The 461,373-nt window shown below is 67.3% G+C and carries 408 protein-coding genes, 2 tRNA genes, 5 pseudogenes and 1 riboswitch (2 of these 416 only partly in view); of the genes and pseudogenes, 178 read left to right on the forward strand and 237 right to left on the reverse strand.

Features of this window, described 5'->3' with window-relative positions; all coding sequences use genetic code 11:
• A protein-coding gene (locus ACFK0J_RS28570; RefSeq protein ID WP_378732526.1) for a TetR/AcrR family transcriptional regulator crosses the window boundary here: on the reverse strand, nucleotides 1-553 show its 5' portion. Its footprint begins 158 nt before the window's first position; 553 of the gene's 711 nt are visible here — the first part of the coding sequence; the start codon lies at nucleotides 551-553; its stop codon lies beyond the left edge, outside the window.
• A 54-nt stretch (nucleotides 554-607) separates the two neighbouring features.
• On the opposite strand from ACFK0J_RS28570, the gene ACFK0J_RS28575 reads away from it, so the two are divergent.
• On the forward strand, nucleotides 608-2,080 hold the full coding sequence (locus ACFK0J_RS28575; RefSeq protein ID WP_378732528.1) for an MFS transporter: 1,473 nt from the start codon (nucleotides 608-610) through the stop codon (nucleotides 2,078-2,080).
• Nucleotides 2,081-2,335: 255 nt separating this feature from the next.
• Here ACFK0J_RS28575 and ACFK0J_RS28580 read toward each other — a convergent pair whose 3' ends face one another.
• The 11 genes from ACFK0J_RS28580 to ACFK0J_RS28630 all read right to left on the reverse strand — a co-directional run bounded on the left by ACFK0J_RS28580 (nucleotide 2,336) and on the right by ACFK0J_RS28630 (nucleotide 12,761).
• A complete protein-coding gene (locus ACFK0J_RS28580; RefSeq protein ID WP_378732530.1) occupies nucleotides 2,336-3,259 on the reverse strand; it encodes a tyrosine recombinase XerC in 924 nt (307 codons plus the stop codon).
• A gap of 1,082 nt (nucleotides 3,260-4,341) precedes the next feature.
• Entirely contained in the window at nucleotides 4,342-5,478 is a 1,137-nt protein-coding gene (gene dprA / locus ACFK0J_RS28585) for a DNA-processing protein DprA (RefSeq protein ID WP_378743105.1), read from the reverse strand.
• A gap of 149 nt (nucleotides 5,479-5,627) precedes the next feature.
• Entirely contained in the window at nucleotides 5,628-7,136 is a 1,509-nt protein-coding gene (locus ACFK0J_RS28590) for a YifB family Mg chelatase-like AAA ATPase (protein ID WP_378732533.1), read from the reverse strand.
• Nucleotides 7,136-7,492: a YraN family protein gene (locus ACFK0J_RS28595; RefSeq protein WP_378732535.1), complete on the reverse strand. Its 357-nt coding sequence runs from the start codon at nucleotides 7,490-7,492 to the stop codon at nucleotides 7,136-7,138. The genes ACFK0J_RS28590 and ACFK0J_RS28595 overlap by 1 nt, the downstream gene beginning before the upstream one ends.
• A 140-nt stretch (nucleotides 7,493-7,632) precedes the next feature.
• The gene (locus ACFK0J_RS28600) at nucleotides 7,633-7,938 is read right to left on the reverse strand and encodes a DUF2469 domain-containing protein (RefSeq protein WP_011210678.1); all 306 of its coding nucleotides are present in this window, start codon (nucleotides 7,936-7,938) and stop codon (nucleotides 7,633-7,635) included.
• Between the two features lie 46 nt (nucleotides 7,939-7,984).
• Entirely contained in the window at nucleotides 7,985-8,776 is a 792-nt protein-coding gene (locus ACFK0J_RS28605) for a ribonuclease HII (RefSeq protein WP_378743107.1), read from the reverse strand.
• A gap of 43 nt (nucleotides 8,777-8,819) precedes the next feature.
• The gene (lepB, locus tag ACFK0J_RS28610) at nucleotides 8,820-9,581 is read right to left on the reverse strand and encodes a signal peptidase I (protein ID WP_378743109.1); all 762 of its coding nucleotides are present in this window, start codon (nucleotides 9,579-9,581) and stop codon (nucleotides 8,820-8,822) included.
• Nucleotides 9,582-9,661: 80 nt separating this feature from the next.
• Nucleotides 9,662-10,393 (reverse strand): signal peptidase I, encoded by a 732-nt coding sequence (gene lepB / locus ACFK0J_RS28615; RefSeq protein ID WP_378743111.1) that lies wholly within the window; start codon nucleotides 10,391-10,393, stop codon nucleotides 9,662-9,664.
• A gap of 104 nt (nucleotides 10,394-10,497) precedes the next feature.
• The gene (rplS, locus tag ACFK0J_RS28620; protein WP_029893064.1) at nucleotides 10,498-10,839 is read right to left on the reverse strand and encodes a 50S ribosomal protein L19; all 342 of its coding nucleotides are present in this window, start codon (nucleotides 10,837-10,839) and stop codon (nucleotides 10,498-10,500) included.
• 319 nt (nucleotides 10,840-11,158) lie between these two features.
• The gene (locus tag ACFK0J_RS28625; protein ID WP_378732537.1) at nucleotides 11,159-12,319 is read right to left on the reverse strand and encodes a serine hydrolase domain-containing protein; all 1,161 of its coding nucleotides are present in this window, start codon (nucleotides 12,317-12,319) and stop codon (nucleotides 11,159-11,161) included.
• A 22-nt stretch (nucleotides 12,320-12,341) separates the two neighbouring features.
• Nucleotides 12,342-12,761, reverse strand: coding sequence for a DoxX family protein (locus tag ACFK0J_RS28630; protein WP_378732539.1), 420 nt, complete (start codon nucleotides 12,759-12,761; stop codon nucleotides 12,342-12,344).
• A gap of 130 nt (nucleotides 12,762-12,891) precedes the next feature.
• On the opposite strand from ACFK0J_RS28630, the gene ACFK0J_RS28635 reads away from it, so the two are divergent.
• Entirely contained in the window at nucleotides 12,892-13,773 is an 882-nt protein-coding gene (locus ACFK0J_RS28635; protein WP_378732541.1) for a sigma-70 family RNA polymerase sigma factor, read from the forward strand.
• A 69-nt stretch (nucleotides 13,774-13,842) separates the two neighbouring features.
• Here ACFK0J_RS28635 and ACFK0J_RS28640 read toward each other — a convergent pair whose 3' ends face one another.
• From ACFK0J_RS28640 to ACFK0J_RS28660, 5 genes are all read right to left on the reverse strand, one after another.
• Nucleotides 13,843-14,772, reverse strand: a complete 930-nt coding sequence (locus ACFK0J_RS28640) for a hypothetical protein (protein WP_378732543.1) — start codon at nucleotides 14,770-14,772, stop codon at nucleotides 13,843-13,845.
• Between the two features lie 24 nt (nucleotides 14,773-14,796).
• Nucleotides 14,797-17,196, reverse strand: a complete 2,400-nt coding sequence (locus ACFK0J_RS28645; RefSeq protein WP_378743113.1) for a Tex-like N-terminal domain-containing protein — start codon at nucleotides 17,194-17,196, stop codon at nucleotides 14,797-14,799.
• A gap of 201 nt (nucleotides 17,197-17,397) precedes the next feature.
• Nucleotides 17,398-17,865, reverse strand: coding sequence for a hypothetical protein (locus tag ACFK0J_RS28650; protein ID WP_378732545.1), 468 nt, complete (start codon nucleotides 17,863-17,865; stop codon nucleotides 17,398-17,400).
• 136 nt (nucleotides 17,866-18,001) lie between these two features.
• Nucleotides 18,002-19,627, reverse strand: a complete 1,626-nt coding sequence (locus ACFK0J_RS28655; RefSeq protein WP_378732547.1) for an AMP-binding protein — start codon at nucleotides 19,625-19,627, stop codon at nucleotides 18,002-18,004.
• Nucleotides 19,627-21,252, reverse strand: coding sequence for an AMP-binding protein (locus ACFK0J_RS28660; protein WP_378732549.1), 1,626 nt, complete (start codon nucleotides 21,250-21,252; stop codon nucleotides 19,627-19,629). The genes ACFK0J_RS28655 and ACFK0J_RS28660 overlap by 1 nt, the downstream gene beginning before the upstream one ends.
• A 153-nt stretch (nucleotides 21,253-21,405) precedes the next feature.
• Between ACFK0J_RS28660 and ACFK0J_RS28665 the strand changes: the two genes are divergently transcribed.
• Nucleotides 21,406-22,257: a LuxR C-terminal-related transcriptional regulator gene (locus tag ACFK0J_RS28665; protein WP_378732551.1), complete on the forward strand. Its 852-nt coding sequence runs from the start codon at nucleotides 21,406-21,408 to the stop codon at nucleotides 22,255-22,257.
• Between the two features lie 11 nt (nucleotides 22,258-22,268).
• Here ACFK0J_RS28665 and trmD read toward each other — a convergent pair whose 3' ends face one another.
• The 8 genes and pseudogenes from trmD to ACFK0J_RS28705 form a co-directional block, all read right to left on the reverse strand.
• Entirely contained in the window at nucleotides 22,269-22,958 is a 690-nt protein-coding gene (trmD, locus tag ACFK0J_RS28670; protein ID WP_378732553.1) for a tRNA (guanosine(37)-N1)-methyltransferase TrmD, read from the reverse strand.
• A 7-nt stretch (nucleotides 22,959-22,965) separates the two neighbouring features.
• Nucleotides 22,966-23,490, reverse strand: a complete 525-nt coding sequence (rimM, locus tag ACFK0J_RS28675; protein ID WP_378732555.1) for a ribosome maturation factor RimM — start codon at nucleotides 23,488-23,490, stop codon at nucleotides 22,966-22,968.
• The gene (locus tag ACFK0J_RS28680; RefSeq protein ID WP_011210690.1) at nucleotides 23,491-23,733 is read right to left on the reverse strand and encodes an RNA-binding protein; all 243 of its coding nucleotides are present in this window, start codon (nucleotides 23,731-23,733) and stop codon (nucleotides 23,491-23,493) included.
• Nucleotides 23,733-24,200, reverse strand: coding sequence for a 30S ribosomal protein S16 (rpsP, locus tag ACFK0J_RS28685; protein ID WP_378732557.1), 468 nt, complete (start codon nucleotides 24,198-24,200; stop codon nucleotides 23,733-23,735). Before rpsP ends, ACFK0J_RS28680 begins: the two co-directional genes overlap by 1 nt.
• Nucleotides 24,201-24,421: 221 nt before the next feature.
• A complete protein-coding gene (locus ACFK0J_RS28690) occupies nucleotides 24,422-24,970 on the reverse strand; it encodes a dihydrofolate reductase family protein (RefSeq protein ID WP_378732559.1) in 549 nt (182 codons plus the stop codon).
• Between the two features lie 87 nt (nucleotides 24,971-25,057).
• A pseudogene (locus ACFK0J_RS28695) lies at nucleotides 25,058-25,219 on the reverse strand (LLM class F420-dependent oxidoreductase); the annotation flags it as partial.
• A gap of 49 nt (nucleotides 25,220-25,268) precedes the next feature.
• The gene (locus ACFK0J_RS28700; protein WP_378732561.1) at nucleotides 25,269-25,847 is read right to left on the reverse strand and encodes a Uma2 family endonuclease; all 579 of its coding nucleotides are present in this window, start codon (nucleotides 25,845-25,847) and stop codon (nucleotides 25,269-25,271) included.
• A gap of 282 nt (nucleotides 25,848-26,129) precedes the next feature.
• Nucleotides 26,130-27,266 (reverse strand): questin oxidase family protein, encoded by a 1,137-nt coding sequence (locus tag ACFK0J_RS28705; protein ID WP_378732563.1) that lies wholly within the window; start codon nucleotides 27,264-27,266, stop codon nucleotides 26,130-26,132.
• Nucleotides 27,267-27,326: 60 nt separating this feature from the next.
• Here ACFK0J_RS28705 and ACFK0J_RS28710 point away from each other — a divergent pair, with 60 nt between their 5' ends.
• Complete coding sequence (locus ACFK0J_RS28710; protein WP_378732564.1) at nucleotides 27,327-27,815, forward strand: MarR family winged helix-turn-helix transcriptional regulator; 489 nt, start codon at nucleotides 27,327-27,329, stop codon at nucleotides 27,813-27,815.
• A 477-nt stretch (nucleotides 27,816-28,292) separates the two neighbouring features.
• Here ACFK0J_RS28710 and ACFK0J_RS28715 read toward each other — a convergent pair whose 3' ends face one another.
• The 7 genes from ACFK0J_RS28715 to ftsY all read right to left on the reverse strand — a co-directional run bounded on the left by ACFK0J_RS28715 (nucleotide 28,293) and on the right by ftsY (nucleotide 37,873).
• Entirely contained in the window at nucleotides 28,293-29,387 is a 1,095-nt protein-coding gene (locus tag ACFK0J_RS28715; RefSeq protein WP_378732566.1) for an amidohydrolase family protein, read from the reverse strand.
• Nucleotides 29,388-29,542: 155 nt separating this feature from the next.
• Nucleotides 29,543-31,108, reverse strand: coding sequence for a signal recognition particle protein (gene ffh, locus ACFK0J_RS28720; RefSeq protein WP_378732568.1), 1,566 nt, complete (start codon nucleotides 31,106-31,108; stop codon nucleotides 29,543-29,545).
• A 205-nt stretch (nucleotides 31,109-31,313) separates the two neighbouring features.
• Entirely contained in the window at nucleotides 31,314-31,628 is a 315-nt protein-coding gene (locus ACFK0J_RS28725; RefSeq protein WP_378732570.1) for a hypothetical protein, read from the reverse strand.
• A gap of 117 nt (nucleotides 31,629-31,745) precedes the next feature.
• Nucleotides 31,746-34,238, reverse strand: coding sequence for a [protein-PII] uridylyltransferase (locus ACFK0J_RS28730; protein ID WP_378732572.1), 2,493 nt, complete (start codon nucleotides 34,236-34,238; stop codon nucleotides 31,746-31,748).
• 66 nt (nucleotides 34,239-34,304) lie between these two features.
• A complete protein-coding gene (locus tag ACFK0J_RS28735; RefSeq protein ID WP_378743115.1) occupies nucleotides 34,305-34,643 on the reverse strand; it encodes a P-II family nitrogen regulator in 339 nt (112 codons plus the stop codon).
• A 5-nt stretch (nucleotides 34,644-34,648) separates the two neighbouring features.
• Nucleotides 34,649-36,028, reverse strand: a complete 1,380-nt coding sequence (locus ACFK0J_RS28740; RefSeq protein WP_378732574.1) for an ammonium transporter — start codon at nucleotides 36,026-36,028, stop codon at nucleotides 34,649-34,651.
• A gap of 267 nt (nucleotides 36,029-36,295) precedes the next feature.
• On the reverse strand, nucleotides 36,296-37,873 hold the full coding sequence (gene ftsY, locus ACFK0J_RS28745; RefSeq protein ID WP_378732575.1) for a signal recognition particle-docking protein FtsY: 1,578 nt from the start codon (nucleotides 37,871-37,873) through the stop codon (nucleotides 36,296-36,298).
• A gap of 111 nt (nucleotides 37,874-37,984) precedes the next feature.
• Between ftsY and ACFK0J_RS28750 the strand changes: the two genes are divergently transcribed.
• Nucleotides 37,985-38,374: a DUF2237 family protein gene (locus ACFK0J_RS28750; RefSeq protein WP_019048221.1), complete on the forward strand. Its 390-nt coding sequence runs from the start codon at nucleotides 37,985-37,987 to the stop codon at nucleotides 38,372-38,374.
• 205 nt (nucleotides 38,375-38,579) lie between these two features.
• Here the strand turns inward: ACFK0J_RS28750 and ACFK0J_RS28755 are convergent, their stop codons facing one another.
• Nucleotides 38,580-39,353 (reverse strand): TetR/AcrR family transcriptional regulator, encoded by a 774-nt coding sequence (locus tag ACFK0J_RS28755; RefSeq protein ID WP_378732577.1) that lies wholly within the window; start codon nucleotides 39,351-39,353, stop codon nucleotides 38,580-38,582.
• A gap of 104 nt (nucleotides 39,354-39,457) precedes the next feature.
• Here ACFK0J_RS28755 and ACFK0J_RS28760 point away from each other — a divergent pair, with 104 nt between their 5' ends.
• Together ACFK0J_RS28760 and ACFK0J_RS28765 are read left to right on the forward strand one after the other, a co-directional pair.
• Nucleotides 39,458-40,375, forward strand: coding sequence for an NmrA family NAD(P)-binding protein (locus ACFK0J_RS28760; RefSeq protein WP_378732579.1), 918 nt, complete (start codon nucleotides 39,458-39,460; stop codon nucleotides 40,373-40,375).
• 53 nt (nucleotides 40,376-40,428) lie between these two features.
• Nucleotides 40,429-40,650 carry a hypothetical protein gene (locus ACFK0J_RS28765; protein ID WP_378732581.1) on the forward strand — a complete coding sequence of 74 codons (222 nt, stop codon included), beginning with the start codon at nucleotides 40,429-40,431 and terminating at the stop codon, nucleotides 40,648-40,650.
• Between the two features lie 72 nt (nucleotides 40,651-40,722).
• On the opposite strand, the gene smc is transcribed toward ACFK0J_RS28765, so the two are convergent.
• Entirely contained in the window at nucleotides 40,723-44,337 is a 3,615-nt protein-coding gene (gene smc, locus ACFK0J_RS28770; RefSeq protein ID WP_378732583.1) for a chromosome segregation protein SMC, read from the reverse strand.
• Between the two features lie 504 nt (nucleotides 44,338-44,841).
• Between smc and ACFK0J_RS28775 the strand changes: the two genes are divergently transcribed.
• A complete protein-coding gene (locus tag ACFK0J_RS28775) occupies nucleotides 44,842-46,167 on the forward strand; it encodes a hypothetical protein (RefSeq protein WP_378732585.1) in 1,326 nt (441 codons plus the stop codon).
• Between the two features lie 6 nt (nucleotides 46,168-46,173).
• Here ACFK0J_RS28775 and ACFK0J_RS28780 read toward each other — a convergent pair whose 3' ends face one another.
• Entirely contained in the window at nucleotides 46,174-46,599 is a 426-nt protein-coding gene (locus ACFK0J_RS28780) for a DUF1707 domain-containing protein (protein WP_378732587.1), read from the reverse strand.
• Between the two features lie 197 nt (nucleotides 46,600-46,796).
• On the opposite strand from ACFK0J_RS28780, the gene ACFK0J_RS28785 reads away from it, so the two are divergent.
• Nucleotides 46,797-47,882: an S-(hydroxymethyl)mycothiol dehydrogenase gene (locus ACFK0J_RS28785; RefSeq protein WP_378732589.1), complete on the forward strand. Its 1,086-nt coding sequence runs from the start codon at nucleotides 46,797-46,799 to the stop codon at nucleotides 47,880-47,882.
• A complete protein-coding gene (locus ACFK0J_RS28790; RefSeq protein ID WP_378732591.1) occupies nucleotides 47,879-48,496 on the forward strand; it encodes an MBL fold metallo-hydrolase in 618 nt (205 codons plus the stop codon). The genes ACFK0J_RS28785 and ACFK0J_RS28790 overlap by 4 nt, the downstream gene beginning before the upstream one ends.
• A 2-nt stretch (nucleotides 48,497-48,498) precedes the next feature.
• On the opposite strand, the gene ACFK0J_RS28795 is transcribed toward ACFK0J_RS28790, so the two are convergent.
• The 10 genes from ACFK0J_RS28795 to ACFK0J_RS28840 form a co-directional block, all read right to left on the reverse strand.
• On the reverse strand, nucleotides 48,499-49,062 hold the full coding sequence (locus ACFK0J_RS28795) for a DUF6817 domain-containing protein (RefSeq protein WP_378732593.1): 564 nt from the start codon (nucleotides 49,060-49,062) through the stop codon (nucleotides 48,499-48,501).
• Nucleotides 49,063-49,122: 60 nt separating this feature from the next.
• Nucleotides 49,123-49,443: a helix-turn-helix domain-containing protein gene (locus tag ACFK0J_RS28800; protein WP_378732595.1), complete on the reverse strand. Its 321-nt coding sequence runs from the start codon at nucleotides 49,441-49,443 to the stop codon at nucleotides 49,123-49,125.
• Nucleotides 49,444-49,710: 267 nt separating this feature from the next.
• A complete protein-coding gene (locus ACFK0J_RS28805) occupies nucleotides 49,711-50,166 on the reverse strand; it encodes a DUF350 domain-containing protein (protein ID WP_378743117.1) in 456 nt (151 codons plus the stop codon).
• A 42-nt stretch (nucleotides 50,167-50,208) separates the two neighbouring features.
• The gene (locus ACFK0J_RS28810; RefSeq protein ID WP_378732597.1) at nucleotides 50,209-51,375 is read right to left on the reverse strand and encodes a glutathionylspermidine synthase family protein; all 1,167 of its coding nucleotides are present in this window, start codon (nucleotides 51,373-51,375) and stop codon (nucleotides 50,209-50,211) included.
• Entirely contained in the window at nucleotides 51,375-52,145 is a 771-nt protein-coding gene (locus ACFK0J_RS28815; RefSeq protein WP_378732599.1) for a hypothetical protein, read from the reverse strand. Before ACFK0J_RS28815 ends, ACFK0J_RS28810 begins: the two co-directional genes overlap by 1 nt.
• Before the next feature lie 31 nt (nucleotides 52,146-52,176).
• Complete coding sequence (locus ACFK0J_RS28820) at nucleotides 52,177-52,464, reverse strand: acylphosphatase (RefSeq protein WP_378732601.1); 288 nt, start codon at nucleotides 52,462-52,464, stop codon at nucleotides 52,177-52,179.
• The gene (locus ACFK0J_RS28825; RefSeq protein WP_378732603.1) at nucleotides 52,464-52,910 is read right to left on the reverse strand and encodes an OsmC family protein; all 447 of its coding nucleotides are present in this window, start codon (nucleotides 52,908-52,910) and stop codon (nucleotides 52,464-52,466) included. The genes ACFK0J_RS28820 and ACFK0J_RS28825 overlap by 1 nt, the downstream gene beginning before the upstream one ends.
• Nucleotides 52,911-53,058: 148 nt before the next feature.
• Nucleotides 53,059-53,766 (reverse strand): response regulator, encoded by a 708-nt coding sequence (locus tag ACFK0J_RS28830; protein WP_218470600.1) that lies wholly within the window; start codon nucleotides 53,764-53,766, stop codon nucleotides 53,059-53,061.
• Between the two features lie 56 nt (nucleotides 53,767-53,822).
• Nucleotides 53,823-56,366: a DUF4118 domain-containing protein gene (locus ACFK0J_RS28835; RefSeq protein ID WP_378732605.1), complete on the reverse strand. Its 2,544-nt coding sequence runs from the start codon at nucleotides 56,364-56,366 to the stop codon at nucleotides 53,823-53,825.
• A gap of 72 nt (nucleotides 56,367-56,438) precedes the next feature.
• Nucleotides 56,439-56,597: a hypothetical protein gene (locus ACFK0J_RS28840; protein ID WP_378732607.1), complete on the reverse strand. Its 159-nt coding sequence runs from the start codon at nucleotides 56,595-56,597 to the stop codon at nucleotides 56,439-56,441.
• A gap of 465 nt (nucleotides 56,598-57,062) precedes the next feature.
• On the opposite strand from ACFK0J_RS28840, the gene kdpA reads away from it, so the two are divergent.
• From kdpA to ACFK0J_RS28855, 3 genes are read left to right on the forward strand one after another with little or no spacing between them, the layout of a single operon-like run.
• Nucleotides 57,063-58,733 carry a potassium-transporting ATPase subunit KdpA gene (gene kdpA / locus ACFK0J_RS28845; RefSeq protein WP_378732609.1) on the forward strand — a complete coding sequence of 557 codons (1,671 nt, stop codon included), beginning with the start codon at nucleotides 57,063-57,065 and terminating at the stop codon, nucleotides 58,731-58,733.
• Nucleotide 58,734: 1 nt separating this feature from the next.
• Nucleotides 58,735-60,882, forward strand: a complete 2,148-nt coding sequence (kdpB, locus tag ACFK0J_RS28850) for a potassium-transporting ATPase subunit KdpB (protein ID WP_378732611.1) — start codon at nucleotides 58,735-58,737, stop codon at nucleotides 60,880-60,882.
• A 1-nt stretch (nucleotide 60,883) separates the two neighbouring features.
• Nucleotides 60,884-61,756: a potassium-transporting ATPase subunit C gene (locus ACFK0J_RS28855; protein ID WP_378732613.1), complete on the forward strand. Its 873-nt coding sequence runs from the start codon at nucleotides 60,884-60,886 to the stop codon at nucleotides 61,754-61,756.
• 33 nt (nucleotides 61,757-61,789) lie between these two features.
• Here the strand turns inward: ACFK0J_RS28855 and ACFK0J_RS28860 are convergent, their stop codons facing one another.
• The 6 genes from ACFK0J_RS28860 to ACFK0J_RS28885 all read right to left on the reverse strand — a co-directional run bounded on the left by ACFK0J_RS28860 (nucleotide 61,790) and on the right by ACFK0J_RS28885 (nucleotide 67,780).
• On the reverse strand, nucleotides 61,790-62,200 hold the full coding sequence (locus ACFK0J_RS28860; RefSeq protein WP_378732615.1) for a VOC family protein: 411 nt from the start codon (nucleotides 62,198-62,200) through the stop codon (nucleotides 61,790-61,792).
• Nucleotides 62,201-62,388: 188 nt separating this feature from the next.
• Nucleotides 62,389-62,736, reverse strand: a complete 348-nt coding sequence (locus ACFK0J_RS28865) for a DUF427 domain-containing protein (protein WP_378732617.1) — start codon at nucleotides 62,734-62,736, stop codon at nucleotides 62,389-62,391.
• A gap of 52 nt (nucleotides 62,737-62,788) precedes the next feature.
• Entirely contained in the window at nucleotides 62,789-62,974 is a 186-nt protein-coding gene (locus tag ACFK0J_RS28870; RefSeq protein WP_218479548.1) for a hypothetical protein, read from the reverse strand.
• Nucleotides 62,975-63,072: 98 nt separating this feature from the next.
• Entirely contained in the window at nucleotides 63,073-65,199 is a 2,127-nt protein-coding gene (locus ACFK0J_RS28875) for a glycogen debranching N-terminal domain-containing protein (RefSeq protein WP_378732619.1), read from the reverse strand.
• 8 nt (nucleotides 65,200-65,207) lie between these two features.
• A complete protein-coding gene (locus ACFK0J_RS28880) occupies nucleotides 65,208-66,308 on the reverse strand; it encodes a glycosyltransferase family 4 protein (RefSeq protein ID WP_378743119.1) in 1,101 nt (366 codons plus the stop codon).
• 383 nt (nucleotides 66,309-66,691) lie between these two features.
• Entirely contained in the window at nucleotides 66,692-67,780 is a 1,089-nt protein-coding gene (locus ACFK0J_RS28885; RefSeq protein WP_378732621.1) for a winged helix DNA-binding domain-containing protein, read from the reverse strand.
• 83 nt (nucleotides 67,781-67,863) lie between these two features.
• Between ACFK0J_RS28885 and ACFK0J_RS28890 the strand changes: the two genes are divergently transcribed.
• The gene (locus ACFK0J_RS28890; protein WP_378732623.1) at nucleotides 67,864-68,160 is read left to right on the forward strand and encodes a hypothetical protein; all 297 of its coding nucleotides are present in this window, start codon (nucleotides 67,864-67,866) and stop codon (nucleotides 68,158-68,160) included.
• 22 nt (nucleotides 68,161-68,182) lie between these two features.
• Here the strand turns inward: ACFK0J_RS28890 and ACFK0J_RS28895 are convergent, their stop codons facing one another.
• The 8 genes from ACFK0J_RS28895 to ACFK0J_RS28930 all read right to left on the reverse strand — a co-directional run bounded on the left by ACFK0J_RS28895 (nucleotide 68,183) and on the right by ACFK0J_RS28930 (nucleotide 73,955).
• Nucleotides 68,183-68,623 (reverse strand): carboxymuconolactone decarboxylase family protein, encoded by a 441-nt coding sequence (locus tag ACFK0J_RS28895; RefSeq protein WP_378732625.1) that lies wholly within the window; start codon nucleotides 68,621-68,623, stop codon nucleotides 68,183-68,185.
• Nucleotides 68,624-68,920: 297 nt separating this feature from the next.
• Nucleotides 68,921-69,979 (reverse strand): PHP domain-containing protein, encoded by a 1,059-nt coding sequence (locus ACFK0J_RS28900; RefSeq protein WP_378732627.1) that lies wholly within the window; start codon nucleotides 69,977-69,979, stop codon nucleotides 68,921-68,923.
• Between the two features lie 5 nt (nucleotides 69,980-69,984).
• The gene (locus ACFK0J_RS28905) at nucleotides 69,985-70,566 is read right to left on the reverse strand and encodes a dihydrofolate reductase family protein (protein WP_218470615.1); all 582 of its coding nucleotides are present in this window, start codon (nucleotides 70,564-70,566) and stop codon (nucleotides 69,985-69,987) included.
• Between the two features lie 64 nt (nucleotides 70,567-70,630).
• A complete protein-coding gene (gene mutM / locus ACFK0J_RS28910; protein ID WP_378732628.1) occupies nucleotides 70,631-71,491 on the reverse strand; it encodes a bifunctional DNA-formamidopyrimidine glycosylase/DNA-(apurinic or apyrimidinic site) lyase in 861 nt (286 codons plus the stop codon).
• A 2-nt stretch (nucleotides 71,492-71,493) separates the two neighbouring features.
• Nucleotides 71,494-72,207, reverse strand: coding sequence for a ribonuclease III (gene rnc / locus ACFK0J_RS28915; protein WP_378732630.1), 714 nt, complete (start codon nucleotides 72,205-72,207; stop codon nucleotides 71,494-71,496).
• Nucleotides 72,208-72,229: 22 nt separating this feature from the next.
• Nucleotides 72,230-72,412 carry a 50S ribosomal protein L32 gene (gene rpmF / locus ACFK0J_RS28920; protein ID WP_218470618.1) on the reverse strand — a complete coding sequence of 61 codons (183 nt, stop codon included), beginning with the start codon at nucleotides 72,410-72,412 and terminating at the stop codon, nucleotides 72,230-72,232.
• A gap of 2 nt (nucleotides 72,413-72,414) precedes the next feature.
• Nucleotides 72,415-73,083 (reverse strand): YceD family protein, encoded by a 669-nt coding sequence (locus ACFK0J_RS28925; RefSeq protein ID WP_378743121.1) that lies wholly within the window; start codon nucleotides 73,081-73,083, stop codon nucleotides 72,415-72,417.
• A 125-nt stretch (nucleotides 73,084-73,208) separates the two neighbouring features.
• The gene (locus ACFK0J_RS28930) at nucleotides 73,209-73,955 is read right to left on the reverse strand and encodes a DivIVA domain-containing protein (RefSeq protein ID WP_378732632.1); all 747 of its coding nucleotides are present in this window, start codon (nucleotides 73,953-73,955) and stop codon (nucleotides 73,209-73,211) included.
• Between the two features lie 391 nt (nucleotides 73,956-74,346).
• On the opposite strand from ACFK0J_RS28930, the gene ACFK0J_RS28935 reads away from it, so the two are divergent.
• Nucleotides 74,347-74,865, forward strand: a complete 519-nt coding sequence (locus ACFK0J_RS28935; protein WP_378732634.1) for a GtrA family protein — start codon at nucleotides 74,347-74,349, stop codon at nucleotides 74,863-74,865.
• A gap of 75 nt (nucleotides 74,866-74,940) precedes the next feature.
• On the opposite strand, the gene coaD is transcribed toward ACFK0J_RS28935, so the two are convergent.
• From coaD to ACFK0J_RS28955, 4 genes are all read right to left on the reverse strand, one after another.
• Nucleotides 74,941-75,426 carry a pantetheine-phosphate adenylyltransferase gene (gene coaD / locus ACFK0J_RS28940; RefSeq protein WP_378732636.1) on the reverse strand — a complete coding sequence of 162 codons (486 nt, stop codon included), beginning with the start codon at nucleotides 75,424-75,426 and terminating at the stop codon, nucleotides 74,941-74,943.
• Between the two features lie 59 nt (nucleotides 75,427-75,485).
• On the reverse strand, nucleotides 75,486-76,037 hold the full coding sequence (gene rsmD / locus ACFK0J_RS28945) for a 16S rRNA (guanine(966)-N(2))-methyltransferase RsmD (RefSeq protein ID WP_378732638.1): 552 nt from the start codon (nucleotides 76,035-76,037) through the stop codon (nucleotides 75,486-75,488).
• The gene (locus ACFK0J_RS28950) at nucleotides 76,034-79,438 is read right to left on the reverse strand and encodes a pyruvate carboxylase (protein ID WP_378732640.1); all 3,405 of its coding nucleotides are present in this window, start codon (nucleotides 79,436-79,438) and stop codon (nucleotides 76,034-76,036) included. The genes rsmD and ACFK0J_RS28950 overlap by 4 nt, the downstream gene beginning before the upstream one ends.
• A 206-nt stretch (nucleotides 79,439-79,644) precedes the next feature.
• Entirely contained in the window at nucleotides 79,645-80,520 is an 876-nt protein-coding gene (locus ACFK0J_RS28955; RefSeq protein ID WP_378732642.1) for a glycosyltransferase, read from the reverse strand.
• 258 nt (nucleotides 80,521-80,778) lie between these two features.
• A riboswitch (cobalamin riboswitch) is annotated at nucleotides 80,779-81,003 on the forward strand.
• A 150-nt stretch (nucleotides 81,004-81,153) separates the two neighbouring features.
• Here ACFK0J_RS28955 and metE point away from each other — a divergent pair.
• The 3 genes from metE to ACFK0J_RS28970 all read left to right on the forward strand — a co-directional run bounded on the left by metE (nucleotide 81,154) and on the right by ACFK0J_RS28970 (nucleotide 84,631).
• A complete protein-coding gene (gene metE / locus ACFK0J_RS28960) occupies nucleotides 81,154-83,424 on the forward strand; it encodes a 5-methyltetrahydropteroyltriglutamate--homocysteine S-methyltransferase (protein ID WP_378743123.1) in 2,271 nt (756 codons plus the stop codon).
• Nucleotides 83,425-83,534: 110 nt separating this feature from the next.
• Nucleotides 83,535-84,104, forward strand: coding sequence for a TetR/AcrR family transcriptional regulator (locus ACFK0J_RS28965; RefSeq protein WP_378732644.1), 570 nt, complete (start codon nucleotides 83,535-83,537; stop codon nucleotides 84,102-84,104).
• Nucleotides 84,101-84,631 carry a hypothetical protein gene (locus ACFK0J_RS28970; protein ID WP_378732646.1) on the forward strand — a complete coding sequence of 177 codons (531 nt, stop codon included), beginning with the start codon at nucleotides 84,101-84,103 and terminating at the stop codon, nucleotides 84,629-84,631. The genes ACFK0J_RS28965 and ACFK0J_RS28970 overlap by 4 nt, the downstream gene beginning before the upstream one ends.
• 317 nt (nucleotides 84,632-84,948) lie before the next feature.
• Here ACFK0J_RS28970 and ACFK0J_RS28975 read toward each other — a convergent pair whose 3' ends face one another.
• From ACFK0J_RS28975 to prpB, 3 genes are all read right to left on the reverse strand, one after another.
• Complete coding sequence (locus ACFK0J_RS28975; protein ID WP_378743125.1) at nucleotides 84,949-85,320, reverse strand: SgcJ/EcaC family oxidoreductase; 372 nt, start codon at nucleotides 85,318-85,320, stop codon at nucleotides 84,949-84,951.
• A 97-nt stretch (nucleotides 85,321-85,417) separates the two neighbouring features.
• Nucleotides 85,418-86,542, reverse strand: a complete 1,125-nt coding sequence (locus ACFK0J_RS28980) for a bifunctional 2-methylcitrate synthase/citrate synthase (protein WP_378732648.1) — start codon at nucleotides 86,540-86,542, stop codon at nucleotides 85,418-85,420.
• A 5-nt stretch (nucleotides 86,543-86,547) separates the two neighbouring features.
• A complete protein-coding gene (prpB, locus tag ACFK0J_RS28985) occupies nucleotides 86,548-87,534 on the reverse strand; it encodes a methylisocitrate lyase (RefSeq protein ID WP_378743127.1) in 987 nt (328 codons plus the stop codon).
• A gap of 26 nt (nucleotides 87,535-87,560) precedes the next feature.
• Between prpB and ACFK0J_RS28990 the strand changes: the two genes are divergently transcribed.
• Nucleotides 87,561-87,734 (forward strand): DUF1737 domain-containing protein, encoded by a 174-nt coding sequence (locus tag ACFK0J_RS28990; protein WP_218470630.1) that lies wholly within the window; start codon nucleotides 87,561-87,563, stop codon nucleotides 87,732-87,734.
• Nucleotides 87,735-87,742: 8 nt separating this feature from the next.
• On the opposite strand, the gene prpD is transcribed toward ACFK0J_RS28990, so the two are convergent.
• Nucleotides 87,743-89,266, reverse strand: coding sequence for a 2-methylcitrate dehydratase PrpD (gene prpD, locus ACFK0J_RS28995; RefSeq protein ID WP_378732650.1), 1,524 nt, complete (start codon nucleotides 89,264-89,266; stop codon nucleotides 87,743-87,745).
• Nucleotides 89,267-89,413: 147 nt separating this feature from the next.
• Between prpD and ACFK0J_RS29000 the strand changes: the two genes are divergently transcribed.
• The gene (locus ACFK0J_RS29000) at nucleotides 89,414-90,835 is read left to right on the forward strand and encodes a short-chain fatty acyl-CoA regulator family protein (RefSeq protein WP_218470632.1); all 1,422 of its coding nucleotides are present in this window, start codon (nucleotides 89,414-89,416) and stop codon (nucleotides 90,833-90,835) included.
• Here ACFK0J_RS29000 and sigJ read toward each other — a convergent pair.
• Nucleotides 90,814-91,749, reverse strand: a complete 936-nt coding sequence (sigJ, locus tag ACFK0J_RS29005; protein WP_378732653.1) for an RNA polymerase sigma factor SigJ — start codon at nucleotides 91,747-91,749, stop codon at nucleotides 90,814-90,816. The genes ACFK0J_RS29000 and sigJ overlap by 22 nt on opposite strands.
• A 167-nt stretch (nucleotides 91,750-91,916) precedes the next feature.
• On the opposite strand from sigJ, the gene ACFK0J_RS29010 reads away from it, so the two are divergent.
• Nucleotides 91,917-93,386: an MFS transporter gene (locus ACFK0J_RS29010; protein WP_378732655.1), complete on the forward strand. Its 1,470-nt coding sequence runs from the start codon at nucleotides 91,917-91,919 to the stop codon at nucleotides 93,384-93,386.
• Between the two features lie 109 nt (nucleotides 93,387-93,495).
• A complete protein-coding gene (locus tag ACFK0J_RS29015) occupies nucleotides 93,496-93,900 on the forward strand; it encodes a nuclear transport factor 2 family protein (protein WP_378732657.1) in 405 nt (134 codons plus the stop codon).
• 21 nt (nucleotides 93,901-93,921) lie between these two features.
• On the opposite strand, the gene recG is transcribed toward ACFK0J_RS29015, so the two are convergent.
• Both recG and ACFK0J_RS29025 read right to left on the reverse strand, forming a co-directional pair.
• On the reverse strand, nucleotides 93,922-96,204 hold the full coding sequence (recG, locus tag ACFK0J_RS29020; RefSeq protein WP_378732659.1) for an ATP-dependent DNA helicase RecG: 2,283 nt from the start codon (nucleotides 96,202-96,204) through the stop codon (nucleotides 93,922-93,924).
• Nucleotides 96,205-97,842: a DAK2 domain-containing protein gene (locus ACFK0J_RS29025; RefSeq protein WP_378743129.1), complete on the reverse strand. Its 1,638-nt coding sequence runs from the start codon at nucleotides 97,840-97,842 to the stop codon at nucleotides 96,205-96,207.
• 357 nt (nucleotides 97,843-98,199) lie between these two features.
• On the opposite strand from ACFK0J_RS29025, the gene rpmB reads away from it, so the two are divergent.
• From rpmB to ACFK0J_RS29040, 3 genes are all read left to right on the forward strand, one after another.
• Entirely contained in the window at nucleotides 98,200-98,391 is a 192-nt protein-coding gene (gene rpmB, locus ACFK0J_RS29030; protein ID WP_039799620.1) for a 50S ribosomal protein L28, read from the forward strand.
• 94 nt (nucleotides 98,392-98,485) lie between these two features.
• Entirely contained in the window at nucleotides 98,486-98,989 is a 504-nt protein-coding gene (locus ACFK0J_RS29035) for a GNAT family N-acetyltransferase (RefSeq protein WP_378732661.1), read from the forward strand.
• 118 nt (nucleotides 98,990-99,107) lie between these two features.
• Nucleotides 99,108-99,887: an enoyl-CoA hydratase/isomerase family protein gene (locus ACFK0J_RS29040; protein ID WP_378732663.1), complete on the forward strand. Its 780-nt coding sequence runs from the start codon at nucleotides 99,108-99,110 to the stop codon at nucleotides 99,885-99,887.
• Here the strand turns inward: ACFK0J_RS29040 and ACFK0J_RS29045 are convergent.
• The 4 genes from ACFK0J_RS29045 to thiL are packed head-to-tail and all read right to left on the reverse strand — an operon-like array spanning nucleotide 99,878 to nucleotide 102,960.
• Nucleotides 99,878-100,801, reverse strand: a complete 924-nt coding sequence (locus ACFK0J_RS29045) for an alpha/beta fold hydrolase (protein ID WP_378732665.1) — start codon at nucleotides 100,799-100,801, stop codon at nucleotides 99,878-99,880. The genes ACFK0J_RS29040 and ACFK0J_RS29045 overlap by 10 nt on opposite strands.
• A gap of 59 nt (nucleotides 100,802-100,860) precedes the next feature.
• Nucleotides 100,861-101,136 (reverse strand): hypothetical protein, encoded by a 276-nt coding sequence (locus tag ACFK0J_RS29050; protein WP_218470640.1) that lies wholly within the window; start codon nucleotides 101,134-101,136, stop codon nucleotides 100,861-100,863.
• 52 nt (nucleotides 101,137-101,188) lie between these two features.
• On the reverse strand, nucleotides 101,189-101,872 hold the full coding sequence (locus tag ACFK0J_RS29055; protein WP_378732667.1) for a uracil-DNA glycosylase: 684 nt from the start codon (nucleotides 101,870-101,872) through the stop codon (nucleotides 101,189-101,191).
• 11 nt (nucleotides 101,873-101,883) lie between these two features.
• The gene (gene thiL, locus ACFK0J_RS29060) at nucleotides 101,884-102,960 is read right to left on the reverse strand and encodes a thiamine-phosphate kinase (protein ID WP_378732669.1); all 1,077 of its coding nucleotides are present in this window, start codon (nucleotides 102,958-102,960) and stop codon (nucleotides 101,884-101,886) included.
• Between the two features lie 174 nt (nucleotides 102,961-103,134).
• On the opposite strand from thiL, the gene ACFK0J_RS29065 reads away from it, so the two are divergent.
• Entirely contained in the window at nucleotides 103,135-103,980 is an 846-nt protein-coding gene (locus ACFK0J_RS29065) for a DUF3515 domain-containing protein (RefSeq protein ID WP_378732671.1), read from the forward strand.
• A 75-nt stretch (nucleotides 103,981-104,055) separates the two neighbouring features.
• Here ACFK0J_RS29065 and ACFK0J_RS29070 read toward each other — a convergent pair whose 3' ends face one another.
• On the reverse strand, nucleotides 104,056-105,159 hold the full coding sequence (locus ACFK0J_RS29070; RefSeq protein ID WP_378732673.1) for a D-alanine--D-alanine ligase family protein: 1,104 nt from the start codon (nucleotides 105,157-105,159) through the stop codon (nucleotides 104,056-104,058).
• A gap of 77 nt (nucleotides 105,160-105,236) precedes the next feature.
• The gene (locus ACFK0J_RS29075; RefSeq protein WP_378732674.1) at nucleotides 105,237-106,232 is read right to left on the reverse strand and encodes an NAD(P)H-dependent glycerol-3-phosphate dehydrogenase; all 996 of its coding nucleotides are present in this window, start codon (nucleotides 106,230-106,232) and stop codon (nucleotides 105,237-105,239) included.
• A gap of 31 nt (nucleotides 106,233-106,263) precedes the next feature.
• Here ACFK0J_RS29075 and cofC point away from each other — a divergent pair, with 31 nt between their 5' ends.
• The 3 genes from cofC (at nucleotide 106,264) to ACFK0J_RS29090 (ending at nucleotide 110,225) form a co-directional block, all read left to right on the forward strand.
• Nucleotides 106,264-106,947, forward strand: coding sequence for a 2-phospho-L-lactate guanylyltransferase (gene cofC / locus ACFK0J_RS29080; RefSeq protein WP_378732676.1), 684 nt, complete (start codon nucleotides 106,264-106,266; stop codon nucleotides 106,945-106,947).
• Between the two features lie 159 nt (nucleotides 106,948-107,106).
• The gene (locus tag ACFK0J_RS29085) at nucleotides 107,107-109,266 is read left to right on the forward strand and encodes an RNA degradosome polyphosphate kinase (RefSeq protein ID WP_378732678.1); all 2,160 of its coding nucleotides are present in this window, start codon (nucleotides 107,107-107,109) and stop codon (nucleotides 109,264-109,266) included.
• Between the two features lie 20 nt (nucleotides 109,267-109,286).
• On the forward strand, nucleotides 109,287-110,225 hold the full coding sequence (locus ACFK0J_RS29090) for an NUDIX domain-containing protein (protein WP_378732680.1): 939 nt from the start codon (nucleotides 109,287-109,289) through the stop codon (nucleotides 110,223-110,225).
• Between the two features lie 255 nt (nucleotides 110,226-110,480).
• On the opposite strand, the gene ACFK0J_RS29095 is transcribed toward ACFK0J_RS29090, so the two are convergent.
• From ACFK0J_RS29095 to leuC, 3 genes are all read right to left on the reverse strand, one after another.
• Complete coding sequence (locus ACFK0J_RS29095; RefSeq protein WP_218470651.1) at nucleotides 110,481-111,149, reverse strand: HU family DNA-binding protein; 669 nt, start codon at nucleotides 111,147-111,149, stop codon at nucleotides 110,481-110,483.
• Nucleotides 111,150-111,305: 156 nt separating this feature from the next.
• Nucleotides 111,306-111,914 carry a 3-isopropylmalate dehydratase small subunit gene (leuD, locus tag ACFK0J_RS29100; RefSeq protein WP_218470652.1) on the reverse strand — a complete coding sequence of 203 codons (609 nt, stop codon included), beginning with the start codon at nucleotides 111,912-111,914 and terminating at the stop codon, nucleotides 111,306-111,308.
• A gap of 35 nt (nucleotides 111,915-111,949) precedes the next feature.
• Nucleotides 111,950-113,371, reverse strand: a complete 1,422-nt coding sequence (gene leuC / locus ACFK0J_RS29105) for a 3-isopropylmalate dehydratase large subunit (RefSeq protein ID WP_378732683.1) — start codon at nucleotides 113,369-113,371, stop codon at nucleotides 111,950-111,952.
• Nucleotides 113,372-113,536: 165 nt separating this feature from the next.
• Here leuC and ACFK0J_RS29110 point away from each other — a divergent pair, with 165 nt between their 5' ends.
• From ACFK0J_RS29110 to ACFK0J_RS29120, 3 genes are all read left to right on the forward strand, one after another.
• Nucleotides 113,537-114,238, forward strand: coding sequence for an IclR family transcriptional regulator (locus ACFK0J_RS29110; protein WP_218470654.1), 702 nt, complete (start codon nucleotides 113,537-113,539; stop codon nucleotides 114,236-114,238).
• Between the two features lie 33 nt (nucleotides 114,239-114,271).
• Nucleotides 114,272-114,772 carry a PPOX class F420-dependent oxidoreductase gene (locus ACFK0J_RS29115; protein ID WP_378732685.1) on the forward strand — a complete coding sequence of 167 codons (501 nt, stop codon included), beginning with the start codon at nucleotides 114,272-114,274 and terminating at the stop codon, nucleotides 114,770-114,772.
• Between the two features lie 156 nt (nucleotides 114,773-114,928).
• Nucleotides 114,929-115,135, forward strand: coding sequence for a DUF5302 domain-containing protein (locus ACFK0J_RS29120; RefSeq protein ID WP_218470656.1), 207 nt, complete (start codon nucleotides 114,929-114,931; stop codon nucleotides 115,133-115,135).
• Between the two features lie 397 nt (nucleotides 115,136-115,532).
• Here ACFK0J_RS29120 and ACFK0J_RS29125 read toward each other — a convergent pair.
• From ACFK0J_RS29125 to ACFK0J_RS29140, 4 genes are all read right to left on the reverse strand, one after another.
• A tRNA-Glu gene (locus ACFK0J_RS29125) sits at nucleotides 115,533-115,605 on the reverse strand.
• A 149-nt stretch (nucleotides 115,606-115,754) separates the two neighbouring features.
• Nucleotides 115,755-115,826: transfer RNA gene (locus ACFK0J_RS29130), tRNA-Gln, on the reverse strand.
• Nucleotides 115,827-115,960: 134 nt separating this feature from the next.
• On the reverse strand, nucleotides 115,961-117,433 hold the full coding sequence (gene gltX, locus ACFK0J_RS29135; RefSeq protein WP_378732687.1) for a glutamate--tRNA ligase: 1,473 nt from the start codon (nucleotides 117,431-117,433) through the stop codon (nucleotides 115,961-115,963).
• Between the two features lie 16 nt (nucleotides 117,434-117,449).
• On the reverse strand, nucleotides 117,450-118,226 hold the full coding sequence (locus ACFK0J_RS29140; RefSeq protein ID WP_378732689.1) for a fumarylacetoacetate hydrolase family protein: 777 nt from the start codon (nucleotides 118,224-118,226) through the stop codon (nucleotides 117,450-117,452).
• A gap of 204 nt (nucleotides 118,227-118,430) precedes the next feature.
• On the opposite strand from ACFK0J_RS29140, the gene ACFK0J_RS29145 reads away from it, so the two are divergent.
• Together ACFK0J_RS29145 and ACFK0J_RS29150 are read left to right on the forward strand one after the other, a co-directional pair.
• Entirely contained in the window at nucleotides 118,431-119,618 is a 1,188-nt protein-coding gene (locus ACFK0J_RS29145) for an MFS transporter (RefSeq protein ID WP_378732691.1), read from the forward strand.
• A 441-nt stretch (nucleotides 119,619-120,059) separates the two neighbouring features.
• A complete protein-coding gene (locus tag ACFK0J_RS29150; protein ID WP_378732693.1) occupies nucleotides 120,060-120,668 on the forward strand; it encodes a TetR/AcrR family transcriptional regulator in 609 nt (202 codons plus the stop codon).
• 13 nt (nucleotides 120,669-120,681) lie between these two features.
• On the opposite strand, the gene ACFK0J_RS29155 is transcribed toward ACFK0J_RS29150, so the two are convergent.
• The 3 genes from ACFK0J_RS29155 to serA all read right to left on the reverse strand — a co-directional run bounded on the left by ACFK0J_RS29155 (nucleotide 120,682) and on the right by serA (nucleotide 124,163).
• A complete protein-coding gene (locus tag ACFK0J_RS29155) occupies nucleotides 120,682-121,284 on the reverse strand; it encodes a Uma2 family endonuclease (protein WP_378732695.1) in 603 nt (200 codons plus the stop codon).
• Nucleotides 121,285-121,412: 128 nt separating this feature from the next.
• Nucleotides 121,413-122,420 (reverse strand): 3-isopropylmalate dehydrogenase, encoded by a 1,008-nt coding sequence (locus ACFK0J_RS29160; RefSeq protein WP_378732696.1) that lies wholly within the window; start codon nucleotides 122,418-122,420, stop codon nucleotides 121,413-121,415.
• A 144-nt stretch (nucleotides 122,421-122,564) separates the two neighbouring features.
• Nucleotides 122,565-124,163 (reverse strand): phosphoglycerate dehydrogenase, encoded by a 1,599-nt coding sequence (serA, locus tag ACFK0J_RS29165; protein WP_378732698.1) that lies wholly within the window; start codon nucleotides 124,161-124,163, stop codon nucleotides 122,565-122,567.
• Between the two features lie 145 nt (nucleotides 124,164-124,308).
• Here serA and ACFK0J_RS29170 point away from each other — a divergent pair, with 145 nt between their 5' ends.
• Both ACFK0J_RS29170 and ACFK0J_RS29175 read left to right on the forward strand, forming a co-directional pair.
• Nucleotides 124,309-124,863, forward strand: coding sequence for a TetR/AcrR family transcriptional regulator (locus ACFK0J_RS29170; RefSeq protein ID WP_378732700.1), 555 nt, complete (start codon nucleotides 124,309-124,311; stop codon nucleotides 124,861-124,863).
• Nucleotides 124,864-124,938: 75 nt separating this feature from the next.
• On the forward strand, nucleotides 124,939-126,657 hold the full coding sequence (locus ACFK0J_RS29175; protein ID WP_378732702.1) for an alpha/beta fold hydrolase: 1,719 nt from the start codon (nucleotides 124,939-124,941) through the stop codon (nucleotides 126,655-126,657).
• Between the two features lie 697 nt (nucleotides 126,658-127,354).
• Here ACFK0J_RS29175 and ACFK0J_RS29180 read toward each other — a convergent pair.
• On the reverse strand, nucleotides 127,355-128,257 hold the full coding sequence (locus ACFK0J_RS29180; protein WP_378732704.1) for a LysR family transcriptional regulator: 903 nt from the start codon (nucleotides 128,255-128,257) through the stop codon (nucleotides 127,355-127,357).
• A 77-nt stretch (nucleotides 128,258-128,334) separates the two neighbouring features.
• On the opposite strand from ACFK0J_RS29180, the gene ACFK0J_RS29185 reads away from it, so the two are divergent.
• Nucleotides 128,335-129,609, forward strand: a complete 1,275-nt coding sequence (locus ACFK0J_RS29185) for an MFS transporter (protein WP_378732706.1) — start codon at nucleotides 128,335-128,337, stop codon at nucleotides 129,607-129,609.
• Nucleotides 129,610-129,646: 37 nt separating this feature from the next.
• Complete coding sequence (locus ACFK0J_RS29190; protein ID WP_378732708.1) at nucleotides 129,647-129,964, forward strand: DNA polymerase beta superfamily protein; 318 nt, start codon at nucleotides 129,647-129,649, stop codon at nucleotides 129,962-129,964.
• 8 nt (nucleotides 129,965-129,972) lie between these two features.
• Here ACFK0J_RS29190 and ACFK0J_RS29195 read toward each other — a convergent pair whose 3' ends face one another.
• The 11 genes from ACFK0J_RS29195 to ACFK0J_RS29245 all read right to left on the reverse strand — a co-directional run bounded on the left by ACFK0J_RS29195 (nucleotide 129,973) and on the right by ACFK0J_RS29245 (nucleotide 139,639).
• Nucleotides 129,973-130,242, reverse strand: coding sequence for a hypothetical protein (locus tag ACFK0J_RS29195; protein ID WP_378732710.1), 270 nt, complete (start codon nucleotides 130,240-130,242; stop codon nucleotides 129,973-129,975).
• 95 nt (nucleotides 130,243-130,337) lie between these two features.
• Entirely contained in the window at nucleotides 130,338-130,541 is a 204-nt protein-coding gene (locus tag ACFK0J_RS29200; RefSeq protein ID WP_054814460.1) for a cold-shock protein, read from the reverse strand.
• A 144-nt stretch (nucleotides 130,542-130,685) separates the two neighbouring features.
• Nucleotides 130,686-131,114, reverse strand: a complete 429-nt coding sequence (locus tag ACFK0J_RS29205) for a putative immunity protein (RefSeq protein ID WP_378732712.1) — start codon at nucleotides 131,112-131,114, stop codon at nucleotides 130,686-130,688.
• Nucleotides 131,115-131,293: 179 nt separating this feature from the next.
• Nucleotides 131,294-133,135 carry a 3D-(3,5/4)-trihydroxycyclohexane-1,2-dione acylhydrolase (decyclizing) gene (gene iolD / locus ACFK0J_RS29210; protein ID WP_378732714.1) on the reverse strand — a complete coding sequence of 614 codons (1,842 nt, stop codon included), beginning with the start codon at nucleotides 133,133-133,135 and terminating at the stop codon, nucleotides 131,294-131,296.
• A complete protein-coding gene (gene iolB, locus ACFK0J_RS29215; protein ID WP_378732716.1) occupies nucleotides 133,132-134,031 on the reverse strand; it encodes a 5-deoxy-glucuronate isomerase in 900 nt (299 codons plus the stop codon). The genes iolD and iolB overlap by 4 nt, the downstream gene beginning before the upstream one ends.
• Nucleotides 134,028-134,921: an aldolase gene (locus ACFK0J_RS29220; protein WP_378732718.1), complete on the reverse strand. Its 894-nt coding sequence runs from the start codon at nucleotides 134,919-134,921 to the stop codon at nucleotides 134,028-134,030. Before ACFK0J_RS29220 ends, iolB begins: the two co-directional genes overlap by 4 nt.
• A 34-nt stretch (nucleotides 134,922-134,955) precedes the next feature.
• Nucleotides 134,956-135,894, reverse strand: a complete 939-nt coding sequence (iolC, locus tag ACFK0J_RS29225) for a 5-dehydro-2-deoxygluconokinase (RefSeq protein ID WP_378732719.1) — start codon at nucleotides 135,892-135,894, stop codon at nucleotides 134,956-134,958.
• A complete protein-coding gene (locus tag ACFK0J_RS29230; RefSeq protein ID WP_378732721.1) occupies nucleotides 135,891-136,667 on the reverse strand; it encodes an ATP-binding cassette domain-containing protein in 777 nt (258 codons plus the stop codon). The genes iolC and ACFK0J_RS29230 overlap by 4 nt, the downstream gene beginning before the upstream one ends.
• The gene (locus ACFK0J_RS29235) at nucleotides 136,664-137,716 is read right to left on the reverse strand and encodes an ABC transporter permease (RefSeq protein WP_378732723.1); all 1,053 of its coding nucleotides are present in this window, start codon (nucleotides 137,714-137,716) and stop codon (nucleotides 136,664-136,666) included. Before ACFK0J_RS29235 ends, ACFK0J_RS29230 begins: the two co-directional genes overlap by 4 nt.
• Nucleotides 137,717-137,733: 17 nt before the next feature.
• The gene (locus ACFK0J_RS29240) at nucleotides 137,734-138,729 is read right to left on the reverse strand and encodes a sugar ABC transporter substrate-binding protein (protein ID WP_378732725.1); all 996 of its coding nucleotides are present in this window, start codon (nucleotides 138,727-138,729) and stop codon (nucleotides 137,734-137,736) included.
• A 19-nt stretch (nucleotides 138,730-138,748) separates the two neighbouring features.
• The gene (locus ACFK0J_RS29245) at nucleotides 138,749-139,639 is read right to left on the reverse strand and encodes a TIM barrel protein (RefSeq protein WP_378732726.1); all 891 of its coding nucleotides are present in this window, start codon (nucleotides 139,637-139,639) and stop codon (nucleotides 138,749-138,751) included.
• 263 nt (nucleotides 139,640-139,902) lie between these two features.
• On the opposite strand from ACFK0J_RS29245, the gene ACFK0J_RS29250 reads away from it, so the two are divergent.
• The 3 genes from ACFK0J_RS29250 to ACFK0J_RS29260 all read left to right on the forward strand — a co-directional run bounded on the left by ACFK0J_RS29250 (nucleotide 139,903) and on the right by ACFK0J_RS29260 (nucleotide 143,117).
• Nucleotides 139,903-140,907: a LacI family DNA-binding transcriptional regulator gene (locus ACFK0J_RS29250; RefSeq protein WP_378732728.1), complete on the forward strand. Its 1,005-nt coding sequence runs from the start codon at nucleotides 139,903-139,905 to the stop codon at nucleotides 140,905-140,907.
• A 61-nt stretch (nucleotides 140,908-140,968) separates the two neighbouring features.
• Entirely contained in the window at nucleotides 140,969-141,985 is a 1,017-nt protein-coding gene (locus ACFK0J_RS29255; RefSeq protein ID WP_378732730.1) for a Gfo/Idh/MocA family oxidoreductase, read from the forward strand.
• Nucleotides 141,986-142,229: 244 nt separating this feature from the next.
• A complete protein-coding gene (locus tag ACFK0J_RS29260; RefSeq protein WP_378732732.1) occupies nucleotides 142,230-143,117 on the forward strand; it encodes an HNH endonuclease in 888 nt (295 codons plus the stop codon).
• Between the two features lie 45 nt (nucleotides 143,118-143,162).
• Here the strand turns inward: ACFK0J_RS29260 and ACFK0J_RS29265 are convergent, their stop codons facing one another.
• From ACFK0J_RS29265 to ACFK0J_RS29280, 4 genes are all read right to left on the reverse strand, one after another.
• Nucleotides 143,163-144,341 carry an McrC family protein gene (locus tag ACFK0J_RS29265; protein ID WP_378732733.1) on the reverse strand — a complete coding sequence of 393 codons (1,179 nt, stop codon included), beginning with the start codon at nucleotides 144,339-144,341 and terminating at the stop codon, nucleotides 143,163-143,165.
• Nucleotide 144,342: 1 nt separating this feature from the next.
• Nucleotides 144,343-145,506 carry an McrB family protein gene (locus ACFK0J_RS29270; RefSeq protein WP_378732735.1) on the reverse strand — a complete coding sequence of 388 codons (1,164 nt, stop codon included), beginning with the start codon at nucleotides 145,504-145,506 and terminating at the stop codon, nucleotides 144,343-144,345.
• A gap of 130 nt (nucleotides 145,507-145,636) precedes the next feature.
• On the reverse strand, nucleotides 145,637-147,061 hold the full coding sequence (locus ACFK0J_RS29275) for a VWA domain-containing protein (RefSeq protein WP_378732737.1): 1,425 nt from the start codon (nucleotides 147,059-147,061) through the stop codon (nucleotides 145,637-145,639).
• A 328-nt stretch (nucleotides 147,062-147,389) separates the two neighbouring features.
• Nucleotides 147,390-148,286: an AAA family ATPase gene (locus ACFK0J_RS29280; RefSeq protein WP_378732739.1), complete on the reverse strand. Its 897-nt coding sequence runs from the start codon at nucleotides 148,284-148,286 to the stop codon at nucleotides 147,390-147,392.
• A gap of 104 nt (nucleotides 148,287-148,390) precedes the next feature.
• On the opposite strand from ACFK0J_RS29280, the gene ACFK0J_RS29285 reads away from it, so the two are divergent.
• Entirely contained in the window at nucleotides 148,391-148,807 is a 417-nt protein-coding gene (locus ACFK0J_RS29285; protein ID WP_378732741.1) for a PPOX class F420-dependent oxidoreductase, read from the forward strand.
• An 18-nt stretch (nucleotides 148,808-148,825) separates the two neighbouring features.
• Here ACFK0J_RS29285 and ACFK0J_RS29290 read toward each other — a convergent pair whose 3' ends face one another.
• Nucleotides 148,826-149,278, reverse strand: a complete 453-nt coding sequence (locus ACFK0J_RS29290) for an SRPBCC family protein (RefSeq protein WP_378732743.1) — start codon at nucleotides 149,276-149,278, stop codon at nucleotides 148,826-148,828.
• Nucleotides 149,279-149,656: 378 nt separating this feature from the next.
• Between ACFK0J_RS29290 and ACFK0J_RS29295 the strand changes: the two genes are divergently transcribed.
• From ACFK0J_RS29295 to ACFK0J_RS29310, 4 genes are all read left to right on the forward strand, one after another.
• Nucleotides 149,657-150,883: a cation:proton antiporter gene (locus ACFK0J_RS29295; protein WP_378732745.1), complete on the forward strand. Its 1,227-nt coding sequence runs from the start codon at nucleotides 149,657-149,659 to the stop codon at nucleotides 150,881-150,883.
• A 390-nt stretch (nucleotides 150,884-151,273) separates the two neighbouring features.
• Nucleotides 151,274-151,573 carry a hypothetical protein gene (locus ACFK0J_RS29300; protein ID WP_378732747.1) on the forward strand — a complete coding sequence of 100 codons (300 nt, stop codon included), beginning with the start codon at nucleotides 151,274-151,276 and terminating at the stop codon, nucleotides 151,571-151,573.
• A gap of 367 nt (nucleotides 151,574-151,940) precedes the next feature.
• Nucleotides 151,941-152,108, forward strand: a complete 168-nt coding sequence (locus ACFK0J_RS29305; RefSeq protein ID WP_378732748.1) for a hypothetical protein — start codon at nucleotides 151,941-151,943, stop codon at nucleotides 152,106-152,108.
• A 151-nt stretch (nucleotides 152,109-152,259) separates the two neighbouring features.
• Entirely contained in the window at nucleotides 152,260-153,009 is a 750-nt protein-coding gene (locus ACFK0J_RS29310; protein WP_378732750.1) for a toll/interleukin-1 receptor domain-containing protein, read from the forward strand.
• 76 nt (nucleotides 153,010-153,085) lie between these two features.
• On the opposite strand, the gene ilvC is transcribed toward ACFK0J_RS29310, so the two are convergent.
• From ilvC to ACFK0J_RS29325, 3 genes are all read right to left on the reverse strand, one after another.
• Nucleotides 153,086-154,087 carry a ketol-acid reductoisomerase gene (gene ilvC / locus ACFK0J_RS29315; RefSeq protein WP_218479118.1) on the reverse strand — a complete coding sequence of 334 codons (1,002 nt, stop codon included), beginning with the start codon at nucleotides 154,085-154,087 and terminating at the stop codon, nucleotides 153,086-153,088.
• A 145-nt stretch (nucleotides 154,088-154,232) separates the two neighbouring features.
• On the reverse strand, nucleotides 154,233-154,736 hold the full coding sequence (gene ilvN, locus ACFK0J_RS29320; protein WP_107658505.1) for an acetolactate synthase small subunit: 504 nt from the start codon (nucleotides 154,734-154,736) through the stop codon (nucleotides 154,233-154,235).
• Nucleotides 154,733-156,664, reverse strand: coding sequence for an acetolactate synthase large subunit (locus ACFK0J_RS29325; protein WP_378732753.1), 1,932 nt, complete (start codon nucleotides 156,662-156,664; stop codon nucleotides 154,733-154,735). The genes ilvN and ACFK0J_RS29325 overlap by 4 nt, the downstream gene beginning before the upstream one ends.
• 340 nt (nucleotides 156,665-157,004) lie before the next feature.
• Between ACFK0J_RS29325 and ACFK0J_RS29330 the strand changes: the two genes are divergently transcribed.
• The gene (locus ACFK0J_RS29330; RefSeq protein WP_378732755.1) at nucleotides 157,005-157,742 is read left to right on the forward strand and encodes a PH domain-containing protein; all 738 of its coding nucleotides are present in this window, start codon (nucleotides 157,005-157,007) and stop codon (nucleotides 157,740-157,742) included.
• Between the two features lie 565 nt (nucleotides 157,743-158,307).
• Complete coding sequence (gene ilvD, locus ACFK0J_RS29335) at nucleotides 158,308-160,149, forward strand: dihydroxy-acid dehydratase (protein ID WP_378732757.1); 1,842 nt, start codon at nucleotides 158,308-158,310, stop codon at nucleotides 160,147-160,149.
• 624 nt (nucleotides 160,150-160,773) lie between these two features.
• On the opposite strand, the gene ACFK0J_RS29340 is transcribed toward ilvD, so the two are convergent.
• Complete coding sequence (locus ACFK0J_RS29340) at nucleotides 160,774-161,631, reverse strand: DoxX family protein (protein WP_378732759.1); 858 nt, start codon at nucleotides 161,629-161,631, stop codon at nucleotides 160,774-160,776.
• Between the two features lie 197 nt (nucleotides 161,632-161,828).
• On the opposite strand from ACFK0J_RS29340, the gene ACFK0J_RS29345 reads away from it, so the two are divergent.
• Nucleotides 161,829-162,929: a PQQ-dependent sugar dehydrogenase gene (locus tag ACFK0J_RS29345; protein WP_378732761.1), complete on the forward strand. Its 1,101-nt coding sequence runs from the start codon at nucleotides 161,829-161,831 to the stop codon at nucleotides 162,927-162,929.
• 1,947 nt (nucleotides 162,930-164,876) lie between these two features.
• Here the strand turns inward: ACFK0J_RS29345 and gatB are convergent.
• The 9 genes from gatB to ACFK0J_RS29390 all read right to left on the reverse strand — a co-directional run bounded on the left by gatB (nucleotide 164,877) and on the right by ACFK0J_RS29390 (nucleotide 177,829).
• Nucleotides 164,877-166,382: an Asp-tRNA(Asn)/Glu-tRNA(Gln) amidotransferase subunit GatB gene (gatB, locus tag ACFK0J_RS29350; RefSeq protein WP_378732763.1), complete on the reverse strand. Its 1,506-nt coding sequence runs from the start codon at nucleotides 166,380-166,382 to the stop codon at nucleotides 164,877-164,879.
• Between the two features lie 130 nt (nucleotides 166,383-166,512).
• Nucleotides 166,513-167,898, reverse strand: a complete 1,386-nt coding sequence (locus ACFK0J_RS29355) for an alpha/beta hydrolase family protein (protein WP_378732765.1) — start codon at nucleotides 167,896-167,898, stop codon at nucleotides 166,513-166,515.
• Nucleotides 167,899-168,229: 331 nt separating this feature from the next.
• Nucleotides 168,230-168,673 carry a hypothetical protein gene (locus tag ACFK0J_RS29360; protein ID WP_378732767.1) on the reverse strand — a complete coding sequence of 148 codons (444 nt, stop codon included), beginning with the start codon at nucleotides 168,671-168,673 and terminating at the stop codon, nucleotides 168,230-168,232.
• 75 nt (nucleotides 168,674-168,748) lie between these two features.
• Entirely contained in the window at nucleotides 168,749-169,783 is a 1,035-nt protein-coding gene (locus tag ACFK0J_RS29365; RefSeq protein WP_378732769.1) for an ATP-dependent 6-phosphofructokinase, read from the reverse strand.
• A 71-nt stretch (nucleotides 169,784-169,854) separates the two neighbouring features.
• Nucleotides 169,855-172,362, reverse strand: a complete 2,508-nt coding sequence (locus tag ACFK0J_RS29370) for a protein kinase (RefSeq protein ID WP_378732771.1) — start codon at nucleotides 172,360-172,362, stop codon at nucleotides 169,855-169,857.
• A 111-nt stretch (nucleotides 172,363-172,473) separates the two neighbouring features.
• Nucleotides 172,474-173,343 carry a hypothetical protein gene (locus ACFK0J_RS29375; protein ID WP_378732773.1) on the reverse strand — a complete coding sequence of 290 codons (870 nt, stop codon included), beginning with the start codon at nucleotides 173,341-173,343 and terminating at the stop codon, nucleotides 172,474-172,476.
• A 10-nt stretch (nucleotides 173,344-173,353) separates the two neighbouring features.
• The gene (locus ACFK0J_RS29380; RefSeq protein WP_378732775.1) at nucleotides 173,354-175,765 is read right to left on the reverse strand and encodes a protein kinase; all 2,412 of its coding nucleotides are present in this window, start codon (nucleotides 175,763-175,765) and stop codon (nucleotides 173,354-173,356) included.
• A 43-nt stretch (nucleotides 175,766-175,808) separates the two neighbouring features.
• Nucleotides 175,809-176,504 carry a response regulator gene (locus ACFK0J_RS29385; protein ID WP_378732777.1) on the reverse strand — a complete coding sequence of 232 codons (696 nt, stop codon included), beginning with the start codon at nucleotides 176,502-176,504 and terminating at the stop codon, nucleotides 175,809-175,811.
• The gene (locus ACFK0J_RS29390) at nucleotides 176,501-177,829 is read right to left on the reverse strand and encodes a sensor histidine kinase (protein WP_378732779.1); all 1,329 of its coding nucleotides are present in this window, start codon (nucleotides 177,827-177,829) and stop codon (nucleotides 176,501-176,503) included. The genes ACFK0J_RS29385 and ACFK0J_RS29390 overlap by 4 nt, the downstream gene beginning before the upstream one ends.
• A 159-nt stretch (nucleotides 177,830-177,988) precedes the next feature.
• Between ACFK0J_RS29390 and ACFK0J_RS29395 the strand changes: the two genes are divergently transcribed.
• The 3 genes from ACFK0J_RS29395 to ACFK0J_RS29405 all read left to right on the forward strand — a co-directional run bounded on the left by ACFK0J_RS29395 (nucleotide 177,989) and on the right by ACFK0J_RS29405 (nucleotide 181,560).
• A complete protein-coding gene (locus ACFK0J_RS29395; RefSeq protein ID WP_378732781.1) occupies nucleotides 177,989-178,309 on the forward strand; it encodes a hypothetical protein in 321 nt (106 codons plus the stop codon).
• Nucleotides 178,310-178,378: 69 nt separating this feature from the next.
• A complete protein-coding gene (locus tag ACFK0J_RS29400) occupies nucleotides 178,379-179,071 on the forward strand; it encodes an ABC transporter ATP-binding protein (protein ID WP_378732783.1) in 693 nt (230 codons plus the stop codon).
• Entirely contained in the window at nucleotides 179,068-181,560 is a 2,493-nt protein-coding gene (locus tag ACFK0J_RS29405; RefSeq protein WP_378732785.1) for an FtsX-like permease family protein, read from the forward strand. Before ACFK0J_RS29400 ends, ACFK0J_RS29405 begins: the two co-directional genes overlap by 4 nt.
• A 10-nt stretch (nucleotides 181,561-181,570) precedes the next feature.
• On the opposite strand, the gene ACFK0J_RS29410 is transcribed toward ACFK0J_RS29405, so the two are convergent.
• Nucleotides 181,571-183,448, reverse strand: coding sequence for a protein kinase (locus tag ACFK0J_RS29410; protein ID WP_378732787.1), 1,878 nt, complete (start codon nucleotides 183,446-183,448; stop codon nucleotides 181,571-181,573).
• A 297-nt stretch (nucleotides 183,449-183,745) separates the two neighbouring features.
• Between ACFK0J_RS29410 and ACFK0J_RS29415 the strand changes: the two genes are divergently transcribed.
• Nucleotides 183,746-184,618 carry a hypothetical protein gene (locus ACFK0J_RS29415; RefSeq protein ID WP_378732789.1) on the forward strand — a complete coding sequence of 291 codons (873 nt, stop codon included), beginning with the start codon at nucleotides 183,746-183,748 and terminating at the stop codon, nucleotides 184,616-184,618.
• Nucleotides 184,619-184,635: 17 nt separating this feature from the next.
• Here the strand turns inward: ACFK0J_RS29415 and ACFK0J_RS29420 are convergent, their stop codons facing one another.
• Nucleotides 184,636-185,301, reverse strand: coding sequence for a response regulator transcription factor (locus ACFK0J_RS29420; protein ID WP_218470705.1), 666 nt, complete (start codon nucleotides 185,299-185,301; stop codon nucleotides 184,636-184,638).
• A 42-nt stretch (nucleotides 185,302-185,343) separates the two neighbouring features.
• Nucleotides 185,344-186,552 (reverse strand): sensor histidine kinase, encoded by a 1,209-nt coding sequence (locus ACFK0J_RS29425; RefSeq protein WP_378732791.1) that lies wholly within the window; start codon nucleotides 186,550-186,552, stop codon nucleotides 185,344-185,346.
• Between the two features lie 167 nt (nucleotides 186,553-186,719).
• On the opposite strand from ACFK0J_RS29425, the gene ACFK0J_RS29430 reads away from it, so the two are divergent.
• The 3 genes from ACFK0J_RS29430 to ACFK0J_RS29440 are packed head-to-tail and all read left to right on the forward strand — an operon-like array spanning nucleotide 186,720 to nucleotide 189,457.
• Complete coding sequence (locus ACFK0J_RS29430) at nucleotides 186,720-187,526, forward strand: hypothetical protein (protein WP_378732793.1); 807 nt, start codon at nucleotides 186,720-186,722, stop codon at nucleotides 187,524-187,526.
• The gene (locus tag ACFK0J_RS29435) at nucleotides 187,523-188,989 is read left to right on the forward strand and encodes an alpha/beta-hydrolase family protein (protein ID WP_378732795.1); all 1,467 of its coding nucleotides are present in this window, start codon (nucleotides 187,523-187,525) and stop codon (nucleotides 188,987-188,989) included. Before ACFK0J_RS29430 ends, ACFK0J_RS29435 begins: the two co-directional genes overlap by 4 nt.
• A gap of 24 nt (nucleotides 188,990-189,013) precedes the next feature.
• A complete protein-coding gene (locus tag ACFK0J_RS29440) occupies nucleotides 189,014-189,457 on the forward strand; it encodes an SRPBCC family protein (RefSeq protein ID WP_378732797.1) in 444 nt (147 codons plus the stop codon).
• Nucleotides 189,458-189,528: 71 nt separating this feature from the next.
• On the opposite strand, the gene ACFK0J_RS29445 is transcribed toward ACFK0J_RS29440, so the two are convergent.
• Complete coding sequence (locus tag ACFK0J_RS29445) at nucleotides 189,529-190,116, reverse strand: TetR/AcrR family transcriptional regulator (RefSeq protein ID WP_378732799.1); 588 nt, start codon at nucleotides 190,114-190,116, stop codon at nucleotides 189,529-189,531.
• Nucleotides 190,117-190,224: 108 nt separating this feature from the next.
• On the opposite strand from ACFK0J_RS29445, the gene ACFK0J_RS29450 reads away from it, so the two are divergent.
• Nucleotides 190,225-191,070 (forward strand): SDR family NAD(P)-dependent oxidoreductase, encoded by an 846-nt coding sequence (locus ACFK0J_RS29450; RefSeq protein ID WP_378732801.1) that lies wholly within the window; start codon nucleotides 190,225-190,227, stop codon nucleotides 191,068-191,070.
• Nucleotides 191,071-191,152: 82 nt separating this feature from the next.
• Here the strand turns inward: ACFK0J_RS29450 and gatA are convergent, their stop codons facing one another.
• Entirely contained in the window at nucleotides 191,153-192,625 is a 1,473-nt protein-coding gene (gatA, locus tag ACFK0J_RS29455; RefSeq protein ID WP_378732803.1) for an Asp-tRNA(Asn)/Glu-tRNA(Gln) amidotransferase subunit GatA, read from the reverse strand.
• Complete coding sequence (gene gatC / locus ACFK0J_RS29460) at nucleotides 192,622-192,921, reverse strand: Asp-tRNA(Asn)/Glu-tRNA(Gln) amidotransferase subunit GatC (RefSeq protein WP_218470712.1); 300 nt, start codon at nucleotides 192,919-192,921, stop codon at nucleotides 192,622-192,624. Before gatC ends, gatA begins: the two co-directional genes overlap by 4 nt.
• A gap of 395 nt (nucleotides 192,922-193,316) precedes the next feature.
• On the opposite strand from gatC, the gene ACFK0J_RS29465 reads away from it, so the two are divergent.
• Complete coding sequence (locus ACFK0J_RS29465) at nucleotides 193,317-193,967, forward strand: amino acid-binding protein (RefSeq protein ID WP_378732805.1); 651 nt, start codon at nucleotides 193,317-193,319, stop codon at nucleotides 193,965-193,967.
• A gap of 95 nt (nucleotides 193,968-194,062) precedes the next feature.
• On the opposite strand, the gene ACFK0J_RS29470 is transcribed toward ACFK0J_RS29465, so the two are convergent.
• The 3 genes from ACFK0J_RS29470 to ACFK0J_RS29480 form a co-directional block, all read right to left on the reverse strand.
• Entirely contained in the window at nucleotides 194,063-194,572 is a 510-nt protein-coding gene (locus ACFK0J_RS29470) for a GNAT family N-acetyltransferase (protein ID WP_378732807.1), read from the reverse strand.
• Nucleotides 194,573-194,636: 64 nt separating this feature from the next.
• Nucleotides 194,637-194,981 (reverse strand): hypothetical protein, encoded by a 345-nt coding sequence (locus ACFK0J_RS29475; protein ID WP_378732809.1) that lies wholly within the window; start codon nucleotides 194,979-194,981, stop codon nucleotides 194,637-194,639.
• Nucleotides 194,982-195,014: 33 nt separating this feature from the next.
• Entirely contained in the window at nucleotides 195,015-196,259 is a 1,245-nt protein-coding gene (locus tag ACFK0J_RS29480) for an ATP/GTP-binding protein (protein WP_378732811.1), read from the reverse strand.
• Between the two features lie 325 nt (nucleotides 196,260-196,584).
• On the opposite strand from ACFK0J_RS29480, the gene ACFK0J_RS29485 reads away from it, so the two are divergent.
• Entirely contained in the window at nucleotides 196,585-196,869 is a 285-nt protein-coding gene (locus ACFK0J_RS29485) for a hypothetical protein (RefSeq protein ID WP_378732813.1), read from the forward strand.
• A gap of 46 nt (nucleotides 196,870-196,915) precedes the next feature.
• Here the strand turns inward: ACFK0J_RS29485 and ACFK0J_RS29490 are convergent, their stop codons facing one another.
• The 7 genes from ACFK0J_RS29490 to ACFK0J_RS29520 all read right to left on the reverse strand — a co-directional run bounded on the left by ACFK0J_RS29490 (nucleotide 196,916) and on the right by ACFK0J_RS29520 (nucleotide 205,738).
• Nucleotides 196,916-197,950 carry an S-adenosylmethionine:tRNA ribosyltransferase-isomerase gene (locus tag ACFK0J_RS29490; RefSeq protein ID WP_378732815.1) on the reverse strand — a complete coding sequence of 345 codons (1,035 nt, stop codon included), beginning with the start codon at nucleotides 197,948-197,950 and terminating at the stop codon, nucleotides 196,916-196,918.
• On the reverse strand, nucleotides 197,947-198,642 hold the full coding sequence (locus ACFK0J_RS29495; RefSeq protein WP_378732817.1) for an SDR family oxidoreductase: 696 nt from the start codon (nucleotides 198,640-198,642) through the stop codon (nucleotides 197,947-197,949). The genes ACFK0J_RS29490 and ACFK0J_RS29495 overlap by 4 nt, the downstream gene beginning before the upstream one ends.
• Before the next feature lie 118 nt (nucleotides 198,643-198,760).
• The gene (gene ligA / locus ACFK0J_RS29500; RefSeq protein ID WP_378743131.1) at nucleotides 198,761-200,875 is read right to left on the reverse strand and encodes an NAD-dependent DNA ligase LigA; all 2,115 of its coding nucleotides are present in this window, start codon (nucleotides 200,873-200,875) and stop codon (nucleotides 198,761-198,763) included.
• Between the two features lie 128 nt (nucleotides 200,876-201,003).
• Nucleotides 201,004-202,137, reverse strand: coding sequence for a methionine synthase (locus ACFK0J_RS29505; protein WP_378732819.1), 1,134 nt, complete (start codon nucleotides 202,135-202,137; stop codon nucleotides 201,004-201,006).
• Nucleotides 202,138-202,248: 111 nt separating this feature from the next.
• Nucleotides 202,249-203,370 (reverse strand): tRNA 2-thiouridine(34) synthase MnmA, encoded by a 1,122-nt coding sequence (mnmA, locus tag ACFK0J_RS29510; RefSeq protein ID WP_378732821.1) that lies wholly within the window; start codon nucleotides 203,368-203,370, stop codon nucleotides 202,249-202,251.
• Nucleotides 203,370-204,599: a cysteine desulfurase family protein gene (locus ACFK0J_RS29515; RefSeq protein WP_378732823.1), complete on the reverse strand. Its 1,230-nt coding sequence runs from the start codon at nucleotides 204,597-204,599 to the stop codon at nucleotides 203,370-203,372. The genes mnmA and ACFK0J_RS29515 overlap by 1 nt, the downstream gene beginning before the upstream one ends.
• Before the next feature lie 248 nt (nucleotides 204,600-204,847).
• A complete protein-coding gene (locus tag ACFK0J_RS29520) occupies nucleotides 204,848-205,738 on the reverse strand; it encodes an RNA polymerase sigma-70 factor (RefSeq protein WP_378732824.1) in 891 nt (296 codons plus the stop codon).
• Between the two features lie 171 nt (nucleotides 205,739-205,909).
• Here ACFK0J_RS29520 and ACFK0J_RS29525 point away from each other — a divergent pair, with 171 nt between their 5' ends.
• Nucleotides 205,910-206,395, forward strand: coding sequence for a carboxymuconolactone decarboxylase family protein (locus ACFK0J_RS29525; protein ID WP_378732826.1), 486 nt, complete (start codon nucleotides 205,910-205,912; stop codon nucleotides 206,393-206,395).
• Between the two features lie 138 nt (nucleotides 206,396-206,533).
• A complete protein-coding gene (locus ACFK0J_RS29530) occupies nucleotides 206,534-208,066 on the forward strand; it encodes an alpha/beta hydrolase (protein ID WP_378732828.1) in 1,533 nt (510 codons plus the stop codon).
• Nucleotides 208,067-208,196: 130 nt separating this feature from the next.
• Here ACFK0J_RS29530 and ACFK0J_RS29535 read toward each other — a convergent pair whose 3' ends face one another.
• From ACFK0J_RS29535 to ACFK0J_RS29545, 3 genes are all read right to left on the reverse strand, one after another.
• The gene (locus ACFK0J_RS29535) at nucleotides 208,197-209,237 is read right to left on the reverse strand and encodes a lysophospholipid acyltransferase family protein (RefSeq protein ID WP_378732830.1); all 1,041 of its coding nucleotides are present in this window, start codon (nucleotides 209,235-209,237) and stop codon (nucleotides 208,197-208,199) included.
• Nucleotides 209,234-210,061 carry a GNAT family N-acetyltransferase gene (locus ACFK0J_RS29540; RefSeq protein ID WP_378732832.1) on the reverse strand — a complete coding sequence of 276 codons (828 nt, stop codon included), beginning with the start codon at nucleotides 210,059-210,061 and terminating at the stop codon, nucleotides 209,234-209,236. Before ACFK0J_RS29540 ends, ACFK0J_RS29535 begins: the two co-directional genes overlap by 4 nt.
• 250 nt (nucleotides 210,062-210,311) lie before the next feature.
• Entirely contained in the window at nucleotides 210,312-211,604 is a 1,293-nt protein-coding gene (locus ACFK0J_RS29545) for an NAD(P)/FAD-dependent oxidoreductase (RefSeq protein ID WP_378732834.1), read from the reverse strand.
• Nucleotides 211,605-211,716: 112 nt separating this feature from the next.
• Between ACFK0J_RS29545 and ACFK0J_RS29550 the strand changes: the two genes are divergently transcribed.
• Nucleotides 211,717-212,574 (forward strand): LysR family transcriptional regulator, encoded by an 858-nt coding sequence (locus ACFK0J_RS29550; protein ID WP_378732835.1) that lies wholly within the window; start codon nucleotides 211,717-211,719, stop codon nucleotides 212,572-212,574.
• A gap of 294 nt (nucleotides 212,575-212,868) precedes the next feature.
• Here ACFK0J_RS29550 and ACFK0J_RS29555 read toward each other — a convergent pair whose 3' ends face one another.
• The 6 genes from ACFK0J_RS29555 to ACFK0J_RS29580 all read right to left on the reverse strand — a co-directional run bounded on the left by ACFK0J_RS29555 (nucleotide 212,869) and on the right by ACFK0J_RS29580 (nucleotide 217,395).
• Entirely contained in the window at nucleotides 212,869-213,156 is a 288-nt protein-coding gene (locus ACFK0J_RS29555; protein WP_378732837.1) for a hypothetical protein, read from the reverse strand.
• Nucleotides 213,157-213,167: 11 nt separating this feature from the next.
• On the reverse strand, nucleotides 213,168-214,631 hold the full coding sequence (locus ACFK0J_RS29560; RefSeq protein ID WP_378732839.1) for a hypothetical protein: 1,464 nt from the start codon (nucleotides 214,629-214,631) through the stop codon (nucleotides 213,168-213,170).
• Nucleotides 214,628-214,939: a WXG100 family type VII secretion target gene (locus ACFK0J_RS29565; RefSeq protein ID WP_378732841.1), complete on the reverse strand. Its 312-nt coding sequence runs from the start codon at nucleotides 214,937-214,939 to the stop codon at nucleotides 214,628-214,630. Before ACFK0J_RS29565 ends, ACFK0J_RS29560 begins: the two co-directional genes overlap by 4 nt.
• 57 nt (nucleotides 214,940-214,996) lie before the next feature.
• Nucleotides 214,997-215,326, reverse strand: a complete 330-nt coding sequence (locus tag ACFK0J_RS29570) for a WXG100 family type VII secretion target (protein WP_378732843.1) — start codon at nucleotides 215,324-215,326, stop codon at nucleotides 214,997-214,999.
• Nucleotides 215,327-215,618: 292 nt separating this feature from the next.
• Nucleotides 215,619-216,575, reverse strand: a complete 957-nt coding sequence (locus ACFK0J_RS29575; protein ID WP_378732845.1) for an electron transfer flavoprotein subunit alpha/FixB family protein — start codon at nucleotides 216,573-216,575, stop codon at nucleotides 215,619-215,621.
• A 34-nt stretch (nucleotides 216,576-216,609) separates the two neighbouring features.
• Entirely contained in the window at nucleotides 216,610-217,395 is a 786-nt protein-coding gene (locus ACFK0J_RS29580) for an electron transfer flavoprotein subunit beta/FixA family protein (RefSeq protein WP_378732847.1), read from the reverse strand.
• Nucleotides 217,396-217,674: 279 nt separating this feature from the next.
• Between ACFK0J_RS29580 and ACFK0J_RS29585 the strand changes: the two genes are divergently transcribed.
• From ACFK0J_RS29585 to ACFK0J_RS29595, 3 genes are read left to right on the forward strand one after another with little or no spacing between them, the layout of a single operon-like run.
• Nucleotides 217,675-218,493, forward strand: coding sequence for a class I SAM-dependent methyltransferase (locus ACFK0J_RS29585; protein WP_378732849.1), 819 nt, complete (start codon nucleotides 217,675-217,677; stop codon nucleotides 218,491-218,493).
• The gene (locus tag ACFK0J_RS29590) at nucleotides 218,490-220,088 is read left to right on the forward strand and encodes a 1,4-alpha-glucan branching protein domain-containing protein (RefSeq protein ID WP_378732851.1); all 1,599 of its coding nucleotides are present in this window, start codon (nucleotides 218,490-218,492) and stop codon (nucleotides 220,086-220,088) included. The genes ACFK0J_RS29585 and ACFK0J_RS29590 overlap by 4 nt, the downstream gene beginning before the upstream one ends.
• Nucleotides 220,085-221,338, forward strand: coding sequence for a glycosyltransferase family 4 protein (locus ACFK0J_RS29595; RefSeq protein ID WP_378732853.1), 1,254 nt, complete (start codon nucleotides 220,085-220,087; stop codon nucleotides 221,336-221,338). Before ACFK0J_RS29590 ends, ACFK0J_RS29595 begins: the two co-directional genes overlap by 4 nt.
• A gap of 283 nt (nucleotides 221,339-221,621) precedes the next feature.
• Here ACFK0J_RS29595 and ACFK0J_RS29600 read toward each other — a convergent pair whose 3' ends face one another.
• Nucleotides 221,622-222,962 carry a PQQ-binding-like beta-propeller repeat protein gene (locus ACFK0J_RS29600; RefSeq protein ID WP_378732855.1) on the reverse strand — a complete coding sequence of 447 codons (1,341 nt, stop codon included), beginning with the start codon at nucleotides 222,960-222,962 and terminating at the stop codon, nucleotides 221,622-221,624.
• A gap of 331 nt (nucleotides 222,963-223,293) precedes the next feature.
• Here ACFK0J_RS29600 and ACFK0J_RS29605 point away from each other — a divergent pair, with 331 nt between their 5' ends.
• Both ACFK0J_RS29605 and ACFK0J_RS29610 read left to right on the forward strand, forming a co-directional pair.
• On the forward strand, nucleotides 223,294-224,046 hold the full coding sequence (locus tag ACFK0J_RS29605) for an acyltransferase (RefSeq protein ID WP_378732857.1): 753 nt from the start codon (nucleotides 223,294-223,296) through the stop codon (nucleotides 224,044-224,046).
• On the forward strand, nucleotides 224,043-224,588 hold the full coding sequence (locus tag ACFK0J_RS29610; protein WP_378732859.1) for a DUF1697 domain-containing protein: 546 nt from the start codon (nucleotides 224,043-224,045) through the stop codon (nucleotides 224,586-224,588). The genes ACFK0J_RS29605 and ACFK0J_RS29610 overlap by 4 nt, the downstream gene beginning before the upstream one ends.
• A 92-nt stretch (nucleotides 224,589-224,680) precedes the next feature.
• Here ACFK0J_RS29610 and ACFK0J_RS29615 read toward each other — a convergent pair whose 3' ends face one another.
• The 10 genes from ACFK0J_RS29615 to ctaD all read right to left on the reverse strand — a co-directional run bounded on the left by ACFK0J_RS29615 (nucleotide 224,681) and on the right by ctaD (nucleotide 234,365).
• Nucleotides 224,681-225,859: a class I SAM-dependent methyltransferase gene (locus tag ACFK0J_RS29615; RefSeq protein WP_378732861.1), complete on the reverse strand. Its 1,179-nt coding sequence runs from the start codon at nucleotides 225,857-225,859 to the stop codon at nucleotides 224,681-224,683.
• A complete protein-coding gene (locus tag ACFK0J_RS29620) occupies nucleotides 225,859-226,836 on the reverse strand; it encodes a class I SAM-dependent methyltransferase (RefSeq protein WP_378732863.1) in 978 nt (325 codons plus the stop codon). The genes ACFK0J_RS29615 and ACFK0J_RS29620 overlap by 1 nt, the downstream gene beginning before the upstream one ends.
• 130 nt (nucleotides 226,837-226,966) lie before the next feature.
• Entirely contained in the window at nucleotides 226,967-227,743 is a 777-nt protein-coding gene (locus ACFK0J_RS29625; RefSeq protein WP_378732865.1) for an enoyl-CoA hydratase-related protein, read from the reverse strand.
• Nucleotides 227,744-227,801: 58 nt separating this feature from the next.
• On the reverse strand, nucleotides 227,802-228,572 hold the full coding sequence (locus tag ACFK0J_RS29630) for an NUDIX hydrolase (protein WP_378743133.1): 771 nt from the start codon (nucleotides 228,570-228,572) through the stop codon (nucleotides 227,802-227,804).
• A gap of 118 nt (nucleotides 228,573-228,690) precedes the next feature.
• Entirely contained in the window at nucleotides 228,691-229,524 is an 834-nt protein-coding gene (locus tag ACFK0J_RS29635) for an ABC transporter ATP-binding protein (RefSeq protein WP_378732867.1), read from the reverse strand.
• 62 nt (nucleotides 229,525-229,586) lie between these two features.
• Nucleotides 229,587-229,754, reverse strand: a complete 168-nt coding sequence (locus ACFK0J_RS29640) for a hypothetical protein (protein ID WP_378732869.1) — start codon at nucleotides 229,752-229,754, stop codon at nucleotides 229,587-229,589.
• 165 nt (nucleotides 229,755-229,919) lie between these two features.
• On the reverse strand, nucleotides 229,920-230,672 hold the full coding sequence (locus ACFK0J_RS29645; protein WP_378743135.1) for an aminoacyl-tRNA hydrolase: 753 nt from the start codon (nucleotides 230,670-230,672) through the stop codon (nucleotides 229,920-229,922).
• A 53-nt stretch (nucleotides 230,673-230,725) separates the two neighbouring features.
• Complete coding sequence (locus ACFK0J_RS29650; RefSeq protein WP_378732870.1) at nucleotides 230,726-231,172, reverse strand: protease inhibitor I42 family protein; 447 nt, start codon at nucleotides 231,170-231,172, stop codon at nucleotides 230,726-230,728.
• 92 nt (nucleotides 231,173-231,264) lie between these two features.
• Nucleotides 231,265-232,482, reverse strand: coding sequence for a phosphoserine phosphatase SerB (gene serB / locus ACFK0J_RS29655; RefSeq protein WP_378732872.1), 1,218 nt, complete (start codon nucleotides 232,480-232,482; stop codon nucleotides 231,265-231,267).
• A 140-nt stretch (nucleotides 232,483-232,622) separates the two neighbouring features.
• Complete coding sequence (gene ctaD / locus ACFK0J_RS29660; protein ID WP_378732874.1) at nucleotides 232,623-234,365, reverse strand: cytochrome c oxidase subunit I; 1,743 nt, start codon at nucleotides 234,363-234,365, stop codon at nucleotides 232,623-232,625.
• Between the two features lie 330 nt (nucleotides 234,366-234,695).
• Between ctaD and ACFK0J_RS29665 the strand changes: the two genes are divergently transcribed.
• The 8 genes from ACFK0J_RS29665 (at nucleotide 234,696) to ACFK0J_RS29700 (ending at nucleotide 254,354) form a co-directional block, all read left to right on the forward strand.
• Nucleotides 234,696-235,499 (forward strand): VOC family protein, encoded by an 804-nt coding sequence (locus ACFK0J_RS29665; protein ID WP_378732876.1) that lies wholly within the window; start codon nucleotides 234,696-234,698, stop codon nucleotides 235,497-235,499.
• A gap of 142 nt (nucleotides 235,500-235,641) precedes the next feature.
• Nucleotides 235,642-236,739 (forward strand): ABC transporter substrate-binding protein, encoded by a 1,098-nt coding sequence (locus tag ACFK0J_RS29670; RefSeq protein WP_378732878.1) that lies wholly within the window; start codon nucleotides 235,642-235,644, stop codon nucleotides 236,737-236,739.
• A gap of 142 nt (nucleotides 236,740-236,881) precedes the next feature.
• Nucleotides 236,882-237,340 carry an AMP-binding protein gene (locus ACFK0J_RS29675; protein ID WP_378732880.1) on the forward strand — a complete coding sequence of 153 codons (459 nt, stop codon included), beginning with the start codon at nucleotides 236,882-236,884 and terminating at the stop codon, nucleotides 237,338-237,340.
• Between the two features lie 196 nt (nucleotides 237,341-237,536).
• Nucleotides 237,537-251,120 carry an amino acid adenylation domain-containing protein gene (locus ACFK0J_RS29680; protein ID WP_378732882.1) on the forward strand — a complete coding sequence of 4,528 codons (13,584 nt, stop codon included), beginning with the start codon at nucleotides 237,537-237,539 and terminating at the stop codon, nucleotides 251,118-251,120.
• Complete coding sequence (locus tag ACFK0J_RS29685; protein WP_378732884.1) at nucleotides 251,117-252,118, forward strand: ATP-binding cassette domain-containing protein; 1,002 nt, start codon at nucleotides 251,117-251,119, stop codon at nucleotides 252,116-252,118. Before ACFK0J_RS29680 ends, ACFK0J_RS29685 begins: the two co-directional genes overlap by 4 nt.
• Nucleotides 252,115-252,933, forward strand: a complete 819-nt coding sequence (locus tag ACFK0J_RS29690; RefSeq protein ID WP_378732886.1) for an antibiotic transporter — start codon at nucleotides 252,115-252,117, stop codon at nucleotides 252,931-252,933. Before ACFK0J_RS29685 ends, ACFK0J_RS29690 begins: the two co-directional genes overlap by 4 nt.
• A complete protein-coding gene (locus tag ACFK0J_RS29695; protein ID WP_378732887.1) occupies nucleotides 252,933-253,751 on the forward strand; it encodes an ABC transporter permease in 819 nt (272 codons plus the stop codon). The genes ACFK0J_RS29690 and ACFK0J_RS29695 overlap by 1 nt, the downstream gene beginning before the upstream one ends.
• Nucleotides 253,752-253,895: 144 nt before the next feature.
• Complete coding sequence (locus ACFK0J_RS29700; protein WP_378732889.1) at nucleotides 253,896-254,354, forward strand: GNAT family N-acetyltransferase; 459 nt, start codon at nucleotides 253,896-253,898, stop codon at nucleotides 254,352-254,354.
• Nucleotides 254,355-254,462: 108 nt separating this feature from the next.
• On the opposite strand, the gene ACFK0J_RS29705 is transcribed toward ACFK0J_RS29700, so the two are convergent.
• Nucleotides 254,463-254,861 carry a hypothetical protein gene (locus tag ACFK0J_RS29705; protein ID WP_378732891.1) on the reverse strand — a complete coding sequence of 133 codons (399 nt, stop codon included), beginning with the start codon at nucleotides 254,859-254,861 and terminating at the stop codon, nucleotides 254,463-254,465.
• A gap of 342 nt (nucleotides 254,862-255,203) precedes the next feature.
• Here ACFK0J_RS29705 and nrdF point away from each other — a divergent pair, with 342 nt between their 5' ends.
• The 4 genes from nrdF to ACFK0J_RS29725 all read left to right on the forward strand — a co-directional run bounded on the left by nrdF (nucleotide 255,204) and on the right by ACFK0J_RS29725 (nucleotide 258,087).
• Nucleotides 255,204-256,166, forward strand: coding sequence for a class 1b ribonucleoside-diphosphate reductase subunit beta (gene nrdF / locus ACFK0J_RS29710; protein WP_218470757.1), 963 nt, complete (start codon nucleotides 255,204-255,206; stop codon nucleotides 256,164-256,166).
• A gap of 204 nt (nucleotides 256,167-256,370) precedes the next feature.
• Nucleotides 256,371-256,700, forward strand: a complete 330-nt coding sequence (locus ACFK0J_RS29715; RefSeq protein ID WP_378732892.1) for an LLM class flavin-dependent oxidoreductase — start codon at nucleotides 256,371-256,373, stop codon at nucleotides 256,698-256,700.
• A gap of 306 nt (nucleotides 256,701-257,006) precedes the next feature.
• Entirely contained in the window at nucleotides 257,007-257,891 is an 885-nt protein-coding gene (locus tag ACFK0J_RS29720; RefSeq protein WP_378732894.1) for a helix-turn-helix domain-containing protein, read from the forward strand.
• Nucleotides 257,881-258,087, forward strand: coding sequence for a DUF397 domain-containing protein (locus ACFK0J_RS29725; RefSeq protein ID WP_378732896.1), 207 nt, complete (start codon nucleotides 257,881-257,883; stop codon nucleotides 258,085-258,087). Before ACFK0J_RS29720 ends, ACFK0J_RS29725 begins: the two co-directional genes overlap by 11 nt.
• Nucleotides 258,088-258,177: 90 nt before the next feature.
• Here ACFK0J_RS29725 and ACFK0J_RS29730 read toward each other — a convergent pair whose 3' ends face one another.
• From ACFK0J_RS29730 to ACFK0J_RS29745, 4 genes are all read right to left on the reverse strand, one after another.
• Nucleotides 258,178-258,612, reverse strand: a complete 435-nt coding sequence (locus ACFK0J_RS29730) for a VOC family protein (protein ID WP_378732897.1) — start codon at nucleotides 258,610-258,612, stop codon at nucleotides 258,178-258,180.
• A 39-nt stretch (nucleotides 258,613-258,651) separates the two neighbouring features.
• On the reverse strand, nucleotides 258,652-259,557 hold the full coding sequence (locus tag ACFK0J_RS29735; protein ID WP_378732899.1) for a DUF2268 domain-containing protein: 906 nt from the start codon (nucleotides 259,555-259,557) through the stop codon (nucleotides 258,652-258,654).
• Nucleotides 259,558-259,633: 76 nt separating this feature from the next.
• Entirely contained in the window at nucleotides 259,634-260,245 is a 612-nt protein-coding gene (locus ACFK0J_RS29740) for a dihydrofolate reductase family protein (RefSeq protein ID WP_378732901.1), read from the reverse strand.
• 65 nt (nucleotides 260,246-260,310) lie between these two features.
• The gene (locus ACFK0J_RS29745; RefSeq protein WP_378732903.1) at nucleotides 260,311-261,516 is read right to left on the reverse strand and encodes an FAD-dependent oxidoreductase; all 1,206 of its coding nucleotides are present in this window, start codon (nucleotides 261,514-261,516) and stop codon (nucleotides 260,311-260,313) included.
• A 290-nt stretch (nucleotides 261,517-261,806) separates the two neighbouring features.
• Between ACFK0J_RS29745 and ACFK0J_RS29750 the strand changes: the two genes are divergently transcribed.
• Nucleotides 261,807-262,160 carry a hypothetical protein gene (locus ACFK0J_RS29750; protein WP_378732904.1) on the forward strand — a complete coding sequence of 118 codons (354 nt, stop codon included), beginning with the start codon at nucleotides 261,807-261,809 and terminating at the stop codon, nucleotides 262,158-262,160.
• Nucleotides 262,161-262,221: 61 nt separating this feature from the next.
• On the opposite strand, the gene ACFK0J_RS29755 is transcribed toward ACFK0J_RS29750, so the two are convergent.
• On the reverse strand, nucleotides 262,222-263,139 hold the full coding sequence (locus tag ACFK0J_RS29755; protein WP_378732906.1) for a D-alanyl-D-alanine carboxypeptidase family protein: 918 nt from the start codon (nucleotides 263,137-263,139) through the stop codon (nucleotides 262,222-262,224).
• Nucleotides 263,140-263,391: 252 nt separating this feature from the next.
• On the opposite strand from ACFK0J_RS29755, the gene ACFK0J_RS29760 reads away from it, so the two are divergent.
• A complete protein-coding gene (locus ACFK0J_RS29760) occupies nucleotides 263,392-264,333 on the forward strand; it encodes an MBL fold metallo-hydrolase (protein WP_378732908.1) in 942 nt (313 codons plus the stop codon).
• Between the two features lie 53 nt (nucleotides 264,334-264,386).
• On the opposite strand, the gene ACFK0J_RS29765 is transcribed toward ACFK0J_RS29760, so the two are convergent.
• From ACFK0J_RS29765 to mgtE, 4 genes are all read right to left on the reverse strand, one after another.
• Nucleotides 264,387-265,595, reverse strand: a complete 1,209-nt coding sequence (locus ACFK0J_RS29765) for a cytochrome P450 (RefSeq protein ID WP_378732910.1) — start codon at nucleotides 265,593-265,595, stop codon at nucleotides 264,387-264,389.
• Between the two features lie 200 nt (nucleotides 265,596-265,795).
• Nucleotides 265,796-266,143, reverse strand: a complete 348-nt coding sequence (locus ACFK0J_RS29770; RefSeq protein ID WP_378732912.1) for a hypothetical protein — start codon at nucleotides 266,141-266,143, stop codon at nucleotides 265,796-265,798.
• A gap of 120 nt (nucleotides 266,144-266,263) precedes the next feature.
• Nucleotides 266,264-267,340, reverse strand: coding sequence for a phospho-N-acetylmuramoyl-pentapeptide-transferase (mraY, locus tag ACFK0J_RS29775; protein ID WP_378732914.1), 1,077 nt, complete (start codon nucleotides 267,338-267,340; stop codon nucleotides 266,264-266,266).
• A gap of 224 nt (nucleotides 267,341-267,564) precedes the next feature.
• Nucleotides 267,565-268,929 (reverse strand): magnesium transporter, encoded by a 1,365-nt coding sequence (gene mgtE / locus ACFK0J_RS29780; protein WP_218470773.1) that lies wholly within the window; start codon nucleotides 268,927-268,929, stop codon nucleotides 267,565-267,567.
• A 454-nt stretch (nucleotides 268,930-269,383) separates the two neighbouring features.
• Here mgtE and ACFK0J_RS29785 point away from each other — a divergent pair, with 454 nt between their 5' ends.
• On the forward strand, nucleotides 269,384-270,157 hold the full coding sequence (locus tag ACFK0J_RS29785) for a hypothetical protein (protein ID WP_378732917.1): 774 nt from the start codon (nucleotides 269,384-269,386) through the stop codon (nucleotides 270,155-270,157).
• Here ACFK0J_RS29785 and ACFK0J_RS29790 read toward each other — a convergent pair.
• Complete coding sequence (locus ACFK0J_RS29790; RefSeq protein ID WP_378732919.1) at nucleotides 270,093-270,683, reverse strand: DJ-1/PfpI family protein; 591 nt, start codon at nucleotides 270,681-270,683, stop codon at nucleotides 270,093-270,095. The two genes, ACFK0J_RS29785 and ACFK0J_RS29790, sit on opposite strands and share 65 nt — an antisense overlap.
• A gap of 363 nt (nucleotides 270,684-271,046) precedes the next feature.
• Here ACFK0J_RS29790 and ACFK0J_RS29795 point away from each other — a divergent pair, with 363 nt between their 5' ends.
• On the forward strand, nucleotides 271,047-272,447 hold the full coding sequence (locus tag ACFK0J_RS29795) for a glycosyltransferase (protein WP_378732921.1): 1,401 nt from the start codon (nucleotides 271,047-271,049) through the stop codon (nucleotides 272,445-272,447).
• Between the two features lie 73 nt (nucleotides 272,448-272,520).
• A complete protein-coding gene (locus ACFK0J_RS29800; RefSeq protein ID WP_378732923.1) occupies nucleotides 272,521-273,513 on the forward strand; it encodes an LLM class F420-dependent oxidoreductase in 993 nt (330 codons plus the stop codon).
• 99 nt (nucleotides 273,514-273,612) lie between these two features.
• On the opposite strand, the gene nrdE is transcribed toward ACFK0J_RS29800, so the two are convergent.
• The 4 genes from nrdE to ACFK0J_RS29820 form a co-directional block, all read right to left on the reverse strand.
• Nucleotides 273,613-275,718 carry a class 1b ribonucleoside-diphosphate reductase subunit alpha gene (gene nrdE, locus ACFK0J_RS29805; RefSeq protein ID WP_378732925.1) on the reverse strand — a complete coding sequence of 702 codons (2,106 nt, stop codon included), beginning with the start codon at nucleotides 275,716-275,718 and terminating at the stop codon, nucleotides 273,613-273,615.
• A 38-nt stretch (nucleotides 275,719-275,756) separates the two neighbouring features.
• A complete protein-coding gene (gene nrdI / locus ACFK0J_RS29810) occupies nucleotides 275,757-276,236 on the reverse strand; it encodes a class Ib ribonucleoside-diphosphate reductase assembly flavoprotein NrdI (RefSeq protein ID WP_218470779.1) in 480 nt (159 codons plus the stop codon).
• A gap of 41 nt (nucleotides 276,237-276,277) precedes the next feature.
• Nucleotides 276,278-276,511, reverse strand: coding sequence for a redoxin NrdH (locus tag ACFK0J_RS29815; protein WP_069163300.1), 234 nt, complete (start codon nucleotides 276,509-276,511; stop codon nucleotides 276,278-276,280).
• 391 nt (nucleotides 276,512-276,902) lie between these two features.
• Entirely contained in the window at nucleotides 276,903-277,472 is a 570-nt protein-coding gene (locus ACFK0J_RS29820; RefSeq protein ID WP_378732928.1) for an NAD(P)H-dependent oxidoreductase, read from the reverse strand.
• A gap of 141 nt (nucleotides 277,473-277,613) precedes the next feature.
• Between ACFK0J_RS29820 and ACFK0J_RS29825 the strand changes: the two genes are divergently transcribed.
• Both ACFK0J_RS29825 and nadE read left to right on the forward strand, forming a co-directional pair.
• Nucleotides 277,614-278,219, forward strand: coding sequence for a TetR/AcrR family transcriptional regulator (locus tag ACFK0J_RS29825; RefSeq protein WP_378743137.1), 606 nt, complete (start codon nucleotides 277,614-277,616; stop codon nucleotides 278,217-278,219).
• Nucleotides 278,220-278,248: 29 nt separating this feature from the next.
• Complete coding sequence (nadE, locus tag ACFK0J_RS29830) at nucleotides 278,249-279,076, forward strand: ammonia-dependent NAD(+) synthetase (protein WP_378732930.1); 828 nt, start codon at nucleotides 278,249-278,251, stop codon at nucleotides 279,074-279,076.
• An 84-nt stretch (nucleotides 279,077-279,160) separates the two neighbouring features.
• Here nadE and ACFK0J_RS29835 read toward each other — a convergent pair whose 3' ends face one another.
• From ACFK0J_RS29835 to moaA, 6 genes are all read right to left on the reverse strand, one after another.
• Nucleotides 279,161-279,877 (reverse strand): glyoxalase, encoded by a 717-nt coding sequence (locus ACFK0J_RS29835; protein ID WP_378732933.1) that lies wholly within the window; start codon nucleotides 279,875-279,877, stop codon nucleotides 279,161-279,163.
• 167 nt (nucleotides 279,878-280,044) lie between these two features.
• Complete coding sequence (locus tag ACFK0J_RS29840; RefSeq protein ID WP_378732935.1) at nucleotides 280,045-280,659, reverse strand: methyltransferase family protein; 615 nt, start codon at nucleotides 280,657-280,659, stop codon at nucleotides 280,045-280,047.
• A 53-nt stretch (nucleotides 280,660-280,712) separates the two neighbouring features.
• Nucleotides 280,713-281,963, reverse strand: coding sequence for an RNA polymerase sigma factor (locus tag ACFK0J_RS29845; protein ID WP_378732937.1), 1,251 nt, complete (start codon nucleotides 281,961-281,963; stop codon nucleotides 280,713-280,715).
• Between the two features lie 8 nt (nucleotides 281,964-281,971).
• Complete coding sequence (locus ACFK0J_RS29850; RefSeq protein ID WP_378743139.1) at nucleotides 281,972-282,685, reverse strand: YciI family protein; 714 nt, start codon at nucleotides 282,683-282,685, stop codon at nucleotides 281,972-281,974.
• 190 nt (nucleotides 282,686-282,875) lie between these two features.
• Entirely contained in the window at nucleotides 282,876-283,118 is a 243-nt protein-coding gene (locus ACFK0J_RS29855; RefSeq protein WP_378732939.1) for a MoaD/ThiS family protein, read from the reverse strand.
• Nucleotides 283,111-284,169 (reverse strand): GTP 3',8-cyclase MoaA, encoded by a 1,059-nt coding sequence (moaA, locus tag ACFK0J_RS29860; RefSeq protein ID WP_378732941.1) that lies wholly within the window; start codon nucleotides 284,167-284,169, stop codon nucleotides 283,111-283,113. Before moaA ends, ACFK0J_RS29855 begins: the two co-directional genes overlap by 8 nt.
• A 139-nt stretch (nucleotides 284,170-284,308) precedes the next feature.
• Between moaA and glp the strand changes: the two genes are divergently transcribed.
• The 4 genes from glp (at nucleotide 284,309) to ACFK0J_RS29880 (ending at nucleotide 288,208) form a co-directional block, all read left to right on the forward strand.
• Nucleotides 284,309-285,556, forward strand: coding sequence for a gephyrin-like molybdotransferase Glp (gene glp, locus ACFK0J_RS29865; protein WP_378732943.1), 1,248 nt, complete (start codon nucleotides 284,309-284,311; stop codon nucleotides 285,554-285,556).
• 39 nt (nucleotides 285,557-285,595) lie between these two features.
• Complete coding sequence (gene moaCB, locus ACFK0J_RS29870; protein ID WP_378732945.1) at nucleotides 285,596-286,690, forward strand: bifunctional molybdenum cofactor biosynthesis protein MoaC/MoaB; 1,095 nt, start codon at nucleotides 285,596-285,598, stop codon at nucleotides 286,688-286,690.
• Nucleotides 286,677-287,111 (forward strand): molybdenum cofactor biosynthesis protein MoaE, encoded by a 435-nt coding sequence (locus ACFK0J_RS29875; protein ID WP_218470791.1) that lies wholly within the window; start codon nucleotides 286,677-286,679, stop codon nucleotides 287,109-287,111. Before moaCB ends, ACFK0J_RS29875 begins: the two co-directional genes overlap by 14 nt.
• Before the next feature lie 89 nt (nucleotides 287,112-287,200).
• Nucleotides 287,201-288,208, forward strand: coding sequence for an AraC family transcriptional regulator ligand-binding domain-containing protein (locus tag ACFK0J_RS29880; RefSeq protein ID WP_378732947.1), 1,008 nt, complete (start codon nucleotides 287,201-287,203; stop codon nucleotides 288,206-288,208).
• A 24-nt stretch (nucleotides 288,209-288,232) separates the two neighbouring features.
• On the opposite strand, the gene ACFK0J_RS29885 is transcribed toward ACFK0J_RS29880, so the two are convergent.
• The 4 genes from ACFK0J_RS29885 to ACFK0J_RS29900 all read right to left on the reverse strand — a co-directional run bounded on the left by ACFK0J_RS29885 (nucleotide 288,233) and on the right by ACFK0J_RS29900 (nucleotide 291,852).
• Nucleotides 288,233-288,424, reverse strand: coding sequence for a hypothetical protein (locus ACFK0J_RS29885; protein ID WP_378732949.1), 192 nt, complete (start codon nucleotides 288,422-288,424; stop codon nucleotides 288,233-288,235).
• Nucleotides 288,425-288,612: 188 nt separating this feature from the next.
• The gene (locus ACFK0J_RS29890) at nucleotides 288,613-289,659 is read right to left on the reverse strand and encodes a CobW family GTP-binding protein (RefSeq protein WP_378732951.1); all 1,047 of its coding nucleotides are present in this window, start codon (nucleotides 289,657-289,659) and stop codon (nucleotides 288,613-288,615) included.
• Between the two features lie 83 nt (nucleotides 289,660-289,742).
• Nucleotides 289,743-291,161 carry an N-acetylmuramoyl-L-alanine amidase gene (locus ACFK0J_RS29895; protein ID WP_378732953.1) on the reverse strand — a complete coding sequence of 473 codons (1,419 nt, stop codon included), beginning with the start codon at nucleotides 291,159-291,161 and terminating at the stop codon, nucleotides 289,743-289,745.
• A 145-nt stretch (nucleotides 291,162-291,306) separates the two neighbouring features.
• The gene (locus tag ACFK0J_RS29900; protein WP_378732955.1) at nucleotides 291,307-291,852 is read right to left on the reverse strand and encodes a sigma-70 family RNA polymerase sigma factor; all 546 of its coding nucleotides are present in this window, start codon (nucleotides 291,850-291,852) and stop codon (nucleotides 291,307-291,309) included.
• Between the two features lie 220 nt (nucleotides 291,853-292,072).
• Here ACFK0J_RS29900 and ACFK0J_RS29905 point away from each other — a divergent pair, with 220 nt between their 5' ends.
• From ACFK0J_RS29905 to ACFK0J_RS29930, 6 genes and pseudogenes are all read left to right on the forward strand, one after another.
• The gene (locus ACFK0J_RS29905) at nucleotides 292,073-292,444 is read left to right on the forward strand and encodes a hypothetical protein (RefSeq protein WP_218470796.1); all 372 of its coding nucleotides are present in this window, start codon (nucleotides 292,073-292,075) and stop codon (nucleotides 292,442-292,444) included.
• 25 nt (nucleotides 292,445-292,469) lie between these two features.
• A complete protein-coding gene (locus ACFK0J_RS29910; protein ID WP_378732957.1) occupies nucleotides 292,470-293,219 on the forward strand; it encodes an SDR family oxidoreductase in 750 nt (249 codons plus the stop codon).
• Between the two features lie 270 nt (nucleotides 293,220-293,489).
• Nucleotides 293,490-294,182 (forward strand): hypothetical protein, encoded by a 693-nt coding sequence (locus ACFK0J_RS29915; RefSeq protein ID WP_378743141.1) that lies wholly within the window; start codon nucleotides 293,490-293,492, stop codon nucleotides 294,180-294,182.
• Nucleotides 294,183-294,705: 523 nt separating this feature from the next.
• A pseudogene (locus ACFK0J_RS29920) lies at nucleotides 294,706-295,848 on the forward strand (transcription termination factor Rho, short form); the annotation flags it as partial.
• Between the two features lie 75 nt (nucleotides 295,849-295,923).
• Nucleotides 295,924-297,126 carry an MFS transporter gene (locus ACFK0J_RS29925; RefSeq protein WP_378732958.1) on the forward strand — a complete coding sequence of 401 codons (1,203 nt, stop codon included), beginning with the start codon at nucleotides 295,924-295,926 and terminating at the stop codon, nucleotides 297,124-297,126.
• 54 nt (nucleotides 297,127-297,180) lie between these two features.
• Nucleotides 297,181-297,582, forward strand: a complete 402-nt coding sequence (locus ACFK0J_RS29930) for a PaaI family thioesterase (protein WP_378732960.1) — start codon at nucleotides 297,181-297,183, stop codon at nucleotides 297,580-297,582.
• A gap of 53 nt (nucleotides 297,583-297,635) precedes the next feature.
• Here ACFK0J_RS29930 and ACFK0J_RS29935 read toward each other — a convergent pair whose 3' ends face one another.
• Entirely contained in the window at nucleotides 297,636-298,373 is a 738-nt protein-coding gene (locus ACFK0J_RS29935) for an MAB_1171c family putative transporter (RefSeq protein WP_378732962.1), read from the reverse strand.
• A gap of 727 nt (nucleotides 298,374-299,100) precedes the next feature.
• Between ACFK0J_RS29935 and ACFK0J_RS29940 the strand changes: the two genes are divergently transcribed.
• Nucleotides 299,101-300,609: an MFS transporter gene (locus ACFK0J_RS29940; protein WP_378732964.1), complete on the forward strand. Its 1,509-nt coding sequence runs from the start codon at nucleotides 299,101-299,103 to the stop codon at nucleotides 300,607-300,609.
• A gap of 26 nt (nucleotides 300,610-300,635) precedes the next feature.
• The gene (locus ACFK0J_RS29945; protein ID WP_378732966.1) at nucleotides 300,636-301,394 is read left to right on the forward strand and encodes a TetR/AcrR family transcriptional regulator; all 759 of its coding nucleotides are present in this window, start codon (nucleotides 300,636-300,638) and stop codon (nucleotides 301,392-301,394) included.
• A 93-nt stretch (nucleotides 301,395-301,487) separates the two neighbouring features.
• On the opposite strand, the gene ACFK0J_RS29950 is transcribed toward ACFK0J_RS29945, so the two are convergent.
• Nucleotides 301,488-302,036 (reverse strand): ester cyclase, encoded by a 549-nt coding sequence (locus ACFK0J_RS29950; protein ID WP_378732968.1) that lies wholly within the window; start codon nucleotides 302,034-302,036, stop codon nucleotides 301,488-301,490.
• A gap of 458 nt (nucleotides 302,037-302,494) precedes the next feature.
• On the opposite strand from ACFK0J_RS29950, the gene ACFK0J_RS29955 reads away from it, so the two are divergent.
• From ACFK0J_RS29955 to ACFK0J_RS29985, 7 genes are read left to right on the forward strand one after another with little or no spacing between them, the layout of a single operon-like run.
• Nucleotides 302,495-308,836, forward strand: a complete 6,342-nt coding sequence (locus tag ACFK0J_RS29955; RefSeq protein WP_378732971.1) for an SDR family NAD(P)-dependent oxidoreductase — start codon at nucleotides 302,495-302,497, stop codon at nucleotides 308,834-308,836.
• Nucleotides 308,833-310,266, forward strand: coding sequence for an aminotransferase class I/II-fold pyridoxal phosphate-dependent enzyme (locus ACFK0J_RS29960; RefSeq protein WP_378732973.1), 1,434 nt, complete (start codon nucleotides 308,833-308,835; stop codon nucleotides 310,264-310,266). Before ACFK0J_RS29955 ends, ACFK0J_RS29960 begins: the two co-directional genes overlap by 4 nt.
• On the forward strand, nucleotides 310,263-312,263 hold the full coding sequence (locus ACFK0J_RS29965) for a CRTAC1 family protein (protein ID WP_378732976.1): 2,001 nt from the start codon (nucleotides 310,263-310,265) through the stop codon (nucleotides 312,261-312,263). The genes ACFK0J_RS29960 and ACFK0J_RS29965 overlap by 4 nt, the downstream gene beginning before the upstream one ends.
• The gene (locus ACFK0J_RS29970; RefSeq protein WP_378732977.1) at nucleotides 312,263-313,468 is read left to right on the forward strand and encodes an enediyne biosynthesis protein; all 1,206 of its coding nucleotides are present in this window, start codon (nucleotides 312,263-312,265) and stop codon (nucleotides 313,466-313,468) included. The genes ACFK0J_RS29965 and ACFK0J_RS29970 overlap by 1 nt, the downstream gene beginning before the upstream one ends.
• Nucleotides 313,465-313,959 carry a flavin reductase family protein gene (locus tag ACFK0J_RS29975; RefSeq protein ID WP_378732979.1) on the forward strand — a complete coding sequence of 165 codons (495 nt, stop codon included), beginning with the start codon at nucleotides 313,465-313,467 and terminating at the stop codon, nucleotides 313,957-313,959. Before ACFK0J_RS29970 ends, ACFK0J_RS29975 begins: the two co-directional genes overlap by 4 nt.
• Nucleotides 313,960-313,977: 18 nt before the next feature.
• Nucleotides 313,978-314,943, forward strand: a complete 966-nt coding sequence (locus ACFK0J_RS29980) for a DUF1702 family protein (RefSeq protein WP_378732981.1) — start codon at nucleotides 313,978-313,980, stop codon at nucleotides 314,941-314,943.
• A gap of 11 nt (nucleotides 314,944-314,954) precedes the next feature.
• Nucleotides 314,955-315,764 carry an SDR family NAD(P)-dependent oxidoreductase gene (locus ACFK0J_RS29985; RefSeq protein WP_378732983.1) on the forward strand — a complete coding sequence of 270 codons (810 nt, stop codon included), beginning with the start codon at nucleotides 314,955-314,957 and terminating at the stop codon, nucleotides 315,762-315,764.
• Nucleotides 315,765-315,827: 63 nt separating this feature from the next.
• Here the strand turns inward: ACFK0J_RS29985 and ACFK0J_RS29990 are convergent, their stop codons facing one another.
• Entirely contained in the window at nucleotides 315,828-316,265 is a 438-nt protein-coding gene (locus tag ACFK0J_RS29990; RefSeq protein ID WP_378732986.1) for a DoxX family protein, read from the reverse strand.
• Between the two features lie 99 nt (nucleotides 316,266-316,364).
• Here ACFK0J_RS29990 and ACFK0J_RS29995 point away from each other — a divergent pair, with 99 nt between their 5' ends.
• The 7 genes from ACFK0J_RS29995 to ACFK0J_RS30025 all read left to right on the forward strand — a co-directional run bounded on the left by ACFK0J_RS29995 (nucleotide 316,365) and on the right by ACFK0J_RS30025 (nucleotide 322,303).
• Nucleotides 316,365-316,931, forward strand: a complete 567-nt coding sequence (locus tag ACFK0J_RS29995) for a TetR/AcrR family transcriptional regulator (protein ID WP_378732988.1) — start codon at nucleotides 316,365-316,367, stop codon at nucleotides 316,929-316,931.
• Between the two features lie 111 nt (nucleotides 316,932-317,042).
• Nucleotides 317,043-317,420 carry a hypothetical protein gene (locus ACFK0J_RS30000; protein ID WP_378732990.1) on the forward strand — a complete coding sequence of 126 codons (378 nt, stop codon included), beginning with the start codon at nucleotides 317,043-317,045 and terminating at the stop codon, nucleotides 317,418-317,420.
• 193 nt (nucleotides 317,421-317,613) lie between these two features.
• Nucleotides 317,614-318,375: an SDR family oxidoreductase gene (locus ACFK0J_RS30005; protein ID WP_378732993.1), complete on the forward strand. Its 762-nt coding sequence runs from the start codon at nucleotides 317,614-317,616 to the stop codon at nucleotides 318,373-318,375.
• Nucleotides 318,376-318,477: 102 nt separating this feature from the next.
• Nucleotides 318,478-318,945, forward strand: coding sequence for a response regulator transcription factor (locus ACFK0J_RS30010; protein ID WP_378732995.1), 468 nt, complete (start codon nucleotides 318,478-318,480; stop codon nucleotides 318,943-318,945).
• Between the two features lie 308 nt (nucleotides 318,946-319,253).
• Nucleotides 319,254-320,540: an MFS transporter gene (locus ACFK0J_RS30015; protein ID WP_378743143.1), complete on the forward strand. Its 1,287-nt coding sequence runs from the start codon at nucleotides 319,254-319,256 to the stop codon at nucleotides 320,538-320,540.
• 268 nt (nucleotides 320,541-320,808) lie between these two features.
• Nucleotides 320,809-321,462 carry a hypothetical protein gene (locus tag ACFK0J_RS30020; protein ID WP_378732997.1) on the forward strand — a complete coding sequence of 218 codons (654 nt, stop codon included), beginning with the start codon at nucleotides 320,809-320,811 and terminating at the stop codon, nucleotides 321,460-321,462.
• A gap of 421 nt (nucleotides 321,463-321,883) precedes the next feature.
• The gene (locus ACFK0J_RS30025) at nucleotides 321,884-322,303 is read left to right on the forward strand and encodes a hypothetical protein (RefSeq protein ID WP_378732999.1); all 420 of its coding nucleotides are present in this window, start codon (nucleotides 321,884-321,886) and stop codon (nucleotides 322,301-322,303) included.
• 244 nt (nucleotides 322,304-322,547) lie between these two features.
• Here ACFK0J_RS30025 and ACFK0J_RS30030 read toward each other — a convergent pair whose 3' ends face one another.
• From ACFK0J_RS30030 to ACFK0J_RS30055, 6 genes are all read right to left on the reverse strand, one after another.
• The gene (locus ACFK0J_RS30030; RefSeq protein WP_378733001.1) at nucleotides 322,548-323,312 is read right to left on the reverse strand and encodes a 3-oxoacyl-ACP reductase; all 765 of its coding nucleotides are present in this window, start codon (nucleotides 323,310-323,312) and stop codon (nucleotides 322,548-322,550) included.
• 28 nt (nucleotides 323,313-323,340) lie between these two features.
• Complete coding sequence (locus tag ACFK0J_RS30035; RefSeq protein ID WP_378733004.1) at nucleotides 323,341-324,702, reverse strand: aldehyde dehydrogenase family protein; 1,362 nt, start codon at nucleotides 324,700-324,702, stop codon at nucleotides 323,341-323,343.
• Entirely contained in the window at nucleotides 324,699-325,442 is a 744-nt protein-coding gene (locus ACFK0J_RS30040; RefSeq protein WP_378733006.1) for a gamma-glutamyl-gamma-aminobutyrate hydrolase family protein, read from the reverse strand. The genes ACFK0J_RS30035 and ACFK0J_RS30040 overlap by 4 nt, the downstream gene beginning before the upstream one ends.
• Before the next feature lie 19 nt (nucleotides 325,443-325,461).
• On the reverse strand, nucleotides 325,462-326,826 hold the full coding sequence (locus ACFK0J_RS30045) for a glutamine synthetase family protein (protein WP_378733008.1): 1,365 nt from the start codon (nucleotides 326,824-326,826) through the stop codon (nucleotides 325,462-325,464).
• A gap of 74 nt (nucleotides 326,827-326,900) precedes the next feature.
• Nucleotides 326,901-328,493, reverse strand: a complete 1,593-nt coding sequence (locus ACFK0J_RS30050; RefSeq protein ID WP_378733010.1) for an ABC transporter substrate-binding protein — start codon at nucleotides 328,491-328,493, stop codon at nucleotides 326,901-326,903.
• 26 nt (nucleotides 328,494-328,519) lie between these two features.
• Complete coding sequence (locus ACFK0J_RS30055; protein ID WP_378733012.1) at nucleotides 328,520-330,454, reverse strand: hypothetical protein; 1,935 nt, start codon at nucleotides 330,452-330,454, stop codon at nucleotides 328,520-328,522.
• A gap of 277 nt (nucleotides 330,455-330,731) precedes the next feature.
• On the opposite strand from ACFK0J_RS30055, the gene ACFK0J_RS30060 reads away from it, so the two are divergent.
• Nucleotides 330,732-331,700: an Acg family FMN-binding oxidoreductase gene (locus tag ACFK0J_RS30060; protein ID WP_378733014.1), complete on the forward strand. Its 969-nt coding sequence runs from the start codon at nucleotides 330,732-330,734 to the stop codon at nucleotides 331,698-331,700.
• A 6-nt stretch (nucleotides 331,701-331,706) separates the two neighbouring features.
• Here the strand turns inward: ACFK0J_RS30060 and ACFK0J_RS30065 are convergent, their stop codons facing one another.
• From ACFK0J_RS30065 to ACFK0J_RS30075, 3 genes and pseudogenes are all read right to left on the reverse strand, one after another.
• On the reverse strand, nucleotides 331,707-332,357 hold the full coding sequence (locus ACFK0J_RS30065) for a response regulator (protein ID WP_378733016.1): 651 nt from the start codon (nucleotides 332,355-332,357) through the stop codon (nucleotides 331,707-331,709).
• Nucleotides 332,358-332,470: 113 nt separating this feature from the next.
• Nucleotides 332,471-333,802 (reverse strand): lipase family protein, encoded by a 1,332-nt coding sequence (locus ACFK0J_RS30070; RefSeq protein ID WP_378733018.1) that lies wholly within the window; start codon nucleotides 333,800-333,802, stop codon nucleotides 332,471-332,473.
• A 153-nt stretch (nucleotides 333,803-333,955) separates the two neighbouring features.
• A pseudogene (locus ACFK0J_RS30075) lies at nucleotides 333,956-334,895 on the reverse strand (lipase).
• A 260-nt stretch (nucleotides 334,896-335,155) separates the two neighbouring features.
• On the opposite strand from ACFK0J_RS30075, the gene ACFK0J_RS30080 reads away from it, so the two are divergent.
• The 12 genes from ACFK0J_RS30080 to ACFK0J_RS30135 all read left to right on the forward strand — a co-directional run bounded on the left by ACFK0J_RS30080 (nucleotide 335,156) and on the right by ACFK0J_RS30135 (nucleotide 344,393).
• On the forward strand, nucleotides 335,156-335,410 hold the full coding sequence (locus ACFK0J_RS30080; protein WP_378733020.1) for a hypothetical protein: 255 nt from the start codon (nucleotides 335,156-335,158) through the stop codon (nucleotides 335,408-335,410).
• Nucleotides 335,411-335,460: 50 nt separating this feature from the next.
• Nucleotides 335,461-336,402 carry a PucR family transcriptional regulator gene (locus ACFK0J_RS30085; protein ID WP_378733022.1) on the forward strand — a complete coding sequence of 314 codons (942 nt, stop codon included), beginning with the start codon at nucleotides 335,461-335,463 and terminating at the stop codon, nucleotides 336,400-336,402.
• 524 nt (nucleotides 336,403-336,926) lie between these two features.
• The gene (locus ACFK0J_RS30090) at nucleotides 336,927-337,325 is read left to right on the forward strand and encodes a molybdopterin-binding protein (protein ID WP_218470835.1); all 399 of its coding nucleotides are present in this window, start codon (nucleotides 336,927-336,929) and stop codon (nucleotides 337,323-337,325) included.
• 10 nt (nucleotides 337,326-337,335) lie between these two features.
• Nucleotides 337,336-338,115 (forward strand): molybdate ABC transporter substrate-binding protein, encoded by a 780-nt coding sequence (gene modA, locus ACFK0J_RS30095; RefSeq protein ID WP_378733024.1) that lies wholly within the window; start codon nucleotides 337,336-337,338, stop codon nucleotides 338,113-338,115.
• Nucleotides 338,112-338,915: a molybdate ABC transporter permease subunit gene (gene modB, locus ACFK0J_RS30100; protein ID WP_378733027.1), complete on the forward strand. Its 804-nt coding sequence runs from the start codon at nucleotides 338,112-338,114 to the stop codon at nucleotides 338,913-338,915. Before modA ends, modB begins: the two co-directional genes overlap by 4 nt.
• Nucleotides 338,912-339,961, forward strand: coding sequence for an ABC transporter ATP-binding protein (locus ACFK0J_RS30105; protein ID WP_378733029.1), 1,050 nt, complete (start codon nucleotides 338,912-338,914; stop codon nucleotides 339,959-339,961). Before modB ends, ACFK0J_RS30105 begins: the two co-directional genes overlap by 4 nt.
• A 136-nt stretch (nucleotides 339,962-340,097) precedes the next feature.
• On the forward strand, nucleotides 340,098-340,952 hold the full coding sequence (locus ACFK0J_RS30110; RefSeq protein WP_378733031.1) for a hypothetical protein: 855 nt from the start codon (nucleotides 340,098-340,100) through the stop codon (nucleotides 340,950-340,952).
• Nucleotides 340,953-340,978: 26 nt separating this feature from the next.
• Nucleotides 340,979-341,215 carry a hypothetical protein gene (locus ACFK0J_RS30115; protein ID WP_378733033.1) on the forward strand — a complete coding sequence of 79 codons (237 nt, stop codon included), beginning with the start codon at nucleotides 340,979-340,981 and terminating at the stop codon, nucleotides 341,213-341,215.
• Between the two features lie 100 nt (nucleotides 341,216-341,315).
• On the forward strand, nucleotides 341,316-342,482 hold the full coding sequence (locus ACFK0J_RS30120) for a thiolase family protein (protein WP_378733035.1): 1,167 nt from the start codon (nucleotides 341,316-341,318) through the stop codon (nucleotides 342,480-342,482).
• 58 nt (nucleotides 342,483-342,540) lie between these two features.
• Nucleotides 342,541-343,560 carry a phosphotransferase family protein gene (locus tag ACFK0J_RS30125; protein ID WP_378733037.1) on the forward strand — a complete coding sequence of 340 codons (1,020 nt, stop codon included), beginning with the start codon at nucleotides 342,541-342,543 and terminating at the stop codon, nucleotides 343,558-343,560.
• The gene (locus tag ACFK0J_RS30130) at nucleotides 343,557-343,721 is read left to right on the forward strand and encodes an SDR family NAD(P)-dependent oxidoreductase (RefSeq protein ID WP_378733039.1); all 165 of its coding nucleotides are present in this window, start codon (nucleotides 343,557-343,559) and stop codon (nucleotides 343,719-343,721) included. The genes ACFK0J_RS30125 and ACFK0J_RS30130 overlap by 4 nt, the downstream gene beginning before the upstream one ends.
• A 93-nt stretch (nucleotides 343,722-343,814) precedes the next feature.
• Nucleotides 343,815-344,393 carry a pyridoxamine 5'-phosphate oxidase family protein gene (locus ACFK0J_RS30135; RefSeq protein WP_378733041.1) on the forward strand — a complete coding sequence of 193 codons (579 nt, stop codon included), beginning with the start codon at nucleotides 343,815-343,817 and terminating at the stop codon, nucleotides 344,391-344,393.
• A gap of 202 nt (nucleotides 344,394-344,595) precedes the next feature.
• On the opposite strand, the pseudogene ACFK0J_RS30140 reads toward ACFK0J_RS30135, so the two are convergent.
• A pseudogene (locus ACFK0J_RS30140) lies at nucleotides 344,596-344,922 on the reverse strand (transglycosylase family protein); the annotation flags it as partial.
• A gap of 347 nt (nucleotides 344,923-345,269) precedes the next feature.
• Nucleotides 345,270-345,737 carry a PaaI family thioesterase gene (locus ACFK0J_RS30145; protein WP_378733043.1) on the reverse strand — a complete coding sequence of 156 codons (468 nt, stop codon included), beginning with the start codon at nucleotides 345,735-345,737 and terminating at the stop codon, nucleotides 345,270-345,272.
• Between the two features lie 272 nt (nucleotides 345,738-346,009).
• Between ACFK0J_RS30145 and ACFK0J_RS30150 the strand changes: the two genes are divergently transcribed.
• Together ACFK0J_RS30150 and ACFK0J_RS30155 are read left to right on the forward strand one after the other, a co-directional pair.
• Nucleotides 346,010-346,948, forward strand: a complete 939-nt coding sequence (locus tag ACFK0J_RS30150) for an SMP-30/gluconolactonase/LRE family protein (protein WP_378743145.1) — start codon at nucleotides 346,010-346,012, stop codon at nucleotides 346,946-346,948.
• A 162-nt stretch (nucleotides 346,949-347,110) separates the two neighbouring features.
• The gene (locus ACFK0J_RS30155; RefSeq protein WP_378733045.1) at nucleotides 347,111-349,816 is read left to right on the forward strand and encodes a discoidin domain-containing protein; all 2,706 of its coding nucleotides are present in this window, start codon (nucleotides 347,111-347,113) and stop codon (nucleotides 349,814-349,816) included.
• A gap of 24 nt (nucleotides 349,817-349,840) precedes the next feature.
• Here the strand turns inward: ACFK0J_RS30155 and ACFK0J_RS30160 are convergent, their stop codons facing one another.
• Nucleotides 349,841-351,607, reverse strand: a complete 1,767-nt coding sequence (locus ACFK0J_RS30160; RefSeq protein ID WP_378733047.1) for a gamma-glutamyltransferase family protein — start codon at nucleotides 351,605-351,607, stop codon at nucleotides 349,841-349,843.
• 154 nt (nucleotides 351,608-351,761) lie between these two features.
• On the opposite strand from ACFK0J_RS30160, the gene ACFK0J_RS30165 reads away from it, so the two are divergent.
• Nucleotides 351,762-353,411: a BCCT family transporter gene (locus tag ACFK0J_RS30165; RefSeq protein ID WP_378733049.1), complete on the forward strand. Its 1,650-nt coding sequence runs from the start codon at nucleotides 351,762-351,764 to the stop codon at nucleotides 353,409-353,411.
• Between the two features lie 9 nt (nucleotides 353,412-353,420).
• Here the strand turns inward: ACFK0J_RS30165 and ACFK0J_RS30170 are convergent, their stop codons facing one another.
• Complete coding sequence (locus ACFK0J_RS30170) at nucleotides 353,421-354,176, reverse strand: NYN domain-containing protein (RefSeq protein WP_378733051.1); 756 nt, start codon at nucleotides 354,174-354,176, stop codon at nucleotides 353,421-353,423.
• Between the two features lie 209 nt (nucleotides 354,177-354,385).
• Between ACFK0J_RS30170 and ACFK0J_RS30175 the strand changes: the two genes are divergently transcribed.
• A complete protein-coding gene (locus tag ACFK0J_RS30175; RefSeq protein ID WP_378733052.1) occupies nucleotides 354,386-354,589 on the forward strand; it encodes a hypothetical protein in 204 nt (67 codons plus the stop codon).
• Here ACFK0J_RS30175 and ACFK0J_RS30180 read toward each other — a convergent pair.
• From ACFK0J_RS30180 to ACFK0J_RS30190, 3 genes are all read right to left on the reverse strand, one after another.
• Complete coding sequence (locus ACFK0J_RS30180; protein WP_218470848.1) at nucleotides 354,578-355,393, reverse strand: RNA polymerase sigma factor SigF; 816 nt, start codon at nucleotides 355,391-355,393, stop codon at nucleotides 354,578-354,580. The two genes, ACFK0J_RS30175 and ACFK0J_RS30180, sit on opposite strands and share 12 nt — an antisense overlap.
• A complete protein-coding gene (locus ACFK0J_RS30185) occupies nucleotides 355,383-355,814 on the reverse strand; it encodes an ATP-binding protein (RefSeq protein ID WP_378733054.1) in 432 nt (143 codons plus the stop codon). The genes ACFK0J_RS30180 and ACFK0J_RS30185 overlap by 11 nt, the downstream gene beginning before the upstream one ends.
• A 127-nt stretch (nucleotides 355,815-355,941) precedes the next feature.
• Complete coding sequence (locus ACFK0J_RS30190) at nucleotides 355,942-357,549, reverse strand: ABC transporter substrate-binding protein (RefSeq protein WP_378733056.1); 1,608 nt, start codon at nucleotides 357,547-357,549, stop codon at nucleotides 355,942-355,944.
• A gap of 341 nt (nucleotides 357,550-357,890) precedes the next feature.
• Between ACFK0J_RS30190 and ACFK0J_RS30195 the strand changes: the two genes are divergently transcribed.
• A complete protein-coding gene (locus ACFK0J_RS30195) occupies nucleotides 357,891-358,409 on the forward strand; it encodes a hypothetical protein (protein ID WP_378733058.1) in 519 nt (172 codons plus the stop codon).
• A gap of 43 nt (nucleotides 358,410-358,452) precedes the next feature.
• Here ACFK0J_RS30195 and ACFK0J_RS30200 read toward each other — a convergent pair whose 3' ends face one another.
• Complete coding sequence (locus tag ACFK0J_RS30200) at nucleotides 358,453-359,244, reverse strand: helix-turn-helix domain-containing protein (protein WP_378733060.1); 792 nt, start codon at nucleotides 359,242-359,244, stop codon at nucleotides 358,453-358,455.
• 81 nt (nucleotides 359,245-359,325) lie between these two features.
• Between ACFK0J_RS30200 and ACFK0J_RS30205 the strand changes: the two genes are divergently transcribed.
• The 6 genes from ACFK0J_RS30205 (at nucleotide 359,326) to ACFK0J_RS30230 (ending at nucleotide 365,477) form a co-directional block, all read left to right on the forward strand.
• A complete protein-coding gene (locus ACFK0J_RS30205; protein ID WP_378733062.1) occupies nucleotides 359,326-360,252 on the forward strand; it encodes a BadF/BadG/BcrA/BcrD ATPase family protein in 927 nt (308 codons plus the stop codon).
• 73 nt (nucleotides 360,253-360,325) lie between these two features.
• On the forward strand, nucleotides 360,326-361,855 hold the full coding sequence (locus ACFK0J_RS30210; protein ID WP_378733064.1) for a sodium:solute symporter: 1,530 nt from the start codon (nucleotides 360,326-360,328) through the stop codon (nucleotides 361,853-361,855).
• Between the two features lie 5 nt (nucleotides 361,856-361,860).
• Complete coding sequence (locus ACFK0J_RS30215; protein ID WP_378743147.1) at nucleotides 361,861-363,027, forward strand: anhydro-N-acetylmuramic acid kinase; 1,167 nt, start codon at nucleotides 361,861-361,863, stop codon at nucleotides 363,025-363,027.
• Nucleotides 363,014-363,889, forward strand: coding sequence for a MurR/RpiR family transcriptional regulator (locus tag ACFK0J_RS30220; RefSeq protein WP_378733066.1), 876 nt, complete (start codon nucleotides 363,014-363,016; stop codon nucleotides 363,887-363,889). The genes ACFK0J_RS30215 and ACFK0J_RS30220 overlap by 14 nt, the downstream gene beginning before the upstream one ends.
• A 46-nt stretch (nucleotides 363,890-363,935) precedes the next feature.
• Nucleotides 363,936-364,838: an N-acetylmuramic acid 6-phosphate etherase gene (gene murQ, locus ACFK0J_RS30225; protein WP_378733067.1), complete on the forward strand. Its 903-nt coding sequence runs from the start codon at nucleotides 363,936-363,938 to the stop codon at nucleotides 364,836-364,838.
• A gap of 75 nt (nucleotides 364,839-364,913) precedes the next feature.
• Nucleotides 364,914-365,477, forward strand: coding sequence for a phospholipase D-like domain-containing protein (locus ACFK0J_RS30230; RefSeq protein ID WP_378733069.1), 564 nt, complete (start codon nucleotides 364,914-364,916; stop codon nucleotides 365,475-365,477).
• 9 nt (nucleotides 365,478-365,486) lie between these two features.
• Here ACFK0J_RS30230 and ligD read toward each other — a convergent pair whose 3' ends face one another.
• The 3 genes from ligD to ACFK0J_RS30245 all read right to left on the reverse strand — a co-directional run bounded on the left by ligD (nucleotide 365,487) and on the right by ACFK0J_RS30245 (nucleotide 368,333).
• A complete protein-coding gene (gene ligD / locus ACFK0J_RS30235) occupies nucleotides 365,487-366,455 on the reverse strand; it encodes a non-homologous end-joining DNA ligase (RefSeq protein WP_378733071.1) in 969 nt (322 codons plus the stop codon).
• Nucleotides 366,456-366,486: 31 nt separating this feature from the next.
• Entirely contained in the window at nucleotides 366,487-367,092 is a 606-nt protein-coding gene (locus ACFK0J_RS30240) for a M23 family metallopeptidase (protein ID WP_378733073.1), read from the reverse strand.
• Between the two features lie 62 nt (nucleotides 367,093-367,154).
• Nucleotides 367,155-368,333 (reverse strand): cytochrome P450, encoded by a 1,179-nt coding sequence (locus tag ACFK0J_RS30245; RefSeq protein ID WP_378733075.1) that lies wholly within the window; start codon nucleotides 368,331-368,333, stop codon nucleotides 367,155-367,157.
• 94 nt (nucleotides 368,334-368,427) lie between these two features.
• Between ACFK0J_RS30245 and ACFK0J_RS30250 the strand changes: the two genes are divergently transcribed.
• The gene (locus ACFK0J_RS30250; RefSeq protein WP_378733076.1) at nucleotides 368,428-369,234 is read left to right on the forward strand and encodes an SAM-dependent methyltransferase; all 807 of its coding nucleotides are present in this window, start codon (nucleotides 368,428-368,430) and stop codon (nucleotides 369,232-369,234) included.
• 13 nt (nucleotides 369,235-369,247) lie between these two features.
• Here the strand turns inward: ACFK0J_RS30250 and ACFK0J_RS30255 are convergent, their stop codons facing one another.
• Together ACFK0J_RS30255 and ACFK0J_RS30260 are read right to left on the reverse strand one after the other, a co-directional pair.
• On the reverse strand, nucleotides 369,248-369,739 hold the full coding sequence (locus ACFK0J_RS30255) for a DUF5994 family protein (protein WP_378733078.1): 492 nt from the start codon (nucleotides 369,737-369,739) through the stop codon (nucleotides 369,248-369,250).
• Nucleotides 369,736-371,028 carry a fatty acid desaturase family protein gene (locus ACFK0J_RS30260; RefSeq protein WP_378733080.1) on the reverse strand — a complete coding sequence of 431 codons (1,293 nt, stop codon included), beginning with the start codon at nucleotides 371,026-371,028 and terminating at the stop codon, nucleotides 369,736-369,738. The genes ACFK0J_RS30255 and ACFK0J_RS30260 overlap by 4 nt, the downstream gene beginning before the upstream one ends.
• 182 nt (nucleotides 371,029-371,210) lie before the next feature.
• Between ACFK0J_RS30260 and ACFK0J_RS30265 the strand changes: the two genes are divergently transcribed.
• Nucleotides 371,211-371,867, forward strand: coding sequence for a TetR/AcrR family transcriptional regulator C-terminal domain-containing protein (locus ACFK0J_RS30265; protein WP_378743148.1), 657 nt, complete (start codon nucleotides 371,211-371,213; stop codon nucleotides 371,865-371,867).
• A gap of 31 nt (nucleotides 371,868-371,898) precedes the next feature.
• Here the strand turns inward: ACFK0J_RS30265 and ACFK0J_RS30270 are convergent, their stop codons facing one another.
• A complete protein-coding gene (locus tag ACFK0J_RS30270) occupies nucleotides 371,899-372,630 on the reverse strand; it encodes a TetR/AcrR family transcriptional regulator C-terminal domain-containing protein (RefSeq protein WP_378733081.1) in 732 nt (243 codons plus the stop codon).
• A 59-nt stretch (nucleotides 372,631-372,689) separates the two neighbouring features.
• Here ACFK0J_RS30270 and ACFK0J_RS30275 point away from each other — a divergent pair, with 59 nt between their 5' ends.
• A complete protein-coding gene (locus tag ACFK0J_RS30275) occupies nucleotides 372,690-372,938 on the forward strand; it encodes a DUF3040 domain-containing protein (protein WP_378733083.1) in 249 nt (82 codons plus the stop codon).
• A gap of 144 nt (nucleotides 372,939-373,082) precedes the next feature.
• Nucleotides 373,083-374,003, forward strand: a complete 921-nt coding sequence (locus ACFK0J_RS30280) for an aldose 1-epimerase family protein (RefSeq protein ID WP_378733085.1) — start codon at nucleotides 373,083-373,085, stop codon at nucleotides 374,001-374,003.
• A gap of 10 nt (nucleotides 374,004-374,013) precedes the next feature.
• Here ACFK0J_RS30280 and ACFK0J_RS30285 read toward each other — a convergent pair whose 3' ends face one another.
• Together ACFK0J_RS30285 and ACFK0J_RS30290 are read right to left on the reverse strand one after the other, a co-directional pair.
• On the reverse strand, nucleotides 374,014-374,637 hold the full coding sequence (locus ACFK0J_RS30285) for an LGFP repeat-containing protein (RefSeq protein WP_378733087.1): 624 nt from the start codon (nucleotides 374,635-374,637) through the stop codon (nucleotides 374,014-374,016).
• A gap of 11 nt (nucleotides 374,638-374,648) precedes the next feature.
• A complete protein-coding gene (locus tag ACFK0J_RS30290; protein ID WP_378733089.1) occupies nucleotides 374,649-375,656 on the reverse strand; it encodes a hypothetical protein in 1,008 nt (335 codons plus the stop codon).
• A gap of 749 nt (nucleotides 375,657-376,405) precedes the next feature.
• Between ACFK0J_RS30290 and ACFK0J_RS30295 the strand changes: the two genes are divergently transcribed.
• The 6 genes from ACFK0J_RS30295 to ACFK0J_RS30320 all read left to right on the forward strand — a co-directional run bounded on the left by ACFK0J_RS30295 (nucleotide 376,406) and on the right by ACFK0J_RS30320 (nucleotide 383,563).
• On the forward strand, nucleotides 376,406-377,116 hold the full coding sequence (locus ACFK0J_RS30295) for a hypothetical protein (protein WP_378733091.1): 711 nt from the start codon (nucleotides 376,406-376,408) through the stop codon (nucleotides 377,114-377,116).
• A gap of 146 nt (nucleotides 377,117-377,262) precedes the next feature.
• Nucleotides 377,263-378,405, forward strand: a complete 1,143-nt coding sequence (locus ACFK0J_RS30300) for a metallophosphoesterase (RefSeq protein WP_378733093.1) — start codon at nucleotides 377,263-377,265, stop codon at nucleotides 378,403-378,405.
• A 135-nt stretch (nucleotides 378,406-378,540) separates the two neighbouring features.
• Nucleotides 378,541-379,635, forward strand: a complete 1,095-nt coding sequence (locus ACFK0J_RS30305) for a BMP family protein (RefSeq protein WP_378733095.1) — start codon at nucleotides 378,541-378,543, stop codon at nucleotides 379,633-379,635.
• Between the two features lie 12 nt (nucleotides 379,636-379,647).
• On the forward strand, nucleotides 379,648-381,159 hold the full coding sequence (locus tag ACFK0J_RS30310) for an ABC transporter ATP-binding protein (RefSeq protein WP_378733097.1): 1,512 nt from the start codon (nucleotides 379,648-379,650) through the stop codon (nucleotides 381,157-381,159).
• On the forward strand, nucleotides 381,156-382,286 hold the full coding sequence (locus tag ACFK0J_RS30315) for an ABC transporter permease (RefSeq protein WP_378733099.1): 1,131 nt from the start codon (nucleotides 381,156-381,158) through the stop codon (nucleotides 382,284-382,286). Before ACFK0J_RS30310 ends, ACFK0J_RS30315 begins: the two co-directional genes overlap by 4 nt.
• Entirely contained in the window at nucleotides 382,286-383,563 is a 1,278-nt protein-coding gene (locus tag ACFK0J_RS30320) for an ABC transporter permease (protein ID WP_378733102.1), read from the forward strand. The genes ACFK0J_RS30315 and ACFK0J_RS30320 overlap by 1 nt, the downstream gene beginning before the upstream one ends.
• On the opposite strand, the gene ACFK0J_RS30325 is transcribed toward ACFK0J_RS30320, so the two are convergent.
• The 4 genes from ACFK0J_RS30325 to ACFK0J_RS30340 are packed head-to-tail and all read right to left on the reverse strand — an operon-like array spanning nucleotide 383,564 to nucleotide 387,322.
• Nucleotides 383,564-384,904 (reverse strand): hypothetical protein, encoded by a 1,341-nt coding sequence (locus tag ACFK0J_RS30325; protein WP_378733104.1) that lies wholly within the window; start codon nucleotides 384,902-384,904, stop codon nucleotides 383,564-383,566. It lies immediately after the preceding gene.
• Nucleotides 384,901-385,281 (reverse strand): hypothetical protein, encoded by a 381-nt coding sequence (locus ACFK0J_RS30330; RefSeq protein ID WP_378733107.1) that lies wholly within the window; start codon nucleotides 385,279-385,281, stop codon nucleotides 384,901-384,903. The genes ACFK0J_RS30325 and ACFK0J_RS30330 overlap by 4 nt, the downstream gene beginning before the upstream one ends.
• A complete protein-coding gene (locus tag ACFK0J_RS30335) occupies nucleotides 385,281-385,478 on the reverse strand; it encodes a hypothetical protein (RefSeq protein ID WP_378733109.1) in 198 nt (65 codons plus the stop codon). Before ACFK0J_RS30335 ends, ACFK0J_RS30330 begins: the two co-directional genes overlap by 1 nt.
• Nucleotides 385,475-387,322, reverse strand: a complete 1,848-nt coding sequence (locus tag ACFK0J_RS30340; RefSeq protein ID WP_378733111.1) for a hypothetical protein — start codon at nucleotides 387,320-387,322, stop codon at nucleotides 385,475-385,477. The genes ACFK0J_RS30335 and ACFK0J_RS30340 overlap by 4 nt, the downstream gene beginning before the upstream one ends.
• 270 nt (nucleotides 387,323-387,592) lie before the next feature.
• Between ACFK0J_RS30340 and ACFK0J_RS30345 the strand changes: the two genes are divergently transcribed.
• The 7 genes from ACFK0J_RS30345 (at nucleotide 387,593) to ACFK0J_RS30375 (ending at nucleotide 391,729) form a co-directional block, all read left to right on the forward strand.
• Complete coding sequence (locus ACFK0J_RS30345) at nucleotides 387,593-388,129, forward strand: DUF2165 domain-containing protein (RefSeq protein WP_378733113.1); 537 nt, start codon at nucleotides 387,593-387,595, stop codon at nucleotides 388,127-388,129.
• Between the two features lie 415 nt (nucleotides 388,130-388,544).
• A complete protein-coding gene (locus ACFK0J_RS30350; RefSeq protein ID WP_218470878.1) occupies nucleotides 388,545-388,946 on the forward strand; it encodes a hypothetical protein in 402 nt (133 codons plus the stop codon).
• Complete coding sequence (gene atpB / locus ACFK0J_RS30355; RefSeq protein ID WP_378733115.1) at nucleotides 388,943-389,740, forward strand: F0F1 ATP synthase subunit A; 798 nt, start codon at nucleotides 388,943-388,945, stop codon at nucleotides 389,738-389,740. Before ACFK0J_RS30350 ends, atpB begins: the two co-directional genes overlap by 4 nt.
• 46 nt (nucleotides 389,741-389,786) lie before the next feature.
• A complete protein-coding gene (locus ACFK0J_RS30360) occupies nucleotides 389,787-390,044 on the forward strand; it encodes a F0F1 ATP synthase subunit C (RefSeq protein ID WP_040742384.1) in 258 nt (85 codons plus the stop codon).
• 7 nt (nucleotides 390,045-390,051) lie between these two features.
• The gene (locus ACFK0J_RS30365; RefSeq protein ID WP_378733117.1) at nucleotides 390,052-390,561 is read left to right on the forward strand and encodes a F0F1 ATP synthase subunit B; all 510 of its coding nucleotides are present in this window, start codon (nucleotides 390,052-390,054) and stop codon (nucleotides 390,559-390,561) included.
• Complete coding sequence (locus ACFK0J_RS30370) at nucleotides 390,558-391,133, forward strand: hypothetical protein (protein ID WP_378733119.1); 576 nt, start codon at nucleotides 390,558-390,560, stop codon at nucleotides 391,131-391,133. The genes ACFK0J_RS30365 and ACFK0J_RS30370 overlap by 4 nt, the downstream gene beginning before the upstream one ends.
• A 95-nt stretch (nucleotides 391,134-391,228) precedes the next feature.
• On the forward strand, nucleotides 391,229-391,729 hold the full coding sequence (locus tag ACFK0J_RS30375) for a group II truncated hemoglobin (protein ID WP_378733121.1): 501 nt from the start codon (nucleotides 391,229-391,231) through the stop codon (nucleotides 391,727-391,729).
• On the opposite strand, the gene ACFK0J_RS30380 is transcribed toward ACFK0J_RS30375, so the two are convergent.
• Nucleotides 391,711-392,601 carry a tat pathway signal sequence gene (locus ACFK0J_RS30380; protein ID WP_378733123.1) on the reverse strand — a complete coding sequence of 297 codons (891 nt, stop codon included), beginning with the start codon at nucleotides 392,599-392,601 and terminating at the stop codon, nucleotides 391,711-391,713. The two genes, ACFK0J_RS30375 and ACFK0J_RS30380, sit on opposite strands and share 19 nt — an antisense overlap.
• Nucleotides 392,602-392,947: 346 nt before the next feature.
• Between ACFK0J_RS30380 and ACFK0J_RS30385 the strand changes: the two genes are divergently transcribed.
• Nucleotides 392,948-393,673: an LppP/LprE family lipoprotein gene (locus ACFK0J_RS30385; RefSeq protein WP_378733125.1), complete on the forward strand. Its 726-nt coding sequence runs from the start codon at nucleotides 392,948-392,950 to the stop codon at nucleotides 393,671-393,673.
• A gap of 1,326 nt (nucleotides 393,674-394,999) precedes the next feature.
• Here ACFK0J_RS30385 and ACFK0J_RS30390 read toward each other — a convergent pair.
• From ACFK0J_RS30390 to ACFK0J_RS30410, 5 genes are all read right to left on the reverse strand, one after another.
• Nucleotides 395,000-395,680: a hypothetical protein gene (locus ACFK0J_RS30390; protein ID WP_378733127.1), complete on the reverse strand. Its 681-nt coding sequence runs from the start codon at nucleotides 395,678-395,680 to the stop codon at nucleotides 395,000-395,002.
• Between the two features lie 406 nt (nucleotides 395,681-396,086).
• Complete coding sequence (locus tag ACFK0J_RS30395) at nucleotides 396,087-396,728, reverse strand: vancomycin high temperature exclusion protein (protein WP_378733129.1); 642 nt, start codon at nucleotides 396,726-396,728, stop codon at nucleotides 396,087-396,089.
• Between the two features lie 627 nt (nucleotides 396,729-397,355).
• Complete coding sequence (locus tag ACFK0J_RS30400) at nucleotides 397,356-398,279, reverse strand: DMT family transporter (protein ID WP_378733130.1); 924 nt, start codon at nucleotides 398,277-398,279, stop codon at nucleotides 397,356-397,358.
• A gap of 66 nt (nucleotides 398,280-398,345) precedes the next feature.
• Nucleotides 398,346-399,368 carry a winged helix-turn-helix domain-containing protein gene (locus ACFK0J_RS30405; protein ID WP_378733132.1) on the reverse strand — a complete coding sequence of 341 codons (1,023 nt, stop codon included), beginning with the start codon at nucleotides 399,366-399,368 and terminating at the stop codon, nucleotides 398,346-398,348.
• 49 nt (nucleotides 399,369-399,417) lie between these two features.
• Nucleotides 399,418-399,645 (reverse strand): hypothetical protein, encoded by a 228-nt coding sequence (locus tag ACFK0J_RS30410; protein ID WP_378733134.1) that lies wholly within the window; start codon nucleotides 399,643-399,645, stop codon nucleotides 399,418-399,420.
• A gap of 130 nt (nucleotides 399,646-399,775) precedes the next feature.
• Between ACFK0J_RS30410 and ACFK0J_RS30415 the strand changes: the two genes are divergently transcribed.
• Nucleotides 399,776-401,080: a class I SAM-dependent methyltransferase gene (locus tag ACFK0J_RS30415; protein ID WP_378733136.1), complete on the forward strand. Its 1,305-nt coding sequence runs from the start codon at nucleotides 399,776-399,778 to the stop codon at nucleotides 401,078-401,080.
• Between the two features lie 19 nt (nucleotides 401,081-401,099).
• On the opposite strand, the gene ACFK0J_RS30420 is transcribed toward ACFK0J_RS30415, so the two are convergent.
• Complete coding sequence (locus tag ACFK0J_RS30420; protein WP_218470886.1) at nucleotides 401,100-402,086, reverse strand: diiron oxygenase; 987 nt, start codon at nucleotides 402,084-402,086, stop codon at nucleotides 401,100-401,102.
• 124 nt (nucleotides 402,087-402,210) lie between these two features.
• Here ACFK0J_RS30420 and ACFK0J_RS30425 point away from each other — a divergent pair, with 124 nt between their 5' ends.
• A complete protein-coding gene (locus ACFK0J_RS30425; RefSeq protein ID WP_378733138.1) occupies nucleotides 402,211-403,002 on the forward strand; it encodes a class I SAM-dependent methyltransferase in 792 nt (263 codons plus the stop codon).
• Between the two features lie 174 nt (nucleotides 403,003-403,176).
• Here the strand turns inward: ACFK0J_RS30425 and ACFK0J_RS30430 are convergent, their stop codons facing one another.
• Complete coding sequence (locus ACFK0J_RS30430) at nucleotides 403,177-404,337, reverse strand: lipase family protein (protein ID WP_378733140.1); 1,161 nt, start codon at nucleotides 404,335-404,337, stop codon at nucleotides 403,177-403,179.
• Nucleotides 404,338-404,973: 636 nt separating this feature from the next.
• Between ACFK0J_RS30430 and ACFK0J_RS30435 the strand changes: the two genes are divergently transcribed.
• From ACFK0J_RS30435 to ACFK0J_RS30445, 3 genes are all read left to right on the forward strand, one after another.
• Nucleotides 404,974-405,486 carry a DUF664 domain-containing protein gene (locus tag ACFK0J_RS30435; protein ID WP_378733142.1) on the forward strand — a complete coding sequence of 171 codons (513 nt, stop codon included), beginning with the start codon at nucleotides 404,974-404,976 and terminating at the stop codon, nucleotides 405,484-405,486.
• A 120-nt stretch (nucleotides 405,487-405,606) separates the two neighbouring features.
• Nucleotides 405,607-407,430, forward strand: a complete 1,824-nt coding sequence (locus ACFK0J_RS30440; RefSeq protein WP_378733144.1) for a 2Fe-2S iron-sulfur cluster-binding protein — start codon at nucleotides 405,607-405,609, stop codon at nucleotides 407,428-407,430.
• An 18-nt stretch (nucleotides 407,431-407,448) separates the two neighbouring features.
• Nucleotides 407,449-408,042, forward strand: coding sequence for a PadR family transcriptional regulator (locus ACFK0J_RS30445; RefSeq protein WP_378733146.1), 594 nt, complete (start codon nucleotides 407,449-407,451; stop codon nucleotides 408,040-408,042).
• Here ACFK0J_RS30445 and ACFK0J_RS30450 read toward each other — a convergent pair.
• On the reverse strand, nucleotides 408,039-408,614 hold the full coding sequence (locus ACFK0J_RS30450; protein WP_378733148.1) for a TetR/AcrR family transcriptional regulator: 576 nt from the start codon (nucleotides 408,612-408,614) through the stop codon (nucleotides 408,039-408,041). The genes ACFK0J_RS30445 and ACFK0J_RS30450 overlap by 4 nt on opposite strands.
• A 71-nt stretch (nucleotides 408,615-408,685) precedes the next feature.
• Here ACFK0J_RS30450 and ACFK0J_RS30455 point away from each other — a divergent pair, with 71 nt between their 5' ends.
• The 4 genes and pseudogenes from ACFK0J_RS30455 to ACFK0J_RS30470 all read left to right on the forward strand — a co-directional run bounded on the left by ACFK0J_RS30455 (nucleotide 408,686) and on the right by ACFK0J_RS30470 (nucleotide 412,472).
• Nucleotides 408,686-409,789 (forward strand): amidohydrolase family protein, encoded by a 1,104-nt coding sequence (locus ACFK0J_RS30455; protein ID WP_378733150.1) that lies wholly within the window; start codon nucleotides 408,686-408,688, stop codon nucleotides 409,787-409,789.
• 29 nt (nucleotides 409,790-409,818) lie between these two features.
• Entirely contained in the window at nucleotides 409,819-410,985 is a 1,167-nt protein-coding gene (locus tag ACFK0J_RS30460) for a GDSL-type esterase/lipase family protein (RefSeq protein WP_378733151.1), read from the forward strand.
• A gap of 6 nt (nucleotides 410,986-410,991) precedes the next feature.
• Nucleotides 410,992-411,328, forward strand: a pseudogene (locus ACFK0J_RS30465) (thioesterase family protein); the annotation flags it as partial.
• Nucleotides 411,329-411,533: 205 nt separating this feature from the next.
• Nucleotides 411,534-412,472 (forward strand): lipase family alpha/beta hydrolase, encoded by a 939-nt coding sequence (locus ACFK0J_RS30470; protein WP_378733153.1) that lies wholly within the window; start codon nucleotides 411,534-411,536, stop codon nucleotides 412,470-412,472.
• A 114-nt stretch (nucleotides 412,473-412,586) separates the two neighbouring features.
• On the opposite strand, the gene ACFK0J_RS30475 is transcribed toward ACFK0J_RS30470, so the two are convergent.
• Both ACFK0J_RS30475 and ACFK0J_RS30480 read right to left on the reverse strand, forming a co-directional pair.
• A complete protein-coding gene (locus ACFK0J_RS30475; RefSeq protein ID WP_378733155.1) occupies nucleotides 412,587-413,591 on the reverse strand; it encodes a CAP domain-containing protein in 1,005 nt (334 codons plus the stop codon).
• A 60-nt stretch (nucleotides 413,592-413,651) separates the two neighbouring features.
• Nucleotides 413,652-414,290, reverse strand: a complete 639-nt coding sequence (locus tag ACFK0J_RS30480) for a hypothetical protein (protein WP_378733157.1) — start codon at nucleotides 414,288-414,290, stop codon at nucleotides 413,652-413,654.
• A gap of 891 nt (nucleotides 414,291-415,181) precedes the next feature.
• Here ACFK0J_RS30480 and ACFK0J_RS30485 point away from each other — a divergent pair.
• Nucleotides 415,182-416,162, forward strand: coding sequence for a LysR family transcriptional regulator (locus ACFK0J_RS30485; protein ID WP_378733159.1), 981 nt, complete (start codon nucleotides 415,182-415,184; stop codon nucleotides 416,160-416,162).
• A gap of 120 nt (nucleotides 416,163-416,282) precedes the next feature.
• Here the strand turns inward: ACFK0J_RS30485 and ACFK0J_RS30490 are convergent, their stop codons facing one another.
• The 5 genes from ACFK0J_RS30490 to ACFK0J_RS30510 form a co-directional block, all read right to left on the reverse strand.
• Nucleotides 416,283-416,987, reverse strand: coding sequence for a hypothetical protein (locus ACFK0J_RS30490; RefSeq protein ID WP_378733161.1), 705 nt, complete (start codon nucleotides 416,985-416,987; stop codon nucleotides 416,283-416,285).
• Between the two features lie 184 nt (nucleotides 416,988-417,171).
• Entirely contained in the window at nucleotides 417,172-418,473 is a 1,302-nt protein-coding gene (locus ACFK0J_RS30495) for a lysine N(6)-hydroxylase/L-ornithine N(5)-oxygenase family protein (RefSeq protein ID WP_378733163.1), read from the reverse strand.
• Nucleotides 418,470-418,718, reverse strand: a complete 249-nt coding sequence (locus ACFK0J_RS30500) for a phosphopantetheine-binding protein (protein WP_378733165.1) — start codon at nucleotides 418,716-418,718, stop codon at nucleotides 418,470-418,472. The genes ACFK0J_RS30495 and ACFK0J_RS30500 overlap by 4 nt, the downstream gene beginning before the upstream one ends.
• A gap of 31 nt (nucleotides 418,719-418,749) precedes the next feature.
• A complete protein-coding gene (locus ACFK0J_RS30505) occupies nucleotides 418,750-419,397 on the reverse strand; it encodes an isochorismatase family protein (protein WP_378733167.1) in 648 nt (215 codons plus the stop codon).
• Between the two features lie 35 nt (nucleotides 419,398-419,432).
• Nucleotides 419,433-420,242: an SDR family oxidoreductase gene (locus tag ACFK0J_RS30510; RefSeq protein WP_378733169.1), complete on the reverse strand. Its 810-nt coding sequence runs from the start codon at nucleotides 420,240-420,242 to the stop codon at nucleotides 419,433-419,435.
• A gap of 161 nt (nucleotides 420,243-420,403) precedes the next feature.
• On the opposite strand from ACFK0J_RS30510, the gene ACFK0J_RS30515 reads away from it, so the two are divergent.
• Nucleotides 420,404-421,954: a (2,3-dihydroxybenzoyl)adenylate synthase gene (locus ACFK0J_RS30515; RefSeq protein ID WP_378743150.1), complete on the forward strand. Its 1,551-nt coding sequence runs from the start codon at nucleotides 420,404-420,406 to the stop codon at nucleotides 421,952-421,954.
• A gap of 18 nt (nucleotides 421,955-421,972) precedes the next feature.
• On the opposite strand, the gene entS is transcribed toward ACFK0J_RS30515, so the two are convergent.
• The 7 genes from entS to ACFK0J_RS30550 form a co-directional block, all read right to left on the reverse strand.
• On the reverse strand, nucleotides 421,973-423,226 hold the full coding sequence (entS, locus tag ACFK0J_RS30520) for an enterobactin transporter EntS (protein WP_378733171.1): 1,254 nt from the start codon (nucleotides 423,224-423,226) through the stop codon (nucleotides 421,973-421,975).
• 2 nt (nucleotides 423,227-423,228) lie between these two features.
• Entirely contained in the window at nucleotides 423,229-424,236 is a 1,008-nt protein-coding gene (locus tag ACFK0J_RS30525) for a Fe2+-enterobactin ABC transporter substrate-binding protein (protein ID WP_378733172.1), read from the reverse strand.
• Nucleotides 424,233-437,771 (reverse strand): amino acid adenylation domain-containing protein, encoded by a 13,539-nt coding sequence (locus ACFK0J_RS30530; RefSeq protein ID WP_378733174.1) that lies wholly within the window; start codon nucleotides 437,769-437,771, stop codon nucleotides 424,233-424,235. Before ACFK0J_RS30530 ends, ACFK0J_RS30525 begins: the two co-directional genes overlap by 4 nt.
• Nucleotides 437,772-437,862: 91 nt before the next feature.
• On the reverse strand, nucleotides 437,863-438,750 hold the full coding sequence (locus tag ACFK0J_RS30535; protein WP_378733176.1) for a siderophore-interacting protein: 888 nt from the start codon (nucleotides 438,748-438,750) through the stop codon (nucleotides 437,863-437,865).
• 195 nt (nucleotides 438,751-438,945) lie between these two features.
• Nucleotides 438,946-439,641 (reverse strand): DUF998 domain-containing protein, encoded by a 696-nt coding sequence (locus ACFK0J_RS30540; protein ID WP_378733178.1) that lies wholly within the window; start codon nucleotides 439,639-439,641, stop codon nucleotides 438,946-438,948.
• Between the two features lie 54 nt (nucleotides 439,642-439,695).
• Complete coding sequence (locus ACFK0J_RS30545) at nucleotides 439,696-440,550, reverse strand: DUF6597 domain-containing transcriptional factor (RefSeq protein WP_378733180.1); 855 nt, start codon at nucleotides 440,548-440,550, stop codon at nucleotides 439,696-439,698.
• 74 nt (nucleotides 440,551-440,624) lie between these two features.
• Nucleotides 440,625-441,554: a purine-nucleoside phosphorylase gene (locus tag ACFK0J_RS30550; RefSeq protein WP_378743152.1), complete on the reverse strand. Its 930-nt coding sequence runs from the start codon at nucleotides 441,552-441,554 to the stop codon at nucleotides 440,625-440,627.
• A gap of 305 nt (nucleotides 441,555-441,859) precedes the next feature.
• On the opposite strand from ACFK0J_RS30550, the gene gndA reads away from it, so the two are divergent.
• Complete coding sequence (gene gndA, locus ACFK0J_RS30555) at nucleotides 441,860-443,314, forward strand: NADP-dependent phosphogluconate dehydrogenase (protein WP_378733181.1); 1,455 nt, start codon at nucleotides 441,860-441,862, stop codon at nucleotides 443,312-443,314.
• A 102-nt stretch (nucleotides 443,315-443,416) separates the two neighbouring features.
• Here the strand turns inward: gndA and ACFK0J_RS30560 are convergent, their stop codons facing one another.
• Both ACFK0J_RS30560 and ACFK0J_RS30565 read right to left on the reverse strand, forming a co-directional pair.
• A complete protein-coding gene (locus ACFK0J_RS30560; RefSeq protein ID WP_378733182.1) occupies nucleotides 443,417-444,460 on the reverse strand; it encodes a hypothetical protein in 1,044 nt (347 codons plus the stop codon).
• Between the two features lie 222 nt (nucleotides 444,461-444,682).
• Complete coding sequence (locus tag ACFK0J_RS30565; RefSeq protein WP_378733183.1) at nucleotides 444,683-445,006, reverse strand: hypothetical protein; 324 nt, start codon at nucleotides 445,004-445,006, stop codon at nucleotides 444,683-444,685.
• Nucleotides 445,007-445,466: 460 nt separating this feature from the next.
• Between ACFK0J_RS30565 and ACFK0J_RS30570 the strand changes: the two genes are divergently transcribed.
• The gene (locus ACFK0J_RS30570; RefSeq protein ID WP_378733185.1) at nucleotides 445,467-446,801 is read left to right on the forward strand and encodes a S8 family serine peptidase; all 1,335 of its coding nucleotides are present in this window, start codon (nucleotides 445,467-445,469) and stop codon (nucleotides 446,799-446,801) included.
• 9 nt (nucleotides 446,802-446,810) lie between these two features.
• Nucleotides 446,811-447,062, forward strand: coding sequence for a hypothetical protein (locus tag ACFK0J_RS30575; RefSeq protein ID WP_378733186.1), 252 nt, complete (start codon nucleotides 446,811-446,813; stop codon nucleotides 447,060-447,062).
• A gap of 25 nt (nucleotides 447,063-447,087) precedes the next feature.
• On the opposite strand, the gene ACFK0J_RS30580 is transcribed toward ACFK0J_RS30575, so the two are convergent.
• The gene (locus tag ACFK0J_RS30580) at nucleotides 447,088-448,251 is read right to left on the reverse strand and encodes an alpha/beta hydrolase (RefSeq protein ID WP_378733187.1); all 1,164 of its coding nucleotides are present in this window, start codon (nucleotides 448,249-448,251) and stop codon (nucleotides 447,088-447,090) included.
• A 290-nt stretch (nucleotides 448,252-448,541) separates the two neighbouring features.
• On the opposite strand from ACFK0J_RS30580, the gene ACFK0J_RS30585 reads away from it, so the two are divergent.
• The gene (locus ACFK0J_RS30585; protein ID WP_378733188.1) at nucleotides 448,542-449,522 is read left to right on the forward strand and encodes a hypothetical protein; all 981 of its coding nucleotides are present in this window, start codon (nucleotides 448,542-448,544) and stop codon (nucleotides 449,520-449,522) included.
• Nucleotides 449,523-449,641: 119 nt separating this feature from the next.
• Complete coding sequence (locus tag ACFK0J_RS30590) at nucleotides 449,642-450,418, forward strand: SAM-dependent methyltransferase (protein ID WP_378733189.1); 777 nt, start codon at nucleotides 449,642-449,644, stop codon at nucleotides 450,416-450,418.
• 12 nt (nucleotides 450,419-450,430) lie between these two features.
• Here ACFK0J_RS30590 and ACFK0J_RS30595 read toward each other — a convergent pair whose 3' ends face one another.
• The gene (locus ACFK0J_RS30595; RefSeq protein WP_378733190.1) at nucleotides 450,431-451,756 is read right to left on the reverse strand and encodes an ATP-binding protein; all 1,326 of its coding nucleotides are present in this window, start codon (nucleotides 451,754-451,756) and stop codon (nucleotides 450,431-450,433) included.
• Complete coding sequence (locus tag ACFK0J_RS30600; protein WP_378733191.1) at nucleotides 451,756-452,451, reverse strand: response regulator transcription factor; 696 nt, start codon at nucleotides 452,449-452,451, stop codon at nucleotides 451,756-451,758. Before ACFK0J_RS30600 ends, ACFK0J_RS30595 begins: the two co-directional genes overlap by 1 nt.
• 222 nt (nucleotides 452,452-452,673) lie before the next feature.
• Here ACFK0J_RS30600 and ACFK0J_RS30605 point away from each other — a divergent pair, with 222 nt between their 5' ends.
• The 8 genes from ACFK0J_RS30605 to ACFK0J_RS30640 form a co-directional block, all read left to right on the forward strand.
• Nucleotides 452,674-454,164: an alpha/beta fold hydrolase gene (locus ACFK0J_RS30605; RefSeq protein ID WP_378733192.1), complete on the forward strand. Its 1,491-nt coding sequence runs from the start codon at nucleotides 452,674-452,676 to the stop codon at nucleotides 454,162-454,164.
• A 269-nt stretch (nucleotides 454,165-454,433) separates the two neighbouring features.
• Nucleotides 454,434-455,345, forward strand: a complete 912-nt coding sequence (locus ACFK0J_RS30610) for a dihydrodipicolinate synthase family protein (protein WP_378733193.1) — start codon at nucleotides 454,434-454,436, stop codon at nucleotides 455,343-455,345.
• Nucleotides 455,346-455,409: 64 nt separating this feature from the next.
• A complete protein-coding gene (locus ACFK0J_RS30615) occupies nucleotides 455,410-456,882 on the forward strand; it encodes an aldehyde dehydrogenase (NADP(+)) (RefSeq protein WP_378733194.1) in 1,473 nt (490 codons plus the stop codon).
• Nucleotides 456,879-458,111, forward strand: a complete 1,233-nt coding sequence (locus ACFK0J_RS30620) for an NAD(P)/FAD-dependent oxidoreductase (protein WP_378733195.1) — start codon at nucleotides 456,879-456,881, stop codon at nucleotides 458,109-458,111. Before ACFK0J_RS30615 ends, ACFK0J_RS30620 begins: the two co-directional genes overlap by 4 nt.
• Before the next feature lie 93 nt (nucleotides 458,112-458,204).
• On the forward strand, nucleotides 458,205-458,519 hold the full coding sequence (locus ACFK0J_RS30625; protein ID WP_378733196.1) for a (2Fe-2S)-binding protein: 315 nt from the start codon (nucleotides 458,205-458,207) through the stop codon (nucleotides 458,517-458,519).
• Nucleotides 458,516-459,952 (forward strand): FAD-dependent oxidoreductase, encoded by a 1,437-nt coding sequence (locus tag ACFK0J_RS30630; RefSeq protein WP_378733197.1) that lies wholly within the window; start codon nucleotides 458,516-458,518, stop codon nucleotides 459,950-459,952. The genes ACFK0J_RS30625 and ACFK0J_RS30630 overlap by 4 nt, the downstream gene beginning before the upstream one ends.
• Nucleotides 459,952-460,953: a proline racemase family protein gene (locus ACFK0J_RS30635; RefSeq protein ID WP_378733198.1), complete on the forward strand. Its 1,002-nt coding sequence runs from the start codon at nucleotides 459,952-459,954 to the stop codon at nucleotides 460,951-460,953. Before ACFK0J_RS30630 ends, ACFK0J_RS30635 begins: the two co-directional genes overlap by 1 nt.
• Before the next feature lie 43 nt (nucleotides 460,954-460,996).
• Nucleotides 460,997-461,373, forward strand: partial view of an amino acid permease gene (locus ACFK0J_RS30640; protein ID WP_378733199.1) — the 5' portion only. Its footprint extends 1,057 nt past the window's final position; the window shows 377 of its 1,434 coding nt (coding positions 1-377); the start codon lies at nucleotides 460,997-460,999; its stop codon lies beyond the right edge, outside the window.

A 461,373-nucleotide genomic window follows, 5' to 3' on the forward strand; every position in this document is an offset into this window, starting at 1 on the left:
TCAGCTGCACAATGGCGTCCCTGTCCACACCGACGTCGCCGTATGCCTTCGCCCAGGCGATCTCTGGAACCACGACTCCGAGTACGTACGACATGACCGTGCCACTGGCGAGGTAAAGGTCCACACCGCGGAAGCCCGCGCCGACATATGCGCGACGGAGACGATCGGTGAGTCGCAGCGCGTTCGGACCGATGCTCGGCAACTGACCGATCAGGGTGGCCGCCCACGGGTGCGCGCGGAGCTCGGCCCGGAAGTTGTAGGCGAAGGTCGACAGCACTTCGCGCCACGGCGACTGCTCGGGTTCGGGGACCTCCACCATGCCCCAGAACTCGTCGAGGACACATTCCAGCAATTCGTCCTTGTTGGCGACATACCAGTAGAGGCTGGTGGCGCCCGCGCCGAGTTTGGCGCCGAGCTTGCGCATGCTCAACGACTCGAGGCCGTCGGCGTCGAGGAGTTCGACCGCGGCGCCGACGATCTGGTCGAGGCGTAACCCCGCCGTCTTCGGCTGACGGGGTTCGCGGGTCCATACCGAGGTGAACTGCTTTGTCACCAGCCAATCCTATATTCACTGGCACACTGTTCGAGTTTCTCGTACGCTGTGCGAGTGGAATCGAACGTTGTACGAGACCCTCGTCGTTGGTGGATTCTGGGGGTCCTCTGCCTGTCCTTGCTGGTGCTGATGATCGACGGCACTGTGCTCAATCTCGCTATCCCGTCGCTGATTCGGGAACTGAACGCCACGCCATCGGATGTGCAATGGATCTTGGACGGATACGTCCTGGTCTTCGCCGGACTGCTGCTCACCGCGGGCAGCCTGTCCGACCGATTCGGCAGGCGGCGGATGCTCATCATCGGTCTTGCCGTCTTCGGCGTGGCCTCCCTGGCCGCGGTACTCGCCACCGAACCGTGGCAGGTCGTTGCCGCCCGGGTGGCCATGGGTGTCGGCGGATCGCTGCTGATGCCGTCGACCCTGTCGATTCTGATGACCACCTTCGCCGAGGACGAACGACGCAAGGCGATGGCCGCATGGTCCACCGTCTCGATGGTCGGCATCGTCGCCGGGCCGACGTTGGGCGGCTTTCTGCTGCAGCACTATTGGTGGGGCTCGGTGTTCCTGCTCAACATTCCGGTTGCGGTGCTCGCGATCGGCGCGGCGCTCGTGTTGATGCCGGAGTCCACCGGTCAGCAGCGGCCGGTCGACCTGGTCGGAGTGCTGCTGTCCATCGTGGCCCTCGTCTCGACGGTTTACGTGATCATCGAGCGCGAGTGGAATATCGGCATGATCGTGCTTGCCGCGGTGACGGCAATCGGCTTCGTCGTGTGGGAGGGCCGGTCGGAGCATCCGATGCTGCCGCTGGCGGTCTTCCGCAACCGCGACTTCACCGGCACCGCCTTGACACTGTTGCTGATGGTGTTCGGCATGGGCGCGGTGATGCTGATGCTCACCCAGTATCTGCAGTTCGTGCTCGGATACGGACCGATGAAGGCCGGTTTGGCGCTGCTGCCCTATGCCGTGGCCGCTGCCGTGTGCAATGGGCTCGGCGCGACATTGGGCAAGAAGCTCAGCAACAAGACGCTCATCGTCTCGGGGCTGCTGGTCATGGGGGCCGCGTTCGCGATCCTCGCCGTCGGCGCCGTCGGCACGGGGTACCTGTGGGTTCTGGTCAGCATGCTGGTGATGGGAATCGGCGGCGGTTTGGCCGGTCCCGCCGCCTACGCCGCCATCATGAGCGCCATTCCGCTCGAACACGCAGGCGTCGGCTCCGCCATGAACGACACCCTGCAGCAGGTCGGCATGGCCATCAGCATCGCCATCCTCGGCAGCGTGCTCGCCGGTGTATTCACCGAACACATGCCCGCCGACACCCCCGAAGCCGCCCGCGAATCCATCGGCGCCGCCTTCCAACTCGGCTTCGACGAGCCTGCCAAGGAAGCATTCACCGCCGCCATGTCAACCGGCTCCTGGATCAGCGCAGGCTTCTGTGTCGCAGCCGCGCTGCTCGGCCTGACCCTCCTCCGCCGCCGCAGCACATTGGCCGCCGCCCAACCACAGGCAGCGCCGGTGGAGATCGGATAGTCCGGTAAAGGAACCTGTCGGCCGCCCCCGCCTCGCCTGCTCAGGGGCGGCCGACTCGGTCCAAACGCGCTGCACCATCGACAGATTGCGGCACGTCCGGCCCGGGGATGAGACTCTTCGGAGCCAGCAGACGGCGGTTGAGTTGGGTGAAACCGCTGGTCCATCGCCTGCCGATGGTCAGCCACCGGGGCGCGTCAGCTCGCTACAGCAGACGCGATTGCGGCAGGCGAAAACGCTGCCCTTCGACGCCAGGTGTCAGGCGCGGGGGTGGGCTTGGTCGTGGACCTTTTTGAGGCGTTCGATGGAGACGTGGGTGTAGAGCTGGGTGGTGGCCATGCTGGCGTGGCCTAGGAGTTCTTGGACTACTCGGAGGTCGGCGCCGCCTTCCAGGAGGTGGGTGGCGGCGGTGTGGCGTAGGCCGTGGGGGCCCATGTCGGGGGCGCCGGGGATGGACGAGACTACTTCGTGGACAACGGTTCTGGCTTGGCGTTGATCGAGGCGTTTGCCGCGGCGGCCCAGTAGCAGTGCTCGGCCGGAATCGGGTGTTGCGAAGGCGGCGCGGCCGTACTGGAGCCAGTTACCTATCGCCTCGTCGGCGGGGGTGCCGAAGGGGGCCGAGCGTTCCTTGTTTCCCTTGCCGAGTACCCGGACCACTCGACGTTCGCGGTCGACGTCATCGATGTCCAGACCGCACAGCTCACTGACTCGAATTCCGGTGGAGTACAACAGCTCCACGATCAGCCGGTCCCGCAAGGCCATCGGGTCATGCTGTGCGGCACCGGATTCCGCGGCGTCCATGGCGCCGAGTGCCTGCTGGCGGCCGAGTACGGCAGGCAACACGCGATGCGCCTTGGGTGCGCCGAGCCGCAATCCGGGATCGACGGCCAGCCGCCCGGTCTTGGTGAGCCACGCAGTGAAAGTCCGCGCGGATGATGCTCGCCGAGCCATGGTGGTACGAGCCGCCCCCGCCGACGCTTGCTGCGCGAGCCAGGATCGCAGCAGCAGCAGATCCAATTCGCGCACCGCCGAATCCGCCGACCGGGCGTACAGGTGCGCAAGCAGCGAACGCGCGTCCCCCAAGTACGCACGCACCGTATGCGCCGACCGGTTCCGTCCGAGCCGCAGATGCCTGCCGTACTCCACCAGCAGCGCTTCCAAGTCCTCCGGCAGCTCATCCATCACACCACCGTCCCGACAGTTGCCCCGGTTGGCAAGCCACCGCGCCGAACCCGCAGCGGCACAGACTTGGCGGAACTCACCGGACAGCACCGCTCGACATCCGACCGGCCGGTACCGGCATCCGCACCGTCGCATGCGCAGGGCGGCATCCAAGTCTCCGGCACCCGATAGGGGAATCACCTCGGCGCACGCACAGGACGACATCCAGGTCTTCGGCACCCGATAGGGGCGTCACGCTGGCGCACGCACAGTGCGGTATCCGATTGCCAACATCGGATGCCCGAATCACACCGGCCCACGCACAGTGCGGTATTCGGTCGCCAACACCCGATACTCGCACCATCCCGGCGCACGCACACGCTCGGCACCCGGCCGCCAACACCCCGATACTCGCACCACCCCGGCGCATACCCAGGTCGACATCCGGTCCCCGGCACCGATACTCGCATCACTCCGGCATGCACACGGCGCCACCCGGCCGCCAACACCCGGTATCGGCATCACACCAGCGAACCCACAGGCCGCAGCTGGTTTCCGGCACCCGATAGTGGCGTCACGCCAGTGCACGCACAGCGCGGCATCCGGTCGCCAACAACCTGCTTCCGGCACTCACACCGGCGCATGCACAAGTCGACATCCGGTCGCCAACACCCGACACCCCGCACCCACTCCGCGGTGACCCACGCCGAGGCCACCCACAGCGGCCAGCCGCATGACCCAGGCGCACGCAGCGTGGCACCCGGCTGCCAGCCACTCGGTACCGGCATCCGCACCGTCGCATGCACAGGGCGGAATCCGGTCTCCGGCACCCGTAAGGGCCTCACGCTGGCGCACGCACAGTGCGGTATTAGGTCGCCCACACCCGACACCCGCATCACCCCGACGCATGCCCAGGTCGACATCCGGTCCCCGGCACCGATACTCGCATCACTCCGGCATGCACACGGCGGCACCCGGTTGCCAACACTCGGTAGCGCATCACACCAGCGCACCCACAGGCCGCATCTGGTTTCCGGTACCCGATAGGGCGACACCTTGGGCGCAGTCGTGTCGTGTCGATGACCATCGCGGGGTTGCACCGGTCATTTGCCCTCCGGGTGGCGGCGGGCGGTCGCTTTTCGGTACCAACCACCTTCTCCCACGCCGACGAGTTCCGCGAGTTCGAGGGCGGGCAATGCCGCCCGGACAGTGGGGAGGGGCAGGCCGGATTGCTCGGCCAGTTCGCGGGGGGAGCGGGAGCCGACCGCGGGGAGGGTGGAGTAGACGAGAGATTCGTCGTCGGAGAGGGATTCGTTGGGGTCGGTCGGCGCGCTCGTGGAGCCTGGTAGCGACAACCGGAGTGGACCCGCTTCGTCGATAACCTCTTCGGCGCGGGTGACCAGGAGTGCTTCGCCTTCGCGGATCATGCGGTGGCAGCCGACGGAGGCGGCCGAGGTGACCGGGCCAGGGACAGCCAAGGCGGGGCGACCGAGGCGGCGAGCCCATTTCACCGTGTTGCGAGCACCGCTCCGCAAGCCCGCCTCCACGACCAACACACCATCGGCCAGTGCGGCGACGAGCCGGTTTCGGGCGAGGAATTGGTGTTTGTGCGCGGTGGTTCCCGGCGGATATTCGCTGACCACCAAACCCGTCTCGGCGATCTCGGCCAGGAGCCGAGCATGTTGTGCCGGATACGGACGGTCGATACCGCAGGCGAGGACCGCGATAGTGGGTCCCCCGACGGCCAGTGCCGCGCGATGCGCCATCCCGTCGATCCCGAAGGCGGCACCCGACACGATCGTCCAACCTTTGGCTGCGAGATCGCCCGCGATCTCGCCGGTGACCTGGTTTCCGTACCCGCTGCTGCAGCGCGCGCCGACGACCGCGAGGGCGCGTTCGCTCGACTCCAGCAACGAACGCGGTCCGCGCACCCACAGCACGAGCGGCACCGCACCGTCGCGGTCCCGACTGGAATCGAGTTGGGTGAGGCCGAGTAGACGCCAGGCGGGCCACTCCGGATCGTCGGGTGTCACAACGCGCCCGCCGATCCGCTCCATAAACTCCAGATCCTGTGCGGCCGAGTCCGTTCCGCGTCGCTGCTCGGTCGGACCGCGCAGCGACTCCGGCAGCTCGCACTCGCGCACGGCCCGCGCGGCCTCCACCACCCCGACGGACTCGATCAGCGCCGACAAGGCCGCGCACGGTCCCGCAACCACCCGGGACAGGTACACCCAGGCCAGCCGCCGCGCATAACCGTCGATGTCGAACGGAGCGGCGTCCACCCCCGCGTGCTCGACGCCGTCGAACATTCCAGCGCCCCTACCATCGCCCACCCGGATCGACGCCGGTCCGCTCGCCGCCTCCTCCGCCGCAACGATCCACCCCGTTCTCATTGCGCACCCCGTTGCCGAAAGTTCAACGCCGCCAGCACATCCTGAGCAGTCGGCAGTTCCGCACCACGAAGGTCGGAGATAGTCCACGCGACCCGGATGGCACGGTCGGCACCGCGGGCGGACATGCGACCGAGGCGGAGGGCGGTTTCGACCGGCGCAATCGCCTCACTAGGCAGCCGGAACCGCTGGCGCAGAACATGTCCGGGCACTTCGGCATTCGTCAACCACCCGAACTCCTGCCACCGTCGCACCGCCGCCTGCCTCGCCACCGCGACCCGTTCCCGCACCACCGCACTACTTTCGGCCTCATCGGTGCTGAACGCGGCCCCGGACTGGCCGCGCATCTGCACCCAGATATCGATGCGATCCATCAGCGGCCCGGACAACTTCCCGAGATAGCGGCGACGTGCGAGCGGCGCGCAGATGCAGTCGACGTCGCGAGCCGGTGCGCACGGGCAAGGATTGGCCGCCAGCACGAGTTGAAATCGCGCCGGATACCGCGCCACACCATCGCGGCGAGCGATGCGAACTTCGCCCTCCTCCAACGGAGTTCGCATCGCCTCCAAGACTTTGTTACCGATCTCGGCACATTCATCGAGGAAGAGCACGCCACGATGTGCCCGGCTCACCGCACCCGGCCGGGCGGTACCCGAACCGCCGCCGACCATCGCGGTCACCGATGTCGAATGATGGGGCGCGACGAACGGCGGCATCGTGATCAGCGGATGATCGCCGGACAACGCACCGGCCATCGAGTGGATGGCGGTCACCTCGAGCGACTCGGCCTCCGAAAGCGGCGGCAACAGGCCCGGAAGGCGTTGCGCCAGCATCGTTTTCCCGATGCCGGGCGGCCCGGTCAGCAACAAGTGGTGTCCACCGGCCGCAGCCACCTCCAACGCCCACCGCGCTTCGTCCTGCCCGACCACCTCGCTCAGGTCACCACCCGAGCGCACCGGGTCGGGCAGCTGCCCGCTGGGTTCGGGCAGCGTGCCTTCACCGCGCAACCAAGCGACCACCATGCGCAGGCTCGCGGCTCCGAAAACTTCTACCCCGTCGACCAATCCGGCTTCGGCCATGGCCGCTTCCGGCACCACCACCGCAGGCCACCCGGCATTCCGCGCCGCGATCACCGCGGGCAGGATGCCACGCACCCGCCGCACCCGTCCGTCCAGTGCGAGTTCACCGAGCAACACCGTCTTCGCGAGCCGCTCCGACGGAACGGCTCCCGACGCATCGAGCACGGCAATGGCCAGGGCAAGGTCATAAACACTGCCGATCTTCGGCAACGTCGCAGGCGAGAGGGCCAGGATCACCCGCCCGTCGGGCCACTTCTCCCCCGAGTTCGCCACCGCCGACCGCACCCGGTCTCGTGACTCCTGCAACGCCGTATCCGGCAACCCGACCAGGTGCACCGAGGGCAGACCCTGCCCGATATCGGCCTCGATCTCGACCAGCAGGCCGTCGACGCCGGTGACCGCGACCGAATGGGCGCGGCCCAGCGCCATCAGAACACCGCCTTCAGGTGGTCGATGATCGGCTTGTGTCCACGGGTCAGCAGCACGGAGACGACATCGAACCGGATGTGCCGCCACGGCCCGTCCTGCTCGGCCAGCCACAGCAGGGCGAGCCGCCGGATGCGCTGGCGTTTGGTGAAGGTGACCGCCTCGGCCGGTATTCCGAATCCGAGCCCCGACCTGGTCTTCACCTCGACGAATGCGGTGACTTCGGCGTCCCGGGCGATCAGGTCCAGTTCACCGTATCTGCATCGCCAGTTTCTGCTGACGATCTCCATCCCGGCGGCCTGCAGGAACTGTGCCGCCAGCTCTTCCCCTTGCGCGCCGAGCGCCTGTTTGTCAGTCACTCGGCCAGCGTGCCCGGCACCGCACTGCGGCTTCGGGCGCTGACCTGGGAAAACACAAAGCCTGTTGATAACCGACACCCTGTGGACAACTCGCGGTGCTCGGGCACCGGAAGTCACCGGATTGTCGGTATGCCGTGCTACTACTCCGGCAGGCGCAGGTCCGGCTTCTCGAGCTCTTCGATGTTGACGTCCTTGAAGGTGATCACCCGGACGTGCTTGACGAAGCGGGCCGGGCGGTACATATCCCACACCCAGGCATCGCTCATCCGAACCTCGAAGTACACCTCACCGTCGGCGTTCTGCGGGCGCAACTCCACAGAGTTGGCCAGGTAGAAGCGGCGCTCGGTCTCCACCACGTACGAGAACTGACCGACGATGTCTTTGTACTCTCGGTATAGCGAGAGCTCCATCTCGGTTTCGTACTTCTCGAGGTCCTCGGCACTCATCGGGTGGGACGTCCTCCTTCTCGCCGCGCTGCGTCGTGTGCTGACATCATCGCGCATGGGTAGCGCCGGTAGCCACTCGGCTATCCGGACGCACGACTTCGAACTCATCGGACAGCATCGCGTCGACCTCGCCCGCGAGCATGGCGTCGGCCTCCTCGGCCGCCGCGGTGACCGGCCGCAGGCCCGCCAGCTCACGCACCGGACGCCAGGAGCGCCGGTGCTCGGCACTGGGGCCGAGGCGACGCAAGGCGGCCATGTGGTCGGGCGTGTTGTAGCCCTTGTGGGAGGCGAAACCGTAGCCGGGGAACCGTTCGTCCAACTCGACCATCATCCGGTCCCTGGTGACCTTCGCCAGGATGCTGGCGGCGGCGATGCAGGCCGCGGCCGCGTCACCGCCGATCACCGGCAGCGACGGCACCGGGATGCCCGGCACCCGGAATCCGTCGGTCAGCACGTACCCGGGCGGCTGTCCGAGCCCGGCGACCGCACGGCGCATACCCTCGATATTGGCGACATGGATGCCGATCGAATCGATTTCCCAGGCCGGGATGACCACCACTTTCCAGGCCAGTGACAGCCGCGTGATGATCGGATACAGCTCTTCGCGGACGGCTTCGGTGAGCTTTTTGGAGTCGTCGAGCCCGGCCAGCTTGTCGTAGGCCCTCGGCGCCAGCAGACAGGCCGCCACCACCAGCGGTCCCGCGCACGGCCCGCGTCCCGCCTCGTCGACACCGGCGACGGGGCCTAGACCGCTGCGGATCAACGCCGCTTCGAGCGTGCGCAACCCACCCGCCTTGCGCATCACCACGCGCGGCGGCCACCCATTGCTCTGTACCACTCGACCTTGCCCCACCGTCCAATTATGCTGCGGCCGCTGACGATCAGTTCTCTTGGGCGTTCTGCGAACGCACCGGACCGATCCGACTCGGCGGCCAGATCTTGAACACCGCCTTGCCGCGGACGTTGTCCACCGGAACGGTGCCCTGGAGTTCGTCGCTGATGTGCGCGCGCGAATCGGCGGACTCGTTGCGGTTGTCGCCCATCACCCACAGATGCCCCTCGGGCACCTTCACCGGCTTGAACTCGCGTCCACCGCTGGGACCGTAAGGCTGGCCGGGGACGTACGGGAAGATGTAGCGCGCGTACGGCTCGTCCAGCGGTTTGCCGTCGACCAGCACCCGGCCCTGGGTGTCACAGCACTCCACGGTCTGACCGCCGACCGCGATCACCCGCTTCACCAGATCGTTCTCGTCCGGCGGCACCAGACCGAAGAAGGAGAAGAAGTTCTGCACGCCGCGCACGACGGCGTTGTCCGAGCGGATCGACTGGTAGTGCGTGTTCCAGGACGGCGGGCCGACGAAGACCACCACGTCGCCGGGCTCGGGATCGCCCCAGTAGTAGCTCAGTTTCTGCACGTAGATGCGGTCGCCGGTGCAACCGGCACAGCCGTGCAGCGTAGTTTCCATCGACTGCGATGGAATCACGTACGGGCGCCCCACGAAAGTGACCATCAGCGCGGCGATCACCGCCGCGATCACGATGAGGATCGGCAGCTCCTGCCAGAACGGGCGCTGCTTCTTCTCGCTACGTCGGCGTCCCCGACGTCGCTTGACCCCCTCGTCGTCCGAATCGGACACCGACACCGACCCACTTTCGTCTGCCACGCCGAACAGATTAGCCCGGCAGCCTGAGTCTCGTCCGATGCCGGGCGTTCCGCGTCACACTAATTCGACTGCGGATCCTGCGAGCGCACCGGCCCCATCCGCCCCGGCGGCCAGATCTTGAACACCGCTTTGCCACGAACGTTGTCGACAGGGACGGTCCCGTGGAGTTCGTCGCTGGTATGCGCGCGGGAATCCCGCGACTCGTTGCGGTTGTCCCCCATCACCCAGAGATGGCCCGCAGGCACCTTGATCGGGGCGAAGACCCGGCCGCGGGGGTAGGAGGCGTGCTGGCCCGCCACCCATGGGTAGTCCTTCTGCACATACGGCTCGTCCAGGGGCTGGCCGTCCACCAGGATCCGGCCCTGCGCATCACAGCACTCCACGGTCTGACCGCCGACCGCGATCACCCGCTTCACCAGATCGTTCTCGTCCGGCGGCACCAAACCGAAGTAGGAGAAGAAGTTCTGCACGCCGCGCACGACAGCACTGCTCGACCGATTCGATCGGTAGGTGTCGTTCCAGGAGGGCGGGCCGACGAACACCACCACGTCACCCGGCTTCGGATCGCCCCAGTAGTAGCTCAGCTTCTGCACATAGATGCGGTCACCCGTGCAGCCGGTACAACCGTGCAGGGTCGGCTCCATCGACTGCGACGGAATCACATACGGGCGGCCGATGACATTGACCATCAGTGCGGCGATCACCGCCGCGATCACGATGAGGACGGGCAGTTCCTGCCAGAACGGCCGCTGCTTCTTCCGCCGACGCTCTGCCCCCTCGTCACCCGACATGGTCGGCGACGCGCTCTGTTCTGTCACACCGAAAACAGTAGCCCGGCACCGGAACTGAGTTCCGATACCGGGCTACGGGCGCGCTGTCGCGCCGAAAAGCTAGGTCAGCGCTTTTCCTTGATCTTGGCGGCCTTGCCACGCAGATCGCGGAGGTAGTACAGCTTGGCGCGGCGGACGTCACCACGGGTGACGACCTCGATGTGGTCGATGTTCGGGGTGTGCACCGGGAAGGTGCGCTCCACGCCGACACCGAACGACACCTTGCGGACCGTGAAGGTCTCGCGGATGCCGCCGCCCTGGCGTCGGATGACGACGCCCTTGAAGACCTGGATGCGCTCCTTCGAGCCTTCGATGACCTTTACGTGCACATTGAGGGTGTCGCCCGGCCGGAAGTCGGGGACGTCGCTGCGCAGCGACTTCTCGTCGACGAAGTCAAGGGTGTTCATTTCCATCCTTATGGGTTCGCGCGAACAGAGGACCCTGGCGGCACGTCACGTGCTCGGCCGGTTCATGCTCCGATTCAAGGGGATGCGCCTGGTCCACGAGCACCCAGGGCAACCTGAGTATTGTGCCAGATCAGCAAGGCGCGGGAAAAATCGGCCCCCGCATCAGGACAGAGCCGCCGGTACCGCAAACAGCCGGACGCTGACCTACCCGACCTCTTCCAGTGAGTTCTCCCGCCGCCGAACGGGACTTCACGGCGCGAAAACCCGCGTGTCGCCGCAGCCCCGTCCCGTTCGCCGCTCTAGCCGGGGTTTGAACTGTCTAGCCCTGGGTGCTTTGGGTTGCGTGGTGTAGGGCGCGGGCCAGCTGTTCGTTTTCCGAGCTGTTGAAAGCGAAGGCGGCGCGGCGGCGGGTGTAGCCGTAGGCCAGTCCGCTGTGCGGGTCGGCGAATCCGTCGGAGCCGGCGGCGCCGGTGTGACCGAAGGCATTGGCGCCGAGGAACGGGTATTGCCGGCCCTTGGCTTCGAAACCGACCAGGTAGGGGGTCTGATCGCCGCGGACCAGGTCATGACCGGCGGTCTGGATGGTGGTGAAGGCGGCGAGGGTGTCGGGTTTCAGCAGGGGCGCCCGACCGTCGATTTCGGAAATGGCGGCCGCGTACATAGCCGCCAGGGCACGCGCACTGCCCACCCCGCCCATCGAGGCGGGACCGTTGGCGCGCAACTCCGCGTTGTTCGATAGGGCGAGCACGTCGGCTGGCGTGAATCCGGCAGCGTTGAGGTTGTAGGCGATACCCGGAAAACTTTGCCGACCAGGCGAATTCGCCTCGAACGCGGCCTGCATCTCCGGTGTCGCCGACCACGGCAGCACCGTCAGGTATCGATCCTCCAGTGCCGCAGGCAATCCGAGATAGAGATCCAAACCGTATGGGGCCCTTATACGTTCCTCGAACAGCTCTTGGATCGAACTACCCAGGAGGCGGCGGACCACCTCGCCGAGGATGGCGAAGGTGACGAATCCGCCGTAACCCTGCAGCACGCCCGGCCGGAAGAACGGGCGTTGACCTGCGACTCGTTGCGCGATCAACCGGTCGTCGGTGAGTTCGGCGCGGGTGAAACCGCCGTCGACCCCGATCACGCCGGATGTATTGGTGAGCACCTGGCGCAAGGTGATCGTGACCTTGTCCGCGTCGGCGAACTCCGGCCAGTAGGCGGCAACGGGGCGGTCCAGGTCGAGCATCCCGTCCTGCACCAGCAGGGCCACGACCAGCGTCGCGGCGCCCTTGGTCGACGAGAGCAGGCCGGTCAGCGTATCGCCGGTCACCTGCGCGCCGGCCCAGAGGTCGACCACCGGTCTGCCGTGTACGAAAGCGGCCAGCTGAGAACCTGATTCGCCGTTCGCCGCGGCTACCACTTCGGCGAATTCCGCACGCACCGCCTCGAATCCCGGTGCGACCGTGCCCTGTACTTCGATGTTGCTCATGGTTGTTCTCCTTTGCGGGATGTCAGGCGTGCGCTGAACGACGCAGCAGGGTCAGCGGATTGCGCCGACGGGCGGGCGGGCGCAGCCCCCAGGACGCCAGGCTGAGACCGGCGAACACCAGCGGCGAGATCCACGTTTTCGGCTCGTCCCCGACCGCCATGTGCGATACCGCCGCGCCGCCGTAGACGAAAGTCAGTCCGGCATAGGCCCATTCCTCGGCTCGCGGATGACCGGGCACGACGATCGCGGCCACCGCCGCTGCCTTGGCGACACCGAGCATCGTCGCGAAATACATCGGATATTCGAGCCGATCGAAAACTTCACGGACATAAGGGATCCGGGCGACATCCCAGTAGGAGCCGACCACCGATTCGGTGAGCACGAGCCCGGTGGCGCCCAAATAGGCGGCGCGCAGCGCGAGGTCCTTGGTGCTGGTGTTCATGATTTCGTCCTTCCGTCGGTGTTGCTGTCTGTCTGACGGATGGCGGCGGGCGAAGGTAACAAGCGACGAGTTGTCACGATCCACGCCCGCGCATCGTCATCACTGTGGACGACGACGCGGAGGAGCCCACATGGACGAATACCTGGCCGACCGGTTCGAGGCGCATCGCGCGCACCTCGTCGCGGTGGCCTACCGGATGCTCGGGTCGTTGGTCGAAGCCGAGGACGCCGTGCAGGAGGCCTGGCTGCGACTGGCGCGGGTCGATCAGGACAGCATCGACAATCTCGGCGGGTGGCTGACCACCGCCGTGAGCCGGGTGTGCCTGGATCTGTTGCGCTCGCGCCGATCGCGACGCGAGGACTCGTTCGAGGAACACCTGCCCGACCCGGTGGTCCGGCCGGACGACGGCACCGATCCGGAACAGCAAGCGGTGCTGGCGGATTCGGTCGGAATGGCGCTGCTCGTGGTGCTCGACTCGCTGAATCCGGCGGAACGGCTGGCCTTCGTGCTGCACGACATGTTCGCCATGCCGTTCGACCAGATCGCCCCGATCCTCGGCAAGTCGCCCGCCGCGACCAAAATGATCGCCAGCCGCGCGCGCCGCCGCGTCCAAGGCGGTACACCGCGCCTAGACGCGGACCTGCCCCGCCAGCGCCGCGCCGTCGCCGCCTTCCTCGCCGCCGCCCGCGACGGCAGTTTCGACGCCCTGCTGTCCCTGCTGGACCCCGACGTGGTGCTGCGCGCCGACAGCGGCGTCGGCGGCATCCAGATCATGCGGGGCGCACCGGTCGTGGCCGGACTGCTGGACACCTTCCACCAGTTCGCCAACCGGTACGACATCATGCCCGCCTTGGTCAATGGCGTTGCGGGCCTGCTGAGTACCGCCGACGGCATCCCGATGTCGGTCATCGCCTTCACCGTCGCCGACGACCGGATCACCGGCATCGACCTACTCGCCGACCCCACCCGCCTAGCCGCCCTCCCCCTGCCGACCACGCGCCCAAACCCCTGACCATCCCTGCGCACAAAGCACCGCGCCGCGCACAGATCCGCTGCCGAACTTCGGTTCGGGGCCGGGTGGTTAGTGGGGGTCGCGGTCGGGTGCGTGCACCACTGGCTCGGCGTCAGGCGCGCGCGCCACCGGCTCCGACTCGTGGTCCGAGGAGAACAGGGAGAGATGGTGGCGGTGGGGTGCCGGTGGGGCGGGCACGACAGTGCGGGTGAGCTCGGCCTCGGCCGCGGAGCGGACGTGTTCGACGTCGGGTTTGCCGGCGACCAGGTCCTGCACGAAGATTTTGGCGCGGATGACCGGCCGCCGGTAGCGCCGTTCGCGGACGATGGCGCGGTACATGAGACGGCGGCGGTCGGCGTAGCGCCAGCGGGCCCACGGTGCGCCCGGCCTGCTCAACCGCAGCGCACCGACCACGAGCAGCGGCAGAAAGAACATGCCGAACAGGCCGGTCCAGATCTTTCCCTTGGCGATGACCATTGCCGCGAGCCCGAGGTTCACCACCGCGAAGGCGACCACGAAGATTCGGACTTCGATACTCGGATCGCTACGGAAGTCGTTGATGTCCAGCAACCACAGCGGATGAAATCCCAGCAGCAGCAACCCGGTGACCGCGAGGGCGACGAACACCGCGTCCACCGAGGTGCGCCCCTGCTCCTCCCAGTACACGTCGCGTAGGTAGAAGATCAGCGCGAATTCGTCGAGGGTGAGCGCGGCACCGACACCGAAGGCGGCGGCGAGCACGGCGGCCGTTGTAGTGTCGGCGGTTTGGTACAGGGTGACCATGCCGACGCCGGACGCCAGTACCAGGATCACTCCGAACACCATGTGGTGGATGTGCACCCCGCCGGACCGCAGGTTGCCCGGCCACCACCGCACCTGTTTCCGGATCAGCCGGACGCTGAGCCGGATCAACAGGAAGCCGACGATGAACCCGAGAAGGAAGCACAGCAGCGGGAGCCTGCCCTGCGCGATCACATCCTCACTGAGCCATCGTCGCATGGCCGCCTGAAACCTCCGTCCGACCTACTGTCCGAAACCTGCCCGGCGCAGGGCATCCGCCATCGAACCGCTCGGCGCGGGCGCGTTGCGGCGCTGATTGCCGCCGCCGCGGGCCTGGCCCTGATTCCGTTGTCCTTGATTGCGGCCCTGCTGGTTCTTGCCCTGTCCATTCTGCCGCTCGGGCGCACCACCCTTGCGATCCCCTTGCCCACGCTGCCGGTTCTCGCCTCGTTCACCCTTGGCCACGACTCCCGGCTCGTCGTCCAGCCGCAGCGACAATCCGATGCGCTGCCGGGCGACGTCGACCTCGAGCACCTTCACCTTGACCACGTCACCGGTGTTCACCACCTCGCGCGGATCCTTGACGAAGTTGTGCGACATCGCCGACACGTGCACCAGCCCGTCCTGGTGCACACCGACGTCGACGAACGCGCCGAACGCCGCGACATTCGTGACGACCCCTTCGAGCACCATGCCGGGCTCGAGATCGGCGACCTTCTCCACGCCCGCGGCGAATTCCGCGGTCTTGAACTCGGGTCGCGGGTCGCGGCCCGGCTTTTCGAGCTCGCTGATGATGTCGGTGACGGTCGGCAGACCGAAGCGTTCGTCGGTGAACTCGTCGGCGCGCAGCGAGCGCAGCACGGTCGTGTTGCCGATGACCTCGGTGATGTCGCGCCCGGTCTTTTCCATGATCCGCCGGACCACCGGGTAGGCCTCGGGGTGCACCGCCGAGGTATCCAGCGGATCGTCGCCGCCGCGGATCCGCAAGAAGCCCGCGCACTGCTCGAACGCCTTCGGGCCGAGCCGCGGCACCTCGAGCAACGCGGTCCGACTGCGGAACGGCCCGTTCTGATCCCGGTGCGCGACAATGCTTTCCGCCACCGAACCAGCGATACCGGACACCCGCGACAGCAGCGGCACGGAGGCGGTGTTGACGTCGACGCCGACCGCGTTCACCGCGTCCTCGACCACCGCGCCCAGCGAACGCGCCAGCAGCGTCTCGGATACGTCGTGCTGGTACTGACCGACGCCGATCGACTTCGGATCGATCTTCACCAACTCGGCGAGCGGATCCTGCAACCGCCGCGCGATGGACACCGCGCCGCGCAGCGACACGTCCATATCGGGCAGTTCCTGGGTGGCGTAGGCCGAGGCGGAGTACACCGAGGCACCCGCCTCGGACACCACGATCTTGGTCGGCTTGTTCTCCGGGATCCGCGAGATCAGCTCGGCGGCAAGGGCATCGGTCTCGCGTGAGGCGGTGCCGTTGCCGATGGCGATGAGCTCCACACCGAACCGGGCGACCAGCGCGCCGAGCACGGCCAGCGACTTCTCGGTCTGTCCCTGCGGCTTGTGCGGATAGATCACCTCGGTGGCAACCGCCTTGCCGGTGGCGTCGACGACAGCCACCTTCACCCCGGTCCGGTAGCCGGGGTCGAGGCCCATCGTGGTGCGGGTGCCCGCGGGCGCGGCGAGCAGCAGGTCGCGCAGATTCGCCGCGAACACCTCGACGGCGTCCTTCTCGGCCGCCTGCCGCAGCCGCATCCTGGTGTCGATGCCGAGGCTGACTTGCAGTTTGGTCCGCCACGCCCAGCGCACGGTGTCCAGCAGCCAGGGGTCGGCGGCGCGGCCCCTGTCGGCGATGCCGAACTTGATGGCGATGCGGCCTTCGTAAATAGACCGTTCGCCCGGCTCGAGTTCTTCCGTATCCGGCTCGAGATGCAGCGACAGCACCTCCTCCTTCTCACCGCGCAGCAGCGCGAGGATGCGGTGCGAGGGGAGTTTGGTGAACGGCTCGCTGAACTCGAAGTAGTCGGCGAACTTGGCGCCGGCCTCCTCCTTGCCCGCCCGCACGGTCGACTTGATCTGCCCGCGGTTCCACATCAGTTCGCGCAGCTCACCGACCAGGTCGGCGTCCTCGGCGAACCGCTCGACCAGGATCGACCGCGCGCCGTCGAGCTGCTCGGCGTTGTACTGCGCGGGATCGGTGGTGGGATCGTTGATGAGCGCGTCGGCGACCGGCTCGTGGCCTGCCTCGCGCGCGATCTGCGCCTTGGTGCGCCGCTTCGGCTTGTACGGCAGGTAGATGTCCTCGAGCCGCGCCTTGGTCTCGGCGAGCATGATCTGCCGGTGCAGCGCGTCGTCGAGTTTGCCCTGACCACGGATTGATTCGAGGATCGCGCCACGGCGCTCGTCGAGTTCACGGAGGTAGTGCAGACGCTCGTCGAGCAGGCGCAGCTGCGCGTCGTCGAGACCGCCGGTGACCTCCTTGCGGTACCGCGCGACGAACGGCACGGTCGAGCCCGCGTCGAGCAGCTCGACGGTCGCGCGTACCTGACTCTCCCGCACCCCGAGCTCGTCGGCGATGCGGCGGTTCACGCTGGCCTGGCTCGCGACGCCGGGGGATGTCGCGGGTGGGAGCACGGCGGGCTGGGACTCTGCACTTGTCTCGGGCGCTGTCGTCACGTCCGCAGACACTACCGGGACCGCCCGACAAGGGGCTCACACCCAGTCGAACCGGGTCGCACGTGCCGCATCACCGCTGGTCCGGCCTCCGGTACGACGCACCGGACCAAGCCGAGCGTGCTCGGCTTGGTCCGGTGGTTCGACGCATATGCCAGTTACCTACTGCAAGACCAGTTCCGGGCTGTACATCCGGATGATCCCGTTGCCGTCCTTGGTGACCTCGGTGAAACTGACATACCGGTGCCCGGGCTTGGCCAGTGCCTTGTCCACGGTCAACGGCGGGGAGGGGTATCTGCCGTTCGTGCAAGGGAAGGGGCCGCTGGTCGCGACGTGTTCGTCGGTTCCGCCGTCGGCATACGCGTCTTTATCCACGACAGTCACGACCATGGTGCAGTTCTTTTCATTGATGGAATCGTTTTTGAACGTGATCCCGCCGAATGCTCTGGGCACCCCGTCCTCGGTGTAAATGCAGGACTCCACTTCCGCGGAGCCATCGCTCGTCAGATAGATACCCGAGCAGCTATACGGGCTGTCCGGTGCGGCGCCGGCGGCCGGTGCGACCAAGAGCAGCGGTGCGGCGCTGACGAAAACACAAGACAGGACACGTGATAACGAACCGATGGACATGTAAGACCTCTCGATATCAGATTTGTCAATCCCCGAAAATGACCTTGTTCCACCATATGTGGATCGCCGACAGGTCACATGACCGCAGTAGTCGGGGCAACCGCTGGCGTTAACATCTCCCCCCGGCAGCGCGATGTCAGGTTTCGTCCACCGAACCCAGTAACGGCCGTGATAACTCGCGCATCTCCGCCTTGCGAATCTTGCCGGTGACCGTCATCGGGAACTCCGCCACCACGTGCACGTAGCGCGGGATCTTGAAGTGCGCCAGCTTGCCGGTGCAGTACTCACGGACGGCGGCGGCGTCCAAAGGCGTTGCGCCGTCCCGCATCCGAATCCACGCCATCAGTTCCTCCCCGTATTTCGGGTCGGGTACGCCGATCACCTGGGCGTCCAGGATGTCGGGGTGGGTGTAGAGGAACTCCTCGATCTCACGCGGGTAGATGTTCTCGCCGCCGCGGATGACCATGTCCTTGATGCGGCCGGTGATCGCCAGGTAGCCGTCGTCGTCCATCACGCCGATGTCGCCGGTGTGCATCCAGCGGGCGGTGTCGATGGCCTCGGTGGTCTTGGCCGGGTCGTTCCAGTAGCCGAGCATCACCGAGTAGCCGCGGGTGCACAGTTCGCCCGGCTCGCCGCGCGGCACCGTGAGACCCGTTGCGGGGTCGACGATTTTGACTTCCAGATGCGGACCTACCCGGCCGACCGTGCCGGTGCGCCGGTCGATGCCGTCGTCGCGGCGGGTCTGGGTGGATACCGGCGAGGTTTCGGTCATGCCGTAGCAGATGCACACTTCGTGCATCCCCATCCGGTCGATCACCCGCTTCATGACCTCGACGGGGCACGGTGAGCCCGCCATGATTCCCGTCCGCAAGCTGGACAGATCCGGTGTGGCGGAATCCAATTCGGTCAGCAGCGCGATGAACATGGTCGGCACACCGTAGAGCGACGTACAGCGTTCGCTCTCGACGGCGGCCAGCGTCGCCGAAGGATCGAACGACGGTGCCGGAATCACCACCGCCGCACCGTGACTCGTGCTCGCCAGGTTGCCCATGACCATCCCGAAGCAGTGGTAGAACGGCACCGGCACGCAGATTCGGTCCTGTTCGGTGTAGCCGCACAGCTCGCCGACGAAGAACCCGTTGTTCAGGATGTTGTGATGGCTCAGCGTGGCACCTTTGGGGAAACCCGTTGTGCCCGAGGTGTACTGGACGTTGATCGGATCGTCGATGGACAGTTCCGCCGCGAGCGCGGCCAACCGATCCGGGTCGATCGCCGTGCGCGCCAGCTCGTCCCATTCCGGCGTGCCGAGCACCAGCACCTGTTCGAGGGACGGACAGTTCCCCCTGACCTGTTCGATCATCGCGATGTAGTTCGAGGTCTTGAACTCCGGCGCTGAGACCAGCATCCGCACACCCGCTTGGCGCAGTACATATTCCAGCTCGCTGGTGCGGTATGCCGGGTTGATATTGACCAGGATCGCGCCGATCTTGGCCGTCGCGTACTGCACGAAGAACCATTCGGCGCAGTTCGGCGCCCAGACGCCGACCCGGTCACCCTTTCCGATGCCGCGGGCGGCCAGGCCGGTGGCCAGCGCATCGATCGCGGCGCCGAGCTCGCGATAAGTCCAGCGTCGACCGGAGGGCTTGTCCACCAACGCTTCCCGGTCCGGGAAGGTGGCGACGGTACGGTCTAGGTTGCCGCCGATGGTGTCACCGAGCAAGGGGGTGTCCGAGGTGCCGGACGCGTAACTCGGGCTCGGCATCACCTGTTCCCCCGCTGGCGCAGCAGGTAGCGCTGCACCTTCCCGCTCGGCGTCTTCGGCAGCCGTGGCACGAAATGCACCGTGCGCGGGTAGGCGTGCGCGGCGAACTTCTTCTTCACCAGGTCCTGCAGCTCGGCGGCGAGCTCGGCACTGCCGACATACCCGTTGCGCAACACCACGAATGCCTCCAAGACCTCGCCGCGCAGTGCGTCGGGCATGCCGACGACAGCCGCGTCGGCGACCTGCTCGTGCAGCACGAGCACGCTTTCCACCTCGAACGGGCCGATGCGGTAGCCGGCCATGATGATCACGTCGTCGTCACGGGAGGAGAAGTGGAAGAAGCCGCCCTCGTCCTGGGAGCCCGCATCGCCGGTGATATACCAACGCCCGTCCGGGGTGTAGCGCTGGGCGGTGCGTTCAGGGGCGTCGAGGTAACCGAGGAACCACAGCAGCGGACTGTTCTCGGTATCGATGGCGACGCGACCGAGCTCACCGGCGGGGGCGACGACATCGGCGTCGTCCGACAACACCGCGCACGACCAGCCGGGCAGCGACCGCCCCATCGAGCCCGCGGGCACCTCGGTGTCCAGCGCCTCGTGCCAGGAATGGCAGATGACCATGCCGTGTTCGGTCTGACCATAGTGGTCGCGGACCGCGACACCGAGATGCTCCAGCGACCACGCGACGACCTCGGGGGTCAACGGCTCCCCGGCCGACGAGGCGCGCCGCAGCGTGGCATGCACCGGCGGCGCGATGGTGTCGGTGCGCAGCGCGCGGTACACGGTCGGGGCGGCGGCCAAGTTGGTGACGCTGAAGCGGTCCAGCACGTGCCAGATGAGGGCGGGCGAGAACCCCGCGTTCGCCAGAATGCTGCGCACACCGGCGGCCAGTGGGGCGAGGATCGCGTAGTACAGGCCGTACGCCCAGCCGGGGTCCGCGACATTCCAAAAGACATCGTCCTCGCGGACATCCAGCGCGAATTCCTGATATGCGTGGAAGGAGGCCAGCGCGCGCAACGGAATCGGCACGCCCTTCGGAGTTCCGGTGGTGCCACTGGTGAACAGCTGCACCAGTAGTCCGTCGCCGCCGACCGCCACGGGCTCCGGCAGCTGGTTCGAGCTGTCGCCGAGCAGGTCCGCCATGCCGAGGGTGCCCGCGGGCGCGTCACCGCTGACGATGATCTGCCACGGTGCGTCGGCGGGTATGTCGGGCCCCGGCGCCAGCTTCGCCGCCTGGTCGGCATCGGCGATGACGATCGAGGTGCCGCTCGCCTTCAGCCGGAACGCGATGGCGGGCGGCGCGAACGCGGTGAACAACGGAACATGCACCGCCCCGCGACGCCAGATCCCGAGCAACGCCACTACCAGGTCCGTCGACTTCGTCATCAACGTCGCGACCCGATCACCTTGCTGGACGCCGAGTTCCGCCAGCCCCGCGGCGAATCGCGTCGAGCGCTCCCGCAGTTCACCGTAGGTGAGATCGGTCGAGGACAGATCGCTCTCGACGATGGTGAACGCGATTCCGTCCGCCGGATGCCGATCGCACAGCAGGTCCGCGGCGGAAGCGTCGGTCCGGTCGTACATGTCCAGCAGCTCGCGCACCCGCGTGTTCAGGTCGATGCCCATCTCGCCACTCCTCATCGTGATCCAGCACACCCAATAGAGGTACCGCACTCGCTCCGGTCGTGCGCGAGTGAAGAAGGCCTCCGTCCGGGCTCTAGTTCAATAGGATGTGGGTCACACCGAGTCCGCTACTACCCCCGAAAAGGGGTGAGTCCCATGTCAAACACCGCCCTGCTGCGCCCGCGGGACGCCGATGCGTTGCGCGCCGAAATCCGTTGGGTGGCAAGCGCGGCCGAGGTTCCGGTGGCGTTCGGCGGCGAGGTGCACGGCGACGCGCTGCTGCTGTCGGAATTCGTCGGCACCCTCACCAACGGGCTGCGCGGGCTGTCCGTGCTGCGTAATTCGGGGCTCGGCGGCCGTGTTATGGACTCCGGCCGTCCCGCCTCGGTGGCCGACTACGTCAACACCTCCACCATCACCCATCACTACGACGGGCCGGTGTCCGGTGAAGGGCTCCGTTCGATCGTGGCCGTGCCGGTTGTGGTCGACAAACGCTCGCGCGCCGTCCTCTACGCCGCCAGCCGCAGCGCCAGCCCGCTCGGTGACCGCACCGCCGACCTGGTCGTCCGGGCCGGTCGCCGCCTCGCCACCGAAATCACCCTCCGCGACGAGGTGGACCGCCGCCTGCGTCTGCTCGAGACGACCACCCCCTCCCCCGACACCGCGCCCGCCGTCGCCGAGGAACTCCGCGACATCCACGCCGAACTCCGCGGGATGGCGCGCTCCGCCGACGACGAGGAGCTTCGCGGCCGCTTGCACACCGTGTGTGAACGCCTCACTCGCGTCATGGTCGGCGACTCACCCCCGGACGCACCGCGGCTGTCCCGCCGCGAACTGGACGTCCTGTCCCAAATAGCCCTGGGCTGCACGAATCAGGAAGCCGCCCAACGCCTCTCGCTACGCCCCGAGACGGTCAAGAGCTATCTCCGCAACGCCATGACCAAACTCGACGCCCACTCTCGACACGAAGCCGTCGTCACCGCGCGACGCCACGGGCTACTCCCCTAGACCCGGCGTTGTCAGTCCCTGGAGTCCGGCAACAGGTCCGGGCGGCGGGCGCGGGTACGAGCGAGGGACTGCTCGCGGCGCCAGGCGGCCACCTCGGCGTGGTCGCCGGAGCGGAGGACCGGGGGGACTTCGAGGTCACGCCAGACGACGGGGCGGGTGTAGCTGGGGCCTTCCAGCAGGCCGTCGGAGAACGAATCCTCTTGGTGGGACTGCTGATTGCCGAGAACACCGGGAAGCAGGCGGACGACGGCTTCGGTCATCACCAGGACGGCCGCCTCGCCGCCGATCAGCACGTAGTCGCCGATGCTGACCTCTTCGACGCGGACCCGACGGGCCGCGTCGTCGAAGACGCGTTGATCGATGCCTTCGTAGCGGCCGCACGCGAAGACGAGATGTTTCTCGGTGGCCCAGCGTTGCGCGGTTTCCTGGGTGAACGGGACGCCCGCGGGCGTCGGGACGACGAGCAGCGCGTCATCGGGGCAGACCTCGTCGAGCGCGTCGCCCCACACCGTCGGCTTCATGACCATGCCCGGTCCGCCGCCGTACGGCGCGTCATCGACGGACTTGTGCACGTCGTGGGTCCAGTTACGCAGGTCGTGCACGGCGAGCGAGATCAGGCCCTTGTCGATTGCCTTGCCCAGCAACGCCGTTCGCAGGGGCTCGAGATACTCCGGAAAGATCGTGACGACATCGAGCTGCACGTCTACCTCATTCCGGATCGAGGAGCCCTTCGGGCGGGTCGATGACAACGAGCCGATCGGCGAGCGAGACCGTGGGCACGATGGCGGTGACGAACGGGATCAGGATCTCCCGGCCGTCCTCGGCGGCCCGCACCGAAAGCAGTTCTCCCGCAGCCGAATGCAGCACCTCGCGCACGGTGCCGACCACGGTTCCGTCGGTGAGCTGAACGGTCAGCCCCTCGAGTTCGTGGTCGTAGTACTCGTCCGGGTCGTCGGACGGCGGCAGGTCCTCGCTGTCCACCACGAACAGCGTGCCGCGCAACGCGTCGGCCGCGTCGCGGTCGGCGACGCCTGCGAGAAAGACCAGAAGTCGGCCCGAGTGCTCTCGGGCCGACTCCACGGTGAAGTCGCGGACCTCCTTGGATCGCGCCAGCCGTCCGCGCAGCGTGTTGCCCGGCGCGAACCGGGCCTCCGGCTCGTCGGTTCGTATCTCGACGACCAGTTCGCCGCGCACGCCGTGCGACTTGGCGACCCGTCCTACGACTAGTTCCATCTACTGATCGGTGTCGACCACGTCGACCCGGATGCCCCGGCCGCCGATGCCGGCGACGAGGGTGCGCAGCGCGGTCGCGGTACGACCGCCGCGACCGATCACCTTGCCCAGGTCGTCGGGGTGCACGTGCACCTCGACGGTGCGTCCGCGGCGGCCGGTGATCAGCTCGACGCGCACGTCATCGGGATTGGCGACGATGCCGCGAACCAAATGTTCGACGGCATCGGCGACGACAGCACTCATTACTCAGCAGCCTCGGCAGCGGCGGGCGCCTCGGCGGACTCGTCCTTCTTGGGCTCGTCCTTCTTGGCCTCGTCCTTCTTGGCGGCCTTCTTCTTCGGGGTGACGGCCTCGGCGGTGGGCGCGCTGTCGGCAGCGGCCAGCGCGGCGTTGAACAGGTCCAGCTTGGACGTCTTCTCGGCCTTGGTCTTCAGGGTGCCCTCGGCGCCCGGCAGGCCCTTGAACTTCTGCCAGTCACCGGTGATCTCCAGCAGCCGCTGCACGGGCTCGGTCGGCTGCGCGCCGACACTCAGCCAGTACTGAACGCGCTCGGAATCGATCTCGATGAGCGACGGCTCTTCCTTCGGGTGGTACAGGCCGATGGACTCGATGGACCGGCCGTCCCGGCGGGTGCGGGCGTCGGCGACGACGATGCGGTACTGCGGGTTGCGGATCTTGCCCAGACGGGTGAGCTTGATGCGAACAGCCATGCTTGTTCTGCCTCTTTCGTAGGTTGGTCACGGCGCAATTCAGCGACCCGCATGGTCTGCGAGCCCGGTTTAGCGCTTGGAGTGTGTGACCGCCGCGCGGTACGTAACCGGAGACGGGCTGACACTTGTCCGGAAGGACGGTGGTCCATTCTGCCAGACGGCACACCCGGGCCAGAAATCGCATGGATGATCCGCTTCGCTAGCCCGCCTCACCGGTAGTCCTACCGGCGGTAGCGCAGCAGTACCACTCCGGAGCTGAACGGCCGGGTTTCGACTAGTTGCAGGACCGGGATCTCGGTGGCGCCTTCGAACAGGCGTCTGCCGGCGCCCCGGACGACCGGGTAGACGAACAGGCGGTACTCGTCGACCAGGTCGGCGGCGATGAGCGCGTGGACCAGCTGGATGCTGCCGGTGGCCACGATGTCCTTGCCCGGTTGGTCCTTGATGGCGCGGATCTCGTCGATGCCACGCAGGATGACCGTGTTCTCCCACGCCGGATCCTCGAGGGTGCTGGACACGACGTATTTCGTGGCCTTGTTCAGGTGCTCGGTGACCCCGGACGTGTCATCGGTCTGCTTCGGCCAATATCCGCGCATCTCCTCGAAGGAGATCCGCCCGAGCAACACCGCGTCCGAGGTCGCCATGTGCGAGCTCAAGGTCGCGACGAGGTCGGACTGGTCCACCCCCTCGGCATTGGCCACGCTGAACCACTCCGCCGCTTCGATCACCCCGTCCAGCGTGATGTTCTCGGTAATCACCAGCTCGCGCATCGCTGCTCCTCCCGTCGGGAAATACGTCTCCTACTGAAGACGTGCCGCGCCAACCGAATTCATCGGTGTAGTCGCCGCTTTTCCGGACTAGCGGACCAATGGAGCGAGGGTGCGCCCGGCGAGTTCGACCGCGCCCGGCTCATGACCGTTGGTGACCATGTTGACGATGATGCCCTGCACACCGTGGTCGAGCACCCTGGTCTGGAGTTGTTCGGCGACCTCGTCGGGATTGCCGACGAACTGGCGGTCGGCGTTGGACCCGCTGCCGAACTCAGGAGAGATGGACCCGCTGTCGAACTCAGGAGAGCCGAGAAGTGTCGACCACAACCGGCACGGGGCCCGGCGCGGAGATGGTTTCTCCGGCATCGACGTACACATCTTGGCGGTATCCCATCTCGCCGAGACGGTAGCCCCAGAAACGAGCACATTTGTCTTCCGGCAGTTCCACTACCCACAGATATGGGACGCGCGCGGCCGCATAGCCAGCGATCTTCGTATCGCGTTCCGCACGGGTATTTCCCCGCGACCACACCTCGACCGCAAGGATCAAGTCATCTGGCGCGAAGCTGACGTGGTTGACATCGACATTGACCACGGAGACATCGGGAATCACGCCGGTCCGAAACGCGGTGCTGATGCGGACCGCCACCGCGGGTAGCACATGCAGATCTGAACGCCCCGCGGCGGCGATCGCGTCGTCCAACAAACGCGCAAGTTGGAACGAGACATGCTGATGCGTACCGCCAGGCGCAGGTGTCACGTGCAAGTACCCCAGGATGAGTTCGAGTCGAGATCCATCAGACGGCTGCTCTTCGGCGAGCCAGTCTTCCACAGTCGTAGATCCCAAGGGATGGATCATCGCAACCTCGGCACTCACTGTCATTCCCGTCCGATCTCCCGTCGCGTCTAGCCGCCCAGCGCTCGATACGAACATTGCCCACCTGGTGTGATGCTCGAAATCGAGCATCACACCAGGTCCACTGTATAGCGGTTGTCCGGCGGTAGACAGCTCTTCTCTACCAACGCACGCCTCGGTAGAGAACCGGGCTTCATGCGAGACCTACGAGTCGATATTCGGCAACGACGGTGACACGGTGCGAACTGGTCGCACACCGGGAATCCGAGCGAACGCGCAGGGAGAGTTGCTGCGCCGACACCTTCAGCTCGCCGGGCGGCCGAAGCGGACGGTGATCGCCGAGCCGCCCTCGGCGTCGGGGCGCTCGATCTGCTGCTGGGCGATGTCGACCGCCCAGGCGTAGCGCGGGTCGGGGCGTAAGGCGTGTTCCCGCAGGCAGGCTTCGGTGAACTTGATGACGTGCTCGTCGCGGTGTTCGACGGCGCGACCGATCAACTCGTCCCATGCCGGTACCTCGGCTCGTTGTGCCCGAGTCAAGGCCGATTCCTCGCCGTCGTTGCCGGTGGTGATCATCATCAGCAGGGTCACCTGGGCTTGCCACAGCGCGGCCACGGTGGGTTCGTGCAGTTGTTGCGGCAGCTGCGGCAGCACCAGGCGGGCAGCCGCGGGCGCGGTGACGCCGTGCAAGAGGGGAATCGGGAAGCCGTGGGCCGAGTGTGCGACGCACACGCCCGCGAAGTTCGCGGTCAGGTCGGAGAGCAGCCGGTCGATGTGATCGGGGGCCAGTATCCCTAGGGCATCGTCGTAGCCCGGCATCGAGTGCGGATTACGCGTGCGCGCCAATCCCTCTTGCGGGCTGCTCGGCGGCTCGGTGAGCCGAGGGATGGCCGCCAGTGCCGCTGCCACGTCCGATCCGCCGGTCAACCGGCCGGGCCCGGGCGCTGCTATGAAGCGGGCGGCCCAGTAGCCGAGTCCGCGGGCGAGTTCGCGCAGCTGGGACGGCGTGGGTTGGGCGGTGGCGGCCAGGCCGCGCACGGCGTGTGCGGTGCGGATCAGGCCGTGTGTCAGTCCGGTCATCGGCCCCGGCAGCAGTCGTGGCCACCAGCGAACCAGCACGGCCTGCCAGCCTTCCTCGGCCATCTCGCGGAGGAAGAGTTCCTCGAAATCACCGGCGCGGCCGATATCGCCGAGCGCGGCCCGCCAATCCGCTTCGTCGGAGCCATCGAGCCGCTGGTAGGGCACGGGTGGCTCATGGTGGGGCGCGGCCTTGCGGTACGTCTCGATCCAGCTGGGCACCGCGTCACCGTGCCCGAGAACGGCCAGCGCTTCGGCGCCCATGGGGCCGTGATTGGCCAGGTCACCGCCCCCGAGATTGCGTTCGTACCCCAGGTCGTCGAGGCGTTCGAGTGCGTCGTTGACTGCGTCGAGATAGGTGGACACCGCAACCCCTATATTCGTACATCCAAACTGTTTGTAAATCCGAATATATAAGATGTGTGCATGCCCGACAAGCCCAGCGCACCAAGACTTCCGACCCGCGCGGAGATCACCGAGATCATCGGCTTCATGCCGCTGATCGCGAACTTCTTCGACAAGGCCCGCGCCGATATGCCTGCCGAGCACAGCGCGTCCTTCACCGAGCACAACCTGACCTCGCGGCACGGCGCGGTATGCGTTCAACTCGTACCGGCGGAGTCGTTGAGCGTCGGCGAGCTGGCCAGTCGGATGGGGCTGGCGTTGTCGACGGTCAGCGAGCTCGTCGGCGACCTCGACCGGGCCGGCTGGGTGAGCAGGCAACCCGATCCGGCCAACCGGCGGCGCACTCTTGTTGCCCTGCAACCGAAGTGGCGCGAGCACATGGAGACCTTCGTCGCCCGCCGGGCCGAACCGCTGCTGGCCGCGATGGCAACCCTGACCCCCGAGCAGCGGGCCGGATTCGCGGCTGGGCTACAGGCATGGGCGCACGAAATCCGGCACTGGAGGGACTGATCCACCGGAAGGCGCAGTCGCCCTCGAAAAGCATGCCTACCTGCACTAGAGCTAACGGTGGCAAGCCATAGGACACTCGAACCAACAGCGGCGGGTGACGAACTCGCGGCCACTGATCGGCAAGCGGTGGCCAGTGACGAGCAAGCGGAGGCCAGTGACGGGCAAGCGGTGGCCAGTGATGGGCTAACGGTGGCCAGTGACGAGCAAGCGGAGGCCAGTGACGGGCAAGCAGTGGCCAGTGACGGGCAAGCGGTGGCCAGTGACGGGCAAGCGGTGGCCAGTGACGGGCAAGCAGTGGCCAGTGACGGGCAAGCGGTGGCCAGTGACGGGCAAGCAGTGGCCAGTGACGGGCAAGCAGTGGCCAGTGACGGGCAAGCGGAGGCCAGTGACGGGCAAGCGGAGGCCAGTGACGGGCAAGCAGTGGCCAGTGACGGGCAAGCGGAGGCCAGTGACGGGCAAGCGGAGGCCAGTGATGGGCTAACGGTGGCCGGTGACGGGGCCGTGGTCGGAGTACAGACGCCCGCGCAGGATCACGGCGTAGGGCACGGTCAGTGTCTCCGGGTTGGTGCGTGGGTCTTCCTGGTACACAACGAAATCGGCGGACGCCCCGTGCTCGATGCCGGGGCGGCCGAGCCAGGTCCGGGCATTCCAGGAGGCGGCACCCAGGGCGTCGTGCTCGGTCAGGCCCGCTCCGCCGAGGGCGGTGATCTCGTCGGCGATGCGGCCGTGGCGGATGGAGCCGCCCGCGTCGGTACCCGCGAAGATGGGGATGCCCGCGTCGTGCGCGTTGGCCACGGTGGTGCGGACGCGGCGGTGCAGGTCCCGCATGTGGGCGGCATAGGTGGGGAATTTGCCTGCGCTGTCGGCGATTTCGGGGAACGTGTCGATATTGACCAGGGTCGGCACCAGGGCGGTGCCGTGTTCGACCATCATCTCGATGGTGTCGTCGGTGAGGCCGGTGCCGTGTTCGATGCAGTCGATGCCCGCGTCGATCAGGCCGGGTAGCGCGTCCTCGCCGAACACGTGCGCGGTGACCCGGGCGCCGTTGGCGTGGGCGGCGTCGATGGCCTCCTTGAGGATCGCGTCGCTCCAGAGCGGGCGCAGGTCGCCGACGGAGCGGTCGATCCAGTCGCCGACGATCTTCACCCAGCCGTCACCGAAGCGGGCCTGCTCGGCGACGATCTCCGGGAGGTCGCGTTCGTCGTCCAGTTCGATGCCGAGTTCGCGAATGTAGCGGCGGGGACGGGCGATATGGCGGCCCGCGCGGATGATCCGGGGCAGTTCCTCGTGGTCGTCGATGAAGCGGGTATCGATGGGTGAGCCCGCATCGCGCAACAGCAGCGCACCCGCATCGCGTTCGGTCTCGGCCTGCGCGATGGCCCCTTCGCGATCCTCGTCTCCCCCGCCGTACCGGATCCCGACGTGACAGTGCGCGTCGACCAGTCCCGGCACGATCCAGCCTGTGCGGCACAGTGTTTCGGCACCCGGCACCGGCTCGAACGACACCAGCCCATCCCGCACCCAGAGATCCCGGACTTCCGCACCGGGGAGAACCACACCTCGCAGATGCACAGCAAACCTCCCGGACTAGTCGGCTGCCTCCCAACTTACTGTCCACGCCCCATGACAGTCACGTACTCGCGGCGGCCACCCCGCGCACCGGTTTGCACGCCACGCACGAAATTGCTAGTCAACTCGTGCGCGGCGCAACAACTTCTGCGCGGGGTCTACTTCTTGGGGAACTTCAGCTTGGACAAGTCGAAGCCTTCGAGACCGGGGGGAAGCTGGTCGAGACCTGCGGGCATGTTGGAGATGTCCGGCATGCCCGCGGGCAGACCGGGCATTCCGGCGGGCATGCCGGGGAGGCCGCCGCGCACCTTGGGCGGGGTGGGGCCGCGGCCGCCCTTCTTGCCCTTCTTGCCTTTTTTGTTGTTGCCGCGGCGGGCGCCGGGCATGCCCATCTGGCGACCCATCATCGCCATCATCTTCTTGGCTTCGAAGAAGCGGTCGACGAGCTGGTTGACCTCGGAGACCTGGACGCCAGAGCCGTTGGCGATGCGCAGCCGGCGGGAAGCGTTGATGATCTTCGGGTTTTCCCGTTCGGCGGGGGTCATGCCGCGAATGATCGCCTGCACCCGGTCGAGCTGCTTGTCGTCGACCGCGGCAAGAGCGTCCTTCATCTGACCCGCGCCGGGCAGCATGCCGAGCAGATTGCCGATCGGGCCCATCTTGCGGATGGCGAGCATCTGGTCGAGGAAGTCCTCGAGCGTCATCTCGCCGCTGCCGATCTTGCGGGCGGCTTCCTCGGCTTGTTCCTGGTCGTAGATCTGTTCGGCGTGCTCGATCAGGCTGAGCACGTCGCCCATGCCGAGGATGCGGCTGGCCATCCGGTCCGGGTGGAAGACGTCGAAGTCCTCGAGCTTCTCACCGGTGGACGCGAACATGATCGGCGCGCCGGTCACTTCGCGCACCGACAGCGCGGCACCACCGCGGGCGTCGCCGTCGAGCTTGGTGAGCACGACACCGGTGAAGCCGACGCCGTCGCGGAAGGCTTCCGCGGTGGTGACGGCGTCCTGACCGATCATGGCGTCGAGCACGAACAACGTCTCGTCCGGCTGCACGGCGTCGCGGATGCTCGCGGCCTGGCGCATCAGCTCTTCGTCGATGCCGAGGCGACCGGCGGTGTCGACGATGACCACGTCGTACTGCTTGGCGCGGGCCTCGGCGATGCCGCCGCGGGCGACCTCGACCGGGTCGGCCGCGGTGACGCCGAGCGCGTTGTCGCCGCCGCCGATGGAGGTGCCACCGTGCGGTGCGAACACCGGCACGCCCGCCCGCTCACCGACCACCTGCAGCTGAGTGACGGCGCCGGGCCGCTGCAGGTCACAGGCCACCAGCAACGGCTGGTGTCCTTGCCCCTTCAGCCATTTCGCGAGCTTGCCGGCGAGGGTCGTCTTACCGGCACCCTGCAGACCGGCGAGCATGACCACGGTGGGCGGGTTCTTGGCCAGCGTCAGCCTGCGCGTCTCGCCGCCGAGAATGCCGACGAGCTCCTCGTTGACGATCTTGACGACCTGCTGCGCGGGGTTCAGCGCCGCGGAGACCTCGGCACCCTTGGCGCGCTCCTTGATCCGAGCGATGAAACCGCGCACCACCGGCAGCGCGACGTCGGCTTCGAGCAGGGCTAGCCGGATCTCCCGACAGGTGGCGTCGATGTCGGCCGGTGACAGACGCCCCTTACCGCGCAGATCCTTGAGGGCACCGGTAAGCCGGTCGGACAGGGATTCGAACACCGATCGCGCTCCTGATCTCGGGGGACGTCAATTGCCTCCCAGGGTAATGGGATCGGCCCGCGGCGCGAGCGACGGCCCCGAAGGCGGCAGCGCGGCGTGACCGTGCGGCGCCACGGGAGCACGGCGAATCAGGCCCAGCGTACGTGCGGGCCGAGGTGTCCTTCGAGAGCGAACGGGTCTGTTGTTCAGTCGAGTGAGCGGCGGCTTACTCGAGTGAACGGCGGCGCGGTTTGGCCGTCTTGCGGTAGTCGTGGTTCTCCTTGGCCACCATGAAGACCGCCTCGCGGGCGGTCAATCCCAGCTCCAATGCCAGGTCATCGAGAATGGCCCATTCCGTGGTGGTGGGGATCCGCGAGCTGGCGACCGTCGAGGCGATGGTCATGGCGGTCACGGCCTGTTGTCCGGTCAATGTGCGACCCGGTAGCCAGGAAACCACCCAGCGATCCCCGCCGACGCACCGCGCCATGTGCGTGGTCTCGTCGCTCGTCATCATCGACGCCGAAACAACTTCAATTGCCACCGACGTACTCCCCTCATGCTAGCGATAGCCAGACGCTCTGATACTAGGGCGGGAGTGACCGCCAACATAAGAGTTCCAGCAAATCACGTGCAACAGATTGGTTACTGGTGGCGTGGGTCAGGAACCGAGGATCTCCGGCCCCGGCATGCCGTCCTCGGGTTTCTTCGGCGCGGGCCGCGGAACGACGGCCAGAATCGCCTTTTCGATGGCCGTCCTGCGGTCCGGGCCGTCCTCGGCGCCGAGGTCTAGGCAGAAGGTGTCGACCACCGCGGAACCCATGGTCACCACCTTTGCCCAGCGCACGTCGGCACCGCAGCCTTCGAGCGCGGCCGCGAGCCGGCTCAGCACACCGATCCGGTCCTCGGCACGCAGTTCCAGCAAGACCTGCCCCGGCACCGAGGTACCGGACCACAGCACCCGCGGCTGGGCCTGCGCGTACTGACCCGGTCCGACACCGCCCGCCTCCCGCTCGCGCTTCGCGAGCACCGCCGGAACATCCAGGTCGCCCGCGATGGCGCGGATGAGTTCCTGGCGCAACAGCCCGGCATCCGGCGGGTCACCGAACTTGGGGGAAACCACGAAAGTGTCGATGGCGGAATCACCTTCGACGCCGAGTGCGGCCGAAAGCACCCGCAGCGAGTGCAGGGCGAGCACCCCGGCGGCATCGGAGAGCAGGCCGGTGCTGTCCGGGGCGATCACGGTGACCGTGTAGGTGTACTTGCTCTCCCCCGGCTTCAATTCGACGTGCACACCGCCCGCCTTGGCCTTGGCGACCAGATCCGGCGCGATCGGTTCCGGCGTCGGCAGCTCGCCACCCGCCATGACCAGGCGGCAGCGGCGGACGAGGTCGCCGATGAGCGAGGCCTTCCAGTCACCCCAGACGCCGGGTCCGGTGGCCAGCGAGTCCGCTTCGGCCAGGGTGTGCAGCAATTCCAGCAGTTCCGGATCGCCGTCGAGCGCGTCGACCACGAACTGCACGGTGGCGGGGTCGGACAGGTCGCGGCGGGTCGCGGTGTCCGGGAGCAGTAGGTGGTGGCGCACCAGGGCGCTGAGGGTGCGCACGTCCGATGGCCAGAGGCCGAGCCGACGGCCGATGTGCGTGGCCAGTTCGGCCCCGACGACGCTGTGGTCGCCAGCGCGCCCCTTGCCGATGTCGTGCAGCAACGCGCCGAGCGCGAGCAGGTCCGGCCGGGCCACCCGCGTGCTCATCGCGCTCGCGTAGGACACCGTCTCCATCAGATGCCGATCGACGGTCCAGGTGTGCAGGGCGTCCCGCGGCGGCAGGTCACGAACGGCACCCCATTCCGGAAGTAGCCTGCCCCACAAGCCCGTTCGATCGAGGGCCTCGATCGCATCGATGGCGCCGCGGCCCGCGCCCAGCAGTACCAGGAGGTCGTTGAGGGCGTCCTTCGGCCACGGCTCGCGTAGCTCGGGCGCGTCTTCGGACAACCGGTTCAGCGTGGTCGCCGACATCGGCAGGCCGGTCTGCGCCGAGGCGGCGGCGACTCGCAGAATGAGCCCCGGATCACGCTGCGGCCGCGCGTCCCTGGCCAGCACCACCTCGCCCGCGTGCTCGACCACTCCTTCGTCGATCGGCCGACGCACCGGCATGCGGCGCAGGCGGGCCAGACCGCGGCGCGGCAGCGCGTTGGCGGCCGTGCGCAATCCGACGTCGACGGAGTAACTCACCGTCCGCGCCGAATCGCTCAGCGTGCGAGCGAGATCGAACCGATCGCCGATCCGCAGCGCCGCGCCGATCTCGTCGGCATCCTGCGCCCGCAGCTGGTCACGGGCTCGCCCCGCGACTCGATGTAGCTCAGTGCGAACATCCAGCAAACGACGGTGGGCGTGTTTCAGACCACCGCCGGGCACCTCGGGACCGAGTCCTGGCATGGCATCGGTCAATTGGGCGATGGCGAGGGCATCGAGCAGTTGGATGTCGCGCAGGCCGCCGCGTCCGTTCTTCAGATCGGGTTCGGCGCGGTGCGCGATCTCGCCGCTGCGCTGCCAGCGCGCCTCGGCCTGGGCGATCAGTTCGTCGAATCGGGAACGGATTCCGGTCCGCCACTCCCGGCGCACCCCGCCGATCAGCAGATTGCTCAGGTCCTGATCGCCGACGATGTGCCTGGCCTCGAGCAGGCCGAGCGCGGCGATCAGATCGTCGGACGCCACCCGCAGCGCCTGCGGCACGGTCCGCACGCTGTGGTCGAGCTTGATGTGGGCGTCCCACAGCGGATACCAGAGCTGGTCGGCGACCTCGGCGACCCGGGCCGGGTCGACGTCGTCGTGCAGCAGCACCAGGTCCAGATCGGAGTACGGCAGCATTTCGCCGCGGCCGAGCCCGCCGACCGCGACCACGGCCAGGCCGCTGTCCCTGGTGATGCCGAGTTCGGTGCCCTTGCTGGTGAGCCACAACTCGTAGAGGTCGACCAGGGCTTGCCGCAGCGACTCGGCATCGAGCCGGGGATTGCGCGGCACGCCGCCGTCGAGCAGTTGGGTTCGAGCGCGGACCAGATCGGCCGCGCCATTGGATACCTTGCCGCCGTTGGCTTCTCCGGTCACCGTCCGGTCACCGTCGTGCTGACTATCCACAACCCACCGCCCATCCATGCAGTGCGGCCCCGCCCCGACCGGTGCTCCGGTGGGAGGCGAGGCCGCCGCTCGATCAGATATTCGTTACAGCGCGTCGGTACCGCGTTCGCCGGTCCGCACCCTGATGATCGTGTCGACCGGGGTCACCCAGACCTTGCCGTCACCGATCTTGCCGGTGCGCGCGGCCTCGACGATCACCTCGACGACCTTGTCCACCGACGCGTCGTCGACGACCACCTCGACCCGAACCTTGGGCACGAAATCCACGGAGTACTCGGCACCGCGATAGACCTCGGTGTGACCCTTCTGGCGGCCGTAACCCTGCACCTCGCTGACGGTCATGCCGAGCACGCCCGCCTGCTCGAGTCCGGTCTTGACATCCTCGAGCGTGAACGGTTTGACGATTGCGGTGATCAGTTTCATGTTCGTCATGCCTCCTTGACGGCCGAACGTGCCGTGTTGCCCACAGCGGCGAAGTCGTAGGCGGTTTCCGCGTGCTCGGACTCATCCAAGCCCACCGACTCGGCTTCGTCGCTCGCGCGCAGCCCAATGGTGAACTTCACGATATAGGCAATGATCAGGCTGGCGATGAAGGAGAAGGCAAGTACCGCACCGGCACCGACGGCCTGACGCCACAGCTGATCGAGGCCGCCACCGTAGAACAGACCGGTCTTGGCGGCGCCCGTCTCCGGCGCGGCGACCAGGCCGACCATCAGGGTGCCGACGATGCCGCCGACCAGGTGCACACCGACCACGTCGAGCGAGTCGTCGAAGCCGAACTTGAACTTCAGACCCACCGCGAGGGCGCAGAGCGCGCCGGCCACGACGCCGATGGCGAGCGCGCCGAGCACGTTCACCGAGGAACAGGACGGCGTGATGGCGACAAGACCCGCCACGATGCCGGACGCCGCGCCCAGCGAGGTGGGCTTGCCGTCCCGGAACTTCTCCACCAGCAGCCAGGCCAGCATGGCGGCCGCGGTCGCGATGGCGGTGATGACGAAGGTGGAGCCGGCCAGACCGCCGGAGGTGAGTGCGGAGCCCGCGTTGAAACCGAACCAGCCGAACCACAGCAGACCGGCGCCGAGCATGACGAACGGCAGGTTGTGCGGCCGGAACGGAGTGGTCGGCCAACCACGGCGCTTGCCGAGGACGAGCACCAGCGCGAGCGCGGCCGCACCGGCGTTGATGTGCACGGCGGTGCCACCGGCGAAGTCGACCGCGAGCAGCTTGTTGGCGATCCAGCCGCCTTCGTGGATGACGTTGCCGTCGGCGTCCTTGGCGTCGAAGTCGAAGACCCAGTGCGCGACCGGGAAGTAGACGACGGTGACCCAGATGCCGGCGAACAGCAGCCAGGAGCCGAACTTCAAACGGTCGGCGACCGCGCCCGAGATGAGGGCGACCGTGATGATGGCGAACATCAGCTGGAACGCGACGAACACGCTCATCGGAATCGTGCCCATGAGCGGGATGTCGGTAGCCGCCGTGGTGACGGCACCGCTGGCGTCCTTGACCTCGGCGACCGCGTTACCGCCGATCAGCCCCTTCAGGCCGAAGAACTGCGCGGGATCGCCGATCACGTTGAACTTGTTGTCGCCGAATGCCATCGAGTATCCGTACAGCGACCACAGCACACCGACCAGTCCCATGGCGCTGATGCTCATCATGATCATGTTCAGCACGTTCTTCGAGCGGACCATGCCGCCGTAGAAAAATGCCAGACCTGGCGTCATCAACAACACGAGCGCTGAACTCACCAGCATCCATGCGGTGTCACCGGTGTCCGGTGCGCCGGTAAGGGGAAATGCCACCTTGAAGTCCTCCTCATCTCGGGCCCTGCCGACTCCGGCAAATGGACCTGCACAGAAGGGTCCTCACTCGGTGTTTCATCCACAGAGCTGTGGTGTTTCACCTGCGTGAACGGATAGGCCAGTTGTGTTGCGACCAGGTTTCGTGATTTACACCGCGAGTTTGCCGACCGCTGTGAGACGAGTTTCGGACAAAAGGGAAATTTGGTTACCGCCGAGTAGAAGCAGCAAACACCCGGTAGCCACGCGGCCCGACGCTGGTGTCGTTGCTCAGCCGAGGAGGGCGTCCACGAAGGCGCCGGGTTCGAAGGGGGCCAGGTCGTCGGCGCCCTCGCCGAGGCCGACCAGTTTCACCGGGACCCCGAGCTCGTGCTGGACCTGGAAGACGATGCCGCCCTTCGCGGTGCCATCGAGCTTGGTGAGCACCACCCCACTGATGTCCACCACCTCGGCGAAAACCCGCGCCTGCATCAGGCCGTTCTGGCCGACCGTGGCGTCGAGCACAAGCAGCACCTCATCGACGGCGGCCTTCTTCTCCACGACCCGCTTGACCTTGCCCAGCTCGTCCATCAGGCCGGTTTTGGTGTGCAGACGGCCCGCGGTGTCGATGAGCACGGCGTCGACGCCACGTTCGATGCCCGCGGTCACGGCGTCGAAGGCGACGGCGGCCGGGTCGGCGGATTCCTTGCCCCGGATGGTGTCGGCGCCGACCCGCTCACCCCAGGTCTGCAGCTGGTCGGCGGCGGCGGCCCGGAAGGTGTCGGCCGCGCCGAGCAGCACGCGGCGGCCGTCGGCGACGAGTACGCGGGCGAGTTTGCCGGTGGTGGTGGTCTTTCCGGTGCCGTTGACGCCGACGACGAGCAGGATCGCCGGGTGATCGGGGTGCGGCAGGGCCCGGATCGACCGGTCGAGGTCCGGGCGCAGCGCCTCGATCAGCACGTCACGCAGGACGGCGCGGGCCGCGTCGGTGGTGCGGACGCTGCGGGCGGCCATTTCCTCGCGCAGGCGCGCCACCACGGCGGCGGTGCTCGCGGTGCCGAGGTCGGCGAGCACCAGCGTGTCCTCGACCTCCTCCCACGATTCGTCGTCCAGGTCGCCACCGCCGAGCAGGCCGAGCAGGCTCTTGCCGACGGCGTTCTGCGAGCGGGCCAGGCGGCCGCGCAGGCGGATCAGACGGCCCGCGGTGGGGTCGATCTCTTCGAGGGCGGCCGGGGCTTCGGCACCGGCGGGGGTGTCGGGGGTGGCGGGTTCGACGGTTTCGGCGGGGGCCGGAACGGATTCAGCCGGGGCCGTGTCCGTTGGGGTCGTGGCCGTGCCGGTAGGGGTCGTGGCCGTGTGAGTTGGGGTCGTGGCCGTGTCGGTGCCAGCCGGAGCCGTAGCCGACTCGGCCGTGTCCGCAGCGCCTGTTTCCTCCGGCGCGGTCTCCACGTCAGCGGCAGCCGCGCCGGATGCGGCACGGACCGCCGCGTCTCGGGATTCAGCGGCAGGCGCCTCGGTGTCCGGCGCCGCGGCGATGTCGGCCTCGGGGAGCTGGACATTCGTGATGCCCCGCTTCGGCGCGTCGCGCGGGATGGCCGCGTCGTCGCCGACGTGCGGCTGGCCGTCGGTGTCGGTCCGCTCGACCGGTTGCGGTTCGGGCTTGGTCGCGGTGCCGCCCCGGCTGAAGTTGAAGCCACCCGAGGCCGCGTAACCACCCGACTTGTCGGTCAGTGCTTTGTCGGCGGTCTGCGGTGGCGTCAGCGAGACCCGAGAGCGCTTGTACCGGACAAATCCGACAACAAGCACCACGAGCAGCAGGGCGGCGGCCACGGCGATCAGGATCCAGGCTTCGGAACTCACGCGCCCCATCCTTGCAGAACGCGATGACCTGCTTTACCACGCCGTCCCGGCGCCGAGACACAACCCCCGAGATTTCTTGTCCTGCGGAACTTCTCGCGACGTGCCAATAGGATCGGCGACGTGACCGATCGAAACGTGCTTGGGGGGCCGCTGGAAGAGTGCGGCACCGATCCTCTCACCGGCTTCTACCGGGACGGCTGCTGCAGCACCGGGCCGGAGGATCTCGGTAGCCACACCGTGTGCACCGTCGTCACGGCCGAGTTCCTGGAGCATCAGGCGTCCATCGGCAACGATCTGAGTACGCCGCGGCCGGAGAACAACTTCCCCGGCTTACAGCCGGGAGACCGTTGGTGCGTGGTGGCCGTGCGCTGGTTGCACGCACACGAGGACGGTGTCGCCGCACCCGTAGTACTGGCGGCAACGCACGAAAACGCCCTGGAAGTGATCTCGATGGACATCCTGCGCAAATACGCCGTAGACGTCCCCGACGACGTCAGCGACCTCTTGTAAACCCTCGCCCCCGGACGGCAGCCCGAACCACCCTCCGGCCGCCCCCACCGCACTACCGCTACCCAATCCGGCCACCCAGCCGCCGCCCATGTCCCTTTTACGCCACCCACCCCCACCCGCCCCCAATGCGATTCAAATCACTTTCATGATCAACGGGACATAGTGGTGGGCCTTCTCGGCCAATAGCACCGCTAGGTCCCGTTGATCACGGTCGCCTTGCGGCGGTGCGCTGACGGTGTGCCTTTTGGCGGCATGCGGACGAGCAGTAGCGGGGACGGCGCCCGGTTCCGGTGTGGCGCAGGGCGGTATCGCATATCGGGCAGCGGTGCTGTGGGGTTTCGTTACGCCTCGTTGATTCGTTACGGATGTTGGGTTCAGCCGGATGATTCGTTACGTCCGACGGGGGCCGCATGGCATCGAGAACGATCGCGGCAGTGCGATCGATGCGCCCGGTGGTCTGCTGAAGCCGTTGGATGGCAACGCAACCGGTGAAGATGGCCAGCACATCGGATACGGCGATATCGGCACGCACCGCACCCTGACGTTGCGCGGCCAGCAGCAAGGCCTCCAGCGCTCGATGGAATCGGGCTCCCGCGCTCATCAGCAGGGCACGCGGCCAGCCGTCATCGGATTGCACCAGATCGCACAGCGCCTGATTGCCCGGCGTCGAGGCGACGACCTCGGTACAGAATTCGAAGAAGGCCACGCCCGGATCCGGCGAGCCGAGGTGGTGGGCCGCCAGCTTCGCCAGCCGATCGATGCGCTGCTGCAAAACCGCTTCCAGCAGATCGGATTTCGTCGGAAAGTGCCGGTAGACGGTACCCGCGCCGACCCCGGCCCGGCGCGCCACTTCGGCCAGCGACACCGTCGGTCCACGCTCGGCGAATGCGCGCTGCGCCGCGGCCAGCACCAGCGCGCGGTTGCGCCTGGCGTCGGCCCGCGCCGCGGTGCTCGGCGCGGCGTCGATCGAAGCTGTCATTTCGTTACGGCCTTCCTTGCCGGACCTGGCGAAGCGGGTCAACTCACCCGTATGTTCCGAAATGCGGGTTGACCGACCCGATTCTATCGACAGAGAAGGCACGCATGTCCCCTCAGCACAACCTCGTTCTGGTCACCGGAGCGACCGGCAAGCAGGGCGGTGCCACCGCTCGCAGGCTGTTGGCCGACGGCACGGCGGTGCGCGCACTGGTACGCGACCCGCACGCACCCGCCGCCCGCGAGCTGGCCGCCGCCGGTGCCGAACTCGCCATCGGCGATTTCGACAACCCCGAATCCCTACCGCCCGCCCTCGCCGGTGCCACAGCACTTTTCGTGGTGCCGCCCGCCGCCTACGGACCGCACGGCTGGGACGTCGAACTGGAAGGCCAGCGCGGCGAGGCACTGGTCACCGCGGCACGCCGGGCGAGGGTCGAACAGATCGTCTTTACCGGCATTGCCTCCTTCAGCGACGACACCTCATGGGGTACCGCGGGCAAGAACCGCATCGAAGCGGCCATCGCGGCCAGCGGCGCGCACTACACGTTGCTCCGTCCGGTCCGCTTCATGGAGAACTACCTGATGCGCGGCTATCCGTTCGACGGCATCGTCGACGGCGTCCACCGGCATCTCTTCGTCGCCGACAAACCATTGCAGATGATCGCCGTCGCCGACATCGCCGACATCGCCGCCCTGGCCTTCGCCGACCCCGACCGCTTCCATGCCCACACCCTCGAACTCGCGGGCGATGCGATCACCCCACTGGCCGCGGCTGAGGCCATCACCCGCGCCACCGGCCACCCGATTCGCTACCAGGAACTCGCCGAATCCGAAGTGGCCCACCTCGGCGAGTCGATTGTGCGCACCTGGCAGTTGGTGCGCGAGACCGGCGGCTGGCGCGCCGACATCCCGGCCCTCCGCGAAATCCACCCCGGCCTCCGCACATTCGACACCTGGCTCGCCGAAACCGGTGCAGCCCAAATCAAATCCCTCCTGGACAACGATCGCGTGGGTTCGGCACAGTGATCAACTGAACGGCATCGCGTACCGTCGATGCGGTGAGGTGGATACTGCGACGGATGAAACCCAGATCACGGAGTCCGATCGGCGCAGAGGTGGACGAGATCTTCGGGCCGTCTCGCAAGCACATTCACGAGCGCAAGGAATGGGTCGCCGTCGCCAAGGTCGACGATCGTGAATCCGGCGACGGCCCCTTGATCGACTTGAACTCGGGTGTCGCGATCCTCTCCGGGGCCGGACAGCCCGGCAGCGTTCATCCGCCCCAGGCACCCTCCGACTAACCGCCGAGCGGGACCACACAGAGAACTCACCCGCGTTTTTCCTCAGTGATGTCCCGCTCGGCGCGCGCCGGGTCAGCTGGCGGCGCCGACGGGGGCGAGGTTTTGGCCGCGGAGGCGTTGGGAGATGACCTGGGTGATGCCGTCGCCGCGCATGCTGACGCCGTAGAGGGCGTCAGCGATCTCCATGGTCGGCTTCTGGTGGGTGATGACGATGAGCTGGCTCTTCTCGCGCAGCTGCTCGAACAGGCCGATCAGGCGGCGCAGGTTGGTGTCGTCGAGGGCGGCTTCGACCTCGTCCATCACGTAGAACGGTGACGGGCGGGCGCGGAAGATGGCCACCAGCAGCGCCACCGCGGTGAGCGATTTCTCGCCACCGGAGAGCAGCGACAGCCGCTTGACCTTCTTGCCCGGCGGCCGCGCCTCCACCTCGATGCCGGTGCTGAGCATGTCGGACGGGTCGGTGAGCAGCAGCCTGCCCTCACCGCCGGGGAAAAGTTTCGCGAACACGCCGACGAACTCGCGCTCGACGTCCTCCCACGCCTCGGTGAACACCTGCAGGATCCGCGCATCCACCTCGGCGACGACGTCGAGCAGGTCCTTGCGCGCGTTCTTGACGTCTTCGAGCTGGGTGGCCAGGAAGTTGTAGCGCTCCTCGAGCGCCGCGAACTCCTCCAGCGCAAGCGGATTCACCTTGCCGAGGGTGGCGAGATCCTTCTCGGCGCGCTTGGCGCGACGTTCCTGGGTCGGCCGGTCATAGGGCATCGGCGCGGGCGGGGTCACCTGCTCGCCGCGTTCCTTGGCCTGCTCGTACTCTTGCCATTCCAGATCCGACGGCGGCAGCGGCACATCGGGGCCGTACTCCGCGATCAGATCGCTGAGCGCGATGCCGAACTGTTCGGAGATGGTCGTTTCGAGCTGCTCGATGCGCAGCGCCGCTTGGGCTTTCGCCACTTCGTCGCGGTGCACCGCGTCGGTGAGCTGGGCCAGCTGGGTGGACAGCGCGCGAACCCGCTCCTTGACCTGTTCGACCTGCGCGGCCGCTTCGCGGCGCCGACGGACCAGGTCGTCGCGCCGGGCAGCCGCCTCGGCCACCACCTTTTCCAGCTCCGCCGCGACCTTGGCACCCGATTCGGCGACCGCCGCGGCGACTTCGGCCGCCTTCTTGCGCGAGGCCTGGGCACGTTCGGCCCTGGCCCTGGTCTCCCGCTCCGCCCGCGCGGCCCGGCGCAGCGAATCCGCTTTGCCGCGCACCGATTCCGCGCGTTCCTCGGCGGTGCGCACCGAAAGGCGCGCCTCCACCTCCATCGAGCGTGCCTCGGCCAGCGCGGCGGCGGCCTCTTCGCGTTCGCGGCCCGCGATCTCGGTACCCGCCGAGTGAGCGTCGGAGTCGACCTCGGTTTCCAGCTCGGCATTGCGCAGCCGGTCTTCGAGTTCGGCGAGCGACGCGAGCGATTCCTCGCGGCTGGCTTCGGTTTCGGCGCGCTGGGCGATCAGGCGCTCGTTGTCGGCCTGCGCGGTGCGGGCCGCGTGGCCGAGCCGGCCGAGCCGGTCGTAGATGGCGACCAGCGACTGGTCGGATTCGTGCAGCGCGAGCAGCGCCTGGTCCACCGCGTCCTTGCGATCGGCCTGTTCGGCGAGCGCGCCGGACAGCGCCGCCTCCAGTTCCTCGGCCCGCCGCTGCGCCGCGACGAGGTCGGCTTTGGCCGCGTCGATATCGGCCTGGATCTCCAGCTGGCTCGGCGCCCGATCGGATCCGCCGAGCAGCCAACCGGTTCCGGTGAGATCGCCGTCGCGAGTGACCACCCGCACGTCCGGCCGGGCCGCCACCACCTGCCTGGCGGTCGCCAAGTCGTCGACCACCGCGATACCGGCGGTCAGCGCGGTTATCGCGGCCCGCACGCTGTCCGGGCAGTCCACCACGTCGGACAGCCAGCGCGCCGCCCCGGGCAGCGCACCGAGCTGCGGATTGCTGCCACCGTCCGCACCGAAGACCACTGCGGCACGCCCACCGTCGGCGTCCTTCAACGCGCGGATGGCATCGTGTGCCGACTCGCCGGTGTCGGCGGCGACGGCGTCGGCGAGCGGCCCGAGTGCGGCGGCGACCGCGGCCTCGAACCCACCGTGCACGCGCAGCAACCCCGACAACGGTCCGAGCAGGCCCTGCGACCGATGCTCGACCAGCCAGGCGGCGCCGTCCCGGCGGGCCAGGCCCATGCCGAGCGCCTCGATGCGCGCGGTCAGCGACGCGACCCGCTTGCTCGCCTCTCGATCCTGTTCGCGCAGTTCGGTCACCCGCTGATCGGCCAATGCGAGCGCCTGCACCGCGTGCTCGTGCTGCGCGTCCAGCCCCGCTTCACCGGCATCCAGCTCGCTGAGTTCGGCTTGTACCGTGTCGAATTCGGCCTGCGCCGCCTCGCCGCGTTGCCGTGCGTCGGCGATCGCCGTCGTCAGCCGGGCGATCTCGGCATCCACCGACTGCGCCCTGGTCCGCAGGGTGTCGACCTTGCCCGCCAGCCGCGCCACGCCTTCGCGGCGGTCCGCGATCGCCCGCACGGCGGCCAGGTGCGCCTGCTCGGCGGCCTTGGCGGAATGTTCGCGTTCGGCCAGCGCATCGCGCGCCGCTTCGAGCGTTTCGGTCGCGATCTCGACCGCCTCGCGCAGCTCGGCCTCCTCGGCCTCCACCCGCTCGGCTTCGGCCTCCAGCTGATCCGGGTCGCGGCCGGTGCCGACCGGGGTTTCGGTGTCCAGGTGCCGGGCGCGGTCCTCGGCGATCCGGATGGTCGCGTTGACCCGCTCGGTCAGCGCGGAGAGCTGAAACCAGATCTGCGCGGCGGCCTCGGCACTCGGCGTCAGCCGCGACAGCTGGAATTCCTGCTGGGCCAGTGCGGCATTGGCGGCGTCGAGTTCGCTTTGCACATTGATGTGCTGCTCGCGGGCGTAGGCTTCCTTGCTCTGCTGGCTCTCCAGTTCGCCGCGGCGGGTCACCAGGTCGTCGGCGGCCAGGCGCAGGCGGGCGTCGCGCAGGTCGGCCTGCACGGTCTGTGCCCGGCGGGCCACCTCGGCCTGTCGGCCGAGCGGTTTGAGCTGCCGGCGCAGTTCGGTGGTGAGGTCGGTGAGGCGGGCCAGGTTGGCCTGCATGGCCTCCAGCTTGCGGACCGCCTTCTCTTTGCGCTTGCGGTGCTTGAGCACGCCCGCGGCCTCTTCGATGAACGCGCGCCGGTCCTCGGGGCGCGATTCCAGAATGGCCGAGAGCTGGCCCTGCCCGACGATGACGTGCATCTCGCGCCCGATGCCGGAGTCGCTGAGCAGTTCCTGCACATCCATCAACCGGCAGGAGTTGCCATTGATCTCGTACTCGCCCGCGCCGTCGCGGAACATCCGCCGGGTGATGGACACCTCGGCGTAATCGATCGGCAGCGCGCCGTCGGAGTTGTCGATGGTGAGGGTGACCTCGGCGCGGCCGAGCGGGGCCCGGCCCGCGGTGCCCGCGAAGATCACGTCCTGCATCTTGCCGCCGCGCAGCGCCTTCGCCCCCTGCTCACCCATGACCCAGGTGAGCGCGTCGACGACGTTGGACTTGCCGGACCCGTTCGGACCGACCACACAGGTGATACCCGGCTCCAACCGCAGCGTCGTCGCGGACGCGAAGGACTTGAAGCCCTTCAACGTCAGGCTCTTGAGATGCAAGTTCCGACGACCTTTCCGTGTTCGATTGGCGGCCTTCGCCGTCCCTCCGTGGCCACGCGAGCTACCGGCTCCGGGCCGAACGCTCACGCTGCCGCGTTCTCTCCCTGATCACTGCGGCGGGGCGACCAGTCATGGTATCCGTCGAGTGCCGCGTACCCCGGACGCCCAGGTGACCGACCGGTGGTTCGGCGATACACGTAGGTTATCGAGTCGTCCCGCGATCTCGCGTATTTCGATGTGCCCGAGGTTTGCCGGACGCGTCGTCCCTAGTCTCTACCCCGGCCGATCCGGTGGTGCGACGACGCGCCCACCGCATTCAGGACGATAGCGCGCCCGGCCCGGATGCGCATGTCCCGGAGGTAACGAACGTGGGCCTCTTGCTCGACCTCAGCGGAACCTTTACACCAATAGACCGACCGACTCGCCGCACGCCCTGCCGCACGGCGACGTCGCCGCATACGATCCAGTCTGATTCGCCAGCGGGAATGTTTGGAGCGCCACAGGATGCCAGCCCCAGCCGGGACCAATACGGCGTTCCGGCTTGCCCGCATCGCGGCCATGGTGCTCGGCAGCCTGTTGTTTCTGTATGCGTGTGAGAACAGCAAGAGCGCGCTGCTCGCCGACCGGTGGGTCGAGGTCGCCATCGCGGGCGCACTGTTGGCCGCCGGACTGGGTGCGGCCTGGTTCGAGATCAAGCTGACCGACTACGACGATTACGACGACGACGAAGACGACCGCACGGGCCACCCCGCCCGGGCCGGAACTCGGGAATTCCTGGTCGAATCCGAGGGTTGGTCGATGCGCGCCAAGATCGCCCGCTCCGGCGACCTCGTCTTCCACGGCCACGACCGAGGCGGCACCTACCCGGCGTACGAATGGATGTGGATCTTCGATCCCGACACCTTCCCCGCGATCCGGACGGCTCTCGGCGATGCCGACGGTGACCTGCTCGATCTCCTCGAAGAGGTTGTCCCGCAACTGGATCGGCACGGCAGGCACGACCCCGGCGCCTGGCTGCGTGCGCACGACATCCCGGCCACCTACCGGGAGAAGGGCGTCAGCGCCACCCAGGAGACCCGAGAACTTCCGCTGCTCCGCCCCGGCCTGCCCCGTCGACCACCGCGGCGCGACGAGCCGACTCCCCAGCGGGCGTACCGAGACAAGTTGCCGCCCAGCCCCTCCCACCGCGCGGACCGGAATCCCGTACCGCCCCTTGACGAAGACTCAGCGGCCATCCCCGCTAGGCGGGAACACTCCATTCCCGCTCGCTCGCGGCGAGAGCCCATCGCCCCCGCCAGGTTTCGGCAAGCGGACGCCGAACCCGCCTGGCCCGCACGGGTGGATCGGGCGGCGGCGCATGCGAAGTGGGAGGACGATCGGCCTCAACCGCCCTACGAGGAATCCGAACCTCGATGGATCGCCCGCGACGAGAATCTCCGGTCCCCGCGTGCGCGACCGGAACCCAGACCGTCCCGTCACGCGCCTCCGGCACGGGACCAGCCCCGCCATGACGATTTCGCGCCCGCACCGTCCTACCGCAGGGAAACTGAACAGCCGCAGCATGATTCACGCCGCAGCGGGCCGCCCCGGTCACAGCCTGACGAATTCACCCCGTACCGCCGCGAGCAACCGTGGCCGGGCCAGGAACCACCCGCGCGACGCGATGAACCCGCCTGGCAGCGTGACGAATACCCCGCCGCCTGGACCGAACAGCCCGCGGCGTATGACGATCCGCCGCCCGCGCGCCGTCATAGGTCGTCCTCGCCGCCGAATTCCGCGGGCACCGGCCGACATGCGGCATCGCACAGCGCCAACCCGCCCTGGCCGTAAGCGCACTCAGCTGGTGTGGCGCGAGTACCGACCGGATTCGAACCCGGTCAGCATCCGGAACACGAGGACCGCGCCCCAGGGTCCGATCACCCAGATCGGCCAGGGGTAGGTGAATTCGCCGACGCTCACCGAGATCGCACCCCAGATCAGCAAGACGAGCGCGCTCACGCCGAGCCAGCTGCTGCCTTCGATCTTCTGCCAGATCGGGATGCGGGATCGCGAATCCGACTTTTCGGCAGGCTCTTTCGACAGCTTGGGCAGATCCGACAGCACCAGCTGTAGATCGTCCCTGGTGGCGGTCGCGTAGACCTGGGCGGTGCGCTGGTCGTATTCGGCGAGGTCGATCCGTCCGTCCTCCAAATGCCTGGCGAGCAGACGCACCACCTTGTCGCGTTCGGCGTTCGAGGCACGGGTACCGGGCGTGATGTCCATGTGAAGTTCCTTTTCCACGGTTCCACCCTCCACAGTGGAATATGAGTACAGCATGAACCCTCCACTGTGGAATGTCAACCCTTTGTCCGGCCGACCGCCCCGGCGGTGGTGTCGGGCTCGCGAGCGCGGCAGTATGGACGGTGCTCAGCTCGCGGGCGCCAAGGGTCCGCGTCGACGAAATCTCCCAGGAGGCATAGGTGTCGGAAACCGTGCGCGGTGTCATCGCCCGTAGCAAAGGCGCGCCGGTCGAGATCGTCGACGTGGTGATTCCCGATCCGGGGCCCCACGATGTGGTCGTCCGGGTGCAGGCCTGCGGCGTCTGCCACACCGACCTGCACTACCGCGAGGGCGGCATCAACGACGAGTTCCCGTTCCTGCTCGGGCACGAGGCCGCGGGCATCGTGGAAACCGTCGGCACTGCGGTCACGCACGTCGAGGTAGGCGACTTCGTGGTCCTGAACTGGCGTGCCGTGTGCGGCGAATGCCGAGCCTGCAAGCGCGGCCGCCCCTGGTACTGCTTCGCGAGCAACAACGCGAGCAAGAAGATGACCCTCACCGACGGCACCGAACTGAGCTCGGCGCTCGGCATCGGCGCCTTCGTCGACAAGACGCTCGTGCACGAGGGACAGTGCACCAAGGTCGATCCCGCGGCCGACCCCGCGGTGGCCGGGTTGCTCGGCTGCGGCGTGATGGCGGGCATCGGCGCGGCGATGAATACCGGCAATGTGTCGCGCGGCGACACCGTCGCGGTGATCGGCTGCGGCGGGGTCGGCGACGCCGCCATCGCTGGCGCGCGGCTGGCCGGCGCGAAGACCATCATCGCGGTGGATCGCGACGCGCGAAAGTTGAGCTGGGCTAGAGACTTCGGCGCGACCCACAGCGTCGACGCGAGCAGCGAGGACGTGGTCGAGAAGATCCAGGAATACACCGAGGGTTTCGGCGCCGATGTGGTGATCGAGGCGGTCGGCCGCCCGGAAACCTGGAAGCAGGCGTTCTACGCGCGTGATCTGGCGGGCACCGTGGTCCTGGTCGGCGTGCCGACGCCGGACATGACGATCGACCTGCCGCTGATCGACCTGTTCTCCCGCGGCGGCGCACTGAAGTCCTCCTGGTACGGCGACTGTCTGCCCGAACGCGACTTCCCGACCCTGATCGACCTGCATCTCCAGGGCCGCCTGCCATTGGAACGCTTTGTCACCGAACGCATTTCACTCGACCAGGTGGAGGCGGCGTTCAGCGCGATGCATACCGGCGACGTGCTCCGCTCGGTGGTGGTCTGGTGATCGAGCGCGTCGTCACCTCCGGCACCTTCTCCCTCGACGGCGGCACCTGGGACGTCGACAACAACGTCTGGCTCATCGGCGACGACCACGACGTCCTCGTCGTCGACGCCGCGCACAATGCGGACGCGATCGCCGAGGCCGTCGGCACCCGCAACGTGGTCGCCATCCTGTGCACACACGGTCACAACGACCACGTCACCGTCGCACCGGAATTGAGCAAGCGGCTCGACGCCCCCATCCTGTTGCATCCCGGCGACGATCCGCTGTGGCGGATGACCCACCCCGACGTCGCCTACCGCTCCCTCGCCGATACCGCCCGAATCACCGTGGCCGACATAGACATCGACATCCTGCACACGCCGGGCCACTCCCCCGGCTCGGTCTCCCTGCACCTCCCGGAGGCAGCCGCCCTCTGCACCGGCGACACCCTGTTCTCCGGCGGCCCCGGCGCCACCGGCCGCTCCTACTCCGACTTCGACACCATCATCGCCTCGATCCGGGACCGCCTACTGACCCTCCCCGACGAAACCACGGTGCACACCGGTCACGGCGACAGCACCACCATCGGCGCAGAAAAACCTTCCCTCGCCGACTGGATCGCCCGCGGTCACTAGAACTACGAAGTGGCCGAGGCGAGTTGGGTTCGGCAGGCCTGCCAGGCCCGTGGCGACAGGCGACTGCTGGACCGGGCGAACAGCTGGTAGAGCGCCGCGCCGTGCTTGTCGGCGAGCTCGGCATTGTGCGCCAGCACATCGAGTTCGTTGGCAACGGTGATCTCCATAAACGCCCGAAGGTCGGTATCGGTCGGCTCGTATTCGAGTCCGGTGAACCGATCACGGAAAATCACCGGCGATGTGTCGAGCCGTGGGTAGACCGTCGCCCGGTCGCAGCTGCCATATAGGTACACGAGCGCTTCGGCACGCTCGCCGACGAGCGTCGCCACCGTCGGTCGCTCGGACAGCTCGACCAGGGCACGGTCGAACCCGTCGGTGCCGTACATCGCATGACACAGTCCGGCGAACTGAATGTCCTCGTCGGCGTCCCATTCGGCCAACACGTCGGCGACCCGGACGAGATGCGCCAGCAACGTACCGCCGGGATGCGCTATCGCCGCCGCCCCACATTCATCCAGGAACCGCTCGACCCGATCCCGCCGCGACAAATCCTCACCGGTATTCATCACTCCAGTCTCACCCACTGGCCGACCAGAACGGGCCACAACCCTTTCAGGGTAAGGCCGTCAACCCACGCGCAGTTGCTCGTCACCGAAGTCGGCGACGAGCTTCAGGACGCCGCCGAGGGCGGACACGTACCGATCCAATACGTCCCGGGTGGAAACCTCGCCCTGCTCGATCTGCGACACTCGTGCGACAGAGATGCCCATCTTCTCCGCCACATGCTTCTGACTGAGTCCACGGCGCTTGCGAAGTTCCGCCAGCCGCCAGCCGCGGGCGCGGTCCTCCAACTGGTCGACGCCCTCGGCGAATTCTTCAGGCCCGCCTGCCGTCTCGATCGCGCGGTCGAGATGCCCGCTGTCACGCCAGCGACGATTAGTACTCATTGGTGCGACTCCTCGCCCCGCTCGATCAGATAAGCGTCGTACAGTCTTTCGGCTCGCGGTATCGCCTCCCGATCTCCCATAGAACGTCGAGGAACTGCTCTACCTCATCGGTTATGAAGATCTCCCACTCGTCCACTGACGGTACCTCCCCCACGTCCGCTATTCAAGGATTTCCTTAACCGGATTGATCGAGCGAATGCGGTCGAGGTTAGGACATGGGTCCGACAAGGTGGGCGGGAGCAGCAATGATGAATCCGCCAGCAGCACCTAGAGAATGGCGAAGGCGACGACCAGGCCGAGGGCGAAGTGCGCGGCGGCCACGACCAGGACTTCGGTGGTGTAGGTGTCGGAATGCAGGGCGGCGCCGATGTCGATGCCGAGGGCCTTTTCGATGACGCGGACCGAGATGACCTGGGCGATGATGCCGACCAGGCCGAAGACGAGGGCGGCGATGAGGCCCTCGGAGAGTTTGCCGCCGCTGCCGACCGCCAGGATCGCGAGCACGACGATGAACGCCATGCTGATCATGCCCGCGGCGGTGACGATGATGGCGTTGGGCTTGCCCGCGACGACCAACCCGCGCAGCCTGCCCGGCGTGGTCAGGTCGATCGCGTAGAAGCCGACGAGCATCAGCACCAGACCGACGAGGGCGTAGAGGATGATCGCTCCGACGCCCTCGCCGAGCGAGCTCCAGTACCCCGATTCGAGGGCGACTGCGGTCATCATGGATCCTTCCGGAAGGTGTTGCGGGTGAGGTGGATTCGACTACTGGGTGGCGATGCGGTGCGGGACGAAGGCGGAGCCGTCGTCGGTGATCAGTCCGGCGGTCTCCCGAATGCCGAGGCCCGCGGCGGTATCGCCGACGATCCAGGCGCCGAGCACCGGGCGCATGTCGTCGAATTCCGGTAGCGGATCCAGCAATTGGTAGACGTAGCCCTCTTCGCCGTAGACGCCGCCGGTGGCGGTTTCCAGTCCGGCGCCGACAATGGTCATGTTGGCGCCTTCCCGGCCGAGCTTCGGCTTGCGGATGTATTCGGTGAGCTCGTTGGGCTGGTCCAGGTAGGCGGGCAACAGGTTCGGGTGCCCGGGGTACATCTCCCACAGCACCGCGAGGATCGCCTTGTTGCTGAGCAGCGTCTTCCACAGCGGTTCGATCCACATGGTCTGCGGCAGGCTGGCCACCACCCGCTTGCCGAAGTCGTCGTCCAGCGCCCACTCCCACGGGTAGAGCTTGAAGATCGCCTCGATCGGCGCCTCGGCCAGATCTACGAAACGTTCGAGCTCGGTATCGAATCCGACCTCTTCGATCGGCAGCGCGATGGTGTCGAACCCCGCTTCGGCCGCGGTCTCCTGCATATACGCGGTGGTGACATTGTCCTCACCGGTGGCGTCCGCACCCGACCAGCTGAAGTGCAACTGGGCGGTCGGCAATATGTCGCGCAACTCGGTCCAGCGCTCGACCAGCTTCTCGTGCAACGAATTCCATTGATCACCGGCCGGGTACAGCGCGGTCAGCCAGTGCCACTGCACAATCGCCGCCTCCAGCAGCGATGTCGGCGTATCGGCGTTGTATTCCAGCAGTTTCGCCGGGCGGCGCGCGTCGTAGCGCAGGTCGAACCGCCCGTACACGTGCGGGTCACTGCGCCGCCAGGATTCGGTGATGGGAGCCCAACTCCATTCGGGCAGACCGAAATCCTTGAACCGCTCGGTGAGCACCACGTGCTCGACGGCATTGAGGCACATCGAGTGCAGCAGCTCGACATCGGCTTCCAGCGCGAGAATCTCGGCCATCTCGAACTCGTAGTACACCGATTCGTCCCAGTACGGCCGCGGCTGGCCGCTGGCATCGCGGCCGGGCGAACCGTAGACCAGGCCCTGACTTTCGGTGATCTGCTGCCATCCCGGCCGGGGCGTACTGCGCACGCGTCGCACTACGACCCTCCGCCGGTGCTCTTGCTGCCGAGTCCACCGCGCTGAATGGTGGTGCCGCTCTTCGTCTTTATCTCGGCACTCTTGGGTTTCACGGTGGTGCCACCCGTCGGCGGTTTGCCGATGGTGGGGGTGCCGCCGTAGTAGTAGCGGTATTGCGGCCCGCCGCCGAGGATGATCAGACCAGGCCCGATGCCGCCGTCGCCGACGAAGCCGGGACGTCCGTCGCCGCAGTAACGGTCCTCGACCACGACCTCCTGGCCGTTCTCGACCTTCACACACGATGCGGTGACCTGGTCGGGTGCGCTGATCGCCCGGTAGGCGAGGTAACCGCCGCCGACCAGCGCGGCGACGCCGACGATCGCGACGCCGCCGATCATCACCCGCTTGCGGGTGCGCTTCTTGGCCTCGCCCGCCGCGACCGCGGCCTGTCGCGCTTCCTCGGCACGCTTGCGCGCCTTGTCCCTGGCCCGCGCCTCGGCCACGGTGGGCGGGCGCGGCTGCGTGATGCCCGGCTCTTGCCGCTGCACACTGCCCTGCCGGGGCGGGAGCTGTTGCGGTGCAGTGGATTCCGGGGGTTGCGCGGGCGCGGTGCCGAGACCAGCGAGATTCGGAGCTTCCGTGGTGGATTCGGCCGTATCGCCCGGCGCGGGAGCAGGCAATTCGGTGGTCGGGTCGGCGGCCCCGGAGCCGCCCGCCGCCCCGGCCGACGAGTCGGCGTTGTCGTTCGGCTTGTTTTCCGGCCGCTCGTCCTCGGGATTGTGCGTGCTCAACGCCGAGTCCTCGTTCCAGCCCGACCCACCACTACCGCTCCTCGAATCCGGTCATATCACCCCGCGCGGGCTCCCAGCTTTCCACAACCAAGGTCACCCGACCAGGTGTATCCCCGGAACGTAGCAGTTCGAGCAACCGCCCGCAGTCGTCGCGCGGCCCCTCCGCGACGACGTGCACCCGCCCGTCGCTCGCATTGGTCGCATGCCCGGTCAACCCGAGTTCCAACGCGCGCGACCGCGTCCACCAGCGAAATCCCACACCCTGGACGCGGCCGTGCACCCACGCACTCAGCCGGACGATCTCGCCGGATGCACCCATCAGGCCTCGATATCGAAGGACAAGGTCACCTTCGTCCCCGCCTGCAACGTCCGGCCCACCGTGCACGCCTTGTCGATGGCGCGCTGCACGGTGACCAGCAACCGTTCGCGCGCCTGCTCGTCCAGCTCGCTGAGGTCGAGCTGGAACGTCTCTTCCAGCTGCGGGTACAACTCGTTCTCGCGATCGGCGTCACCCGAGACGCGGATGGTCGCGTCGAAGGAATCACCGAGCTTGCGCGCCAGCGAGAAGTCCGCGCTCAACCCCGAGCAGCCGGCCAGCGCGATCTTCAGCAACTCGCCGGGGGTGAAGGCGCCGGGCACGCCCTGCGAGGCGATGAGCACCTCGGCGCCGCGGGAGCTGCGGCCGGTGTAGGCCCGCGTCCCGGTGCGCTCGACCCATAGTTCGGTCGGTTCCGGTGTAGCGAGTGCGGAGATCTGTTCAGCCATGATGCGATCCTGCCATTGTCGTCGGAATCAGCCCACGCCTGGCAACGCGGCGAGGGCGGTCGGCCATTCCGGCGGGCGGGGCGAGGTAGACCACTCACGGGCGCAGCCGGGGCGAGCCGTCATCGACCGCGCCCGGCCGCAGGTGGGCCTACTCCTGGAAACGGTAGCCCATCCCCGCCTCGGTCAGCAGGTGCTTGGGGTGCGAAGGATCGTCTTCCAACTTGCGCCGCAACTGCGCCAAATACACCCGCAGGTAATGGGTTTCGGTCGCGTACGACGGGCCCCACACCTCGCGCAGCAATTCCTTGCGGCCGACCAGCTTGCCCTTGTTGCGCACCAGCATCTCGAGCATGCCCCATTCGGTCGGCGTGAGATGCACGGTCTCGTCGTTCTTGGTCACCTTCTTGGCGGCCAGGTCGACGGTGAACGACGAGGTCACCACCACCGGATCGGACGCGTCGGTGTCGGCGGCGCCGCGCCGGACCGCGGCGCGCAGCCGGGCCAGCAGTTCGTCCATCCCGAACGGCTTGGTGACGTAGTCGTCGGCGCCCGCGTCCAGCGCCTCCACCTTGTCGGTCGAGTCGGTTCGTGCGGAAAGCACGATCACCGGCGCTGAGGTCCAGCCGCGCAATCCGGCCAGCACCTCGATGCCGTCGATGTCGGGCAGGCCGAGATCGAGGATCACCACGTCGGGGTGTTTGTCGGCGGCCGCACGCAGCGCGGCGCCACCGGTCGCCGCGGTGATCACCTCGTAGCCGCGGACCGAAAGATTGATCCGCAGCGCGCGCACGATCTGCGGTTCGTCGTCGACCACCAGCACCTTGATCGCCGGGGCATCCTGCTTCTTGTCGGTCATCACGGCTTCCTGTGTGGTCCGGGGCTCCGTTGCTCCCACTGTCGATGTACCCATCATCAGCTGCTCGCTTCCGTTTCGTCGGCAGGCAGGTCCACGATCATCGTCAATCCTCCGCCCGGTGTCGGTTCGGCGTGCACCGAGCCGCCCATCGCCTCCACAAAACCGCGCACCACCGACAGGCCGAGCCCGACCCCGGTGGTGTTGTCCCGGTCGCCGAGCCGCTGGAACGGCTCGAACAATTGTTCCTCGGACCCCGGCGGCACACCGGGACCGACATCCACCACCGCGATTGATACGCGATCGCCTTCGCGTTCGGCGGTAACCCGCACCACTGGGGGACGGTAGTCGGCGGAGCCGAAGGGGTGCGTGGACGCAGTGTCGCGCGGCGCGTGTCGCAGTGCGTTATCGATCAGGTTGGCCAGCACCCGTTCCAGCAGCCCGGCGTCGGCGCACACCGAGACGTCGCCGACCTCCACCTTCACCCGATCCATCGCGGCGCGCCGCAGCCCACGCGCGCCCATACCTACGCTCACCAGGGCCCGATGCACCACCTCGTCCATGTACACCCGCCGCAGCTGTGGTTTCACCACGCCGACGGCCAGCCGGGACGAGTCGAGCAGGTTGCCGACCAGCGCGGTCAGCTGGTCCACCGATTCCTCGATGGTTTCCAGCAGTTCGGCGGTGTCCTCGGCGGAGAACTCGATGTCGTCACTGCGCAGGCTGGACACCGCGGCCTTGGCACCGGCCAGCGGGGTGCGCAGATCGTGGCTCACCGCGGAGAGCAGCGCCCGGCGCAACCGATCGGCCTCGAGCAGGGCCGCAGCGGCGCTCGCCTCTTCGGCGAGCCGGGATTGGCGGACGAGTCCGGCCGCTTGGTTGGCGACGGCGTTGAGCACCGGCCGGTCGGCCGAGGCGAGCGGCCGTCCGGCCAGCAGCAGCCAGCTCGACGCGTCGCCTGCCTGGATGGCGGTTTCGGCGTCGGCGGGGCGCTGCGGCGCGTCCGTGCCCACCGCGGCGATCACCTGGTCGCCGCAGACCATGCTGACCGCACGCAGCCCATAGGTTTCCCGGACCTGTTCCAGCAGCTTGGGCAGATCCGCGCCGTGCAGCACGGCACCGGCGAACAGGGTCAGCAACTCGGCCTCCTGGGAGGCCCGGCGCGCCTGCCGCGTCTGCTTCGCGGCCGCATCGACCAGGGCCGCCACCGCGACCGCGACGAACAGCAACACCACCACCGTGACGAAGCTGTCCGGCTCCGCGATGGTCAGGCTGTAGCGCGGCTCGGCGAAGAACCAGTTCAGCAGCAGTCCCGACAGCAGCGCCGAAAAGGCCGCGGGGACAACGCCACCGAGCAGGGCGACGGCCACGACGCCGATGAAGAACACCGCGCTGAGACCGCCGAGCTGAAGGTAGCCGTCCAGGAACGCGGCGCTGATGCCGCATACCGCCATGGGCACGAGCACCGCGGCGAGCCAGGCCCGGATCGGCTGGCGCGGCATGAGCGAGCCCCGCCGCAGCCCACGGTGCGCCTCCTCGTGCGTGACCATGTGCACGTCGATCTTGCCCGACTGCTGCACCACCGTGGAGCCGATGCCCTCGTCGACCATCCGCGCCCACCGGGAGCGGCGCGAGGTGCCGAGCACCAGCTGGGTCGCGTTCACCTCGCGGGCGAATTCCAGCAGCGTGCTCGGCACATTGTCACCGGTGATGGTGTGCAGCGAGGCGTCCAGGCTGGCGGCCAGTTCCCGCAGTCTGGCCAGCCGTTCGGTGGAGACACCGGCCAGTCCGTCGCCGCGCACGACGTGCACGAGCACGAGTTCGGCGCTCGCCTTGGTCGCGATGCGACTGGCCCGGCGCACCACGGTCTCCGACTCCGGGCCGCCGGTCACCGCGACCACCACCCGCTCGCGTGCCTCCCACAGATCGGTGATCTTGTGGTCGGCGCGATACTTCGCGAGCGCGGCATCGACCTGGTCTGCGAGCCACAGCAGCGCCAATTCGCGCAGGGCGGTGAGGTTTCCGGGGCGGAAGTAGTTGCGCAGTGCCGCATCGACCTTGTCCGCAGCGTAAACATTGCCGTGGGAGAGCCTGCGGCGCAACGCTTCCGGGGTGATGTCGACGAGCTCGACCTGATCCGCGCCGCGCACCACCGCGTCCGGCACGGTCTCCTGCTGCTGGATGCCGGTGATCTGCTCGACGACGTCGTTGAGGCTTTCCAGGTGCTGCACATTGACCGTGGAGACCACGTCGATGCCCGCGGCGAGCAGCTCTTCGACGTCCTGCCAACGCTTTTCGTGTTTGCTGCCGGGCACGTTGGTGTGCGCGAGCTCATCCACCAAGGCCACCGCGGGCGCGCGCCGCAGCACCGCTTCCAGATCGAGTTCGGGCAGCGTGGTGCCGCGGTACTCGAGCATCTTGGGCGGTATCCGCTCGACGCCCTTCAGCAATTCGGCGGTTTTTTCCCGGCCGTGTGTTTCGACCACCGCAGCCACCACGTCACGGCCGCGTTCGAGCCGCCGGTGTGCCTCGCCGAGCATGGCGTAGGTCTTACCGACACCCGGCGCGGCGCCGAGGTAGATGCGCAGTTGGCCGCGTTTCACCTGTCCATCATTGCGTGTCGCGGGTCGGCAGCGGCGTAGCCGTCGGCCGGATCGGCGCGCTGCGTCCGATGCTCAGGCATCGAAGGCCCCGGGATCGGCGGCGCGCCGGATTCGGTCGCCGTCTTCGAGCAGAGCCTGCGCCTGCCCCTCGGCGCGCCGTTCGCCCAGCGCCCGAATGAACAGCGCGCAGCACACGAACCCCACGATGAGGGCGACGGTGACAGCCGACATGACGATCCTCCCTAGCCGAAGCGAAACACCGGTCGCGCTGGATTGGTCCGCCTGGCCGGCCCTCAACTACTACCCCTGTATATCGAGCTCGGGCGGATTTTTACGGTGTGTTGACGGTATCGCCGGCCACTTTGACGGCATCCTTTCAGCTATCCCGGCCCGGGGTGTAAACGAAGCGCAAAGGCAAGCGTTTGTCGCGTCAAGGAGTCGTAAGGAACCTCGGCAGCGGCCGGATCGAAGACTTGACTCGCCCTGGCGCGCTCCACAACACGAGCGCTGTGATGGAGGTTGGTTATACATGTCTGTCGTGGTGTTCACGGTTCTCACCGTGGGGATCTTCGCCCTGCTGGGTCTGATCCAGCGAGGGGTGGAAAAGCTGTGATCGCGAACCTGATCGGGCTGGTTCTCGCCATCCTCGTCGCGGTCTTCATGGTCGCGGCGCTGCTTTTCCCCGAGAGGTTCTAGGTGAACACGACAACGGCGGGGATAGCCTTCGCGGCCGCCCTGATCATCGCGCTCGCCCTGGTCCATGTTCCGCTCGGCGACTACATGTACCGGGTATACAGCAGTAAGAAGCACTCACGCGCCGAACGGATCATCTACCGGGCCATCGGCGCGCAGCCCGAGGTCGAGCAGACCTGGGGTGTGTATGCCCGCAGTGTGCTGGCCTTCTCGGCGGTCAGCATCCTGTTCCTCTTCTTCTTGCAACTGGTCCAGGGCAAGCTGCCGCTGCACCTGAACGACCCGGCCACCGAGATGACCCCCGCGCTGGCCTGGAACACCGCGGTCAGCTTCGTGACGAACACGAACTGGCAGAACTACTCCGGCGAGTCGACCCAGGGGCATCTGGTGCAGATGGCCGGTCTCGCGGTGCAGAACTTCGTGTCGTCGGCGGTGGGTATCGCGGTGGCGATCGCGCTGGTGCGCGGTTTCGCGCGCAGGCACACCGGCGATCTCGGCAATTTCTGGGTGGACCTGGTGCGCGGCACCATTCGCATCCTGCTGCCGATCGCGTTCGTCTTCGCGATCGTGCTGGTGGCCGGTGGCGCGATCCAGAACTTCCACCTGCACGATCAGGTAGCGCAGACGCTGAACGGCACCGAACAGACCATCCCCGGCGGCCCGGTGGCCAGCCAGGAGGTCATCAAGGAACTCGGCACCAACGGCGGTGGCTTCTACAACGCCAACTCCGCGCACCCGTTCGAGAACCCGACCACCTGGACCAACGGGATCGAGATCTTCCTGCTACTGGTGATCAGCTTCTCGCTACCCCGCACATTCGGCCGGATGGTCGGCAGCCGCAAGCAGGGCTACGCGATCGTCGCGGTGATGGGCACGATCGCCCTGATCAGCCTCAGCTTGCAGAATCTGTTCCAGCTACAGCACCACGGCACCGTGCCGACCGCGATCGGCGCCTCCCTGGAGGGCGTCGAAACCCGGTTCGGCGTCTCGGATTCGGCGACCTTCGCGACCGCGACCACACTCACCTCGACCGGCGCCGTCGACTCGTTCCACGACTCCTACACCAGCCTCGGCGGCATGATGACGATGTTCAACATGCAGCTCGGCGAGGTGGCACCGGGCGGCACCGGCTCCGGCCTGTACGGCATGCTCATCCTCGCGGTGATCACCGTCTTCGTGGCGGGCCTGATGGTCGGGCGCACGCCGGAATACCTCGGCAAGAAGATCACGCCGCGCGAAATCAAGCTCGCCGCTTCGTATTTCCTGATCAGCCCGCTGATCGTGCTGGTGGGCACCGCAACGGCGATGGCGATGCCGGGTCAGCGCGCCGGAATGCTGAACACCGGGCCGCACGGGCTCTCGGAGGTGTTGTACGCCTTCACATCCGCGGCGAACAACAACGGTTCCGCGTTCGCGGGCTTGACCGGAAATACCGAGTGGTACAACACCGCACTGGGTTTGGCCATGGTGTTCGGCCGGTTCCTGCCGATCATCTTCGTGCTCGCGCTCGCCGGTTCGCTGGCTCAGCAGGGCACCACTCCCGAGTCGATCGGCACGCTGCCGACGCACCGGCCACAGTTCGTCGGCATGGTCGTCGGCGTGACGGTGATCCTGGTCGCGCTCACCTTCCTGCCCGCCCTCGCGCTCGGGCCGCTCGCCGAAGGAATCCACTGAAATGACCAGTACCGCAACTGAACTACCCGCCCCCGCAGAGCAGAAGAGTGAACACAAGGGCGTCCGGAAAGGTGCCCTCGATCCCAAGATGCTGCTGACGTCGCTGCCGGACGCGGTGCGCAAGCTCGACCCGCGCGACCTGTGGCGCAACCCGGTGATGCTGATCGTCGAGCTCGGCGCCGTCTGGTCCACCGTGCTCGCCCTCACCAAGCCCTCGTTCTTCGCCTGGGCGATCGTGGTGTGGCTGTGGCTCACCGTGATCTTCGCCAATCTCGCGGAAGCAGTGGCCGAAGGACGCGGCAAGGCGCAGGCCGACACGCTGCGGAAAGCCAAGACCGACACGGTGGCTCGGCGACTGGTCGAGTGGACACCCGGCGGCCGGGTGGTCGAGGAACGGGTGGGTGCGGCGGATCTGCAACGTGGCGATCACGTGGTGGTCGAGGCCGGTCAGGTCATCCCCGGCGATGGCGATGTCGTGGAAGGCATTGCCTCCGTGGACGAGTCGGCCATCACCGGCGAATCCGCGCCGGTGATCCGGGAATCCGGCGGGGACCGTTCGGCGGTCACCGGCGGCACCACGGTGCTGTCCGACCGGATCGTCGTCAAGATCACTCAGGAGCCCGGCCAGAGCTTCATCGACAAGATGATCGCCCTGGTCGAGGGCGCGAGCAGGCAGAAGACGCCGAACGAGATCGCGCTGAACATCTTGCTCGCCGCGTTGACCATCATTTTCGTCTTCGCGGTGGTCACGCTGCAGCCGATGGCCATCTTCGCGAAGTCGAACAACCCAGGGGTGCCGGACAGTTCGGCACTCGACGGCAACGGCGTCACCGGCATCGTGATGGTCTCGCTGCTGGTGTGTCTCATCCCGACCACCATCGGTGCGCTGCTGTCGGCCATCGGCATCGCGGGCATGGACCGGCTGGTGCAGCGCAATGTGCTGGCCATGTCCGGTCGCGCGGTCGAGGCCGCGGGCGATGTGAATACGCTGCTGCTCGACAAGACCGGCACCATCACCCTCGGTAATCGGCAGGCCTCGGAATTCGTTCCGGTGCCGGGTATTTCGGATGACGAGCTGGCCGATGCCGCGCAGCTGTCCAGCCTCGCCGATGAGACGCCGGAGGGCCGCTCCATCGTGGTCTACGCCAAGCAGGCGTTCAACAAGCGCGAACGCACGCCGGGTGAGCTCACCGGCGCGACCTGGGTGGAATTCACCGCGCAGACCCGGATGTCGGGTGTCGACCTGGCTGACGGGCACCAGTTGCGCAAGGGCGCGGCCAGCGCGGTCACCGACTGGGTGCGCACGCAGGGCGGCATCGTGCCGGACGCGGTCGGCGTGATCGTCGACGGCGTCTCCGCTTCCGGTGGCACGCCGCTGGTCGTCGGCGAGGTCAACAACGGCACCGCCAGGGTGCTCGGCGTCATCCACCTCAAGGACGTGGTCAAGCAGGGTATGCGCGAGCGGTTCGACGAGATGCGCCGGATGGGCATTCGCACCGTGATGATCACCGGCGACAATCCGTTGACCGCCAAGGCGATTGCCGACGAGGCCGGTGTCGACGACTTCCTCGCCGAAGCGACGCCGGAGGACAAGCTGGCGCTGATCAAGCAGGAGCAGGACGGCGGCAGGCTGGTCGCGATGACCGGCGACGGCACCAATGACGCTCCGGCGCTGGCCCAGGCCGACGTCGGTGTCGCCATGAACACCGGCACCTCGGCGGCCAAAGAGGCGGGCAATATGGTCGATCTGGATTCCGATCCGACCAAGCTCATCGAGATCGTGGAGATCGGCAAGCAGCTGCTCATCACCCGCGGCGCGCTGACCACGTTCTCGATCGCCAATGACATCGCCAAGTACTTCGCGATCATTCCCGCGTTGTTCGTCGCGGTGTTCCCCGGCCTCGACCTGCTGAACATCATGCGGCTGGCCAGCCCGCAATCGGCGATCCTTTCGGCGGTGATCTTCAACGCCATCGTCATCGTCGCGCTGATCCCGCTCGCCCTGCGCGGCGTGAACTACCGGCCGTCCAACGCGTCGAAGTTGTTGAGCCGCAACCTGACGATCTACGGCCTCGGCGGCATCATCGCGCCGTTCATCGGCATCAAGCTCATCGACCTAGTCGTCCAACTCCTCCCCGGGATGTCCTGACATGCGCTTTTCAACCTGGATCCGGCAGCATCTGGCCGCGTTGCGTGCGCTGCTCGTGCTCACCGTGATCACCGGAATCGTCTATCCCGTCGCGGTTTTCGCGGTGGCGCAGCTGCCGGGGCTGCACGACAAGTCGGACGGGTCGCTGATCGAGGTCGACGGCACGGTCGTCGGCTCCCGGCTGATCGGCCAGTCGTTCACCGACCCCGACGGTAAGGCGCTGGTGCAGTACTTCCAGAGCCGCCCGTCCATTGCGGGCGCGAACGGCTACGACCCGATGTCCACCTCGGCGTCCAACCTGGGCCCGGAGAGCATCGTCGACGCGCCGGACACACCGAGCCTGCTCACCACCGTCTGCGCCCGCAGCAAGGAGGTCGGCGACCGTGAGGGGGTCGACGGCGCCCGCCCGTTTTGCACCAAAGATGGTGTAGGAGCGGTACTTTCGGTGATCGGTCCGCGCGACTCCGACGGGGAGGTATCGCACCCGGTGCAGGTCGTCAGCGTGAACGAGGCGTGCCCGGCGACGCCGTTCCTGTCCACCTACCTGGGGGTGCGGGTCGAGTGCGCGAAGGCGGGCGAAGACTACGCCGTCGGCCGGATCGTCCCGATCTTCGGTGATGCCTCGGTCGACACCCCGGTGCCATCGGACGCCGTCACTGCCAGTGGCAGCGGGCTGGACCCACACATCTCCCCGGCCTACGCGGCACTTCAGGTCGCGCGAATCGCCAAAGCCCGCAATGTTTCCGAGGACCAGGTGCGTGAGCTGGTCGACGCCAACACCAGCGGTCGCACGCTGGGCTTCCTCGGTGAACCACGGGTCAACGTCGTCGAGCTGAACCTCGACCTCGACCGCCGCTACCCGTTCCGCGGCTGACTTTCGGCATCCACGAGGGCCGGTGGCATCATGTCACCGGCCCTCGTCGCGTTCTGCTGGCCGAGAAGCCAACGGCAGTAATGGAAGGTGCGTCGTCAGGCAGAACGGATGCCCTGCGGGATCGAGCAATACCCGCCACCGATCCGGCGCCGGCTGGACCTCGGCCCGTCGCGCACCCACCCGAACCGCCTCCGCCTCACCCGTATCCAGATCGTCCACCACCAGATCGAGATGCATGTGATTCGGCGACGCACCGCCCGGCCAGGTCGGTGGCTCGTACCCCGGCACCCGAAGCGCGCACAGCGCACCACGTTCGGTCTGCACTACCGCGACTTCCTCTGTGCGGTGCACGATTTCACCCCCGAGCAACTCGGCCCAGAACGCCGCCAAGGCCTCCTGGTCCGCGCAATGCAGCGTGATCAAACTCAACCGCGCGTTAGTCACGTCCCAATCGTACGACCGCGCCCCGCGACGGTGATCGATCTTCCGGGATCACGACCCCTTGTCCAGCCTGTCCGGCGGCAACACCCCAGCAGTACCCGCCATCCAGACCGGCCCTTAGCAACGCATCCGGAACCAACTCGCGCGAGTGGCACATCGTGTGCCATTCGGCATTACGGCAGGGCTCGGGTTCAGCGCTTGCCGCCCAGCCAGGTCGGCAGGGTGGCGAGCAGGCGCGAACGCGGGGCATCGGATTGGCCTGCTATCTGGACGCCGTTCCAGAACGCTACGTGGTTCTTGATTTTTCGCGCGAGCGGACTCGGCTTCGGGTAGTACCAGGCTGCGTCCGGGTTCTTCTCGTCGTCGACGACCACGGTGTAGTAGTGCGCGACGCCCTTCCACGGGCATACCGACGTTGTGGGGCTGTCGGTGAAGAATTCTCGGTTCAGCGAATCCGGGGGGAAGTAATGGTTGCCTTCGACCCGAACCGTATGTGGCGTCTCGGCCAGTACCGCACCGTTCCAGACTGCGCGAATCATGGTGACCTCCTCGGCAGTAGTGGTCAGACTACTGCCGGGAAAGCCGGTGTCGTCAACTGGCTTCGGCGTGGCCGAAGCAGTAGGCCGAGGCTGCCAGGTATTGGCAGCAGTCGGGGCCGTGACCCGCGTGGGTGCTGCGGATGAATTGAGCGAGGTCCATGTCCAGATCCATGGGCTCGATCGTGCAGTCGCGGTGCTGTGAGCTCCACAGGTCCCGCATGTCCAGCGACGTCTGCATCGTGCACCTCCAGCTGTCTTTCGATCCGAAGAGCATGCCCAAAGTGCTTATGCTGGAGGAGTACCCGATTTTGGATTATTCATACCAAGATCGCATATTCATCGGGTGACCAGTTGCCAGTCGTCCGGTAGCCGGGCGGCGGTGACCTGAGCACCTTCCACCTCGAGGTCGACGGTGATCGGCCCGAGGCGCAACGCGGACAACGTGATTCGGCCCCACTGCGGCGGCACCACCGGACACACGGTGATGGTCCGGTTGGGCACGTCGGGGTCGAGGCCGAGGAACGAGCGCACCAGCAGCAGCGGGGCGGCGCTCGCCCATGCCTGTGGTGAACAGGACGTCGGATACGGCACCGGCGTCGCGAACCGCGCACGCGGAAAGCCGCAGAACAACTCGGGTAGTCTGCCGTCGAAAGCCGTTGCGGCATCGAGCAATCCGGTCGCCAGCCGACTCGCCAGATCGACCGCGCCCGGCACGTGCCGGTAGCGCAGCAGACCGGCCACCGCGATGGCCGTGTCATGCGGCCAGACCGAACCGCAGTGGTAGCTCATCGGGTTGTAGGCGCCCATCTTCGAGGAGAGGGTGCGCAGCCCGAAGCCGCTGTCCATCGCCGGGCTCGACAGATGCCGCACGAGCTCGGCGGCGTGCTCGTCAGTGGCGATCCCGGACCAAAGACAATGCGCCGCATTGCTTGTCAGCGCGTCGACGCGACGCTTGCCGCGATCGAGCGCGATGGCGTACCACCCCTGCTCCGGCAGCCAGAACTGCTCGGCGAACTTGCCGCGCAACTCGGCGGCTTGATCACGCAGCGTCGCCGCCATGCCGGGATCGTCGAACGCGTCGGCCAGCTCGGCGCGGGCGAGCAGGGCCGAATACACGTAACCCTGGACCTCACACAGCGCGATGGGCGCCTCGGCAATATGGCCCTGCCGGTCGTTGACGCCGTCGAAGCTGTCCTTCCAGCCCTGGTTGACCAGGCCACGGTCGGTGGCCCGCCGGTATTCGACGAACCCGTCGCCGTCGCGGTCGCCGTAGTCCTCGATCCAATTCAGTGCCGCGTCGGCGGCGGGCAGCAGATCCCTGATCGCTTCCGGATCCGCGCCCCAGCGGTGGCATTGGGCCAGCAGCATCACGAAAAGCGGTGTGGCATCGACAGTTCCGTAGTAGATGTTGCCGCCGAGCACCAGGCCGCCCGCGGGACCACGGCGCATCTCGTGCATGATCCGCCCCGGCTCCTCCTCGGTCAGCGGATTCACCGACTGCCCTTGCAGTTCGGCCAACTGCTGCAGCGTGCCGAGCGCCAGGTCGACCTCCAGCGGCAGCGCCATCCAGGCGGTCAGCAGGCTGTCGCGGCCGAACAGGGTCATGAACCACGGCGCGCCCGCCGCCACGAATGGTCGGCTCTCGTCGGAGTCGTCGTGAATCTGCAAGGCGCCCAGGTCGCTTTCGGTGCGTCGCAGCACCTGAGTGAGTTCCGGGTGGGACGCGGCGATGTCGGTCGCGGTGTGCCGCCACGCGGCGATCTTGCGGCCGGGCGCGCTGACTCCGTAGTGCTCGCCGGGGGCGAGCGGCGCCTGGAACCGCTGGTTGCCGAGAGTGGGCTGGGCGGTGATTTCGGTCTGCCAGCTCGCGCCCACCGGTACGACGACCCGCCACAGCAACGTGCCCGGCAACACCGTCGGCTCCACGGTCGCGGAGACCGAGAGCCCGCGCATGCGGTCGGCCCGGTCGTGGAACAGCAACTCGCCCTCGGCCACCGTCACCTCGGCCCGGCTGTGCCCGGCACGCCCCTCCTTCACCGCGAACAGGTCGACGAAATCGGCGTCGACATGCAATTCGAGGGTGACGGCGGTGGGCTCGCGGCCCATGTTCTCCAACGTGAGCACCTCGTGCATGCCGTCGGCGATGACCCGCTCCCGCACCACGAGCAAGGTGCTGTCGGCCAGCCCTGCCGTCGGCGGTCTTCGCAACACGAACCGAGCCGCGAAGGCTTCCGGACTCAGCACCGAAAGCGGTTCGGGCAGATGGCCGTCCACCAGCAGCTCCCAGCGGGAAACCACGCGAGCGTCCCGGAAGAACAGCCCGTGCGGGCGGCCCGGTTCGACGTCGCCGAGCCGGTTCGACAAACAGAAGGTGCCGCCTTCGACGAGCGTTACCGAACCCGCTCCACCGAAACCCGTCGGTTCACCGGAGTTCAGTGGAGCGGGGCTGAGAGCTGCGGTCATATCCGCCGTCACGCGAGTCCGCTCGCCGCGACGGGCACCGGCACGCTTTCTTCCTTGTGCCATCGGTAGCCGGTCCGTTTCCGCGGCCGCATGAGCTTGCGGTAGACCTGCTCGTAGCCGCGCCCGAGCGTATCGGCACCGAAATTCGCCTCGACGTGCGCACGGCACGCCGCCGGATCCATCGTCTGGACTTCGGCGATCGCGGCCGTGAGCTCGGCCGGATCATCGCAGACACGTCCGGTCACGCCATCGACGATCACCTCGGATACCGCGCCGCCACGCAACGCGACCACCGGTGTGCCACACACCATGGATTCGATCATCACCATGCCGAAGGGTTCCTCCCACCGGATCGGGAAAAGCAGACACTTCGCACCCGCCAACAGCTTCCGCTTGGCGGTGGCGTCGGCGAGTCCGAACACGTGATCCTGGTCCGTCAACAACGGGCGTACCTGCTCTTCGAAGTATTTCAGCTCGGGCGGCTCGCTGCACTTGCCCGCGAGCACGAGTGGGATGCCGGCGGCGTGCGCGGCCTCCAACGCCAGATGCGGCGCCTTGCACTCGTTGAAGCGGCCGAGGAACAGCGCGTAGTCGTCCTTGTCGGCACGGAACGGCCACTCCTCGGGATGCAGAGCATTATGCACCCGCCCAGCCCAATTCAAATCGGGGGCCAGTGCGCGCTGCCGGTCGCTGATCGCCACGAGCGAGACGTCGTCGCCCATTTCCCGGTAGTACTCATAGCATTCGTCCTGCACGGGTCCGTGCACGGTCAACACCGTCGGCAAGTCAAGGCCCCGATACGCCGGTGCGTTCAGCGGACCCGCGAAGGTGTGCTCGTGCACGAGGTCGATGCTGTCAGTGGCGGCGAGCCGCTCGATCGCCCTGCGCACCCGCAGTGCGTGCAGCACTTCGGGGAAGGGGGTGCCGAGGCGCTCGGGGCAGGTGCGGTCCCACAGCGAGATGAACTTCGCCTTGGTACCCGGCTCACCCGCGCCGAGCAGGGTCACGTCGTGGCCTCTGGCCACCAGCGAGTCGACCAGATCGGCGACGACTGCTTCGACGCCGCCATAGGCCTTCGGCGGCACATCGAAGTACGGTGGCACAACCATCGCAATGCGGAATCGGGTGCCGATGTGGTCGATGGACCGGAGATCGGATGGTGCAGTCTGCACCCGAACCGGCATGGACAACTCGCTCATGACCCTCCTTCCAGGGGCACAACCGTTAGCTCTCGCCTCACCCAGCGCTTCGGAGCGCAGGGCGCCGAACTGGTGGCCACCGCGGCGGGGGTGAAGCTCGGCAACACCGCCGTCCATGGGGCTGGTTGGCCTGGTCGCTGGTTGCTCGATCAGGGGGGCCGAGAGTGATGTACCTCTCGTCAGATATCTCAAACCAAGAAGTTGGACGCGCAACTGCTTGGCTACCTCAGATCAGCAGGTAGCAGCGGCATTTGCCGTCGCAACGAATCATGTCGAGTGGGCTGAACGGGCGATCAGCCTTCGATGACGATCTTTCCGTCCTGCCCGGAGACGACGAAGGTGAGCAGCCGCTCCGCCTCGGCCCGCACGGCCGCCTCGTCGGCGGCGGACAGCGGGTGCCACGGGGTGACCCGAATAGTGCTGTCGTCCAAGGTCCACCGGCCGTGCACGAAACCGTCGACCAGATACATCGGGACGCCCCCTGACGCCTCCTTGGCAATCCGCTGGCGATCTTCCTCGCTGATGATCCTGCGGCGGTCCTTGTGGCCGAGCAGGGCATTGTCGAAGGCGGGCAGGAAGCGCACCGGCACCGGCAGATTGGGATCGGCCAGCGGGGCGTCCGGCAGATCGAACAGCACCCGATGCTGATCGTCGGTGAAAACGCGCAAGCGGGTACGCATCTCGTCGACCACCTCGGCGAGCCGGGTGACACCGGCCCACGCCTGCATGTCGGCGACGGTGGCGGGCCCGAACGCGGCCAAGTAACGCAGGATCAGAGTTTCCGCGTGCGGCCTCGTCTCCATCGGCGCGCCGATCCATTCGTCAGCGAGCGCGACGGTAACTGAACGGTTGCGCCACTTGCCCCATGCCCCGGTGACCGGGCTGTGCACCATGGGGACAAGGAGCTCCGCCGCCTCGGCGAGCCTGCGGATGTGCCGGTCCGGAAAGCGCTCGGCGAGTAGCTTTCCGAGGTCGGTGCGCGACAGGATGCGACCGGACAGCAGTTCCCGGCCCGCGGCGGCGAGCTCGTCCGGGTCGATTCCGTCGATCTCGTCGCGGTAGTACGGCGCCTGTAGCGCGGCGTGCACGATCGGGCGCACCGTCGGGCGCAGCCAGCGGAAGTCGTGCGCGTCGGCGAGGTGGACGGTACGACGGATCATGGTGGAGCGCACCAGCTTTCGCTCCCGCAGCAGAGCGGCCAAATCGTCGTGCCGGAAATCCGTCAGCCGGGCCCACAGCCCCACATAGGGCCAGTTCGGTTCCTGTCCTTGCACCGCGACCAGATGCCGCACCAACTCCAACGGTGTCATCGCGACCCGCTGCGCCAACATCTGACGCACCAGCAGGGTTCGGTTCAGCTCACGCAGCGATAGTTCCGTCATGCCTGCCATCTTCGCCGATGCCACCGACAAATCGGGGGGACTTCCCGCAGCCGCCAGCGCATACGTATACGTACAATGGGTCCATGTTCGATCCCATCACCCTGGCCGTCGGAGCCGGAATCCTAGGCGTCGGCTGGGCGGTCGGACGGTACGGCCACCGCGGCGCGCTCGGCAGCAAGGCGTCGCGCAGCATGGCGCAGTGCGGATGCGGCCACGACCTCGCCGTACACGATCCGGAAGCCGGCGATTGCCATGCCGAGACACGGCGTTCCGTCGCGCCGTCGGTGTGGGAGTGGGTGCGCTGCCCGTGCCGCCGCTACACGGGCCCGCTGCCGGTCGAGGACTATTTCACGCGTCCGATACTGCCGCCGACCGAGTGACGCGAGTACGCGCCGACGGGGGTCAGTCGATGTCCGGCTGCATCCGCAGCGGCACCCCGATCCGGTTCCACAGATTGATCATCGCGGTGATCGCGACCAACCCCGCCGTCTCGCCCTCGTCGAAATGCCTTTCCACATCGGCCCACACCTCGTCGCTCACCCCGTGGTCGCCGAGCTTCGTCACCGCCTCGGCGTAGGCGAGGGCGGCGCGTTCGGCGTCGGTGTAGAGCGCGGACTCGCGCCAGGCGTCGAGCTGGAAGATGCGCTTTTCAGTTTCCCCGGCCAGCCGGGCATCGGTGGTGTGCAGGTCGATGCAGTACACGCAGCCGTTGATCTGCGAGACGCGGATCTTGACCAGCTCCCGGACGACCGGGCTCAGCGGACCGCGCCTGATCGCCGCCTCGGCCGCGAACCATGCCTGGTAGACCTCCGGGAAAACCTTCGCGAGCTTCATCCGTGACATGTTGTCGTCCTTTCCTCGGTTTCTCGTACACCCATTGGACGGAACAGAGACCGAGAGTGTGACGCTCAGCGGCTGTGGGCTCGTTCACCCATCGGGCAGGCACCGCACCGGATCGGGCAACTCGGCGTCAGCTTCCTCAGAGGCACAATCCAGCGGCGTCGGCTCCGGCTTCACCGCGGGTGACGATGAGGTGGACTACGATTACCAGCACCAGAAAAATCGTCAGCCCCAACATCATTCGGGGACGGTAATGACCGAATCGGCGGAACTATTCGCCAATCGTTGACGCGGCGGCCATCAGGCGCCGGACGACTTGGTCCACGCCAGCAGGTCGGGCAACGGCCAGGTATTGATCACTCGTTCGGCCGCAACACCATTCGCGACGGCGCGTTCGCAACCGTAGCCCTGCCAGTCCAGTTGGCCCGGAGCGTGCGCGTCGGTGTCGATGGCGAAGTGGCAGCCCATCTCGACCGCCAATTGCATGAGGCGCGACGGCGGATCGCGCCGCTCCGGCCGGCAATTGATCTCGACGGCGGTGCCGTAGGTACGGCACGCCTCGAACACCATCTCCGCGTCGAAACTCGATTCGGGACGGGTGCCACGGCCGCCGGTGACGAGCCGCCCTGTGCAGTGACCGAGCACGTCGACGTTGGGGTTGGCCACCGCGTAGACCATCCGCTTGGTCATCGTCGCGCTGTCGGCGCGCAGGTGCGAATGCACGCTCGCCACCACGATATCCAGTTCGGCGAGCAGATCGGCCTGCTGATCGAGGGTGCCGTCGTCGAGGATGTCGACCTCGATACCGGTGAGAATGCGGAACGGCGCCATCCGGTCGTTGAGTTCGGCGACCACGTCGAGCTGCTTGCGCAGCCGGGCGGCGGACAGTCCATTGGCGATGGTCAGCCGTGGCGAATGATCGGTCAGCGCGCAATATTCGTGCCCGAGGGCGGCCGCGACACCCATCATCTCCGCGATCGGACTCCCCCCGTCGGACCAGTCCGAATGGGTGTGCAGGTCGCCGCGCAGCTGGGTGCGCAGCGGTTTGCCCGGCGCCCCTATCGGTTTCGCGGCATTGCGCAGGTCTAGCAGGTACTGCGGCACCACACCGGAGTACACCTGCTCGATGACGGCGGCGGTCTTCGGGCCGATTCCGGCGATATCGCGCCAGCTGTTCGCGGCCCGATGCGCCGCGCGTTCCTCGTCCGACAGTTCGGCGACGATGTCGGCGGCGCGACGATATGCCTTGACTCGATAGGTCTCGGCCCGCGAGCGTTCCAGCCAGAAACCGATCTCGCGCAGCACCTCCACCGGACCCGGCGTCGCCGAGTCCGATGCGGTCGAATCGTCTTCCGCCACAGCGGTCAGCGAATCCTGCTGTATTTCATGAAGGCCACTCCGTCCTCGAACACCCGACTGGTGATCACTCGGAACTTGGCCGCCTCAGGCAGCCGGGGACCGGCTCCGAACAGCGATCGTCCGCTGCCAAGCAGGACCGGGTACAGCTTGAGGAATATCTGGTCGATTTCCGGTAGCAATTCCTGCGCCAGTTCGCCGCCGCCGCACAGCCAGATCCCGAGGCCGTTCTCGCGCTTGAGTTCTCGCACCTTCGTCAGCGGGTCGGCGGCGATCAGCTCGACGTCGGGGTCGGGATTCTCCGGCAGCGTCGTCGAGACCACGTACTGTTTCAGATGCGCGTACGGGCTCGACGTGCCGGTCCGCACCCCGAAATCGTGCGTCTTGCGTCCCATCAGCACCGTGTCGAAGTAGCGGTTGCGCTTGTCGATACCCATCGCCTCGCGCACCTTCGTCGGCAACGTCTCCGGATATTGCGCGGTGATCGCCGGCCCGTGGTCGCCGCCGACCGGGAAGAAATCGACCGATCCGTCATCGGTGGCGATGTACCCATCGATGGTCGACGCTACGTAGTACGTGAGCTTGCGCATGTGTCCTTCCTCTACGGCCGGACCGACTTCCCGAACCGCCTATAAGAAAGGTAGCTCGCGCCGCCTAACGACGGCGAGGCTTCGGTTGGCACCGCGGGCAAGAAAACGAGGAACGATTCATGAACTTTTCCCGCTGGATCGCGGCGCCGCAGCGCGGGCACGGCTCGTTCTCGCGGCCGTAGACGGCGAGGGACCGTTCGAAGTAGCCGGATTGGCCGTTGACGTTCACATACAGCGCGTCGAACGAGGTGCCGCCCGCGGCCAGCGCCTCCCCCATCACCGCGCCGACGTCGGCCAGCAACGCGCGCACGGCGGGCCGGGACAGTCCCGAGGAGAGGCGGCCGCCATGAATCTTGGCGCGCCACAGGGATTCGTCGGCGTAGATGTTGCCGATGCCGGAGATGACGCTCTGATCGAGCAGCACCCGCTTGATCTCGGTCTGTTTGGCGCGCACCGCCGTCACCACGGATTCGGCGTCGAAGAGCGGATCCAGTGGGTCGCGGGCGATGTGCGCGACCGGTTCCGGCACTCGGGTGCCGTCCACGTCGACGAGCGGCGCGAGGGCCCAGCCGCCGAAGGTGCGCTGGTCGACGAAGCGCAGCTGGGTGCCGTCGCCGAGGGTGGCGCGGATGTGCGCGTGCTTCTCCAGCGGGGCGTCGGCGGGTTGCACCAGCAGCTGGCCGCTCATGCCGAGATGCACGACGAGGGCGAGGTCCGGCTCGTCGAAGGTGAGCCAGAGATACTTGCCGCGCCGCTCGGCGGACTGGACCTTCAGGCCGGTCAGCCGGGCGGCGAGATCGGCGGCGCCTTCCAGGTGGCGGCGCACCGAACGGGGATGGGTGATCGCCACCGATTCGATGACGCGACCGACCACGTGTTCGGCGACGCCGCGCCGGACGACCTCTACCTCGGGGAGTTCGGGCACGATCAGGATTCGGCGGTCAGTGCCTGATAGGCGGTGCCCGCGGCCTTCTGCTCGGCTTCCTTCTTGGAGCGGCCGACGCCCTGCCCGTAGGCCCGGCCACCGATCACCGTGGTCGCGGTGAATTCCTTGTCGTGGTCCGGGCCGGTCGAGGTGATCTCGTAGCTCGGCACGCCGAGGCCGCGCTCGGCGGTGAGTTCCTGCAGGCTGGTCTTCCAGTCGAGGCCGGCCCCCATCCGGGGTCCGCGCTCGAGCAGGTCGGCGAACAGCCGCAGCACCACCTTGCGCGCGACATCGATGCCGTGCTCCAGGTGCACCGCACCGAGCAGCGACTCCATGCCGTCGGCGAGGATGCTCGGCTTGTCCCGGCCGCCGGTGAGCTCTTCGCCCTTGCCGAGCAGCAGGTGCACGCCGAGGCCGCCCTCACCGAGCTGACGCGCCACCTCGGCGAGCGCGTGCATGTTCACCACGCTCGCGCGCAGCTTCGCCAGCTCGCCCTCGGACTTGTCCGGGTGCTCGTGGTAAAGCCGTTCGGTGATGCTCAGTCCGAGGACGGAATCGCCGAGAAATTCCAGGCGCTCGTTGGTCGGCAGCCCGCCGTTCTCATATGCGTATGACCGGTGCGTCAGCGCCAGGCGCAGCAGATCCGGCTGCACCTCGACGCCGAGCGCCGCGAGCAGGCTCGCGTGGTCTCCGGACGAGTTGGGTTCGTCGGTCACGTCGATACGACAGGTTGAACTGTTAGACAGCTGCTGTTACCTGGCGGCCCTTGTACGTGCCGCAGGACGGGCACGCGATGTGCGGCAGGGTCTTCTCACCGCAGGAGCGGTTGGGGCAGGTGATCAGGGTCGGCGCGGTGGCCTTCCACTGGCTGCGCCGCGACCTGGTGTTGGAACGAGACATCCGGCGCTTGGGAACGGCCACGACTACTTCTCCTCTGTCCTATTGCTTGCCAGTTCGGCTGATTGGTCTGCTGCTGTGGCCGCACCCTCGTCGGGGCTGCCGCTGCCGGGCGATGCGGTGGCAAATTTCGCCAGCCCGGCCCAGCGAGGGTCAAGTATCTCATGCGAGTGATCAGAACCCGCAATCGCCATCCGCACGCCACATTCCGCGCACAGTCCCGCGCAGTCGGGAGTGCACAGCGGCTGCAACGGCAGCTCGATGCCGATGACGTCGATGATCACCGGTTCCAGGTCGATGGTGTCGTCGACCATGCGGTAGGAATCGTCGTCATCGGTGGTTTGCTCGGTGGTGCTGTCCGGGTAGGCGAACAGCTCGGTGATCCGAACGTTCACTTCGTCGGTGAACGGCTCGAGGCAGCGCGAGCACTCCCCCTCGATCGGCGCGGTCACCGTTCCGGTGACGAGCACACCTTCGGACACCGCCTGCTGCTGCAGGTCGAGCACGACGTCGGCACCCACCGGGACGCCGACCAGGTCGAGTCCGATCCGGGTGACAGTGCGGACCGTGCGATGCACCTCGCGCATCGTCCCCGGCCGGCGACCGAGACTGCGGACGTCCAGCACGAAGGCCGCGTCGGGTTCTCGGCGCGTGGCCGAGCCCTGACGCGGGGCGGAACCGGAACCGGCGGGCATCACGAAACTCACTTCACATATCGGGGGAATGGGCAACCACACCACGATACGCGAGGTTTCGCGTCGGCCCAAACGCGGCGGCCACACCCCCTGATGCGACCAGCGGCCGCACTCCGATGCGGCCCCTAGCGCCGGTAGTCGGCGGCGTAGTCGGGTGCGCCCGCGCCGGAGCGGAGCTGGTGGCGGCCGCGGCCGACGGTGCGCAGGGTGCTGGTCAGAGTTTCCTCGAAGTCGGCGAGCTTGGCGTCGACGTAGACGTCGCATTCTTCGCGCATCCGGTCGGCCTCGGCGTGCGCCGCGTCGATCACCCGCGCGGATTCGGCGTGCGCGGCCCGCACCACTTCGGTCTGCGCGACCAACCGGTCCCGCTCGGCCTCGCCCTCGGCGACGGAGCGGTCGTAGGAAGCCTTGCCCGCCTCGATCATCCGCTCGGATTCCAGCCGGGCCCGGCTGGTGACGGCCTCGAATTCGGCATTGCCGTCGGCGACGACGCGGTCCGCCTCGGCCTGGGCGGTGTTGACGAGGTGATCGGCGTGCGCGCTGGCCTCGGCGACCATCCGGTCGGCGTGCGCCTTGGCATCGGCGAGGATGCGGTCGGCTTCCTCGCGGGCCGCGCCGATGGTGTGGGCGGCCTGCTCGTTGGCACTGGTCACCGTGACGTCGGCGGCCGCACGGGCGTCCGAGACGATCTTGTCCCGGATGTCGAGCACGTCCTGGGCGTCGTCGAGCTCGCCCGGCAGTGCGTCACGCACGTCGTCGAGCAGTTCGAGGACGTCGCCGCGCGGCACGATGCAGCTGCGGGTCGGCGGGATGCCACGCGCCTCCTCGACGATGGCGACCAGCTCGTCGAGGGCTTCGAATACGCGATACATGCTGACTGACCCCACTCTCCTACGACTCTTGGCGAACTCTCCGCCGAGACCAAGTGTGCCCCTCGTCACGACATGTGCCGAGTCATCGTCCGGTGTGTCGTCGCAGTGTCTCGAACGCCACACAAATCAAGTGGAGGATCTGTCTCCGCTTGGTGTTATCTTTATCAGGAAGATCGACAAGGTCTTCAGACCGAGCGCAGCCCCACCGGGACTGCGGGATTGAGGAAGCCGGAGGGAAGGGCCTACCAGGTCCGCCGAGTGTTGACAGTTTCCGACTGTTCAGTACATGCTGAACACATCGTACGAACGGAACCTATCAAGAGTCGGCGGGAAGGAAGCGATCACCGTCGCTGTTGTCCCCATCGAAGGCTCATGTTCGATCGGAAAGACCATGACTGTTCTGGATCTACAGCAACCCACGGGGATGAGCGCACCCAGCTTCTTCGTCCCGTGGGCCGGGCCGTACCCGGCGCTGAAGATGGCCCCCGCGGCGGCCCGCTGCCAGCAGCTGATGGCCTACCTGCGCGGCGACCGGGCATTCGCCCAGTTGATCCGGTTCGCACTGGTCGGCGGCTCCAGCAACGTCGCCTACGTGCTGTTGTTCTTCGCGATGTACGGTATCGGCCCGCTGATCGCCAATGTGGTCGGTTCGATCGTCAGCACGGTGATCGCCAACGAACTGCACCGCCAGCTCACCTTCCACGCGAGCGGCCGGGTCGGCTGGTTCACCGCACAGTGGGAAGGCGGCGGTCTGGCACTGGTCGGCCTCGCCATCACCACCGCGGGATTGGCGGCGCTGGACGTGTGGGCGCCGAGCATCGGCGGCGCGGCGGAGGCAACAGCCATCCTCGGCATCACCGCGGCGGTCGGCGGAATGCGCTTCCTCGCCTTGCGCGGATTGGTCTTCTGAAACTTCCTACCGCAGCCCCACCCGAATCAGCCCCGGCTCCACAGCACGTGGACCGGGGCTGATTCATGTCCAGAGCTATCCGCGGCGCTCGGCGAGACGATCCAGGAGGCGCTTGTGCACCGAAGGCGGAAGCATGTCGGTGACTTCGCCGCCGAAGGCCGCCACCTCCTTGACCAGTGAACTGGACAGGAAGCTCAAAGAGGGGTTGGTCGGCATGAAGAAGGTGTCCACGCCGGAAAGCTTCTTGTTCATCTGGGCCATCTGCAGCTCGTAGCCGAAGTCGAACGCGTCGCGCAGGCCCTTCACGATCGCGGTGACGCCCTGCTGCTTGGCGAAGTCGACGAGCAGGCCGTACCACGACTCCACCCGGACATTGGGCAGGTGGGCCGTGGCCTCGCGCAGCATCTCCATGCGTTCGTCGACGCTGAACATGCCCTGCTTGTTCTTGTTGATCATGACGGTGACGACGACCTCGTCGAACTGGGCCGCCGCCCGGGTGAAGACGTCGATGTGACCGTTGGTCACGGGGTCGAAGGACCCGGGGCACAGTGCTCCTGCCATGATCAGACGCTATCGTGCGGGACCGGTCGCGCACCACGGAGGGTGCGCGAACTCACCGACTATTCGAAAGTCGCCATTTCGAGGCGCGTTTCGCCGTACTTGCGCGGCTTCATCGCCGAATAGCCCGCAGGCCATTCGATTTCCGGTGACCGGCTGGACCGCTCCACCACGATGAGGGCGCCGGGCCGCAACCATCCGTCGGCCAGCGCGCGCAGATCGGCGAGCACGGCGTCGGTGTCGACCGCGTAGGGCGGGTCGGACAGGACCACGTCGAATTCGCCTGCGCCACCCAGTTCCAGCACGCTGGCCACCGTTGCGAGGCGCAGTTCCGCACCGGGCAGCCCCAGATCGGCAATATTGCCGCGCACGATCGCGGCGGCTTTGCGATCGGATTCGACCAGCAGCGCGTACGCCGCGCCGCGGGACAACGCCTCCAGCCCGAGCGCGCCCGACCCGGCGTACAGGTCGAGCACCCGGATGCCGTCGAAATCGATCCGCGCGTCGAGCGCGCTGAACAGCGCCTCCCGAACCCGGTCGGAGGTCGGACGGGTGCCCGCGGGCGGCACCCGCAGCCGCCGCCCGCCCGCCGTTCCGGCGACGATCCGGGTCATTCGGCTGCGGACTCGCGAACGGCCAGCTCGATCAGCAGATCGCCGCCCTCCACCTGCTGCACCGAGCCGATCGCGACCCGGCCGACGATGCCCGCCCGCGGCGCGGTGATCGCGGCCTCCATCTTCATCGCCTCGATGGTGCCGACGGTGTCGCCCGCCGCGATCGAATCGCCTTCCGACACAGCCAATGTCACGACACCGGCGAACGGCGCCGCGATGTGCCCCGCGTTGCCCTTGTCCGCCTTCTCCGCCGCCGGGATGTCGCTGGCGATGGAGCGGTCACGGACGGCGACGGGACGCAGTTGACCGTTGAGAATGCACATGACCGTGCGCATGCCGCGCTCGTCGGGCTCGGAGATGGCCTCCAGGCCGATGAGCAGGGTGACGCCCTTCTCCAATTGCACTCGGTGTTCCTCACCGTGGCGCAGGCCGTAGAAGAACTGGTTCGCCGACAGACCCATGGTGTCGCCGTATTTCTCGCGGTGCGCATTGAATTCGGCGGTGGGCGCGGGGAACAGCAACCGATTGAGCGTCGCGCGGCGCTCCTGCGACGTGCCCGCGAGTCCCGCCTCGTCCGCCGCCGTGAGCGGGGTCTCCGGCTTTGCCGGACCGCGCCCGGCCAGCGCGCGGCTGCGGAACGGTTCGGGCCAGCCACCGGCGGGGGTGCCGAGTTCGCCACGCAGGAAGCCGATCACCGAGTCGGGAATGTCGTAGCGGCCGGGATCGGCGGCGAAATCCTCGATGTCGACGCCGGTACCGACCAGCGCGAGCGCCAGGTCGCCGACCACCTTGGACGACGGGGTCACCTTCACCAGGCGGCCCAGGAGCCGGTCCGCCGCAGCGTATTTCGCCTCCACCTCCTCGAACCGGTCGCCGAGGCCGAGCGCGATGGCCTGCTGACGCAGGTTCGACAGCTGGCCGCCGGGGATTTCGTGGGTGTAGACCCGGCCGGTCGGTGCGGGCAACCCGGATTCGAAGGGCGCGTACACCTTTCGCAGGGCCTCCCAGTACGGCTCCAGGTCGCACACGTGCTGCAGGTTCAGGCCGGTGTCGTATTCGCTGTGCGCCGCCGCCGCGACGATCGCGGAAAGCGCAGGCTGACTGGTGGTTCCGGCCATCGCGGCGCTGGCGCCGTCCACCGCGTCCGCGCCCGCCTGCCAGGCGGCCAGGTAGGTGGCCAACTGACCGCCCGGGGTGTCGTGCGTGTGCACATGCACGGGCAGGTCGAAGTTGCTGCGCAACGCGGTCACCAGGGTGGCGGCCGCGGGGGCGCGGAGCAGCCCGGCCATGTCCTTGATGGCGAGCACGTGCGCGCCCGCGTCGACGATCTGCTCGGCCAGTTTGAGGTAATAGTCGAGGGTGTAGAGCGTTTCGTCCGGATTGGACAGGTCGCCGGTGTAGCTCATCGCGACTTCCGCGATGGCCGTGCCGGTTTCGCGCACCGCATCGATGGCCGGACGCATCTGGTCGACATTGTTGAGCGCGTCGAAGATGCGGAAGATATCGATGCCGGTGGCGGTCGCCTCGGCGACGAACGCGCGGGTCACCTGTTCCGGGTAGGGCGTGTAGCCGACGGTGTTCCGGCCGCGCAGCAGCATCTGCAGGCAGATGTTCGGGATCGCTTCGCGCAACGCGGCCAGCCGCTCCCACGGGTCCTCGTACAGAAAGCGCAGCGCCACATCGTAAGTCGCGCCACCCCAGGCCTCGATGGACAGCAACTCCGGCGTCAGCCGCGCCACGTGCCCGGCGACGCCGAGCAGACCGTTGGTGCGCACCCGGGTGGCCAGCAGGGACTGGTGCGCGTCACGGAAGGTGGTGTCGGTGACGCCGACCGCCTTCTGTGCGCGCAGCGCCTGCGCGAAACCCTCCGGGCCGAGGCTGAGCAGCCGCTGCCGGGAACCGGCCGGCGGCGGCACCGTCAGGTCGATGGCGGGCAGCTTGTCGTGCGGATAGACCTTGGTCGGCCGCTCGCCGTGCGGCTTGTTGACGGTGACGTCGGCCAGGTAGGTGAGGATCTTGGTGCCGCGGTCGGCCGAACCGCGCTGGTTGAGCAGCTCCGGGCGCTCATCGATGAAGGACGTGGTGACCCGGCCCGCCTTGAAGTCCGGGTCGTCGAGCACCGCGAGCAGGAACGGAATGTTGGTGGTAACGCCGCGAATTCGGAACTCGGCGAGGGCGCGCTGGGCGCGCGACACCGCGGTGCCGAAGTCGCGGCCGCGGCAGGTGAGCTTCACCAGCATCGAGTCGAAGTAGGCGCCGATCTCCGCGCCGAGGTTGGCGCCGCCGTCCAGTCGGATGCCCGCGCCGCCCGGCGTGCGGTAGGCGGTGATGCGGCCGGTGTCCGGTCGGAAGCCGTTGTTCGGATCCTCGGTGGTGATCCGGCACTGCATCGCCGCGCCGCGGATGGTGACGGTGTCCTGGCTCAGGCCGAGCTGTTCGAGGGTCTCCCCCGCCGCGATGCGCAGCTGCGACTGCACCAGATCCACGTCGGTGATCTCCTCGGTCACCGTGTGCTCGACCTGGATGCGCGGGTTCATCTCGATGAAGACGTGGTTGCCGCGCTCGTCGAGCAGGAACTCGACGGTGCCGGCACAGCTGTAGCCGATCTCCTTGGCGAAGGCTACGGCGTCGGCGCAAATGCGTTCGCGCAGTGCCGGATCCAGGTTCGGCGCGGGCGCCAGCTCGATCACCTTCTGGTGCCTGCGCTGCACCGAACAGTCGCGCTCGAACAGGTGCATCACGTTGCCCTGCTGGTCGGCCAGGATCTGCACCTCGATGTGGCGCGGATTCACCACGGCCTGTTCGAGGAACACCGTCGGATCGCCGAACGCCGACTCGGCCTCGCGCGACGCGGCCTCGATGGACTCGCGCAGCTGCCCGGCATCGGCGACCCGGCGCATGCCGCGCCCGCCGCCACCCGCGACCGCCTTGACGAAGATCGGGTAGTCCAGGTCCTGCGACGCGGCGACCAACTCGTCCACGTCCGCGGACGGCTCGCTGGAACGCAGCACCGGCAGCCCGGCAGCCTTGGCCGCCGCGATGGCCCGCGCCTTGTTGCCCGCGAGCTCGAGCACCGCCGCGGACGGGCCGATGAAGGTGATGCCCTCGCGGGCACAGGCGGCCGCCAGGTCCGGGTTCTCGGACAGGAAGCCGTAGCCGGGGTAGACGGCGTCGGCGCCGGCCGACTTGGCGGCGTCGATGATCGCGTCGATCGACAGGTAGGCCCGGACGGGATGTCCCGGTTCACCGATCTGGTAGGACTCGGCCGCCTTCATCCGATGGACAGAGTTGCGGTCCTCGTACGGGAAAACGGCCACCGTCCCGATGCCGAGTTCGTAGGCCGCACGGAAGGCCCTGATGGCGATCTCACCGCGGTTGGCAACCAAGACTTTCGTGAACATTGGCCTAAGGTACCCGGCCGAGCCCGCCGCACAGACACGGAAGGGCCCTTCGCAAGCATCTTCACAACGACCGCTAGCAGCGTTGCGAAGATGCGTTCATCGGCGCGTCACATGCGGGTGGGGTGGGGCCGCGGCGACGGAGGTGCGCATAACGGGCAGCCCCGGCCGTGCGTCACGCATGGCCGGGGCGACGGTGCAGGGACCTCTTACACCCAGTGCAGCGTGCGATGCCGGAGCCCGCCGCGGAACTGGCCGACGGCAAGGCCGATCATCAGGCCGCGTTCCTCACCGACCAATCCACGCGCGAATGGCAGGCGAATCATGCGCAGCAAAACCTCGGGCAGATGAATTTCCGGCAAACCATTGTTCGGGAATTCGGCATTCAGGCGCGCCAAGCCGATACCACGGCTGCGGCCTTGCCGATAGCCGGGGCGGAAACCCTGGCGGTATCGGTAGGCGACGAGTGCCTCGGCCAGATACCCGAGGCGATATCCCTCGCGGTGCGCGCGCCAGCCGAATTCGAGGTCCTCGTTGGCGGCGTAGCTGACGTCCTGCCCGCCGAGCTTCCGGTAGACCTCCGCGCGGCACGCCATGCTCGTCCCGACGATCACGGGGGCGTAAACGCCCACCGGCTGGAATTTGTCCGGAGCGGGGATGTTCGCGACGTGTCGCGGATTGTCGGCATTGAGTGAATCACCTTCGACGGCAGAGCAAATCAGATCGTAGCCCTCATCGAGGAAGGCGACCATGCGGCTGATCCAATGGGGGTACACGCGGTCGTCGTGATCGCAGAACAGCAAAATCTCGCCCGTCGCGTTGTCCGCGCCGACGTTTCGCGCGAACGCGGCACCGGAGGTCCCGGACGCGTCGACATAATGGAGGGTCAGGCGATCTCGCAGCGGATGATTCTCGATATGGCTTTTCACCTCGATGGGAGAACCGTTGTCGGCAATGACGACATCGAATTCGCCCGAATAATCTTGACGCGTCAACGCGTCGAGTTGCACATCGAGCAGATCCCGGCCTTCGGCCGTCCCGATGTACGTTGGAATGACGATCGAGACCGACCGTTCAGTTACCACAAGCTCTCCTGCAATCGATCCCCACGCGGGAGCCCTCCCCCCGAGGGCACAACCTTAAGCGAAACTGAGAAATTTGGGGAACACCCCACTTCCGTGGGCTTCCTCACAGACCTGGACGAATGATCAACCGCTGATCGAAAAATGATGGCAGCCAACGGCACGCCCGCCCGGTCGCACCGGTCCGGCGCCTGGCGTCCTATGCTCGTAGGTGCAGCTGGTTCACCGGTGCGCGTACGAGATGGAGCCCCGTCGTCGCGCAGCGGAGTCGAGTTCGTCGGCCCCGAAAGGGCGGACGAACGAGAGGGAACCCGGTGGGAATCCGGGACTGTCCCGCAGCGGTGAGCAGGAACGACCGCCGTCACACGCACTGGGCGCAACACCCGGGAAGCGACGGCCAGTAGGAAAGCTCCGGCCCGTGCCGGAGCAGGCCGCCAAGGCCGGTGCCTGTGAGTCCGAAGACCTGCCAGCCGTGTCGGATACGCCGTATCCGGCGGCCACCGCCTCGTGGATCTGGGCGCGCGGTTCTACCAGTACTGATATGTCGGGGCTCCTTGGCAGGATGCTCCGACGTCTCATCCGGTAGCCCGCGAAAGCCCGTAAGGCGAGGGCTCACGACCCCAGCACTGGAGAGACATCGTGACTGTTGTACATCAGACACCGTTCACCGCAACGGTTCTCGGGCTACCTAGAGTCGGACCGCGGCGCGAGCTCAAGCGGGCCACCGAGGCCTACTGGGCAGGCAAGATCGGCGCCGAACAGCTGCACGCCGTGGCGCGCGACCTGCGGCACGCCCAATTCGCCGAACTGCGAGCGGCGGGCCTGGATTCGATACCCGTTGGCACCTTCTCGTACTACGACCAGGTGCTCGACACTGCCCTGCTGCTCGGCGCACTGCCGCAGCGGGTGGCCGGTATCGCCGATCCACTGGACCGGTACTTCGCCGCCGCCCGCGGTACCGACACCGTGGAACCACTGGAGATGACCAAGTGGTTCGACACCAACTATCACTACCTGGTACCGGAAATCGGCGCGGACACCGAGTTCTCGCTGCATCCGGAGAAGCTGCTGCACGAGGTACGCGAGGCGCTCGCGCTCGGCGTGCCCGCCCGGCCGGTGGTGGTCGGTCCGATCACCTTCCTGAAACTCGCCAAGGCCACCGGTGGTGCGGCGCTGGACCGGCTCGCCGAGTTGGTGCCGCTGTATCGGGAGTTGCTCCGGCTGCTGGCCGAGACCGGGATCGAATGGGTGCAGATCGATGAGCCGGTGCTGGTCACCGATCTCACCGACGCCGAAATCGACCTGGTACGAAGCACTTACACCGAGCTGTCCGCCGCATCGGAGCGCCCGGCGATCCTGGTCGCGACCTACTTCGGCCATCCCGACGCCGCACTGACCGCGCTGGCGAGCACCGACGTCGAGGGCGTGGCGCTCGACTTCACCTCCGGCGCCGGCGTTTCCGATGTCGCCGCCGTACCGGCGCTGGCGGGCAAGCTGCTGGTGGCCGGTGTGGTCGACGGACGCAATGTGTGGCGCGCCGACCTCGATCGCGTGCTGTCCACGCTGGGCACGCTGCTGGGTTGCGCCGCGTCGGTAGCGGTTTCGACCTCCTGCTCGCTGCTGCACGTGCCGTACACGCTGGCCGCGGAGACCGGGCTGGACGAGCGGCTGCGATCGTGGCTGGCGTTCGGCACCGAGAAGGTGGCCGAGGTCCGGCTGCTGGCAACCGGACTGACCGCGGGACCGGAGGCGATCAATGCCGAATTGGCCGAGGTGCGTGCCGCCTTGGCGGCACGGCAGGCCGATCCTCGGCTCAATGATGCGCAGGTGCGGGCCAGGCTGGCCACGCTCGGTCCGGACGCGTTCCGGCGCGCGCCCGCCGAGCAACGCCGGGTGCTGCAACAGGATCGGCTGCACTTGCCGCCGCTGCCGACCACGACCATCGGCTCGTATCCGCAGACCTCGGCGATCCGGCTGGCCAGGGCGGCGCTGCGCAAGGGCGAGATCGACCAGGCCGAATACGTCCGCCGGATGCGCGCGGAAGTCGCCGATGTCATTGCGCTGCAGGAGAAGCTGGGCTTGGACGTGCTCGTGCACGGCGAGCCGGAGCGCAACGACATGGTGCAGTATTTCGCCGAACAGCTCGACGGCTTCGCCGCCACCGAGCAGGGCTGGGTGCAGTCCTACGGCACCCGTTGCGTGCGACCGCCGATCCTGTTCGGCGATGTGGCGCGGCGGACGCCGATGACCGTCGATTGGATCAGCTACGCCCAGTCGCTCACCGACAAGCCGGTCAAGGGCATGCTCACCGGACCGGTGACCATCCTGGCCTGGTCGTTCGTTCGCGACGACCAGCCGCTCGGCGATTCGGCGCGGCAGGTGGCGCTGGCGATCCGGGACGAGACGGTCGACCTGCAGGCCGCGGGCATCCGGATCATCCAGGTCGACGAACCGGCACTGCGTGAACTGCTGCCGCTGCGCAAGACCGATCAGCAGGCCTACCTCGACTGGTCGGTGCAGGCGTTCCGGCTCGCCACCTCGGGCGTCTCGGACGCCACCCAGGTGCACACCCACCTGTGCTACTCGGAGTTCGGCGAGGTGATCGACGCGATCGCCGGGCTGGACGCCGACGTGACGTCGATCGAGGCGGCGCGCTCGCGGATGGAGGTGCTCGACGACCTCAATGCGGCGGGCTTCGACCTCGGCGTCGGACCGGGTGTCTACGACATCCACTCGCCCCGGGTGCCCAGCGTGGAGGAGATCACCACTTCGCTGCGCGCGGCACTGAAAGCCGTTCCCGCCGAACGGTTGTGGGTCAACCCCGACTGCGGGCTGAAGACGCGCGGGCGGGCCGAGGTGGAAGCGTCATTGCGCAACATGGTTGCCGCGGCGGCCGCTGTGCGCTGACCTCACGCTGATCATCAACGTTCAGCGCCCCCTCCGTATCCACGGAGGGGGTGCTGACGTTCGACGGGCAGGCCATTGATTATGACTGACCGGTCATTCATAATCGGATCGTGCCGAAGAGAGTGGACCGGGCCGCCCGCCGCGAAGAAATCCTGGCTGCCGCGGTGCGGGTGTTCGCGCGTAAGGGCTTCTCCGCCACCCGCGTCGAGGATGTCGCCGCCGAGGCGGGCATCGCCAAGGGCAGTGTGTATCTGTATTTCGACAGCCGGGATGCGTTGCTGGCGGGCGCTTTCGAGAGCTACCTCGCCCGCTCGGGACAGGTGCTGGCCGAGTTGGGTACCGGAACAGCGCTGGATCGCTTGACCAGACTGGTGCACGCGACGATCGGGCTACTGGCCGACCACCCCGACCACGCCCGCGTCCTGCTGGACGTGTGGGCGGCCGATCCGCCATTCGATATGGCGGCGGTGTATCGCGAATATCGCTCGGCCATAGCGGATCTGCTGCGGCAGGCGCAGGCCGATGGCGAGCTTCGTTCCGGCATCGATGAGCGGCATGCCGCGGTGATCATCGGCGCGATCGAGGGTTGCCTCGTCCAAGCGTTGGTCGACCCGCAGGTGTCGCTGCGGGAGCTGGCCGGTCCAGTGGCACAGGTCTGTGTGGAAGGAATCCGCCGATGAACCTCACCGATCGATTGATTGCCCCGCACGCCACGCGCGGGGAAGTGACGGCGAGTTTCGCCACGGCATTCATCGGTGCCGCACTGGCTTTCGGCCTCGCGCTCGATGCGGAGTGGTCCTGGCTGTGCGTCGCCGTCGTCACGTTCGTCGCCTTCGACCTCTTCGGCGGCGCGGTCGTCAATGCGACCACCGCGGCGAAACGCTGGTTTCATCGACCGGGGCGAACCGCCAGGCACCACCTCGGATTCGTCGCCATCCACGTCCAACCGTTCCTGCTCGCCTGGGTCACCCCCGGTTTCGGCTGGTTCACGGCCGCCGTCATCTACATCCTGGCCCTGTCCGGTGCCGTACTCGTCACCGTCGCTCCGCGAGAGCTACGCCGCGCCATCGCCTTCGGCACCACAGCCGTAGCACTTACCGTCGCCACCAGCATCCTCACTATTCCCCACGCACTGACCTGGTTGGCCCCCGTCCTGCTGATCAAACTCCTTCTCGCACATCTACTTGCAGAAGACACCGACCACTGAAGACGGTGCCCCCACGCCAGCCGGAGGCACCGTCACCACCTCACTCCGATTCAGGCTCCGGCCGAATCGCCTGCCGTCGCCGCGACGTGTACCGCTCGCAGGGTTCCGCAGCCCGCATAACCGGCTGCTTCCGCGATTTCGAGCTCATCCCCCGCCGCCACGCCGTATGACACCCCGGACAACGATCCATACCAACCCCTCCTCGACGTCCTGAATCACTCCATAAATCGCCCCTATCCACCTTCGACGCGCGGAGCCCGGATTCGGTTCCCCTCTGATACCCGCCAATCCGGTCCGACGCCGAGTTCGGTGGGCGGTCAGAGGTTGAAGGCTCGGTTGATCACGCCCATGTCGAAATAGTCGCGCCAGGCGAGGATGGTGTCACCCGCTACTTCGAAGACGCCGGTGACGGGGAGGGGGATGGTGTGACCCGCGCCGCGGAGGGTGTCGGTGCGTTCGTTCATGACCAGGTTGCCGGAGGTGATCTGGTGATGAATGTCGAAGTCGACGGCCTCGAAGGTGGTCAGGAAGCCTGCGATGAAGTCGCGGATGGCGGTGCGGCCGACCACGGGTTCGGTCGGAATGTTGTGGTAGACGGCGTCTTCGGCGAAGAAGGCGGCGATTCGGTCGGGATCGGGATCGGACCAGCTGCGGCACATGTCGCGGACCAGTTCGTCGGGGCTTGGCATGGGCATCGCCTCACTTTCCTGGTGGCGGGCGAACCGCATCGTCCGCACCGCCATCCCGATTCAACCAAGCAATTGCTCGGTTTTAAAGCCTTGACATTCAGCGGCTGGCAGTCAACTCCCGCTGCGGCACTCCGACATACTCCGACAGCGGGCGGATCAGCGCATTCGAGGCGGACTGCTCGACAATGTGCGCGGTCCAGCCGGTGATCCGACTCATCACGAAGATCGGCGTGAACATCTCGATGTCGAAGCCCATCAGGTAGTAGGCCGGGCCCGCCGGGAAGTCGAGATTCGGCTTGATGCCGGTCGCCTCGGCCATCGCCCGCTCCAGTTCGGTGTACATGCGCACCCACCGCTGTCCGCCGGTCACCGCGGCGACCTGCTCCAGCGCGTCCCGCATGGTCGGCACCCTGGAGTCACCGTTCTTGTAGACCCGGTGCCCGAAACCCATCACCTTCTGTTTGCGAGCGAGCTTGGCGCGCAACCATTCCGCGGCCAGTTCCGGCGCACCGATCTCCAGCATCGTGTGCATGACGGCTTCATTGGCACCGCCGTGCAGCGGGCCCTTCAACGCGCCGATGGCGGCGGTGATCGCGCTGTACACGTCCGACTGCGTCGAGGTGACCACCCGCGCCGCGAAGGTCGAGGCGTTGAAACTGTGCTCCGCGTACAGGATCAGCGAGACCTCGAAGGCACGCACGATACGCGGGTCGGGCACCGACCCGAAGCACATGTTCAGGAAGTTTTCCGCGAAGCCCAGATGTGAGTGCGGCGCAATGGGATCGAGGCCGCGCCGACGACGCATATCCGCCGCGATGACCGTCGGCAGCACCGCGGTCAGCCGTAACGCCTTGGCCAACAGCGCACGCTGCGCGGGGGCGCCACCCAGATCCTCCTCGGGGTCCTCGGCACCGAGATAGCTGACGATCGTGCGGACCACATCCATCGGATGGCAGGAGGTAGGCATCTTTTCGACGAGCGAAAGGACGGATCGGTCGACGCGGCGTTGCGCGCGTTCCCGCTGGCACAGCAGGGCCAGTTGCGCCGCGTCGGGCAGTTCGCCGTACCAGAGCAGGTAGGCGACCTCCTCGAACGTGCAGTGCCGCGCGAGATCCTGCACCGCGTACCCGCGATAGGTCAGTGAATTGGTCTCGGGCACCACCTTCGAGATGGTCGTCGTGTCGACCACCACCCCCGCCAGCCCTTTCTTGATTTCGGTCATGTCGCTCACTCGCTCCCGTCTACGCCTCGCTGGCGCTCGGCTCCGCCGTACGCGAATCGCGCTGTGTCATTGGTTCGCTCGCTACGCTCGCTCACGGTGTAAGTGAAGATTCCGGAATCGAAGTCGTTGTACTGCTGGTACTGCAGGAGCTCGTACAGCCGAGAGCGATGCTGCATCGCCGGAACCAACCCGGATTGCGTTCCGGTCGCGGCGATTTCACGCAGTCCGTGCTCCACGGCGTACATCGCCAGCCGCAGCGTTGTCACCGGATAGATCACGGCGTTGTAGCCGAGGTCCTGCAGTGTCCGCGCCGAAAGCAGCTCGGATTTACCGAACTCGGTCATGTTGGCGAGCAACGGAACATCGACGGCGGCACGGAATTTCGCGAACTCGGCGGCGTCGGCCAGCGCCTCGGTGAAGATGAGATCGGCTCCTGCGTCGGCGTACGCCTTGGCCCGGTCGATGGCCGCGGCCAACCCTTCGGTACCCCGAGCGTCAGTTCTGGCGCACAGCACGAAGTTCGGGTCCCGCCGCGCCGACACCGCGGCGCGCAGCCGACGGACCATCTCACCGACGGGCACCACCGCCTTGCCGTCGAGATGGCCGCAACGTTTCGGGTTCACCTGATCTTCGAGATGACAACCGGCCAGTCCCGCGTCCTCCAGCAACGTCACCGTGCGCGCGGCATTCATCGGCTCGCCGAACCCGGTGTCGGCGTCGATCAGTACCGGCAGCTCGGTGACCCGCGCGATCTGCTGACCCCGCGCGGTGATCTCGCTCAGCGTGGTCAGCCCGATATCGGGCAGGGCGAGCTCGGCCGACATCACCGCACCCGAAACATAGACGCCCTCGAAACCGATCTCCTGAACCAGCTTGGCCACCAGCGGATTGAACGCACCCGGCAATCGCTGGAGCTGCCCCGAGGTCAGTCCCGCGCGAAATGCCGCGCGCTTGTCGGCCGCACTCGTCGCGGCGGCCAGCAAACCCGTCACCGGTGCCACCGCCCTAGGCTGGAGCCATGAACGACCGCCCCCTGCGCTACCGGTTGATCACCGGCGTCGACGACGCTTCCTTCTGCGAGCGGATCAGCGCTCTGCTCGATCAGGGCTATCGGCTGCACGGCTCCCCAGCGGTGACCTTCAACGGCACCGAGGTGATCGCGGCACAGGCGGTGATCTGGGACGGCGAGTAGCGGGGACATCAGAAAATCCCTTCCGGCGTCCGCGGCGCCCGGTCCAGCACGGCACTCGACACGGTGAATGTCAGCTGATCCAGTTCGCCCGCGGCGAGTTCCGGCGTGCGCTGGGCCGCGTCCAGGAAGCGATCCTGTTCGGCGGCGTCGAGTACGCCTTCGGCGAGCGTGCGGAACTTGGCGATGTACTGCTCCCTGGCGAACGGGCGCGCGCCGAGTGGATGCGCGTCGGCAACGGCGAGCTCGTCGACGATGGTCTCGCCGCTCTTCAGCGTCACCACCGCCCGTGCCCCGAACGCCTTTTCGTTCGGGTCGGTGGCGTGATAGCGGCGCGTCCACTCCGGGTCCTCGGTGGTGGAGATTTTGCGCCACAGCGCGACGGTGTCCGGCCGCTGCGCGCGTTCGGGGGCGTAGGACCGCTCGTGATGCCAAGTTCCGTCTTGCAACGCGACCGCGAAGATGTAAGGCACCGAATGGTCGAGGGTTTCCCGGCTGGCGTGCGGGTCGAACTTCTGCGGGTCGCCCGAGCCGGTGCCGATCACTACATGGGTGTGCTGGCTGGTGTGCAGCACGACCGAGGCGATCTGGTCGAGATCGCCGATGCGCGTACGCATCCGGCGGGCCAGGTCGATCGGCGCCTGGCTCTGATACTCGGCCGAATGCTCTTTGGTGTAGCTGTCCAGAATCGCGCGCTTCGCCTCGCCCGGACCGGGCAGCGGCACCCGGTATTCGGCGGCCGATCCGCCGAGCAGCCAGGCGATCACGCCGTCGGCGCCTTCCCAGATCGGCGCGGGCGCGCCCTCGCCGCGCATCGCCCGGTCCACCGCCTCGACCGCCATTTTCCCGGCGAACGCGGGCGCGTAGGCCTTCCAACTGGAGATCTCGCCCTTGCGCGATTGGCGGGTCGCGGTGGTGGTGTGCAGCGCCTGGCCGATCGCCTGGTAGATCGTCTCGGTGTCGAGCCCGAGCAGCGTGCCGATCCCCGCGGCGGCGGACGGCCCGAGATGCGCGACGTGGTCGATCTTGTGCTCGTGCAAGCAGATTCCGCGCGCCAGGTCGATCTGGATCTCGTAACCCGTTGCCAGGCCGCGGATCAGGTCAGCGCCGCTCCGACCGAGGTGCTGCGCCACCGCGAGGATGGGCGGGATGTTGTCGCCGGGGTGCGAATACTCCGCCGCCAGGAAGGTGTCGTGAAAGTCGAGCTCGCGCACCGCGACTCCGTTGGCCCAGGCCGCCCACTCCGGCGACACCCAGTGTCGCGCGGGCAGCCCGAACACCGTCGCGCCCGATCGCCCCGGTCCCGGTCGATACGGCTGCGCGAGTGCCTGGGCGCGGGCGCTGGTCACCGGGCGGCGGGTCAATGCCGCCGCCGCGACGGCCGCGTTGTCGATGATCCGATTCACGATCATCTCGGCGACCTCGGCGGTGACCTCGACGGGGTCGGCGGCGACTTCGGCAATCTTGGTGGCCAGGTGTTCCGAGCGCGGGAAATCGGCGGCGGCGGGGCGGGCGCGTACGATGTGTGTCTTCATGCGTCCTCCAGATCAGCGGTGAAAGAACCTCTCTTCGCACGCTACGCAGCTGGGATCTCGCGCAAAATACCTCGCAGCGGCATATTTCTGCGGGAAAGAAGTCCGGATATTGCGATGATTGCGAAGATCCGGGGCTACGATCTTGCCGTGCGGAAGATGTACGCGGGAGCTCGCCTTCGCCGATTACGCGAAGAGCGCAGGCTCACCCAGGCGGCTCTGGCGAAGTCGCTGGATCTGTCGCCCAGCTATCTCAACCAACTGGAGCGCGACCAGCGACCGCTCACCATCCCGGTACTGCTGAAGCTCAACTCCACCTTCGATCTGGACGTCCAGTTCTTCGCCGCGGATTCGGACGCCCGCCTCGTGTCGGACCTGCACGAGGTGCTGATCGACGCCGCGGGCGGCCACACCGCGCCGCTGACCGAGGTGGAGGAACTGGCCACCAGACAACCCGAGGTCGCCAGGATCGTCGTCGCGATGCACCGCAGGCTGCGCGCCGCCACCGACCAGCTCGATCTGCTCTCCGCTCGGGTGTCCGCACCGACCGGCGCCCCCGGCATGCCGATGCCCTACGAAGATGTGCGGGACTTCTTCTACGACCACCACAATCACATTCCGCAGCTCGACATCGCCGCCGAGCAGCTGTTCGAGCAGTCCGGCCTGACCATCGGCTCGCTGGATCGCCAGCTCGCCAGGGTGGCCGAGGAACGCGCCGGGGTCACCGTGCTGGTGCGCGGCGACGGCGCGGATCCGTCCATCCCCAAACGGCAATACGATCCCGACAGCCGAACCCTGACCCTGGCCAGGCGATTACGGCCGGGGCAGCGCGCCTTCCAGATCGCGACCACTCTCGCGTTCCTGCTGTACGGCACCGAGTTGGACGGCGTCCTCGCCGAAACCCCCTCGCTCACCGGTGAATCCCGCACGCTGGCGCGGATCGGGCTGGCCAACTACTTCGCCGGCGCGCTGGTGCTGCCGTATGGGCGTTTTCTGCGCTCGGCCGAGGACCTGCACTACGACATCGACCTGCTCGGCCTGCGCTTCGAGGTCGGTTTCGAAACCATCTGCCACCGGCTCAGCACCCTGCAACGGCAGGGTCAGCGCGGGGTGCCGTTCTTCTTCGTCCGCACCGACCGCGCGGGCAATATCTCGAAACGCCAGTCCGCCACGGCTTTCCACTTTTCCCGGGTCGGCGGCAGCTGCCCGCTGTGGGTGGTGCACGAGGCCTTCGCGTATCCAGGTCGCATCCTCACCCAGATCGCCGAAATGCCGGACGGGCGACGCTATCTGTGGGTCGCGCGCACCGCGATGACCGCGCCGCACGGATTCGGCACCGCGACAAAGAACTTCGCGATCGGACTCGGCTGCGACATCGAATACGCCGAGCGGCTGGTGTATTCGGCCGGTCTGCAGCTCGACGACCCGGCGACGGCGGTGCAGATCGGCGCGGGATGCAAGGTCTGCGAACGGCCGTCGTGCCCACAGCGCGCGTTCCCGCATATCGGCAGCCCGCTCGCGGTCTCCGAGCACACCAGCACCGACCTGCCCTATCCGCGCGTCGGGCGCTGATCCCCCGCGATCCCGGTGAGCTTGTCCGGATTGGCCACCGCGTAGATCCCCCGGACCTGCTCGGAGACCGGATCGATGTCGAGCACGACGACCGCGAACGGCGCGTCACCGGAGAACACCACCGCCGACGGGTCGCCGTTCACCCATCGGTACTCGACGCCGATGTCCGGAACATGGCTCAGCACAATGGGACTGGTGATCAGCCTGGCGACCTTGTCGATGCCGTGGATCGGTCGCAGCGCCGCCCGTTGCTTGCCGCCGCCGTCGGACCAGAACGTCACATCCGGTGCCAGCAACGCCATCAATCCCGCCAGGTCGCCGCCGAGCTGAGCCGCCAGGAACTTCTCCGTCACCTCCCGCTGTACCCGTGGGTCGGCTTGGTGGCGCGGCCTGCGGGCATGGACGTGTTCGCGCGCCCGATGCGCGAGCTGCCGGATCGCGGTGGTGCGGCGACCGAGCATCTCGGCGATCTCGGCGTGCGGGTAGCCGAACACCTCGTGCAGCACGAACACCGCGCGCTCCAGCGGCGTCAGCGTCTCCAGCACGACGAGCATCGCCATCGAGACCGATTCCGCGCGCAACGCGGGCTCGGCGGCGTCGACGGTGTCGCGGGCCTCCGGTTCGTCGGCGACCAGCGGCTCGGGCAGCCAGGGACCGACGTAGGTTTCCCGCCTGCGGTTGATGGCGGCCCGCCGGTCCAGCGCGTGGTTGACCGCGAGGCGCACCAGATAGGCACGCGGATGCTCGATCTCCGGACCTGCCGCCCGATTGCGCGATACCCAGGACAACCACGCGTCCTGCAGCACGTCTTCGGTGTCGGCGACGCTGCCGAGCATGTTGTAGACCACCGAGAACATCAGCTCCCGATGGTCGGCGAACACCCGCGTCGCCTCCGTGTCCACGATCTCGATCATCACTCCTCCTCTATCCGATCTTGCTTCCTTAGAGCCGGGCGAGGCCGCAAAAGGTGACACGTGCCCGCGAAATGTGATCCGGCTCTCCCACTGTCACGTCTCGCGCGGACCGGCGGTCTCAGGGTGGCAACGGATGAGATCTCGTCCGGACCGAGAGAGGACATCGAGTGCGTACACCCACCGAAACACCGTCGTTTCTGACCACCCGCCGCGGCAAGCTCACGCTGGCGCTGCTGTGTCTGGTCGCCTTCCTCGACTTCGTCGACAGTTCGATCGTCAATGTCGCGCTGCCCACCATTCAGCACGAACTGGGACTGTCGGTGTCGACGCTGCAATGGGTCACCAGCGGCTACCTGTTGACCTACGGCGGGCTCATGCTGCTCGGCGGCCGGCTGGCCGATCTGCTCGGCCGGCGCCGGGTGCTGATCGCCGGGACGATCCTGGTCGGCACCGCGTCGGCCATCGGCGGCCTCGCCGAGACCAGCGGGTTGCTGATCGGCGCGCGCTTCGCCCAGGGCGTCGGCGCCGCGCTGATGCTGCCCGCGGCCCTGTCGATCCTCACCACCAGTTTCCGCGAGGGCGCCGACCGCACCACCGCACTGAGCGTGTGGGGCGGAACGGCCGGACTCGCCTCTGCCGCAGGGGTTTTCCTCGGCGGCGTGCTGACCGAAGGGCCGGGGTGGCGCTGGGTCTTCTACGTCAACACCCCGGTGAGCGTGCTCGTGCTGGCCGCCATTCCGTTCCTGGTGCCCAACGACCGGCGCAACGAGATTCGTGGCGGCTTCGATGTTTTCGGTACGGCGCTGGCGACCGGCGGTCTGATGCTGCTGGTCTACGGCTTGGTGAAGGCTCCGGAACATGGGTGGGGCGACGCGCGCACCATTGTCCAACTCGGTGTGGCCGCGGCACTGCTGGTCGGCTTCCTGATCAATGAGCGGTTGACCAAGGACCCGCTCGTCCCGCTGTCGATCTTCCGCATAAGGGGTCTCGCGGCGGCCAATCTGACCCACCTGACGCTGGCCGCGGGCATGCTCGCGATGTTCTTCTTCGTCACCCTCTATATGCAGGAGGTGCTGGGGTACGGGGAATTCCAGGCGGGCAACGCCTATCTGCCGGTCAGCCTCACCATCGGCGCTGTCGCCGGAGTGACAGCGAAGTTCATCGCCAAGACCGGCACCCGGCCGCTCATCGTCGCCGGTTCGGTGATTTCCGGGCTCGGCCTCATCTGGCTGTCGCGGATACCCACCGATGGCTCCTACCTGGTCGATCTGCTGCCCGCCATGGTGGTCATGTCGATCGGAATGGGCGTGGTGTTCGTCGCCAACACCACCGCGGCGAACGCGGGCGTGCCCGCCGAGCAAGCCGGACTGGCCGCGGCACTGCTCAATACCGGCCAGCAGATCGGCGGAGCGCTCGGTCTGGCCGTGCTGACCGCGGTGGCCACTTCACGCACCGCGGCGCAGTTGACCGTCGGTCACGCACCCGTGGAGGCGATGACTTCCGGTTTCCGGCTCGCGCTGTTGATCGGCGGGCTCATCACGATCGGCGCTGCCTTCATCGGCTGGCGGACCGTCAACTCGCGTGGCGAGGACGTGTCGCTGCCTACCGCGGCACCTGCTGAAACAGTCGTCGCCTGAGGCAAACGAAGGCCGGGTATCGAAAGTCGGTACCCGGCCTTTTGGTCCGTCGCACCTCGTGTTCCATTCATCCAAGCCCACGATGGTGCGCAGGTCTACCGTGCGAAGTATGGCAACGACACACTCTTCCACCGCGGACAGCTCGCTTCGGGAACAGCTCGTGCGTCTCCTCGACGACTGGATGGCGGCCATCGTCGCCAATGACGCGACCAGGATCGCCGACTACATGACCGAGGACTGGGTGATGGTCTCCGAGAAAGGCGTGGGGACGGCCGAGCAGTTCCTGAGCCTCGTCGCCTCAGGTGAGCTGACGCATTCGGCGATGCAGCGGGTCGGCGACGCCAGGATCGAGCGCTACGGGAACGTCGCGGTGCTGACGGTGCGGGCCACCAATACCGCGCACTACCAAGGCAAGCGGTTCGACGCCGACGAATGGACGACGGACGTCTACGTCGAGACCGAGCGAGGGTGGCGGTGCGCGCTCACCCAGATCACCACGGTCGCGACCGACTGATCCGGTTGCCGGGCAACTGATTCAGGACTTGGCGAGGTACTCCAGGCGCTCGGAGTCGACCGCGGCGTGCATCATGCTCGCCAAGCCGGGGTGCTTCTTCAGGCCCGGATCGGCTTCGACCACCTCGCGAGCGAGTTCCTGTGCGGCGGTGATGACTTCGAGGTCGTCGAGCAGCGAGAGCAGGCGCAGCGAGCGCGCCGTTCCGGACTGGGCCGCGCCGAGCACGTCGCCCTCGCGGCGGGTGCGCAGATCGAGCACGGCGAGTTCGAAGCCGTCGGTGGTGGCGGCGACCGCGTCCAGCCGCGCCATCGCCGAGCCGCCCGGCGCGGCATCGGTGATCAACAGGCACAGTCCTGGATGCTTGCCGCGGCCGATCCGGCCGCGCAGCTGATGCAGCTGGCTGACGCCGAAGCGGTCCGCGTCGACGATCACCATGACGGTCGCGTTCGGCACGTCCACGCCGACCTCGACCACGGTGGTGCACACCAGCACGTCGACCGAGCCGTCGTTGAACGCGCGCATCACCTGATCTTTTTCGTCCGCGGGCAGCCTGCCGTGCAGCAGGCCGACCCGCACTTCGGACAGCGGCCCGTTACGCAACATCTCGAAGACGTCGAGCGCGGCCTGCGTTGTCGGGCCTTCCTTTTCGGGTTCGGCGGCCTTCGCCTTGCCGTTGCGGGGCTTGCCGGAGCCCTCCTCGTCGTCACCGATCCGGGAGCACACCACGTAGGCCTGCCGACCGGCCTTGACCTCTTCCACGATGCGCTCCCAGGCGCGGTCGACCCAATTCGGATGCTGCCTGCGCGGAACGACTTTGGAGGTGATCGGGGAACGGCCTCGCGGCAGTTCGGTGAGCGTGGAGGTCTCCAGATCGCCGAGGGTGGTCATCGCGATGGTGCGCGGGATCGGTGTCGCGGTCATCACCAGCAGATGCGGGCTGGTCCCGGCTTTCGCCTTGGCACGCAGCGCATCCCGCTGTTCGACACCGAAGCGGTGCTGTTCGTCGACGACCACCATGCCGAGGTCGAAGAACTCGACATTGTCCTGGATCAACGCGTGCGTGCCGATCACGATGCCCGCCTCGCCGGTCATCGCCGCCAGCAGCGCGGCCTTCTTGGTCGCGGCCGACATCGAACCGGTGACCAGCACGACCTTCGTCGCGTGTTCGGCGGCGCCGAGCTCCCCGCCGCTACCGAGATCACCGAGCATGCCGCGCAGCGACCGATAGTGCTGGGCGGCAAGCACTTCGGTCGGCGCGAGCAAGGCGCACTGCTGGCCCGCGTCGACGATCTGCAACATCGCCTGCAACGCGACGATGGTCTTGCCCGAGCCCACTTCGCCCTGCAACAACCGGTGCATCGGATGGCTGCGCGACATGTCCGCGGAGATCTCCGCGATCACCTGCTGTTGGCCGGCGGTCAGCTCGAACGGCAGCCGCTGTTGGAACTCGGCGGCAATGCCGTCCGGGCGCGGCGGACACGGACGGGCGGCGCGACCGGACACTTCGTGGCGGCGTTCGGCGAGCACGAGCTGCAAGGCCAGTGCCTCGTCGAAACGCAGCCGCTCGCTGGCCTGGTCGATGTCGGACTTGCGCTCCGGCAGGTGGATCAGGCGCAACGCGTCGGAGATCTTCATCAGGGCCCGGTCGTTCCGGATCTCGTCCGGCAGCGGGTCGTCGATCGGATCAAGCTGATCGAGCACCTGTCGGACGCAGGCGAGTACGTCCCAGCTCTGCACCTTCGCGGTGGCCGGGTACACCGGGATGAACTCGCGTTCCATGAACGAAGTGTCCACTCCCCCGGCACCTTTGGCGCTCTGCGCCAAGCCGCGCAGGTCACCGCCGCCGCGCACGGTGGTCATCGTGCCGACCGACTCGTCGTCGGCTTCGGGCAGGATCAGATAGCCCGGATGGCTCAGGTTCCATTGGCCGGGCCGCCAGTAGTTCACCGTGCCCGACATCATCGCCCGAAGCCCCTCGCGGACAACGTATTTCACCTTGTCGCCATTGAAGAAGGTGACGTCGACGCCGCGCCCGGAGCCGGAACCGGTATCCAGCACCACCTTCAGCAGCGAACCGCGGCGGTTGCGCATCGGCCGCAGCTCGGCCTTGGTGATCCGGCCGATCACGGTGATGTGCGAACCGTCTTCCGGCTCCTCCTCGGTGAGCGGCTGCCCCTGGGTCGCGTAGCGCAACGGATAGTGCCGGAGCAGGTCCTCCACCGTGTGCATGTCGAACGCGTCGACCAGCGAGCCCGCCGCCTTCACACCGAGAACATGGTCGAGCCGATCACTCAGGGTCGCCATCTACTCCACTCCGATCTGCACCAGATCACCGTGCTGCCCACCGGAATACACGGTGACCTCCACGCCGGGAAAGCTTTCGCCGATGTGCGCGGCGAGGTCGTCGGCCAGGCCGTCCGGGGCCGCCGCACCCATCAGTAGGGTGACCAGCTCACCGCCGAAGGCGAGCATCCGATCGAGCAGCGTCAAACCCGCCGCGCGCACATCATGGTCGATCACCACCACATCGTGGCCGACCAAGCCGAGCCCATCGCCCGCTTCGCATGTTCCCACCATGGTGAGCGCGCGCTCTTGCGCGGCGCGCAGCGAACCCCACCGGGTGGTCGCGGCCGCCTCCGACATGGCGAAGGCGTCGTCGACGGCGATCCGGCCGCGATCGTGCACGGCGAGCGCCGCGAGCCCCTGCACCATGGACGCGCTCGGCAGCAGCAGCACGTCGCGGTGCGCGTCACGCGCGGCCACACCGACCGCGACCAGGTCGTGCGCGGGCAGCGCGCCGTTGGGTAGGACCAGTACCTCGCGATTCGGCATCGCGCGAATCGCGGCGAGCAGCGCGGCGGCCGTCACGGCGCCGTCACCGCCGAGCACCACCGCCCCGGCGTCCTCGAACAGCGCGGCAGCACCGTCACCGGCCGCCACCGCCAGGATCCCGCGATCGGCGGGTCCATTGGTTTCCTTCGCCGAGTCCATGGTCGTGTGGGTGACAAGATGCCCCGATGACATGTCGTGCAGGGTTGTCGCGAAGCTCTCGATGCGGATTCCACTGAGCTGCCCCGCGGCGATTCCGGCTTCCACAGCCGCGCCCGCGTCCGCGCAATGCACGTGGGCCGACCAGGAACCGTTCCCGTCGCCGACCACCACTACCGAGTCGCCGAGCTCGGTGAGGCGGGCGCGCAACCGCGTCAGCTGCTCGAGGTCGGTCTCGGCGAGCAGGTACATCACCTCGTATTGCGGTGCTGCCGAATCGGTTTCACCGTCGCTGGGCTCCGCGGCGCGCACGGTGACCGGTTCGCTCGGGGCGTATTCCGGTCTGGCCGGAATCTCGCCGAGCGTCACCGAGACCAGGCTGTCCAGGAGCACGACGAGTCCGCGCGCACCCGCGTCGACGACACCCGCGTCGCGCAGCACGCCCAGCTGGGACGGGGTGTCACCGAGCGCCTTGGCGGCACCGTCGGCCGCGGCGAGCGCCACGTCGGCGAGCGAAGTATCCGGGCAGGCGTCGGCGCTGGCGGCCGCACAGTCGAGGACGGTGAGGATGGTGCCCTCGATCGGCACGCTCAATGCCTCGCGGACCAGCACCGAGGCCCGGTTCAGGGCATCACGCAGGGTGACGGCCGACAGCGGTTCGGTCCGGACCGCCTCGGCGATGCCGCGCAGGACCTGGGACAGGATGATGCCGGAGTTGCCCCGGGCGCCGACGGTCGCACCGTGCGCCATCGCGGCGGCGACGTCGTGCGCCGACACCGTGGCGCTCGCTTTCGCGTCGGCGGCGTCCATCGCGGCGCGCATCGTGGCCAGCAGGTTGGTGCCGGTATCCGCGTCCGGGATGGGGAAGACGTTGAGTGCGTTGATCTCCTCGCGCCGGTTTTCCAGGCCGTCGAGGCAGGTTCGGCCCCAGCGCAGCAGCGCAGTGCCGTCCATCACATCCCGCACTCCGGGCACCGTCACCCCTTCTCTGTAGTTCACTTGCGGCGTTCCCGGTCCCGCCGTGGTTACGCAAGCTGCCGCCCGCGGGTCATCGCCGTGGCACCCGCCGCCCGCAAGATTAGCGGGCGATACCGACATACAGTGGGTACCCACCACGTGTTCCGGCAACGTCCGAACCCACCCGGTTTGGTGGATCCGGGGCCGTCCAGCTACCCTTGCAGGGTTGCCTCGCGTGGCCGTTGCCGGTTTGCGCTGGCCGATGTCAGTCGGCAGGGGTACGTCAATACATTGTTTCCGGACATGCTGCCCGCGGGCGGCGGTCCTCCACATGACATGAAGGAGTTCGCGACTATGGCTGCCGTCTGCGACGTCTGCGCCAAGGGCCCCGGCTTCGGGAAGTCGGTCTCGCACTCGCACCGGCGCACCAACCGTCGCTGGAACCCGAACATCCAGACCGTTCGCGCCCAGGTTGCGCCGGGTAACACCCGCCGCATGAACGTGTGCACCTCCTGCCTCAAGGCAGGCAAGGTCGCCCGCGGCTGATTCAGCCCCGGCTGACCGGTACGAGACCGACGCACGCCCCGGCACCCTCACGGGTGGTCCGGGGCGTAGTCGTCGATGGGCGAAAATCGTGGGTATGACCGAGCCCGGGTGGCGCATCGCCCCACTTGCCGCCGAGCACACCCACCGCCTTGCCGAGTGCCACATCGACTGCTGGCGTGAGGCCTATCGCGAGTTGGTGCCCGCGCACGTGCTCGACGCCTTCGATGTCGAGCGGCGTGCGGCGCAATACGAGCGCAACCGTGTCGAGTACCCGGGCCGGATACAGGTGGCGCTCGTCGGCGACGAGGTGATCGGCTTCGCCGGAGCGGGCCCGACCCTCGACGACCCACCGGTGCCACCGCTGCAGTTGTATGCGCTGTACGTCCGTTCGCCCTGGTATGGCACAGGCCTCGCGCACGATCTGCTGCGCGCCGCGCTCGATCCGACGGTGGCGTACTCGCTGTGGGTCTTCGAGGAGAATCCGCGCGCCCTGGCCTTCTACCGCAAACATGGGTTCGCATTGGACGGCACCCGAAGGGTCGAGGCGTTCACGCCGTCGATCGAGGTTCGGATGGTGCGGGAGCCAGGCGACTGGTGAGATCCGAGGCCACCCTGCACTGGAGGGCTCTCGCCGAGGACGAAGAACCGGCCGCAACGAACCCCCAGATGCGCACTCCCCTGGATCAGCAGTATCCGTAGGCCATAAAGTGCTGATCATGACCTCCACCGAGCAAGCCGGGTACGTCAGCACTGTCGACGGCGTTCTACAGATCACCATCGCGACCGCCGCCAACGGCACGTCCATGGATTTCGGCGGGATCGTCGCGGGCACAGCCGCGCTGCGCTCGCTCAGCTCCGAGGTCGGCGCCGTGCTGTTGCGGGGAACCGGCACGAACTTCTGCGCGGGCGGCAATGTGCGCGGCTTCGCTGCGGCCTCGGATCGCGCCGCCCACATCTACAGCCTGGCAACAGATCTGCACCATTTCGTGCGCGCACTCGACGCGACCACCGTTCCGGTCGTGGTCGGCGTACACGGCTGGGCGGCGGGCGCCGGGATGAGCCTGGTCTGTGCCGCCGACATCGCGATCGGCGGGCCCAGCACCAAGCTGCGCCCGGCCTATCCGGGCATCGGCTTGAGCCCCGACGGCGGCATGTCCTGGACGCTGCCACGCATCGTCGGACTCGGCCGAGCCCGCGAAATCCTGCTCACCGACGCTGTTTTGGACGCCGAGGAGGCGGTGCGGCTGGGCATCCTCAGTCGGCTGGTGGCCGACGAAGAGGTGCGGGCCGAGGCGCTGAAGCTGGCCCGAACCCTGGCCACCGGACCGCGTTCCACCTACGCCGGCATCAAAACGCTACTGGCGCAATCGGCTTCGTCATCGCTCGGCGATCAGCTCGACCGCGAACGAGACGCCATCGCCGCCGCGGCCAACAGCCCGACCGGCCGCGAGGGCGTCGACGCATTCGTCGAGAAGCGAAAGCCGAATTACGCGTAATGCCGACCGTCGGCCGCCAACGCCACAGTCGCGGCACCTGATCTGGCCTGAATACGCGGAGAGGCGGAACAGAACTTCGCCACCGCGTCGGTGAAGGAGTCGTTGTCGTCCCCGGCCGCGGTGTGCGCCGCACCGCCGATCTCGACCAGCTGCACGTGCGGGACCAACTCCTGAAACGCCGCCGCGCCTTCGGAACTCACCACATCCGAGCGCATCCCGCGCACCAGCAGCACCGGGATCGTCAATTTCCGCGCGGCCGCTTCCATCTGTTCGGTCATCGCCGACGGGTCCTCGGCGCGGTGGGCCAGCATGTCCGGGTCCCAATGCCAGTACCAGCGGCCGTCGCGCTGCCGCAGATTGCGCAACAGACCGTCGGTGTTGGCCGGACGCGGCCGGTGCGGCAGGTACTCGGCGACGGCATCGGCCACCTGCTCCAGATTGTCGAAACCGTTGCGGTGCTTGCCGAGAAAGTCGATCACCCGCTCGATACCGGCCCGCTCCGGCCTGGTGACGATGTCGACGAGTACCAGCGCGCTGATCGCCGCGCCGCCGGGGGCGGCGGTGGCGAGCAGGCCGGTGATGCCGCCCATGCTCGCCCCGACCACGACGGCGGGCGCACCGAGCTGTTCGAGCACGAGCAGCAGGTCCGCCACCATGGTGTCGCGCCGGTAGTCGCCGTCTTCGGACCACGCGCTGTCGCCGTGCCCGCGGGCGTCCAGGGTGACCACCCGCATGCCGGACGCGGCCAGCTTCGCACCGGTCTGTTTCCACGAGTGCCTGGTCTGCCCGCCGCCATGCAAAAAGACGACGAGCGGACCGTCGGCCGGGCCGAACTGGTCTGCGGCCAGCTCGATCCCACCCGAACCGCGCAGCCGAAGTGGTGCGGGCTCGAGAAGTTTGTTCGCATTACTCACGAACCGAGGATCGCATAGAACCGGTTATGGTTCGCGGGCGAGCCTCCCGAACGGCTGGGTCAGCAGTCCCACTTGCCCGAAGCGCTGAGGGTGCGCTGCAGCAGGCAGGCGACCTTGGCGTTGACCGAGGAGGAGATGGTGGAGGAACCGTTGGAGGTGAACTCCTCGCCGATCGGCGTCGAGGCGGTGTCGGCGGCCTGCGCCGTGGTGTCCGTGGCCTGCTCCAGCGGCAGACCCGCCGCACTCGCGGTCGCGGCGCCGCCGGCCAGGGCAGCGCAGAAGGCCAGGGTGGCGGTGGTGCTGCGCAGCGCGCCTCGAACGGTGGTGTTGGGCATGGAAAAGCTCCTCACTCGATTCAATCTCGGTAGATCACACACAGACGCCTGCTCAGGGCAGGCGCCAGTCAACGGGTTCGGCGCCCAGTTCGTCGAGCAGTTCGTTCACTCGGGAGAACGGACGGGAACCGAAGAAGCCGCGCGACGCCGACAGCGGCGAGGGATGCGCGGACTCGATGTAGGGCACCTCGGCCGCGACCAAGGTGGGTTTGAGGGTCGCCGCGTCGCGGCCCCAGAGGATCGCGACCAGCGGCTCGTCCCGCGCCACCAGCGCGCGAATCGCCTGCTCGGTCACCGCCTCCCAGCCCTTGCCGCGGTGCGAGGCGGGCTGTCCGGGCGTTACCGTCAACACCCTGTTCAGCATCAGCACGCCCTGATCGGACCACGGGGTCAGGTCGCCGCAGGACGGCGTCGGATGACCGAGATCCTTGGTGTATTCGGCGAAGATGTTCGCCAGACTGCGCGGAACCGGCGAAACATCCGGTGCGACAGAGAAACTCAGGCCCATTGCGTGGCCGGGGGTCGGGTAGGGGTCCTGGCCGACGACCAGCACGCGGACCGCGTCGAAGGGGCGCTGGAAGGCGCGCAGCACGTTCTCTCCGGCCGGTAGGTACCCGCGGCCCGCCGCGTTCTCTTCCCGCAGGAACTCACCCATGGCGGAAATCCGATCCGCCACCGACTCGAGTGCCTTCGCCCATCCCGGATCCATGATTTCCGACAGTGGTTTCGCGCCCATGACCGCACAACTTAGCGTGGTTCGCCCGCAACCGCCGAGTCCACCCCACCGAACGATTCCCAGCCGGCGCTGCCCGGCCGCGGCGCGCCGTCGACCGTGACGCCGTGACCGGCCGACACGCGCCCGATCGGCACCCAGCCCGCGGGCAGCGCACATCCGGGCGACCAGGTACCGACGAACGCGTGATCCTCGCCACCGGTCAGAATCCATTGCGTCGCATCGGCATCCAGGCGTGCGGCGATTCGGTCGAGGGCGTTGTCACGGAGCGCGGCCGAATCCAGATCGATGGCGACCTCGGAGGACGCGGCGATATGGCCGAGGTCGGCGAGCAGGCCGTCGGACACGTCCGTCAGTGCGTTCGGTCCGAAATCGTCTTGCGCCCGATCGGACGCACCGACAGAACTCGGCCGCTGGTGAGGCGCGTTGCCATCGGCATCCGCCACTGTGGAATCCGGTGTCTCGGCCGCTGTTGTGCCACTCAGCGCATTGAGCACCGCCGCGTAGGGCGGCTGCGGGACACGGTGCGCGGCAAGCGCTTCGGCGAAGTCGTCGGATTCGGCACCGGCGGTCAGGATGGCAAGACCGGCGGCCGACCAGCCGAGACGGCCCGCGACGGCGACCGTATCCCCCACCCGCGCACCGGCTCTGGTGATGGCGGCGCGGCCACGCAGGTCACCGAAGGCGGTCACCGAGATGACGATGTCGCGGCTGCGGACCAGGTCACCACCCGCGATGGAAGCTCCGGCGCGGGCCGCTTCGGCCCACATCCCGTCGGCCAACCCGTCGACCACGTCGAGCGGGGTGTCGGCCGGGCAGCCGAGCGCCACCACGAAGGCGGACGGTACCGCGCCCATCGCGACCACGTCGGCCGCGTTCTGCGCGATCGCCTTGCGGCCGATGTCCTGGGGGCTGGACCAGTCCAGACGGAAATGCCGGTCCTGCACCAGCATGTCGGTGGTGACCACGAATCGGCCGTCGGGCGCGGCGACCAGCGCGGCGTCGTCGCCCGGGCCGAGCAACACGCCGGGTGTTTGCACCCGGCCGCTGTTGATCCGATCGATCAGCGCGAACTCCCCCAGCTCACGCACCGTCCTCGGCCCCGTGCTCTCGCTGATGACCGGTCCTTTCAGGCGCGCTGCTAGCTGGAATCGCCCCGAAGGTACCCTTTCCAGGGCACTCGAGTACCACCGGGCCGGTCACGGCGCCGCCGCACCCGCGGCCCGCCGACCGGCCATCCAGCGCAACAGGAAGGATCGGTGAGCATGGCGGCGGAATCGTCGGACCGCGATTCGGCGAAGGAGAAGGCCGGGAAACCCGCGGCGGACGCGCCTGCCGTCGACACCCGACCTGATACCGAAGCCGCGCCGAACGCCGTCGGCGCTGAAGCTGCCGCCACTTCGGACGCCGCCGGAGACGCCGGGCCTGCCGCCACTCGATCTGAAACCGTCGCGCCGGACACCGCCGACGGACGCGCGAAGACTGCCTCCGAAAGCGCCGCATCAGACGCCGACACCGCAGCGCGAGCCGAATCCGGAGCCGAATCCACCCACAACGGCGCCCAGGCCGCAAGCACTCGCCAGTACTCGCCCGCCCTCATCGCGACCGCTGTCGCGTTGCCCGTCGTACTCGTGGTCGCGGTACTCGTTGCGGCGATCCTCGCCCGCCGCGCACCCGTCGAACGCGAGCCCCTGGTCCTCGGCCCGGTCCCCGCCCCCGCCGCGACCGGCCCCGCCTGCACCACCCTGCTCCCCGCACTACCCACCGAACTCGGCGAGTTCACCAAATCCACCCTGGTCGAACCCTCCCCACCGGCCACCCGCGCCTGGCAGCGTGCCGACGGCGGCGACCCGATCGTGCTGCGCTGCGGCCTGGACCGCCCCCTCGAATTCAACCGCGCCTCCGCACTACAGATAGTCAACGGCGTCCAATGGTTCGAGGCCCGTGACCAGGCCGCCAAGGCCAGCACCTGGTTCGCCGTAGACCGCGAAACCTACATCGCCCTCACCGTCCCCGACGGCTCCGGCCCCACCCCCCTCCAAGCGGTCTCCGACACCATCACCGCCAACCTCCCCGCCACCCCCCTAGACCCAGCCCCCCTCCCCAACTAACCCGCTCAACGGGACACCCCCGCACCCCCACTCGCACAACCCCGCAGCCACGCCCGGTTGACCGTGCGTCAGGCGCTAGCGGAGGCCGGTGCCGCGGGCGAGCGCGGTTTCGATCAGGGTGGACACCAGGGCTCGGTAGTCGACGCCGGTGGCCTCCCACATTCGGGGGTACATGGAGATCGGGGTGAAACCGGGCATGGTGTTGATCTCGTTGATCACCGGGCCGTCGGCAGTAAGGAAGAAGTCGACGCGGGCCAGACCCTGACAGTCCAGTGCGCGGAACGCTTTGACCGCGAGTTCCCGGACGTTGTCGGAGACGTCGTCGTCCAGCTTCGCCGGGACGTCGAATTCGCAGACGTCATCGAGGTATTTGGTTTCGAAGTCGTAGAACTCGGGTCCCGCCGCGGTCTTACCGTCTTCCGGCATCCGGATCTCCGCCACCACACTTGCTTCCACCCGGCCGTCCGGGAATTCCAGTACGCCGCACTCGACTTCGCGTCCCACGATGCCCGCCTCCACGATCACCTTGGGGTCGTGCGCCCGGGCCGCGGCGATGGCCGTGTCCAACCCGGACCAGTCGGTGACCTTCGTGATGCCGATCGACGAGCCGCCGCGCGCGGGCTTCACGAACACCGGCAGGCCGAGCCGGTCCCGGTCTTCCTCGCTCAGCGTCGTACTGCCGGGCCGCAGCACCACCTGGTAGCCGACCGGCAAGCCTTCGGCCGCAAGGAGTTTCTTGGTGAACTCCTTGTCCATGCCCGCCGCGCTGGCCAGCACACCCGGCCCCACGTAGGGCACCCCGGCGAGTTCCAACATGCCTTGCAGGGTCCCGTCCTCCCCGAACGGCCCATGCAGCACGGGGAACACCACATCGACCGAGCCGAGGGTGGCACCGGGATCGTCGAGCGCGACCAGCGCGCCCGAATCACTCGGGCCCGCGGCCAGGGTCAACGCTGTGCCGGCGCCGTCGACCGACGGTAGCGCGCGATCGTGGAAGCCCAGCGCCCCGATCTCCGAATCGGCAAGCACCCAGGTGCCTTCGGTGCTGATGCCGATCGGCACGACTTCGTACTTCTCCAGATCCAGGTTGCGCAGCACACTGCCAGCCGATACACAGGACACGGCGTGCTCATTGCTCCGCCCGCCGAAAACCACAGCCACCCGGATCCGGTTCGTCATGCCCCGAACCGTACCTGTCTGCGCGCGTGGCTCGCACTGCTACCCATCGCGGTGACGTCGGCGCAATCCCACGTCGGCTACTCCGGCTTGATGCGCCGCCCGAGCAAATTGCCGACGGCTTCGCCTACTGAAACCCCCTCGTGGCACACCTGGTGCACCGCGGTGGTGAGCGGCATGTCGACGTCGTGTTTTACGGCCAGTGCCCGGATGGAGGTGCACGACTTCACGCCCTCGGCCACTTGGCCGTGGGTCGCCTCCTGTGCGGTCTCCATGGAACCGCCGGTGCCGAGTGCGTGGCCGAACGAGCGATTGCGCGACAGTGGTGAGGTGCAGGTGGCGACGAGATCGCCCACTCCGGCGAGGCCCGCCAGGGTGGCCGGTTCGGCGCCGAGGGCGACGCCGAGTCGGATGATCTCGGCCAGTCCTCGGGTGATGATGCTGGCAACGGTGTTGTCCCCCAAGCCCATTCCGGAGGCGATGCCGCAGGCGAGGGCGATCACGTTCTTGGCCGCGCCGCCGATCTCGCAGCCGATCACGTCGGTGTTGGTGTAGGGCCGGAAGTATCCGGTGGCGCTGGCATGCTGCAGCGCGACCGCGCGGTCGGCGTCCGAACAGGCGATCACGGTGGCCGCGGGTTGACCGACGGCGATCTCGTGCGCCAGGTTCGGGCCGGACAGCACCGCGATACGCCCCTCGTCGGCCCCGGTGACCTCGGCGATCACCTGACTCATCCGCAGCAGCGTGCCGATCTCGATGCCCTTGGCCAGGCTCAGGAAAGACGCGTCCGCCCCGATCAGCCCTTTCCACTTCTCCAGATTCACCCGCAGCGATTGGGACGGCACCGCGAGCACCACGATGTCCGCGCCGTCGAGGGCAACGGCGGGATCGTGGGTGGCCGCCATGGGGGGTAGCGGAATATCGGTGAGGTAAGAGGGATTGCGATGTTCGGTGTGGAGTATCTCGGCGACCTCGGGGCGCCGCGCCCAGATCGTGACCTCGGTTCCCGCGTCCGCCAAGACCTTTGCGAACGCGGTGCCCCAAGATCCCGCGCCCAGTACTGCCGCCCTCGTCATCAGCCCAATATGCCATGGAAGGATTGGACGCATGCGCCCGCACGCCGTGCATGCCGTGATCGCGGTCAAGAGCCTCGATCAGGCCAAGAGTCGACTGGCCGACCGGCTGCGCCCGGAACACCGGGCGCGGCTGGTTCTCGCCATGCTCGCCGACACCATGACCGCCACCGCGGCCGTCCAGGAGATCGTCTCGGTCACCGTGGTCACCCCGGACCCGGTGGTGGCCGACCTCGCCCTTTCACTGGGTGCCGAGGTGCATCCGGAACCACGCCCCGCCGGCCTGGACGGCCTGAACAGCGCGCTCGCCGACGCCGCGACGACGCTGCGGCACCGGCACGGACCGGTCGATCTGCTCGCCTTGCAGGCCGATCTGCCCGCCCTGCGGCCCGAGGAGCTGGCCGACGTGCTGACGGTGGCGCCCCGCGGCCTCCGGTCGATCGTGGTCGACCATGCGGGCACCGGCACGGCCGCGCTACTTGTCCGCGACCCGATCGCCGCCCTCGAGCCGCGTTTCGGCCCCGGCTCGGCGAGCAAACACATTGCCGCGGGGGCGGTCGATCTGACCGGCGACTGGCCCGGTCTCCGGCTCGACGTCGACACGGCCGACGACCTCGACCTGGCCATTGACCTCGGAGCGGGCTGCGCGACCAGGGCGGCGCTGCACGACATCGGCTGGCCCGCCCGTATTCACCAACCGGTGCGCCGAGTGTGCTAGGAGATCGCCAGAGTGCGGTGATACACACTTCAATCACAGTGTCGGGCTCCACACCACCCGGTTTGTAGGGGATGATCGTTGGCGTGAGTGAGCGCAGCGAACGAGCCATGTACCAGCGTGCATCGGGCATGCCGGCGCCGAGCGGCAGCGAGGCAAGGTATGAGTGATACGGAAATCGTCAAACAGCAATTGCTTCCTACGCCACCGCCCGCGGCGACACCGATCGCGACCGACGCGTCATTAGTGCAGTTGCCACGTGATCGCTACCTCAATCGCGAGATGAGCTGGCTCGACTTCAACGCCCGGGTGCTCGCCCTCGCCGAGGACGCGTCGCTGCCGCTGCTGGAGCGCGCCAAGTTCCTCGCCATCTTCGCGTCGAATCTCGACGAGTTCTACATGGTGCGCGTCGCCGGGCTCAAGCGCCGAGCCGAGACCGGTCTGCTGGTGCGTTCCGCGGACGGCCGCTCGCCCGGCGAACAACTGGAGTTGATCGCCGCCCGCGCTCAGGAGATCGCCGTGCGGCACGCGCGCGTTTTCCTCGACGACGTGCTGCCCGCGCTCACCGCCGAAGGCATCGCGATCATCGACTGGGCCGACCTGAACGACGATGAGCGCCAACGCCTCTCGGGCCACTTTCAGGATCAGGTGTTTCCGGTACTCACCCCGCTGGCGGTGGATCCGGCGCACCCGTTCCCCTATATCAGCGGCCTGAGCCTGAATCTCGCGGTGACGGTGAAGGATTACTCCACCGGTGGCGAGCACTTCGCCCGAGTCAAGGTGCCGGACAACGTCGATCGGTTCGTCCGGGTGCGCCGCACCGACGCCGGTTCGACCATCGCCGCTTTCCTGCCGATGGAGGCATTGATCGCGGCACACCTGGATCTGCTGTTCCCCGGCATGGAAGTGGTTGAGCAGCACTCGTTCCGGATCACCCGCAACGCCGATTTCGAGGTCGACGAGGACCGCGACGAGGACCTGCTGCAGGCACTGGAACGCGAACTCGCGCGGCGGCGCTTCGGCTCGCCGGTGCGGCTCGAGGTCTCCGACGACATGACCGAGCACATGCTCGAATTGCTGTTGCGCGAACTCGATGTCGACCCCGGCGACGTCATCCAGGTGCCCGGCCTGCTCGACCTGTCCTGCCTATGGCAGGTGTACGGAGTGGACCGGCCGAACCTCAAAGACACGCCGTACGTGCCTGCCACCCCGCCCGCGTTCGGTGAGCGGGAGACGCCGCGCAATGTGTTCGCGGCGCTGCGCGAGGGCGACGTGCTCGTGCACCACCCCTACGACTCGTTCTCCACCAGCGTGCAGCGGTTCATCGAACAGGCCGCCGCCGACCCGCAGGTGCTCGCCATCAAGCAGACGCTCTACCGCACCTCCGGTGATTCCCCGATCGTCAACGCGCTCATCGACGCGGCCGAGGCGGGCAAGCAGGTCGTCGCGCTCGTCGAGATCAAGGCCCGGTTCGACGAGCAGGCCAACATCAAATGGGCACGCGCGCTGGAACAGGCCGGTGTGCACGTGGTCTACGGCCTCATCGGACTGAAGACGCACTGCAAGACCTGCCTGGTGGTCCGCCGGGAAGGCGCGACCATCCGTCGCTACTGCCACATCGGCACCGGCAACTACAACCCGAAGACCGCGCGTCTCTACGAGGACGTCGGATTGCTCACCGCCGCACCGGAAATCGGTGCCGATCTGACCGATTTGTTCAATTCGCTGACCGGCTACTCGCGAAAAGAGAAATACCGCAACCTGCTTGTCGCGCCGCACGGGGTGCGCGCCGGGATCATCGAGCGGATCCAGCAGGAGACGGCGCTGGCGGCACAGGGCAAGGATGCCCGAATCCGGTTGAAGGCCAACGCGATCGTCGACGAGGAGATCATCGACGCGCTGTATCGGGCCTCGCTGGCGGGCGTGCCGGTGCAGATCGTGGTGCGTGGCATCTGCGGGCTGCGCCCCGGGGTGCCGGGGATGAGCGAGAACATCGAAGTCCGCTCGATCCTCGGTCGCTTCCTCGAGCATTCGCGGGTGATGCACTTCCAGGCCCAGGATCAGTACTGGATCGGCAGCGCCGACATGATGCATCGCAACCTCGACCGTCGGGTGGAAGTGATGGCGCAGGTGAAGGATCCGCGGCTGACCGAGCAACTCGGCTCGGTATTCGACTCCGCGTTGCATCCCAACACCCGCTGCTGGGTACTCCGTTCGGATGGCAACTGGCTCGCCCAGCCCGAGCACGCGGGCGACGACGACGTCAAAGTGCGTGACCACCAAGAATTCCTCATGCGGCTGCGGAGACCGGAACAACAGTGAGTGGTGCTACGGGGTACGAGATGGAAGGGGGTCCCTTCTGGGATCCCCGCATTACCGCCAACATTCATGCCGCGGGCGCGGTGCTGTGGCGGCGGACGGCGGACGGCGCCGTCGAGATCGCGGTCGTGCATCGACCGAAGTATCAGGATTGGTCGCTGCCCAAGGGCAAGCTCGATCCCGGTGAGACGCCGGTGCTCGCGGCGGTCCGGGAGGTCCGGGAGGAGACCGGCCTGGACTGCAAGCTCGGCCGCTACCTGGGGCACGTCACGTATCCCGTTCCAGGACACCGCAAGCTGAAGCGGGTCGATTACTGGGCGGCCGAGGTGGCGGGTGGCGAGTTCACCGCCAATTCCGAAGTGGACGTGCTGAGTTGGTATTCGTTGGATCGGGTGATGGAACAGCTGTCCTATCCGATGGACCGGCAGGTGCTGCGCGCGTTCACCCGGCTACCCGCCGACACTCGCACGATGCTGTTGGTCCGGCACGCGAAAGCCGGTCGGCGAGACCGCTTCTCCGGTCCCGACCCGCTGCGCCCACTGGACCGGTCCGGACACGCGCAAGCGCGGGCACTGGTGTCGAATCTGCTGGCGTTCGGGGCATCCGAGATCCATTCGGCCGATCCGGTGCGCTGCGTGCAAACCGTGACGCCGTTGGCCGAGAAGCTCGGCGTCGAGATCATCCTGGAACCGCTGCTATCCGAAATCGGTTATGCCGCAGCGCACGACGAGGCACGCCAACGGATCGTCTCGTTGGTGTCGGATACCGAGGTGCCCGTTGTGTGCAGTCAGGGCAAGGTGATTCCGGATCTGCTGCGGTGGTGGGCGCACCGCGACGGCATCACCTTGCCGTCCGCGCGTAACCGCAAGGGCAGTGTCTGGGTGCTGTCCTTCGCGGGCGGCCGACTGGTCGCCGCCGACCATCTCGACCGGTCGCTGTCGTCGGAGGTCGTGAAGTCCTGACCGTGCCGTCTTGAAAGACGGGTACGGGCACCCCAAACGGCCCCCAGAAGGCTCCTACACCGCTCATAGAGACGGGACCGGACAACGAACACGGCCCCAAAGGCTCCAGCCCACCGGGCGAAAGCTTCCGCACGGCAGACCATGGACGACGAAACGGCCCCGGAGGCATGCCTCCGGGGCCGTTTTTGATCGGTAAGGGCGGGCGATGCGGCCTTACGGCCGATCACCGGGTGCCAATACCGTACTGCCGCAGTATTAGCGACGGCCGCGAGCCGGTGCCTTCTTGGCAGTCGACTTCTTGGCGGGCGCCTTCTTGGCGACGGTCCTCTTTGCCGCCGTGGTCTTCTTGGCCGCCGTGGTCTTCTTGGCGGCCGTGGTCTTCTTGGCCGCCGTGGTCTTCTTGGCGGCGGTCTTCTTCGCCGGCGCCTTCTTGGCGGCGGTCTTGGTGGCAGTCGCCTTGCGAGCGACGGTCTTTGCGGGTGCCTTCTTGGCAGCCTTCTTCGCCGTCGTCTTGGCGGGGCCCTTGGTCGGGGTCGCCTTCTTGGCGGCGGTCTTCTTCGCCGCCGTCTTCTTGGCGGCCGCCTTCTTCGCCGCCACCGGGGCATTCACGCCACGCTTGACGGCGGGACCGCTCTGGGCGAGCTTCTGCTTACCCGCGATCACGGCCTTGAACTGAGCGCCCGGACGGAACGCGGGCACCGAAGTGGGCTTCACCTTGACGGTTTCGCCGGTGCGCGGGTTCCTGGCAACTCGAGCCGCACGCTTACGCTGTTCGAACACACCGAATCCGGTGATTGTGACGCTCTGACCCTTGTGCACCGCGCGCACGATGGTGTCGACCACATGCTCGACTGCCGCGGTGGCCGTGCGCCTGTCCGTACCCAACTTTTCGGTCAGAACGTCGATCAGTTCCGCCTTGTTCATTGAATCCTCCGCAGACTAATGGCCCGTCGTCGGACCGACTAGGTACCACGGTAAACCCACTTTGGGCAAGAGTCTATGTGCCACGCCAAAATTCATGTGGTTTAGCACACGTCCAGCTACCGGCCCCCTGGCGATCCAGCTAACACCCCGGGGTGTTTAGTGCTGCGAAATATGTGCCGGGAGGGTAGTGGGTTTCCATGCTGGCCTTGCGTTTTCATACTCGGCGATGGCGTCGCTGCGGCGCAGCGTGAGCCCGATGTCGTCCAATCCTTCGAGCAGACGCCACCGTGTGTAGTCATCAATATCGAACGGCAACACGGCGGTTCCAGCGGTCACCGTGCGTGCCTCGAGGTCGACAACCAATTCGAGTCCGGGCTGTTCCTCGAGCAACTTCCAGAGCATTTCGACATCGTTCTGTGACATCTGAGCGGCCAAGATCCCGCCCTTACCGGCATTGCCGCGGAAGATGTCGGCGAACCGGGACGAGATCACCACCCGAAAGCCGTAGTCCGACAGCGCCCAAACGGCGTGCTCACGAGAGGATCCGGTACCGAAATCCGGGCCCGCCACCAGCACGCTGCCCCGCTTGTACGGCTCAGTGTTCAGAATGAAGTCCGGATCGTTGCGCCACGCGGCGAAGAGTCCGTCCTCGAATCCCGTGCGCGTCACGCGCTTCAAGTACACAGCTGGGATGATCTGATCAGTATCGACATTGGAACGGCGGAACGGCACGCCGATCCCCTTGTGCACGGTGAAGGCTTCCATTGATTCTCCTGAGTCGGTAGGGGTATCGCGTCCGGTCAGACCAGATCCGCAGGCGAGGACAGGGTTCCGCGGACCGCCGTCGCGGCCGCTACGAGCGGGGAAACCAGGTGCGTACGGCCACCTTTGCCCTGTCGGCCCTCGAAGTTACGGTTCGACGTCGAGGCGCACCGCTGGCCCGGCTGGAGCTGATCCGGATTCATTCCCAAGCACATTGAGCAGCCCGCCTGCCGCCATTCAGCGCCCGCCGCAGTGAAAATCTCGCCGAGTCCTTCTAATTCGGCCTGCGCGCGAACCCGCATCGACCCCGGTACAACCAACATTCGCACTCCGTCAGCGACCTTGCGTCCCTTTAAAATCCCGGCGACAGCACGCAAATCCTCGATGCGCCCGTTGGTGCACGAACCGACGAATACCGTGTCGACCGACACCTCGCGAAGCGGAGTGCCCGGCTCCAAATCCATGTACCGCAGCGCCTTCTGCGCCGACTCCCGCGCCGTCTCATCGGCGATCTGGGCGGGGTCTGGCACCGATTCGCCAAGGGGCGCGCCCTGTCCCGGGTTGGTGCCCCAGGTGACGAACGGGGTCAGCTCGCTCGCGTCGATGTGCACCTCGGCATCGAAAACCGCGCCCTCGTCGGTCTTCAGTGCCTCCCAGGCGGCCACTGCGGCCGTCCAGTCGGCTCCCTGCGGGGCGTGCGGGCGTCCCCGGAGGAATTCATAGGTTGTTTCGTCCGGGGCGATCATGCCCGCTCTGGCGCCCGCTTCGATGGACATGTTGCAGATGGTCATTCGGGCCTCCATCGACATGGCGCGGATCGCCTCGCCGCGGTACTCGAGCACGTAGCCCTGGCCGCCGCCGGTGCCGATTTTCGCGATGACCGCCAAAATCAGGTCCTTGCTCGTCACACCGGGCGACAAGGTGCCGTCCACGGTGATCGCCATCGTCTTGAACGGGCGCAGCGAGAGTGTCTGGGTGGCAAGGACATGTTCGACCTCCGAAGTGCCGATACCCATCGCCAGCGCGCCGAACGCGCCGTGCGTCGAGGTGTGACTGTCCCCGCACACCACCGTCATTCCCGGCTGGGTCAGGCCCAGTTGCGGGCCGACGACGTGCACGATGCCCTGATCCAGATCGCCCATCGGGTGCAGTCGCACACCGAATTCCGCGCAATTGCGGCGGAGTGTGTCCACCTGGGTGCGCGAAATCGGGTCGGCGATCGGCTTATCGATGTCGGCGGTCGGGACATTGTGGTCCTCGGTCGCGATGGTGAGATCGGGCCGTCGCACCGGCCTGCCCGCCGCGCGGAGGCCGTCGAAGGCCTGCGGGCTGGTCACCTCGTGCACGAGATGCAGGTCGATGTAGATCAGGTCGGGCTCGCGCCCGGCGCCCTCGCCGGTACCGCGGGCGACGACGTGCTGCTCCCACACCTTTTCGGCCATGGTGCGTGGCTGTGCCATTCTCGGTCACCTTTCGACAAGCATCCGGTCCGCGATCCGGGCTGGGAGCGCGGCGGCGGCTGCACAAGTTTTCGGATATGCGAGGTCGGATGCGCCGTGGGACATTCCGCGCCGGTGGGTACCCAGCAGTGGATTTCCCAACATCCGAGACGCTAGTATCGTTCTATGAGACAGCATAGCGGCATCGGCGTCCTCGACAAAGCAGTGGCGGTGTTGTACGCCGTCGCCGAGCATCCCTGTGGTCTCAACGAGCTGTGCGCCCGCACCGGCCTGCCCCGCGCCACCGCACATCGCCTGGCCGTTGGCCTGGAAGTGCACCGCCTGCTGGCCCGTGACAACACCGGAATGTGGCGGCCCGGCCCCGCCCTCGCCGAGCTCGCCGCCGGCGCCACCGATCCGCTGCTGGAGGCCGCGTCGGCCATCCTGCCCCGGCTGCGCGAGATCACCGGCGAAAGCGTCCAGCTCTATCGCCTGGACGGCAATGCGCGGATCTGCGTCGCGGCGCTGGAACCACCCGTCGGGCTGCGCGACACCGTCCCCGTCGGCGCGCGCCTGCCGCTGACCGCGGGTTCCGCGGCGAAAGTGCTGCTCGCCTGGGCCGACCCCGACCTGCAGCGCACCATCCTCGCCGACGCCGTCTTCGGCGAGCGGGCGCTGACCGAGGTGCGCAAGCGCGGCTGGGCGCAGAGTGCGGCCGAACGCGCCTCCGGCGTGGCCAGCGTTTCCGCGCCGGTGCGCGATGCCGCCGGTGTCGTGATCGCGGCCGTCTCGGTGTCCGGCCCGATCGACCGAATGGGCCGCAGGCCCGGCGCGCGCTGGGCGGCCGACCTGGTCGCCGCCGCGGAGGCACTACACAAGCGGCTATAACACGTTTCAGAAATGACCTTCTAGAGTGAGCCCATGGGAGTCAACCAACGGGCGCAGATCGTCATGTCCGATACCGAGATCACCGAGTTCCTGGAGCGCAGCCGCATCGCCACGCTGGCGACCATCGGCCCCAAGGGCAGGCCACACCTGACCGCCATGTGGTACGCGCTCATCGGCGGCGAGCTCTGGTTCGAGACGAAAACGAAATCCCAAAAGGCGGTCAACTTGCGCCGCGACCCGCGCATCACCTGCATGGTCGAGGCCGGCCAGACCTACGACCAGCTGCGCGGTGTGTCCATCGAGGGCCACGCCGAGCTCATCGGCGACCCCGACAAGCTCTACGCCGTCGGGGTGAGCGTGTGGGAGCGCTATACCGGCCCATACAGCGAGGAGGTCCGTCCCATGGTCGAGACCATGCTGCACAAGCGCACCGCCATCCGCGTCATCCCCGACCGCATTCGCAGCTGGGATCACCGCAAGCTCGGCCTCCCCCGGCTCCCCCTAGGTGGCACCACCGCCCAACCCCTGGACTGACCTGCCTATGCGGTGCGACACAGCACCCGAACGCGCACCGATATCGACCTGACATCGCGCCCCCCGGCGACTAACGTCGAACCGTTCGACACGAATCGGCCGGGCACCGACGCCCGCACGGGTGCGGCGCGCGGCCGCCACGACGAGGAGACGGCGATGGCGGAATCGGATAGTTCCAACCCCTCAGGCAGTGCCGAGGGCACAAGCGCCGACGAGGTAAAGCGCAAGTTCAAAGAGGCGCTGGACCGCAAAAACCAGCACAACGCCCGAACCGCCGACCACCTGGACGGCCGTTCCAAAGGCGCCTCCGCAACCCACGGCAACGCCAGCCACAAGCGAGAATTCCGCCGCAAGAGCGGATAACCCCGCAGACGAGAAAGGCCCCCCGGTCCACCAACTGGGGGGCCTTCGCTTTGCGCCGCACACCCGACGGCGGTCAGCATCAGGCCGCGCCGACAACGCTGGAGCCCAACCTTCGAGACGAAACATGCGCCGCCGACCTACCCACACACGCCGAGGCCGAAGCCCCCCCGACCAGGGGATCCGGGAGCACAGCCCACCGGACGAGACGTTCGCCAAACCCGCGGAAACGAGACATCCCCCGCCCACCTACCCACATGCGCGCCGAGGGCGAAGCCCCTCGGCCAGGGGGCCCGGGGGCGCAGCCCGCCGGGCGGGGCGTGGGGGTTGCACCCCCACAAAAACACGCGAAAACCAGAAAAGGCCCATGCTCTCCATGAGCATGAGCCTGCACTGGTTGTAGCCCCGACGGGATTCGAACCCGCGCTACCGCCTTGAGAGGGCGGCGTCCTAGGCCGCTAGACGACGGGGCCAGGACTGCTTCTCATTCGCATGAGGAGCACCTTTGGTTGATCTTTCGATCAGGAGGCTCGGCTAGCTTAGCTGGCCGGAGCTCGGCGACCAAATCGCCTGCTGCTGTACTGATTTCGGCCGCGCACCGTCCTCGACAACAATCTCTCCGCTGGGGTACCAGGACTCGAACCTAGAATGGCTGAACCAGAATCAGCTGTGTTGCCAATTACACCATACCCCAATGACCTGGTGATTCCGCCTCGCGTCTGGCTGACTGCGAGGCCGCGTTCCGGGCCGAGAAGAAGAGTACCAAACGGCTACCGGTTTACTACAAATCGCCTGGTCCAAGCCATTTTTTCGGCCTAAACGACCGATTCAGGACGTCGCCGACCACTCCTGTGCCGAGCGCAACCGGTCCAGGCTGAGGTCGCGGCCGAGCAGTTCCAGCGACTCGTACAGCGGCGGGCTGATGTGCGACCCGGTCACCGCGACGCGCACCGGAGCGAATGCCTTGCGTGGCTTGAGCCCCAGATCATCGATCAGCGCGGTTTTCAGCGCCTCTTCGATAGCGGGGGTGGACCAGTGTGTCAGCGGCTCCAGCGCGGCAATAGCGGATTGCAATACAGGAGTTGCGTCAGAGCCGAGATTCTTGGCTCCGGCGGCGGGGTCGATCGCAAATTGTTCGGCGGGCGCCAACAGGAAACGCAACAGTTCCCAAGCATCGGACAGAACGACGATCCGGGTCTGCACCAGTTCGGCCGCGGCGGCGAACATCTTCTCGTCGATTTCGGCGCCGATATGACCGTGCCGGGTGAGGTACTCGCGCAGTCGGTTGCTGAAATCACCCGGTTCCAGCAATCGGATGTGCTCGGCGTTGAGCGCGTCCGCCTTCTTCTGATCGAATCGTGCCGGATTCGAATTTACTTTCGATATGTCGAACGCGGCAACCATCTCCGCCATCGTGAACACGTCGTGGTCATCGGCGATGCTCCAACCGAGTAGTGCCAGGTAATTCAGCAAACCCTCGGGGATGAATCCGCGATCGCGGTGGACGAACAGATTCGACTCCGGATCACGCTTGGACAACTTCTTGTTGCCCTGCCCCATGACGAACGGCAGGTGGCCGAACTCCGGCGTGAAGTCGGCCACGCCGATACGGCGCAAGGCGCCATAGAGGGCGAGCTGACGCGGGGTCGAGGAAAGCAAATCCTCGCCGCGCAACACGTGCGTGATCTTCATCAATGCGTCGTCCACCGGGTTGACCAGCGTGTACAGCGGATCACCGGTACCGCGGGTAAGCGCGAAGTCGGGCACCGTGCCCGCCTTGAAGGTGGTCTCGCCGCGCACCAGGTCGTGCCAGGTGAGGTCTTCGTCGGGCATCCGCAGCCGAATCACGGCGGGGCGCCCGGCATCTCGATACGCCTCGATCTGCTGCGCGGTGAGCTCGCGATCGTAGTTGTCGTACCCGAGCTTCGGGTCGCGACCGGCGGCGCGGTGGCGTGCCTCGACTTCCTCAGGCGTGGAGAAGGATTCATAGGCCTCGCCCGCTGCCAGCAGCCGCTGGACCACATCCAGATGCAAGTCCTTGCGCAGCGACTGGCGGTACGGCTCGTAGGGGCCGCCGACCTCCGGTCCCTCGTCCCAGGTGAGGCCGAGCCAGCGCAGCGCGTCGAGCAGCGCGCGGTAGGAGTCCTCGGAATCCCGTGCCGCATCGGTGTCTTCGATGCGGAAGACGAACTTTCCACCGTGGTGCCGGGCGTAGGCCCAATTGAACAGCGCCGTCCGGATCAGGCCGACGTGCGGCGTTCCGGTCGGTGACGGGCAGAAGCGGACCCGTACTTCAGTCATGGCTCTCTTTCGATCGCTAGCGCTGCTTGGCGGCAACGGGATTGATGAGGGTTCCGATACCCTCGACGGTCACGGACACCTGCTGTCCGGCCTGTACCGGGCCGACGCCCTCGGGCGTTCCGGTGAGGATGACGTCACCGGGCAGCAGCGTCATCACCGTGCTGATCCATTCGATGAGCTTCGGAATGTCGTGCAGTAGAAGCGAAGTCCGACTGCGCTGGCGGACTTCACCGTCGAGCTCGGTAACGATCTCCAGATCCGAAGGATCCAAGGACGTTTCGATCCATGGTCCGAGCGGACAGAAGGTGTCGTAGCCCTTGCCCCTGGTCCATTGTCCGTCGTGGCGCTGTTGATCGCGCGCGGTGACGTCGTTGGCGACGGTGTATCCGAGCACCACATCCAGCGCGCGAGCCGCGGACACGTCCTTGCAGGGACGGCCGATGACGACCGCCAGCTCACCCTCGTAGTCGACCTGAGAGGAGCTGGGCGGCATGATGATCGGAGCGTTCGGCCCGATGATCGAGGTATTGGGCTTGAGGAAGATCACCGGGTCTTCCGGTGCGGGCCCGCCCATTTCGGCCGCGTGCGCCGCGTAGTTCTTGCCGATGCAGACCACCTTGCTGGCCAGAATCGGCGCGAGCAGACGCACATCGGCCAGCGCCCAGCTCCGCCCGGTGAACGTCGGCGTACCGAACGGGTGTTCCGCGATTTCCTTCGCGATGCTGTCGCTTCCGTTCCCCTCGATGCTGACGAACGCGACCCCATCGGGACTGGCTACTCGACCTAGACGCATGCCAGGCAGTCTATCGACCGGCTTCCACCTGCCCGAACGCGCCCAACCGAGCAGTCAGCCACCGGTGACCAGCCGAATTCCGGCAATTGTGAGCAGTTCGACAATCCACTCCGGAAATCTGATCGCACGCAGGGTGTAACGTGAGCAACGTTGCTCACTGAATGGGAATTGGTTCCCAAATAATGAGATACAGAGGTGAAGGCGATGACTACCGTGCCACCGATCCAGTCGGCTCGACGGTGGTCCATGCTCGGCCTCGGCGTCTTCGCCCAAGCGGCCAGTGCGGTCTTCGTGCACGGCGTCGCCTTCCTCTTGCCCGCACTCACCGATCGCGGCATGCCGCTGCCCACCGCGGGACTACTGGTGGCCATGCCCACAGTCGGACTGGTCTGCACATTGATCGCGTGGGGGTATGTGGTCGATCGGATCGGTGAACGCAAGGTACTGATCGGCGGCCCGCTGCTGATGCTGCTCGCCGGCGGCGCCGCGGCCACCGTGACGAGCGACATCGCCTTGGGCGCACTGCTGTTGCTCGGCGGCGTCGGCGCGGCCAGCACCAATGGGGCGAGCGGCCGAGTGATCGTCGGCTGGTTTCCACCGCATCGGCGCGGGTTGGCCATGGGAATCCGACAGACCGCCCAGCCGCTCGGTGTCGCCGTCGGCGCGCTGGCCGTGCCCGCCGTCGCAGCGACACACGGTGTGCCCGCGGCGATTCTGGTTCCCGCGGCGATGGCGGGCATCGCCGCGGTGGGTTGCCTGATCGGCATCATCGATCCGCCGCGGCCCGAGGGTGCCGCCACCGATGCGGCATTGCGCGCCAACCCTTATCGCGGCGACACGACTCTGTGGCGCATCCATGCCGTCTCCATTCTGCTGGTCATACCGCAGGGAACGGTATGGACGTTCGCCCTGCTGTGGCTGCACCGGGACGCGGGCTGGTCGTTGGCCGCCTCCGGGATCCTGGTCACCGCCACCCAAATCCTGGGTGCCGCAGGCCGAATCGGGGCGGGCGCCTGGTCCGACCGCGTCGGAAGTCGGCTCGGCCCGTTGCGCGTCGTCGCCATCGCCGCCGTGCTGTCGATGGCCGCGCTGGCACTGGCGGCGTGGGCCCACATGTGGTGGGCCGCAATTCCGTTGCTGGTCGCTGCCTCGGTGATCACCGTCTCGGACAACGGGCTCGCCTTCACCGCGGTCGCCGAGATCGCGGGGCCGTACTGGAGTGGTCGCGGGCTCGGCATCCAGAACACCGGCCAGAATCTCGCGATGGCCGCCGTCCCGCCGGCCTTCGGCGCACTCATCGCCGCAAGCGGTTTCGCCGCCGCCTACCTTCTGGCGGCAGCGCTGGCGGTGGCCGCCGTCCCCTTGGTGCCGGCCGATCGTCGCCCCCAATAGCCGCTCAGCGCCGCAAGATCGAGTCCGCTTCACATCCCGGATCGGGCGCGATGTATTGAAGGCTCAACCCGCGATCACTACTAGGGGCGGCCAAATCGGCTGCCGCCCTCTACAACACGACAACCGACTGATTCGAAACGTCAGCATGTAGAAGGCGCGAATGCTGGTGACCGTCCTAGGAACGTGAGCGAGGCACACACGCGAAACGGCGGGAACGCTGTCATGGCAATAACTTTGACACGATCGATCTGTTCAGCCCGCTGGACAACCTTCGCGATCGGGACGAACTCCCCACGCCGCCAGTAGCATCCATCGCGCTGCGAGTGATCCGGCAGCAGCACGCTCACCCCCCAATACACGTCCGCTATGTCGCATTTAGCGGCACAATGTCGCTAAGTGTTACGATAGAAACATTCCGTCGCTATCACCATCAGGAGTGCGATGCCGAGGATCGACGCACCAACCGTCGCCGAACACCGGGCGAACCAAGAGCGCGCGTTGCTCGACGCCGCGCGGATGGTGTTGTTACAGAACGGCCCGCAGGCGGTGACACCCGCGATGGTCGGCGCGGCCGCCGGACTCGCGCGCAGCAGTGTCTATAAATACTTTCGGTCCGGCGACGAAATCCTGTCCCGGATCGTGGCCGACGCGCTGGCGGAGTGGGGTGAGCGCGTGCGCGATACGGTCGAACGCGCCGAAACGCCCGCAGGTCAGGTCGAGGCATATGTACGAACCACCCTGGCACTGGCCGCCTCCGGCGCCCACCGCATCGCCGTCCTCGGCAGCACACTCCCCCGGGACGAGGCCGCCCGGCGCGATCTCGCCGACGCCCACCACGATCTCGCCGCCCCATTGCGCGCGGCGCTCACCGGCCTCGGCAACCTCAACCCCGACCTGACCGCCGATCTCATCGACGGCGCACTCAGTCGCGCCGTCGAACGCATCGACGCGGGCCGCTGCCACGACGAGATCGCCCCGGAGACAGTCGCGTTCGTCCGCCGTGCGGTCGGTATCAGCCACCGTCAGAGCCGCCACCGCGGCAAGAGCTGAGCCCGGTTCCGGGTCAAACGGCAAGCAGCGCAGCGGGATCGAACGCGACGCGGAACGGCTTGTCCGCGTCGACCACGGCCTCGAAGACAGCGCCCGCGCCGACCACCGGATCGGCGCCATAACCGCCGTCGCCCAGCACCATTCGATGCACCAGCACCTCGGGTTGATGTTCGATGATCCAGTACTGCGGAATCCCGATCGCCGCGTACTCGCGCACTTTTCGCACCCGATCGGTGCGTTCGGTCCCGCTACCCGGCGCGATGACCTCCACGGCGAGTCGCACTTCCGTGCCGGGAACCCGTTTGGGAACGTCCGCGACGACCGCGGCCCTGGCGACCTCACGGGGCACCACGATGATGTCGGGCTTGCGCACCCCGCTCCGGGTGGAGACCTCCCAACCACTGCCGACGCAGAGATGCACGGCGGCACCGACGGCCGCGGCATCGATGAGCCGGCCGAGGCGCTGCGTCACGTGATTGTGCCTGGCACCGGCGGCCACCTCGACCAGCCAGCCGTCCTCTAGTTCGAAACCCTTGCCGCCACCGGGCACATCACGCAGATCCAACCCGGCATAGGGACCGACGTCGGCCCTTCGATTGCCTCGCCGTCCGTTCACCGAACCTCCGTTTCACCAGGTAGGTCCGCATATCCGCCGAGTGAGCTGTAATCCAGCACACATCATGGACCCAATCCATGGTTTACCACGCCACGTCCGGTTCACACGTGACCTTGTTCGGCTTTGCCTCAGACGATGGCGGCGATGCGGTCGCCGATCTCGACCGTCGACGCCGCGCCCGCACGGGCAGCGAGATCCTTGGCGACGGCGGATTCGATCCGGGCGGCGGCTTCGGTGTTGCCGAGATGGTTGAGCAGCAACGAAACCGAGAGGATCGCGGCGGTGGGGTCCGCCTTGGACTGGCCCGCGATATCGGGGGCACTGCCGTGCACCGGCTCGAACATGCTCGGATTGGTCCCGGAGGCATCGATATTGCCGCTGGCGGCCAGGCCGATGCCGCCGCTGACGGCGGCCGCGAGGTCGGTGATGATGTCGCCGAACAGGTTGTCGGTGACGATCACGTCGAACCGGCCCGGATCGTTCACCAGATGAATGGTCGCGGCGTCGATGTGCTGGTAAGCCGTTGCGACATCAGGGAATTCGGCGGCCACCTCGTCCACGGTGCGCTGCCACAGCGAACCGGCGAAGGTGAGCACGTTGGTCTTGTGCACCAGGGTGAGATGCTTGCGGCGGGCCTGCGCCTTCGCGAACGCGTAGCGCACGACGCGCTCGATGCCGAAGCGGGTGTTGGTACTGACCTCGGTCGCCACCTCGTGCGGCGTCTCGACGCGGATCGCACCACCGGTGCCGGTGTACGGACCCTCGGTCCCTTCCCGGACCACCACGAAATCGATATCAGGGCTGCCGGCCAGCGGGCTGGTCACGCCGGGGAACAGCTTGGACGGCCGCAGGTTCACGTGATGGTCCAGCGCGAACCGGGTGCGCAGCAGCAGCCCGCGCTCGAGCACACCGCTCGGTACCGACGGATCACCGATCGCACCGAGCAGGATCGCGTCGTGCTGCTTCAACTCCGGCAGCACCGATTCCGGCAGGATCTCACCGGTCGCGTGGTACCGCTTGGCGCCGAGGTCGTACTCGGTCTTCTCGACACCCGGCACGACCACGTCGAGCACTTTCAGTGCCTGAGCAATGACTTCCGGACCGATGCCGTCGCCGGGGATCACAGCAAGCTTCATGACAACAATGCTCCGTTCGGTATTGCTAGGCGCAGGGTCGGCGACCAGGCACCGCATTGTCAGCGCCGCGCACGCTTCCGATGCCCGCGCGCGAAATCGCTGACGATTTCGCGCGCGGGGCGTCAATGCGTGCGCGACATCGGATCAGAACAGGTCGACGACGACGACCTTTGCGGCACCTACGGATTCGGCGATCGCGGATTCGACGTCGGCGGGGACCTCGCGGTTGACCCGCAGGATCACCGTCGCGCCTTCCTTGTCGACGTCCTGGCTCAGCTGGGCGGCGAGGATGTCGATCCCGGCCTCACCGAGCTTGGTGCCGATCTTGCCGAGTGCGCCCGGCTTGTCCTCGTAGTTCAGCACGGCGACGTTCAGGCCCTCGGCGCGCATGTCGTAGTTGCGGCCGTTGATGTTGACGATCTTCTGCACCTGCTGCGGCTCGGTCAGCGTGCCCGCCACGTTCAGGGTGCGGCCGTCGCCGAACACGGCACGCAGGTCGACGACGCTGCGGTGGCTCGGGCTCTCCGAAGCGGTGGTCACCTGCGCGGTGATGCCGCGCTCCTTGGCCAGGGCCGGCGCGTTGACGAAGGTGACCTGGTCTTCGACCAGCGCGGAGAAGATTCCCCGTAGCGCCGAAAGTTCCAGCACCGCAACGTCTTGCGCGGCAAGCTCGCCACGCACCTGCACCTCGACACTGACCGGCAGTTCGTCGGACAGCGCACCGAGCAGCGCACCCTGCTTTCGCACGATGTCCAGCCACGGCGAGACCTCTTCGCCGACGCTGCCGCCGGTGACATTCACGGCGCCGGGCACGAATTCACCGGCCAGCGCGAGCAGTACCGACTTGGCGACGTCGGTGCCCGCGCGGTCCTGCGCCTCCGAGGTGGACGCGCCGAGGTGCGGGGTCACCACGACCTGCGGCAGCTCGAACAGCGGGCTGTCGGTGCAGGGCTCGGTCTCGAACACGTCCAGGCCCGCGGCCCGCACATGGCCGGACTTGATGGCATCGGCGAGCGCCTGCTCGTCGACGAGTCCGCCGCGCGCGGCATTGACGATGATGACGCCCGGCTTGGTCTTCGCGATGGCTTCCTTGCCGATGATGCCCTTGGTCTCCGGGGTCTTCGGCAGGTGCACCGAGATCAGGTCGGCACGCTCGAGCAGCTCGTCCAGGCTCAGCAGCTCGATGCCGAGCTGGGCGGCACGGGCGGGCGAGACGTAGGGGTCGTACGCGACGATCTTGGTCTCGAAGGCGGCGAGACGCGCGGCGAACAGCTGGCCGATGCGGCCGAGGCCGACCACGCCGACGGTCTTGTCGAAGATCTCGACACCGTTGAACTTGCTGCGCTGCCAGGTGTGTTCGCGCAGCGTGGCATCGGCCGCCGGGATCTGGCGCGCGGCGGCGAGCAGCAACGTGACGGCGTGCTCGGCGGCGGTGTGGATGTTCGAGGTGGGCGCGTTGACCACCATGACACCGCGTTCGGTGGCCGCGGGCACGTCGACATTGTCGAGGCCGACGCCGGCCCGGGCGACGATCTTGAGGTTCTTGCCTGCCTCCAGGACCTCGGCGTCCACCGTGGTCGCGGAGCGCACGAGTAGCGCGTCGGCGTCGGGCACGGCGGCGAGTAGAGCCGGGCGGTCGGGGCCGTCGACCCACCGAACCTCGACTCCGTCACCGAGCGCGTCGACGGTCGACTGGGCAAGCTTGTCGGCGATCAGGACAACAGGACGGCCTGCTTGGCTCACTGTGGAGTACTCCTGGGGAAGGGGTCGGCAATTACCGCCGATCAGCTTAGTGGGCGTGGTTTCGGCGCCTGCTACCCCCTGGTAAGGCGGCCGTCGTCAGTAGGGCCGATTGGCAAAAATATGAAGACCGGTCTACTGTTATGGCATGGGCGCCAAAGGAACCGAGACACGCTGCAAACTCCTCGGCGCCACCCGGGCACTGGTGGAGAAGCACGGATATTTCGGCGCGGGACTCAACCAGATCATCGAGACCAGCGGCGCACCGCGTGGCTCGCTGTACTTCCACTTTCCGGGCGGCAAAGACCAACTCGTCGCCGAGGCGGTAGCCCAGGCGGGCGCCGAAATCGCGGCGCTGATCGATCAGGCCGAACCCGGCGACACCGCCACGGCCGTGACCAGCCTGCTCACCACGTTCGGCGATCGACTGGAAGCCTCCGATTGGCATCACGGCTGCCCGGTCGCCACCGTCACCCTCGACGTTTCGGCCGCGAATGACGCGATCCAGGCCGAATGCGCCGCCGCGTACGCGACATGGGAAGGGGCACTACGCATTCGGCTACAGGCCGACGGACGGTCCGATGCGGCGGACTTGGCCGCGGCGATTCTCGCCATGATCGAAGGCGCCCTGCTCTTGGCCCGCGCCCAGCGCGACCGCGAGCCGCTCGAGCGGGTGGCGCGCACCATTCACGCCATGCTCTGAGCTCTGATCAGCCTTTCCGGCAACAGCTTTCGCATATTCTCAGAATATGTAGACCGGTCTATTAAGGAGAACAGCATGTCCGACAGCATCGTGCTCGGCGCCGCCGGGTTCATCGGCCGCGCCGTGGTAGCCCACCTGCTCACGCAGGGCGGTACCGTCATCGCGGCCGTCCGTCCCGGCGGCGAACAACGACTCACCGCCTGGCTGCACGCACAGGCTGTCGACCCGACCAGGCTCAGCATCGTTTCCTGTGACGTGACCACGAAGGATCTCGGCCTGCCCGCCGACCTCGACGTCGCCACCGTCCGTGACGTCTATAACTGCGCGGCCCGCTTCGCTTTCGGCCTCGGCAAGGACGACGCCTACGCGGTGAACGTGACCGGCGCACTCAACGTGCTCGACTGGGCCGCCGCGCTGCCCGGGTTGCGGCGGGTCGTGCACATCACCGGCTATCGCATCACCGTCGAGGATTCCGACGAACAGAACTATGCGACAGGCGCTTACGGCGCCTCGAAGTTCGAGTCGGATCCGCTGCTGCGCCGGCGGGCGGCCGAGCGTGGCATTCCCTTGACGATCGCCAACCCGAGCAGCGTGCTCGGCCCCGGCCAATACGTCGGGCTCGCAAGCATTGTCGATGATCTGTGGCACGGCAGGCTCGCCGCGATCCCCGGCGGCCGGGAAACCTTCGTCCCGATAGTCGATCTGGACTACTTCGCGGCGTTCCTGACCGAACTGCCGGAGCAGGCCGACACCGCGGGACGATCTTTCACCGTCCTCGACCCGCGAACCCCGGTGCTGCCGGAACTGATTCGGCTCCTGGCCGGGCATATGGGCGTGCGCGCCCCGCGCTTCTCGATTCCGGTCGGCGTCATCGAGAAGCTGCCGCGGGCGTTGACCGGCGCCGATCCCGAAACTCTCCCGTTCATCGCCGACGACCGGTACGACACGGCCGCCGCGGACGAGGTCGCGCACAAAGCCGGACTCGCCATGCCGGACACCGAGACCGTGCTGCGCGCCTGGGCCGATCATCTGGTGTCGAGCCGGTTCGGTGCCGCCGAGGCGGACCCGATCGCCGGATTCGTGGACGGCACTTGGGTTTCCGGGGACCGTGAGCAACCGGCCTATGTACTACTGCATGGGCTACCGGTCGACAGTGACTCTTGGACCGAGGTGCGCAAGCACCTCGAAGGGTCGAGCCTGGTTGCCGATCTGCCCGGGCTGGGACGTTCCGCACCGGGCGAAATCGATGAAGTACTACCGCGATTGATGAGCACCGTGCGCAATCGCCCCGTGCTGGTCGGTCATTCGCTCGGCTGCGGCCCCGTATTGAAATATGCCGCCGCGCACCCGGACCGCATCTCCGGTGTCGTCCTGGTGTCGCCCGCGTTTCTGCAACGGCGGGCCAGTCGAGTCCTGGGTTCACCGCTGGCGGCGGTGGCGTTGCGGCGGATGTCGACAGCCGCGCTGGCGACCCGGCTCGGCATCTCGGCGGGCCCGGCAGTGGACAGTGCGGCCGCGAACTTGCGCAGGCCCGGCGTGGCGGGCCGCACGGTCGCCGCGCTGCGTCGTGCGAGTGCACCCGCACGACGAAACGAGCTGGCCGAGTTGCTTGTCGGTATCGACGTGCCGGTCCGGATCGTTGTCGGCGCGGAAGATCCACTCGCCGTGGCCCTACCGCTAGACGTCGCCGTGATCGAGGGCACCGGACACTACCCGCAGCTGACCCCTCCCGCACAGGTAGCAGCCGAGATCGCACAAGTCGGCGTCCGAGCGGTCGGCGCACCCGCGCGCTAGCGCCCGCGCAACGAGGAGGGCCCCGCACCACTGGGGTGCGGGGCCCTCTCCGGAATCGCGCTCAGGTGGCGCGAGACCCGGTCGATCAATCGACCATTACGTTAATTCAGCGGCCGCCGAAGGATCCCGTCCACAGGGTGTTGACGATTCCGTGGAGAGCGGCACCGAAGGTGTCCAGGAAACCGCCCAGGGCAGCGCTACCGGTGTCGATGATAACGGGGATCATTTAAATACCTCTTCGTTGAAAGACAATCCAGTCGTACTGGCTGACACAAGGCACATCGGCGGCCGGACAAAGTGGGTTACGAAATTCTCTCATTTAGTGATGCAGGTTACAGTCACATCACGAAGAACACCTGGTCAGGTGACCATTTGGTGTCCATGCCCGGAGAACCATGGGCTTGACCACGGCGTATGCGTATCGGCCGTAGCTCGGCCGCAGACCCGTCCGGTAAACATAAAGATCTCTTAAGAAAGCGATGGGAGCCACCTAAGAGAAAGCGGACCGCCCTGGTATGACTCGGACATTTACACCAAGTCGGACATAGTGGTGACGCGCAGTAAATTCCTCGATGACGTCCGCTCAAGGGAGTCATCTGTATGTCGCTGAAACTCCCACGCAGTAACCGCATATGTCGGCTGTATCGACACTGGTTAAACCGGCCCCCCTATTGTTCGCCAGCTTCGCAATGTGGGTTCAGCCCACCGCCGCGACCGCCTGCGAGAAGGCACGCACCCGCGCGGTCTCCCGGTTGCGATGCCAGATCAGCCCGAGTCGTGAGGGGGCCAACCCGGTCACCGGGACGAACGTGACAGAGGGCCGACCGTGGTACGCGGCCGTCGGGTGACACAGCAGCATCGCGCCCAGGTCCGCCGCCACCAGCGCGAGCCCTTCCTCCAGCGTGCCGACCTCGGGTCCCGCCGAGATCACCCGCCCGCCCGGCGTGACATCCAAGGCCTGCGCGCGCCGCCAATAGCGGGGCGCTGGGCCACGGACACCGATCAACGAGAACCCCGCCAGGTCCTCGGCCGATAGTGCGGGCCGCCTGGCCAGCGGATGCCCGCTGCATACGGCCAAAGTCTGCGGTTGCTCGGAAAAAACCTGTCCCAGAACGAGATCGCTCTCCCCCATCGGCAAAAGCACCACGGCCGTGTCGACTTCATGGCGCTGCACCGGGCCGAATGGATCGGCCAGCGAGATCTCTACCAGCTCGGTCGAGCAGTCCGGGAATCTGCGGTGGAACAGCGCGATCGCATCCATCAGGTGCTGGTTGGAGGAACCTTGAAAACCTATGCGCAGCAGTCCATCCACCCCACGCGCGGCCGCACGGGCGTCGTCCACCGTCGCCCGTAGCGCGGCGTAGGCGGGCTGTAGATCCGCCAGGAAGTCCTTGCCGAGCGGTGTGAGCTCGACCTTACGGCTGGTGCGTTCGACCAACCTGGCGCCGACCCGTTGCTCCAGCGCCCGCAACAGCTGGCTCACCCGGCTCTGCGACACGTACAGCCGTTCACCGGCGCGGCCGAAGTGCAGTTCCTCGGCCAGTACGAGGAAGGCCTCCAACTCGCGGACTTCCAGGCCGCCCATTCGCTTCCTCTCCACGGTCGATGAGTACAGCTCATAGAACTATGAGACCTTCGCCGTTGTTTCCGAGCTCCGCGCGCACTTGGCTCGGTGTCATGACAGAGGTTCAGGAAGTCGCGAGCGGTACGGCCGCCCAGCGCAGCTCGACAGCCCAGCGCAGCTCGACGGCCCAGCGCAGCTCGACGACCCAGCGCAGCTCGACCGTGCGCGGATGGCTCGGTGTCGGCGCCGTGACCGCGGGCACATTCACGGTGGTGACCTCGGAGATGCTGCCGGTCGGCCTGCTCACTCCGATCGGCGACGCACTGCGGGTGTCCGAGGGCGTAGCCGGGCTTTCGCTGACGGTCACCGGTCTGGTCGCCGCCGTTTCCGCACCCGTGCTCACCGCCGTCCTCGGTCGCTTCGATCGCAGGTTCGTGATGTGCGTGCTGATGGCGGTGTTGGTACTCGGCAATCTTGGGGCGGCGTGGTCGCCGAACTTCGGTGTCATGCTCGGCGCCCGGGTGCTGGTCGGCATCGGCATGGGCGGCGTGTGGGCGATCGCGGCGAGCCTGGCCACCCGACTGGTGCCCGCTCGGTCGGTCGGTGCGGCGACATCGTTGGTGTTCAGCGGCGTTGCCGTGGCATCGGTGCTCGGCATTCCCGCGGGAACCTACCTGGGCGCGCTCGCCGGATGGCGCGTCGCCTTCCTCGCCGCCGCCGGTCTCGCGGCGCTGGTGTTGATCGCGATGGCGGTGCTGCTGCCGCGCCTGCCCGCGGCGCAGGTGGTTCCGCTCGGCGGTGTGTTCCGACTGCTTCGACAGCCGCGGTTGCGCACGGGTTTGCTTGTTGTCGCGTTTCTGGTGACCGGGCATTTCGCCGCCTACACCTACATTCGGCCGGTGCTCGAGCAAGTGACCGGGGTTGGTGCGGCGACCATCGGGACGCTGCTGCTGGTGTACGGAATCGCCGGTGTGATAGGCAATTTCGGCTCCGGCGCGGCTGCGGCTCGGACACCACGCACGACCCTTATCGCACTCAGCGTGACCTTGGCGGCGACGGTGTTCCTGGTGCCCGCCCTCGGCGGTTCGCTAGCCCTCGCCGCACTGTTGATGGTCGTGTGGGGGCTGTCCTACGGCGGGGTGTCGGTGAGCACGCAGAGCTGGATCTTCGCTGCGTCGCCCGACGCCAAAGAGGGCGCGTCCTCGCTCTTCGCCGGGGTGTTCAACGCCGCCATCGCGCTCGGCTCGCTGGCGGGCGGGCTGGCCGCGGACGCCCTCGGGGTGACCTCGGTGATGTGGCTCGGCGGTGCGCTCGCCCTCGCCGCGCTGTCGACCGCCGCCTTCGGCAGCGCGCCCGGCAGGCCCCAACTGGGCGTTAGCGGAAAATAAGCTGCACTCACGATCGTCGGACACATAGCATCACCGCATGTCCTTGCGCGCGATCCCGGCCTCGATGGACCCGGTGGCACCGATGCATCTACCGACGCTGATGGACCAGTGCGACCTGCCCGCCGAACTGGTTGCGGCGGTGGCCGAGCTGACCGAGCTCAAGTCACGGACCCGCGAAATAAGCAGCGGCACAGTGCCGATGCCGATCGCCGCGTTCATCGAGTCCGAATTCGAGCTGGCCGTAACCGCTTTCCCGAAGACAGCCGACCCGGATCTGGAGCGCGCCCGAACCCGCACGGCGGAGTTCTTCCGCCATGAGGCGCAGTCGGAACCCGTGCTCCCTCGAGGTATCTGAGCGCCCGCCTACGCTTCGGCGACGGCATCCGCGTAGGCCTGCGCCAGCCGCTGCGTGGCGGTCGGCCGGTCCTGGTCCGGGCGGGGAATTCCGAGGTGGGACTCCCGTAGTTCGCCCATGAACTCCGCCCACAGTTCGGGGCCGCCCGACTCCAACAGCTCGGCTCGCACCCGCAGCTGCTTGGTCGTCGGCCGGTGCCACAATCCCCACGCACCGAGTTGCGCCATCACCGGCACCAGCTGGATAGGCGGCTCGCGGTCGAGGGCCGCCGACGGCATTCACCCGCACGGCATAGCGAAAGTCTCCGGAAACGGTGAAAGGCCCCGCACCATGCCGGTGTGGGGCCTTTCAAGAAAGCTTAGGAGCGATCAGATCAGAGAACGCGAACGTCCTGCGCCTGCGGGCCCTTCTGGCCCTGGCCGATCTCGAACTCCACGCGCTGCCCCTCATCGAGGGACCGGAAACCCGCGCCGCTAACGGCCGAGTAATGCACGAAGACGTCGGGGCCTCCGCCGTCTTGCGCGATGAAGCCGAAGCCCTTCTCGCTGTTGAACCACTTCACAATGCCCTGAGCCATTTCATACTTTCTGTAGACGAGCCAGATTCTGGCAAATGGAATGCCCTGGTCTCGTAGATCAACGATGCCATGATCCGACGAATTTCTCCACATGTTGCCCGGCCGACTGTGAGCAAAACAACGCTTGCCGACGGGCTGTTGCCTTCACCTCCCACGCTCTGACAGGCCCCGATCCGGGAACACCAGCCGGATCAGTCGTACAGGTACCTGCGCTTCTTGCCAGGCGCGTTCGTCGTTCCCCGCCGACGAATCGGCCTGTACCGCCTTCACCGCATAGTTCGCCGCATGCATGGCGTGGCCGGCGACATGCGCGGTGGCCGCCGCGTGTCCGGCCGATCGCGCCGCATAGGCGGCCGCGTCGTTGGTTTCTCGGGCCGCGTCGTGCGCGGCGAAGGCGGCATCGCGGGCCTCCGGCATCGTCAGCTCGCCGCGCGCCCACGCCCTGGCGGCGGCGACGGCCGCTGCCGGTCGCACATCATCCGGTCGATCGCGCTCGAACAGCGGCAGCACGTGTTCGGCGCAAGCCGCGGCCCACAACGCCAACGCCGTGTGGTCGCCGCTGTCGAGGGTCACCGACCCGCTCTGATCGCCTCGGTCCGCACGGCCTTCTCCTTCTCGACGCACTTGCTCGCCGATGCTCGGCAACGTCTACTTCCGTTGTGCCGCAAAGGCCATCGTTCTCGGCGCACCATCGCGCCGCTAAGTCATCCTACGACTTTCTACCGCGTCGCGCAGCTCACCTGCCCGCTTGTTCACGAGCGCAGGTAGCGCACCTGGCGCGGTTTGGCTTCGGTGTAGGCGGTGCGTCCGGACAGGTGTTCGGGGACGCCGACCTCCCACCACGCGCCCGCTTCGGTCCAGCTCGACGGTTGGGTGCGGATCACCAGCACGGCCGGACGGGACTCGCCGACGGCGGCATCCCGCGCATCGGCGTAAGCGTCGCGAAACTCGTTCAGGTCAGTGGCGGTGAAGACGGCGCAGCCCAGCGCGCGGGCATGCGCGGCGAAGTCCACCCGCGGCGGCTCGTCGTGGATGGTGCGGCAGTCGGCGTAGAAATTGTTGAACGCCGCGCCGCCTTGTCCCTCCTGCAGGCGGGCGATCACCGCGTAGCCGTCGTTGTCGCAGACGACCGCGACGAACGCGTGGCCCGCGAAGGCCGCCGAGGACAGTTCGGAGTTCAGCATCAGGTAGGAACCGTCGCCGAGCATGGTGGTGACCAGGCCGTCCGTGTGTGCCATGGCCGCGCCCCAGGCTCCGGCGAGCTCGTAGCCCATGCAGGAGAAGCCGTATTCCACGTCCATGGCCGGGGTGCCGCCGCAGGCGCGCCAACCGCCGATGAGTTCGCCGGGCAAGCCGCCCGAAGCGGTCATGACGTAGTCGTTGGGTCCGCTGAGTTCGTTGACGACGCCCACCACCTGGGCGTAGCTCGGCGTGCCCGGCGTGGGGGCGCGCAACTTTTCGATGTGGGCGTCCCAGCTACCGCGCTGAGCTGCGGCGCAGGCGGTCCAGGTGGGATCGACGCGCCATTCGCGCAGGTGCCCCGCCAGGTCACGGACCGTTGCCTCGGCATCGCCGACTATGGCGAGGGCACCGTGCTTGACCGCGTCGAACCGTGCCGTATTGATGGTGACGAGGCGGACTTCTCGCGCGAAGACCGTCCACGAGGCGGTGGTGAAGTCCTGCAACCGGGTGCCGATGGCGAGGACCAGGTCGGCTTCGGCGGCCAGGGTATTCGCCGAGGTCGAGCCGGTGACACCGAGTGGACCGGCGTAGAGCGGATGCTCATGCGACACCAGTGTGCGCCCGGCTGTCGTCTCGACGACCGGAATGCCGTGGCGCTCAGCGAATTCGAGTACGGTGCGGCCCGCGCCCGAATAGCGGACACCGCCGCCGAGCACCAGCAGCGGCCTTGCCGAGTTGCGCAGGGCCTCGGCGGCATCCGCCAGCGCACGCTCGTCGGGCCGGGGACGTAGGACGCGATGAACGACCGGCTCGAACAGCGCGTCCGGGAAGTCGTAGGTCTCGGCCTGCACGTCCTGGGGCAGCGCGAGGGTCACCGGCCCCGCCTCGGCCGGATCGGTGAGCACCCGGACCGCTTGGGGCAGTGTGGAAATCAGCTGCTCCGGCCGGGTGATCCGATCGAAATAGCGGCTCACCGCACGGAAGGCGTCGTTCACCGTCGCGGTCGCGTCGCCGAAGTGCTCGACCTGCTGGAGCACGGGATCGGGTGCGCGGGTAGTGAAGGTGTCGCCCGGAAGCAGCAGCAGCGGAAGACGATTCGCGTGCGCGACACCGGCGGCGGTCACCATGTTCAACGCACCGGGGCCGATCGAGGAGGTGGCCACGCCGACCTGCCGTCGATGGGTCGCCTTGGCGTAGCCGACGGCGGCCAGGGCCATGCCCTGTTCGGTGTGCCCACGCCAGACCGGGATTTCGTCCCGCCGCTCCTGCAAGGCGGTGCCGAGGCCGAGCACATTGCCATGTCCGAAGATGCCGAAAACGGCGGGAAACAACGGCACTTCGCGGCCGTCCAAGGTTTCCGATTGTTGGGCGACCAGCCAGGCCACCAATGCCTGCGCCGCGGTCAGTTTCATCCGATCCGTCCTTCGTGATTGGTGACCGGGCAGCGGGAATCGCGAGACTGTACGTCCCAGCTACCACGTACCCAGCTGTGTGCCGGGTCGTCGCAGAAGGCCATCGAACGCTCCTCGGCGGGGCCCGCCAGCACGTTGAGGTAGTACATCGGATAGCCCGGTGCGGCGATGCACGGCCCGTGATAGCCACGCGGGACCAGGAAGACATCACCGTCGCGCACGGCGACGTTTTCATCGATCGCGCCGTCGGCGGTGTAGGTGCGGTGTATCCCGAATCCCTCGCGTGACGGCGTGGTTCCGTCGCGTCCGGCAATCCGGAAGTAGTAGATCTCCTCGTTGACGACCTCGCAGTCGCTCGCCTCATCGTGCTTGTGCGGCGGATAGGAGGACCAGTTGCCGTCCGGGGTGATCAGCTCGCAGGCATTGAGTTTGTCGGCGTGGTCCCACGCCCCGGGGACGCCGAAGTTGGTGACCTGGCGGGTGGCTCGGCCCGCGCCGCGGATATCGACCGGGACCTCCTCGGCCGGGCCGTATTTGGGCTCCAAGCGGTTGGTACAGCGTGCCATGGGGAGGGCGAGCTCGATGTCACCGTCAGCGGTGAGCTCGACCTCGGCGTCGCGCGGGACGTAGACGAAGTCCGTCACCCGGGTGAACACCGAAGCCCGGCCGGACAATTCGAACGTCATGCCGTCCACGCGCACGGTGCACGCTCCGGCGAGCGGCAGGACGAACGCTTCGTACTCGCCGGTCTCGATTCTCCGCGTTTCACCGGCACGCAGCTTCAGCACCCGCAAGCCGGTGTAGGTCCATCCGGCTTCCTCGGGCGTGAGCAGGATGGGATCGCCACCCTCGCTGAGCGTTCCGGCGGGCCGGTGCAGTTTCATCGCAGGCTTCATCGAGCCTCCTTCAACATCTTGGCCGCCGCGTCGACGGCCGCGCCGACGTCACCGTCGGGTGGGTAGAGCAGGGTGCGGCCGACGACAAGCCCGCGCACCACATCGTGACCGAGGGCACCGTCCCAGAACGCGAGGTCGGCCACCGGATCGCCGGAGGGGGCGCCGCCCAGGACGACCACGGGCAAGGTCGTCGCGTCCAGGACGGAAACGTCTTGCGGCGCAGGGATCTTCAGCCAGGTGTAAGCCGAGGTGACGCCGAGGCCGGACGCCACGGTGATGGCCCGGGACAGCGACGGGGCGTCCTTGCTCATCACCAGGGCACCGGACTGGTCGCGGTGGTACGGCAACGGCTCGACCATGGCCATGAGGCCGTTCGCCGCGAGTTCGGAGACCGCCTGCGCGCACGCCTGCAATGTCGGTACCGTGCCCGCGTCGGAATCGACCAGCCGGAGCAGCATTTTGCCGCCGTCCAGACGGAACCGCGCCAGCGAGTCGGCGTCGTATCCGGTGAAGCGGTCATCGATCTCCCACTCGGCACCGGCCAGACCGCCACGGTTCATCGAGCCGATGACGACCTTGTCGTCCAACGCCCCCAACAGCAGCAGCTCCTCGACCACGTCCGGCGAGCCGAGCACGCCGTCCACGTCCGGGTGGGACAGCGCGATCAGCAGCCGCCCCAGCAGCGCGCGCCGGTCCGCCATGGCGGTCAGGTCCGAGCCGACGCCGAGCGCACCGCGGGCCGGGTGGTCCGCGGCGATCAGGAACAGTGTCTCCTTGCCCGCCAACAGGTTCGGGCGGCGGACCCGTTTCGCATAAGCCCGTTCGACCGCCGCCGGGTCCGTCGCGCGGACGCGCAGCAGTTCACGCCAGCGTTCGTCGGTCAACTGCACGGTAGGTTCTCCCATTCTGTCTTTGCGGTATGCCTCAGCGGCATAACAGTTCCTCGATCTCGGAGTTCGTCGGCATGGCGTCCGCGCACGCCAGCCGGGACGCCACCAGGGCGCCCGCGGCGTTGGCGTAGGTGGCGATGCGGTGCGGGTCCCAGTCCGAGAGCAGGCCGTGGATCAGCGCACCGCCGAATCCGTCGCCCGCACCGAGTCCGCAGACCACCTCGACGCGGCACGGCGGCACCGTCCAACGTTCGTATTCGGTGGCGACGAGCACGCCCTCGGCGCCACGCTTGATCACCGCGAGGCGGACGCCGCGAGCCAGCAGCCGGTCGGCGGCCTCGTCGGGATCGGCTGTCCCGACGGCGACTTGGACCTCGGTGCGGTTACCGACGACGACGCTCACATGATCGACCAGCCAACCGATCTCGGCCCGGGCGGTGTCGACATCCGGCCAGAACATCGGCCGGTAGTCGAGATCCAGCACGGTGTGCCCGTGGCGAGCCCGGCGTTCGAGAATCCGGCGCTGGGTGGTGCGGCCCGGCTCCGCGCTCACCCCGGTGCCGGTAACCCACAGCAGCGGAACCGAATCCACCACCTCCCACGGCACCTCGTCGTCGGTGAGGGTGAGATCCGGTGCAATAGGCGCCCGATAGAACAGCAGCGGCGGATCGGCGGGCGGTTTCAGCTCGCAGAAGACCACCGGCGTCAACAGATCCGGCGCGGTCGACACATAGTCGGCCGATACGCCGAAGTCCGCCAATGCCGTTCGGACGTAGTCGCCGAAGCCGTCCGGACCCACCTTCGTCAGCACCGCACTGCGGCGGCCCAGTCGCGCGGCGGCGACCGCGACGTTGGTCGCGGTGCCGCCCAAGAACTTCGCGAAGGAGTCGACCTCGGCGAGTCCGACACCGCTCTGCTGCGGGTAGAGGTCGACGCCGACCCGGCCGATCGTCAACGCTTCCAGGCCGGTCACGATACGGCCCGCTGCAGTTCGTGCTGCAACGCGTCCAGTTCAGCCCCGCCCGCCATCTGCCGCGTGAGCTCCGACAGATCGATCTCGGTTTTCTCGTACGAGCCGAGCATCGTGCCGCGTTTCAGCAGCAGGAACCGGTCGCCGACCGGGAAGGCGTGGTGCGGGTTGTGGGTGATCAGGATGACCCCGAGCCCCCGATCACGCGCCTGGACAACGTACTTCAGCACCACCCCCGCCTGCTTGACGCCGAGCGCGGCGGTCGGTTCGTCGAGGATCAGCACCTTGGCGCCGTAGTGCACGGCTCGCGCGATGGCGACGCACTGCCGCTGGCCGCCGGAGAGCGTACCGACCGGCTGCTCCATGTCCCGGAGCTCGATACCCATGTCGGCCAACCCTTGTCGGGCGATCTCCCGGCCCTTCTTGCGGTCGAGCAGGCGGAAGGGGCCGGTGGTCGGCTCCGAGCCGAGCACGAAGTTGCGCCAGACACTCATCAACGGCACCACCGCCAGGTCCTGATAGACGGTGGCGATGCCGTGATCCAACGCCGCACGCGGCGAGGACAGTCGGACCGGCTGTCCGTCGATCCGCAGTTCGCCGCGGTCGTGCTGGTGCACGCCCGCCAGGATTTTGATGAGCGTCGACTTGCCCGCGCCGTTGTCACCGAGGATGCAGGTGACCTGGCCCGCGTTCACCACGGTGGACACGTCCTGCAGCGCGACGACGCCGCCGTAGCTCTTGCCGATATCAACGGCCTCGATCAGTGGAGGTGTCATCGGCGTACCCTTTCGGCTCGCTTCTGGAATCTGTTGTTGACCAACACCGCCGCCAGCAGCAGCACGCCGAGGAACAGCATGAACCAGTCACTGTCCCAGCGCGCGAACACAATTCCCTGCCGCGCCATGCCGAAGATCAGCGCACCGATCGCGGCGCCGATGGCCGAACCGAAACCGCCTGTCAGCAGACAGCCGCCGACAACCGCGGCAATGATGTAGTGCAATTCGAGTCCGACTCCCTGATTGGCCTGCACGCTGGTGAAACGCAGGATGCCGCAGGAGCCGACCACCCAACCGGCGAACGCGGTGGTCATGAAGAGCACGATTTTCGTCCGATCCGCGGGCACACCGACGGCACGCGCGTTCGTCAACGAACCGCCCACCGCGAAGATCCAGTTGCCGAATTTGGTGCGCACCAGCACGATCGCGGCGATCGCGGTCAACACGATCCACCAGACGACCGAGGCCTGGATGCGAGCATCACCGATGTTCAACGTCGAGGCGAATACCCAGCCTGCTGAGTTGTAGCCGTCCGCGCTCCGAATTCCCGACACCTGTACGGTTCCGGTGACCAGCCGCGTGACGCCGAGGTTCAGGCCCTGTAGCGCAAGGAAAGTGCCGAGCGTGACGATGAAGCTCGGCAACCCCGTGCGCATCACGAGCCAGCCGTTGAACGCGCCGACGAGCAAAGCCAGTACCAGTGAGGCCAGCAGCGCGAACCAGACGTTCCAGCCCGCGTGCACCGCGAGCAGTGCGGTGACCAACGCGGTCGACGCGGTCATCACACCGGCCGACAGATCGAACTCACCACCGATCATCAACAGCGCCACCGCGACCGCCATGATGCCGAGCGTGGACGAATCGTCCAGCCAGGTCGCGATGCCCAGCGGACTCAGGAAGCGATCGGTGATGATCGAGAAGAACACGAACACCAGCAGCGCGCCGAGCGCGGCACCGATCTCCGGCCGGACGACCAACCGCTGCATCAGCGTCGGCCCCTTCGGTTGCGAGCCCGGCGCGGCCTCGGATGCTTTTGTGGCAACAGTCATTTCATCCACTCCTGACCTCAGCGCGTGCCCTGTGCCACGAGCGCGGCGACGGCATCGACGTTGTTCTTGTCGACGAAGGCCGGACCCGTCTGCACCGGTGCGCCACCACCGACGGTGTTCAGGTTCGTCCGGTAGGCCTGCAGCAACACCACCGGCAGATAGCCCTGCTCGTACTGCTGCTGGTCGACGGCGAACAGCAGTTTGCCCGCGCGGATGGCCTCGACCACATCGGTGTTGAGGTCGAAGGTCGCGACGGTCGCGGCGGACTGCGACTCCTTCACCCCGTCCACCGCACGCGCGGCGACCTGCGAATTCAGCGTCAGTACGGCGTCGATGGACCGGTCGGCCTCCAGTGCGCCCTTGATGCGGGACTGGGCGTCGGTCGGGTTGTTGATGTCGACCTGCAGCGTCGTGCCGTTGCCGAAAGCTTTGGTCGCGCCCTCGCACCGCTGGTTGGCGCCGATATTGCCCGCCTCATGGATCACGCAGAGCAGTTTCTTGCGCCCGGAATCGGCGAGGCGCTTGCCCGCCGCCTGCCCGGCCAGCGACTCGCTTTGTCCCACATGGCCGATGGCGCCGTACTTGCTGCTCTCGCTCTCGCCCGAGTTGATGGTCACCACCGGGATGCCCGCGGCTACCGCCTTTTCGAGCGAGGGCCGCAGCGCGTCGGGGTTGGCCATCGAGACGACCAGCCCGTCCACTCCCTGCGCGACCGCGTTGTCTATGAGCTTCGCCTGCTGACCTGGGTCGCCTGCGGAGTTGTATTCGACCCGGACGCCGAGATCTTTGCCCGCCGCCTCCGCGCCGTTTTTGACGACGTTCCAGAAGGCGTCACCGGGACTACCGTGGGTGACCACCGCTACGGAGTTCAATTTGCCTGCGGCCACCGGGGATTGGGTCGGTGCGGGCACGTCGGCGCCGGGTCCGCTGCAGGCGGTGAGTACCGCCGCGGCGGCGAGCCAGGGCAGTAGGCGGCGCGAGCGCTGCCACCCTCGGCGAACTCGAAGAGACATCGTTGTCATCACTTCCCCACTAGATTCGTGCGGTGGCGAGGCCCGCGAGGTGGCGCAGGCTGCGTTCGGTATCCCGAGTCGGCAGCGCTGCCGAGTCGGTCGGCTGCAGGGCGGTGTCCTGCTCCATCACGTACCAGCCTCGGTAACCGGCGGCCTGCATGCCGTGCACCAGAGCGGCGATGTCGACGTCACCCTCGCCCAGCGGAACATAAAGGCCTCGCCGGACTGCCTCGCTGTATTCCATTGCGCCACCGCGTACTTCGTCGGCCACCGCGCTGCGGACGTCCTTCAGGTGAATGTGCCCGATGCGCCCGGCATGTCGGCGCGCGAGCAGCACCGGGTCGGTGCCGCCGATCAGCAGGTGGCCGGTATCGAGACAGATGTCGAGGTCGGAATCGGCAAGGAAGCGTTCGACTTCGGGTTCGGTCTCCACATGCGTGCCGACATGTGGGTGCAGCACCGTGCGCAGGCCGTGCTCGGCGGCGATGTCACGGATCGCGGCGGCGGTGTCGATGAGCGTGCGCCACTCCGTTTCGCTCAGCCGCGGGCGCGCGTCGTAGCCGCCGAGACCGGTCGCCGCGGCGAGCACGAGCACATCTGCGCCGGTCGCGGCGAACAACGCGGCGGTGTCCTTCGCCTCCGCGATCGCGCGCTCCGGTCCGTCGTGCAGGACCAGCGCCAGGAACCCGCCCACCGAGGAGATGCCGAAGGTGCCGAGCAGCGACCGTAGCTCGTCCGGGTCGCGCGGGAGATAGCCCGGTGGGCCGAGTTCGGTCGCGGACAGGCCGAGCGCGGCCATTTCCGCGAGGACAGTGCGCGCGTCGAGCACATGCCCCCAACCGGGAACTTCGCAGACTCCCCAGGAGATTGGCGCGGCAGCGATGCGCAGCGGGTAGAGCGGTTCGGTCATCAGGACTTCTCCGACCTTCGATGTCGAGTTGGAGCGCTCCAAGCAATTGGAGCGCTCCAACTATGTAACGTGGGTCATAGTGTGTCAAGAGGTTCATCGTTGTCCAGAATATCGCTACTACCAGGTAATATCTGAATTTCCAGGCGAAATGCCAGGAAACTCGAAGCGGGAGAAAGTCCGATTAGAGCGCTCTATTGATTAGCGCTCATCGACCTTGTAACGTCCGACACGGCACGAATCACCGAACCCGGAACGGAGGCGACATGGCGCGCCCGACCATGGAAGACGTCGCCGAGCGCGCCGGCGTCTCCCGCGCCCTCGTCTCGCTCGTCATGCGCAACTCCCCGAAGGTGAGCGAGCATCGGCGCCGCGCCGTACTGGAAGCCGCCAAAGACCTCGGCTATCAGCCGCACATCATGGCGCGCTCACTGGCCAGCCGGACCTCGAACATCGTCGGCGTCATGGTCTCCGACCTGCGCAATGCCTTCTTCGCCGATGTCGTCGAGGGAATGGACACGGCCGCACAGGAATCCGGCCTCGAGCTGATCCTCAACACCGGCCGCCGCAGCGCCGCCCGTGAGCGCGCCGCGTTGGAGAGCCTGCTCGCGTTCCGCCCCGGCGGCATCATCCTGCTCTCCCCGATCCTGCCCGCCGCCGCCATTCGCGATGCGGCGCAACAAGCTCCGGTCGTTCTCGTGTCCCGAGGTTCGGCAATCGCCGACGTCGATACGGTCAACGATGACGGCGAGATGGGCGCCGGGCTGGCCGTGGATCACCTTGCGTCCCTTGGGCACCGGCGCATCGTGCACCTCGACGGCGGCAGCGCGTTCACCGCGCCGCCCCGCCGCAAGGGTTACCGCGCCGCCATGGAGCGGCACGGACTCGAGCCGATGGTCATACCGAGCGAACACACCGACTCCGCGGGCATGGCCGCCGTACAGAAGCTTCTGAACATCTTCTCCCGCGACAACTTCCCCACCGCCCTGGTCTGCGGCAACGACTTCAACGCCGTCGGCGCCATGTCCGCACTGGAAGAGGCCGGTCTACGCGTCCCCGACGACGTCTCCATCGTCGGCTACGACAACACCTCCCTCGCCGCACTCCGCCACGTCTCCCTGACGACCATCGACCAGCCACGCGTCCAAATGGGCCGCCTCGCCATCGAAGCGCTCGTCGAACGCCTCCGCGCCGACCGCACCGCCCCGGTCCGTCGCCGCCTACAACCTTCCCTGGTCGTCCGCTCGACCACGAGTACCCCGAGCAACTGAGCTGCGCCTGCTTTCGAGCAGGTCCCCACCGCACGTCCGAATTTCACCAGGAGGAAAGTCGATGACATCCCACAAAGCCGTCACCCTCGGCCTCGCCGGCACCGGCCGCATCGGCACCTCCCACGCCGAAACCCTCAAAAACCTCCCCGACGTGGCCAACGTTGTCGTCGCCGACGCCGACCCCGCCCGTGCCCGCACCACCGCCACCAAACTAGGCGTCGAATTCACCCCCGACCTCGACACCCTCTTCGCCGCCGACCTCGACGGCCTCATCATCGCCACCGCCACCGACTCGCACCCCGAATTGATCACCAGGGCCGTCGACCAAGGCATTCCGGTCTTCTGCGAAAAGCCCGTCGCGGCCGACATCGAAGGCACCCTAGCCGTCCTCAACCACATTCAAAACTCCACCGTCCCAGTACAAATCGGCTTCCAACGCCGCTTCGACGCCGGCTACCGAGCCGCCCGAGCCGCCATCACCTCCGGCTCCCTCGGCTGGCTCCACACCCTCCGAGCCACCACCCTCGACCCCACCCCACCCCCTGCCGACTACATCCCCCGCTCCGGCGGCATCTTCCGGGACTGCGGCGTCCACGACTTCGACATCATCCGCTGGGTAACCGGCCGAGAGATCGTCGAAGTCTACGCCACCGGATCCAACCAGGGCGATTCCTTCTTCACCGAAGCAGGCGACGTCGACACCGCCGCGGTGCTCCTCCGCCTCGACAACGACACCCTCGCCACCGTCTCCCTAACCCGCTACAACGGAGCAGGCTACGACGTCCGCCTAGAAGCCCTCGGCTCCAAGGGAAACGCCATCGTCGGCCTAGACGACCGCTCCCCCCTCACCTCCGTCGAACCCGACTACCCCGCCTCCCCCTACCCCGCCTACCCAGGCTTCATGGACCGCTTCCGCCGCGCCTACACCGACGAACTCGCCGCCTTCGTCTCCGTGGTCAACGGCGACCTCGAAAACCCGTGCAGCCCAGCCGATGCGCTCGAAGCCTTCTATGTAGCCGAAGCATGCGAACTCTCTCGCCGCGAAGGTCGCCTTGTCGCAACATCCGAGGTTCGCTGACATTCGGGTGGGGTCCTGCACGTTTGTAGAGACCCACGGCACCACAACAGTTTTCGCGGGCCGGGAGGCAGCGGTGGCTTAAACCGATGGCCGATCGAACTCGCCATCAACCGCCAGGGAAGTGAAGGCATCCCACTAACGAACGCAACCTCCGCGCAGTCGGCTTTGTCGTCACTGCGGCTGCACTTGAACCACTCGGCCCCGGACAGGTGGATCACAGACACTCCCATGGGATACTCCACTCGTGGATAGTGGGGCGGAGCGAGCGCTACGACTGATGATATGCGAGCACCTGTCGGAGGTGCTCGAGGAGCAGGGGGCGCTGACCCGGACCGAGCTCACCAACTTCTCGGTCAAGGGTGAAGTCTATAAGCTCATTGATCGCAACAAAGGCATCTGGAATCCAAAGCAGCTGCTGGCCACCCTGTCGATCATGTCCACACCGAATAGTGGATATCCCGATGAGGAAGTAGGCGAATCGCTGTTTGCCTACGCGTACCGGGAAGGGAACATAAACGGCGACAATACCAAGCTGAGACGGGCGTATCAGTTAGATCTACCGATCATCCTTCTTCGATGGATCCGGGATGGCGTCTACATCCCCGTGTGTCCGGTGTATGTGGTCGCGGACGACATGCCGAATAGACGATTCATCCTCGCCCTGGATGAAAGCCTGCGGACTGTTGCCAACCCGCTGGACCTGAAACCAATCGAGCGCGTATACGCCCAACGCGTGACACGGCAACGTCTGCACCAGCCCGAATTCAGAGCACGTGTCCTTCTCGCGTACGAGAGCCGATGCGCAGTATGCGGTGTGGGACACACACAGCTGCTGGAAGCGGCGCACATCATTGCCGACGGCAAGGAACACGGCGCCGCCGATATCAGCAACGGTCTGTGTCTCTGCAAGATTCATCACGCCGCCTACGACGCGAACCTTCTCGGCATAACCCCCGGATACGAAGTCCGTATCGGAGCCAAGCTGATGCAGGACCTGCGAGGCGGGTCGATGTTGAAGCATGGCCTACAGGCAATGAACGGCAACCCGTTGGCACTGCCACGCTCGAAGAAGAACCACCCCTCGACCGAGCGACTAGCAGAACGGTTCACGGAATTTCAGGCTGCCAGCTGAGATGGGCTCTACACAAGCGATGCCGATGGAAGGCTCTCTGGCCGCTCACCTGTGAAGGATTGTGCAGGCGAGGGAATCTATCTCGGCCAATAGCTGCTTCGGCCGCAATGAGAGGTCGAGGGCGTGACAGTGGATGGTTATGCCGCAGTTTCTGATCTCGTGGGTTCTCGCCGGCTCGTTGCCCTTGGCATAGACCAGGTGTCCCTCCGACAAGTTCAATACTGCGCAGTAGGCCAGCATTTGGTAGAGGTCGGCTTCGGGGAAGCCTTTGGGCTTCTCCGCTTTGTACTTGGCGTCGACTACGGCGACCGGGACATCGTTGTCGTCGCACCAGACGAGGTCCGGGATGAACTTGATCCGGGATGCTTTGTCCAAGTGGCGCCCGAACTGGACCTTCGGGTGGCCACCGAACTGGCGCATAGCCATGCCGATCGCGCCGGTGACGAAGTCCTCGTAGATGCGCCACATGTCGAACATGAAGCCGGATACCGCGAGCGATCCATTGTGTTGGTCGAAGGAGCTGTTGTCGAGGATTACTTCGGACAGCCTGAGTAGGTCGTGATAGCGGGCGTTGACTCGATCGAGGTGGCATCTGGGTGCACGACCTCGGTTGGGCAACATGGTGATTTCGTCGAGCAGCCAACGGAGGCGGCTGAGTTGCTGCCGCGCTTCTGTCCCGATGTCCGGGATACTGAGCAGACGTAACGTCGCCAACAGGACGATCTGGTTCTCGAGAATGTCTGCCGTGAAGTCGTCGTACTCGACGGCAATCGGTAGTGGCAGACCGTAGTTGCGCATCACCTGCTCCCGGAACTGGACTCGACCGCGGACAACGGCCAGTGAATCCGACCTCGCCTGGTAGCCCTGCAGCAGACCGCCTTCGATTGCGCGGGACGCCAGCCGCGCAAATGACTCGGCGACTGCGGGGTACAACCCGGGAGCCTGATCCAAATGCACGAACTCGTCACGCCAGATGGCTGGGTTGGAGCAGTACCCGACGAAGAACAGCAGCCTGTTCAGCTCGGTGATCTTCGGGCGCACGTTGATCTGGACGTCGCCATACGTTACCGACCCCACCTTGCCGCTCGGCTTGATGGCGTACTGACCTGTCGAACTCGGTGTCAACTTTGCGATCCCGAGCCGAGACAATGCCTCGTACTCGGTTACCGAAAGGTCGGCCTTCTTCGATGGGCCGAACTCGATCAAATCTATCAGCGGCCGCACATCATGCTCCCGTTGCGGCGCCTCGGCTGCTCACCCGTTCTCGGATCCGCTGCAAGGAGTAGCGCTCGTGCACGTCAATGCCGGGATCGCGGAAGTGGAACTCCTCGAGCAGCGGCATCACCGACGTGGTCCAAGCTCGGTCAATGCCTTCTCGCGTTGCCGCGGCCGGCCTCATGAAATACGAGGGACCGACCTTGAAGTCTTTGCCTTCGATCGCGTTGTTCAGTTCGTCCAAGAGCTCGGCGGCCTCCGGCGGAAGACCCTTGTCTGCCAGCCACCGACGGAGTATCCCGCTGGTCGGCTCTTCCGATGGGTGCAGGTGCACGAACGAAAACCGCCGTCGCATAGCCGAATCCATCGATGCTATCGAGCGATCGACCGTGTTCATGGTTCCGATGATGACCACGTTCTTCGGCAGGTAAAACGTCTCGACCTTCTCGGAATACAGCAGGTTGATGCTTTCGTCCCGATACTCCAGCAGGTAGTAGAGCTCTCCGAAGATCTTCGACAGATTGCCGCGATTGATCTCATCGATGATCAAGGGGTACAACACGTCCGGATTCTGTCGCGCGTCCTCGGCGATCAATCGCAAGGGTCCTCGGTGCAGGTGGTAGGACACCTGACCGTTGCTCGACCTACCCGGTCGAAAGCCCTCGAAGAAATCTTCGTATGAATACGAGGGGTGGAACTGGACGACCTTCACCTTTTCCGCACTCGATAGATGCTCGGCAAGCGCCTTGGCGAGATATGTCTTCCCCGTACCCGGCGGACCGTAGAAGATCAGTTGCGGCCGATCCCTCAGCAGCTCGATGCACTGCTGCAGCCACTCCCTCGACATGTACAGCTTCTCAGCGAGTTCATCTGTGGCATCAGGAAATTCGGGCTCGACGTCATCCGCAGAGGACTGCCGGCCCTTGCGTCCCCAGGTGATACCGAACGCATCCCTGAAAATGTCCATCAAGTCAGCAGCGTTCTCCAGTGTCAACTGCAGCGATTGACTGCTCTTCGGCTGCGATTCTCGCTGGTTCGAACCGAACGTGGACAGATGAACCAGGGGGCTACCGTCGGTATCCTCGATCACCTTGTACTGACAGCTGACCTCGTCCTCCGCCTTGTGCGGTCGGATCTTCTGCGTACTCGGTACGACCTCACGAATCCGTGCCATCTACGACTCCCCTATCGCCACCATGCGCTCGACGCTGACCCCATAGATGTCAACCTGACCGGGACGCTCCAGCGGAGACCACGATAGCGTCGACCTCAGACAATCTTCGGTAGGCACGACTTCGTTTGCTTCAAGTTGGAAGCAGTCGCCCGACGACTTCGGCCAGCTGGCGCACATTCCGACACTCGTGCATGGTGATGTGTTCGGCGTAGACGTCGGCGGCGGAGTCGCCGGTGGACCAGGAGCGGGAGGGTTCTGGGTTCAGCCAGTAGGCGTGTTTGGCTTTGGCGCACATTAGTTGCAGGGCAGGGAGGTTGGGGGTGGTTCGGTTGGTGCGGGCGTCGCCGAGGATCAGGAGGGAGGTTCGGGGGCCTAGGGCGTCGAGGTAGTTGTCGGTGAAGCCTTGGAGGGCTTCGCCGTAGTTGGAGCTGCCGTAGCGGGCGACGTTGGAGTCGCGGACGATTCGGGCGGCGGTGCCTGGGGAGGGGGGTTCGCCTGGGGTGAAGAAGTCGGTTATTTCGTCGCAGGTGTCTATGAAGCCGAAGCTGCGGACCTTGGTGAGTTGGTCTTGGAGGGCCTGGATCAGATGGAGGGTGAATTCGGCGAAGCCGGTTACCGAGCCGGAGAGGTCGGCCAGGACTACGAGGTCGGGGCGGCCGTGTTTGCGGGCTCGGAGGACGGGGTCGATGGGGACGCCGCCGGTGGACATGGAGCGGCGGAGGGTGCGGCGCATGTCGATGTGGCCGCGGACGGATTTGCGGCGGCGGGTGGCTAGGCGGGTGGCCAGTTTGCGTGCCAAAGGCTGGACCAGGCGGCGCATTTCGGCGAGGTCTTGCTCGCGGGCGCCGAGGAAGTCGACCTGATCGGAGCTGGATTCGACGCCGCGGCGGGCGATGTATTCGGTGCCGCGGAGTTGGGCGGAGCGCAGGCGGGCTTCGGTTTGGACGGCGGTGCGGAATTCGGTGAGACGGCGGTTGGCTTCGATGGTGCGGACGGCGGTGTCGAGCTGACTCGCTTCGCTCATGCCCGCGACGATGCGGTCCATAAGGTCTTCTGTGCGTAGGGCTCTCATGGTCAGGTAGGAGGACCAGCCCGCGCCGGAGGCAGTAGTGACGGGAGCGGAGGTTTGGCCGGTGCCCGCTCCGCCGTAGGCGCCGAGTTCGGTAAGGGCTTGGCGGGCTAGGTCTGCTGCGGCACCTGGATCGTCCTCGGCGAGCACTGCCGCCAATCGATCACGAAGCGATTCAATGGATTCCGGTGTTGGGGGTGATGCCTGCCGTGGCTGTTCGGTGGTCAGGAAGTAGAGGTCGAAGAGTTGGTCGAAGACGGCGCGTTGGCCGTTTCGGCGCAGCAGACAGGCGGCCATTCCGGAGCGCAGCCGGTTTCGGTCGGACAAGCCGAGGGCGAGCATTGCTTCTGCGGCATCGATGGTTTCGCTGGGGCCCGCGGTGATTCCGTGGTCGCGTAGCAGTCCGACGAACTCGACGAGGCGGTCGGTCATCGCCTCGGCGGGCTGGTCCGCACTCCGCCGGTCGCGGCGAGACGCGGGCGTCATGCTGCCTCTTCTCGACGCACCGCAGACCTGCTCGGTTCCTTTGACAGGCGGCGCCCGGCTGCCAGATGCGCGGAGCGCCAACCAGATGAGTGAAGGACGGACTCGGCGGTAAGCGAGAAGGCGTTCGCTCGGCCCGATGGCCGGTCCTCGGTGTACAACGGCGCGAATTGTGGGGCCGTATAGTTCGCCGCGCTCCCGTGGCCGCCAATGGTTGTGCACGGAGCAGCCATCTGTAGCGGCGAAGCACGTTGGTCGGCAGCAAAAGACCCGTAACTTCCAGACTCGCTACGACCAGCCTTGAACTGCCGCAACGTAACGCGGCGCACATTCATTGCGCCGCCTCGTCACCGGTCCCGGCACCCGGCTCCCGCAGCGACAGCCGTTCGGCCGCAATACGGTGGTCCGCTTGATATTTCAGCAGCACCCCAAGGGTAGAACGGACGACGCCCCCAGTCAGACTGCGAGTGCCGAGCGCTACGAGAGTTCTTGCCCAGTCGACGGTTTCGGCGATGGACGGCGGTTTACGAAGAGACAGTTCACGCAACGCACCAACGACGCGCACTACCGGTTCACCCAAAGCTTCATCGAGTTCAGGAACCTTCATGCGGACGATCGCTCGTTCCAATTCCGCTGTGGGGTAGTCGATATGAAGGTAGAGGCACCGCCGCTTCAACGCCTCGGACAGATCACGGTTGGCGTTAGAGGTGACAACGACGAATGGTTTACGCACCGCCGTGATGGCGCCCAGTTCGGGGATGCTCACCTGATAGTCGCCGAGCACCTCCAGCAACAAACCTTCGAGCTCCACGTCGGCCTTGTCGAGTTCATCGATGAGCAGCACGGTGGGGCGCGGGTTGCGGATGGCGGCCAGCAGCGGGCGGGCGAGCAGGAACTCCTCGGTGAAAACGTGGTCGCGGGTGCTGTCCCAGGCCTCGTTGTCGGTGGCGGTGATGCGGAGCAGCTGTTTGGCGTGATTCCACTCGTAGAGGGCGCGGGCTTCGTCGATGCCTTCGTAACACTGCAGGCGGACGAGGTCGGCGGTCGACGCGGCGGTGACGGCCTTGGCTAGTTCGGTCTTGCCCACACCTGCGGGCCCCTCGATCAGGAGGGGCTTGCCGAGGTGGTCGGCGAGGAAAACGGCGGTGGCGATGTCGATGGACGGGAGGTACCCGGCATCGGTGAGCCGCCGGGTCACCTCGTCGACGGAGCCGAAGAACTTACTCATCAGTAGCAGTCTAGAACGTCCGAATCCTGCGACTTCGCGCCCAGATCATCTGCCACTCGTGGCGCGCTTGATCTGAACAGCACTCGAGGTTCTACGGTCACAGCATGATCTTCACCGACGCCGAACGCGCGTACCTCGCCACCCAGCGACTGGCCCGCCTCGCCACGGTCTCTCCGAGCGGCGCCCCACAGGTCAGCCCGCTGGGCTTCCGGCTGAACCCGGACGACACGATCGACATCGGCGGGCCGAATCACGCTGCGACACAGCGCTATCGAAACGTCCTCGCCAACCCGCGGGTCAGCCTGCTGATCGACGACATGACCCCGGACGAACCCGGCGCGGTGAAACCGGGCTGGGGACGCGGCATCGAGATCCGCGGCGAAGCGGAGACCATGACGGTGGACGAACCGCCGATCGCGGAATGGTTCTCCAACGACGTCCTGCGCATCCACCCCCGCCGCGTGAAGAGCTGGCACATCGACCCGGCGAACCCCGATGGCGGCGCCCGCAACGTCGAGTAGACAGCCAGCCGCGATCGGTTAGGACGGCGACTTGGCGAGTGCGGTTTCGGCGGCGTCCAGGATGGTCCCAAAGGTGTAGGAGATTATCGGGCGCGCGACGCTGCGGGTGAGGAACGCTCCGACAAGTGGGATCTGGATTCCAGCGCGCGTCGTCCACTCCACGCGCGTGCCGTCGCCGACCTTCGTGAACGTCATGCGGCCGAGCTCGTGCCGGGCGGGCGGGAATGCGCGCTCGACCACGTACTCGGTCGCGTGCGGCGGGTCGTAGTGGGTGATCCGCTCGCGAAACCACCCGATCACCCAAAGGTGGACACGCACCGCCCCGACGCCATAGGCAGCGCCGGAGCCGGGCCGATCGAGCCGACAGCGCAGCACCAGCCAGGACTTGGTGTAGTTGGTGGTCGTGGTGAGCCACTCGAATACGTCGTCGATCGGTGCGTGCACCACGCGTTCGACTGTCATGGTCTCCATGGGTTTGCCCTCCTCGAGTTGGATGCGCCGGCTCGGCGCGATGCAGCTTGTCGGGAGTGTGGATGCCGGAGCGGTCCCGATAACACCAAGACAAGCCGCGCGGCCGGAGCGTGACAGTTCCCCGGTGTGAACCAGCACACATCTGGAACGCTCCATGCGAACGGACGATCGGCCCCGCGCGGTCGGCCGAGATCGGAACCATCCCTGGGGCAATGATTCGAGTAAGCTCCACGTTTGCTATTAGCTGCGAGGTAGCGGAACCTGGGCATGGCCGCCGTTCACGAACCGTCGGCTCGCAGTACCCAGCCCGACCGACAAAGTCGACACAAATGCGGTCCCAGCCGACTCATCCTGTGCCCCTGACGAATCGGGAGACTCATGTTCATTGCGATCGCCGCCACAATGACAGTCATCCTGATGTGGTCGTGCCTGTCACGATCGATGGCCCGCTGGAAGGTGACCGCGCCGTTGGCCATGGTGGTGGTCGGCGCGCTCGTGAGCTGGAGCAGTGATCACTGGCTGGCCACGGCGATCAATACCGACACGGCGCAGCGGATTGTCGAGTTCATCTTGGCGCTGTTTCTTTTCACCGATGCGACGGAGGTGCGCGACGGTCTGTCCGGTCGTAGGCACACCGGGATCTTCCGGCTGCTGTTCATCGCCTTCCCGCTCAGTTTGGCGGCCGCCTATCTTCTGGGATTCGCTCTCCTGCCGGGCGTTTCGTGGACGGTATTGCTGCTGATCGCGTGCATCGTGATCCCGATCGATCTGGTGCCGGCCCAGGCGATTGTGCGGGATCTGCGTGTGCCGGAACGGGTTCGGCACGCGCTGAACGTGGAGAGCGGATTCAACGACGGACTCGTCGCGCCGATCTTCCTGTTCGCCCTCGCCGCCGCGGAAGCCAGCGTGGAGTCGGATCAGGCGATGCACGCGCTCGGCCAGGCGGTGCCCGCGGTGGTGAAGTCGGTGCTCATCGGCCTTTCGATCGGTGCGGTGGCCGGGTATTGCATGTCCGTCGCCGTGCGCAAACGCTGGACAGACGCTCGGGCCGTGCGCATCGGAACGATCGCGATACCCGTGCTGACCTACAGCGTTTCCGTGTGGTTGGACGGAAACGGCTTCGTGGCAGCCTTTCTGGCCGGTATCGCCTACAGCACGACGCGGCGCGAGCTACCGGGCGAGCCACTGCAGTCGACCGAGGATGTCGCCGAATTCTGCGGTCTGGCAATGTGGTTCGTGGTCGGGAATGTCGCGGCCGCCAGTTTCACCTGGCTGAGCTGGCAAGTGATCGTGTACGGCCTGCTCGCGTTGACGGTGGTGCGGTGCGTCCCGGTCGCTATCTCGTTACTCGGCTCCCCCTTCACGCAGCGTGAACGGCTCATGCTCGGTTTGCTCGGGCCGCGCGGTGTGGCCTCGATCGTGTTCGCGCTACTCGCCTTCAACGGATTATCCCAGGACGACGACGCCTACCTCGTGATCGGTGTGACCTTGGTGGTAGTCGTCGGCAGCGTCGTCCTGCACGGGATCGGCGCGCCCGTCGTCGCGGAACAGTTAGGAAAACGACGACGCGACAAAGCCATCGGCGATAAGCCGTATTCCCCATGAGTGGCCCATGGCGGTAGCAAACGTCGAGAAGGCCACACCGTAATGTGCCACTCGACGCCGAGTTCGAGCCGGGCACCTACCCCCGAGATCCTTTGCCACCAGTATTCGGGGCCCGTTGCGGCAGTGGGGGTTTACCCCTAGTACTAAGGATTGAAATATCCCGCTACCGTGCCAACACCCGTGACCTTTCCGGCGAAATGCGCGAGAGTGTAGCCGTGCAGTCGATGCTGCGCCGGGTATGCCGGGGGGGCGCCCGCAAAGCAGCGGCGACACAATTGATCCCGACCTGCCGCGGGGTGCGCGCCAGCGATCGCTGTACGCCACGACGTGGGCAGACCGTAGCCGGGGGATGGTGAGCGAGCAGTTCACCGCTGAGTGAAAGGATCCACGTTGTTCTCCACAACCAAGTCCACTTCTTCGCGCCGCATGCTGGCCCGAGTGGCTGTCGCCGGTGCGATCGTCGCGGTTCCGTTGACCGCGTTGGCCGTTCCCGCCTCGGCCAATGCGAATATCGGCGTGCCAGGCGTTTCCGAGGTTCGGCACCCGCACCACGATCGCAATTGCGACTTCGGCCCGTTCAAGAACTGGAGCTGCAACAACGGCCCGTTCTCCGACCGAGGCCACCACGATCACGACCCGTTCTGGCACTTCCGCGACAACAGGCCGCGCGGCCTGTTCGGCAGCAGCTAGGACACGGCGGCCCGGCACCACACAGGTGCCGGGCCGTTCGATAGCTTCCCGAAGTCTCGGCCCGGCTGTCGATCCTGTGCGGGACAGCATGTTCGGCGTCGGTAAGCAAGGTAATCGGCGGGCACCCGTATGCGCGATGATCAGACCGTCGAGCTGATCCATTCCGTCGTACCGGAGGATTCAACAACTTACTCGCGTCGAGTTCGACGACGACACCTTCGATTCGTGAACCGCCACTGCCAACGGAGCCGGGGTCAAGCGCAACACTGACTTCGCCACCAAACTGGTTGCTAACGAAGATCGTTCGTCCCTGACGCAACTTGCAGTCGTGCTGCGGATATTTCACCGCAGACAGAAGGGCTCCCAGATGACGACGAATTCACACCGGATGCTGGCCATAGTGGTCCTCGCAGGCACAATCGCCGCTGGTTCCCTGGTCGCCCTCATGGTTCCGGCCTCGACGGTCGCCGCGACCGAGATACCTCAGGTCCAGCTCCCCCAGTCCGACGATCCCGACAACCGCAACGCCAACTGACGACAACGGCCCGGCACATCGCCATTACCGAGCCAGTGCCCTATTGGACTGACACTCATGTGGTTCGGTCATCGACCGGCCCGACTCCTCTGCGGCGTAAGCTGACGTCGCACCTCGGCCGAAGTCAGAAGATACGAGGGGATGTTTCGTCGTGATCGAATCCATCGGCTACGGCCCTGTCGTAGTCAAGAAGCCCAAGCGTGGCATGCGAATCGGCTACTACGACGACGACCACCACACGGGCAGAGGTGAACGTGCGATCGTCTACTACTGCGAGCCTCCGCTGGTATTCACGAACAAGTACGAGATCGTGCATCCCAAATACCTCGCACCGATAGACACTGACTCCCTCTGGACCCGCCGCGAAGCCCTGCAGAGTGTGATGGCCCAAGCTGCCTACTCCGGCGTCGCGGACCATCGTGAGCTCTACGACTTGTCGCTGGAATATTCACTGGTCAACGCGCTTCTGGTAGGCCGACTGGCGCAGGCACGCGCGAACGAAGGGAACCCCGGCGGCCGCCACGTTTTCATTTCGCATTCTTCCCAAGACAAACAACTCGCCGTCTGGCTGTCCGTCGATCTCTCCGCCGCTGGACACGTGCCGTGGCTCGACGAATGGCGGATCAGAGCGGGTGATTCGATACCCGCCAAGATCGCACACGGCATCGATGAATGCGAATTCCTGCTGCTTCTGCTGAGCCCCAACTCGGTTCGCTCCGGCTGGGTCGAACGCGAGTGGTCCACGAAATACTGGTCGGAGGTCGAGCACGGAAAGGTGGTGGTGATCCCTGTGCTGCTTGCAGACTGCGAGATCCCGACGCTGCTTCGCACCAAGAAGTACGCGGACCTTCGAAACGACTATCGAGACGGCCTGGACCAGGTACTCGACGTACTCCGTTAACCGTCGAAGGTCCCGTCCATCGCGGAGACGGACGGGACCTTCGAAACAAACGATTCCGGGGCGAACCGGACGCAGACTAAGCAGTTTCGGTGATCGGGCGATCAACCCAGCTCATCAGCCCACGCAGCTTGGCGCCGGTGACCTCGATCGGGTGCTCGGCGTTGGCCTTGCGCAGCGCCTCGAGCTCCTTGTTGCCACCCTCGACATTGGCGACGAGACGCTTGACGAAGGAACCGTCCTGGATGTCCTTCAGGATGTCCTGCATGCGCTTTTTGGTGTCGGCGTCGATGACCCGCGGGCCCGACAGGTAGCCACCGAATTCGGCGGTGTCGGAAACCGAGTAGTTCATCCGGGCGATGCCACCCTCGTACATCAGGTCGACGATGAGCTTGAGCTCGTGCAGCACCTCGAAATAGGCCATCTCGGGCGCGTAGCCGGCCTCGACCATGACCTCGAAACCGGTCTTCACCAGCTCTTCGGTACCACCACAGAGCACGGCCTGCTCACCGAACAGGTCAGTCTCGGTCTCTTCCTTGAAGGTGGTCTTGATGACGCCCGCGCGGGCACCACCGATCGCCTTCGCATAGGACAGGGCAAGCGCCTGGCCCTCACCCTTCGGGTCCTGATCGACGGCGATCAGGGCGGGCACGCCCTTGCCGTCGACGAACTGACGGCGCACCAGGTGGCCGGGGCCCTTCGGCGCGACCATCGCGACGGTGATGAACTCCGGCGCCTTGATCAGGCCGAAGTGGATGTTGAGGCCGTGGCCGAAGAACAGCGCGTCGCCGTCCTTCAGGTTGGGCTCGATGTCGTTGGTGAAGATCGACGCCTGCGCGGTGTCGGGGGCGAGCACCATGATCACGTCGGCCCATGCCGAAACCTCGGCCGGGGTACCGACGGTCAGGCCCGCCTCTTCGGCCTTCGGCCGCGACTTCGAACCCTCCGCGAGGCCGACCCGGACCTCGACACCGGAGTCGCGCAGGCTCAGCGAGTGCGCGTGGCCCTGGCTGCCGTAGCCGATGACAGCGACCTTGCGGCCCTGGATGATCGACAGGTCGGCGTCGTCGTCGTAGAACATCTCGACTGCCACTGGTTGGTTCCCTTCTGGATTCTTCTGTATAGGTCTGAAAGTTGCGCCCCGGTCCCGGCTTTCGCCGGAGCTACCTGGCGCACTGTGCGCGTCGGGCCCACATCGGTTGTGGGAGCACGCTATTCAACTGTTGTCAGCGAGTCGCGGTGATCGACTTGGGACCACGACCCACCGCGACCACACCGGACTGCACGATCTCCCGAATTCCGTACGGTTCCAGCATGCGCAGCAGCGCGTCGAGCTTGGACCGGGTTCCGGTCGCCTCGACGGTGAGGGCATCCGGGGAGACGTCGATCACTTTCGCCCGGAAGAGCGTAACCGCCTCGATCACCTGAGTCCGCACGCTGGCGTCGGCGCGGACCTTCACCAGGATCAGTTCGCGGGCCACCGAGGTGTCGGAATCCTGCTCCACGATCTTGATGACGTTCACCAGCTTGTTGAGCTGCTTGGTGACCTGCTCGAGCGGCAGGTCCTCGACGGTGACGACGATGGTCATCCGGGAGATCTCCGGGATCTCGGTGCCACCGACCGCGAGCGATTCGATATTGAAACCGCGGCGGGAGAACAGCGCCGCGACCCGCGCCAGCACGCCCGGCTTGTCCTCGACGAGCACGCTGAGGGTATGAGTGGTGCTCATCCTTCGTTCACCTTGTTCTTCTCGTGCGACATGGCCTCGTGGATGACCGCAGGTTCCGCCGCCTGCTCGTCGTCGTCGAACAGCGGGCGGATGCCGTGGGCGGCCATGATCTCGTCGTTGCTGGTGCCCGCGGCGACCATCGGCCACACCTGGGCGTCCTTGCCGACGATGAAGTCGATCACCACGGGGCGGTCGTTGATGGCCTGCGCCTCGCGGATCGCGGCCTCCACGTCCTCCTCGCGCTCGACCCGGATGCCGTGGCAGCCAAGGGCTTCCGCGAGCTTCACGAAGTCGGGGATGCGCAGGGTGTGCGTGCCGAGATCGGTGTTGGAGTACCGCTCCTGGTAGAACAGCGTCTGCCACTGGCGGACCATGCCCAGGTTGCCATTGTTGATCAGCGCGACCTTGATCGGCACGCCCTCGACGGCGCAGGTGGCCAGCTCCTGGTTGGTCATCTGGAAGCAGCCGTCACCGTCGACCGCCCACACCTCTTTATCCGGTGCGCCCATCTTGGCGCCCATGGCGGCCGGGACGGCGTAGCCCATGGTGCCGAGACCACCGGAATTCAGCCAGGTACGCGGCTTTTCGTACTTGATGAACTGGGCAGCCCACATCTGGTGCTGGCCGACGCCGGCACAGTAGATGGCGTCCGGTCCGGCCAGGCGGCCGAGCGCGTCGATGACGAACTCGGGCGACAGCGAACCGTCACTCGGCGCGGTCCAGCCGAGCGGGTAGCTTTTGCGGACGCCGTCGAGGTACTTCCACCAGTCGGTGAGGTCGAGTAGCGGGGACTTGGCTGCCGGATCGGCTTTCAGGGTTTCGATCAGCTCGATGATCACCTCGCGGCAGTCGCCGACGATCGGGACGTCCGCGTGCCGGTTCTTGCCGATCTCGGCCGGGTCGATGTCGGCGTGGATCACCTTGGCATCCGGCGCGAACGAATCGAGCTGGCCGGTCACCCGGTCGTCGAAACGGGCGCCGAGGGTGATCAGCAGATCCGAGCGTTGCAGTGCCGCAACGGCTCCCACGGTGCCGTGCATGCCGGGCATGCCCATGTTGAGCTGGTGGCTGTCCGGGAACGCGCCGCGCGCCATCAACGTGGTGACCACGGGGATGCCGGTCATCTCGGCCAGCTCGAGCAGCTCGGGCGAGGCGTCGGCCTTGATCACGCCGCCGCCGACGTAGAGCACGGGCGACTTGGCTTCCAAGATCATTCGCGCGGCCTCGCGCACCTGCTTGCCGTGCGGCTTGGTCACCGGACGGTAGCCGGGCAGGCGCATTTCCGGCGGCCAGCTGAAGGTCGTCTGCATCTGCAGGACGTCCTTCGGGATGTCGACGAGCACCGCGCCCGGGCGACCGCTGGCGGCCAGGTAGAAGGCCTCGGCGATGATGCGCGGGATGTCGATGCCCTCGGTGATGAGGAAGTTGTGCTTGGTGATCGGCATGGTGATGCCGGAGATATCCGCCTCTTGGAAGGCGTCCGTGCCGATCAGGCCACGGCCGACCTGGCCGGTGATGGCAACGATCGGCACCGAGTCCATCTGCGCGTCGGCGATCGGGGTGACCAGGTTGGTCGCGCCGGGACCCGACGTCGCCATGCAGACGCCGACCTTGCCGGTTGCCTGCGCGTAGCCGGTCGCGGCGTGACCCGCGCCCTGCTCGTGGCGGACCAGCACATGACGCACCTTGGTCGAGTCGAACAGCGGGTCGTACACCGGAAGAATCGCGCCACCGGGAATGCCGAATACGGTGTCGACGCCGAGCTCCTCGAGCGATCGGACGACCGACTGCGCGCCGGTGACCCGCTCGGGCGGGACCTGGCGGCGGTTGGCCGACATCGTCGAACTGCCAGCGGGCGCGGTCGGCTGATTAGCCGAGGGCGCTGGCCTGCGGGCCGAGGGCCCGGGCCGTGCGGTTGGTGCACTCACCGTCTTCGTTCCTAACTGCTTGTCGTTCTGACCCCGGATTTGTGTCTGACATGCGGTGTCTTGCGACCCGCCACGGGCGGACATTTGTCCGAACACAAAAAAGCCCCCGACAGCGCATGGCTGTTCGAGGGTGGCGCGTCGCAACGCGAGCTGACGTATTCGACTCAGGTAGTCAGGCTCAACGCTGGACGCGCCGGCCGATTACGAGCATCTCGTTTCGATTCACGCGCACGACGTTAAGCGGGCGTGAACTCATGAGTCAAACAGCTGACTCGTGGCGTCCCATTATGTGGGACAGTGCGGTTGCTTGTGTCCTTCACCAGGATGCGAGGATGGTGGTGTGTCATCACCGCATCAGTCCGTGCCACCGGGTAAATCGTCCCACACCGCTGCCGCGGGATCGGATACGGGTAGTGCCTCGGCCGCCCGTGTGATCCGCATCCCACGCCTAGCCTTCCTCGGCGTGTTCATCCTGCTGATGTGCGTGTTCTTCATGTTCGTCGGCTGGCCCGCCGGGCTGTGGTGGTTGTTGTTCATCCCGGTGGTGGTGGGCGTCTGGGTATGGCGGACGCAGACGACGGTCTCCGAAGCGGGACTGGATTTGCGGACGATGTTCGGGTCTCGGCATCTGGACTGGTCTCAGCTGAAGGGGGTGCGTATCCCGAAGCGTGGATACGTGCGCGCCGATTTGGTCGACGGGACCGAGGTGAAATTGCCTGCGGTGAGTTATGACCGGGTGCGTGATTTGGCGGTGGCGTCGCGGGGGAGGATTCCGGACCCGTATGCGGTGCCGCCGACGGGTGTGGCGTCGGATGATGGGGGCGCGGCGGTGGACGGTGGCGATGGCGCTGTTGGTGGCGCTGTTGGTGGCAAGGCTGGAGCCGATAGAGGCAAGGCTGGAACTGGCAGCGGCAAGGCCAGACCTGAGAGTGGCGAGGCCGGAGGCAGCGGCGAGCTCGGAGTCGACAGCGGCAAGCCCGGAGTCGACAGCGGCAAGGCCGAAGCTGACAGTGGACGAAGTGGAGTCGACGACGGCGACGGCGGCGGCGGCGGGGACGGCGGCGGCGGGGACGGCTGATGTCGACGGCAGCAAGGCTGAATCCGACGTTGACGTCGCCCGCGGCAAAAACGGCGCGCAGTAGCGGCCAACCAGCCACGCGGTCAGGCATGGCCGACATCTCCTGCACGGGCAGCCAACAGCCCGCACCGGTCAGGCGAAGAGGCTGATGGCGCGGAGCCGTTGGACAACCGCAACGACACCTCGGCAAGCACAGCGCTGACCGCTAGCTCAGCTCACGCGCATTCGCGGCATCCGCGGAGGTACTGTCGCCATACGGAACAATTGCCGACGGTAAGGTGTTGTCGGCTATGCGGTCAGCGTGTCGGGCGGAACCGATCCCCGGCTCGCACACCGCAGCCCGACGGTCGGGTACCTCCGGCGACACCGTCAGCGTCGACGAACACCACTCGCGGCGACACGATTACGCAGCACGGACTGACAGCGAGAACGGCCCAGGACGACGGCCACGAGCCGCCCTGACCGGCATGTAGTCCCCTACCCACGCGGGAGTACCGTGGAGCGGCCGCCGAGCTGACTCTGCGCAGTCGCACCCCAGCCCCCGCGACCCGACCGAGGACCATCAATGCCACCGCTTCGTTCACGCACCACCACCATCGGCCGCAATGCCGCAGGCGCCCGCGCACTCTGGCGCGCCACCGGCATGACCGATTCCGACTTCGGCAAGCCGATCGTCGCCATCTCGAACTCCTACACGCAGTTCGTGCCGGGCCACGTGCACTTGAAGAATGTCGGCGACATCGTTGCCGAGGCGGTGCGCGCCGCGGGCGGCGTGCCACGGGAATTCCACACCATCGCCGTCGACGACGGCATCGCGATGGGTCATGGTGGCATGCTCTACTCGCTGCCGTCGCGCGAAATCATCGCCGACTCAGTGGAATACATGGTGAACGCGCACACCGCGGACGCGTTGGTGTGCATCTCCAACTGCGACAAGATCACCCCCGGCATGTTGAATGCCGCTATGCGGCTGAACATTCCGACGGTGTTCGTTTCCGGCGGGCCGATGGAGGCCGGTAAGGCCGTGGTCGTGGGTGGTGTCGCGCAGGCACCGACCGACCTGGTGACCGCGATCTCGGCGAGCGCGAATCAGGCTGTGTCCGACGAGGGTTTGAGCGAGATCGAGCGATCCGCCTGCCCGACCTGTGGATCGTGCTCCGGCATGTTCACCGCGAACTCGATGAACTGTCTCACCGAGGCACTGGGACTCGCGTTGCCGGGCAACGGGTCCACGCTGGCCACCCATGCCGCGCGCCGTGCGCTGTTCGAGCGGGCGGGCACCGTGGTCGTCGACATCGCCAACCGCTGGTACCGCGAAGACGATGCGTCCGTGCTGCCGCGAAATGTGGCCAACGCCAAGGCTTTCCGCAACGCGATGGCTCTCGATGTGGCAATGGGCGGTTCGACCAACACCGTGCTGCACACGTTGGCCGCCGCGCAGGAGGGTGAGGTCGACTTCGACCTGCACACCATCGAGGAGACCAGTCGCCGGGTGCCGACGCTGTCGAAGGTGTCCCCCAACTCCGACTACCACATGGAAGACGTGCACCGAGCCGGTGGCATCCCCGCCATCCTCGGCGAACTGCGCCGCGCCGGTCTGCTGGAAACCGATGTGAGCACCGTGCACACGCGCAGCTTCGACGAGTGGCTCGACACCTGGGATATCCGCTCCGGCAAGGCATCCGAGGAAGCCATCGAGTTGTTCCATGCCGCGCCAGGCGGGGTGCGCACGGTCGAGCCGTTCTCCACCGAGAACCGCTGGTCCTCGCTCGACACCGATGCCGAGGGCGGCTGCATCCGCGATGTCGAGCACGCGTACACCCGGGAGGGCGGGCTGGTCGTCTTGCGCGGCAACATCGCTCCCGACGGCGCCGTGCTCAAGACCGCGGGCATCGATGAAGAACTGTTCACCTTCCAGGGACCCGCGCTCGTCGTGGAATCCCAGGAGGAAGCGGTCTCGGCCATCCTCAACAAGCAGATCAAGCCGGGCGACGTGCTCGTCGTCCGCTACGAGGGCCCTGCGGGCGGCCCCGGCATGCAGGAAATGCTGCACCCCACCGCCTTCCTGAAGGGCGCTGGCCTCGGCAAGCAGTGCGCACTGATCACCGACGGCCGCTTCTCTGGCGGCACCTCGGGCCTGTCCATCGGCCACATCTCCCCCGAAGCAGCCAGCGGCGGCACCATCGGCCTGATCGAAAACGGCGACCAGATCCGCATCGACGTCAGCACCCGAACCCTCGAGGTCCTAGTCGACGACGCCATCCTCGCCGAACGCCGAGCCAAAATGGAAGCCTCCGAACGCCCCTGGCAACCCATCAACCGCGACCGCCCCGTAACCACCGCCCTCCGCGCCTACGCCGCCCTAGCCACCTCCGCCGACAAGGGCGCCGTCCGCCACGTCCCCTAACCCCCGGCGCCCCTCCCCGAGGGGCGCCACTCTCGTCCTCCGACCGCAACCGGCTGCGCACCCCCGAACGGGACATCACCAAGCCCCTACTCGGCAATTCCCGCAACCAAGTCCCACCCACCCCACCACCCCACCCCGGGCTGGCCGCGAACGGGACACTCGACGTTTGGCTCAGCCAGGTCCCACTCGGCATCACGTCAAGCGGTGGCGGTTGGCGAGCGGGACATGACGGAGCCTCCACTCAACCTTTGGCTCAGCCAGGTCCCACTCGCGCCGGTTCTGCGGCAGTGGGGGCTGCCGGGCGATGAATAGGCGGCCGGTAGCCCTCGGACGGGACCCGCTAGCGCTGCGGCCCTGCCCCATCCGAGGCAAAGCCTGGCCTGGCGGGCGAGCGGTGGCTTGATGGCGAGCGGGACATGGCGGAGCCGCCACTCGACATTTGCCTCAACCAGGTCCCACTCGCCACCACCTCGAGCGGTGGCGGCTAGCGAGCGGGACATGACGGAGCCGCCACTCGACCTTTGCCTCAACCAGGTCCCGTTCAAGCCGGTTCCGTGGCTTTGGGCTGGGGCGGGTGAACGAACGGCGCCCCTCGGGGTGCGAGGGGCGTCGGTGGGTGGGGGGTTAGTTGAAGGGGCCTATGCCGGTTAAGGGGTTGCCGCCGTGGAGGTACCAGTAGGTGAGGGCGGCGGCTGCTATGGCCAGGAGGAGGACGGCGACGGAGCCGGCGAAGGGGCGGGTGGCCCAGCCGCGGTTGCGGTCGAAGGCCCAGCGGCCGGGGCCGGTGAGGATGATGACGGCGGCGGTGCCTGCGAGGATGCTTTCGAGTTCGACGCCGCTCGGGACGGACGCCTTGTATTGGAAGCCGGGGTTCATGCCTTGCTTCCAGGCCCACGCGTCGAGGATGACCGCGAGGATTGCGCCCGAGGCGAGCGGCGTGGCCAGGCCGAGGACCAGGAGTGCCCCGCCGCCGACCTCGCCGACGGTGACCAGGATGGCCGACAGCGTCGGGTGGTCCCAGCCGCCCTTTTCCATCATGTCGCGGGTGCCGTCGAGGCCGGGGCCGTGGAACCAGCCGGTCAACTTCTGCAGGCCGTGGTAGATGAAGGTTCCGCCGACGATCAGGCGCAGCAGGAACAGGCCGAAATCCAGTGTGCCGCGGCGATCGTCGCCGTTGCGGCGGCGCAGCCTGCCCGTGTCGGTCGGCGTGTTCGCGGCAGGTGGGATGCTCGCGTAGGCATAGGCGGGGGCCGCGTCCGGCGACGTGCCGCTGGCACCGACCGGGGGGACGTCGGGGTCGAGGCCGAGTTCGTCGTCCGTGCGCGGGACGTCCTTGGTCAGCTTGGGGAACTGCTCGGTCGGCGAATCGTACGGACTGGTCACGCCTCGGCCGGTGGACGACACCGCCGACTGCTCGGCCGTGGACGGCACCGAACGCTGGGCCGCCGAGGGGTCGGATGTGTCTTTCGGCTTCTCGGTCACGGCCAATACCCTATGCTGCGCCACGCAACAGCGGGCCGCAAACACGTCGAGGGGGGTCCACGGTGTTTTGCCGACCGGAGCCAGTTCGCCGAACTCGTGTGCTTCGGGCGGAAACTCTGCACAGCGCGGGAAAACTTGCGCGGCTCATCGGTGGGCCGGAGGGGCGCTGCGGGACGGTTTTCCGTAACGTCTGAGCTATGAGGTTGGTTGTTGGTCGAGTTGCGGTGAGCTTGGTGCTCGGGTCCGTGCTGGTGGGCGGATGCGCGCGGTTCGATGATTCGGCGTCGAGCCCGTTCACGCCGGAGCCGACGCTGCATGGAGCGAACATCGACCCGAAGAAGCCGTCGCAGCCACCGACGTCGACCACCCGGCCGAGCGGGCCGTGCATCGACCCGGACCCGGCTGTGGTGGCTACCTGTCTGGACACCACCGGGGGTCTTGTCGCGTTGGGCGACGGCGCGCTGGTTGCCGAGCGGCGCACCGGGCGCATCCTCAAAGTGGCGCCGGAGACCCCGCCCTCCGAGGTCGCCCGGGTGGACGTGGACGGCTCGAGCGACGGCGGCCTCAGCGACATCGTGCTCTCCCCGACCTTCCACGAAGACGGGCTGATGTACGCCTACATCACCACGGCCAGCGACAACCGCGTGGTGCGCATCGCCGAGGGCGGCGGCCCACCCAAGGACATCCTGACCGGAATCCCGAAGGGCCCCAGCGGAAATCACGGTGCCATCGACTTCGCCACACCCACCCAGATGTTGGTGCTGACCGGTGACGCGGGCAATCCCGGCGCCGCGAACAATCCGTCCTCGCTGGCGGGCAAGCTGCTGCGGGTGAACTCCCCGGCGCCCGGTGCTACCGCGGAGGTCGCGGTATCGGGCATCGGTACCGCGGGTGATGTCTGCCGGGACAGCAAGGACAGCATCTGGATCACCGACCGCACCGCCGTCGAGGACCGGCTGCAACGGCTCGGCGGCGACGGAGTCGTCACCACCGCGTGGACCTGGCCCGACCGTCCCGGCGTCGCGGGCTGCGCCGCCGCGACCGACGGCGTCGCGATCGCACTGACCAAGGCGAAGGCCCTCGCCATCGCGGCGGCCGACGAGAACACCCACGCCGTCACCTCGGCCCCGACCCTGCTCGCGCAGGACAAGTACGGGCAGCTCGGCGGCGCGGCCGTTGGCGCGGACGGCTCCATCTGGGTGGGCACAGTCAACAAGACCGACGGTCAGCCTGGACCGTATGACGATCGGGTAGTGCGCATTCCGCCGCCGCAGGCTGGTGGAAACGGCCCCGACTAGGCCGCGCGAACATCAAAGGGCCGACTCTACGGAGTCGGCCCTTTGGCGTCGCAGTATCAACGCAGTCGAAAGCGATTGCGCGAACGCGGTTCCCGCATACAGCCGAACCGCCCAGCAGACCGAGCTTGCTGCACCGCGCCGGGTACGCATCGCCGCCACAACCACCTAAGGGGGGCAACCGCTCCACGTTCGACCAACTGAACCCATTGCGGGCCAACTGAACCCATTGCGGGCCAACTGAACCCACCACCCCGCCATGCCCCGTTCGCCACCGTCTCCCGGGTCCGGCGCACGTCGAGTGGTACATGGCTGCGGCAAACGTCGAGTAGGTCCCTCCGTCATGCACCACTCGCCGAGGGTGCGAGCAGTGGTTGCTACGCCGAGGCGTAGTGGCACTTGCCCGCCGAACGGGACTTAACCGCTGTGTCCATCGAATTGGCGCTCTGCCATGTCCCGCTCGCCACCAAGTCACCACTTGGCGTAATGCCGAGTGGGACCTAGTCGAGGCAAATGCCGAGTGGGGGCTCCCCCATGTCCCGCTCGCTGCCAAGCCAGCCTTTGGCGTGCCGAGTGGGACCTGGTCGAGGCAAATGTCGAGTAGAGGCCTCCCTCATGCCCCGCTCGCCGCCGAGCCAGCCTCTGGCGTGCCGAGTGGGACCTGGTCGAGGCAAATGTCGAGTGGAGACTCCCTCATGTCCCGCTCGCTGCCAAGCCAGCCTTTGGCGTGCCGAGGTGGGACCTAGCCGAGGCAAATGTCGAGGTGGGGGCTCCCCCATGTCCCGCTCGCTGCCGAGCCAGCGTTTGGCGTGCCGAGTGGGACCTGGTCGAGGCAAATGTCGAGTGGGGGCTCCCTCATGTCCCGCTCGCTATCAATCCACCGCTTGACGTGATGCCGAACGGGACCTGGCCGCGGTGTTTGTCGAGGGGACCGCTGTGCCATGTCCCGTTCGTGACTGCCTCCGCGCGCGGGGCAGCTTGGCTGAGGCGAACGTCGAGTACGGGCTCGCAAGCCCGGTTCCACAATCGACTCTCCGTCGAAGGTCAACTGAACCCGCTGCGGGTAACCATGGTCACCAACCGAACCGCTACGGGGCCAACCGAACCGCTACAGGCAAGCACCGCACACGCCGCGCGAACACGTCGCAGGCGATCGAACCTCGGCGGGCGAGCACAGCCAGCCTCCCTAGCGAACCGGGCGCGGTACATAAACCGCCACCGGCAAGCACCGCCCAGCCGCTAATCCGCTACAGGCCAACCGAACCCACCACCGGCAAATCGCTAGGGCGGAAGTTCCCGCGGGCGTCACGGTGATCAGTCGGTGCCGGAGTAGGCCGAGACCGGCTACGCGGGTCGTCGGTCTCGGATTCAGCCGGGCAGCCGCAGCATGACGATCAGGCGTAATCCACACCGACTTCCCAGGCGGGTTCATCACTCAGCACCACGGTGCCGTTGAAGAACCGACCGGCGGCCTCGTGCCATCGACGCGGACACGGTCGATTACCCACCGAGCCGCCGCGTCTCAACAACCGAGGCTCGGTGGGCACGCACGTCAACCAAACTCGCTGCAGGCCAGCCGAGCCTGCGGCCGCCAGGCCGCATCACTCACCAACTGAGCCGCTACGGGCCGACTGGCTGCGGGCAAGCACCGACCGCCGCCGAGCACCTCTCAGCCGACCAAACCGCCACCGGCAAGCACCGGCCACTGACGAGCATGTTTCAGCCGACCAAACCGCCACCGGCAACCACCGAGCATGTTTCAGCCGACCAAACCGCCACCGGTAAGCACCGGCCACTGCCGAGCATGTTTCAGCCGACCAAACGCCACCGGCAAGCACCGGCCACTGCCGAGCATGTTTCAGCCAGCCGAACCCCGGAGGGCAGGGATGGCCGAGCACCTACCGAGCGAACACGTCGCAGACCACGAAAACCCGCTGCGCGCAGTCACTCTCAGCTACAAGCGGCGATGACCAGTTCGCGTACGCGCGCCGCATCCGCTTGGCCGCGGGTCGCCTTCATGACGTCACCGACGATCTTGCCTGCGGCCTGGACTTTGCCGGAGCGGATCTTGTCGGCGATGTCCGGGTTTGCGGCGAGCGCCTTTTCGACCTCGGCCTGGAGGGCGCTGTCGTCGCTGACCATGCCGAGGCCCTTGGCTTCGACGATCTGGGCGGGCTCGCCTTCGCCGGCGAGCACGAAGTCGACGACCTGCTTGGCGACCTTGTTGTTCACCGTCTTCGCCTCGACGAGGTTGATCACCTCGGCGACCTGGGCGGGGGTGATCGGCAGGTCTTCCAGCGAAACCTCGCGCTCCTTGGCCTTTTCGGTGAGGTAGGCGACCCACCAGGAGCGGGCCTCGTTCGCGGGGGCGCCCGCGTCGACGGTGGCGATGATGAGGTCGAGTGCGCCCGCGTTGACGAGGTCGCGCATGACCTCGTCGGACAGACCCCAGTCGGACTGGATGCGCGAGCGACGCAGCCACGGGTATTCCGGAATGGTGCCGCGCAGCTCGTCCACCCACTCCGGTGCGGGCGCAACGGGTTCCAGGTCCGGCTCGGGGAAGTAGCGGTAGTCCTCGGAGGTCTCCTTGACGCGACCGGGCGAGGTGGTGCCGTCGGTCTCGTGGAAGTGCCTGGTCTCCTGGACGATGGTGCCGCCGTTCGCCAGCACCGCGGCCTGGCGGCGCATCTCGAAGCGGACGGCGACCTCGACGCTCCTGAGCGAGTTCACGTTCTTGGTCTCGGTGCGGGTGCCGAATTCCCTTGCGCCGAGCGGCATCAGCGACACGTTGGCGTCGCAGCGCAGCGAACCCTGCTCCATCTTGACGTCGGACACACCGAGCGACTTGAGCACCTCACGCAACGCGGTCACGTACGCGCGAGCGACCTCGGGGGCCCGCTCGCCCGCACCGGTGATCGGCTTGGTGACGATCTCGACCAGCGGCACACCTGCCCGGTTGTAGTCGAGCAGCGAGTGGCTGGCGCCGTGGATGCGGCCGGTCGCACCGCCGACGTGGGTCGACTTGCCGGTGTCCTCCTCCATGTGCGCGCGCTCGATCTCCACCCGGAAGGTGCTGCCGTCGTCGAGCAGCACGTCGAGGTGGCCGTTGGTGGCGATCGGCTCGTCGTACTGGCTGATCTGGTAGTTCTTCGGCTGATCCGGGTAGAAGTAGTTCTTGCGCGCGAACCGGCCCCACGGGGTGATCGAACAGTTCAGCGCGAGGCCGATCCGGATCGCTGACTCCACGGCCTTCTCGTTCACCACCGGCAGCGAGCCGGGCAGGCCGAGGCACACCGGGCACACCTGGGTGTTGGCGTCGGCGCCGAACTCGGTCGGGCAACCGCAGAACATCTTGGTTGCGGTGGACAGCTCGACGTGGACCTCCATGCCAAGCACCGGCTCGAACCGGGCGATGACATCCGAATAATCCATCAAGTCGACTGTGGGTGCACTCATGGCCAACAGTCTATGTAAGCCCTCGAGCGGGAACGCAGGGGCTTACGCCTCCACCTCGCTGGCGCTCGTTTCCGCCGTACGCCCACGGCGCCGCACATCAGTTCACTCGCTACGCTCGCTCACGACTCACCTACTTCGGCGGGATCCGCTGCGTCAACCACCCCGTCACGTAGCTGAGCACGTCCGGCGAGACAGTCGTCTCGATGGTGCTGTACTCGCCGGGGAACCCGGTCTCGGTGGGCTGCATCAGATGGTTGAGGCCGGGGAAGACATGGACCGTGGCATCGGGGTTCGCGGCGAGGGCGGTGCGCATCGCGGGCTCGCTCTGACTCGGCGGTACCTGGAGATCTTTCCCGCCGAAGAAGGCGAGCACCGGAACCCGGAGGGCCGACAGGGCCGGTGCCGGTTCGTAGGCGACAAGGGCGGCCAGGTACGGCGTGATCCCCGCCGTGACGTCGGATTCCGGGGCCCGCCGATCGGCAGGCTCGGCCTCATTCTGCTTGCGCGCCAATTCCTTCGCGCCAGCCAGGTCACCCGCCTTCAACAGTGCCGCGAGCTCGGCGGTCTGCCGCACCTGGTTCTCGATGGCGTCGGCGGGGGCGCCGCCTGCCGCGGCAATCAACCGGGTCTGCTCGACGAGCACATCATGGCCCGACACGCCCGGTCCGGCCATCAGGATCAGGAAGGCGACACCACTATCGGGACGCGCGGCGACCAGTGGCGCGAGGTAGCCGCCTTCGCTGTGCCCGAACAGGCCGACGCGGGCCGGATCGATGTCCGAGCGTCCACGCAGGAACCCGACACCGGCCGCGACATCGTTGGACAGGTCGGTGTAGTTCGCGTCGTCCAGCTTTCCGCCGGTGCCGCCGACACCCCGGTCGTCGGTGCGCAGGACCGCGTAACCGGCTTTGGTCAGTGTGTCCGAGATCAGCAGGAAGGGCTTGTGGCCCATCAAACCTTCGTTGCGGTCCTGCGGGCCGCTGCCGGTGATCAACAGAACCGCCGGGAACGGGCCTTTGCCCTCGGGTTTTGTCAGGGTGCCCGCGATGGTGATGTCACCATTGCGGAAGGTGACGTCCTCGGACTGGTACGGGAACGGCGGCTTCGGCTCCTGCGGGCGGGCGAGCGGGGCGACCTTGCCGCGTTGCAGTGCGAGCTTGAACGTCTGCCCGCCCTGCACGAAGTCGCCGGTGATGCGGTCACTGCCCTGGTCGTAGACGCCGCGGAACTTCGGATCGCCGGGGATGTCGGCGATCGCGAAAGACACCTCGTTCCGGTCGGACTTCACGTCCTTCAATTCCACCGCCGTCACCCCTTGCGTCGGGATGTCGATGGTGGCCGTGCCCTTGTCGGTGAACGTCACCCCAACCTCGGTCGGCCGCCCCGGCACCTCGATCGCCCCGTGCCAATCACCGGTCGTCGGCTCCGGCGGATTCGAGTCCGCCCCCGACGAACATCCCGCGACCAACACGGCAATCATGAACAGAGCCAACGCAATCGCTCGACCAGTGCGCATGAAATCCACAGTACAGACGAGCCCTCGTACACCAGACGGTCAGCTGGACGACGGACCAACATCACAATCGGCACCCTGCGAGGTACCGCAGATTCCCGCGCGATAACGCGGGCAGGTCAGACGGCGACAACCGTCAGTACTGCTTCGAGTCCTTCGAAATCCCTGGCATTGCGGGCATACAACGGCAACTGGTGCTCCGCGATCATCAGATCGAACTTGCGGGGCTCAGGGCTACGTCCACCGCTGGTGACGAGACCCGCCAGCAGGGTGAAGCGACGCGCCGCCGATGAATCGACCGCAGCTCGCCGACACCACACAGAGCGACATCGCGCTACTCGCCGCGGGCGTAGCGGGCCGAGGCGGCGACGGCCTTCATGTCGAGGTTCAGGCTCGGGTCTCGCTGTTGGGCTTCGTGGAATTCCAGCATCACGTCGTCGAAGGTGCTGCGACGGGCCGAGGTGATCAGGGCCTGGCGGACGTAGTCGCCGAGGGGTACGCCGGTGGCGTAGGCGCGGCGGCTGAAGGTGCCGAGGGCGTCGGCGGGCAGGTCGTAGGTGTCGATGAGAGCCACGGCGTCCATCTCGATTTCCGGGATGAGATCCCGACCCTCGGACTCCAGGAATTCCACGACCGTGTCGTCGGCGGTGCGGCGGCGGGCCAGCGCGACCAGCTCTTCGCGCACGTACTTCAGCAGCGGGAGCCCGGCGGCATCGGCCCGACGGCGCAGCACGGCGACGTCGGTGTCCGGCAGGTCGTTCACGAGTAAGTCGGCCATGGCCGCCAGCGTAACCCGGCGGCCGAAGCCCGCGACCGCCCATGTGCCGATCGATTGTGCCGCTGCGGAATTCGCTCAGCCGAAGAACGCCTCGGCCTCCCGATAGCGCTCGTCCGGCACCCGCTTGAGCTGCTTGGTGGCCTCCGCCAGCGGGACAAGATCGATAGTGCTGCCGTGCAACGCGACCATCTGCCCGAACTGACCGGCATGCACCGCCTCGGCGGCGTGCAGACCGAAACGAGTGGCCAGGACGCGGTCGTACGGCGTGGGGCTGCCGCCGCGCTGCACATGACCGAGCACCGTGGTGCGCACCTCTTTGCCGATGCGGCGTTCGATCTCCGCGCCGAGCTGCTGGGCGACACCGGTGAACCGCTCGTGCCCGAATTCGTCGATACCGCCCGCGCGCAAGGTGAATCCGGAATTCTCGGCCGGATGCGAACCTTCGGCGACGACGCAGATGAAGTGCTTGTCGCCGCGCTGGAAGCGGCGCTTGATCATGGCGCACACCTCGTCCACGTCGAAAGGAACCTCGGGCACCAGGGTCAGGTGCGCACCCGACGCCATGCCCGCGTTCACCGCGATCCAGCCCGCGTGCCGCCCCATCACCTCGACCAGCATCACCCGCTGATGCGATTCCGCGGTGGTGTGCAGCCGGTCGATCGCCTCGCTGGCGATGCTCAGCGCCGTGTCGTGGCCGAAAGTGACGTCGGTGCAGTCGATGTCGTTATCGATGGTCTTCGGCACGCCGACCACCGGAACACCTTCGTCCGACAGCCAGCTCGCCGCGGTGAGCGTGCCCTCGCCGCCGATCGGAATCAGTGCGTCGATGCCGTTGTCGTCCAGGGTCCGTTTGATCCGGCCGAGCCCGGCGCGCAACACGTCGGGGTTGGTGCGTGCGGTGCCGAGGATGGTGCCGCCCTTGGCGAGCAGCCGGTCGGTGCGGTCATCGTTGTGCAGGTGGATCTTGCGATCCTCCAATAGACCGCGCCAGCCATCCTCGAACCCGACGATCGCGTCGCCGTAGCGGCCGTTCGCGGTGCGAACGACGGCACGGATCACCGCGTTCAGTCCAGGGCAGTCTCCGCCTCCGGTCAAGACTCCGATGCGCATGGCCGCTATCTTGCCCCGCCCGGCCACGCTTGGCAGGCCGACCCCCGTGAAGCCTGGATATCAGCGATCTTTCAGTAGATGTAGACGATCGCGTTCTCGCCGCCGGTGCAGGTGACCAGGCCGTCCCGAGTGGTGCAGTCCATGGTGTATTCCCGCTGCGTGGTGGGGCTGAACGCGGTGAGCCGGCGGGTGCCGTCGGTGTCGGGTCCCGCGCTGTAGGCCTTGCGGAGTTCCTCGGCGAATTCGCATGAGGTGACGCCGTTACCGATCGCGGAATAGGTGAAGCGGCCCGCGGGTGGATATTTGGTGGCGCATCCGGTGGCGGTGGCGGGTACCGGCGCGAGCGTCGGGGCGGCGGGCCGATGGGTGAACGCATCCCGATTCAGCCAGCCGAAGACGCCCGCGAGTGCAATCGCGACGACGATGAGTGCACCGATCATTCGGAACCGCTTGGCTCGGGAACGACGCTCGGGTAGGGCTTTTTCGGACGGAGTCACCGATGCTACCGACACCGAAAGTTGATCGGCCTCTGCGCGTTCGACACGATCATGGCTCGGCGGCTGGACTCGATGCTGCTCCCGCCGAGCCGATTCGATGCGGTGGTCCGGCTCTCGGCTTAGTTCCAGCCGCTGGTCCGGCGGGTGGCTCGGTTCCGGCCCTCGGTCCGGCTCGCGACTCGGTGCCAACCGTTGGCCCGGCGCGCGACTCGACTCCACCTCCCGCCCCTGCTCGCGACTCGACTCCGGCCGCTGGCCCGGCTCGCGACTCGACTCCAGCCGCCGGTCCGGCCCGTGGCTCGACTCCGGCCGCCGGTCCGGCGGGTGGCTCGGTGCCAACCCCCTCCCCGGCGGGTGGCTCGGTTCCGGCCTCCAGCCCGGCGCACGGCTCGCCTCCGGCCCTCGGTCCGGTTCGCTGGCTGGTTTCGGTCGCTGGTCCGGCCCGTGCTTCGGGTGCGGCCCTCGGCCCGGCTCACGGCTCGAGTCGAGCCACTGGCCTGGCCCGTGGCTCGACTCCGGTCCTCGGTCCAACTCGCGGTTCGATGCCAGCCGCTGGTCCGGCCCGCGGCTCGATTCCGAACCTCGGTCCGGCTCGCGGTTCGGGACCGGCCGCTGGTCCGGCTCGCGGATCGACTCCGAACCTCGGTCCGGCTCGCGGCTCGACGCGAGCCGCTGGTCCGGCCCGCGACTCGACTCCGAACCTCGGTCCGGCTCGCGGCTCGACGCGAGCCGCTGGTCCGGCCCGCGACTCGACTCCGAACCTCGGTCCGGCTCGCGGCTCGACGCGAGCCGCTGGTCCGGTCCGCGGCTCAACTCCGGCCGCCAATCCGGCTCGCGGCTCAACTCCCGCCCCCGGTCCGGCTCGCGGCTCAACTCCCGCCCCCGGTCCGGCTCGCGGCTCGACTCCGGCCGCCAGTCCGGCCCGCGGCTCGACTCCGAACCTCGGTCCGGCTCGCGGCTCGACTCCGGCCGCCGGTCCGGCTCGCGGTCCGGCGGCAGCGGCTGGCCCGGCTCGCGGCTCGGTGCCAGCCCCCGCCCCGGCTCGCGGCTCGACTCCGGCCCCCGCACGATCCGGCTCGACCCACGCTGTCCCTGTTCCGGGGCCGACTGGCGCGGAATCGCGTCCGTCGGAAGAGCATTCGCGAGGAGTGCGGATCCGACGTTCGGGAACACCACCGTGGGTGGCGCTTTGGGTGGCACGGCACCCATGCGGTCGGTCGGCAATTCGGTGACCGCGACGATCGGGCGGCCGGTGAGTGCCGATTTCGCCGCCGATGCCAGCCCACCGGCGGTCGAGTAGCGGTCCGTGGGTCGCTTCGCCATTCCCCGCGCGATCACCTCGTCCAGGGCGGCGGGCACGCCTGCCCGGACGGCACTGGGTCGCGGCGGCGGCGCCGAAATGTGCGCGCGGATCAGCACACTCATCGCGTCGGCCCGGAAAGGCTGTGCGCCGGTAAGGCATTCGTACAGGACGCAGGCCAGCGAGTAGACATCGGTCGTGCCGGTGACCGGACCGTTCTCGAACCGTTCCGGCGCGATGTAACTGTAGGAACCGACCGCGGCGGCACCGGTGTCGGTCATATCGGGATCCTGCGCCGACCTGGCGATGCCGAAGTCGGCCAGGTAGGCGAAGTCCGACGCGGTAACGAGGATGTTGGCGGGCTTGACGTCGCGGTGCACCAGCCCCTCCGCGTGCGCGGCGTCCAGGGCGGCGGCGATCTGCTCGACGACGCCGATCGCGCGGGCCGGTGTCAGCGGACCCTCGCCGCGCAGCACCGAGCGCAGGTCGTGGCCGCGGACCAGCCGCATATCGATGTAGAGCACGCCGTCGATCTCGCCCCAGTCGTGAATCGGGATGACGTGCGGTTCGGCCAGCCGCGCGGCCGCCTGCGATTCCCGCCGGAAGCGCTGCTGGAACATCGGGTCTTTCGCGAGGTCGGTCGGCAACAGTTTGACCGCGACCACCCGGTCCTTCACGGTGTCGTAGGCCTCGTACACCTCGCCCATGCCACCACGACCGAGCAGCGAGCGCAGCTCGTATGGACCGAATCGAGTCCCGATCCTCGTCCGCGGTCCGTCCACCCCGTCACCTCCACCTCACGTGCGCGACCCGGCGCACCGCAGGCCAGGTGGCCTACATCCGATACGTCGGGATTCTCAGGGCTCGCCGTTACCCGGTCAAATCGCGGCGGATCAGGCGGGACACCGACCGCCGGGCAGCTCGTCCAGGTGCTGGGAGATAGCGGTGGCCAGCTTGTCCAGAATCGTCATCCCGTCGGAGAACGCGCCGGAATCCGCCTGTGCGGCGAACGCGATCGCGATCTCTCCCGACGGCGTCGAGAGCAACCCGAACTGCCGGACCAGATACGCGCCCGCGGCATTCGGGCCCCAACCACCCTTGAATTCGGCACCGGTGAAGGCGCCGAGCCCCCACCGCTGAGCGGGCTGGACCTGTTCCATCAGATCGATGACGGCATCGGACTGCGGCAGGCAAGGCAGCCGCGAGGCGAACCGGACCTGTTCGGCGAGTGACCATTCCGCCTGACCGAACGCGGAATGGTCGGGCCTGGTTCGGCTGGCGGGCACGGTGGTTTTGGTGTCACCGCCCTCGCGGAGCACCGACTGCACGGCCTGGGCCGCCTCCGGACCGGTGCCGAGCGATTGCCACAGCGTCTCGGCGGCGGCATTGTCGGACGCGGTGATAGCCGCCGACGCGGCATAGGTGGCGGTGCCCGCGTTGCGGCGCAGTGCGGCAATCGTCAACGGCACCTTCATGGTCGACCAGGCGGGCCCGGTGGTCCAGTCACCGAAGCTGACCACCTGATCACCGCCGACCGGCATGATCGCCATGCCGAGACGTCCGCGCACACCGGCCTGCAACTCGGCGACGCTCGCCGCCAAGGTGCCGGGGACGGTGATGGACAGACCCTTTTGGTCCGCGTGCGACGCGGCCTCGGTAATGCTGGTCTCGTCCGACGTCGAATGATCGGTTCCGGAACCGCATCCGGCCACCAGGAATACGGCTAATGCCGCACAGCTCAATGCTTTTCGCACCCGAGCCACGCGGAATCGATCAATATACATACACCACCGCGTTTTCGCCGCCACTGCACGTGACGAGCTGGCCTTCGCTGAGGCAATTCATCGTGTAGGTCCGGCCGGTGACCGGGCTGGTGGCCACCACAGTGCGCGGTGCCTCTCGCGAAACATTCTGCGAGGTACTGGTCTGGGCATACACCCGGCGGACTTCCTCGGCGAACGCGCAGGTCGTCGCGGCCGAGCCGGTGGCGGCCTTGCTGAACCCGTCGGATGCCGAATTGCCTTGGCTGCACGGCTTCGCACCGGCGGGCAGGGTGACCGTGGTCGGCTTGGCCGGGGTGGCGGTGACGGGTGGCGCCGATGACGTGCCTGGCGTCGTGGCCTGCGGGGCAGCCGTCGGCGCGGGAGCGCCCGCTTGCTGGTCGGACGTCGGCGCGACCTTCGTGGTGCCGAATACTTGCCAGCCGACCGCACCGACCACGGCGATCACGACAATCGTGGCGACCGCGACCAGGATGGGCAGCACGATGGATCGCCGCTTGCCCGTGTCGTCGTACGGATCTTCCTCGGGTCCGTAGTCGTCCACGTAGCCCTGGTCTTGGTATTCACCTCTGCTCGCGTAGTTGCTCTGCGGCGGATAGTCGGCACGCGCGTGGCCGCCGTGTTCGGAATACGCTGCTGGGCCGGAATACTCGTCCGGTGCGGAATACGCTTCCGGCGGAGAGTATGCGGCGGGGGCCGAATAGGCCTGGGTTGCCAGGTAATCGGCCGGATAGTCGTCGTGGGCCGGTGGCGGTTGGTAGCCCGGCGCGTCCGGGAACCGCCGGGTCTCGTACTCCTGGGCCTCGGAATACGCTTGCCCGTCCGGGTAGGGCTGCTCCGCCGAATACGCCTGCGCACCGGGATGTTCCGGATACCCCTCACTCGGTGGGTGCTCCGAATACCCGGGTGATTCTGGATAACCGTAGGCCCCGGGCTGTTCCGAGTACGCCTGCGCGTTGGGGTGCTCCGGGTACGGCTGCGCCCCGAACCCTTCGGAGTGGTCTTGCGCCCCTAGCTGATCCGGGTGGGCCTGTGCTCGGGTCTGCTCCGGGTACGACTCAGCCCCAGGCCGGTCCGAATATGCCTGCGCCCCAGACTGCTCCGGGTACGGTTGACCCCCAGACTGCTCCGAGTACACCTGCGTCTCGTACTGATCCGAGTACGGCTGCGCACCGCTCTCCGAATACGGCGGTCCCCCCGGCTGTTCCGAGTATGCCTGTCCCCCGGATTGCTCCGAGTACAGATGCGCATCAGGAAACGGCCGTACCGGCGGCAGCGCTTGGTCCGGTGTCCACCGGGCGGGCGGCGCGAACGGCGGTACCGGCTCCTGCTGCGACGACAGCGGCGTGAACTGGGTTTCGGTCGGTCGCACCACGGTGGGCCCGCTGGGCAGGATCACGGCGGAGATCTCCCCCGTCGACTCCGGCGGCACCACCCCCGACCCGGCGGATGCGGGCGCGCGGACCACCAGCATCGGTCCGGTCTGCGGCGGCACGTTGGCCGCGGGCACGCCTGCCGGAGCCGCGCTCACCGGCGGCAGGTTGGTCGAGGGCGCACTCGACAGCGCGTCGCGCGCGGCCATCGCCAACGCGGCCGCGGTCGGCCATCGATCGGCCGGATCCTTGGCCATGCCCCGGCTGATCACCGCGTCCAGCCCGGCCGGAATACCTGCCTGCTGCGCGCTCGGCCGCGGTGGCGGATCGGAAAGATGCGATTTGATCAGCACATTCATGCTGGCCGCCGGGAAGGGTGAGGCTCCGGTCAGACACTCGTGCAGCACGCAGGACAGCGAATAGATGTCCGCGCGTCCGGTGACCTGGCCGACGTCGAATCGTTCCGGCGCCATGTAGATGTAGGAACCGACGGCCATGCCGACCACCGTGACGGCGCTGTCGCCCTCGGTATGTGCGATGCCGAAGTCGGCGAGATAGGCGAAATCCGCTGCCGTGACCAGGATATTCGCCGGTTTCACGTCGCGGTGGATCAGGCCGCCCGCGTGTGCGGCGTCCAGTGCCGAGGCGATCTGTTCGATGATGCCCACCGCGCGAACGGGACTCAGCGGCCCTTCCTTGCGCAGCAGGGTGCGCAGATCGACGCCGGGCACCAGCATCATGTCGATGAACAGCACACCGTCGATGACGCCCCAGTCGTGGATGGGGATGATGTGCGGTTCGGCAACGCGCGCGGCCGCTTGCGATTCCCGTCGGAACCGCAACTGGTAGGTCGGGTCACCGGCGAGTTCCTCGTGCAGCAGCTTGACCGCCACCACCCGGCCCTTCACCGTGTCATAAGCCTCGTAGACCTCGCCCATGCCCCCCTTGCCCAGCAGCGATCGCAATTCGTACGGCCCGAACCGTGTACCGGTTCTCGGCCCAGGTGCCTCCACCCCGTCAATCCTCCACATCCCGGGCCAGGAGTGCACGCATAACTCTCGCGACGCCTGCCCGTCAAAGAGTGGATTCTCCGGGTGTCACCACCCCGTGGTCAAACGCAAACACGATCGCCGCGGCCCGATCGCGCAGCTCCAGCTTGCCGAATATGTGTCCGACATGGCTTTTCACGGTCACTTCCGAGATCCCCAGTTCGCGGGCGATCTCCGCGTTCACCCGGCCGCGGCCGATCAATTCGAGCACTTCGTACTCGCGCGCGGTCAGGTCGGAGAGCCTGGCGTTGGTCCGGATCGGGCTCGGCCGCACGGTGCGGTAGGCCGTCAGCACGCGTTCGGTGACCGAGGGGTCCAGCCAGGCGCCGCCGCCCGCGACCATCCGCACCGCGCGGATGAGGTCCTCGGCGGGCGAATCCTTGAGGATGAACCCGGCCGCACCCGCGCGCAACGCACCGGACAGCAGCTGATCGTCGTCGAAGGTGGTCAGCACCAGCACCGGCGGCGCGCCGTCGCGGGCGCGCAGGATGCGGGTGGCGTCGATGCCGCCGACCCGTTTCATCCGTAGATCCATCAGCACCACGTCGGGCCGGTCGGCCGCCACCGCGTCGAGCACTTCGTCGCCGTCGGCGCACTCGCTGACGACGAACCCGTCGCGGCGGCGCAGGATGCGGCGTAGCCCACCGCGCACCAGTTCCTGATCGTCGACCACCAGGACGGTGACCGCGTCCTCGGCGCCCGCGGGCGATGCGGCTGTCACAGAGCCTCCCGTGTCATCGACGCGCCGCCGTGCGGCACACCGGGCCAAGATGTGCAAGAGAATCCGCCGCGGCCGGGAGCCAGCGGGATGGACGCGCGGACCGACCAGCCGCCGTCGTCCTGGCCCGCGATCAATCGGCCGCCCAGCAGTTCGGCGCGCTGCGCCATCCCCGAGATCCCCATCCCCTTGCCCGGCGGCGCGGGCACACCGGCGGGCAACGTGTTGTCGACGGTCAAGGTCACCGCCGCGGCATCCACCGCCACCTGGACGGCCGCGGACGCACCCGGCGCGTGTTTGACGACATTGGCCAGCGACTCCTGACCTATTCGATACAGCGCGAGCCCGACCGCGGGCGAGACCGCGCGCAGGTCGTCGGTGCACACATAACGCACATCGAGTCCGGCCCGCACGAAATCACCGACCAGGCCCTCGATGTCCTCGACGCCCGGCTCCGGCGCCTGTTTGGACGGCCGCGCGTCGAGCAGGCCGACGGTGCGCCGGATGTCGGCCATCGCCTGGCGGCCGAGCTGCTCGGCCTCGGTGAGCGAATCCACCGCCTCGTCGACATCGCGATCGGTTTGCAGCGCGCGCCGCGCCGCGGTCAGGTGCAGCAGGGTGATGCTCAGCGAATGCGCGATCACGTCGTGCACCTCGCGGGCGATCCGCCTGCGCTCCTCGTCGGCCGCTTGCGCCGCCCGGATGTTCTGGAACCCGCGCTCCTGATACAAAAACCGGCGCTGGTATTGCAGCATCACCCCGGCCATCCAGCCGAAGGCGATGCTGACCAGATAGCTCGGCAGGCCTTGCAGATGCCCGTTCGCCTCGAAAACCACCAATTCCAGCATCATCGCCACGGTGGTCGGCACGCTGATCCGCTTCGGCGCGATCGCCGACACCTCACCGGCCGCGGCCACCAGAATGAACGGCGCTAGGTCCGGCGAGACGGGCTGGGCCAGGAACAGCGCCTCGGCCGCCATCGCGAACAGCCCGAGCGTCACCGGCCGTGGCATCACTCCCAGGAACGCGTACATCGGTCCGAAGGCGGAGGTCAACAGCACGGCGAAAATCGGCAGAGCGGTCGGAAAGTAGCTGTGCCGCTGGACCGCCGCCGCGATGGCGACGATGAGCAGTGCCAGATCCACCGTGATGATCACCGACGGCGGGTAGTCGAAGGGCAGTTCCTCGACCCGGCGCTGGAACGAGGCCACCGGCTGCCGCGCGAATTCGACGATGCGATCCCGCGACTGCCGCAGGTAGACCAGCACGCGCCGGAACCCGCGGGACACCGGCCCGCCGGCCGGGGCGGAGACGCCGATCACACCCATGGCGTAAAGGCTAACCGCCCGATACCGGCCGGTGCATCGTTCCGGAAGCGGTCTGCTTCTCCTACCGTGGGTGGAGATCAATTCGGGTCCCTGGCACGACGACAGCCCGACCGGACCGTCCGTAACGTGAGTCATAGCGTCACACGAAAGGCAAGGGTCATGTCCTGGGAAGAACAGCACGCCCGTACCGAAGTTGTGCACACTGTCCTCGCCCGCGCCGCCGTCGATCCGGCCGATCCGCACCTGTTCGCCGACCTCCCGGAGCTGGAGCGGCTGTTCGGTGACGCGGACGGGTTGTTGCTCGCCTTGCGCTATCGCTGGAATATTCACCTCGACGCGAAGCTGGATCAGGCGCTGGCCCAAGGACAGTCGGTGCTCGAGGCGTATCTCGAGCTGGCCGCCGAGCAGCCGGTGCTGCGCGCGGTGCTCGATGCCCAGTATCGTCGCCGCCACCACGCGCCGGAAGTCATGGCACGGTAGCGCGCTACGAGAGACGAACAACTGGTGACTGATCGAACAGAGTGGGGGCCAACGATGTCCAATCCGGCAATGCTCGAACTAACCGGGGTGACCAAGGAATACCGGGTCGGTGGGCAGACGGTTCGCGCGCTCGACGACATCAGTCTGCGCATCGAACCGGGCGAATTCACCTCGATCATCGGGCCTTCCGGTTCCGGTAAGAGCACACTGCTCCATCTGCTCGGCGCACTGGATACCCCGGATTCGGGATCGATCCGATTCCAGGGCAACGAGATCGCCAGCCTGGACGACGAGAGCCAGTCCGAATTCCGGCGGCACCGCGTGGGGTTCATCTTCCAGTTCTTCAACCTGCTGCCCACTCTGTCGGCGTGGGAGAATGTCGCGATCCCGAAGTTGCTGGACGGCACCGGGTTACGTAAGGCCAAGCCGCGCGCGCTGGAACTGCTCGACCGGGTCGGGCTGAGCGATCGGGCGAACCATCGTCCGGCCGAGCTGTCCGGCGGCCAGATGCAGCGGGTCGCGGTGGCCCGGGCGATGATCATGGATCCGCCGCTGATCCTGGCCGACGAGCCCACCGGCAACCTGGATTCCAAGACCGGGGCCGCCATCCTCGAATTGCTCGGCGAGATAGCCGGTTCCGGCAATTCGGTGGTGATGGTGACCCATGACATGGGCGCGGTGGCCTACTGCGACCGGGCGGTCACCTTGCGCGACGGCCGGATCGGCTCCAACGACTCGGTCGAGCGATCGGTCAACGCATGATCGGCGCCGCTTGGGATCGGCTGCGGCTGTTCAATATCGGCGAACTGCTCGTGCACCGCGCGCGGACCATGATGTCCCTGGTGGTGATGGGGGTGTCGGCGGGCTTGCTGGTGGCGGTGTTGAGCATCTCCGGCTCGGTCACCGGATCGGTGGACCGGCTCACCCAGAGCCTCGGCGGACGCGCCGCACTAGAGGTCACCGGCGTGACCGACGCGGGCTTCGATCAGCAACTGCTGCAACGGATCGCGACCACACCGGGGGTCGACAAGGCCGTACCGATGCTGCGTTCGCAGATCGGCGTCGGCGACGACCGGGCGCTGCTGATCGGCGCCGACGCGAATATCAGCGCGCTGGGCAGCGCACTGGCCGGGCCGGTCACCGCGCAGGCGGGCAAGCTGCTCACCGTGCCCAACGGCGTCCTGGTCGGCACCGGAATGGGCTACGCGGAGGGTGAGCAGTTCCCGCTCGGTTCCGGAACCGTCACCGTCGCGGGCGTTCTCGACAAGGACACCTCGAAACAGCTCAACGACGGCCACCTCATCGCGGCGCCGCTCGGGCTGGCTCAAAAGGTCACCGGGCGGATCGGCCGACTGGATTCCATTCAGGTGATTCCCGCGCAAGGCACCGCGGTCGAGACGTTGCGTGCGGACCTGACCAGGGTCGTCGACGGTCGCGCGGTGGTCGCCGAGCCCAGTCTGCGCACCGCGCAAGCCGGTAGCGCGATCCAACTCGTGCGCTATTCGACAACGATGGCTTCGGCTGCGGCACTGATCGTTTCGGCGTTCCTCATCTACAACGCGATGAGCATGGCGATCGCCCAGCGCAGACCCATGCTTTCGCTGCTGCGCGCCATCGGCGGCAAGCGCGGGCCGATGGTGCGTGACCTGCTGGCCGAGGCGGCGCTGCTCGGCGTGCTCGGCGGCGCGGTGGGCGCGGTGATCGGGATCTTCATGGGACGCATCGCGATCGGTCAATTACCCGCCGCCGTCATGTCATCCGTGGAGGCCCGCACCGAATACATGGTGCCCGGTTACGCGGTTCCGGCCGCGATCTTCGCCTGTGTAGTCGCCAGCGTGACCGCCGCCGGGCTCGCCGCGCGTCAGGTGTACCGGGTGGAGCCCATCGAGGCGCTGGTCCCGGTCGGCGTCGGCCGGGTCGACACGGCGAGCCCGCTGCTGCGGTGGGCGGCGATCGTGGCGGGGCTCGGGCTTGCGGCGCTATCGATCGCGATCGCCGAGCTCGACCTCGGCCGTTATTCGCTGGCCGCCATTTCCACCTCGTTCGTCGCGGCCGTGATGATCTGTTTCGCCGCGACCGGGCCACTCGTCCGGGCCGCCGCGGCGACCGCGCGCTTATTCGGTGCGCCGGGCGCCCTCGGCGCGACCACCCTCGAACGGGCGCCGCGCCGGGTGTGGGCGACCGCGATGACGGTGATGATCGGCGTGGCCGCGACGGTCGCGATGAGCGGAGCGTCGCGCAATATGGTCGATTCCGCCACCACGACCTTCACCGACCTCGCCCGGAGCGACGTCTACGTCAGTCCGGCCTCGCTGGCGCAGTTCCCGACCGGTCCGCTACTGCCCGCCGGGCTGGCCGACCGGATAGCCGAGGTGCCCGGGGTCGCCGAGACGAGTCCGGCGCAGATGGCGTTCTCCACCCTCGGCAGCGGACGAGTGATGCTGCAAGGCTTTCCGCCCAACGCGCGCGAAACCCGGATGCGAATGCTGGACGACACCGTGGTCGCGCGATTGTCCGCCGGTCAGGGAGTGGCGATCTCGCGTGACGTGGCCCGGTCGCTGAACGTGGACGTCGGCGCCCAGTTGACCTTGCCGACGCCGACCGGCGAGCACACCGTGACTGTGCTGCAGGTGATTCCGTACTTCTCCGCGATCGCGGGCGTCGTCATGATGGACCTCGACCTGATGCGGCACTGGTACGAACGGCCCGGCGAAACGATCGTCTCGGTCAATATCGAGGACGGCGCGGACCACGCCGCCGTGCTGGCGGCGATCCGGCAGCTGGTTCCGCCGGAGATCCACGTGGACACCGGCCCGAACACCGTCGTCTCGGCCGCCTCCAGCATCCGGCAGGGCTCGGCGATGAGCAACGCCATCCTCTGGATCGTGGTGCTGGTGGCCACGGTCGCGCTGTTGAACACCTTGATGCTGTCGGTGCTCGAACGCCGCAGAGAGCTCGGCGTGTTGCGGGCCATGGGAACCAGCCGCAAGTTCCTGATGCGGTCGGTGCTCGCCGAAGCGGCCGGGATCGGATTGACCGGCGCGGCACTGGGTCTGGTCGTCGGCATCGCCGTGCAGTATCTGGCCACCGTCGCCATCGCGCACGCGCTGACCATCGACGTCGTCTACCAGCCGAGCCCGATGCTGCTGGTCTACGGCTCGGTCGCGCTCGGGTTGGCGCTGCTCGGCTCGATCCCGCCCGCATTGCGCGCGGGCCGGATGCCGATCGTGGAGGCGCTGGCCGTCGACTGAATCACACTGCCTACAACGGCAAGTCGGCAAACCACGCCTTGAACTTCTGCTGGGTCAGTCCGAAGCCGGAGTCGGGCTGACTGTCGGTGAGCGTCACCTTGGCGAAGAACAGGTAATGCGAGCGCGCCGGATCGGATTCGAAACTCACCACCAGGAAGCCATCCGGGAAGCCGCCGCCCGCTTGCTCCCACCGATAGGTGGTGTACGACTTGCCGCCGTTGCGTTCGGTCGCCTTGGTGTTCGGCGGCAGGTCGCGCACCGCCGCCTTGGCGTCCTCGGGCGACTTGAAGGCGACCGCGATGAAGTCGGGTTCGTTGATCGGCACACCCCAGCAGTTCCAGGCCGTCTGCCATTTCGGGAAGGCGGGCACGTCGTTGTCGCTGGAGATCTTGTCGCCCGCCTTGACGGTGTCCAGGAAGCAGGTCTTGTCGTGATAGCCCGCGCCGCTGCCGATTCCGTATGTTGTGTCGACGCCCTGCGGGAGCACCTTCGGGAACGCCTTGGCGAGGGTCGTCGGGTCCTCGGGTGTGCCGGTGCTCGCGGCCGAGGTCTTGCCCGTATCCGACGGTGACGACGAATCCGAACCGTCCGCTGTCGCCAGCACGATCCCCACGACGACGAGCACGACCACGACGATCAGGCTGATCACCACGATCAAGCCGGTGTTCGAGCGCCGGGCCGGGCCGGGCTGGACCGGGTAGCCCGGCCCGGGGTGCTGCGGTCCGTAACCCATCGGCGGCGGACCCTGCGGTGGGAACGACTGTCCGGCACCGGAGTTCGGCGACGAGTAGGCACCGACTTGATTGCTCGACGAAAACGACTGTCCGCCGACGGAGTTCGCCGGTGGGTAACCGCCGCCGGAAGACGGGAACTGTTGCCCGACAGCGGGGCTCGACCCGTACTGGGGAGACGCCGCGTATCCGGAGACGGCGAGCGGCGTCGCGTACGCGGGCGACGACCCCGGGTACGTACCCTGCGCCATCGGTGGTTGGGCGAGCACCGTCGGGGCGGGCTGCGGGGTGTACTGCGGCACGACGGGCAACGGTGGCAGCTGTCCGGTGAGCGCTTGCCGTGCGGCACTGGCGAATTCGGCGCAGGACGAGAACCGGTGGTCGGGCCGCTTCGCCATCGCCGCCGCGATCACCGCGTCCATGGCGGGTGCCAGACCGGGCCGCCGCGCGGCCGCCGAGGGCGGCTGTAGCTGGAGGTGGCCGCGGATGATGTCGGCCGGGGCGGGCGCGTCGAACGGCGCCACCCCGGTCAGCAGCCAGTACAGCGCGCAGGCCAGCGAGTACTGATCGGAGCGGTGATCGAGATGCGCACCGGTCATCTGCTCCGGCGAGGCGTAGGCCAGCGTCGCGGTGAACATGCCGGTTTGCGTCAGATGCGTGGAGTCCTCACGCAGCCTGGCGATTCCGAAGTCGGTGAGAAAGACCCGCTCGCGTTGCCCGCCGCTCGCGCGGGCCAGCATGATGTTCGCGGGCTTCACATCACGATGCAGCACACCCATGCCGTGCGCGTAATCCAGTGCCGCGGCGACACCTTCGATGATCTGCACGGCCCGCTCCGGCGGCATGTTCTGTGGGTTCACCGTCGCCGCATCGACACCGTCGACGTACTGCATGGAAATCCACAGCTGATCGTCCTCGGTGCCGCGGTCGTATACCGTGACGATATTCGGATGATCGAGTTGCGCGGCCAGATCGGCCTCCCGCTCGAACCGCGCCCGCACCTCGGTATCGGTGAACAGCTCGCGGTTGAGTAGCTTGAGCGCGGTTTGCCGTGGCAATCTGGGATGGCGGGCCAGGTATACCGATCCCATGCCACCTTGCCCGAGCAATTTCTCGATGGTGAACCCGGCGAATACCTCACCGCTGGTCAGCAACACGTCCCCTTCAGGTAGACCGCGGCGTCCGGATGTCACCTCCGAGCGCGTCATACAGAGCTTGGAGCATAACCGGTAACCCCGTAGCCACGCGGTTTCGAATTCTTCGGGAAGATCGGCAAAACTATGGTGGAGACATCACCGTCACGTCAACGTTCCATGGCGCGTTCATGATGTCCTCACGCCCGATTACCGATCGGGTCGATCCGACGAGCTAAATTTTGCACCGCCGACAAACAGCGATCACACGCATGGTGGTGGGGAGGACGCGTGGTGAAGTCGACGGGAAGAGGTGCTGCGTTGCGCTCGGTACTACGCGGCACCGCCGTGGTCACACTGATCGGGCTCACCTCCTGCTCGCTGCTCCCCGGCGACCGGCACCCCGCCGAGCGGCCCGCCGTCATCGTCGACACCGCAGGATCTTTCCGTCCGGGACTTTCGGTGTCCATCCCCGATTCGCTGGCCGCCGACTTCACCCAGTTGCAGCCCAAACTCGGCGGTCAAGTCGGCTTGGCGGTGATGCCGGTCGGCGGCGGCCGGATGACCATTTTCGGCGACTGGACCAGCGGCATCGCCTGGTCGACCATCAAGGTCCCGCTGGCGATCGCGGCGCTGCGGCACGACCAGGATCCCGGCATCTTCGATGTCGCCGAGGCCGCCATCACCGTCTCCGACAACGGCGCGGCCGAGACGCTGTGGGAATCGCTCGGCGACGGCCTGGAAGCCGCCCAGGCGGTGCAGGACGTACTCGACGAGGGTGGCGACTCCACCACCGGCGTGGCCGGGCCACGAACCAGGTTGGACTACACGGCATTCGGGCAGACCGAATGGACGCTGGCCAACCAGGTGCGGTTCGCTTCGCGGCTGCCGTGCCTGCCGGACACGTTCCGGGTGACCGAGCTCATGTCCGAGATCATCCCCGACCAGGCCTGGGGACTCGGCACCTTGCCGGGTGCGGCGTTCAAGGGCGGGTGGGGCCCGGATGACGACACCGGGATCTACACGGTGCGCCAGTTCGGTGTAGTGCCGACCCCCTCCGGGATGGTCGCCGTCGCCCTTGCGGCGCAGGCCGATTCGGGGACCTACGACGATGCCACCGCCATCCTGAGTCGCCTGGCCGGGCTGCTCGGCAGGCATCTGACCGAGTTGCGCGGCGGTACCTGCTCGCACTGAGCGCCCGGTCGGCGATGTCAGCCGGGAGTTACCAGCCCGGATTCGTAGGCCAGAACCACCGCTTGCGCGCGGTCGCGCAGGTTCAGCTTCGAGAAGACCTTGGAGACATGCGTTTTCACGGTCTGCTCGGCGACGAACAGGGATTCGGCGATCTCGGTGTTGGACATGCCCTTGGCGATCAACTCCAGCACCTCCCGCTCCCGCGGCGTCAGCGAGGCCAACGCGGGCGTCGGCTTCGCGCGGGTGGCGGAGCGGCGGCGGGTGACGTCGGCGATGAGCCGGCGGGTGACCGTCGGCGCCAGCAAGGCCTGGCCGTCGGCGACCACGCGGACCGCGCGGACGAGTTCTTCGGCGGGCGCGTCCTTGAGCAGGAAGCCGCTCGCGCCGAGGCTCAGCGCCTCGTAGACGTAGTCGTCGATGTCGAAGGTGGTGAGCATCAGTACCCGCACCGGCGGCTCGAACCCGGCGGCCAGGATGTGGCGGGCCGCGTCGAGGCCGTTCATTTCCGGCATCCGGACGTCCATCAGGACCACGTCGGGGCGCAGCCGCTTGGCCTCGGCCACCGCGATCTTTCCGTCCGGAGCGTCGCCCACCACGCTGATGTCGGGCTGGGCGGCGAGCAGGGCACCGAAACCCTGCCGCACCATTGCCTGGTCATCGGCGATCAACACGGTTATCGGCACCGCCATACCCTAGTGGGACGAGCGGTCAGGGGGCCAGACGGCTCAGTTTGCGGCTTGACCGAGCAGAACCGGGTCCAGTGTTGTGGTCTGACTCAGCGGGAGCCTGGCGTGTACCTCGAAACCGCCATCGGGACTTGGGCCCGCGGTGAGGTCGCCGCCCGCGGCAAGGGCGCGGGCCTGCATGCCCGCGATGCCGTGGCCGCCGTTGCCGACCGGGCGGGCGACGGTGGCGGTGGGACCGTTGCGCACGATGAGCTCCACCAAGGGGCCGACCCGCAGATGCACCTGGACGGACGCTTCCGGGGCATGCCGGGACGCATTGGACAGCGACTCCTGGGTGATCCGATACAACGCGAGACCCGCGGTGTCGGGGACGGTCTCCAGCAAGCCGTCGATCGTCCAGGCGATCCGCACGCCCGCACGCAGCGCGCCCTCGAACAGGGCCGGCACATCCGTGGCCTTGGGCTGCGGCGTGTGCTCGGGGGCCTGCCCGTCGCTGCGCAGCACGCCGAGCATGCCGCGGATCTCGTTCAACGCCTCGCGGGCGGTGGCACCGATGGATTCGAATTCGGCCCTGGCGGCCGGGGTTACGTCCGCGACCCGGTAGGGCGCGGTCTGTGCCTGCACCACTACCAGCGACATGTGATGCGCCACCACGTCGTGCAGGTCGCGCGCGATGCGGGCCTTCTCCTCCAGGATGGCCCGGCGCGCCCGCTCGACCTCGTTCTCCTCTTCCTGGCGCACCAACTGCTGACGCGACAGCACGAGCCACCGCACGAGCAGCCCGAACAGCACCACCGCGCCCAGTGCGATGGGCCAGCCCCATGCCGAACTCCCCAGGTCGCCGCTGGACATCGTGGTGCCGAGCAGCAGCGATGTCGCTACCCAGGCCACGCCGATGATCGGCACCGTCGCCCGCACCGCCACCGCGAACAGCAGCGCGAACAGGCACAGGATGTGCACCACCTGGATCGGCAACTCGTTGTTCGGCTGGTTCGGAATCGCCAGCGAGATGAGCATCCCCGAGCCCGCCGAGATCGCCCAGCCGAGCGAGGGGTTGATCCGGATGAGCAGGATCGGGAACGCGGCGAGCGCCGCGATGAACGGCTGCACCGCCAGCGGGACCGCATGGGTGAGATGCAGCGTCGGCCACGCCACCGCGTAGAAGATGAGGGCGACGAGCACCGTGACGACGTCGAACCACATCCGACCGCTGAACTGCTTGATCCGGGCACGGATCTGCTGCTTCATACCTACGACACTAGAAAGTCCAGCGTGCTGCCACGTCATACCCCCGGGTGATTTCGCACCCCGTACCCAGGTGCGAGGCGGCGACCGGACTCACCCGGCGGCACCGCCCCGGAAACCGGTCCTCGGCGTGAGGTCCGCGAGGGGGGTGCGTTCCTAGCGTCTAGATCATGAGCACACCGACCAACGCAGGGCCCGCAACGGCGCGGCCCGCACAGGCCGCAGGCGCCTCCCCTTCTCCTTCCGCCACAACCGGTTCCGCGACTCGGCGGGCCGCCGCACTGACCGCGGCGGCATTGACCACCATGGCGGCCACCGTATTCCTGGCGCCCGCGCCACAGGCCGTCGCCGCGAGTGCGTCCGCGCCGGTCGAGAGTGCCGAGGCAAGAATCGCGGTCACGGAGCTGACCTCGGGCGGCCCCGGATCGCTCACCGCCATTCCGGACGACTTCCCCGCCCAGTTCGGCTACCGGCCGAGCACCGTCGGCGGACTTGTGGTGAATCCGCAGGGTGACTGCTCCTCCCCGGTGACGCTGCCCGTCGAGTTCGAGACCGCGTGCAAGGCGCACGACCTGGGCTACGACCTGCTGCGCTACGCCGAGCAGCGCGGCGAACCGCTCGGCCCGTGGGCACGCCAAGCACTCGACAGCACCCTCGATCGGCACATGCACGAATCGTGCGACACGCGTACCGATCCGTTCTCCCGGGCTCGCTGCAACGCCATGGCCGCCATCGCGAGCACCTTCGTGGATCTGAACTCGCGCCGCCAGGGCTACGGCGCGCCGGTCGCCGAATCGGTGCTCGGCGCGGCCGACACCGATTCGGCCACCAGTTGGCAGTTGCTGGGGGTCCTCGGTGCGGGGGTGGCCGGACTCGGTGCGGCGCTCACCATGCGAAACAAGTGGCGGGCGGCGCAGCCGGTCGCCGGTTCGACCCCGACGATGAACAGCTCTGCGGTACTGGGGGTTCAGGGATGACCAGCACACTGGCACCAGCTCGATCAATGGACACGGCCTTCGACAGCAACGGCACGCGGAACCGTAACTCGATGCGCCGCCGCGACATCCGTCGACGCCGACTGCTCGCCGCGACATCGACTGCGGTGCGGCGTTTCTCGCGTCCACGCATCGGGACGACGCTGGCGATCGGGGTGGGCACCCTGATGTCGCTTGCGCCGGGACTATTGCCGCGGACGCCGGGTGCGCAAGCGATACTGACCGGGCTACTCGTCGCTCTCGCATTGGGGATTGCGGGAATCGTTCGATTCGCGCTGCGGCGCTGGGACTTCGACATCAATCACCGCCTGCCGCGGGTCCGGCTGCCGTTGCTGATCGCGACCTCGACGGTGATTGCCGGTGCGGCGGTGCTGGCCGAGCAGTGGCAGAACCGGCTGCGGGCAGCCATGAGCACCCCGCCGATCGGGGCGGACTATTGGGTGCGGTGGGCGGTCGAGGCGGTGCTGATCGTCGGTGTGCTCGCCGGAATCACTCGGACAGTGGGCTGGGTGCTGCGCAAATTGGGTTGGGCGCGTGGGGCTTCCCTGGGTGTGGCCGCGGCGGCGCTGATGTACTTCGTCGCGGCGCCCACGGTGGTGGGATGGCGGCAGTCCTCGTATGCGGGGGCCAATGCGGTGCTGGATCCGGCTCTGGTGCAGCCGGTCTCGGAGACCAGGTCGGGTAGTGCGGAGTCGGCGGTGAGCTGGTCCTCGCTCGGCGCGGAGGGACGCAAGTTCGTCAGCGGCGCTCCGGCGGGCCCGGTCCGCGTCTACGTCGGCGTCGAATCGGCGCCGAATCTGGAATCGCGTGTCGCGCTGGCCGTTCGGGAGCTGGAGCGCTCCGGCGCCTTCGATCGGTCGAACCTGGTGGTGATGGTGCCGACCGGTTCGGGTTGGATCGACGGCAATGCGGTGCGCGGCTTCGACCAACGGTTCGGCGGCGATGTCGCCCTCGTCGGCCTGCAGTACTCGTACGCACCCAGCTGGGTGACCTTCGTCTTCGGCCGCGACGAGGCGGTCGATGCCGCGCGGGCACTGTTCACCGCCGTCGAAGCTCGGATCCGCACGCTCGACCACAAACCCGAGCTCTACCTCTATGGTCAGAGCCTCGGCGCCCTCGGCGGCAGTTCGGTCTTCGCCGACGACACGGACCAGGATCGCCGCACCTGCGCCGCGCTGTGGGCCGGACCGCCCGCCGGACAGGTGCATCGCGCAGGCGCGACCGTGCTGGCCAATAGCTCCGACCCGGTGATCCACTGGTCCCCCGCACTGCTGTGGCGCGCACCCGACCTGACCGGTGCCCGCCTGGATGCGCCACTGCCGCAGTGGCTTCCGGTGGTCAGCTTCGTGCAGACGACGGCCGACCTGCTCGCCGCCCTGAACGCACCCGCCGGGCACGGTCACCGTTACGGCACCGACCAGGGCACTGCGATGGGCACCTGCTGACGTAGAACATGTTCTAATTGCGGCATGGCCTTTGTCATCGACGCCACCGTGGAGATCGACGCGCCCGCCGAACTCGTGTGGCAGGTGATCACCGACTTCCCGCGCTACGGCGAATGGAATCCCTTCGTCAGCGAATGCCGCAGCTCACTGGTGCCCGGCGAGCCGATCGACATGCTGGTGCACCTCGGCCCCCGCCCGCGCCGCCAACGCGAATGGATTCGCTCGCACACGCCGGGCCGCGAGCTCAGCTACGCGATGAAGCCGGTCCCCCTCGGCGCCCTGCACAGCCTGCGCTCACACACGGTTACCCCCCTCGGAGACGGTCGCGCCCGCTACGAATCCCACTTCGAACTGGCCGGTTGGCTGGGCCCAGTGGTAGTGGCCCTGCTCGGCAAGCGCCTCCAGCGCGGCTTCGCCAGCATGACCGCGGGCATCAAGGAGCAAGCCGAGTCCCGACGCGGGGGCTGATCCACCCGGCGCGCCAGCTGACCACCCGGCGCACGACTGCAGCGCCGACGGCACCTGCGATCGCGGAATACTCAGGCCCTGAGGTAGGCGACAGCGGCGTCGAGCGCGGCGTCGGCATAGGTCTCGGTGAGCCCGCCCAGACCGAGGGACCAGCGGCTTTGGATGGGGCCCAGTAGGAGATCTGTCGCCAGTTCGACATCCAGGTCGGGGCGAAGCTCGCCGGATTGCACGCCCGCGACCAGGCGGTCGGCGATGGCGGCCCGCTGAGGGAGCAGGAGGCGTTCCCGGTAGGCGGCGCCGATTTCGGGGTCCTGCTGGATCTCGATGTACATCGCGCGGAGGAAGGATTCGAAGCCGGGGTCGGTGAGGGCGGCGACCGATCCGCGCAGCAGTTCGCGCAGGTCGGCGGCGATATCGCCGGTGTTCGGGAGCGCGAGACCGTCTGGGCCCGAATCGATTTCGAGCATCGCGTCGAACACCACCGCACCTTTGGACGGCCACCAGCGGTAGATGGTCTGCTTGCCGACACCGGCACGGGCGGCGATCGCCTCGATGCTCAGTTTCGCGTAGGGCAGTTCGCGGGTGAGCTCGGCGGCGGCCGCGAGGATCGCGGCGCGGGCGCGTTCGCTGCGGCGGGTGGCGCTGGGGGCGGCGGGCATGTGGCCAGAGTAGCAGCCGACGAGACGAAACGTCTCGTCTTGACATGAGCCGATTCGCTTGGCATCCTCTTCGAACGAGACGGAGCGTCTCGCGACGAAAGGATCGACATGACCAGAACTTGGTTCATCACCGGCGCCAACCGCGGACTCGGCCGGGCCTTCACCGTGGCCGCGCTCGCCGAGGGTGACCGCGTCGTCGCGACCGCTCGCGACCCGCGCACCATGGCCGACCTCGCCCAGGACCGACTCACCGTGCTGCCGTTGGACGTTCGGGACCGCGACGGCGTAATCGCCGCCGTGGACAAAGCTTTCACACTGATGGGCACGATCGATGTCATCGTGAACAACGCGGGCTACGGACTGGTCGGCGCGATCGAGGAACTCACCGAGGCGCAGATCCGAGACCAGATGGACACCAATTTCTATGGCGCCCTGTGGGTCTCCCAGGCGGCCGTGCCTCACCTGCGCGCACAGGGCTCCGGTCACATCGTGCAGATCTCGACCGTCGGCGCGGTCGGCAGCCTCCCGCTGTTCGGCCTGTACAACGCCAGCAAGTGGGCACTGGAAGGATTCAGCGCCTCACTCGCCGACGAGCTGCGGCCGTTCGGCATCGCCGTCACCCTCGCCCAGATGGGTGGCTTCGACACCGACTGGGCCAAGACGAGCATGAAGTTCGGCACCGGACAGCCCGCCTACGAAGGGCTGCGCAGCATGATTCTCGGCATGCCGAACTATCCGGACCCGAGTGCACCGCCACCGGCGACCGACTACGAGTCCGAATGGAAGGAGGCCGCCCCAGAGGTCGGCGCGGCCGGGCTGATCGCCCTGGTGAACATGCCCAACCCGCCGGTCCGCAAAGTCATCGGTCCCGGCGCTCATCAGATGGTCTCGATGGCCCTGGACCAGCGCCGCCAGGACTACCTGACCGATCCGGAATTCATCTGGCCGGTCTAGCTGCGCAAGCCCACTCGGCCCGCCGTGCACCTGGTGCACGGCGGGCCGAACAGGCTAGGAGACAACGGGTTCGAGAGAGCAGTCAGGCGATGTCGCCGCGCGCTGCCTCGTAGGCCGCGCCGACGCGGTACAGCCGGTCGTCGGCGAGGGCCGGAGCCATGATCTGGAAGCCGACCGGCAGGCCGTCGTCCTTGCTCAGGCCGGACGGGACCGACATGGCCGGGTGGCCTGCCAGGTTGGTGGGCAGGGTGCACAGGTCGGACAGGTACATGGCCAGCGGGTCATCGACCTTCTCGCCGAGCTTCCACGGGGTGAACGGGCTCGTCGGCGAGACGAGCACGTCGACCTGCTCGTAGGCCTTGTCGAAGTCGCGCGCGATGAGCGTGCGGACCTTGAGCGCTTGGCCGTAGTAGGCGTCGTAGTAACCGGCCGACAGCGCGTAGGTGCCGATCATGATGCGGCGCTTGACTTCCGGGCCGAATCCCGCCGCGCGGGTGGCCGCCATGACCTGCTCGGCACTGTGCTGCCCGTCGTCGCCGACGCGCAGGCCGTAGCGCATCGCGTCGAAGCGCGCCAGGTTCGAGGACACCTCCGAGGGCATCACCAGGTAGTAGGCGGGCAGCCCGTATTCGAAGTGCGGACAAGACACTTCGATCACCTCGGCGCCGAGTTCCTTCAGCACCGCGACGGCGGCGTCGAAGGATTCGAGCACACCCGGCTGGTAGCTGTCGGAGTGGAGTTCCTTCACCACACCGACTTTCACGCCGCTCAGGTCACCCTTGGCGCCTTCGCGGGCCGCGGCGACGACCGGCGGCACCGGCACGTTGCGCGAGGTGGAATCGCGCGGGTCGTAACCGGCGATCACCTCGTGCAGCAGCGCGGTGTCCAGCACCGTGCGCCCGCATGGACCGCCCTGGTCCAGCGAGGACGCGCAGGCGACCAGGCCGTAGCGCGACACGGTGCCGTAGGTCGGCTTGGTGCCGACGGTCGCCGTCACCGCGGCGGGCTGGCGAATGGAACCACCGGTGTCGGTGCCGATGGCCAGCGGCGCCTGGTTCGAGGCGAGCGCGGCGGCGGAACCACCGCCGGAGCCGCCCGGAATGCGGGTGGTGTCCCACGGGTTGCGGGTCGGGCCGTAGGCGGAGTTCTCGGTGGACGAACCCATCGCGAACTCGTCCATGTTGGTCTTGCCGAGAATCGGGATGCCCGCCGCGCGCAGCCGTGTGGTCAGCGTCGCGTCGTACGGCGAGACCCAGCCTTCGAGGATCTTCGACCCGCAGGTGGTCGGCATGTCGGTGGTGGTGAATACGTCCTTGAGCGCCAACGGAACTCCGGCCAGCGGTGACGCGGGCGCGGCGCCGGAGCCGAGCGCGGCATCCACCGCGGCGGCCGCCTCGAGCGCCTGCTCCCCCGACACGTGCAGGAACGCGTGGTACTCACCGTCGACCTCGGCGATCCGATCCAGGTGGGCCCTGGTGACCGCTACCGAGGACACCTCTCCGCTGTGGATCTTGTCGGCCAGTTCGGCCGCCGACAACGCGGTCAGGTCACTCATTCGGCCTCTCCCAGAATCTGCGGAACCACGAACTTCTGCTCCTCCGCGGCCGGGGCGCCGGACAGCGCCTGCTCCGGGGTCAGGCAGGGCACGACCTCGTCGGGACGGGTCACATTGGTCGTCGGGTTCGGCGACGCGGTGGCCGGGACATCGGCGGCGGCGACCTCGGAAATGGTCCGCACGTGGCTCAGGATCGAATCCAGCTGACCGGCGAACTGATCCAGTTCGGCTTCGGACAGCGCGAGCCGGGACAGCCGGGCGAGGTGTGCTACCTCGTCACGGGAGATGGCGGGCACCGCGGAACCCCTTTCGGCTTCGGTTTCAATAGTTCACATCGCCGCACACGTCGGGCGGCGCAACCTATACAGCTTAGAGGGCGCTGCCGGACGGAGTCCGCCCGCAGTCCGCAGAGCGGCGGTGGAAGCGTGCCCGGCCACCGAAACGGCGTCGCACCAACCGCCCACCCTCGACCGGGCACCGCGGCCGACAACGCGCCCGAATGTCCGACTCGGCGGGCAGACTTCGGCGACACGGTTTCCCAACTAGCTCGACACGCCGTATTGTCACGAAATCGCCGCGTGGCGTACATCACTGGCCCTACTTCGAGTCGATAACCGGGGCCTTGGGGTGTAAGTATTGCGTGACCCGGGTATCCGTTCAGAGCCTCGGCCGCCCTAGGAAAGGAACGCACGTGTCGTATCTGCTCCGCGTGCAACTTCCGGATCGACCGGGAAGCCTCGGTGCACTCGCGCTCGCGCTCGGCTCCGTCGGCGCCGACATTCTCTCGCTGGACGTGGTCGAACGCGGCGCCGGTTTCGCCGTCGACGACCTCGTCGTCGAGGTGCCGCAGGGCGCGCTACCCGACACCTTGATCACCGCCGCCGAGTCGATCGGCGATGTGCGGGTGGACTCCATCCGCCCCTACTCCGGCGTGCTGGACACCCACCGCGAACTCGAACTCATCGACCAGGTCGCCAGCGCCCGCGACGACCGATTACAGGTGCTCGTCGACGGCGTGCCCCGGGTGCTGCGCGTCGGCTGGAGCACGATCATCGACATGGGCCCGCAGGGCGCCTACCGCGTGGTCGGCAGCCCGAGTGCGCCGGAAACACAAGCGGGTTCGGCTCCGTGGATGCCGCTGGAGAAGCCCGCCATTCTCGACCCCGATGCCGACTGGGTCCCCGAGATCTGGCGCGACATGGACACCAAACTCGCCGCCGCGCCCCTCGGCAACACCGGCAAGGTCCTGCTCCTCGGCCGCCCCGGCGGCCCCGACTTCCGCCCCTCCGAAGTAGCCCGCCTCGGCTACCTGGCCGGAATCGTCGCCACCGTCCTGGGCTAGCGCCCCGAGTGGCACACTCACGCCTAGCGGAGCGCGCGAAGGGGACGTGACTGCGTGGAAGTGCGAGTAGCGGCTCGGTGAGGTCCCGTTCGTCGCTACGCCTGGAGGTTCAGGTGGAGGACGGTCAGGAGTTCGCCTCGTTCGGTGTACCAGTCGCGGTCGGGGGCGGGGACGAAGCCGAAGCGGTTGTAGACGCGGCGGGCGTCGGCCATGGCGGGCATGGTGGTGATGGCGACGGCGTGGAAGCCTTCGTCCTTCGCCATCTCGATTACCTTGCGTACCAACGCGGTTCCCGCGCCGAGGCCGCGTGCGGACTTGGCGACGGCGAGCATGCGGAACTCGAGTTCGCCGGGGCGGGCGATCTCCGCGTACGGGGTGCCGGGACGGGCGACGGTGAGCGATCCGACGATGCGGTCGTTGTGCGTCGCCACCAGAATCTGCGCCGAGGCGCCGCGATGGGCGGTGTCGGCCAGATCGGCCACGTACGGACTGCCCTCTTGGACAAAGCCTTCGCCGACGTAGACATCCACGGTCAGCGCACCGATGGCCTCGTATTCGTCCGGCCGAGCCGTCCGGATGACCAATCCCGTGTCCTTCGAATCCATACCCGGCATCGTGCCATTCGCCGTAGAACGGTCTACGTCACACATGCCTCGGCGGCGCGGACGGTCAGGAGCCGAGACTCGGGCGAGCGCCGGGATGAGCGATCTGCCAGCGTTCCGGCTTGCCCGACGGGTACACGACGGTGATCAGATCACCGATCGACGGCCAGGCGTCGACGTCCCAAGCGAACCGGCCGTAGACGACGGTGCCCGGCTCCGTGGGCCCGGTCAGATTGCCGGTGATGGTCACATATTGCTCGCCCGTGGCGTCCGGCCGCGGGCTCACGCCCGTGACGTAGAGCGTGCCGGTTTCGGCCTGTGCGGGCGCGACCTTGCCGCGGCCACGCAGATAGATCATGACCATCCCGACCACGGCCAGGGTCATGATCAGCAGCATTCCGAATTCGAGCATGCCCCCATGGTATTGCGCCGCAGGCCCGCGGGCTCACACCGTGGCGAGCTCGCTGGTGCCGTGTTCGGTACGGCGGACCTGCCAGACCACGCTGCGGGTGCGCGCCGAGCGGCCATTGCTCCGGTCGATCAAGGCGCGGTTATTGGTGGTGTAGATCAGTTGGGCGCCATGGGAATTGGTTTCCGGATTCTGGAACAGCTGGATCAAGCGGTCGGTCTCCTCGGCGGGCAGGTGCGCGCCGATATCGTCGACGGCGAGGACACGGCCGGAGTCGAGGGCGTCCAGCATGGTCGGTAGGACGCGCAACAGCGACAGTGTCGCGGTGGATTCGTCGGTGATGTCGAACGGGTTGTCGATGCCGTCGTGGACCAGCCGGAGGCCGACACCGCGCCGGGCCACCATCCGCGCGTACAGCGCGTCCCTGGCGGCTTTCAGGTTGGTCAGCTCGCGTTCGAGCAGCACGACGGTGACGCCGTTGTCCTGCAGCAGCCGATCGGCGTGGTCGGGCGAGGTGGCGCACAGTTCGATCTGCTTGCCGATCCCGGCGATGTCGGCGTCCAGATCGCGCAGGTAGTCGGCGTACATCGGGTCGTTCTCGGCAATGAGCAGATCGGTGATGCCGAGGTCGGCGGTGCGGAGCAGCAAAAGCAGCCGCGCGGCATTCTCCGGGGACCGGGAGATGTGCCCGCCGAGGCGGTGCGCGATGGCGGCCGGGTCCGCCGGACCCAGCTGCACCTCGAGCATCGACTCGAACCAGCGATAGGCGGGCACCAGTGCGTCGGCGTACATCTGCCCGGCGAGGCTGAGCAGCAACGCATTCGGCCGCACCAGCGGCACCAGCGCGGCGATCCCGTAGCGGGCCGCCTCGAACATCGGGCCGATCTTGATCTGTGCTCCGTTGCGCTCGAACACGATTCGCTTGCGCGAGCGCGGGTGGGTGTACAGCCACTCGGCCGTCACATCAGCGTTGTCGAGCCGGAAGCCGTAGGTGTAGGGCACCCCCTCCGCGACGAAGCTCGCCACGAATTCGGAAGGGCGGTCCGGGAATCCGAGATGCGGCGCGCGGGCAGGCCCGGCGTACGGATCCCATCCGGTGACCGAATGCAGCACCGCGTCACGCATCTGACCGAGCGCATCGATCAGGTTCGTCTTTCCCGCCGCGGCGGCACCGTGGATCGCGGTCACCGGCACCGCCACCGGCCCGCTTCCCTTGGTCAACCGCAATTCTTGCCCCTCGGCCAGCGATCTGTGATTCGTCACCTGAAAACTGCGCAGCATCCCGCCATCCTTTCGCCCCGGCCGCCGCGCCGCGACACCAGGGCGTGCTCGTCGGCTGGCGCTATGCATGATGAAAGGGCAATATCCCATAGCGAATACGCATCACACGAGTACACGCGGGTGGCGAGCGCTTGCCCCCGCACTGGGGCGGCGTCGATCCTGGCGACAAAGCCGCTGGTTACGGGTTAGCATGCTGAGCGCCACGACTTATTCGTGTGCCGTTATTGCTGGAAACGCTAGAAACTGATGGGTAACGATGAGTATGACGGTTCGTCGTCTTGTAGTCCGAAGCTCCGTCGCCGCCGCCATCGCTTTGGGATCGATAGTGGCTGTCGCGCCGCAGGCGGTCGCCGAGGGCCTGTGTGACGACGGCTCCGCGACCGTTTTCCTGGTCGGCAGCGAGCCCGTGTGCCAAGGCCGCGGCACCGTGAGCTACGGCGAGCAGACGGTCTCCAAAGTGTGCTCGGTGGGACCGGTCGAGGTCACTGCCGAGGCCACCTACCTGGACCGCCGAAAGAAGACCATCACCGACCGGCTGGACCTGCGCAACGGTACCTGCGGGCGATTCGTCATCCCGGGCCAGACCAGCGCCACCGTCAGCGTGCACTGACCACGGCCCTTTCGCCACGACTCATCGGTCTTGGCGAGGATGGGTCTCACCGGGCGCCGAGTAGCAAAGCGCTGTCGCCGAATTCGTGCCACAGGTATCCGGTTTCCAAGGCCGCCGAGTAAGCCTCGTGGACGGTGCGCTCGCCCGCTACGGCCACGAGCAGGTCCAGGTGGGAAGCGCCGGGTGCGTGCCAGCCGGTGATCAAGCCGTCGACCACGCGAGCCGGGCGGCCGTCGCCCAGGACCAGCTCGGTCCAGCCTCGCGCCGGATGGACGCGGCCCGACGAGTCTGCGACGGTTTCCAGGGCTCGGGTCACCGTGGTGCCGACGGCGATTACCCGACCGCCCGCCGCCTTCGTGTCGTTCACTACGCGCGCAGTCGAATCCGAGACGGCGAACCGCTCCGGGCTAGGTGGTTCACCCGTTTCCGGCGAAGACACTCCGGTGTGCAAGGTGATCGGCGCGATCCCGATGCCGGCGGCAACGAGGTCCAGGACCAGCCGCTCCGTGAATGGCCTTGCCGCGCTCGGCATTTCCGCGCTGCCCGGAATACGCCCGAAGACCGTCGAGTAGTAGGACGCGGACCACCGCTGCGGTACATAGGAATAGGTGATCGCGTAGCCGTACCCGTCCATCAGGTGGCGCGGATCGGTGGTGACGTCGGCGATCCACAGGCGACGCGCACCGGCCAGCCAAGGCTCGCGAAGCGTCGCTCGCGTCCCGTCGGGCAACTGGATGACCTTTCCTGCCGAAAGCTCCGCTGCGGGAAAAGGGTTGCGCGCGGTGGTGCGGACCTCGACCACCCAGCCGCCGTCGTCCAGCCAGGTCGCGAAGTGCAGGGCGATCGGCGCGCCATCCAGCATGCCGTCGACGGCCGCGGCCAGCGTTGCCGAATTGTTCACCACCACAAGGTCACCCGGGCTCAGCTGCGGTGGCAGCTCGCGGAATCGCGCGTGCGTGAGGCGATCTCCGGCGACGAGCAGGCGGACTTCGTCTCGCGCCAGTCCGCGCGCCTCCGGCGGGGCGATGGCATTGCGATCGGGTGGCAGGACGAAGGAACGCTGGGCAGGCACGACCGTCATGACGCGTGCCCCACCGCGAAATCGGCGGCGGCATAACGCCCATTCTCGGGTTTCTCGTCCAGCATCCGCAGCAGCGCGGGTACGACGGTATCCGGTTCGGGCCGGTCGGAGATGTCGTCGCCGGGGAACGCCGCCTGGTGCATCTCGGTCCGCATGTCGCCGGGGTCGAACGCGTAGATGGACAGGTCCGGATGTTCGGCACCGAGAATCGCGGTGAGCTGATCGAGGGCGGCCTTCGACGAACCGTAGCCGCCCCATTCTGGATACCGCTCGACCGCGGCGTCGGAACTGATGTTCACCACGCTCCCGCCGACCCGTAGCAGCGGCAGTGCGAATTGCAGAATCGCCAGCGGGCCGAAAACATTGGTCCGATAGACCAATTCGAGTTCATCGAGCGGGTAGTCGGCGAGCCGGACGAGCGGACTCGGTCCGAGCCTGCTCGCGTTGTTCACGATCAGCGCGAGTTCTCCGGCGCTGTTTGCCGTTTCGGCCAGCAGCGCCCGATGGGCCGGGTCGGTCACATCGCCGGGAACGGCGATGAAGGCCGCGCCGAGTTCCTCGGCTACCCGCGCCAGCCGCTCGGCGCGCCGGGCGGTTCCGATCACCCGCCAATCCTGCTGGACGAGCGCGTGAGCCAGCGCCAGCCCGAATCCGGCGGATGCGCCGGTGATCAGTGCGGTGCGACGAGCCATGAGGACCTCCTGGTAGTTGCCTACCGATCAATCCTCATACCTGAAGTGAGGTTCAGGTCAAGGGCTCTTCGCCGTCAGCGCACGTTCGCGAGAACCGCACAGAATTCCGTTGGCGCGCTTACTCTTCCGCTTCGGAATCCTCGCTCGCGGCTGCCGGTGACACGGCTTCCGGCCCGGCCTCCAGCAACAATCGGAACCCGGCTTCGTCGAGGATCGGCACACCGAGTTCCTCGGCCTTGGCGGCCTTCGTCCCCGGCGAATCACCGACCACCACGAACGCGGTCTTTTTCGAAACCGAACCCGCGGCCTTTCCGCCGCGCTCCAGGATCGCCTCTTTGGCGCCGTCGCGGGAGAACCCTTCGAGCGAGCCGGTCACCACGATCGACAGGCCTTCCAGGGTGCGCTGGATGGATTCGTCCCGTTCGTCGGCCATCCGCACGCCCGCGGCACGCCACTTGTCGACGATCGCGCGGTGCCAGTCGACGGTGAACCATTCCGCGACCGCCGCGGCGATGGTGGGGCCGACACCGTCGGCGGCGGCCAGTTCCTCGGCCGAGGCATCCTGGATCCGGTCGATGCTGCCGAATTCGCGGGCGAGCACTCGGGCGGCGGTGGGGCCGACGTGCCGGATGGACAGGCCGACCAGCACCCGCCACAGCGGTCGATTCTTCGCCGCGCGCAAGTTGTCCAGCAACCGTTTGCCATTGGCGGACAGTCCGCCGTCCTTGTTGGCGAACAGCGTGGTGGTGAGCAGGGTCGCCTCGTCGAGGTCGAACAGATCGCCCTCGTCGGTGATCGCGCCCGACTTCAGCAGGTCGTTCGCGGCCTCGTAACCGAGCGATTCGATGTCGAAGGCACCACGACCGGCCACATGGAACACCCGCTCGCGCAGTTGGGCCGGGCAGAACTGCGAGTTGGGGCAGCGGATGTCGGCGTCGCCCTCCTTCTGCGGCGCCAATTCGGTGCCGCATTCCGGGCAGTGCGTCGGCATCACGAATTCGCGCTCGTCGCCGGTGCGTGCGTCGACCACCGGGCCGAGCACCTCCGGGATCACGTCGCCCGCCTTGCGGATGGTGACCGTGTCGCCGATCAGCACGCCCTTGCGTTTGACCTCCGAGGCATTGTGCAGCGTGGCCATCGACACCGTAGAGCCCGCGATGGAGACCGGTTCCATCACCGCGAACGGGGTGACCCGGCCGGTGCGGCCGACGTTCACCTCGATGTTCAACAGCTTGGTGGTCGCCTCCTCCGGCGGGTACTTGTAGGCGATCGCCCAACGCGGGGCCCGCGAGGTGGAGCCGAGCCTGCGCTGTAGCGCCATCTCGTCGACCTTGATCACCTGGCCGTCGATCTCGTGCTCGATATCGTGGCGGTGCTCGCCCCAGTATTCGACGCGTTCGATGACGGCGTCGATGCCCTGCACGAGTTTGGTGTGTTCGGAGACCGGCAGGCCCCAGGCGGCGAGCGCGCGGTAGGCCTCGTGCTGCGAGGACGGTGTGTAGCCCGCCATGCGGCCGAATCCGTGGCAGATCATCCGCAACCTGCGCCGGGCGGTGATCGAGGGGTCCTTCTGCCGTAGCGAGCCCGCGGCGGTGTTGCGCGGGTTGGCGTACGGCGGTTTGCCTTCGGCCACGATCGCCGCGTTGAGCGTCTCGAAGTCTTCCAGCCGCATGTACGCCTCGCCGCGCACCTCGAGCAGCGCGGGGATCGGAAATTCGTCGGAGGGCGTGAGCTCACCGGGGATGTCGTCGATGGTGCGGGCATTGAGGGTGACGTCCTCGCCGGTGCGCCCGTCGCCGCGGGTGGCGCCGCGCACCAGCCGCCCGTTCTCGTAGACCAGGTTCAGCGCGACACCGTCGATCTTCACCTCGCACAGATAATGCAGGTTGGGGCCGGCCTCGGCCTCCACTCGGCTGGCCCAGGTGCGCAGCTCGTCGAAGTCGAACACGTTGTCCAGCGACAGCATCCGCTCGAGGTGGTCGACCGCGGTGAAGTCGGTCGCGAACCCGCCGCCGACCAGCTGGGTCGGCGAGTCGGGGGTGAGCAGATCGGGATGCTCCTCCTCCATCGCCTGCAGCCGCCGCAGCAGCGCGTCGAACTCGCCATCGGAAATGATCGGCGCGTCGCGCACGTAGTAGCGGAACTGATGCTCGCGCACCTCGTCCGCCAGCCGCTGCCACTCCACCCGCTGCTCGGCTGTCGCCGGCGCCGCCGCGCTCGCGTCGTTCTCCACCGCACCGCTGTCACTCACCCAACGCACATTAGCGGAGCCCACCGACATCTCACGGCACTGTTACCGCACGTCGCCGCACTGGATGAGAGGTCAGGGCGACGCCTACCAGGCGAGCGGCGAGAAGGCGGTCAAGCGATACCGGACGTCTCCTCGAAGGTGAGCGATTCGGGGTCCTCGGCGTACGCGCGGGCGACTTCGGTGGCCAGGCTCAGGGACTTGCGGGCCCAGGTGAGCGCGGCGTTGCCCAGGCCGCAGGCGGGGCTGACCAGGACTCGGTTGGCCAGGGTGGTGCGGGGGAAGCCGAGGCGGTCGACCAGGCGGACGCCCGGTTCGGCGATGTCACGCCAAGTGGGCGGGGTGGGTGGAGCGGTGGTCGGGACCAGACCGAGTACCAGGTGTTTGCCGGAGTCGAGGATTTCGCCGATCGTGTCGAGATCGCGGGTACCGATCGTGGTGATGTCGAAGCCGATCGCGGCGGCGGCGCTGCCGCGCAGGAAGGCGAGGGCGGGCGGTTCGGCGCAGCTGTGGATCAGCACCGGCGCGGATTGGGTCGCGATGACCGTGTTCAGGACGGCGAGCGCTTCGGGTTCGGGCAGGGCGCGGACGGTGTCCAGCATGCTGACACCGCTCAGCGAGCCGTCGAGCACCGTGGTCAGCGACGGTTCGTCCAGTTGCAGCAGCACTTGCGCGCCGAGCCGTTTGCGAACCTCGGCAACGTGATTCACCAAGCCTTCGGCGAGGGATTCCGAAAGGTCGCGCAGCGCACCGGGATCAGTGAGCGCCAGGTGCCCGCTGGGCAGTTCGACCTGTGCCGCGAGCGTCAGCGGACCGGCCACCTGCAGCTTGATCGGACGGCCCGATCCGGCGGAACCCGCTGTCTCCCATGCCTCTTCGAGTGCATCGAGGTCGGCGCGGAGCAGATCGCGGGCACGTCGGGACAGCGCACCCGGACGCGGCGCCAATCGATATCCCCGGGTGGTGGTGTCGAATCGCATGTCGACCAGCAGCGCCGACATGCGGCCGATCAGATCCGCACCCGGACCGCGCCCGGGCAACTCCACCAGGTGCGGCAGCTCGGGCAGTTCACCGAGGATCGTGGTCGCGGCTTCCCGCGGGTCGGTTCCCGGCCAGGAGCCGACGCCGGTGACCGTCCCGCCGCGCAATGCGGGCGCTGCGCCGACCTTGCCGCCGTCGGTGATGTTGTCGCGCACTACGTCTTTGTCGTCCTGATACACCGTCGTCCGATTCTGTTGGTCGATCATCGTGCGCGCACGGCTATCGATGCGGCTTGATCATTGTGCGCGCCAGGCGGATTCCTCGATCCGCCGAAATCAGCCGGTATCACGATTCGGCGGAGCGGGCCGCAGCCGGAGTTACCGCGTCGCGGAACCCGCGTCACTGCCCACCCTCGCGCTGTCCACGCCACCGGTGTCGGAGATGGTTCCGCTGCCGATCACCCGGTCCCCCAACGGATCCTGGCGATACAGCACGACCGCCTGGCCGCGCGCGACACCGGTCAGCGGCTCGCGCAGCCGAACCGACAGCCCGTCGCCGACCGCCTCGGCAATCGCCGCGGCGGTGCCGCCGTGCGCACGCACCTGCGCCACACACTCGATCGGCCCGTCCGGCGTGGCGCCGGAGGTCCAGATCGCGCGCTCCGCCTCGATGGTCCACACCTGTAGGTCCTCGGCCGAGCCGACGCGGACGGTGCCGGAGTCGGGATCGATACCGGTCACGTAGCGCGGCTTGCCGTCGGCGGCCGGACCGGGCAGCCCGAGGCCCTTGCGCTGGCCGATCGTGAACCCGTGCACGCCTTCGTGTTCCGCCAGCACCCGGCCGTCGGCGTCGACCACGGCGCCGGGCCGGATGCCGATCTTCGCGCCGAGGAAGGCGCGGGTGTCGCCGGACGGGATGAAGCAGATGTCGTGGCTGTCCGGCTTGTTCGCGACGGCCAGCCCACGCTCGGCGGCCTCCTCGCGGATCCGCGGCTTCGGGGTGTCGCCGACCGGGAACATAGCGCGCGACAGCTGCTGCGCGTTCAGCACCGCGAGCACGTAGGACTGGTCCTTGTCGGCGTCGACGGCACGGCGCAGCACACCGTCGTCGAGCCGTGCGTAGTGACCGGTGACCACGGCGTCGAAGCCGAGCGCGAGCGCGCGGTCGGCCAGCGCGGAGAACTTGATCTTCTCGTTGCAGCGCAGGCACGGGTTCGGCGTCTCGCCCGCCGCGTAGGCGGCGACGAAATCGTCGATCACGTCTCCCTTGAAGCGATCGGCGAAATCCCAGACGTAGAACGGGATTCCGAGCACGTCGGCGGCGCGCCTGGCGTCGCCTGCGTCCTCCTTCGAGCAGCAGCCACGCGATCCGGTGCGCAGTGTGCCCGGCGACGCGGACAGCGCGAGGTGCACGCCGACCACCTCGTGACCAGCGTCGACAGCACGTGCCGCCGCTACCGCCGAATCAACACCACCGCTCATCGCGGCAAGTACCCGCATCAAACACCTCCCTTCGCACCGGCCAGACCCGCGGCCCTGGCCCGTTCCACCACCTGGGGCAGCACATCCAGCAACGCGTCCACATCGGCGCGAGTGGAGGTGTGTCCCAACGAAAATCGCAATGACCCGCGCGCCTGCCACGGTTCGACACCCATCGCGATGAGCACGTGACTCGGCGACGCCACCCCGGCGGTACAGGCCGACCCGGTCGAGCACTCGATGCCCGCCGCGTCCAGCAGCATCAGCAGCGAATCTCCTTCGCAGCCGGGGAAGGTGAAGTGCACGTTGCCGGGCAGTCGCCGCTCGCCGGGCGCGCCGTTCAACACCGCCTCCGGCACGATGGCCTGGATGCCGTCGATCAGCGCGTCCCGCAGCGCGGTCAATTCCACTGTGCGGTTAGCCAATTCGGTCGCCGTCTGATGCAGCGCGGTGGCCAGGCCGACCGCCGCCGCGGTGTCCGAGGTGCCGGAACGCAGGTCGCGCTCGTGTCCGCCGCCGTGCAGCAGCGGCACACACGGCACCTGCCTACCGAGCAGCAGCAGGCCGACGCCGTGTGGCCCACCGACCTTGTGCCCGGCGAAACTCGCGGCCGACAAACCGGTGGCGGCGAAGTCGATCGGCAGCTGGGCCGCCGCCTGCACCGCGTCGCTGTGCATGGGTACGCCGAATTCCTGTGCCACGGCGGCCAATTCACCGATCGGCTGGATGGTGCCGACCTCGTTGTTGGCCCACATGATGGTCACCAGGGCGACGTCGTCGGGGCTCGCGGACAGCGCGGCCCGCAGCGTGCGCGGGGAGACGACGCCCTCGGCGTCCACCGGCAGCCAGGTCGCCCGCGCGCCCTCGTGCCGTTCCAGCCACTCGACCGCGTCGATCACCGCGTGATGCTCGATCGAGCTGGCGATGATTCTGGTCCGGCGCGGCTCGGCATCGCGGCGCGCCCAGTAGATGCCCTTGACCGCCAGATTGTCGCTCTCGGTCCCGCCGGAGGTGAAGATGACCTCCGAGGGCCGGGCGCCCAGATCGGCGGCGATCGACTCGCGCGCCTCTTCCAGCGTCCGCCGGGCGGCCCGACCGGACCCGTGCAGCGACGACGCGTTTCCGGCCAGCACGAGCGCAGCGGTCATCGCCTCGATGGCGGCGGGCAACATCGGTGTGGTGGCCGCATGATCGAGGTAGACCGTATGGGCCGTCGCACCGTGGACCGAACCCGCAATAGCCGCCTTCATGACCGATAAAGCCTATCCCACCGTTGACCTGCGCTTCTTGGGGGTATCTCCGCGCCCTGTACGAATTTCCTACGATTTCACCCACGATTTGCAACCCAGTGACCGCCATCCGGTATTCCCGCGGCCCCGTCGCCGGGGTGCGCCGAACCCACCGGATCACGCGTGGCTCCTGCGGTGAAACCGGTGGAATCACAGTGTGTTCCATACGGGCGTCAGGGAATTGACCGGCGAACGCTTCCTCAGGTGGCTCAGCGGCTCACAACGGTCTCCCGCTCGACACGGGACAGCTTTTCGGGATTACGCACGACGTAGAGCCCGGTGATCAATCCGTCGTCGATCCGCACCGCCACGACGTCGTCGATCTTCCCGTTCAGCCGCACGATCAGCGCCGGCCAGCCGTTGATCTGCACCGGCTCGACCGAGGCCTGGCCGCCGAACTTCGGCAGGCCCGCGCCCAGCAGGCGCGCCACCCGGTCGGCCCCCACGATCGGCCGCGGCACGGCCTGCACGACCCCGCCACCGTCGCCGAGGAGGACCACGTCGGGTGCGAGCATGTCGAACAAGCTCTGGAGGTCGCCCGTTTCGATTGCCCGTTGGAACGCCGCGATCGCGTCTCGGGACTCGGCCGGAGAAACGTCGCCACGCGGGCGACGGGCAGCGACGTGCACCCGTGCCCGGTGCGCGATCTGCCGGACCGCTGCCGGACTCTTGTCGACCGCGTCCGCGATCTCGTCATAGTCCAGGTCGAACACTTCGCGCAGCACGAACACCGCGCGTTCGGTCGGTGCGAGGGTCTCCAGCACCAGCAGCATCGCCATCGAAACGCTGTCGGCCAACTCGACATCCTCGGCCACATCGGGCGCGGTCAGCAGCGGCTCGGGCAACCAGGGACCGACGTAGGACTCCTTGCGGCGCCCGAGCGTGCGCAGTCGGCTCAACGCCTGACGGGTGGTGATCCGGACCAGGTATGCCCGCTGGTCCCGCACCTCGTCGAGATCGACGTCCACCCACCGCAGCCAGGTCTCCTGGAGCACGTCCTCCGCGTCGGCGGCCGAGCCGAGCATCTCGTAGGCGACGGTGAAGAGCAGGTTTCGGTGGGCGACGAACGCCGCGGTGGCCGAGTCCATGCGCTCGCTCATCGGTGGCTCCTGTCTGTTCGCTGTCGACTGTGTCACCACAAGACGCCGGTTCCCACCGTTTTGTGACACCCACGATCGGTGGCGCACGTCACGTCGGGGTGCTGTCACAAGAATCGGGTCGTCGGCATCTCTTGTTCGTCAGTACGCAACACCGCCAGTGAGGACGAAGTCATGAACGCCCGACTGAACATGTTCGACAACGAGATCGCCGCCAAGTTCGGCAAGCGATTCGCCAACGCCGCCATGGTGATCGACCAATCGTCGCTGCCGAAGGCGACGCAGGAGTTGGTGAGCCTGCGCGCCAGCCAGATCAACGGCTGCGGCTTCTGCACCGATATGCACACCAAGGATGCCGCCGCCGCGGGCGAAACCTCGGTGCGGCTGCACTTGGTCGCCGCCTGGCGGGAGGCCACCGTGTTCACCGAGGCCGAGCGGGCCGCGCTGGCGCTCGCCGAGGAGGGCACCCGGCTCGCCGACGGCCACCATGGCGTGTCCGACGAGACCTGGGCCGAAGTGCGCAAGCATTACGACGACGACCAGACCGTCGCGCTGGTCTGCCTGGTCGCCTTGATCAACGCCGCCAACCGGATGAACGTGATCGTGCGCAACCCGGCGGGTTCCTACCAGCCCGGCATGTTCGCCGCCATGGTCGGCTGATCGGCACGAATCCCGGCCCGGCCCAGGATGATCCGGGCCGGGCCCGCGCATGTCCGGTGCGAGAGGCGGCTTCGATCCGCAGCCCTGGTGTCGATCGGCCTTCCGGTGCTGCTGCGATACAGTGGCCATGAGGGGAATATGTTGCGCAACAAACTGTTTCGTCACGCCGTAATCGGTATTGCCGGGGTACTGATGGGTGCCACCTCGGTTACCGGAATCGCTGCCGCCGCACCCGACCCGCTGGAGCGTTTCGAACGCCAGGCGGTCGAGTGGCGGGCATGCGGCGTCGAAGTGCTCGACGCCAGTGCGGTGCAATGCGCCGATATCACCGTGCCACTGGACTATTCCCGACCCGAGGGCCGAACGATCACGGTGGCGATCTCGCGGATGACGGCCACCGATCCGGTCCGGCGACGTGGCGTCCTGCTCGGAAATCCCGGCGGACCCGGCGGTACCGGCCTGGTCCAGGGGCTGACGGTCAGCGCTGTACTGGCTCCCGACGTCCTCGCCCAGTACGACCTGATCGGCATGGACCCGCGCGGCGTCGGCCGCTCGACACCGGTCGATTGCGGCTGGCCGGTCGATCGCTACCTGCGCGCGCCGGGACCCGGGGTGGCGGGGTTCGCCAGGGAGGTCGCACTACAGGCGGACCTTGCGGCCAGGTGCGCGGCGGCGCTCGGCGACACGATGTCCGCGTACACCACCCGCAATACCGCGCGCGATATGAACGTCATCCGGGCGGCCCTCGGCGAGCCCGCCATCAATTACTACGGAATGTCTTACGGGACATACCTCGGTGCGGTGTTCGCGCAGATGTTTCCGGACCGCATCGACCGACTGGTGCTGGACAGTGCCATCGATCCCGGCAGTTACGGCTCTGGTGAATCGCTCACCAAGGGCGCGAGCAGTGAAGCGGCGCTGGATGATTGGGCCGCCTGGGCTGCCGGGCAGGATGCGCGCTACCACCTCGGCACGACCGCCGCCGAAGTGCGCTCGCGCATCGAGGGACTTGTTCGCCGGGTGACGGAACGACCGATCGACGTGAGCGGTCACACCGTCGACGGCAGCCTGCTCCCCCTGCTGCTGTACTTCCCACTGCACAGCTACTACGTCAACGACAGCTATGCGGTGCTGGTCCGGCAATTGCTCGACGCCGCCGACGGCCGCCCGGTCACCCTCGGTCCCGGCGATTGGCTGACCGCGTACTTCGACACTGCCGACACCGAGGTGAACAGCTCCGCCGAGGCGGCGATCGAATGCGGCGACGCCGGGGTACCTCGCGATCCGCAGTGGTACTGGACCAATATCGAACGCGCCCGCGCCACCCAGCCGATCTTCGGTGCACTCTCGAACAACATCACGCCCTGCGCGTTCTGGCCCGCGCCTGCCGAGCCGCCCACCGTGGTGCGCAACGCGCTGCCAGCGCTGATCGTGCAGGCCACCGGTGACCCTCGCACACCACTGGCGGGGGCCGAGGCGCTACGCCGCGCGATGACCGGCGCACGCCTGCTCACCGTGCCGGGCATGCGTGCGCACGTACTCCTGAACGCCGTCATCACCGACCTGTTCGACAACGGACGCGTCGACGACGCCCGTCTCCGCTGCGTGCGGGATGCCACCAACGAATACCTCCGGGACGGGACACTCCCGGCGTCGGACGTCACCTGCTGACAGCGACGAGCAAGGCGGCTCCGTCGCGGCCGACGCCAGCCGTCCGAGCGGCCTCGGTTCGGCCATCCTCCCCGAGCTCCGATTGCCGCGGGCGCGCGCCTGCCGGGCAACCGGTTGGACGGTCCTCGGCTCAGCCGTCGACCGCGTCTACCCGGCGACCTCGGCCGCGCAGCATCGGTCGAAGGCGGCGTTGTGGCCTGCGGACTTCTGGTGCGTCGGCGGCGACGGACGGGTCCTGTACCCGGGTGTTGCCCGCCTCGATCCACACTGTGGCGTCGCGCAGACCGTGGCGCGAGAGCTCGGTGCCGCGGACCGCGGCCTCGCAGCGGCGCGCTAGATCTCGTCGATCCGTTCCCGGTTGCTGCACCGCCTCGAGCACCACCTCGGCGACCATGCCGCGCGAACGCAGCACCCGACGGGCCGACGAGGCGAAGGTGTCTTCACCGACGAATCCCGGCACCGTGCACTGGACGCCGTGCCGATCCAGATAGCGCAACCGCACCGGCTGGACGGGCGTATCGGTATCGACTGCCGCTTGGAAGAGCGCGGGCCGCATCGTGCCGTACGCGCGACCACACCAGGTAGTGCCCTCGGGGAACACCGCGATCCGCTCGCCTGCGGTGAGCCTGGCGCCGATCTGGGCCACCACGCCGGGCAGGGCGCGCAGCTTCTCCCGCTCGATCGGGATCACCCGCATCAGCGTCGCCAGTTTGCCCAGCACCGGCCAGTCGACCATGTCCGCCCTGGCGACGAAGCCGAGCGGCTGCACCGCGGCGAGCGCGACGATATCGGTCCAGCCGATGTGCCCGACGACGACCATGACGCCGGTACCCGGCTCACCATAAACGGCGGGCGCGGTGTTGCCCTCACCGACAACGCCGCGCCCGTTCGGGTCGATCCTGCGATCGACGACCCGCAATTCCATCCCGAGACAACTCAACAACATTCGCGCGTAGCCGCGCTGCACGACTTCTCGTTTGCTCTGCGGGGTAACCAGATTCACCATCGGGAAGCTGATCAGCAGCCCGGCGACACCGAGCAGTCGGCCGATCACCCGGCCGGTGCCGACCTCATCGATGGATTCGATACAGCCGGGCCCGCACGGGCTCGACGGCATCCACGCGTGTGCGGTGGCCGGTGCGGGCGGTGCGTCGAAGACCACGTTCCTCACCGTCCCCCGTCGAAGGTCGCGGCGGCGTCTTGTAATCGGTTCAGGTAGCGGGTGTTGATGGTGTCGAGGCCGAGCATCGCGACGAAGTCGGCGACGCCGAAGTCCGGATCGTGTGCGGGCTCGCCGCAGATCTCCGCGCCCAGGCGCAGGTAGCCGCGCAGCAGCGGCGGCAGCTTGGGCCGCGACGGTGGTGTCATCTCGTCGAGGGCCTTGCCGTCGACGACGACCGGCCGCAGCGGGTGCACCCGCTGTTCCGGGTCCGACGCGTGCCGGCCGAGCAGCAGGTCGCGCACGCCGCGCACATTCACGCCGGGCTCGTCGGCGGGGGTGTCCTGCATCGGAACCGAAACGCAGCCCATCACCCAGTCGTAACCGGTGAGCTGGATGTAGTGCAGGATGCCCGCCCACATCAGGGTGAGCACCGAGCCGTTGCGGTGGTCGGGCACAACGCAGGCCCGGCCCATCTCCACGATCCGTCGGCCTTCCGGATCCAGTTGGGCCAGATCGAATTCCGTGGCCGTGTAGTAGCCGCCCGCCGCGGGGACCTTGTCCGGCGGCAGCATGCGGTAGCAGCCGACGAACTCCTCGGTCAGGTCGTCGCGGACCAGCAGGTGGTCGCAGTAGTCGTCGAATCGGTCGGCGTCGAGGCCGGTACCGTTGTCGGGGATGTGGAATCCGGGCTCGCTCGCGAACACGCCGTAGCGCAGTCGCTGCGCCGCCGCGCGGTGTTCGGCGTCGGACGAGACGACCAGCGAGTACCGTGACCGTTCCACCCCGGAGTCCGTCGAGCGCGCCGGGGCTGTCAACACGGACGTAATAGTCATATCGCTGATGAAGCCAGCCCGAGACTGCGTCGGAGCAACCTCGAAGTGTCTCGTCGATGCCGAGTCGGTGAACGAGGTCGGCGCACACCGAGCGTTCATCAGACCGTCGCGCCCTGTTCGCGCCCTCGCGTCGTCACGGCGTCCTTTGCCTGTCCAACGCCTCGCCGCCAACGCATTTCAGGGCTACGCAGGCAACAAAAAAGCCGCATCGCGATGACTTCGCGATGCGGCTTTCAGTGTCGGAGGGAGGTCAAGCGGCCGTGCGTTCCGATACTTGTGGCGGTTCGGCAGCCTTGTCCACCTCGGCGAAACCGGGACGTCCGGTGCCGATGAACGCGACCAGCCACGAGGCGACCGCGGCGAAGCGGTTGCGGAAGCCGACCAGGTAGAACAGGTGCACCGCGAGCCACATGACCCAGGCGATCAGACCGCGGAAGGTGATCTTGTCGTTCAGCTTGGTGACCGCGCTGAACCGGCTGATCACCGCCATGCTGCCCTTGTCCCAGTACTTGAACGCGGTGCCCGGCTGCTTCTTCCGGCGGATGATGTCGGCGGCGTGCCTGCCCTCCTGCATGGCCACCGGCGACTGGCCGGGGTAGCCGTTCAGCGAGGTCATGTCGCCGATCGCGTAGATGTCGGCGTAGCCACCGACGGTGAGGTCCGGGTTGATCAGCAGCCGTCCGGCCCGATCGGTTTCCACGCCGGTGGCCTCGGCCAGGATCTTGGCGAAGCCGCCCGCCTGCACGCCCGCCGACCAGACGACCGTCTCCGCCGCGATGCCGCGTTCGATACCGCTCTTGTCCTTGACGGTGACCTTGCCCTGCTCGATATCGGTGACGAAGGTGCCGAGCAGCACGTCGACACCGCTGCGGATCAACGACTTCTTCGCGTACTCCGACAGCCCGCCGCCGAACGGCGGCAGCACCTCGCCCGCGCCCTCCACCAAGGTGACCGAAACTTCTTGGTGGTAATACCTTTTCGCCAGTTCCTTCAGCTGTCCGGCCACCTCGACGCCGGTCGCGCCCGCCCCGACGACCACGAAGCTCAGCAGCCTGCGCTTGGTCTCCTCGTCCGCGCCCGCGGCCTCGGCGAAGACCCGCTGGATCTGTGCGCGCAGCAGCTTCGCATCGTCGATGGTCTTGAGCGAGAAGGTCTTCTCGGCGAAGTCGTCGCGGCCGAAGTAGGACTGGCTGGCGCCGGTGGCGGCGATCAGCGAGCCGTAACGGATCCGGCGGCGCTCGCCGTCGTGCTCATAGGTGACGATCGCCTGATCCGGATCGATGGCGACCACTTTGCCGAGGCGCACGTCGGCCTCGCGGTGACGGCGCAGAATGGAGGCGATCGGCGGCGCGATCTCCTCCGATGCCAGCACACCGGTCGCTACCTGGTACAACAACGGTTGGAACAGGTGCTCCGGCGTGCTGGAGATCAGCACGTAATCGATACCCGACTTGGCAAGTTGCTTGGCGGCGGAGAGCCCGCCGAACCCCGATCCGACGATGACGACACCCGCGGTTTCGATTCCCGCATCCACGTACTGCATGACAGCCTCCTTCTCTCATTACCAACCGTCATCCGGAACCGAGATATTTCAGGTGTTAGGGCGCATAATGCAGATGACTCTTATCTCGATCCGTCATTAATCGGAGGTTGCTGTGGAACTTCGGCAGCTCACCTACTTCGTCGCCGTGTGCGAGGAGCTCAGTTTCAGCGGCGCGGCCGCACGGTGCTTTATCTCACAGTCGGCGATCAGTCATCAGATCTCCCGGCTCGAGCGCGATCTCGGCGTGCAACTGTTCGAGCGCTCTACAAGATCAGTGGTGCCCACCGACGCCACCGCACGGCTACTTCCCCTTGCGAAACAGATGCTGAGCCTCGAGTCGGCGATCCGGGCGGCCGTGCGGACCGTCGGCCCGCGGATCCGGCTCGCCGCGAACATGTCCTTCGCGACCAGATCGCTGTCGGCGATCGCGGGCGCCCGCGCAACGCATCCCGAAGCGGAGATCGAGTTCGTGATCAAGCCGTTCCGGCAACGGATCACCGCCGTCGCCGACGGCGACTGCGATCTCGCGCTCATCCGCGGCAGCGTCGATCAGCCCGGGCTGGAGGTCGAGCAGCTGTGGGTCGAGGATCTGGTGATAGCGACCTCCAGCGCGCATCCGCTCGCCACCCGGGAGACGGTAACCCTCGCCGATCTCAGCCGCTATCCGCTGCTGCTGCCACCGGAACAGGAACAAGTGCTGCTGCACACCGTCATTCGGTCCGCGTTCGCCGAACTACCCACCGGCCCCACCTACGGTCCTCCCATCCCGCCCGACCACACCGCGACCATGGAGCTGATCAACCGGCCCGATGCGTGGACGGTGCTCTACGCGGAGAGCCCAACCGAGGGTCTGGTGGTGTTGAAGCTCGCCGAACACAAGCTGCGCATCCCCGTCTCCGCGGTCCTGCGCAGCGACGCCCGCCGCTCCCCCATCCTGACCACCTTGCTCGCCGCCCTACACCGCACCTGACCAACCCGCTCCGGCTATGCGCCGTCCTCGAACGGGGACGGCAACAAGCTGGCCTTCTCCGCCTGGCCATCGGCGGACCTCTAAGAGTCCCTCGCGAGAACTCGTGTGGGCGCGCACGAACTCGTCGGCGGCGCAGGCGCGGTTGTCACCACCGTGGCCAACGCGACCTCGAGCAGAGTCGTCTCGTCGAAAGCTTCGGTGTCGCGGCAGCGCAACTCGGCGCGACCGTAGGCCGCTACTGCGGCCGGGTCGAGCTACACGTCTTCGCCTTCCCTTCGAGGTCTACTCGTGGCGCTAGCTCGGCCCCTGCTGATCGACGGGTTGTCCGTCTTTGTCGAACCACTGGCCCGTTTTCGTATCCAAGGTCCAGCCTTCGAATTCGGTGCCCTCCAAGTCGTTGGAGAACCGGCCGCCGAACCCGGGGGCGGTTCCCTCAGGGGCGGGTCCGGCGGCGGCGCGGTCCTTTTGGAATTGGTCGAGGATCGCTTGATTGCGGGCGATCTCCTCCGCCGACGGCATCCAACCCTCTTCTGCGGCTTCCTCGGCGGTGTAGAAAATCTTGCCGCCAACTTTCTTTGGCATGGTGGGTTCTCCTAGATTTCCGACATCATAATGATGGTCCGGGTCGGGTCTGCCGGGTCGGGGGTTTTGCTGTGCACAAAAAACCTCGTATTCGGTGGGAAAAGAACTTCGTCCGGGGTTCCGTATGCGCTGAAGTCGCGACCCGTCTTACTGACGATGTTCACTTCGACTTTGGATTGTTCGACAAGTAGCTCATTCGACCCCTTCGGGTTCGTACTCGCGGACATGTAACTGGGATCTTTGTAGGGCTGACCTGGTACGAATTCGTCCAGCACCTCTTTCGGCATATTCGTATGCCGAACCAGGGGGCCCTCATGCGCAGGGAGCTTGATCAGTGCGTCGTTGAGGGCGTCGATTTGGCGTTGTTGCTCGGGGCTGACCTCACCCCGCCGCAGTGCCGCAGTCAGGGAGTTGCCGTGGCTGTCGCTGGGGCCCTGCAGGAGTATTCGCTTTTCGGCTTCGGTCAATGGCTGGTGCGGCGGCGTTTTGACCTTCGAGACCGGTTTGAGTTCTTGGATGCGTTTGAGTTCGGCGACGTGGCGTGCGATGTCCTCGTCCATTTTGACTCCGGCGCGGACGCCGCGAGCGTGCTGCCAGTTCTCGATGATCGCGCGCATGGGGCGGGCGTAGCGGGCACAGATGGCGGCGGCACCGGCCAGCCCTATAGCGGCACCGGCCCCAAACGTGATGAACGACGACGCGACCGAGATGGCGGCGGTGATCGCCAACTCTTGAATGAGCGCATCGCGCACCAGCTCGAGCTGCTGTTTGAGGTTGTCGCGCAGCTCATCGAGTGCGGCCCGGTGATCGCGGCACGACTGGGCCAGGTCACCCATCGCCGTAAGCGTCGCCTCCGCAGCAGCTTTCAGCGCGCGCAGATCCTCGTCAATGAAAGTGGCCTCGGGCGCGATCACGTCTTGGAAGGCGACCGCCGCCGCCTCGAGAACCGCCGGGAACCCCGCCGCACCTTCGGCATTCTTGGCGGCATCCCAGGTAAGACCCGCGTTGCTGATCGTGGTCGCGTTGCCGTCCGGCACGGTGATGCCGATCTTCTCGACCAGGCCGAGCCCTTCATCGACCAATCCGTTGCCGGGCCCGCCCGCCGATGGCAGCGGTACCCGGCAGTTGAGTACCGGATACATCGGAGCCGCGGGCTTGACCGGCGCGGGCCCGGCGTCGATGGTCGCGCCGTGCTCGTCCAGGGCACGCTGGTAGCCCATCTCGTTGAGCACGACGGCGTAGGCGTGCGCCGCCGACGCCACTTCGGTGACCATGCGCAGGATCTCGGTCGCGCGGGCGTCATAGGACTTCGCCCATTCCACCGCGTCGCTGTAGGAACCGGCCATGTCCCGTGCCTGCTCGAGGGCGGGCCAGCGCGCATCGACCGCGGCCCACCAGGCCGCCGCGCCCGCGGCCACCTTCGCGGCGGCGCCGTAGTAGACCGCGGTGTCGACATCGAGAACCGTGCTGGTCACTGCGCGGACCCACCGCCCCGGCCCAGCATCGCGAGATTGGCGGCCGAGCCTTCCTCGTAGGACCGCCGCGCCGCCGCTGCGGCGGCCTGCATTTTCGCCAGGCCGTCAACGATTTTCGCTGCGGCGGTGGTCCATTCGGCGTGCGCGGCGGCGTGCGCGTCCGCGGCGGCGCCGTTCCAGCTGGCTTGCACCGTGGCGATGCGCTCTTCGATTTCGCGCAGGGACTCGGTCACGAACCCGGTCAAGCTCGCCACCTTGGCCGTCACGGCTTCCAACTGCGCCAGGTCGACACGGTACTGGTCAGTCATTGTGGTGATCGTCCCCCATCGAATTCGAACCGAATCACACTGTCGGAAAAGGTGGAGCTAGGGCAAGTCGAGTGAGCTGACGGTGACCGCCGTGTTGGTGTCGGTCGCGGCGGAGCGATCGACCACCACCCCCAGCAAGTCGGCCATGTCGGCAAGAGATTCGAACACCGCCAGCGCGGCGGTATGGGTCTCCTCCCAAGCCTGGGCGTAGGCGTTGGCGGCGGTGCCGCTCCAACTCGACATCAGCCCGTTGACCTCGGCGGACCCGGAGCGCAGACCGTCGATGAGGCTCTGAGCGGTCAATTGCACGTAGCGACCGGCGTCGCTGATGTGATCGGGCACCAATGCGAAAGTGGTGGCGGCGGAAGGCGCTGCCGAATCTGCCATGCGAACTCCTTGAGCGTTCCCCGGTGAAGTGTTCCCCCGCAAGGCTATAGGTGGCCGGAACCGCCGAGCTGACCATGATGCAGCCGGGCGATCGCCGGGACAACTGATCCCTCGGGTTGGTCTCACAGAGTGTCCATCCCTTTCACAGGGCGTGCAGCCCCTGTGAGCCGTATGGAAACCCTGTGAGTCCCCGCTCGGAAACTCTTGTGGCGCAACAACCTCTGTCGTGGGCGCACGAAATGCGAACGGCCCCGGGTGGATACCCGGGGCCGTTCGGTGGTGCTGGGCCGTATTAACCCTTGTGCGACTTGACCGCTTCGGTCAGCTGCGGGGCGACGTTGAACAGGTCGCCGACGATGCCGTAGTCCGCGATCTCGAAGATCGGGGCCTCTTCGTCCTTGTTGACCGCGACGATGGTCTTCGAGGTCTGCATGCCTGCCCGGTGCTGGATGGCGCCGGAGATGCCGAGGGCAATGTAGAGCTGCGGCGAGACCGTCTTACCGGTCTGGCCGACCTGGAACTGGCCCGGGTAGTAGCCGGAGTCGACCGCGGCACGCGAGGCGCCGACGGCGGCACCGAGCGAGTCGGCCAGCGCCTCGACGACCGAGAAGTTGTCGGCGGAACCGACACCGCGGCCACCGGAGACGACGATGGTCGCCTCGGTGAGTTCCGGACGGTCACCGGCGACGACCGGTTCCCGCGAGGTCACCTTGACGACGCCGTCTTCCTGCGCGGGCACCTCGACGGTGACCTTCTCGCCGGCACCGGCCTGCGCGGACGCCTCGATTGCGCCGGGGCGCACCGAGATGACCGGCACATCGCCGTTCGACTTGGCCTCGACGGTGAACGCGCCACCGAAGATGGAGTGCACGGCGGTGCCGTCGGACTTCACGTCGATGACGTCGACCAGCAGGCCGGAGCCGATGCGGGCGGCGAGGCGGCCCGACACCTCCTTGCCTTCGGCCGAGGCGGCGACGATGACGGCGGCCGGGGAGACCTGCTCGGTCAGCGCGGCGAGCACGTCGACCTTCGGGGTCACCAGGAAGTTCTCCACGTCGTCGGATTCGGCGATGTAGATCTTCTCGGCGCCGGCCGCGGCGAGCGCGTCGGCCAGCTTCTCGCCGGTGCCCGCGGTGCCGAGCACGACGGCGGCGGGCTCGCCCAGGTTGCGGGCGGCGGTCAGGAGCTCGGTGCTGACCTTCTTGATCGCACCGTCTGCGTGCTCAACGAGCACAAGTACTTCAGCCATTTGTGTTCTCTCCTAAGCAGTCAGATCGGCGGGATCAGATGATCTTCTGACCGACGAGGTACTGGGCGATCTTGGTGCCACCGTCGCCCTCGTCCGCGATCTTCTCGCCCGCGGTGCGCGGCGGCTTCGGGGTGGCTCCGGTGACGGTGGTGCCCGCGTTCGCGACACCGACGGTCGACGGGTCGACGCCCAGGTCGGCCAGCGTGAAGGTCTGCACTTCCTTCTTCTTCGCGGCCATGATGCCCTTGAAGGAGGGGAAGCGCGGCTCGTTGATCTTCTCGGTGACGCTGACGATGGCCGGGAGGGTGGCCTCCAGCTTGAAGACGCCGTCGTCGGTCTCCCGCTCGCCGGTGATCTTGTCGCCGTCGACGGTGAGCTTGCGCAGGTGGGTCAGCTGCGGCAGGCCGAGGTACTCGGCGATGATGGCGGGCACCGCACCGGCGCGACCGTCGGTCGCCTCGTTGCCCGCGATGACCAGCTCGACACCTTCGACCTGGCCGAGCGCGCTCGCCAGCACCCAGGCGGTCTGCACCGCGTCGGAGCCGTGGATCGCCGGGTCGTTGATGTGGATGGCTTTGTCGGCGCCCATGGACAGCGCCTTGCGGATGGCCTCGGTGGCCCGATCCGGACCGGCGGCCAGCACGGTGACCTCGCCGCCCTGGGCCTCCTTGATCAGCAGCGCCTCTTCGACGGCGCGCTCGTTGATCTCGTCGAGGACGGCGTCGGCGGCTTCGCGATCGAGGGTGTAGTCACCATCGGTCAGCTTGCGCTCGGACCAGGTGTCGGGAACCTGCTTGATGAGTACGACGATGTTCGGCATCGGTCTTCGTCGACCTCCTGTTCTGGTTACACGTATGGGCGGTCGCACGAGCGGGCCGTACGTCCGTGTGAGTAGCTCAGGGCGTGACACTACCCTACGTTAAGTTACCCGTGGGTAACTTAGCCGCTTCTCTCTCACAACGCCAGCCCGGGCGATATCGTGCCGGGCTGAAGCCACCCGCGCGACCCCCGCGTAGCAGTGCATCGGCACTGGGTAGGGCGGTCCCGGTGACCGGGTGCGGGTATCCCGCGAACTGTCGGTGCCAGTAACGTCGGAACGATGAGCGAGGCTGTGATCCCTGCCGCAGTGGACGACCCGACGGGCACGACCGGCGCCCCCGAGACGACCATCGGCGCCGTCGAACCGCTGCCGTTGACCGGCGAGCGGACCGTCCCCGGCATCGCCGAGGAGAACTACTGGTTCCGCAGGCACGAGATCGCCTACGCCGAACTGCTCGACCGCTGCGCCGGAAAAACCGTGCTGGAGGCCGGATCCGGCGAAGGCTACGGCGCGGACATGATCGCCTCGGTGGCCACCAAGGTGATCGGCGTCGATTACGACACCGGCGCGGTCGAGCACGTACGCGCCCGTTACCCGCGGGTGGAGATGATCCAGGGCAACCTCGCCGCCCTGCCGCTCGACGACGCGTCGGTCGACGTGGTGGTGAATTTCCAAGTTATCGAACATCTTTGGGACCAAGCTCAGTTCCTCCGGGAGTGCTTCCGGGTGCTGCGTCCCGGCGGCGAACTGCTGATCAGCACGCCCAACCGGATCACCTTCTCGCCCGGTCGCGATACCCCGCTCAACCCGTTCCACACCCGCGAACTGAACGCCGCCGAGCTCACCGAACTGCTGGTCGATGCCGGATTCGAGGTTGCCGAGATGACCGGCGTGCACCACGGCCCGAGCCTGAAAGCGTTGGACGCCAAGCACGGTGGCTCGTTCATCGACGCGCAGATCGAGCGGGCGCTGGCCGGTGAACCATGGCCCGCCGAGCTCACCGCCGACGTCGCGGCCGTCACCATCGAGGATTTCGTGCTGGTCGCCGCGGACATCGACGCGAGTCTCGATCTGGTCGCCATCGCGGTGAAGCGTTGACCACCGAGGCTGTTCCCGGCCAGTTCACCCTGGTCTTGCATTCGCACCTACCGTGGTTCGCCCATCACGGCCGCTGGCCGGTCGGCGAGGAATGGCTCTACCAATCCTGGGCCTCCTCTTACCTTCCGGTCGCCGAAGTCCTGAGAACCCTTGCCGCCGAAGGGCGGTCGCACCTGTTGAGCCTCGGCATCACGCCGGTGCTCGCGGCCCAGCTGGACGACCCGCATTGCCTGGCGGGGATGCACCACTGGCTCGGCAACTGGCAGCTGCGCGCCGACGAGGCGGCCATGGCGGGCAACATCGCCCTCGGCAGGCACGAACATCGTTTGGCCACAGCGGCTTTGGCGGATTTCGAGAAACGCTGGCGGCATGGCGCGGCACCGGTTTGGCGTGCGCTCATCGATGCCGAGGCGATCGAACTGCTCGGCGGCCCGCTCGCCCATCCGTTCCAGCCGCTGCTCGATCCGCGATTGCGCCAGTTCCAGCTCACCGAAGGCCTGGACGACGCGCGACACCGCTGGGGCCACACCCCGACTGGCATCTGGGCGCCGGAATGCGGCTACACGCCTGGCATGGAGCTCGGCTACGACGCCGCCGGTGTGACACATTTCATGGTCGACGGGCCCGCATTGCGGGGCGACACGTCGCTCGGGCGGCCGGTGCGCGAGTCCGATGTGGTCGCGTTCGGGCGCGATCTCCAGGTGAGCTACCGGGTGTGGTCGCCGAAATCGGGCTACCCGGGGCAGAGCGCCTACCGTGACTTTCATCACTATGACCACGCCACCGGTCTCAAACCGGCCCGCGTCACCGGCAAGACCGTGGCAGGTCCGGACAAGGCGCCGTACGACCCGGAGCTCGCGGCGGCGGCGGTGGTCCGCGATGTCGACGACTTCGTCCAGACGGTGCGCGAGCGACTGATCAGCGAATCCGCCCGCATCGGTCGGCCCGCGCTGGTGGTGGCCGCCTTCGACACCGAACTGTTCGGCCACTGGTGGCACGAGGGGCCGCAATGGTTGGCCCAGGTGTTGCGGGCCCTGCCGGAAGCGGGGGTCACCGTCGGCACGCTGGCCGACGCGCGCGAACGCGGATTCGTCGGTGCGCCTGTGCCATTGACCGACTCGTCCTGGGGTTCGGGCAAGGACTGGCGGGTCTGGGCCGGGGATCAGGTAAGCGACCTGGTTGAACTCAATGACGACATCGTGCGGCTCACCCTGGAAACGATCGACAAGATGCGCGCCGCCGACGGTGGACCCGCCCTGCGCGACCACATTGCCGATCAGTTGCTCCGGGAAGCGATCCTCACCGTGTCCAGCGACTGGGCGTTCATGGTCAGCAAGGACTCGGCCGCGGGCTACGCGCGCGACCGCGCACATCAGCACGCGCACGCCGTCCGGGAGATCGCGGCCGCCGTCGGCGCGGGCCAACTCGCGAAAGCACAGCAGTTGGCGGCAGGATGGGGGGCGAGTGACGGACTCTTCCCCGGTGTGGATGCGCGACGGCTCGACAGCGCCGGGTCCGGAGAAAGCTTCGCCGTGGCTGCCGCCGCCCCAGGATCGGGCCCCGCTGAACGGTCCACCGCAGAAGGACATGCATGAAGATTTTGATGGTGTCGTGGGAGTACCCGCCGGTTGTGGTCGGCGGGTTGGGCAGGCACGTGCATCACCTGGCTACCGAGCTGGCCGTGGCGGGCCACGAGGTGGTCGTGCTGGCGCGCCGTCCCTCCGGCACCGACTCCTCGACCCATCCCACCCACTCCTTCATCGCCGAGGGCGTGCTGGTGGTCGCGGTCGCCGAGGACCCACCGGTCTTCGATTTCGGCGAGGACATGCTGGCCTGGACGCTGGCCATGGGGCACGCGATGGTGCGGGCCGGTATCGCGCTCGGCAAGCCGGGCATCGGTGACGGCTGGATGCCCGATGTGGTGCACGCGCACGACTGGCTGGTCGCGCACCCCGGCATCGCACTGGCCGAGTACTACGACGTGCCGCTGGTGTCGACCATTCACGCCACCGAGGCCGGGCGGCACAGCGGCTGGGTCGCGGGCAAGGTCAACCGGCAGGTGCATTCCGTCGAGTGGTGGCTTGCCAACGAATCAGACGCGCTGATCACCTGCTCGGCATCGATGCAGGACGAAGTGGAGCGGCTCTACGGGCCGGAGCGGGTGCCGATGACGGTGATCCGCAACGGAATCGACGTGGGCGCCTGGACATTTCGGCCGCGCTCGCCGCGCACCGGCCCGCCGCGGCTGCTGTACGTCGGCCGGCTCGAATACGAGAAGGGCGTGCAGGACGCGATCGCCGCACTGCCGCGCATCCGGCGCGCACACCCCGGCACCACGCTCACCATCGCCGGTGTCGGCACCCAGTTCGAGTGGCTGCGTGAGCGTGCGCGGGTGCATCGGGTGGCCCGCGCGGTGAACTTCGCCGGACAACTCGACCACGCCGAACTCCTCGGCTGGCTGCACGGCGCCGACGCCATCGTGCTGCCGAGCCGCTATGAACCCTTCGGCATCGTCGCACTGGAGGCGGCCGCCGCGGGCACCCCGCTGATCACCTCCACCGCCGGTGGTCTCGGCGAAGCGGTGATCGATGGCGTCACCGGCGCCTCCTTCGCCCCCGCCGACGTCGACGGTCTCGTCGAAGCCGTCCGCGCCACCCTCGACGACCCCGCCGCCGCCCAAGGCCGCGCCTACGCCGCCCGCGAACGCCTCACCGCCGACTTCGCCTGGGACGTAGTAGCCGCCGAAACCGCCCAGGTCTACCACTCGGCCAAACGCCGCGTCCGCAACCCCCTCGGCCGCCCCACCATCATCGAGCGGCCCCTCCCCGAACGCGACCCCAAGTAGGTCGCCCGTCCGCGCAGACCTGCCGCCGCGCACAAACCGTCCCCACGCGCACAAGCCAGCTAGCAAACCCGCCCGCAGCGCAACAATCCGTGCGCGGCTGCGCGATCAACGCGCTGCGCCTGGCCACCACAGGTAGAGCGGGTGCTGCGCGCGATGTGGTCTGCTGCGGGCGGCAGCGCTAGCGATTTCGCGCGCCACACGGATACCTGCGCGGGACCGCTGGCTGTGCCGCGCTACCCGCGCGGGACCGCTGGCTGTGCCGCGCGCGGCGGGTGGGAGTGGGTCAGTGTTCGGGTTTGAAGACGAAGACTTCGCCGATGCGGGTGGCGACCACGACCTCGCCCTTGGCGCCGACGGAGGTGCCGGTGGTGCTGCCCTGTGCGCCGGGCAGGACGTCGGAGTCGATGGTGGTGCCGGTTTCGGTGTCGAAGGTGATGAGGTTCAGGCCGTCGCCGATCGCCGCCGGGGTGTAGCCGGTGCCGCCCGCGGTTTGCACCGGCATGCCGCGGAGGCCGAGGTCTTTACGCTCCCAAGCGATTTCCGCGGCGTCACCCTTGTCGCGCAGGGCGAGCAGGTAGCCGTCGTCGCCGGACGGGATGATCAGGCCGTCACTGGATACCGAGATGCCGCCGCGCGGCGCCCAGGTCAGTGGCTGCACCCATTTCGTGCGCCCGTCGGCAGCATCGACGGCGATCAGCCGGTTGCTGTTGTCGCCCACGTAGACGGTCTTACCGTCGGCGGCAAGCGCGGGGCTGGTGGCGCTGCCGCCGAACAGCAGGTCGGCGCTCCAGTCCTGCTGGATCTTGTTGTCCGCGTACCGAAGTGCGACGAGCGCTGCGTTCGGTTTGCCCGGCTGCCATACCGTGACGAAGAAGCGCCCACTCGCGGTGTCGACGGCGGAGATGTTCGCGACCGGGCACTGCGGTTCACCGACCCGGCAGTCGTCCAGGCCCTGCCCGGCGGCCGGCCAGGTGAGGTTCGGGTTTTCCAGGAAGTCGGGCTGGCCGAGCAGCTGCGTGGTGGCCACCAGGCGCTGGCCGGTCTGCCGGGAGAGCACGTCGACCTGTCCGGATTGGGTGACCGTCAACAGGTTTCCGTCGCCGGTGAACTGCATCGAGACCGGCGTTCCGGCGACCGGGGTGCGCCAGCGCGGCTGCCCCAGGTAGTTGAAGGACATGACCGCGCCGACGTTGTCCCGATCATCGCCGACATAGACATTGGTCATGCCGTCGACCACCGACGGCGCGGAGACCGCGGTCTGACCGAGCTCGGTGCAGAACCGCTTACGTCCGGTGGCCATCTGCAGGGAGAAGATCACGCATGTGGGCGTGTTCGTGGTCAGGAACATCTGCCCGTCGGGGCCGATGGTGACCGGCTCGGCGATCGGCCCACCGATCGGCCGCGACCAGCTCAACGCGATCTTCTTGGCGCCGACCACAGGGCTGCTGCCGCCGTTGCGTCCGTCGTGATGCGCGGCGGGCCAGCCTTTACCCGGCCCGACCGTGATGTCGTCGACGTCGGTGCCGCATCCGGCCGACGCCAGCGCACCGACCGCGGCCAGCGACGCAACTACCCGTATCCGGGACCGTCGCCACCTGGAACTAGCCAGTACGCCGCTTCGCACCTGCTGCACTCCTGTCGTCGTTTCCGCTCGCACGAGACTAAAGCGTGCCGACCCACAGCTCTGGAGCGACCCGGTTCGGGTGTACGCGTGTGGATTCGGGGGGCGCCGACCGCGGCGCAGCAGTCACTGTACGGGAGGGGCGCGCGCGGGTGTGTGAGTCCCGCCCCTGCGGTTCGCGGGTTGGCCTTGCCGGCGCCCGCGACGCAGATCAGCCGTCCGCCGCCGTCGCTCCGGCCATGCCCGAACCGCGTCCGGGAGCGCCCGTTATGCTCTATCCCGTCGCCGCCGGAGGTGGGCGGCGAGCCGTTGGACCACGACAGGAGATCCGTCAGTGACGAGCATGTGGGGCGCGCCGTTGCGCACGCGCTGGCGGGGATCGCGCCGCCGGGATCCGCAGCAGGCGCGTTTTCTGACCGTGGCCTCGCTGCGCTGGGTGCTCGCGAACCGGGCCTACACACCCTGGTACCTGGTGCGCTACTACCGGCTGCTCAAGTTCCGGCTGGCCAACCCGCACATCGTGTTGCGCGGCATGGTCTTCCTCGGCAAGCGGGTGGAGATCCACGCGACTCCCGAGTTGGGCCGGATGGAGATCGGCCGCTGGGTGCACATCGGCGACGGCAACGCCATCCGCTGCCACGAGGGGTCGCTGCGCATCGGCGACAAGGTGGTGTTCGGTAAGGACAACGTCGTCAACACCTATCTCGACATCGAGATCGGCGAATCCACCCTGGTCGCCGACTGGTGCTACATCTGCGACTTCGACCACAAGATGGACGACATCACCCTGCCGATCAAGGATCAGGGCATCGTGAAGAGCCCGGTCCGCATCGGACCCGATACCTGGATCGCCGCCAAGGTGACCGTGCTGCGCGAAACCCGGGTCGGCCGCGGCTGTGTCCTCGGCGCGCACGCCGTCGTCAAGGGCGAGATCCCGGACTACAGCATCGCCGTCGGCGCTCCGGCCAAGGTCGTCAAGAACCGCAAGGACGCCTGGGAGGCGAGTGCGGAGGAACGCGCGAAATACCTTGCGGCGCTGGCGGATATCGAGCGTAAGAAGAACGGCGCGGCGAAGACCGCGTCATGAAACGGTATGCCGCGCTGCTGCGCGGGATCGCCCCGAGCAATCCGAACATGAGCAACGAGAAGCTGCGCGGCGTGTTCGAGGGACTCGGCTTCGAGAAGGTCGCGTCGGTGCTTGCCAGCGGCAATATCGTGTTCCGCACCGCGGAAACCGACATCAGCGCCCTCGAGGATCGGATACAGCGGGCGCTCACCGCCGAACTCGGCATCCCCGGCGGAACGATTATTCGCAGTCACGAAGAGCTGCGAGCCCTGCTCGACACCGACCCGTTCCCCGGCCTCACCCACGGGCGCGGCACCTATCTGGTGACCACGTTCCTCAAAGACGGCGCGGAGGCGCCCACCGAACTTCCCGACCAGCCCGACCCACGGACCCGAATCGTCGGTTACGACAAGGCCTGCCGCGCCTTCCTCGCCGTCATCGACAACAGCGAACCCGGCAAAACCCCGGACTTCATGAGCTGGCTGGAAAAGACCTACGGCAAAAACATCACCACCCGCACCTGGCTCACCGTCCAGCGCGTGGTCAAGAAGATGGAGTCCTGAGCCCACACTCCAGTGCCGCGCGCGGTTTATTGTGGCGCGCTAGCGATTTCGTGCGCAGCGCGATAATTGGCGCGCGGCAGCGTAGGCGCCGGTCAGTCGGTAGTCGCGGCTACGGCGGTGCACAGGAAGGCCGTGGGGGTGCGGCCTATTCGGGTGATCACCAAGGTGAAGGGGTGGGCGCCTTGGGGTTTGAGGGTGCGGCGGAGTTTATCGGGGTCTACGTCTACGCCGCGCACCAGGATTTCCAGGGGGCCGCAGTGGTGGCGGCGGAGTTCGGCGCGGAGGGTCTTTTCGCGGTAGTCGAGGCGGTCGATGATGCGGAAGCCTCGGCTGCCCGGCGGGACGGTGTTGCCTGTCAGGTAGGCGATGCGGGGATCCAGTTGCCACAGTCCGTGTTTCGCGGCGTAATGGCGGACCAGACCGGCGCGGACGACCGCCCCGTCGGGGTCGATGATCCACTCACCGGGGTCCTGCTCGGGGATATCGTCAGGAGCGGTGTCGGTGAGGGTGAAAGATGTTCCTGCCGAAGACAATACGGTCGCACGGCGGGTGACTGCCGAGTCGGTCAGGCCCGTTGACCACAGGCATGCTTCGCGAACGGCACCGTCGAGGGAGACGATTTCGATCTCGCCGGTCCAGTCGAGGCGGTCGAAATCCAGTCCGGGAGCGCACTTCACGGCGATATCGCGGCCGGGATAGGCGGCGAGCAGGTCCGGCAATGGCGGTTGCAACTTCGCCGGGTCGTGGGTGCGCCTACCGTCGGCCCGCCGTGCCGGATCGGCGACGACGACGGTGTCCCGGCTCACCGGCACGAGGGCATCCGCCTTGGCCAGCAGCACGTTTCGGTGTCCGGCGAGGTTGTGCGCGGCCATCGACAACCGCGCGTCGTCCAGGTCGCTGCCGATGACAGCGGGGCACACAGTCGCCAGCTCGGCCAGCTCCGCGCCGATCGAGCAGGTCACGTCGTGCACCGCCCGCCCGGCCAGCCGAGCGGCCCGGCCTCGGGCGACCAGCGTCGGCGTCGCCTGTTGCAGGGCATCGTCGGTGAACAACCAGTCCCCCGCGTCGGCGAGCTTGGCGGCGGCCTTACGCCGCAAACGCACCGTTTCGACGAGCGCCGCCGCCCAGCCGCCGTGGTCCCGGCGCACCCGCGCCAGGTCACGCAGGTGCGTTGCCTGGGTCAGCTCCAGCCGGTCCACCTCGGCCAGTGCGGCGCTACCGGCCGCACTGCCGAGAAAGACGACATCCTCGCGACTGAAGCCGTACCCCACTACTTGGCAGACGTGCCCGGCTTCACGCCGGTGATCATGGCGTTGTAGAAGAACTGGCGCGGCACCACCCGGCGCAGCACGTTCTCGTCCAGCCAGCTCAGCTTCAGCCACGCCTGGTACATGGCCATCCGGTAGCCCATGGTGAGCTTCTCCTCCGGCACGGCCGCCTCGAAGGTGCGCACCGGCCAGCCCCACAGCGCTGCCGCGAACTCCTCGGTGGTCGCCTTGACGTCGACGGCACCGGCCGAGCTGGCCATCCGCTCCAGCTCGCTCGGGTCGAAGGTGTGCAGGTCGACGACCGCCTCGAGCGCCGCGGCCCGCGAGGACTCGTCCAGCTCCGTCTGCGGCCGCCGCCAACCGGCCAACTGCGGCAGCTTGGTGACGGTGGTGGTGGCCTTCCAGGTGATCCGGCCGAGCCAGCGTGCGTAGAAGTTACCCGCCGTGGTCGGCTCGCCCGCGAAGACGAAGCGCCCGCCCGGCTTGAGCACGCGCAGACATTCCTTCAGCGCCAGTTCGACATCCGGGATGTGGTGCAGCACCGCGTGCCCGCACACCAGATCGAAGGTGTCGTCCTCGTACGGGATGGTCTCGGCGTCGGCGACCCGGCCGTCCACGTCGAGTCCGAGGTTCTGCGCGTTGCGCAGCGCGACCTTGACCATGCCCGGCGACAGGTCGGTGACGGAGCCGGACTTGGCCACCCCGCCCTGCATCAGGTTCAGCAGAAAGAAGCCGGTGCCGCAGCCGAGTTCCAGGGCACGCTCGTACGGCAGCGGGGCGGGACCGACGGCGGCGTCGAACCGGCCACGGGCGTATTCGATGCAGCGCTCGTCATAGGAGATCGACCATTTGTCGTCGTAGGTCTCGGCTTCCCAGTCGTGGTAGAGGACCTGGGCAAGCTTCGTATCCTTGCGCGCGGCTTCGACCTCGGCCTCGGTGGCGTGCGGGTTCGGCGCGGGGTCATCAGGGCGTACCGTCATGGAGGCCAAGCCTAGCTTGTCCGCCTCGCCGCGCATTTTGCCGGTCGTGTGTACAACTCCACTTTTCCACCGGTCCGCACGGCCGACGCCACGCCAGGAACACGCGAGCGTGAAACATCCGTTCCGTGGCTCAACGACCGACGAATGCCGCCGAACCCGGGCCGTCGGCCAGATAGGACTGGGTCCCGATCCGGCGATCTTCGGTACCAAACAAATCAGACCATTCGGTCTGAGCGCGGTCCAGGCCATGCGGGCCCGCCTCGAACACCGCCTTCGCGGCGGCGAGCGCCCGCGCCGGACCATCGGTGAACTGCCGGGCCCAGCGCAGCCCGGCGGTGTACACGTCGTCGGGCGGGACCACCTCGTCGACCAAGCCGAGCGAGCGCGCTTCGTCGGGTTCGACAAACCGGCCGCTGTAGACGAGGTCCTTCGCCGGACCCGGTCCGATCAGCAGGGAAAGGCGCCGGATCCCGGCGAGCGGGATCAGCCCTGCCTTGATCTGCGGCAACCCGAGCTTGACGTTGTCGCCGATGATGCGCCGATCCGCGCCGAGCGCGAGCTCGAGTCCACCGCCGAGGCAGTAGCCACTGATCGCCGCGACCGTCGGCTGCGGCAGCCGGGCCAGGCAGCCGAGCCCGCGCTGCAGATCGCCCGCCATCGCCCGGGCCTGGTCTTCGCTCAGCCCCGCCAGCTCGGCCAGATCGTCACCCGCCGAGAACACCCGCTCGTCGCCGTAGAGCATGACCGCCGCGACGGTCTGGTCCGCGGCGATCGCCTCGGCCGCGTCGGCCAGCTCCCGCACCAACTGCGCGTTCAGCAGGTTCATCGGCGGGCGGGCGATCCGGAGGACGGCCACGCGGCGCGCGGCATCACCCTCGGGCAGATCCAGGGTCACGAATTCGGCCATGGGACGGAACGCTACCGGGTGCTCGACCACTCTCTCGCTGGGCGTATCGCCCACCGCCTCACTTGCGTACGGATCCCTTTAGCCTGCCGGTATCCGGAAGATCGGCGAAGTACCGATTACTGTCCGGGAACGCCAGCACGTCCTGTCCTGCGACACCGGGAAGCACCGGCATGATCGGTTCGATGACCATGTCCGCGGCGAGGATTTCGGCGGTGGAACCGAATTCGGCGAGCGCGTCCAGCTGCGACCAGGTCGGCGGCAGCAGGATGTCGGTGCCCGCCCGCCACCGGTCCAGCGCCTCGGCCGGGGTACGCCACTGCACCTCCGCCGCCTCCGACGTCGCGCCATCGGCCAGCTGCCCCGCGGGCAGCACCGCGACGAAGAACCGGGTGTCGTAGCGCCGCGGCTCGACCACCGGAGTGATCCAATTCGCCCACGGCCGAAGCAGATCCGCGCGCAGCACCAAGTTCTCCTCGGCGAGGAAACCAGCGAGCGACAGCTCGCGTCGTTCCAGCTTGCCGCGCGCGTCGTGATACCTGGTCGTGTCCGAGACCAAGCTGTCCGCGGTCGGACCGGCAAGCAGCACACCGCATTCCTCGAATGTCTCGCGCACGGCGGCACAGACCAGCGCCTTGGCCCTCGGCTCGGTGGTGGCGAAACGCTCGGCCCACCACGCGGGTTCCGGCCCCGCCCAGGCGATGTCGGCAGTCCCGTCCGAGGGGTCGACACCGCCACCGGGGAACACGGTCATCCCCGCGGCGAACGCCATCGCACCCACCCGGCGCTGCAGGAAGACCTCGGGTCCGGCGGCACCGTCGCGCACCAGCATCACCGTAGACGCATCCTTGGGCGACGAGGCCTGCGGCTGAGAGTCAGCCTGCCCGTTTATCTCACTCACAACTTGCACCATAACGCGCGCTTCGTGAGCGCCGTCACGGGCCGCCCGGTCAGCGCGTGCGGTGCTTGCCCGCGCGACGGGCGCGGCGCGCGAAGTAGCGGCCGTCCACGTGGTCGAGTGCGATCGACTGCCGGAAGGCATCGCTGAGGTTTTCCGAAGTCAGCACATCGGTGAGCAAGCCCTGCGCGACCACCGCACCCTCGTTGAGCAGGAGTCCATGGGTGAAGCCGGGTGGGATCTCCTCCACATGGTGTGTGACCAGCACGATGGCGGGCGAGTCCGGATCGGCGGCCAGATCGCCGAGCCGTTCCACCAGTTCCTCGCGGCCGCCGAGGTCGAGACCCGCGGCCGGTTCGTCGAGCAGCAATAGTTCCGGGTCGGTCATCAGGGCGCGGGCGATGAGCACCCGCTTGCGCTCCCCCTCGGATAGGGTGCCGTACGTGCGATCCGAAAGATGTTCGGCGCCAAGGCTTTCCAACATGTCTACGGCGCGGTCGGTGTCGACGTCGTCGTAACGTTCGCGCCACCGGCCGAGCACCGCGTACCCCGCCGACACCACCAGATCGCTGACCTTCTCATCGCGCGGCACCCGCCCCGCCACCGCGGCGGACGACAAGCCGATCCGCGGGCGTAGCTCGCTGACATCGACCTTGCCCAGCACCTCGCCGAGCAGATGGGCGGTTCCGGAGGTCGGATGCATTTCGGCGGCGGCCATCCGCAGCAGTGAGGTCTTGCCCGCGCCGTTGGGCCCGAGCACGACCCAGCGTTCGTCGAGCTCGACCTGCCAGGTGACCGGGCCGACGAGCGTGTGGCCCGAGCGGCGAACGGTGACGTCGGTGAAATCGATGAGCAGATCGGGATCCGGTTGTGGCACGCGGTCCATCTTGGACCACCCGGCGGGCTGCTCGCCAACGCGGGCAGGGAGCGGGGAGCGTGTCGCTCGGCTCAGCGGCGGCGGTCCAGCACGAAGTAGTCACGTAGATGCTGGTCGTCGCCGTGATCCGGATCGGGATGGTCCTCTCCGTCCGACTTGTGTAGCAGCCGGGCCACGATGAGGGCCAAGGGAACCGACAGGAGCACCCAGAGAGCGAGAATCACCAGCAGCATCGTCATAGCTGGTCCTTCCCTTCCGTTGAGCAAGGCCGCGATGCCTCGATACGACGAGCCTCCGCCTGGCGGGCTCGGCGCGGGTAGAGCACAACGTCCTCGGCGAGTTGCTAAGGCATACCCAGAATCGGGTCGCGCAACGCCCATTCGGCGCGGCCGGTTTCGCGGCCGTCACCAGGACCGAGCGGGTACCGCGATCACCGTCATCGAGCCGGGCGCCACCTCGGTGAACCCGGCATCGCGCACGGCCACCGCCGTGCCACGTGCGACCTCATCGGCCAGTGTCTGCCATTGTCGCGCATCGGCTTCCCGGACCGAGCACCGGAATCCGCGCTCGGCCCAGCGCAGTGCGTGTTCGGCGGTCGACGCACCGGCGAGCAACATGCTGGCGTGACCCACCTGCGCGGCGGCCTTGCCCACGGTCATGCCGAGCCTCGAATTCACCCACAGCACCGGCAGATCGGGATCGGCGGGGCCGGGGTCGTCGTGGTCGAGGTCGGTGCCGCCGATCTGCAGGCGCTTGATGCGCGGGTCCACCTCGCCGACCGGGCCGGGGACGAAGGCCCGTGCCTGCGCGCCGTCGATGTCGACCGTGACGCCGTCCACCTCGTTCGCGGCGAGCCACTGGGCGCCACGGGCACGCCGGGTCACCTTGCGGATGCGTGAGCGTTTCCAGGCCAGATAGCGCTGCGCCCATTCGCCGCCCGGTCCGACCCGCTCGTCCAGGCACAGCGCCACCGACGCGGTCGCGGCGGCGGCCAGCAGCGCACTGCGCGGCGGCGGGTCCACCTTGGGCAGGTGCAGCACGATCTGCATGGCCTGCACCATGGCCGGATCGTCGGGGTCGCCCGCGCCGCCGTAGCCGCGGGCCAGTTCCGCGTGCCGGACGCGGAATCCCGCCTCGTCGAATTCGACCGGCTCCATCGGGCTTTCCCGGGCATCCCGGACTTCGGCACCACATTCCGGGATGCTCGACATCACTCCACCTTGATCGTCAACGAAAACGTCTGTGCCGGTTCCATACCCTGCTCCCACGGCCGCAGGTAGTCCATCGTCAGGCGGCTGATACCTGGCGCGTTGCCGACGAAGGTCCACACCGACGTACCACCGGAGCCGGGGGCAACCGGCACGTTGGGATCCGGCGTGAATGCCGGTTCCCCTTGCGCCCGAACCACATTCGTGTCCACTTCGGCGATCTGCCAGGAGTAGCCGGTGGACGGATTCGCGGGCAGCGTCACCACCAGGGGCTGGCCGACGGTGAGCCGCCGCTCCTTGCCGTTGTCGACATCGGTGGCCGTCACCGGCGCAGGCGTCGGAGCGGACGTCGCAGCGACCGAGGAGGTCGGATCCGATGTGGCGGCATCGTCGTTGCCGCACCCGACGACGGTCACTCCGAGCAGCAGCACAAGCAGAGATTTCCGCAACGCACCCTCCGAATCACCCCGATGATCATGGTTGGCGCCAGCCTACCGACGGGGCAACCCGGACCGAGCAATCGACACCGGGTACCCGGTGGTCAGCTCAGCGGCACCCGGCGCAGCAGTCCGTCGCGGGCGTCGGCGGCTTCGACCTCGTGCCGGGTGACGCCGAGGACGTAGAGCACCGCGTCGAGGTAGGGGTGCGACAGTGCCGCGTCGGCGATCTCACGCAGCGCGGGTTTGGCATTGAACGCGACACCGAGCCCGGCCGCGTTGAGCATGTCGATGTCGTTGGCGCCGTCGCCGACCGCGACCGTCTGCTCCATCGGCACCCCCGCCTCGGCCGCGAACTTGCGCAACGCGGTGGCCTTGGCGGCCCGGTCGACGATCTCGCCGACCACCCGCCCGGTCAGCTTGCCGCCCTTGATCTCCAGCGTATTGGCCTGCACGAAGTCCAGTTCGAGTTCGTGCGCCAACGGCTCGATCACCTGACGGAACCCGCCCGACACCACACCGCAGCGGAAGCCGAGCCGACGCAGCGTGCGAATGGTGGTGCGGGCCCCGGGGGTCAGCTCGATCTGCTCGGCGACCTCCTCGATCACCGACTCGTCCAGCCCGGCCAGGGTCGCGACCCGCTGACGCAGCGATTCGGCGAAGTCGAGTTCGCCGCGCATGGCCGATTCGGTGACCTTGCGGACTTCGTCCTCGACGCCGGCGTGCGCGGCGAGCATTTCGATCACCTCACCCTGGATGAGGGTCGAGTCCACGTCGAACACGATGAGGCGCTTGGCTCGGCGAGCCAGTCCGGCCCGTTCCACCGCGACGTCGACCTGTTCGGCGACCGCGGCCTCGGCCAGTGCCGTGCGCAGTCGCGAGTCGGTGTCGGCTCCGGTGTCGGTCGCGGTGACCAGCAGTTCCATCCCGGTGACCGGGTAGTCCGCGATGCCGCGAATGCTATCGATATTGGCGCCGAGGGCGGCCAGTTGCCGCGACACCGAGCTGAACGCGCGCGCCGTGACCGGTGCGCCGAGGATCACCACCGCGTGGGTGGACATCGGCTGCCTGCCGATCACCGCGTCGACCTCGACGTCGACGTGCATGCCGACGGTGTTCATCGCTTCTTCGAGCTCGTCCTGCAGGGCCTCGGGGTCACTCGGGCAGGTGACCAGCACACCGAGGGTCAGTCGGCCGCGAATGACGACCTGCTCGACATCCAGCAGGCTCACGTGGTGCCGGGACATCGCCGCGAGCAGCACGGACGTCACACCGGGACGGTCGGGTCCGGTGACGGTGACGAGAACTGTGGTGTCGGCCAACTCAGTTGCTCCAGTTTCGTAAGGTTGCCGTCGCTGTGCTTGACCTCGTTGTCACATCGCTGCGGGCGACTACTTCGCTGCACAAACGAGTGTGCACCCGCTGGTCACCAGCAGGTGCACACTCGTCGTCGTAAGAATTCCTACTTGGTTGCCACTGCGCCTTCGTGGACGTCGGTGGCGTGCTTGCCCGAGCCCCAGCCGACGTGCGCCTCCTGCCGCATCCGCTCGACCATGTGCGGGTAGTGCAGCTCGAACGCCGGACGCTCGGACCGGATGCGCGGCAGTTCGTAGAAGTTGTGCCGCGGCGGCGGGCAGGTCGTCGCCCATTCCAGGGAGTTGCCGTAGCCCCACGGATCGTCCACCGTGACCACTTCACCGTAGCGATAGCTCTTGAAGACGTTCCAGATGAACGGCAGCATCGAGGCGCCGAGGATGAACGCGCCGATGGTCGAGATGGTGTTCAGCATGGTGAACCCGTCGCTGGGCAGGTAGTCGGCGTAGCGCCGCGGCATGCCCTCGGCACCCACCCAGTGCTGCACCAGGAAGGTTGTGTGGAAGCCGACGAACGTGGCCCAGAAGTGCCACTTGCCGAGGCGTTCGTCCATCATCCGACCGGTCATCTTGGGGAACCAGAAGTAGATGCCCGCGAAGGTGGCGAACACGATGGTCCCGAACAGCACGTAGTGGAAGTGCGCGACAACGAAGTACGAGTCGGTGACGTGGAAGTCCAGCGGCGGGCTGGCCAGGATGACACCGGACAGACCACCGAAGAGGAAGGTCACCAGGAAGCCGATCGACCACAGCATCGGCGTCTCGAACGTCAGCTGCCCGCGCCACATGGTGCCGATCCAGTTGAAGAACTTCACGCCTGTCGGCACGGCGATCAGGAACGTCATGAACGAGAAGTACGGCAGCAGCACAGCGCCGGTGGCGTACATGTGGTGCGCCCACACCGCGATCGACAGCGCCGCGATACCCAGCGTCGCGTAGACCAGCGTGGTGTACCCGAAGATCGGTTTACGCGAGAACACCGGGAAGATCTCGGACACGATGCCGAAGAACGGCAGCGCGATGATGTACACCTCGGGATGCCCGAAGAACCAGAACAGGTGCTGCCACAACAACACACCACCAGTCGCGGGATCATAGATGTGGCCACCCAGGTGCCGGTCGAAGGCGAGGCCGAACAGCGCCGCGGTCAGCAGCGGGAAGGCCAGCAGCACAAGCACGCTGGTGACGGCGATGTTCCAGGTGAAGATCGGCATCCGGAACATGGTCATGCCGGGCGCGCGCAGGCAGACCACGGTGGTCAGCATGTTGACGCCACCCAGGATGGTGCCCAGACCGGAGACGGCGAGGCCGAGGATCCACAGGTCGGCGCCGACGCCGGGCGAGTGCAGGATGTCGGTGAGCGGGGTGTAGGCGGTCCAGCCGAAGTCAGCGGCACCACCCGGGGTGATGAAGCCCGCGGTCGCCATCGTGGCACCGAACAGGTACAGCCAGTAGCTGAAGGCGTTCAGTCGCGGGAAGGCGACGTCAGGGGCGCCGATCTGCAGCGGAAGCACGATGTTGGCGAAGCCGAAAACGATCGGAGTCGCGTAGAAGAGCAGCATGATCGTGCCGTGCATGGTGAACAGCTGATTGAATTGCTCCGGTGACAGAAACTGCAGACCCGGCCGCGCCAGCTCGGTCCGCATCAACAGCGCCATCAGACCACCGATGAGGAAGAAGCTGATCGACGTCACCAGGTACATGACACCGAGCACCTTGGGGTCGGTGGTGGTGACCATCTTGTAGATGAAAGAACCCTTCGGCCCGGTCCGCGCCGGATACGGCCGAGTCGCTTCCAACTGCTGGACTGGCTGGGGCTCTACCGCAGTCACTGATCCTCCTGAAGGTGCCTTTAGGTCCGCTCCGCAGGCTCCGCTGCTTGCATCCATCCCCATGTCGGAACAGACGACAGTTCGCTTGCGCTTCTGGAATCGTAAACCGTGCTGCCGCAGCAATCCGCACGGGTCCTACTCTGTGTCGTATTTCGTTGGTCGGGCCGGAACACCGCGGTGTGCGCATGAGGCCCGGAGGCGGCAGCCTGCGTAACCACGTAGGGCCTGATGCGCGCGCCGCACATCGAACACAGCAACACCGATGAGTTTGCCGGACGGTCGGCGTCTCTATCGGTGTCCAGTGTTCCACTCCAGGCCAGGAGACCAACCATGACCGACCAGAACCAGCCCAAGCCCGGCGATCCCTGCTGGGTCGATCTCTACACCTCCGATCTCGATCGCAGCATCGCCTTCTACGGCGAACTGTTCGGCTGGACCGCCGATCGCGCGGGCGAGGAGTTCGGTGGCTACGTCACCTTCCGCAAGGACGGCCTCGCCGTCGCCGGTGCGATGGGACGGATGGAGGGTGAGGAAAGCCCCGAGCAGTGGACCATCTATCTGGCCAGCTCCGACGCCAAGGCCACCGCCGACAAGGCGGTCGCGCATGGTGGGTCCGTGTTCGTCGCACCGATGGCGGTCGGCGATCTGGGCAGCATGGCGGTGCTCGGCGACGTGGGTGGCGCGAGCATCGGTGTCTGGCAGACCGGGACCTTCGGCGGTTTCGAGACCCGCGCGCTGGTCAATGACGGGCAGTGGCGCGACCATGCGGGCGCACCGTCCTGGTTCGAGCTGCACACCCGCGCCTATGACGCCTCGCTCGATTTCTATCGCAGCGTTTTCGGCTGGCAGGACACCTTCACCATCTCCGACACTCCGGAGTTCCGCTACACCACCATTCACGCGCAGAGCCCGATGCTCGGTGGCGTGATGGACGCCTCCGCGTTCCTGCCGGAGGGCGTACCCGCTGGCTGGACCGTATATTTCGGCGCCGACGAGGTGGACAAGACGGTCGCGAAACTGGTCGAACTGGGCGGCACGGTGCTGTCCGCGCCCGAGGACACCCCGTACGGCCGGATGGCGTCGGTCGCCGATGTCACCGGCGCGCGCTTCAGCATCGGCGGCGATACCGCCTGAGCAGCCGGAACCGGTGGGCCGCGCGGAATACCCTGCCGCACAGCGGTTTCCGCGCGGCCGTTGGCAGTACGGGCGCGACGCGGCACGCGGGCGCGGTGGCCTCTCCCCGGGCCGCCCCGCGCACGCATGTACCCTCACCCGCATGCCGCTGAGCGCCTTCGTTCGCACCCGAAACCGCACAGCTTCTCCCCGATCCGGCACCGCCCGCGTGGCGCGGCGCCGGATCGTCGCTGTCGCGGCGTTATGCGCGACCACCGTGGCGGCGGGCTGCAGCAGCACACCCGACGACGCCAGCAGCATCGTGCGCACCACCACCAATATCGCGGGTGCGGGCGTGGTCGGGCTCGAGCGCGACACCACCCGGGCCTGTGCGCTGCCGAGCGCACCCGATCCGGCGAACGGCAGCACGCGCACCGTCACGCACGCCGCCGGCGTCTCGGCGGTGCCCGCCGACCCGCAGCGCATCGTCGTCCTCACCACCTCCGCGCTGGACGCGGCGTGCGCGGTCGGCCTGTGGGAACGCGTCGTCGGCGCGGTCACCCTCGACGGTCCGAGTCCACAGCCCGACTATCTCGGCACCGGCGTGCTGAAGATCCCCGGCGTCGGCCCGGCTGGGCAGCCCGATCCAGCGCTCATCGCGGGTCTGCAGCCCGACCTCATCCTCGGCGATATCCCCACCGCGGGAGCGAGTTTCGACGCGCTGCGGGCGATCGCCCCCACTGTCCTGGTCGGCGCGAACAACAGCTGGCAGGCTGAATTCACCGCGCTCGCAACAGGTCTGGGCCGACGCGCGGCCGCGGACGCCGCGCTCGACAACTACCGCACCGAGGCCACCGATATCGGCAACGCGATCGCCGCCAATCAGACGCAGGCCTCGGTCATCCGATTCACCGCTGATACCAACCGGATTCAGGGCAACGACAGTTTCGCGGGCCAGATTCTCGGCGACGTGGGTGTGCAGCGGCCCACCGCACAGCGCGGCCCCTCCTTCGACGTCACCCCTGACCAGTTCGCTACCAAGGTCGAAGGCGACCTCGTCTATGTGATCCTCGCGGGCGAGGAGGGCAAGCGCCACGGCGAGTCGGTGATGCGCACCGATGCGTGGAAGGACCTCGGCGCCGCGACCGACAAGCGGGTCTTCGCCGTGGAGGACACCGTCTGGCACGGCAACGGCCTCACCGCCGCCCGGGCGCTGCTCGCCGATCTGAACGGCACGCTCAACGGGTTCGTCACCGACTGACCCCGGCGCCCCCTTGGTGGCATTTTGCCCACCCTGGGAGGTACCCCGACCAGCGCTTGGGTTGCTGTCGAAGTCTCTTCTCGTGGACGAGATTAGAGGTACGCAAGAAACCTCTTCACCGAGACTTCGAGGGACAACCACCATGCATACGCTGACCGACTCGCTCGCCGACAACCTCCGCAGGCTGCCGCTGGCGCGGCCCGTCGCCGAGGTCGATCCGAACGCGGTCGTGGTGTCCACCGCCGACTGCGCCCTCACCTACGCCGAGCTGGATCGCTGGTCGAATCGGCTGGCCAGGCTGCTGCTCGAGCTCGGCGCGGACGACAACCCGCGCGTCGCCATCGCGATCACCGACGAGATCGAAGCCGTTGTCGCGGAGCGGGCCATCGTCAAGATCTGCGGCACCCCGGTACCCGTCGCCGCGGACGGGTCGTTCACCCTGGGCACCACGCTGGGTGTGACCACCAAGGCGCAGCGCGCCGCGCTCACCGACACGATCGACTGGCTGGTGCTGGACGACCGTTCGACACTGCAGCGCTATCTCGCGGGTTCCGACGCACCGCTCACCGACAACGCGCGCCAGCTGCCGAAATCGGCCTGAGCCCAGGCGCGCCCGACAGCGTCCGGGCGCGCCGTTCGGCATGTCCGGCCCATGTCGGCAATCGCCCATCGGTGCATACGTCATCGGTTCAGAATGAAACCTGTCGCGAGCTGTGCGGCAGGTACTACCACTACCGCGGTGGCCAGCGGCGGTCACATCCGCGCCGGCCGCGGGCGGTAAGAACGTAGGACTCTTCATGCAACAGCCTCCCCCTTCGCCCGTCGAGACCGGCAGTGGTCTGCCCGAGGGCGCCTTCGCGCTGTCGGCGGCCCAACGCGGAATCTGGTTCGCCCAGCACATCGCGGGCGATACCCCGATCTCCATCGCGCAGTACGTCGAGTTGAGCGGACCGGTCGACCTCGACCTGCTGGCGCGTGCCGCCCGGCAGGCGGGACGCGAGTTCGGCACCGGGTATCTGCGGCTGCTCGAGGTCGACGGCCATCCATACCAGTTCGTGGACACCACCCTGGACGACAGCCTGAGCACGCTGGACCTCCGTGGCGAAGGTGACCCGGCGGCCGCCGCGCACGCGTGGATGCGCGCGGAATACGAGGCGCCGCTGGAACTGACCCGGGACCGGCTGGTGCGGATGGCGATGCTGCGGCTCGCCGACGACCACTGGTACTGGTACTCGCGGATCCATCACATCGTGCTGGACGGCATGGGCGCGCTGACCATGGTGCAGCGCACCGGGGAGATCTACAACGCCGAGATCGACGGCAAGCAGCCGCCACCGGCGAAGGCCGAGGATCTGCGGAAAATCGTCGAAGCCGATCTGGCGTACCGCAATTCGGATCGTTTCGGGGCCGACCGGGAGTACTGGCTCGAACATCTGGCCGGGATGGCCGACCCGGTGAGCCTCGCCGGTCGCACAGCCGATGTCGACGCGCACCCGAGTCGCATCGCCGGTGCGCTGCCGCGGGACACCGCGGATTTGCTCGATGCCGTCGCCGAGGCGGCGTCGTCGGGTGTCGCGCCGACGGTTGTCGCGGCCTTCGGTGCGTATCTGGGCGCGATGACCGGCGCTCCCGAAGTTGTCCTGAGCCTGCCGGTTTCGGCGCGGACCACGGCGATCCTGCGCCGCTCCGGCGGCATGATCGCCAATGTCGTTCCGCTGCGCTTGGCGCTGACGCCGACCACAACGGTCGGCGACCTCATCCGGGCGGCGCAGGGTGAGCTGACCGGGGCGCTGCGGCGACAGCGGTACCGGCAGGAAGACATTTTCCGCGATCTGGGGCGGCCGATGGACGAGGCCGCGTCGTTCGGTCCTTCGGTGAACCTGATGATGGTGGACACCAGGATTCAGCTCGGCGAGGTGACCGGGCGCCTGCATGTGCTGACGTCCGGTCTGATCGACGACCTGTTCGTCAACGTGTATCCCGGCGTGGGCGGCGAGAGCACCCACATCGATTTCCAAGGCAATGGAAACCTTTACAGCGACGCCGAATTGGCGGCGCAGCATCGCCGGTTCCTGCTGTTCCTGCACAGCTTCCTCGCGGCCGGACCGGATGCCGCGCTGTCGACGGTGCCGGTGGTGTCCGACGACGAGCGAACCGAGTTGGTGCCCGCCCGCGGGCCCGCCGGTGTCCCGCCCCGCACCTTGCCCGAAATCCTCACGGCCGGTGCGGCACTCGATCCTGATGCGGTGGCGATCCGGGCCGGGGCGACCGCGTTGACCTATCGGCAAGTCGACGAGCACACGAATCGCCTGGCCCGGGTGCTGATCGCGGCCGGAGCCGGACCGGAACGCGCCGTGGCGATCTCGATCCCCCGTTCGGTCCAGTCGGTGCTGGCGATGATCGCGGTGGCCAAAACCGGTGCCGCGTTCGTGCCGATCGATCCCACCTATCCCGCCGATCGGATCGAGCACATGGTCGGCGACAGCGGCGTGGTGGCGGGCGTGACCGTCGCGGCCGCCCGAAAGTCGTTGCCGGACCGGGTGAACTGGCTGATCCTCGACGAGGAGCCGACCGAACGGACCGTGCGCGAGCAGGACGCGGCGGCCGTCACCGCCGCGGAACGCCACGCCTTCATGCATCTCGATCAGGTGGCCTACATCATCTACACCTCGGGATCGACCGGATTGCCCAAGGGTGTCCTGGTGTCGCATCGCGGACTCGCGAACCTCGCGACCGGCTCCGGCGCCGGGTTCGGCGTGACCGCCGATTCCGTGGTGGCACACGCGGTATCGCCGAGCTTCGACATTTCGGTCGAGGAAATCCTGGTGACGCTCGCCGCCGGTGCCACCCTCGCCGTCGTGCCACCCACTGCGTACGCGGGCGAGGAGCTGGCCGAGGTGCTGCGCTCGCACCGCGTGACGCACCTCAATGTCACCCCGGCGGTGGTGGGGTCACTCGATCCGGCGACGCTGCCCGACCTGCGCACCGTGATCGTCGGCGGCGACGCTTGCCCACCCGAACTGGTCGCCAAGTGGTCCGGCCGCACGCTGCTGAATGGGTACGGGCCCACCGAAACCACGGTGACCGTGACATTGAGCGAACCACTGGCGCCTGCCGCGCCGGTCACCATCGGCGGTCTCGTCCGCGGTGTGTCCGCGGTGGTGCTCGATCCGTGGCTGCGGCCTGTCCCTCCCGGCACCATCGGTGAGCTGTATCTCGCGGGCGCGGGGCTCGCACGCGGCTATCACCAGCGCAACGGGCTCACGGCGGGCCGATTCGTCGCCAACCCGTACGAAGCCGGTACGCGGATGTATCGCACCGGGGACCTGGTGCGCTGGAGTTCCCGGGGTGACCGGCTCGAGCTGGAGTATCAGGGCCGCAGCGATTTCCAGGTGAAGGTCCGCGGCTTCCGCATCGAACTCGGCGAGATCGACGCGGCGCTGCAACGGCATCCGGACGTCGACTTCGCGATCACCCTCGGTGTCGAAACAGGTTCCGGCGCAACCGCACTGGTGTCATACGTGCTGCCCAAGCCGGGTGCCGAGGTGCACCCGGAAGCGCTCAAAGCCGCAGCCGGTGAAACGCTTCCGGCCTACATGGTGCCCGCCGTCGTGACGGTGCTGGACAGTATCCCGCTCACGCCGCTCGGCAAGGTGGACCGCAAGGCGCTGCCCGCACCGGATTTCGCGGCCCGCGCAGTCGTCGGGCGGGCCCCTTCCACGCCGCGCGAGGAGGCACTGGCCGCGCTCTTCGCCGAGGTGCTCGGGCTGGCGACGGTCGGGGTGGATGAGAGCTTCTTCGCACTCGGCGGTGACAGCATCGTGTCCATCCAGCTGGTGTCCAGGGCGAAGGCGGCGGGCATCGGGATCAGCGCGCGGGATGTGTTCGAACGCAAAACCGTTGCCGCACTGGCCGCTGTCGCCACCGAGGTACCGGCGCGGGTAGTTCACGAATTGCCCGGTGGCGGGGTCGGCGCGGTCGAGCTCACACCGATCGTGCACGCCATGCTCGAGCAGGGTGACAGCTGGCAACGGTTCGGCCAGGCGGTGCTCGTCGGGTTGCCCGCCGGGTTCGATCGGGGTCGGCTCGTGGCGGCGGTGCAGGTGCTCGTCGATCACCATGACCTGCTTCGTTCCTCGCTTCGCCACGCCCCGGACGGGTGGGAGTGGGTGGTCGCCGAGCGTGGTTCGGTCGACGCGAGCGCGCTGGTCGACGTCGTCGCGGCCGGGCCGGACAGCGACGAGACCCGCGAACGCGCGTTGCGGCGCGCCGCCGACCTGCTCGACCCCGCGGCGGGTGTCGTCGCGCGCTTCGTCCTGATCGAGCGAAACGAAGCCGAACCGGTGCTCTGGCTGGTGTTGCATCACCTCGTGGTCGACGGTGTTTCGTGGCGCATCTTGTTGCCGGATCTCGCGACGGCAGCCATGGGCGGCACCCTCGCACCGGTCGGTACCTCGTTCCGGCGGTGGGCGCACGGCCAGGCGGAGCAGGTACCTGGGCGAGTCCCCGAATTGCCGCTCTGGCAACGCATTCTGGCCACGCCCGACCCGGCACTCGGAGCGGACACGCTCGATCCGGCCGTCGATGTCGTCGCGACCATGGCGCACCGCCGGACCGTAATCGCACCGGATATCGCGAACACCGTGCTGACCACCGCACCCGACCGATTCCATTGCAGCGCGGACGATGTCCTGCTCGCCGCGCTCACCATGGCAGTCGGCCGGTGGCGGGACCGGACCGCGGCGCTGTTCACCCTGGAAGGGCACGGCCGCACCGAGGCGATCCTGCCCGGTGCCGATGTCGCACGCACGGTGGGCTGGTTCACCAGCGTATATCCGGTCGCCGTCGATCTGACCGGGATCGACCTGGCCGACGCGTTCGCCGGTGGCGTGGCGGCGGGCACCGCCATCAAGACCACGAAGGAACAGCTTCGGACGGTGCCGGACAAGGGCATCGGCTTCGGCATGCTCCGCTACCTCGACACCGAGACCGCGGCGGCGCTCGCCGACGCTCCGACACCGCAGATCAGCTTCAACTACCTCGGCCGGGCGAGCACCGGCGCGGAGACGGGACCCTGGCTGCCACAACGGTTCGCGGCCACCCAGGACGATCGCGCGCCACTGGCCGCCGCCGTCGATATCAACGCCGTCCTGACCGATACGGGCCTGGAAGTGACCTGGGCCTACGCTTCCCGGCTGCTCGACGCCGAGGATGTCGACCAGCTCGCGCGGCTCTGGGCAGCAGCCCTGTCGGCGCTTGCCGCGCACGCCGAGTCCGCGAGTTCTGGCGGGCGGACACCGTCCGACTTCGACCTCGTCCCGGTGACCCAGCAGCAGATCGACGCCTGGGAGCGCGACTATCCGAACCTCGCCGATGTGTGGCCGCTCTCGCCGCTGCAGTACGGCCTGCTGTTCCACGCGCTCTACGACTCCGACACCGCCGACGGCTATACCGTGCAGTCGCTACTCACCCTGGCAGGCACCGTCGACGCGACCCGGTTGCGCACCGCCGCGGCAGCATTGGTGGCTCGGCACGAGAATCTGCGGGTCGCCTTCGTGGAAACCGATGACGGTCCCCGGCAGCTCGTCCTGGCCGACGCCGAAATCAGCTGGCAGGACGTGGATCTCACGGACATCTCGGATCCTGCACTGCGGCAGCGGGAGCTGGACCGCTTGATCGCGCTGGACGCCCGCACCCGCTTCGAGCTCACCCGGCCACCGTTGGTTCGCTTCACCCTGATCCGGACGACGGCCGACACCTACCGGCTCGTGCTGACCAATCACCATCTGGTGCTGGACGGTTGGTCGACGCCGCTGCTGGTGCGCGAACTGCTGACGCTGTACGTCACCTCGGGTGACGCGTCCGCGCTGCCGCCCGCGCACTCCTATCGCGAATTCCTGTCCTGGCTGGCCGAACGCGACGACGCCGAATCGATCGCCGCGTGGGCGGAATCGCTGGCGGGCATCGACACACCGACCCGCGCCGTCCCGACACTGGCGGGCATCGAGTCGACCGAGACCGGCATGCTGTCCACCGACCTGTCCCCCGAGACCGTCGCGCGGTTGGAAGCGGCGGCACGCGAATCCGGCGCCACGGTCAATACTTTGGTGCAGGCGAGCTGGGCGCTGCTGCTCGCCATGCTCACCGGCCGGACCGATGTGGTGTTCGGCGGCACGGTCTCCGGTCGGCCACCGGAACTCGCCGGTGTCGAAGAGATGGTCGGCCTGTTCATCAACACGCTGCCGGTGCGGGTCCGGCTCGATCCGGCGGAACGGGTGGTGGACCTGCTGGCCCGAGTGCAGGCCGAGCAGGCCCGCCTGATGAATCACCAGCATGTCGGCCTCGCGGCGATTCACCAGGCCGTCGGACTCGCCGAATTGTTCGACACCCTCACCGTTTTCGAGTCCTACCCGATCGACCGGGCCGCGCTTTCGCAGGCGCTCGATATCGCGGGCATGCGGGTGCTCGACGTCGAAGGCACCGACGCGACGCCGTACCCGTTGAACCTCATGGTCATTCCGCTGCGCGGCACGGACGGCCATGACTGTCTGCGGGTCACCTTGAAGTTCATGGCCGACCAGCTCGATCCCGGCGCCGCCCGGCCGCTGCTGGACCGCTTCGTCCGGCTGCTCACCCAGCTGGGCGACCATCCGCGCGCGCTGGTCTCGCAGTTGCAGTACTGCGATGACGCCGAACGCGCTGCGCTGCTGCCGGTTCGGGGCCCGGCGTCGCTGCCCATGCGTACGCTGCCCGATATCCTCACCGCCGGTGCGGCGATCGACGGCGACGCCATCGCGGTCAGCGCGGGCGCGCTCACCATGTCCTACGGCGAACTCGACGCCTGGTCGAACCGCTTCGCGCGGCTGCTGCTGAGCCGCGGTGTCGGGCGGGAGGTGTTCGTCGTGCTGGCCCTCACCCGGTCGCTGGAATCGGTGGTCGCGGTGTGGGCGCTGGCCAAGTCCGGCGCGGCGTTCGCGCCCCTGGATCCGCACTATCCCGTCGAGCGGATCGAGCACATGCTCACCGACTCGAAGGCACCGATCGGCGTGACGGTCACGGCCACCGGCGAGACGCTGCCCGGCAGCATCGACTGGCTGCTGCTCGACGACCTCAACACGATCCGCCGGGTCATGACGGTGTCCGACGCACCCATCACCGACGAGGAGCGCGGCGGCCCGATCGATCTCGATCAGACGGCGTACCTGATCTACACCTCGGGCTCCACCGGCAAGCCGAAGGCGGTCCTGCTCAGTCATCGTGGGGTGGCGAATCTGGTTTCCTCCCAGCGTGGTTCGCTCGACTTGGATCCGTCGGCGAGCGCGTTGCAGGTGGCGTCGCCCAGCTTCGACGCCTCGGTGTTCGAGCTGCTGACCGCGCACGGCGCGGGCGGCAGGCTGGTGGTCTCGCCGCCGGATGTGTACGGCGGCGCGGAACTGGAACAGCTGCTGCGCACGGAACGGGTGACCCACGCGGTGATCACGCCGTCGGCGCTGGCCACCATGGAGCCGACCGATCTCGACCACCTGCGGGTGCTCGCGGTCGCCGGTGAGGCGGCGACACCGGAGCTGATCGAACGCTGGTCCGTCGGGCGGCGGATGGTGAACCTCTATGGGCCGACGGAGTTCAGCATTTGGGCCACCGGCCCGGCGGAACTCGTTGCGGGCGAACCGATCACGATCGGCGGACCGATTCGCGGCGCGGCCACCATGGTGCTGGACACGTGGTTGCGTCCGGTGCCCGTCGGGATCGCCGGTGAGTTGTATCTGGCGGGGCCCGCACTCGCCAGGGGTTACTTCAACCGCTTCGAGATGACGGCCGCTCGATTCGTCGCCGACCCGTACGGGGCACCCGGCGAGCGGATGTATCGGACCGGCGACATGGTGCGCTGGGTCATCGGCCGCGACGGCGGCTACGAACTGGAGTACCTGGGGCGCAGCGACTTCCAGGTCAAGATCCGTGGCCTGCGCATCGAGCTCGGCGAGATCGACGCGGTGTTGTCTCGGGACGAGCAGGTCGAGTACGCGGTCACGATCGGCCGGGCCGGTCCGGCCGGAGCGACCGTGCTGGTGTCGTACGTGCTGCCCGCCACCGGCGTCGAGCTGGATACCGAGCGGCTGCGCGAGCGAGTGGCGGCCGAGCTGCCCGGATATATGGTGCCCGGCTACCTCGTTGTGCTGGACTCGATTCCGCTCACGCCGGTCGGCAAGCTGGATCGCAAAGCCCTTCCGGTGCCGGACTTCTCGGACACCAACCGGCCTTACCTCGCGCCCCGCACGCCGGTGGAGCAGGCGGTAGCCGAAGTGTTCGGCGATGTGCTCGGCCGCGAGCGGATCAGCGTCGATCAGTCGTTCTTCGAACTCGGCGGCAACTCGCTCAGCGCGACCAAGGTTGTCGCCCGGGTCAATTCGGCGCTCGGCTCGACCATCGCGCTACGGGATCTGTTCGACGCGCCCACCGTCGCGCAGCTGTCCGCGCGGGTGGTCCCGGCGACCGATGGCAAGCCGGGCCGGTTCGCGCTCGCGCCGCGGCTTCGGCCGGACCGCATCCCGTTGTCCCCGGCGCAGCAGCGGATGTGGGTGCTCAACCGGCTCGACCTGACCTCGTCGGCCTACAACATCGCGGTCGCGCTGCGCCTGACCGGCCAGCTCGACGTCGACGCCATGCGTTCGGCACTCGCCGCCGTCGTCGACAGGCACGAGAGCCTGCGCACGATCTACCCTTCCGATGCCGACGGCCCCCGTCAGGTGATCATGGATACCGAGATGGCCGCGCCCACCTGCACGGTGCTGGAGACCGAGGACGGTGCGGCACTGCGCGATCGGATCAACGCCCTGGCGAGTGCGGGGTTCGATATCGCCAAGGAGCCGCCATTGCGGGTCGGGTTGTTCCGCATCATCGGCGCGACTTTTCGCTCCGCCGCCAACGGGGCGTCGCGACATCATGATCCAGTCAGCCCCGGACTCGCCGTGTCCGCGGCCGCGTCTGCCGCGGTGCCCGCACCGGTGCCCCCAGACCACGTCGCGACGTCCGCGCCGGTGTCCTCCGGTGCGTTCGCAGGCGCTCCGCCGGTGGCGTCGAACCCCTCGGTCGGCATCCCATCGGTGTCCTCCGGTCACTCTGTCGCGGTGGCTCCGGTACCCGCGGGTCCCAGCATTGAAACCGGCTCCGCCGCTGTGCACGTCGTCGTGCTCGTGGTGCACCACATCAGTGCGGACGGCGCGTCCATGGGACCGCTGGCCGCTGATCTGGTCGCCGCGTATTCCGCCGCCCGCTCGAGCGGTGCGGACACGGGCAGGGCTCCGCTTGCCGTGCAGTACGCCGACTTCGCGCTGTGGCATCGCGAATTGCTCGGCAGCGAGTCGGACCCGGAATCGCTGGCGGCGCAGCAGGTTCGGTACTGGAGCAACACGCTCGCCGGGGCACCGGACGTGCTGGAACTGCCCGCCGACCGGCCTCGGCCCGCGGTGCAGACGATGCGTAGCGCCGATGTCGATTTCATGGTCGATGCCGAATTACACGGCGCGCTGGTGGAATTCGCGGCGGCGCACAATGTCAGCCTGTTCATGGTCGTGCACGCGGCACTCGCGGTGCTGCTGGCGCGGCTCGGCGGCACCGACGACGTGGTGATCGGGACGCCGGTGGCCGGGCGCGGCGAGCAAGCGCTGGACGAACTCGTCGGCATGTTCGTCAATACCCTGGCCTTGCGCACCCCGGTCGACCCCGCCGCGGGATTCGGCGACTTCCTGACCGCGGTGCGTTCGACCGATCTGGACGCGTTCGCGCATGCCGATGTGCCGTTCGAGCGGCTGGTGCAGGTGTTGAATCCGACCCGGTCGACGGCCCATCACCCGCTGTTCCAGGTGTCGCTGTCGCTGCAGAACTTCGTCGAGCCGGTGCTGGAGCTGCCGGGGTTGCGGTTCGAGGTGCAGGACTTCGACCGCCGCACTTCTCAATTCGACCTCACCCTCGACTTGCGCGAGCGCTTCGACGAGACGGGTCCGGCCGGGCTGGCCGGTGTGCTCACCTACGCGACGGACCTGTTCGACGAGGCGACGGTGACGTCGTTCGCCGCCCGCTGGCTGCGCGTGCTGGCCACCGTGCTCGCCGAACCCGACGTGCGACTCGCCGATATCGACATCCTCGACGACAGCGAACGAACCACACTGGTACCGGTGCGCGGGACCGAAAGCGACGGGGTTACCACGCTTCCGGAGCTACTTGCCACCACCGCGTCCCGGTACCCGGATCGTCCCGCCTTGGTCGTGGCCGGACACATGACGACGTACCGCGAACTCGACGCGCACGCCAACCGGCTGGCCCGGCTGCTGCTCGCCGCGGGTGCGGGCCCGGAAACCGTAATCGCCCTGGGCCTCCCCCGCTCGGCCGAACTGCTCACCGGCATGTGGGCGGCGGCCAAGATCGGTGCGGCTTTCCTGCCGGTCGACCCGAAGCACCCGGTGGAGCGGATCGATCACATGCTCACCGATTCCAGCGCCCGCGTCGGCCTCACGGTGGCCGAGTACCGGCCGTTACTGCCGGACAGCACGCAATGGCTGGTGCTGGACGACATCGCCCTGGTCGAGCGCTGGTGCCGGGCGAGTGCGCGGCCACTGCGCGAAGCTGAGCTGCCGCACCCGATCCGCCCGGACAACCCCGCGTGGCTGATCTACACCTCCGGCTCGACCGGCACTCCGAAGGGCGTCTCGGTCTCGCACCGTGGCATCGCCGACCTGGTAGTCGCGCAACGGGAGTCGCTGGGACTGGATGAGCGAGCACGGGTATTGCAGGTGGCTTCACCGAGTTTCGACGCGTCGGTGTTCGAGGCACTCATGGCGTTCGGTTCCGGTGGCGCCTCGGTGGTCTCGCCGCCGGAGGTGTTCGGCGGCAGCGCGCTGGCCGAGCTGATCGCCGACGAACAGGTCACCCACCTGGTGATCACACCGTCGGCGCTGGCCACCCTCGATCCCGGCGAGGTATCGAGTGTTCGGGTGCTCGCCGTGGCGGGTGAGGCGGTCGGTGCCGAACTCGTCGAGCGGTGGGCTGCCGATCGCACCATGGTCAATCTGTACGGACCCACCGAATTCACCATCTGGGCAACGGGTTCCGCACCGCTCGGCGTCGGAGCACCGGTGACCATCGGCACACCGGTGCGCGGTGCCGCGGTTCTGGTGCTGGATGACCGGCTGCGACCGGTACCGGTCGGTGTCGCGGGCGAGCTGTACCTGGCCGGTCCGGCCCTGGCTCGCGGTTATCACGCACGGCCGGGTCTGACGGCAGGCCGGTTCACCGCCGACCCGTTCGGTGCGGCGGGCCAACGGATGTATCGCACGGGCGATCTGGTGCGCTGGACGCGGTCCGCGTCGTCGCGGCTGGAGCTGGAGTATTTGGGGCGCACCGATTTCCAGGTCAAGGTGCGCGGTCAGCGCATCGAGCTCGGTGAGATCGATGCCGTGCTCGGGCGCATCGATGGCATCGACTTCGCGGTGACCCTCGGCGTTCCCGGTCCCACCGGGGCCACCGCATTGGCCGCTTATCTGGTGCGCACGCCGGGCATCGAGCTCGACGTTGCCCGGGTTCGCGCCATCGCGGCGGACACCTTGCCCGCTTACATGGTCCCGTCCGCGTTCGTCGTCTTGGATGCCATCCCGCTCACCGCGGTCGGCAAGCTGGATCGAAAGGCGCTGCCCGCACCGGAATTCACCGCCGAACGCACCGAGTATCGTGCGCCGTCCACGCCGACCGAGGAAACGCTGGCGGGCATCTTCGCCGAGTTGCTCGGGCTCGACCAGGTCGGCGCCGACGATTCGTTCTTCGCGCTCGGCGGCGACAGCATCCTCGCCATCCAACTGGTCTCGCGGGCCAAGCAGCACGGCGTCCAGTGCACACCGCTACAGGTCTTCGAGCATCGCACCGTTGCCGCGTTGGCCGCGGCCGCCGATGCCGCGGGCGCGGTGGTCACGCTGGACGAACTGCCCGGCGGTGGTGTCGGCGACATGCCGCTGCCGCCGATCGTGCACTACATGCTCGACCGAGGCGGCGACTACCGCCGCTTCGCGCAGACGGCGGTGCTGGAATTGCCGGTCGGTATCGAACGGGCGCAGATCGTCGCCACGCTGGCCGCCGTCGTCGACCGCCACGACATGCTGCGCGCCCGGCTGGTGCTGGACGAGAACGTCGAACCGCGGCTGTCGGTAGGTGAACCCGGCTCGGTCGACGTGGACGCCTTAGTGCACCGCGTCGAATTCGACGCCGCGGCCGACTCCGTGGATCTGCGCGAGTACGCGGTGACCGAACTGGATTCCGCGATGAATCGCCTCGATCCGGCCAACGGCCTCGTGCTCCAGTTCATTTGGCTCGACCCGGTCGGCGACGGCGGAACCCGCACGCGGGCAGGACGTTTGATAGTGGCGGCGCATCACCTGGTCATCGACGGCGTCTCCTGGCGCATCCTGGTGCCGGACCTCGTCGCCGCGTGGGCGCAGGTATCGGTCGGCAATACCCCGGTTCTCGCCGAGACCGGCACCTCGATGCGGCGATGGGTGCACGCGCTGGTCGATGAGGCGAGCACGGACAAGCGGGTCTCGGAACTCAGCTACTGGCAGGACGTCATCGCCGGACCTGATCCACTGATCGGGTCCCGGGCGCTGGACCCCGCGATCGATCAGACGCACACGTTGCGGATGCTGCACCGCGAGGTATCACCGGACATCACGAACGCACTGCTCACGACACTGCCTGGGCTGTTCCAAGGTGGCGTCAACGACGCTCTGCTCGCGACGCTGGCCATTGCGCTGATCCGCTGGCGGGGCAACCATCCACAGCCATCCGGCGGCCTGCCACAGATACCCCGGCGGACGCCCGGGTCGAGTGGCGAGCCCGGCACGGATAGTCCCGACTCGGTCCCGGCGGACACGGGGACGGCGAGCGAGGAAGACCTCGGGCCGTGCACCGATGCCCTGATCCGGCTCGAAGGGCACGGCAGGCAGGAGGAAGCGATTCCCGGTGCCGACCTCTCCCGCACCATCGGCTGGTTCACCAGTATCTATCCCGTCCGGCTCGACCTCGATGGCATCGACCTCGATAACGCACTCGCGGGCGGTCCCGCCATGGGCACGGCCATCCGCGCCGTGAAGCACCAACTGCTCGCGGTGCCGGACAAGGGCATCGGCTTCGGCCTGCTGCGCTACCTGAATCCGGAAACAGCCGAACATCTTCCGGACCGCCTGCCCGGTCAGGTCAGCTTCAACTATCTCGGGCGGTATTCGACCGGCGACATTCCGGCCGGACTGGAAGGCCTCGGCTGGCTGCCGACCGACGAGTTCGGCGACTTGCATGCCGTCGAACATCATTCCGTGCCACTGCAATCGGTGGTCGACGTGAATGCCGTTGTCGTCGGCGACCGACTGCAGGCGAGCTTCGGTTTCCCGGACACGCTGCTGCACTGCGACGAAGTTGCCGAATTAGCGGACCTTTGGGTCGAGACGCTTTGCACCGCAGCCGAATTCGCGCGGTCTGCGGCGGCACGCACGGCCGCGGCCGACGAAGCCGCCGCCATGGCCGCGCAATCCGCCGCGCAGATTCCGGCGGCCCCCGCCGGACTGGGGCTGGATGTCGTGCTGCCGATCCGGCTCGACGGCACCGAACCTGCCCTGTTCTGCATTCACCCGTCATCCGGAATGTCGTGGACGTACCTGGGACTCGCGGACACGTTGCGTCCCGGCAGGCCGATCTACGGGCTGCAAGCACCGGACCTCGGCGGCCACGAACCACCGGCGCGCTCCATCGAGGAATTCGCCGACCGGTACGTGCGCGAGATCCGCGCGATCCAGCCGGACGGCCCCTACCACCTGCTCGGCTGGTCGTTCGGCGGGCTCATCGCGCATGCCGTCGCGACCAAGCTGCAAGAAGCTGGCGCCACCGTCGGCGTCGTCGCACTGCTGGACGCCGACACCGCCGATATCGACGGCGACACCATCGAACGGCTCAGCGCCGGCGCGTTCGTCAACTCGTTCGGCTCGGTCTTCGGCATCGACGATGTACCCGCCGAGGCCACCGCCCAGGCGGCCGCCGAGCTGATTCGCGAACGGCTGGGCGGTGTTTCGTTGATCGACGCGGACACCATCGAACGGATGGCGGCGTCGTACAACGCGTCGGCACGGACCCGCACCGGCTATCGGCGACCGGTCTTCGACGGCGACATCGTGTATTTCAGCGCGACCGTCGATACCTCCGACATCTTCGGTCCGGACGGCTGGCGGCCCTACGTGACCGGAGAAATCCGCAACTACGACGTCGAGGTCACCCACGACGAACTGACCGCACCCCACGTGCTGCCGATCATCGCGCGCGTGCTCGACGAACATCTGGGAGGCCGAGAATGAGTTCCGAACAAGGAGTCGTCGTCGAAGGAATCGAGAAGTCCTTCGGCGCTGTAAAGGCGTTGCGCGGAGTCGATTTCGTGGCCGAGCCGGGCGAGGTGCTCGGCATCCTCGGCCCGAACGGAGCGGGCAAGACCACCATGGTGAACATCCTGTCCACGCTCATCGCGCCGGATCGGGGCCGCGCGGTGGTCGCCGGGCACGATGTGGTCGCCGATCCCGCGGCGGTGCGCCGGTCCATCATGCTCACCGGGCAATACGCCGCCCTCGACGACATGCTGAGCGGCTACGAGAATCTGGTGATGTTCGGCAGGCTGATGGGGCTGCGCAAGCGCGCCGCCCGAGCCCGCGCGGACGAACTGCTCGCCGAGTTCGACCTGGTCGGTGCGGCGGGCCGCCGGGTCGGCACGTATTCGGGCGGCATGCGGCGACGCATCGATATCGCGTGCGGTCTCGTCGTCCGGCCGGATGTGGTTTTCCTCGACGAACCGACCACCGGCCTCGATCCGCGGAGCAGGCAAGGGGTTTGGGACCTGGTGAGCAGCTTCAAGAAGGCGGGCATCACGACTTTGCTCACCACGCAGTACCTGGAGGAGGCGGACGCACTCAGCGATCGGATCATCGTGATCGACCACGGGGTGGTGATCGCGCAGGGCACCGCCGACGAGCTGAAGTCCAGGACCGGTGGCAGCTACTGCGAAGTGGTTCCGCTGGATCTGAAGGATCTGCCCATCATCGCCGATGCGCTCGGTTCGCTACTGCCGGACGGTATTCGGGCCGCGATGACACCCGACTCGGATCGCATCGCCATCCCGGCTCCCGATGGTGCGAAGACGCTGGCGGAGGCATTGCGCCGCTTGGACGGTGCGGATGTCGAACTGGTCGACATCGCGCTGCGCAGGCCGTCGCTCGATGACGTGTTCCTTCAGCTGACCGGCCACCTGGCCTCCACCGACGGCGCTGCCGACGGGAAAGCGGTTGACGTGGAGAAGGTCTCGTGACCGCGGGTACCTGGTTGACGGATGTCCGCGCCACCCCGCTCCGGGCGCAGCAGTGGTGGGTGCTCACCAACCGATTGATCGTGCCCTCGGTGAAAACCGGTGAGGTGCTTGCCTCGGTGCTCGCGCCCGCCGCGTTCACGGCCAGCTTCTACATTCCGCTGAAGACGGTGATGACGTTCGCGGGCACGGGGTTCAGCAGCTACGCCCAGTTCATGATGCCGATCGTGGTGTTGCAAGCCGCGGCGTTCACCGCCATCTCGGCCGCGTTCCGGGCGGCCACCGACTCGGTGGCCGGGCTGAACCGCCGATTCGGCTCCATGCCGGTCGGGCCGCTGGTTCCGGTCGCCGCCCGCATGTCCGGCAATGTCTTCCGGCTGGCGATCGCGCTGGTCACCGCCATTATCTGCGGTCATGTGATCGGCTTTCGGTTCCGGCTGGACACCGTGCACACGATCGGCTTCCTGCTGTTGGCGATGCTCATCGGCGTCGCGCTGATGCTGGGCGCGGATGTGATCGGCACCGTGTCACGCAGTCCGGAGGCGACGACCCAGGCTCTGGTGTTGCCGCCGTTGATCTTCGGCATGCTCTCGACGGGACTGGCACCGGCCCAACAGTTTCCGGCGTGGGTGCAGCCGTTCGTGCGCAATCAGCCGGTGTCCCAGTTCGCGATCGGATTGCGGGCGCTGGCCGGTGACACGCTGGGCAACGCGGGCCAGATGACATGGGCCTTGATGGGGCCGCCGCTGGCTTGGGCGATCGGCATTCTCGCGCTGTGCATTCCGCTGACCATCCGACTGAGTTCGAGGAGGGCGTGATGGCACTGCTGGCCGAACGCACCGCGGATACCCGCGCCGGTGCGGAGGTGTCGGCCGCATCGCTGGTGCGGCACACCATGATTCAGACCCATCGGCTGCTGCTGCGCTGGGCACGCAATCCGGTGACCCTGCTGGAAACCCTGATCATCCCGTGTCTGCTGCTGATCATGCTAGAGACTGTCATCGGCGGCCAGATCCGCAAGTTCACCGGCGACAGCGCCCTGTACGGTTCGGTGCCGATGGTCACGCTCGTCGGCGCCCTCTCCGGCGCGGTAGCCGGTGGGGTCCTACTCGGCCGGGAACGCGACGCGGGACTGCTCGCCCGCTTCTGGGTGCTGCCGGTGCACCGCGCATCCGGGCTGGTCTCGCGCATCCTCGCCGAGGGCTGCCGCATCTTCGCGGGCACCCTGGCCATCATCCTGGTCGGCTACCTGCTCGGCTTCCGCTTCCACCAAGGCGTCCTCGCCACCCTGGTATTCCTGCTCATCCCGGTACTTTTCGGCCTGGCCTTCGCCACCGTCGTCACCGCCGTCGCCGTCTTCACCGCCAAAGCCACGCTGGTAGAAGCCATCACCATCCTCACCTCCCTGATGATGTTCTTCAGCACCGGTTTTGTCCCGCTGGCCGCCTACCCCCAATGGATCCAGCCCATCGTCCGCAACCAACCGATGTCGGTAGCCGTAGACGCCATGAAAGCCCTGGCTCTCGAAGGCCCCCTGGCCCGCCCCCTCACCCTCACCCTGCTCTGGTCCCTCGCCGCCATCACCCTGTTCGCCATCCCCGCCACCATCGGCTACCGCCGCGCCAGCCGCCGCTGATATTTCGTTGCCGGTGCGACGGACTATCGATAGCCTGGCGGTATGCCAGGTTGACGCTAGAGATTTCGGTATGCCCGATGGCCTCGAGCTCCCCCTTTCGTCCGTTCAGTCGCTGACCGATCGAACGAGACGAAAGGAATAGTTATGGAGGTCAGGCGAATTCGACGGGGTGAAGGTGACGTGGTCGGCGGTCTGTGGGACCGGATGTGCCGCGAGATCGTGGACGGCGGGCCGCTGACCGAGCGGGGCCGGGCCGATCTGTCGCGCATGCTCGACATGGGCGCGTGGCATCGAGACAGCTTCTGCCTTGTCGCGGTAGGCAATTCGCAGATTGTCGGCTTCGCCAACGGCCGTGTCGACATCGGTGACGGATTGCTGCCGGGGATCAGTGGCGAGATCGATTCGCTGTACGTGCTGCCGGAACACCGCGGCGCGGGAATCAGCCGCGCACTGGCCGAATCCGCGATCGGCTGGTTGCGGGAACGCGGCGCCGACCCGATCCGGTACCTGTCCTGCGCCGAGGCGCACGATGATCACCGCTTCTGGGCGAGCCTCGGTTTCGAAGCCGACATGGTCTGCCTGTCGCTGTATTCGAATCAGTAACAAGCGGGCTGTCCGGCCGCCCTCGATGATGGGCCACTCGATAATCGGCAGGCTCGCGTAGCCGCGATTCGGCCCCGGCGTCAGTGCCGGGGCCGAATCGTGCGCCGCTTACTGGACCGAGAGTTGGCGGGCCAGGGCCCAGATCACCAGGACATCGATCGCGATGATGACCAGGGCCCAGAAGGGATAGATGGGGGCGAACAGAAAATTGTCCAGGATGCTGAGCGACGCCATCACGATCCCGGCGAGGCAGCCCCAAGTCTTACCAGTGACGACGCCGAATCCGGCGATCAGGATGAGGGCGGCGATCACCAGGTGGACCCAGCCCCACGCGGAGACATCGATGAGGAAGACCTGGTCCTCGGTGACGACGAAGATGTCGCGGCCCGCGATGGCGGCGATGGCGGTGAGCAGGTGCAGAACACCGGTGATCAGGATCAGGACGCCCGCGAAGATCGTCATGTCGCTGAGCGCCGGGCCGGTCCGGACGGGTCCGGGACTGGTCATGACACACACTCCTTCCGAAACGCGTGATACATCGTTCGGCCCAACGTAGCCCCTGATCAGGCGAAACCGGCGCAGGTCCGCGGGCGGGTCACCGAGTCGCGGCAACACTGTGGCAAACAATTGGCGATCTCTCGCGGCGCGCCAGCACCGATGTGGCTGTTCCCGCGCTCGTGCCGCAGAATAGGGGCCGCACGCGGTGGTCCCAGGCATTTCTCGCCTCAGTGACACACATCGCTGCGACACAAGGTGTTGTGCTGTACGGACTTGTCACCCACAAGGAGTAGTGTCCTGAAGGGAGAAATTCCGTGACGGCAGCGGGCTCGGGAAAGGTGTGGAGGCAGCATGAAACTGATCGATCGGGTATCGGCCATCAACTGGAATCGGGTGCCCGACGAGAAGGACGCCGAGGTCTGGGACCGGCTGACCGGCAACTTCTGGCTGCCCGAGAAGGTTCCGGTGTCCAACGACATCCCTTCGTGGGGCACATTGACCCCCGATGAGAAGCAGCTGACCATGCGGGTCTTCACCGGCCTCACGCTGCTGGACACCATCCAGGGCACGGTAGGCGCGGTGAGCCTGATCCCGGATGCGCTGACCCCGCACGAGGAGGCGGTGTACACCAACATCGCGTTCATGGAGTCGGTGCACGCCAAGAGCTACAGCTCGATCTTCTCCACGCTGTGCTCCACCCGGGAGATCGACGACGCGTTCCGCTGGTCGGAGGAGAACCGCAACCTGCAGCGCAAAGCCGAGATCGTGCTGGACTACTACAACGGCGACGATCCGCTCAAGCGCAAGGTGGCCTCGACGCTGCTGGAGAGCTTCCTCTTCTACTCCGGCTTCTACCTGCCGATGTACTGGTCCTCGCGGGCCAAGCTCACCAACACCGCCGACCTGATCCGGCTGATCATCCGCGACGAGGCCGTGCACGGCTACTACATCGGCTACAAGTACCAGAAGGGTCTGGAATTGGTCAGCCAGGCCGAGCGCGACGAGCTGAAGAACTACACCTTCGAGCTGCTGTTCGAGCTGTACGACAACGAGGTCGAATACACCCAGGACCTCTACGACGAGGTCGGCCTCACCGAGGACGTCAAGAAGTTCCTGCGCTACAACGCGAACAAGGCGCTGATGAACCTCGGCTACGAGGGCCTGTTCCCGAAGGACGAGACCGAGGTGAATCCGGCCATCCTGTCGGCGCTCTCCCCGAACGCGGACGAAAACCACGACTTCTTCTCCGGTTCGGGTTCCAGCTATGTGATCGGCAAGGCAGTCAACACCGAAGACGAAGACTGGGAGTTCTGACCGACCTCCCCACATCTGACGACACGGCGGCGGAGCATTCCGCCGCCGTTTCTCGTCCGGGGACTGCGTTCGACGACGCTTGCGTCGACACCGGCGACAACGTTCAGCGTGGCGGCCGGTTTCGGCGAGACCGCTGCGACGGGTGTGGATTTCGCGACCCGCGGTCGGCGTGCCGACGAAGCGATCGACGTCTTGTAACCCCTGGTGCCGCAATTGCCGATCCACATCGGTGGCTCGAGCCGCGCCGCCGCCCGCCGGGCAGGGCGGCGCGGCGACGGCTATTTCCCCGGCGGGATGCTCAGCCCCCATGAGCGCGACATCCAACTGGAACTCACCAGAGCGGAAGCCGTTGCCGCGGGGCGCGATCCGGCGGCACTCGAATACACCCGCTGGGGATCGATCGATATGCCGCTCGAACGCGTCGAGGGTCTCGCGGCCGAAGGCGTGACCCGGATCGTGATCGGCAGCACCGATCCCGCGGACCAGTTCGACGAGATGTCGCGATTCGCCGAGCGATTCGGCCTGGTGGGCTGACGTATCCCGGTGCCAATTCGAATCTGCGCCCACTTATAGAGGCGCCATTCCTGCCGGAATTTATTATTCTGGATTGTTCCTGTTTTGTTGTCGCACTGGGTAATTCGGTGAATCGGCGAACCTCCATTACAGTCAGCTGGTTGGATGAACGCGGAAACCGATTCGGGGTTGCAGGGCCGGTCGGCTTTCCGGGCATACAGCAGTGCAACACCGCAGCCACAGTGGAACCTTCCAGAATTCCACAGTCGCTGCCGCCCTTGGGTTCCAAAATAGACCCCCTTCTTTAGCGACCTCGGAGATGCAGCCATGACAACTGGTTCGACCCTTCCCCGCAGGCTACTGGCGCGCGAGCTTCGCAAAGCCCGCGAGGCGGCGAACGTGAGCGCGGAGGCCGCGCGGAGCCAAATCGGTGTCAGCAAACAAACATTCTGGCGAATGGAGAGCGGGATCCCTACCAGACTGAACGCGCTGTTCGTCAAGCGGTTATGCGAATTCTACGAGGTGTCGCCAGAGCTGACGCGGGTACTGCTGGCCCTCACCGAAGAGACGAAGGCCAAGGGTTGGTGGCATGCGTTCGACGAGGCGGTACCCAAGTCGTTCGGCCTGTTCGTCGGGCTGGAAGATGCGGCGCACCGCATCATTTCGTATCAGACCACGTTTCTGCCTGGAATGTTGCAGACCGACGAGTACCGGCGCGCGATGAATTGGGTCGAGCACCCGAACATGTCGACATCGGACATCGAGACAAGGATCAGGATTGCCGCACTACGACAGGATCGACTCACCAGCCAATCCAATCCCCTGACCCTGGATGTCTTTATCGATGAAGCGGCACTGCGCCGCCCGACCGGCAGCACCGCCGTCATGGCTGACCAGCTGACGCATCTCGCCGAGACCGCACAGCTACCGAATGTTTCAATACGAGTAGTTCCAATTTCGACAGGCACTTACAGAGGTCTGGCGGTTGGAACGTTCGTGCTGCTGGAGTTTCCAACACACCCGACCGCATATCTGACAGAGCCACCGGTGATTTACATCCAGGGCTTCACCGGAGATTTGTATTTAGAGCGCCCCGAAGAGATTTCGGCGTATCGTGGGGTGTGCACGGATCTCAAACGCCTGACATTGGATGAGGCCGATAGCCGCGCTCTCATCCTCGAAATAGCAAAGGAGTTCTCCCGTGAACATTGATCTGACCAGTGCACGATGGTTCAAGAGCACGCACAGCACCGCTTCGAAAGACTGTGTGGAGGCAGCGCATCTCGACGGCGGTATGGTCGGCATCCGCGACTCCAAGAACCCCACCGGCCCGGCCCTGATTTTCACCCCTGCCGAATGGGACGCCTTCATTACCGGCGTCGCACACGGCGAATTCAACCGTCCGTAAAGCTACCGACCACACGAGGCCCCCACGATCCGTGGGGGTTTCGTGCTTTGCTCCGAACTACTTGTTGCCGATGTTCACGTTCGCGGCCACTCAGTCGAGGCAGAACTCGTTGCCCTCGATGTCCTGCATCACCAGGCACGACTCGTTGAAGTCATCGGCACGCAGTAGTCGCACGCGTACCGCGCCGAGCTCGACCAGTCGTGCGCATTCGGCCTCGAGTACGGCCAGGCGCTCGTCACCCACGAGCCCGGTGCCGACGCGCACATCGAGATGCACCCGATTCTTGACGACCTTGCCTTCGGGAACGCGCTGAAAGTACAGGCGCGGGCCCACACCCGTGGGATCAATGCAGGTGAACGCTGAACCCTGACGCTCAGGCGGCAGCGAGCGATCGAAATCCTGCCAAGTAGCGAACCCCTCCGGTGGCGGCGGTACGACGTACCCCAACACCTCGCACCAGAAACGAGCGACGCGCTCAGGTTCTGCGCAGTCGAATGTGACTTGGATCTGTTTGACCGACGCCATCGGTCCACCATAGAGGGGGGCTTTCGAACCCAATGCTGCCTATGCCTGCCCCGATTGCCCACCGATGCGGTCGAGTGCCGTGGCGATGACTTCCGCGCTGTCGGCGTGCAGGGCCTGCGCCGCGGTCTTGCCGGTCGCCGCGAGATAGGCATCGACCAATCGGTTGCCGGCGGAGTAGCCCGCTCCGGTCGGCAAGCCGACCGGGGTCACACCGAGGTGCTCGGCGATGGTGTCGCCGTGCACCCAGGCCGTGAAGTTCTGCATGCCGGTGATGTCCAGTCCGGAAACGACTTTCGTGAACACCGCGTCGTCGTGCAAGGTGGGCACGCCGATGCGGGCGTAGCCGAGGTCCGCGCCATAGAGTTGACGAGCGAAGGCGTCGGCCAAGCCCTCGCCCACCACCTGCTCGCCGACGGCGACCGTCGCCGGATCCCACACCACACCGCCGGGGCTGTAGCGCAGATTGTGGTGAAGTTCGTGCACCGCGGTGCATTCCACTCGTTCCAGGTTCTCCGGGTACGGCCACAACGTGATCGCGATGTATCCGGAGATGCCGCCGAACCCGGTGACGCCCAGACTGGGACCCATGAAGTTGGCGTCACTCGGATCGCCGAGCAGCAGAAGCACGGTGATATCCGGGGCTTGGAATCCTGGTGTCGCGGCGAGCAATACGGCTGATGCCTCGTCCATCGCCTGCTGCATGCGCTCCCAGGCCCCGGCCGCAGCGAGCTTTTCTATCGCGTCGAGGCAACGTTGCTCGTCGCGATCGAGCGGAAACCCGGCCGACTGCCGGTGGAACGCCACCAGGTCGACCTCTCCTGGAAAGTACCGGTACATCCCGGCTATCGGGTCGAGCATTGATCGCAGCATGTCTTCGCGATCGCCCACCGGCGCCCGCAGGATCTGCTTCATGGCGGAGTAGGAGTCGAGAACAGTGATCGTCACGGGCCCGACGGTAAGCCCTGACGTAGCGTCAGGGACAAGCCGCGGTGAAACGGAACACAGGGCGGGTGTTCGTACCTCAACTGGGCTCGACCGGCCGCCGCCCGAGCACTCGGTAGCGCAGGTGCGTCACGTCGCGCGCTGCCAGCCGCCGGACTACATCGAGCTCGATGTGATCGGGGCCCAGACCGTCGAACAACCGGCGCCCTTCGCCGAGTAGCACCGGTACGAGATGGATCTCCATTTCGTCGAGCAGCCCGGCCCGCAGCAGCGCTTGCGCCGCACCCGCGCCGTGCACGAGCACGGGACGACCGCCCGCGGCGGCCCGTGCCCGGGTGACACAGTCTTCGACGTTCGTGACGAATTGCGCGCTGCCCGGCGGAATATCGTCGTCATCGATGCGGTGGGTCAGCACGAAAATCGGCACGCCGTCGTGATGATCACCCTGCCAACGCCCAGCCAGCTCGAAGGTGCGCCGACCGGAGATCACCGCACCGGTCGCCTGGGCCTCGCGATACACCTGCCCGCTCGGGCAATCCGACATCCGATCATCGAGCCAGTTGAACAGCCGCCCACCAGCACGACCGAGCTCCTGGCCCGCCCGGTCATCCGGTCCGGCGATGAAACCGTCGAGTGACATCGACATGTAGAGACGGATCGGTGATGTGCGCTGCTGGATGTCTGCGTTCATGTCCATTGAGACCGTTCGAGATCGACGAACTAATCGCGGCCCTCGACGCCTGACAAATGCCGGGCCTAATTGTTGGCGCGGTGGATGGCGCGTTGGACGAGGCCGCGGATGCCGGGGAGTTGGATGGCGCGGAGCATTAGTTCGCTGGCCAAGACGTGGGCGCGGGACGGTGGGGCGAATCGGCTGATTCCCTTCCGGGCCAGTGCTTGTCGCTTGTGCACTTCCGGGCGCAACGACGTCTCCCACGTGTCGAGGGCAGCCGGGATGTCGTCGCCGTGTGCTGCTAACTCGGTGCCGAGCCGGTCGGCGCCGTCGAGGGCGAGGGCGGCACCGTAGCCGGCGAATACTGTTACACACCATGCCGCGTCGCCGAGCAGAACGACTCGGCCGTGACTCCAGCGGTCCATCATGATTTGGCCGACCGAGTCGAAGTAGGCGGTGGCGGGTGCGGCCGCTAGTTGGCGGAGGGCGTCGGCGACGCCGCCGCCGAGATCTCCGAACGCTCGGGTGAGGGCGGAGGCAGCACCGAGTGCCAGTTCGGCCTTCGGATCGGGGCAGCGGTAGGTGAAGAACGTCGAGGACCGTTCCGGCCCGAGGTTCATCACCGCGGCGGTGCGGCCGGGTCCGATGAAGGTGGTGCCGACGCCTTCGGGTACGTGCTCGGGAACTGTTCCCAGTGGGAATGCGGCGACCATGTGGCCCAAGTCCACGAAATGTTCGGTCTCGGCGCCGAATACGAGCTCGCGCACTCGGGAGTGCACGCCGTCGGCGCCGACGAGAAGTTCGGTTTGCCGGCGGGTGCCGTCGCTGAGGGTGACGACGACTTCCCCGGCGGTCTGGGCGACGGCCTGCACGGTGGTGCCGAACCGGATCTCGACGCCGTCGGCCACCGCGTCGTACAGCGCCGACTCCAAGTCACCGCGGAACAAGCTCAGTGCCCGATTCCCGACGGCAGCCTCGGCGACAGCGGCCGGAACCTTGAACTTCTCCCGGCCGTCCGCGTGGACGAGGACCGAGGTGAAGAACCCGATATCGCGCGGAGTCAGCGCCGGTACCAGCCCGAGCCGCTCGGCGGCGGCATATCCGGGTCCGTGCAAGTTCACCAGGTAACCGCTACTGCGACGCGTCGGCGCGCGCTCGATCACGACGACGTCCCAGCCTTGTCGATGCAGCCGCAACGCGGCGGCCAATCCGGCGATACCGGCGCCGACGACCGTCGCCCGCCTGCCCGGCGTCCTGGCGCCATGCGGAGTGTTCTCGAGGGCTTCCATGTGCGACTCCTGGATCCGTTGTCGGCGAAAGCCATCCACGAACTATCGCCCTACCGTCAACTAGTAGTTGACGATGACGCAATCGTCAACCTATGGTTGACGCATGGATCGAGAGGTGCCGCTGCGCGGCGTGATCGAGTGGGTCGCGCAGAAACGATCAGCGCCCGGCGTTCGCAGAGCGCCCGACGGTTACCCGACGGGCGAAACCATGCAGGAAGCACCGATCATCACCGGTGCCCCGGCCAGCAAGGGTGTCGCCGCCGGTCCGGTCCGGCTCGTGCACAGTGTTGATGACTTCGATGCGGCGACTGGTGCAGGCCTGCACGGCCTGGCAGCTGATCATCCTGCCCGACGGCAGCATGCGGGACAACGATTACCGGGACGCGCAGCGGGACCGGCAGATCTTGACCGAACTCGCAAACCTCGCAGAGAAATTGGTTCCGCTGACGAGTCAGCTCACCGAACAACTCGCTCGGTTCTCCGGTTACGACACCCGTTTCACTGCCGCCCTCGCCCTGGCCGCCGACAACCCTGAGATGGTTACCGGCACCAAGCGCGATTCCTCCCACCGAGTTTGGTTCGAACTGCACGAAGATCTGATCGCGACGCTCGGCATCGATAGGGCACTCCCCTCCGGCCCCTAGGCGGGGCCGCCGGAGAACAGTTTGTGCGCACGGGCCCGCGAGTACCGTGCCGTGCGCGCCGCTAACCAATCGGTAGTGCGCTCAGGATCGGGCTGTAGAACCAGTTCAGGATGCGCTCGGCGTCTTCCTTCGCGGCGACGGCGCCGTGCGGTGAGCTGTGCAGGACCACACCGATCAACGGTATTCCTGCCCTGACCGTCTCGAACAGCAGGCAGGTTCCCGCAGCGTTGGTGTATCCGGTTTTGATGCCGATGGTGCCGGGATAGTCGCGCAGCAGCAGATTGGTGGTCTGCCAGAGGTGTTCGCGGTTGCCCGGACCGGCGGGCAGGTGATAGCTGTGCGCCCCGACGATGTCGCGGAACACCGGTTGGCTCATTGCGCGCAGGCCGAGGGTCACCAGGTCCGCTGGGGTGGAGGTGTTGGAGTGGTCGGTCGGAACGGGCAGTCCACTGGGATCAGTGAAATGTGTTCCCGCCAGGCCCATTTGATGCGCGGTGTCGTTCATCTTGGCGATGAAGCCGTCTTGGCCGGGACCGAATGCCTCGGCGAGGGTGTAGGCAGCGTCGCAGCCGGACGGCAGCATCAACGCATAGAGGAGTTGGCGCGCGGTGAGCACCTCGCCGGGGGCCAGACCCGCGTTGCTTCCGTCGTTCGCGGTGCAATAGGCCATGCTTTCGTGCGGCACGGTAACAGCCCGGTCGAGATCGCCGGTGTTGACCACGACCAGTGCCGTCATCACCTTGGTGATGCTGGCTATCGGGACGGGGGTATTCGGCTGTCGCGACCACAGCATCGTGCCGGTGATCCCGTCTGCCAGCGCTGCGGCCGGCGCCTGCACTCCGGCCGGCTCCGGAGTCGTCCACGGCAACTGCATCCAGGACGACTGGCTATGGGCGGGTATAGCCGCGACGCTCTGACCGACTGCCACGAGCAGCACCCCGGCGATAACAGCCTGCAACAATCGGGCAAATGTCCGCATGGTCCACATTCTGCCGCCCCACCTCGCTGATCAGCGGGATTTCAACGATCGAATTTCCAGCTCCGGCAACAGCACGCAATTGGCAATTCTGCTGCTCCGAGTCCAACGCTGCTGACGTGCGACCACACAGCAATCCCGAAGTGCCCGAAGGACTTCGGCGCAGCACCCACGCGATGTCGCCGAACAATTCACTGGATATTCCGCCGTGCGCCCCCGATCCTTAGCGTGGACATCGATCGGAGAGGGTTCTTCATGGCACACAACGCCGCCCAGCAGGCCGACCATCCTGAGCGGCTGGAGCGCGGACATCCGTTCCGGCAGTGGAAGACCTGGCGGATCCCGGGTACTGAATTGACGTTGACCGGATACTCCCGCGCGAACGACAAGACCTTCTTCCACATCCCGGAACTGCGGTGTTCGCTCGATGCTGGCCTGTGTGAAGGACAGCGGGTCGACACCGTCTTCCTCACCCACACCCACCACGACCATGCCAAGGATCTCGATTTCCTTGCCGAATCCGCCGACGTCTACCTGCCCGCCGAGTCCGTTCCCTATGCCGAGTCGTACCTGCGCGCGTCCGCCGAACTGAATCACGGCTCGGCATACGACCAGTCTCGGGCGGCCGGACACCGGTTACACGGCGTACGCGGAAAGGACGAGTTCACCTTCGGACGCCGCGGTCATCACGTGCGTGTCGTCCAGTGTGAGCACAAGGTGCCCTGCGTGGGTTACGCCTTCTCCGAACGACGTAAGTCCCTGCTTCCCGAATTCGAGCTGCTCCGCGATCAACTCACCGGCGCCGAATTCGGTCGGCTCATGGCGAGTAAGCGCAAGGCAGGGCAAACGGTCGAACAGGAAACCCGCCATCAGTTGTTCGCCTACCTCGGCGACACCCATGTCACCGTTTTCGAGCGGAACCCCTGGCTGTTTGACTATCCCGTCATCATCACCGAGTGCACCTTCTTGCACGACACCGAACTGCGACGCGCGGACACTGTCGGCCACACCGTCTGGAGCCGCCTGCGACCCGTCATCGAATCCCACCCGGACACCCTGTTCATCCTGATTCATTTCAGCCTGCGCCACTCCGACCGCGAGATCGCCGAGTTTTTCCGAGAAACCGGACTCCCACCCAACGCACTCCCCTGGATCCACCCAGAACCCCACCTCCCCGAACGACACCAAGCCAACTGATCCGGATGGGTTGGCGCTGGCCGTAGCGTCGACCGGGCCCGCGCCGCGGCGCATTATCCGACGTCCCAGGTGACCGGCAGGCTCTTCACTCCGTAGATGTCCGCGGTCTCCGGCCGCAGGGCGACCTCTTCGGCCGGTACGGCCAGGCGCAGCGTGGGGAACCTGTTGATCAGCGCGGGGAATGCGACGCGCATCTCGACGCGGGCGAGCTGCGCGCCCAGGCACAGGTGGGTGCCGTGGCCGAAGGCGAGATGCCCGTCGGCCCGCCTGCGGAGATCGAGCGTGTGAGGGTCGGTGAAACGCTCGGGGTCGCGATTGGCGGTGTGGTACGACGCGATGACCACCTGCCCGGCCTTGATCGTCTGGCCGCCCAGCTCGACGTCTTCCAGCGCTGTTCTCATGAACGTCTTGGCAACGCTCAGATACCGCAGCAACTCCTCCACTGCCCGGTCGGTGAGCGCGGGATCGGCGCGCAGCGCGGCGAGCTGCTCCGGGTGGCGCAGGAGCGCGAAGGTGCCAAGCGCCAGCATGTTCGCGGTGGTGTCGAACCCGGCCGCCAGCAGAATCAGGGCCATTCCGCGCAGCTCCTCATCGGTGAGATCAGTGTCGATGAGATCGCCGAGCACATCGTCGGTGGGGTTCGCGCGCTTGGCGGCCACCAGTGTCGTGAGGTAGTCGTAGGTCGCGGTAACCGCCGCTATCTGGTCCTCGTCGCTGGTCTCTCCGTTCATGAACGACTCCACATGCTCCTGGAACGAGCCACGGTCCACGTAGGGCACCCCCAGCAATTCACAGATCATGATGGCGGGGATGGGCCTGGCGAACGCCGTCACCAGATCCGTGGGCGGCCCGGCCTTTTCCATGGCGTCGAGGTGGTCGGGGGTGATCTGCTCGACCCGTTCGGTGAGCAGCCGCATGCGCCGTGCGGTGAACTTGCTGACCAGTGGTTTCCGATAACGCCCGTGCTGTGGCTCGTCCATGAGGAGGAACTCGCCGGGCGGCGCCGGCGGGATCTCGACGCCCGAGTAGTCGGTGCGCGGGTCGAGCATGAGCTCCCTGCGTGAGCTGAACCGTGAGTCGGCGAGGATCGACCTGACCAGGTCGTATCCGGTGATCAGCCAGCCGGGTTCGCCGCCGGGGAAGGTGTAGTGGCTGATCGGGCCGCGTCGCCGGGCGTCGATCAGCTCCGCCGGTGGGTCGAACGGGCAGCCGGGCCGACGCTCCGTCGGCAGCATCGTGATCGTGTGGAGAGATTCACTCATGGCCATTCCCCTTGCGGTCGTACGTATTTGGGGCAGCTCGGAAGCGGCGATGAACCTACTATAAGTAGATGTATACGTATATGCAAGGTGGTGGCCATGGTTGCCCGTCGGGCACGCTCGGCTGGCGGTCAGGGCGAGCGGCCAGTGGAAGCACATGGAGAACGGCACCCGGGGGTGCGCCCGGGTGCCGGGTCGATCAGTTAACCGGCGGAGCCGGAGCGTGGGGTGTTGTCGACCACCGCGCCGCGGTAATCGATCCACAGCGCGTCATCCGAGAATTCCGCACAGCGCACCGTGATGGTCACTGTCGTGTGCGGGCGGATGCGTTCGCGCACCGGTACCTGGGAGGTGATGCGCCGTTCGGACCAATCCGAGCAGGAGGCAATGCCTTCCACGCGGTAGGTGTCGTCGGTGTCGTTGCGACAGACGAACTCATCGCACGACACGCCGGGTGCCAATTCCTTCGCGACGGCCTGCGGTGCCAACACACCTACCGCGCTCGCGAACAGGGCCGCGACGCCCAGACCGAAGGCCAACTTGTGACGCATGAATGAAACTCCAATCGAGGGGCCCGACCCGGCAGCCAACCTACCGACGCGACAGGTGGCGGAGATCAGTTCTCGATCACTGGGAGATCATCCTCGGGCGGTGGCACCCCGAAGTTCGAATCAGCCGATTTCGGCGAGGTACTCGCCGTAGAACAACATCAGGCCGACCGCGGCGGCGACGCCCGCCAACAGCCAGAAGCGGATGATCACGGTGGTTTCGGCCCACTTGCTGAGTTCGAAATGATGATGGAACGGGGCCATCTTGAACAAGCGGGCCCGCGTCGTACGGAACACGACGATCTGTAGTAGCACCGACAGGATCTCGGCGAAGAACAGCGCGCCGACAACGGCCGTCAGCAACTCGGTGCGAGTGGTGATCGACAGTCCCGCGAGCAGTCCGCCCAACGCCAGCGAACCGGTATCCCCCATGAAGATCTTCGCCGGTGCCGCGTTCCACCACAGGAACCCGATGCAGGCGCCCGCACCCGCGGCACAGACCAGCGCCAGATCGAGCGGATCGCGAACGTTGTAGCACCCGGCGACGGGAGTGGTCACGCACGCGTTGGTGTACTGCCAGAAGGTGATGATCACGTAGGCACCGAGGGCGAAGCTCATCGATCCGGCGGCGAGTCCATCGAGCCCATCGGTGATGTTCACCGCGTTGGACCAGGCCACCACGAGGAAGCAGACGACGATCAGGAACCCGATCACCCCGAACGACACCGTGGTCACGTCCCGGACATAGGACATCTGCCTACTGGCCGGAGTCAGCCCGGTGCTGTTGGGAAACCGCAGCGCGAGCACGCCGAAGATGACCGCGGCGGCGAGTTGGCCGACGTACTTGCCGGTCGCGGTCAACCCGAGGTTGCGGCGCTTACGGAGCTTGATGAAGTCATCGAGGAACCCGACGACACCCAGCGCAGTGGCCAATCCGAGCACGAGCAGCCCCGAAGCGGACACCCCCGCCGCGTCGTGCCGACCCGCGAGCAGATGCGCCCCGAGGTATCCGGCCCACATCCCGATCAGGATCGCGATGCCGCCCATGGTCGGGGTACCGCGCTTGGCTTGATGGCTGGCCGGTCCCTCGGCCCGGATCTGCTGACCGACCTTTCTGCTGGCGAACAACTTGATCAACAACGGCGTCAACGTGATCGACACGGCCAGCGCGATCATCGCCGAGAACAAGATCTGTCTCATTCGCCCCTCATGCAGCTGTCAGCGGGTTTCGTCCATTGAAACATCAACGCGCGGGCTCCTTTTCACTGCCCGACCCGGCGCGGCCCGCCGCAGCGCGCAACGCCCGATCGAGGCCGGTGACGCGCGAACACAATCCGCTGTCGTCCTCGCGAACGGCTCCGACGCTAGCAAGCCGAGCCGCGACGTGCCGTCAGATGAAGCTGGGCTACACGCCGCGCTTCGCGTCAGATGCCGAGGATCAGCTTGGCGGTGGTGAAGTAGATGATGAGGCCGGTGGCGTCGACGAGGGTGGTGACCATCGGGGCGGAGACGACGGCCGGATCGATGCGGAGTTTCTTGGCGAGCAACGGCATGGTGCCGCCGATGGTCGCGGCCCAGCCACAGATCAGGACCAGCGTGATGCCGACGACCACGGCGATGCGCGGGCCGACGAACAGTCCGCCGATCACCAATCCCGCTGCGGCGAGCATGGATCCGAGAACCAGGCCGACCCGGCATTCGCGCCAGATCACCTTGAACAGGTCGGTGACCCGCACCTCGCCGACCGCGAGCGCCCGCACACAGGAGGTGGCGGCCTGCGCCCCCGCGTTGCCACCCGCGCCGATGAGCAGCGGAATGAACAGCGCGAGATGTGCGGCCTGCTGCAGTGTTCCTTCGAACATGTCGGTGACGCTGACCGTGAGGGTCGCGGCGAACAGCAACAGCAGCAACCACATCGCGCGATAGCGAGCCAGCTGGAACACGCCCGCGGCCATGTAGTGGCCCTCCCACGGCGCGGACCCCGCCTGCCTGGCCACGTCCTCGCTGTCCGCGGCCTCGATCACCTCGACGGCGTCATCGATGGTGAGCAGGCCGACGAGCCGGTTCTCGCTGTCCACGACGGGCAGGTTGATGTCGTTGGTCTCGCGCATCAGCCGGGCCGACTTCTCGGCGGAGTCGGTGGCGCGCGCGAAGGCCGGTTCGGTGACGACCAGTTCGGCGACCATCGTGTCCGGCTTGCTGAGCACCAGCTCGCGCAGTTCGACGATGCCGGTGAGCCGCCTGCCCGCGTCGACGACGGGCAGCGTGTAGACGGTCTCGGCGTTGGCGCCCTTGGCTCGCACCATGGTCAGCGCGTCGGCGACGGTGAGGTTCTGCGGCAGCGCGACCACCTCGGGCGTCATGTACTGGCCCGCCGAACCCTCCGGGTAGCCGAGCAGTGCGGCGGTCATCCGCCGCTCGCGGGGGCTCAATCCGGCGAGCACCTTCTTGGCGACCTTGGCGGGTGCCTCACGCAGCATGCGGGCCCGGTCGTCCGGCGCCATGTCCTCGACCAGATCGCGGAAGCTCTGATCCCGCAGGCCCTGCAGGATCTGCTGCTGGTCGACCGGCTCCAGCTCTTCGAAGACGGCCAGTGCCAGGTCTTTGTCGAGTAGCCGGAACGCCATCCCGGCTTGGACGGCGTCCATCCGGGCGAGCTGGTCGGCGATGACGTGCGGCGGGTGGTCGTCGAGCCAGGCGAGTGCGGCGTCGACGCGGTGGGTGTCCGCGATGTCCTGCAGTGATTCGGACAGCGTCGGACGTACTTCGATGAGATCGGCCTGCGACATGGGGTGTCCTCAGCGATATTGCGTGAGTGAATGGGAGCGCGAAAATTCACACCGCGGGCGCCGGCCCCTACCGTCGCGAACTAGTCAGAAATGCGAGGGGGCGGCGCCGCGCGGCCTTCGACTAGGAGGTTCGCTGCGCATGGCAACCCCACCTCCTTCTCGTCGCTGCCGCAGACCTGGGGCGTCCACGCCATCACTGAAAACGTTGATCGGACGCGAGAGCGCCCTTGTGCAGGATACAGGCAATCGGCCGAAGTGTTACCACGACGGAGCGAGGCCGCCCCCTGGATGACTCGGCCGAAATCGACGCCGAGTCGAGGTTGTCCATCACTGCTGTGCGTCCGAGCCTGCCTCGGAGGGCGGCGGGAGGTCGAGTGAATTTCCAGCTCCGAAGGGCTCGATCGTCGTGCCAGCTCCCTGTCGGCGGGCCGGTTCGAGCGGGAAACTACTGGTTATGCCCGACAGTTCGACATCACCCGAAGCACTTGCCGGACAACGCTTTTCCCTGAAGTTGTCCGGCGCATGCGCCATCGCGGGCGGTGGCGGCTTTCTGGCGGTCGGTGTCGCGCACGGCGACCTTCCCGACGACGATGTCGGCGCCGCGCTGCGCTTCGTCGCGGACCACCCGCAGTGGTACGCCACCCATCTGGCCGGGATCGTGTGCGTACTGCTGTGGGTTGGTGCGTTCACGGGGCTGGCGCACTCGTTACGTGGCGGCGTCGCCGTTGTGCTCGGTCGACTCGCGGCGGTGAGCATGGGAGTCGGGGCGGCCGTGTTCACCGTCGACTACACCATCGACGGATACGCGTTCAAACGCGTCGCCGACCAGTGGGCGGCAGCGCCGTCGGGCCCGGCAGCCGAGCGCTACCTGACCATCGCGGATGCGATGTTCGCGGTGCTCTACGGCACGGTGACCGCCTCGGCGATGTGGACGCTCGGGCTGCCGTTTCTGCTCATCGGGCTGGCGGTGTCCGCCGACAACGCATATCCGCGGTGGCTGGGCTGGATCGCGGCGGTGACCGGCGGCGGCAGCGTGGCGGGCGGGGCGATCACCTATCTGGCGTGGCATCCGGGTGCGGGGTTCGTCCTCGCTCTGGCGTGCAACGCCCTCTCCGCTGGGTGGCTCGTGGCGGTGGGCGTCCTCATGTGGCGCAGAGCCCCGACTACACCGGAGGTTGCGGATCGTACTGGGCGAGGCGGCGCACCTCGCGCGCCCGATCGGCGCTAGCCAGCCGCTGGATCAGGTGCAATGCCATGTCGATGCCCGCGGAGACGCCGGAGGAAGTGATCACGTCGCCGTCGTCGACGAATCGATCCTCGGAGCGGACTTCGATGGTGGGGTCCAGTTCGGCCAGTCGATCCAGGGACATCCAGTGGGTGGTCGCGGCTCGCCCGGACAGCAAGCCCGCCGCCGCGTACACCAGCGAACCGGTGCAGACGCTGGTCATCAGCGGTGTCACCGCGCGTTGCGCCCGCACCCACGCCAGCATGGTCTCGTCCGTCAGCATCGGCCGCGTCCCCTGGCCGCCGGGGAAGATCAGCACGTCGCGCCGCGGCGCGGTGTCGAACGAGTACTGCGCCTCGATCGTCAGGCCCTTCGCGCACTTGATCGGGCCGCCGTCCAGCGAGAACGTGAAGGCCGTGTAGCCGTCGTCGGGAAAATACTGGGTCCAGAGGGCGAGCATTTCCCACGGACCGACGGCGTCGAGTTCTTCCACTCCAGGGAACAGCAGCAGGCCGATGGTGCGCGTCATACTTCTCCTCTCGGCAGGAACCCGCGAGCTCGAGTCCACCTTCGAAGGTAGCCATCGTTCGGCAAGCCGCGCACGCCGGCTTCTCGGTCACGACTGAGCGGTGGTGTCCTCGGGCGTAAGTCCACACTCCCCGATTTGATCAACCACCCATTTGCTATGCGCCCTTAGAGGACTCAACACCTTTTCGTACCGCGAGTTTGCTAATTCCGCTTACGTCATACCACGCACCACCGCAGTCAGGATGAAAACCGCTGACACCACAGAAATTAGTCCGTCAAGTCGTACATCACGATCCTGTTTCGTGGCGAATAACGTATCACTGGTACAGGTGACACGCCCATTAGCTGCAAGTTAGCCTGTGGCATGACGAAAATACTGGCATTCACCTCACCGGCACAAGGACACCTGTATCCGGTCGCGCCGGTCCTGGCTGAGCTGGTATCACGCGGTCACGACGTGACTGTGGTGACGCTCCCGGGCAGCGAACCGGCATTGCGACCCTTCGGATTCACGGTGCGCGAACTGCCACCGGTACTGGCGAACGGCACCCTCGACGACTGGTCGACCACCTCGAAGATCGCGGCCCTGCGCGCGGCCGTCCGCGCGCTCGTCGTCCGCATCCCCGACGAGATCCAGGCATTGCGCGGCGCGATCATCGCCGAACGACCGGACGCGCTGCTGATCGACATCACCGCTACCGGCGCGCAGATCCTGGCCGCGGCCAGCGGACTGCCCTGGGCGTCGTGGGCGTCGATGCTGCTGCCGCTCCCCTCGCGCGACGCGCCGCCCTTCGGCCCCGGCTTGCGGCCGCGGCCGGACCGGCTCGGCCGGGCCCGCGACAAGAGCGTGCAATGGTTCCTCAATGGCCGCTGGAACGAGGTGCTGCCGCAGCTCAATCACATGCGCCAGTACTACGGACTGGATCCGCTGGACCACACCGTCGACTACCTTCGCCAGCCGCCGCTGACGCTCAACTTCACCGCGCCGCCGTTCGATGACGTGCGCACCGACTGGCCCGAGTCGGTCCAGCAGATCGGACCCGGCCTGTGGGCGCCGGACGCTGAATCACCCCGGTGGCTGGACGAAATCGACCGGCCGCTGGCGCTGGTCACCTGCTCCACCGAATTCCAGGACGACGGCAGACTCGCTCAGGTCGCCATGGACGCGCTCGCCGACAGCGGGCTGTACCCGGTCGTCACGGCGGGCGCCATCAATGCCGAATCCTTCACGGTGCCGCCGAACGCGCGGGTCGAGCAGTTCGTGCCCCATCACCTACTACTAGACCGGGCCGCCGTGGTCGTCTCGCACGGTGGCATGGGAATCACCCAGAAGGCATTGGCCGCAGGCGTTCCAGTCTGCGTGGTGCCGTTCGGCCGGGCGCAATCAGAGGTCGCCCGGCGCGTGGTCACCAACGAGGCGGGCAGTTGGGTGCCCGCGAAGCGGCTGAACATTGCCAACCTCCGCGCCGGCATCGACAAGGCGATGGGTTGCCGCGACGGCGCGGCGCGGGTGGCGGCCGGGTTCGCCGCGGCCGGCGGCACCCTGCGCGGCGCGGAACTGCTGGAACGGCACTTCGCCGGTCACGAGATCGGACATCCGACGAGAACCGGTGCCGCGCCGTTGAACACCTCACACACCTATCCGACGAACGAGGTGGCGCCGGAGATCACCCCCGGCGAGCCGGATCCGATCGTCCTCCCGCCCAACAACTCCGCGCCGACGGACGACCGGTACTGGACAACCTGGCAACGTCGGGATCGCTGAGCAGCCTGCGCCGCCGACCGGCCCAACCCGGGATGATTGGTTAGGTTTGGGGAAACACACGAAGGAGATATCTGTGCGCTTCGGCATCTTCATTCCGCAGGGTTGGCGGCTCGATCTGGTCGGGATCGAACCGGCGGAGCAGTGGCGGGTGATGCGGGATCTCGCGCAACGCGCGGATGCCGGTGACACCTGGGAATCACTGTGGGTGTACGACCACTTCCATACCGTTCCGGTGCCCACCGAGGAGGCGACGCACGAGGCGTGGACGTTGATGTCGGCGTTCGCGGCATCGACCTCGCGGATTCGGCTCGGCCAGATGTGTACCGCGATGAGCTACCGCAATCCGGCGTACCTGGCGAAGGTCGCGGCGACCGTCGACCTGATCTCCGGCGGGCGAGTGGAGATGGGCATCGGCGGCGGCTGGTACGAACACGAGTGGCGCGCTTACGGTTACGGGTTCCCGTCGGCGGGTGAGCGGCTCGGCCGCCTCGACGAGGGCGTGCAGATCTTCCGGCAGGCGTGGACGACGGGCAAGGCCACCCTGGACGGCAAGCACTACCAGGTCGACGGCGCCATTGTGCGGCCACTTCCGGTGCAGGAGGGCGGGATTCCGGTGTGGATCGCGGGCGGCGGCGAGAAGAAGACGCTGCGGATCGCGGCGAAGTACGCCCAGTACACCAACTTCAGCGGCGAACCAGCAGAATTCGCGCAGAAGTCCGATATTCTGCGCACCCACTGCGGCGAGGTCGGCACCGATTTCGATGCCATCGTGCGCTCCTCGAACTTCAACGCGGTCATCGCCGCCACCGAAGCCGAAGTCGAAGAACGTCTTTCCGCGGTGCAGGCCAAGCTGGCCTCGGTGATCGGCGAGGATCAGGCCAAGGGCTTCGTCGACGGCATGTTCCGCACGTCGGCCGCGGTCGGCACCCCGGAGCAGATCGTCGAAAGGCTTGCCAAGGTCCGCGATCTCGGCCTCGGCTACGCCATCGTCAACTTCCCCGAAGCCGCCTACGACACCTCCGGCATCGAACTCTTCGAACGCGAGGTAGCCCCCGCGCTCGCCTGAACATCCTTGCCGGACAGACGATCACGGGGAACCGGTGGTGTCGGCCGCTCAGGCCGATAACGCCATCGGTTCCCCGTGCTCATCCGATCGGTTTCGCGACTACAGCATGCAGGAGACGCAGCCCTCGACTTCGGTTCCCTCCAAGGCCATTTGGCGCAGGCGGATGTAGTAGAGGGTCTTGATGCCCTTGCGCCAGGCGTAGATCTGGGCCCGGTTGAGGTCGCGGGTGGAGGCGGTGTCCTTGAAGAAGAGAGTCAGCGACAGGCCCTGGTCCACGTGCTGGGTGGCCGCGGCGTAGGTGTCGATGATCTTCTCGTAGCCGATTTCGTAAGCGTCCTCGTAGTACTCGAGGTTGTCATTGGTGAGGTAGGGCGCCGGGTAGTAGACGCGGCCGATCTTGCCTTCCTTGCGGATCTCGATCTTCGACGCCACCGGGTGGATGGAACTGGTGGAGTGGTTGATGTAGGAGATCGAGCCGGTCGGCGGGACGGCCTGCAGGTTCTGGTTGTAGATGCCGTGCTGCATGACCGAGGCCTTCAGCTCACGCCAATCGTCCTGAGTGGGGATGTGCACACCGGCGTCGGCGAACAGCTGCGCCACCCGTTCGGTCTTCGGCTCCCACACCTGGTCGGTGTACTTGTCGAAGTACTCACCACTGGCGTACTTGGACTCGGGGAAGCCGCCGAAGTAGGTGCCGCGCTCCTTCGCGATCAGGTTCGACGCCCGAATCGCGTGGTAGACAACGGTGTAGAAGTAGATGTTGGTGAAGTCGATGCCCTCTTCGGAGCCGTAGTGCACCCGCTCGCGGGCCAGGTACCCGTGCAGGTTCATCTGGCCGAGGCCGATCGCGTGGGATTCGTTGTTGCCCTGCTCGATCGACGGCACCGAGTAGATGTGCGTCTGATCCGATACCGCGGTCAGCGCGCGGATCGAGGTCTCGATGGTCTGCGCGAAGTCGGGTGAGTCCATCGTCTTGGCGATGTTGAGCGACCCGAGGTTGCACGAGATGTCCTTGCCCACCTTGGCGTAGGACAGGTCGTCGTTGAACAGCGACGGCGTGGAGACCTGCAGGATCTCCGAGCACAGGTTCGAGTGGGTGATCTTGCCCGCGATCGGGTTGGCCCGGTTCACCGTGTCCTCGAACATGATGTACGGGTAACCGGATTCGAACTGCAACTCGGCGATGGTCTGGAAGAACTCGCGCGCCTTGATCTTCGACTTGCGGATCCGCTTGTCGTCGACCATCTCGTAGTACTTCTCGGTGACGTCGATGTCGGCGAACGGCTTGCCGTAGATGCGTTCCACGTCGTACGGCGAGAACAGGTACATGTCCTCGTTCTTCTTCGCCAGCTCGAAGGTGATGTCCGGGATCACCACACCCAGCGAGAGCGTCTTGATGCGGATCTTCTCGTCCGCGTTCTCCCGCTTGGTGTCGAGGAACCGGTAGATGTCGGGGTGGTGCGCGTGCAGGTACACCGCGCCCGCGCCCTGTCGCGCACCGAGCTGGTTGGCGTAGGAGAACGAGTCCTCCAGCAGCTTCATGATCGGGATGACGCCCGAGCTCTGGTTCTCGATCTTCTTGATCGGCGCACCGTGCTCGCGGATGTTGCTGAGCAGCAACGCGACACCGCCACCACGTTTGGACAGTTGCAGCGCCGAGTTGATGGAGCGCCCGATGGACTCCATGTTGTCCTCGATGCGCAGCAGGAAGCAGGACACCGGCTCGCCGCGCTGCTTCTTGCCCGAGTTGAGGAAGGTCGGGGTGGCGGGCTGGAAGCGGCCGTCGATGATCTCGTCGACCAGCTTGCTCGCCAGCACCTCGTCACCGGCGGCGAGGGTGAGCGCGACCATGCAGACGCGGTCCTCGAACCGCTCCAGGTAGCGCTTGCCGTCGAAGGTCTTCAGCGTGTACGAGGTGTAGTACTTGAACGCGCCGAGGAAGGTGGGGAACCGGAACTTCTTGGCGTACGCCTGCTGGAACAGCTGCTTGATGAACGGGCGGCTGTACTGGTCGAGTACCTCCGGCTCGTAGTAGTTCTCGTCGACCAGGTAGTCCAGCTTCTCGTCCAGGTTGTGGAAGAAGACGGTGTTCTGGTTGACGTGCTGCAGGAAGTACTGGTGGGCGGCCTCGCGGTCCTTGTCGAACTGGATCTCGCCGTTCGGTCCGTACAAGTTCAGCATCGCGTTGAGGGCGTGGTAGTCCATGACCTCGCCGGATTCCGCACTGCGGACCGGTGTGTGTTCTACGCGAGCCGTTTTTCCGGCCGGTGCTGTCGTTGTTGTTGCCAAAACAATCCCAATCCCTCTCGGACGCGCTCGACGTCCTCGGCGGTTCCCATGAGTTCGAAGCGATACAGGTACGGCACCCCGCATTTGCGGGAGATCACGTCGCCCGCATAGCAGTAGGTATCGCCGAAGTTCGTGTTTCCCGCCGCGACCACCCCGCGCAGCAAGGCACGGTTGTGCGGATCGTTGAGGAACTTGGCGACCTGCCGCGGCACGAAGTCCTTGTCGGACCGGTTTCCCCCCAAGACGTGCCGACCGCCCCCGTAGGTGGGGACGATCAGCACGTAGGGTTCGTCGACGCGCAGCGAATCGGCGGTGTGCAGTGGAATGCGAGTCGCCGGGAGACCCAGCTTCTCGACGAAGCGATGCGTGTTCTCCGAGGCGCTGGAGAAGTAGACCAGTGCCGGAGCGGCGGGACCGTAGCTGTCATCGGACACGGTCGACCTCTCCTCTCGGAGGAACGGAAACGGCGAAGCGGTCAGGCCGCCACGGTGGCGAGCGACTTGATGCGATCGGGCCGGAAACCGGACCAGTGATCCTCACCGGCCACCACGACCGGAGCCTGCAGGTAGCCGAGGGCCATGACGTAGTCACGCGCCTCGTCGTTCTCGGAGATGTCGATCACCTCATAGTCCACCCCGGCCTTGTCGAGGGCCTTGTAGGTGGCATTGCACTGGACGCAAGCGGGCTTGGTGTACACGGTGACGGTCATTGAGGTCCCTCTCTCCTTGTGCCTGATCCACAGCCTGTGATCCGTATGCAGTGCACGATCCGACGTTGCTGCGCAAACTCCTGGATCTGGCTTCGAATCCCCTGCTCAGCCCTCTCGGGCCGAGGCTCGCAGAGCGGGGTGTCATGCCGTCTTCCAGTACCGAAGACACTACACCTAGTGGCCGACAGATTCATCCAACACGACATGTTGCGAGTCACATTGATGAAATTCGAATGCGGTAAGTCCCTGGACGCTCGATTCGCAACCCGACACGACCGTGGTGCAGATCACAATTTCGTACCGTAGCTGATTTCCAGCAAACACCCTGGGCAGACGAAGAGGGCCACCTCCACCGCGTGGAGATGACCCTCGAGAAGACCGGATCGGAAGCTTACACGGCGGCCAATTCGCCCCGAGTGGCCTGCACCAGTTCGTGCACGGTGGCCGCCAGCTTGGTCAGCGCCTCGGCGTCCTCGCGCGGGTGCGCCGCGCCGAACCGCTCGCCGATCGTGGCGAAGTGCAGGTGCGCGGACTCCACCACGCTCGCGCCCGCCACGCCGAGCGACTTGACCGCGTCGCCGTGTGCCCACTGCGCGGCGTTGGGGCTGATCGACGCGCTGACCACGGCGGTCGGCTTGCCCTTGATCGCACCGGCGCCGTACGGGCGAGAAGCCCAGTCGATGGCGTTCTTCAATACGCCCGGCAGCGTGCCGTTGTACTCCGGGGTCACGATGAGCAGGCCGTCGGCCGCGGCGACCGCACCCCGCAATGCCTGCGCGGCGGCGGGCACAGCGCCTTCGATGTCGAGGTCTTCGTTGTAGAAAGGAATATCGGCGAGGCCCTCGTAGAGGGTGATCTCGACACCCGCCGGGGCCGTCTGCACGGCAGTCTCGGCAAGCTGCCGATTGATCGAGGCCGCACGAAGGCTTCCGACGAGAGCGAGGATCCGGGTCTGGCGCATGACAGCTCCTGGTGTACTGAATGGATGGTCCGAAGTTTCATCCCTGACTAACCGGACCACGGTCCGATTACTTCCCACGAGGACTGCGTGAGCGCTGTGAGCTACCCCACACCGGACGTCCCCCTGCCAGGGGGCCGTCCGCTGCTCGGCATCGGCGCACCCCTGCCCGGCGCGTCCGAACCCACCGAACGCGCCGACGCCGCCCGCAACCGGCAGCTGCTGCTCGACGCCGCGCAACAACTGGTGCGCGAGCAAGGCGTCGACGGCCTCACCATGGACGCGCTGGCCAAGCGGGCGGGGGTCGGCAAGGGCACCGTCTTCCGCCGGTTCGGCAGCCGGTCCGGGTTGTTGATGGCGTTGCTGGACCACTCCGAGCGCAAGTCCCAGGAGTCGTTCATGTTCGGTCCGCCGCCGCTGGGGCCGGGCGCGCCGCCGGTGGAACGGCTGGTCGCGTTCGGCCGGGCGCGAGTGTTCGACATCGACGTGGAGGGCGAGCTGTACCGCGCGGCCGAGATCGGCGAGGCGGGTGAGCGCTATTCCGGCGCGCCCTACGTCCTGCTCAAGACGCACGTGTCGATGTTGCTGCGGCAGGCGGGCGTGTCCGGCGAGATTCCATTGCTCGCCGACGGCCTGCTGGCCACGCTCAGCGCCGCCTTGATCATGCATCAGATGCACGCCCAGGGCTTCAGCCGGGACCAGATCGCAGACAACTGGGAAGCGCTCGTTCGCCACGTTGTTTCGCGGTGAGTAGTGAATCGTCAGTAAAGTGGGCTGCCATGCGGAACCTGCGCGAACAGATCATCACGGAATTGGGCGTCCAGCCGAACATCGAGCCGAAGACCGAGGTGCGGCGGCGGGTCGATTTCCTCAAGGATTATCTGACCGCCACTCCCGCAAAGGGTTTCGTGCTCGGTATCAGCGGCGGGCAGGACAGCTCGTTGGCGGGACGGTTGTGCCAGTTGGCGGTGCAGGAATTGCGCGCCGACGGCGCGGACGCGACGTTCCTCGCGGTGCGGTTGCCCTACGGCGTGCAGTCCGACGAGGCCGACGCGCGCGCCGCGCTGCGGTTCATCCAGCCGGACAAGACGGTGTCGGTGAATGTGCGCCCGAGCGCGAACGCGACCGCGGGCGAGGTGGCCTCCGCGCTGAAGATCGACAAGCTGCGCGACTTCGTCCGCGGCAACATCAAGGCCCGCGAGCGGATGGTGATCCAGTACGCGCTGGCCGGCCAGGAGAACCTGCTCGTCGTCGGCACCGACCACGCGGCGGAGGCGGTCACCGGTTTCTTCACCAAGTACGGCGATGGCGGCGTCGACCTGACGCCGCTGACCGGCCTCACCAAGCATCAGGGCGCCGCGCTGCTGCAGGAGCTGGGCGCCCCCGAAAGCATCTGGTCGAAGGTGCCCACCGCCGACCTGGAGGACGACCGCCCCTCCCTACCCGACGAAGAGGCGCTCGGCCTGACCTACCGCCAGATCGACGACTACCTCGAGGGCAAGGACGTCACACCCGAGGTCGCCGAGCGGATCGAATCCATCTACCTGAACACCCGCCACAAGCGAACGGTTCCGGTGACCCCGCTCGACACCTGGTGGCGTGAGTAGATCGCCCCACCGGCCTGGGCACACCCTTTACTAGAGCCGCATGCCCGCTGTACCGGGTGTGCGGCTCACGCAACCGGTGCGTGCTCAAGGTTTGTCCGCGAGCCAGGACTGCAGATCAATGACCGTCCGTAGTTCGGCGGCGATCGCGGACCGGTCCTCCGTGGTGAGGTCCAGCGTGCCGATCTCGGTGACGAGTTCGGCGACTCTATCGGAATCGCCTGCGGCGGCCGCGATTTCAGCGAGCATGGCCAGCGCGCGGCCTCGGTCGGCGGGACTCGCGGTCGCCCCGTGGCGGCGCAGGCCGGTTTGGAGGATCCGGGCGGCGGCGTCGTCGTCGGTCTTGAACTCGCGGTAGTTGCGTGCGTTGTCCAGCGCCTTGGCCAAGCCCGAGAGTTCTTGCGCACCACCGTAATTCAATTTCGGAATCTCGTGCTGCAAGTAGATGACGGAGTTACCGACCGGATCTACGACGGTGAATCGGGTCTGCCCTGGCCGGAATCGGGTGATCCGGGGCAGTCCCCGCGCGGGCACCCGGCCGTAGCGGGCATGCAGCGCGGCGCTGAATTCCGCGTGCCAGTGGGCCACTTCGTCCACCTTGACCAGACAGCCGATATACGCCTGCTCCGCGCTGACGTCTTTCGGCGTCGGCCCGAAGTGCAGTTCGCAGCCGTCGAGCCGCACCTCGCCATAGGTGTACGGCCGGGTCATCTCTCGGGTGACCGTGTAGCCGAGCGTGCGATAGAAATCCAATGTTTCCGGTAGGTCGCCGCCCCAGAGCTGCGGTATCGAAACGTTCGCCATCTGTGCCTCCCGTGGTGATCAAGTCCGGAATCGACCGTACGGATCGGCGGGCCTCCCGCGCATATGCCGATTCCGGTGAGATAGATCACGTCCATGACGGTCGCCCCGACTCGGGCGCTGGTGACACGAGCCCTACCGATACCCAACGCCTTTCGCCCGTCCAGCCACTAATGCGGGATCGCGCGCCTACCGATGGCGGGTACGAACCGTCCGACCTCGGCGGTGTACGAACGGTAACTGTCGCCGTGTACGTCGAGCAGATACGGCTCCTCGACCAGCCGCACCTGTAGCTCGATCACTGCGACGAGCAGTAGAAATCCCGCCACGGCAACAAGATTGGGCGCTATGGCGGTGACGCCCGCGGCGAAGAGGAACATACCGGTGAAGATCGGGTTGCGCACCGTGCCGAAGATGCCGGATCGGACCAGCGTGGTGCGCTCGGCGGCATCGACGCCGATGCGCCATGATTCGCCCATGGCATGCTGCGCGAAGAGTGTGCCCGCGATTCCGGCGACAGCGGCGGCGAGCCCCAGCCATTGCACGATCGGCTTGTCCAGCAACGGAATCGGCGCTATCACTCCGGTCAGCTGCAGCACCGGTGCGGCGAACCCGAGGCAGAACGCGCCGACGAGCCCTACTCCGACAAGCCATTCCACCGGACTGGATCGGCTGTTCAGGCCGTGGAATCCGGTCGAGCCGCTGCGGCGCCACTGCCACCAGGTCCGCCAACCGAAAGCCGCCACGGCGAAAACGAGATACAAACCCACTGCGACTGCTGCCATCGCATTCCTCCTTCTGCGTTGCAGCCACAATACATAGCAGAATGCGCATGTGTCTATGGTTTGATCGTGTTGCGCCGCAAGGCGTTTTCCACCTCGGCGAGACGCCGGGACAGAAATCTCCGCACCTGCTCGTTGGCGGCGCGATCCCGTGCGATGCGGTAGTGCACCGCCGATTCCGGGTAGCGCCCCGCCCGGCGCAGCAGGTCGGCGCGGGTGGCCGCGACCAGATGTGAGGTAGCCAAACGCGGATGGTCGGCGATGTCGTCGAGCGCGGCCAGCCCCTCGTCGAAGCCACGCAGGAAGCCGACGGCGATCGCGCGATTCACTAGGACCGCCGGGGATTGCGTGTACCGCGACAACTCGTCGTAGCCGGATACGACTGCGCGCCAATCGGTCCGATCCCACGTGGGCGCGGTGGCATGGGCTGCCGCGATACGAGCCTGCGCGAGATAGGGACCGGTGCCGTCCGCCGCGGCGGACACCAGGCAGCGCAGCCCCGCTCGGATCTGCGAGTGATTCCATCCCGCGCGGTCCTGGTCTTCGATCGGCACCAATTCCTGATCGGTGCCGCGTCGTTGGCCGCGCCGACTGTCGTTGAGCAGCATGAGCGCGAGCAGGGCGCGCGCTTCGGGATCGTCCGGTAGCAGCGCGCACAGTAGTTTGCCGAGTCGAATCGCTTCGTCGCACAGCTCATCTCGGACCGCGGTAGGCCCTGCGGTGGCGAAGTAGCCTTCGGTGAAAACCAGATAGACGCAGGCGAGCACCGCGGGCATGCGCTCCGGCAACAGCGGCGCAGGCGGTACCCGCAGCGGAATGCCCGCAGCGCGAATTTTTGCCTTCGCGCGGGTAAGACGTTGGGCCACAGTATGTTCCGGTTGCAGGAAAGCCCTCGCTATCTCCGCGGTCCGCAGCCCGCACACCAACCGCAGGGTCAGTGCGACCTGCGACTCCGGCGACAGCGCCGGATGGCAGCAGGTGAAGATCATCCGCAATTGGTCGTCCGCTACCGGCGACACGTCGACCTCCTCGCTCGGCGCGGATAGCAGCACCGCGTCCTGCTCTTTGCCGCCCCTGGCCGACTCGCGCCGCAGCCGGTCCAGGGCGCGGTTGCGCGCCGCGGTGGTGATCCAGGCGCCCGGGTTCGACGGCACACCCCGGTCCGGCCAGGTGCGCAACGCGTCGGCGAACGCCTCCTGCACCGCGTCTTCGGCCAACCCGATATCGCCGACCAGCCGGGCGACCGTGGCAAGGGCCCGGCCGAATTCGGCGCGGTAGATGCCGTCGATCGCTTCGGCCGGGTCCATGCGTGTCGTCAGCCGTCGAGGTCGACGATCCGGCGGAGTTCCACCCGGCCCTTCGGACCGATCGGAATTCCGGCCGCGACCTCGGCCGCCGCCGCCCGACCCTGCGCCCTGATCAGATACAGGCCGTCGATCACCTCGGCCGATTCGACGAACGGCCCGTCGGTGAGCAGCAGCTGGTTGTCGCGCACCCGCACGGTGGTCGCGGTGGTGGGCGGCTGCACCGCTCCGCCGCCCACGATCGCGGCGCCGAACTGCTCGCCGAACCGCTGATGCTCGGCAACCGCGGCATCCCACTCGGGCGTGCCCGGCGCGATCACCTCTCCCGGCGACTCCCACAGCAGAGCAGTCCACCAGTCCGCACCCGGTGTGCCTTCGCACGCCCACTGCACCATCGGCCGCACCTCGACCGCACCATCCTCGGCCGCCGGAAGTTGCCGAGCGAGCTGAATGGCCTCGTCCAGGTCTTTCGCGTCGAACACGTAGAAGCCGCCGACCACCTCGGCCTGTTCGGTGAACGGACCATCCGTGACCAGCGTCCGATCTCCGCTGCGCCGGATATTGATCGCGGTCTCCGCCGGGTACAGCGCGGCCCCGCCCGCGACCGCGGCGGCGGCCTTCGCCTCGAACGCCGCGTACCTCTCGACCTCTGCCGCGAATCCCGCCGAGTCCGGCTCGACCTCCGGCCCGTCCCCGCGTCCCACCATTGCCGCCAGGTAGTACATGATCGTCATCCTTCCCGGAATCCGAGGAGCCCGATACCCCTCGCTACCTAGACGACGAACGCCACACCGACTTCTCTACACACCGCCGAATCGCGCACCGTCTTTGTTGGGGCCGCACCTTCTGTACCGGGCATGCGGCCTCCAGTAAGGGTGTGCGCCCGCTGCGGGTTGGGGCAGGCTGCGGGTTCGGTCAGCCGCCCGCGAACGGCGGGAGCACGTCGACCTGGGGCGTCAGCGCGGTGCGTGGGTCGCGGGTCAGCTCGTCACCGACGAGGTAGGCGCAGACCGACAGCATCTTGGCCAGGTCGGGGCCGTAGGAGGCGGACAAGGTGGACCGTAGGTCGGCTACGGTGGCACCGGCCGGAAAATCGAGGATCTCCCGGTCCTTGCCGACTGCGTCGGCGATCGCGGCGAAGTAACGGATCTCAACCACCGATGGCTCCCATTGTCCGTTCCGGCGGGACAAAGCCCTCGGCGTCGATGCCGTGGCCTGCCCATTTGTTCCACATCGCGCCACGCCACAGCGTGGCGAGTTCGGCGTCGTCCGCGCCGGAGCGCAACGCCTGGCGCAGGTCGTATTCCTGGTCGCTGAACAGGCAGGAGCGCAGCATGCCGTCGGCGGTCAGGCGGGTGCGATCGCAGGTGTCGCAGAACTTGCGGGTCACCGACGCGATGATGCCGACGGTCGCGGGACCGCCGTCGACCAGCCACGTCTCGGCCGGGGCGGCGGGATCGGCGCGCCCCACCGCGGTGAGGTCGAAGCGGGCGCCCAGCACGTCGAGCAGTTCGGCGGCGGTGACCATGTTGGCGCGGGCCCATTCGTGGTCGGCGTCGAGCGGCATCTCCTCGATGAACCGCAACTCGCACTTCTCGCCCAGACACCACTGGAGCAGATCCGATGCACCGGACAAGGTTTCCCGCATGAGCACGGCGTTCACTTTGATCGGCGTCAGACCGGCGGCGCGGGCGGCGCGAATACCGGCCAGCGCGGAGTCGAGCCGGTCGCGCCGGGTCAGCTTGGCGAATCCCGCACGGTCGACGGTGTCCAGCGAGACGTTCACCCGGTGCAGCCCGGCGGCGGCCAGCGCCTGAGCGCGATGTTCGAGTCCGACGCCGTTGGTGGTCATGGCCAGCGGCGTGTCCGGCACCTGTTCGTGACAGCCCGCGATGATTCGTTCGAGATCGCGCCGCATCAACGGCTCACCGCCGGTGAACCGGACCTCCTGCACCCCGAGCTCGCGAACGGCCAGGGACACCAGGCGCACGATTTCCTCGACGGTCAGCAGTTCGTGCTGCGGTATCGCGGGCAGGCCTTCTTCGGGCATGCAGTACGTGCAGCGCAGTGAGCACTTCTCGGTGATGGAGATGCGCAGATCGCGGGCCACCCGCCCGAATCGGTCCAGCAAGAACGGCGTATCGGGGCGGCCATCGAGCGAGGGACGCCCGGAACGCACGGCGGGTATCCCCATCTCGACCAGAGTCACGTGTCCATTATGACCTTTGGGCATCGATAGTCAGCAGCAGAAGGTACGGAATCGCACATCTGGTACGTGTTCGGTTTGTGTGGTTCACACAATCCAGACGTGCAGTGGACTTCGACGCCGGAACGTTACGCTGGCTCGCATGAACTCTCGGCCCGCCAGCGTCTCGGCCCGGCCCGTCGACGACTACCGGGACAGCATCGAACAGCTGTTGCGGCCGCTGGCCGCGCGTCCGGTCGAAGCGGTCACGGTGCCGGACGCACTGGGCCGGCAGCTGGCCGATGACGTCCGCTCGCCGGTGGACCTGCCGGTGTTCCGCAACTCGGCGATGGACGGCTACGCGGTACGCGCCGCGTCCGTCGCGGTGACGCCGGTGACGCTGCCGCTGGTCGGTGTCGTCGCGGCGGGCAATGCCGGGCAGACACCGTTGCCACCCGCGACCGCCATCAAGGTGATGACCGGCGCGCCGATCCCGCCCGGCGCGGACTGCGTGATTCCGGTCGAGGACGTGCACAGCGACGACGGCAGCGTGACCATCGAACGCGGTCGCGACGCAGGCGAATTCGTGCGGGAGCCGGGCACCGACGTGCGTGCCGGTGACCTGCTGGTTGGCGCGGGCACCACCCTCACGCCCCGGCACATCGCGGCGCTCGCGGCGGTCGGCCTGGCGACCGTTCCGGTGTTCCGCGCGGTGCGGGCCGCGGTCATCACCACCGGCGACGAACTGGTGGACGCGGGCAGCACGCTGCGGCCCGGGCAGATCTACAACTCCAACGGCATCGCACTGGCCGCCGCGCTCACCGCGAACGGTATCGACGTCGTCTCGGTCGCACACAGCACCGACGACCCGGCGCAGTTCCGCAAGCTGCTGTCGGCCGCGACCGGCGCCGCCGATGTCGTGTTCACCTCCGGCGGGGTGTCCAAGGGCGACTTCGAGGTAGTCAAGGACGTGCTCGCGCCGCTGGGCGGACAGTTCGGCTCGGTCGCCATGCAACCGGGCGGGCCGCAGGGCCTGACCGTTGTCGACGGCGTTCCGGTGCTCAGTTTTCCCGGAAACCCCGTCAGCACCATGGTGTCGTTCGAGGTGTTCGCCCGGCCGATCCTGCGCCACCTCGCCGGGCTGCCCGAGGTGGAGATCTACGAACTGCCGCTGCACAACGAGGTGGCCCGCTCACCGCAAGGCAAGCGGCAGTTCCTGCGCGGCAGGCTGATCCGCCCGAAGTCCGGCGAGCTGCCCGCGCTGCACCGGTATCCGGAGGCGGTGGAAGTGGTGTCCGGGCCGGGATCCCATCTCATCGCGGGCATGGCCTGGGCGGATGTGCTGATCGATGTGCCGGCCGAGATCACCTCGTTGCCCGCGGGTGCCGCTGTGCGAGTGTGGTCGCTGTGACCCGCCCGGTCGCACAGCTGACTACCCAGGAGTTGTTCGATGAGTGAGTTGTCCCATGTGGACGGCGAGGGCCGCGCCCACATGGTCGATGTGAGCGCGAAGGCCGACACCACCCGGATCGCGGTGGCCGCCGGTGAGCTGCGCACCACCGCCGAAGTGGTCGCCCTGGTGCGGGCCGACGACATGCCCAAGGCCGATGTGCTGTCCACCGCCCGGATCGCGGGCATCGCGGGGGCGAAGAAGACCTCGGAGCTGATCCCGCTGTGTCATCAGCTGGCGCTGTCCTCGGTGAAGGTGGAATTCGGCTTCACCGACACGTCGATCACCATCGAGGCGACCGCGAAGACCAAGGGGCCCACCGGCGTCGAGATGGAAGCGCTCACCGCGGTCGCGGTAGCCGGGCTGACCCTGCACGACATGGTGAAGGCGGTCGATCCGGCGGCCATCCTCGACGGAGTCCGGCTGCTCACCAAAGAGGGTGGGAAGCACGGACATTGGGTGCGTCCCGAGTCAGCCCCCAGCCATGAACGTCACGAGGCCGGAGCCGCAACAGCATCCGCGCCCAGTGGCACCGACGAACTTCATTCGGGCAGTCCTGCCAGCGAATCCGCGGTCAACGCCACGAATGACACACAACCGCAGCCACTTACCGGCGCACGCTCGGCGGTCGTCCTGGTCGCCTCGACCGGCGCCGCGGCGGGTACCCGCGTCGACACCACCGGTCCCGTCCTCACCGAATGGCTGACCGGACTCGGCTTTTCGGTGCGCGGACCGCTGGTCTACGCCGACGCCGACATCGCCGTCGGGCTGGTCGACGCGCTGCGCTTCGAACCGTCGCTGGTGGTCAGCACCGGCGGCACCGGCGCCTCCCCCACCGATGCGACCCCGGAGGCCACCCTGGCCGTGCTGGACCGCGAATTGCCCGGCGTCGCCGAGGCGATCCGCCAGCGCGGCACCGCGAAGTTCCCGCTGGCGGCGTTGAGCCGCGGCGTCGCCGGACTGGCGGGCCGATCGGTGATCGTGAATCTGCCCGGCTCACCCGGCGGCGTCAAGGATGGCATCGCGGTGCTCGAACCCCTGCTCGACCATCTGCTAGCCCAAGTCGCCGGAGGCGGAAACCATGACAACAACTGAACCCACCGTCCAACTCGCCCGGATCACCGACCAGCCGCTCGACGCCGCCGAAGTCGAAGCGGCGGTGAGTGGACCGCACTACGGCGCCGTCGTGGTGTTCACCGGCAAAGTCCGCGACCACGATGGCGGACAGGCGGTTTCCGCGTTGGAGTACTCGGCGCACCCGGCCGCCGAGCGCTTCCTGCACAAGGTCTGCGACGAGCTGGCGGCATCCGCCGGCCTACCGGTCGCCGCCGTACACCGGGTCGGCGCGCTGACCATCGGTGACGACGCGATCGTGGTCGCGGTCGCCGCCGCGCACCGCGCCGAGGCCTTCACCACCTGCGCCGAATTGGTGGACCGGATCAAGCACGAGGTGCCGATCTGGAAGCGTCAGCTGTTCGCCGACGGGTTGTCCGAATGGGTGAACGCCTGCGGTTAACCAGTCCGTGACACGAATCCCATGACGAATCAACACGCGGGAGTTAGCGTTTCCGCGCAGGTAGTTCGCCGGCGGCGAGGGAGGACGCGATGGGCACCGACCAGGTTTTGCTGCACCGGTTCGTCATCTCGCAACTCAGCGCGGCCGGGCTCGACCGAGATCGACTGATCCGCGAGACCGGCCTGCCGGAGTGGACGATGGCCGGTGCCGACGTGCATCTGCCGAGCCACACCTTCTCCCGGCTGTGGGAACTCGGCGAGCACGGACTCGGCGATCCGGACGTCGCGCTGAATGTGGCCCGGCGCTACCGACTTCCGTCCCTCGGCCTGTACGACTACCTGTTCTCCACCGCGCCGACGCTCGGCGCTGGCCTGGCGACCTGCGGGCCGTATGTCACCGCGGTCACCACCAATCACCGCTTCGACCTGGTCGCCGAGAACGACGACGAAGTGACCCTCTACCTCGACATGATTCGAGGCGAGGGCCGCGGCCGCGATCTCACCCAGCTGTGGGGCTTGGCCGCCGTGCTCAGCCGAGCGCGTCGGGTGGTGCGTGAACCGGTTGTCCCGCTGCGGGTTTCGCTGCGCCAGCAGGCACCGGCCACGCTCGCGACGTTCATCGAGGTATTCGGCACCACCGCGATCGAGTTCGACGCGCCGGTGGACGCGATGGTGTTCCGCGCTACCGACATGGAGCTGCCGCTGACCACCAGCGATCCGACGCTCGCCGCGATACTGCAACCACTCGCCGAGGCATTGCCGCCACCGCCGCCGCTGGCCACCGCGTGGCCGGAACGGGTCGCCGACGCGCTGGCCGACGCGCTGGAGACCGGCGACGTCTCGCTGGATCGAGTAGCGCGCCGGCTGGCCACCAGTCCGCGCACGCTGCAACGCCGGTTGATGGAGGCGGGCACCACGTGGCGGCGGGAACTGGATCGGGCGCGCACGGCACGGCTGAACGAAGCGACATCCGCGGGGCCGTTGAGCCGCTCGCGCCAGGCCGAACTGCTCGGATACTCCGACGCGGGCTCGATGCGACGCGCGGCGCGGCGCTGGTCCCTCGCCGCGCACGCCCGGCAGGCCGCCCAGTTCGACTAGGCCAGCACGGTTCGAGGTATGCCCTCACGGTTTGAGGAAACGCGCCGCGATCCCCCAGAACGTGGTGTTCTCGATCGCGCGGAAATCCCAGCTCTTGGCGATGGCATGGGATTCGGCGACTATGCCGGGGACGTCGAAGTCGTAGCGCGTGGCGGTGCCCTTGGCCTCCAGCACTTCGATCACGTACGCGGTGGCGCTCTCCAGCGAATCTGGCACGGAAAACTCCCATCGGTCGCACAACGAAAGGTCGCGTATCGGTGCACCGAATCGGACACGGCGCGCGGCATGCTCGCTCCATTGCGCACGTGCCGACGCGGCGGACACCAGGACAGTCTCGTGTCCATCCGGCGCCACCGCCAGCACCGAACGCGCCAGTTTCGGGCCGAACGCGCCAAACTCGTCGCTCAATGCGGTGTGTAGCGCCAGACGCCGAGCATGGCCTGCGGATCGAGCGGCTCGTCGGTCAGATGCGCGGTGTCCCGCAACCGTTTCAGCGCCAGCTCGGCGTCCAGGCCCGCACCGATGAGAACCAGTTGGGTGGTGCGGGTTTCGCCGCGCGCCCAGTTCTCCGGCTCGAACACCAGGTGGCGGCCGACCAGGTGCAGGACGAACTTCCGGCGCTCGTCCGCGACGGCGAACGCGACGAAGCCCTTGGCGCGGAACAGGCCGGGCGGCGGGTCTTCCAGGAAGGCGATCAACCTGCGCGGATCCAGTTCGCGCTCGCTGGTGAAGGAGACGCTGAGGTAGTCGTCGTGCAGGTGCCGGTGCTCGGCATGGTCGTGCTCGTGATCGTGGTCGAGCAACTCGTCGAAGCTCAATTGCTCGGCGACCCGGGGTGTTTCGCGCAACGGTTCGTCGAACAGCAGGCCGGGCTCCATGCGGCCGTGCGTGGTCGCGTACACCGGCACCTGCCCGACCAGCTCCGCGATGTCTTGCCGCAGCGCGGTCAGCTGCGCGGCGGGCACCCGGTCGGCCTTGTTGACCACCACCAGGTCGGCCAGCCGCAGATGGGTGGTCAGCTCGGGATGGCGCGCGCTGCTCGCGGGGAACTGCTCGGCGTCGACCACCTCGACCAGCCCGCCGTAGCGGATGCGCGGATTGTCGCTGCCGACCACCATGCGGATGAGGTTGCGCGGCTCGGCAAGTCCGCTCGCTTCCACCACGATCACATCGATCTTGGCGCGCGGCTGGGCGAGCCGAGTGAACATGTCATCCAGTTCGCTGACATCGACGGCGCAGCAGACGCAGCCGTTGCCGAGCGAGACCATGGCGTCGACCTGCCCGGCGACCAGCATCGAGTCGATATTGATCGCGCCGAAGTCGTTGACGACCACACCGATTCGGGTACCGCGGCTATTCCGCAACAGGTGGTTGAGCAGGGTTGTTTTCCCGGAACCGAGAAACCCCGCGACGATCACAACAGGAATCCGGTCAGCCACGCCGACCACCATACTGCGCGGCGCAATGGCCCCGAAGAGCCGAACGTCACCCTCGAAACCTGATCTTCGAGGGTGACGTTCGGGCGGTGGTGCTGCTATTTGGCGGGGCTGAGGAACTTGGCCGCCAGCGTGTAGGCGAGGTTGATCAGTTCCGCGGTGACCATGTTGTTGTCCAGGCCGAGCGCCCTGGCCAGCGGCACCAGCAGGGTCAGCACCATGTCGACCGTCTCGCGGAGAGCCGCCATGTCACCGGTCTCCGTGGTGCTCGGGGACTGTTGCGTGCCCGGCGTGTTCGGTGTCTGCTGCGTGTACGGGGACTGCTGCGTGCCCGGCCGCGGTGCGACGCCCGGCGCGGTCTGCGTCTGCGGCGAGTTCGGTGCCGCCTGCACCTGCGGCGCGGTCTGCGCCTGCGGTGCGGTCGGTGCCGGTGCGCCGCCCGGCGGTTGGGTCGAGGCGGGCAGCTGGGCGGGTGCGCCGACCGGCGGTTCGGTCGCGGCGGGCTGCGGCGCCGGAACGCCTACCAACGGATCGGTCGGAGCAGGCTGCTGCGCCGGTTCCAACGCCAACGGTCCGGTCGACGCCGGGTGCGGTGCCGGAACCCCGACCAGCGGCTCGACCGCAGCAGGCTGCGGGGCCGGTGCCCCTGCCGACGGCTCGGTCGCAGGCTGCGGCTGCGGCACGGGTGCCGCGGCAGGCCGGTCGCTCGCCATCTCCGGCGTTACCGACTGCGGGCCGAGCAGGTAGCCCACCAATCCGGTGGTGATGGCGATGGCGTGCCTCAGCTGACCTTCCTGGCTCTCCAGCAGTGCGGCATCTTCGGCGTTGGCGCCGTTGCCCATCTCCAGGAACACATCGGGCACCGTGGTGAGCGCGGGCCCGGCGATGTCCTTGCGCGGCTGCAAACCATCGGGGCTGGCGTACTTCGCCGGGACGAAACCCGCCCCAAGATAGGCGTCACGCATCGCCGTCGATGCGGCCAATCCCGCGGTGGACTGGATCGCGTTGATCGTCGGATCGGGGATCGGCAGTTCGGGCACGATCAGGTGGAAGCCGCGCTGGTCGGCGGGCGCGCTGTCGGCGTGGATGCTCACCGCGACGGCCGCACCGGACTCGTTGGCGGCCCTGGCGCGATCATCGATACAGCCGCCCCAGCCCTGATCGTCCTGGCGGCTCAGCACCACCTGCGCGCCGAGACCTTCCAGCGAGGTCTTCACCAGCTGCGCCACATTCCAGTTGATGGTGTGCTCGGGGACGCCGTGCACCGTGGTCATGCCGGTGGTCTGGCAGGGCTTCGTGCCGCCGCGGCCATCGCTGACCTGCTTGGCCAGGTTTTCGCCGTGCCCGGGGCCCTGATGGCCCGGATCCAGGAACACGATCTTGCCAGCGAGCTTGTTCGCCATTTCCGGCAGCGCCGGACCGGCTGTTGCGGTGACCGGGACCAATCCGGAGAGCGTCACCGTGACCGCGGCCGTGACGGCGGAACAGATTCCGGCCCTGATGATGCTTGGCTTCATGTTCGGTCGGTGCCCCGGGACAGGGGCACCCCTCCCTTCCCATTAGTAACACCAAACCCAGTAGTTCACTCTGGCAACGCGAGCACCAGGATAGCAACCCCAGTTACCGAACCGTTACCGCTGCGGCGGTGTGTTCGTGAGCAGATCAAGCGCCGCGCGGCAGCCTGCGCAGCGACCGTAGGGCGTAATGCACCCTCGTCTTCACCGTGCCGATCGGGACACCGATGTCATCGGCCACCTCTTGATACCCGCGATCCCGCAGGATCACCTCGACCACGGCCTCGCGCTGCGGGTCGGGCAGACGCGACAGCAGTTCCGCGACCAGCAGTCCGTCGATCAGACCGTCCGTGAAATCGGGGCGCGCGTAGCGGATGTCGGCGAGTTCCCCGACCTCGTCCCAGCCGGTGTCCGCCGGCCGGGCGGCCCGGGCTCGGACCATGTCGATGATGACGTTGCGCAGGATCGCCAGCAGCCAGGTCCGGACGCTGCCCTTGGTCTTGTCGAAGCACGCGCATGAGCGCCAGGCCCGCAGCAGCGACTCCTGCACCGCCTGCTCGGCCAGCCCGCTATCGCTCAGCGCACGCAGCGCCCGCCAATGCAGCAGCGCCCGCTCGGACGCCAGCACCGCGGCCAGACCGGCGTCGGTGCACACCCCGGCGCAGTGCGCGCCGCACGACGTAGACCGTCGCACCGTACGGACGGACCCGAGCCCAGCACATGTCATACCTCGGATATCGCGGCGGATCCGAGCGATGACAACATCGTGCGCGATTCAGTAATGCATCGACACAAGAAAAGTGGAATGCGGCACATTCGCGCGAGGTCTCTGGTAGATCTTGCCCCGGAGATTCGGGGATCTCCCAGGTCAGCCGCTGCGCGGCGGTTGGAGCACGATTCGAGGAGACATCGCCATGCGTGCAAGCACGCTCCTGATCGCGGGTGCCATGACGTCCGCGATGACCCTGATCGGCGCCGGGACGGCGGCCGCCGAACCCGCGAACACGATGCCGGGAGACGGCCTCTATCTGGTGGGCATCGACATCTTCCCCGGCATCTGGGAGGCGCCCGGCACACCCGACCCGGCGTACGGCTGCGATTGGCGCAGACTCTGGAAGGTCGAGGGCGACAACACCAACATGGACTACATCATCGGCAACAACTTCACCCGACTCGGCCCGATCCGCGCGGAGATCGAGCCGACCGATGTGGCCTTCAAAACCGTGAACTGCGGACCCTGGCGCCTGCTGCCCCCACCGCCGCGCACCGGATCCTTCGGCGGCTGACCCGGCGCCCGTTATGGTCGGGCGCATGACGAGGACCAAGATTCTGATCACCGGCGCGAGCGCGGGCCTCGGCGCCGCCATGGCCCGCGACTTCGCGAGCAAGGGCCGCGATCTCGCGCTGTGTGCCCGGCGACTGGGGGCGCTCGAGGCGCTGCGCGACGAACTCGTCGCCGCCCATCCCGATATCACCGTCGCGGTCCGCGCGCTCGACGTCGACGAGCACCAGGCGGTACCGCGGGTCTTCGGCGAGTTGCGCGACGAGCTCGGCGGGCTGGACCGGGTCATCGTCAACGCGGGCCTCGGCAAGGGTGCGGTTATCGGCAGCGGCCGGGCCGACGCCAATCTGGCCACGGCGATGACGAACTTCGTCAGCGCCCTCGCACAGGCCGAAGCCGCGCTGGAGATCTTCCGCGCACAGAACGCGGGCCATCTGGTGCTGGTGTCCTCGATGAGCGCCGTGCGCGGATTGCCGGGCAAGAAGGCCGCCTACTCGGCGAGCAAGGCGGGGCTCGCCGCCCTCGGACAGGCGCTCACCACGGAGCTGGCGAAGTCGCCGATCGCGGTCACCACGCTGCTACCCGGCTTCATCGCCACCGACATGGCGGCCAAGGCGGGCGACGCGCGCATGGTGACGCCACTGGACAAGGGCGTCGCCGCGCTGGTCACTGCGATCGAGAAGGAACAGCAGCGGGCATGCGTGCCCGCATGGCCGTGGCGGTTGATCGATCTGGTGCTGCCGCATGTGCCGGGCGCGCTCGTCTCGCGCATGGGCTGAGCCGAGGCCACCGCGCGTTTCTACGGACCAACGCAGAAAAGACAATTAGTGTCGTGCGCCACATTAGAAGATGCTGAAAGTTAGCTAAATGTCCGAATTTATACTTCTTTAACAATTGTCACGTCGAATTGACGTTTCCTTTGCAGGCTCTGTTACATGGCCGTAATGAAGTGAGACGACCCTTTGCGAAGGTTCGTATTCATGGGCCGCGCCCGGCCCGAAGCCCCTCGGGGTCGAAGGTGCTCCTGCTGAGGAAAGTGTTTGGAATACATGAAGGTCAAGAAGTTCGCTGCTACGTCCGCACTGGTCATCGCAGCAGTCGGCATCACGAGCGGCACCGCGCACGCGGAGCCCGCCGCCCCGGCCCCGGCACCGGGGACCACCGTGCGAACCGACATTCTGCCCGGCATCCACTACACCGCGAATGTGGTCGACAAATCGGTCGTGTTGAAGACCGATGCCGGTTCGCTGACGACGCAGGGCACCCAGTTCCAGGTTCTGGATAATCAGGGTCGCTTGGTTGCTGGCATGCCACTGACCTACCTCAAAGACGGCATGGAATGGCCGATCGCAGCGCAGATCGACGGCAACACCGCCACCTTCACGCCGAGCACGAACGCCGCTGACGCCCGCCCGGCCAGCATGTTGAAGCCGGTCGACGCGAAGGACGTCGCGGGCGCCGACTTCAACACCGCGCTCAGCACGGCGGCCACCCAGTTCGGCCTGGCCACCGCGGTCGGCACGCTGATCGGCACCATCGTCGGCGGTGCCCTCGGCTGCGTCGCGGGCGCGATCATCGGTGCGCCGCTGGTCGTTCCGACCTTCTTCGCGGGCCCGATCGGCCTGTGCATCGCGGGCGCGGGCGTCGGCATCGCCCTCGGTGCCGCGGCGGGCATGATCCTGCTCGGCGTCCCGGTCGGCATCGCCAGCGCGATCCAGTTCTTCAGCTCGGTCTACGGATAAATAGCACCGAACAACGCGATGCCCGGCAGGTGACGGCTCGACCACGTCACCTGCCGGGCATCGTCGCGTCAGCCGGTCGTTCCGGCGAACGTCGGCTCCGGTCAGCGGCGAATCACTTGCCCGCGTGTGGGCCCCACTCCTGGCCGCGTTCGACATCGCCCGTCCCCGACCAGCCAGCCGAGTGACCTCGGCGGACCCGCGACCATCGGCCGCAGGGTGTTCGCCCGGGTCACGGGAATATTGGCGCCCCGAAGGTCGTTGAGCGTAGGGCCGGTGACCAACACCATTGCGCGCCGATGAGCGAACCTGTACTCTCGGCCACGTCTTCTACTTGTGGATGTAGGTCAGCTTCTCCCACAAGAATTCCGAGATCCCCTCTTCCGACCCGGTCTATAGAACCGTTCCGGAATACTCCGAGGATCCTGCTCCGCGACGCGCCCATCGCCGTCGCCGTCACGGCCGTTCGCCGTACCCAAGAAACTCATTCCACGAAGGAAATCTCATGAACACCAACACAATTCAAGATGCGCCCGGCGACCGCGCGGCCGAACAGAAAGCGACCCGCACCGTCACCGGCATCCTCGACCTCACCGATAACCGCGGCACCCTGCGTCTGGACGGCTACCTGCCCGGACCACGCGACATCACCGTGCCACAACGACTCATCCGCGAACACCGCCTGCGCCGCGGCGACTTCATCACCGGCACAATCCAATCCGCGCCCACCAACGGCAAACCCGCGCCGCTGCAGACCATCGGCACCGTCAACGGACAGCAGCCGGACAAGCTCCGGCACCGCCCGGCCTTCGCCGACCTGGTGCCGATCTACCCCAACGAACGCCTGCGCCTGGAAACCGAACAGCACGCCATCACCACCCGTGTCACCGATCTGGTCATGCCGATCGGCAAGGGCCAGCGCGCGCTGATCGTCGCGCCCCCGAAAGCAGGCAAAACCTCTGTGCTGCAAGCGATCGCGCACGGCATCGCGAAGAACCACCCGGAATGCGAACTGCTGCTGGTGCTGGTCGGCGAACGCCCCGAGGAGGTCACCGACCTGACCAGGGCGGTACCCGCCGACGTCGCCGCCGCCACCTTCGACCAGCCCGCCCGCGACCACATCGCGGTCGCCGAACTCGCCATCGAACACGCCAAACGCCTGGTCGAAATGGGCCGCGACGTCGTGGTGCTACTCGATTCGCTGACCCGCCTCGCCCGCGCCTACAACCTGGCAGGCCCGTCCTCCGGTCGCGTGCTGTCCGGCGGCGTCGAAGCCTCCGCCCTCGCCCCGCCCAAACGATTCCTCGGCGCCGCGCGCAATATCGAGCACGGCGGCTCGCTCACCATCATCGCCACCGCACTGGTGGAAACCGGCTCGCTGGCCGACACGGTGATCTTCGAGGAGTACAAGGGCACCGGCAACGCCGAGCTCAAACTGGATCGTTCCGCCGCGAGCCGCCGGGTCTTCCCCGCCGTCGACATCGCCCAGTCCGGCACCCGCAAGGACGAACTCCTGCTCGCACCCGACGAGTTGGCCTCGACCAACACCCTGCGCAGGACCCTCGCCGGTCTGGACGGAAAACAAGCCCTCGACCTGCTACTCGAAGGCTTGCGCAAGTCCGAGACGAACGCCGAATTCCTCGCCCCGATGCGCACCGCGCGCGGCTGAGCGGCTTTTCGCCCTCGATATGGTCCCGGCGGAAACCCGCCGGATCATCGACCGACCCGCTGCTGAACTGGCGGCGTGTCCACAGTCCGCACTTCTCCCCCGATACCCGTCCGCGCGCCGCTGACCGGCTGGCTCGCCGTCGTCTCGGTGACAATCGCCATCTTCGCCATCGTCACCACCGAGATCCTGCCGATCGGCCTGCTCACCTCGATCGGTGCCGACTTCACCGTCTCCGACGGCATGGCCGGGCTGATGATGACCATGCCGGGCCTGGTCGCCGCCGTCGCCGCGCCGGTGGCGACCGTCGCCACCGGGCGGATCGATCGACGGGTCATGCTGTGCCTGTTCATGTTCCTGCTCGTGCTGGCCAACGCGCTGCTGGCGGTCGCACCGGCGTACTGGGTCGTGCTGGTGTCCCGGGTACTGGTCGGCGTCACCGTCGGCGGGTTCTGGTCCATCGCGGCCGGGCTGGCCGAGCGCCTGGTCCCCGCAGGATCGGTGCGCCGGGCCAACGCGGTGATCTTCTCCTCGGTGCCGCTCGGCTCGGTGCTCGGCGTACCCGCGGGCACCTTGCTCGGCGAGATCGCGGGCTGGCGAACGACATTCGTGCTCGTCGGCGTCGTCACGGCGGTGGTGCTCGGCATGCTGGTGGCGTTCCTGCCGCCGCTGCCCGCTCGTCAGGTCACCCGTGCGTCCGTGCTGTGCGGCCTGCTTCGCGGTGGCAATACTCGATTCGCCTTGCTGGCAACCTTTCTCGTCGTGCTAGCGCATTTCGGCACTTACACCTATGTCACGCCGTTCCTCGAACAGGTGACCCAGCTGGGGCCGGGCATGGTCACGCTGCTGCTCCTGATCTACGGTGCGGCAGGCATTCTCGGTAACTTCCTCGGCGGCGCCATGATCGAGCGGCGACCACACGCCACCTTCGGTGCTGCCGCGGCCCTGCTGGCAGGCGCCACGCTGCTGCTGCCGGTGCTCGGCCACTGGGCGGTGGGCGCGCTGGCGTTGTCGATCGTCTGGGGCATCGGGTACGGCGCGGTGCCGGTGTCCTCGCAAGCCTGGTTCGCCAAGGCCGCGCCGGACGCACCGGAGGCGGCATCGGTGCTGTTCACCGCGTCGTTCCAGGCGACGATCTCGGTCGGCGCGCTGGCCGGCGGCCTCGTGGTCGACCGCGCCTCGCCCACCACCGTCATGCTGCTCGGCGGACTCACCGCCACGCTGGTGATCGTCGCGGTATCGACCCATGCCGCCCAACGGCGCACCTGGCCGGATCGATGACCATTACCTCCGGCGTAATCGACCAGGCGCGGCGCATCGGGCAGGATCACGACCATGATCGACGAGACAGGCACCGCGCTTTTCCACCAGACCATGCCGTTCACCGAGCAGCTCGGCGTCGAGGTGCTCGAGCACGGACCCGCACTGGTGCGCAGCCGCATCGCCTGGGACGAGTCGTTGTGCACGGTGGGCGGTGTCGTACACGGCGGCGTGCTGATGTCGTTGGCGGATGCCACCGGCGCGGTGTGCGCGTACTTGAATCTGCCGGAAGGTAAGCAGGGCACCACCACGGTCGAGTCGAAGACGAACTTCGTGCGCGCGGTCCGCTCCGGCTACGCGACGGCCTCGTCCACGCCGCTGCACGCGGGGCGCTCGTTCATCGTGGTGGAGACCGAAATTCGCGATGACGCGGACAAGCTCGTCGCGAAGGTGACCCAGACCCAGGCCGTGCTGTAGGCCGAAACGCGACGACAACGTTCGCCCCCTCGAGTGCGGACGCCGTCTCGCGTTCACGCCTTCGTCGTGCCGCCGACCAGTGCCCGGCCGGATATCGCGGGCAGCCGCAGCGGGCCATGGTCAGGTGACCGTTTCGACCACGCCATGGCCAGGTCGAGCAGTTGCCGCAGATCGGCGTCGAAATCGTTGCCCGCCCTCGGCAACCGCGGGACGGCAGCGGAATCGGTGGGCGCCACACCCGCTTTCCTCGCCTGGACCGCGTAGTCGAGTCGCCGCACGTAATAAGCCATGTCGCCCGCGGGACCTGGCTGGCCGGGTGAGGCATCATTGCCAACGGGCGCGGCGTGGAAGTAGGGCCCCAGTTGTAATAGTGCATCGCGTATTTCGACGGTCATCCGGAACAGTCGGCTGGGGCCGCCGTCCTGGATCCTGGCCGGTGGCACCGGCGGCATCACTATCTGGGGCACCGCCGCCGTGAGGTCGCGCCAGAGTGGCAGCAGCCGACGGCAGCGGCGTCCGTCCCGGTCCCAACCGGCCCGGACGAGCAGGCTACGGATCACCGGCACGCCGAGAAACGCCGCGTCATTGACGATGCAGATAGTGAAAGCCAACTCCATGCGCAACGGGTGGGATCCCAGGGGCGACGAGCCGATGGCCAACTGCACCAACGAGATCGACCAATTGACCGCCAGCACGACGTTGCCGCCGATCAGGCCGTAGCAGACGAACTTCGCCCGTCCGGTGAGGTCGCCGAACCTGATCTCGCGGACGCACCACCGATCGCCGGCCATGCGAGGACTCCGGTGAGCGGGGCGGCCATCGGTCGAGCGTATCGTCCGCCGGTTCGATCGGTCCATGCTCCGGCCCGGCCAGCGGGCCGGGACGGCAGCGTAGAGCATGCCGGTTTCAAGATCAATCCCCCAACTCTGCTCTCCAACAAGATCATTCGTTTGCTCGTCGGATCGGCGTCGCTCCAGGTATGCTACCGACCAGTAGTTAGCTAGTTGGATGGACGACAGAGGACGTGAGGGACGACCGCTGCGGAAGCGGTAGGCGAAGGTAGTTGTCGGCAAGCTACCGAACGCGGCATCGGTGCCTTGGGGTTGGGGCGTATCGGACCGCCGGCCGTGACGGACCACTGTCCGTCACACTTCTCGTTGTCAAGTGTCACAACGAGATTGGCGGAGCTGCGAAAGCCGGAATGCGACAAACCATTTCGGAGAACCAGGGTGGATGTTACACTTTGTCACCAAGAGTTTCAGTGACGACCTCGGTTCCGACAAGCGCCCTACAGGGCGCTACTCCTCTTCGTAGCCTGCGAACGCGGCTCCACGCTTCCTGTATCGCCCGCTGTTCGTGCGGCAAGGACCGGAGATATCTGTGCGCGACCAAAGACATCTCGATACATCAATCGAGCAACCCGATGGCGAATCTCCCTCGGCACCCATTCGGCGGCGTAACCTCGCCTTCTGGTCAGGTCTCGCCGCAACCAGTCTAGGAACCGCACTGCACTTCCCGATGTACTGGGAATCCAGGCACATGGGCTACCACATGGCGGATATGCCGATGGATGCCGCCATGATCAGCGGAATGGTGCTGATCGTCATCGGCTTGGTGGTCACCGCCTACGGCCTGGTTCCCGTTGGGGCGCAACGGGACAAGGTGGCGAATCTGCAGGTGCGCGCGCTCGACGACGCCCCGATCAACCGGGTGCACGTCGTGCTGCTGCTGGTGATGGCCGCCGCCATCACGATCGACGTCATGAAGCCGACCACGCTGGCGTTCGTCGTGCCGGGCATGGCCAAGGAATACGACCTGCGCACGGCAACCAATCCCGGCGGCAGCCTGCCCGCCGCGCTACTGCCGCTGGCCGGCATCACCGGTACGGTGATCGGCTCGTTCCTCTGGGGTTGGCTCGGCGACCGGATCGGCCGCAAGGCGGCGATTCTGCTGGCCGGCGTGTTCTTCGTGGCCACCTCGGTCTGCGGGGCGATGCCGAGCTTCGAGCTGAACCTGCTGATGTGCCTGCTCATGGGCATCAGTGCGGGTGGCATGTTGCCGATCGCGTTCACCCTGCTGGCCGAGACGATTCCGGCCCGCCACCGCGGCTGGCTGATGGTCCTGATCGGCGGCGATATCGCGGGCGCCTACGTCATCACCAGCTGGCTCTCGTCCACCATCGGCGACACCTACGGCTGGCGGGTGATGTGGCTGATCGGCTTCCCGACCGGTTTGCTGGTCATTCTGCTGACCCGATGGGTCCCCGAGTCACCGCGCTTCCTGCTCGCGCTCGGCCGTCGGAAAGAGGCCGAAGACGTGTTGCGCGTCTATCACGCGTCCATTGTCCCGGTCGAAAAGTCGGAACTCGCCGTAGAAGCGGGCATGAAAGCCGGGTACCGCCGATTGTTGCAGGCGCCGTTCGCCGGCATCACGACCGTGCTCGTGCTGGTCGGCCTCGGTGTCGGCCTGGTGGTGTACGGCTTCCAGCTCTGGTTGCCGACGAACCTGCGCCAGCTCGGGTACAGCGGTGTCTCGGCCGATCAGATCCTGCGCGACTCGGCGCTGATCGGGTTCCCGCTGAATTTCCTTGTCGCGTATTGCTATCACCGGTCCTCGAAGTGGACGATGGTGACGTTGAGCGCGATGCTGGCGGTCTCGCTGTTCGGGTTCGTCGCCTTCGGCGACAGCGTCGCGGACAACAAGGCACTGCTGTACGCGCTGCTCATCCCGCCGATCTGGGGCGCCAGTTCGGTGGTCGCCGTGCTCATCGCCTACGGCGCCGAGGCCTACCCGACCCGAATACGCTCTCGCGGTACCGGTTTGGCGGCAGGCATGAGCAAGGCGGGCGGCATCATCGTGATCGCGCTCGTGGTGCTCGCCGTGGCCACCCCGTCGATCTCGACGACCGCGCTGATCAGCGCCATACCGATGACCATCGCGGCGGCCGCCGGCATCGCCTTCCTGATCGAGACGCGGCGGCGCTCCCTCGAGGAAATCACCGCCGAGGAACTACGCGTGGCCGTCTGAGCTGTGCGGCCAACTGAACGGAAGCCATGAGCGAAGGGACGGCTGGGGGGATGATCACCGAATTGACTGCGGCACAGCATTCTTCCGCAGAGGCCATGAGCACCGCGCTGCGTGACCGGCTGATCGACGCGACCGTGCAGGTGGTGTCGACCGAGGGTCTGCACGCCCTCACGGTGCGCCGGGTGTCGAGTATGTGCGGGGTGTCCACGATGGCCGTGTATTCCAACTTCGGCGGCATGCCCGGCCTGATCCGCGCGGCGGGCTCGGCGGGCTTCGCCCTGTTGGGTGCGCGGATGGACGAATTCGGGGTGACCGATGACCCCATCACGGATCTCCTGGTACTCGGGCTGGTCTTCCGCGACGAAGCCCAGCGCCGACCCGAGCTGTTCCAATTGATGTTCGGCACCGGGTCGCAGCGCATCGACATGAAGATCAATCGGGGCAACGTCCTTGTTGCCGAGAATGATTCGGAGTTCGAGCACTACCAGGAAACATTCGACCACGTGGTGGACGCGGTGCGCAGGGCGCAGGAGGCCGGCCTGATCGATACGCCGGACGTGCGCTCGGCGGCGGCCCAGCTCTGGATGGGCCTGTTCGGCTTCGTCCAGTTGGAGATGGCCGGACACCTCGGCGACGAGGGCCTGTTCGAAGTGCTGGTGCCCGCGATCCTCAATCTGCTCGTCGGCATGGGCGCCACCCTGGACGACGTGGGGACATCACTGATCCAGGCAATGGAACGATTCACCGCCGAAGCGGACGATCCGGCCGTTCCCGAGCCGAGCTGACCCGGGAACGGCCGAACCGACCAGGAACGCCGAACCGACCGGGAACGCCGAACCGACCGGGAACGCAGAGCCGACCGGGAACGCAGAGCCGACTCAGAACGGCAGCCGGGAACGCACCCGCTGAGCGCGTGCCATCGCGCGCTCAGCGGTGCTGCCGCGTGGCGGCATCAGTCCGAGTTGCAGCAACATTTCCGAGAGATCCCAGGTCGCCTGGCTGCGCCAGATGAGTCCACCGCGGAACTGCCAGATGTCGATCACCAGCAGGTCGATCTTCTTACCGGTGGCGGCGAACCCCGGCGGGTCGATCGGGCCGAGGTGGGTGCCGGTCATCCGCCAGGGCACCACCGCCGCCTTGCCTTCGGCGGCGAGCAGCGGCGGAAAGGGATTGGTGTAGGCCACATCCGGAAACGACCGCACCGTGTCGGCGACGAATCCCTCGACTCCCGCGCGTCCGACGACCTGCTTACCCAGTGACGGGTCGTACCACATGGTGTCTTCGGTGGCACATTTCGCGACGGCCGCGCCGTCGCCGCTGTTCCAGCCCGCGATATAGCCCTGGGTGAACTCGGCCAGCCAGGCCGCGCTTTCGATAACCTCGGCCTCCGGCTCGATGCGGAACTGCCCGGTGCTGTACGGATCCACGACCAAACGCCTTTCGCCGGAAACACATTCGCCGGGTCATCATAGCCGCCCAATTCAACGACGAGTCAACCTCGCGGGCAATATTTATGGCAGTTCTCCGGTATAACAACGTCATTCGGTCAATAACATCGTCATGGCGGAACGGGCGCCCACCGATAACCCTGTAATAACAGCGGAATAATGGCGTCATGCAGCGGCGATGAAGCCGCAATGAGCCCTCTGACAAGGGCTTTCATAGTTGACTCGATGAACAGTATTGACCATAGATAAGCCTGCCTCCTACCATGGGTGGACACAGATCTCCTACCACGGAACCAAATTCACACCGGACGCGGCAGCCGATTACAGAACCCGGCAAGCGCATTATTCCGGTGCCCTCCAAGACAATTCGAAGGCGCGTCTGCAATGGCGCAGTTGTCCGCCGTTATTCGATGTCGCGACGTCCAGAGGACTTTTGCATGCCTGCTATAGCAATTGTCGGTATAGGGTGCCGATTTCCGGGCGGAATCGACGACCCGGCCAGTTTCTGGGATCTCGTCCTGCACAAGGGCGACGGGATTGTCGAGGTGCCGAAGGACCGGTGGAACCTGGCGAAGTTCTACGATCCGGACCCGGACGCGCCCGGCCGGATGTATACCCGCCACGGTGGATTCCTGACCCAGTCGCTGTGGGAGTTCGACGCCGAGTTCTTCGGCATCTCCCAGCGCGAGGCGGCCATCATGGATCCGCAGCAGCGCCTCTTGCTCGAGGTGGCCTGGGACGCGCTCGACGATGCGGGCATGGCGGGCAAGGTCAGCGGGCGTGAGGTCGGCGTCTTCGTCGGCGGCTTCATGAACGACAACGCTCTGGTGCGCAGCGGATCGATGGCCCGAGCCTCGATCAACAGCCATAGCCCGACGAGCGCATCGCACACCCTGCTGTCGGCCCGCATCTCGTTCCTGCTCGACTTGCTCGGTCCGACCATGACCATCGACACGGCCTGCTCGTCGTCGCTCGTCGCACTGCATCAGGCCGTGCTCGCGCTGGAGGCGGGTGAGTGCGAGACGGCCATCGTCGGCGGCGCGAACGCGATGCTGCGGCCCGAGACGTTCATCTCGATGTGCAAGGGCCGCTTCCTTTCCGTCGACGGCAGGTGCAAGACCTTCGACGCGACCGCCGACGGCTACGGTCGTGGCGAAGGCGCGGGTGCGGTCATCGTCAAACCACTCGACGTGGCGCTGCGCGACGGCGACCGGATCTACGCGGTGGTGCGCGGCAGCGGGGTGAACCAGGACGGGCGCACGCTGGCCATCCCGGTGCCGAACCCCGTTGCCCAGGAGGCGCTGGCCCGGCGGGTACACCGGATCGCCGGCATCGAGCCGCATCAGGTGGGCTATGTGGAGGCGCACGGCACCGGGACCTCCGTCGGCGATCCGCTCGAAATGAACGCCCTCGGTACGGTTTACGGCGCGGTCGACGGCCGCACCGAGGACCTGATCGTCGGCTCGGTCAAGAACAACATCGGCCACACCGAGGCCGCCGCGGGCGTCGCGGGGGTGATCAAAGCCGCGCTGACGCTGCACCACGGCACCATCGCGCCGCAACTGCGACTGGACAATCCGAACCCGGAGATCCGGTTCGACGAACTGCGGCTGCGGGTGCCGATGGAGCCCGAACCGATGCCGAGCATCGACGACCGAGCCGCCGTCGCGATCAACAGCTTCGGTTACGGCGGCACGAACGCGCACGTGATCCTGGAGCAGGCGCCCACCGTCGTTCCAGTCGACGACGCACGGCCGCAACCGTTTCCCGTGCTCGCCCTGTCGGCCCGCAGCGACACCGCGCTGCGCGAACTGGCCACGGCGGTCGGCACGCTGGCCGAGACGGTCGACACACCGACCGTGACCGAGACGCTCTGGGCGCGGCGCGCGCACCATCCGCTGCGCGCCGCGTTCGCCTACCGCGACGACGACGATTTGCGTGCGCAGTTGGCGGAATTCGCGAGCGGCGGCGGACAGTCGCCCGCCCGCGCCCTGTCCGAGGCCGGGCCGGAGCCGATCTTCGTCTACAGCGGCATGGGCCCGCAGTGGTGGGGCATGGGCCGCGGCCTGTTGCAGGCCGGTGGCCGCTTCGCGGAGGTCGCGCACGAGATCGACGAGGTGTTCCGGCCCATCGCCGAATGGTCGATCGTGGCGGAATTGCTGCGCGACGAAGCGGATTCGCGGATCACCGGCACCGCCTTCGCCCAGCCCGCCAACTTCCTGGTACAGGCCGCACTCACCGCGGAACTGGCCGAGCTCGGCATCCGGCCGTCCGCGGTGGTCGGCCACAGCGTCGGTGAGGTGACCGCCGCCTATGTCTCCGGCGCGCTGTCGCTGCACGACGCGCTGCTGGTCAGCTACCACCGGTCCAGGCTGCAGGCCACCACCGCCGGTAGTGGCGGCATGCTCGCGGTCGGTTTGCCCGAGGAACAGGCCCTGCAACGGCTGGCCGATATCGAGGGCATCTGCGTCGCGGCGGTCAACTCCGCGACCGCGGTCACCCTGGCCGGCGACCTCGACGCGCTACATCGGCTACGCGAAACCCTCACCGAGGAGGGCATTTTCGCGAAAGCGCTGCGGGTAGAGGTGCCGTATCACAGCCATCTGATGGATCCGATTCTGGACGAGCTGCGCTCGGTACTCGCGGGTCTGCATCCCACCGAGGCCCGAATCCCGGTGTGGTCCACGGTGACCGGTGCCGAGCTGGCGGGCCCCGAATGGGACCGCGAGTACTGGTGCCGCAATGTGCGCGAACCGGTGCGCTTCGCCGACGCCATCGGCGGGCTGCTCGAAGCGGGCAACCTGGCGTTCCTCGAGGTCGGGCCGCACCCGGTACTCAGCGGCAACATCCGCGAAGCGCTCGTGCAGCGCGGGCTCTCCGGCGCCGCGGTCAGCACCTTGTCGCGCGACGCCGACGACCAGGAGAATCTGCGCCGGACCGTCGTCGACCTGTATCGCGCAGGGGCCCTGGATGTTTCGCAGATACCCGGTGCGGGTCCAGCCGCGGTCGGCCACCTGGATCTGCCCAGATATCCCTGGCAACGCCGGGTGCTGTGGACCGAGGATCCGGTGACCGAGCGCGACCGTGCGGGCGCCACCGCCGGGTACGCCATGCTCGGCGAACGCACCGACGCCACCGCCTCGGCCTGGGAAGTGCAGCTGTCGGTGACGAACCTGCCGTGGCTGCGCGACCACGTGGTGGAAGGCTCGGTGGTGCTGCCCGGCGCCGCCTACCTCGACGCCGCGCTCAGCGCCATCGCGGCCCGCACCGGTCGCACTTCCTTCGGCCTGGAGGCGGTCGAGTTCGCCGCCCCACTGATCGTCGGTCAGCACGACGTGCCCGTGCTGCGCGTCGATGTGGAGGAGACCACCCATCGGTTCACCGTCCGCTCCCGCGCGGCCACCGAAACCACCTGGACCCTCAACGCATACGGTCGCCTCATCGAGGCGGACGTGGACGCGCGAACCATCGACGTCGCGCCGCCGACCGACGCGGTCGACATCCCCGCGGATCTGCTCTATGAGGGTCTTGCCGCGCACGGCCTGGCCTACGGACCATCGTTCCGCCTGGTGGACACCGCGCGGGTCGGCCAGGACGGCGTGCTGGCCCGGCTCGACCTGTCGGTGCTGCCGCAGCCCGCCGCCCCCGCGCTGCCGCACTTGGCGCATCCGGCGGTCGTCGACGCCGCCCTGCAATGCTTCGCCGCATTGTCCGCGCGTTCCTCGGGCGACGTGCCGGTGGTCGTGGTGCCCGCCGCGGTCGCGGCGGTGCGCTGGTCCGGGCTGCTGCCGGACGACGAGGCCTGGGTTCGGGTGTCGAGGTCACCCGGCGACCCGCTGCTCGCCGACATCCATCTCGCCGGCGCGGACGGCCGCGTCGTGTTGACGATGTCGGGCGTGCGGTTCGCCGAGATCTCGGCCCGCCAGGATGTCTTCGACCAGCTGGACGAGGTGTTCTACGAGCCCGTGTGGTCGATCGTGGACGACGCCGAGACCACGGTCGAGGCCGACGCCGCGGCACCGGCGGAATTCCTCATGGTGATCAGCCTGGGCAGCACGGTGTCGCAGCGGGCCAAAGAGCTGGCCGCAGTACGCACCTCCAGCGAGTTGCTCAATGTCAGCGCCGAGGACAGTACCGACGCGGACCGCGTGTTCGCGCTATTGCGGGCCGCCCACGAGCGGTCCGATATCGAGCGCAGCCGTCTGGTGGTCGTGGCGAACGGGGAACTCGACCCGGTACGCAACGTGTACGGCCTCGTCCTTGTCGCACAGGCGATCAGCCGCCTGCTGGCCGAAGCGGCCGACACCCCGCCCGAGGTGCGCGGTGTCGTGGTGACCGAGCAAGCGTTCTGCCTGCCCGTCGACCGATTCGCGAACATTCCGCACACGGCACTGACCGGCGCGCGGCGTACCCTGCTCAACGAACAGCCGCACGCGCGCTGGCGGCTGATCGACGCCGAAGCCGGCACCCCGGCCACCGATATCATCGGGCAGGTCTTCGCCGACGACGCCGTCGCCGCCCGCGCCGACGAAGTCGCGCTGCGCGCGGGCGCGTGCTGGGCCGTGCAGCTGCGGCACACGCTGCGCGACCAGCTGGCGACCTGGGACGCCACCGCACCGCTCACCGACCCCGAAAAGTCGTTCACCCTGGAGATTCCACGCTCCCGGCTGCTGTCGGAGCTGTCCTGGCGCGAGGTCGACCGGGTCGAGCCAGGTCCCGGTGAGATCGAGGTCCGGGTGGACGCCGTCGGTGTGAACTACAAGGACCCGCTCAAAATCCTCGGCGTGCTCACCGAAAAGGAGCTGGCCGGAACGTATTTCGGCACCGTGGTCGGGATGGAGGGCGCGGGTGTCGTCGAACGGGTCGGCCCCGGCGTCACCGAGGTCGCTCCCGGCGACCTGATGTCGCTGTGCAGTCGCGGCATGCTGACCCGCTACCTCACCATCCGCCCGGACGACGGCGCGACCCAGCGGATGGATATCAACCTGGACAACGAGTTCGATCCCTGCCACTGCAGCTCCGCGTTGCCGCTGCTCACCGCGGAATTCACGCTCGAAGAGCTGGCCCGGCTCCGACCGGGCGAAACCGTGCTCGTGCACGGCGCGGCCGGCGGTATGGGCATGGGGGCGGTGCAGGTCGCGCGGCGGATGGGCGCCCGCGTCATCGCCACCGCGAGCACCGAGGAGCGGCGGGCGATCGTCCGCGAGCTGGGTGCGCAGGAGGTGTTCAATTCGCGCTCGGTCAGCTTCGTCGACGACGTACTCCGGCTGACCGAGGGACGCGGTGTCGACGTGGTGTACAGCTCGTCACCCGGCGAGATCCTGCACCAAAACCTGCGGGTGGTAGCCGAATTCGGCCGGATCATCGAGCTCGGCAAGGCCGACATCTACACCGGCGGCGCGATCGACCTGCGGCCGTTCGACCGCAACATGTCGTTCTTCGCCGTCGACATCGACCGGGCCCTCGCCACCCGCCCGGAGCTGGTCCGTGCCGCGTCCCGGCGGGTGATCCACGCGCTCGACACCGAAGTCTATAAAGCCTTGCCCTACACCGCGTTCGGCCCGGACGACGTATCGGCGGCATTCGAGTCCGTGGTGCGGTCCGCGCAGATCGGCCGGGTCGTGATCGATCTGCGCGCGGAAAACCCGATGGTGCGGGCGAAACTGCCGCAGGTGCACATCGATCCGGCCGCCGCCTATCTGATAACCGGTGGTTTCGGCGCCTTCGGCCTCGCCACGGCGCGCTGGCTGGTACGCGAGGGCGCACGCCGGCTCGTGCTGGTCGGCCGGCAGGGCGCCGCCACCGACGAGGCCCGAGAAGTCCTGGCGGACTTCGCCGAAGCGGGCGTGGTGGTGGTCGAGGAGCGGGTGGACGTGTCGGATTACGACGCGGTGGCGGCGTTGATCGAGCGCAGCAACGCCGAGGGTCATCCGCTGCGCGGTGTCTTCCACGCGGCCGGCGTCGTCAACAACCTGGAGATTCCGCAGATCACCATCGAATCGCTGGAAGCCATCTTCGGGCCGAAGGTCGCGGGCGCCCTGAATCTGGACAACGCGCTCACGGCGGCCGGGATCGACCTCGACTTTTTCGTGCTCTACTCCTCGGCGAGCAGCATCGTCGGCATCAACCCGCAATCGGGTTATGCCGCCGCCAATTCGGTGCTCGACACCCTCGCCGCCGCCCGGCGCGCACGTGGCGCGGCGGCGCTCGCGGTGAACTGGGGCTTCATGAGCGGCGGCGGCATGGCCGACTACGAATCCGTCACTCGATACGCCGAGCTCACCGGGTACCGGTCGGTGGAGATGGACATCGCGACCGAGCAACTGCGGGAATGCCTTCGGATGGATACAGCGCAGATCGCGCTGCTCGACGTGGACTGGGGGCAGTGGGCGACGGTGCACCGTCCGTCGGCTCGCACGCCCCGGTTCGGCGAGTTGGTCAGCGCGGCGGGCGGCGCGTCCGGTGTCGGCGCACTGCGCGCGGAGATTCTGGCGCTGAGCCCCGAACAACGCGGTGAGGTGGTGGCGTATCTGCTCGTCGAGCAGCTCGCCGTGGTGCTCGGGGTCAGCGCGGACACGGTGGACCTGGACACCCCGCTACCCGACCTCGGCATGGACTCACTGATGGGCATGGAGTTCGGCGCACGGGTGGTGAAGGTGCTCGGCGTGCAGATGTCGGTGCTCGCCGCGATCGGGCTGACCCTGCGCGGCCTCGGTGCCCGGCTCGCCGAACAGATTGCGCAAGAGGAGGACCGAATGGCGAGGAGCGATACCGAATGACCATCGATCAGAACGATTCGCGCGAATTGGCGCGCGCGTTACTGGCCAAGCACAGCGACAGCGGAGCCGACAACGGCAACGCGGCACCGAACGGCGCCACGAAAGCCGCTGCTGGGCAGGGGAACACTGGTGAAAGCGGCGGCAACGGCAACGGGTCGGCCGACCGGGTGACGACGTCCTTCCGTGACCATCCCGGCGTGCTGGAGGCCGGTCGGCGCTTCGGTCGCTTCGACGAATGGCTCCAGCAGATGGGGCTGCCGAATCCGTACTACCTGCCGCACGAGGGCGTCAGCGGCGCGGTGACCCGGATGGCGGATCGAGATGTGGTCAACTTCAGCAGTTTCGGCTACCTCGACCTGGCCGCGTCGCCGCGCGTGCACCAGGCCGCCAAGGATGCCATCGACCGCTACGGGACCTCGGCCGCCGCCGTCCGCATCGTCGCGGGCGAGCTGCCGATCTATGGCGAGTTGGAGCGCGAGCTCGCGGCCATCTACGACACCGACGCCGCGATCGTCACCGCGAGCGGCTATCTCACCAACGCCGCCGCGATCGGCTTCCTGCTCGGCAAGCGGGATCTCGCGATCTGCGACTCGCTGATCCACAACAGCATGGTGGCCGGTACCGAGTGGGCCAGGTGCAAGCGAGTCAACTTCCGGCACAACGACCCCGAGTCGCTCGAGGCGATCCTGAAGATGTCGCGGCGCAGCTTCGATCGGGCACTCGTCCTGATCGAGGGCGTGTACAGCATGGACGGCGACGTGGTCCGGCTGCCCGAGATCATCGAGGTGGCCCGCAAATACAACTGCTCGATCATGATCGACGAGGCGCATTCGTTCGGTGTGCTCGGCGAAAAAGGGCTCGGCGTGCGCGAGCTGTTCGATCTCCCCGGCGACGCGGTGGACGTCTGGATGGGCACGTTGTCCAAGGCGATCGGCAGCGTCGGCGGCTATCTCGCCGGAAACCGGGAACTGGTCGACGGTTTCAAGTACGTAGCGGGCGGACTCAGCATGTACACGGCCTCGCCCGCGCCGTCGGCCATCGCGGCGGCGCTGGAAAGCCTTGCCGTGCTGCGTGATGAACCCGAGCGGGTCACCACGCTGCGCGACAACGCGACGTACTTCCACCGCCGGGCCCGCGAAAGCGGTTTCAACACCGGCACTTCGGAGGGCACACCGATCACGCCGATCATCACCGGCGCCGACGAACCCGCGGTGCTCGGCGCGGTGGCCATGTTGCAGCGCGACTTCAGTGTCAACGCCATTTCCCATCCCACCGTGCCCGCGGGTGAGGCCCGGCTGCGCTTCTTCATCAACTGCAGACATACCCGAGAGCAGTTGGACCAGGCACTGGTGACGCTGCGCGAGGTATTGGACGGACTCGCAAACACCGCGGGACAGCAATCCACTCTCTTCCAGGAGGAGCACTCGTGAAAATCCCCATCAATAGATCGCTCCTCCGCAAAGCTGTGGTGCCCGCGGTCGCCCTCCTGCTGATGGGCGCCTTGTTCATCCCGGCACGCAGTGCGCTGCTGCCCACCTATGACGAGGCGGGTGGACCGATAGCCAGTCGGTTCGACTTCACCGCGATGCCCATCGCCATGCCGGAGGGGGTACGCACCGATCGCAAGATCCGCGACGTACGCAAGCCCTACGAGAACCTGTCGGCCTGGATCTCCTCGATCGGCGCGTCCGCCGCGATGAACGACATCGACGGCAACCGCCTTTCCGACGACCTGTGCATGGTCGACGTCCGGTCGGACTCGGTGTACGTGACGCCGACCCCGGACAGCAACACCAGCCGGTACCAGCCCTTCGTCCTGGACGCGGCGCCGCTGCGGATAGACGAGGCCTCGGTGCCCTCGGGCTGTGTTCCCGGCGACTACAACGCCGACGGCCGGACCGATATGCTCGTGCACTTCTACGGCCGCACCCCGATCATCTACTTGCAGCGCGCGAACGCGACCAAGCTGGATGCCAAGGCCTTCCGCCCGATCGACCTGGTGCCGGTACCCAATACCGAGGACGGCGACTACCACGGTCAGCGCTGGGTCACCGCCGCCGTCGCCATCGCGGACTTCGACGGCAACGGAACCACCGACATCTTCATCGGCAACTACTTCCCCGAGATGGATGTGCTGAAAGAAGACGGTCGCATGGCGCTGTGGATGACCGACTCGTTCTCCAATGCCCTCAACGGTGGTGGCAACCGGGTCTTCACGCTGGACAGTGCCAAGTCGGGCGACGAACCGTCGGTCGATTATCGAGAGGTGGACCACCCGTTCCCGATCGGCAAGTCCTCCGGGTGGGTGCTGGCCGCCGCGGCCACCGACCTGACCGGTGATCAACTGCCAGAACTGTACGTGTCCAACGACTTCGGAAAGGACCGGCTGTTCGTCAATCAGTCGAAGCCGGGTGACATCCGATTCGGCTTCGCCGAAGGCCAGCGCGGTTGGACGGATCCGAAATCCTATGTGATGGGCAAGGATTCGAACAAGGGCATGGCCGCCGACTTCGGTGACCTGAACGGCGACGGCATGCCCGACCTGTTCGTCAGCAATATCGCCGCCCGGTTCGCGCTGATGGAGGGCCACTTCGCCTGGTACAACACGGCGAAGAACATCCCCGACGCCGCGGCCAAGCTCGCCGATGGCATCGCCCCGTTCGAGAACCGCGCTCCCGATGTCGGATTGGCTTGGGAGACTTGGGGTTGGGACGCCAAGATCAACGACTTCGACAACGACGGCCGCAACGAGGTGATCCAGTCCACCGGGATGATCAAGGGTGAGACCAACCGGTGGCCGCAGATCCAGGAAGTCGGCACCATCAACGACGAGCTGGTGAAGTACCCGCAGGCGTGGCCGGTCATCGGTGCGGACGCCGATCTGTCCGGTAGCGATCCGATGGGCTTCTTCAGCCAGGACGACAACGGCAAGTTCGCCAACCTGACGCACGCGCTCGGCATGGACGCTCCCATCCCGTCGCGCGGCATCGCCATCGGCGACACCACGGGCAACGGCGCGCTCAGCTTCGCGGTGGCCAGGCAGTGGGCGGATCCGGTGTTCTATCACAACAATCGGGCGAAGAACGGGCAGCACCTCGGGCTGAAGTTGGTCAAGCCGACCAACCCGGGCTCCCCCGCCACCACGGTCGCCGGACTCCCCGTGCTCGGTGTCCCGGTGCTCGACGCGCAGGTGGAAGTGCGCACCCCGGACGGCAAGGTGCACACCGGCCACCTCGACGGCGGCAGCGGCCATACCGGAAAGCGGGCCACCGAAGTGCATCTCGGCCTCGGCAATGTCGATCCGTCGACACCACTGAATGTGCTGCTCCGCTGGCGCGACAAGAGCGGGCCGCACGAGCAGACGATCCAGCTCACGCCGGGCTGGCACACGGTGAACCTCACCTCGAACGCTCAGGAGGTCAAGTAATGAGCGACCAGGACAAGCCAGAACCCGGCGCCAACGGTAAACCGGACGCGCCCCCACCCGCCGACACCACCAGCAACATCGCCGGAAACGGTAGTGCCGAAGGCAAAGCGGGTGCCGAAACCAACGGCGGTGTCGAAGCGAACGGCGACGGGCACACGACGCACGCCGCGGAACGGATCGCCGCCCTCCAGCGGTCCGGCAGCGAGTTCGCCAAGGAGTGGGTGGAAAAGCCGCCGCCGGAGAAGGACAAGCGCTACCTCGCGCTGCGCAACTTCGCCATCTCGATCACCATCTTCAATCTGATCGGGTTCCCGCTGCTCGGTTTCGAGCAGCCGTTCCTGTGGCCGTTCATCGCGCTGGCCACCGCGTACAGCGTGGAGATCGGGCTGGAAGTCCTTGCGGCGTGGGCATACCACCGGGCTCCCGCCTTCATGGGCCGTGGCCCGCGCGGGTTGTTCGAGTTCTTGCTGCCCGCGCACATCACCGGTCTCGCGTTCAACTTCCTGACCTTCGCGCACGATCGGATCTGGCCGGTCATCTTCGGCGTCACGGTCGCGGTCGGCGCGAAATGGGTGCTGCGGGCCAAGATCAACGGCAAGATGCGGCACTTCATGAACCCGTCCAACTTCGGGATCGTGGTGGCCATCCTGGTGTTCCCGATGATCGCGGTGGCGCCGCCCTACCACTTCGTGGAGTACATCTCGGGTCCGGCGGACGCGCTCATCGTGCTCGGGCTGTTGATGAGCGGCACGCTGTTGAACGCCAAGCTGACGCTGAAGATGCCGCTGATCTTCGCGTGGGTCGCGGCATTCGTGTTGCAGGCGGTGGTACGCGGGGTGATCGATCCGAACATCTCGATCCTCGCCTCGCTCGGTGTGATGACCGGTCTCGCGTTCGTCCTGTTCACCAATTACATGGTCACCGACCCGGGCACGACGCCGATGGGCAAGAAGTATCAGATGATGTTCGGCGCCTCGGTCGGCATCATGTACGGCGTCGTCACCGCACTGAACATTTCCTATGGCCTGTTCTTCGCGCTGGTGATCGTCTGTGGTGCCCGCGGCGTGTACTGGTGGACAAAGGGAATCGCCGAATGGTGGCAGCAGCGGTCGGCGGCGCCCAGCGTGCCCGCCGAGCCCGTGCTGGTCGGCGCTCCGGCCGCGGCCCCGGCGTCCGCACCGGCGAAGGAGGCGGCACGCCCATGACCAGCAGCGCCGAGCTGCGCCGCGTGCTCGGCGCGTTCACCACCGGAGTCACGGTGATCACCACCGGATGGCCACGGCCACATGGGATGACCGCCAACGCGTTCACCTCCGTCTCGCTGGATCCGCCGCTGATCCTGGTCTGTGTAGCGCACACGGCCAGGTTGCATCGGTCGATCCAGGAGGCGGGCGCGTTCGCGATCTCGGTGCTCTCGGCAGCGCAGGAGCCGATCGCGCGCTACTTCGCCGACTCCTCCAGACCCGATGGCACCGCCCAATTCCGGCAGGTGGAGTGGTACGAGGGCCCGCACACCGCCGCGCCGATGCTGGCGCGGACGGTGGCGGGCCTGGAATGCAAGCTCGACACGATCCACGACTGTGGCGACCACAGCATCGTCATCGGCGAGGTCGTGCACGCCGAACGCGACCCCGCGCTGGCCGCCGCGGGGGCGCTTGCCTTCTACGACGGCGGCTACCGCCCCTTCATCCCCTGAAGAACGGAGAACCCTGTCATGCCTTCACCTTTGGGGCCGCTGCGCGCGGCCTTGTTCGTCCCGAGCCCGGCCAGCGTGCGAAGGGTTATGCAGGGATTCGAACAGTCGAATCCGACCGCCGCACTGGAGTTGGAGCAGGTGACCATGCACCTGGTCGGCGGCATCGACAAGGCCGTGCGCAGTTCCGACAACGCCGAGTTGGTCGCCGCGCTGGCACAGGTGCCGGTGAAGTACCGCGGCTTCGCCTATGAGGGCGCCGCCGTCGGTCTCACCGCCATCGACTCGCTGTCGCCGGGTCATCGGGCCGCCGATCTGATGGTCGGACCCGAGTCCAAGATCCACGACCTGACCATGGTCGTCGGAGTCGGGCTCGCACTCGCGAAGATTCCGAAGCCCCGATGGAAGAAGCTTTTCCCGCAACACCCGCTGTACCGCTGGCTCGCGGTCGACGGATACGGCTTCTACAAGGCGTTCTTCCAGAAACGGCGCTACGTGGACAACCAGCACGTCGACACCCGTTACCCGCGCTGGATGGGTGACCGCGCCAACCTACAGCGCATCGCGGACCACGGCTTGGGCCGGGCGCTGTGGTTCATCGGTGGGGGCAATCCGGTGCGGGTGGCCGAACTCGTCGGCGGGTTCGCCGAGCACCGGCGCGCCGACCTGTGGAGCGGTGTCGGCATCGCGGTGACCTTCGCCGGTGGCGTGGAACCCGCTGATCTGGCGCAAGTCTGGGAGCTCGCCGGGCAGTACCGGCCGCGGCTCGCGCTGGGTTGCGCGATGGTGACCAAGATCCGGCAGCAGACCAACAGCACCAACGAGCACAGCGAGGCGGCCGCCCAGGCCTTCTGCGGGCACTCGGTCGCGGAAACCGATGCGCTCATCGACGATTCGCTGAAGGGACTGCCCGAGGACGGTTCGTCGACGACCTATCTGCTGTGGCGTGATCGGATCGCCGAGATCGTCGCCGCGAGCCGGACCTGAGGGGTCGCGCGATGACCGGTCGCAACGGCACGCGGTGGTCCGGGAAGCACGTCATCGTGACCGGCGGATCGGAGGGCATCGGCGCGGCGGTGGCGGCCGCGTTCGCGCGGCGTGGTGCGCAGGTGTCGGTCATCGCGCGCCGCAAGGTCGCGCTGCGCGACACCGCGATGCGCATCGGCGGCGACTGGGCCGTCGCCGATGTCACCCGCCGGGACCAACTCGCCTCGGCCATCGCCGAATTGGAGGGCAAGCACGGTCCGTGCGCGGTGATCGCCTGCTGCGCCGGGCTCACCCTGCCCGGCCGGTTCCTGGAGATCGACGCGGACGAATTCGAAGTACAGATGGCGGCGAACTATCTCGGTGCGGTGCACGCGGTGCGGGCCGTGCTGCCCGGAATGGTCGAAAGGTCCAGCGGCAACGTACTTCTCGTCAGTTCGACCTCGGCCTTCCTCGGTATCGTCGGGTACAGCAGTTACGGACCGACCAAAGCGAGTGTTCGGCAGCTCGCGCTGTGCCTGCGGTATGAGGCCGAACCCGCGGGCGTGGGGGTGACGGTCATCTACCCCGCCGACACCGACACGCCGGGATTGGCCAGGGAGAATGTCCGGAAACCGGTGGAGACCAAGGCGATTACCGGCTCGATCGAACCGCTGTCGGCCGAGCGGGTCGCCGAGGCCGCGGTGCGTGGGATCGAACGCGGGCGCCATCACATCGCGTTGGATCCGCTGACCCGGTTCTTCCTGGCGTGGGCGAATCTGCCGGAGGACATGGCGCGCCCGTTCATGCGGCGCACCATCGCCAAGGCGCGCGCCACGCTCTGAACCCGCACGCGATAAAGCCCGCCCGCGCAACGTCCTTCGTCGCGCGGGCGGGCTTTCGTGTGCTCAGCCGAAGAGGACGACGCCCAGGGCCGCGATGAAGATCAGCTGGACCAGGGCGCGCAGCGGCAGCGGCATGGTCTTGATGCCGATGTCCGCCTTCGCCGCGCGAATGTTGGCCGGGAACATCGCGACCATCATCGTGACCAGCGCGGCGGCCGCGCCGGTGGACGTGGCGGGGATCAGCAGGCCGACCGCACCCGCCAGTTCGAGGACGCCGGTGATCGCGACCAGTGCCGCCGGGTTGGGCAGCTGCGTCGGGACCATCGCCACCAGGGCCTCGCGGCGCGGCGAAAGGAAGTGCGCGCTCGCGGTCAGGACGAACATGGCCGCGAGGCCGAGTGCGATGGCGTGCGGCCACGAATCGAGCCACTCGGGTCCGGCCAGCCAGCCGATGAGCCGGGCGGTTGCGGTGACGACGGCGAGGACAACCAGCGGTGCCATCGGGATCTCCTGTGTTCTAGCGATCAATCTTGACGCTGGAAAGATTAGGGCTCAGGGCGCAAACTTGTCAATGACAAGATTGTCCGGCACCATCGACGCATGGCGAAGAGCGGCTATCACCACGGCGATCTGCGGGCCACCATCCTGGCCGCGGCGGCCGACCAGATCGCGACCGACGGCGTCGACGCGGTGTCCCTGCGCGAACTGGCCCGCCGGACAGGCGTCTCGCACGCCGCCCCCGCACACCATTTCGGGGACCGCGCGGGGGTGCTGACCGCGCTGGCCATCGAGGGCTTCGAACTGCTCGCCGCCGCATTGACCGACGCCGGGGCCGACTTCCGCGAGGTCGCCGTCGCCTACATCCGATTCGCGCGGGAACACCCGGGGCACTTCGACGTAATGTTCCGGCACAGCCTGTTGCGCGCCGACGATCCGCGCCTGCACGAGGCCCGCGCCCGTTCCGCGAGCGCCCTGCGTTCCGGCGTGTCCGTCATCCACCCCGACGACGTCGAGCGGCAGCAGGCCACCCAGCTGGCCGCCTGGTCGCTGGTGCACGGCTTCGCCGCCCTGTGGCGCGAAGGGGCACTGGATAATTCGAGCCTGGCCGCGGGCGCCGACCCGGAGTCGCTTGCCCGCCGTATGCTCGCAACCGTGCACTTCGACTGACCCGGCAAACCCCGCCGCCCGACAGCAAATCCCGGACAACGCGAACAACCGCCGGGCGCGTACGGCACAGTGGGGCACCAGGATTGCGGAAAGGAGCTGGCGCCACTACCGGTGGACGCCGTCGACACCATGGACATCCATGCTTACCCGACCGAGTGCACCACGCCGGTGACGCTCGCCGAAGCGGAACGTCTCGCCGAGCGCTACCTGTCCTTCGATGACGATGCCGGACGCGGGATCACCAACCGGATCACCGAATTCGACAGCTGTTTCGTCGTCGTCGCCATCTTCGTCCCGCCCGCGTCCGCCGAATCCCGCACTCCCCCAACCCCGCTGCCCATCGGCGGCACAGTGAGCACCATCGACAAGGCCACCGGCGCCATCACCCTCTGGCCCACCTACCCACCCGACCTGGTCGCCGAACACCACGAGGCCGCATTACGGGCGGGCCGCCTGATCATCGAGGAAACCTGGCCCGCCAACAGTTGACCACGCGAACGGGCACCGCTAGCCCCAGAGCGTCCGCACGGTTCACAGCGTGTCCGCACGGTTCACAGAGCGTGTTGCCGCTGTGGGGTTTACGGAAGGTCTGTGAGTCCAATCCTCGAACGTGTCACATATGGGCGCGCTCGGTGGTCATATCCGGAAGGGGCACTTTCGGTCCGGAGGAGATGGGACAACCATGACTGCGACGATTTTGGTCACCGGTGGTACCGGCACATTGGGGCGGCATGTGGTGCCGCCGCTGGTGAAGGCCGGGGCGAAGCTGCGGCTGTTGAGCCGGAAGGCGCACGAATCGGCGGATGACATCGAGTATGTGACGGGTGATCTGCTGACGGGCGAGGGGGTGGCGGCGGCGGTCGACGGGGTCGAGGTCGTGCTGCACCTCGCGGGCGGTCCGAAGGGTGACGATGTGGCGACCCGGCATCTGGTGGACGCGGCGGCGCGGGCCGGGGTGCGGCACCTCGTCTTCATCTCGGTGATCGCGGCGGACAAGATTCCGCTCGGCTACTACAAGAACAAGACGGCGGCGGAACGGATCGTCGCCACGTCGGGTGTGCCGTGGACGATCCTGCGGGCCGCCCAATTCCACGATCTGGCCTTGACGGTACTGCGCACGCTGGCAAAGCTGCCGGTGATCCCGATTCCGCGCGGGGTGCGGTTCCAGCCGGTCGATTCGCGCGACGTCGCGGCTCGGCTGGTGGAGTTGACGTTGGGCGAGCCCGCCGGACTGGTGCCGAATCTGGCCGGGCCGAAGGTGTACGAGTTCGGCGACGTGGTGCGCGATTACCTTCGGGCGAGCGGCAAACGGCGGCTGCTGATACCGGTGCGCTGGCCGGGAAAGACGGGCAAGCTGTACCGCACGGGCGCGAACTTGACCTTCGAAAACACCCAGCAGGGGCGGCGAACCTGGGAAGAGTTCCTGGCCGAGCGGCAGAGCTGAGAGCCGAAGCCGCGGCGGCACAACCTCATCCGCAGGGGTGAGACGCGGATCAGTCCGGAGAGTGAGGCGACGGCGGGCGCGGGCAGTCGAGACTGATTCCTTGTGAGCCCTACCAGTGCGATCGCCCCGGCCGCGGGTGATGACGACGCGACCCGGCGTGGAATCCAACGGGTCGAGCAAATCCCTTCCGGCACGGTCGATCCCCCCTCCGAACCCGTCGAGGCGATCGCCGACCCGGTCGAGCTGCCTCGGCGCGGCGGGCTGGTCTTGCTCACGCCGATGGTGACCCGGCGCCTGATCACCGAGCTCGCGCACCGCGGCCACCCGCGACCGGAGCTGGCGCGCCGCCTCGGCGAGTTGACCGAGCGGGAGCGAGACACGTTGCGCCAGCTGGCCCGTGGGCTCTCGAACGCCGAGGTCGCCGCGGCCATGAGGGTCAGCGAACACACGGTGAAGACCCACGTCAGTTCGGTGCTGACAAAGCTCGGTCTGCGCGATCGAGTGCAGGCGGTGGTGTTCGCCTACGAGGCAGGCTTGGTGATACCCGGCGGCCTCGCCGAAACCGGTTGACTTGCCACCCGGCTGTACGCCCTCGGCGGCGAGCAGGCGCTGTTCGATAGCGGCTCCGTTATACATTCGTGATCATCTTCACATTCACCCACTCCGCCGCAGGTAGGAAGTGCGGAAGCGGGGTTGAGCCCCAGGGGTCGGGGTTTGCGCCGAGTGAAAGCTGGGTATCGGAGTGTTTCGTGCCCAGTCTCTGGTGTCAGAACCCGGAGATGGAAACGAAGTCCGTCTGACGGGCTGGAGAGGACGTGCACGTGACTGACGGGGACCCGGAGAGTTTTCCACTACGGCGATCGGTCGCCGCTTCCGCGATGGGCAACGCCACCGAATGGTTCGACTACGGCGTGTACGCCGCAACGGCCACCTATCTGACCGACGCCTTCTTCCCCGGTGAGCTCGGCACGCTCGGCACCATGCTCGGTTTCGCCGTTTCGTTCGTGCTTCGCCCGCTCGGCGGCATGGTGTGGGGACCGCTCGGCGACCGGATCGGCCGAAAAGCCGTGCTGGCCACCACGATTCTGCTGATGGCCGCGGCCACCGGTGCCATCGGCCTGCTACCCACCCACAGCACAGTGGGCGTGTTCGCGCCGATTCTGCTGATCACCCTTCGGGTCGTGCAGGGATTCTCGACAGGTGGGGAATATGGCGGCGCCGCAACATATCTGGCCGAATGCGCCAGCGACAAGAAACGCGGCTTCCTCGGCAGCTTCCTCGAATTCGGCACGCTCGCCGGGTTCGTCGGCGGTTCGGCGACGGTGCTCGCCTGCCAGCTCGTGCTCGGCTCGGACGCCATGCACAGCTGGGGTTGGCGTATCCCCTTCCTGATCGCGGTCCCGCTCGGGCTGACCGGCTGGTACCTGCGCTCACGCCTCACCGAAAGCCCGGTATTCACCGAAGTCGCCCACGAAAAGCATCCGCCCGGCGGTCTGCGCGAGCTGGTGACCACTTACCGCCGGGAAACGCTCACGCTGGCCGGACTGGTTGTCGCACTCAACGTCGTGAACTACACGCTGCTCACCTATCAGCCGACCTACCTGCAGAACACCATCGGCATGGGCGAGTCGGACACCACCGCGATGATGTTGATCGGCCAGACGGTGATGATGCTGGTGTTGCCGTTCTTCGGACGACTGTCCGACCATGTCGGGCGCCGCCCCTTGTGGCTGTTCTCGCTGATCGGCCTCGCAGTGCTGGCTGTCCCGATGTATTGGCTGATGGGGCGGGGAACCGTGTGGGCCATCACCGGCTTCGTCGTTCTCGGACTGCTGTACATCCCGCAGCTGGCGACCATCAGTTCGACCTTCCCCGCGATCTTCCCGACGCACGTCCGCTACGCGGGCTTCGCGCTGGCCTACAACGTTTCGACGGCGATCTTCGGCGGCACCGCGCCGCTGGTCAACGAGGCGGTCATCGACGCGACCGGCTGGTCGCTCTTTCCGCCCGTCTACATGATCGGCGCCAGCCTCATCGGCCTGGTCGCCTGGTGCTTCCTCCGCGAAACCGCTGGGACGTCGCTACGGGGCACCGCAGTGCCCGACGCGGGCGATTCGCTGACACCGGCGTCGCTCATCCCCGCCAAAGCGGCCATAGCGCCGTAGCACCCCAGTTACCGAACGGGACATGGCTGAGCGCGTTCTCGACGCGTCGACCATGTCCCGTTCGTTGTGCCGATGCCGATTGGCGGGTTTGATTTTCGTTTGATTTGGGAATGGCTCCGGCTGCGGATAAATGGCCGGACTCGATTAATCCAATTTCGGTAGTGACTTGCCTGCGCTACCGGCATCCTCCGCATTTTGCTCGGTCAGCACTAACGTGTTGAACGTTTGATCAGCATGTACCACTTCGAAACGAGAAGGGGCTACACATATGATTTGCAAGATCGGAGCCGCGGCCGCCGCAGGGCTGACCGCGACACTTTTGCTAACCGGTGCCGCCGGGGCGAATACATTCCAGCCGGATCCATTGATCGGCGGATTCACGATGGTCAGCCAGAACGAAGACGAGAAGCAGGCTGAGCCGAAGTGCCCGGACGGCAAGCAAGACAAGAACGGCACCGAAAACCCGAACGGGTCGCAAAACCCGAACGGATCCGAAGACGAGGGCACCGAGGAGAGCCAGAGCAGCCCGACCGTCCCAGATCAGACTCCTCCAAATGGAGCCGCCCCGAGTGGAGCCGCCTTCCCGCTGGACACCGGCAGCGCCGCCCCGGCCGCCAACCAGCCGAACGGCACGGCGACCAAGCCGGGCGACGAGGACGAGAAGAAGTGCCCTGATACTCCCGCTACCGACGAGGGCACGACGGGCACCGGAACCGGCACCGGAACAGGGAACGGGACCGGGACCGGGAACAGCACGGGCACCGGAACAGGGACAGGGACCGAGAACAGCGCCGACGCTGAGACGGGAACGGGCACCGGAACCGGCACCGGCACCGGCACGGGAACGGGACCGGGAACGGGCACCGGAACCGGGACGGGTACCGGAACGGGCAACAGCGGCGGCACCGGCGCAGCCAACTGAGACTCACTGCGATGCAGTAGTCACGACTGAACAGACGACCGGCTCGGCCTGAATGGCCCGCCGACAACCTTCGCCACCACCGCAGTGGCTGCCGCCCATCCAGGCGGTAACGGCGTCGACGCGAGGCCGAATCTGTTCGCGGTCGTCGCCGAGCCCCGCGCTCGGCGACGACACGCCCGGCCACCGCGAGCAACCCCAGCCGCACACCCTTCGTGTCAGCCGCACACCCTCTTCGGGGTGTGCGGCTGACACGAAGGGTGTGCGGTTCCGATTTTGGGGATGGCGGGCCGGAGGTATATGAGCACGTCAGAGGGTTTTCATACCGACCAGTTTTGCTCATTGTGATGTGAGCCACTATCGTGTTGAACGTTTGATCAGCATGTACGCATGTACCACTTCGAGATGAGAAGGGGCTACACACATGAATTACAAGATCAAGATCGCGACCGCGGCCGCCGCGGGACTCACCGCGACACTCCTGTACAGCGGGGTCGCTGGAGCTCAGCCGGCGCCGACCCCACCCGGAGCAACCCAGCCGGGCGCACAGGGCGGCCTACAGGGCGGTGTGCAGGCAAACCCCCAAGGCGGCCTGCAAGGTCAGGGCGGCGCGCAGGGTGGCACGCAAAGCCCCCAGGGCGGCGCGCAAGGCGGGACCCAGGGCGGAGTACAGGTCGACCCGCAGGGCGGCGCACAGGGCCAGGGCGGTGCGCAAGGCGGTGCACAGCTTCCGAACGTGCCGAATGTGCCGAACCCGCTGCCCAACGGCAACGGCGGCGCACCCGGCCTGCCGTCCTTGCCGGACATCCCCGGCATGCCGGACCTGAATAGTTTTATGCCGTGAGCAAGCTAGTCGTCGGCCCGCACCACGGCGCATCCGGCGGCTGAGCGAAAGTCGTTCCGTCCGGCATATTCATCGACAGTTCTCGTCTCCGCCACAGTGATGGCAGCCGCCCCGCCAGGCGGTAAGGGTTAGGGCGTCGAAGCGGAATCGGAACCGTTCCGCGTCGTCGCCGAGCCTGTGCTCGGCGACGACGCGCACCGGCCCGCTCGGCCCCTTTCATACCTCGAGCCGGGAAGGATGCGCCCTACAGCGGCGTCACATAGGCGCCGGAAATGCCGCCATCCACCAGGAACTGGGATGCCGTGATGAACGACGCGTCGTCGCTGGCGAGAAAGGCCACGGCGGCGGCGATTTCCTCGGGTTCGGCGAAGCGCCCGGTCGGGATGTGCACCAGGCGGCGGGCGGCGCGTTCCGGGTCCTTGGCGAACAGTTCTTGCAGCAGCGGCGTGTTCACCGGGCCGGGACAGAGGGCGTTGACGCGGATACCGTTGCGGGCGAACTGAACTCCGAGTTCACGACTCATAGCCAGGACGCCACCCTTGGACGCGGTGTAGGAGATCTGCGAGGTGGCGGCGCCCATGACGGCGACGAAGGACGCGGTGTTGATGACCGAACCTTTGCCGCGTTCCAGCATGTGTCCGATGGCGTACTTGCTGCACAGGTAGACCGAGGTGAGATTGACCTCCTGGACCCGACGCCAGGCGTCGAGCCCGGTGGTCAGGATCGAATCGTCTTCCGGCGGTGAGATACCCGCGTTGTTGAACGCCACGTCGAGCCCGCCGTAGGTGTCGACGGCGGCCTGGAACAAGGCTTCGACCTGCGCCTCGTCGGTCACGTCGACCTTGACGTACAAGCCGTCGACCTCGGCGGCGGCTGCCTCACCGGTGGTGGCGTCGATGTCGGCGACGACAACCTTCGCTCCCTCGGCGGCGAAGCGGCGGACCGTGGCGAGGCCGATGCCGCTCCCGCCGCCGGTGACGACGGCGACTCGGTCCTGTAAGCGCTGCAAGGCATCTCCTGTCGGTATGGGGGGTAGGTCACTGCGTGGCGATGAAGACGTTCTTGGTTTCAGTGAACGCGAGCGCGGCGTCGGGCCCGAGTTCGCGACCGAGCCCGGACTGCTTGAAGCCGCCGAACGGCGTCCAATACCGCACGGACGAGTGCGAATTCACCGACAGGTTCCCGGCCTCGACGGCGCGGGAAACCCGCAGCGCCCGGCCGACGTCATTGGTCCAGATGGAGCCGGACAACCCGTACTCGGTGTCGTTGGCGATCCGGATGGCGTCGGCCTCGTCCTCGAACGGGAGCACCGCGACCACCGGGCCGAACACCTCCTCGGTGAGCACCCGGTCGGTGGGCGCGTCCGGCAGCACCACCGTTGGCGGATACCAGAATCCGGGTCCATCGGGGCGTTCGCCGGTGAACGCGATCTTGGTCGAGGGCTCGATGAACGCGGCTACCCGCTCCCGATGCGCGGCCGAGATCAGCGGGCCCATCTCGGTGGACTCCTGCGCCGGATCGCCTACCTTCACCCCACGCACGGCGGGCTCCAAGAGTTCGAGGAACCGATCGAAGACACTGCGCTGCACCAGGATCCGCGAACGCGCACAGCAATCCTGCCCGGCGTTGTCGAACACACCGTACGGCGCGGTGGCGGCCGCCCGCTCCAGATCGGCGTCGGCGAACACGATATTCGCGCTCTTACCGCCGAGCTCCAACGTCACCCGTTTCACCTGCCGCGCGCACCCGGCCATGATCTCGGTGCCCACCTCGGTCGAACCGGTGAATACCACCTTGCGCACCGCCGGATGGGTGACGAACCGCTGCCCGACCACGGAGCCCTTACCCGGCAGCACCTGGAATACGTGCTCCGGCAAGCCCGCTTCGAGCGCGAGCTCCGCCAGCCGAACAGCGGTCAGCGGGGTCAGCTCCGCGGGTTTGAGCACCACCGTATTCCCCGCCGCCAGCGCGGGCCCGAATCCCCACGCCGCGATCGGCATCGGAAAATTCCACGGCACGATCACACCGACCACGCCGAGCGGTTCGTGGAAGGTGATATCGACGCCGCCTGCCACCGGAATCTGCTGGCCGAGCAGCCTTTCCGGGATACCGGCCGCGTAGTGCAGCACATCCCGGACATTGCCCGCCTCCCAGCGCGCATTGCCGATGGTGTGGCCGGAGTTGGCGACCTCGAGGCGAGCCAGGTGCTCCAGATCCGCGTCGACGGCGTCGGCGAATCGGCGCAGCAGCCGGGCCCGATCGCCCGGGGCCACCTCGCGCCAGGCGATCGCCGCGCGCTGGGCCCGTTCGATCGCCGCGTCCGTTTCGGCTTCGCCGGTGAGCTCGACCGTGGTCACCACCTGTTCGGTCGCCGGGTTGACCACCTGCGCTGTCGTCACGAAATCCGCTCCCTTCGATAGTCTTCGGCCGCCGCGACCAGTGCCCTGATCAACCGGCGGTCGACCGCATCCACCTCGGGATGCCATTGCACGCCGACGAGAAACGGTCCGTCCGTCGTTTCCGCCGCCTCGATCGTGCCGTCCGCCGCGTGCGCGGTGGCGACCAATGCCGGGGCGAGCACATCGATCGCCTGATGATGGTGGCAGTTGGCTTTCACCTCCGGCCCGGCGATCGCGGCGACCTTGCTGCCCGCCACGGTCACCACGTCGGTGACGGTGAAGCCGCCTACGGTGCCGGAATGGTCGGCATGCCCGACGACATCCGGCAGATGCTGGATCAGCGTGCCGCCGAAGGCGACGTTCACCACCTGCAGGCCGCGGCACACCGCGAGAATCGGCAGCTCGGCGGCCCGGGCCAGCTCGAACAGTCCGAACTCGGACTCGTCCCGGTCGGGCCTGGTGTAGACGAGTGAATGTGCGGGCGCGCCGTAGCGGGCCGGTGCCACGTCGGCACCGCCGGTCAGCACGAGACCGTCGAGCCGCGCCACCAGCTCCGGACGCGCCACGCCGACCGGTGGCAGCAGCACCGGGATGCCGCCCGCCTCCGCCACCATCTGGATGTAGCTGTGCGGCAACACGGCGCTGTCGATATGCCACGAGCCGAAACGGGCAAGTTCCAGGTAGGTCGGCAGGCCGATCACCGGTCGGGGCGCACCGTCGTTCGATCCGTCAGCGCGCACGACTCCAGCGTTCGAGACCTCAGAGTCGTTCGAATCCACGAATTCGCTCCCAGTCGGTGACGGCGGCGTCGAAGGCCGCCAGCTCGACCTGTGCCGCATTGCGGTAGTGCTCCACTACATCATCACCGAACGCGGTCCGTGCCACCTTGCTGTCCCCGAAGAGCCGCGCGGCCTCGCGCAACGTGCGCGGCACCCGCGGCCGCTCCGATCGATAGGCGTTGCCGTTGAACTCCGGCTCCAACGGCAGCCGATGCTCGATGCCGTGCAGTCCGGCCGCGATGGTGGCGGCCACGGCGAGGTAGGGGTTCACGTCGCCGCCGGGCACCCGGTTCTCCAGCCGCAGCGACGGCCCGTGCCCGACCACCCGCAGCGCACAGGTCCGGTTGTCGCGTCCCCAGGCGACCGCCGTCGGCGCGAAGCTGCCCGGCACGAATCGCTTGTAGGAGTTGATGTTCGGCGCGAGCAGGTAGGTGAACTCACGCAGGCAGTCCAGCTGGCCCGCGACGAAATGCCGCATGAGCGGCGACCATCCGTTCGGCTCGTCTCCCGCGAACACCGGCTCGCCGGATTCACCGCGCAGGCTGATGTGAATGTGGCACGAGTTGCCCTCGCGCTCATTGTATTTCGCCATGAAGGAGAGGCTGCGGCCCTCCTGGGCGGCGATTTCCTTCGCGCCGGTCTTGTAGATGCTGTGGTTGTCGCAGGTGGTCAGCGCCTCGTCGAAGCGGAAGGTGATCTCGTGCTGGCCGGGGTTGCACTCCCCCTTGGCCGACTCGACATACATGCCCGCGCCGTCCATTTCGGTGCGGATGCGGCGCAGCAGCGGCTCGATGCGCGCGGTGCCGAGCAGCGAATAGTCGACGTTGTACTGGTTGGCCGGTCGCAGATCACGATAGCCCGACGACCACGCCGCCTCGTAACTGTCGTCGAAGACCAGGAATTCGAGTTCCGTCCCGACGAAGGCGCGCAGCCCGCGCTCGGCCAACCGGTCCAGTTGCGCACGCAGCACCTGCCGCGGCGAGGGCCCGACGGGCTCCCCTTCCGGGTGCACCTGCTCGACGTCGCACAGCACCAGCGCGGTGCCCGGCCACCAAGGCACCAGCCGCAGGGTGCTCAGATCGGGCCGCAGCGCGAAATCGCCGTACCCGGTGTCCCACGACGACATCGGATACCCGGCGACCGGCGTCATGTCCACGTCGACGGCGAGCAGGTAGTTGCACGCCTCGGTCGCGTGCTCCACCACCTCGTCCAGGAAATACCGTGCCGCGCAACGCTTTCCCTGCAGCCGACCCTGCATGTCGGTCATCGCGACCAACACCGTGTCGATCTGCCCCGCCTCGACCAGCTCCCGCAACCGCACCAGACTCAACATCCCGCTACGCATCCACAGCCCCTCTCGGCACCAACCGTGCTCACGCTAGAGCAAACGAGGGACATTTGTGATCGGACACACAAACTTCAGCGAACGCACTGCGGGACGGATTCACCGGGCCTTGCCTCGACGGTCGGCACGTACGGCGGGCGATCCACCGAGGTGGAGACCGGGCACAGCCGGACGACCTGGGGACCGACCCCGGTGCGGTTGCCGCTGTTGTCGAAGATGATCGGACCGCCCGCGCCGGGAACCGCCGCGTCCGGCGCGGAGAAGCCGCTGATGGTCGCGTTCACCTGACTGCGCTGCACCGGCATGGTGGCGGGCAGGCTGCGCAGGGCCGTGTCGATGGTGGTCACGGCGTCGTAGGCGTTGACAGCCCACCCGTCGCCGACATGTTCGAGGTCGAAGCCCGCATCCTTGTACGCCTGCTCGAACACAGTCCAGTTGGGGTTGATGGCCTGCGGCCCGTCCGCCCCGGCCACCAAGGTGAACAGCATCCGCACCCGGCCGTCCTTGAAGGTTTCCGAGCCCAGCGCCTTCGTCCGCAGATCTTCCAGTGCGGGGTCCGACTCGACGGTGCGCAGCCGGTTTCCGTCGGAGGTGCTGACCACCGTGACCGAGGTCGCCGCGCATTGGCCGTTCGCGTAGGCCTCGTCGAGGGCGTAGAGCAGCCTGCCGAGGTCGCGGCCGCGCGCGATGTAGGCGATGGTCACGTCTTTCGCGGTGGCGCACACGCGTTTCGCCGTCTGCGGCACGGTGCTCGGCTCCGTGGTGTCGAACTTGACCTCGAGCAAGTTGCCGCCGTATTGCCGTTGCAGGAACGGCAATGTGGTGCAGGTATAAGGGTCCGATCCACCGATCGGCACCATGATGAAGTCCGGCCGGGTGGTGACCACCGCGCCGATCGCCTTGACCTGCACGGCCACCCGGAACGCGACGCGGTAGAAGTAGTCCCGCGCGATACCGCGCGGATAGGAGATGTCCTTGTCGCAACTGTCGAATTCGGGGTCGTCGGCGCGCGAACCTTCCTGATCGAATCCCTCCGCGGTGACCACATCCGCGACCATCGGAATCTTCGCCGCGGCAAGCACTTCCGCGACCTCCGCGGTGGCCTGATGGCTGAGCCCGATGCCCGCCACCGCGACCACATCGTCGCGCCCGGCCAGCTTGCGGGCCACCCCGACCGGATCGCCGTTGCCGTTGTAGTCACCGAGCTGGCCGATGACGAGCTTCATCGGATGCAGGCACCCGGTGCCGTTGGCTCTGCGCTGACCGGCCGCCATGCCCTCCAACTCGTGCACGGCCCGGCTGCCCGCCAGTTCGTCGGTCATGGTCAGCAACACACCGACGGTCGCCGGGGTGCCGGGGCATTCGTCGGCCGCCGAGCGGTTCTGCCGGTCGATGACGCCCATCACTTGGTTGAACGCGGCGACGTCGAAAGCGTAAGGGCCTTCGGATAATCCGACACACCGGTCACCGGCCCGCCAGGCGTCGCCGTTCGGGATCCAGCTCTCGTTGCAACTGAACGCGCGGTGCAACGGCTCGCGGAAGGCGAACCCGACGCCCGCGGCCACCAGCAGCGTGAGTACCAACCCCAACCGCACCCAGTCGGTCCATGGGCGCGGGAACGACCGGTCGGGCTTCGGGATGATCCACAACCAATATCGCGATTCCACGATCGGTCTCCTTCTGCCAAAGCGAGTCACTGGAATTGGTTCGCTAGTCTGCGATATCTGTTGGCGCGCACCAGGAACGGCGCGCTATCCCGGGCATCGTCGGCCACCTTCTCGTAGCTGTGCGCGATACGCGTGCAAAGCGTCGACTTCTGTTCCGGGGTGGTGATCCGGATGTCGGATTCGAACGCGGGTACCAGCGCCACCAAGGTCGCGAGGTGCTCGTGCAGCGAGCGCGCCCGATCGGGGCCGTCGATGAGATCGCTGTCCCGCCGACCGGGGTCCGGCGTCTCGACGATGTCGTCGAACAGCTGCAACCATTCCGGGGAAGGCAACGTCGGCAGCAGATCCGCGAGCTCACCGACCACCGCGTCGCGACCGTCCAGCAGGCGAGCGTGATGCAGCCTGCTCTGACGATCGTCGGGGGCGACGCCGTCGCGCAACGTGGCGAGCACCCGCGCCCAGTCCTGCCCGTCGTTCCGGGCGATCAGCGCGCGCAGGCCGAGCAGGCGGGCCAGCGCGGGTAGCTTCTCCTCGCCGTCGGGCGTGGCAGGTGTCCACAGCGTCCGTGATTTGAACAGGGGTGAATCGTGTTCGACCCCGGCGGGCAGCAAGGGGACCAAACCCAGTGCTTCCCTTTTGCTTCGGGCCGCCGATATCGTGACGAGCGCGGTCGCCAGCTCCCTGCGCACGAGCCTGTTCACACTCAAGCCTCGACCGAAAATGCGCAGTAGATACTGCTCGACGGTAGCGCCGGATTCAGGTCCCGGGCTGCGCAGCAGGCCGTCGAGATCGTCCAGATGATCCCGCTCCTGCTTGATCCGGCGGAGTAGGCAATCGGTGGCCGCGGGGTGGCCGCGGGTGAGCCGGTAGACCGACTCACCGATCCTTTCCGACTGGTACGGATCGACTTCCTTGGCCATGAGCCGGACATCTCGCTCGCTCAACTCGGGCAGCCGCACCTGCGCCCACAACTGTCCCGTGGTCGCCATCCGGGCTGGTTCGAGCGGTGCCGACCAGACCGCGGGCGCGGGGACCTGCCCGGCCAGATTGTCCACCAATGTTCCGGAACTGACGGTTACCACCGTCAGCGGGTCGGGTAGTCGAACGCCGGTGGCCGCGATCGACTCACGGACCCGGAGCAAGGCGCTGGTGAAGGACGCGGCAGCGGGCGCGTCGCCGTCATCGATGAGCACCAAGGCGTTCGAGGTCCGCCGCTTGACCTTGGTGACGCTGGCCCGCAGATCCGCGAGCAGCGCGCCGACCAGCACATCATCGACGCCGCGTCGAATGGCCGGGTCGGTGCTTCTGGCGTTGTGGCTGAGTTCGATCAGCACCCGCTCGGCATCGTGGTGCAAGCCGAGATCTTGGTGGCTGAACCATGCGGTGTCGGCCCCCCATCTCCGCCCCCTCAACCACCCCCCGCCCAGCAATCGAGAGGCCATCGCCTCGGCGGCCAGGTTCACCATTGTGGGTGCGATGACCGCGGCGCCGGGCACGTTGACGGTGCCGGCCATCACGCCGACCATATCGCCGAGATGCCGGACGAATCCGATGAGCGCGGCGCGGCTTTGGTATCGGCTGAGCAGTGTCTTCAGCCGGGCCAGCTGCCCACCTGGCGAGAGGTCGTCGAAATCCTCGGCGATGACGATCTGGGCGATGACGAGCCGGGGGAACGCGACAGCGTAGCCGGGGATGTCGACGCTCAGCCCCAGCATGACCGCGGCCAGCACCGTCCGTACCGGATCGTTCTCGTCGAAAGGCCGGGCCAGCGGGCGGACCAGCACCGACGGCGTATGTCCGTGCCACTTGTCCATGGCCTGTTCCAGCACCGCGGTGCGGCCGGAACCACCGCAGCCTTCCACCACCAGCACCGGCTTCGGCGTCCTGGTCGCATCTCGCGCCGGAACCTCGACCAACTTATCGATCAGATCGAGCAGATCGGTGCGCCCCACGAACACCAAGCATCGCCTCCCTCGGCTTGGGCGTCACCATAACAACAACCAATGCCTGCGACAACCGGATTCAGCTCTGAGACAACGGGATTAGGGGCTAGAAGCAAACCGGGTGCCGGGTATCGGACGGAATCGAACCGACCGGCCCGGTCCTTAGGTCCCGAATATTGAGGACCTTCGGACCGGTGTCGGACCGTACGAGCGTCCGGAGACTTGGCTCGGTGGCGCGACGCGAGGCGCGAACCGATCGCGCCGCACGCGTCCACCGGAAGGATGGAACGAATTCATGGGCTCCGCACAGCCGGACGTCGACACTCTCGAGGCCGCCCTCGCGATGGCGGTTCGCGCACCATCGGTACACAACACCCAGCCGTGGCGGTGGCGGATGACGGATCGCACGATCCATCTCTATGCCGACCCGGCCAGGCACTTGGTCGCGACGGACCCGCACCAGCGCGGCCTCGTCCTGAGTTGTGGTGCGGCACTGCATCACCTGCGGGTGGCACTGGCGGTGCTCGGCTGGTCCGCCACCGTTGAACACGTGCCGGATCCGGCCGATCCGGACCACCTCGCCGCCGTCGAATTCGCACCGCACGAGCCGACACCGCCCGATTTCGAGCTCAGCGCGGCCCTCATGCACCGCCAGTCCGACCGCAGGCGCTTCAGCCCCTGGCAGGTTCCACCCGGATACATCCGGACGATCGCCACGCGCGCAGCGCAATGTGGCGCCGTGGTGCGCCATGTCCCTGACACCTTGCGCGCCAGGCTGGCGCGACCGGCCCGTGCGGCGGTGGACCAGCACGCCGAGGACGCCGAGTACCAGATCGAACTCGCTGCGTGGAGTGGGCGGCACGGCACGTCCGATGGGGTACCCGCCGTGAACAGCCCCCGACCACGGCACCAGGACGAGATCCCGGTGCGGACGTTCACCGATCCCGAACTGGTCGACCGCACCGAACATCCGGACGGCGCGGAATGGATGGTGGTCTGCACCGCCGCGGACGACCGGCTGTCCCGACTACGTGCGGGTGAGGCACTCAGCGCGCTGCTGCTGACAGCGACCCACCTGGGCCTGTCCAGTTGTTTACAAACCGAACCACTCGGTCTGCCCGAGTTGCGTGCGGACATTCGGTCCCAGCTGCTGCACGATTGCGCCTATCCGCAGGCCATGGTCCGAATCGGCTGGGTGCCGACGAACGCGGCGCCGCTGCCCCACACCCCGCGGCGGCCGATCGAGGAGGTCGTCGACCGGTAGGTGCGCTCACTCCTCGGCAGGACCCGGCAACCCGAGCTTGGCGGCGAGCACCGCGGCCTGGGTGCGTCCTTCGACGTCGAGCTTGGCCAGTAGCTGCGAGACGTAATTCTTCACGGTCTTCTCGGACAGGAACATCCGCTGCGCGATCTGTCGATTCGTCAGCCCCTCGCCCAGCATCGCGAGCACCGTGCGTTCCCGGTCGGTCAACGCCGCCAGCGGGCCGTGCTCGACGGTGGTCTGCGTGCGCAGCTTCGCCATCAGCGCGGCCGCGGCACGTTCGTCCAGCAACGACTGCCCTTCGCCGACCGCGCGAATGGCGTCGATCAGTTCGGGACCGCGAATGTCCTTGACGAGGAATCCGCTGGCACCGGCCAGGACCGCGCCGATCATCGATTGCTCATCGACAAACGAGGTCAGCATCAGGCAACGCAATCGCGGCGTCGCCGCCAGTAGATCCCGGCACAGCTCGACGCCGCTGCCGTCGGGCAGCCGCACATCGAGCACCGCGACGTCCGGTCGCAGCGGCGGCACCCGGCGACGCGCCTGCGCGCAGGTGCCCGCCTCCCCCACCACCTGGAGATCGGACTCGCCGTCGATGAGGTCGCGTATCCCGACCCGGACGATCTCGTGGTCGTCCACTAGGAACACCCTCGTCATCGCAGCACCTCCTCTCCCCCTCCGGCGGCCCTGGCCCCCATCTACCAGCAGTTACCCCAAACGAGGCCCGAGGAAACGGTGCCGACTGTCACGCGGACGCGGCGGCCGCCGGGTCACGGATGCGCACCCGGGTGTTGGCGGACCGCCCGAATCGGGCGCGCGAAGAGCATTCGAGCGAGCAGGCGGGCGAAGTCCAGGTGGCCCGTCAAGGCTCCGCGAGCGCAGGCGAGTGACCAGGAGGTCTCGGTGGTGGCGGGCGGCAGCTCGCGGTGGGCGAAGCGATCGGCGAGCCAGTCGACCATCACCGGGAGAGCGGTGTACTGCAAGAGGAGGTGGGTGCTGAGCCGGTCGCGCAGGTACCGCACGTTGGCGCCCGCCATCGTGTAGCGGGCGACCTGCGCGTCGACGTCGGCGACCGCGATCACCTCGTCGTATATGCCCTGTAGTACGAGCAGCGGCATGACCGGGGCGCGCCCGCCGGGCTCGATATCGGCCAGGACCCGCCGCAGTTCCGGTGCGGCCAGCAGTGCCGCCAGGCCGCCGCGACAGTGCTGATCGATATTGCGGCGGGCAAAGCGGTACAGCAGGGGGAACGTTGTGGTCGTCTCCGTTTCCGCGAGCCAGCCGAGATACCGCGCGTCCAGGTGGGTGCGCAGCAGCCGGTCCAGGTCGGGGTACGCGCGGCGCAGGCCCGCGGTGAAGACCGCGGCGAAACCGGCGAACAGCGAGCCGTTGAGCCGAAGGAAGGCAGCGGCCGGATCACCGACCGGCGAGGCGGCGACGGCGCCGACGATATCGAGTTCCGGGGCGTATTCGGCGGCCAGTTCCGCGGCCCACGCGGTGGCCAGCCCGCCACCCGAATAGCCCCACAGCGCCACCGGTGTGGTCGCGGTGAGACCGAGCGGCGCGAACGCCAGGCTCGCGCGGACGGCGTCCAGCGCCCGGTAGCCGGGTTCGCGCGCCACACCGAACCGACCGGCGGTGCCCTCGTGGTCGGGCACCGACACCGCCCAACCGCGGGCCAGTGCGCTGGCGATGAGCGGCAGCTCCAGTTGCGGAATCGAACCCGCCGCCCGTGCGCCACGCCGAAGCGCATAGGAGGGAAGGCATTTCGAGGCGACCGCATCGATCGCGCACTGGAACGAGACGAGCGGACGCGGCTCGGCCGGGTCGGCGCCGAACGGCAACAGCACGGTGGTGACCGCCACCTCGGGGACGAGGTCGAGATCGCAGGTCCGATAGAGCAATTGCCATGCCGAAATCCGTTGCGGAACAGTCCCGAACAAAGCCAGCTCGACCGCACGCGTACGGACGACGGCACCAGGTGGCAGTTGCCGAAGGTTGGACGGTGGCTGGTAGAACGGATCCACTTCGGGCAGTAGCGGATAGGCGGAGCGCGGTTCGACTGCGGGAACCGAGACGCCCGCGGCGGGATCGGCACTCATCTGATTCATCCTCTCCACTGGCGGCCCGCATCGTCGCGCCGCCGGTGCCGCCGCAATGCCCACCTCACGTTAACGAATCTTCGAATCGGAAATGAATTGGCGCAGAAGACAATTCGTGCGCCGATCTTTCTCCGTCGAGTGCAGTGACAACGGCTAGAGACTGCCGCTGCCGCCGATCAGCCACGGGTTGAACGTGCACTCCAGGTTCGGATACGCGACCGGATCGAGCGCGCGCAGCGCGATGGCGGCGGACCGTGGCGAGTACATGATGGTGAGGTGGTCGGAGAGGTCCTGCTCGCATCCCTCCTGCAGGGTGATGTTGTGCACCGTGGCACCGGGGCCCGGCCGCAGGAACGACCAGTCGTAGGGGTTCATCACCTGATCGAGGCGCGAGCCGACGGAGGTGTATTCGACGCCGGAAACCGTGTCCCCCTGTGCGTTCAGCGTGGCGTAGAACGGCGAGCCGAACTCGCTCAGCTGCCGCGGGGAATCCTCCATCCGGCCGACGCCGTAGCGGCCGGGCAGGATCGGCCCGAGACCGCCGCCCGCCAGCAGGCCGGAACGGCCGAAATTGAAGGCGAACACGCAGAATCCGGCGCGCGCCAGGCGGGGCGAGAGATAGGCGAAGCTGTCGTAAGCGTACCTCCGCATTCGCTCCGGCCATGCGCGGGCTGATGACGGACTCCGTCCGGCAGCGCCCTTTTTGCGTTCAGCCAGGTACCGTGCAGCAGCACCACCGGCCGTGGATGTTCGGCGGTCGGCGCGCAGCCCCAGCGGTTCGCGCCCGGTGGGGCCGCATCGGGATGGGTCAAGCCGTAGGCGAACGCCGCCAGATACGCCGACACTTCAGGCCCTCACCGAGCGTATCGGTGGCCTGGCTGAGGCTCGAGCTGCTACCGGAATTCACTATGGCCCTTGGCTGTCGACCATCTGCGGCCGGTGTCAGTCCAGCGCTGATGGAGTCCGCGAGCGTCTGTTCGATACGTGGATCACCGCTCGCCGCACCGGAACCGAGGACAGACGCCATCGTCAACCCGGCGATCACTGCGGCACCGAAGACGGTGCGCTTCGCGTTTTGCGCCTTTGCAGCCATTCAATTCACTTCCCATTCCAGCTATTTCGGCACTCCGAACGCGAGCCATCAACTGACACAAGCTGTTTCCTGGAACACACCACAGACCGAATGTGATGGGTGCCATATCGAGCCACCGCCTGAATCTATTGCCGCCGCTGCTGCCGGGTCACTGCACGCCGCAGAGAATATGTCCACAGGAAAGTTGTTGCCCGAGACAAAGTTCCGGTGGATACGCCAGTTTCCTTGCCGCGAAACCTGTCGTTGGAAACAATCGGCTCATGTCGCTCGCACTTTCTCCGCCGACCGGTAACGCGCCGCTGGTCACCCGGCTGCTCGCCCGCTGGCCGCAGATCTCCGAACGGATGCTCGCCGCGGGCCTCGGGGCCACCGCGCCGACAGCGGACCTGCCCGAGGGACATTTCACCGCCGAGGTGCTGCCCGCGATCTACGCGTGCGGCCGGGCGGTACTGCAAGCCATCGGCGAGCAGCGGGTGTTCACCAGGGCCGAGGTTGCCGCGTTCGTCGTCCGGTAGCGGAACGGCATGCCGAGGACCGGATTCCGCTGCCCCTGCTGATCGAAGCCATGCACGGATCGGCGCAATCGGTGCTGCAGGAGGCGGCGGCGCTGGCCACCGAGGGGGAAATGGAGGACCTGGTCGTCATCGGCGGCCGACTACTCGACCTGCTGATGCACATCAACATCACCGTGGTGGAGACCTACACCGAGGTCGAGCAATCGATCTACCACGCCGAGCGCGAAGCGCGGCGCGCCTTGTGTGCCGCGCTGCTCGGCGGACTACCAGCTGAAGAACTGGCCGCGCGCGCCGATACCGCACTCGCCGAGCGATACACGGTGGTGGCCATCCATATTCGGCATGACGATCAACCCCCGACCGTCGCCACCTTGATCAGCAGGCGGCGGATCAGAATTCTGCAACGTGCGTTGGACAGCCTCGCCGGCACCACGGCGCTGGCCACCTTCGACGGCTCGACCGGAATCGCGTTGCTCCCCATCGCGTCGGAGAGTGAGCTCGCCGAACAGCTGGCCGGGCAGCTCGCCGAGCAATTCGGTGTCGCGGTGTTCGTGGCCGAATACCGTTCGGTGGCAAGGGAAGCTGTGCCGCAGACCGCGCGCGATGCCACCGACCTGGCCGAACTGGCGCGGCTACTCGGCAGGCCGACCGGCGTTTATCGGCTCGATGATCTACTGCTCGAGTACCAGCTCACCAGGCCGGGCCCCGCGCGCGACCGGCTGGCCGAGCGGATGGCGCCGATCCTGGACAGTCCGCACCTGATCGAGGCGCTGGACGCGCACCTGCGCCACGGATCCGACCGTAAGGCCGCGGCCGCCGAGCTTCATGTCCACCCCAATACGTTCAGCTATCGCCTGCGCCGGGTCGCCGAACTCACCGGCATCGATCCCACCGAGCCGCGCGATTCCCGGCTGCTCGCGGCGGCGTTGACGATCCATCGGCTGTACCCGGCGGCCGACGCGAGTGCCGCGCCGCCGGGTCACCGGGTCTAGATGACGTGCCAGGCCTGCAACAGGTAGGTGATGTTGGCGGCAATGGACGTCACGACGTTCGCGAGATTCAACGCTGACGAACCCAGATCGATAATCGGCACCGAAATTCCTCCATCAGATGGGACTGCGAAATCCCTTCCAATGTAATGAATACCGACCGCGCCCGAGCTGTTCGATCAGCGGAATGCGGTGTGATCCGATCTCCGGGCGGACCTGAAACAGTAGGCCCAGCAGGCAATTCAGTGGTTCTCTAGCAGCCGCGGCGGAAATTCGGACTTCGCCCATTGTGAGACAGTTCACCGAGAATTCCGTCACAACGATCACAGAGAGCACATACCGGAAATAACGGGCAGTCGGTTGTTCTGAGGGCTCGCTGCTCCAGGCTGGCGGGGACCGGCTTTGTGCCGAGCATCGTGCGGCAGCCTCTCCACCAGCCCTGACGAGCCGATCGGCCGGAGAGCTGGAGCTGGCCGCGCGAACACTTGCCTCTTGCATTCCGCAGATGCGGCAATAAACTGCATGTCGTGTCGGATTTGCGGATCAGTGAGGTGGCGGTGCTGGCGGGCGTCAGCGACGACACCGTGCGGCGATGGATCGAGCAGGGCAAGCTGACCGCGATCCAGCTCGGCAACGGGCGCAAGGGGGTGCGCGGCCGGGAACTCGCCGAATTCCTCCAGGCCAATGCGGAGACCCCCGCCCCGGGCGTCACCGTCGCCGCGTCGGCTCGCAACCGGATGCGCGGCATCGTGACGCGGGTGGTCAAGGACACCGTGATGGCGCAGGTCGAGATGCAGGCCGGACCGTTCCGGCTGGTGTCGCTGCTGAGCCGGGAGTCGGTCGACGAACTCGGCCTGGAGGTCGGCAGCGTCGCGGTGGCGTCGGTCAAGTCGACACATGTCGTTGTCGAGATTCCGGAAAGTTGATGAGGTCGAAATGATGCGTTCGCTGAGCGTCGCCGCCGTTGCGGGCGTGGTAGCACTGACCTTGGTGGGCTGCGGCTCGGACGATGAGGCGGCGTCCGCGGGCATCGGTCGGCTCGGCGGCACCGTCACGGTGTTCGCGGCCGCCTCGCTGACCGAGACATTCACCGAACTCGGCAAGCAGTTCGAGGCTGCGCACCCGGGTACCAAGGTGGTCTACAGCTTCGGAGCGAGTTCGGCGCTGGCCGAGCAGATCAACCAGGGCGCTCCCGCCGATGTCTTCGCCTCGGCGGCACCGAAGAACATGCGGCAGGTGACGGACAAGGGCGAAGTGACCGGCGCGCCGGCCACCTTCGTACGCAACCGGCTGGAGATCGCGGTGCCCAAGGGCAACCCCGGCCGCATCACCGGCCTGGCCGACTTCGCCAAGACCGACCCGAAGATCGCGCTGTGCGCCGAACAGGTGCCGTGTGGGGCCGCCGCCAAGACGGTGTTCGAGGCCGCGGGCGTCACCCCGCGGCCGGACACGCGGGAATCCGATGTGAAGGCGGTGCTGACGAAGGTCGCGCTCGGCGAGGTCGATGCCGCACTGGTGTATCGGACCGATGTGCGAGCAGCCGGTGATCGGGTCGAGGGCATCGACTTCGCCGAAGCGGCCCAGGCGGTCAACGACTATCCGATCGCACCGCTCGCGCACGCGCCGAATTCCGCCGCGGCCGTGGCGTTCGTCGACTTCGTGAAGTCCGAGCAGGCGCGGAAGGTGTTCGCCGAGGCGGGATTCGACACACCGTGACACGGCGGCGGGTAGCGCAGGGCAGGCGACCGCTCATTTTGCTGGTGCCCGCCCTGTGCGCACTGGCCTTCCTGCTCGTTCCGCTGGCCGGGCTGCTGGTGCGGGCGCCGTGGCGCGACCTGCCGGATCGGCTGTTCAACGCCGAAGTCGGTCAGGCACTGCGACTTTCGCTGCTGTGCGCGAGCCTCGCGACGATGATCTGCCTGGTGCTGGGAGTGCCGTTGGCGTGGTTGCTCGCGCGCGGCGAGGTGCCGGGGCGCGGGGTGCTGCGGGCATTGGTCACCGTTCCGTTGGTGTTGCCGCCAGTGGTCGGCGGTGTCGCGCTGCTGTTCGTACTCGGCAGGCGCGGGCTGATCGGCCAGTATCTGGATGAATGGTTCGGTGTCTCACTGCCTTTCACGACGGCCGGGGTGGTGATCGCGGAAGCGTTTGTGGCGATGCCCTTTCTGGTTATTTCGGTGGAGGGCGCACTTCGGGCCGCGGATCCCCGGTTCGAGGAGGCGGCGGCGACCTTGGGGGCGTCGCGGTGGTTGACCTTCCGGCGAGTGACGCTGCCTTCGGTGCTGCCGGGTGTGGTCGCGGGCGGAGTGCTGTGCTGGGCGCGAGCACTCGGCGAGTTCGGTGCAACCATTACCTTCGCGGGCAACTTTCCGGGGAAGACGACGACGATGCCGCTGGCGGTCTATCTGGCGCTGGAAACCGATCCCCAGGACGCGATCGTGCTGAGTCTGGTGCTGCTCACGGTGTCGGTCGTTGTCCTGGTCGCGTTGCGCGAGCGGTGGATTCGGAGCACGGTATGACGCTGGAAGCCGAACTTCGGGTCAGGCGTGGGCAATTCGGGCTCGACATCCGACTGTCCGTGGCGCCTGGTGAAGTCGTCGCACTGCTCGGCCCGAATGGGGCGGGCAAGACCACCGCGCTGCGGGCGCTGGCCGGGCTGACGCCGCTCACCGGCGGTGTGCTGCGGATCGGCGAAAAGACTTGGGACGCACCGCCGAAGGTGTTCGTGCCCGCCGAGCGTCGGGAGGTCGGCGTTGTCTTCCAGGACTACCTGCTGTTCGGGCATCTGAGCGCGCTGGACAACGTCGCGTTCGGGTTGCGCGCTCGCGGCCACCGCCGGGCCGCAGCTCACGCACGTGCCGCCGAATGGCTGGACCGCGTCGGGCTCTCGGCTCATCTGGACGCCAAACCGCGCGCCCTGTCCGGCGGGCAGGCCCAACGGGTCGCCCTCGCTCGCGCCCTGGCCACCGATCCCGCGTTGCTGCTGCTGGACGAGCCGCTGGCCGCCCTCGACGCGAGCACCCGGCTGCGGGTGCGCTCCGATCTCGCCCATCACCTCACCGACTACCCCGGCCACACCGTGCTGGTCACGCACGACCCGCTCGACGCCATGGTGCTGGCCGATCGCCTCGTCATTCTGGAGAACGGCGGCGTCGTCCAGGAAGGTTCCCCCGGCGAGGTCGCCCGCCGCCCCCGCTCCGACTATGTGGCAAACCTGGTGGGCCTCAACCTTTATCGCGGCGTAGCCCGCGGCACCACCGTCGTGCTCGACACCGGCGGCTCGCTCACCGTCGCCGAACCCGGCGACGGCCCCGTCCACGTCGCCTTCGCCCCCGCCGCCGTCAGCCTGCACCCCGACCACCCCACCGGCAGCCCCCGCAACGCCTGGCCGGTGACCATCACCGGCATCGAACAACACGCGCATACCATCCGCGTCCGCCTCGACGGCACCCCTCCGGTCCTCGCCGACGTCACCCCCGCCACCGTCGCCGACCTCCGCCTCCAACCGGGCCTGCAACTATGGGTCGCACTGAAAGCCACTGAAACACATACCTATCCGGCATAATTCACCCTTCGCCGCCTCGCCACCAGCCCCTACCCGAGCCGATCAAGAGTCGCCTATGCGAGGCCCCCCGGCGCGTCGCACGCAGAGTGGCCTGCGCCCCAAAACCCTGTCGGTGACCCCTGGCACTCTTCCCGCCATGCCGAGCATCCGCCACGAAGCCCCTCTCGAGTTGCTGCGCCACAACCCCGACTTGGCTGCCGCGCTGCTAGCGGATACCGGCATCGCACTACCCGCCGGAGCGACCGCTACCGTCACAGACAGCAATCTCACCACCTGCGACCCGCCCGAATTCCATGCCGACGCCGTCACGCTCCTGCGCGGCACCGATGGCGGCAAACTGGCTGTCATCACCGAATCTCAGTCGGCCCCACCTAAACGCGGCAAACGCAGAGCGTGGCCGGCTTATGTGGCGGTCGCCCAATCCCAGCACGACTGCGATGCCGTCCTCGTCGTCATCGCGTCGAGCCGAGCCACGGCGCGGGCATGCCGACGCACAGTTCGCACGGGTCACCCCGGCTTCAACCTCGACCCCATCGTCATCGGCCCACATAACACCCCCGATCCCACCAATCCAGCGTTCGCGGGCGTAGCTCCCGAACTCACCGTCCTCGCCGCCCTCACCCACGCTCTCGACCTCACCAACGCTGCCAACCGGCGCATGGTGCTCAACAAGCTCGCCACCCTCGATCGTGAGACCCGCACGACCTACACTCGATTTGTCCAGCACGCCGCATCGGACGCGGCCAGAAAAGCCCTGGAGGAGCTCATGGCCAGCCCTGCATACCGAGACGCGTTCATCGACGGATTCATCGCCGAAGGTGAAGCCCGAGGTGAAGCGAAGATACTCGTGCGGGCCCTCGAAGCGCGCGGTTTCACCATCCCGGACGACCTCCGCGCCCGCATCCAATCCTGCCTGGATACCGACCAACTCGAAGCCTGGTTCGACAAGGCGATGAGCGCTGACTCCATCGAAGCCGTCTTCGGCGACTGACCGGTTGTCGAATCCTGGAGGAACTCATGGCCAGCCCCACCTACCGAGACGACTGGGTCGACGGACTCATCGATAAGGGACGAGCAGAAGGGCGCGCCGAGGAAGGCGTGCAAATGCTGCTGCGAGTCCTGGCCGCACGTGGCTTCCATGTTCCGGAACAGCTCCGGGCACGCATCGAATCCTGCCGGGACACCGATGAGTTGGAGAGATGGGTGGACAGGGCGGTTGCCGCCAGCTCCATCGAAGCCGTCTTCGGCGACTGAGCTGGCCGGTCGGCGGACGCGGCCATACCGTGCCGACCGCAGGCGAATCCGTGTTAACTTAGAGCGGAATCGCAACTAACTTAGCTGATCGGAGAGGGCTATGGGGTCCGCCGTCATCGTGGATGTCGTTCGTACACCGTCGGGCAAGGGGAAGGTGGGGGGTGGGTTGTCGGGGGTGCATCCGGCGACCTTGCTGGCCGGGGTGTTGGCCGAATTGGTGGCGCGGAACGAGCTGGATCCGGCGCTGGTCGATGATGTGATCGGCGGGTGTGTGACGCAGAGTGGGGAGCAGGCGTTCAATATCAGCCGGACGGCTGCGCTGGCGGCGGGGTTTCCGGAGTCGGTGCCCGCGACGACGGTGGATCGGCAGTGCGGATCGAGTCAGCAGGCGGCGCATTTCGCGGCGCAGGGCGTGATCTCGGGGGCGTATGACATCGCGATCGCCTGCGGGGTGGAGTCGATGAGCCGGGCGCCGATGTTCTCCAACGCGCAAGGCAAGGATGCGAATCGGCAGCCGCTGGCCCATCGGTATCCGGAAGGGCTTGTGCAGCAAGGGATCGCGGCCGAGGTGATCAGTGCGCGGTGGAAGTTCGATCGGGCCGCGCTGGACGAGTTCGCCGCTCGCTCGCACCGGCTCGCCGCGGAAACGGCCGCGGCAGGCGGATTCGCGAACGAGCTGGTTGCCGCGGGCACGCTGACCGCGGACGAGACCATTCGCCCCACCACGACCGCCGAGGGATTGGCGGGTCTGCGGCCCGCGTTCGTGGACGAGCAGTTCAGCCAGCGGTTCCCGGAGATCGAATGGTCGATCACGCCGGGCAACTCGTCACCGCTCACCGATGGCGCCTCGGCCGCATTGATCATGAGCGAGGAGGCGGCGAACAAGCTGGGGCTGCGCCCGCGCGCCCGGTTCCACTCCTTCTCGGTGGTCGGCGACGACCCGCTGCTCATGCTCACCGCTGTCATCCCGGCCACCCGCAAGGTCCTGGAGCGGGCCGGACTGAGCATCGATGACATCGACGCCTACGAGGTGAACGAGGCATTCGCGCCGGTTCCGCTGGTCTGGCAGCACGAGGTCGGCGCGGATCTCGCCAAGCTGAACCCGCGCGGCGGCGCGATCGCACTCGGTCATCCGCTCGGCGCGTCCGGCACCCGCATTCTGGCCACTCTGGTCAACCACCTCGAACAAACCGGCGGCCGCTACGGCCTGCAAACCATGTGCGAGGCAGGGGGATTGGCCAACGCCACCATCATCGAGCGCCTCTGATGAGCACGGAGCACACCGTCGAGCGGGTCAGCACCCCCGACATCGATAGGACGCCTCGATGACCGCAGCACTCGCCGGACTCGACCTCGCCGCGCTGCAACGGTATTTCGAGGCACAGGTCCCGCAGACGTCGGGACTGCTGACCGCCACCTTGCTGAAGGGCGGCAAGTCCAACCTCACCTACCGACTGAGTGACGGCGTGCACGACTGGGTGCTGCGCCGTCCACCACTGGGTCCGCTCACCCCGACCGCCCACGACATGGCCCGCGAATACCGCATCGTCGCGGCGCTACAGGACACGAATGTCCCTGTCGCGCAGGCCATCGCGTTGTGCGAGGACACCACCGTGATCGGTGTGCCGTTCGCGGTCGTCGCCTTCGTGGACGGCCACGTGCTCCAAGACGGCGACCAGACCGCCGCACTCACCGTCGAGCAGGCCCGCGCCTGCTCGGAAGCGCTCATCGACACCATGGCGGCGCTGCACGCGGTGGATTACACCGCCGTCGGCCTCGCCGAATTCGGCCGTCCCGCCGGGTATCTGGAACGCCAGGTCAAACGCTGGCGCGGCCAGTGGGACCGAGTCGCCACCCGAGAACTCGATGCCCTGGACCGGCTCACCGACGCATTGCGCACGGCACTGCCGGAACAGGCGGCCGAGACGATCGTGCACGGCGATTACCGGCTGGACAATACGATCGTCGCCCGCGACGACTTCGGCCGGATCGCCGCCGTCGTCGACTGGGAGATGGCCACGCTCGGCGACCCGCTCGCCGATCTCGGTCTCCTGCAGGTCTATTGGGACAACCGTTGCGAGCCGGTGCTCGGTGTGCGGCACGCCCCGAGCGCCAACCCCGGTTTCCTGTCGGTCGACGAGATCGCCGAACGGTACTCCGCCGCCACCGGTTACGGCCTCGATCACCTGCCGTTCTACCGCGCACTCGGTTACTTCAAACTCGCGGTCATCGCGGAGGGCATCCATCAACGCTTCCTAGCGGGCAAAACGGTGGGCGAAGGATTCGACACCATCGGCGCGGCGGTACCGCTGCTGGTCGACACCGGTTTGGAGACTCTTGGATGACCACTCGCAGCGCCCTCGTCACGGGCGGATCACGCGGCATCGGCGCCGAGATCGCCCGGCGGCTGGCCGGTGAGGGCAACCTGCTCACCATCGCCGCCCGCAACGCGGTGGTACCGAACATTGCCATCTCGCGAGCCGGAGACCAACTCTGGCGGGCTTAGTGATCTGGGCCTCAGCCGCACAGCCAGGCACGACCCCGGCGTTACGCTCGAATCTCGAGTCCTGTCCTGGGACGGCTAGGGAAGGGGCGCTTGATGGCGAAGGTCTTTTCGCATCTCGATGACGCGCTGCGCAAGTTCATCAGCGAGCAACCGATGTTCTTCGTAGCGACCGCACCTTCCGAGGGCGGACGGGTCAATCTGTCCCCCAAGGGTTACCGCGACACCTTCGCCGTCCTCGACGACCACACCATCGCCTACCTCGATCTCTACGGCAGCGGCACGGAAACCATCGCGCACCTGCGCGACAACGGGCGCATCACCATCATGTTCTGCTCGTTCAGCCGCACCTCGAAGATCCTGCGGCTCTTCGGCACCGGCCGGGTGGTCCGTCCCGACTCAGCCGAATTCGACACCCTCCGACCGCATTTCGGCCTCCAGCATCCCGGCATCCGCGGCGCCATCGTGGTCTCCATCGATCGCATCGCCGATTCCTGCGGCTACTCGGTGCCCTACCTCGAACTCGTCGACGAACGCCCGGTGCTGGACGCCCTGCATGCCCGACGCACCGACGCCGACTACGCGCGTCGCATCGTCGGCGACAACGCGGCCAGCGTCGACGGCCTCCCGGCCCTCGAGCCGGACCACCCGCTGCCGTCCGCCATACCGCGGTGAAACAGCCGAAACGTGTTCTGGTTCGAAATGAGACGTCGAGATATCTGACTGTTCGCTCAACCCATAAGATATTCGCAGGTCAGAAAGTAGTTCTAATTCAAAATATGTCGGCAATGGGCGCGCCCGCTGCCGAACAATTCAATCGCCTTGAAATAGCCCGGCGTCTACCGCGTTTCGCGCGGTAGACGCCGGTGACACATCAGAGGTAGGCGCCGCACACGGGCCAGGCGCCGGGGCCCTGGGTGGCGAGCACGTTCTCCGCGACGCGGATCTGCTCGGCCCGGCTGGCGTTGCTCGGGCTGCCGACGCCACCGTTGGCGGTCCAGGTGCTCTGGGTGAACTGCAGGCCACCGGAGAAGCCGTTACCGGTCTCGATCCCCCAGTTGCCGCCGCTCTCGCACTGCGCGACAGCGTCCCAGTCGTGCGCGGACGCGGTGGCGGTGGACAGGCCGAACGGGACGACTACCAGGGCGCCGAGTGCGGCGGTGAAGCCGAGGGCACGGGTGCTGAACTTGCGGTTATGCGACATGTGATTTCCTGCCTGCGCCTACCGACTCGACGCCCGTGGCGTCGCGTCCCTGCCCCCAGGTAGGTCGGGGATCCTCGAACCGCGGGACAGGGTTACCGGCATTCAACGGTTCGAGTCTGAGCCCGTCATTGATCGGGCTCCGGCGACGGTAGCGAAGAAGTCGCCGCGAATCACGTACTGATAACGCCGGAACTGTCTGAACCCAAGGTAGAGGGTGATGCCGGTTATGCATCTCGAGCAGGCAAGAAGATTCATCGAGATGTCCCGTGATTGTTACGTTATGTGCCCGAGATCACCACGAAATTGTGGTGCCGGTCGCATGCCGCACACCGGAAATCCCGGGACCGCTACTTGCCGTGCGCTCGCAATTGATAGAGCCCCTCGGTTTCCGCAACCACCACGCCATCGGCATCGGTGACCACAGCTTTCAACGTGAAGTCGGACTTCCCGTTGGCGGCGGCCTCGTCGGCGATCCGGACGATCTCGTCCGCCGACAGGCTCGCTTCCGCCCGTACATCGGTCTTCGCCGGCTTGCGGAAGAACACGTGCAGATCCTTGACCAGGGGGTAGTACGCGGAGTTGTCGAAGGTCGCGATCGCGATCGCCCCACCGAGGATCTCCGCCACCGTGAACAGCACCCCGGCGTACATCACACCGAAGTGGTTCCCGTTGCCTTCGATCGGCACCGTCGTCGCCGCGAACCCCGGCCGCACCTCGACCGCCGACACCCCCATCTTGTGCGCGATCGGAATGGTGAATTCCAGTGCCCCGTTGACGATCTCCGCGAACGGCGGCGTCTCCGCATCGTCACCCATCCCGCACCATCCCTTCACGCCGGAGGCGACCGGCACCTCAGCCCTGCCACCTCGGCCGACCTGTACCGCAGCGTAGCCCCTCGGTGCGGCGCAAACGCGGTGCGGCGCTGATCCTCTCGGAAGTTGGTGCCACGCCCGCGCTGCCCGATCCGGCGAATCCCACTCGCCACCAGTGCATACTGCTGTGAATATCCCGGCTCCATTACGCGATTCGTGCTCGGTGCCAACGAATCGCACTCGTCACCAGACAGCTGAGGTGTGCAATGAGCATCATGAAGAAGACGACGGTCACGATGGCGACATTGACCTTCGCGGCACTGTCGGCGGTTGCCGCGCCCGGGGCGAACGCCGCGCCGGTGTGCGGGGGTGCGGGACAGCCGACGGTGGTGGCAGCCACGCTACCCGGGGCACTGGAGGGATTGACCGTTGATGCGCGGGGCCGGGCCTATACGACGGACCTGGCGACCGGGCGGGTGTATCGCATCGACGCACCGGGCGCGGCACCGGTGCCCATCGCGACCGTGCCGAGCGGCGGTGGGGGCGCGCTCGCCTGGACACCCGACGACAAATTGCTGGTCGGCTATGGCGCGGACGCAAGGGCTTTCGTCGGCGACGCGCTGCGCCATGCCGGAATTATCCAGCTCGACCCGGAGACCGGAGCGGTCACGCCCGTCGCCACGGGACTCAGCGCCGCCAACGGCATGGACGTCGCGCAGGACGGAACTGTGTACGCCACCAACGACTTCGGCAACCTCGTCGGCCGGATCCAGCCGAACGGCGCGGTCCGAGCAGATTGGGCATCGTTCCCCGGCGCGAACGGGGCGGTCCTCGGCAAGGACGACGAATACCTCTACGTGGGAAGGACATTCGTCAACCCCGGGGTGAGCCGAATCCCTACCGCCGACCCGGGCGCACCGCAGTCACTGCTCGATCTCGCCGGAGCCGACGCGCTCGCCGCGCCGGACGGGCTGACACTGGATTCGCTGGACCGCCCGATAGTTCCCCTCAACACGGCAGGCCAGGTCATCCGCGTCGACGCCCCGAACCAATACTGCGTTCTCGGCGGCGGCAACCCGATGACGAGCGTCGTCACCTACGGTCGGGGCGCCCAAGGTTTCGCCGCGGGCCGCCTGTTCGGCGCCACCTTCACCGGCGTGGTCTACGAAATACCCGGCGGATTCGACCCGAACGCCCGCACCGCGACCCCTTAGCGCCGGCCATTGCCAGCTCGTCCCCGTCCGCCGGAAAAAGCGTCCGAAAGTGCGCGTTCATGGGATGACTCCTGGTCGACCGGCCCCGGACGTGGTTCCATGGAACCTGGGTCCCATAACTGAGCACTGAACGATCATCCATGCGTCACATGGAGGTACGGTTTGGGTTCGCGCACCAAGATCCTGGTCGGCATCGCGGTCGTGCTGGCAATCGCGTTGGTGGCCAGCGGAATTCTGTTCGCCGTCCGGCAGACCTCGCGCGACGAGGCCACGCCGGTCTGCCCCGGTGACGACGCTTCGTCCGCGCCTGGCTGGACGTCGTCGAACACCGAGGTGGATGCCGGATTCGAGCGGCATCCGTTCGTCGGCAACGGCTACCTCGGGCTGCGGTTGCCGCCGCGCGGCGCCGGGTACGCGTCGACCGGCGAGATGACCGGTTGGCCGCTGTACACGCCACGGTATGACGGCGCCTTCGTCGCGGGCCTGTACGGGCACACGCCGGCGCTCGCCGAGGATCGGGAGATCGCGGCGGCGATCCCGAACTGGTCCGCCCTCACGGTCGGTGTCGGCGACGACACCTACACGGTCGGCACCCCGGCCGCGCAGATCTCGAACTTCACCCAGACGCTGTACCTGCGCTGCGGGCTGGTGCGCACCACGCTGACCTGGACCGCCCGCGACGGCAAAGCCACCGACCTGGTGTACGACGTGCTGGCGGATCGAGTCGATCAGCATGTCGGCGCGGTCCATCTCACTGTCGTCCCACGGTGGTCCGGCGACCTCACGGTGACCGATCGGCTCGACGGCGCGGGGGCCCGCCGGATCACGCCGACCGACGAAGGTGACCGCGAGAACGGGATACGGGTCGGCTTCCGCACCGAGGGCACCGGTGTCACCGGCGATGTCGCGTCAGTACTGCGGGCCGACACATCGGTGACGCCACAGAACGCTCCGGGCAACGATCTCACCGTCAGCCAACAGGCTCGGCTCGCCGTGCAGGCCGGAAAGTCCTATGAGGTAACGAAATTCGTCGGCGTCGACACCATCCTCACCGCGCCGGACCCGGTGACCTCGGCCGCCGACGCCGCGCAACGTGCGGCGAACAAGGGCTGGCCGGAACTGCTGTCGGGTACTGCGCAAGCATGGCGGGCGTTGTGGCGCGGCGACATCGAAGCACCCGACGAGCCCGACCTGCAGACGTGGGCTAGAGGCGCACTCTATTCGCTGTACTCGGCCACGAATTCCCAACAGGACAACAGCATTTCGCCGGTCGGACTCAGCAGCGACAACTACGCGGGTGCGGTGTTCTGGGACGCGGACATCTGGATGTTCCCCGGCCTGCTCCAGCTGGCGCCGGAGCTGGCGAAATCCGTTGTCGAGTACCGGTACAAGACCCTGCCCGCCGCGCAGGCGAACGCTCGACAACTGGGTTATCGCGGTGCCTTCTACCCGTGGACCAGCGCGAGCCGAGGCGCCCTCGCGGAATGCCACAGCTGGGATCCGCCGCACTGCCTGACCCAGATCCATCTGCAAGGCGACATCTCCCTTGCGGCCTGGCAGTACTACCTTGCCACCGGCGACGCCGATTATCTGCGCAGCCGCAGCTGGCCGATCATGCGGAACGTTGCCGAATTCTGGGTCTCCCGCGTCACGCCGAACCCCGACGGCAGCTATTCGATCGACAATGTCGCGGGCCCCGATGAATACAGCAACGGCGTCAAGGACGGGGTCTACACCAACGCGGTAGCCGCACTGGCGCTGCGCAATGCGGCGCGTGCCGCCGAAATCCTCGGCGAGCCCGCCCCGCCCGAGTGGACCGCGATCGCCGATCACCTGCGGATGCCCTTCGACGCCGAGCGACAGATCTTCGCCCAGTACGACGGTTATCCCGGCACACCCATCAAACAAGCGGATACGGTACTGCTCATCTATCCGCTGGAATGGCCGATGCCGCAGGAGGTTTCGGCCAAGGTCCTGGAATACTATGCCGAGCGCACCGATCCCGACGGCCCCGCGATGACCGATTCGGTGCACGCCATCGACGCCGCGGCGATCGGCATGCCGGGCTGTGCGGCGGATACCTACCTCGAACGAGCGGTCCGGCCGTTCCAGCGAGCGCCGTTCGGGCAGTTCGCGGAGGCGCGGGGTAGCAAGGCGGGCGCACTCGATCCGCATGCGGGCGAGCCCGCCTTCACCTTCGTCACCGCCGCAGGCGGATTCCTGCAAACGTTCACCAACGGCCTGCTCGGGCTGCGTTTGCGGGCGGACGAGGTGGGCATCGATCCGATGCTGCCGCCCGAGCTGACCGCCGGGTTGGACATCCGCGGCATGCGGTGGCAGGGCCGGACCTTCGATGCCGAACTGGGGCTGGACGAGACGAAGATCGTGCTGACCGACGGTGCGGAGATGCGGGTCCGGACGCCGGCGGGTACCGAGTTGGTCAGCCGCGACCACCCGTTGACCGTCAAGACCCGTCGGCCCGACCTGGCACCCACCGACAACATCGCCCGCTGTCGGTCGGTGTCCGCGAGTTCGGAGGAACCGGGCAGGTACGCCGACGCGGCGGTCGACGGCAGCGTCGCCACCGGCTGGGCCCCCGATGCCGCCCAGGGCAGTCTCACCGTCGATCTGGGCACCGAGGCGACCATCGGCCGAATCCTGCCGCGCTGGTCGGATCCCGCACCGACGACCTCCACCGTCGCGTGGTCCACCGACAACCGCACCTGGACGACGATCGCTCTCGACCCGGCAACCGGCACGCTGGCCGACCCGATCTTCGCCCGCTACATCCGGCTGGACCTCACGGCCGCGGACGCGGCGGCCCGGCCGGGCCTGCGCGAAGTCGAGATCTCCGCGCCGCCGAAATAGCCGCGGTGCCCGAGCGGCGCGGCGTCAGCGGCCGACGGCGTAGCCCTGCATGCCGCGCGGGTTCGCCGCGGCGGACAGCACACCCGAGTCCGGGTCGCGGGCGACGGCGCAGAGGCGGCCTTCCGACCACGGGTCGCCGACGGTGACGTGGTGGCCGCGGCGGCGGAGGTCGTCGATGATCGACTCGTCCATCCGAGATTCCACGATGACAGCGCCGGGGTCCATGTCGCGCGGGTAGAAGGAACTCGGGAACGAGGTGGTGTGCCAGTTCGGTGCGTCGATCGCGGCTTGCAGGTCCAGGCCGCCATAGGCGACCGAGAGGAAGAAGTGCAGCTGCCACTGGTCCTGCTGGTCGCCGCCCGGGGTGCCGAAGGCCAGCACCGGCACGCCGTCACGCATCGCCAGTGCGGGGGTCAAGGTGGTCCGTGGACGGTGGCCCGGCGCAAGGGAATTCGGCAGGCCATCGTCCAGCCAGGCCATCTGCAGGCGAGTGCCGAGCGGGAACCCCAGTTCGGGAATCACCGGATTGGATTGCAGCCAGCCACCACTCGGCGTCGCCGAGATCATGTTGCCCCACTGGTCGACGATGTCGAAATGGCAAGTGTCGCCGCGTGTTTCGCCGGAGCTGGCGAGTGCTGGTTCACCGGCCCCCACCGCGCCGGGTACCGCGGCCGAGGCGGCGATGCGCGAGCTGAGCAGTGGCGTGCGGCCGTCCGGACTGCCGGGCCGCAGCTCGTAGGACGCCTCGGCGGCGACCAGAGCCCGGCGCTGCGTGTTGTACGACGCCGAAAGCAGCTCTGGCACCGGCACCTCGGGCACATCGCCGTACCAGGCCTCCCGGTCGGCCATCGCGAGCTTGCAGCCCTCGATGAGCAGATGGACATACTCGGCGCAACCGTAAGCGGGCAGGCTGTCGGGCAGCAGCGCGAGCTGTTGCAGAAAGACCGGCCCCTGGCTCCACGGTCCCATCTTGCACAGCGTCCAGCCACGCCAGTCGTAGGTTACCGGCGCCTCGTAGGTGGCCGACCAGTCGGCGAGGTCGGCCGCCGTCAGCGTGCCGACGTGCCGCTCGCCACTGGTGTCGAGGGTGGGTCGCGCCGACTGCGCCAGCATCGCCTCGGCGATGAATCCGCTGCGCCAGATCCGCCGCGCCGCTTCGATTTCGGCAACCCGGTCGCCACCGCCCGCGGCGACGGCCTCGTCGATCAATCGGCGCCACGTCCAGCCCAGCGCCGGGTTGCGAAACAGCTCGCCGGGTGTCGGCGGGGTGCCGTCACGCAGGTAGACCTCGGCCGAAGAGGTCCACTCGGTGGTGAAGAGTTCGCGGACCTCCTCGACCTGCCGACCGAGTCGCGGCACGGGTGGATGCCCGTCCTCCGCGTACCCGATCGCGTAGCCGAGCAAGTCGGCGAGCGAGCGGGTGCCGTAGTCGCGCAATAACACCATCCAGGCATCGAACGCACCCGGTACCGCCGCCGCCAACGGTCCGGTGCCGGGAATGAAGTCCAGGCCGAGTCCGCGATAGTGCGCGGCACTCGCGCCCGCGGGGGCCGGTCCCTGCCCGCACAACACTCGCACCTCCGCGCCCGCGGGCGCGAGGATCATCGGCGCCTCGCCGCCCGGCCCGTTCAGATGCGGCTCTACCACGTGCAACACGAACCCCGCGGCGACCGCGGCGTCATACGCGTTGCCGCCACCCTCGAGCACGGCCATCGCGGACTGGGACGCCAGCCAGTGAGTGGACGACACCATCCCGAAAGTGCCCCGCAAAGTCGGCCTGGTGGTGAACATATCGACGCCTCCGGTCCCGCTGCCGCTCCGCGCTCGGACTCGCGGATACCCCTGGAAACGTACCGACCCGTGATCAAATCCACCGCACTGATCCGCGTATCGGGGCGGCGCGTCCCCTGGGCTAATCAGCGGTTACCCACAATAGTTGACGGCGATGGTTACCGACACAGACAAGACATCGACCGGACCCGATTTCCGTCTCATCGGCATCGGCATCACCGTGGTGGTCGCCGGCGTCGGCTGGGCCGCGTTGGGTAAGGACAGTTTCGGCTCGGCGTCGAAGACCGCATTGGACTGGGTACTCGGCAACTTCGACTGGCTGTTCGTGGTCTCCGCCGACGTCTTCCTGGTGCTGTGCGTGGTGATCGCGGTCAGCCGTTTCGGGCGGATCCGGCTCGGAAAGGACGACTCCGAACCGGAATTCAGCAATCTCGCCTGGATCGCGATGATGTTCAGCGCGGGAATGGGCATCGGGTTGATGTTCTACGGGGTCGGTGAACCGCTGCAGCATTTCGTCACGCCGCCGCCGTCCACCGGGATCGAGTCGCAGAGCACCGCGGCCGCCAGTGCCGCACTGCAGTATTCGCTGTTCCACTGGACGCTGACCCCGTGGGCGATTTACGGCATTGTCGGACTTGCCTTGGCGTACGCGGGTTTTCGGAAGGGACGCGGCAACCGGCTGTCCGCCGCCTTCGTGCCGCTGCTCGGTGAGCGCCGCGCCGCGGGCTGGGCGGGTCAGGCCATCGATCTGCTCGCGGTGTTCGCCACCGTCTTCGGCACCGCGACCAGCCTCGGCCTCGGCGCGCTCCAGGTCGCCAAGGGTTTGCAGCTCACCGCGGGGGCGCCGGACACGGTGACCGTGCAGCTGATCATCATCGGGGCGCTCAGTGCCGCCTTCGTGCTGTCGGCGTTCTCGGGGCTGCACAAGGGCGTCAAGTGGCTGTCCACCATCAACATCCTGCTGGCCGGGTTGCTCATGCTGTTCGTCTTCGTGCTCGGGCCGACCGTCTACATTCTCGACAGCATTCCGGCCAGCATCGGCAACTATCTGACCAACCTGCTGCCGATGGCCACCCGGACGGGCGCCTACGCCGACTCGGCGTGGCTGGGCTCGTGGACGATCTTCTATTGGGCGTGGTGGTTGTCCTGGGCGCCGTTCGTCGGCACCTTCATCGCGCGCATCTCGCGCGGCCGCACCATTCGGGAATTCCTGATCGGCGTGCTGCTGGTGCCGAGCGGCGTGACCGTCGTCTGGTTCTGCATCATGGGCGGTAGCGCCATCCGGTTGAGCACGACGGGGGTCGCGGACCTCACCGCGAACGCGGCCGACGCGGAGTCCTCGCTATTCGACATGCTGGACGCGCTGCCAGCGGGCACGATCACCTCATGGGTGTCGATGATCCTGGTGATGACCTACTTCGTCACCAGCGCCGACTCCGCATCCCTGGTGATGGGCTCGCTGACCAGCCGCGGTGCCCTGCATCCGCCGTCCTGGCTGGTCGTCACCTGGGGCATCCTGATGGCGTCGGTGGCCGCGGTGCTGCTCGTCGCGGGCGGCCTCAACTCGCTGCAGACCGCCACCATTCTCGTTGCCCTCCCCTTCGTCCTGGTGATGCTGGCCCTGTGCTGGTCCCTGCTGAAGGAACTGCGCGAGGATCCCGGCGCGGGCGCCGTCAGCCGCCATCCCCTCTACGGTCTCCGGGACGCGGTGAGCGCCATGGTCGGCGAGGCGATCAGTGAACGCGAATCGGCCCGCCGGCGCCGCCGCACCGCCGACAAGCGGCCGGTGCCGCTCGAACCGTAATCGCCTGCCTCACTTCTGAGGTGGGCGATTACGGATGTCGCGGACATAGGTGACGGCCTGTTTGCCTTCACCGGGGCTGCGCGTATCCAGGTCGAAAAGTGTGGTGGCGGCGAAGAGTTCGCCGAGTTTGCTGTAGCCGTAGGTGCGCGGATCGAAGTCGGGACGCTGCTTGTTGATGATCGACCCCACACTGGACAGGGTGGCCCAGCCGGAATCGTCGGAGGCGGCGTCGACGGCGTTGCGCAGCAGGTTCATCAGTTTGGCGTCGCCCTTGAGCTGGTTCGCCGCCGTCCGCGGGGTCGGCGTCGGCGATTCTTCCGCTGTGCCGGTGAGGTTTTCGGTGTAGATGAACTTGTCGCAGGCGGCGACGAAGGGCTTCGGCGTCTTGTGCTGGCCGAATCCGTAGACAGTGCGGCCGGATTCGCGGATGCGGCTGGCCAGTCGGGTGAAATCGCTGTCGCTGGAGACAATCACGAAGCCGTCGAGGTTGCCGGTGTACAGCAGATCCATCGCGTCGATGATCATCGCCGAGTCGGTGGCGTTCTTGCCGGTGGTGTAGCCGAACTGCTGGATCGGCTGGATCGACTGCGCGAGCAGCTGGTCCTTCCAGCCCTTCAGATTGGTGCTCGTCCAGTCGCCGTAGGCACGCTTCACATGTGCCGTCCCGTACTTGGCCACCTCCGCCAACAACCCGTCGGCGATACCGGGCTGCGCATTGTCGGCGTCGATCAGCACCGCAAGCCGGGTAGCGTTGTCGCTGCTCAAGGCGTACTCCATTCGTCGATCGGCTACCCGACCACGGTAGCCCGGCACGCCGGTGCCGACCGACCGACACCACCGATCACTAGTAGTGCCGCCTACCGCCTACCGGATGGCCGATGCCGCCGCGACCATCAGCACCGCGCCCAAATGAGAACGAGGATCCTCGACGGTGCGGAACTGGATGCCGCGGTCACGTATGCTAGCTGCCGCTGTTGGCGAGGACGCCGGTACTGCTGGCCGTCGGCCTGCAGATCGGCATCTCGGAGCGGCTCGTCTTCTATCCGCTGCCGACCTGGATGGCGGTGACCGGCGCCGCCTTCGCGCTCCGGCCGGTCCGCAATGCGGCGCGCCGACTCATTCGGCCCGCTGCCGTGCTCGGCTACGAACCCGCGCAGCCGGTGTCGTCAGTCGCGTAGGGCTTGTTCCCGCAAGGTACTCAGTGTCTTGGACAGAATGCGGGATACCTGCATCTGCGAGACGCCGAGTTGGGCGGCGATCTGATCCTGGGTCTTGGATTCGAAGAACCGCATCACCAGCACCTGACGTTCCCGTTCCGGGAGGGCCGCGATGAGCGGTTTCACCGCGAGATAGTCCTCGACGGTCTGGTATTCCGGCTCTTCGGCACCGAGGCTGTCCAGTGGGGAGCGCGGGGCGTTCTCGTCGTCGCTGTCGAGACCGACGTCGATGGAGGAGGTTTGGTAGGCGTTACGGGCGATCAATGCCTGGGTGACCTCGACGAGGTCGGCGCCTAGCTCGTCGGCGATCTCCCTGGCCTTCGGCATCCGGCCGAGCCGCTGCGCCAGCGTCTCGATCGCCGGTGCGATGGTCTGCTGAATCTCCTTGAGCCGCCGCGGAACTCGCACCGACCAGGTGTAATCCCGGAAGTGCCTGCGCACCTCGCCCATGATGGTCGGCACCGCGAAGGCGAGGAACGGCGACCCGTGCGAGGCGTCGAAGCGGTCGACGGCGGCCACCATGCCGACGCGCGCGATCTGCAACAGGTCGTCGAAGTTCTCACCACGACCGGTGAACTTGCGGGCAATGTGCTCGGCAAGCGGCAAGCAGCGACTGATCAGCTCTTCCCGCACGGCCGCGCGCCGCGGATCGTCGGCGTCGAGTTCACTCAGCTCGCGGAACAGCGGCTCGATATTGTCGTAGCTGTCGCCGCCACGTCGGCGCGGCTCATCGACCGCACCGGACGTTGTCGGGTCATTGTTCATCGAGGTCGCCCCGGGCCCAGACGAAGTCGACGACAGTCGGGTAGCCGGAGACGGCGTCGTCGAACGGCGCCCGGGTCGCCGTGACCGAATCGGTCAGGGTTTGCACGATGTGCCAGCCGAAACTGCCGGTCCCCACCTCGGTCTCGGACGTGCCCACCGCGCGGATGTTGGCGCTCAGCACGCCTTCGCTGTAGGTGAACGCGCAATCGATGGTCGAGCCGGGTGCCGCGTCCTGCATCAGCACGGTCGCGATCTCGTCGAGCGCGAGCCGGATATCGGTCACCTCGTCCAGTCCGAAATCGGCGATGAGCAGTACGGTCTCGGCGAGCGCGCGCAGCATCGTCAACTGTTCCGGTGACGCGGGCACCGTGACGGCAACCGTTGTTGTCCCCGTCACGGATTCGGATACCCGTTCACTCATTCCGCCACCACCCTCGTACGACGCGTGCCCGACCGACGGGTCAGCCTACCCGGACGCGGGCGCGCCCGGCAGAGGGCACACCCACTCGCGCCGCGCCGCCGCTTCCGACGGCGCGGCGCACCGGTGGCTACTTCTCGATGTTCTCGAAATCGAACTGACCGTTCCAGGTGAGTTCGGCCTTTTTCACCTTCTCACCGAGGCCCGCGGTGGCGATGTAATCGAGCACCGGGATGTCGGCCATGTCCTTGAACAGCAGGGTCTGGGCCTCCGCAACCTTCTTGTAGGACTCGTCCAGGGACGGCGCGGCCAGTGCGGCGTCGATCAGCTTGTCGAACTCCGGGTTGCTGTAGTCGATATTGTTGGTCCCGGCGCCGGTGTAGTACTGCGCGGTCAGGAATTGCAGCATCGTCGGGTAATCACCCTGCCAGCCGTAGCGGAACGCCTTGCCGATCGTCCGCGCGGTGATCGCGCTCCGGATGTCCTTGAACGTCGGGTACGGCGCACCGACGGCCTCGATGCCGAGGGTGTTCTTGATGCTGTTCGCCACGGCCTCGATCCAGGCCTGGTGACCGCCGTCGGAGTTGTAGGCGATCTCGTAGCGACCCGACCACGGCGAGATCGCGTCGGCCTGCGCCCACAGCTTCTTCGCCTCCTCCGGGTTGTACTTCAGCACCTCCGAACCCGGCAGATTCCCGTTGAAGCCGGGCAGCGTGATCGCGGTGAAGTCGCGGGACGGAACCCGGGTGCCGCGGAAGATGTTCTCGCAGATCTGTTCCCGGTTGATCGCCATCGAAAGGGCCTTGCGGCGCAACACCCCTTCTTCACCGGCCAGATGCGGGACGTTGGACTGGCTGCTGACGTGCTGGTTCTGGGCGGTCGGCTTGGTGATCGCCCGGTCGCCGAGATCCTGCTTGTAGGACGCGAGTGCGCTGTCCGGAATCGTGTCGAGGGTATCGAGGTTGCCCGCCAAGAGATCCGCGTAAGCCGTCTCGAAGGACTGGTACATCACGAACCGCAGGCCCTTGTTCTTGGCCGGGCGCGCCCCCTGGTAATCCGGGTTGGGCACCAGATCGACCTTGACGTTGTGCTCCCACGCGCCGGTACGCGCGAACTTGTACGGACCGTTGCCGATCGGGTTCTCACCGAAGGCCTTCATGTCCTTGAAGGCCGCCTCGGGCATGGGGTAGAACGGCGTGAAGGCCAGCGCGAGCTCGAAGTCGATCGACGGGCTCTTCAATGCCACCGTGAAGGTTCGGTCGTCGACCACTTGCAAGCCCGACATCGTCTGTGCGGTCGGCTTTTCCGCCGCCACCTCGTCATAACCGACGATGGGCGTGAACACGTAACCCTGCAGCTGCGCGTTGGTGCTGAGTGCCCCGTAGTTCCACGCGTCGACGAACGACTTCGCCGTCACCGGCGTTCCATCGGTGAACTTCCAGTCCGGCTTGATGGTGATCTTGTAGTTCTTCCGGTCCGTCGTCTCGATCGACTGCGCCATGTCGTCATGGGCTACACCGTTGGCGTCGTAATACTTCAGTCCGGCGAAGATCCGGTCGACGATCCGGCTGCCGTTGTTGTCGTTCATGCTGGTGGGCACCAGCGGGTTCTGCGGCTCGGTGATATTGGTCGTGACGAAGTCCGCGTCGGCGCCGTCGTCCGACGAGCACGCGGACAGCCCGAGGCTCGTGGCCAGCAACACCGCCGCCGCCAACGCACCAGCTCTTGTGAATCTCACTGCGTTCTCCCGATGTCGAGCAAGGGCGGAATCAGCGCCCTGCGTGGGGTCACCAGCGCAGTGTCGACACGATCCGCCTTGAATGTCCTCGGACAGTAGCGATTCCGGCGAGCGCTGTCAGGAGATCGACGGCTCCGGAGCACGAGAGCGTTTCTTACGCATAGCAAATTTGCCGGATTTCGTTGCGCGGAATTCGCGGAATCGATCACTCGGTGCAGGCCGCGGAGCGAGAATGGAGGTGGCCTGATCCGGCTTCACGGGGACGCATCGGCTGTCGTGGCCGACCGAACATGTGGGGAAACACGATGAAAGTCAAAGGATTTGCCACCACCCTTCTCGCAGTGGGCGCTACCGGAATCACCGCGGGCGTTGTCCACGCTCAACCATTATCGGAGCCATCGGCCCAGGTCAGCGTGCGCGGCGTCGATCATGGAGTCGGCTACACCACGGCTACGGATGGCCGAGGGGTGATCACCACCGTCGATGCGGGCGTCTTCGCGTTGACCAGTGACGCCGCGGCGATCACCCTCACCGACGCCGCGGGCAATGTCGTGGCCACGCTGCCGACGTCCTTCGTCGCCAACGGCCGAACCTTCGGCCTGCAACCACAAATCAGCGATACCGGGCGCACCTTGACGATGACTCCGGTCAGCGCTCCGGAAGTCAGCACGCACCTGGCACAACTCGTCAACCAGCACGACGAGACCATCGCGCGCAAGCAGTACAACGCCGGCGTCGGCGCTTTGATCGGCGCTGGCATCGGCGCGGTGATCGGCTTCTTCCTCGGCGGCGTCGGCGCCCTGGTCACCATCCCCATCGGCGCGGGCATCGGCGCCCTGATCGGTTTCTCCACACCGTGATTCGCTGAGACGGCAGGCGCGCACAACCGCGGGAGTGTGCGCGTCAGCCGACCAATGCGCTCGGCGGGCGTCCGGTGAAGGTCGCTACGTCGCGGTGCAGATGGGATTGATCCGTGTATCCGCACGCGACGGCGACCGCCGCGGCGTCCGCACCCGCGGACAAACCGGCGACCGCCCGGTCGAAGCGGACCAGCATGGCCGCGCGCTTGGGCGTCAGTCCGATCTGCGCGGTGAACCTGGCCCACAACCGCTTTCGGCTCCACCCACAGGACGCGGCCAGCTCGCCGACCCGCACCCCGCCACGACTGGCGACGATCCGGTCCCAGCTCGCCGCCACTTCCGGATCCGCTGACGCCGACCTACGCATCCGCTCCAGAAACGCGTCCGTCAGCGCGAACATCTCCGGCCACCCCGCGGCCTCGGCCAACTGCTCACGCAGCCGCCGCGCATCGGCGGGGCCGCACATGTCCGCCAAGTCGACAACGGTGCCATCGAGATCCGACAGCGAGCAGCCGAGCAGCGAGTAGGCCGCCACGGGAGACAGTCGCACCTCGACGCATTTCACTCGCTCGCCACGAATGCGCACCGCGCCCGGCGACAATCCGCCGATCAGGCTCCCCATCGCCTGTCGACCGGCCGGGCCGTCGACGGTCAGCCCGCTCCCGAACTCGATCACGACGGTCACCGCGGGTGCGGGGATCACCCGCATATCCAACCCGGCCGCGGCTCGATCGCGGAAGCCGACCACCTCGGCACCCGCGATGCGGCTACGCACCGTCGGGTGCGCTACCTCCCAGCCGTTCGCGAGGTCTTGTGCAGCGTGGGCCACCTCCATAGGCCAAGGCTACTGCGCTCGTCTTGGACGAATGTTCCCTTCGCAGGGCCAGAAGCGGGCGGCCGCGCGAGGATGGTCGGCATGACCGACCATGTTCTCGCGATCGATCTCGGCAAGACCGGATGCCGGGGGTCGCTCCGACTCGACGGACGTGAGGCGGGATCCGCCGTCGCGCCCGGCACCCCGGGTCTGGCCAATGCGGGCGGTGTCGCCGCCGCGGAAAGCGCGATCCGGACGGTCGTCGCGCAGACCGCGCCGAGCGGGACGACTTACACACTGTTCGTCGGCGCAGCGGGTGCCGCTGCCGCACCCGACGCCGCGCAACTCCTCGCCCGCCGGTTGGCCGATCTGGCGGGTGCGCGGGCGGTCGCCGTCACTTCCGACGCGGTGACCGCGCACGCGGGCGCACTCGGTGGTGCACCGGGAGTCGTCCTGGCGGCCGGTACCGGTGCGGTGGCGACGGCAGTCGACGCGGCGGGCCGGTTCACCAGAGTCGATGGCTGGGGTCCGCTGCTCGGCGACGAGGGTGGCGGTGCGTGGATCGGTGTCGAGGGCTTGCGCGCCGCATTGCGCTCGTATGACGGTCGCGGGCCACGCTCCGCGCTCGAAGTCGAGGCCGCCGAACACTATCCGGTAGACCTCGACGGGTTACCGAAACACCTTGGCCAGCACGAGAATCCAGCCCTGCTCGCGGCCGGTTTCGCGCCCGTCGTCGCCGCGGCCGCCGCAACGGACGACACCGCGGCCGCCATCATGACCGCGGCCGGGCGCGCACTCGGCCGCACCGTCCTCGCGGCCATCGAGCGCTCCGGTATGCGCCCGCCGGTGCCGTATGCGATCACCGGCGGCCTCGCCAACCTGGGTGCGGCACTGCTGGATCCACTCGATCAAGCGATCGCGCCGGTGATCGAGCGGCGCGCGGCGCGCGGTGGCCCGATCGATGGGGCCGCACTGCTCGCGCTCGACGCGACCACGGTGCTCGAAGCATTGGTGGTACGAATCACGTGACACTTATTGACAGAAGACATGTGACCACTGACACTTACTTGCAATCTGCTCGCCGCGTTACCGAGGAGCTGCGATGAACGCACTCAACGTCGCCGTCATCGTCGTCTACTTGGTCGTCATCGCCTGGATCGGCCTGCGCCTTTCCGGAAAGCAGAAGTCGAGCAACGACTACTTCGTCGGCGAAGGCCGAATGCCGTGGTGGACCGTGTGTTTCTCGGTCGTCGCCACCGAGACCAGCGTGCTCACGGTCATCTCGATCCCCGGCGGCGCCTACACCGACCAGGCCTTCGGCAACGTCGAGCTGGCGATCGGTTACATCATCGGCCGCACCATCGTGGCGACGGCGCTGATCCCGCTGTACAAGCGCGGCGGGTTCGTCAGCGCCTATCAATACCTCGAGCTGCGATTCGGGCGCTATCTGCAGGGTGTCGCGTCGGTGACGTTCGTCTTCACTAGGCTGCTCGCCGAGGGTGTCCGGCTGTTCGCCTCCGCCATTCCGATCAAGCTGCTGCTCAGCGAATTCGGCGTCGACCTCGGATACGACGTCATCATCATCGTCCTGACGCTGGTGACCGTGGTGTACACCTATCTCGGCGGCATCAAGGCGGTCATCTGGACCGACGCCATTCAGATGGGCCTGTACCTGTCCGGTGCGATCATCGCGATCTGCGTGCTCACCGGCCGCGTCGGCGCCTCCGGTTGGGCGGATGCCTTGGACAACGGCAAGTTCCGCATCTTCGACACCGATTTCGGCGTGGCCCACATCCTCACCAGCACCTTCGCGCTGCCGACCGCGATCATCGGCGGCGCGATCTTCGCAATGGCCTCGCATGGCTCCGACCAGCTGATCGTGCAGCGCATCCTCGCGACGCGGTCGCTGCGCGACAGTCAGAAGGCGATGATCGGCTCCGGCATTTTCGTCGCCATCCAGTTCGCCGCGTTCTCGCTGGTCGGCGCGCTGCTGTGGTCGTACAACGGCGGCAAGTCGCCGAAGGAGCTCGGGCTGGCCACCTCCGACAATCTGTACCCGAACTTCATCCTGCACGGGCTGCCCGTGGTGATCTCCGGGCTGCTGGTCGCTGGCATCCTCGGCGCCGCCATGGGATCGCTGTCAGCAGCGTTGAACTCGATGGCGAATTCCACCGTCGCGGACATCATTCGCAGCTTCTCGCGCCGGGAGATCTCCGACGAGGCGCTGCTGAAGCTCGCCCGCATCATGACGCTCGTCTGGGCGGTGCTGATGGCGCTGTGCGCGATGGGTTTCAGCGCGACGACCGGGAACGTGTATCTCACGGCGCTCACCATCGCCGGGTACACCTACGGCGCCTTGCTCGGCGCGTTCCTGCTCGGCCGACTCATCAAGCGCGCCAACCAGTTCGACGCGATCGTCGCCTTCGTGGTCACGGTGGTCGTGATGACGTTCGTCGTCCGGGTCATCAAGATCGACGTGACCGTGGCGGGGAAGGTGGTCGAGAAGGGCATCGCCGCCCAATGGCTGGTGCCGATCGGCGTGCTCGTCACGCTGGTGGTCGGCGGGGTCGCGAGCCGCTTCCATCCGGCGCCCGCACCCACGCCGCCGGAGCCGGTCGAGGTGGTGGCCTAGTGCGCGTGGTCGGTTTGATGTCGGGAACGTCGCACGACGCGATCGATGCGGTCGGCGCGGCTATCGACGTGCGGGACAACACCATTCGGGTCGAGATCATGGGACAGCTGAGCCGCACCTATCCCGAGCGGCTGCGCGCCGACCTCATCGCCGCCCTGCCGCCGGGCAGGGTCGACCTGGCGACGGTGTGCCGACTCGATACCGCGATCGGGCAGGAATTCGCGGCGGCAGCCGATTTGGCGGTGCGCGAGTTCTTCGACGGCACAGCGGATCTCGTCGCGTCACACGGTCAGACGGTCTACCACTGGGTGGTCGACGGAAAGACCTACGGCACGCTGCAGCTCGGCCAACCGTCCTGGATCGCCGAGCTGACCGGATTGCCGGTCGTCAGCGACTTTCGCGCGCGCGACATCGCGGCGGGCGGACAGGGCGCGCCGCTCGTCGCGCTGTTCGACGTGTGGTGGCTCGCGGGGCGGCCGGGACGGTCGGCCGCGCTCAATATCGGCGGCATCGCCAACGTGACCGTCACCGGCGAAAGGCCCGTCGCCTTCGATACCGGCCCCGGAAACGCGCTCATCGACGCCGCCGTCGAGCTGGCCACCGACGGTAGGGAACATTTCGACCGCGACGGCGTGCGGGCGGCCCGCGGAAATGTGGACGGGGAACTGCTGAAAGCTCTTCTCGCCGAGGATTACTACCGGGCAGCGCCACCGAAGACCACCGGTAAAGAGCTGTTCAACCGCACATACCTCGAGCGCGTGTTGCGGAACCACGCCTTGCCCGCTGACGATATCGTCGCCACCGTGACCGCCCTGACCGCACACACCATTGCCGACGCCATCGCCCCGTTCGCGCCGGACGAAGTCATCGCGTCGGGCGGCGGAACTCGAAATCCGGCGTTGCTGAGAATGCTGGGTGAGCGCTCGAGGACCGCGACACTGCGCACGTCCGACGAACTCGGGCTGCCGTCTGCGGCCAAGGAAGCCGCCGCCTTCGCCGTGCTCGGATTTCTCACCGTGCACGGGCTCGCGGGCAGCCTCCCCGCCTGCACCGGCGCGGCACGGGCGACAGTGCTCGGCTCGATCACCCCCGGTGCGTCCCGGCTCGACCTGCCCGAAACGCCCAGCGCGCTACCGCATCGACTCGAGCTGGTGAGCCATGTCCGACGGTGACGACGTCCGCACCCGCCTGCTCGGGGCGATTCCGCGGCTGACCCCCACCGGCCTGCGGGTCGCCCAGGTGATTCGCGACGACCCCGCGGGGGCCGCGCAGTTGACCGTGAGCGAACTCGCCGAGCGGGCCGCGACCAGTACGTCCGCGGTCGTTCGGTTATCCAAAGCCCTCGGCTACGAAGGCTATCCGCAGCTGCGACTGGCGCTGGCGGCCACCAGCAAGGAAGACGGGTCGCCGGTCTTCGCGACCGACATCGACGCCGACGATCCGTTGGCCAAGGTGCTGCAGAAGCTCACCGCCTTCGAGACCGAAGGCATGGTGGCGACCGCGGAACTCGCCGACCCGGCAACCATGGCGGCGGTGGTCGACGCGCTGGTACACGCGCGGCGGGTGGAACTCATCGGGATCGGCGCGTCCGGACTGGTCGCGATGGACATGGCGCAGAAGCTGACCAGAATCGGAATGTGGTGCGGCGCTTGCACCTCGGAAGACGACTCGCTTGTCCAGGCGAGCCTGCTCGAACCCGGTGACGTGATCATCGCCTTCTCGCATTCCGGCGAAACCGCCGCCATCGTGGACGCGCTGGACCGCGCCGCCGGGCGGCGGGTGACGACGGTTGCCGTCACGGCCGGAGCACAATCACGACTGGCCCGGGTGGCCGGGCACACGGTGCTCGTGGCCGGGCGAGAGGACGGCTTCCGCTCCGCCGCGATGGCGAGCCGGATGAGCCAGCTCCTGATCGTCGACGCGCTCTACGTGGGGGTACTGCAACGCACACCGTCCGCCGCGGTAGCGCTGCGCCGGACCTACGACGCGGTGGCGGATCGCCGGATCTCGCGCACCATACGGAAGGCACCGTGAGGGCAGACCTCGTTCGACTGGTACCCCCGCAGGACATAGGAGGCATATGAACGAGATCGGCGCACTGACCACGGAGGAAGCGAACCCGCGCACCGCCGCACTCGACTCCATGTCGGTCGACGAGTTGTTGCGCACCATGAATGCCGAGGACGCGGACGTGGCTTCCGCTGTGGCGAAAGCGATTCCGGATATCGCCCGGGCGGTCGAAGTGATCGTGGCCGCCCGGCGGCGCGGCGGTCGGTTGATCTATGTCGGCGCGGGGACCAGCGGCAGGCTCGGTGTGCTCGACGCGGTCGAATGCCCGCCGACCTTCGGCACCGCACCCGGTGAGGTCGTCGGAATCATCGCGGGCGGCCCGGCAGCGTTCCTGCAGGCGGTCGAGGGAGCCGAAGACGATCCCGCGCTGGCCGCCGCGGATTTATCGGCCATAGATCTGACGGCCGACGATGTCGTCGTCGCGCTCGCCGCGAGCGGACGGACCCCTTACGCGATCGGTGCGTTGCGGCACGGCCGGTCCATCGGTGCCGCGACGGTAGGCGTCTCTTGCAACCGCCATGCCGAGCTCAGCGCGCACGCCGACGTCGGCATCGAGATCGAGACGGGCCCGGAGGTGCTGACCGGTTCCACCCGATTGAAGGCGGGCACCGCGCAGAAGATGGTGTGCAACATGCTGTCCACCGCGACCATGGTGCAATCCGGCAAGGTCTACGGCAACCGCATGGTGGACGTGAAACCCACCAATGCCAAGCTCGTCGACCGGGCCTGCCGCATCATCGCCGACGCCACCGGGGTCGATGCGGGCACCGCGGCCGCGCTGCTGGACGCCGCCGACGGGCATGCCAAGACCGCGATCGTCATGCGACTGGCCGGAGTCGATGCGGCGGCGGCACGGACGCTGCTCGATGGGGCCGACGGATTCGTCCGGACCGCCGTCAACGGCGCAGGATAGCGCGGCTCGCGGCGACGCCGCGTTGTTCGACGCCGCCTCCGGCTCCCGCGCCGAACTCGCCGGTACGGTGCAGACATGCCATTCGTGATCGATGGTCCGATGACGTGTTACCTGATGCCCGACGACCACGCGGAGGCCGAGCAACGGTTCCTCGAGCTGGTCGCGGCACCGGGTGAAACCTGGCTCATAGCCTACGGTTTCACCTTGACCGATGCCGCCGACAACCTGATCACCGCGCACCGGCGGGGCGTGCCACTGCACCTGTACCTGGATCGCACCCAATCCGCGGGCCGGACCGCGAAGCCCATCGTGCAACGACTCGTCGACGCCGGTGTCGAGGTCACCATCGGCACCAGCACCAGCGGTCGCAAATACATCTGCCACACCAAGGGTCTCGTCGTCGACACCCCCAGCGGGCCGCAGTGCTGGGAGGGATCGGTCAACTTCAGCGCCACCGGCTGGTTGCAGGTCAACACCGCGATGAATTTCGGCGCGCAGGTCTGGCGCGACCATTTCGTCGCCCAGTTCAACACTCTGCGCCACTACGCCTGGACCGAGGAACGCGACCTGCAACTCATGCCGGAGCCACCCGCCGAGTGGGGCGAGGCGACCATCCCGATGCTGCCACTGACCAGCTGAGCGAACGCATTACGACTCCGGTTGCGAATTCGTCCGGCGTGCGCGGGCGCGCCGTTTGCCCTCGTGCATCGCTTGGACGCGGGCGATGGGAATGGTGTGGCCTTCCTCGATGAGGTCGGCGGGAAGGGTTTGTGGTTCTGGCATTTCGTCGGCCCATGGATCGCGGTCGGCGAGTAGAGCCGCCGCGGTGTGGACGGTGAAATCGCGGGGCGTCACGTTGTCGAGATCGGCCCACGCGACGGGGAACGACACCGGGGTGCCCGGGCGGATGCGGGGGCTGTACGCGGCGACGACGGTGGCGCCGCCCGCGCGGGTGGAGTCGAGGAAGACGCGACCCGCACGGTCCTCCCGGATGAATGCGGTGGTGGCGAGGTCAGGGTCGATGCGCTCGGCGCGGGCGGCTACCGCGCGGGTCGCCGCCGCTACGTCATCGATCGGGGTGCCGGGCCGCAACGGCACGAAGACGTGAACGCCCTTGGCGCCGCTGGTTTTCACCGCACCGGCGAGTCCGTCGTCGGCCAGTGCCGTGCGGATCAGCTTCGCGGCCGACACGGCCTGCCGGAACGGCTGGTCCGGTGCGGGATCGAGGTCGAGGACGAGATGGGTCGGGCCCTTGGTGTGATCGGCGAGCAGCAGTGTCGGGTGATACTCGACCGCACGCTGATTGCCGAACCACAGCAGGGTGCGGACGTCGTCGCACAGGGCGTAGGTCACCTCGCGGTGCGAACTCTCCGCCCACACCGTCACGCGGTGCACCCAGTCGGGGGTGTACTCGGGCAGGTTCTTCTGCATGAACGGCTCCTGCCCCGGCCGGACGCGCAGCACCGACAGCGGCCGGTCGCGCAGTTGCCGCACCAGCCGCTCGCCGACCGCCTCGAGGTAGTCGACCAGATCACGCTTGGTCGCCTCGGCACCATCGAACAATGGCTGATCGAGATTGGTCAGCGTTACCCCGGCGCGATCCTCTGCACTGCCCATCGGCCAACCATGCCCGCCGGGGACAGCCCGGTCAACCCGCCTGCGTCGCCTGTCGCACCTGCGCGAGTGCGTCGACGAAGGTCCGGTTCTCCCCTTGCGCGTTCTGCCCGAGTTGCGGCCATCCCCGGCCGTCGGGGCCGCACAGCTGGGTCCATACCGCCCGGGTCCGGTCGAGCAGTTCGCGCTGTTCGTCGTCGCCGAGCGCCCACAGGCACCCGCCGGGGTAGGCCGCGCCGTGCAGCCAGGCCATCGGATCGATCTTGGCGCCGGGATCGTAGGCGTGCGGCATGACGCTGAGATGCAGGTGCGGGCCGGTGGATCCGCCGTTGTTGCCGACATAGGCGATCAACTGCCCCGCCGCCACGCGGTCACCGACCGACAATCCGGTCGCGCCCGCGTCCCACATGTGTCCGTATTCGCTCACCCCGCCGCCGTCGGCGGTCGGATGGTCGATGACGATCCACTGTCCGTATCCCCCGGCGGCGCCGAGATGCAGCACGGTGCCGCCGGCGCAGGCGTAGATCGGGGTTCCGTCGGGCGCCGGAAAATCCTGCCCCGCATGGAAACCGCCCGCCCGCGGGCCGAACGGTGAGCCGATCGTGAATGTTCCTCGGGCCATGGGCCAGTAACGGGTCATGAGTGCCCTCCTCTCCGACCGGTTATCGGGCGGCGAGCCGGGAACGTGCGCGGTCGGTCCGCTCAGCGGGCCGTGACCGTGGTGGGCAGGGCGGCGAAGCCGCGATTGTTGGAGGAGTGGATGCGCCGCAGACCCGCGGGGTCGATGTCGTAGTCGGCGATCTTGCCGACGATTTCCTCGAGCGCGACCCGCAGTTCCAGCAGCGCGAGGTTGGCACCGAGGCAGTGGTGGCGGCCGTGACCGAAGGCCAGCGCCGCGCTGGTGTCCCGGTCCAGGTCGAAAGTATCGGGGTCGGCGAAGACGTCTGGGTCGCGATTGGCCGCGGCGGTGATCAGCAGCAGCCGTGCCCCGGCCGGTACCGTCACGCCGTGCAGTTCGACTTGCTCGGTGGCCGTGCGCAGCATGGTTTGGGTAGCCGGGTCGTAGCGCATGCCCTCGGCGATCCACCCGTCGATCTGTCCGTCGAACGCCTTGCGTCGCTGGTCGGGGTGTTGCCAGCCGGCGTGCCAGAGATTGCCGATGGTCAGCATGACCGTCTCGATCCCCGCGCCGACCAGGAGAATGAGCACGCCGACGATCTCCTCGGGGGTGAGCCGATCGTCGCCGTCGGCCGCGTCGAGAAGTCCGGAGAGCAGATCGTCGCGTCGGTCTCTGCTACGTTCGATGGTCAGCTCGGTGTAGTAGCCGATCATCGCACCGATGGCCTGCATTGCTTCGGGCCGCAGGTCGGTGGATTGCTCGTCGGTGTACATGATTTCCATGCCGAGCTTGCGGAGCATGTCACGATCGCGTTCGGGAACACCGACCAGTTCGGAAATCACCTCCGTCGGGAAAGGACCAGCGAAATCGGTCATCAGGTCGAAGCTGCCGCGCTCGAGCAGCGGTGCCAGCAGCCCGCGAGCGATCTCGCGCAGCCGGGGCTCCAACCCCTGCACGCGACGCTGCGTGAAGGCCCGGACCACCAGGCCGCGCATCCGCGTGTGCTTCGGCGGGTCCATCGCGACGAAGGAAAAGAGGCGCTCGGCCTGCGGGCCCCAGAACGCGGGCTCCATCCGCAACCCGTTCGCGCTGGAGAATCGATCCGAATCTCGCAGTGCGGCAACGATATCCGCGTGGCGCGAGAGCGCCCAGAAGTCGTCGGTCTCGTTGTGGAACACCGGCGCCTCGGTACGCAGCCGGGCGTAGTACGGGTACGGGTCGGCTTGGACGTCGAAATCGTATGGGCTGTACTGCAATTGCATGATGGAGCCTTCCGGGCGGTGCGACACCACCATCGCTACCGGTTCGCAACTCGAGCTGACATGATGACATTAGTCGAGATGAATTGAGGGCGTAGTGAACTCGGACCCGGCAGCGAGGATCGATGTGTCGAAGCCGCATCCGGCGCGCCGGTACGACTACTGGCTCGGCGGCAAGGACAATTTCCCGGCCGACCGGGAGTCGGCGGACATGGTGGCCGAGGCGTTTCCCACCATCCGCCTCGCCGCCCTGGAGAATCGCAACTTCCTGCGGCGGGCGGTCTGCTACCTGGCCGACGCGGGCGTCCGGCAGTTCCTCGACATCGGCGCGGGTCTGCCCACCGCGGGCAACGTGCACGAGATCGCGCAGAGCATCGCCCCCGAGTCACGCATCGTCTACGTGGACAACGACCCGATCGTGCTGGCACACGCCCGTGCCCTGCTGAACAGCTCACCGGAGGGCGCGACCGCCTACCTCGACGCGGACATCCGCGATCCCGACCGCATCCTCACCCACCCCGACCTCACCAGGGTGCTCGACCTGGACAAGCCGGTGGCCCTGATGCTGGTGGCCATCATGCACTTCATCGTCGACGATGACGGACCTTACGAGCTGGTGCGCAAGTTGTGCGACGCGCTGCCTGCCGGCAGCTACCTGGTGATGACCCATGCCACCAGCGACCACCTGTCCCCCGACGACCTCGCCGAGACGAATGCGGCCAATCAGCGCAGTGGCGTCCCGTTCCGCCTGCGCACCACCGAGGAGTTCACCCGCTTCTTCACCGAATTCGACCTCGTGCCACCCGGCATCGGTTCGGTGACCGCGTGGCGCCCGGAGGAGTACCGGCCGCACCCGCGGGCCGAGGCCGTCTCCATGCTCGGCGCGGTGGCCCGCATCCGCTGACCGGCCGAACCGGTCAGGCGCCGCCTTCGGAGATCCAGCGCTGTACCGCGGCAGCCCCTTCGACGCGATCGCCGCGCTCCCGCGTGCCGATCGCCAGCAACTCGTCGACCGCGGACTCGTTGTCCACGGCGGAGGCCGAGGCCATCGTCGCCGATGCGTCGCCCGCGCCGGTAGTCGGCGGCACCACCAGCAGGACCACCCGGCGGTTCTTCACCCCGAGCATCTCGACCGTGTGCATGGTGCCGTGCCGGAATCCTTCGACCCGCACCGTGTGCCCCGCGATGACGAGTTCGCCAGAGGTTCTGGCCCATTCGTCGAGCGGGTAGGCCACGTGGTGGATCGGGCCGATCCGGTCGGCGACGGCGGCGAGCAGCGCGGGGAGTTCGGTGGCCAGCTCATGGGTGTGTGGCCACCAGGCTCCGTCGACATAACCGGTTTTCGGCGCGGTGGGTTTCAACCGCAGGCGCAGTGCGCGGTCCCCGCCGCGGGTCTTCGATCGCGTCATGGACGTTCCTCCTGCCTCGGCCGGGTATCGACCGGGTTGATCCGAATCGGGCGGCGCGATGACCGGCGAATCGCCGCGCGGGACTTTTCCGCGCGCCGCAGCGCGGTCCGCAACCCGTTCCGACCCAGCGGCCGGACGGTATCGGGTGCGATGTCGGTGTTGTCGCCGTCGAACTTCCGTTCCGAGGCGGTTTCCGGCGCGTCATCGGAGGTGGCGGTCAAGAGGCTGTCCGGAAGTGCCAGTTTATGGATGGTGCGCAAGGTCAGCAGGTATTGGTGCAACAGTGAGCCACTGGTGTAGGGCAGGTCGTACTTGTCGCAGAGCGCCTGCACCCGCAACGCGATCTCGGCGTACCGGTTGCTCGGCAGGTCGGGGAAGAGATGGTGTTCGATCTGATAGCAGAGGTTTCCGCTGAGGAAGGCCAGCATCGGTCCCGCGTCGAAGTTCGCGGTGCCGAGCATCTGCCGCAGATACCATTCACCCCTGGTCTCGTCGTCCACCACGGTCGGCGCGAATTTCTCCGCGCCGTCGGGGAAGTGCCCGCAGAAGATCACCACGTATGCCCACAGGTTCCGCAGGACGTTCGCACTCGCGTTCGCCGCGAGGGTGCGCCGCCAGCGTCGCCCGCTGATCGCGGGGAAGAGCACGTAGTCCTTACCGGCCTGCCGCATGATCTTCCCGAGGAACGCCTTGGTCTGCGCGGACTTGCGCACCGGGTCGGCTGCGCGATCGCGTTCGGAATAGAGACCGTGCAGCGCGATGCCCCACTCGAAGGTGGCCGCCAGCAACAGGTTTCGCAACGGTTGCAGCAGATGTCCCGGCTTCCACCGTTCGTCGCGGGTCACCCGCATGACACCGAATCCGATGTCTTCGTCCATGCCGAGCACATTCGTGTACACGTGGTGCCGGTAGTTGTGCGAGTAGCGCCACTGCGCCGAAACACCCGCCATGTCCCACTCCCAGGTACCGGAGTGGATTTCCGGGTCGTTCATCCAATCCCACTGGCCGTGGCAGACATTGTGGCCGATTTCCATGTTCTCGATGCTCTTCGCCAGCGCCAGCCCGGCGGTCCCGGCGAGCCAGCCGGTTCTGCCGCGGCTGAGCCCGATCGTCAGCCTGGACGCGGCGTCGAGCGCGCGTTGAAACGCGATGGTGCGTCGGATGTAGCTGGCATCACGCGCCCCACGCTGCTCCTGGATGTCGCGTCGAATCGCGTCGAGCTCGAGCCCGAGCGCCTCGACATCCGCCGCGCTCAGGTGCGCGTAAGCGGCGACCTCTGTTATTGCCATTCTCGCGTCCTCGAGTTCTGTTACAGCGTCTGTCTACAGCGTAGGCTTACATTGTTAACAGCGCACCCTCGGATTGTGAGGTGCTGGATTCCGTGAATCGCACGAGAACCGGCCCTGGCGATTTCCCGCCCGGCTCCCCGGATCGTAAGAAAGCCAGAAACAGGCCGCTGACCAGGGCGGTGATGCTGGCAGCCGCCTTGCGGATCATCGATGAGGACAGCATCGATCGGCTGTCCATGCGCCGCCTCGGGGCGGCGCTCGGCAGAGACCCGATGGTGCTGTACCGGCATGCCGCGAACAAGGCGGCGGTGCTCGACGGTGTCGCCGAGATCGTGCTGGAACAACTGACCATCGACACCACCGACCCGGACTGGCAGCACCAACTGCGCGTCGTAGCGCGTGACTTCCGCAGGCTGGCCGTCGCCCATCCGAACGTGGTTCCACTGCTGGTCACCCAGCCGCTGGCGACGCCGATCGGGCTGCGGCCGCGGGGCACCCTGCGGCCGCTGGAGCGCTTGCTCGCGCTGCTCACCCACGCCGATTTCAGTGGGGCGGACGCACTGCACATCTACCGCGCACTGTTCGGCTTCCTGTACGGCCACATCCTCACCGAGCTCCAGGAAGTCGTCGAACACCCCGAGGAAACAACCGACCTGCTGCGCATGGGCCTGCACCGGTTGCCGATCGGTGAATTCCCGCTGCTGCGCGGCCTCGCCTCGGAGCTCGCCGCCTACGACGGTGCCGCCGAACTCGAACTCGGCCTGAACATTCTGCTCAGCGGCATCAGCACGACCATGACCCCGGTCGCGAAGCGGCCGCCGCGGAAGCGTCGACCATGATTCGCGGGATCAGGCTGAAAATGGCGGTCCGTCAGGCGGATCCGGGCAATGCGGCGGAAAGGCCGGTGAGCAGAATATCGAGCCCGCGTTCGAGTTCGGCTGCGCCGTCATAGGCGGCCAGCAGCGGCGCCAGTTCGCGCAGCAACGGAAACTCGTTGATCGGCAGGCGATGCAGGCCGAGCCGCAACACCTCGTCGGTCTCGTCCGGCCGCTCCACGACTTCTTGCAACTCATTGAGCACATGTCCATAGAGGAAGCCGAACAGCGCGCGGTAGATGTGCAGCGCGTCGGCGCCCGAGAATCCGGCACGGGTGAGCAGCGCGAGCATGTCCTCGAGCGGCCGGACCACCGACGGCGGGCGCAACCCGAGCGGAGTCGCCAACGGGCGGGTCACCAACAGCGGCACCACCCGAGGATGCGCCAACGCCAGTTCACGGAAGTCGCGCGCCACCGCCCGCAATTGGGCGTCCCAGTCCGCCGCTGTGGGATCGACCGACAGCTTCGCGATAATGATCTCGGCGACACCGTCGAGCACGGCGGCTTTATTCGGCACATGCCGGTAGATCACCATCGGATCCCGGCCGACCTTATCGGCCAGTCGACGCATGGACAGCCCCTCGACCCCGTCGCTGTCGATGATCTCCAGTGCCGCATCGAGCACGGCTGCCCTGGTGACCGGACTATCGCTGCGACCTGGGGCCGAGCCGTCGGACTTCGGGGTTCCCGAACGAGGCTTGCCGCGTTTGGCCGGGGGTTCGGTCATGCCGGTAGGCCTCGTTTCCTGAAAGCTCCGATGTAGGTCACGATCGTAGACCTACACCGTTGACACTATGCCATAGGCGGTGTCTACTGGAGACAACCGACAGATCCGAGGCTCACCATGGTCATCATTCCGCCGCAGTCAGGCGTCCGCGCATGACCATCCTCGGCGGTGTTCTCTTTGTCATCGGACTCGTCACCGGGATCCCGCAGATCATGACCGCGGGCGTTGTCGTCGCGGTCATCGGCTTGGTGCTGATGCTGGCCGGAACCAGCGGGCACCCGATTCGCGGTCGGCGCCACTACTACTGACGGCCCGAGAGTTACGGCCTGCTCGCCGAGCGTCGACAACCTCGCGCACACGGCTCTGATGCGCCGTGTTCGGCGAATCAGTAGCCCGGGAAGCGGTTAGGGGCCGATCTCGCCGCAGCGGCCGGGCAGGTACCGTCCTGACCTATGATTCCGCCACCGTCCGGACAACAGTTCTCGATCGGCCTGGGCGACCAGCGGGCCGTGCTCGTCGAGGTCGGCGGCGGGATCCGGGAGTACCGGGTGGGCGGGCGGGATGTGCTCGAACCCTACGACGTCACGGCGATGGCCGACGGTGGCCGCGGCGGCGCGTTGATACCGTGGCCGAATCGGTTGGCGGACGGCAGATATCGCTTCGACGGCGTCGACCATCAACTTCCGCTGACCGAACCGGCGAAGCACAACGCGATTCATGGCCTGCTGCGCTGGCGGCCGTGGCGAGCGACGGATGCGCAGGAGAACGAGGTCACCATGCGGACCACGTTGCATCCGCGCAAAGGCTTTCCGTTCTATCTCGACCTCGCCATCCGGTACGCACTGTCCGACGAAGGGCTGACCGTCACCACGACCGCGGCCAATCTCGGCGATACCGCGGCACCGTATGGCTGCGGGCACCACCCGTATCTCTCGCCTGGGGACGGCCGGATCGACGAAGCGATACTGCATTTCGAGTCCGCGACCCGGATCGTCACTGATGCCGACCGTCAACTCCCGGTGGGCACCGAGCCCGTCCGCGGCACACCGTTCGACTTCGCCACGCCACGGCCGTTGGGCGCGTTGGCGATCGATCACCCGTTCACGGATCTGGCCCGCGATGCCGACGGCCGCGCATGGGTTCGGTTGCGGGGCAACGACGGAGCGGTCGCGGAACTCTGGGCGGACGACTCCTATCCGCTGATCCAATTGTTCACCGCGGACACACTCGACCCGGCACACCGGCGAACCGGCCTCGCCGCCGAGCCGATGACCTGTCCGCCCAACGCTTTTCAGAGTGGCGAGGGCCTGATCCGGCTGACGCCGGGGGCCACCGTGACGACCCGATGGGGAGCACGACTGACCCGTCCGTGACCGAGCCGAATTACGTTGCGGCAGTGACGATGCCGCGCTGGAAGTGCTGTGCCACACCGTCCGCGACGGGGTATTCGTCGCCGATCGGGTAACCGTAGACACCGCTTTCGTATCCGGTCTTGCTCCAGACGTCGTAGATCGGACCGGAGACCGGGTGGGCGCCGGTGCTTTCGGACCAATAGATCACGCCGTGCTGGAACTTGCTCCAGAGGCCGGGGGTGTCGCCGAAGTACCCGATCAGCGGTACGACGAATCCGCCGGTGGACAGCTTGTACAGATTGCTGGTCGGATATCCGAGGGTGCCCTGCTCCCAGCCGAGTTCGCCCCACTTCGCGAGGATCGGCCCGTGCACGGCATAGGCCTTGCCGCCGTTGACGGTTGACTTGGTGTAGAAGACCCCGCGTTCGAACCGCTGGAACTGTCCGCCATCGGCGGTCGCGTGCGCGTCGCCGAGCGGTGCGCCCCACGCCTGCTGGCCGCCCGTTTCGAGGAAGGTCTGTTCGATCGGCCCGGCGACGGTGCAGGTGCCGACGAGCGTTTCGGCGCGGGCAGGAGTGGCCACCATCGCGACGCCCGCGACCGCGCCGAGGACCAGCGCCGCGGCCATCAGTACCCGAATCGCACCGTTCTGCATAGCCGTACCTCTCAGAGTTGCCATTGGTCGGCCTTCGGACTGCGCCTGACGTTCGCGTAGTTCGGTTCGCCGGACAGCTTCCAGTCCGGACCGGTGAAGAAGTGACCTGCCACCGGATCCCGCATCCCCACGGCGAGCAGCCAAGCCACCGCGAGACTGTGCTCGGCGTTCAGCGCGAGCAGGGGGTTCTCCACGTCCGTGTGCGTCACCGCTTTGCGAGTCGCCACGTAGGCGGGTGCCTCGCGCAGGCCCGGGTACTGGTACCAATCCACCCACCAGCCCGCGGGCACCAGCGAGTCCCGAGCGTTCTGGATGATCAACACGGGGGTCGGAACGAAGTTGGTCGGCGCACCAGGACCCGGCTCCAACGCCAGCGAGCCGACCACCTGAAAGGTCGGGTCGAGCGCGCGGATACGGGGCGCGATATTCGAAGCCAACAAGGCACTGGCACCACCAGCCGAATGGCCCGCCAAGAGAATTCGTCCGAAGTCGACCTTGCCCGCCAACGGCGAAGTCGGGTCGAGGTCGCGTTCCCGCAAAGCAGCGAGACCGACGAACTGCATTTCCGACAAAGTGTTGATGTAGTCGAACGACACGGCGACGATGAAACCGTAACTGGCCCACTGCTTCAGCATGGCGTCGTAGTATCCGGGGTCGGTGAACACACCCGGGGTGAAGACGACCGCGGGCGTCTTGCCCAGTCGGTCGAGATCAGCGGGATAGTAGTACTGGACGCCGACCGGCGAGCCGAGGCCGAACGGGAATGTGCCCTGACAACGGCGAGGTTGGACCATGTTTTCCCCGCTCAGCGCCCCGGGGCCGGGACATGCGGTCGTGCCCGCCGTTTGCCGCACCGGATGTGGCCCCAGCCCGCCGTACAGGGTGTCCAGATCCGGCCCGTCGGGGTCGGCAGTGGCGGCAGATACCACTTGGAAATTCACGACCAATGCTGCGGTAATGGAAAGAATCACCCCCACAACAATTCCGGACAAACGCGGCATCGCCGGTCGAATATTCATCGCGCTGCTACCTCGTCCAGACGAAAAGGATGAACCACCCATATTCGGCGACTCATTGTGCGACCTCGAAAAAGCAATGCGGTCAGGGCAATACGCTAAGCCGGACCATGTTGCACGTCAATATATAAAACAGCAGCTGAGCAGTAATCGTTGTCACAACATTCGCGGGAACCGGGCACCGCTACCCCACCCCATCGAGGGCACATCCGCGGCGGTCGCCGGACCACCCCCGGCCGACCATCCGGACGACGACCCGACGCCGGAAGCAATACTCTAACTACTTCCACTTATCGCCACACGCACCCCCGTAGTAATCGAGGCTGAAAGCGCGTAGGCTGAATTTGCTGCTCCAGCCTCGGTGACAACATAAAACATCGCCTCTGCTGGCAGATGAGTCAAAGCATGGATGAATATTCGCAAATGTCAGTGCTTCATTACCGGCGCCGAGGCGTTTTCACGAGATGATGGCCGCCCGATGCGGTCGTCCGTAAATACTTCGGTAGCAACGGATTACACATGACAGCCCGAGCACAGCGACCACCACGTCCACTGCAGAGTTCAACTCTTCACCACCGCTGACGAAGACGGCGAAGCAATTGGCTCGTCCATAAACCACGAGCCGGTGAATGCGCCGCGACGCGCTGGGCATTCGCTATTACTTCATACCGAAGCGGACGATCGATAAAGCGCGCCACCATGGCCGATCGCACTATATCGGCCGCAGCGCACAGCAATATAGGAGCATTATCATGACCAGAACTCTCAGCGCACGGACCCGTATCGCCGCACTGTTCGGCGGTCTCGTCCTGACCACCAGCGCCATGATCGGCGTAGCACCACCCGCGTTCGCCGCCTGCAACGCCATGGACGGTGCCAACGGCGCCCCAGGCACAGCATCCCAGCCTGCTGGCGGGAGCGGCGGCAACGGCAGCCCGGGCACGGAGAACTGCCCAGGCGGCAACGGCGGCAACGGCGGCAACGGCTTCGGCGGCGGAGCCGGTGGCGCGGGCGGCAACGGCGGCGGTGGCGGCCTCGGCGTCTTGGGTAGCGGCGGACTCGGCGGCAACGGCGGACTCGGCGGCCCCGACGGCGGATCCGGCGGCGCGGGCGGCGAAGGCGGCAACGGCGGCGCAGGCTCGACCGGCGGAACAGGCAGTAACGGCGCGCCGGGCGGCCCAGGCGGTATCGGCGGCAACGCCCTCGCGGTCGATACCGGCGGCGCGGGTGGCAAGGCCGGTAACGGCGGCGATGCCTCCGGCGCGAGCAACAGCGGCGGCGCGGGCGCACGCGGCGGCAACGGCGGCGACGCGTTCCTCGGGACCGGCGGCGCGGGCGGCGACGGCGGCAACGGCGGAGCCAAGACCGGCACCGGCACGCTCGGTGCCTGTGGCGCCGCAGGTAGTGGGGGCGCGGGCCTGGTCCGCGGTGCTGACGGAAGCACCGGAACCGGCAACTGCTGACCCGGCATAACCGAACCGAACCACACCGCACACCCGTGCGGTGTGGTTCGTCGCTGAGCGGCCACGCCCGCGCTGTTATCGTCGAGAGAGCCCGCGCCGGGCGGCGGGACCGCGCGAAGCACCCGCGCTCACGAGGATGGACTGGTGTGAAATACGTTCCCCGCGTTGCCCTGTTCCTGGCGATTCCCGCCGTGCTGTTCGTGGTCCCCTGGTGGACCTTGGTCGGTGCCACCACCGACGGCACCGGCCCACTGTTCTGGCTCAGCTCCGCGCTGTTCTTGCTCGCCTTCGCGGCGCTGCCCGCATCGATGGTGCTCGGGCACGGACCCGCGCAGTCGGATGCCGCATCCATCGTGGGCGACACGCTGCTCGGGGTGGCGTGGGTGCTGTTCAGCTGGTCGGTGATCGGCAACGTGGCGGGGCTCGTACTGGCCATCGGCGGCGTGCACGATCCGGCCCGCGCGCGCGTCGTCGCGGTGGGTGTCGCCGCGACGACAGTCGTCTTGGTGGTCTGGGGGGTGATCGAGGCGCGGCGCGTGCCGCGGGTTCGCACCGTCGAGGTGCCGATCCGCGGGCTCGGACCCGCGCTCGACGGCCTTCGCCTGGTGGTCGTCACCGACACCCACTTCGCCGCGTTGAACCGGCTGCGCTGGTCGGAGAAGGTTGTCGAGGTCCTCAATGCCCAGCGTCCCGATATCGCCTGCCACGCGGGCGACCTCGCGGACGGCTCGGTGGCGAAGCGGCACCCGCAGGTCGACCCGCTCGGCAAGGTCGAGGCGGCGCTCGGCCGGTTCTACATCACCGGCAACCACGAGTATTTCGGCGACGCGCAGGGCTGGATCGACCACATGGCGTCGATCGGCTGGCAGCCACTGCACAACCAGCACGAGACGGTGACCCGGGGCGGCGACCGACTGACCATCGCGGGCATCGACGACCCCACCGGCGTCGCCTTGCCCGGCCACGGACCCGATCTGCCCACCGCCCTCACCGGTGCGGATCCGCAGGTACCGGTGGTGCTGCTGGCGCACCAGCCCAAGCAGATCACCGCCGCCGCGGCCGCGGGTATCGCGCTCCAGATCTCCGGCCACACCCACGGCGGCCAGATCTGGCCGTTCCACTACCTGGTTCGCCTCGACCAGCCCGTTGTCGCCGGCCTCAGCCGCCACGGCGAGCACACCCAGCTCTACACCAGCCGGGGCACCGGATTCTGGGGTCCCCAGCTGCGGGTCTTCGCGCCCAGCGAGATCACCGTCCTGGTGCTGCGGGCGGAGCGTACGACCGATTAACGCCCGGTAACCGGTCGGCCAATGGCGCGGAAACCGAGCCAAGATCGGTTCGGCGGCCTAAACTCCTGCTCCACTGCACTCTCGCGGCACATCCGCCGAGTTGGGTTGCGGGGTATCGCGTTTCAGGAGGCAAGTATGGGCAAGTGGCTGCGCACGCTCACCGCTGCCGGTGTCATGGTGCTGACCGTCGGGGCATGCGGTAGTCCGCCGTCCGAAGAGGGCAAGTCCGGCGAGCCGGGGGCCGAGGACTTCAAAGCGTGCATGGTGTCGGATTCCGGCGGTTTCGACGACAAGTCGTTCAACCAAACCTCTTACAAGGGAATCACCGACGCCGTCGACGAACTCGGCATCAGCAAGGCGCAGTTGGAGTCCCGATCGGACAACGACTATCCGACCAACGTCAACACCATGGTCCGGCAGAAGTGCGGGATCATCGTCACCGTCGGCTTCAAGCTCGGCGACGTGACCTATGCCGCGGCGAAAGAGAACCCGGACGTCGATTTCGCCATCGTGGACTATGCCTACACCGATACGCAGAAGAACCCGCCGCTGCCGAACCTGCGCGGCCTGATCTTCAACGCCGCACAGCCCTCGTTCCTGGCCGGCTACCTGGCCGCGGGGATGACCAAGACCAACAAGGTCGGCACCTTCGGCGGGATCAACATCCCCACCGTGGCGATCTTCATGGACGGCTTCGCCGAGGGCGTCGCGTACTACAACCAGCGCAAGGGCAAGCAGGTCCAATTGCTCGGCTGGGATCCGGCGACCCAGCAGGGCGTGATCACCAATACCTTCGAGGACAAGAACATCGGCAAAACCAAGGCCAACGATCTGATCAGCCAGGGCGCCGACATCATTCTTCCGGTGGCCGGTCCGGCCGGCCTCGGGGCGCTGGAGGCCGTGCACTCCTCCGGCGGCAAGGTCAACGCGGTCTGGGTGGACACCGACGGCTGCGTCAGTGCCGCCGAGTACTGTTCTTCGCTGCTGACCAGCGTGCAGAAGTCGATGGACATCGCGGTGCAGCAGGCGGTGACCGACTCCTTCCGCAAGAAGTTCGACAATGTGACCTATGTCGGCACGCTGTCGAACAAGGGCGTCAGCCTGGCGCCGTATCACGAGTTCGACGCCACCATCCCGGCCGAGCTGAAAAGCGAAATCGACGCGCTGACAACGGATATCGCCAGCGGAAAGATCACCCTCGCGTCCAAGGCGCAGCCCGCGGTCAAGTGAGCGCGGCCGACGATGCGACTCGAATTACGCGGTCTCACCAAACGATTCGGCACCTTCCTCGCGAACGACCACATCGATCTGGTGGTCGAACCGGGTGAAATCCATTGCCTGCTCGGGGAAAACGGTGCCGGTAAGAGCACCCTGATGAACATGCTCTACGGGCTGTTGCAACCGGACGAGGGCGAAATTCTGCTGAACGACACCCCGATCCGCTGCCAGTCCCCGCGCGACGCCATCGCCGCCGGAATCGGCATGGTGCACCAGCATTTCATGCTGGTGCCGGTGTTCACCGTCGCGGAGAATCTCATCCTCGGGCGCGAACCCACCAAGGGCTTCGCCGCGCTCGATCGCGAGGCCGCCCGCCGCCAGGTGCGCGAACTATCGCAGCGCTACGGGCTGCCGGTCGACCCCGACGCACTGGTCGCCGACCTCTCGGTGGGCGAACAGCAGCGGGTCGAGATTCTCAAAGCGCTGGCCAACGATGTCGAGGTGCTGATCCTGGACGAGCCGACGGCCGTGCTCACCCCGCAGGAAATCCATGAGCTCATCGAGGTGCTGCGGGGGATCGCGGCCAGCGGAACCTCGATCATCTTCATCTCGCACAAGCTCAAGGAGGTCACCCGGATCGCCGACCGGATCACCGTGATCCGGCGCGGCGCGGTGATCGACACCGTCGAACCGACCACCGCGGAAAGCGATCTCGCGGAACTGATGGTCGGGCGCTCCGTCGAACTCGTGGTCGCCAAGACCCCGGCGAAGCCGGCGGGCCCCACCCTCGTGGTCACCGACCTGACCGTCGTGGACGTCGCGGGCACCGTGGTCGTCGACGACGTGTCGTTTCGCGTCGACGGCGGCGAAATAGTCGGCATCGCCGGGGTGGTGGGCAATGGCCAGTCGGAGCTGGTCAGTGCGCTGCTGGGCCTGCGGACACCGGTGCGTGGCCAGGTCACGGTGGGCGGTTGGGAAGTGGTCGGCCGGACGCCGCGGCAACATCTGGAAGCGGGCATGGGCTATGTGCCCGAGGATCGTTCGCACGACGGGTTCATCGGCACGTTCAGCGTCGCGGAGAATCTCGTCCTGGATCTGATCGACCTACCCGAGTTCTCCCGGCACGGCATGCTGTCGTTGACCGCGGTGAAACGCAATGCCGCCAAACGGATCGAGGAGTTCGATATCCGTACCCGGTCCGCCAACGAGTCGATGAGCGCGCTATCGGGCGGCAACCAGCAAAAGGTGGTGCTGGCCCGGGAGATGTCGCGACCGCTCGAGGTGCTGATCGCCGGTCAGCCCACCCGAGGGCTCGACGTCGGTTCCATCGAGTTCGTGCACAAACGCATTGTCCGCGAACGTGATCAGGGCACGGCGGTGCTCATCGTCTCCACTGAACTCGACGAGATCTACGCGTTGTCCGATCGGATCATCGTCATGTACCGCGGGCGCATCGTCGACATCGTCGGCCCCGACACCCCGCGCGATCAGCTGGGGTTGATGATGGCCGGCGCGCTGCCGGGGAGGGATCGATGAAGGACCGGGCCTGGGTGCGCGAACTGGCGGTCAGCGCGCTCGCGGTGCTGCTGGCGCTCGTCGTGGGCGCGCTGCTGATCATCGTCAGTACACCAGACGTGACGTCGGCGTTCGGGTATTTCTTCGCCCGTCCGATGGACACTTTGTCGGCGGCGGGCGACGCCGTCGGCGACACTTACCGGGCCTTGTTCCTCGGCGCGTTCGGCGGACGCCAGCAGATCGCCGAAACCCTGGTTGCCGCAACGCCGTTGATCTGCACCGGGCTCGCGGTGACGCTGGCCTTCCGGACCGGATTGTTCAATATCGGCGGGCAGGGCCAGCTGATCGCGGGCGCACTGTGCGCGGGCTGGGTCGGTTTCGCGGTGCACCTGCCGCCGGTGGTGCACGTGCTGGTCGCGCTGCTCGCCGGGGTCGCGGGCGGTGCGCTGTGGGGCGGGATCATCGGACTGCTGAAGGCGCGCACCGGCGCGCACGAGGTCATCACCACGATCATGTTCAACTATGTCGCGTTGTACGGGCTCACCTGGCTGCTCACCACCTCGGCACTGCAGCGTCCCGGTCGCAACGAGCCGATCAGCCCGGTGGTCGACCAGAGTGCTCAACTCCCCCAATTCGGCGGTACCCGGCTGCATCTCGGATTGCTGATCGCGGTGCTGGCGGCGGTGCTCGTGTGGTGGTTGCTGGCGCGCTCGACGCTCGGCTTCCGCTTGCGCGCCGTCGGCGCCAATCCGGATGCCGCGCGCACCGCGGGCATGGATATCGGCCGGGCCTATGTGCTGGCCATGCTGATCGCCGGTGGCCTCGCCGGATTGGCGGGCGCCCAACAGGTGCTCGGCACCGATCTGCCGCTGACCGATGGCATCGCGGGAACATTCGGCTTCGACGGCATCACCGTCGCACTGCTCGGCCGCGGCAGTCCGGTGGGAACCGTGTTCGCGGCACTGCTTTTCGGTGCGCTGAACTCCGGCGGCAACGAGATGCAGGCGGCGACGGGCACCCCACTCACCCTGGTGACCGTGCTGCAAGCCGTCATCGTCGCGCTGGTCGCCGCGCCCGCACTGGTGCGCGCGGTCTTCCGAATCCGGGCCGAGCGCGCGGATGTCGTGCTGGCGAAAGGGTGGAACTGATGACCGCCACCATCGACGCCGCCGGGCCCGTCCTGGAATCGCCGGAACACCGCCGTCGGCGGCTACGCCTGGGGATCCTGCTGCTCGTGCTCGCCGTCATGGCGGTCGTCTTGGCGGTGTTCACCAAGTCGGGACATGTCGACTTCCGGCTGTCCGCGCCGGACGGTTCCGGGCCCGGCGACCTGCGGGTGCCCGCAAAACCGGCCGCGCTGGTGCTCTCGGTCCTCGCCCTGGCGATCGCGGTCGAGCACCTGCGGCGCGGTCTCACCGGAAAGTGGGCGGGCGCGGCGTTCGCGCTGTTCGGTATCGCGTTCGTGGTGACGTTCATCTGCTGGGCGGCCTCGGGCAAACTGTTCCCGCTGACCAACCAGATCCAAGGCACGCTTGCCCTCTCGACGCCGCTGATCCTCGGCGCACTGGCCGGGGTGCTGTGCGAACGCGCGGGCATCATCAATCTCGCACTCGAAGGCCAGTTGCTCGCGGGCGCCTGTGCGGCGGCGATTGTGGCGACCGTCAGCGGCAGCTTCCTCGTCGGGGTGGTGGCGGCGATGGTCGCCGGGGTGTTCCTCGCCTGGCTGCTCGCGGTGTTCTCGATCAAGTACCTGGTCAACCAGATCGTGCTGGGCGTGCTGCTGGTGGTGTTCGCGACCGGTATCACCGGCTTCCTGTTCGATCAGCTCACCGGCCTGTCGGACGGTTCGGCCCGCTTCAACAGCCCGGGCACGTTGCAGCCGATCGCGATTCCGGTGCTGTCCTCGATTCCGATCATCGGACCGACGGTGTTCCATCAAACGGCCCTGGTCTACGCCATGGTCGTGTTGGTCGCGGTGCTGACCCTGGTGCTGTATCGGACGCGGTGGGGGCTGCGGGTACGAGCGGTGGGCGAACACCCGCGCGCCGCCGCCACCGTCGGGATCAACGTACTACGCGTCCGATACCAGGCCGTGCTGGTGGCCGGAGCGATAGTCGGGCTCGGCGGAGCCTATTTCACGATCGGCTCGACCGGCGGCTTCTCCAAGGCGATGACCGCGGGCAACGGGTTCATCGCGTTGGCCGCGGTGATCATGGGACGCTGGCATCCGCTCGGCGCGACCTGTGCCGCACTGTTTTTCGGCTTCACCAAGGCATTGCAGGGCCAGCTGCAAGTGCTCGCGACACCGATCCCGACCGAGGTGCTGCAGATGACGCCGTACCTGCTGACGGTGGTCGCGGTGGCGGGCGTGGTCGGCCAAGTACGTCCGCCGAGAGCCGACGGGGAGCCCTACGTCCCTGGTTGATCACCCGCCGAACAGCAGGTACAAACCGGTGAAGGTGTAGCCGACCATGGTCAGCATGAGCGCGAGCTGGCCGGTGGCGCGATGCTCGGGGGGCAGCAGCCGCAGGCAGCGATCGTGCGCGGCCGCGACACCGAGGATATGGCCGGTCAGCACGGCGAGCACCTTCGTGGTGGCGAGCACCGTTGGATGGTCGGACAGCACGTAGTTCACCTGGTAGTGCGCGAATCCGCCGATATTCCAGCCGCGCTGGAACGGATCAGCGAACAGCAGCAACGTGGCCTGTCCTTTTTCGACGAGGAAGGTCAAATAATGCGCGACGATGTATCCGGCGATGATCGGTGTGATGCTGTGCGCCAGTAGTCCGGGCAGCCTGGCGCGTTCGTCGCGGGTGAGCCCGCCGGTCGCACGTGCGGCGACCGTGAAGACGGTGCCGACGATCGAGATGACCGTGAGCAGGCCGATGGTGCGGACCAGCGTCGCGGCGAAAACCGAACCGCCACCGAGCGAGTCGACGAAGTTCCGCCAGCCGGGCAGCGCGGAGAGACTGTCGAAGGCGGTGGAACCGAGCAGGGTCGCCGCCAGCGCCACCGATCCGGGCAGCACCGGCGTCCCCGCCAGATTGTGCAGCGGCGCCCGCAGCACCAGCGCACCCGACGGGCGCCTACGCCCGAACGGGCTGAGCCGCGCCAGCAGACTGCTGTACACCTCGAAGGGATCGGCGTGCTCGGCCCAGGCCGTGCCGAACAGCACCAGACCCGCGAGGGTGATCACGACATAGCCGAGCAGCCACCAGCCGACGGCCGCGACGGAACCGGGATTCGGGGACGCCAATTCGAGCCAGACAAAGGCGGACAACCCGAGCACCGCGGGTCGGCAACCCCAGGACGAGGGGTACTGGCGGAGGCCATCTTCGGGGTTGCGGCGCAGTACGAAGCAGCCGAACCGGTGCAGCGCCCGCACCGGCGAGACGAGTTTCCAGACCGGGCCGAAGACCAGCGACGCGAGCATCACCCCGACCCAGATGTATATATAGAGCACTCCCGGGACCGGATTGCGTTGCGGCGACGCGGAACCCAGCACCGCCACCAACCCGATCACTGCCGCGGCGGCGACGCTGACCACCGCGATCACCATTCGGACCGCCCGGGAATCGATCACCGCACGCACGGCGGACGGCAACAGCAGACCCGGTGCGTCCCGCTCCAGCCGCGGCCGACGCCACGCCACCAGCAGCACCGCGAACGAGAACGTCAACGCCCACGCCGCGCCGACCAAGGCGTAGGTCAACGGAATCGGCAGATCGGCCGAGCCGTTGAGGCCATGCGCCAGCGACCGGGTCACGGGCGGATCAGCAGGGTGGTCACCGTCTTACCGGCGTGATGGAGTTCCACGTCGACCCGGCCGGGCACAGTGACGGCGAAGCGGAACTCCTGCCCGGCCCGGGGTTCGACCGCGAAAGTGTGGCTCGGGTCCGAGTGGACATGCAGTTCGTCGGCGGCGTCGCTGTCGACTGTGATGATGATCGGCTGGTTGAGCCTGGCCTCGGTTCTGGTGTTCGTCGGCGTGACCGACCCGCCCGTGATGCGGACCGTGATGCGCACCTCGGCCGGGAGGTCGACCGCTGTTCGATCGGCCGGTGAGTCGGACATCGGCGAACACGCGGTCCCTACCGCGGCCACGATCGCCGCGAGTGCGCTGGTTGGGCCTGCGCGGAACATCAATTCTCCTTCCGGCCCGCAAGATCAGGGTCTGCGCCTTCCTTCGCCGCCGCTTCGGCCTCACGGCGTTCGGCTCGCCGGTCCCGCATGGCGATGGCCAGGACGACACCCACCACCGCGAACGCGGGCACAAAGGCGGGGATCGCCAGCAGCGCCGAGTGACCGGCGAGGACATCCACGCCGTCCTCGTACCTCACCGGCGGACCGCCTGTGCCATCCGTTCCGAGCGGATGTCGCTGCGGTAGGCGAGGTCGATTCGAGCGGCGCCCCAGGACAGCGACCCGATGACCACCAGGGAACAGATCAGGACGATCAGCGAGGCCGCGGCGAACAGCCAGGACGGGTGATCGAACGACCGTTCCCGCTGCAGCACGGTGATTTCGGCGACGAATGGCCGGGTGAACTCGTTCGACGCCGGAACCCCCGCGGCGCCGATGCCGGGATCGTCCGGCAGATAGACCGGCAACCCGGCCAGCACGTAGCCGTCGTGCACCCGGAGCACGGTCTTCCAGTCACCGTGTGCCGGAACCGGTTTCGTGCTGACGTAGTGACCCGGTTCGACGCGCCGCAGCTGATCGACCACCAGGCCGCGACCGGGACTGTCGGCACCGATACCGCCCTGCCAGCTGAGCAGCTGCACCCACTCCGGATCGTCGCCCACCACATCGGCCGGTGTCAGCGTGATATCGGCGGTCACCATCCGGCCACCGTTCACGGGCGCGGCGTCCTGCAATCGGATTGTCGCGGAGGCATTCTCGGGAACCTCGACGCGCAGGCCGTTCGCGGTGGCCGCCGCGGCGACCAAGACCGCGGCGACGACCACGCCACGCCGCACCGAGGGCCGGGGCAGCTGCTCGCCGCGCAGGACCATGCCCAGCAGCGCACCGAGGGCACCGCCCGCGATGCCGACCGGCACCGCCATCGCGAGCAGTTCGGGCCACATGCTCGACGGCCACCGGTTGACGAAAACGCCTTCCACCCAGCGTGATTCGAGCCACAGCCCGATGGTGGCGGCGACCAATCCGGTCAGCGCACCCCACCACACCGGCTTGCTGCGGATCAACGGAAGCAAGGCCATCAGTTCCACGATCACCGCGACACCGAGGTAGAGCGGGAACACGTTGTTCGGTGCGCCGATCACCGGGCCGACCAGCACCGCCACCACACCGCGCACCAGGAACGCGAACACCACCGCCACCACTGTGCTCCCCCGGCCGAGGGTGTATCGGCATGCCACCAGGGCGAGCGTGCTCGCGACGACTATCAGCATCGGCTGGAAGACGAGCCGGAACTGCTGCACGCCGAAGTCGAATTCGACCTCGTACACCGACATTCCGATCAACAAGCCGCCGAAGGCGAATACCCGGCCGAGCCACAGGAAGGGTCCGTCGGCGCGGTCCGGATCGGGACGGTCCAGACGCCCTTCGAATTCCAGCAGCAGCACCGCGACCAGTGACAGCCCGGCGCCGCCGATCAGCATGAGATGGGTTGGGCCCCACAGGGTGACGTCTTGGCCGAACAGTCGGTGCCAGATGTCGTCGAGCGGAAAGCCGATGAGGGCGTACAAACCGACCGCGGCCATGAGCACCCCGCCGACCGGGGCGTACCAGTTACGGGTGATGCGAATGGCGGCCGGGCCCGGCTTTTCGTCGAGCGGCAGGATGACGGCCAGCATTCCCGCGATGAACAGGAAGAACAAGCCGATCATGATGAAGTAGTGCGCCGGATTGGCCAATGGTCCTTCGTCACGGCCATTGCCGATGTGCAGGCTCACATCCCAGATGAAGCCGAGCAGCGCGGTGAGGATGGTCGTGATGAACACCGCGATCGGCAGCGCGACCCAGCCCGGGCGGTTGCCGAACTGGCCGAGTCGATCGGCCGCGGTCTTCAGCCAGGTGATCCGGCGAGATCGATGTAAGTAGCCCACCCAGAACACGCCCGCCGCGACCAACATCGCCGAACCGGTCAACACGATGACCTGATCCAACGCGGCGCCGCCGCCTTCCGAACCCTGTGCTACAACCGCGAACTCAGCCCTCATCGCGAAACAACTCTCTGTAACTCGAATTCTCTTTAACTGCGGATGCCCACAGAATCAGGAGCTATGCGGCCCGTCACGCGTCGCGGTCAGGTCTGGGAACAGTCACAGCGGAGCGGCCCCTAAAATAGGGCCGGTTCCCAGTTTGTCGATCTTGTCGACCGGCGTCGGCGGATGCCGCCGCGCGAAATCTGGGGCCTACCCGCACTACTCGTCGACAGTCGACCCGAGGCAGGGCAAATGAGACTCAGCGGTACGAGAATTCTGGACGTCGTGGGCAGCCGTGAGATGGCGGTCGCGGCGTTGGCGACGATCACCGGCTTCTACTACCTGTTCGTCGCGTTCACCAATTGCACCGACACCGTGACCAATCGGCAGGGAGTGGCTGCCGTGCTGTCGATGCGGGCCACGATCCACCACTCGGGTACCGATTGGCGGGCGATCACCAGCGACAACGTCGCGCTTGTCGCCTACATCCTTATCGTGATCTGGGAATTCCTGATCGCCTTCGTGCTGTTGGCCGCCGCGACGGCGTGGTTTCGTGAATTGACCGGACGCCCACGCCGATTCCGTGTCGGTCCAGGCGTGGCGGCCAAACTGTCCAGCCTCGGTTGGACCATGGTGATCTTGCTGTTTCTCGGCGGATTCCTGACGATCGGCGGCGAATGGTTCCGGATGTGGGCGAACGAAGAGGTGAACGCGTCATCGGCCGCACTACAGAACTTCCTGATCGCCGCCGTGGGCCTGATCTTGGTGCACCTGCCCGAGCGGAACTTGTCGGCAGACCGAACAATCACGCCCAGCAAGTAATCAGCAGCCAAAAATAGGACAAATCGGGCAAAATAGAGCAATAGGAACAAACCGTACGGCGCGGTGACGCGTCATCGAAAACCTTGTCGGTGAATGCCGTTGTGTTGCCATTGATTTACCAACGCCTGGCACTACCCTGGTCACGGGGTCGCCCGCTTCATCGATCGTGCACGAGACAATTCGGTGGACGCCGGACTCCGCCCACGTCAGCCCATTTGGAGAAACGTTCTGCGGGGCTGTATAAATGGCGTCGAACTCATGTGAGACGCACGCTGAGAACGCGCGGTTACGGTAACCAGGTGCTGCCTGGAGCCTTTATCAAGATCTTCTCTACAAAGATCAAAAACCTTGCCACGCAGGGAGGTTCGCATGTGTATGCTATCGATTCATCACGACCCCCATCATGAGGTGGGGGATGGGCGAGGGCGGTGTCTGTGTGGATGTAAATAGGCTCCAGATACGGCGTGCGGCCATTGCCGCGATCGCTCTAGGTGTGCTGGCCTTGGCCATAACCGGCCTGATCGATCGACTGCTGCTCGGCACGTTCATCTGTGCCGGACTCGCGGTCGGCTGGCTGAATGCCCAACTCACGTTGTGGGCCATCACCCGAATTGCCAGTTCCGAAGCACCGAGCAAGCAGCGTTTGATCGGATCCTCCGCGCTGCGCCTGCTCGGCATAACCGCCGTCGCCATCCTGATCGCTTTCCTGGCGCGGCCCAATGGCGTCGGCATCTTCTTCGGCTTGGCCCTCTTTCAAGTCGCCCTGGTCTTCAACACCGTCCTGCCTGAATTGAAAGGGCTTCGCCAGACGCCATGACGATTCCAGACATTTCTCTCGCCCAGTCGGCCACCGACCTCACGCTGCTCGCCCAGGAGACGCCCGCCGAGGAACCGAAGATCAGGGTCGGCCACCACGCGGTCGCCCACCTCTGGGGAATGGACTTCAACGTCGACACGATCGTCTCGACGTCGGTCGCCGCGGCGATCGTCCTCGGGCTGGCCTTCTACCTGCGCCTCAAGATCACCTCCGGGGTCCCGAACGGCGTGCAGCTGTTCTTCGAAGCCGTGACGGTCCAGATGCGCAATCAGGTGGAAAGCGCCATCGGCATGAAGGTCGCGCCGTTCGCACTGCCGCTCGCGGTCACCCTGTTCGTCTATATCCTGCTGTCGAATTGGCTGTCCGTACTGCCGGTGCAAGTCGGTGACGGTGAGTTGCTCGCGCCACCTGCGGCGGACGTCAACTTCGTCTACGCACTCGCGCTGTTCGTGTTCATCACCTACCAGGCCGCGGGTGTCGCGCGGCGCGGCCCGTTCGGTCATGTGAAGCAGATGCTGAAGGGGCACACGGGCTGGGGACCGATGGTGTTCATCAACATCATCGAAGAGGTCGCCAAGCCGCTTTCGCTGTCCCTGCGATTGTTCGGAAACATGTTCGCCGGCGGCGTGATGCTCTCGGTGATCACGCTGTTCCCCTTCTGGATCAGCTGGGGCCCCAATGCCGTCTGGAAGCTGTTCGACTTGTTCGTCGGCGCCATTCAGGCATTCATCTTCTCGCTGCTGACAGTCCTGTACTTCAGTCAGTCGATGTCGCTGGAGCACGAAAAACACTGATCGGCGAGCGCCGATCGAGCCCACATCCGAGAATAGGAAGTAGAAAATGGCAGACCCAACCACCGCGTCCATCATCCAGGGCGCCCTCATCGGCGGCGGCATCATCATGGCCGGCGGTGCCATCGGCGCAGGCATCGGTGATGGCCTGGCAGGCGCGGCGCTGATCAATGGTGTTACCCGTCAGCCGGAGGCCGAGGGTCGGTTGCGCGGCATCTTCTTCCTGACCGTCGGTCTGGTCGAGGCGGCGTACTTCATCAATCTAGCCTTCATGGCCCTGTTCGTATTCGCGACTCCCGGCAAGTAATCCGGGTATGTCTCCGAGAACGGACGTAGTTGCCGAGGGGAACTTCCTCATCCCCAACGGCACCTTCTTCGTCGAGCTGCTGATCTTCCTGATCGTGCTCGGAGTCATGTGGTTCTTCGTCGTTCCGCCGATTCGCAAGGTTTTGGCGGAACGCGAAGCGCGTGCCGACGAGACGCTGGTGAAGACCAAAGAAGCTCGCCAATTGTTCGCTGAGGCCGAAGCCAAGCATAAAGCGGCATTGGAGAAGGTGCGGTCGGAGGCGGCCGCGATCCGCAGTAAAGCGCGGGCCGAGGGACGGGAAATTCTCGAGCAGATGCGCGGCGAGGCACAGCAGGAAGCCAACGCCATCGTCGCGGAGGCCGAGGCCCAATTGCGCGCACAGGCGGATCAGGTCGCGGCGGAATTGCGCGAGACAGTCGAGCCGCTCGCCAAGTCGCTGGCCAACCGCGTGGTCGGCGTCGACGATCGACGAGCCGGAACAAGCCGAGGCCAGCAGACAGGACGGGCGTCGTCATGACTCCTAACAGCGACATCCTCGCCGAAGGCCTTTACGACATCCATTTCGAATGGCCGGTCTTCATCAGCCAGCTGTTCGGCTTCGTGGTCATCATCTGGGTCATCGTCAAATGGGTTGTGCCGCCGGTCAAACGAATGATGGCCAAGGCGCAGGGCGAAATCCAGAAGCAGATCGAGGAGAACGAGGCGGCGGCGGCCCGGCTGAACAAGGCCAAGGAGGTGTACGAGCACGGCATGGCGGAGGCGAAAGCCGAACTCGCCCAGCTCATCGAAGACGCGCACGCCGACGCCGAGCAGATCGTCGTCAAGATGCGGGAAACCGCGGCCGCCGAGGTCGAACGGGTCCGTAAGCAAGGCCGCGACCAGATCGAGCTGATGCGCAGGCAGCTGATCCGCGACCTCAAGACCGACTTCGCCGCCTCGGTGATGACGCACACCGCTGATAATGTGCGCGATCAGGTGCACTCGCCACAGATCAAGTCGGACGCCGTCGAGAAGTTCCTCGATGAGCTCGAGGCGATGGCGAACACCGGGCCTGCTATTCGGGCCAGAACCCAATCTCAGTGGAACTGAGCAGCATTCGTATCAAGATCGACTCCGGGCGGCGGTGCCCGTTAAGCTGACGTTCGCCAGCGGATGGCAGCGGAAGTTCGGGATCGGAGTCGGCGATGACGGAGGCAACCAGCGGGACCGAGGTGACCGTCGACGCGGTGCCGAGCCTGTACGAATGGGCCGGCGGCACCGCGGCATTCGAGGCACTGACCGAGGTGTTCTATCGCGAAGTCCTGCGGGACGATCTGGTCGGACCGCTGTTCCGTGGCATGGATTCGGGTCACCCGAAGTACGTCGCGATGTGGCTGGCCGAGGTTTTCGGCGGGCCGGACAGTTACAGCACGCAACGTGGCGGCTACTCACACATGGTCCGCCAGCATCTCGGCAAGGCGATCACCGAGCCGCAACGCCGCCGGTGGGTGAACCTGCTGATGGATGCCGCCGACGAGGTCGGGCTGCCCGACGACCCGGAATTCCGCGCCGCGTTCGCCTCCTACATCGAGTGGGGCACCCGGCTGGCCCACGCGAATTCACAGCCCGATGCCGAGCCCCCGCTGGAAGCGCCTATGCCGCACTGGGGTTGGGGCGTCGCACCGCCCTACCGCCCGTCGAAGTAGTCCTTGAACAGGATCTCGCTGACCTTGGTGACGGTCTCCTTGCCGACCTCGTAGCCATCCTCGACCCGCTGGGTGTTGTTCATGATGGCAACGGTGAATTGCTCACGCGGGCCGACGAATCCCACGGAGTTCACCAGCCAGGACCCATCGTCGTTGTCGTTGGACCAACCGTTCTTGTTGCCCGGGGTCGCCTGCGCGCCCGCGCCCCAGACACCCCATCGCTGGTTGGTTTCGAACGACTCCCCACCGTCGACCGAGCGCAGTTCGCCGACGAGGTAGTTCCGGTGCCGCGCGGGCAACTGCTCGAGTACGAAGTGCATCAGTTGCTCGAGATCGTTCGCGGTCGCCAAGATCCAACCCCAGGAATCCGGATGCTGATCGGCGAATCTGAGGCCTGCCATGCCGAATAGTCGGAATCGCGGCGCGAAGGTCTGTTCACCGCCGTAGCGGTCCCACAGGGTCGTCGCCGCGTCGTTGTCGCTGGAATGCAGCATCCGGTGCATCAGCTCGCGATCCTCGGTGGTCAGCGCGATCGCATCCGAGTCATCACGCAGCAGTAGGTCGACCGCCATCGCCAGCTTCGGGGTGGAACACGCCCAGATCGGTGTCGCCGCATCGGGATTGCGCCACACCGCACCGGTCCGGCGGTCGCGCACCACTATTCCGGTGAACCCGGGGCGACTCTTCGCGTACGCCTCGGCCTGTGCGATGCGGGCGGTGAATGCGGGATCGAAGCCGCGGGCCGAGCCGATATCCGGTGCGGCGGCGTCCGCGTCCTCGGTACCGTGCGCGTCGTACAGCAGGGCGGCCGCGACCACCGAAGCAGCGACCAGCACCCCGGACAGCACCACGGGGAACCTCGATTTGCGCATGAACGTCCATCCCTCGTGTGGGGTTGTCGCTGACTGGTTGAGGCAGGTCACCGGTAGTGCGCGGCGATCAGCATCTTCCTCAGGCGGAGTCACCTGATCAACACGACACTCGGCAATGGCGGCGATTCGCGTTCCGGTGTCGGTGCCCCCGACGGTGGGGGCACTATTTTTGGTGTGCTCGATTGCTCGTGAAACTAAGTAACAAGCCCGGCAATTCAGCCGATTTCCGTGTGTCTACGCACGGTCGCGGAGCGGAGGACCGCGTTCGTGCTTCGGGAAACCGGAGCAGTTGCCAGGACACCGCAGTACCGAACAACTACATACCCATCACCGATCCGGGGGTTCCATGAACGTCAAGTCATCAGCTTTTGTCGTGCTGGCCGCGAGCGTCGTCTTCGGCGCGACCGCCTGCGACTCGAGCTCGACACCGCAAGCCACCAGAACGCCGATCCCGTCGGCGGTTCCCACCTCCCCCAGCGCGATCACCAACGCGCCGGCGCCCGCCCAGCCGGGCGATGCCGGTCAGCCGGCGAACCCGCCTACCGCGCAACCGAACCCACCGGAGTTCACCAACGCGCCGCCGCCCGCGACCGTGCCGGTCGACCAGCAGGAACCCGCACCTGCCCCGCCACCGGCCGCCGGCCAAGGCCCGTACGGCAGCGGAAAGGGCTTGTGCTTCGACCTGAATTCCGAACTCGCCCGCTCCGCGGTAGCCCGGTTGGCGCCGAACAAGGAGGGCTACCCGTGGGTCATCGAGGAGGCCAGCACCGACCCGATCAGTGCCGGGTGTGACGGAGTCTTGTCCTGGATGCTGGTCGATTGGCGCGGCAGTCACCCCGCCTACCACGTCCTCTTCTTCACCAACGGCACCTACCTGGGCACCGCGACCTCCAAGCCCTACGGCTACACCACGGTGCACGACCAGAGCGCCAAGAACCGGGTCGCCCTGGAATACCGCTGGGTCACCCCCCAAGACGCCCTCTGCTGCCCCTCAGGCGGCCCCAACTGGGTGACCTTCACCCTGAACGGCACCACCGTCCAAGCCGAAGGCCAATTCCCCCCGGACAACTAACCCATCCCGTGCCCACCCGCCCGCCAGCGACCAGGCACGTAAACCAGCCATGATCAACGGGACATGGTGGCGGCATCGCGCGACTGCGACCGCCACCATGTCCCTTTGATCATGAACGGGGCGCCTCACACGTGCGCCAACATGATCAACGGGACGTCACGGCGGCATTATGCGAGTAAGCCCACCACCATGTCCCCATGATCATGAACGGGCCACCTCACACATGCGCCAACATGATCAACGGGACGTCACGGCGGCATTATGCGAGTAAGCCCACCACCATGTCCCCATGATCATGAACAGGGCACCTCACACATGCGCCAACGTGATCAACGGGACGTCACAGCGGCATTATGCGAGTAAGCCCACCACCAGGTCCCGTTGAGCATGAGCGCGGCACCGAGGTCCGACACCCGAGGCTCACTACGCCCGACCAACCGCGCGGCCACCCCCTTCACACCCTCGCACCCCACCCATCCTGATCTCACAGAGCATGCACACCGTTCACAGAGCCTCTAACCGCTGTGAACCGTACGGAAGCGCTGTGAGTACCCGCGAATCCCTGTGCGATCCACCGAGAGAGCTCAACAACGGCTCCGAACCACACCTAGAACCGCCACTTGAGCACCTTCGCCTTTTCCTGGAGCTCCCGAGACGAGACCACAGCCAGATGACCACGCTGGAGCCTCCACCCCACGCTCTCAACTGTTAAAGAAAGCCGGGTACGGCACACGACGCGCCCAGCACTGCCCAGTAACACCCTTGGTAGGCAAACCTTTACGGGGCGTCTCTGGTGAACTCACCCAGGACAGCGCACATCTCCACCTCGCGCACATGTTCGCCTCCCGCGCATTTCCACCTCCCGCGCACATGTTCGCCTCGCGCGCACGAGTTCGCTAGCTATTTCGTGCGCGGCCCGAAAAGACGTGGCGCAGGGGTACCGCCCAGAGTTGAGTGCTCAGAGACTTCCTCGGGTGTACTGCCCAACGGTTGGCAACCCTCCTCGGAATGCCCGGATTAATGCTGGGCGCGTGAGGTGGGGTTCCCGGCTTTCTCTTCCGCGGCTTGGGGACATGAAGTCGGTTCCAGCGTGGTCGACTGGCTGTGGTGCTGTTTTCGAGCGTCATTTTCGGCGGTCAGGAAGGGTGGGAGGGTGGGGATTCATGATCAACGGGACATGACGGTGGGATCGTGCGAGTAGGTCCACCACCACGTCCCGTTCGATCATCAGCGACCCGGTCGTACGTAGCCGAGCCATGATCAACGGGACATGACGGCGGCATCGTGCGAGTAGGCCCACCACCACGTCCCGTTCGACCATCAACGCTACGGCCCACCCCAGGCAACCATGATCAACGGGACATGACGGCGGCATCGTGCGAGTAGGCCCACCACCACGTCCCGTTCGATCATCAGCGATCCGGTCGTATGTAGCCGAGCCATGATCAACGGGACATGACGGCGGCATCGTGCGAGTAGGCCCACCACCACGTCCCGTTCGATCATCAGCGACCCGGTCGTATGTAGCCGAGCCATGATCAACGGGACATGACGGCGGCATCGTGCGAGTAGGCCCACCACCACGTCCCGTTCGATCATCAGCGACCCGGTCGTATGTAGCCGAGCCATGATCAACGGGACATGACGGTGGCATCGTGCGAGTAGGTCCACCACCAGGTCCCGTTCGATCATCAGCGACCCGGTCGTATGTAGCCGAGCCATGATCAACGGGGCATGACGGTGGCATCGTGCGAGTAGGTCCACCACCAGGTCCCGTTCGATCATCAGCGATCCGGTCGTACGTAGCCGAGCCATGATCAACGGGACATGACGGAGACATCGTGCGAGTAAGCCCACCACCACGTCCCATTCGCTCATCAGCGATCCGGTCGCACACAGGGCCACCATGATCAACGGGACATGACGGTGGCATCGTTCGAGTAGGTCCACCACCAGGTCCCACTCGATCATCAGCGATCCGGTCGCACACAGGGCGACCGTGATCATCGGGACATGGCTGCGGGATCGTGCGAGTAGGCCCACCAGCAGGTCCCGTTTGATTATGAAATGGGGCGCTGTCGGCATCGCTGCTTCGGTTCTCGGGATCTGCGCCCAGAGTGAGCGCCCAGCCTGGGTGCGGATCCCGAGAGGGGGTGGTAGTCCCAGGGCATGGGGTGCGCGGTGCGCGAAGGGTGTGCGGTGCGCGAAGGGTGCGCGGTGCGCCAAGGCTGTGCGGTGCGCCAAGGCTGTGCGATGCGCCAAGGCTGTGCGATGCGCCAAGGCTGTGCGATGCGCCAAGGGTGCGCGGTGGACGAAGAGTGCACGGTGGACGAAGAGTGCACGGTGCGCGAAGAGTGCACGGTGCGCGAAGAGTGCACGGTGCGCCGACGGTACGCGGTGCACCGACGGCGGGTTAGTGGCGGAGGATGGCGGTTAGGGCTTTGGGGGCGGCTAGCCATTCTCGGAGGTTGTTGCGTATGAGGGTTGTTCGGCGGCAGTCGCAGTAGGCGGTTACTCCGTCGGCGTCGATTCCTTCGGCGCGGCACAGGGCTACGGCTCGGGGGACGTGCTGGTATTGGGTGACGATGATGGCGCGGTTTATGCCGAACAAGTGTTTGGCGCGTTCGCAGGTTGCGCGGGTGGAAAGACCCTCGCCGTCGGAGCGCACGCGGGCCGGATCGATGCCGTGGGCGGTGAGATAGTTTGTCATCGAGGCGATCTCGTCGCCGGAGGTGCCCGCCGCGTGACCGGATACCAGGATCTCGCTGGCCTTTCCCGATTGCACCAGCTCGATCGCGACATCCAGGCGGCCACGTAGATATGCCATCGGTGTGCCGTCCGTGGCGACCATCGCCCCCGGCACGATCACCACCGGAACCGTCGGCGCGGTGTCGGGGCCGAATCGGTGCCCGGACGACAGCATCCACAGCCGGATATTCGCCCCGACCACGACCAGCGCCAGCCCCGTGACCACGGCAATACTCACTCCGAGCAACCTGCGCGGCCAGCGTCGCTGCCCCGCCTTCGCGGGCGGTCGCTCCCGATCGTCTGCCAAGGCCACCTCTTCCAGTTGGTCCCGAATTCACCTGCCCGACTATCGGCGTCGCGGCACCGGGGTCGTCAGCCGCGACAATCGTAGGTGACCGCCTGGATCGATTCGGACGACACACTGGTCACCACAGCTCCCGCACCGACCAGGAATCGCGCCCCCTCGCGAACCGCCAATTGCTCGGTCGGCGACATCCGTTGTGTCACTGCCGCCTCAGGCGAACGCAGGCGAATGCCTGGACCGATTCTCACGGCACACTGGTCACCGCAGATGCTAAACCGACCCAGGGACGATCGTCCCCGCTCGTCGTGCAGGTCTGCGCCAACGAGGCGACCACGGTGTCACATGCGGGCGTGTGCTGTACCGGAGCGTGTCGTCGCAGATCGCCGTGCGCTGAGTGCAGCGCGGATTCGGGCCGCCGACCAACCCGAAAGCCGTTGTGCCACTATCTGTTCACCTGACCGGTCGGACCAAATCCCGCTACCCACTGCACCACAGATCCCGCGCCGCCGACCACGCGGCACTCGTCACCACAGATGCGTACCCGCCAACGGGGACCTCGAATTCGGCTGGCGCGCCCACCACAGATGCCGTACCGACCAGGGACCATCGTGCTCTCCCGGGAACCGCCGCCTACTTCGTAGCTGACATCCGTTGCGCCACTGCCTGTTCCGTAATGCCACGCCGAGACCGGGTGATTGCGACACCGCCCAGGCACAGCAATCCACCCACCACCGCCAGCGGCCGAGGCACTTCTCGAAGCGCGATCCACGACATCAGCACCACGAAAGCGGGCACCGCGTAAACCGTGACACCCATCTTGCCCGCGGTGGTCCGGCCGAGTGCGTATGCCCAGGTGGTGAATGCCAAAGCGGTTGGGAAGACACCCAAATACAGCACGCTCGAGGTCGAGGACATCGGCGCGACTGCCACCTCGGTGTACAGCTGCCCGGCAAAGGGAAGGCAGGCGATCGTTCCGACAACGCAACCGCCCGCGGTGACCTGTAGCGCCGACGCACGGCTGAGCGCGGGCTTCTGTGCGATCACCGCGACGGCCCATGCGGTGGCGGCGGTCAGGCACAGCAGCACTCCGAGGACCGCTGCGCCGCCACCGCCCGAGTTCGACATGCCGACCACGACAGCTCCAGCGAACGACACCGCGATGCCGACCATCAGCCGTGCCGGAAACCCTTCGCGGAGAAACCATCCGCTCAGCACCGCGATCAGGACGGGGCCGACATTGACCACCAGTGCCGCGGTCCCCGCATCGACATACTGCTCACCCCAGTTCAAAGCCACCATGTAGACACCGAACCACAGCACACCGGACACGAAGATTCCCGGCCACGCACCCCGAACGGGCAGACCCTCTCCCCGCACAGCCACGATCGCCACCAGTGCGACAGACCCCGTCAGCAGTCGGCCCAGCGCCAACGCGCCAGGCGAGAAGTCTTGTCCCGCAGCACGAATGAATACGTACGCCGAAGCCCACAGCACCACGGTGACAGCGGCCGCGGCGACGGCCCACCGGTCGTTCGACGGGACGAGTTTCCTCATCATCGAACCGTAAATTGCCGACCGCGCGAACTCGTGCGGTTTTCGGACGCCGCGCTGGTGAGCGAGTCAGGCGATGCGGGCGCTGCTGCCCAAGTTGCCGTCCAGCAGGGCGGCGCCGAGGGTCGTCACCTCGTGGCGCATGGCGTTGCGGTGCCGCCAGCTGTCGATGAGCCCGGCCTCGCGCAGGATCGACGCGTGCTCGCTTGCCGTCGCGGGGGAAACGCCCAGTTGCCGAGCCAGTTCGGTGGTGCTGCAACCTTCCGAGATCACCTGCAGGGCGGCTGCTCGGGTCCGGCCGAGCAGGGCGGTCAACGCCTCGTTGGTCTCACGCGGTCCCCAGACGGCCGCGAAGTCGGCGATGTCGCGCAGCACCGGGACGATCACCGTCATCGGCGCGTCCTGGTCCACCACGGAATGCAGCGTGATCGGTTCGGGCCAGGCGAACATGGACGGAATGATGACCAACCCGCGGCCGTCGAGATGCTCGTCGTGGCAGTTGGTCTGGCGGTGGACCTCGAGCACCGGCGCCCGCCAGCGCACGTAGGGGTGCAGTCCGGCGAACAGCCGTTCGACGCCTTCGGTGGCGATTGTTCGTGCCATCCGTTCGGCGGCCACTTCGAGATAGGACTGGATATGCGCCCAGCGACCGGCGAACGCCACCGAGTGGAACGACTCCGCGGCCGCCGCGACAGTGCGGCGCGCCGTACCGTCCCGGTCGGACAATTCCGCCGTCCACGCGGGCAGCGGCTGCTGCCCTTTTCCGGCCCGGCGGCGAATCACGCACTCCACTTCGAGCCGGAGCTCGTCGCGGGAAGCCAGATGCAACGCCTCGATACCCGCGGCCATGGTCCGGGCGCCGCGGGTGGCGGTGATCAGATCGAGGAACGAATCGTCGGCGGGCAGAATATCGGCGAGCACACCGAAGTCGGCGGGCATCGCGCGGCGCACCTGACTGCGCCAACCTGCGAACCCGGCAACGTTCCTGCGCTGCACGACCCGGGTGGCCAACATGGTTTCGCCGATGGCGCCGAGCGGCGCCCCGACCCGGATGCGCATCAAATCGTCAGGCGTGCAAAAGATCCGCTTCATGTACTGCCCCGCATCGTTCCGACTCGGTACCGCGTCACCGTACCCGCGCTCACCGAGAACCTCGCCACCGCACAGCGCTGAGCGGATCCAGCCGCTCCAACATATCGTCGGCGTTCGGGCGGATCAGCGACTCCTTCGCTATCCACTCGACCCGGTGCGGCCACTTCCGGTGCAACCGCCGCCTGCCCCGCTTCCATTCCGCCACCACACTGTCGGCCATGCGTGCCACCGCGGTCACGACGCCGCCGCCGCCCGGCATCGCTATGTCCTTCACCATTCTGAACTCCTCATCGTCACTGCTCAGCAGCCTAAGAAGCGGCGGGTCGCGGACGCACCATGATTCGGTTCAGGCCGAAACAACCAAGTCGCTACCGTTCTCGGCGGGTGCTGCGGGCCATAGTGGTCATATGGGCAATATGACGACGGTCGCGGCCGCGTTCGAACCATTGGCGCGGGTAGCGCTCGGGTCCCATTCGCCGGTGCGGTTCGAGTTCTGGGACGGCAGCGCGATCGAACCCGAAGGTGCCCGCGCGGGCACGATGCGCGTGCGGTCGAAGGACGCGTTGCGCCATTTGGTCTGGGCGCCAGGCGAACTGGGACTCGGGCGCGCCTTCGTCTCCGGCGCGGTCGACCTCCACGGTGACATCTTCACGCTCCTTCGATCACTTCAGTCGACGGCGCCCCGCGATGCCAACTTGGGCCTCGACGCCGCATGGAAGGCCCTCGCTGCCGCCCGCCAACTCGGCGCGCTCGGCCGCCGACCGGCACCACCGCCCGAGGAGGCGCGGCCCCGGCGCGGCCCACTGCACACCAAACGCCGGGACGCGGCGGCGATCAGTCATCACTACGACGTGGGCAACGACTTCTACCGGCTGGTGCTCGGGCCGAGCATGACGTATTCGTGCGCGCGGTTCATCGCCGAAGACGACGACGGTTGCCACGGTGCGAACGACAGCATTTCGCTCGAAGACGCGCAGCGCGCCAAGCACGATCTGATCTGCCTCAAGCTCGGCTTGAAGCCGGGGATGCGGCTGCTGGATGTCGGCTGCGGCTGGGGCTCGATGGCGATGCACGCGGCCTCGACCTATGGCGTGCAGGTGGTCGGTGTGACAATCAGTAGTGCTCAGGTCGAACTCGCGCGCAAGCGAATCGCCGACGCGGGACTGTCCGGACGGGTCGAGATCAGGCTTGCCGACTATCGGGACCTGCGCGGCGAGGAATTCGACGCCATCTCATCGATCGGCATGTTCGAGCATGTCGGCACCAAGCGGGCCGCCGAGTACTTCGACACCCTGCGCGCGCTGCTGCGCCCCGAGGGCCGCCTGCTCAACCACGCGATCTCCTCGCCGGGCGGTTCGATCATGCGCAATCGCTCGTTCGTCGGCCGCTACGTCTTCCCGGACGGTGAGCTGGTCGACGTGGGCGAAGTCGTGCTGGCGATGGAACGCGCCGGGTTCGAGGTCCGCGACGTCGAGGCGCTGCGCGAGCATTACGCCCTGACCCTGCGCGCCTGGGTCGCCAACCTGGAAAACGCTTGGGATCAAGCGGTTTCGTTCGCCAGCGAAGGACGTGCCCGAATCTGGCGGCTCTACATGGCCGCCTCGGCTCTGGGTTTCGAGGACGGCGGCCTCGGGCTACACCAAGTGCTCGGAGTGGTACCGGATGCGCAGGGACGCACCGGCATGCCGGGAACCCGGCGCGCCTGGGGGTGAGCGCCGGGGTCTCCCGAACTCAGGAATGGGTGCGTACGGGTTCGCCGCGGTAGCGGGCCGGGTTGCCGTCGATCCGCAGGATCCGCCATGCCAGCTTCGCGGCCGGGTTCAGCAAACCGATGTCCGCCGCGAGCATTCTGGCCTCACCGAAGAAGTCGCGTCGCCGAGCCCGGGCTTCGGGGCTGCGCCAGAACAGTTCTCGGCGGATGCCACGCGGGATGTCGAACTCCCGGAACAGCGAACGAGGTGGCTTCACGATCAAGTCGCAGGCGATGAACATGATGATGGGGTAAGCCAGTGACAGTGTGCCGCGCTGCACCCGCCCCAGCTTGGGCACCCGGTGGCGCAGGTATTCGTGCGCGAAGGCGATGTGCCGCGCTTCCTCGGCGATGTGGATCCGCATCACGTCGCGCATGATCGGGTGCACGTCCTCACCCGCGCGCAACACCTGCTTCTGCACGTGGTCGATGGGCTCCTCGCCCGCGAGGACCGCGACGAAGAAGGTCGTCGGGAAGAATCGGCCGAGCAGCGGCACCAGCGGTCCGAGCAGTTTCATGATCCGGCCCATGCCGGGCACATCCGCGCCGATGCGGTTCACCATCTCCTGGAACATCAGGGTGTGGTTGATTTCTTCGGCGACCTCGTGGTTGAGGTACCGGAATTCGCCGGATCCGTTGGGCACCACGGCGAACAGGTAGTTCATCACGCCGCCGATCAGCAGTTCCTCGAACTGCAGACCCACCTTCGCGATGTTGGCCTGCCGCCACATCCCGATCTCGATCTTGCGCTCTTCGGGGAGCGCCAGGTACCAAGGATGAGCGCCGAGCGGATCGGTCGAGGCCGGAAGAATCCAGCGGGGATCGTTCGGTATCACCGCCCACTCGGGGGACTCCCAGTCGATCTCGGTGTACGGATCGAAGTGCTTGTTCACCGAGCCTTCGGAGAGCGTCGTCAGGATCGCCGCGTACGCGGTCCGAGACGGCGCCGTTGCCGACTGTGTTGCCATGACGTCTACCTCTTATCCAGTCGAGGTTAATGTGACACCAGTTAACGGTAACACTCTGTCTCACACATTTCCAGACCAGAGATCATCAGCCCACTCCCCCCGCCCACCTGGCCAGGACCTGTTCATGATCAACGGGACATGGTGGCGGACGGCTCTCGGCGAATGCCGCCACCATGTCCCGTTGAACCTGGCGGTAGCCGAGAATGGGGTGGTGACAGGAGAATTCGTTCGCCTTCTCGATGACCGTGCGCTGGAGCGGTCATCAGTGGTGGCGAACAATGCGATGAATCGGGGGCGGGGACTGTCCGGAGTGAACAGTTATGCGCGGGACCTCGGGTTCGACCCCTACCAGCGGCTGGTCGATAGGTTGCGCAGCGATGCGGGTGCTTCGATCAGCTGGATCGACATGTGCTGCGGTTCGGGCCGCGCACTGCTGGAAGCCGAGGAACTGTTCGCACGGGAATTCCCCACAGCCGACTGCTCGCTGCTCGGAATCGACCTGATCGACTACTTTCTCGCGACCCCACGCACCCCGCGTTTGCGGCTGATCGCGGCGAGTGCACACGATTGGCGACCCAATCACACCGCTGACCTGGTCACCTGCGTGCACGGGCTGCACTACATCGGCGACAAATTAGCCCTGTTATCCGCGATGGCGCAGTGGACAGCGCCCGGCGGATCGTTCGTTGCCCACTTCGACCCGGACTTGATCCGACACTTCGACGGTTCCTCGGCGGCACGCAAGGTTCTGGCGGGACTCCGCGCTGCCGGGCTGACCTACGACCGCCGCCACCGTCGCGTATCGGCCCACGGACCGCGACCACTGCATTTCTCGGCGATCTATCGCGGAGCCGACGACACCGATGGACCTGGTTACACCGGGCAACCCGCGGTTGCGTCTTACTACGACTGGTAAGCCACCAACGAAGGCGGCCCACCGGCCTGCGATACCTTGGCGATCCTGCTGCGGGATCAGCCCATGTACTCGGCGAGGCCGATCGGCGCATTGATTGCGCCGATCGGCCTCGCCGGGACTGTATGGGGAAGCTAGCTCGTCGGTCTGGTGCCGATGTTCCTCAGGGACAGCCCGTTAGGCGCAATTGCTCGGGGCGGGCCTGCCGTCGAATCGGCCGTCGAGCCAGTTGATCATCGACGGAAAGCCGAGTACGGCCGCGGTCAGGTGGTCGGGGCTGGGGAAGAGTTCGGACTCCACCGGCACGCCCGCGCGGCAGTAACGGCGGACGGTGTTCGTGATCGCATCCAGCGGAATGACGTTGTCCTGCGGGGAATGCCACTCGAAGATCGGCGCGTCGGGCACACCGTCGTAGAGTTCCACGCTGTTCTCGTCCGCCACCGACCAGGCTTTCGGATCATGGGCGAGGACAAGGTCTTTCGCGTATTCCGGCAGGCTGTGACCGACACCTTTCGCGAGCAGTTCGTTGGTGCAGCTGTTGGCGATCGACCTGGCGGCCGCGAGCCCCTTCTCGTTCAACGCGCTGCTGATCGGCAGCCGGTCGGGGTATTCGCGCTCCATCCCGAGCACGGCCGCCATGCCGAGGCCGAACGCCGGGTGCTGGTTGTGCCCGATGGCCCAGCCCATCGTCGTCAAGTTCATCGGGGTGCCACCCTCGGCGGCGCCGACGATGTTCAGCTCGGGCGCGTACTTCGGCGCGAGCGCGGCGGCCCAGGCGGTCGCCATGCCGCCACCGGAGTAACCGGCCAGCGCGACCGGGCTCTTGCCGACCGCGAGCTGCGGCAGTCGCTGCGCGGCGCGGACTCCGTCGAGGGTGATCTGGCCACCCAGTTTCGCTGCGCCGTAAGCACTCGTCGGGCCGAGGTGATCCGGCAGGGTAACGGTCCACCCACGCAGCAGCGCGACGTTCAACACCGGCGCGAACGGGACGATGAAGTTCGGGTCGTTGGCGTAGAGCGAGTGCGAGATCGCGCACTGGGTGCCGAGCCCGTTGATGATGTGCTGAAAGGACAGCAGCGGCGCGTCCGGCCGGTGACCGCGCGGGGTCACCACCGTGGTGGTGGCCGCGATCGGCTTGCCCTGGGAGTTGGTCGAGCGGAACTTGATCAGGGTGACCGTTGCGGTGGGAAAGAAGAACAGCGGCGGCATCGGACGGGTCTCGAGCACGTCCCCGGGCGCCTTGCTGGCGATATCCGCCGGTGCGGCGTAGAACGGGTCCGGGTCCGGATTCGGATAGATCGGCTGGGCGTGCGCGGTGACCGTCCCGGCGGAAGCCATGACAGCGCTGATCGTCAGCGCGCCCAGCACCGCGAGGATCGGCCTGAATTTCCTACCGCCGCCGACCGGCCGAAATAGTCGTCTACCCACTGGTGTGATACCTCCGCTGCATCGCAAGAATTGTCAGGTGATCCGGTGAACTGATTTCGCGCGCGCGACACGCCAAAAGACCCTAACCCGCCGCAAGAGATAGTCGAAGCGGTACGAAAGTGTCGTAGGTTACATGCGGTTCTTATATCGAGAACGCTGTGCGCAAGTTGTTACGACCACGCTGGTATCAGTGCCGATGACCAGGCAGTTTCCCATAGCAACAATGAATCCATCGGCGCTGTGTAGGCCAACTTAATTTGTCTGTAGTTTTCCTGAAAAAGGCTTCCCAAGTCAGCGGTAATTGTCCGAATCTGGCGTACCCCTAAGTTGTCCATCTCGTTGCTGTCGTTCGGTCAGAGTAATGGTGACGACCGCACCGGTCTATCCGTGCGCGTACCGACGCGAAAAATTCACGCGCCCCTAACGAGGTGCTCCGGCGGAATTCACCGCGCGTGGGTCACGACCACCCCGGCAGCCCCCACCCGCTGCGTCACGGCCCACCGGATGCGGGAATAATGAACTGCTCCCAGACGATTGGACCCGATCATGACTAGCGCTGATTTGTTGGTCGATGCCTTCGGCCGAGTTCGAGAGAACGTCCACGCAGCGGTGTCCGGCCTGACCCGCGACGAGCTCGCGGCCCGGCTCGACCCGGGCGCCAATTCCATTGCCTGGCTGGTCTGGCATCTGACCCGGGTGCAGGACGACCACATCGCCGACGTCGCGGGTAGCGAGCAGGTCTGGACGGCGGCGGGCTGGGCCGAACGCTTCGGCTTGCCGTTCGACGACGCGGCCACCGGCTACGGCGACAATCCCGACGACGTAGCCGAGCTCGGTGCGGTCTCGGCGGATCTACTCCTCGGCTATCACGATGCCGTGCACGCACGGACGGTCGACTACGTCTCCGGACTCACCGACGCCGACCTCCCCCGCGTCGTGGACACCCGCTGGGATCCCCCGGTCACCCTCGGTGTCCGGCTGATCAGCGTCGTCGACGACGACATCCAGCATGCCGGTCAGGCCGCCTTCATCCGTGGAGTCTTGTTGCGCCGCAGATAAACCCGCCCCACCGGTTGGACGTCGGGGTACCGAATCAGGGTGATCCCTGATGGCAGCGGGGAAACCGGTCTACATACTCAATTAGTCGATATCGACTAATTGAGTTTGCGGAGACGCCCCATGACAGTTCAGGCCCCCACCCGTCCGAAGACGCCCCCCGCCCGCGGTCCAGAACCGCCGCGCAGTACCCGAATCATGTTGTGCGGCTTCATGTTCCTGGCCGTCGCCGCCGCCGTGCTGCCGCCGGTCTTTCCCGCCGCTTTGCCGACGCTGCGCGTCCCGATGTGGTACCTGCTCGCCGCCCTCAGCGGCGGCCTCGCGGTGCTGATCACCGCACGACCAACCACGCCGCGCTCGGTACTGCTCACCCTCGGCTGGCTGCTGGTCACGTCGACCGTGCTGCAAGCATTTGTCGTCGGGGACCTGACCGCGATGTTCGCGACCTGGTTGACCGTGCCGATCCTCGCACTCCTCGCCGGGCAACTGCGGCCGAGGCCACGCAAGGCGCTCGTCGCCGCGCACGTCGTCGCCTCGGCGTGCTGGGTCGGTATCGCCCTCACCGTCGCGGCCATGTCGGTGGTCGCGATGACCACCAGCGACATCGAGACCAGCCGGGTGAGCTATGAGCTGATGGCGACCTTCGACATCACCCTGCTGCCGTGGGCGAATTTCGCCACGATCCTCACCGGCCTCGCCCTCGGCATGACCACGAGTTGGGGTCTGATCCGGTACTACTGGGTAGCTATCAAACTCGCCATCGCGGTGGGAATCCTGTTCGTGGCGTTCGGCTTTCTGCACGACGCACTCGAGCGCGCGGCGGCGGAGGCCGAGCACCTGGCCGAAATCGGCGGCACCACCGCGCAACTCGGTTCCGCCGCCGAGGTGGCCTGCTGGGGCTTCGGCGGTTCGACCCTCAGTCTCGTTGCGGCGGTGCTGCTCTCGCTGTACAAGCCAGGCGGCAAGACCAGGCGTGGCCGCCGACTCCGCCAGGGCGGTCGCCGCGACCAGCAGATCCAGGCGGTGATCGCCGATACGCGCACCATCGCCGACGGCACGGTGGCACTGACCCTGCAAGCCACTGGCGACCGGCCATTGCCGAGTTGGCGGCCCGGCGCGCACATCGACCTGGTGCTGCCGTCCGGCCGGGTGCGCCAGTACTCGCTGTACGGCGACCCGGCCGAGACCGGCACCTATCGGGTAGCCGTGCTGCGCGAACCGGACGGGCGCGGCGGCTCGACCGAGATCCACGGCTTGCCGACAGGCACGCACCTCGGTATTCGCGGCCCGCGCAACAACTTTCCCCTCGTCGAGGCCGCCACATACCTGTTCGTCGCAGGCGGAATCGGTATCACGCCTTTCCTGCCGATGATCCACCGGCTATCCGAAGCGGGCGCGGACTGGCGGTTGATCTACCGCGGGCGATCACTGCCGACGATGGCATTCGCCGACGCACTCACGCACCAGTACCCGGACCGCGTCACGCTGCTGCCCGCCGACACCCATCCCCGACCGGACCTGGACGACCTGCTCCGCAACGCCCCCGAAGGCGTCGCGGTGTACTGCTGCGGCCCCGAAGAACTACTCACCGCAATGGAATCCGCGATGGCACAGTGCCCGCACGGAACACTGCACACCGAGCGCTTCGCCGCGAGCAACCGCGCCGCCGAAAACCCGAATACCCCGTTCGAAGCCGAGCTGCGACGCTCGGGTGTACGGGTCCGCGTGCCGGCCAACCGCACCCTGCTGTCAGTCATCCAGGACATCGACCCCACGGTGGACCGGTCTTGTGAGGACGGTGTGTGCGGGAGCTGCGCCACCCGGGTGCTGGCCGGAACTCCCGAACACCGCGACGACGTCCTGCAAGCCGGTGAGCGCGATCGCGTCGATATCATCTACCCCTGCGTGTCTCGCGCCCGCGGCGCGCGCATCGTGCTCGACGTATAGGAGTGGAGGGAGGGTCCCGTGGCCGCTCGACGGGACCCGCTGCACAATCCGCTCGCCCTCGTCGTACTCGCGTATCTGATCGAACGGCCGATGCACCCCTACGAGCTCGGCAAGCTGCTCAAAGAGCGCAACGCCGATCGCAGCATCGAGTACAAGCACGCTTCGCTCTATATGGTGGTCGACCAATTGACCCGGGCCGGTTATCTCGAAGCGCAGCACACCGAACGCGCCGGCCAACGCCCCGAGCGCACCGTCTACCGCCCCACCGAGTCAGGTAAGTCCCGACTGCTGGAGCGGATGCGCGAGATGGTGTCGGTGCCGAGCACCGAACACCGGCAATTCGAGGCGGCCCTGTCGTTGATCGTGGTGCTGCCGCCGGCGGAAGTGCCCGGGCTACTGGCCCAGCGACAACTCGCCCTCGCCGAGCGAGCCGAACAGCAACGCTCCATCATTCGCGCGGCCGACGACGTCGACCCGCTGTTCCTCATCGAATACCACTACCGGCTCGAATTGATCGAGGCCGAACAACGATTCATCGAGCGCTTCCGCGACCTGATCCAGCAGAACCCGTCGGCCCTCGGTCAGTTCTGGCAGCAACTGCACTCCCCTTAGGCCGCGGCCGGGGGCCAGTTCCTGAGGACGGTGTCGAGGGCGTCCAAGGCCCTGGCCCAGGAGTCCTCCACATCGCGGGGATGGCTGTGATAGCGGCCCGCGGTTTCCAGGCTCACGTATCCGAAGAAGGTGCCGTGCAGTAGGCGAATCGCATCGGTTTGGTCGGGCTCGGACAGGTCGTAGCCGCGCAGGATCGCCCGGGTCATCTCCGCGTGGCGGCGTGCCGCGCTGGCGGCCGCCGTCTCCGGATCCAGGTCGAGTTGGGTCGCGGCGTACCGGCCCGGGTGCTTTTTCGCATAGTCCCGATAGGCATTGGCGAAGGCCACCAACGCGTCCTTGCCCGCCCGACCCGCCAGCGCGTCGGCGACATTGTCAGCGAGCTCCGCCAGTGCCAGCACCGCCACCCGCACCCGCAGGTCCCGCGCGTTCTCGAAGCGTGAGTACAGGCTGGCGTCCTTGACGCCGAGTCGCCGGGCCAGCGCCGAGACGGTCACGTTGTCGAAGCCGACCTCGTCGGCCAGCTCCGCCGCCGCTTGGATCAAGCTTTCGCCAGTCATCCTCGCGCGTGCCATGCCGTTCTCCTCATGTGCCTAAAGCCTAAGTCATTTGCCTAGTGATCCTAGGTAGTTTAGCGTATATACTTGTGAAATCAGCTAGCGAGTGTGACCAAGGGCAGACCTCCATCACCAAGGCTCCGGTTTCCCGCACCACGCGCCCGACCGAGTTCGGCCGGATCTTTCCGCCGGACGAGAGCTGGCTGGCACAACAGGCGCCCGAAAACATCCTGTTGCCCGAATTGCCCATCGTCGACCCGCATCATCACCTCTGGTACCACCCTGGATTCCGTTATCTGCTGGAGGAATTCGCCGCCGACACGGGCAGCGGCCACCACGTGATCGGGACCGTCCACGCCGAGTGCATGTCGGCCTACCGCGCCGACGGGCCCACGGAACTGCGGCCGGTCGGCGAGACCGAGTGCATCGCGACCTTGGCGGCGGCCGGCGACGCGGCGGGCGGCCCGACCAGGGTGGCCGCCGGGATCATCGGACGCGCCGACTTCGACCTCGGGCCCGACATCGTCGACAACGTCATCGAGCACCACATCACCGCGGGTCGGGGTCGCTTCCGCGGCCTGCGGTACGCGGCGAGCTGGGACGCGAGCGCGGAGATAAAGCTCGGGCATCCCGGTGCTCGCCCGCATATGCTCGCCGAACCCGCCGTTCGGGACTGCGCGCGGGTGGTCGCGGACCGCGATCTGACACTCGATCTGTGGATCCTGTTCCCTCAACTCGCCGACGCCGCCGAGCTGGCCGATGCGATTCCCGACCTGCGGCTGGTGCTCAACCACTGCGGCGCACCCCTGGGCTTCGGCCCCTACGCCGTCGACCGGGACGAGCACTTCGCCACCTGGGAACGCGGCATCCGGGAAGTGGCGCGGCGGCCGAACGTGGTCTGCAAGCTCGGCGGCATCCTGGCCACCGCCGCCGCCTATGACTACCGCACCGCGTCCGCACCGCCCACCTCGGAAGAGCTTGCCGCCCGGTGGCGTCCGTGGTTCGACACCTGCATCGACGCCTTCGGTCCACAGCGATGCATGTTCGAAAGCAACTTTCCCGTGGAGAAGATGGGGACCGGGTACGCGACGCTGTGGAACACCTTCAAACGACTCGCGTCCGGCGCCTCGCACACCGAACTGACGTCGATGTTCTCGGAAACCGCCCGCCGGACATACCGACTGGCGCTGTGACTCTCCGTGACCTCGTAAGGAACCCCACCATGACAGACTGGATCACCACCCCGATCGCATCCCCCATCCTGCGTGGCGCGCTCGATCTGGAACACACCGCGCACGGCGTGCTGCCACACCGGCTGCCCGCGTGGGCGCGCAAGCAGTTCCCCGACAACTATCTGGCGATGGTCGAGGCCCAACCCACCGGCGTGCGGTTGGCTTTCCGGACCGAGGCGACCGCCATCGAGCTGGACGCACTGCCCACCAGGATCGTCTATCAAGGCGCGCCGCCGCCCCCGAACGGCGTGTACGAGTTGCTCGTGAACGGTGAGCCCGCCGGTCGCGCCAGCGTGCCGGGCGGCACCCGGCACATCACCGACATGGCCACCCAATCCACCGTCACCGAGCCCGGTTCGGCGGGCACCATCCGGTTCACCGGGCTGTCCGCCGACTCGAAGGATGTCGAAATCTGGTTGCCGCACACGGAGATCACCGAATTGGTCGCGCTGCGTACCGACGCACCGGTCGAGGTGACCGCGGACCGCGGCCGCCCGGTGTGGCTGCACCACGGCAGTTCGATCAGCCACGGCGCCAACGCCGACCGGCCGACCGCGACCTGGCCCGCGCTGGCCGCCGCCCGGGGCGGGGTCGACCTGATCAACTTGAGTCTGCGCGGCAACTGCCTGCTCGATCCGTTCGTCGCGCGCACCATCCGGGACACCCCCGCGGACCTGATCAGCCTCAAGATCGGCATCAACCTGGTCAACACCGACCTGATGCGATTGCGTGCCTTCATCCCGGCGGTGCACGGCTTCCTCGACACCATCCGCGAGGGTCACCCGAGCACGCCGCTGCTGGTCGTCTCCCCCATCCTCTGCCCCATCCACGAGGACACCCCGGGCCCCGGCGCCCTCGAATTCGACGGCAAGCGCGTGAGTTTCCGTGCGCTCGGCGACCCGGCGGATCGGGCAGCCGGGCGGCTGACCCTGAACATCATCCGCGACGAACTCGCCCGCCTCACCAAGCAGCGCGCGGCCGACGACGCGAACCTGCACTATCTCGACGGCCGTTCGCTCTACGGTGAACCGGACTTCGTCGAGCTGCCCCTGCCCGACCAGCTCCACCCGGACACCGCCACCCACCGCCGCATCGGAGAACGCTTCGGCGAGTCGGTCTTCGGTGACGATGGCGTGTTCGCCGCCGTAGCTGGCTGAGCAGCTGACGGCGCTGTCTCGACGACCGCGACGGCCGTATTCGGGACCCGCCGCGAAACCTGGGCAGGCACCGAAGCCGCGGCGCCCATCGTTCCACCGGCCGAAACTGTCGCGCCCGAACACTTTCCGGAGTTCATCGCGTGGGCCCGCAACCACCGTGTCGCTCACGGTGTACTTCCACGCGGACAACGACCTGCTCGCAGACCAATCCGATCGTCCGGTGCTCGCCACCGCCCGGTCCCACCGATTCGGCCACGGGTTCTTCGACCAATCGGCGCACCTCTGGGGACACGACGGAGCGCTGCTCGCGACGAGCCACCAGTTGGTGTACTTCAAAGGCTGACCGCGCGGGCGACGAGGGTTCGGCCGTTCGAAAGCTCTCGAATGTGCTGTGGCGCTTGATCAATTGAAGCTGACCGAATGGGCGGTGACAAAGACAACAAGGTGTCAACCGGACTGTTCTGTTGCGGTCACTCGCCGGACAGCTCGGGGGTCTGGACTCGTGGCGAGAAAGGGGTGAAGTTATGCGTCCAACCCCCATTGCCTGCATGACCATTGCCGCGATCGCTGCCGGCGTCCTTGCTTCGCCGACCGTCGCGGCCGAGCCGAGCGGTACGCCGGGTGCTCGCTACCCGGTCTCGTACCTGTTCAACGATGCGGTACAACGAGAGGCGGAGCATCCCGGCGCGCCGCCGACCGGCGCGAACGATTGGGCGTGCAAACCCAGTGCGCGCCATCCCGATCCCATCGTGCTGGTACACGGCGGGCCGGAGACCGTGCGGTTGGACTGGGGCGCGCTCGCCCCGCTGCTGGCGAACAACGGCTACTGCGTATTCGCCCTGACTTACGGTGCGATCCCGGGGATGCCCCCGCCGCTCGGCGTGCTCGGCGGCCTGCTGCCGATCGAGCAGAGCGCGCAGCAGTTGCGTGATTTCATCATCAAGGTGCGATCGGCGACCGGGGCGCACAACGTCGACATCGTCGCGCACTCGGAAGGCAGCCTGGTTGCCGACTACTACGCCAAGTTCCTCGGCGGGGCCAACAAGATCGGCCGACTCGTCTCGATCGGGCCGGGCTGGAACGGCACCAGCTCCCTCGGGTTCGGGGCCCTCTTCACGGCGCTTGCCGCCAGAACGCGGCTGACGCCGGTGCTCAGCGCCGTGGTGGACCCGGTCTGCGCCGCCTGCTTGCAGATCCAGACCGGCTCGGAATTCCTCCGCAAGCTCACCGCCGGTGGCGCGGCAGTTCCCGGCATCGCCTACACCAATATCGTCACCACCCACGATGAATTCGTGGTGCCCTACTCCAGTGGGCTGCTGGAAGGTCCGGACGTCGCCAACCATGTCGTCCAGGACTACTGCCCCGGCGATCTGACCGACCACCTGCTGCTGCCCTATGACAAAGTGGTCGCCCAGCTCGTGCTCAACGCACTGGACCCGAGCGACACCGCACACCCCACTTGCACGAGTACTCCACCGAACAGCTGACCGCCACAGCGCGACAAAGGCGCCGCCGGACTCGTCGTCGAGTCCGGCGGCGCCGCTCTGGTCTCGAGGCTTCCGAGAACGCTCGGCTCGCGGGCAGTAGCGCCTAGCCGCGTGCTACCAGCGGCCCTGACCGACCAGCTGGCGGAAGAAATCGTTCACCGGCGCGTCGAAGCCGTTGCTCCACGGATCCCAAGACGAATCACCCCCATTGTTCGACGGCGAATCGAACCCATTACTCCACGGATCCCAGGACGAGTCAGCTCCGTTGCCCGAGTCGGCGGTGCCCCACGGATCCCACGACGAAGCACCCCAGGGATCCCACCAGTTGCCCCCGCCGCCGGGAGCTGAATCGGTGTTGTCACCCCACGGGTCCCAAGACGAGTCACCGTTATCCGAGCCCTCGCCCCAGGGATCCCACGAATCGCCGCCATTGTCCGAAGGTGAATCGGAGCCGTCACCCCATGGATCCCACGGCGAATTGTCCCCATTGTCCGGAGCGCCATCGGAGCCGTCACCCCAAGGGTCCGCGGGCGATCCGTCGCCCGAAGGCTTGTCGCCGCCGCCATCCGAAGGCTTACCGGGCTTGGGCTTACCGGCCCCATCATCGGAAGGCTTACCGCCGCCGGGCTTGTCGGCGTCGCCCTTCCGATTGGACGTACCGAAATCCTGTGTCCAGTAAGGCGTGCCATTGCCGCTCTTGGCGTAGCCGACGCCGATGTCGCGGAGTCCACAGTTCAGGATGTTGGCACGGTGACCCGAGCTGTTCATCCACGCATCGACTACCTCGGACGGACTTCTTTGTCCCTCGGCGATATTCTCCGCCCAGGTCTGCGCCCGATAGCCCGCCGCGCGGATCCGATCACCCGGATCGCCTTTCGACGAGTTGTGATCCAAGAAGCCGCCCGCGGCCATATCCTCCGTGTGGGCCTGCGCGGCTTCGGTGAGCTGAGGGTCGGCTTTCAAGGCGGGACAGCCGGCCTTGGCGCGTTCGTTATTGGTGAGGCTGACCACCGCGTCGGCGGCGGATTGGCCGGATGGCGCGGCCTGGGCCGCGGGTGCTCCGGCAACGGCGCACAGCGCGAAAGCCGATACGCCGACCGCGGTGGAAAAGGTCAACATTGTTGCAGGAGAAAAACGCACAATTTCCTTCGAGAATCGTAATGCTCAGCTGGCCGGATATCAGTTGCTGGGACCGAGCGAGAGCGGACTCCACTCGTTGTCCTCGGCGGGCGCGACCGTGGCGTGCCGCGCCTTCGGGCTCGGGGCCTTCGGGCTCGGGCTGCCGTTGCCGCCCGTGAGCAGCTGGACCAAACCCTGCGCCAGTACTGGGCCGACCTCCTTGGCCAGTGCCTTCAGCACGGTCTCGAGCGGACCGGCCAGCGCCGCACTGCCGGAAGCGAGCTCGCCCGCACTGCCGGTGAGCGCCGAGCTTCCGCTGCCGCCGCCCTTCGCCAGCGCTTCGAGAGCGGAGCTACCGGTGTTCAGGATCGAACTGCCCGCGTCGAGCAGATCCGCGTCGCCCTTATCCGGCTTGGCGGTGTTGCCCGGCTTACCGTGCTTGCCGGTGCCACCCGGCTTGGCGGCCGGTCGATCGGTGCGCGGCGACGGTCGCTTGGCGGGCGTGGGAGTCACCCCGTCCGGACGGCTGGGGTGCTGGTAGGAGGCGGGCACCACCGCGGTCGCCGCCACCTGCTTCGGCGGCGCCACCCACACGTCGTCGCTGACCGTCGCGTTGGTCTTGTTCGCGATGGCCTGTCCCGCACCGGCATTGGCGGACACCGCCAGGCTGATCAGCGTGGCCGTCGACAGCACTGCCACGCGCGCAGGGACGACATTATTTCGTGGTGCGCTGTGCTTCCCCATGAGACGCCTTCCTTCGAAAATGATCGATGGCGAAGCCGACAGCCCACCGCTTGGTACGACCGGATTCGAACTTGCTGGTCGGAGCCGTTCGACCGCCGCTCTGCGGTCAAGTACGCGGCGTCACGGGCTGCCGGCTTCCGTTTCGGAGCGTAGAACTCGCCGGAGCGGCGAACAAGCAAGGCCGGGCCTTCTTACATCGAATCAAGATCCGATTAAGAGACACTTCGGACATGCGATCACAGCCAGATCACACAACCGAGGTAACCGCCGATCACCGCGAGATCACATTGTCGTTGCAGCTCACTGCCTACCCGATTTCTCGGTGAATTATCGTGAATGCGAAGCCCATGTCGGAATTGTCCGATCAGCCCCGGTTGTTAGCCGAACTTACATCGCTTCAGCTTTCCTTGAATTAGCACCATACCAAGGCCCTTTGTGGTCAAAATGGTTGCGCGCCGGGTTCCTTCGAGTACGCAGGAAGGACACCACCCACCGGCCACCGAACAGCGATCCCCCCAGGTAACAGGTGTGCGCAAGTGATTCAGTTGAAGCTACAAAGTGATACAGACCACAGGCAGGTTTAGCGTGACGTAACGTTTGACGTAGCGATCGCCGCAGTAGATACTGCTTGCACACCAATCGGCGTTACATCTCGAAGGCAGACCTTTCCGGCACTCGCCAACATCAATTCGCGGATGAACGCACAGTAAACGAAAGAATGTGATGTGCTTGCCGGTCGATGTCGACCGACACTTGCTACGACTCGGCGACGGAATGCTCACTTAATTTTCAGTGATGGACCGAAGGTGCGGCGAATGAGCCGACGGCTCGATACGAAGGTTGCCGATGTCTGATTACCCCTTGCTTACCGCTAATACAATCACGCTGCGACAGTTCGATTACTTCGTGAACTCGGTGCAACTGGGTTCGCTGTCGGCTGCGGCAAGGAGGTTCGGAATAACCCCGTCCGCGATGTCGCAGCAGATCGACGCGCTGGAGAGTTCACTCGGCCGCAAGCTGTTCGATCCACGGTCGCGGCGGTCGCGGCTCACGAAGTTCGGCCGGGAGTTCTTCGCCCAGGCCTCGGATGTAGTCGATTCCGCCCGGCAGGCGATGGCCATGGGCCAGACCTTCGGTGACGGGGTGATGACCGTCGGCACAACACCGACGATCGCCCAGAAACTGCTGCCGCCGCTGATCTATCGAATGCGCCACGAGCGCAATATCGACAGCATCGAGGTGCGCTCGTTCACCGACCTCCGCGAGTTGTACGCGACGCTGGACGAGGGTGCGCTCGATCTCGCGGTCGGACCGCTCGAGCAGTCCACCTCGAAGGTCGTGCACTGCTTCGGCGAGGAAGAACTCGTTGTCGTCTGCCATCACAGTCACCGGAACAGCTTCGACGGTTCGTGGAAGCAACTGGTCGAGGCGCCGTGGATTCGCTGCGGGTCGAATTCCGATCTCACCGACGCCGTTTCGCGGGAGGCGGGCCGGGCCGGGGTGCATATCCGTTTCACGGTCCGCGCGCCAGACGTGACCACCGCACTGAGCCTGGTGGAACACGGCGTCGGAATCGCCTTGGTGCCGAAAATGGCGCTGCACGGATCGTCCAGGCACGTCTCCATTATTCGACTGCCCCGGCCGATCCGGCGTGAACTGACCGTGCACGCCAGAGACAAGTCGCAGCACGTAGAGAAGTTCCTCGAGGCGATCACCGATTCCGACCTCGTCCGAAAGTTCGGGGCCGCAGGCCTGTTGGAAACCCGCAGGCCGGAGTCGGCAGTGGTGCGCCGCGAACCTGTACCCGCACAGCCGCTGTCGAACTGAGGTCAGCCGCGCGGTCGTGCCGGTGCCCCACCGGCACGACCCGGACAACGAAAAGTGCCGCAGGACCAGACTTTCGGTCCTGCGGCACTTTTGGTCTGAACCTTCAGCGGTTCACCGGTATTACTTGGCCGGCGGCACGAACGGCTGGTTGATCGTGGTGAAGTACTGAATCGCCGCACCGATCGCGAATGGCGCGGTGATGAAGATCTGGCCCGCGATCGTGCCGAGCGCGCCCATGGCCGCCGCGCCACCGAGGCAGCCCGCGATGATGCCACCGACGAACGGACCGAACAGGCCGACGATGGTGCCACCGACGACCAAGCCGCCGAGCGCGCCACCGAGCACACAGCCGACCGCCGCGCCGCCGAGCCCACCCACCAGAGTGGCGATGCTGGCACCCAGGCTGATCGTGCCGGTCATCCGGCTCCAAGCGGCCTGCTCACGGTCGTACTCGCTCTTCCACGGCGCCTTGTCCTCGAACGGCAGGGCGACCGGCTTGTAGACGGCCTTGTCCATCGCCAGCTGCGGCGTCAAAGTTGCGGTGCGGCCCGCGATGTCGGCGGCGATGGGGAATTCGAAGTCGTCGACCCGGAACTTCAACGGGGTACCCGCGACGACGGTGCCGTCGGCGGCCTTGATCTTCAGCGCGTCGTCCTCGACGACGATGGAACCGGCATCGATGGAAACGATGGACTGCGTGTCGGTGGCCTGGGCGGTGAAATTGATCGGCGCGTCAGCGGCCGGTTCGGCGATCGCGGTGCCCGCGGTGACGCCGAGCGCGGCGATCAGCAGCGTGGCCGTCGCGGCAAAGTTCCTCATCAGCATTCTTGGAAATCCTTCATGGGTATGGTCGGGACGCCTGAGCTTAGGTTAGCCACACCTAATCCTGTCAACACCGTCGTTTCCGCATCGAGAGCCGGCTACCGGTATGCGGGACCGTCCCGGCGGCCAAGGCGGACACCGGGATACCTACCACCGCCGGTCGGCGGCTCACGGATACGGCGTGGCGCTACCTCCCCGCCCGTTCGCTCGATCGATCGGCCCGTGCGCCGGACCGCGCGATGGACCTGACGATCTCACCGGTCCGTACCGCGATATTGGACAGCAGCGACGACGAGAGCCCATGCGTGTGCTCGGTGCCGCCCTGCAGGTAGATGTCGCCGGGCAGCGGCGCGGTCGGCACCAGCCGATAGTCCCGCGTCACCTGCGGTCCGGCGGTGTCGAAGGCCACCGATCCGGCCACTTCGCCGAGCAGGCCACGCACATCACCCGGCCGGAAACCGGTGGCGCACACCACCGCATCGCAGACCAGCGTCTCGGTGAGCCCGGTCGGGCCGTGCGTCACGTCGACCCGCACCCCGGCAGCGGAATCATCGATGCCGGTGACCGCCGAGGCGCCATGCATGAACAGTCGCCGGGTGCCCGCCACCCGTTCGGCGTACTCGTGCCCGTACAGCTGCTCGATCAGCGAGGGCTCCACCGCGGAGTAGTTGGTGCCGCGGTGGTAGTTCATCAACTGCTTGCGCAACTCCGGTGAAGCCGCGTAGAAGTCGTCCACCGCCGCAGGGTCGAAAACCCGGTTCGCGTACGGACTGTCGTCCGCGGGGCTGAGCCCGTATTTGCCGAAAACCGCGTGCACACAGGAATCCCGATACGTCTGATGCAAGTGCCCGACCACTTCGGCCGCGCTCTGCCCGGCCCCGATCACCACGAACCTGTTGTGCCGCAACCGTGGTAGCGCGTCGAGCTGGGGCAGCAGCCGATGACTGTGGAACACCCGCTCGGTCGCCTCGACGCCGTCCGGCAGGCGTGCCGAAAGGCCCACTGCCACCACGATATTCCGGGCCCGCAGCACACCGTCGGTGCGGCCGCTGAGCCGGATCTCGAAGCAGTCACCGGTCGCGGCGACCGAGACCGCCGTGGTGCCGAAGTCCACCTGGACGTCCACCGTCCGTGCGGCCCACCGCAAGTAGTCCTGGAACTCCAGGCGCGTCGGACGGAAGGTCTGCAGATTGATGAAGTCGGTGAGCCGGTCGTGCTCCTTCAGATAGTTCAAGAAGCTGTACCGGCTACGGACATTGCGCTGCGTGACAAGGTCTTTGAGGAACGAGATCTGCATCGTCGCGCCGGGCAGCAGCATCCCGGGATGCCATTCGAAGCGTTCTTTCGCCTCGACGAACCGGGCGGTGAGCCGCTGGCCCGGACCGAGGTCGTGGTTGTGCTCCTCGAGCGCGATCGCCAACGCCAGATTCGATGGTCCGAAACCGATCCCGGCAATGTCGACGATCTCGTCCGCGGATTCGACCGTCATGCCTGATCCGCGGGTGCGAGGACATCGAGCCAGACGCTCAGCACCGGCTCGGCGGCCAGGGTCGCGAAATCCGCCTGCTCGGCGCCACCGGACCGCCACTTCTCCACCAGCGACATCAGCCGCACCGAATCCAGGCCCGCGTCCGTCAGATCCGCGTCTTCCGGCACCTCGTGCGGTGCCACGCCCAACGCGGCCGCGACATCGGCGATCACGTCCTGGCGCCCGATCGTAGCCGGCGTACTCATGGTTCTCCTCCGTGTGTTCCGCAGGCCCGCGTCAGGCCGCATTCGATTGCCGCAGCGCGTATTCCAGCGCGTCGGTCGTCGTTACCGCGCCGCATCGGCGGGCGACGTAGTTCATCGCCATCACGTGTTCGTCGCGCCCGAAGTCGGCGGTCGCGTCCAGCACGACGAACGGCTTGATGTCGTTCATGAACGCGTCCGCGGCGCTGAGCATGCAGCCCATGTGGGCGTACACCCCGGTGATGACGAGTTGGTCGCGGTTGTAGTGATTCAGCAACTCGCGCAGGTCGGTCCGCTGGAAGGCGGAGTAGCGCCACTTGGTGACCTGAATGTCGGCCGGGCCCGGCGCGAGTTCGGTCACGACTTCGGTGGCCGGTCCGTTACTCAGCCCGCTGCCCCAGAAATCGGCGAGAATGCCCCGGCGCGAAGGATGTTGATCGCCGGGCTGCATGGTGTAGATGACCGGTATACCCGCTGCGTTGCACTGCTCGCGCAGGCGCCGGATGTTCGCGGTGACGGTCGCGATCGGATCGCGGTCCGCCTGGTACGCGTCGATGAAATACCGCTGCATGTCGTGGATCAGCAGCGCGGAACGCGACGGATCCAGCGACCATGGCACCTGATTGGCGACGACGTCTTCGCGCGCCGGAATCGAATACGGTGCTATCGGCGGGATGGCCAACAGTCTTCTCCTGTTCGGTGGGTCGGTGCGGTCGGTCAGGCGTCGAATGTCGCGCCGCCGTCGACGCGCAGGTCGTGCATGGTGATGTGGCGGGCCCGGCTGGAGGCCAAGAAGTAGATGCCTTCGGCGACGTCCTCGGCCTGCGCCACCCGGCGCAGCGGAATGCCGAGGCGGAAGTTCTCGGGATCACCCGCGAGGACCCGATCCCGCGCCGCCTCGGGCAGTTCGGCGGCATCGTCGGTCCACATGCCGCGCAGCATGGCCGTGTCGGTGGAACCCGGCGACACCATGTTCACCCGGACACCGCTGGCGGCGACCTCGAGCCCGAGAGCCATGGCGAAAGCCTTCGAAGCCGCCTTGGACGCGCCGTAGGCCGCCATGCCGACCCGAGGGGTGGTGGCGGCATTCGACGTGACGACCACGATCGAGCCCCCGCCGCGAGCGGCGAGCACGGCGGCGGCGCGCCTGGTGACGTTCATCGTCCCGGTCGCGTTCACGGCGAGGCAGCGATCCCATTGCGCGCCGGTCAATTCCGCCACCGCACCCGTTTCCAGAACGCCCGCCGCGTGCACGACGGCTTCGATCGGACCGATACGCTCGACAGCGGCGGCGAAGGCCCGGTCGACGGAGTCCGCATCGGTCACGTCCACCTGCTCGGCATGTGTGACGCTCGCCACGCGGGTCGAGTGGATCTCGGTTGCGGTGCGGTGCACCGACGGATCGTGATCCCAGAGCACAACCGGCACGGCCGACCTGGCGGCGAAGATCTCCGCCGCCGCCCGCCCGATGCCACCGGCGGCTCCGGTGATGATCACACCGCCACCCAAATCACTCTCCCTGAACATATGCTTAGCCTAACCTTAATTCTTCATAGAAGTAAACCGGAGCCGTTTCGGTAAGAAGGAGTTCGAAAGTGCCGTCCCAATCCGACCTAACCCCTTGGCCCGCAGCGGAAGTCGAAACCTACCGAGCGCTGGGGTACTGGACCGGCGAGACCTTCGGCGACATGCTCACCGCCCGCGCCACCGCGACGCCGGACGCGATCGCCGTGGTCGACGACCGGAACCGCTGGACCTACGCCGAGCTCGACGAACGCGCCAGGTCGCTGGCGTCCGGGTTCCTCGGCCTCGGCATCGCGCCGGGCGATCGAGTGCTGGTCCAGCTGCCCAATATCGCCGAGTTCGTCGAGGTGATCTTCGGACTGTTCTACGCGGGTGCGCTGCCGGTCTTCTGCCTGCCCGCGCACCGGCAGTCCGAACTGATCCCGATCGCGCAGGCCAGTGGTGCGGTGGCGATGGTGACCTGCCACCACCACCAGACCTTCAACCACGCCACCCTCGCCGCGATTCTGCGCGACCACGCCGCCGACCTGCGGCACCTGATCATCGTCCCGGACCACAAGCGACCCGCGCTGCCGGGCGGCACGCATGCCCTCGACGACCTGCGGGCCGCGCCGCGCGATCTGCCTGCCGTCGCCGCCTCCGACATCGCGTTCCTGCAGCTCTCCGGTGGCAGCACCGGAATTCCGAAGCTCATCCCGCGCACGCACGACGACTACCTGTACAGCGTGCGGCGCAGCGCCGAGCTCTGCCGCCTCGACAGCAGCAGCGTCTACCTCGCGGCTTTGCCGGTGGCGCACAACTTCCCGATGAGCTCGCCGGGAATCCTGGGCGCGCTGTGGGCGGGTGGCACCGTCGCGTTGGCCATCGATCCCTCCCCCACCACCGCGTTCAGCGCGATCCAGCGGTTCTCGGTGACCATCACCGGACTGGTGCCGCCGCTGGCCAGGCTCTGGGTGGAGCGCGCGGAAGCCAGTACCGCCTATGACATTTCGAGCTTGCGAGTGCTGCTGGTCGGTGGCGCCCGCTGTCCGGACGAACTGGCCCGCCGCCTCGGCCCCGCTCTCGGCGTAACCGTGCAGCAGGTGTTCGGCATGGCCGAGGGTCTGGTCTGCTACACCCGGCTCGACGATCCCGAGGAAGTGATTCTCGGCACCCAGGGCCGCCCGATGTCCGAGCACGATCAGGTCGCCGTGGTCGACGAGCACGGCGATCCCGTCCCGCCCGGCACGGACGGACTTCTGATCACCAAGGGGCCGTACACGATTCGCGGCTACTACCGCAATCCCGAGGCCAACGCGTCGTCGTTCACCGAGGACGGCTGGTACCGCACCGGTGATGTCGTGAACCTGCGCGCGGACGGCAACCTGGTGGTCAAGGGCAGGCTCGGCGACCGCGTCAACCGTGGCGGCGAGAAGATCTCCGCCGAGGAAATCGAGGCGCATCTGTTGGACCATCCGTTGATTCGGGACGCGGTGGTGGTGTCGGTCCCGGACGAGCGGCTGGGCGAGCGCAGTTGCGTGTTCGTGCTCGCCGCCGACCCCGCCACCCCTCCCGCGCTCGGGCAGATCCGCCAGTTCGTGCGCGAGCGCGGCGTGGCGACCTGGAAGATTCCCGATCTGCTCGAGGTCGTCGACAGCTTCCCGGAGACCGGCGTCGGGAAGATCAGCCGTCGCAGCCTGCGGGCCGAACTGAGTGCGCGAGCGGCCAATTCCTGAAGAACCGGCCGCCCGCGGTCAGTCGCGGCGATCGCCGACCGGTTGGTCGGCGATCGCGGTGGCCGACCAGACCGGACGCAGCGCGGCGCACAGCAGCACACCGAGAACCGCCGCACCGCAGCCGTAGACGAGCAGCGCCGTGTCGGCCGCGAAGTAGTTGCCGAGCACACCGGCGACCAGCGACCCGACGGCAGTGCCCGAAACCGCTTGCACCAGCCACAGACTCGATACCCTGCCACGCAGGTCATCGGGCGTGTGCTGCTGTAACACGGCGAAGCGGAAGGTGTCGTTCACCGCCCGGCCCAGCCCGAACCCGGCCAATCCGAGAACGGCGAAAATCGTTGTGCCGCCACCTCCGACGACGATCAACGCGATCGGCAGCAGCGCCACCGAGGCGAGCAGGGCCCGACCGTTGCGGTGCACCCGTCCGGTCCAGCCGCTGGTGAACAAACCCACCAGCGCGCCGGCAGCGGGTGCGCCGTACAGCAGGCCCAGGACCGCGGGCCCGGTACCGAGCACCGTGTCGGCGTAGGCGGGCAGCAACACCATCGGCCCGCTGACCAGCATGACCGCCATACCGACGAGCAGCGTCCCGCGCACCACCTGGTGGGTGGCGGCGAAACGCAGCCCCGTCAACAGCGCCCGCCACGGGGGCTCGTGCACGGTTCCGGTGGGCGGATGGGCCCCGACTTCCTGGAACAGGGTCACCGTCAACGCGGTAGCGCCCGCCGCGACGAAGTAGGTCACCGACACTCCGCCCGCGGCGATGATCACACCGGCCAGCCCGGGTGTGACCACGGTGCCCAACTCGGTGGTCAGGGTCATCAGCGCACCCGCCGCCGCCAGCCGGTCCCGGCCGACCAGCGCCGGGGTGAGCGCCATCAACGCCGAACTGCTCACCCCGCCCGCCACGCCGTCGAGCACGGCCGCGCCATAGATCACCGACAGCATCGGATGATCGAGCAGCGCGTTGACACCGAGGATCACGAAGCCGAGCCCCGCGAGCGAACGCGCCAGCTGAATGGTGCGTCGCCGATCGTGCCGATCGGCAAGCACCCCGCCGGACAGGCTGCCCGCGAACATCGCGACCGCGGTCACCACCGACACACCCGCGACATGCAAGCTCGACCCGGTGAGCTGGTAGACCTGCACCGGCAGCGCCACCATGAGCAACCCGATGCCGAGCAGCGAGATCAGCCGTGCCGCAAAGACATAACGGAAGGCACGGCTGTCCCGCAGCGGTGAGACATCGATGACCAATCGGCGCAGCACGACTACCCGAACTGTTTCGCGATGGCATCCAGCGTGGTCAGCGCACCGTGGTAGTCCGGCCGGTAACTGGTCGCGGGCAATTCGAAGACCTTGCCGTCCCGGAACGCGGGAAGGCGCGCGTACAGCGGGTTCTGCGCCAGTTCGGCAGCGCTTGGCCCGCCGACCGGAATCACGAAGGCCATCGGCGCGTCGGCGATCCGGTCGATCATCTCGAGGCTCACCTCGAAAGAGTCCCCCGAGCCGTACAGCGGCGGATTTCCGGCCTTGGCCAGCACATCGTCGGCGACGAATCCCAATTCGGCCAGCTGAGTGGGCAGCGCGGCGGACTGCGGCACCAGGTACGGCACGCGGTTGCCCACCGAGAGCACGTAGACCACCTTCCCGGCGGGTATCTTGCTCGATGCCTTCACCTGAGCGGCCTTGTCTTCGTAGGCCTTCAACAACGCGGGCACCCGGTCGGCACGCCCCGACGCGTCGGCGACAATGCGCAACTGTTCCTGCCAGCTGGTCACCTTGGTCGGTACCAGCACGGTCGGTGCGATCGCGGTGAGCTTGTCGTAGAGCTCACCGGCCTGCACGGCGGTAATGCCTTGGCCGCCACCGATGATCAGGTCCGGATTCGCATCGGCGACCGCCTCGATGTTCAGCTCCGCGCCCGCGGGCAATTGCTTGCTGCCCTGAGCCTTCGCCTTGTCCGCCCACTGTGGCGGGAACCCGCCGTCGAGGTTGGTCACCCCGATCACGCGGGTGTCGGTGGCCACCACCGGCGCGTCGAGCGCGTAGAGGTAATCGGCCAGGCTGCCGCTGAGCACCACGATGCGCTTGGCCTCGTGCGGCACGTTCACCGGACCCCGTTCGGTGGTGATCATCCTGGTGTGGTCCGCGTCGGCGTCACCGTCGGTGTTCGACGAGCAGCCCACCACGAGGGCCAGCGCCATGGACAGGCCGCCGAGCAACGCGACTGCGCGTCGCATTCGTCCGGCGGTGGCGGACGTTCTTGCTGACTTCATCGATCTCCTTGTGTCGAAAGAACTTCCATGCCGAGTGCCCGATCGATCAGCGGGGCGAGCTGGGCCCACCCGGCCGGTGTCACGAGTCCGGCGTGGTCGAAGTGGAGGTGGTGGACCACCAGGTCGATGCCGAGCTGTCGCCACCCCTCGGCCAGTGCCCGGCCGGGCGATTCGGGGCCGCCCGGGTACGGCTGGTCGGCGGTGAACAGCGTCAGCGGGCCGGAGTAGTCCGGAACCGTCGACACCGCAGCCGATTTCACGCACTCGGCGTATCCGGCGCGCAGGGCTGCCGAGAGCTCGGGATCTCGGACCTCCGGTAGCGCGGCGACCAACGCGTCGATCTCCTCGGTGCTCGCGTGCGCCGCGCTGCTCTCCGGTGCGGCACCATTGCGCGCAGCACGATCGAGCGGGGCCGAATCGATCAGGCCCGCGTAGGCGACGTGTTCGCCCGCCGCGGTCAACCGCGCCGCCATGGCGTGCACGACATTGCCGCCGAACGAGTATCCGAGCAGGTGGTACGGCCCGGTCGGCTGGTGCGCGCGCACCGTGTCGACGTAGCGCGCGGCCAACTCGTCGATCGAGTGCGCGGACGATCCGCCGTCGAGCGAGGGCAGCTGCAATCCGATCACCGGCCGGTCGGCACGCAGCCGCCCGGCCAGCGGCAGGAATTGCCACGCGAATCCCCCCGCGGGGTGCACACAGAACAGCGGCGCGTCGGCGCCGCCGTCGCGCAGCACCACGACATGTTCACGGCCGAGCAGCGGTGAGTCCGCCTCGGCGGCAACACCATCGGCGGCGACCCCGTCGGCGGCAACACCATCGGCGGCGACACCGTCGATCGCGCCGTCGAGATACGCGGCGAGTTCGGCGACGGTGGGCCGTGCGGTGAGCGTGCCGAGCGGCACCGTGACGCCGAACGCGCGGTCCAGCGCACCGAGCAGCCGCATGGCGCGCAGTGAATCCCCGCCGAGATCGAAGAAGCTTTCTTCGACATCCACCTCGGGCTGTTCGAGCACCTGCTCGAACACCGCGCACACGGCACGTTCGCGCGTCGTGCGCGGTGCCCGGCGGATAGTCCGCCGTTGCGGTTCCGGCAATGCCGCGCGGTCCAGCTTGCCGTTCGGGGTCAGCGGGATCGCCTCGATCGCGACGACCTCGGCGGGCACCAGCGCGGCGGGCACCAGCGCGCGGAGCTCGGGACGCAGATCCCTTGGCACCCAGTCGGTTTCGGGAACCACATAGCCGACCAGCCGGGCGGTTCCCGACGAATCGGTGGTCACCTTCGCGGCGGCACGCCGCACACCGGGCAACGCCGCGAGCGCCGTTTCCACCTCGGCCAGTTCGATGCGCACACCGCGCACCTTGACCTGATGATCGGCGCGGCCGAGATATTCCAGCTCGCCATCGGGCCTGCGCCGCACCAGGTCTCCGGTGCGGTACATGCGGCCACCGTCGGATGCGAACGGATCCGCGACGAAGGTGCCCGCGGTCAGCCCGGTCCGGTCGCGGTAGCCGATCGCGATGCCGTCGCCGGACAGGTACAGCTCACCTTGGGCGCCGACCGGAACTTCCGCCAGACCCGAATCGAGCACGCGTGCCCGGGCATTGCGCACCGGCCTGCCCAAACACGGTGTGGGACTGCCGGATGCGGGCGATCCCAGCGCGTTGATGGTGAATTCGGTGGGACCGTAGAGGTCGTAACCCATGACATCGGGGTGTTCGCGCAGCAATGTCCACAGATCGAGCGGCACCGCTTCGCCGCCGAGCAGCACCAGCGCCGGGATGTGCGATCCCGCCAGCAGGCCCGCGGCGATCAGTTCGCGGGCATAGGACGGAGTCACGTTGACCGCATCGATGCCGACCTCGCGGTAATGCTCGACCAAGGCGGCGGGATCCAGCCGGGCCTGCTCGTCGATCACGTGCACCTCGTGTCCGGCCAGCAGCCAGAACAATTCCTCCCAGGACATGTCGAAGGAGAAGGACACCGTGTGCGCGACACGGAGTCGTCCGCGCGCGGCGAAACGCTCGGTCGGGCCGAAGATCTCGTCGAGGTGGTTGTGGTACATCGTGGTCAAGCCGCGATGACCGACGACAACACCCTTCGGACGGCCGGTCGAGCCCGAGGTGTAGATGACGTAGGCCGGTTGATCGGCGCTGCGCGGCCCGGCCACCGCCGCGTCGGGGACAGCGGGCGGCGCGACCATGCCGTCGAGCACGGCGGCGACCGCCGGTTCGTCGAGCAATAGTTGCACCCGCGGCCCGTCGCCGTCGACCACGCTGCCGCGATGCACGGTGGTGCTCACCAGCGCCGCCGCGGCACTGTCGGTGAGCAGAGCGCGCAGCCGAGCCGGTGGATGCGTCAAATCGAGCGGCAAGTAGGCCGCGCCGGTGCGCATGACGGCGAAGATCGCGACGACGTGATCGGCGATCCGAGGCAACGCCAGGGCGACCACGTCGCCAGCTCCTATCCCTCGGCTCGCGAGCAACCGCGCCATCCGATCCACGCGCGCGTCCATCTCCCGCGCGGTGAGGGCGACCGAGCCGCACACCAGCGCACAGGCGTCCGGGGTGGCGGCGGCCCGTTCGCGCAGCAGCGCGTCGACGCTGCCGCCCGGCTGGCCGGGCAGCGGCACCGACACCCGTTCCGGGGTGAACTCCGGCGAAACAGCCACCGGCGCAGCGGTATCGGCGACCACCGTGTGTCCGGCGACGGTGTCCGGCGTAGCGAACAGGCGCAGGATCTCGACAAGACGGTCGAGGATCTCCCGAGCCCGGTTGTCCGGCACCAGGTCCGGTCGATGCTCGAGCGCGATGCGCAGCGGATCGGCGGCGATACCCGGGTCGACATCGAGGGTCAACGCGTAGTGCGTGCTGTCGACCGCTTCCCGCGAGACGACACCGTTGCGCGCGAAAACGTCCGCGGTACCGGCATTACGGGGCAGATTACGGAAAACGTACAGGGTGTCGAACAGCGTCGGATGGCCGCCCGCGCGCTGGATGCGGCCCAAACCGAGCTGTTGGTGCGCGACGAGACCACCCTGCTCTTTCAGCATCCGCCGGAGCAGATCGAGCAACGACTCCCCCGGGCGAACCCGGACGCGGACCGGGACGGTGTTGAGCACCAGCCCGATCATTCGCTCCCAGCCCGGCACCTCCGGTGAACGACCCGACACGGTCGAACCGAACACCACGTCGTCCAGCCCGGTGCTCGCCCGCAGCGCCAGCCCCCATGCGGTGGACACCACGGTGGACAGGGTGACCCGGCTGTGCCCGGCCAGCGCCCGCAGCGCGGCGGAGGTATCCGGCGTGAGTTCGACCAGACTACGCATCGGCAGCGGCGATTGCGCCACCCCGCCGGAGCCGAGCAGGGTGGGCTGGGCGAGGTCGGCCAGGTAGGCGCGCCAAGCCTTTTCGGACGCGCCGTGGTCGAGCCCGGCCAACCAGCGCAGCTGGTCGCGGAAGTCGGCGGCGGGTGCGAGCACCGCATCCAGTTCGGCGTCGGTGTTGTTGTCGGCGTGCTCGAACAGCGTGAACAGCTCGGTGAACAGCAACGAAATCGACCAGCCGTCGATGAGCAGATGGTGCAGCGTGAATATCGCGCGACTCGCGCCACCCGGCAACCGGACCAGCAGTAGCCGAATCAGTGGCGGTGCGGCGAAATCGAAGGCGGTGCGGTACTCGTCGTGCGCGAGGGCGGCGACCATCGAGTCGATTTCCGCGGTTGGTGTCGCGGTGAGATCGACCTCGCGGCACGGTGTTTCCCACGTCGCGGGGATGAACTGGACCGGTGCCGCGAATCCGGCATGGGTGAACCCGGCGCGCAGATTCGAATGTCTGCGCAGCACCGCGTCCAGGGCCGCGCGCAGCAGCTCGAGTCGCGGCGCGCTTTCCGGCGCGAACGAGAAGCCGACCTGCATGTGATAGGCGTCCGGCCCGCTGGCACGGTCGACCACGGACTGAAAGTACATGCCCTCCTGCAGCGGTCCGAGCGGCAGGACTTCCTGCCAGCCCGGGCACAGCACGTCCAGGCGCTTTCGCTGATCGCTGTCCAGCGCGACCAGGTCCGCGGTGCCTACCGGCGCCACGACCGGCACCGGCGTCGCGGCCGCGGCCAGCTCGCCGAGGGTCGGGTGTTCGAACACGTCACCGACGGTGAGCACGAGGCCGTGCCGCCGTGCCGCGGTCACCAGCCGCACCGACCTGATGCTGTCACCACCGAGCGCGAAGAAGGCATCGTCGGGCCCCGGTGCCGGGATGCCGAGCACCTCGCCCGCCAGGGCACACAGGGTGCGCTCGGCCGGCGTGCGCGGCGCGCGGCGGGCCGCCTGCGGGCGCGCGGGCTCGGGCAGCGCCGCCCGATCCACTTTGCCGTTCAGGGTCAGCGGCAACGCGTCGAGCAGCGTGATCGCTTGCGGCACCATGTATTCGGGCAGTACCGAGGCGACGTCGGCCCGCACCGCGGCCGGATCGAGCTGAGCTCCCGGCTCGGCGACAACGTAGCCGAACAGCCGACCGGTGCCCGCACCGTCCGTCCGCACCGCGGCAGCGGCCCTGGCCACCCCGGTGCTCGCGCGCAGCGCGGATTCGACCTCGCCGAGTTCGATCCGGAAGCCGCGCACCTTCACCTGGTCATCGATCCGGCGCAGGTACTCCAGCCGACCGGCCCGGAACCGGACCAGATCGCCGGTGCGGTACAACCGCTTACCGGGCAGCCACGGATCCGGCACGAATCGCGCCGCGGTCAACGCGGGTTTGCCCAGATATCCGCGAACCACCTGGGCGCCACCGAGATACAGCTCGCCCGCGACGCCGTCCGGCACCGCACGCAGATGTTCGTCGAGCACCCTCGCGTGCACATCGATCCAGGCCGTCCCGATGGTGACCGGGTCACCCGAGCGCAGATCGGCGGCGGTCGCCCAGACCGTTGCCTCGGTGGGCCCGTAGACATTTCGCACCGACCGGCAATGCGCGACCAGGTCGGCCGCCAGATCCGCCGGCAATGCCTCGCCGCCGACCAGCGCGCGGACCGTGCCGAGCCGGCCCGCGTCCTCGTGCTCGACCAGCACCCGCCACAGCGAAGGGGTCGCCTGCACGACCGTCGCGGCACGGTCGGCGATCAGGGCGTGCAGCGCATCCGGATCGCGCACGGTCGCCCGGTCGGCGAGCACCACGGTCGCGCCGACGGTCAACGGCAGCAGCAGCTCGAGCACGGCGATGTCGAAGGACACCGTAGTCACCGCGACGATCCGGTCGCCGGGGCCGATCCACCGCTGGCCACCCACCGTCTCGGCGAATGCGGCGAGATTGGCCGCGGTGACCATCACGCCCTTGGGCCGACCGGTGGACCCGGAAGTGTGGATCACGTACGCCAGCTGCGGACCGGCGGGACGCGGATCCGGCACCGCCGGTGCGTCCGGACGGGTCCCGGCATCGGTCAGGACCAGCGCCTGCTGGCGCACCGGTAGCCGGTCGGCGAGATCGGAGCTGGTCAGGATGCACACGGGTGTCGCGTCGTCGAGCATGTACGCCAGCCGGTCGGCCGGATAGTCGACATCCAGCGGCAGATAGGCGGCACCGACCCGCAGCACGGCCAGCAATCCGGCGACCAGATCGGCGGAGCGCGCGAGCGCGACCCCGACCACCTGCTCCGGGCCTGCCCCGGCGGCGAGCAGCCGAGCGGCCAACTCCTCGCTCCGGGCGGCGAGTTCGGCATAGGTCACCGATTGCCCGCCGCTGACCAACGCGACCGCATCGGGCCGCTGGCGCACCTGCTCGGCGAAGCGCACGGCAACACCCGGTGGGGTGCCGGCGCGCCGGTCCGGATCGAGCGCCGGATCCGGTTGGCCCAGTGCCGAATCGAAGATGCCTGCCGCCGGGTTTCGCACCGCGCGGTCGAGCACGGCGAGCAGTCCGTCGAGCAGGGCGTCGGCGGTGCCGGGGTCGAACAGGTCGGCGTCGGCCACCAGCCGGAGGAACGGCGAACGATGTTCCCCCGAGTCGGCCAGCCACACCGCCGTGTCGAACCGTGCGGTGGTGGCGGCCGGGGCCGACGGCTCGACCGTGAGCCCACCCAGGCCAGGGATGTTCGGCGCGGGTTCGTAGGCGACCATGGTCTGGAACAACGGATGCTTGGCCAGCGAACGCGGCGGCGCCACGGCGTCGACGATCCGCTCGAACGGCACGTCCTGGTGCGCGAGTGCGTCGAGCACGGCGTCCCGCACCCGGTGCAGCAGCTCCGCGAAGGTCGGCCGCCCGGTCAGGTCACAGCGCACGACCAGCGTATTGACGAAATAGCCGATGGTGTCCGCGAATTCGGCGGTGCCGTCGTCGGCGAGCACGCTGTCTCGATGCGAGAGGTTGGTGCCCAACGGGATATCGCGGCCCGCACCGAAGGCCGACCAGGTCGCGGCAACCGCGGCCTGCAGCACCATCAGTGGGCTGACGCCGTGTTCGGCGCACAGGTCGGTGATTCCCGTGCGCAATTCCTCGGAAAGCGGCCTGGTGATGGTGAATCCGCGATAGGCGGCCCGAGCCGGGCGCGCGCGATCGAACGGCAGATCCAATTCCACCGGCAAACCCGCGAGCTTCGCCCGCCAGTACGCCAGCTGTTCGGCGTAGGCGTACTCGTCCTGCCTGCGGCGTTCGCGTGCCGCGTAGCTGCGGTAGTCGGTGCCGACGACCGAATCCCATTGCGGCGCGGTCCCGGTCAGCCGGGCCCGATAGGCGATGTCGAGATCACCGAACAGCGGGCGAAGCGAGGCCGCGTCGAAGGCGATGTGGTGCACGACGATCACCAGGATGTGCTCGTCGGGCGCCACCGCGAGCAGGGTCGCCCGCGCGGGTGCGGCGGTGGTGATGTCCACCGGCTCGGCCAGGCAGGCCGCGATCGCGGCGTCCGCGCCTTCGCCGCCCACCGTGCGGAGGTCGAGCCCGGCAGCCTGATCGGCGTCGAGCAGATGAATGGTCGCCGATCCGGCGGCATCCGGCGGATACGTGGTGCGCAGCACGGGGTGTCGGGTCAGCACATCGCGCCACGCCGCGGCGAGCGCGTCGGCGTCGAGCCGACCGCGCACCCGGACAACCCTCGGAACGTCGTAAGTAGTAGACGGTCCTTCCAGTCGGTGCAGGAACCACAACCGTTCCTGCCCTGGGGACAACACCGCGTCCGTTGCCGGACCACCGCTCGGCAGGATGCCGGGCGCCGTGAGGAGCGAGCCGGGTACCGTTGCGTCGCTATGCCTCTCGAATTCATCGGTCGATGTCGCCGCCGAAGTGTCCCGAGCAGCGAACCGCCGCGGATCGAGCTGCGCACGCAGCGCCAGTGCGCGCGCGGTCGGTGCGTCGAACACGTCGGTGATCACGATGCGGAGACCGGCCCGCCGTAACCTGCCCACCAAACGCATGGCGGTCAGCGAATGCCCGCCGAGTGCGAAGAAATCGTCATCGGCACCGACTTCGGCAACCTCGAGCACCCCGGCGACGCATTCCCGAACCGCTTCCAGCACAGCGTGCTCCGCGGTCTCCACGGCGTCGAGTACGGGCGTCTGCGGCGCGGGCACCAGCCGGGCAGGCGTGGTGTCACCCGGCTCCACCCATCCGGACATGTCCACCAGTTCGCCCGCGAGCGTGTCCTCGGCGTCGACCAGCACCCGCAGAATCTGGGCCAGCCGATCGATGATCCGGGCGACGGTTGCTTCCGCGATGGCGGCACGATCGTGGTAGACCACCAGCTCCAGCCGGTCACCGGGCGGCGCGAGCAGCGTGACCGGATAGTGCGTGAGACCGTGGTTGTGGAACGCGGAGATGCGCAGCTCGTGCGACTCCGGCTGCTGGGCACCGGAATTCGGGAAATTCTCGAAGACGACCAGGGTGTCGAAGAGTTGGCCGAGCCCGGCGGCACGTTCGATCTCGGCCAAGCTGGCCTGCTCGAATTCCTGCATGGCGAACTGCGTTTCTTGCAATTCGGCGAATTGGTCGAGCAGCGGCCGTTCCGGCGCGATGGTGCACCGGACCGGAATGGTGTTCGTGAACAAACCCACCATGGACTCCACGCCGGGCAGTTCGGCGGGGCGACCGGACACCGTCGCGCCGAACACCACATCCGCGCGCCCGATGAATTCGGCGAGCACCACCGCCCAGGTGCCCTGGACCAGGGTGTTCAGCGTCAGACCGCGACGGCGGCCGAGCGCGGCGAGTTCGGCGCTGTGCGCCTCCGACAGCGGCACCGGGCGCAGCTGAAAGTCCGGTGCGCCTGTCGATTCGCGCACCAGGCTGGGCGCGGCGAGCCCGGCTAGTCGTGCCGTCCAGGCGTCGCGCACCGCGGCCTGATCGCGCCCGGCGAGCCACGTCAGGTAGTCGCTGTAAGCGGGCGGAGCGGCCAGTCCGGAGTAGTCGTCGTGATAGAGGGCAAGCAGTTCACGCAGCACGATCGGCGTGGACCAGCCGTCGGTCAGCAGGTGATGGGCATTGAGCACCAGCCGGTGTTCCGCGCCGGGCAGGTGAATCAGCAAGGCGCGCAGCAGCGGTGACCGATCGATGACGAAGTGATGCTCGGCGGCTTCGGTTTCGAGCCGATCGGCCGCCGCCAGTGCGGCCCTGGCGGGCAGTGCGGACAGATCCACCTGCCGCCACGGAATCCGCACCGACCGAGGAATGGCCTGGACCGGCCGATCCAAGGCCGCATAGTGGAATGCCGCACCGAGATTGGGATGTCGGGCCACTACGCCGTCGAAGGCGGTTATCAGCCGCTGGGCATCGAGCGGGCCGGACAGATCAATGCGCGCCGTGAGGGTGTAGACGTCGGCCGCGCCGTCCCGGATCGCGTGGAACAGCAGCCCTTCTTGCAAAGGCGACAGCGGCAGCAGGGCGGCGAGAGGTCCGTGCACCGCCTCCAATTCATCGATCCCGTCCTGCGTGGCCGGGACATCGGGGCAATCGGCGGGGGTGAGGCCGCCGTCGGACAGCACCGCATGCGCGGCGAAGGCTTCCAGCGCTAGTTCCCAATGCTGCTGCAGCTCGGCCACCTCGGCCGCACCGAGCACCTTCCCCGCCGCGGTCCATTCCACCGCGAGGCTCGGCGTGCCCTGCTCGTGGACGAAGGCGTTGAGCGCCAGCACCTCCGACATCGCCTTCGTCTTCGGCTCGAACACCGAGAACGGGTCCTGCTCCGGCAGTTGCCAACCGGTGCCGGGCGACGCGGTGAAGCGACCGAGATAGTTGAGCAGCAGTTCGGGCGCGGCTTTGTCAGCGAGCACCGGTTCGGTCCGCTGGTCCAGGTGGCGCAGCACGCCGAACCCGACGCCGCCGCCGGGCACCGCGCGCTTGGCCTCCTTCACCGCCCGCAGCAGCCGCCCCGCGGCGGGTCCGCCCGCGAGTGCTTCGGCCAACCCGGCCGCGGTGTCGATCCCCGTTGCCGGGGCCCAAACCGGATACTCGCTGGTGAACCAGCCGACCGTGCCCGCGAAATCGGTATCCGCGACCAGTGCGTCGCGGCCGTGGCCCTCGACAGTGACCGGACGGCCTGCTTCCAATGCCTCGCCGCGGCTGTGCCGCCACGAATTGACCGCGAGCAGCAACGCGGCGAGCAGCACCTCGTCGGTACGCGCCCGGTAGGCCGCGGGCAACGTGGTGAGCATGGCTTCGGTGAGTGCCGAAGAGGCGAAAGTTCTGGTGCGCACGGCGCTTTCGGCCCGATCGCGGGCCGGGTCCAGGGCACGGGCACCGAGCGGTGCGACCGGGTCACGCCCGAGTGCCGCCTGCCAGTGGTCCAGTTCCGATCGTCGGGCGCCCGCCGCACCTTGTTCGGCAAGCAGAGTGGCGTACCGCCGCCAGGAACTACTCTTGGGCGCCAACCGGATCGGCCGCTGCTCACGCGCTGCCTGGCAGGCCTCATGTAGTTCGGGCACCAATATCCGCCACGAAACCCCGTCGACAACAAGATGATTGGCCACCACGATCAGCTGGTCGGGCTTACCCTGTGGGGTCCGCACCAACGCGACGCGCAGGCAGTGACCGGCAGCCGGGTCGAGCTGCTCGGCGAGCTCCGCTGCCAGCGTGGACATTTCATTGTCCGTGCGGGTGGTCTCGATGACCAGATCCGCCGCGCTGAGCGAATCAACCGCACCGATGGTCAGCGTCGGTTCAGCTGTCCGCGTATCGAGCACCGAGCGCAGCGCATCGTGGCGATCGAGCATGGTCCGCACACCCACGACGAGATCGTCGAAGGCGAGCGGTTCGTGCAGGCCGATCGCGGTCCACTGGGCATACCCGCTGATCGCCGACGGGCTCGGGTTGGCGTCGAGCAGCGCACGCACGATCGGTGGCAACGGGACGACGCCGGTCGCCTCGTCGGCCACTGCCGCGCTCGGCTCGTCATCGATGCGCTCCGCGGTGGCGGCGATGGTCGCGAGATCACGCTGGGCGAGTAGCGCTTTCGGTTGGATCAGCAGGCCGTGGGCACGCAATCGGCTGCTGACGCTGATCGCGGTGATGCTGTCGCCGCCGAGGCCGAAGAAGTCGTCGTCGACGCTGACCGGCGGTCGGCCCAGCGCCTCGGCGACCACGGCGCACAGCGCCTTTTCCCGGTCGGTGCGCGCCGCACGACCGGTCGAAACCACCTGCGGTGCGGGCAATGCCGCTCGATCGAGTTTGCCGTTGACGGTGGTCGGTAGTGCGTCGAGCACCACGATCGCCGACGGAACCAGGTGGTCGGGAACGGTTTTCGCGAGCTGGTGGCGCAGTTCGTCGGACCCGTCGAGGCGCTGCCCCGATGCGGGGACGAGGTAGCCGATGAGTTGTGCGAGACCGGCTGCATTCCGAATGACCGCAGCTGCCGCGGCCACGCCGGGTAGCGCGCCCAGGATGGCTTCAACCTCACCCAACTCGACCCGGTGACCGCGGATTTTCACCTGATTGTCCCCGCGGCCCAGGAATTCGTAGCCGCGTCCCGCCGCCCACCGGGCCCGGTCGCCGGTGCGGTACATCCGGTCGCCGGGTGCACCGAACGGATCGGCGACGAACCGCTCGGCCGTCACCACCGGCCGTCCGAGATAGCCGCGAGCCAATTGCGGTCCGGCCAGATACAACTCGCCGACTTCGCCATCGGGGACCGGTTGCAGTGCGCTGTCGAGCAGGTATGTCCGTGTTCCGGCCAACGGACCGCCGACGTGTGGCACCGCACCCGCCACCGGCGCGCTGAGCGCGTCGACGGTTGCTTCGGTGGGGCCGTACATGTTTCGCGCGGGCACACCCGAGCCGACGATCGTCTCCCACAGTGCGGGCGAGGCCGCCTCGCCGCCGATGAGCAACAGTTGTGGGCGGTGTCGGGCGCCGAGCAGGCCGTTGTCGATCAGCGCGGCGGCCATCGACGGGGTGGTGTCGACCACGTCGATCCGGTCGGCGACGAACGCGGCCACCTGCGCGGCGGCGTCGCGTTGCAGCTCGGCGTCGTAGAGGTGCACGCGATGTCCGCACAGCAGCCACAGCAGCTGGTCGAAGGCGGCGTCGAAGGCGAAGGACGCGGTGTGCGCCGTGTGCAGCTGCCTGCCGCCGGCGCGGTCCGCGGCCTCGGCATAAATCGTCGAGCGGTGATGGTGCAGCAGGTGCGCGGCGCCGCCGGACCGAACCAGCACGCCCTTGGGTCGTCCGGTGGACCCGGAGGTGTACACCACGTAAGCCAGGTGCTCGGCGGCGCGCGGGGCGGCCAGTTCCGCCGCCGTCAACGGACCGTCGGCTTCTTTGCCGATCAACGCTTGAACAGCGCTGTCCAGCAATCGAATCGGCGTCGGGCGGGCGCCGCCGGACAGCACCTCGACCAAGGCGTCGTCCGCGAGCACCTGCACCGGTGCCGCGTCATCGATGATGTCGCGCAGGCGCTCGACCGGGTGCTCCGGATCGAGCACCAGGTGCGCGGCCCCGGCATGGTGGACGGCGAGCATCGCCACCACGATCTCGGCGGTACGCGGCAGCGCGAGGCCGACGATGTCGTCCGGTCCGACGCCCTTGCCGCGCAGGTAGCGGGCCAGCCGATGGACGCGTCCGGCGAGGTCGGCAGCCGTGAATCGGGTTGTGCCGCAGACAAGGACGACGCGGTCCGGGTGCTCGACCGCGAGCCGGTCCAGTGCCGCGGACAGGTCCTCCGGCGCACCGGGCAGTTGCGCGCTCGCCCGCTCGGCCAGAATGCGCGCACCGTCTTCGGGCGGGTACGGCGTAACCCGGCCGACCGGCCGGTCCAGGCCGTCGGTGAGTTCGGTGATCATCCTGACCAGTGCGGTCATCCGCCGCTGTACGACGTCGGCGCTGATCGAGCGGGCGTCGACCTCGAAGCCCAGTTGGATCCGGCCGCCGGACAGCGGGGTGACGGTCAGTCCGAGATCCTCCGGCGGGCCGCCCGCCACATTGCGCAAAGTGCCTACGGCACCGGCGAAGTCGAGGGCGACGTCGAATGCCTTCAGGTTGATCCCGATGCCGTGCAACAGCGCGCCGGTCTGCGCGGCGCCGAATTCGCGGGCCAGGTTCTCGCCGCGGTAGCGCTGATGCGCACGCAGTCCGCGCAGCGCGTCCGCGACCCGCTTGCTCAGTTCGCCGAGGCGGTCGTGGCTGCACACCGACAGCCGCAGCGGCAGTACGTTGACCGCCATGGACGGGGTGGTCAAAGCGGTGCGGCCGACGCGAGCCATCACCGGTAGGGCGATCACCACGTCGGTCTCGCCGAGTAGCCGGTGCACGAATCCGGCGTAGCAGCCGACCAGTACGTCGGCCCAGGTGGTGCCCGAGGCCTCGGCCACCACGCCGACCCGCTTCATGAACTCGGCGTCGAGCACGGCGCGCGCCTGATTCGTCTGTTCGGCGGGTCCGTCCGGCCGGCTGCCCCGGCCGTCCAGCGACGGCAGCGGAGTCAGCAGGTCACGCCAGTACGCGCGGTCCCGCTCGACGTCGGGACCCGCGAGATACGCCGCGTCCTCGGCGACCAGGGTGGTGACCGATCCCCACCGCACGGGTGCGACCTCGGTGCCGCGCACCAGCGCGGTGTAGTGGGCGGCGACTCGGCGCGAGACCATGGCCGCGCTGTACCCGTCGATGATCAAGTGGTGGTACAGCTGCACACACCACACCTCGTGATCGGACAGCCGCACCAGGGTGTAGGTGTACAGCTGGCGGTCGACCATGGCCCGGCAGTATTCCGCGGCCCGCTGCCGTTCCGCCTCGACGAATCGGTGTGCGGCTGCCGTCGGATCGGCTTCGCCACGTAGATCGACCACGGGGCGCAGTTCCGGCTCGGCGTCGGTGATCCGCTGCCGCGGACCGTCCGGCCCGTCGATGAAACGCAGTCGCATGGTGTCGGCTTCGGCGACCGTGCGCCGAATCGCGGTGTCCAGCAGGCCGATATCGATGGGTTCCGGGCCCGCGATCTCCAGCACCTCACCAACCAGGTAGCTCAATGACTCGGGCTCGAGTCGCTGCGCGTTCCAGATGCCGAGCTGCGCTCCGGTCAGCGCCAACTCAGCGCGTCCGTCCACCACCGGATTCACCGTCACAACCCATTCCTCAATCTCGAGCCACCTACGTTCAACGCCTGCCGCCCGAGCAACTCGGGGGCAGGCGGTAATGCCGGATTCGCCTGCGCCGCTACTCGGCGACGGCCTCGTGGTCTTCGTCGAAGTCCGCGTGCCCGCGCTTCCAGTAGGCCGTCACCTCGGCGTCACCGGGCTCGGCGCGCAACACCTCGCGCACCCAGCGCCGCAGCGGGCGCACCACCCCCGCCTCGGCGGCGATCCAGGCGTACACCCGCTCGCCCTCGGGAATCGGTACCGCGCGGACGGCGCGCTCGAGCAGATCCGAGGAGCCGGGTGCCACGCTCCCCCGGTGCAGCCACCGCACTTCGACGCCCGCCGGGGTGACCAGCTCGATTTCCTCGGCAGCGTCCACCACCTCGATGAACGCCCATCCGGCCGCGTCCGCGGGCAGTTCCCCCAGCCAGCGGGCGATCGCGGGCAGCGCCGTGATATCTCCAGCCAACAGGTACCGGTCGTAGGTGAACGGCACCACCAATCCGCCGGGCGGTCCCGCGATGTACACACTCGTCCCCGGCGTCGCGGCCGCGGCCCAGCCCGCGGCGTGTCCGCCGGGGTGCAGGGCGAAATCGATGTCGAGCTCACCGGCGACCGGATCGTAGCGACGCACCGTGTATTCCCGCGAAATCGGCAGCGGGCGCGGCCATTTCAGGGCGAGATCGACCTGCTCGGGCAGGCGCAGCGTGCCGTCGGGATCGGGATAGATCAGCCGGACGTGCTCGGTGGGCGCGTGGCTCTCGAACCCCGCCAGCCCGGGTCCCGCGAAGGTCAGCCGCCGCAACCCGGCGCCGACCATGCGCGCGTCCCGCACGGTCACCTCGCGCAGCCCGATCGGGTACGGCACCTTGGCCCCGCCCGCCGCCCCGTCGAGCACCTCGGCGATCCGTTCCAGATGAGCAGCCCGGTTCATCCGGCCGCGCCGATCTTCCGCATTGCGTGACATCCCTTGCGTTCCATGGAAATCCATCGACCGATCGGGTCGACGTGCACTCCGCGAGCGCAAAACATGAGGTTAGCCTAACTTAATTTCCCGGGCAAGGCGGTCACGCACACCTCACAGTAGGGCCCGGCGAACATCCGCCCACCAGGCGAACATTCCCCGGACCCACGACAGCGGGGCAGCCCGCTACGTCATCGATCAGGCCGGAACCCCCTGCCGCACCGGGCCCGCGACAACAGCCTGCCGCTCCCCGAGTCGGTACAGATATACCGCCACCGCGGTGACCCAGACCCACATCAGGATGCCAGGTACCAGGAAGGCCACATACGTCGTGGACGTATCGGCTCCGGCGACAACGAGAAGGACAAAGGCGCCCAACGACATCGGAACGGCTGCCCAGGAAAACCAGGTCCAGTTCCGGAGTCCTCGGCTCGTGAACCACCTCGCGATCACCAAGCTCGCCGCGATGAGCAGGAGGGAACTGACCCCGCGTGCGGCCGCGTTGACGATCCCGTGCCAGGTCGTCGATTCCGTCAGCGTGCCGGGCGGGAAACCGATGACCGGGTCCGCAGGGAACAAACCACCGACGACGTAGGCCAGCCCGAACAGTCCGAGGAGCCGCGGGGCCCACCGGGCACTTCGGCCCTGCCGCAGCAACCGGCCGACGCCGACCGCGAACAGCACCGTCAACATCCCGGTCACCACCATGTTGGTTCGATGGATCCCACCGAGGTCCCCGGTTGTCAGCAGGTTGTAGCGGTGCTGCGACAGATCGAACCCGGCCCGGGTCAACGCCTGGACCGCGGTTACCGCGATATACAGCGGACCTGCCAGGACGCCGCAGGTCAGCAATGCACCGGTCGGTCGCGCCATCGACTTCTGTTCGATCATCATGTCTCCGTTTCGCCGCCGCCCACCGGGCGGAAGCAACTTGTGCCTGCGCCGACGTTATTGGCGCGCACCGGCAGCGGTCTTGGAGAAATGTGACCCCGCCGAACCGAGAAGATGCAGATCCTCGAACTGTTCGGTCGCGCGAATCAGGCCCACCGGCGTCGTTCCGGTGAACTCGCGGACCTCGTTGATCAGATGTGATTGATCGAAGTAGCCACAGGCCAGCGCCAGTTGCCCCCAGTCCGGCGCCTCGGCACGCCGCGCGAGTTCGCTGACGCGCTGGAATCGCAATACCCGGCTCAGCTGCTTCGGCGTCATCCCGACTTCGCGGGTGAAAACCTGGATGAACCGGCGACGGCTGAGTTCGACGCTCGCCGCGGCCGCACCGACGGTGCTCCCCGGCCGAGCGAGCTGTTCGAGCGCGAAAGGCAGTACGGGGTGTCCCGGAACGTGGGCCGGTAAGCGCGATCGCAGGGTGGATTCCAGGACGGTGCAGCGCTCCGTCGACGTGCTGGCCGCGCACAAACGCTCACGTAACTCGGCCGCCGGGCGACGGCCCCACAGCAGTTCCAGATCGACGTGGCGATCGGCGAGCTCGCCCGGCGGGACGCCCAGAAACGGCAGCGCACCACCCGGTTTGAAGTGAACGCCGACGATCGAGGTATGCGCGGGATTGTCGAACGTGATGTACCGGCCGTAGGCCCCGGCCGCCACCGTTCCGGAATACCGATGGCACACCCCGCTGTGCGGATCATTGATCCGCACTACGTCCGCATGCAGATTGACCACCAGATCGAGCGTGCCGCTCGGTACCAGCCGCCCCGCCGCGTGAACCGGAACATCGTGCAGCGCCCAGAAATAGGCGATGAACCGCGCAAGCGCCGGACCGGGCCGGCGCATCTCGAATCGCACGACTCCAGGATGCCGCACAGCTGACCTCCCGGCCCATTATGCGAAAATCGCGGTCGGACCTCGATGCTCGCCGGTCAGCGCGCGGGTCGGTACGGGTTCTTCAAGAAATAGTCGACGACAGTGCGGCCGAGCGTGTAGCCGTTGTCGAGGGAGAGCGGGAACCCCGCCGACTGCTGTTCGAGGTGCTCGAGCACGCTCTGGCCGGGGTAGGGCTGGTCGAAGTTGCTTACCGTGCGCAGGGACAGATAGCGGTCGAGGTAGCCGTGCCGGTCCAGGACGGCGGCGGTCGCGTTGTCTTCCATCTGCGTGGTGCAGTAGACGCCCTGACCGTTGGTGCGGACGCTCATGATGTGGCGGGCGGTGTCGGAGAGTTCCTTGCCGGAGAACCAGTCGTCGCCGGTCATGGTGTCGCACTTGGCAACGGCGGGCTTGCGGTCGGCCTGCCCGGGAAACTGGGCGCGTTCGGCGGCGGCCGCGGGGCTGTCGGCCAGGGTGGCATGCTCGGTCAAGCCGAAGGCGGTATCGACCAGCGCCTCGTTCAGGTGGTAGGCGGCGGTGTTGTAGTTCTCGACGGGGCGGTAGCCGTAGGGCAGGCTCGGCGCCTCGGCCGGGACGAGATGATTGCCGAGGTCGAAGTCGACGACCCAGCGCGCCCACGTCGCGGAGCCGAGGGTGACCTGATCCGGCGGCGCGCCCGCGGTGCCGACGGTCAGGAAGTAGGCATTCGTGAAATCGAATTTCGGGCTGTCCAGCACCGCCATCATGGTGGCGGCCGCGTTGGTCTTGCCCTGGCCGGTCTCGGCGACACAGAGACCATCTGCGTTGCAGTGCACCGGCTTATAGGCGGTGGGCAACTCCACAGTGATCGGCAGCGACGCACGTTCGAGCCACGGCTGCGCCTCCGGGTCGAACATCGTGATAACCAGCACACCGACCTTGACCGGAGCGGCGGTCGACGTCCGCTCTCCGCCGCAACCCGCGAGCATCGCAACGGTCGTGAACACAGTCAACGCAACTATCCAGCGACGTAGAGGCACCGGCTGATCGTATGCCAAGACCCCTGCACCCACCGTGGGGACGTGACCTGCGCGAACGCCGGGTTCGCGGAACCGGGGCCGACCCGACCGGGCCGAAACGGCACCCATGTAGGTTGGACGACAGGTTCTCTTGCGGCACAAGCGGAACCACCGGACCGGCCCGACCTGCGGCTTCGGTGCGCCTTCGCTTGCTCGAGCGGTCAGCTGTGCGCTCGAGTGTCGACAGTCGGTGGAGCGCGGCCGGGTCCGCGCCGAGTGAAAGGCCCTTCAGCATGACGTCATCGGCGGGATCGAACGCACGCGCCCACATCGGGGTCACCGGCCTCGCGGTGATGGGGAGCAATATCGCGCGCAACTTCGCCCGGCACGGACATACCGTCGCACTGCACAACCGCAGCATCGCCAAGACCGACGCGCTGCTCGCGGCGCACGGTGACGACGGCGATTTCGTCCGCACCGAAACGATCGAGGAGTTCGTCGGTGCGCTGCAGAAGCCGCGCCGGGTGCTGATCATGGTCAAGGCGGGCGATCCGACCGATGCGGTGATCGAGGAACTGGCCGCCGCGATGGACGCGGGCGACATCATCATCGACGGTGGCAACGCCCTGTTCACCGACACCATCCGCCGCGAGAAGTCGCTGCGTGAACGCGGCCTGCACTTCGTCGGCGCGGGCATCTCCGGCGGCGAAGAAGGCGCACTGAACGGTCCGGCGATCATGCCCGGCGGGCCCAAGGAGTCCTACGAGGTGCTCGGCCCGCTGCTGGAGTCGATTGCCGCGCAGGTCGACAAGACGCCGTGCTGCACACACATCGGGCCGGACGGCTCGGGTCACTTCGTGAAGATGGTGCACAACGGCATCGAGTACGCCGACATGCAGCTCATCGGCGAGGCATACCACCTGTTCCGCGACGCGCTCGGCTTCGACGCCAAGCAGATCGCCGACGTGTTCACCGGCTGGAACCAGGGCGAGCTGGAAAGCTACCTGGTCGAGATCACCGCCGAAGTGCTCGAGCAGACCGACGCCAAGACCGGCGCGCCGCTCGTCGACGTCATCCTCGACGCCGCCGAACAGAAGGGCACCGGCCGCTGGACCGTCAAGGCGGCGCTCGATCTCGGTGTTCCGGTGACGGGCATCGCCGAGGCGGTGTTCGCTCGCGCGCTGTCCGGATCGACCGGTCAGCGCCGCGCCGCTGTCGGACTCGCCTCGGGACACCTCGCCGACAAGCCCACCGATGTCGAGCAGTTCACCAAGGACATCGAGCGCGCGCTGTACGCGTCCAAGGTCGTCGCCTACGCCCAGGGTTTCGACCAGATCGCCGCCGCGAGCACCGAATACGGGTGGAACCTGCGGCCCGGCGACCTCGCGACCATCTGGCGCGGCGGTTGCATCATCCGCGCCCGCTTCCTCAACCGCATCAAGGACGCCTACGACGCGAACCCCGAACTGCCGAGCCTGATCCTCGACCCGTTCTTCCAGGAAGCCATCGAGAACGCCATCGACAGCTGGCGCCGAGTGGTCTCCGCCGCGGTCCAACTCGGCATCCCGGTCCCGGCCTTCGCGTCCTCGCTGGCCTACTACGACGGCCTGCGCGCCAAGCGCCTCCCCGCGGCCCTCACCCAGGCCCAGCGCGACTACTTCGGTGCGCACACCTACGAGCGCATCGATATGCCGGGCAAGTACCACACGCTGTGGAGCGGCGACCGCAGCGAGATCCAGGCGGACTGACAAGATGACGCGAGCACCCGGCCGGTACCGGCCGGGTGCTCCTCAGCTGCGATAGCCAAGTATTCCGAAGCCCCTCGAGGTTCTCGCGGTGTCGGCGGCTTTCTATACCGGTTTTTTCTTCCATTGGTACTCAGGTGATAACGCGATGTCGCCCAATTGCAGGCCACACCCGGCGGCTCTGACGTTATCGGCTGACGCGTACCAGCAGACTTCGTGGGTGTAGTTCGTTACTTTGGTGCCGTCGTGTTTCTCGTACTCACTGGAAACGACCTTGTAAGACGTTGCGATGGCCGCACTGTCGCCGGTGCCGCGGAAGTCGAACCAATCCCGGGCGCTGCCTGCGGCACATTCTCCGCTGGCTTTCACCTCGAAGTCACGGCCAAGCGGGGGGAAAGTGACGCACCGCTGGGTGTCGACATTCTGCAGGAGGTTGCTGCCGAAACCTTCCACGGTTTTGTGGACGTACCGCCATTGCTGGCGTTTGTTGTCCGGCTGACACTCGGCGAGACCGACGGTGTTGTCGCCGCGTACCACGGCACACTTGTCCGCGCTGACGCTGGTGATCGTGAACGGTGCGCTCGGCGGATCGGGTTTGGTTTTCTTCGGAATCGATTTCCCACCCTCGGAGCCTTTCACCACCTTTGGCGTCTGCTCGGTGGTGACTGGACCTCCTTCGAGGTGACAGACCAGGCGAACCACGATCGTTGCCGGGTCTATCCCGGCAGGGAGACCGGCGAAATCCTTATCCTCGGTGGACTCAGAGTTCCACGCGCTGTATGGCTCGGTGCCGTGCGATGGCGTTGTGTTCCCCTGTTTGGCGTATGGCTGCACGACCAACGGGGCATCGTTTGCCGTTGTGTAACTCACGTCGATGAGCGTGTCGGCCGAGGGATCCTGCGTGCCGGTACATTTGGCGTGCACTGACAGGGCTCGGGGCCCGCTTTCGCCCTTCGGCATCCGGACAGTAGCGGTGAGCTCAGCACCATCCGATTGAGGCTCCGCGGCGGCGGGGCCGCCGGAGGCACCGACGGCGAGTGCCGGCGCGACGAAGGCGACGACGCACCATCCGAGCCCCCTGCGGCAGTACCGAAACCAAGGCAAACGCAATGTCCAACCTCCGAAACGATGAATTTTGAGAAGCAACACCAACGTTCATGCATTCGTAGCCACACGTCGCACGGATAGGTAGCACCATGATCGGATCACTGCGACCTGCTGGCCCGAAGGGCCGTCTGGCCCCCCGGGGGTTGGTCTCGTAGTCCATCGACCGATCACCGGAGACGATGCGGGAGGCAGACCCCGCGGGTTTTGGACGGGCGGGTGCGACGGCGCCGGATGTCGGTAGTTATCGGCGTCCGAGTCCTCCCTCTAGCGCACTTGATATTCCACGCTGCAATCGCCGTTGGTGTAGTTCTGCCCGCCATCATTGTTGGAGACGCCGAGTACCAGGGCGATCCGGCCGGGCTCGGTGTGCAGGGTCAGATCGAAGGACCCGTTGTTGCCGGACACCGCGAACACGTCACTGGATGCCTCGACGGTGAACTCCCCGTCCGGGACTGGGTCGGTGATCGTGCACAGTTTGTCCGATGGCGTGTTCGGCGCCGCGAATGCCGCCGGTGCGGCGCCGGTGGTTTCCGCGAGGCACGAGATAGCGGCGATACCGAACAAACCCGAACGTGTACGTGATTTCATCGAACCGTCCCATCAAACATCGAAATGTTATCGAATGAACCTGGTTGCCGCGCTGGGTATTTGGACGTGGAAGAGGCTGGCAACCCGCCGCCGACCTAGCGACGAAGGAAGCCGTCGGCAACGCCGTATCGAATCGAAATACATTCCACTAGAATGCATTTCGGTTTCAACTCGGACATCATTGGGAAACCCACGGGTCGGGCGCTGAGGTGCGGGAATACACTGGTAGTCGACTCCCGCCCAGAAACCGTGCGCACCATCCGTTCGTTGTCCGGTGTGTCTGTTTCGAGGTGCCCGCTGCCCGAATACGGGGACGTACTGTGATCCGAGACACGCTCGTCGGAGAAATTGCTGGCAGCTTGCGGTTCTCCCGACCGCGGGCCGGCCCGCCTCGTCGACCGTGGCCCCACCGGGCGTGGCCGACGCGAATTTCGCCGAGGAGAACGGCAGTATGTCGGTCATGCGCGTACTTATTCAGCTTCGTCCGTCCGTCGATCTGATTACCGCAGTCGCCGATCCCGCGGTGCCGGTCGCCTCCGCCGATGTTGCCGGGCATCTGCCCGGGATCGTGCTCGATCATTCGTTCGCTCCGGTCGCGGTGCCGAAATCCGTTCCCCCTGTGCGCGTCACCGATGAGTTGACGTACTCGCCGGAACCGGCGGACACGACCGTGGTGGTGCGCGGCGAAATCGACGACGACGACATCGAGCGCTGCGTATCGCAATTGTCCGCGGCCCGCGGTGTCACCGGCGTATTCGCGGATCCGCACATCCAGACCAGCCTCACCTGTGGCGGCACCCCCGCGGTCGGTAATTGGCACGATGTCGAAACCCTGTTGCGCCATGACGATCTGGCGGCCGCCGGGCTGGACGGCACGTCGGTGGCACTGGCCATCGTGGACACCGGCATCAATGCCGCACGGGTCGAGCAGGTCCGCGGCGGCGCGGTGACCATCGACAAGGCGCGTAGCTGGAATCCGCCGGGAGTCACCGGAACGGCGGGCGAGTTTCCGGTGGACCACGGCACGATGTGCGCTTTCGACGCGCTCATCGCCGCACCGAAGGCCGCGCTGATCGACATCCCGGTGCTGCGGAGTACCCGGCAGGGCGGCACCACGATGGACGGGCTGCTGTCGGACGCCCTCGCCGCCTACGCCCACCTGCGCACCGTGCTCACCGATCAGCCCGCCGCGTCACGGGCGCTGGTGATCAGCAACAGTTGGGGTTCGTTCTCGCCGAAGTGGGACTTTCCGGTCGGGCAGCCGGGCAACTACTCCGACAATCCGTCCCATCCGTTCAACGTGATCGTCGGCTCGGTCGAGTCCGCGGGCGCCGACATCCTCTTCGCCGCGGGCAATTGCGGGCGTGACTGCCCCGACGAACGCTGCGCCTACAAGGAACGGCCGATCGGCGGCGCCAACTCCCATCCCAGCGTCTTGGCCGTCGGCGGCGTCGACACCGCGGGCATCCGGGTCGGCTACTCGTCGCAGGGTCCTGGCCGGTTGACCGCGCGCAAGCCGGATATCTGCGCCTACACCCACTTCCTCGGGTCGACGGCGTTCGGCGCCACCGAGCCGGACACCGGTACCTCCGCGGCCTGCCCGGTCGCGGCCGGGCTGGTCGCGGCCATCCGCACCGAATGGTCGGCTACCGCGTTGCCGCCCGCGCGGCTGCGGGCGTTGCTGCAGCGCACCGCTACCGCGCAGGCCGGAGGCTACAACTATGACTACGGATACGGCGTCGTCGACACCGCCGCGCTGCTCGCCGAACTGAAACGAACCGGCACTCGCGCGTAATGTTGGGGCATGCCGTTGCTCACCGTTCGGCTTCCACGGAACGCGACCTTGGCCGACGCACTACGGAAGTTGCAACTCAGCGTCGACGACGTCGATGCCGCCTTCGGTCTGGTCGCCGTGGATCCCGAGCAGAATCTGTACGCCCTACGGGTGACCGATACGGCCGCGGCACGCATGGCCACCAACGGGCAGGGCGATGTCGAGATCTTCGCCGACCCGCGCATCGAGCCTGGTGACGGTGAGCCGAAACCCTATGCGTAAGTAGGCTCGACGCGCGGTCAGCGGGTCATTCGAAGGTCGATTTCAGCCAGTCTCGAACGGCCGCCTGATATTCGGCGGTGTTCGGTGCGAGATTCACCGAATGCCCGCTGCCGGGCAATACGAATGTGCGCAACTTCGCGGCAGGACTGAAATACGGTGCCTCCGCGGCAGCCAGCGTCTCGGTATTTTCACAGGTGCGCAGGCACAACCGATCCGCACTGCCATTGACGACCATGACCGGAACGTTGATGTTGTTGGTCGTCGGCGGGAGGGTAGACGTCAGCCCGTCCGGATACTCCGTCAGCGAGAAGACTTCCTTTGTCGCCTCGTCCACCGCGACCACCTCCGGGTCGGCGGCGCCGGGCCCGTAGTAATTGCCTTGGCGAGTTCCGGGGCGTGTCGTCACATAGCCGGTGTCGTATCCCTGACCCGCGAATTTCGGATCCTGCTCGGCCGGATAGTAAGTGGAGATCACCTCCGTCGCCCCGACGATATCCAGACTGTGCGAAAACCCGGTCAGCAGAACACCATCGACATCGTGATATGTGCTCGCCTCGATTACCGCGATACCGGAACTGAGTGAATGTCCACCGGTGATCACCTTGCTGAATGGTTGAAAGCCCGGCAGCCCTTGCCGCACCGCGCCGACGAGTTCATGGAGGGCGCGGACCGACCCGGTCGCGGTGAGTTGCACGCTCGGCGGGCGGCTGCTGGCACCGTTGCCGAACCGATCGACAATCAGTGTGGCGTAACCTGCGATATTCATCGCGCGCCGGAAACTATAGGTCTGCGGGTCGTAGGGGAAATCCCAGTAGGTGTGGTTGTAACCGGAACCCGGCATCATCACCATGACCGTGCTCGTCGGCCGCGCGGGCATACACATGGTGCCCGCCAAGGTGCCCAGCCCGGTTACCGGAAACGAAACCGCCGTGCAGCGCTCCGGTAGCGTGGTGTGATCGGCATGGGCCACCGCTGGTGTTAGACAGAGAATTGTTGACATGACAAACGCTTGTATTGAGGCCCGCACGCGACGCGCTCCCCTCGGAGATACACGAGGATAACCACTTTGGCACCCTGGTTCAGTCATCAGCCCGGAGGTTATCCCGCTAACTGGTGGATACGCAATACCTATCGCGCCGCTTTCAATGCGTGTTACCGCCCGCTCCCCCTGTGGCAGAAGCGTTGCCACACTTGGGAACCGAGTCGACGAGGGGACCGCGAATCAGCCGTGCCCGGCCCGGCCGGGAGTCGTCGGACGAATCATCGGGAGACGAATAGCGTTACCCCACAGAATGTTTGGCAACCCCCATCTGGTAATACAGGTCGCGCGCGCCGCCCGCCGACCGCGAGTCGTAACGGAAAGGCAACGAGTCGTCTCGGCGGGGCGGGATGGAAAACGTTGGGTCTAGTATCCGACCCATGGGTACGCGAGCGGTGCACTTCGTAGGAAGTTTTCCGGCCGAGAGCACAGATGCTGCGATGAGAGCGATGTTGGACAGCGCGGGTCCACTGCTACGAACGCTGCCCACCGGCGAGACGCGACGCTACGAGTTCTACATCCGCCCGATCATCGAAGACCTGGTGGCGCAGGGCGCGCTGGAATCGAAGAAACCCGGTCAGTGGAACACGAGTCGGGATCGGACCATTTATCGCGCCCCGGGCGGTAAGCCGCTCAGCGGCGACATGATGGACCTCGGGTATCTGCGCGAGGCCAAGGAAGCGCTACCGGTATTCGCGGCACTGCGCGCGGCGCGGGAGTTGCCCCAGCTCACCCTCCAGATCGGGATGCCGACCACTTTCACCCTGGCATTCATCGCCATGGGTGCGTCCGGTGTGCTGCGGAACAAGAGGGCATTCACCGACGCCACGGTGCGCGACATCAGCGGGATCCGCGAATTGGCCGGTGACGACGTCGTGATACAGCTGGAGGCGACCGCGGAATTGGTGCTGATGGCGAAGACGCAGCCGCTGCACGGGCTGGTCGACCGAGTATTGGGACTGGGCAGCGGAATCGCCGAGCTGGCGTCGTTGTCCCCCGCGGGAACTCGTTTCGGCGTGCACCTCTGCCTCGGCAGCATGAACAACAAAGCCCGCGCCACATTGCGCAATGCGCGGCCGCTGGTGCATTTGGCCAATTCCGTAGTGCGGCACTGGCCTTCGGATCGCACCTTGGAATATGTCCACGCGCCGTTCGCGGCGGGCGACATACCGCCGTCCGCGAAGTCCGAGTTCTACGCTCCCCTGGCCCGCCTGTCACTAGGTGCGGGAACGAATTTCTACGCGGGACTGGTGCACGACAGTCCTACCGAGACAGAACAGTTCCAAACGTTGCAGCTCATCGAACAGGCGCTCGGCAGGCCGGTCGACGGCGTCGCGACCGCGTGCGGCCTCGGCCGACGCCCCCGTCCCGTCGCCGACGCGCTGATGGAGCGGGCCAATACACTTGCCGCCAAAGGGTGATTCGACGAGCGGACTTCGAGGCCCGCGTCGATGCCTGTGCCGCTGCGGCGTAAAAGCACCGCCCAGCCGGGAAGATCGCTACGATTATGGTCGAGGATCGGGAGGACACCTTGTCTGAAATGGACCGCGCGCCTGGACTCAACCCGAACGTGCCGAGCTCGGCACGGATCTACGACTACCTGCTGGGCGGTAAGGACAACTACGACATCGACCGGGAAGTCGCTCATCGCATGCTCGCGATCGCGCCCGATACCCGGACCTTGGCCTGGTTCATCCGCCAGTTCCTGGTAAAGGCGGTCCAACTGGCCGCCGAGGCGGGCGTTCGACAGTTCATCGATCTCGGCGCGGGAATCCCCACCTCACCCAACGTGCACGAGGTAGCTCGCAAAATCGAACCGTCGGCGCGAGTGGTTTACATCGACAACGACCCCATCGTGCACGCGCATTGCGACGCGCTGCTGGCGAATTCGCCTGGCCTGACCGCGCTGAAGGCCGATGTTCGTCGACCGGACGACATTCTCGACCAATTGAAAACCGAGTCGATCATCGATTTCAACGAGCCGGTAGCCGTACTGATCGTCGGCGTGCTGCATTTCGTGATGGACGACGAACGCCCGGCCGACATCATCGCCAAGTTCCGCGACGCGATGGCACCGGGCAGCTACCTCGCACTCACGCACGGTTCCAACGAAACTCATCCGGACTTCATTGCCCAATCGCAATCCGACACCGACACAACCCCATCCCAGGTGGTGTACCGATCTCGGGAGCAGACGACAGCGTTCCTCGACGGCTTCGAGATCCTCGACCCCGGCGTGGCGCCGGTGCAGGAATGGCTGGAGGGCGACCTGCCCGCCACCCGGCTGGTGATCTACGGAGGCATCGGCCGCAAGTAGCGCTACCGGTCGTCAGATTCGGCGGCGACGGGGTGTGCTCGATGGCGGTTTGTGCGGCGGTAGTTCGAACCCGATCCGCGCGCCGGGGCCGTGCTCGGCGAACACGGTGCCGTGGTGTGCGGTGACAATGTCCGCGACGATGGCGAGGCCCAGCCCGGAACCCGGTGTGCCCTGGGTGTTCGCCGCGCGATAGAACCGATCGAAGATCGCGGTGGTGTCGTCGGGGGCGATGCCGGGGCCCTGGTCACGCACCGACAACCGGGTGCCGTGGATGTGCACGTCGACCGGGGTGTCCGGCGGGCTGAACTTGATCGCGTTGCCGAGCAGATTGTCGACGCACCGCGCCAGCGCCCGCGGCCGGGCCAGCACCGGGCGCGGCTGGTCCGCCGTGACGGTGATGGTGCGTCCGCTGCGATGGCGGAAGCGTTGTGCGCAGTCTTCGGCCAGCGTGAACAGGTCCAGCACGACGGGTTCCTCGGCGGTGTGCTGGTCGGTGGCGAGTTCGACCAGTTCGGCGACCAGTGCGTCGAGCGCGGCGGACTCCTGCACGAGGGTATCGAGCACCTTGGTTTCGTCATCGGGTTCGAGGCGGCCGCGAGCGCGTTGCAGGAGTTCGGCGCTGCCCCGGATGGAGGTCAGTGGGGTGCGCAGCTCATGGCTGGCGTCCTGGACGAGCCGGTGTTGCTGGGCGCGGGAGCGGCGTAGCGCGGTGAGCATGGTGTCGAAACTGCCGGTGAGGCGGCCGATTTCGTCGCGGCCGGTCGGTGGCAACGGGACCGACAGGTCCTGGGTGGAGCTGATGTGCTCGGTGGCGGCGAGCAAACGCCGGACGGGTCGCAGAATGCGGCCGATCGCCAGCCAGCTCAGCAACGCCGACAACGCCACCGCGATCAGCGTGATGCCACCGGTGCGCCAGCGGAATTCGTTGTCGAGCTGTTCGGGTTCCTGGTATCGCTGCGCGACCATCACCGCGCCACCGCCCTGGCGCGGCTTGGTGAGGATCCCGTAGGGCACGCCGTCGAGGTCGATGTTGTATTCGGCGATTCCGCTACCGGTTCGGGCGACCACGCGGTCGGCCTCGGCGACCGGGAGCGCCAGCCGGCCCGGTGCGAGCGGCCGGGCGGTGCCGTCGGCCAGCAGCAGCTGTTCGGTGGTGTCGGAGCGCTCGGGTAGCACGGCGGGCAGCACCGCTATGACGGCGTCGGCGCGGTCGTTGAGACTGCGGTCGTGCTGAGCGGCGACCAACTCGGTGATCCCGCGATACGACGTCGCCAGCGTGACGACGATCGCGGCGATCACCGCGACGATGACGACGAGGGTGATCCTGGCGCGCAACATCAGGCGGGACGAACGGCGTAACCGACGTTGCGGACCGTGTGGATCAACCGGGGTTCGCCCTCCTGTTCGGTCTTGCGACGCAGGTAGCCGATGTAGACATCGAGCGAGCGGGAATCGGTGTCGAAGTCATATCCCCAGATGTGTTCGTAGATGCGGCTGCGGGTCAATACGATGCGCGCGTTGCGCAGCAGTAGCTCGAGCACGTCGAATTCGGTCTTGGTGAGCTCGATCGGCCGCTGCCCCCGGTGCACCTCACGGGTCGCCGGGTTCAAGGTCAGATCCGCGACGGACAGGATGGCGCCGTCCTCGTCCAGGGTGCTGCGGCGCAGCAGGGCCCGCAGGCGGGCGAGCAGTTCGTCTGTCGCGAACGGTTTGGACAGGTAGTCGTCGGCGCCCGCGTCCAACCCCGCGACGCGGTCGCCGATCTGGTGGCGGGCGGTGAGCACCAGGATCGGCAGCCGGTCACCACGACGGCGCAGCAACCTGCACAGCGACAGTCCGTCCAGGCGGGGCATGACCACGTCGACCACCGCGAGATCCGGCTGTATCCGCTCGAGCATTTCCAGGGCCTGTTGTCCGTCCTCGGCCAGGTCTACGCGGTAGCCCTCGAAGCGGAGCAGCTGATCCAGGGTGCTGCGGACGTGCGGGTCGTCCTCTACGACGAGCACGGACGCGGCGGGTACTGACGAGCTCATTGCGGTCACACCGCCATTGTTGCTGGCGGGTAGCGGTTTCGGCGAGAACAGGTTGCTCACTTCGTGACCGTCGTCACGTGGGCGGCGTAGCCCTGCCGCTGCCGGTGGATTCTTACGGGATTTTGTCGTCGGTCTCTCCGCTCGTTGATCTTTCACGGTCAGGATCGCGGTCAAGACCTCGGGTCGATACCGGGAAGTCTTCTGAAGGAAGGGATTTCGAGGATGCGCAACGGAATACGGGCAGCCGCTGCCCTGGTGGCGGCAATCGCTGTCACGACACTGGTCACGGCATGTGGCGACAAGACAGCGTCCGGCCCGGACTGGTGCCCGACGGTGCCGGGTCATCGGGTCGACTGCGGTGTCCAGTCGCGCCCATTGGTAGCGGATAAACCGGAATTGGGCACTGTCGCTGTCAGTTACGCGGTCGTCCGGCGCAGCAAGCTCGATGTACCGGCCGCGGGCACGATCGCGCCGAACCCGGGTGGGCCCGGTGTACCACTGATCGCCCAGGCCGCGCATGCGGCGCAACTGTCCGCGCAGCTGCTCGACGATCACGACCTGCTGCTCATCGACCCGCGCGGCACCGGGCTGTCCAGCCCGTTGGACTGCGGGGCGAGCGAAGCCGACTACGCACTCGGCACGCGCGACCTACAGCAGCAGACGGTGGCACGCTGCGGCGAACAGCTCGGTGCGCGCGCCGCCGGATACACCTCGGCCGCGACCGCGGACGATTTCGACGCGGTCCGCGAACAGCTGGGCATCCCGAAACTGGTGCTCTACGGCTTTTCCTACGGCACATACCTGATGCCGATCTACGCCGAACGCCACCCCGACCACGTGCAGTCCATCGTCTTGTCCGGCGCCTATCCGCGCGACTTCGATCTACTGTCGCGTCCCAACGCCGAGGCGGTATCGCTTGCGCTCCAACGGATTTGCGAGCGAAGCCAGGCGTGTGACGGCGCGACCGCCGTCGCGGACCTGCGCACGGTGGCGCGGCGCTCGGCCGTCCAGCCGATCTCGATCGGTGCGCCGAACCCGTTGCAGCTCAACGAGAGCAAGCTGGGCACCCTCATCTTCGAGGTGGCAACCACCGGCGTAGGCGCCGACCCGCAAGCCCTGACTCTGCTGGGCATGCTGCCCGCGGCACTGCACGCGTCGGCCCAGGGCGACGACACGGCGCTGCGCCAGTTCGCCGAGCGGGCCGCCGCCGAACCGAACGCGGAGAACATCGACCTGTACATCGCCGTCGCCTGCAACGACTACCCGACACTCTGGTCGCGCGAGGCGGCCTTGCCGGAGCGCGAGCGGCAATACCGGCACGGGCTGGCGGCAGCCGGACCGGACGGTGTCGGAGCCTTCAGCGCCGAAGGATTCGGCGCGGCCCAGCGCGACGGTGGCGACGCGTGCATCCGCTGGCCGAACGTCACTCCCCCGCAGCCGGTCCCGGCCCGCGACGCCCTGCCGAACGTCCCGGTCCTGGTGCTCTCCGGCGACCTCGACGCCATCACCCCCGACGCGAATGGCCAACGGGTAGCCGCCGGTTTCCCACAAGCAACATTCCTCTCGGTCCCCAACACCGGCCACGTCCCCGATCTGGAACCCAGCGGTTGCGTCACCGACATCGTGGCCCGATTCATCCGGACCGGCAGCACCGGACCGACCTCCTGCATCGAATCCATCCCACCCATCGCGGTCACCGCGGTCCCGCGCTGATCCCCTCACCTCCGAAAACCGCGCCCCGCCAGCAGCGTGCGCCGATCGAAGGTCGAGTAGCCGCATCGAGGCCCACTCGACTTTGCCCGGTAAACGCTGCTGGCGGGGCCGTTCGTGGATTGCGGCGGCGCACAGCGGAGTTCGCGTGTCTCGGACCACTTCAGCCGCATTGCGTGACCGTCGTCACTTCGCTATGTTGTGCAATGTCACACGTCACATGACATCTGGACCACTCGATGGCCCGGACAATCGCGCAGATGGAGGCTCCCATGTCCGAACCGATCACCTCAGCAGTGAGCAAGCCCTGGCACGGGATCCTGGTCGCGACGACGCTGCCATTTGCTGAGGACTACTCGGTCGACTACGACGCCTACGCGCAGCACGTGCAGTGGCTGGCGGCCAATGGCTGTCACGGAGTGAGTCCGAACGGGTCGCTCGGCGAGTACCAGTCCCTCGCCGACGAAGAGCGCGCCAGGGTGGTGACCACGGCCATCGCGGCTGCCCCGGCGGGATTCACGGTGATGCCGGGGGTCGCGGCGTATGGCGCGTTGCAAGCGCGCAAGTGGGCCGAGCAGGCCGCCACGGCAGGGGCCCAGGCGGTAATGCTGTTGCCGCCGAACACCTATCGAGGCGGCCGGGATTCGGTGCTCGATCATTACCGCACCGTCGCCGAGGTGGGCCTGCCGATCGTCGCGTACAACAACCCGATCGATACCCGTATCGACCTGACCCCGGACCTCCTGGCCGAGCTGCACGGCGAAGGCCTGATCGTGGCGGTCAAGGAGTTCACCGGCGATGTGCGCCGGTTCTACGAGATCAAGGAACTCGCACCGGAACTCGACGTGCTCGTCGGATCGGACGACGTGGTCTTGGAGCTCGGCATCGCGGGCGCGGTGGGCTGGGTGGCGGGTTACCCCAACGCCATCCCGAGGGCGACGGTCGAGCTGTACAACGCGGCGGTCAACCGGGACCTGGACAAGGCGCTGCCGCTGTATCGCGAGCTGCACAAGCTGCTGCGGTGGGATTCGAAGACCGAGTTCGTGCACGCGATCAAACTGTCGATGGAGCTGGCCGGTCGCCCGGGCGGGAAGTGCCGACCGCCGCGGGTCCCGCTGGCACCGGAACTGGTCGCGAAGATCAGCGAGGACACTCGTGACGTGCTGGCGAAGGGCTACCGGTAAAGCACACACGGACCGCCCAGCACACACGGACCGCCGAGCGCACACGAGAGACGAGGAGCTAGCGATGACCGACAGCACGGTCGAATCCGTTCGCGACACGACTGCCGACGAGGTCGACGCCATTGCCGTCGCGGCCGCCGCGGCCGCGGGCCCATGGGCGGCAATGAGTCTGGCCGATCGAGCGGGGGTGCTGCGCGGCGTCGCCGACCGGCTCGACGCACACGCCGCCGAACTGATCCCGGTGGCGATGCGGGAGACGCATCTGGCCGAGGCGAGGCTGACAGGCGAACTCCGGCGCACCAGTTTTCAGTTGCGACTGTTCGCGCAGACCGTGCTCGACGGCTACTTCCTCGACGTGCGCATCGATACCGCGGACGCCGACTGGCCGATGGGTGCGCCGCGGCCGGATCTGCGCCGGCTGAATGTCGCGCTGGGTCCGGTGGTCAACTTCGCGGCCAGCAACTTTCCGTTCGCCTTCTCCGTCGCGGGTGGCGACACCGCCGCGGCCCTCGCCGCGGGCTGCCCGGTGATCGTCAAAGCCAGTCCCGGGCACCCCGAACTCTCCCGCGCGGTGGGTGGCCTCGTCGATCAGGCGCTTGCCGAATACGGCGCTCCGAGCGGCACTTTCGGCCTTGTCTTCGGTCGCGATGCCGGAGTTCGAGTACTGACCCATCCCGCCATCGCCGCCGCCGCGTTCACCGGCTCCACCGCGGGCGGACGGGCGCTGTACGACCTGGCGTGCCGTCGGCCGGTGCCGATCCCGTTCTACGGGGAACTCGGCTCGATCAACCCGGTATTCGTCACCGAGGCGGCCGCGCGGACGCGGGCAGCGGAGATCGCGGCGGGACTGCTTACCGCGGTGAGTTCGAGCGCGGGTCAGCTGTGCACCAAGCCGGGCCTGGTCGCAATGCCCGAGGATGCAACGCTTTTCACCGAACTGGCAGAGCTGACCCGGACCGGTCCGGTGCCGACGGGGGAAATGCTCAACGACGAGATCGCCGCCGGGTTCACCCGGGCCGTCGAGCACGTGCGCGCGCACCCGAACGTGGAACTGCTGGCGGGTGGCGAGCCCGGTGAAGCACTACTGCTCGCTACCACGGCGCGCACGGTGCTGTCCGATCCCGACGCGCTGCTGCACGAGATGTTCGGCCCGGCAACACTTCTGGTCAGTTACCAGGACACCGCCGAACTGCTCGAGCTGGCTCGGTCAGTGGGTGGGCAGCTGACCGTCTCGATATTCGGCGACCAAGTCGACGACACCGTCCGAGCGCTGACCGCCGCCGCGGTGGGCGCGGCCGGGCGGGTGCTGTGGAACAGCTGGCCCACCGGCCTTTCGGTGACCTACGCGCAGCAGCACGGCGGACCCTACCCGGCAACCACGTCGCCGACCTCGACCTCCGTTGGGACCGCGTCGATCTCACGCTTCCTGCGACCGGTGGTGTATCAGTCGGTGCCCGACGACCTGCTGCCGCTCGAATTGCGTTCGGACAACCCGCTTTCCATTCCGCGGTCGGTGAACGGGGCGCGGCCGCAATGACCGGATCCGCGCCTTGCGCCACCGCCCTGCGCGGAACCGACGTCCTGATCATCGGTGGCGGCATGATCGGCTGCGCGCTCGCGGACCGGCTCACGCTGGCCGGTGCCGCGGTCCGCGTCTGTGAGCGGGGCGGGGTGGCCTCCGGAACCACCGCGCACGGTGAAGGGAATGTGCTCGTCTCGGACAAGGGTCCGGGGCCGGAGTTGGCGCTGGCCCAGTTGTCCCGGCGACTGTGGCCCGCTGTCCTCGAGCGGATCGCCGAGCGCCTGCCCCACGATGCGGCGGCCGTCGAATGGGAACCGAAGGGCGGCATCGTCGTCGCCACCACCGACGCGGGCGCCGTCGCACTGGCCGATTTCGCCGACAGCCAGCGCGGCGCGGGCGTGCGGTGCGAGGACCTGGCCGCCGACCAGTTGGCCGCGGCCGAGCCCGCGCTGACCCGCGACGTGTGCGCTGCCGTGTACTACCCAGAGGACGCCCAGGTTCAACCGGCCGGTGCGGCGACCGCTCTGCTCGCCGCGGCGATAACGGCGGGCGCGGTGCTCGAGACGCGGTGCGAGGTAACCGCGCCGCTGATCAGTGCCGGCCGATTGATCGGGGTGCGGACCAGCCGTGGGCCGCGGCACGCCGACGTCGTGATCAATGCGGCAGGCCCGTGGTCCGGCCCGGTATCGAACCTGTTGGGCACGCCGATCGCGATCAAACCGCGGCGGGGCGACGTGCTGATCACCGCACCGATGCCGCCGACCGTCTTCCACAAGGTCTATGACGCGGATTACGTAGGAGCCGTTGGTAGTTCGGACGCGGCGCTGCAATCGTCGGCCGTGGTCGAGTCGACGCGGGGCGGTCCGCTGCTACTCGGCTCGTCACGTCGCCAATGCGGCTTCGACGACCGGCTCCGCCCGGATAGCCTTGCCGCCATCGCCCGCCGGGCAATTCGCCTGTACCCCGTGCTCGCCGATGTCGCGATCATGCGGGCCTACGGCGGCTTCCGGCCCTACGTGGACGATCACCTCCCGGTGATCGGGCCCGATCCGCGACTACCCGGCCTGTGGCATGCGACCGGACACGAGGGCGCGGGCATCGGCCTGTCGGTAGCTACCGCCCAACTGATTTCGTCCGCGCTTGCCGGAGCGACGGACGAGGTCGACATCGCGGCCTTCACCGTCGACCGCCCCGCTGTCATCACACAGTCCACCGAGCCGAGCACGAAGAAGGTACTCCGATGAGTGAGCGAAGCGAGCGCCAGCGAGGCCAGTCATGAGCCAGCACGCGACGGCCGGTTCGATGCCGACGGCCTTGGGGCGTAAAGGGATCGCGGCATGAGCCCGCATTTGATTCCGGCCGATGCCGATCCGGTCGGCCGCGCCGATCGGGCGCTGACGGTCACTGTTGATGGGGTCTCGATGCCGGGTGCGCACGGCCAGACGCTCGCCACCGTATTGCTTGCCGACGGTCGCTCGCAGTGGCGCACCGCCCCTTCCGGCGGTGCGCGCGGCGTGTTCTGCGGCATCGGCGTGTGTTTCGACTGCGTCGCCACCGTCAACGGCATCCCGGACGTCCGGCTGTGCAGGCGCCCGGCCCGCGATGGCGACATCGTCACCACGCAGACCCGACTGTCCGGAGACGCACGATGAGCAGGCAGGTCGTGGTGATCGGTGGCGGCCCGGCCGGTACCGCGGCGGCCGAATCCGCACTCCGGCACGGCGCGACCGTGACGCTGATCGACTCGAACGAGGCGCTGGGCGGCCAGTACAACCGGCGCATACCCGCCGCGTACGGCGTCCGTCAGCCACTGAGCATCGGGCACGGGTACGACTCGGCCGCCCGCCGCGCGCGCCTGCTGATCGAGCACCCGCGCTGCGAATACCTGCCGTTGGCAGCTGTTTATCAGATCGAACGCGGGGTGGACGGTGACTGTCCGGCCGTGCGATTGCTGATCGGCGTCGAAGGCGACCGTCGGGTGCATCGCGTGGTGCGGGGCGACGCACTGGTGCTCGCCACCGGCGCTTACGACCGCGTGTGCCCGTTCCCCGGCTGGGACCTGCCCGGCGTCTATACCGCCGGTGCCGCACAGACTCTCGCGAAGACCCAGCGCGTGCTGGTCGGCCGGTCCGTGCTGCTCTCCGGCACCGGCCCGTTCCTGCTCCCGGTCGCGCAGTCACTCGCCGAGAACGGCGCCGAGGTCCGAGCGGTGCTGGAGGCCAACCCCGGCCGCCGGATCGCCCGGCACTGGGCCGCCGAGCCGTGGCAGTTGCGGCACAGCGCGGGTAAGGCCGTCGAACTGGCTGAGTACGTGGCCTGCGTTGTGCGACATCGGATTCCGTTGCGCACGGCGCGAGCGGTTGTCGCGGTGGCGGGTGACGGCCGGGTGGAGGAGGCCACCATCGCTCGGCTCGACGCGGACTGGGCGCCGATTCCGGGCAGTCACCGCACGGTGCCGGTGGACGCGGTCGCGGTCTCGCACGGATTCACCCCGCAGCACGAACTCGCGGTCGCCGCCGGAGCGCGACTGACCGCGGACGGCTTCGTGCGGGTCGACGGCAGCCAGCGGACGAGCGCCGAAAATGTCTGGGCAGCAGGGGAAATCACCGGCATCGGCGGCGCCCAGGTCGCCGACGTCGAGGGCACCATCGCCGGTCTGGCCGCGGCGGGCGCCACCGCGGACCGCGCGCTACTGGCCCGCCACCGCACCGCCCAGCAATTCGTGGCACGGCTCGCGGCCGCGCACCCGATCCGGCCGGGCGTGCTGACCTGGTCGCAACCCGACACCGTGCTCTGCCGGTGCGAGGGCACCACCCGTGCCGAGCTGACCGACGCCTGGTCGCGCGCCGGGGGTGACAGTTACCGGCCCGCCAAGCTGGCCACCCGTGCCGGACTCGGCCCCTGTCAGGGCCGGATGTGCGCGGCGAATATCGAAGCGTTGCGCAGTCGGCCCTGCCCCGACGGTGCCGCCGATGAGGCCGCTCCCGCAACAGGTCTCGCCGCGGCCTCGCCCGCGTGGCGGCCGCTGGCCGCTCCGGTGCGCTTGCGCGAGATCGCCGAACTCGACAACGAAGGACCGTCCTGATGCGCAGCAACATGATCATCTCCGCCATCGACACACACACCGAGGGCATGCCGACGCGGGTGATCACCGGCGGGGTCGGCGCCATCCCCGGCGACACCATGGCGGCCCGGCGGATGTACTTCGCCGAACATCTCGACGGGCTGCGCAGGCTGCTGGTCAACGAGCCGCGCGGCCACGCCGCGATGAGTGGCGCGATCCTACAGCAGGCCACCACCGAAGACGGCCACTACGGTGTGCTGTTCATCGAGGTCAGTGGGCTGCTGCCGATGTGCGGGCACGGCACCATCGGCGTGGCCACCGCCCTGGTCGAGGCGGGCATGGTGCCGGTCACCGAGCCGGTCACCGAGATCCGGCTCGACACCCCGGCCGGACGGGTCGTTGCCTCGGTCGCGGTCAGCGGCGGCCATGCCGACTCCGTCACGTTGCGCAACGTGCCCGCCTACTGCGACAGCCTGGACAACGAGGTCGAGGTACCCGGCATCGGCCCGGTGCGCTACGACATGGCCTACGGTGGCAACTTCTACGCCATCGTCGACCTCGGCAAGCTCGAGTTGCCGTTCGACCGCGCGCACAAAGACCGCATCCTCGACGCGGGACTGCGAATCATGGCTTCCATCAACGAGTTCCGGCGTCCGGTACATCTCGAGGACGCGCGAATCGCCGGATGCAAACATGTCCTGTTCCTCGACCCGGCCGCCGAGCCCGCGCACACCCGCCACGCGATGGCCATTCACCCTGGCTGGTTCGACCGCTCGCCCTGCGGCACCGGTACCTCCGCGCTGTTGGCGCGCCAGCACGCCCGCGGGTTCCTCACCGATGACCAAGTGCTGCAAAACGATTCGTTCATCGGCACCACCTTCTACGCGCGGGCCGTCGAAACCGCCACGGTAGGTGATCGACCCGCGATCGTGCCCGCGATCACCGGACGCGCCTGGCTGACCGGGACCGCGAACTACCTGCTCGACCCCACCGATCCCTTCCCCGAGGGTTTCGTCTTCTGATCAGCACCACCCGCTCCACCGCTCCACCTGGAAAGGCCAGTCGATGAAGACCGTCGTCACCAGACCCGCACGTCCACCGCTCACCAAGCGCGGCGTGATGCGACGTATGCCGGTAATCGTCGCCGACACCGGCGATTTCAAGAAGAGCATGGGTCTGTGGCAACTCGTCGCGCTCAGCCTCGGCGGACTGGTCGGGGCGGGCGTGTTCTCCCTGGCCGGTGTGGTGGCCAACGAAGTCGCGGGCCCCGCCGTGCTCATCTCGTTCGCCATCGCGATCATCGCGTCCGGGGCGGCGGGCCTCTGCTACGCGGAATTCGCGGGCATGGTCCCGCGTGCGGGCTCGGCCTACACCTACTCCTATGTCGCGCTCGGCGAGATCATCGGCTTCATGATCGGCTGGGATCTGTTGCTGGAGTACAC

The sequence above is a fragment of the Nocardia brasiliensis genome, assembly GCF_042691675.1.
In the GTDB taxonomy this organism is placed as follows: domain Bacteria; phylum Actinomycetota; class Actinomycetes; order Mycobacteriales; family Mycobacteriaceae; genus Nocardia; species Nocardia brasiliensis_D.

Coding starts and splice junctions, on each gene's coding strand:
- ACFK0J_RS29245 (WP_378732726.1), bottom strand. CDS start 139,639: ATGACCGAACCGCTCTACCCGCTGCGCATCGCTGCCGCGCCAATCTCC.
- ACFK0J_RS29910 (WP_378732957.1), top strand. CDS start 292,470: ATGACGAGGACCAAGATTCTGATCACCGGCGCGAGCGCGGGCCTCGGC.
- ACFK0J_RS30350 (WP_218470878.1), top strand. CDS start 388,545: ATGGGCGAGGGCGGTGTCTGTGTGGATGTAAATAGGCTCCAGATACGG.
- ACFK0J_RS30585 (WP_378733188.1), top strand. CDS start 448,542: ATGAGAGCGATGTTGGACAGCGCGGGTCCACTGCTACGAACGCTGCCC.
- ACFK0J_RS29640 (WP_378732869.1), bottom strand. CDS start 229,754: ATGACGATGCTGCTGGTGATTCTCGCTCTCTGGGTGCTCCTGTCGGTT.
- ACFK0J_RS30635 (WP_378733198.1), top strand. CDS start 459,952: ATGCGCAGCAACATGATCATCTCCGCCATCGACACACACACCGAGGGC.
- ACFK0J_RS29815 (WP_069163300.1), bottom strand. CDS start 276,511: ATGACCGTCACCGTGTACACCAAGCCCGCTTGCGTCCAGTGCAATGCC.
- ACFK0J_RS30330 (WP_378733107.1), bottom strand. CDS start 385,281: ATGTTCCGCGCAGGCCCAACCAGCGCACTCGCGGCGATCGTGGCCGCG.
- ACFK0J_RS29285 (WP_378732741.1), top strand. CDS start 148,391: ATGATCTTCACCGACGCCGAACGCGCGTACCTCGCCACCCAGCGACTG.
- ACFK0J_RS29185 (WP_378732706.1), top strand. CDS start 128,335: ATGACAGAGGTTCAGGAAGTCGCGAGCGGTACGGCCGCCCAGCGCAGC.
- gltX (WP_378732687.1), bottom strand. CDS start 117,433: ATGACTGAAGTACGGGTCCGCTTCTGCCCGTCACCGACCGGAACGCCG.
- ACFK0J_RS29880 (WP_378732947.1), top strand. CDS start 287,201: ATGGGCACCGACCAGGTTTTGCTGCACCGGTTCGTCATCTCGCAACTC.
- ACFK0J_RS29345 (WP_378732761.1), top strand. CDS start 161,829: ATGAGGTTGGTTGTTGGTCGAGTTGCGGTGAGCTTGGTGCTCGGGTCC.
- ACFK0J_RS29505 (WP_378732819.1), bottom strand. CDS start 202,137: ATGATCGACCAACAGAATCGGACGACGGTGTATCAGGACGACAAAGAC.
- ACFK0J_RS28590 (WP_378732533.1), bottom strand. CDS start 7,136: ATGGCGCTGGGCCGCGCCCATTCGGTCGCGGTCACCGGCGTCGACGGC.
- moaCB (WP_378732945.1), top strand. CDS start 285,596: ATGAGTGAGTTGTCCCATGTGGACGGCGAGGGCCGCGCCCACATGGTC.
- ACFK0J_RS30515 (WP_378743150.1), top strand. CDS start 420,404: ATGCTCACCGCCCGCGCCACCGCGACGCCGGACGCGATCGCCGTGGTC.
- ACFK0J_RS30210 (WP_378733064.1), top strand. CDS start 360,326: ATGAACGCACTCAACGTCGCCGTCATCGTCGTCTACTTGGTCGTCATC.
- ACFK0J_RS29515 (WP_378732823.1), bottom strand. CDS start 204,599: ATGAAGGCGGCTATTGCGGGTTCGGTCCACGGTGCGACGGCCCATACG.
- ACFK0J_RS29085 (WP_378732678.1), top strand. CDS start 107,107: ATGAGTGATACGGAAATCGTCAAACAGCAATTGCTTCCTACGCCACCG.
- ACFK0J_RS29970 (WP_378732977.1), top strand. CDS start 312,263: ATGAGCGACCAGGACAAGCCAGAACCCGGCGCCAACGGTAAACCGGAC.
- ACFK0J_RS29150 (WP_378732693.1), top strand. CDS start 120,060: ATGCCGAGGATCGACGCACCAACCGTCGCCGAACACCGGGCGAACCAA.
- ACFK0J_RS30020 (WP_378732997.1), top strand. CDS start 320,809: ATGATTTGCAAGATCGGAGCCGCGGCCGCCGCAGGGCTGACCGCGACA.
- rsmD (WP_378732638.1), bottom strand. CDS start 76,037: ATGACCCGGATCGTCGCCGGAACGGCGGGCGGGCGGCGGCTGCGGGTG.
- ACFK0J_RS29400 (WP_378732783.1), top strand. CDS start 178,379: ATGCTCGAACTAACCGGGGTGACCAAGGAATACCGGGTCGGTGGGCAG.
- ACFK0J_RS28930 (WP_378732632.1), bottom strand. CDS start 73,955: ATGTATCGCGTATTCGAAGCCCTCGACGAGCTGGTCGCCATCGTCGAG.
- ACFK0J_RS29435 (WP_378732795.1), top strand. CDS start 187,523: ATGACCAGCACACTGGCACCAGCTCGATCAATGGACACGGCCTTCGAC.
- ACFK0J_RS30165 (WP_378733049.1), top strand. CDS start 351,762: ATGGTTACCGACACAGACAAGACATCGACCGGACCCGATTTCCGTCTC.
- ACFK0J_RS30370 (WP_378733119.1), top strand. CDS start 390,558: ATGACTCCTAACAGCGACATCCTCGCCGAAGGCCTTTACGACATCCAT.
- ACFK0J_RS29450 (WP_378732801.1), top strand. CDS start 190,225: ATGACCAGAACTTGGTTCATCACCGGCGCCAACCGCGGACTCGGCCGG.
- ACFK0J_RS28990 (WP_218470630.1), top strand. CDS start 87,561: ATGAACGACCGCCCCCTGCGCTACCGGTTGATCACCGGCGTCGACGAC.
- ACFK0J_RS28855 (WP_378732613.1), top strand. CDS start 60,884: ATGCGCTTTTCAACCTGGATCCGGCAGCATCTGGCCGCGTTGCGTGCG.
- ACFK0J_RS29750 (WP_378732904.1), top strand. CDS start 261,807: ATGACTTCGATGCGGCGACTGGTGCAGGCCTGCACGGCCTGGCAGCTG.
- ACFK0J_RS30285 (WP_378733087.1), bottom strand. CDS start 374,637: ATGCAGAACGGTGCGATTCGGGTACTGATGGCCGCGGCGCTGGTCCTC.
- ACFK0J_RS29235 (WP_378732723.1), bottom strand. CDS start 137,716: ATGACTGTTGCCACAAAAGCATCCGAGGCCGCGCCGGGCTCGCAACCG.
- ACFK0J_RS28630 (WP_378732539.1), bottom strand. CDS start 12,761: ATGAACACCAGCACCAAGGACCTCGCGCTGCGCGCCGCCTATTTGGGC.
- ACFK0J_RS28580 (WP_378732530.1), bottom strand. CDS start 3,259: ATGGATGAGCTGCCGGAGGACTTGGAAGCGCTGCTGGTGGAGTACGGC.
- ACFK0J_RS30430 (WP_378733140.1), bottom strand. CDS start 404,337: ATGGCTTCCGCCGGGACGGTCACCGCGCACGCCCAGCCGATCTATCCG.
- ACFK0J_RS29765 (WP_378732910.1), bottom strand. CDS start 265,595: ATGAGTGAATCTCTCCACACGATCACGATGCTGCCGACGGAGCGTCGG.
- ACFK0J_RS30600 (WP_378733191.1), bottom strand. CDS start 452,451: ATGAGCTCGTCAGTACCCGCCGCGTCCGTGCTCGTCGTAGAGGACGAC.
- ACFK0J_RS30280 (WP_378733085.1), top strand. CDS start 373,083: ATGATTCCGCCACCGTCCGGACAACAGTTCTCGATCGGCCTGGGCGAC.
- leuD (WP_218470652.1), bottom strand. CDS start 111,914: ATGGAAGCCTTCACCGTGCACAAGGGGATCGGCGTGCCGTTCCGCCGT.
- ACFK0J_RS29480 (WP_378732811.1), bottom strand. CDS start 196,259: ATGCTGCGCAGTTTTCAGGTGACGAATCACAGATCGCTGGCCGAGGGG.
- ACFK0J_RS28925 (WP_378743121.1), bottom strand. CDS start 73,083: ATGCCCGCCGGTTCCGGTTCCGCCCCGCGTCAGGGCTCGGCCACGCGC.
- ACFK0J_RS29440 (WP_378732797.1), top strand. CDS start 189,014: ATGGCCTTTGTCATCGACGCCACCGTGGAGATCGACGCGCCCGCCGAA.
- ACFK0J_RS29835 (WP_378732933.1), bottom strand. CDS start 279,877: ATGGCGAACGTTTCGATACCGCAGCTCTGGGGCGGCGACCTACCGGAA.
- ACFK0J_RS30615 (WP_378733194.1), top strand. CDS start 455,410: ATGACCGACAGCACGGTCGAATCCGTTCGCGACACGACTGCCGACGAG.
- ACFK0J_RS28905 (WP_218470615.1), bottom strand. CDS start 70,566: ATGCGCAAGCTCACGTACTACGTAGCGTCGACCATCGATGGGTACATC.
- ACFK0J_RS29915 (WP_378743141.1), top strand. CDS start 293,490: ATGAAGGTCAAGAAGTTCGCTGCTACGTCCGCACTGGTCATCGCAGCA.
- ACFK0J_RS28625 (WP_378732537.1), bottom strand. CDS start 12,319: ATGAGCAACATCGAAGTACAGGGCACGGTCGCACCGGGATTCGAGGCG.
- ACFK0J_RS29795 (WP_378732921.1), top strand. CDS start 271,047: ATGACGAAAATACTGGCATTCACCTCACCGGCACAAGGACACCTGTAT.
- ACFK0J_RS28825 (WP_378732603.1), bottom strand. CDS start 52,910: ATGGCTGAACAGATCTCCGCACTCGCTACACCGGAACCGACCGAACTA.
- ACFK0J_RS28760 (WP_378732579.1), top strand. CDS start 39,458: ATGTCCCCTCAGCACAACCTCGTTCTGGTCACCGGAGCGACCGGCAAG.
- ACFK0J_RS30450 (WP_378733148.1), bottom strand. CDS start 408,614: ATGGCACGCGCGAGGATGACTGGCGAAAGCTTGATCCAAGCGGCGGCG.
- ACFK0J_RS30120 (WP_378733035.1), top strand. CDS start 341,316: ATGGGGTCCGCCGTCATCGTGGATGTCGTTCGTACACCGTCGGGCAAG.
- ACFK0J_RS29140 (WP_378732689.1), bottom strand. CDS start 118,226: ATGCGTCTAGGTCGAGTAGCCAGTCCCGATGGGGTCGCGTTCGTCAGC.
- coaD (WP_378732636.1), bottom strand. CDS start 75,426: ATGGCAGGAGCACTGTGCCCCGGGTCCTTCGACCCCGTGACCAACGGT.
- ilvD (WP_378732757.1), top strand. CDS start 158,308: ATGCCACCGCTTCGTTCACGCACCACCACCATCGGCCGCAATGCCGCA.
- ACFK0J_RS28820 (WP_378732601.1), bottom strand. CDS start 52,464: ATGGGTGCATCCGGCGAGATCGTCCGGCTGAGTGCGTGGGTGCACGGC.
- rimM (WP_378732555.1), bottom strand. CDS start 23,490: ATGGAACTAGTCGTAGGACGGGTCGCCAAGTCGCACGGCGTGCGCGGC.
- ACFK0J_RS28875 (WP_378732619.1), bottom strand. CDS start 65,199: ATGACCGCAGCTCTCAGCCCCGCTCCACTGAACTCCGGTGAACCGACG.
- ACFK0J_RS30125 (WP_378733037.1), top strand. CDS start 342,541: ATGACCGCAGCACTCGCCGGACTCGACCTCGCCGCGCTGCAACGGTAT.
- ACFK0J_RS30105 (WP_378733029.1), top strand. CDS start 338,912: ATGACGCTGGAAGCCGAACTTCGGGTCAGGCGTGGGCAATTCGGGCTC.
- ilvN (WP_107658505.1), bottom strand. CDS start 154,736: ATGAGCACCACTCATACCCTCAGCGTGCTCGTCGAGGACAAGCCGGGC.
- ACFK0J_RS29200 (WP_054814460.1), bottom strand. CDS start 130,541: ATGGCTCAGGGCATTGTGAAGTGGTTCAACAGCGAGAAGGGCTTCGGC.
- ACFK0J_RS30495 (WP_378733163.1), bottom strand. CDS start 418,473: ATGACGGTCGAATCCGCGGACGAGATCGTCGACATTGCCGGGATCGGT.
- ACFK0J_RS29555 (WP_378732837.1), bottom strand. CDS start 213,156: ATGCCAAAGAAAGTTGGCGGCAAGATTTTCTACACCGCCGAGGAAGCC.
- ACFK0J_RS29670 (WP_378732878.1), top strand. CDS start 235,642: ATGCCGCTGAGCGCCTTCGTTCGCACCCGAAACCGCACAGCTTCTCCC.
- iolD (WP_378732714.1), bottom strand. CDS start 133,135: ATGAAACTGACCGCGGCGCAGGCATTGGTGGCCTGGCTGGTCGCCCAA.
- ACFK0J_RS28775 (WP_378732585.1), top strand. CDS start 44,842: ATGCCAGCCCCAGCCGGGACCAATACGGCGTTCCGGCTTGCCCGCATC.
- ACFK0J_RS30160 (WP_378733047.1), bottom strand. CDS start 351,607: ATGTTCACCACCAGGCCGACTTTGCGGGGCACTTTCGGGATGGTGTCG.
- ACFK0J_RS28680 (WP_011210690.1), bottom strand. CDS start 23,733: ATGAGTGCTGTCGTCGCCGATGCCGTCGAACATTTGGTTCGCGGCATC.
- ACFK0J_RS28690 (WP_378732559.1), bottom strand. CDS start 24,970: ATGCGCGAGCTGGTGATTACCGAGAACATCACGCTGGACGGGGTGATC.
- ACFK0J_RS29770 (WP_378732912.1), bottom strand. CDS start 266,143: ATGCGTCACAAGTTGGCCTTCGGTCTGGGCGTCGCGGCCCTGTTCGCG.
- ACFK0J_RS29055 (WP_378732667.1), bottom strand. CDS start 101,872: ATGGGCGCGAAACCACTGTCGGAAATCATGGATCCGGGATGGGCGAAG.
- ACFK0J_RS29705 (WP_378732891.1), bottom strand. CDS start 254,861: ATGACCAGTCCCGGACCCGTCCGGACCGGCCCGGCGCTCAGCGACATG.
- ACFK0J_RS29540 (WP_378732832.1), bottom strand. CDS start 210,061: ATGACTATTACGTCCGTGTTGACAGCCCCGGCGCGCTCGACGGACTCC.
- ACFK0J_RS29675 (WP_378732880.1), top strand. CDS start 236,882: ATGCATACGCTGACCGACTCGCTCGCCGACAACCTCCGCAGGCTGCCG.
- ACFK0J_RS30570 (WP_378733185.1), top strand. CDS start 445,467: ATGCGCGTACTTATTCAGCTTCGTCCGTCCGTCGATCTGATTACCGCA.
- ACFK0J_RS30540 (WP_378733178.1), bottom strand. CDS start 439,641: ATGATGATCGAACAGAAGTCGATGGCGCGACCGACCGGTGCATTGCTG.
- ACFK0J_RS29730 (WP_378732897.1), bottom strand. CDS start 258,612: ATGGCGTCGGTCAAACAGATCCAAGTCACATTCGACTGCGCAGAACCT.
- ACFK0J_RS30205 (WP_378733062.1), top strand. CDS start 359,326: ATGACCGACCATGTTCTCGCGATCGATCTCGGCAAGACCGGATGCCGG.
- ACFK0J_RS28765 (WP_378732581.1), top strand. CDS start 40,429: ATGAAACCCAGATCACGGAGTCCGATCGGCGCAGAGGTGGACGAGATC.
- ACFK0J_RS30130 (WP_378733039.1), top strand. CDS start 343,557: ATGACCACTCGCAGCGCCCTCGTCACGGGCGGATCACGCGGCATCGGC.
- ACFK0J_RS30260 (WP_378733080.1), bottom strand. CDS start 371,028: ATGGCAATAACAGAGGTCGCCGCTTACGCGCACCTGAGCGCGGCGGAT.
- ACFK0J_RS30005 (WP_378732993.1), top strand. CDS start 317,614: ATGACTGCGACGATTTTGGTCACCGGTGGTACCGGCACATTGGGGCGG.
- ACFK0J_RS29405 (WP_378732785.1), top strand. CDS start 179,068: ATGATCGGCGCCGCTTGGGATCGGCTGCGGCTGTTCAATATCGGCGAA.
- ACFK0J_RS28865 (WP_378732617.1), bottom strand. CDS start 62,736: ATGATTCGCGCAGTCTGGAACGGTGCGGTACTGGCCGAGACGCCACAT.
- lepB (WP_378743111.1), bottom strand. CDS start 10,393: ATGTCGGGTGACGAGGGGGCAGAGCGTCGGCGGAAGAAGCAGCGGCCG.
- ACFK0J_RS30150 (WP_378743145.1), top strand. CDS start 346,010: ATGAAGAAGACGACGGTCACGATGGCGACATTGACCTTCGCGGCACTG.
- ACFK0J_RS28660 (WP_378732549.1), bottom strand. CDS start 21,252: ATGGGCATCGACCTGAACACGCGGGTGCGCGAGCTGCTGGACATGTAC.
- ACFK0J_RS29580 (WP_378732847.1), bottom strand. CDS start 217,395: ATGCCGAACATCGTCGTACTCATCAAGCAGGTTCCCGACACCTGGTCC.
- ACFK0J_RS29025 (WP_378743129.1), bottom strand. CDS start 97,842: ATGGACGGCACTGCGCTGCTGCGCTGGGGCCGAACCTGCCTCGACGGC.
- ACFK0J_RS30535 (WP_378733176.1), bottom strand. CDS start 438,750: ATGTCACGCAATGCGGAAGATCGGCGCGGCCGGATGAACCGGGCTGCT.
- ACFK0J_RS30265 (WP_378743148.1), top strand. CDS start 371,211: ATGCTGGCAGCCGCCTTGCGGATCATCGATGAGGACAGCATCGATCGG.
- ACFK0J_RS28635 (WP_378732541.1), top strand. CDS start 12,892: ATGGACGAATACCTGGCCGACCGGTTCGAGGCGCATCGCGCGCACCTC.
- rpmB (WP_039799620.1), top strand. CDS start 98,200: ATGGCTGCCGTCTGCGACGTCTGCGCCAAGGGCCCCGGCTTCGGGAAG.
- ACFK0J_RS30620 (WP_378733195.1), top strand. CDS start 456,879: ATGACCGGATCCGCGCCTTGCGCCACCGCCCTGCGCGGAACCGACGTC.
- ACFK0J_RS30310 (WP_378733097.1), top strand. CDS start 379,648: ATGCGACTCGAATTACGCGGTCTCACCAAACGATTCGGCACCTTCCTC.
- ACFK0J_RS29355 (WP_378732765.1), bottom strand. CDS start 167,898: ATGCGCACTGGTCGAGCGATTGCGTTGGCTCTGTTCATGATTGCCGTG.
- ACFK0J_RS30025 (WP_378732999.1), top strand. CDS start 321,884: ATGAATTACAAGATCAAGATCGCGACCGCGGCCGCCGCGGGACTCACC.
- ACFK0J_RS30390 (WP_378733127.1), bottom strand. CDS start 395,680: ATGATCACGGTCGCCCTGTGTGCGACCGGATCGCTGATGATCGAGTGG.
- ACFK0J_RS29065 (WP_378732671.1), top strand. CDS start 103,135: ATGGCGGCGGAATCGTCGGACCGCGATTCGGCGAAGGAGAAGGCCGGG.
- ACFK0J_RS30305 (WP_378733095.1), top strand. CDS start 378,541: ATGGGCAAGTGGCTGCGCACGCTCACCGCTGCCGGTGTCATGGTGCTG.
- ACFK0J_RS29035 (WP_378732661.1), top strand. CDS start 98,486: ATGACCGAGCCCGGGTGGCGCATCGCCCCACTTGCCGCCGAGCACACC.
- ACFK0J_RS30085 (WP_378733022.1), top strand. CDS start 335,461: ATGCACGGATCGGCGCAATCGGTGCTGCAGGAGGCGGCGGCGCTGGCC.
- ACFK0J_RS29075 (WP_378732674.1), bottom strand. CDS start 106,232: ATGACGAGGGCGGCAGTACTGGGCGCGGGATCTTGGGGCACCGCGTTC.
- ACFK0J_RS30060 (WP_378733014.1), top strand. CDS start 330,732: ATGGGCTCCGCACAGCCGGACGTCGACACTCTCGAGGCCGCCCTCGCG.
- rplS (WP_029893064.1), bottom strand. CDS start 10,839: ATGAACACCCTTGACTTCGTCGACGAGAAGTCGCTGCGCAGCGACGTC.
- ACFK0J_RS30110 (WP_378733031.1), top strand. CDS start 340,098: ATGCCGAGCATCCGCCACGAAGCCCCTCTCGAGTTGCTGCGCCACAAC.
- ACFK0J_RS29050 (WP_218470640.1), bottom strand. CDS start 101,136: ATGCCCAACACCACCGTTCGAGGCGCGCTGCGCAGCACCACCGCCACC.
- ACFK0J_RS30510 (WP_378733169.1), bottom strand. CDS start 420,242: ATGTTCAGGGAGAGTGATTTGGGTGGCGGTGTGATCATCACCGGAGCC.
- ACFK0J_RS29745 (WP_378732903.1), bottom strand. CDS start 261,516: ATGGAAGCCCTCGAGAACACTCCGCATGGCGCCAGGACGCCGGGCAGG.
- ACFK0J_RS28735 (WP_378743115.1), bottom strand. CDS start 34,643: ATGAAACTGATCACCGCAATCGTCAAACCGTTCACGCTCGAGGATGTC.
- ACFK0J_RS30485 (WP_378733159.1), top strand. CDS start 415,182: ATGTCTGATTACCCCTTGCTTACCGCTAATACAATCACGCTGCGACAG.
- ACFK0J_RS29955 (WP_378732971.1), top strand. CDS start 302,495: ATGCCTGCTATAGCAATTGTCGGTATAGGGTGCCGATTTCCGGGCGGA.
- ACFK0J_RS29110 (WP_218470654.1), top strand. CDS start 113,537: ATGAGACAGCATAGCGGCATCGGCGTCCTCGACAAAGCAGTGGCGGTG.
- ACFK0J_RS28805 (WP_378743117.1), bottom strand. CDS start 50,166: ATGACCGCAGTCGCCCTCGAATCGGGGTACTGGAGCTCGCTCGGCGAG.
- ACFK0J_RS29895 (WP_378732953.1), bottom strand. CDS start 291,161: ATGAAGCCAAGCATCATCAGGGCCGGAATCTGTTCCGCCGTCACGGCC.
- ACFK0J_RS30375 (WP_378733121.1), top strand. CDS start 391,229: ATGACGGAGGCAACCAGCGGGACCGAGGTGACCGTCGACGCGGTGCCG.
- ACFK0J_RS29930 (WP_378732960.1), top strand. CDS start 297,181: ATGATCGACGAGACAGGCACCGCGCTTTTCCACCAGACCATGCCGTTC.
- ACFK0J_RS29445 (WP_378732799.1), bottom strand. CDS start 190,116: ATGCCCGCCGCCCCCAGCGCCACCCGCCGCAGCGAACGCGCCCGCGCC.
- ACFK0J_RS30340 (WP_378733111.1), bottom strand. CDS start 387,322: ATGAGGGCTGAGTTCGCGGTTGTAGCACAGGGTTCGGAAGGCGGCGGC.
- ACFK0J_RS28980 (WP_378732648.1), bottom strand. CDS start 86,542: ATGACCGAAATCAAGAAAGGGCTGGCGGGGGTGGTGGTCGACACGACG.
- gndA (WP_378733181.1), top strand. CDS start 441,860: ATGACGTCATCGGCGGGATCGAACGCACGCGCCCACATCGGGGTCACC.
- ACFK0J_RS29120 (WP_218470656.1), top strand. CDS start 114,929: ATGGCGGAATCGGATAGTTCCAACCCCTCAGGCAGTGCCGAGGGCACA.
- ACFK0J_RS30385 (WP_378733125.1), top strand. CDS start 392,948: ATGAACGTCAAGTCATCAGCTTTTGTCGTGCTGGCCGCGAGCGTCGTC.
- ACFK0J_RS29890 (WP_378732951.1), bottom strand. CDS start 289,659: ATGGTGGTCGGCGTGGCTGACCGGATTCCTGTTGTGATCGTCGCGGGG.
- ACFK0J_RS29190 (WP_378732708.1), top strand. CDS start 129,647: ATGTCCTTGCGCGCGATCCCGGCCTCGATGGACCCGGTGGCACCGATG.
- ACFK0J_RS30610 (WP_378733193.1), top strand. CDS start 454,434: ATGTCCGAACCGATCACCTCAGCAGTGAGCAAGCCCTGGCACGGGATC.
- ACFK0J_RS28830 (WP_218470600.1), bottom strand. CDS start 53,766: ATGACCGACAAGAAGCAGGATGCCCCGGCGATCAAGGTGCTGGTGGTC.
- kdpB (WP_378732611.1), top strand. CDS start 58,735: ATGACCAGTACCGCAACTGAACTACCCGCCCCCGCAGAGCAGAAGAGT.
- leuC (WP_378732683.1), bottom strand. CDS start 113,371: ATGGCACAGCCACGCACCATGGCCGAAAAGGTGTGGGAGCAGCACGTC.
- ACFK0J_RS29985 (WP_378732983.1), top strand. CDS start 314,955: ATGACCGGTCGCAACGGCACGCGGTGGTCCGGGAAGCACGTCATCGTG.
- ACFK0J_RS30135 (WP_378733041.1), top strand. CDS start 343,815: ATGGCGAAGGTCTTTTCGCATCTCGATGACGCGCTGCGCAAGTTCATC.
- ilvC (WP_218479118.1), bottom strand. CDS start 154,087: ATGTTCTACGACGACGACGCCGACCTGTCGATCATCCAGGGCCGCAAG.
- iolB (WP_378732716.1), bottom strand. CDS start 134,031: ATGAAGCCTGCGATGAAACTGCACCGGCCCGCCGGAACGCTCAGCGAG.
- ACFK0J_RS29620 (WP_378732863.1), bottom strand. CDS start 226,836: ATGACGGTACGCCCTGATGACCCCGCGCCGAACCCGCACGCCACCGAG.
- ACFK0J_RS30045 (WP_378733008.1), bottom strand. CDS start 326,826: ATGCGTAGCGGGATGTTGAGTCTGGTGCGGTTGCGGGAGCTGGTCGAG.
- glp (WP_378732943.1), top strand. CDS start 284,309: ATGAACTCTCGGCCCGCCAGCGTCTCGGCCCGGCCCGTCGACGACTAC.
- ACFK0J_RS30240 (WP_378733073.1), bottom strand. CDS start 367,092: ATGACCCGTTACTGGCCCATGGCCCGAGGAACATTCACGATCGGCTCA.
- ACFK0J_RS30245 (WP_378733075.1), bottom strand. CDS start 368,333: ATGCAATTGCAGTACAGCCCATACGATTTCGACGTCCAAGCCGACCCG.
- ACFK0J_RS30605 (WP_378733192.1), top strand. CDS start 452,674: ATGCGCAACGGAATACGGGCAGCCGCTGCCCTGGTGGCGGCAATCGCT.
- ACFK0J_RS30400 (WP_378733130.1), bottom strand. CDS start 398,279: ATGAGGAAACTCGTCCCGTCGAACGACCGGTGGGCCGTCGCCGCGGCC.
- ACFK0J_RS30490 (WP_378733161.1), bottom strand. CDS start 416,987: ATGCTGATGAGGAACTTTGCCGCGACGGCCACGCTGCTGATCGCCGCG.
- ACFK0J_RS28880 (WP_378743119.1), bottom strand. CDS start 66,308: ATGGTTGTGCCACCGTACTTCGATGTGCCGCCGAAGGCCTATGGCGGC.
- ACFK0J_RS29545 (WP_378732834.1), bottom strand. CDS start 211,604: ATGCAGTACGTGGATGCGGGAATCGAAACCGCGGGTGTCGTCATCGTC.
- ACFK0J_RS30230 (WP_378733069.1), top strand. CDS start 364,914: ATGCCATTCGTGATCGATGGTCCGATGACGTGTTACCTGATGCCCGAC.
- ACFK0J_RS29305 (WP_378732748.1), top strand. CDS start 151,941: ATGACGACGAATTCACACCGGATGCTGGCCATAGTGGTCCTCGCAGGC.
- ACFK0J_RS29840 (WP_378732935.1), bottom strand. CDS start 280,659: ATGGCAGCAGTCGCAGTGGGTTTGTATCTCGTTTTCGCCGTGGCGGCT.
- ACFK0J_RS28665 (WP_378732551.1), top strand. CDS start 21,406: ATGTCAAACACCGCCCTGCTGCGCCCGCGGGACGCCGATGCGTTGCGC.
- ACFK0J_RS29160 (WP_378732696.1), bottom strand. CDS start 122,420: ATGAAGCTTGCTGTGATCCCCGGCGACGGCATCGGTCCGGAAGTCATT.
- ACFK0J_RS29230 (WP_378732721.1), bottom strand. CDS start 136,667: ATGACACCTCCACTGATCGAGGCCGTTGATATCGGCAAGAGCTACGGC.
- ACFK0J_RS29250 (WP_378732728.1), top strand. CDS start 139,903: ATGGCGCGCCCGACCATGGAAGACGTCGCCGAGCGCGCCGGCGTCTCC.
- ACFK0J_RS30590 (WP_378733189.1), top strand. CDS start 449,642: ATGGACCGCGCGCCTGGACTCAACCCGAACGTGCCGAGCTCGGCACGG.
- ACFK0J_RS29170 (WP_378732700.1), top strand. CDS start 124,309: ATGGGCGCCAAAGGAACCGAGACACGCTGCAAACTCCTCGGCGCCACC.
- ACFK0J_RS30080 (WP_378733020.1), top strand. CDS start 335,156: ATGTCGCTCGCACTTTCTCCGCCGACCGGTAACGCGCCGCTGGTCACC.
- ACFK0J_RS29610 (WP_378732859.1), top strand. CDS start 224,043: ATGAAACGGTATGCCGCGCTGCTGCGCGGGATCGCCCCGAGCAATCCG.
- ACFK0J_RS29665 (WP_378732876.1), top strand. CDS start 234,696: ATGACCGACCAGAACCAGCCCAAGCCCGGCGATCCCTGCTGGGTCGAT.
- ACFK0J_RS29395 (WP_378732781.1), top strand. CDS start 177,989: ATGTCCTGGGAAGAACAGCACGCCCGTACCGAAGTTGTGCACACTGTC.
- ACFK0J_RS28870 (WP_218479548.1), bottom strand. CDS start 62,974: ATGCAGACGTCGCTGGACATGCGGGACCTGTGGAGCTCACAGCACCGC.
- ACFK0J_RS30475 (WP_378733155.1), bottom strand. CDS start 413,591: ATGTTGACCTTTTCCACCGCGGTCGGCGTATCGGCTTTCGCGCTGTGC.
- ACFK0J_RS29280 (WP_378732739.1), bottom strand. CDS start 148,286: ATGAGTAAGTTCTTCGGCTCCGTCGACGAGGTGACCCGGCGGCTCACC.
- ACFK0J_RS29700 (WP_378732889.1), top strand. CDS start 253,896: ATGGAGGTCAGGCGAATTCGACGGGGTGAAGGTGACGTGGTCGGCGGT.
- ACFK0J_RS28840 (WP_378732607.1), bottom strand. CDS start 56,597: ATGTCGGCTGTCACCGTCGCCCTCATCGTGGGGTTCGTGTGCTGCGCG.
- ACFK0J_RS30145 (WP_378733043.1), bottom strand. CDS start 345,737: ATGGGTGACGATGCGGAGACGCCGCCGTTCGCGGAGATCGTCAACGGG.
- ACFK0J_RS28780 (WP_378732587.1), bottom strand. CDS start 46,599: ATGGACATCACGCCCGGTACCCGTGCCTCGAACGCCGAACGCGACAAG.
- ACFK0J_RS29645 (WP_378743135.1), bottom strand. CDS start 230,672: ATGGAGCCGGTCGAATTCGACGAGGCGGGATTCCGCGTCCGGCACGCG.
- ACFK0J_RS29390 (WP_378732779.1), bottom strand. CDS start 177,829: ATGGGTGTGATCGGCGTCTCCGCCCCGGCCGGCGGGCCGGTGTCCCGC.
- ACFK0J_RS28935 (WP_378732634.1), top strand. CDS start 74,347: ATGACTGTTCTGGATCTACAGCAACCCACGGGGATGAGCGCACCCAGC.
- ACFK0J_RS30630 (WP_378733197.1), top strand. CDS start 458,516: ATGAGCAGGCAGGTCGTGGTGATCGGTGGCGGCCCGGCCGGTACCGCG.
- ACFK0J_RS30595 (WP_378733190.1), bottom strand. CDS start 451,756: ATGTTGCGCGCCAGGATCACCCTCGTCGTCATCGTCGCGGTGATCGCC.
- ACFK0J_RS29695 (WP_378732887.1), top strand. CDS start 252,933: ATGGCACTGCTGGCCGAACGCACCGCGGATACCCGCGCCGGTGCGGAG.
- ACFK0J_RS30115 (WP_378733033.1), top strand. CDS start 340,979: ATGGCCAGCCCCACCTACCGAGACGACTGGGTCGACGGACTCATCGAT.
- ACFK0J_RS28730 (WP_378732572.1), bottom strand. CDS start 34,238: ATGGATGGGCGGTGGGTTGTGGATAGTCAGCACGACGGTGACCGGACG.
- ACFK0J_RS29520 (WP_378732824.1), bottom strand. CDS start 205,738: ATGAGCGAGCGCATGGACTCGGCCACCGCGGCGTTCGTCGCCCACCGA.
- ACFK0J_RS30220 (WP_378733066.1), top strand. CDS start 363,014: ATGTCCGACGGTGACGACGTCCGCACCCGCCTGCTCGGGGCGATTCCG.
- rpsP (WP_378732557.1), bottom strand. CDS start 24,200: ATGGCTGTTCGCATCAAGCTCACCCGTCTGGGCAAGATCCGCAACCCG.
- gatB (WP_378732763.1), bottom strand. CDS start 166,382: ATGAGTGCACCCACAGTCGACTTGATGGATTATTCGGATGTCATCGCC.
- murQ (WP_378733067.1), top strand. CDS start 363,936: ATGAACGAGATCGGCGCACTGACCACGGAGGAAGCGAACCCGCGCACC.
- ACFK0J_RS28975 (WP_378743125.1), bottom strand. CDS start 85,320: ATGCCAAGCCCCGACGAACTGGTCCGCGACATGTGCCGCAGCTGGTCC.
- ACFK0J_RS29430 (WP_378732793.1), top strand. CDS start 186,720: ATGAGCACACCGACCAACGCAGGGCCCGCAACGGCGCGGCCCGCACAG.
- modA (WP_378733024.1), top strand. CDS start 337,336: ATGATGCGTTCGCTGAGCGTCGCCGCCGTTGCGGGCGTGGTAGCACTG.
- ACFK0J_RS29935 (WP_378732962.1), bottom strand. CDS start 298,373: ATGGCCGGCGATCGGTGGTGCGTCCGCGAGATCAGGTTCGGCGACCTC.
- ACFK0J_RS29760 (WP_378732908.1), top strand. CDS start 263,392: ATGGCACACAACGCCGCCCAGCAGGCCGACCATCCTGAGCGGCTGGAG.
- ACFK0J_RS29145 (WP_378732691.1), top strand. CDS start 118,431: ATGACTACCGTGCCACCGATCCAGTCGGCTCGACGGTGGTCCATGCTC.
- ACFK0J_RS29530 (WP_378732828.1), top strand. CDS start 206,534: ATGTTGCGCAACAAACTGTTTCGTCACGCCGTAATCGGTATTGCCGGG.
- ACFK0J_RS30070 (WP_378733018.1), bottom strand. CDS start 333,802: ATGAGTGCCGATCCCGCCGCGGGCGTCTCGGTTCCCGCAGTCGAACCG.
- nrdF (WP_218470757.1), top strand. CDS start 255,204: ATGAAACTGATCGATCGGGTATCGGCCATCAACTGGAATCGGGTGCCC.
- ACFK0J_RS28710 (WP_378732564.1), top strand. CDS start 27,327: ATGCCCGACAAGCCCAGCGCACCAAGACTTCCGACCCGCGCGGAGATC.
- ACFK0J_RS29585 (WP_378732849.1), top strand. CDS start 217,675: ATGAGCGAGGCTGTGATCCCTGCCGCAGTGGACGACCCGACGGGCACG.
- ACFK0J_RS30625 (WP_378733196.1), top strand. CDS start 458,205: ATGAGCCCGCATTTGATTCCGGCCGATGCCGATCCGGTCGGCCGCGCC.
- ACFK0J_RS29875 (WP_218470791.1), top strand. CDS start 286,677: ATGACAACAACTGAACCCACCGTCCAACTCGCCCGGATCACCGACCAG.
- ACFK0J_RS29470 (WP_378732807.1), bottom strand. CDS start 194,572: ATGGATTCGAAGGACACGGGATTGGTCATCCGGACGGCTCGGCCGGAC.
- ACFK0J_RS29425 (WP_378732791.1), bottom strand. CDS start 186,552: ATGAAGCAGCAGATCCGTGCCCGGATCAAGCAGTTCAGCGGTCGGATG.
- ACFK0J_RS29270 (WP_378732735.1), bottom strand. CDS start 145,506: ATGGCACGGATTCGTGAGGTCGTACCGAGTACGCAGAAGATCCGACCG.
- ACFK0J_RS28885 (WP_378732621.1), bottom strand. CDS start 67,780: ATGACGGAACTATCGCTGCGTGAGCTGAACCGAACCCTGCTGGTGCGT.
- ACFK0J_RS30270 (WP_378733081.1), bottom strand. CDS start 372,630: ATGACCGAACCCCCGGCCAAACGCGGCAAGCCTCGTTCGGGAACCCCG.
- ACFK0J_RS28650 (WP_378732545.1), bottom strand. CDS start 17,865: ATGTCCATCGGTTCGTTATCACGTGTCCTGTCTTGTGTTTTCGTCAGC.
- ACFK0J_RS28800 (WP_378732595.1), bottom strand. CDS start 49,443: ATGAGTACTAATCGTCGCTGGCGTGACAGCGGGCATCTCGACCGCGCG.
- ACFK0J_RS30320 (WP_378733102.1), top strand. CDS start 382,286: ATGACCGCCACCATCGACGCCGCCGGGCCCGTCCTGGAATCGCCGGAA.
- ACFK0J_RS29255 (WP_378732730.1), top strand. CDS start 140,969: ATGACATCCCACAAAGCCGTCACCCTCGGCCTCGCCGGCACCGGCCGC.
- ACFK0J_RS28895 (WP_378732625.1), bottom strand. CDS start 68,623: ATGTCACGGATGAAGCTCGCGAAGGTTTTCCCGGAGGTCTACCAGGCA.
- ACFK0J_RS29070 (WP_378732673.1), bottom strand. CDS start 105,159: ATGACGAACCGGATCCGGGTGGCTGTGGTTTTCGGCGGGCGGAGCAAT.
- ACFK0J_RS28655 (WP_378732547.1), bottom strand. CDS start 19,627: ATGCCGAGCCCGAGTTACGCGTCCGGCACCTCGGACACCCCCTTGCTC.
- ACFK0J_RS29570 (WP_378732843.1), bottom strand. CDS start 215,326: ATGGCAGATTCGGCAGCGCCTTCCGCCGCCACCACTTTCGCATTGGTG.
- ACFK0J_RS29785 (WP_378732917.1), top strand. CDS start 269,384: ATGCCCGACAGTTCGACATCACCCGAAGCACTTGCCGGACAACGCTTT.
- ACFK0J_RS29495 (WP_378732817.1), bottom strand. CDS start 198,642: ATGGCTCGTCGCACCGCACTGATCACCGGCGCATCCGCCGGATTCGGG.
- ACFK0J_RS29115 (WP_378732685.1), top strand. CDS start 114,272: ATGGGAGTCAACCAACGGGCGCAGATCGTCATGTCCGATACCGAGATC.
- ACFK0J_RS28950 (WP_378732640.1), bottom strand. CDS start 79,438: ATGTTCACGAAAGTCTTGGTTGCCAACCGCGGTGAGATCGCCATCAGG.
- ACFK0J_RS29720 (WP_378732894.1), top strand. CDS start 257,007: ATGACAACTGGTTCGACCCTTCCCCGCAGGCTACTGGCGCGCGAGCTT.
- ACFK0J_RS30460 (WP_378733151.1), top strand. CDS start 409,819: ATGACAGACTGGATCACCACCCCGATCGCATCCCCCATCCTGCGTGGC.
- nadE (WP_378732930.1), top strand. CDS start 278,249: ATGCGGAACCTGCGCGAACAGATCATCACGGAATTGGGCGTCCAGCCG.
- ACFK0J_RS30435 (WP_378733142.1), top strand. CDS start 404,974: ATGACTAGCGCTGATTTGTTGGTCGATGCCTTCGGCCGAGTTCGAGAG.
- mgtE (WP_218470773.1), bottom strand. CDS start 268,929: ATGTCGCAGGCCGATCTCATCGAAGTACGTCCGACGCTGTCCGAATCA.
- ACFK0J_RS29275 (WP_378732737.1), bottom strand. CDS start 147,061: ATGACGCCCGCGTCTCGCCGCGACCGGCGGAGTGCGGACCAGCCCGCC.
- ACFK0J_RS30200 (WP_378733060.1), bottom strand. CDS start 359,244: ATGGAGGTGGCCCACGCTGCACAAGACCTCGCGAACGGCTGGGAGGTA.
- ACFK0J_RS30360 (WP_040742384.1), top strand. CDS start 389,787: ATGGCAGACCCAACCACCGCGTCCATCATCCAGGGCGCCCTCATCGGC.
- prpD (WP_378732650.1), bottom strand. CDS start 89,266: ATGAAGACACACATCGTACGCGCCCGCCCCGCCGCCGCCGATTTCCCG.
- ACFK0J_RS29195 (WP_378732710.1), bottom strand. CDS start 130,242: ATGCCGTCGGCGGCCCTCGACCGCGAGCCGCCTATCCAGCTGGTGCCG.
- ACFK0J_RS29175 (WP_378732702.1), top strand. CDS start 124,939: ATGTCCGACAGCATCGTGCTCGGCGCCGCCGGGTTCATCGGCCGCGCC.
- ACFK0J_RS29015 (WP_378732657.1), top strand. CDS start 93,496: ATGGCAACGACACACTCTTCCACCGCGGACAGCTCGCTTCGGGAACAG.
- ACFK0J_RS29820 (WP_378732928.1), bottom strand. CDS start 277,472: ATGCGCCAGACCCGGATCCTCGCTCTCGTCGGAAGCCTTCGTGCGGCC.
- cofC (WP_378732676.1), top strand. CDS start 106,264: ATGCGCCCGCACGCCGTGCATGCCGTGATCGCGGTCAAGAGCCTCGAT.
- ACFK0J_RS29740 (WP_378732901.1), bottom strand. CDS start 260,245: ATGAACGCAGACATCCAGCAGCGCACATCACCGATCCGTCTCTACATG.
- ACFK0J_RS30575 (WP_378733186.1), top strand. CDS start 446,811: ATGCCGTTGCTCACCGTTCGGCTTCCACGGAACGCGACCTTGGCCGAC.
- ACFK0J_RS29595 (WP_378732853.1), top strand. CDS start 220,085: ATGAAGATTTTGATGGTGTCGTGGGAGTACCCGCCGGTTGTGGTCGGC.
- mnmA (WP_378732821.1), bottom strand. CDS start 203,370: ATGCGGGTACTTGCCGCGATGAGCGGTGGTGTTGATTCGGCGGTAGCG.
- ACFK0J_RS29635 (WP_378732867.1), bottom strand. CDS start 229,524: ATGGACCGCGTGCCACAACCGGATCCCGATCTGCTCATCGATTTCACC.
- ACFK0J_RS29565 (WP_378732841.1), bottom strand. CDS start 214,939: ATGACTGACCAGTACCGTGTCGACCTGGCGCAGTTGGAAGCCGTGACG.
- ACFK0J_RS29630 (WP_378743133.1), bottom strand. CDS start 228,572: ATGCTGGTGCGCGACGGTGCCGCCGGACCCGAGGTCTTCCTGCAGCGC.
- gatA (WP_378732803.1), bottom strand. CDS start 192,625: ATGAGTGACCTGACCGCGTTGTCGGCGGCCGAACTGGCCGACAAGATC.
- ACFK0J_RS29625 (WP_378732865.1), bottom strand. CDS start 227,743: ATGGCCGAATTCGTGACCCTGGATCTGCCCGAGGGTGATGCCGCGCGC.
- ACFK0J_RS30365 (WP_378733117.1), top strand. CDS start 390,052: ATGTCTCCGAGAACGGACGTAGTTGCCGAGGGGAACTTCCTCATCCCC.
- ACFK0J_RS28600 (WP_011210678.1), bottom strand. CDS start 7,938: ATGAGTGCCGAGGACCTCGAGAAGTACGAAACCGAGATGGAGCTCTCG.
- ACFK0J_RS29365 (WP_378732769.1), bottom strand. CDS start 169,783: ATGCGCATCGGAGTCTTGACCGGAGGCGGAGACTGCCCTGGACTGAAC.
- ACFK0J_RS30425 (WP_378733138.1), top strand. CDS start 402,211: ATGATCAACGGGACATGGTGGCGGACGGCTCTCGGCGAATGCCGCCAC.
- ACFK0J_RS29680 (WP_378732882.1), top strand. CDS start 237,537: ATGCAACAGCCTCCCCCTTCGCCCGTCGAGACCGGCAGTGGTCTGCCC.
- ACFK0J_RS29940 (WP_378732964.1), top strand. CDS start 299,101: ATGTACTGGGAATCCAGGCACATGGGCTACCACATGGCGGATATGCCG.
- ACFK0J_RS30500 (WP_378733165.1), bottom strand. CDS start 418,718: ATGAGTACGCCGGCTACGATCGGGCGCCAGGACGTGATCGCCGATGTC.
- ACFK0J_RS29755 (WP_378732906.1), bottom strand. CDS start 263,139: ATGCGGACATTTGCCCGATTGTTGCAGGCTGTTATCGCCGGGGTGCTG.
- ACFK0J_RS28890 (WP_378732623.1), top strand. CDS start 67,864: ATGTTCGATCCCATCACCCTGGCCGTCGGAGCCGGAATCCTAGGCGTC.
- ACFK0J_RS30440 (WP_378733144.1), top strand. CDS start 405,607: ATGACAGTTCAGGCCCCCACCCGTCCGAAGACGCCCCCCGCCCGCGGT.
- ACFK0J_RS30415 (WP_378733136.1), top strand. CDS start 399,776: ATGGGCAATATGACGACGGTCGCGGCCGCGTTCGAACCATTGGCGCGG.
- ACFK0J_RS30065 (WP_378733016.1), bottom strand. CDS start 332,357: ATGACGAGGGTGTTCCTAGTGGACGACCACGAGATCGTCCGGGTCGGG.
- ACFK0J_RS30525 (WP_378733172.1), bottom strand. CDS start 424,236: ATGAAGTCAGCAAGAACGTCCGCCACCGCCGGACGAATGCGACGCGCA.
- ACFK0J_RS29945 (WP_378732966.1), top strand. CDS start 300,636: ATGAGCGAAGGGACGGCTGGGGGGATGATCACCGAATTGACTGCGGCA.
- ACFK0J_RS30565 (WP_378733183.1), bottom strand. CDS start 445,006: ATGAAATCACGTACACGTTCGGGTTTGTTCGGTATCGCCGCTATCTCG.
- ftsY (WP_378732575.1), bottom strand. CDS start 37,873: ATGGGGCGCGTGAGTTCCGAAGCCTGGATCCTGATCGCCGTGGCCGCC.
- ACFK0J_RS29995 (WP_378732988.1), top strand. CDS start 316,365: ATGGCGAAGAGCGGCTATCACCACGGCGATCTGCGGGCCACCATCCTG.
- atpB (WP_378733115.1), top strand. CDS start 388,943: ATGACGATTCCAGACATTTCTCTCGCCCAGTCGGCCACCGACCTCACG.
- ACFK0J_RS30315 (WP_378733099.1), top strand. CDS start 381,156: ATGAAGGACCGGGCCTGGGTGCGCGAACTGGCGGTCAGCGCGCTCGCG.
- ACFK0J_RS29845 (WP_378732937.1), bottom strand. CDS start 281,963: ATGGACCCGGCCGAAGCGATCGACGGCATCTACCGCGCCGAATTCGGC.
- ACFK0J_RS29475 (WP_378732809.1), bottom strand. CDS start 194,981: ATGCTCGAATTCGGAATGCTGCTGATCATGACCCTGGCCGTGGTCGGG.
- ACFK0J_RS29960 (WP_378732973.1), top strand. CDS start 308,833: ATGACCATCGATCAGAACGATTCGCGCGAATTGGCGCGCGCGTTACTG.
- ACFK0J_RS29905 (WP_218470796.1), top strand. CDS start 292,073: ATGCGTGCAAGCACGCTCCTGATCGCGGGTGCCATGACGTCCGCGATG.
- ACFK0J_RS30290 (WP_378733089.1), bottom strand. CDS start 375,656: ATGAATATTCGACCGGCGATGCCGCGTTTGTCCGGAATTGTTGTGGGG.
- ligD (WP_378733071.1), bottom strand. CDS start 366,455: ATGGGCAGTGCAGAGGATCGCGCCGGGGTAACGCTGACCAATCTCGAT.
- ACFK0J_RS29575 (WP_378732845.1), bottom strand. CDS start 216,575: ATGGCTGAAGTACTTGTGCTCGTTGAGCACGCAGACGGTGCGATCAAG.
- ACFK0J_RS29490 (WP_378732815.1), bottom strand. CDS start 197,950: ATGACGGTCGTGCCTGCCCAGCGTTCCTTCGTCCTGCCACCCGATCGC.
- ACFK0J_RS29295 (WP_378732745.1), top strand. CDS start 149,657: ATGTTCATTGCGATCGCCGCCACAATGACAGTCATCCTGATGTGGTCG.
- ACFK0J_RS29090 (WP_378732680.1), top strand. CDS start 109,287: ATGGAAGGGGGTCCCTTCTGGGATCCCCGCATTACCGCCAACATTCAT.
- ACFK0J_RS29850 (WP_378743139.1), bottom strand. CDS start 282,685: ATGTACTACCTGGCGGCAATGGTGGGACGCGGGGACGGGCCGGAGGTC.
- ACFK0J_RS30410 (WP_378733134.1), bottom strand. CDS start 399,645: ATGGTGAAGGACATAGCGATGCCGGGCGGCGGCGGCGTCGTGACCGCG.
- ACFK0J_RS29980 (WP_378732981.1), top strand. CDS start 313,978: ATGCCTTCACCTTTGGGGCCGCTGCGCGCGGCCTTGTTCGTCCCGAGC.
- ACFK0J_RS30185 (WP_378733054.1), bottom strand. CDS start 355,814: ATGAGTGAACGGGTATCCGAATCCGTGACGGGGACAACAACGGTTGCC.
- ACFK0J_RS28755 (WP_378732577.1), bottom strand. CDS start 39,353: ATGACAGCTTCGATCGACGCCGCGCCGAGCACCGCGGCGCGGGCCGAC.
- ACFK0J_RS28640 (WP_378732543.1), bottom strand. CDS start 14,772: ATGCGACGATGGCTCAGTGAGGATGTGATCGCGCAGGGCAGGCTCCCG.
- ACFK0J_RS30015 (WP_378743143.1), top strand. CDS start 319,254: ATGGGCAACGCCACCGAATGGTTCGACTACGGCGTGTACGCCGCAACG.
- ACFK0J_RS29040 (WP_378732663.1), top strand. CDS start 99,108: ATGACCTCCACCGAGCAAGCCGGGTACGTCAGCACTGTCGACGGCGTT.
- ACFK0J_RS29380 (WP_378732775.1), bottom strand. CDS start 175,765: ATGTGGAGGATTGACGGGGTGGAGGCACCTGGGCCGAGAACCGGTACA.
- ACFK0J_RS29240 (WP_378732725.1), bottom strand. CDS start 138,729: ATGTCTCTTCGAGTTCGCCGAGGGTGGCAGCGCTCGCGCCGCCTACTG.
- ACFK0J_RS30420 (WP_218470886.1), bottom strand. CDS start 402,086: ATGGCAACACAGTCGGCAACGGCGCCGTCTCGGACCGCGTACGCGGCG.
- ACFK0J_RS29685 (WP_378732884.1), top strand. CDS start 251,117: ATGAGTTCCGAACAAGGAGTCGTCGTCGAAGGAATCGAGAAGTCCTTC.
- ACFK0J_RS30405 (WP_378733132.1), bottom strand. CDS start 399,368: ATGAAGCGGATCTTTTGCACGCCTGACGATTTGATGCGCATCCGGGTC.
- ACFK0J_RS29525 (WP_378732826.1), top strand. CDS start 205,910: ATGAACGCCCGACTGAACATGTTCGACAACGAGATCGCCGCCAAGTTC.
- ACFK0J_RS30470 (WP_378733153.1), top strand. CDS start 411,534: ATGACCATTGCCGCGATCGCTGCCGGCGTCCTTGCTTCGCCGACCGTC.
- nrdE (WP_378732925.1), bottom strand. CDS start 275,718: ATGGACTACCACGCCCTCAACGCGATGCTGAACTTGTACGGACCGAAC.
- ACFK0J_RS29095 (WP_218470651.1), bottom strand. CDS start 111,149: ATGAACAAGGCGGAACTGATCGACGTTCTGACCGAAAAGTTGGGTACG.
- ACFK0J_RS28795 (WP_378732593.1), bottom strand. CDS start 49,062: ATGAATACCGGTGAGGATTTGTCGCGGCGGGATCGGGTCGAGCGGTTC.
- ACFK0J_RS28970 (WP_378732646.1), top strand. CDS start 84,101: ATGAACCTCACCGATCGATTGATTGCCCCGCACGCCACGCGCGGGGAA.
- ACFK0J_RS30295 (WP_378733091.1), top strand. CDS start 376,406: ATGACCAGAACTCTCAGCGCACGGACCCGTATCGCCGCACTGTTCGGC.
- ACFK0J_RS29290 (WP_378732743.1), bottom strand. CDS start 149,278: ATGGAGACCATGACAGTCGAACGCGTGGTGCACGCACCGATCGACGAC.
- ACFK0J_RS30180 (WP_218470848.1), bottom strand. CDS start 355,393: ATGAACAATGACCCGACAACGTCCGGTGCGGTCGATGAGCCGCGCCGA.
- ACFK0J_RS29975 (WP_378732979.1), top strand. CDS start 313,465: ATGACCAGCAGCGCCGAGCTGCGCCGCGTGCTCGGCGCGTTCACCACC.
- mraY (WP_378732914.1), bottom strand. CDS start 267,340: ATGAGACAGATCTTGTTCTCGGCGATGATCGCGCTGGCCGTGTCGATC.
- recG (WP_378732659.1), bottom strand. CDS start 96,204: ATGGCGACCCTGAGTGATCGGCTCGACCATGTTCTCGGTGTGAAGGCG.
- ACFK0J_RS29990 (WP_378732986.1), bottom strand. CDS start 316,265: ATGGCACCGCTGGTTGTCCTCGCCGTCGTCACCGCAACCGCCCGGCTC.
- ACFK0J_RS29360 (WP_378732767.1), bottom strand. CDS start 168,673: ATGGCCGACTTACTCGTGAACGACCTGCCGGACACCGACGTCGCCGTG.
- ACFK0J_RS30255 (WP_378733078.1), bottom strand. CDS start 369,739: ATGACGCGATCGAAGACCCGCGGCGGGGACCGCGCACTGCGCCTGCGG.
- ACFK0J_RS30380 (WP_378733123.1), bottom strand. CDS start 392,601: ATGCGCAAATCGAGGTTCCCCGTGGTGCTGTCCGGGGTGCTGGTCGCT.
- ACFK0J_RS29790 (WP_378732919.1), bottom strand. CDS start 270,683: ATGACGCGCACCATCGGCCTGCTGCTGTTCCCTGGAGTGGAAGAACTC.
- sigJ (WP_378732653.1), bottom strand. CDS start 91,749: ATGATCGAGATCGTGGACACGGAGGCGACGCGGGTGTTCGCCGACCAT.